At 35.8% G+C, this 461,373-nt stretch carries 405 protein-coding genes and 4 tRNA genes; 184 read left to right on the top strand and 225 right to left on the bottom strand.

Annotated features, from left to right (window positions below):
• Positions 1 to 23: 23 nt before the first annotated feature.
• Positions 24 to 464: a thioredoxin gene (gene trxA, locus NQ163_RS02050; RefSeq protein ID WP_268188646.1), complete on the bottom strand. Its 441-nt coding sequence runs from the start codon at positions 462 to 464 to the stop codon at positions 24 to 26.
• A 107-nt stretch (positions 465 to 571) separates the two neighbouring features.
• Positions 572 to 934: a thioredoxin gene (gene trxA / locus NQ163_RS02045; protein WP_268188645.1), complete on the bottom strand. Its 363-nt coding sequence runs from the start codon at positions 932 to 934 to the stop codon at positions 572 to 574.
• Between the two features lie 210 nt (positions 935 to 1,144).
• Here trxA (NQ163_RS02045) and NQ163_RS02040 point away from each other — a divergent pair, with 210 nt between their 5' ends.
• The gene (locus NQ163_RS02040; RefSeq protein ID WP_268188644.1) at positions 1,145 to 2,566 is read left to right on the top strand and encodes a CCA tRNA nucleotidyltransferase; all 1,422 of its coding nucleotides are present in this window, start codon (positions 1,145 to 1,147) and stop codon (positions 2,564 to 2,566) included.
• A gap of 134 nt (positions 2,567 to 2,700) precedes the next feature.
• Positions 2,701 to 4,155: a monomeric [FeFe] hydrogenase gene (locus tag NQ163_RS02035; protein WP_268188643.1), complete on the top strand. Its 1,455-nt coding sequence runs from the start codon at positions 2,701 to 2,703 to the stop codon at positions 4,153 to 4,155.
• Between the two features lie 111 nt (positions 4,156 to 4,266).
• Here the strand turns inward: NQ163_RS02035 and NQ163_RS02030 are convergent, their stop codons facing one another.
• The 10 genes from NQ163_RS02030 to NQ163_RS01985 all read right to left on the bottom strand — a co-directional run bounded on the left by NQ163_RS02030 (position 4,267) and on the right by NQ163_RS01985 (position 26,169).
• A complete protein-coding gene (locus NQ163_RS02030; RefSeq protein ID WP_268188642.1) occupies positions 4,267 to 5,319 on the bottom strand; it encodes an endonuclease/exonuclease/phosphatase family protein in 1,053 nt (350 codons plus the stop codon).
• Positions 5,316 to 6,668 carry a hypothetical protein gene (locus NQ163_RS02025; RefSeq protein ID WP_268188641.1) on the bottom strand — a complete coding sequence of 451 codons (1,353 nt, stop codon included), beginning with the start codon at positions 6,666 to 6,668 and terminating at the stop codon, positions 5,316 to 5,318. The genes NQ163_RS02030 and NQ163_RS02025 overlap by 4 nt, the downstream gene beginning before the upstream one ends.
• A gap of 78 nt (positions 6,669 to 6,746) precedes the next feature.
• Positions 6,747 to 7,808: a PorP/SprF family type IX secretion system membrane protein gene (locus NQ163_RS02020; RefSeq protein ID WP_268188640.1), complete on the bottom strand. Its 1,062-nt coding sequence runs from the start codon at positions 7,806 to 7,808 to the stop codon at positions 6,747 to 6,749.
• Between the two features lie 36 nt (positions 7,809 to 7,844).
• Entirely contained in the window at positions 7,845 to 17,393 is a 9,549-nt protein-coding gene (locus tag NQ163_RS02015) for a gliding motility-associated C-terminal domain-containing protein (protein WP_268188639.1), read from the bottom strand.
• Positions 17,394 to 17,737: 344 nt separating this feature from the next.
• Positions 17,738 to 18,982, bottom strand: coding sequence for a hypothetical protein (locus NQ163_RS02010; RefSeq protein WP_268188638.1), 1,245 nt, complete (start codon positions 18,980 to 18,982; stop codon positions 17,738 to 17,740).
• A 74-nt stretch (positions 18,983 to 19,056) separates the two neighbouring features.
• Positions 19,057 to 19,347, bottom strand: a complete 291-nt coding sequence (locus NQ163_RS02005; RefSeq protein ID WP_268188637.1) for a hypothetical protein — start codon at positions 19,345 to 19,347, stop codon at positions 19,057 to 19,059.
• Between the two features lie 26 nt (positions 19,348 to 19,373).
• The gene (locus NQ163_RS02000; protein ID WP_268188636.1) at positions 19,374 to 21,812 is read right to left on the bottom strand and encodes an ABC transporter permease; all 2,439 of its coding nucleotides are present in this window, start codon (positions 21,810 to 21,812) and stop codon (positions 19,374 to 19,376) included.
• Between the two features lie 51 nt (positions 21,813 to 21,863).
• A complete protein-coding gene (locus NQ163_RS01995) occupies positions 21,864 to 22,547 on the bottom strand; it encodes an ABC transporter ATP-binding protein (protein WP_268188635.1) in 684 nt (227 codons plus the stop codon).
• Between the two features lie 18 nt (positions 22,548 to 22,565).
• Positions 22,566 to 24,914 (bottom strand): ABC transporter permease, encoded by a 2,349-nt coding sequence (locus tag NQ163_RS01990; RefSeq protein WP_268188634.1) that lies wholly within the window; start codon positions 24,912 to 24,914, stop codon positions 22,566 to 22,568.
• A gap of 4 nt (positions 24,915 to 24,918) precedes the next feature.
• On the bottom strand, positions 24,919 to 26,169 hold the full coding sequence (locus tag NQ163_RS01985) for an efflux RND transporter periplasmic adaptor subunit (RefSeq protein ID WP_268188633.1): 1,251 nt from the start codon (positions 26,167 to 26,169) through the stop codon (positions 24,919 to 24,921).
• 249 nt (positions 26,170 to 26,418) lie between these two features.
• Between NQ163_RS01985 and NQ163_RS01980 the strand changes: the two genes are divergently transcribed.
• From NQ163_RS01980 to NQ163_RS01970, 3 genes are all read left to right on the top strand, one after another.
• Positions 26,419 to 27,798, top strand: a complete 1,380-nt coding sequence (locus NQ163_RS01980; RefSeq protein ID WP_268188632.1) for a sigma-54-dependent transcriptional regulator — start codon at positions 26,419 to 26,421, stop codon at positions 27,796 to 27,798.
• Positions 27,799 to 27,967: 169 nt separating this feature from the next.
• Complete coding sequence (locus tag NQ163_RS01975) at positions 27,968 to 29,146, top strand: sensor histidine kinase (RefSeq protein ID WP_268188631.1); 1,179 nt, start codon at positions 27,968 to 27,970, stop codon at positions 29,144 to 29,146.
• A 104-nt stretch (positions 29,147 to 29,250) separates the two neighbouring features.
• The gene (locus NQ163_RS01970) at positions 29,251 to 29,499 is read left to right on the top strand and encodes a DNA-binding protein (RefSeq protein WP_120238714.1); all 249 of its coding nucleotides are present in this window, start codon (positions 29,251 to 29,253) and stop codon (positions 29,497 to 29,499) included.
• 77 nt (positions 29,500 to 29,576) lie between these two features.
• On the opposite strand, the gene NQ163_RS01965 is transcribed toward NQ163_RS01970, so the two are convergent.
• The 3 genes from NQ163_RS01965 to NQ163_RS01955 all read right to left on the bottom strand — a co-directional run bounded on the left by NQ163_RS01965 (position 29,577) and on the right by NQ163_RS01955 (position 31,800).
• Complete coding sequence (locus tag NQ163_RS01965) at positions 29,577 to 30,230, bottom strand: redox-sensing transcriptional repressor Rex (protein WP_268188630.1); 654 nt, start codon at positions 30,228 to 30,230, stop codon at positions 29,577 to 29,579.
• A 150-nt stretch (positions 30,231 to 30,380) separates the two neighbouring features.
• Positions 30,381 to 30,455: transfer RNA gene (locus tag NQ163_RS01960), tRNA-Val, on the bottom strand.
• A gap of 58 nt (positions 30,456 to 30,513) precedes the next feature.
• Entirely contained in the window at positions 30,514 to 31,800 is a 1,287-nt protein-coding gene (locus NQ163_RS01955) for a bifunctional folylpolyglutamate synthase/dihydrofolate synthase (RefSeq protein WP_268188629.1), read from the bottom strand.
• Positions 31,801 to 32,068: 268 nt separating this feature from the next.
• On the opposite strand from NQ163_RS01955, the gene NQ163_RS01950 reads away from it, so the two are divergent.
• The 6 genes from NQ163_RS01950 (at position 32,069) to NQ163_RS01925 (ending at position 38,920) form a co-directional block, all read left to right on the top strand.
• Complete coding sequence (locus tag NQ163_RS01950) at positions 32,069 to 33,400, top strand: PhoH family protein (RefSeq protein WP_268188628.1); 1,332 nt, start codon at positions 32,069 to 32,071, stop codon at positions 33,398 to 33,400.
• 101 nt (positions 33,401 to 33,501) lie between these two features.
• Positions 33,502 to 34,407 (top strand): Ppx/GppA phosphatase family protein, encoded by a 906-nt coding sequence (locus NQ163_RS01945; protein WP_268188627.1) that lies wholly within the window; start codon positions 33,502 to 33,504, stop codon positions 34,405 to 34,407.
• A 133-nt stretch (positions 34,408 to 34,540) separates the two neighbouring features.
• Positions 34,541 to 35,872: a tRNA (N(6)-L-threonylcarbamoyladenosine(37)-C(2))-methylthiotransferase MtaB gene (gene mtaB, locus NQ163_RS01940; protein ID WP_268188626.1), complete on the top strand. Its 1,332-nt coding sequence runs from the start codon at positions 34,541 to 34,543 to the stop codon at positions 35,870 to 35,872.
• Positions 35,873 to 36,091: 219 nt separating this feature from the next.
• On the top strand, positions 36,092 to 36,892 hold the full coding sequence (locus NQ163_RS01935; protein WP_268188625.1) for an inositol monophosphatase family protein: 801 nt from the start codon (positions 36,092 to 36,094) through the stop codon (positions 36,890 to 36,892).
• 26 nt (positions 36,893 to 36,918) lie between these two features.
• Positions 36,919 to 37,806, top strand: a complete 888-nt coding sequence (locus NQ163_RS01930; protein WP_268188624.1) for a lysophospholipid acyltransferase family protein — start codon at positions 36,919 to 36,921, stop codon at positions 37,804 to 37,806.
• Positions 37,807 to 37,885: 79 nt separating this feature from the next.
• Positions 37,886 to 38,920 carry a glycosyltransferase family 2 protein gene (locus tag NQ163_RS01925; RefSeq protein ID WP_268188623.1) on the top strand — a complete coding sequence of 345 codons (1,035 nt, stop codon included), beginning with the start codon at positions 37,886 to 37,888 and terminating at the stop codon, positions 38,918 to 38,920.
• 947 nt (positions 38,921 to 39,867) lie between these two features.
• Here the strand turns inward: NQ163_RS01925 and sugE are convergent.
• From sugE to gldJ, 3 genes are all read right to left on the bottom strand, one after another.
• Positions 39,868 to 40,194 carry a quaternary ammonium compound efflux SMR transporter SugE gene (sugE, locus tag NQ163_RS01920; protein ID WP_282014384.1) on the bottom strand — a complete coding sequence of 109 codons (327 nt, stop codon included), beginning with the start codon at positions 40,192 to 40,194 and terminating at the stop codon, positions 39,868 to 39,870.
• 2 nt (positions 40,195 to 40,196) lie between these two features.
• A complete protein-coding gene (locus NQ163_RS01915) occupies positions 40,197 to 41,486 on the bottom strand; it encodes a UDP-N-acetylmuramoyl-tripeptide--D-alanyl-D-alanine ligase (protein ID WP_268188622.1) in 1,290 nt (429 codons plus the stop codon).
• 93 nt (positions 41,487 to 41,579) lie between these two features.
• Positions 41,580 to 43,094 carry a gliding motility lipoprotein GldJ gene (gldJ, locus tag NQ163_RS01910; RefSeq protein WP_110361439.1) on the bottom strand — a complete coding sequence of 505 codons (1,515 nt, stop codon included), beginning with the start codon at positions 43,092 to 43,094 and terminating at the stop codon, positions 41,580 to 41,582.
• Between the two features lie 338 nt (positions 43,095 to 43,432).
• Here gldJ and porU point away from each other — a divergent pair, with 338 nt between their 5' ends.
• Genes porU through ispF form a run of 3 tightly spaced genes read left to right on the top strand, consistent with a single transcriptional unit; the run spans position 43,433 to position 48,922 of the window.
• Entirely contained in the window at positions 43,433 to 47,212 is a 3,780-nt protein-coding gene (gene porU, locus NQ163_RS01905; protein ID WP_268188621.1) for a type IX secretion system sortase PorU, read from the top strand.
• 58 nt (positions 47,213 to 47,270) lie between these two features.
• Positions 47,271 to 48,446: a type IX secretion system outer membrane channel protein PorV gene (gene porV / locus NQ163_RS01900; protein ID WP_268188620.1), complete on the top strand. Its 1,176-nt coding sequence runs from the start codon at positions 47,271 to 47,273 to the stop codon at positions 48,444 to 48,446.
• Entirely contained in the window at positions 48,446 to 48,922 is a 477-nt protein-coding gene (gene ispF, locus NQ163_RS01895) for a 2-C-methyl-D-erythritol 2,4-cyclodiphosphate synthase (protein ID WP_268188619.1), read from the top strand. The genes porV and ispF overlap by 1 nt, the downstream gene beginning before the upstream one ends.
• Before the next feature lie 74 nt (positions 48,923 to 48,996).
• On the opposite strand, the gene NQ163_RS01890 is transcribed toward ispF, so the two are convergent.
• Both NQ163_RS01890 and NQ163_RS01885 read right to left on the bottom strand, forming a co-directional pair.
• Positions 48,997 to 51,183 carry a hypothetical protein gene (locus NQ163_RS01890; RefSeq protein ID WP_268188618.1) on the bottom strand — a complete coding sequence of 729 codons (2,187 nt, stop codon included), beginning with the start codon at positions 51,181 to 51,183 and terminating at the stop codon, positions 48,997 to 48,999.
• 11 nt (positions 51,184 to 51,194) lie between these two features.
• A complete protein-coding gene (locus tag NQ163_RS01885; protein WP_268188617.1) occupies positions 51,195 to 52,406 on the bottom strand; it encodes a DUF4249 domain-containing protein in 1,212 nt (403 codons plus the stop codon).
• 873 nt (positions 52,407 to 53,279) lie between these two features.
• On the opposite strand from NQ163_RS01885, the gene NQ163_RS01880 reads away from it, so the two are divergent.
• Together NQ163_RS01880 and NQ163_RS01875 are read left to right on the top strand one after the other, a co-directional pair.
• Positions 53,280 to 56,057, top strand: coding sequence for a TonB-dependent receptor (locus NQ163_RS01880; RefSeq protein ID WP_268188616.1), 2,778 nt, complete (start codon positions 53,280 to 53,282; stop codon positions 56,055 to 56,057).
• 124 nt (positions 56,058 to 56,181) lie between these two features.
• Complete coding sequence (locus NQ163_RS01875) at positions 56,182 to 56,550, top strand: CoA-binding protein (RefSeq protein WP_268188615.1); 369 nt, start codon at positions 56,182 to 56,184, stop codon at positions 56,548 to 56,550.
• A gap of 46 nt (positions 56,551 to 56,596) precedes the next feature.
• Here NQ163_RS01875 and NQ163_RS01870 read toward each other — a convergent pair whose 3' ends face one another.
• The 5 genes from NQ163_RS01870 to NQ163_RS01850 all read right to left on the bottom strand — a co-directional run bounded on the left by NQ163_RS01870 (position 56,597) and on the right by NQ163_RS01850 (position 60,406).
• A complete protein-coding gene (locus NQ163_RS01870) occupies positions 56,597 to 56,926 on the bottom strand; it encodes a thioredoxin family protein (protein WP_268188614.1) in 330 nt (109 codons plus the stop codon).
• A 71-nt stretch (positions 56,927 to 56,997) separates the two neighbouring features.
• Positions 56,998 to 57,834: a zinc ribbon domain-containing protein gene (locus NQ163_RS01865; protein WP_268188613.1), complete on the bottom strand. Its 837-nt coding sequence runs from the start codon at positions 57,832 to 57,834 to the stop codon at positions 56,998 to 57,000.
• A gap of 4 nt (positions 57,835 to 57,838) precedes the next feature.
• Positions 57,839 to 58,933, bottom strand: a complete 1,095-nt coding sequence (locus NQ163_RS01860) for a Nif3-like dinuclear metal center hexameric protein (protein ID WP_268188612.1) — start codon at positions 58,931 to 58,933, stop codon at positions 57,839 to 57,841.
• A 19-nt stretch (positions 58,934 to 58,952) separates the two neighbouring features.
• Positions 58,953 to 59,288 carry a MerR family transcriptional regulator gene (locus NQ163_RS01855; RefSeq protein WP_268188611.1) on the bottom strand — a complete coding sequence of 112 codons (336 nt, stop codon included), beginning with the start codon at positions 59,286 to 59,288 and terminating at the stop codon, positions 58,953 to 58,955.
• Positions 59,289 to 59,437: 149 nt separating this feature from the next.
• Positions 59,438 to 60,406 (bottom strand): M23 family metallopeptidase, encoded by a 969-nt coding sequence (locus tag NQ163_RS01850; RefSeq protein ID WP_268188610.1) that lies wholly within the window; start codon positions 60,404 to 60,406, stop codon positions 59,438 to 59,440.
• 131 nt (positions 60,407 to 60,537) lie between these two features.
• On the opposite strand from NQ163_RS01850, the gene alaS reads away from it, so the two are divergent.
• Together alaS and NQ163_RS01840 are read left to right on the top strand one after the other, a co-directional pair.
• Positions 60,538 to 63,171 carry an alanine--tRNA ligase gene (gene alaS / locus NQ163_RS01845; RefSeq protein ID WP_268188609.1) on the top strand — a complete coding sequence of 878 codons (2,634 nt, stop codon included), beginning with the start codon at positions 60,538 to 60,540 and terminating at the stop codon, positions 63,169 to 63,171.
• Positions 63,172 to 63,420: 249 nt separating this feature from the next.
• Positions 63,421 to 63,771: a DUF5684 domain-containing protein gene (locus NQ163_RS01840; protein ID WP_268188608.1), complete on the top strand. Its 351-nt coding sequence runs from the start codon at positions 63,421 to 63,423 to the stop codon at positions 63,769 to 63,771.
• 158 nt (positions 63,772 to 63,929) lie between these two features.
• Here the strand turns inward: NQ163_RS01840 and ccsA (NQ163_RS01835) are convergent, their stop codons facing one another.
• The 5 genes from ccsA (NQ163_RS01835) to NQ163_RS01815 form a co-directional block, all read right to left on the bottom strand.
• Positions 63,930 to 64,715 (bottom strand): cytochrome c biogenesis protein CcsA, encoded by a 786-nt coding sequence (ccsA, locus tag NQ163_RS01835; RefSeq protein ID WP_268188607.1) that lies wholly within the window; start codon positions 64,713 to 64,715, stop codon positions 63,930 to 63,932.
• A 35-nt stretch (positions 64,716 to 64,750) separates the two neighbouring features.
• Positions 64,751 to 65,992: a cytochrome c biogenesis protein ResB gene (locus tag NQ163_RS01830; protein ID WP_268188606.1), complete on the bottom strand. Its 1,242-nt coding sequence runs from the start codon at positions 65,990 to 65,992 to the stop codon at positions 64,751 to 64,753.
• Between the two features lie 186 nt (positions 65,993 to 66,178).
• A complete protein-coding gene (gene nrfA, locus NQ163_RS01825) occupies positions 66,179 to 67,690 on the bottom strand; it encodes an ammonia-forming cytochrome c nitrite reductase (RefSeq protein WP_268188605.1) in 1,512 nt (503 codons plus the stop codon).
• Between the two features lie 19 nt (positions 67,691 to 67,709).
• The gene (gene nrfH / locus NQ163_RS01820) at positions 67,710 to 68,309 is read right to left on the bottom strand and encodes a cytochrome c nitrite reductase small subunit (RefSeq protein ID WP_110361422.1); all 600 of its coding nucleotides are present in this window, start codon (positions 68,307 to 68,309) and stop codon (positions 67,710 to 67,712) included.
• A 30-nt stretch (positions 68,310 to 68,339) separates the two neighbouring features.
• Positions 68,340 to 69,617 (bottom strand): alginate export family protein, encoded by a 1,278-nt coding sequence (locus tag NQ163_RS01815; RefSeq protein WP_268188604.1) that lies wholly within the window; start codon positions 69,615 to 69,617, stop codon positions 68,340 to 68,342.
• A 495-nt stretch (positions 69,618 to 70,112) separates the two neighbouring features.
• On the opposite strand from NQ163_RS01815, the gene ccsA (NQ163_RS01810) reads away from it, so the two are divergent.
• Positions 70,113 to 73,178 (top strand): cytochrome c biogenesis protein, encoded by a 3,066-nt coding sequence (gene ccsA, locus NQ163_RS01810; RefSeq protein ID WP_268188603.1) that lies wholly within the window; start codon positions 70,113 to 70,115, stop codon positions 73,176 to 73,178.
• Positions 73,179 to 73,249: 71 nt separating this feature from the next.
• Here ccsA (NQ163_RS01810) and NQ163_RS01805 read toward each other — a convergent pair whose 3' ends face one another.
• From NQ163_RS01805 to NQ163_RS01780, 6 genes are all read right to left on the bottom strand, one after another.
• Positions 73,250 to 74,083, bottom strand: a complete 834-nt coding sequence (locus NQ163_RS01805) for an FKBP-type peptidyl-prolyl cis-trans isomerase (protein ID WP_268188602.1) — start codon at positions 74,081 to 74,083, stop codon at positions 73,250 to 73,252.
• Positions 74,084 to 74,246: 163 nt separating this feature from the next.
• Positions 74,247 to 75,068, bottom strand: coding sequence for a DUF4412 domain-containing protein (locus NQ163_RS01800; RefSeq protein WP_268188601.1), 822 nt, complete (start codon positions 75,066 to 75,068; stop codon positions 74,247 to 74,249).
• A 440-nt stretch (positions 75,069 to 75,508) separates the two neighbouring features.
• Complete coding sequence (locus NQ163_RS01795; protein WP_268188600.1) at positions 75,509 to 75,964, bottom strand: hypothetical protein; 456 nt, start codon at positions 75,962 to 75,964, stop codon at positions 75,509 to 75,511.
• Between the two features lie 1,009 nt (positions 75,965 to 76,973).
• Complete coding sequence (locus NQ163_RS01790; protein ID WP_268188599.1) at positions 76,974 to 79,394, bottom strand: PAS domain-containing protein; 2,421 nt, start codon at positions 79,392 to 79,394, stop codon at positions 76,974 to 76,976.
• Positions 79,395 to 79,705: 311 nt separating this feature from the next.
• A complete protein-coding gene (locus NQ163_RS01785; RefSeq protein WP_268188598.1) occupies positions 79,706 to 80,563 on the bottom strand; it encodes a ChaN family lipoprotein in 858 nt (285 codons plus the stop codon).
• A 210-nt stretch (positions 80,564 to 80,773) separates the two neighbouring features.
• Positions 80,774 to 82,207 carry a sodium:solute symporter gene (locus tag NQ163_RS01780; protein WP_268188597.1) on the bottom strand — a complete coding sequence of 478 codons (1,434 nt, stop codon included), beginning with the start codon at positions 82,205 to 82,207 and terminating at the stop codon, positions 80,774 to 80,776.
• 108 nt (positions 82,208 to 82,315) lie between these two features.
• Here NQ163_RS01780 and recR point away from each other — a divergent pair, with 108 nt between their 5' ends.
• From recR to NQ163_RS01760, 4 genes are all read left to right on the top strand, one after another.
• Positions 82,316 to 82,936, top strand: a complete 621-nt coding sequence (recR, locus tag NQ163_RS01775) for a recombination mediator RecR (protein WP_268188596.1) — start codon at positions 82,316 to 82,318, stop codon at positions 82,934 to 82,936.
• A 362-nt stretch (positions 82,937 to 83,298) separates the two neighbouring features.
• Complete coding sequence (locus NQ163_RS01770; protein ID WP_268188595.1) at positions 83,299 to 84,609, top strand: dihydrolipoamide acetyltransferase family protein; 1,311 nt, start codon at positions 83,299 to 83,301, stop codon at positions 84,607 to 84,609.
• A 325-nt stretch (positions 84,610 to 84,934) separates the two neighbouring features.
• On the top strand, positions 84,935 to 87,970 hold the full coding sequence (locus tag NQ163_RS01765; RefSeq protein ID WP_268188594.1) for a hypothetical protein: 3,036 nt from the start codon (positions 84,935 to 84,937) through the stop codon (positions 87,968 to 87,970).
• Between the two features lie 39 nt (positions 87,971 to 88,009).
• Positions 88,010 to 88,546 carry a GNAT family N-acetyltransferase gene (locus NQ163_RS01760; RefSeq protein ID WP_268188593.1) on the top strand — a complete coding sequence of 179 codons (537 nt, stop codon included), beginning with the start codon at positions 88,010 to 88,012 and terminating at the stop codon, positions 88,544 to 88,546.
• Here NQ163_RS01760 and NQ163_RS01755 read toward each other — a convergent pair.
• Positions 88,533 to 88,991: a type I restriction enzyme HsdR N-terminal domain-containing protein gene (locus NQ163_RS01755; RefSeq protein WP_268188592.1), complete on the bottom strand. Its 459-nt coding sequence runs from the start codon at positions 88,989 to 88,991 to the stop codon at positions 88,533 to 88,535. The genes NQ163_RS01760 and NQ163_RS01755 overlap by 14 nt on opposite strands.
• A 60-nt stretch (positions 88,992 to 89,051) precedes the next feature.
• Here NQ163_RS01755 and NQ163_RS01750 point away from each other — a divergent pair, with 60 nt between their 5' ends.
• The 8 genes from NQ163_RS01750 to NQ163_RS01715 all read left to right on the top strand — a co-directional run bounded on the left by NQ163_RS01750 (position 89,052) and on the right by NQ163_RS01715 (position 96,572).
• Positions 89,052 to 89,822: an AMP nucleosidase gene (locus NQ163_RS01750; RefSeq protein WP_268188591.1), complete on the top strand. Its 771-nt coding sequence runs from the start codon at positions 89,052 to 89,054 to the stop codon at positions 89,820 to 89,822.
• 9 nt (positions 89,823 to 89,831) lie between these two features.
• Entirely contained in the window at positions 89,832 to 90,833 is a 1,002-nt protein-coding gene (holA, locus tag NQ163_RS01745; RefSeq protein WP_268188590.1) for a DNA polymerase III subunit delta, read from the top strand.
• Positions 90,834 to 90,937: 104 nt separating this feature from the next.
• On the top strand, positions 90,938 to 91,555 hold the full coding sequence (locus NQ163_RS01740) for a gliding motility-associated C-terminal domain-containing protein (protein ID WP_268188589.1): 618 nt from the start codon (positions 90,938 to 90,940) through the stop codon (positions 91,553 to 91,555).
• A gap of 2 nt (positions 91,556 to 91,557) precedes the next feature.
• Entirely contained in the window at positions 91,558 to 92,511 is a 954-nt protein-coding gene (locus tag NQ163_RS01735) for a PorP/SprF family type IX secretion system membrane protein (protein WP_268188588.1), read from the top strand.
• A 5-nt stretch (positions 92,512 to 92,516) separates the two neighbouring features.
• Positions 92,517 to 94,598, top strand: a complete 2,082-nt coding sequence (locus NQ163_RS01730; RefSeq protein WP_268188587.1) for an OmpA family protein — start codon at positions 92,517 to 92,519, stop codon at positions 94,596 to 94,598.
• An 11-nt stretch (positions 94,599 to 94,609) separates the two neighbouring features.
• A complete protein-coding gene (locus NQ163_RS01725) occupies positions 94,610 to 95,215 on the top strand; it encodes a rhomboid family intramembrane serine protease (protein WP_268188586.1) in 606 nt (201 codons plus the stop codon).
• A 3-nt stretch (positions 95,216 to 95,218) separates the two neighbouring features.
• Positions 95,219 to 95,716: a D-glycero-alpha-D-manno-heptose-1,7-bisphosphate 7-phosphatase gene (locus NQ163_RS01720; RefSeq protein WP_268188585.1), complete on the top strand. Its 498-nt coding sequence runs from the start codon at positions 95,219 to 95,221 to the stop codon at positions 95,714 to 95,716.
• A gap of 1 nt (position 95,717) precedes the next feature.
• Positions 95,718 to 96,572, top strand: a complete 855-nt coding sequence (locus tag NQ163_RS01715; protein WP_120238665.1) for an aminotransferase class IV — start codon at positions 95,718 to 95,720, stop codon at positions 96,570 to 96,572.
• Here NQ163_RS01715 and NQ163_RS01710 read toward each other — a convergent pair.
• On the bottom strand, positions 96,569 to 97,186 hold the full coding sequence (locus NQ163_RS01710; RefSeq protein ID WP_268188584.1) for a YqgE/AlgH family protein: 618 nt from the start codon (positions 97,184 to 97,186) through the stop codon (positions 96,569 to 96,571). The genes NQ163_RS01715 and NQ163_RS01710 overlap by 4 nt on opposite strands.
• Positions 97,187 to 97,314: 128 nt before the next feature.
• Between NQ163_RS01710 and NQ163_RS01705 the strand changes: the two genes are divergently transcribed.
• Positions 97,315 to 99,243, top strand: coding sequence for a Na+/H+ antiporter NhaC family protein (locus NQ163_RS01705; RefSeq protein ID WP_268188583.1), 1,929 nt, complete (start codon positions 97,315 to 97,317; stop codon positions 99,241 to 99,243).
• A 631-nt stretch (positions 99,244 to 99,874) separates the two neighbouring features.
• Here the strand turns inward: NQ163_RS01705 and NQ163_RS01700 are convergent.
• The 7 genes from NQ163_RS01700 to NQ163_RS01670 form a co-directional block, all read right to left on the bottom strand.
• The gene (locus NQ163_RS01700) at positions 99,875 to 102,310 is read right to left on the bottom strand and encodes a S8 family peptidase (protein WP_268188582.1); all 2,436 of its coding nucleotides are present in this window, start codon (positions 102,308 to 102,310) and stop codon (positions 99,875 to 99,877) included.
• A 167-nt stretch (positions 102,311 to 102,477) separates the two neighbouring features.
• Positions 102,478 to 102,609, bottom strand: a complete 132-nt coding sequence (locus NQ163_RS01695) for a hypothetical protein (protein WP_268188581.1) — start codon at positions 102,607 to 102,609, stop codon at positions 102,478 to 102,480.
• A gap of 311 nt (positions 102,610 to 102,920) precedes the next feature.
• Positions 102,921 to 103,370 (bottom strand): protease complex subunit PrcB family protein, encoded by a 450-nt coding sequence (locus NQ163_RS01690; protein ID WP_268188580.1) that lies wholly within the window; start codon positions 103,368 to 103,370, stop codon positions 102,921 to 102,923.
• Between the two features lie 174 nt (positions 103,371 to 103,544).
• Positions 103,545 to 104,180 (bottom strand): TolB family protein, encoded by a 636-nt coding sequence (locus NQ163_RS01685; protein ID WP_268188579.1) that lies wholly within the window; start codon positions 104,178 to 104,180, stop codon positions 103,545 to 103,547.
• Positions 104,181 to 104,200: 20 nt separating this feature from the next.
• Entirely contained in the window at positions 104,201 to 104,683 is a 483-nt protein-coding gene (locus NQ163_RS01680; RefSeq protein WP_268188578.1) for a hypothetical protein, read from the bottom strand.
• Between the two features lie 373 nt (positions 104,684 to 105,056).
• The gene (locus tag NQ163_RS01675) at positions 105,057 to 105,725 is read right to left on the bottom strand and encodes a hypothetical protein (protein ID WP_268188577.1); all 669 of its coding nucleotides are present in this window, start codon (positions 105,723 to 105,725) and stop codon (positions 105,057 to 105,059) included.
• 679 nt (positions 105,726 to 106,404) lie between these two features.
• Positions 106,405 to 108,849, bottom strand: coding sequence for an alpha-ketoacid dehydrogenase subunit alpha/beta (locus NQ163_RS01670; protein ID WP_268188576.1), 2,445 nt, complete (start codon positions 108,847 to 108,849; stop codon positions 106,405 to 106,407).
• Positions 108,850 to 109,080: 231 nt separating this feature from the next.
• Between NQ163_RS01670 and NQ163_RS01665 the strand changes: the two genes are divergently transcribed.
• A complete protein-coding gene (locus NQ163_RS01665; protein WP_268188575.1) occupies positions 109,081 to 109,326 on the top strand; it encodes a hypothetical protein in 246 nt (81 codons plus the stop codon).
• Between the two features lie 420 nt (positions 109,327 to 109,746).
• Here the strand turns inward: NQ163_RS01665 and NQ163_RS01660 are convergent, their stop codons facing one another.
• The 7 genes from NQ163_RS01660 to NQ163_RS01630 all read right to left on the bottom strand — a co-directional run bounded on the left by NQ163_RS01660 (position 109,747) and on the right by NQ163_RS01630 (position 116,858).
• Positions 109,747 to 110,751, bottom strand: a complete 1,005-nt coding sequence (locus tag NQ163_RS01660) for an FAD:protein FMN transferase (RefSeq protein WP_268188574.1) — start codon at positions 110,749 to 110,751, stop codon at positions 109,747 to 109,749.
• A gap of 111 nt (positions 110,752 to 110,862) precedes the next feature.
• Positions 110,863 to 112,122 (bottom strand): NADH:ubiquinone reductase (Na(+)-transporting) subunit F, encoded by a 1,260-nt coding sequence (gene nqrF, locus NQ163_RS01655; RefSeq protein ID WP_120238661.1) that lies wholly within the window; start codon positions 112,120 to 112,122, stop codon positions 110,863 to 110,865.
• Between the two features lie 54 nt (positions 112,123 to 112,176).
• Positions 112,177 to 112,794 (bottom strand): NADH:ubiquinone reductase (Na(+)-transporting) subunit E, encoded by a 618-nt coding sequence (nqrE, locus tag NQ163_RS01650; RefSeq protein WP_120238660.1) that lies wholly within the window; start codon positions 112,792 to 112,794, stop codon positions 112,177 to 112,179.
• Positions 112,795 to 112,814: 20 nt separating this feature from the next.
• Positions 112,815 to 113,459 (bottom strand): NADH:ubiquinone reductase (Na(+)-transporting) subunit D, encoded by a 645-nt coding sequence (locus NQ163_RS01645; protein ID WP_268188573.1) that lies wholly within the window; start codon positions 113,457 to 113,459, stop codon positions 112,815 to 112,817.
• A 7-nt stretch (positions 113,460 to 113,466) separates the two neighbouring features.
• The gene (gene nqrC, locus NQ163_RS01640; protein ID WP_268188572.1) at positions 113,467 to 114,171 is read right to left on the bottom strand and encodes an NADH:ubiquinone reductase (Na(+)-transporting) subunit C; all 705 of its coding nucleotides are present in this window, start codon (positions 114,169 to 114,171) and stop codon (positions 113,467 to 113,469) included.
• Positions 114,172 to 114,191: 20 nt separating this feature from the next.
• Complete coding sequence (locus NQ163_RS01635) at positions 114,192 to 115,370, bottom strand: NADH:ubiquinone reductase (Na(+)-transporting) subunit B (RefSeq protein ID WP_268188571.1); 1,179 nt, start codon at positions 115,368 to 115,370, stop codon at positions 114,192 to 114,194.
• A gap of 132 nt (positions 115,371 to 115,502) precedes the next feature.
• Positions 115,503 to 116,858, bottom strand: a complete 1,356-nt coding sequence (locus NQ163_RS01630) for a Na(+)-translocating NADH-quinone reductase subunit A (protein ID WP_268188570.1) — start codon at positions 116,856 to 116,858, stop codon at positions 115,503 to 115,505.
• 206 nt (positions 116,859 to 117,064) lie between these two features.
• Between NQ163_RS01630 and NQ163_RS01625 the strand changes: the two genes are divergently transcribed.
• The 3 genes from NQ163_RS01625 to bioB all read left to right on the top strand — a co-directional run bounded on the left by NQ163_RS01625 (position 117,065) and on the right by bioB (position 119,843).
• Positions 117,065 to 118,354, top strand: a complete 1,290-nt coding sequence (locus NQ163_RS01625; protein ID WP_268188569.1) for a type IX secretion system plug protein — start codon at positions 117,065 to 117,067, stop codon at positions 118,352 to 118,354.
• Between the two features lie 127 nt (positions 118,355 to 118,481).
• Positions 118,482 to 118,856 carry a hypothetical protein gene (locus tag NQ163_RS01620; protein WP_268188568.1) on the top strand — a complete coding sequence of 125 codons (375 nt, stop codon included), beginning with the start codon at positions 118,482 to 118,484 and terminating at the stop codon, positions 118,854 to 118,856.
• Between the two features lie 12 nt (positions 118,857 to 118,868).
• The gene (gene bioB / locus NQ163_RS01615; protein WP_268188567.1) at positions 118,869 to 119,843 is read left to right on the top strand and encodes a biotin synthase BioB; all 975 of its coding nucleotides are present in this window, start codon (positions 118,869 to 118,871) and stop codon (positions 119,841 to 119,843) included.
• Between the two features lie 210 nt (positions 119,844 to 120,053).
• On the opposite strand, the gene NQ163_RS01610 is transcribed toward bioB, so the two are convergent.
• Genes NQ163_RS01610 through NQ163_RS01600 form a run of 3 tightly spaced genes read right to left on the bottom strand, consistent with a single transcriptional unit; the run spans position 120,054 to position 122,546 of the window.
• On the bottom strand, positions 120,054 to 120,764 hold the full coding sequence (locus NQ163_RS01610) for a LytR/AlgR family response regulator transcription factor (protein ID WP_268188566.1): 711 nt from the start codon (positions 120,762 to 120,764) through the stop codon (positions 120,054 to 120,056).
• Positions 120,745 to 121,818, bottom strand: coding sequence for a sensor histidine kinase (locus tag NQ163_RS01605; RefSeq protein WP_268188565.1), 1,074 nt, complete (start codon positions 121,816 to 121,818; stop codon positions 120,745 to 120,747). Before NQ163_RS01605 ends, NQ163_RS01610 begins: the two co-directional genes overlap by 20 nt.
• The gene (locus NQ163_RS01600) at positions 121,815 to 122,546 is read right to left on the bottom strand and encodes a hypothetical protein (protein ID WP_268188564.1); all 732 of its coding nucleotides are present in this window, start codon (positions 122,544 to 122,546) and stop codon (positions 121,815 to 121,817) included. Before NQ163_RS01600 ends, NQ163_RS01605 begins: the two co-directional genes overlap by 4 nt.
• Positions 122,547 to 122,783: 237 nt before the next feature.
• On the opposite strand from NQ163_RS01600, the gene nhaC reads away from it, so the two are divergent.
• The 3 genes from nhaC (at position 122,784) to NQ163_RS01585 (ending at position 126,673) form a co-directional block, all read left to right on the top strand.
• Positions 122,784 to 124,223 (top strand): Na+/H+ antiporter NhaC, encoded by a 1,440-nt coding sequence (nhaC, locus tag NQ163_RS01595; RefSeq protein ID WP_268188563.1) that lies wholly within the window; start codon positions 122,784 to 122,786, stop codon positions 124,221 to 124,223.
• Positions 124,224 to 124,474: 251 nt separating this feature from the next.
• Entirely contained in the window at positions 124,475 to 126,106 is a 1,632-nt protein-coding gene (pruA, locus tag NQ163_RS01590; RefSeq protein ID WP_268188562.1) for an L-glutamate gamma-semialdehyde dehydrogenase, read from the top strand.
• A gap of 258 nt (positions 126,107 to 126,364) precedes the next feature.
• Positions 126,365 to 126,673, top strand: coding sequence for an FtsB family cell division protein (locus NQ163_RS01585; RefSeq protein WP_268188561.1), 309 nt, complete (start codon positions 126,365 to 126,367; stop codon positions 126,671 to 126,673).
• A 197-nt stretch (positions 126,674 to 126,870) separates the two neighbouring features.
• Here NQ163_RS01585 and NQ163_RS01580 read toward each other — a convergent pair whose 3' ends face one another.
• A complete protein-coding gene (locus tag NQ163_RS01580) occupies positions 126,871 to 128,139 on the bottom strand; it encodes a glycosyltransferase (RefSeq protein WP_268188560.1) in 1,269 nt (422 codons plus the stop codon).
• A 278-nt stretch (positions 128,140 to 128,417) separates the two neighbouring features.
• Positions 128,418 to 129,005 (bottom strand): OmpH family outer membrane protein, encoded by a 588-nt coding sequence (locus NQ163_RS01575; protein WP_268188559.1) that lies wholly within the window; start codon positions 129,003 to 129,005, stop codon positions 128,418 to 128,420.
• Positions 129,006 to 129,265: 260 nt separating this feature from the next.
• Between NQ163_RS01575 and NQ163_RS01570 the strand changes: the two genes are divergently transcribed.
• The 3 genes from NQ163_RS01570 to NQ163_RS01560 all read left to right on the top strand — a co-directional run bounded on the left by NQ163_RS01570 (position 129,266) and on the right by NQ163_RS01560 (position 133,662).
• Positions 129,266 to 130,177 (top strand): proline dehydrogenase family protein, encoded by a 912-nt coding sequence (locus NQ163_RS01570; protein WP_268188558.1) that lies wholly within the window; start codon positions 129,266 to 129,268, stop codon positions 130,175 to 130,177.
• A 115-nt stretch (positions 130,178 to 130,292) separates the two neighbouring features.
• Entirely contained in the window at positions 130,293 to 132,707 is a 2,415-nt protein-coding gene (locus NQ163_RS01565) for a TonB-dependent receptor (protein WP_268188557.1), read from the top strand.
• Positions 132,708 to 132,729: 22 nt separating this feature from the next.
• On the top strand, positions 132,730 to 133,662 hold the full coding sequence (locus NQ163_RS01560; protein ID WP_268188556.1) for a DUF4249 domain-containing protein: 933 nt from the start codon (positions 132,730 to 132,732) through the stop codon (positions 133,660 to 133,662).
• A gap of 238 nt (positions 133,663 to 133,900) precedes the next feature.
• Here NQ163_RS01560 and NQ163_RS01555 read toward each other — a convergent pair whose 3' ends face one another.
• Both NQ163_RS01555 and NQ163_RS01550 read right to left on the bottom strand, forming a co-directional pair.
• Positions 133,901 to 134,614, bottom strand: coding sequence for a carboxypeptidase-like regulatory domain-containing protein (locus NQ163_RS01555; RefSeq protein ID WP_268188555.1), 714 nt, complete (start codon positions 134,612 to 134,614; stop codon positions 133,901 to 133,903).
• 34 nt (positions 134,615 to 134,648) lie between these two features.
• Entirely contained in the window at positions 134,649 to 135,221 is a 573-nt protein-coding gene (locus NQ163_RS01550; RefSeq protein ID WP_268188554.1) for a nitroreductase family protein, read from the bottom strand.
• A gap of 170 nt (positions 135,222 to 135,391) precedes the next feature.
• Between NQ163_RS01550 and NQ163_RS01545 the strand changes: the two genes are divergently transcribed.
• A complete protein-coding gene (locus NQ163_RS01545) occupies positions 135,392 to 136,483 on the top strand; it encodes an adenylate/guanylate cyclase domain-containing protein (RefSeq protein ID WP_268188553.1) in 1,092 nt (363 codons plus the stop codon).
• A gap of 40 nt (positions 136,484 to 136,523) precedes the next feature.
• Positions 136,524 to 137,405 carry a DUF6268 family outer membrane beta-barrel protein gene (locus NQ163_RS01540; protein ID WP_268188552.1) on the top strand — a complete coding sequence of 294 codons (882 nt, stop codon included), beginning with the start codon at positions 136,524 to 136,526 and terminating at the stop codon, positions 137,403 to 137,405.
• Positions 137,406 to 137,438: 33 nt separating this feature from the next.
• Here NQ163_RS01540 and NQ163_RS01535 read toward each other — a convergent pair whose 3' ends face one another.
• Entirely contained in the window at positions 137,439 to 138,020 is a 582-nt protein-coding gene (locus NQ163_RS01535; protein WP_120238635.1) for a superoxide dismutase, read from the bottom strand.
• A 125-nt stretch (positions 138,021 to 138,145) separates the two neighbouring features.
• Positions 138,146 to 138,748, bottom strand: coding sequence for a superoxide dismutase (locus NQ163_RS01530; protein WP_268188551.1), 603 nt, complete (start codon positions 138,746 to 138,748; stop codon positions 138,146 to 138,148).
• Positions 138,749 to 138,931: 183 nt separating this feature from the next.
• Here NQ163_RS01530 and NQ163_RS01525 point away from each other — a divergent pair, with 183 nt between their 5' ends.
• A complete protein-coding gene (locus tag NQ163_RS01525) occupies positions 138,932 to 140,236 on the top strand; it encodes an MATE family efflux transporter (protein WP_268188550.1) in 1,305 nt (434 codons plus the stop codon).
• On the opposite strand, the gene NQ163_RS01520 is transcribed toward NQ163_RS01525, so the two are convergent.
• Positions 140,229 to 140,918 (bottom strand): hypothetical protein, encoded by a 690-nt coding sequence (locus NQ163_RS01520; protein ID WP_268188549.1) that lies wholly within the window; start codon positions 140,916 to 140,918, stop codon positions 140,229 to 140,231. The genes NQ163_RS01525 and NQ163_RS01520 overlap by 8 nt on opposite strands.
• A gap of 108 nt (positions 140,919 to 141,026) precedes the next feature.
• Between NQ163_RS01520 and folE the strand changes: the two genes are divergently transcribed.
• Both folE and fabD read left to right on the top strand, forming a co-directional pair.
• Positions 141,027 to 141,653: a GTP cyclohydrolase I FolE gene (gene folE / locus NQ163_RS01515; protein WP_120238631.1), complete on the top strand. Its 627-nt coding sequence runs from the start codon at positions 141,027 to 141,029 to the stop codon at positions 141,651 to 141,653.
• Positions 141,654 to 141,824: 171 nt separating this feature from the next.
• Entirely contained in the window at positions 141,825 to 142,715 is an 891-nt protein-coding gene (gene fabD, locus NQ163_RS01510) for an ACP S-malonyltransferase (protein ID WP_268188548.1), read from the top strand.
• A 172-nt stretch (positions 142,716 to 142,887) separates the two neighbouring features.
• Here fabD and NQ163_RS01505 read toward each other — a convergent pair whose 3' ends face one another.
• The 11 genes from NQ163_RS01505 to NQ163_RS01455 all read right to left on the bottom strand — a co-directional run bounded on the left by NQ163_RS01505 (position 142,888) and on the right by NQ163_RS01455 (position 167,022).
• Positions 142,888 to 143,916: a hypothetical protein gene (locus NQ163_RS01505; RefSeq protein ID WP_268188547.1), complete on the bottom strand. Its 1,029-nt coding sequence runs from the start codon at positions 143,914 to 143,916 to the stop codon at positions 142,888 to 142,890.
• A 40-nt stretch (positions 143,917 to 143,956) separates the two neighbouring features.
• Positions 143,957 to 146,932, bottom strand: a complete 2,976-nt coding sequence (locus NQ163_RS01500) for a PEP/pyruvate-binding domain-containing protein (protein ID WP_268188546.1) — start codon at positions 146,930 to 146,932, stop codon at positions 143,957 to 143,959.
• An 865-nt stretch (positions 146,933 to 147,797) separates the two neighbouring features.
• A complete protein-coding gene (locus tag NQ163_RS01495) occupies positions 147,798 to 148,835 on the bottom strand; it encodes a 2-oxoacid:ferredoxin oxidoreductase subunit beta (protein ID WP_268188545.1) in 1,038 nt (345 codons plus the stop codon).
• A gap of 2 nt (positions 148,836 to 148,837) precedes the next feature.
• On the bottom strand, positions 148,838 to 150,682 hold the full coding sequence (locus NQ163_RS01490; protein ID WP_268188544.1) for a 2-oxoacid:acceptor oxidoreductase subunit alpha: 1,845 nt from the start codon (positions 150,680 to 150,682) through the stop codon (positions 148,838 to 148,840).
• A gap of 456 nt (positions 150,683 to 151,138) precedes the next feature.
• A complete protein-coding gene (locus tag NQ163_RS01485) occupies positions 151,139 to 152,581 on the bottom strand; it encodes a RagB/SusD family nutrient uptake outer membrane protein (protein ID WP_268188543.1) in 1,443 nt (480 codons plus the stop codon).
• 59 nt (positions 152,582 to 152,640) lie between these two features.
• Positions 152,641 to 155,700, bottom strand: coding sequence for a SusC/RagA family TonB-linked outer membrane protein (locus NQ163_RS01480; protein WP_268188542.1), 3,060 nt, complete (start codon positions 155,698 to 155,700; stop codon positions 152,641 to 152,643).
• Positions 155,701 to 156,328: 628 nt separating this feature from the next.
• Positions 156,329 to 156,559 carry a DUF6261 family protein gene (locus NQ163_RS01475; protein ID WP_268188541.1) on the bottom strand — a complete coding sequence of 77 codons (231 nt, stop codon included), beginning with the start codon at positions 156,557 to 156,559 and terminating at the stop codon, positions 156,329 to 156,331.
• Positions 156,560 to 157,023: 464 nt separating this feature from the next.
• A complete protein-coding gene (locus NQ163_RS01470; RefSeq protein ID WP_268188540.1) occupies positions 157,024 to 158,532 on the bottom strand; it encodes a RagB/SusD family nutrient uptake outer membrane protein in 1,509 nt (502 codons plus the stop codon).
• A gap of 17 nt (positions 158,533 to 158,549) precedes the next feature.
• On the bottom strand, positions 158,550 to 161,702 hold the full coding sequence (locus NQ163_RS01465) for a SusC/RagA family TonB-linked outer membrane protein (protein WP_268188539.1): 3,153 nt from the start codon (positions 161,700 to 161,702) through the stop codon (positions 158,550 to 158,552).
• A gap of 531 nt (positions 161,703 to 162,233) precedes the next feature.
• Positions 162,234 to 163,736 carry a RagB/SusD family nutrient uptake outer membrane protein gene (locus NQ163_RS01460; protein ID WP_268188538.1) on the bottom strand — a complete coding sequence of 501 codons (1,503 nt, stop codon included), beginning with the start codon at positions 163,734 to 163,736 and terminating at the stop codon, positions 162,234 to 162,236.
• A gap of 19 nt (positions 163,737 to 163,755) precedes the next feature.
• Entirely contained in the window at positions 163,756 to 167,022 is a 3,267-nt protein-coding gene (locus tag NQ163_RS01455) for a SusC/RagA family TonB-linked outer membrane protein (protein ID WP_268188537.1), read from the bottom strand.
• 455 nt (positions 167,023 to 167,477) lie between these two features.
• Here NQ163_RS01455 and NQ163_RS01450 point away from each other — a divergent pair, with 455 nt between their 5' ends.
• The gene (locus NQ163_RS01450) at positions 167,478 to 168,011 is read left to right on the top strand and encodes a gamma carbonic anhydrase family protein (protein WP_268188536.1); all 534 of its coding nucleotides are present in this window, start codon (positions 167,478 to 167,480) and stop codon (positions 168,009 to 168,011) included.
• Between the two features lie 224 nt (positions 168,012 to 168,235).
• Here the strand turns inward: NQ163_RS01450 and murI are convergent, their stop codons facing one another.
• The 8 genes from murI to NQ163_RS01410 all read right to left on the bottom strand — a co-directional run bounded on the left by murI (position 168,236) and on the right by NQ163_RS01410 (position 176,138).
• The gene (murI, locus tag NQ163_RS01445) at positions 168,236 to 169,063 is read right to left on the bottom strand and encodes a glutamate racemase (RefSeq protein WP_268188535.1); all 828 of its coding nucleotides are present in this window, start codon (positions 169,061 to 169,063) and stop codon (positions 168,236 to 168,238) included.
• Between the two features lie 91 nt (positions 169,064 to 169,154).
• The gene (locus NQ163_RS01440) at positions 169,155 to 169,670 is read right to left on the bottom strand and encodes an OmpH family outer membrane protein (RefSeq protein WP_268188534.1); all 516 of its coding nucleotides are present in this window, start codon (positions 169,668 to 169,670) and stop codon (positions 169,155 to 169,157) included.
• A 29-nt stretch (positions 169,671 to 169,699) separates the two neighbouring features.
• A complete protein-coding gene (locus NQ163_RS01435) occupies positions 169,700 to 170,221 on the bottom strand; it encodes an OmpH family outer membrane protein (protein ID WP_268188533.1) in 522 nt (173 codons plus the stop codon).
• Between the two features lie 75 nt (positions 170,222 to 170,296).
• Positions 170,297 to 172,810: an outer membrane protein assembly factor BamA gene (gene bamA, locus NQ163_RS01430; RefSeq protein WP_268188532.1), complete on the bottom strand. Its 2,514-nt coding sequence runs from the start codon at positions 172,808 to 172,810 to the stop codon at positions 170,297 to 170,299.
• Positions 172,811 to 172,834: 24 nt separating this feature from the next.
• Positions 172,835 to 173,581, bottom strand: a complete 747-nt coding sequence (locus NQ163_RS01425; protein ID WP_268188531.1) for an isoprenyl transferase — start codon at positions 173,579 to 173,581, stop codon at positions 172,835 to 172,837.
• Between the two features lie 3 nt (positions 173,582 to 173,584).
• The gene (porG, locus tag NQ163_RS01420) at positions 173,585 to 174,250 is read right to left on the bottom strand and encodes a type IX secretion system protein PorG (protein ID WP_268188530.1); all 666 of its coding nucleotides are present in this window, start codon (positions 174,248 to 174,250) and stop codon (positions 173,585 to 173,587) included.
• Positions 174,251 to 174,458: 208 nt separating this feature from the next.
• A complete protein-coding gene (locus tag NQ163_RS01415) occupies positions 174,459 to 175,343 on the bottom strand; it encodes an NAD kinase (protein WP_120238614.1) in 885 nt (294 codons plus the stop codon).
• A gap of 129 nt (positions 175,344 to 175,472) precedes the next feature.
• Positions 175,473 to 176,138 carry a CBS domain-containing protein gene (locus tag NQ163_RS01410; RefSeq protein ID WP_268188529.1) on the bottom strand — a complete coding sequence of 222 codons (666 nt, stop codon included), beginning with the start codon at positions 176,136 to 176,138 and terminating at the stop codon, positions 175,473 to 175,475.
• Positions 176,139 to 176,243: 105 nt separating this feature from the next.
• On the opposite strand from NQ163_RS01410, the gene NQ163_RS01405 reads away from it, so the two are divergent.
• The gene (locus tag NQ163_RS01405; protein WP_268188528.1) at positions 176,244 to 176,957 is read left to right on the top strand and encodes a pyridoxine 5'-phosphate synthase; all 714 of its coding nucleotides are present in this window, start codon (positions 176,244 to 176,246) and stop codon (positions 176,955 to 176,957) included.
• A gap of 83 nt (positions 176,958 to 177,040) precedes the next feature.
• Positions 177,041 to 177,850, top strand: coding sequence for an alpha/beta fold hydrolase (locus tag NQ163_RS01400; protein WP_268188527.1), 810 nt, complete (start codon positions 177,041 to 177,043; stop codon positions 177,848 to 177,850).
• A 98-nt stretch (positions 177,851 to 177,948) separates the two neighbouring features.
• On the opposite strand, the gene NQ163_RS01395 is transcribed toward NQ163_RS01400, so the two are convergent.
• The 3 genes from NQ163_RS01395 to udk all read right to left on the bottom strand — a co-directional run bounded on the left by NQ163_RS01395 (position 177,949) and on the right by udk (position 180,572).
• Positions 177,949 to 179,058, bottom strand: coding sequence for a hypothetical protein (locus NQ163_RS01395; protein WP_268188526.1), 1,110 nt, complete (start codon positions 179,056 to 179,058; stop codon positions 177,949 to 177,951).
• Positions 179,059 to 179,148: 90 nt separating this feature from the next.
• Complete coding sequence (locus tag NQ163_RS01390) at positions 179,149 to 179,871, bottom strand: 3'-5' exonuclease (protein ID WP_268188525.1); 723 nt, start codon at positions 179,869 to 179,871, stop codon at positions 179,149 to 179,151.
• Positions 179,872 to 179,954: 83 nt separating this feature from the next.
• Positions 179,955 to 180,572, bottom strand: a complete 618-nt coding sequence (gene udk / locus NQ163_RS01385) for a uridine kinase (protein ID WP_268188524.1) — start codon at positions 180,570 to 180,572, stop codon at positions 179,955 to 179,957.
• Between the two features lie 89 nt (positions 180,573 to 180,661).
• On the opposite strand from udk, the gene NQ163_RS01380 reads away from it, so the two are divergent.
• The 14 genes from NQ163_RS01380 to NQ163_RS01315 all read left to right on the top strand — a co-directional run bounded on the left by NQ163_RS01380 (position 180,662) and on the right by NQ163_RS01315 (position 192,520).
• Positions 180,662 to 180,964 carry a Dabb family protein gene (locus NQ163_RS01380; RefSeq protein WP_268188523.1) on the top strand — a complete coding sequence of 101 codons (303 nt, stop codon included), beginning with the start codon at positions 180,662 to 180,664 and terminating at the stop codon, positions 180,962 to 180,964.
• Positions 180,965 to 181,014: 50 nt separating this feature from the next.
• Entirely contained in the window at positions 181,015 to 181,995 is a 981-nt protein-coding gene (locus NQ163_RS01375) for a type I phosphomannose isomerase catalytic subunit (RefSeq protein WP_268188522.1), read from the top strand.
• Between the two features lie 131 nt (positions 181,996 to 182,126).
• A complete protein-coding gene (gene yihA, locus NQ163_RS01370; protein ID WP_268188521.1) occupies positions 182,127 to 182,729 on the top strand; it encodes a ribosome biogenesis GTP-binding protein YihA/YsxC in 603 nt (200 codons plus the stop codon).
• A gap of 189 nt (positions 182,730 to 182,918) precedes the next feature.
• Entirely contained in the window at positions 182,919 to 183,851 is a 933-nt protein-coding gene (locus NQ163_RS01365; protein ID WP_268188520.1) for a ribose-phosphate pyrophosphokinase, read from the top strand.
• 116 nt (positions 183,852 to 183,967) lie between these two features.
• Positions 183,968 to 184,546, top strand: a complete 579-nt coding sequence (locus NQ163_RS01360; RefSeq protein WP_268188519.1) for a 50S ribosomal protein L25/general stress protein Ctc — start codon at positions 183,968 to 183,970, stop codon at positions 184,544 to 184,546.
• Between the two features lie 462 nt (positions 184,547 to 185,008).
• Positions 185,009 to 185,584, top strand: a complete 576-nt coding sequence (gene pth / locus NQ163_RS01355) for an aminoacyl-tRNA hydrolase (protein WP_120239746.1) — start codon at positions 185,009 to 185,011, stop codon at positions 185,582 to 185,584.
• A gap of 10 nt (positions 185,585 to 185,594) precedes the next feature.
• Positions 185,595 to 185,972 carry an RNA-binding S4 domain-containing protein gene (locus NQ163_RS01350; RefSeq protein ID WP_268188518.1) on the top strand — a complete coding sequence of 126 codons (378 nt, stop codon included), beginning with the start codon at positions 185,595 to 185,597 and terminating at the stop codon, positions 185,970 to 185,972.
• Positions 185,973 to 186,025: 53 nt separating this feature from the next.
• Positions 186,026 to 186,565, top strand: coding sequence for a DUF4924 family protein (locus NQ163_RS01345; RefSeq protein ID WP_268188517.1), 540 nt, complete (start codon positions 186,026 to 186,028; stop codon positions 186,563 to 186,565).
• Between the two features lie 20 nt (positions 186,566 to 186,585).
• Positions 186,586 to 187,452, top strand: a complete 867-nt coding sequence (locus tag NQ163_RS01340) for a DMT family transporter (protein WP_268188516.1) — start codon at positions 186,586 to 186,588, stop codon at positions 187,450 to 187,452.
• 2 nt (positions 187,453 to 187,454) lie between these two features.
• Positions 187,455 to 188,978: an apolipoprotein N-acyltransferase gene (gene lnt / locus NQ163_RS01335; protein ID WP_268188515.1), complete on the top strand. Its 1,524-nt coding sequence runs from the start codon at positions 187,455 to 187,457 to the stop codon at positions 188,976 to 188,978.
• 53 nt (positions 188,979 to 189,031) lie between these two features.
• The gene (locus NQ163_RS01330) at positions 189,032 to 190,075 is read left to right on the top strand and encodes a hypothetical protein (RefSeq protein WP_268188514.1); all 1,044 of its coding nucleotides are present in this window, start codon (positions 189,032 to 189,034) and stop codon (positions 190,073 to 190,075) included.
• 342 nt (positions 190,076 to 190,417) lie between these two features.
• Positions 190,418 to 190,987, top strand: coding sequence for a hypothetical protein (locus NQ163_RS01325; protein WP_268188513.1), 570 nt, complete (start codon positions 190,418 to 190,420; stop codon positions 190,985 to 190,987).
• Positions 190,988 to 191,141: 154 nt separating this feature from the next.
• Complete coding sequence (locus NQ163_RS01320) at positions 191,142 to 192,101, top strand: DUF4269 domain-containing protein (RefSeq protein WP_268188512.1); 960 nt, start codon at positions 191,142 to 191,144, stop codon at positions 192,099 to 192,101.
• A gap of 113 nt (positions 192,102 to 192,214) precedes the next feature.
• Positions 192,215 to 192,520 (top strand): two-CW domain-containing protein, encoded by a 306-nt coding sequence (locus NQ163_RS01315; protein WP_268188511.1) that lies wholly within the window; start codon positions 192,215 to 192,217, stop codon positions 192,518 to 192,520.
• A gap of 245 nt (positions 192,521 to 192,765) precedes the next feature.
• On the opposite strand, the gene NQ163_RS01310 is transcribed toward NQ163_RS01315, so the two are convergent.
• The 4 genes from NQ163_RS01310 to NQ163_RS01290 all read right to left on the bottom strand — a co-directional run bounded on the left by NQ163_RS01310 (position 192,766) and on the right by NQ163_RS01290 (position 198,630).
• On the bottom strand, positions 192,766 to 194,157 hold the full coding sequence (locus NQ163_RS01310; RefSeq protein ID WP_268188510.1) for an NAD(P)/FAD-dependent oxidoreductase: 1,392 nt from the start codon (positions 194,155 to 194,157) through the stop codon (positions 192,766 to 192,768).
• 179 nt (positions 194,158 to 194,336) lie between these two features.
• Entirely contained in the window at positions 194,337 to 196,328 is a 1,992-nt protein-coding gene (locus NQ163_RS01305; protein WP_268188509.1) for a protein-disulfide reductase DsbD family protein, read from the bottom strand.
• Between the two features lie 218 nt (positions 196,329 to 196,546).
• Positions 196,547 to 198,097 carry an Rne/Rng family ribonuclease gene (locus NQ163_RS01300; RefSeq protein ID WP_268188508.1) on the bottom strand — a complete coding sequence of 517 codons (1,551 nt, stop codon included), beginning with the start codon at positions 198,095 to 198,097 and terminating at the stop codon, positions 196,547 to 196,549.
• A gap of 248 nt (positions 198,098 to 198,345) precedes the next feature.
• Entirely contained in the window at positions 198,346 to 198,630 is a 285-nt protein-coding gene (locus NQ163_RS01290; protein WP_054714163.1) for an HU family DNA-binding protein, read from the bottom strand.
• Positions 198,631 to 198,780: 150 nt separating this feature from the next.
• Here NQ163_RS01290 and mutY point away from each other — a divergent pair, with 150 nt between their 5' ends.
• The 5 genes from mutY (at position 198,781) to NQ163_RS01265 (ending at position 202,933) form a co-directional block, all read left to right on the top strand.
• Entirely contained in the window at positions 198,781 to 199,830 is a 1,050-nt protein-coding gene (mutY, locus tag NQ163_RS01285) for an A/G-specific adenine glycosylase (protein WP_268188507.1), read from the top strand.
• A 76-nt stretch (positions 199,831 to 199,906) separates the two neighbouring features.
• A complete protein-coding gene (locus NQ163_RS01280; RefSeq protein ID WP_268188506.1) occupies positions 199,907 to 200,332 on the top strand; it encodes a single-stranded DNA-binding protein in 426 nt (141 codons plus the stop codon).
• 125 nt (positions 200,333 to 200,457) lie between these two features.
• Positions 200,458 to 201,696, top strand: a complete 1,239-nt coding sequence (gene gldE, locus NQ163_RS01275; RefSeq protein WP_268188505.1) for a gliding motility-associated protein GldE — start codon at positions 200,458 to 200,460, stop codon at positions 201,694 to 201,696.
• Between the two features lie 26 nt (positions 201,697 to 201,722).
• Positions 201,723 to 202,304 (top strand): gliding motility lipoprotein GldD, encoded by a 582-nt coding sequence (gldD, locus tag NQ163_RS01270; RefSeq protein ID WP_268188504.1) that lies wholly within the window; start codon positions 201,723 to 201,725, stop codon positions 202,302 to 202,304.
• Positions 202,304 to 202,933, top strand: coding sequence for a 4'-phosphopantetheinyl transferase family protein (locus NQ163_RS01265; protein WP_268188503.1), 630 nt, complete (start codon positions 202,304 to 202,306; stop codon positions 202,931 to 202,933). Before gldD ends, NQ163_RS01265 begins: the two co-directional genes overlap by 1 nt.
• 119 nt (positions 202,934 to 203,052) lie before the next feature.
• On the opposite strand, the gene NQ163_RS01260 is transcribed toward NQ163_RS01265, so the two are convergent.
• From NQ163_RS01260 to ychF, 4 genes are all read right to left on the bottom strand, one after another.
• Complete coding sequence (locus NQ163_RS01260) at positions 203,053 to 204,678, bottom strand: alkaline phosphatase family protein (RefSeq protein WP_268188502.1); 1,626 nt, start codon at positions 204,676 to 204,678, stop codon at positions 203,053 to 203,055.
• Between the two features lie 89 nt (positions 204,679 to 204,767).
• On the bottom strand, positions 204,768 to 205,118 hold the full coding sequence (locus tag NQ163_RS01255; protein ID WP_268188501.1) for a DUF190 domain-containing protein: 351 nt from the start codon (positions 205,116 to 205,118) through the stop codon (positions 204,768 to 204,770).
• Positions 205,119 to 205,175: 57 nt separating this feature from the next.
• Positions 205,176 to 205,553 (bottom strand): fluoride efflux transporter CrcB, encoded by a 378-nt coding sequence (gene crcB / locus NQ163_RS01250; RefSeq protein ID WP_268188500.1) that lies wholly within the window; start codon positions 205,551 to 205,553, stop codon positions 205,176 to 205,178.
• Between the two features lie 159 nt (positions 205,554 to 205,712).
• Positions 205,713 to 206,813, bottom strand: coding sequence for a redox-regulated ATPase YchF (gene ychF, locus NQ163_RS01245; RefSeq protein ID WP_268188499.1), 1,101 nt, complete (start codon positions 206,811 to 206,813; stop codon positions 205,713 to 205,715).
• A gap of 181 nt (positions 206,814 to 206,994) precedes the next feature.
• On the opposite strand from ychF, the gene NQ163_RS01240 reads away from it, so the two are divergent.
• Positions 206,995 to 208,038, top strand: a complete 1,044-nt coding sequence (locus NQ163_RS01240; protein ID WP_268188498.1) for a transglutaminase domain-containing protein — start codon at positions 206,995 to 206,997, stop codon at positions 208,036 to 208,038.
• On the opposite strand, the gene NQ163_RS01235 is transcribed toward NQ163_RS01240, so the two are convergent.
• Entirely contained in the window at positions 208,022 to 208,825 is an 804-nt protein-coding gene (locus NQ163_RS01235; RefSeq protein ID WP_268188497.1) for a DUF4412 domain-containing protein, read from the bottom strand. The two genes, NQ163_RS01240 and NQ163_RS01235, sit on opposite strands and share 17 nt — an antisense overlap.
• A 129-nt stretch (positions 208,826 to 208,954) precedes the next feature.
• Here NQ163_RS01235 and NQ163_RS01230 point away from each other — a divergent pair, with 129 nt between their 5' ends.
• The 5 genes from NQ163_RS01230 to NQ163_RS01210 all read left to right on the top strand — a co-directional run bounded on the left by NQ163_RS01230 (position 208,955) and on the right by NQ163_RS01210 (position 214,373).
• The gene (locus NQ163_RS01230) at positions 208,955 to 210,331 is read left to right on the top strand and encodes a vWA domain-containing protein (protein WP_268188496.1); all 1,377 of its coding nucleotides are present in this window, start codon (positions 208,955 to 208,957) and stop codon (positions 210,329 to 210,331) included.
• A gap of 158 nt (positions 210,332 to 210,489) precedes the next feature.
• Complete coding sequence (locus tag NQ163_RS01225) at positions 210,490 to 212,553, top strand: transketolase family protein (RefSeq protein WP_268188495.1); 2,064 nt, start codon at positions 210,490 to 210,492, stop codon at positions 212,551 to 212,553.
• Between the two features lie 313 nt (positions 212,554 to 212,866).
• The gene (locus tag NQ163_RS01220) at positions 212,867 to 213,421 is read left to right on the top strand and encodes an RNA polymerase sigma factor (RefSeq protein ID WP_268188494.1); all 555 of its coding nucleotides are present in this window, start codon (positions 212,867 to 212,869) and stop codon (positions 213,419 to 213,421) included.
• Positions 213,422 to 213,487: 66 nt separating this feature from the next.
• Positions 213,488 to 213,877 carry a hypothetical protein gene (locus tag NQ163_RS01215; protein ID WP_268188493.1) on the top strand — a complete coding sequence of 130 codons (390 nt, stop codon included), beginning with the start codon at positions 213,488 to 213,490 and terminating at the stop codon, positions 213,875 to 213,877.
• Positions 213,878 to 213,887: 10 nt separating this feature from the next.
• On the top strand, positions 213,888 to 214,373 hold the full coding sequence (locus tag NQ163_RS01210; protein WP_120238579.1) for a hypothetical protein: 486 nt from the start codon (positions 213,888 to 213,890) through the stop codon (positions 214,371 to 214,373).
• Between the two features lie 58 nt (positions 214,374 to 214,431).
• Here the strand turns inward: NQ163_RS01210 and hisS are convergent, their stop codons facing one another.
• The 4 genes from hisS to ettA all read right to left on the bottom strand — a co-directional run bounded on the left by hisS (position 214,432) and on the right by ettA (position 218,920).
• Positions 214,432 to 215,793 (bottom strand): histidine--tRNA ligase, encoded by a 1,362-nt coding sequence (gene hisS, locus NQ163_RS01205; protein ID WP_268188492.1) that lies wholly within the window; start codon positions 215,791 to 215,793, stop codon positions 214,432 to 214,434.
• Between the two features lie 658 nt (positions 215,794 to 216,451).
• On the bottom strand, positions 216,452 to 216,793 hold the full coding sequence (locus tag NQ163_RS01200) for a hypothetical protein (RefSeq protein WP_268188491.1): 342 nt from the start codon (positions 216,791 to 216,793) through the stop codon (positions 216,452 to 216,454).
• Positions 216,794 to 216,797: 4 nt separating this feature from the next.
• Positions 216,798 to 217,151, bottom strand: coding sequence for a DUF4870 domain-containing protein (locus NQ163_RS01195; protein ID WP_268188490.1), 354 nt, complete (start codon positions 217,149 to 217,151; stop codon positions 216,798 to 216,800).
• Positions 217,152 to 217,231: 80 nt separating this feature from the next.
• Positions 217,232 to 218,920 (bottom strand): energy-dependent translational throttle protein EttA, encoded by a 1,689-nt coding sequence (ettA, locus tag NQ163_RS01190; RefSeq protein ID WP_268188489.1) that lies wholly within the window; start codon positions 218,918 to 218,920, stop codon positions 217,232 to 217,234.
• 218 nt (positions 218,921 to 219,138) lie between these two features.
• Between ettA and NQ163_RS01185 the strand changes: the two genes are divergently transcribed.
• Complete coding sequence (locus NQ163_RS01185; protein WP_170150566.1) at positions 219,139 to 219,645, top strand: response regulator; 507 nt, start codon at positions 219,139 to 219,141, stop codon at positions 219,643 to 219,645.
• A 68-nt stretch (positions 219,646 to 219,713) separates the two neighbouring features.
• Here the strand turns inward: NQ163_RS01185 and eno are convergent, their stop codons facing one another.
• The 34 genes from eno to rpsL all read right to left on the bottom strand — a co-directional run bounded on the left by eno (position 219,714) and on the right by rpsL (position 239,198).
• The gene (gene eno / locus NQ163_RS01180) at positions 219,714 to 220,997 is read right to left on the bottom strand and encodes a phosphopyruvate hydratase (RefSeq protein ID WP_120238572.1); all 1,284 of its coding nucleotides are present in this window, start codon (positions 220,995 to 220,997) and stop codon (positions 219,714 to 219,716) included.
• A 202-nt stretch (positions 220,998 to 221,199) separates the two neighbouring features.
• Positions 221,200 to 221,706: a 50S ribosomal protein L17 gene (rplQ, locus tag NQ163_RS01175; RefSeq protein ID WP_110361007.1), complete on the bottom strand. Its 507-nt coding sequence runs from the start codon at positions 221,704 to 221,706 to the stop codon at positions 221,200 to 221,202.
• 6 nt (positions 221,707 to 221,712) lie between these two features.
• Positions 221,713 to 222,705: a DNA-directed RNA polymerase subunit alpha gene (locus NQ163_RS01170; RefSeq protein ID WP_110361008.1), complete on the bottom strand. Its 993-nt coding sequence runs from the start codon at positions 222,703 to 222,705 to the stop codon at positions 221,713 to 221,715.
• A gap of 21 nt (positions 222,706 to 222,726) precedes the next feature.
• Entirely contained in the window at positions 222,727 to 223,335 is a 609-nt protein-coding gene (rpsD, locus tag NQ163_RS01165) for a 30S ribosomal protein S4 (RefSeq protein ID WP_110361009.1), read from the bottom strand.
• A 144-nt stretch (positions 223,336 to 223,479) separates the two neighbouring features.
• Complete coding sequence (gene rpsK / locus NQ163_RS01160) at positions 223,480 to 223,869, bottom strand: 30S ribosomal protein S11 (protein WP_110361010.1); 390 nt, start codon at positions 223,867 to 223,869, stop codon at positions 223,480 to 223,482.
• Between the two features lie 10 nt (positions 223,870 to 223,879).
• A complete protein-coding gene (gene rpsM, locus NQ163_RS01155; protein ID WP_110361011.1) occupies positions 223,880 to 224,257 on the bottom strand; it encodes a 30S ribosomal protein S13 in 378 nt (125 codons plus the stop codon).
• 36 nt (positions 224,258 to 224,293) lie between these two features.
• On the bottom strand, positions 224,294 to 224,410 hold the full coding sequence (gene ykgO, locus NQ163_RS01150) for a type B 50S ribosomal protein L36 (protein WP_054714088.1): 117 nt from the start codon (positions 224,408 to 224,410) through the stop codon (positions 224,294 to 224,296).
• Between the two features lie 11 nt (positions 224,411 to 224,421).
• On the bottom strand, positions 224,422 to 224,643 hold the full coding sequence (gene infA / locus NQ163_RS01145; protein ID WP_054714084.1) for a translation initiation factor IF-1: 222 nt from the start codon (positions 224,641 to 224,643) through the stop codon (positions 224,422 to 224,424).
• 22 nt (positions 224,644 to 224,665) lie between these two features.
• The gene (gene map, locus NQ163_RS01140) at positions 224,666 to 225,427 is read right to left on the bottom strand and encodes a type I methionyl aminopeptidase (RefSeq protein ID WP_268188488.1); all 762 of its coding nucleotides are present in this window, start codon (positions 225,425 to 225,427) and stop codon (positions 224,666 to 224,668) included.
• A 21-nt stretch (positions 225,428 to 225,448) separates the two neighbouring features.
• Complete coding sequence (gene secY / locus NQ163_RS01135; protein ID WP_120238569.1) at positions 225,449 to 226,801, bottom strand: preprotein translocase subunit SecY; 1,353 nt, start codon at positions 226,799 to 226,801, stop codon at positions 225,449 to 225,451.
• An 8-nt stretch (positions 226,802 to 226,809) separates the two neighbouring features.
• A complete protein-coding gene (gene rplO, locus NQ163_RS01130) occupies positions 226,810 to 227,256 on the bottom strand; it encodes a 50S ribosomal protein L15 (RefSeq protein ID WP_120238568.1) in 447 nt (148 codons plus the stop codon).
• Positions 227,257 to 227,285: 29 nt separating this feature from the next.
• Positions 227,286 to 227,462 (bottom strand): 50S ribosomal protein L30, encoded by a 177-nt coding sequence (rpmD, locus tag NQ163_RS01125; protein ID WP_054714072.1) that lies wholly within the window; start codon positions 227,460 to 227,462, stop codon positions 227,286 to 227,288.
• 11 nt (positions 227,463 to 227,473) lie between these two features.
• Complete coding sequence (gene rpsE / locus NQ163_RS01120; protein WP_054714068.1) at positions 227,474 to 227,986, bottom strand: 30S ribosomal protein S5; 513 nt, start codon at positions 227,984 to 227,986, stop codon at positions 227,474 to 227,476.
• Between the two features lie 5 nt (positions 227,987 to 227,991).
• Positions 227,992 to 228,348, bottom strand: coding sequence for a 50S ribosomal protein L18 (gene rplR / locus NQ163_RS01115; protein WP_268188487.1), 357 nt, complete (start codon positions 228,346 to 228,348; stop codon positions 227,992 to 227,994).
• 18 nt (positions 228,349 to 228,366) lie between these two features.
• Positions 228,367 to 228,921, bottom strand: coding sequence for a 50S ribosomal protein L6 (gene rplF / locus NQ163_RS01110; RefSeq protein ID WP_268188486.1), 555 nt, complete (start codon positions 228,919 to 228,921; stop codon positions 228,367 to 228,369).
• 16 nt (positions 228,922 to 228,937) lie between these two features.
• Entirely contained in the window at positions 228,938 to 229,333 is a 396-nt protein-coding gene (rpsH, locus tag NQ163_RS01105; RefSeq protein WP_054714057.1) for a 30S ribosomal protein S8, read from the bottom strand.
• Positions 229,334 to 229,403: 70 nt separating this feature from the next.
• Entirely contained in the window at positions 229,404 to 229,673 is a 270-nt protein-coding gene (rpsN, locus tag NQ163_RS01100) for a 30S ribosomal protein S14 (RefSeq protein ID WP_110361018.1), read from the bottom strand.
• Positions 229,674 to 229,677: 4 nt separating this feature from the next.
• Positions 229,678 to 230,232, bottom strand: coding sequence for a 50S ribosomal protein L5 (gene rplE, locus NQ163_RS01095; protein ID WP_268188485.1), 555 nt, complete (start codon positions 230,230 to 230,232; stop codon positions 229,678 to 229,680).
• Positions 230,232 to 230,549, bottom strand: coding sequence for a 50S ribosomal protein L24 (gene rplX, locus NQ163_RS01090; protein ID WP_110361020.1), 318 nt, complete (start codon positions 230,547 to 230,549; stop codon positions 230,232 to 230,234). Before rplX ends, rplE begins: the two co-directional genes overlap by 1 nt.
• A gap of 19 nt (positions 230,550 to 230,568) precedes the next feature.
• Entirely contained in the window at positions 230,569 to 230,934 is a 366-nt protein-coding gene (gene rplN / locus NQ163_RS01085; RefSeq protein WP_120238564.1) for a 50S ribosomal protein L14, read from the bottom strand.
• A gap of 2 nt (positions 230,935 to 230,936) precedes the next feature.
• Positions 230,937 to 231,191 (bottom strand): 30S ribosomal protein S17, encoded by a 255-nt coding sequence (gene rpsQ, locus NQ163_RS01080; protein ID WP_268188484.1) that lies wholly within the window; start codon positions 231,189 to 231,191, stop codon positions 230,937 to 230,939.
• A gap of 7 nt (positions 231,192 to 231,198) precedes the next feature.
• Positions 231,199 to 231,396, bottom strand: coding sequence for a 50S ribosomal protein L29 (gene rpmC, locus NQ163_RS01075; protein WP_054714037.1), 198 nt, complete (start codon positions 231,394 to 231,396; stop codon positions 231,199 to 231,201).
• A gap of 2 nt (positions 231,397 to 231,398) precedes the next feature.
• Positions 231,399 to 231,830 (bottom strand): 50S ribosomal protein L16, encoded by a 432-nt coding sequence (gene rplP / locus NQ163_RS01070; protein ID WP_110361022.1) that lies wholly within the window; start codon positions 231,828 to 231,830, stop codon positions 231,399 to 231,401.
• 26 nt (positions 231,831 to 231,856) lie between these two features.
• Positions 231,857 to 232,567 carry a 30S ribosomal protein S3 gene (gene rpsC, locus NQ163_RS01065; protein WP_110361023.1) on the bottom strand — a complete coding sequence of 237 codons (711 nt, stop codon included), beginning with the start codon at positions 232,565 to 232,567 and terminating at the stop codon, positions 231,857 to 231,859.
• 5 nt (positions 232,568 to 232,572) lie between these two features.
• Positions 232,573 to 232,986, bottom strand: coding sequence for a 50S ribosomal protein L22 (gene rplV, locus NQ163_RS01060; protein ID WP_110361024.1), 414 nt, complete (start codon positions 232,984 to 232,986; stop codon positions 232,573 to 232,575).
• 37 nt (positions 232,987 to 233,023) lie between these two features.
• Entirely contained in the window at positions 233,024 to 233,293 is a 270-nt protein-coding gene (gene rpsS / locus NQ163_RS01055) for a 30S ribosomal protein S19 (RefSeq protein WP_110361025.1), read from the bottom strand.
• 19 nt (positions 233,294 to 233,312) lie between these two features.
• A complete protein-coding gene (rplB, locus tag NQ163_RS01050; RefSeq protein ID WP_110361026.1) occupies positions 233,313 to 234,137 on the bottom strand; it encodes a 50S ribosomal protein L2 in 825 nt (274 codons plus the stop codon).
• 7 nt (positions 234,138 to 234,144) lie between these two features.
• Positions 234,145 to 234,435: a 50S ribosomal protein L23 gene (rplW, locus tag NQ163_RS01045; protein WP_120238562.1), complete on the bottom strand. Its 291-nt coding sequence runs from the start codon at positions 234,433 to 234,435 to the stop codon at positions 234,145 to 234,147.
• A gap of 10 nt (positions 234,436 to 234,445) precedes the next feature.
• Positions 234,446 to 235,078: a 50S ribosomal protein L4 gene (gene rplD, locus NQ163_RS01040; protein ID WP_110361028.1), complete on the bottom strand. Its 633-nt coding sequence runs from the start codon at positions 235,076 to 235,078 to the stop codon at positions 234,446 to 234,448.
• On the bottom strand, positions 235,078 to 235,695 hold the full coding sequence (gene rplC, locus NQ163_RS01035) for a 50S ribosomal protein L3 (RefSeq protein WP_268188483.1): 618 nt from the start codon (positions 235,693 to 235,695) through the stop codon (positions 235,078 to 235,080). Before rplC ends, rplD begins: the two co-directional genes overlap by 1 nt.
• A 37-nt stretch (positions 235,696 to 235,732) precedes the next feature.
• A complete protein-coding gene (gene rpsJ, locus NQ163_RS01030; RefSeq protein ID WP_110361030.1) occupies positions 235,733 to 236,038 on the bottom strand; it encodes a 30S ribosomal protein S10 in 306 nt (101 codons plus the stop codon).
• Between the two features lie 28 nt (positions 236,039 to 236,066).
• Positions 236,067 to 238,181, bottom strand: coding sequence for an elongation factor G (gene fusA / locus NQ163_RS01025; RefSeq protein ID WP_268188482.1), 2,115 nt, complete (start codon positions 238,179 to 238,181; stop codon positions 236,067 to 236,069).
• A gap of 36 nt (positions 238,182 to 238,217) precedes the next feature.
• Positions 238,218 to 238,694, bottom strand: a complete 477-nt coding sequence (rpsG, locus tag NQ163_RS01020) for a 30S ribosomal protein S7 (RefSeq protein WP_268188481.1) — start codon at positions 238,692 to 238,694, stop codon at positions 238,218 to 238,220.
• Positions 238,695 to 238,820: 126 nt separating this feature from the next.
• Positions 238,821 to 239,198, bottom strand: coding sequence for a 30S ribosomal protein S12 (gene rpsL, locus NQ163_RS01015; protein WP_054714004.1), 378 nt, complete (start codon positions 239,196 to 239,198; stop codon positions 238,821 to 238,823).
• 409 nt (positions 239,199 to 239,607) lie between these two features.
• On the opposite strand from rpsL, the gene NQ163_RS01010 reads away from it, so the two are divergent.
• The gene (locus tag NQ163_RS01010; protein WP_268188480.1) at positions 239,608 to 241,764 is read left to right on the top strand and encodes an elongation factor G; all 2,157 of its coding nucleotides are present in this window, start codon (positions 239,608 to 239,610) and stop codon (positions 241,762 to 241,764) included.
• A gap of 211 nt (positions 241,765 to 241,975) precedes the next feature.
• On the opposite strand, the gene NQ163_RS01005 is transcribed toward NQ163_RS01010, so the two are convergent.
• Complete coding sequence (locus NQ163_RS01005) at positions 241,976 to 243,325, bottom strand: gliding motility-associated C-terminal domain-containing protein (RefSeq protein ID WP_268188479.1); 1,350 nt, start codon at positions 243,323 to 243,325, stop codon at positions 241,976 to 241,978.
• Positions 243,326 to 243,589: 264 nt separating this feature from the next.
• On the opposite strand from NQ163_RS01005, the gene NQ163_RS01000 reads away from it, so the two are divergent.
• From NQ163_RS01000 to NQ163_RS00985, 4 genes are all read left to right on the top strand, one after another.
• Positions 243,590 to 245,908, top strand: coding sequence for an ATP-dependent helicase (locus tag NQ163_RS01000; protein WP_268188478.1), 2,319 nt, complete (start codon positions 243,590 to 243,592; stop codon positions 245,906 to 245,908).
• 260 nt (positions 245,909 to 246,168) lie between these two features.
• A complete protein-coding gene (locus NQ163_RS00995; protein WP_268188477.1) occupies positions 246,169 to 246,798 on the top strand; it encodes a DUF4290 domain-containing protein in 630 nt (209 codons plus the stop codon).
• A 116-nt stretch (positions 246,799 to 246,914) separates the two neighbouring features.
• Complete coding sequence (gene murA / locus NQ163_RS00990) at positions 246,915 to 248,225, top strand: UDP-N-acetylglucosamine 1-carboxyvinyltransferase (RefSeq protein ID WP_268188476.1); 1,311 nt, start codon at positions 246,915 to 246,917, stop codon at positions 248,223 to 248,225.
• A gap of 85 nt (positions 248,226 to 248,310) precedes the next feature.
• Positions 248,311 to 248,847, top strand: coding sequence for a TlpA family protein disulfide reductase (locus NQ163_RS00985; protein WP_268188475.1), 537 nt, complete (start codon positions 248,311 to 248,313; stop codon positions 248,845 to 248,847).
• A 54-nt stretch (positions 248,848 to 248,901) separates the two neighbouring features.
• On the opposite strand, the gene NQ163_RS00980 is transcribed toward NQ163_RS00985, so the two are convergent.
• Complete coding sequence (locus NQ163_RS00980; RefSeq protein ID WP_268188474.1) at positions 248,902 to 249,345, bottom strand: hypothetical protein; 444 nt, start codon at positions 249,343 to 249,345, stop codon at positions 248,902 to 248,904.
• Between the two features lie 307 nt (positions 249,346 to 249,652).
• Between NQ163_RS00980 and NQ163_RS00975 the strand changes: the two genes are divergently transcribed.
• From NQ163_RS00975 to hydF, 8 genes are all read left to right on the top strand, one after another.
• Entirely contained in the window at positions 249,653 to 250,255 is a 603-nt protein-coding gene (locus NQ163_RS00975; RefSeq protein WP_268188473.1) for a nucleotide exchange factor GrpE, read from the top strand.
• Between the two features lie 33 nt (positions 250,256 to 250,288).
• Positions 250,289 to 251,437, top strand: a complete 1,149-nt coding sequence (gene dnaJ / locus NQ163_RS00970; RefSeq protein WP_268188472.1) for a molecular chaperone DnaJ — start codon at positions 250,289 to 250,291, stop codon at positions 251,435 to 251,437.
• A gap of 191 nt (positions 251,438 to 251,628) precedes the next feature.
• Positions 251,629 to 252,552 (top strand): ABC transporter ATP-binding protein, encoded by a 924-nt coding sequence (locus NQ163_RS00965; protein ID WP_120238547.1) that lies wholly within the window; start codon positions 251,629 to 251,631, stop codon positions 252,550 to 252,552.
• A gap of 16 nt (positions 252,553 to 252,568) precedes the next feature.
• Positions 252,569 to 253,909 carry an ABC transporter permease gene (locus NQ163_RS00960; RefSeq protein ID WP_268188471.1) on the top strand — a complete coding sequence of 447 codons (1,341 nt, stop codon included), beginning with the start codon at positions 252,569 to 252,571 and terminating at the stop codon, positions 253,907 to 253,909.
• Between the two features lie 223 nt (positions 253,910 to 254,132).
• Positions 254,133 to 255,074: a Ppx/GppA phosphatase family protein gene (locus tag NQ163_RS00955; protein WP_268188470.1), complete on the top strand. Its 942-nt coding sequence runs from the start codon at positions 254,133 to 254,135 to the stop codon at positions 255,072 to 255,074.
• 33 nt (positions 255,075 to 255,107) lie between these two features.
• The gene (locus NQ163_RS00950; RefSeq protein WP_268188469.1) at positions 255,108 to 256,271 is read left to right on the top strand and encodes a sigma-54-dependent transcriptional regulator; all 1,164 of its coding nucleotides are present in this window, start codon (positions 255,108 to 255,110) and stop codon (positions 256,269 to 256,271) included.
• A 2-nt stretch (positions 256,272 to 256,273) separates the two neighbouring features.
• Positions 256,274 to 257,722 carry a lyase family protein gene (locus NQ163_RS00945; RefSeq protein WP_268188467.1) on the top strand — a complete coding sequence of 483 codons (1,449 nt, stop codon included), beginning with the start codon at positions 256,274 to 256,276 and terminating at the stop codon, positions 257,720 to 257,722.
• Positions 257,723 to 257,759: 37 nt separating this feature from the next.
• Positions 257,760 to 258,980, top strand: a complete 1,221-nt coding sequence (hydF, locus tag NQ163_RS00940; RefSeq protein ID WP_268188465.1) for a [FeFe] hydrogenase H-cluster maturation GTPase HydF — start codon at positions 257,760 to 257,762, stop codon at positions 258,978 to 258,980.
• A gap of 208 nt (positions 258,981 to 259,188) precedes the next feature.
• Here hydF and NQ163_RS00935 read toward each other — a convergent pair whose 3' ends face one another.
• Positions 259,189 to 260,316, bottom strand: a complete 1,128-nt coding sequence (locus tag NQ163_RS00935) for a saccharopine dehydrogenase family protein (protein WP_268188464.1) — start codon at positions 260,314 to 260,316, stop codon at positions 259,189 to 259,191.
• Between the two features lie 143 nt (positions 260,317 to 260,459).
• On the opposite strand from NQ163_RS00935, the gene NQ163_RS00930 reads away from it, so the two are divergent.
• The 6 genes from NQ163_RS00930 to NQ163_RS00905 all read left to right on the top strand — a co-directional run bounded on the left by NQ163_RS00930 (position 260,460) and on the right by NQ163_RS00905 (position 268,042).
• Positions 260,460 to 261,587: a DUF4369 domain-containing protein gene (locus tag NQ163_RS00930; protein WP_268188463.1), complete on the top strand. Its 1,128-nt coding sequence runs from the start codon at positions 260,460 to 260,462 to the stop codon at positions 261,585 to 261,587.
• A 66-nt stretch (positions 261,588 to 261,653) separates the two neighbouring features.
• On the top strand, positions 261,654 to 263,876 hold the full coding sequence (locus NQ163_RS00925) for an amino acid permease (protein ID WP_268188462.1): 2,223 nt from the start codon (positions 261,654 to 261,656) through the stop codon (positions 263,874 to 263,876).
• Complete coding sequence (locus NQ163_RS00920; RefSeq protein ID WP_268188461.1) at positions 263,876 to 264,679, top strand: helical backbone metal receptor; 804 nt, start codon at positions 263,876 to 263,878, stop codon at positions 264,677 to 264,679. The genes NQ163_RS00925 and NQ163_RS00920 overlap by 1 nt, the downstream gene beginning before the upstream one ends.
• 31 nt (positions 264,680 to 264,710) lie before the next feature.
• Positions 264,711 to 265,190 carry a pantetheine-phosphate adenylyltransferase gene (coaD, locus tag NQ163_RS00915; RefSeq protein ID WP_268188459.1) on the top strand — a complete coding sequence of 160 codons (480 nt, stop codon included), beginning with the start codon at positions 264,711 to 264,713 and terminating at the stop codon, positions 265,188 to 265,190.
• Between the two features lie 3 nt (positions 265,191 to 265,193).
• The gene (locus NQ163_RS00910; RefSeq protein ID WP_268188458.1) at positions 265,194 to 266,330 is read left to right on the top strand and encodes a serine hydrolase domain-containing protein; all 1,137 of its coding nucleotides are present in this window, start codon (positions 265,194 to 265,196) and stop codon (positions 266,328 to 266,330) included.
• A 305-nt stretch (positions 266,331 to 266,635) separates the two neighbouring features.
• Positions 266,636 to 268,042, top strand: coding sequence for a TlpA family protein disulfide reductase (locus NQ163_RS00905; RefSeq protein WP_268188457.1), 1,407 nt, complete (start codon positions 266,636 to 266,638; stop codon positions 268,040 to 268,042).
• 173 nt (positions 268,043 to 268,215) lie between these two features.
• Here the strand turns inward: NQ163_RS00905 and NQ163_RS00900 are convergent, their stop codons facing one another.
• The gene (locus tag NQ163_RS00900; RefSeq protein WP_268188455.1) at positions 268,216 to 268,671 is read right to left on the bottom strand and encodes an OsmC family protein; all 456 of its coding nucleotides are present in this window, start codon (positions 268,669 to 268,671) and stop codon (positions 268,216 to 268,218) included.
• 134 nt (positions 268,672 to 268,805) lie between these two features.
• Here NQ163_RS00900 and NQ163_RS00895 point away from each other — a divergent pair, with 134 nt between their 5' ends.
• A complete protein-coding gene (locus NQ163_RS00895; RefSeq protein ID WP_268188454.1) occupies positions 268,806 to 269,504 on the top strand; it encodes a Crp/Fnr family transcriptional regulator in 699 nt (232 codons plus the stop codon).
• A gap of 418 nt (positions 269,505 to 269,922) precedes the next feature.
• Here NQ163_RS00895 and NQ163_RS00890 read toward each other — a convergent pair whose 3' ends face one another.
• From NQ163_RS00890 to NQ163_RS00860, 7 genes are all read right to left on the bottom strand, one after another.
• Complete coding sequence (locus NQ163_RS00890; protein WP_268188453.1) at positions 269,923 to 270,555, bottom strand: hypothetical protein; 633 nt, start codon at positions 270,553 to 270,555, stop codon at positions 269,923 to 269,925.
• 85 nt (positions 270,556 to 270,640) lie between these two features.
• Positions 270,641 to 271,294 carry a hypothetical protein gene (locus NQ163_RS00885; protein ID WP_268188451.1) on the bottom strand — a complete coding sequence of 218 codons (654 nt, stop codon included), beginning with the start codon at positions 271,292 to 271,294 and terminating at the stop codon, positions 270,641 to 270,643.
• Between the two features lie 262 nt (positions 271,295 to 271,556).
• On the bottom strand, positions 271,557 to 272,135 hold the full coding sequence (locus NQ163_RS00880) for a hypothetical protein (RefSeq protein WP_268188450.1): 579 nt from the start codon (positions 272,133 to 272,135) through the stop codon (positions 271,557 to 271,559).
• A gap of 233 nt (positions 272,136 to 272,368) precedes the next feature.
• Positions 272,369 to 272,905, bottom strand: a complete 537-nt coding sequence (locus NQ163_RS00875) for a surface lipoprotein assembly modifier (RefSeq protein ID WP_268188448.1) — start codon at positions 272,903 to 272,905, stop codon at positions 272,369 to 272,371.
• 16 nt (positions 272,906 to 272,921) lie between these two features.
• Positions 272,922 to 274,445, bottom strand: coding sequence for a hypothetical protein (locus NQ163_RS00870; RefSeq protein WP_268188447.1), 1,524 nt, complete (start codon positions 274,443 to 274,445; stop codon positions 272,922 to 272,924).
• Between the two features lie 805 nt (positions 274,446 to 275,250).
• A complete protein-coding gene (locus NQ163_RS00865) occupies positions 275,251 to 275,628 on the bottom strand; it encodes a hypothetical protein (protein ID WP_268188446.1) in 378 nt (125 codons plus the stop codon).
• 16 nt (positions 275,629 to 275,644) lie between these two features.
• Positions 275,645 to 276,238 (bottom strand): NUDIX hydrolase, encoded by a 594-nt coding sequence (locus NQ163_RS00860; RefSeq protein ID WP_268188445.1) that lies wholly within the window; start codon positions 276,236 to 276,238, stop codon positions 275,645 to 275,647.
• 93 nt (positions 276,239 to 276,331) lie between these two features.
• On the opposite strand from NQ163_RS00860, the gene pyrE reads away from it, so the two are divergent.
• The 4 genes from pyrE (at position 276,332) to NQ163_RS00840 (ending at position 280,515) form a co-directional block, all read left to right on the top strand.
• Positions 276,332 to 276,964: an orotate phosphoribosyltransferase gene (gene pyrE, locus NQ163_RS00855; RefSeq protein WP_268188443.1), complete on the top strand. Its 633-nt coding sequence runs from the start codon at positions 276,332 to 276,334 to the stop codon at positions 276,962 to 276,964.
• A 224-nt stretch (positions 276,965 to 277,188) separates the two neighbouring features.
• Positions 277,189 to 277,686 (top strand): hypothetical protein, encoded by a 498-nt coding sequence (locus tag NQ163_RS00850; RefSeq protein ID WP_110361056.1) that lies wholly within the window; start codon positions 277,189 to 277,191, stop codon positions 277,684 to 277,686.
• Positions 277,687 to 277,770: 84 nt separating this feature from the next.
• Positions 277,771 to 278,097 carry a hypothetical protein gene (locus tag NQ163_RS00845; protein ID WP_120238529.1) on the top strand — a complete coding sequence of 109 codons (327 nt, stop codon included), beginning with the start codon at positions 277,771 to 277,773 and terminating at the stop codon, positions 278,095 to 278,097.
• 108 nt (positions 278,098 to 278,205) lie between these two features.
• Positions 278,206 to 280,515: a TonB-dependent receptor gene (locus tag NQ163_RS00840; RefSeq protein WP_268188441.1), complete on the top strand. Its 2,310-nt coding sequence runs from the start codon at positions 278,206 to 278,208 to the stop codon at positions 280,513 to 280,515.
• A gap of 150 nt (positions 280,516 to 280,665) precedes the next feature.
• On the opposite strand, the gene NQ163_RS00835 is transcribed toward NQ163_RS00840, so the two are convergent.
• Positions 280,666 to 281,415 carry a biotin--[acetyl-CoA-carboxylase] ligase gene (locus tag NQ163_RS00835; protein ID WP_268188440.1) on the bottom strand — a complete coding sequence of 250 codons (750 nt, stop codon included), beginning with the start codon at positions 281,413 to 281,415 and terminating at the stop codon, positions 280,666 to 280,668.
• Between the two features lie 213 nt (positions 281,416 to 281,628).
• On the opposite strand from NQ163_RS00835, the gene rsfS reads away from it, so the two are divergent.
• The 5 genes from rsfS (at position 281,629) to NQ163_RS00810 (ending at position 286,310) form a co-directional block, all read left to right on the top strand.
• Positions 281,629 to 282,012, top strand: a complete 384-nt coding sequence (gene rsfS / locus NQ163_RS00830; RefSeq protein WP_120238526.1) for a ribosome silencing factor — start codon at positions 281,629 to 281,631, stop codon at positions 282,010 to 282,012.
• A gap of 16 nt (positions 282,013 to 282,028) precedes the next feature.
• Positions 282,029 to 284,053: an ATP-dependent zinc metalloprotease FtsH gene (gene ftsH / locus NQ163_RS00825; protein ID WP_268188439.1), complete on the top strand. Its 2,025-nt coding sequence runs from the start codon at positions 282,029 to 282,031 to the stop codon at positions 284,051 to 284,053.
• A 223-nt stretch (positions 284,054 to 284,276) separates the two neighbouring features.
• Complete coding sequence (locus tag NQ163_RS00820; RefSeq protein ID WP_268188438.1) at positions 284,277 to 285,101, top strand: phosphatidate cytidylyltransferase; 825 nt, start codon at positions 284,277 to 284,279, stop codon at positions 285,099 to 285,101.
• 87 nt (positions 285,102 to 285,188) lie between these two features.
• Complete coding sequence (locus NQ163_RS00815; RefSeq protein WP_268188437.1) at positions 285,189 to 285,965, top strand: SDR family oxidoreductase; 777 nt, start codon at positions 285,189 to 285,191, stop codon at positions 285,963 to 285,965.
• Between the two features lie 81 nt (positions 285,966 to 286,046).
• A complete protein-coding gene (locus NQ163_RS00810) occupies positions 286,047 to 286,310 on the top strand; it encodes an SEC-C metal-binding domain-containing protein (RefSeq protein ID WP_110361064.1) in 264 nt (87 codons plus the stop codon).
• A gap of 40 nt (positions 286,311 to 286,350) precedes the next feature.
• On the opposite strand, the gene NQ163_RS00805 is transcribed toward NQ163_RS00810, so the two are convergent.
• Positions 286,351 to 286,788, bottom strand: coding sequence for a c-type cytochrome (locus tag NQ163_RS00805; protein ID WP_268188435.1), 438 nt, complete (start codon positions 286,786 to 286,788; stop codon positions 286,351 to 286,353).
• Positions 286,789 to 287,013: 225 nt separating this feature from the next.
• Here NQ163_RS00805 and NQ163_RS00800 point away from each other — a divergent pair, with 225 nt between their 5' ends.
• From NQ163_RS00800 to NQ163_RS00765, 8 genes are all read left to right on the top strand, one after another.
• Positions 287,014 to 287,796: an SCO family protein gene (locus NQ163_RS00800; RefSeq protein WP_268188433.1), complete on the top strand. Its 783-nt coding sequence runs from the start codon at positions 287,014 to 287,016 to the stop codon at positions 287,794 to 287,796.
• Positions 287,797 to 287,832: 36 nt separating this feature from the next.
• A complete protein-coding gene (locus tag NQ163_RS00795; protein ID WP_268188432.1) occupies positions 287,833 to 288,222 on the top strand; it encodes a GxxExxY protein in 390 nt (129 codons plus the stop codon).
• Between the two features lie 62 nt (positions 288,223 to 288,284).
• Positions 288,285 to 289,895: a cytochrome c oxidase subunit I gene (locus NQ163_RS00790; protein ID WP_268188431.1), complete on the top strand. Its 1,611-nt coding sequence runs from the start codon at positions 288,285 to 288,287 to the stop codon at positions 289,893 to 289,895.
• On the top strand, positions 289,888 to 290,505 hold the full coding sequence (locus NQ163_RS00785; RefSeq protein WP_268188430.1) for a cytochrome c oxidase subunit 3 family protein: 618 nt from the start codon (positions 289,888 to 289,890) through the stop codon (positions 290,503 to 290,505). Before NQ163_RS00790 ends, NQ163_RS00785 begins: the two co-directional genes overlap by 8 nt.
• A 10-nt stretch (positions 290,506 to 290,515) precedes the next feature.
• Complete coding sequence (locus NQ163_RS00780) at positions 290,516 to 290,803, top strand: cytochrome C oxidase subunit IV family protein (protein ID WP_268188428.1); 288 nt, start codon at positions 290,516 to 290,518, stop codon at positions 290,801 to 290,803.
• Positions 290,804 to 290,806: 3 nt separating this feature from the next.
• The gene (gene coxB, locus NQ163_RS00775; protein WP_268188426.1) at positions 290,807 to 291,757 is read left to right on the top strand and encodes a cytochrome c oxidase subunit II; all 951 of its coding nucleotides are present in this window, start codon (positions 290,807 to 290,809) and stop codon (positions 291,755 to 291,757) included.
• Positions 291,758 to 291,906: 149 nt separating this feature from the next.
• On the top strand, positions 291,907 to 292,773 hold the full coding sequence (locus NQ163_RS00770) for a protoheme IX farnesyltransferase (protein ID WP_268188425.1): 867 nt from the start codon (positions 291,907 to 291,909) through the stop codon (positions 292,771 to 292,773).
• 315 nt (positions 292,774 to 293,088) lie between these two features.
• Entirely contained in the window at positions 293,089 to 293,409 is a 321-nt protein-coding gene (locus tag NQ163_RS00765; protein ID WP_268188424.1) for a cation transporter, read from the top strand.
• Between the two features lie 67 nt (positions 293,410 to 293,476).
• On the opposite strand, the gene NQ163_RS00760 is transcribed toward NQ163_RS00765, so the two are convergent.
• The 7 genes from NQ163_RS00760 to NQ163_RS00730 form a co-directional block, all read right to left on the bottom strand.
• Positions 293,477 to 294,052, bottom strand: coding sequence for a c-type cytochrome (locus NQ163_RS00760; protein WP_268188422.1), 576 nt, complete (start codon positions 294,050 to 294,052; stop codon positions 293,477 to 293,479).
• 23 nt (positions 294,053 to 294,075) lie between these two features.
• Complete coding sequence (locus NQ163_RS00755; protein WP_268188421.1) at positions 294,076 to 295,239, bottom strand: hypothetical protein; 1,164 nt, start codon at positions 295,237 to 295,239, stop codon at positions 294,076 to 294,078.
• A 19-nt stretch (positions 295,240 to 295,258) separates the two neighbouring features.
• Positions 295,259 to 295,780 (bottom strand): DUF3341 domain-containing protein, encoded by a 522-nt coding sequence (locus NQ163_RS00750; protein WP_268188420.1) that lies wholly within the window; start codon positions 295,778 to 295,780, stop codon positions 295,259 to 295,261.
• 4 nt (positions 295,781 to 295,784) lie between these two features.
• Positions 295,785 to 297,164 (bottom strand): NrfD/PsrC family molybdoenzyme membrane anchor subunit, encoded by a 1,380-nt coding sequence (nrfD, locus tag NQ163_RS00745; protein WP_268188418.1) that lies wholly within the window; start codon positions 297,162 to 297,164, stop codon positions 295,785 to 295,787.
• A gap of 126 nt (positions 297,165 to 297,290) precedes the next feature.
• The gene (locus NQ163_RS00740) at positions 297,291 to 300,254 is read right to left on the bottom strand and encodes a 4Fe-4S dicluster domain-containing protein (protein ID WP_268188417.1); all 2,964 of its coding nucleotides are present in this window, start codon (positions 300,252 to 300,254) and stop codon (positions 297,291 to 297,293) included.
• 154 nt (positions 300,255 to 300,408) lie between these two features.
• The gene (locus NQ163_RS00735) at positions 300,409 to 301,560 is read right to left on the bottom strand and encodes a cytochrome c3 family protein (RefSeq protein ID WP_268188416.1); all 1,152 of its coding nucleotides are present in this window, start codon (positions 301,558 to 301,560) and stop codon (positions 300,409 to 300,411) included.
• A gap of 391 nt (positions 301,561 to 301,951) precedes the next feature.
• Positions 301,952 to 302,719 carry a TIGR00266 family protein gene (locus NQ163_RS00730; protein WP_268188415.1) on the bottom strand — a complete coding sequence of 256 codons (768 nt, stop codon included), beginning with the start codon at positions 302,717 to 302,719 and terminating at the stop codon, positions 301,952 to 301,954.
• 172 nt (positions 302,720 to 302,891) lie between these two features.
• Between NQ163_RS00730 and NQ163_RS00725 the strand changes: the two genes are divergently transcribed.
• A complete protein-coding gene (locus NQ163_RS00725) occupies positions 302,892 to 303,809 on the top strand; it encodes an NAD-dependent epimerase/dehydratase family protein (RefSeq protein ID WP_268188414.1) in 918 nt (305 codons plus the stop codon).
• A gap of 56 nt (positions 303,810 to 303,865) precedes the next feature.
• Here NQ163_RS00725 and NQ163_RS00720 read toward each other — a convergent pair whose 3' ends face one another.
• From NQ163_RS00720 to NQ163_RS00685, 8 genes are all read right to left on the bottom strand, one after another.
• Entirely contained in the window at positions 303,866 to 304,225 is a 360-nt protein-coding gene (locus NQ163_RS00720; protein ID WP_268188413.1) for a hypothetical protein, read from the bottom strand.
• A 106-nt stretch (positions 304,226 to 304,331) separates the two neighbouring features.
• Positions 304,332 to 305,432, bottom strand: a complete 1,101-nt coding sequence (locus NQ163_RS00715) for an AI-2E family transporter (RefSeq protein WP_268188411.1) — start codon at positions 305,430 to 305,432, stop codon at positions 304,332 to 304,334.
• Positions 305,433 to 305,566: 134 nt separating this feature from the next.
• Positions 305,567 to 308,020: an endopeptidase La gene (lon, locus tag NQ163_RS00710; protein ID WP_268188410.1), complete on the bottom strand. Its 2,454-nt coding sequence runs from the start codon at positions 308,018 to 308,020 to the stop codon at positions 305,567 to 305,569.
• A 171-nt stretch (positions 308,021 to 308,191) separates the two neighbouring features.
• Entirely contained in the window at positions 308,192 to 309,382 is a 1,191-nt protein-coding gene (locus NQ163_RS00705) for a GlmU family protein (protein ID WP_268188408.1), read from the bottom strand.
• 180 nt (positions 309,383 to 309,562) lie between these two features.
• Positions 309,563 to 309,814: a type B 50S ribosomal protein L31 gene (locus NQ163_RS00700; protein WP_120238494.1), complete on the bottom strand. Its 252-nt coding sequence runs from the start codon at positions 309,812 to 309,814 to the stop codon at positions 309,563 to 309,565.
• A gap of 87 nt (positions 309,815 to 309,901) precedes the next feature.
• Positions 309,902 to 311,116, bottom strand: a complete 1,215-nt coding sequence (locus tag NQ163_RS00695) for a GNAT family N-acetyltransferase (protein WP_268188407.1) — start codon at positions 311,114 to 311,116, stop codon at positions 309,902 to 309,904.
• A gap of 34 nt (positions 311,117 to 311,150) precedes the next feature.
• Positions 311,151 to 311,912: a Bax inhibitor-1/YccA family protein gene (locus tag NQ163_RS00690; RefSeq protein WP_120238493.1), complete on the bottom strand. Its 762-nt coding sequence runs from the start codon at positions 311,910 to 311,912 to the stop codon at positions 311,151 to 311,153.
• Positions 311,913 to 312,039: 127 nt separating this feature from the next.
• Positions 312,040 to 312,714, bottom strand: a complete 675-nt coding sequence (locus NQ163_RS00685; protein ID WP_268188406.1) for a DNA alkylation repair protein — start codon at positions 312,712 to 312,714, stop codon at positions 312,040 to 312,042.
• 121 nt (positions 312,715 to 312,835) lie between these two features.
• On the opposite strand from NQ163_RS00685, the gene NQ163_RS00680 reads away from it, so the two are divergent.
• Positions 312,836 to 312,911 (top strand) — tRNA-His (locus tag NQ163_RS00680).
• 22 nt (positions 312,912 to 312,933) lie between these two features.
• Positions 312,934 to 313,009 (top strand) — tRNA-His (locus NQ163_RS00675).
• A 45-nt stretch (positions 313,010 to 313,054) separates the two neighbouring features.
• Here NQ163_RS00675 and mscL read toward each other — a convergent pair.
• Positions 313,055 to 313,483, bottom strand: a complete 429-nt coding sequence (gene mscL, locus NQ163_RS00670) for a large-conductance mechanosensitive channel protein MscL (RefSeq protein WP_268188404.1) — start codon at positions 313,481 to 313,483, stop codon at positions 313,055 to 313,057.
• A gap of 143 nt (positions 313,484 to 313,626) precedes the next feature.
• Between mscL and NQ163_RS00665 the strand changes: the two genes are divergently transcribed.
• Positions 313,627 to 314,010: a hypothetical protein gene (locus NQ163_RS00665; protein WP_268188403.1), complete on the top strand. Its 384-nt coding sequence runs from the start codon at positions 313,627 to 313,629 to the stop codon at positions 314,008 to 314,010.
• Between the two features lie 5 nt (positions 314,011 to 314,015).
• Positions 314,016 to 314,555 (top strand): hypothetical protein, encoded by a 540-nt coding sequence (locus NQ163_RS00660; protein ID WP_268188401.1) that lies wholly within the window; start codon positions 314,016 to 314,018, stop codon positions 314,553 to 314,555.
• Here the strand turns inward: NQ163_RS00660 and NQ163_RS00655 are convergent.
• Positions 314,552 to 315,616, bottom strand: coding sequence for a PorV/PorQ family protein (locus NQ163_RS00655; RefSeq protein ID WP_268188399.1), 1,065 nt, complete (start codon positions 315,614 to 315,616; stop codon positions 314,552 to 314,554). The genes NQ163_RS00660 and NQ163_RS00655 overlap by 4 nt on opposite strands.
• A gap of 123 nt (positions 315,617 to 315,739) precedes the next feature.
• Between NQ163_RS00655 and NQ163_RS00650 the strand changes: the two genes are divergently transcribed.
• On the top strand, positions 315,740 to 316,483 hold the full coding sequence (locus NQ163_RS00650; protein ID WP_268188398.1) for a CDP-alcohol phosphatidyltransferase family protein: 744 nt from the start codon (positions 315,740 to 315,742) through the stop codon (positions 316,481 to 316,483).
• Positions 316,484 to 316,549: 66 nt separating this feature from the next.
• Here the strand turns inward: NQ163_RS00650 and NQ163_RS00645 are convergent, their stop codons facing one another.
• The 6 genes from NQ163_RS00645 to NQ163_RS00620 all read right to left on the bottom strand — a co-directional run bounded on the left by NQ163_RS00645 (position 316,550) and on the right by NQ163_RS00620 (position 323,723).
• A complete protein-coding gene (locus tag NQ163_RS00645; protein ID WP_268188397.1) occupies positions 316,550 to 317,395 on the bottom strand; it encodes a CPBP family intramembrane glutamic endopeptidase in 846 nt (281 codons plus the stop codon).
• Between the two features lie 9 nt (positions 317,396 to 317,404).
• Positions 317,405 to 319,342, bottom strand: a complete 1,938-nt coding sequence (locus tag NQ163_RS00640; protein ID WP_268188396.1) for a DUF3857 and transglutaminase domain-containing protein — start codon at positions 319,340 to 319,342, stop codon at positions 317,405 to 317,407.
• 141 nt (positions 319,343 to 319,483) lie between these two features.
• Positions 319,484 to 320,578 carry a chorismate mutase gene (locus tag NQ163_RS00635; protein ID WP_268188395.1) on the bottom strand — a complete coding sequence of 365 codons (1,095 nt, stop codon included), beginning with the start codon at positions 320,576 to 320,578 and terminating at the stop codon, positions 319,484 to 319,486.
• Between the two features lie 223 nt (positions 320,579 to 320,801).
• The gene (cydB, locus tag NQ163_RS00630) at positions 320,802 to 321,935 is read right to left on the bottom strand and encodes a cytochrome d ubiquinol oxidase subunit II (RefSeq protein ID WP_268188394.1); all 1,134 of its coding nucleotides are present in this window, start codon (positions 321,933 to 321,935) and stop codon (positions 320,802 to 320,804) included.
• 2 nt (positions 321,936 to 321,937) lie between these two features.
• On the bottom strand, positions 321,938 to 323,491 hold the full coding sequence (locus NQ163_RS00625) for a cytochrome ubiquinol oxidase subunit I (RefSeq protein WP_268188393.1): 1,554 nt from the start codon (positions 323,489 to 323,491) through the stop codon (positions 321,938 to 321,940).
• Positions 323,492 to 323,495: 4 nt separating this feature from the next.
• Entirely contained in the window at positions 323,496 to 323,723 is a 228-nt protein-coding gene (locus NQ163_RS00620; RefSeq protein WP_268188392.1) for a DUF4492 domain-containing protein, read from the bottom strand.
• A 644-nt stretch (positions 323,724 to 324,367) separates the two neighbouring features.
• Here NQ163_RS00620 and NQ163_RS00615 point away from each other — a divergent pair.
• From NQ163_RS00615 to NQ163_RS00605, 3 genes are read left to right on the top strand one after another with little or no spacing between them, the layout of a single operon-like run.
• Positions 324,368 to 325,303: a 4Fe-4S dicluster domain-containing protein gene (locus tag NQ163_RS00615; RefSeq protein ID WP_268188391.1), complete on the top strand. Its 936-nt coding sequence runs from the start codon at positions 324,368 to 324,370 to the stop codon at positions 325,301 to 325,303.
• Between the two features lie 48 nt (positions 325,304 to 325,351).
• Entirely contained in the window at positions 325,352 to 326,692 is a 1,341-nt protein-coding gene (nrfD, locus tag NQ163_RS00610) for an NrfD/PsrC family molybdoenzyme membrane anchor subunit (RefSeq protein ID WP_120238481.1), read from the top strand.
• 12 nt (positions 326,693 to 326,704) lie between these two features.
• On the top strand, positions 326,705 to 327,625 hold the full coding sequence (locus NQ163_RS00605) for a c-type cytochrome (protein WP_268188390.1): 921 nt from the start codon (positions 326,705 to 326,707) through the stop codon (positions 327,623 to 327,625).
• Here the strand turns inward: NQ163_RS00605 and NQ163_RS00600 are convergent.
• Positions 327,622 to 327,759: a hypothetical protein gene (locus NQ163_RS00600; protein WP_268188388.1), complete on the bottom strand. Its 138-nt coding sequence runs from the start codon at positions 327,757 to 327,759 to the stop codon at positions 327,622 to 327,624. The two genes, NQ163_RS00605 and NQ163_RS00600, sit on opposite strands and share 4 nt — an antisense overlap.
• Positions 327,760 to 327,796: 37 nt before the next feature.
• Between NQ163_RS00600 and NQ163_RS00595 the strand changes: the two genes are divergently transcribed.
• The 11 genes from NQ163_RS00595 to NQ163_RS00545 all read left to right on the top strand — a co-directional run bounded on the left by NQ163_RS00595 (position 327,797) and on the right by NQ163_RS00545 (position 338,057).
• Positions 327,797 to 330,262, top strand: coding sequence for a heavy metal translocating P-type ATPase (locus NQ163_RS00595; RefSeq protein ID WP_268188387.1), 2,466 nt, complete (start codon positions 327,797 to 327,799; stop codon positions 330,260 to 330,262).
• Positions 330,263 to 330,309: 47 nt separating this feature from the next.
• A complete protein-coding gene (gene ccoS / locus NQ163_RS00590; protein WP_054717010.1) occupies positions 330,310 to 330,510 on the top strand; it encodes a cbb3-type cytochrome oxidase assembly protein CcoS in 201 nt (66 codons plus the stop codon).
• A 4-nt stretch (positions 330,511 to 330,514) separates the two neighbouring features.
• Positions 330,515 to 332,659 (top strand): cytochrome-c oxidase, cbb3-type subunit I, encoded by a 2,145-nt coding sequence (gene ccoN, locus NQ163_RS00585; protein WP_268188386.1) that lies wholly within the window; start codon positions 330,515 to 330,517, stop codon positions 332,657 to 332,659.
• A 100-nt stretch (positions 332,660 to 332,759) separates the two neighbouring features.
• Complete coding sequence (locus NQ163_RS00580) at positions 332,760 to 332,960, top strand: cbb3-type cytochrome oxidase subunit 3 (RefSeq protein WP_120238477.1); 201 nt, start codon at positions 332,760 to 332,762, stop codon at positions 332,958 to 332,960.
• A 16-nt stretch (positions 332,961 to 332,976) separates the two neighbouring features.
• Positions 332,977 to 333,540, top strand: a complete 564-nt coding sequence (locus NQ163_RS00575; protein ID WP_268188385.1) for a cbb3-type cytochrome c oxidase N-terminal domain-containing protein — start codon at positions 332,977 to 332,979, stop codon at positions 333,538 to 333,540.
• 156 nt (positions 333,541 to 333,696) lie between these two features.
• Positions 333,697 to 335,097 (top strand): cytochrome c oxidase accessory protein CcoG, encoded by a 1,401-nt coding sequence (gene ccoG, locus NQ163_RS00570; protein WP_268188384.1) that lies wholly within the window; start codon positions 333,697 to 333,699, stop codon positions 335,095 to 335,097.
• A 30-nt stretch (positions 335,098 to 335,127) separates the two neighbouring features.
• Entirely contained in the window at positions 335,128 to 335,574 is a 447-nt protein-coding gene (locus NQ163_RS00565; protein ID WP_268188383.1) for a FixH family protein, read from the top strand.
• 73 nt (positions 335,575 to 335,647) lie between these two features.
• Positions 335,648 to 336,040 carry a GxxExxY protein gene (locus tag NQ163_RS00560; protein ID WP_268188382.1) on the top strand — a complete coding sequence of 131 codons (393 nt, stop codon included), beginning with the start codon at positions 335,648 to 335,650 and terminating at the stop codon, positions 336,038 to 336,040.
• Between the two features lie 58 nt (positions 336,041 to 336,098).
• On the top strand, positions 336,099 to 336,824 hold the full coding sequence (locus NQ163_RS00555; RefSeq protein WP_110361111.1) for a sulfite exporter TauE/SafE family protein: 726 nt from the start codon (positions 336,099 to 336,101) through the stop codon (positions 336,822 to 336,824).
• Positions 336,825 to 337,282: 458 nt separating this feature from the next.
• Complete coding sequence (locus tag NQ163_RS00550) at positions 337,283 to 337,660, top strand: hypothetical protein (protein ID WP_268188381.1); 378 nt, start codon at positions 337,283 to 337,285, stop codon at positions 337,658 to 337,660.
• Between the two features lie 16 nt (positions 337,661 to 337,676).
• The gene (locus NQ163_RS00545; RefSeq protein ID WP_268188379.1) at positions 337,677 to 338,057 is read left to right on the top strand and encodes a DUF1801 domain-containing protein; all 381 of its coding nucleotides are present in this window, start codon (positions 337,677 to 337,679) and stop codon (positions 338,055 to 338,057) included.
• On the opposite strand, the gene NQ163_RS00540 is transcribed toward NQ163_RS00545, so the two are convergent.
• Together NQ163_RS00540 and NQ163_RS00535 are read right to left on the bottom strand one after the other, a co-directional pair.
• On the bottom strand, positions 338,058 to 338,261 hold the full coding sequence (locus NQ163_RS00540) for a helix-turn-helix domain-containing protein (RefSeq protein WP_110361114.1): 204 nt from the start codon (positions 338,259 to 338,261) through the stop codon (positions 338,058 to 338,060).
• A gap of 10 nt (positions 338,262 to 338,271) precedes the next feature.
• The gene (locus tag NQ163_RS00535) at positions 338,272 to 338,910 is read right to left on the bottom strand and encodes a DUF2975 domain-containing protein (protein ID WP_268188378.1); all 639 of its coding nucleotides are present in this window, start codon (positions 338,908 to 338,910) and stop codon (positions 338,272 to 338,274) included.
• Positions 338,911 to 339,117: 207 nt separating this feature from the next.
• Here NQ163_RS00535 and NQ163_RS00530 point away from each other — a divergent pair, with 207 nt between their 5' ends.
• From NQ163_RS00530 to NQ163_RS00480, 11 genes are all read left to right on the top strand, one after another.
• Positions 339,118 to 340,017, top strand: a complete 900-nt coding sequence (locus NQ163_RS00530; protein WP_268188377.1) for a DMT family transporter — start codon at positions 339,118 to 339,120, stop codon at positions 340,015 to 340,017.
• Between the two features lie 4 nt (positions 340,018 to 340,021).
• Positions 340,022 to 340,528: a YkgJ family cysteine cluster protein gene (locus NQ163_RS00525; protein ID WP_268188376.1), complete on the top strand. Its 507-nt coding sequence runs from the start codon at positions 340,022 to 340,024 to the stop codon at positions 340,526 to 340,528.
• Positions 340,529 to 340,586: 58 nt separating this feature from the next.
• Positions 340,587 to 341,618, top strand: a complete 1,032-nt coding sequence (gene porQ / locus NQ163_RS00520) for a type IX secretion system protein PorQ (RefSeq protein WP_268188375.1) — start codon at positions 340,587 to 340,589, stop codon at positions 341,616 to 341,618.
• 137 nt (positions 341,619 to 341,755) lie between these two features.
• Entirely contained in the window at positions 341,756 to 342,451 is a 696-nt protein-coding gene (gene cmk / locus NQ163_RS00515) for a (d)CMP kinase (RefSeq protein WP_268188374.1), read from the top strand.
• 20 nt (positions 342,452 to 342,471) lie between these two features.
• Entirely contained in the window at positions 342,472 to 344,319 is a 1,848-nt protein-coding gene (gene pfkA / locus NQ163_RS00510) for a 6-phosphofructokinase (RefSeq protein ID WP_268188373.1), read from the top strand.
• A gap of 208 nt (positions 344,320 to 344,527) precedes the next feature.
• Complete coding sequence (gene priA, locus NQ163_RS00505) at positions 344,528 to 347,002, top strand: replication restart helicase PriA (protein WP_268188372.1); 2,475 nt, start codon at positions 344,528 to 344,530, stop codon at positions 347,000 to 347,002.
• Positions 347,003 to 347,107: 105 nt separating this feature from the next.
• The gene (locus NQ163_RS00500) at positions 347,108 to 348,109 is read left to right on the top strand and encodes a bifunctional heptose 7-phosphate kinase/heptose 1-phosphate adenyltransferase (protein ID WP_268188370.1); all 1,002 of its coding nucleotides are present in this window, start codon (positions 347,108 to 347,110) and stop codon (positions 348,107 to 348,109) included.
• Positions 348,110 to 348,324: 215 nt separating this feature from the next.
• The gene (locus NQ163_RS00495) at positions 348,325 to 349,128 is read left to right on the top strand and encodes a ParA family protein (RefSeq protein ID WP_120238465.1); all 804 of its coding nucleotides are present in this window, start codon (positions 348,325 to 348,327) and stop codon (positions 349,126 to 349,128) included.
• A 20-nt stretch (positions 349,129 to 349,148) separates the two neighbouring features.
• Entirely contained in the window at positions 349,149 to 350,024 is an 876-nt protein-coding gene (locus tag NQ163_RS00490) for a ParB/RepB/Spo0J family partition protein (protein WP_268188369.1), read from the top strand.
• Between the two features lie 25 nt (positions 350,025 to 350,049).
• A complete protein-coding gene (locus tag NQ163_RS00485) occupies positions 350,050 to 350,703 on the top strand; it encodes a DUF5683 domain-containing protein (RefSeq protein ID WP_268188367.1) in 654 nt (217 codons plus the stop codon).
• A gap of 12 nt (positions 350,704 to 350,715) precedes the next feature.
• Positions 350,716 to 352,404, top strand: coding sequence for a lytic transglycosylase domain-containing protein (locus tag NQ163_RS00480; protein WP_268188366.1), 1,689 nt, complete (start codon positions 350,716 to 350,718; stop codon positions 352,402 to 352,404).
• 357 nt (positions 352,405 to 352,761) lie between these two features.
• On the opposite strand, the gene NQ163_RS00475 is transcribed toward NQ163_RS00480, so the two are convergent.
• The 3 genes from NQ163_RS00475 to NQ163_RS00465 are packed head-to-tail and all read right to left on the bottom strand — an operon-like array spanning position 352,762 to position 355,956.
• A complete protein-coding gene (locus tag NQ163_RS00475; protein WP_268188365.1) occupies positions 352,762 to 354,276 on the bottom strand; it encodes a GldG family protein in 1,515 nt (504 codons plus the stop codon).
• Positions 354,277 to 354,293: 17 nt separating this feature from the next.
• Positions 354,294 to 355,019, bottom strand: a complete 726-nt coding sequence (locus tag NQ163_RS00470) for an ABC transporter permease subunit (protein ID WP_268188364.1) — start codon at positions 355,017 to 355,019, stop codon at positions 354,294 to 354,296.
• Positions 355,020 to 355,026: 7 nt separating this feature from the next.
• Positions 355,027 to 355,956 (bottom strand): ATP-binding cassette domain-containing protein, encoded by a 930-nt coding sequence (locus tag NQ163_RS00465; protein ID WP_268188363.1) that lies wholly within the window; start codon positions 355,954 to 355,956, stop codon positions 355,027 to 355,029.
• A gap of 144 nt (positions 355,957 to 356,100) precedes the next feature.
• Between NQ163_RS00465 and hxpB the strand changes: the two genes are divergently transcribed.
• Positions 356,101 to 356,754 carry a hexitol phosphatase HxpB gene (hxpB, locus tag NQ163_RS00460; protein ID WP_268188362.1) on the top strand — a complete coding sequence of 218 codons (654 nt, stop codon included), beginning with the start codon at positions 356,101 to 356,103 and terminating at the stop codon, positions 356,752 to 356,754.
• Here hxpB and NQ163_RS00455 read toward each other — a convergent pair.
• The 7 genes from NQ163_RS00455 to hpt all read right to left on the bottom strand — a co-directional run bounded on the left by NQ163_RS00455 (position 356,732) and on the right by hpt (position 364,930).
• A complete protein-coding gene (locus tag NQ163_RS00455; RefSeq protein WP_268188361.1) occupies positions 356,732 to 357,253 on the bottom strand; it encodes a shikimate kinase in 522 nt (173 codons plus the stop codon). The two genes, hxpB and NQ163_RS00455, sit on opposite strands and share 23 nt — an antisense overlap.
• 39 nt (positions 357,254 to 357,292) lie before the next feature.
• Positions 357,293 to 359,911 carry a DNA gyrase/topoisomerase IV subunit A gene (locus NQ163_RS00450; protein WP_268188360.1) on the bottom strand — a complete coding sequence of 873 codons (2,619 nt, stop codon included), beginning with the start codon at positions 359,909 to 359,911 and terminating at the stop codon, positions 357,293 to 357,295.
• Positions 359,912 to 359,973: 62 nt separating this feature from the next.
• Positions 359,974 to 361,806 carry a DNA topoisomerase IV subunit B gene (locus NQ163_RS00445; RefSeq protein ID WP_268188359.1) on the bottom strand — a complete coding sequence of 611 codons (1,833 nt, stop codon included), beginning with the start codon at positions 361,804 to 361,806 and terminating at the stop codon, positions 359,974 to 359,976.
• A 267-nt stretch (positions 361,807 to 362,073) separates the two neighbouring features.
• Complete coding sequence (locus NQ163_RS00440) at positions 362,074 to 362,766, bottom strand: phosphatase PAP2 family protein (protein WP_268188358.1); 693 nt, start codon at positions 362,764 to 362,766, stop codon at positions 362,074 to 362,076.
• 13 nt (positions 362,767 to 362,779) lie between these two features.
• The gene (obgE, locus tag NQ163_RS00435; protein WP_268188356.1) at positions 362,780 to 363,769 is read right to left on the bottom strand and encodes a GTPase ObgE; all 990 of its coding nucleotides are present in this window, start codon (positions 363,767 to 363,769) and stop codon (positions 362,780 to 362,782) included.
• Positions 363,770 to 363,781: 12 nt separating this feature from the next.
• Complete coding sequence (locus NQ163_RS00430; RefSeq protein ID WP_268188355.1) at positions 363,782 to 364,387, bottom strand: adenylate kinase; 606 nt, start codon at positions 364,385 to 364,387, stop codon at positions 363,782 to 363,784.
• Positions 364,388 to 364,390: 3 nt separating this feature from the next.
• Positions 364,391 to 364,930: a hypoxanthine phosphoribosyltransferase gene (hpt, locus tag NQ163_RS00425; RefSeq protein WP_268188354.1), complete on the bottom strand. Its 540-nt coding sequence runs from the start codon at positions 364,928 to 364,930 to the stop codon at positions 364,391 to 364,393.
• Positions 364,931 to 365,222: 292 nt separating this feature from the next.
• Here hpt and purE point away from each other — a divergent pair, with 292 nt between their 5' ends.
• The 4 genes from purE to NQ163_RS00405 all read left to right on the top strand — a co-directional run bounded on the left by purE (position 365,223) and on the right by NQ163_RS00405 (position 369,332).
• Entirely contained in the window at positions 365,223 to 365,729 is a 507-nt protein-coding gene (gene purE, locus NQ163_RS00420) for a 5-(carboxyamino)imidazole ribonucleotide mutase (RefSeq protein WP_268188352.1), read from the top strand.
• Between the two features lie 209 nt (positions 365,730 to 365,938).
• Positions 365,939 to 366,751: a hypothetical protein gene (locus NQ163_RS00415; protein WP_268188350.1), complete on the top strand. Its 813-nt coding sequence runs from the start codon at positions 365,939 to 365,941 to the stop codon at positions 366,749 to 366,751.
• A gap of 9 nt (positions 366,752 to 366,760) precedes the next feature.
• Positions 366,761 to 368,794 (top strand): ComEA family DNA-binding protein, encoded by a 2,034-nt coding sequence (locus NQ163_RS00410; protein ID WP_268188349.1) that lies wholly within the window; start codon positions 366,761 to 366,763, stop codon positions 368,792 to 368,794.
• 64 nt (positions 368,795 to 368,858) lie between these two features.
• Positions 368,859 to 369,332 (top strand): PaaI family thioesterase, encoded by a 474-nt coding sequence (locus tag NQ163_RS00405; protein WP_268188348.1) that lies wholly within the window; start codon positions 368,859 to 368,861, stop codon positions 369,330 to 369,332.
• A gap of 3 nt (positions 369,333 to 369,335) precedes the next feature.
• Here the strand turns inward: NQ163_RS00405 and NQ163_RS00400 are convergent, their stop codons facing one another.
• Positions 369,336 to 370,241 carry an RluA family pseudouridine synthase gene (locus tag NQ163_RS00400; RefSeq protein ID WP_268188347.1) on the bottom strand — a complete coding sequence of 302 codons (906 nt, stop codon included), beginning with the start codon at positions 370,239 to 370,241 and terminating at the stop codon, positions 369,336 to 369,338.
• A gap of 334 nt (positions 370,242 to 370,575) precedes the next feature.
• Here NQ163_RS00400 and NQ163_RS00395 point away from each other — a divergent pair, with 334 nt between their 5' ends.
• The 5 genes from NQ163_RS00395 to NQ163_RS00375 all read left to right on the top strand — a co-directional run bounded on the left by NQ163_RS00395 (position 370,576) and on the right by NQ163_RS00375 (position 374,828).
• Entirely contained in the window at positions 370,576 to 371,067 is a 492-nt protein-coding gene (locus tag NQ163_RS00395; RefSeq protein ID WP_268188346.1) for a YbaK/EbsC family protein, read from the top strand.
• The gene (locus NQ163_RS00390) at positions 371,061 to 371,699 is read left to right on the top strand and encodes an HAD family hydrolase (protein ID WP_268188345.1); all 639 of its coding nucleotides are present in this window, start codon (positions 371,061 to 371,063) and stop codon (positions 371,697 to 371,699) included. The genes NQ163_RS00395 and NQ163_RS00390 overlap by 7 nt, the downstream gene beginning before the upstream one ends.
• A 58-nt stretch (positions 371,700 to 371,757) precedes the next feature.
• A complete protein-coding gene (locus NQ163_RS00385) occupies positions 371,758 to 372,411 on the top strand; it encodes a DUF5020 family protein (protein ID WP_268188344.1) in 654 nt (217 codons plus the stop codon).
• Between the two features lie 23 nt (positions 372,412 to 372,434).
• A complete protein-coding gene (locus NQ163_RS00380; RefSeq protein WP_268188343.1) occupies positions 372,435 to 373,733 on the top strand; it encodes an NCS2 family permease in 1,299 nt (432 codons plus the stop codon).
• Between the two features lie 243 nt (positions 373,734 to 373,976).
• The gene (locus NQ163_RS00375; RefSeq protein WP_268188342.1) at positions 373,977 to 374,828 is read left to right on the top strand and encodes a hypothetical protein; all 852 of its coding nucleotides are present in this window, start codon (positions 373,977 to 373,979) and stop codon (positions 374,826 to 374,828) included.
• Between the two features lie 144 nt (positions 374,829 to 374,972).
• Here the strand turns inward: NQ163_RS00375 and NQ163_RS00370 are convergent, their stop codons facing one another.
• From NQ163_RS00370 to lipA, 4 genes are all read right to left on the bottom strand, one after another.
• A complete protein-coding gene (locus tag NQ163_RS00370) occupies positions 374,973 to 376,211 on the bottom strand; it encodes a uracil-xanthine permease family protein (protein WP_268188341.1) in 1,239 nt (412 codons plus the stop codon).
• A gap of 207 nt (positions 376,212 to 376,418) precedes the next feature.
• Entirely contained in the window at positions 376,419 to 378,128 is a 1,710-nt protein-coding gene (recJ, locus tag NQ163_RS00365) for a single-stranded-DNA-specific exonuclease RecJ (RefSeq protein WP_268188339.1), read from the bottom strand.
• Positions 378,129 to 378,151: 23 nt separating this feature from the next.
• Positions 378,152 to 378,856, bottom strand: coding sequence for a lipoyl(octanoyl) transferase LipB (gene lipB, locus NQ163_RS00360; RefSeq protein ID WP_268188338.1), 705 nt, complete (start codon positions 378,854 to 378,856; stop codon positions 378,152 to 378,154).
• The gene (lipA, locus tag NQ163_RS00355) at positions 378,849 to 379,727 is read right to left on the bottom strand and encodes a lipoyl synthase (RefSeq protein WP_268188337.1); all 879 of its coding nucleotides are present in this window, start codon (positions 379,725 to 379,727) and stop codon (positions 378,849 to 378,851) included. Before lipA ends, lipB begins: the two co-directional genes overlap by 8 nt.
• A gap of 423 nt (positions 379,728 to 380,150) precedes the next feature.
• Here lipA and lysS point away from each other — a divergent pair, with 423 nt between their 5' ends.
• The 3 genes from lysS (at position 380,151) to NQ163_RS00340 (ending at position 384,480) form a co-directional block, all read left to right on the top strand.
• Entirely contained in the window at positions 380,151 to 381,872 is a 1,722-nt protein-coding gene (gene lysS, locus NQ163_RS00350) for a lysine--tRNA ligase (RefSeq protein WP_268188336.1), read from the top strand.
• Positions 381,873 to 382,000: 128 nt separating this feature from the next.
• The gene (locus NQ163_RS00345) at positions 382,001 to 382,996 is read left to right on the top strand and encodes an NAD(P)H-dependent glycerol-3-phosphate dehydrogenase (RefSeq protein ID WP_268188335.1); all 996 of its coding nucleotides are present in this window, start codon (positions 382,001 to 382,003) and stop codon (positions 382,994 to 382,996) included.
• 143 nt (positions 382,997 to 383,139) lie between these two features.
• The gene (locus NQ163_RS00340) at positions 383,140 to 384,480 is read left to right on the top strand and encodes a glucose-6-phosphate isomerase (RefSeq protein ID WP_268188334.1); all 1,341 of its coding nucleotides are present in this window, start codon (positions 383,140 to 383,142) and stop codon (positions 384,478 to 384,480) included.
• A gap of 33 nt (positions 384,481 to 384,513) precedes the next feature.
• On the opposite strand, the gene NQ163_RS00335 is transcribed toward NQ163_RS00340, so the two are convergent.
• Positions 384,514 to 384,816 carry a hypothetical protein gene (locus NQ163_RS00335; protein ID WP_268188332.1) on the bottom strand — a complete coding sequence of 101 codons (303 nt, stop codon included), beginning with the start codon at positions 384,814 to 384,816 and terminating at the stop codon, positions 384,514 to 384,516.
• A 94-nt stretch (positions 384,817 to 384,910) separates the two neighbouring features.
• On the opposite strand from NQ163_RS00335, the gene NQ163_RS00330 reads away from it, so the two are divergent.
• Positions 384,911 to 385,813: a DMT family transporter gene (locus NQ163_RS00330; RefSeq protein WP_268188331.1), complete on the top strand. Its 903-nt coding sequence runs from the start codon at positions 384,911 to 384,913 to the stop codon at positions 385,811 to 385,813.
• Here the strand turns inward: NQ163_RS00330 and NQ163_RS00325 are convergent, their stop codons facing one another.
• Together NQ163_RS00325 and NQ163_RS00320 are read right to left on the bottom strand one after the other, a co-directional pair.
• Complete coding sequence (locus tag NQ163_RS00325; protein ID WP_268188329.1) at positions 385,814 to 388,315, bottom strand: PAS domain S-box protein; 2,502 nt, start codon at positions 388,313 to 388,315, stop codon at positions 385,814 to 385,816.
• 221 nt (positions 388,316 to 388,536) lie between these two features.
• Positions 388,537 to 389,892 carry a cyclic 2,3-diphosphoglycerate synthase gene (locus NQ163_RS00320; protein ID WP_268188328.1) on the bottom strand — a complete coding sequence of 452 codons (1,356 nt, stop codon included), beginning with the start codon at positions 389,890 to 389,892 and terminating at the stop codon, positions 388,537 to 388,539.
• A 241-nt stretch (positions 389,893 to 390,133) separates the two neighbouring features.
• On the opposite strand from NQ163_RS00320, the gene NQ163_RS00315 reads away from it, so the two are divergent.
• Positions 390,134 to 390,757: an acyl carrier protein phosphodiesterase gene (locus NQ163_RS00315; RefSeq protein WP_268188327.1), complete on the top strand. Its 624-nt coding sequence runs from the start codon at positions 390,134 to 390,136 to the stop codon at positions 390,755 to 390,757.
• On the opposite strand, the gene rodA is transcribed toward NQ163_RS00315, so the two are convergent.
• The 8 genes from rodA to rsmA all read right to left on the bottom strand — a co-directional run bounded on the left by rodA (position 390,711) and on the right by rsmA (position 400,452).
• Positions 390,711 to 392,135 carry a rod shape-determining protein RodA gene (rodA, locus tag NQ163_RS00310; RefSeq protein ID WP_268188325.1) on the bottom strand — a complete coding sequence of 475 codons (1,425 nt, stop codon included), beginning with the start codon at positions 392,133 to 392,135 and terminating at the stop codon, positions 390,711 to 390,713. The genes NQ163_RS00315 and rodA overlap by 47 nt on opposite strands.
• 33 nt (positions 392,136 to 392,168) lie before the next feature.
• Complete coding sequence (gene mrdA / locus NQ163_RS00305) at positions 392,169 to 394,010, bottom strand: penicillin-binding protein 2 (RefSeq protein ID WP_268188324.1); 1,842 nt, start codon at positions 394,008 to 394,010, stop codon at positions 392,169 to 392,171.
• Positions 394,011 to 394,026: 16 nt separating this feature from the next.
• On the bottom strand, positions 394,027 to 394,530 hold the full coding sequence (locus tag NQ163_RS00300) for a rod shape-determining protein MreD (protein WP_268188323.1): 504 nt from the start codon (positions 394,528 to 394,530) through the stop codon (positions 394,027 to 394,029).
• Complete coding sequence (mreC, locus tag NQ163_RS00295) at positions 394,527 to 395,354, bottom strand: rod shape-determining protein MreC (RefSeq protein ID WP_268188322.1); 828 nt, start codon at positions 395,352 to 395,354, stop codon at positions 394,527 to 394,529. Before mreC ends, NQ163_RS00300 begins: the two co-directional genes overlap by 4 nt.
• A 43-nt stretch (positions 395,355 to 395,397) precedes the next feature.
• Positions 395,398 to 396,420: a rod shape-determining protein gene (locus NQ163_RS00290; protein WP_110361167.1), complete on the bottom strand. Its 1,023-nt coding sequence runs from the start codon at positions 396,418 to 396,420 to the stop codon at positions 395,398 to 395,400.
• Positions 396,421 to 396,500: 80 nt separating this feature from the next.
• Positions 396,501 to 398,033: a bifunctional phosphoribosylaminoimidazolecarboxamide formyltransferase/IMP cyclohydrolase gene (gene purH / locus NQ163_RS00285; protein ID WP_268188320.1), complete on the bottom strand. Its 1,533-nt coding sequence runs from the start codon at positions 398,031 to 398,033 to the stop codon at positions 396,501 to 396,503.
• A 241-nt stretch (positions 398,034 to 398,274) separates the two neighbouring features.
• Positions 398,275 to 399,636, bottom strand: a complete 1,362-nt coding sequence (gene mgtE, locus NQ163_RS00280) for a magnesium transporter (RefSeq protein ID WP_268188319.1) — start codon at positions 399,634 to 399,636, stop codon at positions 398,275 to 398,277.
• Between the two features lie 24 nt (positions 399,637 to 399,660).
• Positions 399,661 to 400,452: a 16S rRNA (adenine(1518)-N(6)/adenine(1519)-N(6))-dimethyltransferase RsmA gene (gene rsmA / locus NQ163_RS00275; RefSeq protein ID WP_268188318.1), complete on the bottom strand. Its 792-nt coding sequence runs from the start codon at positions 400,450 to 400,452 to the stop codon at positions 399,661 to 399,663.
• Between the two features lie 219 nt (positions 400,453 to 400,671).
• Between rsmA and NQ163_RS00270 the strand changes: the two genes are divergently transcribed.
• Both NQ163_RS00270 and NQ163_RS00265 read left to right on the top strand, forming a co-directional pair.
• Positions 400,672 to 401,691 (top strand): lysylphosphatidylglycerol synthase transmembrane domain-containing protein, encoded by a 1,020-nt coding sequence (locus NQ163_RS00270; RefSeq protein ID WP_268188317.1) that lies wholly within the window; start codon positions 400,672 to 400,674, stop codon positions 401,689 to 401,691.
• 1 nt (position 401,692) lies between these two features.
• The gene (locus tag NQ163_RS00265) at positions 401,693 to 402,871 is read left to right on the top strand and encodes a hypothetical protein (protein WP_268188316.1); all 1,179 of its coding nucleotides are present in this window, start codon (positions 401,693 to 401,695) and stop codon (positions 402,869 to 402,871) included.
• A 47-nt stretch (positions 402,872 to 402,918) separates the two neighbouring features.
• On the opposite strand, the gene recQ is transcribed toward NQ163_RS00265, so the two are convergent.
• Positions 402,919 to 405,096: a DNA helicase RecQ gene (recQ, locus tag NQ163_RS00260; protein WP_268188315.1), complete on the bottom strand. Its 2,178-nt coding sequence runs from the start codon at positions 405,094 to 405,096 to the stop codon at positions 402,919 to 402,921.
• 219 nt (positions 405,097 to 405,315) lie between these two features.
• Here recQ and NQ163_RS00255 point away from each other — a divergent pair, with 219 nt between their 5' ends.
• The 8 genes from NQ163_RS00255 (at position 405,316) to clpX (ending at position 414,353) form a co-directional block, all read left to right on the top strand.
• Complete coding sequence (locus tag NQ163_RS00255) at positions 405,316 to 406,326, top strand: KpsF/GutQ family sugar-phosphate isomerase (RefSeq protein ID WP_268188314.1); 1,011 nt, start codon at positions 405,316 to 405,318, stop codon at positions 406,324 to 406,326.
• Positions 406,327 to 406,353: 27 nt separating this feature from the next.
• The gene (tatC, locus tag NQ163_RS00250) at positions 406,354 to 407,184 is read left to right on the top strand and encodes a twin-arginine translocase subunit TatC (RefSeq protein ID WP_268188313.1); all 831 of its coding nucleotides are present in this window, start codon (positions 406,354 to 406,356) and stop codon (positions 407,182 to 407,184) included.
• Between the two features lie 75 nt (positions 407,185 to 407,259).
• On the top strand, positions 407,260 to 409,764 hold the full coding sequence (locus NQ163_RS00245; RefSeq protein WP_268188312.1) for a DUF5686 and carboxypeptidase-like regulatory domain-containing protein: 2,505 nt from the start codon (positions 407,260 to 407,262) through the stop codon (positions 409,762 to 409,764).
• Between the two features lie 54 nt (positions 409,765 to 409,818).
• Positions 409,819 to 410,553 (top strand): LPS export ABC transporter ATP-binding protein, encoded by a 735-nt coding sequence (gene lptB, locus NQ163_RS00240; protein ID WP_054716838.1) that lies wholly within the window; start codon positions 409,819 to 409,821, stop codon positions 410,551 to 410,553.
• A 140-nt stretch (positions 410,554 to 410,693) separates the two neighbouring features.
• Positions 410,694 to 410,775: transfer RNA gene (locus NQ163_RS00235), tRNA-Leu, on the top strand.
• A gap of 104 nt (positions 410,776 to 410,879) precedes the next feature.
• Positions 410,880 to 412,229: a trigger factor gene (gene tig, locus NQ163_RS00230; RefSeq protein ID WP_268188311.1), complete on the top strand. Its 1,350-nt coding sequence runs from the start codon at positions 410,880 to 410,882 to the stop codon at positions 412,227 to 412,229.
• A gap of 147 nt (positions 412,230 to 412,376) precedes the next feature.
• A complete protein-coding gene (clpP, locus tag NQ163_RS00225) occupies positions 412,377 to 413,051 on the top strand; it encodes an ATP-dependent Clp endopeptidase proteolytic subunit ClpP (protein WP_110361176.1) in 675 nt (224 codons plus the stop codon).
• 87 nt (positions 413,052 to 413,138) lie between these two features.
• Positions 413,139 to 414,353 carry an ATP-dependent Clp protease ATP-binding subunit ClpX gene (gene clpX / locus NQ163_RS00220; protein WP_120238416.1) on the top strand — a complete coding sequence of 405 codons (1,215 nt, stop codon included), beginning with the start codon at positions 413,139 to 413,141 and terminating at the stop codon, positions 414,351 to 414,353.
• A 102-nt stretch (positions 414,354 to 414,455) separates the two neighbouring features.
• On the opposite strand, the gene NQ163_RS00215 is transcribed toward clpX, so the two are convergent.
• From NQ163_RS00215 to NQ163_RS00195, 5 genes are all read right to left on the bottom strand, one after another.
• Positions 414,456 to 415,307: a hypothetical protein gene (locus NQ163_RS00215; RefSeq protein ID WP_268188310.1), complete on the bottom strand. Its 852-nt coding sequence runs from the start codon at positions 415,305 to 415,307 to the stop codon at positions 414,456 to 414,458.
• 1 nt (position 415,308) lies between these two features.
• Positions 415,309 to 415,794 (bottom strand): dihydrofolate reductase, encoded by a 486-nt coding sequence (locus tag NQ163_RS00210; protein WP_268188308.1) that lies wholly within the window; start codon positions 415,792 to 415,794, stop codon positions 415,309 to 415,311.
• 10 nt (positions 415,795 to 415,804) lie between these two features.
• On the bottom strand, positions 415,805 to 416,164 hold the full coding sequence (locus NQ163_RS00205) for a four helix bundle protein (protein ID WP_268188307.1): 360 nt from the start codon (positions 416,162 to 416,164) through the stop codon (positions 415,805 to 415,807).
• A 27-nt stretch (positions 416,165 to 416,191) separates the two neighbouring features.
• Positions 416,192 to 416,986, bottom strand: coding sequence for a thymidylate synthase (locus NQ163_RS00200; protein ID WP_268188306.1), 795 nt, complete (start codon positions 416,984 to 416,986; stop codon positions 416,192 to 416,194).
• A 73-nt stretch (positions 416,987 to 417,059) separates the two neighbouring features.
• The gene (locus NQ163_RS00195) at positions 417,060 to 418,025 is read right to left on the bottom strand and encodes a nucleoside recognition domain-containing protein (RefSeq protein ID WP_268188304.1); all 966 of its coding nucleotides are present in this window, start codon (positions 418,023 to 418,025) and stop codon (positions 417,060 to 417,062) included.
• A gap of 253 nt (positions 418,026 to 418,278) precedes the next feature.
• On the opposite strand from NQ163_RS00195, the gene NQ163_RS00190 reads away from it, so the two are divergent.
• On the top strand, positions 418,279 to 419,535 hold the full coding sequence (locus NQ163_RS00190) for a nucleoside permease (protein ID WP_268188303.1): 1,257 nt from the start codon (positions 418,279 to 418,281) through the stop codon (positions 419,533 to 419,535).
• A 212-nt stretch (positions 419,536 to 419,747) separates the two neighbouring features.
• Here the strand turns inward: NQ163_RS00190 and NQ163_RS00185 are convergent, their stop codons facing one another.
• Entirely contained in the window at positions 419,748 to 421,607 is a 1,860-nt protein-coding gene (locus NQ163_RS00185) for a PQQ-binding-like beta-propeller repeat protein (RefSeq protein ID WP_268188301.1), read from the bottom strand.
• A 269-nt stretch (positions 421,608 to 421,876) separates the two neighbouring features.
• Entirely contained in the window at positions 421,877 to 422,479 is a 603-nt protein-coding gene (locus NQ163_RS00180) for a bifunctional nuclease family protein (RefSeq protein WP_268188300.1), read from the bottom strand.
• Between the two features lie 479 nt (positions 422,480 to 422,958).
• On the opposite strand from NQ163_RS00180, the gene rplU reads away from it, so the two are divergent.
• The 7 genes from rplU (at position 422,959) to ruvC (ending at position 428,793) form a co-directional block, all read left to right on the top strand.
• Positions 422,959 to 423,270, top strand: coding sequence for a 50S ribosomal protein L21 (gene rplU / locus NQ163_RS00175; protein WP_171594099.1), 312 nt, complete (start codon positions 422,959 to 422,961; stop codon positions 423,268 to 423,270).
• Positions 423,271 to 423,289: 19 nt separating this feature from the next.
• Complete coding sequence (gene rpmA / locus NQ163_RS00170) at positions 423,290 to 423,550, top strand: 50S ribosomal protein L27 (protein ID WP_054716802.1); 261 nt, start codon at positions 423,290 to 423,292, stop codon at positions 423,548 to 423,550.
• Between the two features lie 116 nt (positions 423,551 to 423,666).
• Positions 423,667 to 424,941: a serine--tRNA ligase gene (gene serS / locus NQ163_RS00165; RefSeq protein WP_268188297.1), complete on the top strand. Its 1,275-nt coding sequence runs from the start codon at positions 423,667 to 423,669 to the stop codon at positions 424,939 to 424,941.
• A gap of 87 nt (positions 424,942 to 425,028) precedes the next feature.
• Complete coding sequence (locus NQ163_RS00160) at positions 425,029 to 426,846, top strand: tetratricopeptide repeat protein (RefSeq protein ID WP_268188296.1); 1,818 nt, start codon at positions 425,029 to 425,031, stop codon at positions 426,844 to 426,846.
• A gap of 193 nt (positions 426,847 to 427,039) precedes the next feature.
• A complete protein-coding gene (locus NQ163_RS00155; protein ID WP_268188295.1) occupies positions 427,040 to 427,342 on the top strand; it encodes a DUF4286 family protein in 303 nt (100 codons plus the stop codon).
• 10 nt (positions 427,343 to 427,352) lie between these two features.
• Positions 427,353 to 428,237, top strand: coding sequence for a DMT family transporter (locus NQ163_RS00150; protein WP_268188294.1), 885 nt, complete (start codon positions 427,353 to 427,355; stop codon positions 428,235 to 428,237).
• A 1-nt stretch (position 428,238) separates the two neighbouring features.
• A complete protein-coding gene (ruvC, locus tag NQ163_RS00145) occupies positions 428,239 to 428,793 on the top strand; it encodes a crossover junction endodeoxyribonuclease RuvC (protein ID WP_268188293.1) in 555 nt (184 codons plus the stop codon).
• 53 nt (positions 428,794 to 428,846) lie between these two features.
• Here ruvC and NQ163_RS00140 read toward each other — a convergent pair whose 3' ends face one another.
• The 3 genes from NQ163_RS00140 to NQ163_RS00130 all read right to left on the bottom strand — a co-directional run bounded on the left by NQ163_RS00140 (position 428,847) and on the right by NQ163_RS00130 (position 430,393).
• Positions 428,847 to 429,242, bottom strand: a complete 396-nt coding sequence (locus NQ163_RS00140) for an HIT family protein (RefSeq protein WP_120238403.1) — start codon at positions 429,240 to 429,242, stop codon at positions 428,847 to 428,849.
• A 35-nt stretch (positions 429,243 to 429,277) separates the two neighbouring features.
• Complete coding sequence (gene greA / locus NQ163_RS00135) at positions 429,278 to 429,751, bottom strand: transcription elongation factor GreA (protein WP_110361193.1); 474 nt, start codon at positions 429,749 to 429,751, stop codon at positions 429,278 to 429,280.
• A gap of 177 nt (positions 429,752 to 429,928) precedes the next feature.
• Complete coding sequence (locus NQ163_RS00130; protein WP_268188291.1) at positions 429,929 to 430,393, bottom strand: hypothetical protein; 465 nt, start codon at positions 430,391 to 430,393, stop codon at positions 429,929 to 429,931.
• A gap of 87 nt (positions 430,394 to 430,480) precedes the next feature.
• Here NQ163_RS00130 and NQ163_RS00125 point away from each other — a divergent pair, with 87 nt between their 5' ends.
• The 3 genes from NQ163_RS00125 (at position 430,481) to NQ163_RS00115 (ending at position 434,313) form a co-directional block, all read left to right on the top strand.
• On the top strand, positions 430,481 to 430,960 hold the full coding sequence (locus NQ163_RS00125; RefSeq protein ID WP_268188290.1) for a Rieske (2Fe-2S) protein: 480 nt from the start codon (positions 430,481 to 430,483) through the stop codon (positions 430,958 to 430,960).
• 202 nt (positions 430,961 to 431,162) lie between these two features.
• Entirely contained in the window at positions 431,163 to 433,682 is a 2,520-nt protein-coding gene (locus tag NQ163_RS00120) for a sodium-translocating pyrophosphatase (protein WP_268188289.1), read from the top strand.
• A gap of 190 nt (positions 433,683 to 433,872) precedes the next feature.
• Entirely contained in the window at positions 433,873 to 434,313 is a 441-nt protein-coding gene (locus NQ163_RS00115; RefSeq protein WP_268188288.1) for a hypothetical protein, read from the top strand.
• Positions 434,314 to 434,374: 61 nt separating this feature from the next.
• Here NQ163_RS00115 and NQ163_RS00110 read toward each other — a convergent pair whose 3' ends face one another.
• Positions 434,375 to 435,307: a bifunctional riboflavin kinase/FAD synthetase gene (locus NQ163_RS00110; protein WP_268188287.1), complete on the bottom strand. Its 933-nt coding sequence runs from the start codon at positions 435,305 to 435,307 to the stop codon at positions 434,375 to 434,377.
• A 321-nt stretch (positions 435,308 to 435,628) separates the two neighbouring features.
• Between NQ163_RS00110 and NQ163_RS00105 the strand changes: the two genes are divergently transcribed.
• From NQ163_RS00105 to rmuC, 3 genes are all read left to right on the top strand, one after another.
• On the top strand, positions 435,629 to 436,783 hold the full coding sequence (locus tag NQ163_RS00105; RefSeq protein ID WP_268188286.1) for a TlpA disulfide reductase family protein: 1,155 nt from the start codon (positions 435,629 to 435,631) through the stop codon (positions 436,781 to 436,783).
• A 97-nt stretch (positions 436,784 to 436,880) separates the two neighbouring features.
• Complete coding sequence (locus tag NQ163_RS00100) at positions 436,881 to 437,651, top strand: UDP-2,3-diacylglucosamine diphosphatase (RefSeq protein ID WP_268188285.1); 771 nt, start codon at positions 436,881 to 436,883, stop codon at positions 437,649 to 437,651.
• 277 nt (positions 437,652 to 437,928) lie between these two features.
• The gene (rmuC, locus tag NQ163_RS00095) at positions 437,929 to 439,302 is read left to right on the top strand and encodes a DNA recombination protein RmuC (RefSeq protein ID WP_268188283.1); all 1,374 of its coding nucleotides are present in this window, start codon (positions 437,929 to 437,931) and stop codon (positions 439,300 to 439,302) included.
• Between the two features lie 770 nt (positions 439,303 to 440,072).
• Here rmuC and NQ163_RS00090 read toward each other — a convergent pair.
• The 8 genes from NQ163_RS00090 to NQ163_RS00055 form a co-directional block, all read right to left on the bottom strand.
• Positions 440,073 to 441,248 (bottom strand): trans-sulfuration enzyme family protein, encoded by a 1,176-nt coding sequence (locus tag NQ163_RS00090; RefSeq protein WP_268188281.1) that lies wholly within the window; start codon positions 441,246 to 441,248, stop codon positions 440,073 to 440,075.
• Positions 441,249 to 441,525: 277 nt separating this feature from the next.
• Positions 441,526 to 442,851, bottom strand: coding sequence for a 4Fe-4S dicluster domain-containing protein (locus tag NQ163_RS00085; RefSeq protein WP_268188280.1), 1,326 nt, complete (start codon positions 442,849 to 442,851; stop codon positions 441,526 to 441,528).
• Between the two features lie 211 nt (positions 442,852 to 443,062).
• Entirely contained in the window at positions 443,063 to 445,096 is a 2,034-nt protein-coding gene (locus NQ163_RS00080) for a molybdopterin-containing oxidoreductase family protein (protein ID WP_268188278.1), read from the bottom strand.
• 320 nt (positions 445,097 to 445,416) lie between these two features.
• Positions 445,417 to 446,655, bottom strand: coding sequence for an aminotransferase-like domain-containing protein (locus NQ163_RS00075; protein ID WP_268188277.1), 1,239 nt, complete (start codon positions 446,653 to 446,655; stop codon positions 445,417 to 445,419).
• A gap of 231 nt (positions 446,656 to 446,886) precedes the next feature.
• Positions 446,887 to 447,795: a thiamine pyrophosphate-dependent enzyme gene (locus NQ163_RS00070; RefSeq protein ID WP_268188276.1), complete on the bottom strand. Its 909-nt coding sequence runs from the start codon at positions 447,793 to 447,795 to the stop codon at positions 446,887 to 446,889.
• Positions 447,788 to 448,978 carry a transketolase C-terminal domain-containing protein gene (locus NQ163_RS00065; protein ID WP_268188275.1) on the bottom strand — a complete coding sequence of 397 codons (1,191 nt, stop codon included), beginning with the start codon at positions 448,976 to 448,978 and terminating at the stop codon, positions 447,788 to 447,790. Before NQ163_RS00065 ends, NQ163_RS00070 begins: the two co-directional genes overlap by 8 nt.
• A 100-nt stretch (positions 448,979 to 449,078) precedes the next feature.
• Positions 449,079 to 449,372 (bottom strand): 4Fe-4S binding protein, encoded by a 294-nt coding sequence (locus tag NQ163_RS00060; RefSeq protein WP_268188274.1) that lies wholly within the window; start codon positions 449,370 to 449,372, stop codon positions 449,079 to 449,081.
• A gap of 79 nt (positions 449,373 to 449,451) precedes the next feature.
• Complete coding sequence (locus NQ163_RS00055) at positions 449,452 to 449,991, bottom strand: 2-oxoacid:acceptor oxidoreductase family protein (protein WP_110361208.1); 540 nt, start codon at positions 449,989 to 449,991, stop codon at positions 449,452 to 449,454.
• 294 nt (positions 449,992 to 450,285) lie between these two features.
• Between NQ163_RS00055 and NQ163_RS00050 the strand changes: the two genes are divergently transcribed.
• The gene (locus tag NQ163_RS00050; protein WP_165836029.1) at positions 450,286 to 450,744 is read left to right on the top strand and encodes an Lrp/AsnC family transcriptional regulator; all 459 of its coding nucleotides are present in this window, start codon (positions 450,286 to 450,288) and stop codon (positions 450,742 to 450,744) included.
• 98 nt (positions 450,745 to 450,842) lie between these two features.
• Here the strand turns inward: NQ163_RS00050 and NQ163_RS00045 are convergent, their stop codons facing one another.
• The 9 genes from NQ163_RS00045 to NQ163_RS00005 all read right to left on the bottom strand — a co-directional run bounded on the left by NQ163_RS00045 (position 450,843) and on the right by NQ163_RS00005 (position 460,760).
• A complete protein-coding gene (locus tag NQ163_RS00045) occupies positions 450,843 to 451,748 on the bottom strand; it encodes an AraC family transcriptional regulator (protein ID WP_268188273.1) in 906 nt (301 codons plus the stop codon).
• 104 nt (positions 451,749 to 451,852) lie between these two features.
• Positions 451,853 to 452,200 carry a chaperone NapD gene (locus tag NQ163_RS00040; RefSeq protein WP_268188272.1) on the bottom strand — a complete coding sequence of 116 codons (348 nt, stop codon included), beginning with the start codon at positions 452,198 to 452,200 and terminating at the stop codon, positions 451,853 to 451,855.
• A gap of 57 nt (positions 452,201 to 452,257) precedes the next feature.
• The gene (locus NQ163_RS00035) at positions 452,258 to 452,830 is read right to left on the bottom strand and encodes a nitrate reductase cytochrome c-type subunit (protein WP_120238382.1); all 573 of its coding nucleotides are present in this window, start codon (positions 452,828 to 452,830) and stop codon (positions 452,258 to 452,260) included.
• A 27-nt stretch (positions 452,831 to 452,857) separates the two neighbouring features.
• Positions 452,858 to 453,655 carry a quinol dehydrogenase ferredoxin subunit NapH gene (gene napH, locus NQ163_RS00030; RefSeq protein WP_268188271.1) on the bottom strand — a complete coding sequence of 266 codons (798 nt, stop codon included), beginning with the start codon at positions 453,653 to 453,655 and terminating at the stop codon, positions 452,858 to 452,860.
• A 63-nt stretch (positions 453,656 to 453,718) separates the two neighbouring features.
• Positions 453,719 to 454,492, bottom strand: coding sequence for a ferredoxin-type protein NapG (gene napG, locus NQ163_RS00025; RefSeq protein ID WP_268188270.1), 774 nt, complete (start codon positions 454,490 to 454,492; stop codon positions 453,719 to 453,721).
• 101 nt (positions 454,493 to 454,593) lie between these two features.
• Positions 454,594 to 457,383, bottom strand: coding sequence for a nitrate reductase catalytic subunit NapA (napA, locus tag NQ163_RS00020; RefSeq protein WP_268188269.1), 2,790 nt, complete (start codon positions 457,381 to 457,383; stop codon positions 454,594 to 454,596).
• A 181-nt stretch (positions 457,384 to 457,564) separates the two neighbouring features.
• Positions 457,565 to 458,452, bottom strand: coding sequence for a c-type cytochrome (locus tag NQ163_RS00015; RefSeq protein ID WP_268188268.1), 888 nt, complete (start codon positions 458,450 to 458,452; stop codon positions 457,565 to 457,567).
• Position 458,453: 1 nt separating this feature from the next.
• The gene (nrfD, locus tag NQ163_RS00010) at positions 458,454 to 459,782 is read right to left on the bottom strand and encodes an NrfD/PsrC family molybdoenzyme membrane anchor subunit (RefSeq protein ID WP_268188267.1); all 1,329 of its coding nucleotides are present in this window, start codon (positions 459,780 to 459,782) and stop codon (positions 458,454 to 458,456) included.
• 78 nt (positions 459,783 to 459,860) lie between these two features.
• Positions 459,861 to 460,760, bottom strand: coding sequence for a 4Fe-4S dicluster domain-containing protein (locus NQ163_RS00005; protein WP_268188266.1), 900 nt, complete (start codon positions 460,758 to 460,760; stop codon positions 459,861 to 459,863).
• Between the last annotated feature and the right edge of the window lie 613 nt (positions 460,761 to 461,373).

The raw sequence follows: 461,373 nt of genomic DNA, 5'->3' as shown, positions 1-461,373 counted from the left end.
TATATAACTACTCTAACCTATAATCAATTTGGTGCTTTCACTCCCAAAACGTCATTAATTGCTTTTACAAATGTGGCCTTTGGCAAAGCTCCTTGTGCCATTGTTGGCTTACCTTTCATCGGCACAAATAACAAGGATGGTATACTTTTAATTCCAAATGCTGCTGATACCTTTTGAGCATCATCTGTATCTACTTTGTAAATCTGAATGGCATCACCATATTCCTTTTGAAGTTCTTTTAAGACAGGTGCAATTTTTCTACAAGGTCCACACCAATCGGCATAAAAATCAACAATTACCGGCTTATCTCCTTCAAATTTCCAATCACCACCCTTTTCGTAATCAAATACCTTTTCTTTAAAGCTATCATCATCCAGATGAATTACTTTAGCCTCCGAATTTGATTGAGCAAAACTGCTGGTTCCAATAAATGCCACCAACAATATCATTAGTAATTTCTTCATTTTCTCTTTCCTTTCCTGGTGCAAACACCTTTTATTTCTATTTCATTATCGCTCTAAAACTAACAAGGATTTTCTTGTAATTGTGTCAAACAAAAGACCATTAACAATTATTTAGCATCCACTTTTAAAACTTCAGCAAAAGCTTGTTTGAAATTTTCCTTTGAAAGAGCCCCTTGTGCCATTTGCGGCTGACCATCCTGCGGAATAAATAGCAATGATGGAATACTCTGAATACCAAACATTGCTGAAAGTTCCTGCTCCTTTTCCGTATCAATTTTATAAATGTCCAGCGCATCTCCATACTCTGCCTTCAACTCATCTAAAATTGGAGCCACCATTTTACAAGGTCCACACCAATCGGCATAAAAATCCACCAAACATGGTTTACTACCTTCAAATTTCCAATCCTTATTTTTTTCGAAATCAAATACTTTTTCTTTGAATGTTTCTTTCGTTAAATGTTCTACCATAACCAACGCCTAAATTAATTCATTACTATAAATATATACAAATCTATATATTTTTATCAAACAATTAACATACCAAAGTCAATTTTTCTCTGAATTTTCATAATCCCCTTAATTAATTGTAATTTTGTCAGGAAATTAAACCGTCGGTCTGTCATGCATAGACCTGCATATTGTAACAACCTGATTACAGGTTACATGACTCATTAAGAAGTGAAAGAACATTTAAAACATCCTATATTTTCAATTATATCAGAAATTGTAACTGAAGAAAAGCTTGAAAGCTATGTTATTGGAGGCTTTGTAAGAGATATTTTCTTAAAACGCGGTTCAAAAGATATTGATATTGTTGTAATAGGCAGCGGTATCGATTTGGCACAAAAGGTTGCTGCCAAAGCTGGTAAGCCTAAAGTTTCCATTTTTAAGAATTTTGGAACAGCCATGCTCAAGTATAAAGATCTTGAAATTGAATTTGTAGGTGCCAGAAAAGAATCATACAATAGAAACTCAAGAAAACCAATTGTTGAAAATGGCAGTTTAGAGGATGACCAGAAAAGAAGAGATTTTACCATTAATGCTCTTGCATTAAGTCTGCACAAAGACAATTTTGGAGAACTCCTGGATCCTTTTGGAGGCATTGATGATTTGAATAGCCAAATCATTAAAACACCAATGGATCCAATGATTACTTTCTCTGATGATCCTTTAAGAATGATGCGCGCAATTCGTTTTGCAACACAATTAAACTTTAAAATTTCTGATGTCACTTTCAATGCCATCAAAGAAAATAAGGAGAGAATCCATATCATTTCCAAGGAGCGAATTATTGAGGAGCTGAATAAAATTGTGATGTCGGCAAAACCTTCAATCGGTTTTAAATTGCTTGAAGAATGTGGTTTATTGAAAATTATATTCCCAGAGTTTCAAAGATTGAAAGGCAGAGAAACCAGAAACGGAATTAGCCATAAAGACAATTTCTATCATACCCTTGAGGTTTTAGATCAATTGGTACCATACTCTGATAATTTATGGCTTCGCTGGTCGGCACTGTTGCACGATATTGCCAAACCTAACACCAAAAAATTTGTGAAAGGAATAGGTTGGACTTTCCACGCTCACAATTTTGTTGGCGAAAAAATGGTCCCTCGTATTTTCAAGAATATGAAATTGCCCTTAAATGAAAAGATGAAATTTGTTCAAAAGATGGTATTGCTGCACATGAGACCAATTGTATTGGCACAAGAAGTAGTAACCGACTCTGCTGTTCGAAGATTACTTTTTGATGCAGGTGATGACATTGATGACCTAATGAAATTGTGCGAAGCTGATATCACATCTAAAAATGAAGAAAAGGTAAAACGATTCCTCGACAACTTCCAACTGGTTCGCAAAAAGCTAAAAGAGGTTGAAGAAAAAGATGCAATTAGAAATTTTCAACCTCCAATTGATGGGCAAGAGATAATCGACACTTTTAATTTATCACCATGTAAAACCATTGGCGATATAAAAGTGGCAATAAAAGATGCTATTCTTGATGGAATTATTCCAAATGAAAGAGAAGCAGCCTATGAATACATGATTAAAAAAGGAAAAGAACTAGGGCTTGAACCTATTGGCAAAAAAAAGAATAATTAGTTCGGAAATAATTCCGGACTTTTTTTTACTGTTATAAAACCTATTCCAGTTTGTTAAACAGCACTAAATAGACTCGACACAATATCTACTTTTGCGGAAATTAAGCAATCTCACTATTTATAATTATACACCCAATGGCCTACGTTGATAATACAATGATTATCAGAAGAGATCTGTTATCGAAAATGGCAGAGCTTTTTAATGAAGGAAAATTTAATGAAGGATTAGATCGAATTCCTTTAGAAATGGCACCTCGAAGAAAACAAGATCTTGATAGATGCTGTGTCTTTAAAGAGCGTGTTATCATTAAAGAAAAATTAATTCCTCTTTTGGGATTTGATTTGGAAGATGATCGCGATGAATTAAAAACCCTTGCTGAATATGCAGCAGAAGCTTTAGAGAGAAAAAATCCAATCAACAAAATCCTTACTGTTGTTGATGAAGCTTGTACTTCCTGTGTAAAAAACTCATACATTGTTACCAACCTTTGTAAAGGTTGTGTTGCACACCCATGTATGATGAACTGTCCCAAAAGTGCAATTAGCTGGAATGCAAATGGTCAGGCACAAATCGATCCTAAAACATGTATCAACTGCGGTATTTGTATGAACGTGTGTCCTTATCACTCTATTATATTCATGCCAGTTCCATGCGAAAATGCTTGTCCTGTTGGTGCAATTTCCAAAGATCAGTATGGTATTGAACAAATCGATGAAGACAAATGTATTGATTGTGGTAAGTGTATTACGGCTTGTCCATTCGGATCGATTATGGAGAATTCACAAATTGTGGATGTAATGAAATCCATAAAGGATGAAGAAACAGAAACCATTGCAATTGTTGCTCCTGCCGTTATTGGTCAATTCAAATCGACTACAGATACCGTATTAGGTGCTATAAAACAATTAGGATTTTGTGATGTAATTGAAGTTGCAAAAGGTGCAAATGTAACCACCGAAAGAGAAGCTGATGAGTTATTGGAACGCTTGGAAGACAAAGCTCCATTTATGACTACTTCTTGTTGTCCGGCATATGTTTCAGCAACTGAAAAGCATATTCCTGAAATTCAGAAATATGTTTCGGAAACCAAGAGTCCGATGTACTATGCAGCTGAAATTGCAAGAGAAAAATATCCTAATGCAAAGATTGTATTTATAGGTCCTTGTATCGCTAAGCGTCGTGAAGGAATGAAAGATCCTAATGTTGATTACGTAATGACATTCGAAGAACTTTCAGCTCTATTTCATGGTTGGAATATTGAAATTAGCAAAGAAGAACCTTTACTTTTGGATAAAAGTATTTTGAATCACGGTAGAGCTTATGCTGCCAGCGGTGGTGTCGCTCAATCGGTTCTTGAAGTTAAGCCTTACGTTAATATCAAACCAGTAATTGTAAATGGTTTGGATAAGAAAAAGATTAAAATGCTAAAAGCGTTTGGCAAAACGGGTAAAACCAGCGGAAACTTTGTTGAAGTAATGGCTTGTGAAGGTGGCTGTATTGCCGGACCAAGTTCTAACTTTGATCCAAAAACAGGAAGCAAACTTTACGAAAAAAATCTTGCAGCTTTGATTGAAAGTTTAGATGATTAAATAAACTCATAAATGGCGATGATTTCATATTATCGCCATTTTTTATACTCCATATCTTCAGATAGAAATTTATCCCAAAAGCTAGGTTCAATTGTTTGCGATAGCAAGTTTTTACTTTCGCCAGAAATCAATAATTATTGGTAAATGATCGCTAAAGCCTCCATGGTACTTGTATCCTGCAAACGTTCGGTAAGGTTTTAGCCCAAAATAAGTTTCATCTTTTTCCAATAAAAAATCGGGTGCAAATACACTCATTCCATCTTTATTGCAGTACAAAATAGCAGATTTATTCATCAATGATCCCGAAACAATAAACTGATCGAGCATTCCCCACTTTCCTTGGTATTTATGACTGCCAATACTTCCATTCTTCACAAAAACACTTGCTAAATTATACAATTGCTGATCTTTAATTTCATCAGCAATTTTATAGGCTCTCAAAGTATTTTTTATGGATTTATTCTCTGGATAATCATTAAAATCACCCATGATAAGAATATTTGCATTTGGCGATTGCAAATAAATTGAATCTACTTTATGTCTTACTAATTTTGCAGCACTAATACGTTTGTGCTCCGATTCAAGCTGTCCTCCCCAACGCGATGGCCAATGATTTACAAAAACATGCAATGTATCGCTACTGTGTAATTTTGCTTTAACGTACAAAATCTCGCGAGTAGTTGATACTTTTTCTCCTTTGTAAACCAATTGGATAAAGAAAGTATCTATGGGTTGAAATACTTCAGGTTGATACATCAAAGCAACATCAATCCCTCTTCTATCAGGTGATTCTCTGTGAATAATACGGTAATCTATTTGATTCAAATGACCGAATTTAAAAATACCATCGAGTACAAAACGATTTTCAATTTCGCACAAGCCTATAATATCAGGAAACTCCCATCCACCAGCGGCCATTATTACTTTTGATATTTTATTAACTTTCTGTCGATATTTTTCCCAATTCCAATGTCTTACTCCATCAGACAAAAACTCATTATCCAGTTTTAAACTATCATCAAAACAATCAAAGCAATTTTCAACATTGTAAAACATTGCTCTAAAATCACCACGTTCGCTCTCTTCCCTTCCTTCCAAAATAGATTGCGCAGAGCTATAAAAACCCATTAGAAACAGAAAAATGGCAAGGTAAGTTCGTTTCATTTCTCAGTATCCTTAAACTCAAAAGCTCCCATATCAGGAGTTGAATCTGCAGTTCTTGAGTTATTCAGAAGATCTTTTGGATACTCCGTTCCAATCTCAAGTTTCCCAGTATTTATACATGGAGAGGTTTCACTAAGCGTATAATTTCTTTCTTCAATAGAGGTAAAATCGGGATTCTCATTGAAAATGCAGTCTGAGAATATCGAGGCATATTCATCCTGAAGCGTTCTACTTAGTTTTAAGAGTGTATTTTCTATTTTTAGTCCTGATATATTATCAATAATAAATTCGTTGCTATGAGTTCCCCATACAATGCAATTGGCAATATTAGACGTATGTGTCGAAGAGTTTACAAGCTGAACATTTGGCACCGTTCTTATATCAAAATTCCAGGCATTGTAAATTGTCGAATGAAACAAGTTAAGATTGCCATTCTCAATTTTTAAACATTCGTCGCCACAATTTACCAACAACAAATCGTGGGCTTGCAGACTCGCATTTGAAATGGCTATTCCATTTTCAGTAAAGTTTCTGATTACACCATATTCCAATTGTAATTCTCCATTATTCCCGGTACAATGAATACCATTAATGCCATCTTCCAGAATAAAGTGGCTCAATTGGTTTGATTTACTACTTTCATGAATGTGAATTCCATTCCATTGGCCTGGCACATTTTCATACAATTCTTCCAATCTCGAACTGCCAAAATAAATCGGTTTTTCGAAAGTCCCTGCTGCTTTAATGTTTCCTTCTATATCTATGCCTCCATTCTTTCCAAAATATACAGTAGTTCCTTCTTCCAATATTAGCTCTGCATTCTCCAAAACTGAAATTTGCTTATTAAGCAAATAGGGGCGTTTTCCCGTCCAATTTTGAGAACTGACTATATCTTCCTCAATTAAGACTACATCCTGGCTCCAGGTGCTCAAAATTATCCCTTGAAGGTTATTATTCACATTAAACACCAACATATCTTCCAATAAAATTGCTTCATCAGAATCTTTTGGCCTTAAGTCCACCTCCACAAATACGAAAAGACTATCATTCGCACCAATTTCGACATTTGCAAATCTTTCTTCAGCTGTTCCATTTACATTAAGCCGATATGGTGAATTTTCATCTTGCAAATAAATCTCTTGCAGATTTACTTTTTTTGATGATTTGTTATAAACCTTAAACTGCTGGGTAGTTGATCCAAGTGCTGTAAGAAGTGTATCAAATTTTAATGTATCTACTGAAAAACTGACACGAAAATTAGGATCAGTATTTAATCCATCTTCATTATCGCATGAGAAAATTGTAAGTACAAAACTTAAACAGCATAGTAGATATAAAATATTGCGCATAGAGTTATTATTTAGGAATTTGAAGATAAAAAAAATCCGGTAGTTATGTATTCTACCGGATCTAAATTTCTTTTTTGCTTAAAAGAAAATATAGTTTTTACTTTTTCTTTTATGACGTTGTGTTTTGGTTTTACTAAAATTGCGGTCAGCTGCTCTTCTTTCACGCATCCTACTTTCACGCTTCATCTTGTTTGGAATGTCAAAGTTAATTCCTAAGGTAATTTCATGAGTCCCATCGCTACTATCAGCAATTAAATTATTGGTATAATGATCGTAAGAATATCCAATATAATATTGATTGTAACTTACTCCAACCATACCAACAATTTGATCATTTGATCGATACGATGCTGCCATCCAGAAATGATTGATGTACAATTTCAATGTTGCATCGTAATACATATCTGAGCTCATGGTTTTTCTCACGATCACAGATGGTTCCAGGTCCACCAAATCCATTAAATGAAAAGTATAACCTGCAGTACCATAAAAATGACGCATCATGATATTATCGGTGTAAATGTTGTCGCCAAGCTTTACCGAAGATTCGAATAGATGAGCAGCTGAAAAACCAATAAAATAATCATCATTATACAGGTATACCCCAAAATTAGCATCGGGCACATAGGTTACCATATCAGAGCCTGTGTAAAGCGGATCATTTACTGGTATGTCGCGTCCATCAAATTTATATTGGTAGAATACACCTCCCAATCCAAAGGAAAGCTTAGTTCCAGCTTTGCCATATCGACGTCTATTTAACTGTAAGTGGTAAGCATATGAAAGTTCTACCCCAGTTCGGGATACAGCTCCATATTTGTCATTGAAAAAGTAGCCTCCAACACCAACACCACGCTGCTTATTCCTGCGTGCCAGCGGATTACCCATTACATTACAGGTAGTACATTTGTCTCCTAGATTCTTGTTAAAACTTAAAGCCTGTGTTTCAGGAGCTCCTTCAACACCAGCCCATTGTTGCCTCAAACTTAGTCGCAATGGCGAATACATCCTACTCCCTGCCATAGCAGGATTTAGCAAGAAACCATTCTCTACATACTGACTGTAAAGAGGCAATTGTTGCGCTTTAACTTGAAAAATTCCAAGCAAGAGAATACCTAATAAAATTAATGTTCTTCTCATTAGATTATAATGGTCAGGTTATAAAGTTCTATTTTACTATCTCAGAATGGTTACGGTTCCCATCATTGGCTTTTCATCCTCAACCTCCACCGCGTAATAATACGACCCAATTGGCAATTTTATATTGCCATCATTACCTTTCCATGGTTCACCTTTATATTCGTTACCAGTACCAGCAAATTTATATACAGCCTTCCCCCAACGATCATAAATAACAATCTTCAATTTTTGAATAAATTCTATTCTTTCTATATCCCAATAATCATTGTAACCATCTGAATTTGGGGTAAATGCCTTTGGTATTCGAATTCTGCGTTCAAATAAATATTCAACAACAATAGTCGTGTCCAATGGACAATTATTGGCATCCTTCAATTCCAGCGTGTATACACCTCTGTCAATATCTTCAATTGTTTCCGATGTAAATCCAACGGTTAAATCATCCTTGAGCCAACTGTATGAATAATCTTTAACACCGCCAGTGATATTTACTCCAATGGCCCCATCCATTGCATCATAGGTAGTTGGCCTAATTACCTCAACTTCGGCCACCAATGGCTCTGGTTCGTAAATGTCTACCTCAGAAACATCAGTACAACCCTGAGCATCAATTACAGACACTTCGTATTTCCCGAGTTTAAGATCAGTTGCCTCTGCAGTATCCTGACCATCAGACCAAAGAATTTTATAATCAGGAGTTCCTCCGGTTATCTCAACCAATGCTCTCCCTGTTCCATCTCCATGACAAAGAACATCGGTAAAATCATTAATCTCAGCAATTAAAGTATCTGGTTGGTTTAAAGTAAACGAACCACTTTCACTACAGCCGTTATCATCAATAACCTTATAGTCATACACACCTCTGGTTAATTCCTCAATTCGCTGGGTTACACTACCATAATTATTCCAGTCAATAATATAAGGTTCTGTCCCATTACTGATATCTAATTGAATCCAGCCATTTTCCAAACCATAACAGGTAGGATCTTTACTATCCCCAACAGTAACCATGAGTCGTTTTGGCTCAGTAATCTCTATTTCTACATCTTTTGATTTACAACCATTTATATCTGTGATAGTCACAATATATATACCAGGAGCTAAATTTTCCTGATCTTCCTTATTCACATCAACCCCTATTCCTGACCAATTATAATTATACCCAGGTGTTCCTCCTTTAGGTTGAATATTAATGTAACCATCACTCATTCCAGGACATGAGATATTTTTAGTATTGACCTCAATATCCAATAAATCAGGTTCCTTTACAATAACTACAAGTGTTTGCTCTTCATATCCAGGATCACCACCAGAATCATGCACCCTTACTTTATAAGTACCTGCACTTAAATTGTTTATATTCTGACTGGCACTCCTAAAATGATTATCACCCAACCAGGAAAATGTTAAATTTGCAGGGTCACTGGCTCCCTCAACCGCAAGATTAACAGCCCCTTCCGTACCACCAGGACAAGTAATATGCGTTACCGAAGTAGTATAAAGTAGTAATTTTGACGGTTCATGTACCTTTGTAACATCCTCAATTCTACAACCATTGGCATCAATAACTGCAACTTCGTAAACACCCATTTCTAGTCCATTGACCGAAATGGTTCCTGTTGTATTGTCTAGTTCTGCATGAGAATAACCTTTTGGTCCGGAAATCAAAACTGTATATGGTGCAGTCCCTCCTCCAAAATTTGCAGAAACAACTCCATCACGCTCTCCTTCAATACTAATATCTGTATAACTAGCAGTTAGATTCAAATCTACTGGTTCTGTAATTTGCTGACTGCCTGTAACATTACAGCCTTGTGAAGTTGTAACCGTATAAGTATACATACCTGGTTCCAGATTCATAATTTTCTTAGCCGAAGATAAAAATCCTTTGCCCAGATCATTGGTCCATTCAACTGTATAATCAGCTCCTCCAGTATCTACCAATAATTCAATTTCTCCATCAGCCGCCTGGTAACAACTAACATTTTTGAAATTTTTAACACTAACAATAATAGGATCAGCAGGTAACAGCTCAAATGTAGCTTGTGCTGTATTCCCTCCATCACTCACGATAAGTGAATAAACTCCTGGTTCTAAACCAGATATTTTTTTCCCACTTCCCGAATAACCAGATAGACCTGTCCATGAATAAGTATAAGTTCCTGATCCTCCGCCAACAACTGCTTCCAGTTCTCCATCGGCCGAACCAATGCAACCAATTGGTTTTACCTGATCAATATATGCAAACACTTGTCCCGGCCCTTCGATAATCACTGATTTTTCGACAGTAGTACAAGATGATGCATCAGTGGCAACAACTTTATAAACACCTGCTGCCAGATTTTCAATCAAATAATTATTTTCATCAAAATTATCAGGACTGCTAAATGTTCCACTCGGTCCACTAACTGTAAAAGTGTATGGCATGGTACCTTCGAATAATTCCAATGCCAAAACTCCCTGATTTGTTCCAACTTTTTCAACGTGTTGTTCTACTACAACACCAAGCTGAAGACTAAGACCAAGATCTAATTTGACTGTGTCCGTTTTTGAACAATTTTTCTTATCTGAAATTTGCAATGCATATTTTCCAGAAATCAGGTTTTCAATATTTTGCTCATATGATTTGTAGTCATTCGGACCAGTCCATGTATAAGTGTAAGCATCATTTCCACCATAAGGTGTAACATGAATAATTCCGTCTTCAGATTTTTCACAAGAAGGTAAAACGATATCGGCAATTACAAATCCAATTTTGTTTGGCTCCTTTACAGTGATTTCTTTCTCGAATATACACCCATGGGCATCAACGATACGTAATACGTAATTCTCAGGAGCTAAACTTTTGAATATTCCAGTGCTTTCTTCCAAACCATCAAGGAAATAGCGATAATCCGGAGTACCTTGTCCTCCCACTACAAATATTTCACCCGACTCCTCTCCATGACAGTTAGCATCATCCACAACTAACTCTTCTGCAATTAGTTCCGTTGGCTCATTCAGTTCTTGCTCCTTAGATGCAGTACATCCAACTTTATCAGTAACTGTTAATTCATACAGACCTCCAGCTAATCCTGAAATATTAGAATCTGTGGAAGAATATCCATCAGGTCCGGTCCAATCGTAGGAATAATCTGTTACTCCTCCAGTTACAGTTGGAGTAAATTCACCATTTTTATCTCCGAAACATTTGAGATCTAAACCATTCAAATCAACAATCAATTCTGGATTTGAATTTATGCTCACATCTTCTTCCGTAGTTTTACAATCATTTCCATCCTGAACAAAAACTTTATAATCCCCAGATGCTAATCCGGTAATATTTTCACTTGTTTGCAAATTGTTATCCAAATAATAGGATAAGCTTCCTGTTCCTCCCGAAGCATCAATCGAAATTTCTCCTTCATGAACTGTATAACAAGTAAGATCTTTCGTATCGATATTATCTATTAATAATTTATAAGCATCGAAAACATTAACTACTGTATCGAATTCACATTTTTTACCATCCGCAACAGTTACGTAATATTTTCCTGGTTTAAGACCAAAAGCTGTACTCGTCCAATTTGGTTTATCGTCAGCAGAATCTACTTCGTCACCAGATTCTGATTTCCAGAAAAAAGTATAATCAGGATAATTTCCAGTTGCATTCTTTTTAACTGTAGCAATTACTTGTCCATTACTCTGTCCGAAACATTTTACATTATTAGCAGTAATTTCTAATGATACTGTAGAAACTTCTCCCAATGCAACTTCGATTGTTGATTCAATTTTACAATCAGTTCCATCATCAGCTATAGTATTTTTTCCGTATCGAACTTCAACTTTGTAAAATCCATTTTTATCAACTTCAATTACCGCGTTGGTTTCTCCATCCATTTCGGTATAAGTACCAGCTGTTCCATCAACACTATAATACCATTGGAAAGTAGTTGAGCTATTAATCGGGAATCCCTTAACATGATCTAGCACAGCAACATCACTACACCACTCTTCTCTTGGTTTATCAAAACTTTCCTCAAATGAAGGAGGATTGTCTTCACCATCAGGATCATTCCATAAAACAAAACCAGTAGAATTATCTTCATCATAATGGTATTTTACTGGATGATCAATGGCACCAGAACCTGTAGTTCCCTGAATATCAGTAAAAGATGCATTATAAATTTTATCGAAAGTATCTGCTGTTTTGTGAAGTATCGCTCGTACTCCAGGTGTGCTTGCTTTTAGGAAAACGTATGAACAACGAACACCTTCCATTTTTAAATCATTCACAACACTTACTGTTTTTCCTGACTCAATGGTATTGTTCTCGTAACCCAAAGTGAATTCAAGATTTAGAAATTCAGTGTTTCCAAAAATCTTTCCTTCTTCCATAAATCTTACAGAACCAAAATATCCTTTTTCTGTATCTGCTCCACTTGTAATATTAATAATACCATTATCAACAAAATCCACAAATCCGAAACGAACTTCCCCATCAGTTTTACAATAGATACCTCCTCCATTTTCAAAAGTAATGTATGAATCTGTACTTGTGAAAGTTAATCCTCCAGTAGTATTCATTATCATACTCCAACTTGTAATATTATTGGAAGTTACTTTAACAATTGAATTTGTCATATCGAAAGAACGAACTGCATCAGAATCGTGTAATGACAATGACTTGAACTCATTCACGGTAAAACCGAAACCTTGAGTAGAAACAGAACCTTCATCAATTTCCAAATTTCCAGAAGTAACAAAACCTGTTTGCCAATTCCACTTTTGATCCTTTCCTACAAATCGGATATCTCCATCCAGATTTTTATTAGCGAAGTCAACATTTTTAATATCTGTTAATCCATCACCAATAAATTCGAAAGTTCCTTGCATATCCAAAGTCATGCTATTGGCCAGATCCATAGAACCAGCCATTTGCAATTTTGCTGTAACAGAAAAACTAGCATCCGGATCAATATCATCATTCCATGTCATGCTATGACATTTGGCATCAGTGGTTAACTCTACCAATTTACTGCCAAAGAAGGAGTTAGATGTAAAAAAAACATCGTCATTAATTGTTGGCACACAACCTTCTTCACTACCATCAATTGCTCTACTCCAATTTTCATGATTGTTCCAATGATCATCTGCACCATTACCAGTCCAGTACAATGCTATAGGAGCAATCGCTCCATCAACGGTCCAACCATTTGTATTTCCCAAATCGAAGGAGTTGCTTGCATTGTATTTTATTCCTCCAGAAATATCAGCATGAATATCTTTTAATTCAAGGAAATTACCATTTACATCATTCTTTGCGACTATAAATGTTTCATTTCCTGCACCATCCTTAGTAGAGTGTAAGTATATTGGAGCAAAACAGCTACCTTCAACAAGTAATTTATCGGTTGTAATGGTTCTGCCTTTTTCTAATTTGTATTCAAAGCCTCTTTCCAATTCAAGAGTTCCGAATGAATTTTTCTTTCCTTTTATTATACCATCACCTTGGAATAATAAATGAGATGCATATACTTCCAATCCTGAGAATCCACCATTCAGTTCTCCTCCTTTTTCAAATATTATCTCATTAAATGATACACTATTTAAAGTAGATCCTAGTAAAATAACATCGGCATTCTCTTTTAATTTAATGGTACTATTTTCTGTAAGAAACTCAAATCCTTGTTCAAAGGCCTCTTCTGCAAAATTGATATAAATCGAACGCCCCGAAACATCTTCGCTACCATTTATTATCAAGTTTGAATTTTTAATATCTAATCCTCTCGAATTTATGCCTGCAGGAGTTTCAATTGAAGTTAAACTTTTACATTCAACTAAATTTCCATTCGCAATTAACTTACCATGACGAATAAATAAGTCTCCTTCTGTCTGAAAATTAGAGCTCATGGTCCATTCCCCATCCTTTCCATCAAATTCAACCACATTCGGAAATACATAACCAAATGTATTAATGGTTTGTGATTCTGTTGCTCTAAAATAGAAGTTAACCATTGGTGACAGGTCAATTTCCAATGTATTATTAAGAATGAAAGAACCATAAATGTATACACCCGAAATATCGGTATCTCCCATAATTAAATTAGGTCGTGCTGTTTCAGAACCTGTCCAATCCATTGTTCTACAACGGATATCTCCTGATCCTGTTCTTACATTCTGATCAAATCCTGTGAATGAATTTACATCGAAAAAAACATTATCCTTGGCAGTTGGAACACAACCATCTGCTACACCTCCTGAATCAGCAGCACCGGAAGAGGTTGCCCAATGGTTTGGATCATCCCAATCTCCTTCTCCATTTATCCAATATAAATCTTTACCCTTTGGTTCGTCTTTAAATTTCCAGCCTGTTGTGTTACCCAAGTCCAATGATGACTTTGCAACAAATACATTTTCCGGATCTGCATGAACATTTAATAAATTAACCGAATTTACTTCTATTTCTGTTACTCCTGCTTTAGCTTTAAAAATCGCAGCATCGGAATCAGAACCTGAAATATCGATTGTTCCTTCACAGGCTCCATTGGCAATTATATTTTCGAATTCAAACTCCTGTCTACTTTCAAATACATAGGTTTTTCCCACGGCCATTTGAATACTTTTGGCCGTAAAACTTATTTTTGAAGGAGTTGGTTTTCTGAAATAAGTATTCCCATTAAATATCATTTCATTAAAACTCACATCATCTGCAAAAATATCTACATATGCATTTCCTGTTGGTTCTTCAAAAGTCAGGTTATAAAATGCCAAATCCTCATCGCCAGCAGAAACAATAAACTCTCCTGCTTTTGTCATTTGAATTTCCGAAGTACCAGAATTTAGAGTAAGTGCTTCTGCAGAAACTTCAAATTTCTCAACTTTAAGGATTGTCGAAGCCAAGTTCAATGAACGTAAATTATCTATACCATAATTAGAATAAAATTCCTTGGCTTCAATTTCATTTCCATTGGTAGATAAATCACCATATTTCAAATCTATCTTACCTGTAGTAATCAGATTTGAAGTGATACTCCAAGAACTGGCTTTCCAACTTCCATCTTCCTGTTCATTTCCAGTAAAATTAAGATCACTCATTAATTCTACAACACCAATATTAATAGTTTGAGGATCATTTTCAGCCTTAAAATTCATTTCGCCTGAAAATGAATTCTTTCCTGCTGCCATGCCTGACATATTCAGACTACCAAATATATTTATGGGTTGATCTCCTGAAAAAGTCATATTCGTTGCAGCATTCCATGTCATGTTGTTACACTCAGCAACTTGTCCTCTAAGCGAAATATTTACTGCAGAGTTGCCCGTAACTTTAGCATCCTCAAAAAACACATTGTCTTTTCTTGTTGGAATACAGCCTTTATCCCAGTTACCAGCTTCGAACCAATTGTCATCCACATTACCTGTCCAGTAGACATCACCACCCAGTAAATCATCAGGAAAAACCCAACCTTCATAGCCAGAAACCCCAATAGATTCCTTGGCTTCCAACACATTTGCCATGCCTCCAACAACATTCACATCCTCAACTCTAACGCGAACAATGTTATTTGAATTTACATCACTATCAATAAATGCTACTCCGCCGTCCCCTTTAAGTGAGATATTTTCGGAACAAGTACCAACAGCATTTAGCCCATCTATTGCTAGAATTTTCTGAGTACTTCCCGCCTGAAATAAATACTCTTTTCCTGCTGCAAAGGTGATATTATCGAATTGATGATTCCCGGAGATCTTTGCACTTCCATTAAAAATCAACTCCTTAAAACTAGGATAATCTGTCGCATTCTCATTGGTTAAAAACACCTGATTATCTTGAGGATGAAACTGAACTTTTTCATAAGTGATTCCATCGGTATTGTTATTATAAAATTCAGCTCCACTTTGGTAAAGGGTTATTTCTGATCCTGTTCCTAAAAAGGTAAAGCCGGTCCCCTCAACATGCCAGGCTTTTAAAACTCCTGTATTGATATCAAATTTTGCATTTGCAATGTTTAATGTCCTTGGCTCTGATGAATTCGAAATAAATCGGTTTACATCAATTGTGAAATTAGCTGCATTTAATGTTCCCGAAATCAAATGTAATTCGTTTTCAATATTCAATGCAGTACTTAAAGTATAAGTATTAGCTTTGGCTTCAACCACAATGACTCCCGACATTGCAGCATTTAAAGATATCGTGCCTCCACCTTTCAATGTGGTTTGTCCATCAAAATCCCAGCTTGCATTGGCAGCCTTTAGGGATGCATATATTTCTAAATTTTGATTCCCCTCAAATGTGGATGTGCCTTGAATCTCAAGATCCTTACATTCTGCAGGAACATTAACATTTACAGTAAATCCGTTAGGGATAATGGCATTATTATTTCTGGATGGAACACAACCTTTATCCCAGTTCTCATGATTTCCCCAATTGTTATCTCCTCCATCTCCATTCCAAGTATAATCATCGGATGATGGAGCACCAAAGGTCCACCCTGAGTTTGCTCCCAAATCATATGAATTACTTGCATTAAAAGGAGCAGCTGTACCTGTTGCTGTTACATTCCTAACTTTTAAGTGATCTAAAGCTACACCATCGGCTGAAATAAATCCACCTGCAGCACCCCCTGTAATATTTATAAATGCATGACATTGCCCCATTGCAGTAAATAGGCCATGAACATTTTGAACATCTTTATCAATAGTATAAGAATACCCCTCAGTAAATTCTAATTCCTGAAAATCATTTGCCCCACTTAAACTACCATCTTTTTGGAATGTTAGTTTGTTAAAATTGGCACGCAAACTCGTATTAACAACAGCTCCCGAATTGCCAGAGAATATCAAATTGTAAAAATCTATCATTTTACTACCCGATACTTCAATACTCGAGTTACCTGATAAAACAGTAATTGTGGAATTACCTGCATTAATGCTTAGATTATCTGTTTGAAAGGTAAAAACCGATTCTCCTGGCTTATTCAAGTTTATGGTAGCAGAATTCAAGTACAGTTCTCTCGAAATGGTTGTATTTGAAATAATTCTTCCACAATTTATTTCGGCTTCAATACTTAAAGTTCCCTGATTGAATTGGATATCGTTATCTAAAATGTTTAGTTCGTTGGTGATTCTCCATCCTCCATTGTTTTCAAAAATTAGATCTCCATCGAATGTATTCCCTCCAAAATCAACAATATTACCTAATGTATTAGCACGAAAATATAATGGTCGATCGAGATCGATTACCATTTGATTGCTAAAAGTAACACCTCCATATATTACCAGATAGTGAGCCAGATTGTCATCGGTTTTAAAAGTTGGCATGTTCTTCACATTCCCCCAATGCATATTCGCACATCGGGCTACACTTGTAATTATAACCTCTGCACCTGGGTCCGGGAATGAAAATTCGTCGAAGTAAACATTGTCATCCTTGTCCGGCAATAAAGCATCAGGATTTACTTTCCCCCCTGGTTGATCACTCCAATGCTGAATATCATTAAAGTTCCCAGAGCCTCCAATCCAGTAAAAATCACGTGCTTCAGCAGTAACATAAATAGTATGTAATAATATTAACAGTAATAAACGTATACCATACCTTTTCATAACAAACAGTTTTCTAATCAGTCAAACTCACCAACAGGTTAGATAAAATCAATAATTCTTTTTATAAAAGAACTTCTTGTTTTGACGAGAGAAAAATAAATAAGTTTCAAATTTGGGGAAAAATTTCAACATATTAATTATTACCCAAGGATTATTTCCTGATCAACTTGCACTTTGTTCCTCCAAGTTAGAAATAGTTTTTTGTTTTATATATATTAAACAGCTATAATTTGTGTTAAATCAAAAGATTATATAAAAAAACTGATCATTCTTTCAAATGATCAGTTTTTTCAATAGTTTTAGACTATTATATTTTATTTATTCAACTCATTGCTATAAACAATTTACATGAACACTATTTCATGAATCTCTTCCCAATCAAAAATCTTATAGTCATTATTTCCTGTAAATATTAATATTCCTGCATTCTTACCTGAAACATCAGTTTGATCGCCTAAGAAGAGATTTTGTCCGCTTTTTAATTCTACCAAACAATAATTATAAGCTTTAGGTGTAATTTTTCTTATATTTCTAAAGGGCACCGAAAATTCCAGTTCATCATTAAAACCATTTAAAATTTCCGAGTCCATTGCCTCATCCAAGTCATAAACGATCACCCCCTCAAAAATTTCTCCGTTCTTGTTAGTTATTTTTCCGTATAATCTTTCCGAATCTTTAAATTCAGAAAAACAACTCATCGTAGTTTTCGGGAGTGGCAATAAATCAAGAGATAAAAAGTGTTTCCAGGTAAAGTCAATTCGTCCAACATTTGGTATAGTCACAATTATACCTCGGTTATTTCTCGAAACGTCATTAGAAGATTTTAGCAACAAATTACGCCCCGACATTAAGGTAATTCTTGAACCATTCTCCTCTTTTTGTATTTTACTGATTTTAGTAAATGGAATATCCATATCACCATCACGACTTACACCATCCAATTTATCTCCCAGTAATCTTTCATCATGATCCCATTGAATAAAGCCAGTAAATTCACCAATTGTAGTTGTGATTTTACCATAGATTGGTCCGCCAAAATTTTCAATAGGCTGCTTCTCCGGAGAGAAAAAGTTCACCACATCAATTCTGTTCCAATCAATCTTAAGCAAGCCTAGTTCATGATCCATTATCCAAACCTGATTGCCAACATCATTAGATCCACCGGATAGATTTATGTATTTTCCTGTTTTAAGTTCCAGATTAACTGATTCTCTTCCGGTTACCGAAATGGAATTAATATCTCCAAATCGACATTCAAATTTTCGATTAAAAGCACTATAAGATTGTCCATCACCATATTCTACTCTATACCACGAAGTTCTTTTTCTACGCTTATATTCAACTACTCTCTTTTTTTCTTCCTTGACATATTTCAAATATGGATTTTCTATTTTTTCAGAATTAAAAACATCCGTCAAAAATACTTCTTCATCATTCCATCTAATCGGGCCCTCATAAACATCTCCATCAATAGTAGTTATAGAGCCATACAAATAGCATGGATAATTTTGTGCCTTAAGCCCCAAAGCACTCAATAGAATTGTAAAAAACAAAGAAAAAAATAATACAATCTTACTTAGATATTCCATATTCGCAGCTTTTATTGTTCTGAATCGATTGTAAGACGCACAACCTACACATTAGTTACAGCTGCAAAGTAAATTTATTTTTTTCGGAACAGAACCTGTATGTATTTTGAATTTTCGGCAGGTGTAAATATCTGTATCAACTCCCATGAAGAATCGTAATCGGCTATTATTTTTTTAAGCTTATAGATTTTCATCAAATCCTCTGCTATACCATCTTCGGGATTAAAATCCGGGTCTTCACTTACATCCCAAACAAAAGATTCTAGTCGGTATTGAACACTTATTTTTCGATTAGCAAATTTTACTTCAACTTCGGCTACCTGTTCATCATCGGTAAATGGAATTGGCACACATATTTCTCTCATCTTATTAGGTTTTAGGTTAATTATAATTATTCATATTTAATTGCATTTACCGGATCGGCAGAAGCAGCTCTGTACGATTGCCACGAAACAGTAAATACACCGATCACCAGCGATACAATTAGTGTAAGAAGAAATATCCACCAACTAATTTGTATGCGATATGAAAAATCATTTAGCCAAGAATTCATGGCCCAATATGTAATCGGAATGGCAAGAACATTTGCAATAAGGATTAAGCGCACAAACTCCCTGGTTAAAAGATTGACCAATTGTTTTACGGAGGCTCCCAGCACTTTTCGAATACCAAGTTCTTTGGTTCTTTGCTCCGCCATAAACGAAGACAGACCAAACAATCCAAGCGATGCAATTAAAATGCTCAACAACGAAAAGATGGAAAATATCCAGGTTAATCTAACTTCAGAGTCATAATTTTCTCTTAATCTATCATCCAAAAAGAAATAATTAAAGGCCATCTTAGGACTAAATTTATTCCAAACGCTTTCAATATATTTTATGCTCTCCTCTCTATTCTCCTGATTTAGCTTTATATACAAAACTCTTCGATGACGAGGATTTTCACTTACCAAAAAATTGATTGGCTCTATATTTTCACGCAAAGGTCGATAGTGAAAGTCAGCAACTACACCAACTACCTCTCCTTTCATTATACCATCATCATCTTCTTCACCTTCCAATTCAACACCCAATTGTAATTTTTTACCTACTGCTTTTTCGTCCCAATTAAACTTTCTTGCCGCCGATTGATTTACAATAAATGCACTACTGGTATCTGAAGCAATTTTCCTGCTAAATTTCCTACCTTGCATGATCTTCATTTGCATCATATCCAGGTAATCGAAATCAATCACACTAAAATTAAGTGCATATTGCTCCATTCCTTCTTCTCCCTCATACAAATGCACAGTTTTTGAACCATCAAATCCTATGAGCGTATTTGAAGTTGCTACCGAGTTTATATTTGGACTTTTCCGCAATTCATCCTTTAAAGGCTCAATCTTGGTTCGCATTAGTGAATCTCTAACAATACTAACCAATACATCCTCTTTGCTAAACCCCATATCTTTATTATTCATATAGTTTAGCTGCACTCCAACAACTATAGTTCCACTTATCATTATGGCTGAAACTGAAAACTGTGAAATAACCAAAAGCTTTCGAAGTAGTCCTCCGGCTTTTCCTTTTATGGTAGAACCTTTTAATATCGTAGCCGGACGAAAAGATGAAAGGTAAAAAGCAGGATAACTACCTGAAACGATTCCCAACACTAAGGCCAATACAATACTAAACACTAATATTTCAGGAGTTTCCCGAACCGAAAGCGATAAGTCTTTATCCACCAAGAAATTAAAAAGTGGCAATATTAACTCAACAACAATTAACGCAATCATCAATGCCAGAATTGTTAGCGATAAACTCTCCATTAAAAACTGTCGAATTAAAGTATCGCGATGAGCACCCACAACTTTTCTGACACCAACTTCTCTTGCTCGTTTTGATGAACGAGCTGTTGCCATATTCATATAATTAATTCCAGCAATTGACAAAATAAAAAAGGCTATGGCTGATAATATAAAAATGTACTTAATATTTCCTGTAGGTGCATCCCATTGAAGATCTGACTTCAAGTGAATATCGGCAAGTTTTTGAACAATTAGATGATATTCTACACCCAACTGATCTCCCAGAGATTTCATATACTTATTGTAATACAAAGGAAACTTAGATTGCAGTGCATCTATATTTGTGTTCTCTTTCAACAATAAGAAAGTGTAGTTGCTAAAACTCCAAAATGTTATAGGTTCGGTACTATTGAATTCCTCTGATCCTCGTATAGATTCAATAGTTTTCATGGAATAAAACCCACGAAAATTGAAATGACTATTTCGAGGAATATCTTTCATTACACCCGTAACGGTAAATGACCTATTTTCCCCAACAATTAAAACTTTTCCTATCGGATCCTCATCGCCAAAATACTTTTTTGCCAAAGTTTCATTTAAAACGATAGTATATGGTTCAGTAAGGGCCTTATCAGGATCACCCTGAATTAAATTATAGCTAAAAACCTTAAAAACACTTGAGTCAACATACGAAATCCTTTCTTCATAAAATTCCTTGTCCTCGTATCTGAATTGCTGCCTACCAGATCCTTGAATCCTAACATACTCCTCCACCTCAGGAAATTCTTGCTTGAAAGTTGGCCCAAATGGCATTGGTGACGTGGCAACTCTATCACGCTTGCCGTTAAGGGTAAAGTCAGATGCTAATCTTACAATTCTCTTGTGGTTCACATTGTACTTATCGTAGGATAATTCCTCCTGTATAAATAGTACAATAAGAATTGCACATATCAATCCCACTGACAATCCAACCACATTTAGGATTGTATAAAACTTATTTCGATTAAAATTTCGAATAATGGTAATTAAGAAATTTTTAAACATAGCAATTCTATTACTGAAACAAGCAGATGTGGGGTTTATGTTTTTTGGGTCTTATAATTTTTGTCTCATATTTTCTGTCACTACATGACCATCAAACAATTGAATAATTCTATGACTTCGATCTGCATCTGATGGTGAGTGAGTAACCATGATAATGGTAGTTCCTTCTTCGTTTAGTTGCGTTAGCAGATTCATAACCTCTTCTCCATTAGCTGAATCCAAATTACCAGTTGGCTCATCGGCGAGTATTAATTTAGGATTCGAAATCACTGCACGCGCAATTGCTACTCTTTGTTGCTGACCTCCAGACAACTGCTGAGGAAAATGTTTTGCTCTGTGTGCGATATTCATTCTTTCCAAAGCTTCATTCACCCGTCTTTTTCTTTCGGAACCTGACACTTTCATATAAAGCAAAGGCAATTCTACATTTTCAAATACAGTTAACTCATCAATCAAGTTAAAGCTTTGAAATACAAAACCAATATTTTCCTTTCTCAGGTTAGTTCTTTGACGTTCCGTATAATTTTCAACCTGATATCCATTAAAATGCAATTCTCCTTCACTTGGATTATCCAGCAATCCAATAATATTTAACAATGTAGATTTCCCACATCCTGAAGGTCCCATAATGGCAACAAATTCACCTTCACTAATCTCTAAATTCACATTATTAAGAGCTGTGGTTTCCACCTCATCTGTTCGGAAAATTTTTATTAAATTTTTAGTTTTAATCATAGCCTTTTTATTTATAATTTATTCGTATTTCAAAACATGTGCAGGAGCAATTGTAACCAAACGTGCTATCTGTCTGTAAATAGTTAAAAGTGCAATAAGAAGAGATAATACTGCTGCCAGAATAAATATTCCAACACCCATTTCAATTCTATAGGCAAACCCATTTAGCCACCATTCCATTGCAAAAAATGATAAAACCCATGCAATGGCAATTGATAAGACAATCCATTTCAAAATTTCTTTATACAACAACTGAAATACATTGTTAACATTAGCTCCAAATACTTTTCGTAATGCTACTTCTCTGGCCTTATTTTCAGTTATAAACGAAACTAGACCAAATAATCCAAGACAGGAAATGATAAATGCAATTGCCGTAAATGAGGCAAACAATTTTCCCATTCTTGATTCTGCCTGGTAGAAATAATCAAAATCTTCTTCTAATAATCTATAGTTGAATGGAATATGCGAAAACTTCTTATTCCAAACTTTTCTTATTTTGTTGATAATTGGATCTTTATCTTCACCAACTCTAATTCCTATGTATTTAAATGCACTTGGGTTCCTCATCATTAATAATGGATCAACTCCAACCTGCAAACTATTAAAATTGAAATCCTTTACGATTCCAATTACCTCTCCGGTATAATTCCATAGACTTATTTTCTCGCCTATGGTATAAACCATCCCCATCTTTTCCGCAGCAGACTCGTTTATGATGAATTTTAAAGTATCTTCTCCAAACTGTTTGGAAAAGCCTCGCCCATGTATTACATCCATCTCAAAGGTTTCTATAAAATCAAAATCCACAAAGGATAACTGAAATAACACATCCTCTGAATCTTCTAATTTATTAGGCCAATTCACATCCCATGTTGAGTTTAAAAAATTAACTGGCATTTGGTTGGCAGCTGTCACCCAGTGAACTCCCGGAATTTTTAATAATTCACCTTTCAGCTCCGAATATTCTTCATAAAAGTCATCGAGCATTTCAACATACACAATATTGTCCTTGTTGTAACCAACATCTGAATCTTTTAAAAAATTCAATTGTTTATATATTACGCATGTGCATATAAACAGTGCAATTGACATGGTAAATTGAATAATTACCAACACTTTTCTCAGCATGGCTGAATCTTGCCTAAACACGCCCCTTATTACCTGAATTGGTAAAAAAGATGAAAGAAAAAGGGCTGGATAACTACCCGATAAAACTCCTGTACTAAGAACAATCAAAACCACTGCGATTAAAAACTTCAGATTACCAGGGTTTAATGTTAATGTTCTATTGGTAAGATCACTAAAAACAGGTAGTAATAACTCAACAAATACAATACCCAATCCTAGAGCAATGGTTGTGAAAACTATCGACTCAGTTAAAAATAGTCCGACCAATCCACGCCTTTGGGCTCCAACAACTTTTCGAATTGCAACTTCCCTGGCTCTTCGTTCGGATCGAGCTGTAGCCAAATTCATATAATTAAAGCAAGCAATCAACAGTATTAATACTGCAACCAACAAGAATACCTGAACATACCAAATTGGCCCTGATTTGTTTTCACTAATTGAATACAAATGATATTTTTCAAATGACTGCAAATCCAGTTCTACATTTGAATAGGGAACTCTCTGACGAACATGATATCTTATATTATCGGTCAAATATTTACCATTGACTCCGTCCTTTAACTTTACGAATGTATGAAATGAGTTTGCTTCCCAATCACTTAAATCATACTCCCAGTATTCTTTAAAAAATTTGAATGGAAGAAAGAAATCGTAATGTATAGAAGAATTTTCTGGTGCATTTTCAACCACTGCACCTACGACAAACTGATAGTTTGAATTAATCTCAATACTTAATCCAATGGGATCAATATCCCCAAAAAGCTTTTCAGATAATTTTCGACTTAAAACAATTGTATTTTCATTTGACAAAGGACTAATGTAATCACCATACAAAACAGGTATGGAAAATATTTTAAAGAAGTCAGGATCAACTATTTTCCCTCCTTTTTCGACAAATGTTTTCCCATTGGCAGATAAAACCAGTTGCCCCCATGTACTTACCAATCTCGAAGCATATTCAACCTCAGAATATTCTTTCTTTAATGATGCTGCAAGAGGGCTTGGAGTTGAATACACTGAAAAAACATCACCATCGGCATATTTCTGATTTTCAAAAACCGTATAAACCCTTTCAATATCCTTATGATAGGTGTCAAAACTAAGCTCATAATTTACCCAAATCAATATCAAAAGTGTACAAGTAACTCCTGTAGCCAATCCTAAAATATTAACTATAGAATATACTTTTTGCTTGTACAAATTGCGAATAACAGTATTGAGTAAAATTTTAATCATTAGCTTACTTTAAAAGTAATTTCTCAGATTCACCGTAAAGCTCATAACTATTTGTTATTACTTTTTCTCCTGGTTTCAATCCTACTAAAACTTCATAATATTTTGGATTCTGATTTCCTAACTTAATCTCTCTTCTCACTGCATATTCACCCGATGGATCTACAACAAATATCCATTGCCCACCAGTACTTTGGAAAAATCCTCCTCTTGGAATCAAAAGCGCCTCTCTTGGTTCTCCCAACTCTATTTTCGTTCTGAAAGTTTGACCAGTTCTAATTCCACCAGGCAATTCGCTAGCAAATTTTAAATCAATTTCAAATTGTCCATTTCTAACCTCAGGATATACTTTCGATACGATCAATTGATATTCTTGTCCATTAAATTTAAAACTAGCATTTAATCCTTTATTTAATCTGGCAATATAAAGTTCATCCACCATAGCGTTGATCTTGTAATTATCAAGCACATTTACCTGACCAAGCCTCTGCCCTTTTGATTTTGACTCTCCAAGCTCTGCATTTAATGCTCCCAACTGACCACTAACAGGTGCTTTCACATTCAAATTTTGTAACTTTTCTCGAACCAAATCCAAATTATCTTCCATCTTTTGAAGGTTCGCTTCCAACCTTTCAATTTGAATTGTCCTGGAAAGTGAATCAGTTTTTTGACGCTCCAATAGTAAATCTCTTACCTTTTTGTGATAAAAATAATCATCTCGTGATGACTCAAACTCTTCTTGTGCAATTAAATCTTTCTCGAAAAATGTTTTGTTACGAGTATATTGCCGTTTGCTCTTTGCTAAATTCAAATCAATATCTAACAAATTGCGCTTAATATTTAGTCGGTCTTGCTCCATACTCAGGCGAGTATCTCTTAACCTATTTACCTGCTCAGTAAAAGCTGCTTCCGAATTCAGAATTTGTAAATTTAATTCCGAATTACTCAAACGAAGAATAATATCACCTTTTTGCACCATACTTCCTTCTTCCAGTAAAATCTCTTCTACCCGACCACCTTCAATAGCATCCAGGTAAACCGTCGTTATCGGATTAACCGTTCCGGTTCTAGAAATGTACTCCTGAAAATAATCATTTTTTACATCCGCAATCGAAAGTGTTTCTTCATCTACTCTATAACTTAATCCTGATGTTCCTAGAAACGCTGAGTAGAGAATAACTATGGCAATTACGCCGACAGCCAAGTACCAATTTTTCTTACGAAGATACCATGGCTTCTTCTCAATAATTCTATCCATATTTTTTTGACTTGTTATATACCTTTTTCAAACACGCCCTAATAATAACCACTTTCATGCCAAACACAACTTAATATTGAATCACAATAACTTAAACTAAATTACCACCCAAATCATGTCCAAAGTTTGAACGAAATTAATACACAAACTGTTCGATTACGTACATCATTTTTTTATTTCTGAAATTTTAGTAATAACTTGAGTCCAGATTTAAACAAAATAAATTGAACCCACAAATTAATAGATATTATGACAGTGCAAAAAAGCGGAAAAATATTGGCCATTGACGACAATGAGGATATATTGTTTTCACTTAAACTACTTTTAAAGCAGCATGTAGAACTCATACATACTGAATCCGATCCTGAAATGATCCCTAAACTTATGAAGCAAGAAGAATACGATGTTATTCTTTTAGACATGAACTTCACAAAAGATGCAATTAGTGGTCAGGAAGGTTATCATTGGCTAAACAAAATACTTGAAATCGACCCAAGAGCAGTAGTCTTATTCATTACTGCATACGGAGATATTGAAAAATCAGTAAAAGCAATAAAAGCCGGTGCTACTGATTTTATTCTTAAACCTTGGCAAAATGAAAAATTACTAGCTACTATATCTTCAGCCATTAAATTGCGCAAATCAAAAGAGGAGGTAAGCGAACTAAAAACCAAACAAAAAGAATTAAATGCTGTTCTCGATCAGCCATTTAACGATTTCATTGGTACATCTCCTGAAATGCAACAGGTATTCCAAACCATTACTAAAGTTTCAAAAACCGATGCCAATGTATTGATTTTGGGTGAAAATGGAACTGGAAAAGAATTGGTTGCAAGAGCTCTTCACAGAAACTCGAGTCGAAAAGATGAAGTATTCGTTAGTGTGGATCTAGGATCAATTAATGAAAACTTGTTTGAAAGCGAACTTTTCGGTCATGTTAAAGGTGCTTTTACTGATGCCAGAGCTGATAGACCTGGAAGATTTGAAATTGCTTCGGGAGGTACACTCTTCCTTGATGAGATTGGCAACTTAAGTTTGCCTATGCAAGCTAAACTTCTTACGGTTTTAGAAAGAAGAGAGGTAATTAGAGTTGGATCGAACAAACCAATTCCAATTGATATTCGTTTAATTTGTGCTACCAACATGCCTTTAAAACAAATGGCATCTGAAGAGAAGTATCGTCAAGATTTACTATATAGAATAAATACTGTAGAAATTGATCTTCCTCCACTACGTGAGCGATATGAGGATATTCCTTTGTTGGCAAATCATTTCCTTGAAATTTATTCGAAGAAGTACAAGAAGAGAATAAGTCCTTTATCTAAAGCTTGTATCAATAAACTATATGATTATGGCTGGCCAGGTAATGTTCGTGAGCTGCAACACCAAATGGAAAGAGCGGTTATTATGGCTGACGATAAAAACCTTGAACCATCAGATTTTCAAATCAGTATGGACAGAAGCTTGCAAGATGATGTTGAATTTGATTCCTACAATCTCGAAGAGGTAGAAAAAAATATCATCCAAAAGGTTTTAAAAACAAATAAAGGAAACATATCTAAAGCAGCAGGCGAACTTGGATTAACAAGAACCTCTCTATACCGAAGATTAGAAAAATATGGTTTATAAAAGCTTTCGAATTAACTTTATTATCAGAATTATCGTTCTATCAGCAACGATATTCCTGTTATTTTATCTAGTCGCCCAAAAAAGTTTATACTTTACAGCGAGCCTGACTTTTATTGCCATAATTTATCAGGTTTACGAGATAATTAGGTATGTTGAGAAAACAAATCGTTTGCTTAAAAATTTCCTGGAATCTATTCGATATTCGGATTTTACCAGAAATTTTCAAGTTCAAGGATTGGGCAGTTCATTTGATAAATTACAAGAATCATTTAACGCAGTAATAACTGATTTTCAAAAAATCAGGGCTGAAAAAGAGGAACACTACTTTTACTTGCAAACCGTTATTCAGCACATTGGTATCAGTTTAATCGCTTTTCATCGCGATGGAAAAGTCGAGATGATTAACAATGCATCTAAAAAACTGTTCCAAATTAGTAATCTTAAAATGATTCAGGATTTAAAATCATTTAGCCCCGATTTGGTTGATTCCTTACTAAGCTTAAAACATGGCGAGAACACCTTAATAAAGGTGAATGATAACGATGATATTTTACAGTTGGCGGTTTATGCCACCGAGTTTAAAATCAACAATCGTCAGGTGATATTGGTTTCTATAAAGAATATTCAGTACGAATTGGAAGAACAAGAGATAGAATCCTGGCAAAAACTAATTCGTGTACTGACACATGAGATCATGAATTCCATTACTCCGATTTCATCTTTATCTACAACGCTAACCACCATTCTTGATGATTTTGGTGAAAACAATACCAATCGTTTCGAAGAGCAGGATTTGGAAACACTGAACGAAGTAAAAATGGCCTTAGAGACCATTCACAAGAGAAGTTCAGGACTTCTTCACTTTGTAGATACCTATCGTAATCTTACAAAAATTCCTAAGCCTAACTTTAGCATTTTCCAGGTTCAAAAGTTATTCGATAACATTCATCGATTAATGGAGGAAGAAATCAAGCGAAATGGAATTGAATGTGAAATTAGTATTAACCCCGAATCAATAGAACTTTCGGCCGATGAGCAATTAATTGAACAAGTATTGATCAACTTGATTAAAAACTCGATTCATGCAGTAGAACATACCAAGAATCCTAAAATTGAATTAAAGGCCTATATGAATACGCGAGGCAGAATCTCAATTCAGGTTAATGACAATGGACAAGGAATTATTAAAGAAGTTTTGGACAAAGTATTTATTCCATTCTTTACAACAAAACCTAAAGGATCAGGAATTGGATTGAGTCTTTCAAAACAAATCTTACGCCTCCATGGAGGAACCATTACAGCCCATTCTGTACCTGATGAACGAACCAGTTTTACCTTAACTTTTTAATTAATGCTGTAAGAATTAACATTCTAATAATTTTAATTTAAGAAATTCTTTCATTAAATTTAAAGGGCAAATATATTTCTAACCCTTAATAAAATATACAGCATATGACTAAGACAATCACATTTAATGAGCTAAGACAAATTAAGGATCGTTTGCCAGATGGTAGCATGCAAAGGATTGCGGAAGATTTACAATTAAACGTAGAAACAGTTAGAAATTATTTTGGTGGAACAAATTTTGATGAAGGTAAAAGTACTGGAATCCATGTTGAACAAGGCCCTGATGGAGGAATTGTTGAACTCGATGATACTACAATTTTAGATCACGCTTTCCGTATTTTGGAGAATGCCTAAAAAGGGAATTTGACATCAAATAAATAAAAAAGGGTTTTGAATATCATCAAAACCCTTTTTTAGTATATCGCAAATACTTATTCTTCTCTTCTTTCCTGGTGCAGTTTGTTAAAAATAATTGCCAGGTTCGAATACAGAGTTGTATTCTGAACAATGATATCTTCAGGCACCTTAATTCTTGCAGGAGTAAAGTTCCAAATTGCCTTAATTCCCCACGCTACCATCAAATCGGCTACAGTTTGAGCATTTTCAGCAGGAACGGTTATAATCCCCATAATCACATTCAATTCCTGTGCTAAATCTCTAAATTGATCGATATGAAAAACCTCAACATCATTAATCTTTCGACCTATTGTAGATGGGTTTATATCAAAAGCAGCTTCTATCTTTAATCCAAAATGATTTAATCCACTATCGTGTAGCAAAGCTGATCCCAACGAACCTGCACCAACAAGGAATGCATTATCCATCACCGAAAAACCAAGAAATTCCGATAAAACATCTACAATGGCTTTTACCTCGTATCCAACCCTGGTTTTGCCGACTATTGTAGTGTACGATAAATCTTTTGTGACCTGCGTAGGGTCTATATTCATGTAATTTGCAATTTGAGTTGATGACACAAACTGCTGACCTTTACGCAACAAACCTTCAGCAAATGCTAAATATGAAGGCATACGTCTAATAGTTGGCTCTGGAACCGCCTGAATTTTTTTAGAATATTGAACCATAGAAAATTTCTTATACCAAAATCAAGACAAAAATAAAGAAGTTTTTATTAAAGAAAAATTTCTTTATTGATTTTTTTACGTATTACTAAAAAAATGTTTTTTTGGCGCTGGGGATAAGTTGTTAGTTATTACAACTAAACAAATAAAAAGTGGGCGATATAAGATTCGAACTTATGACCCCTTGGGTGTAAACCAAGTGCTCTGAACCAACTGAGCTAATCGCCCTCTGCGGATGCAAATATAAACAGAAATTTTTACGATGCAATATTTTTTTTGTTTTTGTTTACACCACCTCAGCTACAACAAATGTGCTACCTCCAACAAAAATCAAGTCTTCTTTTTCTGAATCTGATTTCGCAGCATTCAATGCCTCAGCTACAGTTGAGTAGGTTTCTCCCCTTAAATCATAAGCATTTGCAAGTTCCTGAAGTTTCATCTCATTTAATGCTCTTGGAATACTGGCTCGAGTAAAATAATAATGGGCTTCTTTAGGCATTAAGCTTAATACTTCATCGGTATTTTTATCATCAACCATACCAAAAACAACATTCAGTTTTCTGTAATCAATCATGCCAATTTGCTCAATTATTTCTTTAATTCCTGCTACATTATGACCTGTATCACAAATTACCTTTGGATTTTCCTGCAAAATTTGCCAACGTCCCAATAATCCCGTTTCCTTAACTATTTGGGAAAGCCCGGAATGGATGTTCTCTTCTGATATACAAAGACCTTTACTTTTTAGTTGCTCCAATGCACAAATGGCAGTTCTGATATTTTTCTGCTGGTACTTTCCCAACAAATCACATTCAATCAGAACCTCTTCTTCCTGATTCACCGAAAAGAAACTTAACTCTTGTTTACCGGCTGTAATTTTAGAGTCTCTAAACTCATAAATATCCTCAGCAAAAAGAATATTCGATTCTCTTTCATGTGCAATACCTTTAAAAACATCTTCAATAAATTCTTGCCTTTCTCCTATTACTACAGGAACACCAGCTTTAATAATACCAGCCTTTTCTTTTGCAATATCACAAATATCATTTCCTAAAAGGTTGGTATGATCCTTACTAATATTGGTAATTACCGAAACCAAAGGAGAAATAATATTGGTCGAGTCCAACCTTCCTCCTAACCCAACTTCAATTACAGCAATATCAACCTTCTCTATCGCAAAATATTCAAAGGCCAAGGCAACCGTCATTTCAAAAAATGATGGTTTTATCTCCTCGAATTTAGCCTTGTGACTTGCAATAAAATCAACTACTGCCGATTCAGAAATCATCTGTCCATTAATCTTGATTCTCTCTCTAAAATCACGCAAGTGTGGTGATGTATACAAACCAACCTTTAAACCTGACTTTTGCAATACCGATGCAATAGAATGAGATACTGATCCTTTTCCATTTGTTCCTGCAACATGAACAGTCTTAAATTTTTTATGTGGATGATTAAAGTAGGCATCCAAAGCCAATGTATTATCGAGATTGGCTTTGTAAGCAGCTTTCCCTGTACGTTGGTACATAGGCAGCTGAGTAAACATATAGTCTAGTGTTTCCTGATAAGTCATTTTAAAAATCTTTACTGATTTTAAATCCTTTGCAAAGAAGAGTAAAAATTCTTAAAAAAATATTTCATAGCGTGATTTTCCTATATTTTTTGCTAAATTAAAAGTATTAAAGACTGTAATATTTGAATAATTCAAAAGAGAAAAACCTTACACACTGATTTATAATCAGAAACCGAAGTCTAACCAATTTAAGTTGACACAGTTTTTAAATCGCAATTGTAAATCGACTACATCTAATGGTCGATATTAACCTCTAACAACACCCAATATGGCAAAACTCAAAAAAATTTTCGTTTTGGATACAAACGTAATCCTACACGACTTTAATTCAATTTATAATTTTGAAGAGAACGATGTTGTTATTCCAATTACTGTTCTCGAAGAGTTGGATAAATTTAAAAAAGGGAATGATCAGATAAATTTTCATGCCAGAGAATTCACACGAGAACTTGACAGAATTTCGGGCGATAACCTTTTTAAAGATGGAGCTAAGCTTGGCAAAGGCCTAGGAACTCTTTATATTGAAACAGGTAAGGAATTCTCTCCTACAATGAAAGCCTCCTTTCATGAAAATATTCCAGATCACAGAATCCTTGCAATAGCTGAACACATTTTTAAACAGTACAAGCGCAAAAAAGTAATTCTGGTTACCAAGGACATTAACCTTAGAATGAAAGCCAAATCGTTGGGAGTTCTTGCTGAAGATTACAAAAACGACCAGGTTCAGGATTTAGATGATGTAATCAGTCTTGGTATCACGACTCTTGATAATTTTGATGATGAGAAAATTTCATCTCTATACAAAAGTCATGAAGGTATTCCTGAAGAAGAATTTGGAATTGATTTGCTTAAATCAGGTCATGAGTACTTTATTTTGAAAGGAAATTCTTCAAGTGTATTGGCACATTATGATCCTGTAGAAAGATTAGTAACTCGTGTTGAAAAGCCTAATGCTTATGGTATTTATCCGAGAAACGCAGAACAAACCTTTTCAATGCATGCGCTATTAGATCCTAAAATTTCCTTGGTGGCCTTAACTGGTAAAGCAGGTACCGGTAAAACTCTTTTGGCCTTAGCCTCTGCTCTTGCCCAATACGATATGTACGATCAGGTATTTTTGGCAAGACCAATTGTTGCTCTGGCAAATAAAGATCTAGGATATCTTCCTGGCGATGCAAAGGAAAAAATTGGTCCTTACATGCAACCGTTATTTGACAACTTAAATGTAATCAAACACAAGTTTAACCTTCACAGTAAGGAATATCTTAAAATTGATGAACTACTAAAAGAAGAAAAGTTACAAATTACACCATTGGCCTACATTCGAGGCAGAAGTTTGTCAAATACTTATTTCATTGTTGACGAAGCACAAAACCTTACTCCGCATGAAATAAAAACAATAATTACCAGGGCTGGCGAAGGAACCAAAATGATTTTCACGGGAGATATTGAGCAAATTGATTCACCTTATTTGGATAAGAAATCAAACGGCTTGGCATACTTATCTGATAGAATGAAAGGTCAGGATATTTTTGCTCATGTGAACTTACTAAAAGGAGAAAGAAGTCACTTGGCTGAACTAGCAAGTAACTTACTGTAAATATACCAGTTGCATTACTGCAAATTTTCTTTTAAATTGATTAGAGAAAGTATGAAATGATTTGAAGCTTGTAACCAAAATTAAAATCAAATCCACCGCGTATGAAAATAATGAAATTTGCCGCCATAGACATCGGATCAAATGCCATCCGATTACTGTTTATGAATGTGTTTGAGGAAGGCGGGAATACGCATTTTAAAAAGTCATCATTAATCAGGGTTCCAATTCGATTGGGAACCGATACTTTCATTGATAAATTTATTTCTCCCATAAAAGGTGAAAAATTGATTAAATCGATGAAAGCCTTTCGTCATTTAATGGAAGTTCACGAAGTGGTTAACTATCGTGCATGTGCTACTTCGGCCATGCGTGAAGCTGCTAACGGACCCGAAATCATTAAACGAATTGAAGACGAATCAGATATTAAAATTGATATAATTGATGGTAAGGAAGAAGCCAGTATCATCTTCGACAATAAAATTGCCGATACTTTAGAGCCAGATAAAGACTATTTGTACGTTGATGTTGGTGGTGGTAGTACCGAAATCACTTTGTTCTCGAAAGGCATTTGCACCTTCTCGGCTTCCTTTAATGTTGGAACCATTAAAATATTGAAAGACTGCGTACCGAAAGGTGAGTTTATCCGAATTAAAGAATGCCTGTTAGACATTTGCCCTAACTGCGAAAATATCGAGATTATTGGTTCCGGAGGTAACATCAACCGCTTGGTAAAACTTGCTACGCCGAGAAAAGAGAAGCATATCAGCTATAAGGAGTTGAAAAGTATATTCTACGATTTAAAACAATACTCGCACGAAGAGTTAATGATTAATTACAATATGAATCCCGACAGGGCTGATGTAATTATTCCTGCTGCAACAATTTTCTTAAGCGTAATGGAATGGGCAAAAGCCGAAACAATTCATGTACCTAAAATTGGTGTTTCCGATGGTATTGTTCATCAGCTTTACAAAGAATATAAGTCCAATAGACTTCTAATAAGTTAGGAATTGTATTAAGCTGATTCTTTTTATAAATTTGCAAACTATTTTATTTGTATAAACTAGGACTGATTCAATTTAAAATTGATTCAGTTCTTTTTTTATCGCAATAATTTAATAATCAGCAGAGGGAAAGAATATGTTGCAAGGTAAAACTGTTGCATTTTATACATTAGGATGCAAATTGAATTTTTCAGAAACTTCAACCATAGGTAGATCATTTAAGGATATGGGCTTCGAAACGGTGAAGATGACAGAAAAAGCTGATATCTACGTAATCAATACTTGTTCGGTAACCGATCAGGCCGATAAAAAATGTCGACAAGCCATTAAGAAAGTAATTAAAACCAATCCGAATGCATTTGTTGCGGTTATTGGTTGTTACGCTCAATTAAAACCAAAGGAAATTCTCGAAATTCCAGGTGTTGATTTGGTTTTAGGTGCAAACGAAAAATTCAATATCCATAAGTACATCGACCACCTTGAGAAAAAAGGAACGGGTGACCTACAGCCTTGCGAGGTGGAATCGGTTAAAGATTTTCACTCATCCTACTCGATGGGAGACAGAACCAGATGTTTCCTTAAAATTCAGGATGGTTGCAATTATTTTTGTACCTATTGTACCATTCCTTATGCAAGAGGACGAAGTAGAAACAACAGTATTGCCGATACGGTAAAACAAGCCGAAAAAGTTGCTGCCGAAGGTGCTAAAGAAATTATCCTTACAGGGGTTAACATTGGTGATTTTGGTAAAAGTACCAATGAGACATTCTTGGATCTGATTAAAGAATTGGAAAAAGTGGAAGGCATTGAGCGCTTCAGAATTTCATCCATAGAGCCGAACTTGTTGAGCAATGACATTATTGATTTCGTTGCCGGTTCGAAGAAATTTGTAAACCATTTCCATATTCCATTGCAAGCAGGATCGAACAAAGTTCTGAAGTTGATGAAGAGAAGATACGACAGAGAATTGTTCGCTCAACGTATCGGGAAAATCAAATCTTTGCTACCCGATGCTTTTATTGGTGTTGATGTGATTGCTGGTAGCCGTGGAGAAAGCGAAGAAGATTTCAACGATGCCTATCATTTCATCAACGAATTGCCAATTAGTCAGCTTCATGTGTTCCCTTACTCGGAAAGACAAGGTACAAAGGCGCTTGAAATTAAAGAATCGGTACCTGTTGAGGAGAGAAAGCGTCGTGCTAAAATGTTCCAAATCTTATCGGATAAAAAACTAAGAGCTTTTTATCAGGAACACCTGAACGAGGAACTTGAAGTATTGTTTGAAGGATACAACGACAATGGTAAAATGTACGGATTCACCGAAAATTACATTAAAGTTGAAATTCCTTACAATCAAAACCTGGGTAATCAGTTGGCAAAAGTTCAGCTTGTAAACATTAACGAAAAAGCTCATGTTGAGGCTGAATTGTTAAATGAGGCAGAGTTCAGTTTTAGACCGATTATTTAATAGGAATTAAAAGTTGAAAGTACTTAAAGTTAATAGTATTTAAAGTTGTAATAATCCGTCTTTTAATTGTAAAGCACCTGGCAATATCAACTTTAAGTATTTTAGGCACTATCACATGTTCCACTACAAAGATTTTAAGTCTTGATTCGAATATCTGGATAAATGATATTAGCTTTGAAGTAAATTATCAATTTTAAATCACTACCAATCGCATTTGTCATGAACCAATTGGAAGATTTATGTCTGAAAACCAACGAAATTGCTAAAAAAGCTGGTGCTTTTATTAAAGAACAGCAAAATAAAATTAAAGCAGATGTTGTTGAAACCAAAGGCATGCACGATTTTGTTACCTATGTTGACAAAACATCGGAAGAGTTAATTGTTACCGAATTGAAGAAGATTCTTCCTGAAGCCGGTTTTATTGCCGAGGAAGGAACGGAAACCTATCGTGCCGATCGTTACAATTGGATCATCGATCCGCTTGACGGAACAACCAACTACATTCATGGTTTCTCTCCTTTTTCTGTAAGCATTGCCTTGCAGGAAAATGATGATATTGTTTTGGGCGTGGTTTACGAAATCAGTCTTGACGAATGCTTTTACTCGTGGAAAGGTGCCGATGGTGCGTTCTTAAATGGCAATTCAATTCATGTTTCCAAGGCAAAAACGGTTGATGCATCTTTAATTGCTACAGGTTTTCCTTACTACGATTACGATTTGCTTAAGAACTTTATGGCAACCCTAGAGTATTTCATCCTGAATTCTCATGGCGTTCGTCGTCCGGGTTCTGCGGCTACCGATTTGGCCTATGTTGCCTGCGGCAGATTCGAAGCTTTTTACGAATATAGTCTTCAGGCCTGGGATGTTGCAGCTGGATCCTTCCTGGTAAAGCAAGCTGGCGGAGCAGTTTGCGACTTTAAAGGAGGCAATGATTATATCTTCGGAAAAGAAATTATCGCATCAAACGGTTTGGTTCAGGAAGAATTCAAATCGGTGGTGCAAAAGTACATGCTCAAATAACTCTCTTTTTTATTGATTTGATAAACATGACTAAGTTTTTTTCCTATATCGCATATGGTTTTATAAAACTATTGAGTTATTTGCCATTGCGAGCACTCTATATTTTCTCTGATATCATTTTCTTTATCGTGTACCATGTTGTGGGATATCGCAAGCAGGTTGTTCATACCAATTTAAAAAATGCTTTTCCCCATAAATCCGATAAGGAGATTAAAAAAATAGGAAGAGAATTCTTCTCTCATTTCTGCGATAGCTTTATCGAAACCATTAAGCTATGGACCATAAGCGAGAAGGAAATCAAAAAAAGATGTAAGTTCCTACAACCTGATTTTTTCAATCAATACATCGAATCTGGTAAAAGTGTAATGGCTATTCTTGGGCACTATGGAAATTGGGAATGGATGACTTCCTTTCCTGCCTGGAAAGATGTTAATTTGCTTCCAATTTACAAACCTCTTCACAATAAGGTTTTCGATAAATTATACATTCAATTAAGAGAACGATTTGGTGCCAAAACGCTTCCTAAAGATGATACTTTAAGAACCATGCTAAGGTACAGAAGCGAAAAAGAATTTACCGTAACTGTTTTTCTTGGCGATCAAACTCCAAACAAAAATAGCATTCATTACTGGACCAAATTTTTAAATCAGGATACACCAATTTTGCAAGGAACCGAACGAATTGCCAAAAAATTAGACCAGGCTGTTGTATTTTGTAGTATGCAAAAGGTAAAACGAGGATATTACGAGGTTGATTTTATCCCATTGTTCGACAATCCGAAAGAGGCTATAGAAAATGAAATTACAGAGAAACACACACGTATTTTAGAAGAAATCATTCAGAAGAATCCTGCTTATTGGCTTTGGTCGCACAAGCGATGGAAACACAAAAAGACAGTTAACAGTGAGCAGTAATCAGTATACAATAATCTGTAAATAGTTATCAGTCAACAAAACATTAGACTTACTGATTTTTAGATATTTTTAAGAAGAAATGAATAGAATTGGAATTGTAATACTAAACTGGAATGGCAAAGAACTTTTAAAACAGTTCCTTCCTTCGGTTGTAAGCCACTCTAAAAGAGAATGGGCCGAAGTAATCGTGGCTGATAATGCCTCAACCGACAATTCCATTGCATTTCTTGAGCAGGAATTTCCTGATATCAGATTGATTCAACTGGATAAAAACTATGGTTTTGCCGAAGGATACAACAGAGCCTTGGCTCAACTCGATCATGAATACTTTGTTTTGCTGAACTCGGATGTGGAAGTCAGTAAAAACTGGTTAGATTCCATTTACCAACAGTTCGAAAACAATGCTGATATTGCTGCTGCTCAGCCAAAAATTAAAGCTTACCACAACAAGTCGGGTTTTGAATATGCTGGTGCTGCAGGTGGTTTTATCGATTATTTGGGATACCCATTTTGCCGGGGCAGAATTCTTGATACTATTGAAGTAGACACCGCCCAGTACGATAACAACATTGATGTACTATGGGCCAGTGGTGCTGCCTTGTTTATCAGAGCTGATATCTACAAGAATACAGGTGGTTTAGATGGAGATTTCTTTGCACACATGGAAGAAATCGACTTGTGCTGGCGTATTAAAAACCAGGGGCACAGAATCATTTGCGATACCAAGTCAACAGTGTACCATGTTGGCGGGGCAACCCTTCCCAACCACAGTTCGCGCAAGTTGTTCCTAAATTTCCGCAACAACCTGTTGATGTTGTACAAGAACCTGCCATCCAATAAATTCATATCTACATTCTTTTACCGAATGGTGTTAGATGGAGTTGCAGCTTTTAAATTCTTGCTTGGTGGAGAGTTTGCCAACTTTGCAGCTGTATTTAAAGCACACATGTCTTTCTATGGCATGATTGGGCAGTTCCGTAGAAAACGCAAAGAATTATTACCTCTTGTAAGCAAGAATCATCACAAAGAAATTTACCGCAATAGCATCATTTTCGATTACTTTCTAAGATCGAAGAAAAGGTATTCTGAGATTGAAAATCAACTTAATGCATAGTAGTTTATGCAATTGGTTATGATTTCCTGATATTTTTTAATACTCTTGACTTTTTGTGCCAAGCTATTTTAGGAAGGGGAAAATAGAGGAAGGAGATTAAAGCATGAATGCCAATAGTCAAACACTTTCCGAACTAAGCCAATAGCATTCCGTACTTAGCCAAACACTTTCCGAGCTTAGCCAAAGACAATCCGCCTTTAGCCAATAACATTCCGGCCTTAGCCAAAGGCATTCCGCCACTCGGTTGAGACATTCCGCCGCTCGGTTGAGGTTTTCCGCTGCCCGGTTGAAGCTTTCCATATGGGGTATAATAATATACAAAGTCACAATAACAACTCTATAAGCATGTATTGCAACACATTACCAGCAAATTATTTTCAGAAGAAAAAGTATCTCAACCAGGCAGGTACATAAGATAACTGAATAACAGAACAACAGGAAAAGTTGTATTCAATAAATGAAAAATAAATCAGTAACTATTTTTCATTCATATTTCAATGCAAATAAATAGGATGCCTGTTCTTTTCACAGATCATAAGCCACTAAATACGAAGTATGGGAGATAAATAATTGGAAAGATTACGGTACGCTGTACCTCTGTTCATTACTATTGAAGCTTGAGCTATAAATATTCTGGTGTTCCACACCAATCCAATATTAGTTTTTTACTTTATTTTGCTTTTAATACTATCTTAAATATAAATATGCACTGTTATAATGCCGATACATATTCACCCCCGATGTTTCGGAAATAGAATAGAAACACATTAAAGGCAAAAATCGGTATAAGCAGCAGCGCTGCTTAATATTTATAGATAGGTTGGCATTGTAATTATCAATAAGATGCAGAGCACCACAAGATCATAACAATCAACAATAATCAATTCTGCTTGAATAATGATTCCTAATTCATCAAATGCATTTCAAACTATCAACACAGAAAACATCTAGGTAGTAGCGGTAAACTTCAATCCAATAATGGCAACCAGCAAAAGGAGCATAAAGAATATACGAGAGAAATGAACAGGCTCCCCAAACAAAACAATTCCCAGCACTGCGGTTGATAAAGCTCCTATCCCGGTCCAAACAGCATAGGCCGTACCAACTGGTAAATTTTTAATGGCCAAAGCTAAAAAGTACAGGCTAATGCCCATAGCAACAATGGTTATTACACTTGGCCACAGTTTCGTGAATCCTTGTGCATATTTTAATCCAATGGCCCAAACGGCCTCAAATAATCCCGCAACAATTAAATAAATCCAAGCTATTCCCATTTCTACAATTTTTCAACCAACTTCTCTAACTGAATCCCTCTCGATCCCTTTATCAGGATGTAATGATTCTTAATTTCTTCTTTCTCCAAAATGTAAGCTACCTCATCCGCTTTAAGGAAAGTTTTATACTGATTTTCGTTATTCACCTTCGAGAAAATATCTCCCACCAGGTACACATTCTCCAAAGCTCTCTCCTGCAACAAATCAATTAATTGCTGATGTTCTTTTTCCGAATCTTCTCCCAGCTCCAACATGTCTCCCAAAATTACCAACTTGTTTTTCATTGGCAAATCGGCAAAATTGTTCACCGCAACTCCCATACTGGTTGGATTGGCATTGTATGCATCCAAAAACAAAACATTCTTTTCGGTCTTCTTTAACTGCGAACGGTTATTACTTGGTTCGTAATTCTCCAAAGCCACCTTAATATCCGATTCCCTGATATCAAAATATCGTCCAACTGTAACGGCTGCCAAGGCATTCTCGAAATTGTACCCTCCAATCAATTTGGTTTTGATGTACAGCTTACCAATTTTCGGAGATCTTAATTCCAATACCAAATAAGGTGCAGCTTGCAAAAACTTGGCTTTACTATCGGCCTCCTCGCTATTGCCATAGCTATGTATTTCCTGATCATTCAACATTCCCATTAAATGATCGTTCTCGCAATTCACAAACACTTTACCTCTTCCCTGCAAGTAATCGTACAACTCCTTCTTGGTTTTTTTAACCCCTTCGAACGAACCAAAACCTTCCAGGTGTGCTTTCCCAACATTGGTAATGATTCCAAAATTTGGTTCTGCTATCTCACACAAGAACTTTATCTCCTCCGGATGATTTGCTCCCATCTCAACCACACCAAATTCGGTTTCTTCGGTCATTGATAACAATGTTAAAGGCACTCCGATATGATTGTTAAAGTTGCCTTGAGTCGCAAATGTTTTGTATTTCAAACTCAATACTGCATTTACCAACTCCTTGGTTGTAGTTTTTCCATTGGTACCAGTAATGGCCAAAATCGGAATCCCTAAACTCCTGCGATGCTCTCTGGCCAAATCCTGCAATGCTGATAAAACATCATCCACCAAAATACAAGAGTCATTCACTGCAAATTCTTCTTCATCAACCACAGCATATTTACATCCTTGTTCAATTGCTGATTCGGCAAACTTGTTTCCGTTAAAATTTGCCCCTTTCAATGCAAAGAATATCGAATTGGGAACAATCTTTCTTGTATCAGTAACAACAATAGGATACTGTTTAAATAAGCTGTATAGTTTAGAATTTTCCATTGAAATTGTCTGGTATTATTTGAATGACGAAATTAATAAAAAACCCCATCCTTTTATAGAATGGGGTTTTGTTTTATTTCGAAAACTACTTCTCTATTTCTGAGTTGGTCTTCCTACACGAGTCATCGCACAACGGAAACCAATATCATCTCTTGCTTCTTTCTGATCCAAGAATCTACGAGCACTTGGAGCCAACCAGAAAGCTCTGTCTTTCCAAGAACCACCTTTATATACTCTAGAGTTATCAGTTACCATAGAGCTAAAGTCGCTACCATCTTGTCCTCTACCTTGAACATACATGCGGTTTGAACCTTGTGTTTGATGTTCCGGATTGTTCCACTCGTAATCAGAAACAATACTTGAAGATACATCACCATCACGATAGTTACGGTTATCGGCAGTCTTATAGTTTTCACGTCCTACCAATTCCTCATCTTTTTGTAATCTGTAACGAATACGTCCTAAACTATCTTTCTCAGCAATATTTCCTTCTTCATCGCGTACTTTTGTTTTAAATACGTTTCCACGATATGGATTAAATTCTGCAATATCTTCCGGCGACATTGGACGGTAAACATCAGCAACCCATTCGCTAACATTACCAGCCATACAGTACAATCCAAAGTCGTTTGGCCAGAATGAATTTACAGGAGCTGTTATATCACCAGCATCATTCAAAGCACCAGCAGTACCCATATAGTCACCTCGTCCACGAGCAAAGTTAGCCATCATCTGACCACGAACTTTTTTGTTCTCGTTTCTCACCCAGTGTCCATTCCATGGGAAAATTCTTTTATCTGTAATTCTTTCCTCTTCCGAGTTTCCAATCAATGCAGTTGCAGCATATTCCCATTCCGCTTCCGATGGTAAACGGTATTTAGGAAGTAGTATACCATCAGTCCAACGAACTTGTCTTTCTTCGTTATCCGGATCTAAATCTGGTAAGTTCTTGTTTACAGAACCTTCGTATTGTCCTGCTAAATATGCTTCTGTATTAAAGTTATTTTCATCTCTCTGTGCAGGATCCTGATTTAAAATCCCCTTATCAATTAGAATTTGTTCGTTTACACGATCGGTACGCCACTCACAGTAGTCAACAGCTTGCTCCCAAGATACACCAACAACAGGATATTCAGCATAAGCGGGATGACGCAGGTAATTGTTTACGTATGGTTCGTTGTAGGCCAACTCATCACGCCATACCAAAGTATCAGGCAAGGCTTTCTTATAAACTTCAGGATAAGAAACGTAAACTCTCTTGGTCCAGTGTAAGTATTCAAGATACATAACATTACTAACCTCGGTTTCATCGATATAGAATGATGGAACCGTTACTCTTCTTGGAACATTATTCCAATCGTACATTACATCTTGCTGAGTTCTACCCATGGTAAAAGTACCACCTTGTATAAACTTAAGACCTGGACCAGTTGCTTGTTCATAACCGCTATGATATTCAAACCCCCCATTGTCGGGATCATTGTATGCCCATCCGGTAGCTTTTGATTTCTCTCCTTTACCTACCAGATTCTTAACCTTCGAACAAGATGGGAAGATCATTAATCCAGCAGCAAAAACAGCAATAACTATGCTATAATTTAGTTTCATAATAGATTGAATGTAGTTTATCTTCAAAAATACTTAACTCAACAAATATAACTAAAAGTGCTATAATTTTATTGTATATGATTTTAGTTTTTCGATTAAATATTTAACATTTTTTACTAAAAATTCTAATCTGTACTCATCTACCTGATTCTCTGTAGCTAAATTTAAGTCATGATTTTCTCTTCATTCCAAAGACATAATCATTTTTAATAAAATATTTTTCGCTACAAGTAAAAATATCAAGTTTCAGATATCATAAGCCGTTTACTCGTCAATGTGTAAAGTTTTATTTATTTTGCGTTAATTCTGTTTTCAATAACGATACTTAAAACCTAAAAATGCGCTATCTCATAATTGTTCTAATTTTACTGATCGGAAAAGTGAGTTTTTCCCAAACTTCCGATACTTTCAAACTAGATTGGTCGGATACTTACATTTCATCTCCTGATGGAGAAAACATTAGAACCATAACCTTCAATGGCGCATCACTTGATCTGACGAACAACTGGTTACCTGAATTTTATCACTTACAAAGAACAGGTTCAAACGGAGATATTTTCTCTGTTGAGTTAGTGGATACGCATTTTGATCAGTTAAGTTCCATTGAACAGCAAATTTTACGAAATAAATCTTTTTCTTCAGAAATAATACCTGAAACTGAGCCTGTTTCAATCAGAAAGATTCAATATCAAAAAGTACAATTCGTTCCAATTAGAAAAAATCCAACAAATGGTACAATCGAAAAACTAGTCAGTTTTAAACTTCGTTTTAAAAAGATTAGTCAACAAAGAAGTGTAAAGTCAGTAAAAAACTATGCTGGCAATTCTGTTTTAAGTAGTGGAAAATGGGTTAAAATCTCAGTTGATACAACTGCCATTCATAAAATTACCTATCAGCAATTGATTGATATGGGAATTTCGAATCCGGTAAATGTTCGTATTTATGGTTATGGTGGAGGAATGCTTCCAAAAATGAACTCGGAATTGGTAAAAGATGATCTTCCTGTAGTTCCTGTATATTTCAACACTGGCAGCGATGGAACTTTTAATGATGGCGATTTCCTGTTATTCTATGCCAAAGGCCCAAGAAATTGGAGGTACGACGAAGATAAATCTGAATTTGTTCATGAAAATCATTTGTACTCCAATAATGCATATTACTTTTTGAGCTCAGATCAGGGAAGTGCTCAAATCATACAACAGCAAAACTCAGAATCAAATTTTACAAACACAGTTAATTCTTTTAATGACTATCGATTAATCGACATTGATGAAACCAATTTATTAGAAAGTGGCAGGTTATGGTTGGGACAGGAATTCGACGTAACAACAGAATTCGACTATAGCTTTAATTTCACCAACATATTAAACACTTCCAGCGCAATTGTTACAGCTCGTTTCGCTGCAAGATCATCCTCAGAAACCAGTTTAAAACTAAGTTCTGGTTCTAACAACATAGGAACAATTAATTTTTCGGCAGTTAATACTGGCAGTTATACGGCTACTTATGCCAGATTGGAAGAAAAAACATTTACCAATTTTACACCTACAAATGGTAAGCTTGATATTAAATTGGAATATGAAAAAAGTTCTGCATCATCCATTGGTTGGTTAGATTACTTAAGGGTAAATGCTCGCTGCAATCTATCTCTAAACGGTTCGCAAACGGCGTTTAGAGATATTGAATCAGTAGGAACGGGTAACATTTCTCGTTTTCAAATTCAAAACTGTTCGGCATCAACAAGCGTTTGGGAGGTTAGCAATCAAAATGCGATAAAACAAATTCCACTTAGCTTAAATGGAAGCACAGGTAGTTTTAACACAACAACCAACAGTTTAAAAGAGTTTGTTGTTTTTAATCCTGAAGGTAATTTTCCTGAGCCAAAAGTGATTGGCAAGCTACAAAACCAAAATTTGCATGCCTTGCCACAAACCCACATGCTGATTGTTTCTGCAAAACAATTTTTATCTCATGCCGAACAAATTGCTACCTACCATCGAAACAATGATAATTTACATGTTACCGTTGTAGATCAAAATGTAATTTTCAACGAGTTTTCTTCAGGTACACCTGATGTTTCAGCCATTCGAAATTTTGTTAAAATGTTCTACGATCGTTCAACTGGCGATTCAGACATGATCAAATACTTGCTATTGTTCGGAGATGGTTCTTTCGATAACAAGTCAGACCGAGAAAGTAATACGAATAAAATATTGACTTACCAATCGGAAAACTCTTTAAGTCCAACTCAATCCTTTGTAACCGATGATTATTTTGGCCTTTTGGATAATGATGAAGGGGAAGCTACAGGACTAGTCGATATTGGAATAGGAAGATTCCCTGTTAACACTTCAGAAGAGGCTCAAATCGTGGTCAACAAAATTCTAAATTACAATTCTGCAGAAAAAGGAGATTGGCAAACAATGATTTGTTTTATCGGCGATGATGAAGATAACAATACTCACATGCGAGATGCCAACAGACTGGCTGTCCAAATTGAAAACAATTATCCTCAATACAGAGCTCAAAGAATATTTTTAGATGATTTTGAACAAATAACAAGTTCGGCTGGTCAACGATACCCTGCTGTAAATACAGAAATCAACGAAAGTATAAACAAAGGAACATTAATCATGAATTACACGGGCCATGGTAATGAAAATGGTCTTGCCCATGAGCACATTCTTATGACTGATGATATTTACTCCTGGCAAAACCCTGTAAAACTGCCACTCTTCATGACTGCAACTTGTGAGTTTAGTCGATTCGACAACTATAAAAAATTATCGGCAGGAGAAATCATCCTTCTTCGCGATAACGGAGGTGGAATTGGACTATTCACAACTACCCGACTTGTTTTTTCATCTCCGAATTTTACCTTGAATCAAAATTTCTACAATTATGCATTTGAGCGAGATTCTGATGGAAAGTTTTATCGCTTAGGTGATATCATGAGATTAACCAAAAATGCCACTTCTTCGGGAATCAACAAGCGAAACTTTACTCTCTTGGGTGATCCTGCTTTGCGTTTAAACTATCCGGAACACAATGCCATAAGTACACACCTTAATGATGTGTTAATATCACAACCAGTAGATACATTAAAAGCGCTTAGCGAGATTAAAATTTCAGGGAAAATTACTTCTGAATCAGGAGCTGACCTAAGCAATTTTAATGGTATTGTTTACCCAACCATTTACGACAAAGCCATCAATAAATCAACCAAAGGAAATGATGGGATTCCATTTGAATACACTAACCAAACCAGTATTTTATACAAAGGAAAAGCAAGTATCAAAAATGGTAAATTCGATTTTTCATTCTTTGTTCCAAAAGATATCAGCTATCAATATGGCAAAGGCAAAATCTCCTATTATGCCTCAAGTAATGGTACCGATGCTGCAGGTTTTACCAATTCAATTATTGTTGGGGGAACCAACCCTGGTGCCAGTGATGATAAAATTGGTCCGGAAATAGAATTGTACATGAACGATGAACAATTTACCCCAGGCGGGATGACCAACGAAAATCCTCTTTTATTGGCTATCGTTCAAGATGCAAGTGGTATCAACACCGTTGGCAACTCAATTGGTCATGATTTAATCGCAATATTAGATCAGAAATCTGAAAATCCTATCGAGCTAAATGATTTCTACGAAGCAGATCTTGACAATTACAAAAAAGGAAAAGTAAGTTATCAATTGAGTGAACTGGAAAGCGGAGAACATGAAATACAACTAAAAGTATGGGATAATGTGAATAATTCATCAGTTGCGAGTTTAGATTTTGTTGTTGCTGAAACAGCTGATTTGGTAATTAAACATGTACTAAACTATCCTAACCCATTTACTACAAATACAGGCTTTTATTTTGAACACAATCAAGCTTCGAGCGAATTGGATGTTCTCATTCAAATCCTAACAGTATCAGGAAAATTAATTAAAACCATCGAAACTACAATTGGTTCATCTGGCAACAGAGTTGGCCCCATTCAATGGGATGGAAAAGATGATTTTGGAAATTCCATTGGTCGTGGAGTGTACTTCTATCGCGTAAAAGTTCGAGCTGATAATGGAAAAACGGTGAATAAATTTCAAAAATTAGTGATCCTCAAATAATAAAACTCAAAAAAGCTAGTTAATTGATTTATATTTGCAGACTATATAATTTATTTTTATGACTAAAAAACTAACTCTAATCACAAGTTTATTGTGCCTACTGCTTTTTACAGGCATTAACAAAACTTCTGCCCAGACTTCAACCTCTGGTGCAAACTACATTTCTACTGCTGTTTCTTTTTTAACAATTACCCCCAACTCAAGAGCAGGTGCAATGGGTGATGCTGGTGTTGCAACATCTCCTGATGTGAATTCAATGCATTGGAACCCTGCAAAATTTGCCATGATTGATGGAAATTACGGTGTTTCTGCATCGTATACTCCTTGGTTAAGAGATTTGGTTGATGATATGAGCATATCATACCTCACCGGATATTACCGATTAGATAAGAATCAAGTTATTGGAGCATCGCTCCGCTACTTCTCTTTAGGTGAAATTGCTTTTTTAGAAAGAGCCGAAGACATTCCTGTTGCACAAAACCCAAACGAGTGGGCTTTTGATATTGCATATTCAAGAAGATTAAGCGATGAATTTTCAGGAGGTATTGCTTTCAGATACATAAGATCTGATTTAACCCAATCACAGTATGTAGCTGGCGTAGAAACTCAAGCAGGTAATGCTTTTGCAGCTGATGTTTCTATTTATTATCAGCATGAGTTCAGAAGAAACAGAAGAGACATGGTGTGGTCATGGGGGCTAAACGTTTCAAACATTGGTTCAAAAATAAGCTATACCAACGATGATGAAAAGGAATTTATTCCTACTAATTTGAAGTTGGGTACTGCATTAAAAATGGAATTGGACAGATACAATTCACTTACCATTGCTGCAGACATGAACAAACTTTTGGTCCCAACTCCAAATAGTGGATCATTAAATGAAGATGACAATGGTGGTGTTATTGTTGGAAGCGAAACCTCTGACAAATCAGTTGTAAGTGGTATTTTCAGCTCTTTTTCAGACGCACCTGGTGGAATGGGCGAAGAATTTAAGGAAATTGCATGGTCACTTGGACTTGAATATTGGTACCAGGAACAATTTGCACTAAGAGGTGGATACTACTACGAACATGAAGATAAAGGAAATCGCAAATATTTTACTGCTGGTTTAGGCGTAAAATTAAACATGTTCGATCTTGATTTTTCTTACCTAATTCCAACAACTCAAAACAACCCTCTTAAAAATACTTTAAGATTTTCCTTAACTGCTAATCTTGATAAAATTATTAAATAATGAAGATTAGAGTAGGATTTGGCTACGATGTGCATCAGTTGGCCGAAGGAGAAGAGTTTTGGTTGGGAGGAATTAAAATTGAGCACAACAAAGGTTGTGTCGCTCATTCTGATGGTGATGTTTTGATTCATGCAATATGCGACGCTCTTTTAGGAGCTGCTAACATGAGAGATATTGGTTATCATTTTCCAGATACTTCGAACGATTTTAAAGGAATTGATAGCAAAATATTACTAAAAAAAACTGTTGAAATCATAGCTGAAAAAGGTTATTCGATAGGAAATATCGACTCTACAATTGCATTACAAAAACCCAAAATCAAACCATTAATTCCTGAAATGCAGGAAACCCTAGTTAAAGTAATGGGAATTGATTTAGATGATCTGGCAATTAAAGCCACAACCACAGAGAAACTAGGTTTTGTTGGAAAACAGGAAGGTATATCGGCCTATGCAACTGTTTTAATTGAGAAATAATTTTTAAAAAAAATATCAAAAAAGCCTTTTGTTAAACGATTTTAGCAATAGGCTTTTTTATTATATATCAAACTTTAATTCATTCCACGCACTTTTAAATTCTTCCTCGACTCAATTACCTTCCCATATTTATTAAGGCCTTTTACTGTAATAGTATATTCAGTTTCTTCATCAGAGGTATAAAACTTAAAGCTTAACGGATTTTTTGATTCTTTGTTTTCAAATGTATTAAAGTACAATGTATTTCTAAAGTCAGCCAAACGGGAATTCTTAGTTTTTGAATTAGAATAATCAAGACTATTAAACTTGTATTCGTATTCATATCCTTTATGAACTTGCCTAAAAATTCTGCTATCAAACTCCATATCTGCCATGTTACTATTTTTTGTGTAGAGACATAACAAATACCCAAGGTTTTCTCTCTTGATAAAAAACTGAAGATTGACAACTTCTATCCTATCCAATTCTTGCGGTTTAATCTCAAAAATCTTCTGCGTATCCATAATAGGGACACCATCTACAAAAATTAGAGTGTTACCATTTTTAGGATAGAATGAACGAGATTCAACTACCCTAAGGTCATATCCTTTCTTATTTTTCTTTAAACTTGTGTGAGGAACAACTTCTCTTATCACCTCCTCCATTGTAGGCAATTCAATATACTTTTCTATATTAATCACGTTAATGGCTTCTTTATAAAAAGGAGCATTATTAAAAATTGAATCTATAGTAGTAGATTTATTAGGCTTATATATTGAATTGATCTGCATGTTTACAATGGCCTCGTTAAGATTTCGCATTTTTGCGGTATCTATTATTAACTCCCCAAGTTTATTTTTTGGATACTTTGTTGAAAAACTATCATCTAATATTACTCTATAATTTAATTTTGTTGTATCCATCGTTTTGGGTTGAATTACCATTTCCTCTTCACCATACCTATTAACAACAAAATTAAATCTGCCAGTTGAATCAGTTTCAGCAAAATCTATAATTGGAGAATCTGACATAAAACTCAACATAAACTGTTCATTTTTAATGGAATTATTAGTTTCAACACCTCTAATTTCTCCCGTTAATAATTCTCCCTCTATTTCAGGCAAGAGGATAGTATCATATAGAAAAAATAATGGTTGATTTTTCAATATCATTTTATCATTAGCAGGTAACGCTTTATCCTCTTTTGTAGTGCTATTTAACAAAGAAGATTTCACAACAGAAACAGACAAATGCTTTAACGAGTCAATATTCTTAATATCAACATTTACTATATCTCTAACACCGTACAGTTCCTTGTCTGTAAATATCTTTATCAACTTATCATTATTTGAGTTTGTAAACCCACGATAGGCATGAATTGTTTTCGCATCATCAATCAATAAAGCGTACATGCTAATGCCTGGCAATTCACTCTTTTTAACTCTTATAATGTTTTGAGAAGATAATTTATAGTTTTTTAGATATTTACCATCACTACTTAAAATATCAATTCTCATATCATTGATACAGTCGCCAATAACTTTAAATAAAAAGTCATCTTTATCTTCTGCCAATTGCAACAAACATTCATTTTGTGATATCTTTTGCAGTTTCACTTTATTATTACCATAGTCCAAATAATATTTTACAGATTCCTGAGGGGTAAAATTTACAGTTGCAAAACCCGTTGGTTCTGTTACAAATTCCTGGCTAACCTTATCATTTTGATCTTTGATCTTAACCTTTTTCGCAATTGGATTCCCATTTTTACTACATGCGTAAAACAATAATTTATTCTTAACATTGGCCATTAACTTTCCTCCTTCGGGATAACAGAAAACAGTATCTCTGGAAAAATATTTATCTCCTTTGGGCATTCTTTTTTTGACAAATGGATTAATTACAGAAAATGTTTTGCAAGCATATAAACTCGCATCTCTATTCCTCATCCATCTAGTATAGGCACGCATATAATAATTACCTGTAGATAAACTATCAGGTAATTGAACTTTCGATTGCACAATATCTTTTTCTACCCGATATTTCGATTTTATTATTGGTGTATGGTCTCCATTCAATAATTCAACATATAAAATATTACTTAATTTTGAATTCTCATTAGAGCTTAATTTTAGAATTCCTAAAGAGAACCAGATATCTTCTCCAGCAATGTATATATCCCTATCGGTTGTTAATGAAACTTTCTCCTGCGCTTTTACTTGTGAAATATTAAAAATCAATAAAAACACAATGCCAATTGATAATGTTATTCTAATATTCATAGCTTTCAATATTAATCCTCCCAAAATTCAGGTCTCTTAGGTGAACCTGTCAATCTGCAATCTGCACATTGAGGCTCGGTTAAAATTAATCCCATTGGTAACATTTCACGATCATGTAATACTAGATCTCCATTAATTACAAAATGCTCGTATATACTAAACAAATCCTTAAAACTTCCTTCATCCGTATATATTGTATCCGTAGGACAACTTTCAAAAACTATTACATTTTGTACACCTAGATCGATAGCATCCTGCCAACTAATAAAAACTCTTTTGGATGTAACCGATCCCATTTGAAAATATCCTAATACAGGTTCATTGGCATTTGCAATATTTTTAATATTGCCTTTAAGTGAATATGGTTGAGACCCAAATAGATCACCTACATCTTCGGTTGATTCTTTTAATTTGTGTAAATAGTTATATTCCTCTCCGGATATAGATAACTGCTTAATATTAATACTGTATTTAATATTAAACTTGTCGTTTATTCCTGTTGGAACAAAACACACTTTCTTATCATTAATTAACGCAGAACCTTGATTCTCTAGGGATTGAACTACTATTTCCTGAGATTCTGATTTTTTCCAACAATAAACATTTTTAGGCGTAATAGACACCAACTCCTTACCATCACCTTCCTCATTATCCACAAATGTGGCATACTGTGGGTAAGGAATTGCAAATTTCCATACTTCCTCATACAGCCACCTAATATAAGAACCGGGCTCAGCTTTTCCATCCACATAAAACTGAATGCCTCCAATTTGCTCATCATTCACATTCGTTATTTCATTTCTCTTATAATATATGCGATCTATTGTGGCAGGAGGTAACATCTTACAATCGCTCGATTCATAAGCATCTCCATTTTTTGTTTTTATTTTTAATTTGTAGGAATTACCTACAATGGCTTTAAACTTCAAACTATCCGTCACATAAAGTCCAGGAGATTTTTCGGTCAAAACCTCTTCTGTACCATCGTTACATACTATAATCACTGTAGCATTTTCCTCTGAACTATACACATCTCCAAAATCTGATATTGACCGTGAAATTTTGACAACATGCGATTTATTTTCATCAGTAATTAAGGCTTCAACAACCAATAAATTTTCAGAATTACTTATATCAACTTTATATGGATCCATGCATGACCAAAACAGCAAAATAGACAGTAACAAGTAAAAGAATATTATTTTTACTTTATTAGATAACATATGGTAAATATTAAAATATCAAATCATTTAAAAAATTATTCCTCTTTAAAATAAACAATAATTTTTATTAAAAAATAATTTTCCGAAACAATAATTGTTAATCTTTTTTATATTTTTGTATACATACTAACCATATTTATCTACCCTAAAATGAAATCATTACCAATTATAGTAATATTATCATTACTTTTTTCATATATTTCAGTATCGCAAAATTACAGCCAAATATATAATTTTGATAATGGTAAGATATTACACCTATACGAGAGTAACATACACACTCAATATGATTATGTCCTAGGAAAAGAATATAAACCATATCATTATTACAAACAAGATAACCCTTATTTAAGCTCAAGCTTTGGATCTGGATTTATTTATTATAATGGTAGATCTTATCGCATAAAAATCATTTATTACGATCTATTTACTGACGAAGTAATCATCAACATAAATCACAAAACTGCTAATAGTAATCTAATACAAATAAACAAAACACAAATCGATTCCTTCTCTATTAATTTCGGTATACGAGATTACAATTTTACCTACCTAAAGAAACCAAACAATATTGCAAGTGGATTCTACGAAATAGTCTATAATCAAAAGTCAGAATTACTAATAAGACACTCTGCAAAAAAACTAAAAATCAAAAGCCTAACCACATACAAACACAAGCAAACTATATATTTAAAACGAAATAAAAAGTTTCATGATATAAGCTCACCAAAGAAATTCTTATCTCTCTTTCCTAAAAACAGTAAACCACTGAGGAAAAGACTCAGACTATTGGAAATTAATTTTAAGAAGCCAAGCCATAGTAAGCTTATCAATTTAATCAAATACGCAGAAACCTTATAAACTCAAAAAAAGATGCGTAGATTCATAACCTTCACACTACTTGTATTGTTCCACATTAATGCAATAGGACAATCAATTACACTACAAAAAGATTCAATTTCATTCAATGAGGTTGTAAATGAATTAGAAAATAAATCTAATTTTCAATTTTATTATAAACCTGAATGGATTCCAAAGATTCATTTGAATCCAAATTTCAAAAGTGAAGATATCAGGGAAGTTATAAAATGGCTGGGAACACAAAGCAATTTAAATTATAAAATTATTAATGGTAAAAATGTAATTTTCACAAAAGATTACCAGATAAAAACCAACTATGCTAAAGGTTATAAAAGCTTCCTTTCAAAAAATAATACAATTGTTATAGATTCTTTGATTTATACTTCACCAATCGTAAAAAAAACAACTTCTAATAAAATAAGCTTAGAGTATCAATTTTTCACAATAGGTGACAGAGCACACAATCCTAAAAAGATCAATTCAACTTTTGGTGGCAAGATAACAGATTTTGAAAGTGGAGAGCCTCTTATTGGAACTGTGGTTTATTTTAGCAGTTTAAAAAAAGGTACAGTTACTAATCAATACGGTCAATATTCAATAACCATTCCTATTGGTAAATACCGTGTTGAATATCGATCCGTTGGAATGAAAACCACTTATCGAAACATCATTATACATTCAGATGGAAAGCTTAATGTTGAGATGAAAAACAAGCCAACCTCTTTAAAGGAGGTAATTGTGACAGCTAAAACAGAAGATCCAATCCGTAATTTAAGAATGGGGATGGATAAAATATCAGTTAAAACACTAAAACAATTACCTCTTGGAATGGGTGAAGCAGATATTATTAAAAGTACTTTACTATTACCTGGAGTCCAAAGTGTAGGTGAAGCTTCAAGTGGTTTTAATGTAAGAGGTGGAAACACAGATCAAAATTTGGTTTTACTTAACCAAGCTCCAATCAATAACACCTCACATTTCTTTGGTTTTTTCTCTGGTTTTAATTCTGATATAATAAAAGACATCACCCTATATAAAAGTGGAATTCCTGCAAAATATGGTGGTAGATCTTCTTCGGTTATGGATTTGAGTTTAAAAGATGGTAACAGAAAAAACTTAAAGGTAAATGGTGGAATTAGTCCCGTATTTGGCCGAATCACAATAGAAGGACCTCTTAAAAAAAATAAAAGTTCATTTATAATAGCTGGCCGAACAACCTATTCCGATTGGGTTTTAAAACTTTTAAACGATTCAAAACTTAAGAAAAGCAGTGCCAACTTTCACGATTTACAAGGAAACTTTTCATGGGACTTAGACGATAAAAATAGCATATACTTATCTGGATACTATAGCTATGACAAATTCGACTATCATCTTGAAGATAAATTCGATTACAACTCCGTAGCATCAACTTTAAAATGGAAACATATTTTTAGTCCTAAATTATTTTCCACCTTCTCTGCTGCGTATAGTAAATATGCATATACAACTGAATATAGAAAAGAACCTAGCTTATCCTATTCAATAGACTACAATTTCAATCAATACTTATTCAATTCTGATTTTTCTTATTTATCCAGTAAAAATCATAAAATTGATTTTGGAATCAACTCAATATACTATGATCTTTCACCTGGTCAACAGAAGCCAAGTAATCAACAATCTTTGGTAAGTCCCAGAAAACTGGAAGACGAACAAGCTATAGAACTTGCGGCATATATTAGCGATGAGTTTGAAATTTCACATTTCATGTCTTTATCCTTAGGGCTTAGATATTCATTTTATGGAAATTTAGGACCAAAAACGGAATACAATTATAAAAGTGGGCAAGCTAGAAATTTACAATCTACAGAAGGAATTACCAATCACAAATCTGGTTTTATAACTACGTATTCATCCCCAGAGATAAGAATTTCAACCAATATAAGATTAGGATTAAACAGCTCTTTAAAGGCAAGTTATAACGAAATGAATCAATACATTCAGAAAATTTCAAATACAGCATCGATGACTCCTACTGATATTTGGAAACTTAGTGACAAGTATTTAAAACCACAAAAGAGCAAACAATATTCACTTGGTCTTTATAAAACAATGCGGCAAAAAAGCTTGGAAGCCTCAATTGAAACCTACTACAAAAGACTGAATAACATTCTAGATTATAAAGGAGGTGCTCAATTAGTGATGAACGAACATTTAGAAACTGATGTGTTAAATGGCGAAGGTAAAGCATATGGAATTGAATTGATGTTTCAAAAGAAAACTGGAAAGTTAACTGGTTGGATAAATTATACATATTCTAGAATACAGCATAAAATAAACAGTCAATTTAACGAGGAACGTGTTAACAATGGCGAGTATTTTCCTGCAAACTACGATAAACCGCACGATTTCAAATTTGTTGCCAATTACAAATTAAGCAGGAGAATAAATGTTTCAACAAACTTTGCCTACAGCACAGGACGACCATTTACTGCTCCTTTAGCGTATTATAATTTTGCAAATACAGATAGAGTTTACTACTCAGATCGTAATTCAATGAGAATGCCTGATTATTTAAGGTTAGATGTTGCAGCAACACTAAATGGTAACCTGGTAGCTAAAAAATTAAACCACAGTTCTTGGACAATAGCGGTTTACAATGTCCTAGGACGCCAAAATGCGTATAACATATTCTTTAGGACTGAAGGCGAAAAAGTTAACGGTTATAAAATGTCCATTTTTGCCAGACCAATTTTTACAATAACCTATAATTTTAAGCTTTTTGGCAATGCTAAGGATGATTATTAATGTCAAAATTACCATTACATCGCTAATAACCATTTATAACTTAGTAAAAGGTTTTTTTGTATTTCGCAAAATGTATCCACTATTTCACTATATTTATTACATATAGATATATAAATACTTTATGATGCAAAATACAGGAAAAACACTCGTTATCGGCGCGAGTACAAATGAGGATCGATACTCAAATAAATGTGTAAAACTTCTTCGTAAGCACAATATTGAAACTGTAGCAGTAGGAAATAAAGAAGGAAATATTTCTGATGTACAAATTCAAACAGGAAAGCCATGTGAGACTAAAGTTCAAACAGTAGCAATTTATCTTTCTCCTAAAAACCTGGAGTCTTTCCATGATTATATCATTGGATTAAAACCAGAAAGAATTCTATTTCCTCCTGGTACTGAGAATCCCGAATTTTATAAAAAAGCGAATGCTCATGGTATCGAAACCGAAGAAGCATGTCCACTAGTGATGTTGAATACGGGAGTATATTAGAACAAGAGATTAAAAGAAATGCCAGTAATTGAGTTACTGGCATTTTTTATTTCTGGAAAAACATCTTATAATATCGATTTAAAGAGTCATAGACCTCATCCAAGCCAATTGCTCTGCTTCTTCTTAAAACTTCCTGCCCATCCATAAAAACAAGTAGAGAAGGGTTTGTATACAAACCTTCCTGGGCAGCAATATCCGGCTGCATTGCAGTATTTACATGATATGCTTTTAATTTGTCAAAATCATTCTTAAACAACTCTTCCAATTTAGGCTTTAATACCTCGCAAACACCACAATTGGGAGCTGAAAAATAAATATAAAACGATTCTCGCTTATCCTTCAAGCTCTGCAATTCTTTATAATCTGATATATTCATATTGCAATATGGCATAATAAAAAACGGTTACCTCCGTAAAGATAACCGTTTCTATATTTTTCAAAATCGTACTATTCTTTTTTACGAGTTCTTCTTTTAGGCTTAGCAGCAGCTGCAGCTTTATCAGCTTCCTCAAGACTGTGATCGTAATCGCAAATGTAACGGTCAACCAAAATACGTCCGCAATACTCACAAACGATAATCTTTTTACGAGAACGGATGTCCATTTGACGCTGTGGTGGAATCTTATTAAAACAACCTCCACATGCATCACGCTCAACGGTAACAACTGCTAATCCGTTTCTTGCGTTCGAGCGAATTCTTGAATATGCTGTTAAAAGTCTCTCTTCAATTTTAGTTTTGAAAGATTCAGACTTATCCATCAACTTTTCTTCCTCTTTTTGAGTTTCAGAAACGATCTCATCCAACTCGCCTTTTTTAGATTCCAAATCAGCTTTCTTCTCAGAAAAAATAGCTTCTGAATTTTCGATTAAAGCTTTTTTGTTACCCATTTCCGCAGTAAACTCCTTGATACGCTTTTCGCACAGTTCAATTTCCAGGTTTTGAAATTCGATTTCCTTAGAAATAGAATCAAACTCACGGTTATTGCGAACATTCATCTGCTGAGCTTCGTACTTTTTAATTAACAAACCAGCTTCTTTAATCTCTTGCTTTTTCTTAGCAATCGTATCGACAAGTTCTTTTACCTCGTTATTTAGATTTTCGATTCTGGTATCAAGTCCGGCAATCTCATCTTCCAAGTCCTGCACTTCCAAAGGAAGCTCCCCTCTTAGCGTTCTAATTTGGTCTACCTCAGAATCAACAGACTGCATTTCGTACAATGTACGTAATTTTTCTTCAACTGAAATATCCTTAAAATCTGAAGCTTTTGGATCTTGTGTTGTCATATGTTTACAAATAATTTATTGGATTCGAATTTATCTCAGAAATATGAACCGCAAAGTTAGGTAATTTTTTTGTAACTATCTCATAAAAAATATCTCGAGTAAACTGTTCACTTTCATAATGTCCAATATCGGCAATTATTAATTTGTTCTCAGCATCAAAAAACTCGTGATATTTAAAGTCTCCGGTAACAAATATATCGGCTTTAGCCGATATGGCATTTCTCAATAAAAAACTTCCGCTTCCACCGCAAACAGCTACTTTTTTAATCTTTTCCTTATGAATATTGGTATGTTTTATACAACCACAACCGAATATTTCTTTAATTCTTTTCAAAAAATCAATCGTGTTTTCTTCACTTTCCAACTCTCCGATCATTCCTAATCCTACATGTGGATTGTTATTGTCTAAAGAGTAAATATCATAGGCAACCTCTTCATAAGGATGAGCATTTAGCATTGCTCCCACTACTTTTCCTTTTAAATGTTTTGGAAAAATGGTTTCCACCCTCACTTCTTTCTCAAAATGTAGCTTCCCTTTTTCTCCTACAAACGGATTGGTTTCTTCTCCTCCACGAAAAGTTCCTTCTCCTTCCACATTAAAACTGCACGAATCGTAATTCCCAATGCTTCCACCTCCAGCACTAAAAAGAGCTTCTCTTACCTTTTGCGCATGATCATTAGGAACAAAAGTTACTAATTTCTTAAGATCACCACCAATTGGAGACAAGACCTTCTTGTTTTGCAAGCCTATTAAATCACAAATTCTTTCACTAACTCCACCACGAACCGAATCGATATTGGTATGTGCTGCATAAATGGCAATGTTATTCTTAATGGCCATCATTACAGTTCGTTCAACATAGTTCGACCCGTTAAATCGTTTTAAGCCCTTAAATACAATCGGATGATGAGCTACAATTAAATTCGCTCCTTTTTGAATTGCTTCTTCAACAACACTTTCAATTACATCAAGACAGATTAAAATGCCACTAACCTCTTGATTGTATTCTCCAACAATAAGTCCTGCATTATCATACGATTCCTGGTACGATAATGGCGCAACCTCTTCTATAGACGAAATAATATCCCGTACTTTCAATTCTAATAAGTTTTAATGATTATAGTGCATCTTTGATTTCCAACAACAGATCTTTGATCTCTTGCAAACGAGACACAACAGTAAAATTATTCTCTGTATCTTCTTTGTTCTCTTTGAGTTTTTGCTTGGCTCCTTTAAGAGTCATTCCTCGTTCTTTTACCAAATGGAAAATCAAATGAAAATTTTCAATATCGCCCTGAGTGAAAAAACGATTCCCTTTCTTATTTTTCTTTGGCTTAATAACATCAAATTCCTTTTCCCAATATCTGATTAAGGAGGTATTTACCTTAAACATATCAGCAACTTCACCAATTGAATAATAAAGCTTTTCTATTTTCTTCTCTTTGTAAGGCACGTCGATTAATTTTAAATCTTACCCCTTCTTTTAATAAGGGCAAAGCTAAGTACATGGGAATAAATTATTAACTAAAGTAATAAATAAAATGGCACGGAATAAATTTTTCCGTGCCACTTTTTATGTTCTCATTATTTTTGTCGGTAGAATTAATCCATTGTTTGACCAGTGTTTTCAGCATATGCAACCATTTGGTCGTATTCCTCTGCTGTAATGTCATTAAAATAGTAGTTAATCGGATTTAATGTCTTTCGTCCCTTTCTTACTTCATAATGCAAGTGAGGTCCTGTTGAAATACCTGTATTTCCAAGTTCTCCTATAATTTCTCCACGCTTTACCTTTTGTCCTCTTCTTACCCTGTAACTATCCAAGTGAGCATAAATGGTTGTATAGCCATAACCATGATCAATCACGATTTTCTTACCATATCCTCTCTCTTTCCTAACTGTTTTTACAACTCCATCACCAGTTGCATAAATTGGTGTTCCAATTTTTCCTGTAAAGTCCATTCCATCATGAAACTTACGAGTTTTATAAATTGGATGAATTCTCCAGCCATAACCTGCAGAAATACGTCCAAAATCCTTTATTGCAAGTGGCATAATTGCAGGAATTGCAGAAAGCATTTTAAACTTGTTCTTTACCATTTCTTCAACATCATCGTATGATTTGGTTTGTACATACAATGATTTTGCAACCTGATCTAACTTTTTAGTAGTTGAAATTACAAGCTCAGCATTGTCCATACTCTCTAAATGCTTGTAACGATTTACTCCTCCAAATCCCGCTTTACGGATGTTTGAATGAATCGGTTCTGCTTCAAAAATAACACGGTAAATATTATCATCTCTTTGCTCCAAATCACTCAGAACGGTTTGAACCTGTTGAAGTTTTGTATTTAATAAACTGTATTGATTTATTAATCTCTGATTTTCTCTTTCCAACGATCTTTCCTTGGGTGAACCGAAGAAATAGAACAATACTACAACCATAAAAATAGCTAGTACTGAACTGGAAGCCATATGCTTAAGAACATTGGCTAAGCGTGTCTTAAAATTAATTTCTACCTTTTCGTAGCTAACAGACTCAGGGTTAAACTGATACTTTGTTTTCGCCATCTAATACTTTTAGGTTAATTTTTGCAGAAAAAGTCTAATTTTTTGCTCATTTAAGTCAACAAAATTAAGGAATTAATCTAACTTTGCAAGCTAAGTAACGAAATCTCATCTATTTAAAACATAATAGACTCATGAATTCTAGCGAAATCAGAAAAGCATTTTTGGATTTTTTTAATTCAAAGCAACATAAAATCGTTTCATCGGCACCGATGGTAATTAAAGATGATCCTACATTGATGTTTACCAATGCAGGTATGAATCAGTTTAAGGATATTTTTCTTGGTAACTCACCAGTAAAATATAACAGAATTGCCAACTCTCAGAAATGTCTTCGTGTTTCAGGAAAACACAACGACCTTGAAGAAGTAGGTCACGATACCTATCACCACACCATGTTCGAGATGTTGGGTAACTGGTCGTTTGGTGATTACTTTAAAAAAGAAGCCATTGATTGGGCATGGGAACTTTTAACTGAAGTTTATAAACTGCCAACAGATCGTTTATATGCCTCTGTATTTGAAGGTAGTGCTGACGATAAGTTAGATCGTGATGATGAAGCTGCAGGATATTGGATGAAATACCTTCCGGAAGATCATATTATCAATGGCAATAAAAAAGATAACTTCTGGGAAATGGGTGATCAAGGTCCATGTGGTCCTTGTTCTGAAATTCATATCGACTTAAGAAGTGATCAAGAGAGAAAAATTACTTCAGGTAGAGATCTTGTAAATATGGATCACCCTCAAGTAATTGAGATCTGGAACCTTGTATTTATGCAATTCAACCGTAAAGCTGATGGTTCATTAGAGCCTCTTCCACATCAGCATGTTGATACAGGAATGGGTTTTGAACGTTTGTGTATGGCAATGCAAGGAAAAACTTCGAATTACGATACTGATGTTTTCCAACCAATCATTCAGACCATTGCTAAAATGGGTGGTAAGGTGTATGGTAATGATGAAGAAATTGACATTGCACTTCGTGTTATTGCTGACCATATCAGAACCATTGCTTTTGCTATTACCGACGGACAGTTGCCATCGAACAACAAAGCTGGATATGTAATTCGCCGTATTCTTCGTAGAGCAGTTCGTTACGGATATACCTTCCTAGGATTCAAAGATCCTTTCATGTATCGTTTGATTCCAGTATTGATTGAAGTAATGGGACAACACTTCCCTGAGTTGGTAAAACAGCAGACCTTAATTGAAAAAGTAGTTAAGGAAGAAGAAAACTCATTCTTGAGAACACTTGAGAATGGAATTAAATTGTTAGATCAAATTATAGAAAAAACAAAAGCTGACGACTTTAAGGTTGTTCCTGGTAAGTTGGCTTTTGAATTATATGATACTTACGGATTCCCATTGGATTTGACCGAATTGATTTTGAAAGAACAAGATTTGGTTGTGAATCGCAAGGAATTCAACACTGAAATGGAAGCTCAGAAAAACAGATCTCGCTCTGCAACTTCTGTTGATACTGGCGATTGGGTTGAGCTTTTAAAAGATGATGTTGAGGAATTTGTTGGTTACGATTACCTAAGCACAGATGTAAGAATTACTCGCTACAGAAAAATCACTAGCAAAGGAAAAGATTCTTACCAAATGGTATTCAACATCACTCCATTCTATGGCGAAAGTGGTGGGCAGGTTGGAGATACTGGTTACATTGAAGCAAATGGTCAGAAAATTTCCATCATCGATACCAAGAAAGAACATGGTTTGATTGTTCACTTTGCAAAAGAATTGCCTACCGATCCAACTGCAACCTTTAAAGCAGTTGTAAGTACTAGCAAAAGAAATCTTACTGCAAACAACCACACTGCAACTCACTTAATGCACCATGCATTGCGTGAAATTTTAGGCGATCACGTTGAGCAGAAAGGTTCTTTGGTAAATCCTGATCACTTGCGTTTCGACTTCTCACACTTCCAAAAAGTAACTGATGAAGAGATTGCTAAAGTTGAAGCTATTGTAAACAAGAAGATCAGGGAAAATATTGCTATTGAAATCAAAAACCACATCCCAATGGCTGAAGCTGTAAATATGGGAGCAATGGCTTTATTTGGTGAAAAATATGGCGATTTGGTTCGTGTAGTAAAATTCAACGATTCTGTTGAACTATGTGGTGGTACCCACGTTGAAGCAACAGGTCAGATAGGCTTATTCAAGATTATTTCAGAAGGAGCTATCTCAGCAGGTGTTAGAAGAATTGAAGCAATTACTGCTGACAAAGCTGAGCAATACATCAATGACAAATTGAATACGCTGCGAAATATTGAAAAAATATTTAAATCGAGCCAAAACCTACTTAAAAACATCGAAGACCTGATGTCTGAAAATTCAGGCTTGAAAAAGGATTTGGATGGTTTTATGAAAGATCGCTTAAAGGTGATGAAGAATGATCTTAAGGCTAACATATCTGTAACCAAAGATGTAAATTTCATTACTGAGCCATTAACTGTTGGAAGTGCTGCTGATTTAAAAGACATCGCTTTCCAATTAAAAGGTGAAGTTGATAATTTGGTATTCATCACTGGTGCCGATTTGGGTGGTAAAGCAAACTTAACCATCATGTTCTCTGATAACCTTGTGAAAGAATATGACTTGCATGCAGGAAATATTGTTCGCGAAGCTGCCAAAGAAATCAAAGGTGGTGGTGGTGGACAACCATTCTTTGCATCGGCTGGTGGTAAAGATCCTAAAGGATTACAGCAAGCCATTGAAGCTGCCAAGAAAATGGTACTTCACAAAATTGAAGGATAGTAAAAGCTTCAAATCGCAAGCTACAAGCATAAAAAACGCCGGTTCTTTTGAATCGGCGTTTTTGTTTACTATTATAAATCGCTAAACATCAATAAATACAACACTTCTTCTAAAAATAACTACAAAATAAACAAGCATAATAATTTAATTTGTTAATTTCGCGCCTGCAAATTTCTAATGGAGTCCAGAAACCATAAACGGGGCGCATCCGAAAAGCCATACGAGTAGGAGAATAATAGGATTAAAATAATGACAATAGGATTACTTTTTTATTTGGGATTGATAGTATTAATGATTGTTTCGGCATGGAAAACCTATGAAAAGGCAAACCAACCTGGTTGGGCCTGCATTATTCCAATTTACAGTACAATAGTATGGCTAAGAATCATCGGAAAACCTTGGTGGTGGTTATTACTATTGATTTTTGTTCCAATTGTTAATATTATAATTGCCATTAGAATGATTCATCTTTTGTCTAAAAGCTTTGGGAAAGGTACAGGATTTACCTTTGGGTTGATTTTCCTACCATTTATTTTCTATCCAATTCTAGGCTTAGGAGATGCAACCTACCAAGGTCCTGCAGGTATTAAACAAGAATAAACAATCTATTTATAATACAAAACGCCAGTTCTTTCGAACTGGCATTTTTATATATAGTACAATCTCTTATACAATTTTACTTTCATACTCATCATTGTGGCAGTCTCACATTAGTACCTATGGTTGTTCCTCAAACCAATGACCGCTAATAATTTACTTTAAGGTTGCATGCTATAGGTATGTACGCTAAACTGAGCCGATGGCAAATAGTTAACACCAAACCAGCACACAAGAAGTATTACAAATGCCAGTGCTAAAAGCCACAAAGCAGAAACATACTTTCCTGGTTTCTGATATCTACGATGGATGTATACCAAATATCCCATCCAGGTTATGAATGCCCAGGTTTCTTTCGGATCCCAGGTCCAATAATGTCCCCAGGCTTCTTTGGCCCACAAAGCTCCAAACAAAAGACCAAAAGTTAAGAATGCAAAGCCCAGGTAAACCAAATTATCTGCTATTTGCATGTATTTGGCTTCGAATTTTTCTCTCCTTACTTGGTACAATCCATAAATTGCAACCAATGTTGATGCTGCTAAAAATGCATAGGAAATGATGTACACAACTACATGTGGAACAAACCAGGGACTTTGTAAAGCTGGCATTAATGTCTTCGAGAAATTCTCGGGATGCAAGTAATTAATAAACAAAAACAGAAGCGACATAAACAGGCAATAGTAAAGCATCCAAAGGTATCGCCAACGGAAGTAAGTAATCAATCCAATTATCGAAATAAACAAAGAATACCACAATCGTGTTTCTCCTAAAGTTCTTAGAGGAGGTCGCTCCAAACTGCTCCATAAAAAAGCGATATAAACAGCCATACTAAGAATTCCTGTTAGCACCAATAAATTCCTGATAATATCTTTTTTAGGAATTAATGCCGATAATATCCAACTTGCAGAACTTACACCTGCTGCAATTAAAAAATAGTTCCAAATCATCTTATTCAGTTTACAGTAAACAGTTATCAGTAATATTACTGCTCACTGTTAATTCTTACTTTATTTCCTCTCCAAAACATGTAAATGGCTCCGATCATCATCATGAAAATACCGATATACACATAAATCTGCCACGGATCTTTTACTACTTCTACTATACTAAGACTTGAGTATTTCCCCATTTTCTCGTCGTAGCTCAATTGGTAAATTTTCCATCCATTTACACTTTGTGGTTTGTTTACTTCAAGAATTTGATCTTCCTTCTTGCCATCAGGAGTATATATGGTAACCTCAGATGAAAACTTCTTTGGTTCCGGTACTGTCATCAACAATGAATAATTATCATTCAATTTAAGAGATTCATGTGGTCGATTAAAACTGCCACAAGAAATCCAACCAGTAAGAATTTCTGCCGAATTTGTACTGACGCTAACTTTAGCTGCTGGAGCAGCACCAAAATCATGTAATGGATGGTATTTTTCTCCTGCCCTACCCGATAAAGGCAAAAACTCATCCACTGTAACCGACCAATCATGCAGTTGAGCAGTCAAATCTTTCTCAACCATGATCATAGATGGTTTGGTAGGTTCATAAAGTTTCCCAGTTTCATTTTCAACAACTGCCAACTTTGGATTAAATTCGTCGATAATAAAATCGTTCAGTTTAATAGCAAGTGGCAATTCGTAATAATTCCCATTATCGTCATACGCTTTCCATTCGGTTTTATTCTCATGTAAATCCATTTTTAAGCGCATTAAATCTCCAGAACCTAAACCTGCTGCAAAAATCGTAATCCATAAACCCAAATGACTACACACAAAACCCCAGTTCTTCCATTTAAATGGAAAACTTTTTCGAATAATAACGAATGCCAATATTACCAGTAAGTAAAAGTTGATAAATAAAAACGACCAGGAAGTGGTAAGCTGATTTAAGCTCAATTTTGTTATCAGGTTTTTGTCTTGCATTGGCACCTGAGGAGTAACTCCCATAATAATAACCAAAAGCGTTAACACACTTATTGCACCAATAGATGCTGGTATTCCTGAAAGAAACAAGTATAGTTTTGATTTCTTTATTAATCGATAAAACACCAGGAGTAGCGTTAAAAAAACTCCTCCTAAAATTAAATTCATAGGATACCTGATGGATGTTCCTGAATTAGATTGTATGGTAAATTCCAATAGGAATCCAATTAGCAATAATCCGAATGCAATTAAAAAACTTTCAGCATATCCCCACGGGTTTTGCCATAGTGGTTTAGTGGTCTTACTCATATCTCAATATTTAAACAAGATTCGTTAAGATCGTAACAATTTTTAGAATTTCGTATCAATTTATAGAACAAATAAGCCCTAAAGTGCTTATATAGAATCGACATTTCCCATCTGGGTAAATATTATTCTAAAAAATATGCCGCCCATGAAGGACGGCATAGAACCTATTACTTTAACTGTAAATCATTACATTTTTACCTGATAAGTGGCTTCGCGTTCTTTCGCTTTCTTATCCCACTCAGGAACCAAGTTCTTCTTGAATGTTTCTTTCTCTTTATTCAATTTATCCATTGGTAAACCAATAAACTCCTGAGCTTTCGCCTTAGTAGTAATATCCGGATAAGGAACTTCACCTGTAAATCCATACTTGTGGAATACTCTAACCAATGCAATACGAGCTTCTTGAACACGCTCTACACCAGTTGTAATAATACGACCTGTTTCAGTTGGAGCATGGAATGAACCACCATGAGAAGCAGCTGCATAATCCCAACGCCATTGTGCGTGACGAATTCCCATTAATATAGGCTTCATTTCTTCTTCTGTTGCACCTAAATCCCATGCTTTCTTAGCTTCCACGTGAGCACGTACCAACAATTCTTCCAGTTTGTCTCTATTGTGAATAATCTGATCCTGACGAGTGTAAACATTCTGAATCAACTTATCAGTTTCTTCACGGTGACAAACCTGACATGAGTTAGCAACATTGTTCAAAGGCGATTGGATATGGTGATCGGTAAATTTCTGTCCACCTTCTGATTTATATGGCATGTGACAGTCAGCACAAGAAACACCACGATCAGCGTGGATACCTTTCAAGTACACTTCGTATCCTGGATGCTGAGCTTTCAACATTGGAGCTTTACTCAATGCGTGAGTCCAATCTTTAAATTCCATTTCATCGTAGTACTCTTCCATTTCTTCAACGCCCATTCCTTTATCCCATGGTAATTGAACAAATGCAGATCCTTTAACACGATTCTTGTTAAAGTAATACTCAACGTGACACTGAGCACATACCAAAGAACGCATTTCCTGGTGAGTAGCATCATTGATATCCTTACCCATACGTTCGAATGCTTCGATCAAATAAGGACGAGAAATTCTTAAATTCATAGTCTCTGAATCATGACAGTCTGCACAACCAATTGGGTTAACCACTTCATGTCCTTTCGAAGACCATTTTCCTGCGTAATATTCAGCAACTCCTATTTCATTCATCAAACGAGGTACATCCGGAGATTTACAAGTCCAACAAGTAGATGGCATAGGACCTGTTTTATCATCAACAGGACCACCTGTTCTTAATGTATTTCTTAAATCTTCTACAGCATAGTAGTGACCGCGACCTTGATTATAGTCTTTTGCAAAACCATAACCAGCCCAAAGAACAACTAAACGAGGATCAACCTCTAACATATCAATCATAGCACCACCATTATACTTACTGCGAAAAGTAGTATCAGCTGTGTTATAATATGATTCAAATTCTCTTGGGAAATTTTCACCCCAAACTTCATTTCTTGGTTCCCACTGACCGTGCTCAACTTGAGGAGTATAGGCATAAACAGATTCTGCCCTTCTTTCCATGATAGATGAAGCTAACAATCCAAGTAGGAATACAACAACCAAAGTTACCAGGAAGATCAACCATCCCAACATTGGTTTTTTGCCTACAGATTCTTGTATTGGTTTCATAGTATATTTAGTTTAAGTTTTATTCGTTTTCTAATTCAGTTTCTTTCATGTATTCTTTTAACCAGTCAGGCACCGGACTTTCAGGAAGCGGAACTCGGGCGTTTGGAACACTAGATAAACTGTTCACTCTTCCATGCGGTACTTCTCGGTGACATTCCCAACAAACTCTATCCTGAGTATTGTGGGCATGGTTTGGCACTTTAGCTGCCAGTTTCGGATCAGTCAGTTGTTGACTGTGACAACGGACGCAGTTGTTGTGAACTACTTCCTTACCCTCATCAAGTATAAAAATTACCTCTGGTTCCATTCTCAACGCGAACATACTTGCATGGCGCAAACCGTCTTTGGCTTTAAAAAAATACTTATTAAAGACGTTATTGTGAGGAACGTGGCAATCGTTACACGTGGCAACTTCGCGATGCGAGCTATGGTTCCAGGTAGCATACTGTGGAGCCATAACATGACAATTTACGCAAGTCTCGGGTGAGTCGGACAAGTAAGATGCTGCTTTAGAAAGGTAAAGCACATAGCAACCTAGCCCAAAGAATATCCCAAGCAACACATAAACCGGAAGCTTCCATTTTGGAGGTGGTGTTAAAAATTTTAATAATCTTACCATTAGCACTAGTTTTAATGTATGGAGTTTTCTTTATTTTTTCAAGAAATTTGGCTTAAATACAAGCATTACCCATCCCCAGTTTTGAGTTTCATCTTTGTCACCACCTTTCAAAGCTTCCATCGAATCCGATGCAAACATGTGTGAGTAACCAGCTTTAACCAAAACACTCTTTGAGTACTTGTACGCTACAGATAAATCAAGCTCAGTTCCTAAGTATTTATCTTGCTTTTCAGTACCTAAATAAAGATCAGCAGCGGTTGAGAACACGTGAATTGCAGTAGCAAATGACCATTGTCCCTTTGAATGATTCAGTCCGCCATAAATATCAGTCAAACCAACATTGCCAGTATGGTTACCAACATAGAAGTAATCCATATGACCATTAAATTTGTGATTTGTACCAAATAACGGAGTAAATGATTTATAATCTTCATCCAACCTAGTTTTTGATGTTGCATCATAGTCAGTACCTGAAAGCATTTCAATGCCAACATTACCTTTCCAGTTGTCAGCCACAGGAAACTTCATTCCTAAGTTGAACATGTAAGCACTAATATCATTATCCGTAGGGAACTTCCCAGTCTGTGCATATAATGACCCTGTCAAAGCGATTTTACCCGGACGATAGTTCATATGTGTCCCAAATGTCTGAACACTATTATCTTCAAAGTCTACATCATCACCATCAAACCCTGTAATTTCACGACCAACATTCATAAATAGTAAGCTGAAATCAAACTGTTCACTCTTTCTATTATACCAGGCAAATTCCATATGCTTATAGGTTCCAATGTAAGGTACCCTAACAGTAGTTTCACCTACATTGTTAACAGCAAAACCAACATGAAACTTCCCCTTCTCATCAGTTTTGAATTTAAATAAGGCCAAATCATGGCTCCTTGCCTGCTGAGCCCAACCTACATTACCCAGAATACGGGAATCGTCGTACACCAATTCCTGGCGACCAACCTTCAACGAGAAGTTTTTGTTAAAGATCAACTCACCCCATGCTTCATGTAGCATCAACTGGTTCTTGTCTGACAAATTTAATTGAGCAACATCACCCCAGACACGTACATCCTGAACAGAAAGTCCTACTCTGAATTTCTCCTGAGTATATCCTAAATTTAAACGTGTACGCTGCGAAGTAAAAAAAGCAGCTTCATCAGGAGAGTTAAACAGAGACTTTAAACCATGACGATATTCCGTACGTGGTCTGATTTCTCCGGTAAAAGTAAGCTGAGCCATTACTATAGATGGCACCAGTCCTAGAAAAAGGACTAGAAATAGGCGAAATAATTTTTTCATAGTTCGGTTAGATTTTAAATTAAAAATCTCTTATTCAATTCAATAATTAAGTGATATTGATACAATACTAATTGAATTATTAATTCATTTCAAGATTAATGGATTATTTAAATTTATTATATTTAAATTTTAATACCTTTTTATCCTTTTCTACTATTGACTTTCAGATGATTTTGATACGAAAAACAAAACACTTTCGCATCTTAATTTATTTTTAATCTAAATAAGATTACTGTTTACACACCACATATTTAATATGTAATACAAAAAAGCACATCATTGCTTAATAAATAACCTATTCTCCTCAATAATATCTAACAAGCAATAAGTTACACCTTTATATTGACATAAAAACATATATTTTTCATTAAATCTACCGATATGCATCGATTTTTAATTTATAAAGAAAAGCGTATCTTGAAATCCAATTTACATACACTAATATTCTAAACTAACCAGTAGTACTAGCGTACTTCATAAAATATATTGAATCAGATGAAGAAACTTTTGAATTTTCTATTCTCTATGCAGATGATGGGAGTGCTCATTATCCTGTTTGCATTTTCGATTGGAACAGCAACATTCATAGAAAATGATTTTGGAACTCCCGCAGCTCGAGCAATGGTTTACGACGCTCGCTGGTTCGAGCTTTTACTTTTGTTGCTTACACTTAATTTGATCGCCAATATTTTTACCTACAAGTTATACAAGCGAGAAAAATGGTCTATTTTCATTTTCCATGCTTCTTTTGTTGTAATAATTGTTGGTTCTGCATTTACTCGCTATGTAGGGTACGAAGGAAACATGCACATTCGAGAAGGTCAATCTACCAACCAAATTACCACAATGGACGCTTACATTGATGTGAAATTGGAAAAAAATGGGAAAACATCTGATGTAAGTAAGAAATTCACTCTTTCTTCGGTCAAGTCAGATGACTTTAATGAGAGCCTTTCTGTTGATGATAGTGAAGTTGATATCCAGTTAAAAACATTTATACCAAATGCTCAAACTACACTAGTTCAAGATATGAGTGGTGCTCCTGTTATAGAAATGGTTGCTGTTGGCACTGCTGGAATGAATGGAATGCAAAATTTTACTTTGGAGTACAACTCACATAAAATGGTTGAAAACAACCTATTGGCTTTTGGAAGCAATCCTCATCCAAATGCAATTGTATTTGACTACACGGATAGTTTACGAATGATGAGCCCGATGCCATTAAAGGAGTTGAGTATGATGGGTGGCGACGCCATTCCAATGGCAGCCAAACAATGGCATGTTGTTTCACCTCGTAAACTGTACGATATAGGAGGCACCAAACTCGTAATTAAAAACTTCTATCCTGCAGCCAAATTCAAATATGTCCAAGGACAAGATAAGAATGCCCCTACTCTATTGGTATTCGATATTAAAAATGGAAATTATCAGAAAGAACTAATTGTAAAAGGCCAAAAAGATTATACAGGCAAAGCAGAAATAACTTCCATTGGAGATGTGAACATTTCCATAGCCTATGGTTCAAAAATTATGGAATTGCCATTCTCCTTAAAACTGAATGATTTCCAATTGGAAAGATATCCTGGTTCTAACAGTCCTTCTTCTTTTGCTAGTGAAGTTACTCTTATCGACGAAACAAAAGGCATTAAAAAAGATTACAGAATTTATATGAACAACATACTAAATCATGAAGGCTACAGATTCTTCCAGGCTTCTTATGATACCGATGAGTTGGGCACTGTACTTTCGGTAAATCATGACCGTTTGGGAATGACAATTACTTACTTTGGTTACTTTCTGCTAATGCTGGGAATGGCCTGGTCATTGGTTAATCCTTACAGCAGATTCAAAATTTTAGGTCGTAAATTACGAAAAGTAAAAGTGATGGCCATTTTAGCTTTTGCTTTAGGTGGAAGCAGTTTAAGTGCAAGTGCACAAGACCTAAATGTGGTTCCATTGGAGCAAGCTAGGAATTTTGGCGAAGTCATGATTCAGGATAATGGCGGAAGATTTGAACCTGTAAACACTCTTGCCAGCGAAGTGATTCGAAAAGTAACCAAAAAAGGAAAGTTTAAAGGTTATCCTGCCGAACAGATCTTCCTAAGTATGATTGTGAATCCACAAGAGTGGCAAACAGTTCAGATGATTAAGGTTGGAAATTCAGAATTGGCCAGAGAAATTGGCATTAATGGCAAATATGGTGCTTTCAAAGATTTTGTAAACGAAATGGGCCAATACAAGCTAAGCAAAAAGGTTCAGGATGCTTACTCGAAAAAACCTGCTCATCGTTCCTCTTACGACAAAGAGATTATGGCGGTAGACGAACGCATAAACATTACCTATATGGTGTTTACGGGTGAGTTTTTGAAAATTTTCCCGGACCCTAAGGATAAAATGGGTGCATGGTACAACCCAACTTCAATGGTTAAGGCACCTACCGAAGACTCTTTGTTCATTAAAAAATCGGTAGTTCTGATGAGTCAGGCTTTAAATTCGGGAAATACCAAAACAGCCGACACCTATATTGATGGCATTAAAAAATTTCAGAAAAAGTTCGGAAGTGAAGTTTTGCCATCGGAATCGAAACAAAAAGTGGAAATCCTATACAACAACGTCAATATCTTTAAGCGTTTGTTCCCTTACTATTTATTGATTGGATTCTTCCTGATTATCTTCCTGGTTACGCATATTCTACGTCCTAATTTTCCAATAAAATGGGTAGTAGGAATCGCTATGGTAATTTTAGGAGTTGGATTTTTATTGCACACAGCAGGCTTAGCTGCTCGTTGGTACATTGCCGGGCGCGCACCTTGGAGCAATGGCTTCGAGACCATGACTTTTATTGCCTGGGGATGTTTGCTGGCTGGATTCATATTTGCTAAAAAATCGAAGTTGGCTTTGGCTGCAACCGCAGTTTTGGCTGGCTTGTTCTTATTTGTAGCTCATTTAAGTTGGATGAATCCGGAAGTAACCAACCTGGTTCCTGTATTGAAATCTTATTGGCTGACCATTCATGTTGCCATTATTACATCGAGTTATGCATTTTTGGCTTTGGCTACCATATTGGGCATGATCAACCTAACACTATATATTCTTCAGAATAACAAAAACAAAGATGTTATTGCTGAAAATGTTGTTGATTTGAGTCGCATTAGCGAAATGACCATGACCATTGGATTGTATTTCCTTACCATTGGCACCTTCCTTGGCGGAGTGTGGGCCAACGAATCGTGGGGTCGATACTGGGGATGGGATCCAAAAGAAACTTGGGCACTGGTTAGCATCTTGGTATATAGCTTTGTATTGCACATGCGTTTTATTCCTGGATTAAAATCGGTTTACTCTTTTAATTTGGCATCGATATGGTCCTACTCAGCTATCCTGATGACTTACTTTGGAGTTAACTATTATCTTGCCGGATTACACTCCTACGCAAAAGGAGATCCGGTGCCAATACCAAGCTGGGTATACTATTCGGTAGCAATACTATTTGCCCTTAGTTTAATTGCATACTTTAATTACAAGAAATACAATTACGAGCCCGAAACAGAAGAGGCTTAAAAAAACAAAAGAGGTTGTCTCCTAAAAGGGACAGCCTCTTTCTCGATATTATCTTATTAAAGCAATTAAGCTTAATTTACTTTTAATAGTTCAATTTCAAAAATCAATACCGAACCGCCAGGTATACCACTGTAATTGTAACTGCCATATGCCAGGTGTGCAGGAATAATCAACTTACCCTTTCCACCTTCTTTAAATAGCGGAATCCCTTCCTTCCAACCATCAATCACTTCGCTTAATTTTATATCAACGCCTACCGAACCACTTTCACCGAATTTCGTTCCATTTAAAAAAGTGCCTTTGTATACAATTGTTACTATCGATTCAATTGTTGGTTGCGCTCCAGTTCCAGGCTCATCCACGGTATAGTATAGACCTGATTCTGTTTTTGTAGCATCCAATCCTTCCTTTTCGATATAAGTCTGAATGTCTGCATCGTTTTTCTCAGCAATCATTTCAGGTGAATATACCTCTACTTCGAAAATAAGAACCGATCCTGCCAATATGTTGCCATGGTCCTTACTGCCATAACCCAAATGTGCAGGGATTAATAAAGTAGCCTTACCTCCTTCGTTAAGATAAGACAAGCCTTCAGCAAATCCTCGAATTACATTTTGAAGATTGAACGAAGCCAAGTCATCGCCTGTTGTATCAAACACTTCTCCGTTTGTAGTATAACCTTTGTAAGTTAAAGTTACATCCGAAATCATGCTAATATTTTTACCTGCACCCTCATCTTCAATTACGTAATACAATCCCGATTCCGATCGCATTGCATTCAAATTGTTTTCTATTAGATAAGCGGCAATCTCCGCATCGTTTTCTTCTCTGTAGTCTTTCTCTCCGTCGCTCGAACATGAGATTGCCACAAATGCCAATACCAAGGCCAGTAAATTGTACTTCATTTTTGTTGATTTTGTGTTAGAACGACAAATATAATGAAATACAGCACTTACAAAATAAAAAAGCTCTTTTGAGCCATTAATACCAATAACTAATAAGGCTTAATTAAAAATGGTATAAATGCCCCCAAGAGCTAATCAATTGTAAATTTCCTCCTTGTCGATTTTACTCTTCCATATTCTGAAAAATATGCTCCAGACTCATCTCCTTGCAATCTGTTGGTGGCTCAAAAGTAGATGCAGGAAGGTTTTTCTCTGTCAATTCCACCACCTCATCAACAGATTTATAATCATCCTGAAAATAAACCGTTTTTAGAGGAATTCCCTTATCTTCAAGCTTCCAATATTGCTCGCTATCTTCATAATCGCTCGAGCTCATTCCCATACTCATACTTTCGGCCAATTCTCTGAATATTTCAGGATTCCAGTCCTTCTTCGAAATCATATTTTCTGCCAACCAAACCTCTTCCATCTTCTTTCCATCCGATTTTACAATGTATTTTCTGGCCGATCTTTTTACAATGGTCATTACTTCGCCAGTTCGCACAACTTCTACCACTGGCGGCTTTGTTTTAGCACCTTGCATTTTATTAAGCATCGGATTATTCTTTCCCATTTGCTCCATCATAGCACGTTGTTCGGGGGTAAGGTTTTTCATTGCCTCTTCCATTTGAGCAGAATACTGATCCATTGCCTTGCCAAAAAACTCTTTCATTCTGTTCTTGAAATCGTCCAGATTTCCTTTCCAGTAAGTATTCTCCTGCACATTTACAAAGGTAAGATCTCGTGTATTTCCATTCAGAATGAAAATGTGAACCTCATCAACCATTTTAAATACATTGTTCTGCAAATACATCTCGTTCCAACTACTCTCATAATCACTGGTGGTTTTCGACTTAATAATCCATCCTGCCGATAATGGCTGATAACAAACAATCACAAACAATGCGGTAAACAACAAGGCTACCAGCAAATTTTTACGTTTCATTTTTTTCGTTTTTCAAGTTTTAAAGTTATTAGTATTATATGCTTCATTCGAAAATCAATACGTCGATAAAGCCAAAGAGAGGTTGTGTTTTGGGAATATACCAACACACTATTTTCATAGTAAAAATGGCATGAGATTAAAATTAAGGAATATGTAGATGCAAATCAAGAAAAGGACAGTCGGCTTTTGGGAAGATTCAATTCTGACAGGTCTTTTTGTAGAATGTGATTAAATCTTATTTCGAAGGAATTATTAATCCTTTGGCTCTATGAATTCTGATTATAAATCAGAACTAGCATTGAAGAATAAAACCACACGAAAGGATTCGTGCGGCAGCAAGAGGAAATCTGGCAGGTCGATAAATATTTTCTTTACAGCAAGAGTTTACAACCTCACGAAAGAATGCATGTGGCTGCGAGTGGTCATACTCTAATTACACTTTAATTAATTCTAATGGATTTATATCGACCTTTTATTTGTACAATAAATTCGTCATAGCAATTTGCTTTTATAATTCTCCGAAGTGAAAAATGATACTTCTTACTTCCGACATACATTCTCATTACTTTCGAATTCCTTAATGAAATCAATACTGTATAAATTCCTAAAACAAATGGAAACAATGGTATTAGAAGTCGCTCCAGATAAATAACATGAGTATTTTCATCACCATAAATATTCAGTATTTTAAGCAAATCATAAGCAACAAAAGTCAATAACATTACTCCTATAAACAATACCCAAGCCCAATTATTAAGATCTTTTCCCTTTGCAATGATAATCGAATCAACATCCTCTAAATCTATAGTTTTATAGTTATATCTATTACGTAATAAATGAATTGATTTATCGGACAAACCAAATTTCTCTGCTTCGAATAAGTATTGTTCTTCCATCTATAAATTTTTCTCTTGTTCAAAATTTATTATTTATACCATCTACTTACAGACACTTTCACACTCACCAAACCTACAAAATTATAATCACTTATTCGATTATTATTTTTATTCATAAATCAAATATTTTGATTCAAAACATTTATTCATCTCTTATTATTAACATCTAAATAAAATAACCAACAATAGGAGGAGCAAATATAGCATTGAAAGTGTAGCAATAAAGATGTTGTCAACACTTTTTACATTGAAAGACTTTTAACGGTCATAATGGTACAAATACAAATAAATAAAGTGAAGCAATTGCCATTTTTTGTACAGATACATACATTTCTTCTTTTGCCATTCACCTATTTGTACAAATAGAAGTGTTGAAAGAAAATAAATAGGCGTTTTTTGTGCAGGTATGGCAACTTATTCAATTACTAATCTTGCCTTTATCATCAACGGAGACTTTTCAAATCCTTTAAAATCCTCATTTGTACAAACATATCTTATCCATGTGTTCCAATAGCTGTATTTGTAGCTAAATAGCTATTATATCATTTGCAAAATGTGTTTTTCAATAAATAAAAAGCTGGAGGTATTTTATTTACAGTTTTACTATAGAAAGATCTTAGCAATCAGGTTTAGATCATTACCATTTGTTTTGGTATCACCTCATCATTTATTTAACCTTACAAATAATATAAAACCAAATAAATTAATTGATATTTTTTTATTCAAACGTTATAAATTATCCAAGTTATATTATCAAACAAATCATAAATCATTTTTTTAACTTTTGGTTATTGTTTAGTTTTATTTTATAACTTAGCGCCATAATTAAATTTAAAGAAAAGTAAGAAAATATAGTATCTTATATTGGCAAGCCTAAGTAAGATTATAAAGAAGCTACAATACCCCAATAGTAGTGGTTAAATAACAATTAACACACATGAGCAAACCTTCGGGTTTGCTCTCTTTTTTTAGCAGAAATTAGGATTTTCAGCTACACAATTAGCTTTTCTTAGTTTCGCCCATTACCAAAATACTTATTCAACAAGGAAACTAATGTATTTTTACTAATGGGTTTGGCAAGATAATCGTTGCATCCCGAATCAATGGCTTTTTCCCTATCACCTGGTAAACTATAGGCTGTTTGAGCAATAATCACCACATCTTTATTAAACTTTCTGATATTTCTGGTAGCCTCGTAGCCATTAAGTTTGGGCATTCTCATATCCATTAATATCAAATCAACGCCTGATTGTTTTTGGCAAGCTTCAACTACTTCTACTCCCGTTTTTACTTTTCGGATTTTACTACTGTATTTTTCCATAAAATTTGTGAGCAAGGCACTCGAAACAGCATCATCTTCTGCAATTATAACATTCAATTCCAATTCCAACAATTCATTATAATCTTCACCATCCTTACCTGATTTTTTCAACTTTTCTTCTTCCGATAATATTTGATATGGAATGGTAAAATAAAAGGTAGAACCAAACCCCTCTTCGCTATCAAGCCAAATCTTACCTCCAAGCATATCTATATACGATTTGGTAATGGATAAGCCCAAACCAACTCCTTGCCTATCGATTTCCTCAATATTTTCAGCTTGAACAAAACGATCAAAAATTGCTCCCATACGGTGCTTTGGAACCCCATGCCCTGTGTCTCTTACAAAAAACTCCAGCTCCTTATCTTTCTTCAAGTACCCAAATTCAATAATGCCCTTTTTGGTACATTTAATTGCATTTTTAACCAGGTTTGTTAAAATGGCAAATAGCTTTTCTCGATCGGTCGTAACCAGTGCTTCTTCCCAAGGCAATCCATTATGAAACTGTAGCTTTAATCCCTTCTCCTCCACTTCGCGCCTAAAGAAAGTGTAAATATATTCTACTTGTTCATTTACATTCGAATCACTCAATTCCAATTCCATCGATCCCAATTCTATTTTAGAAATATCGATAATATCATTAATGATATTTAGCATTCGCGTACCACTTTTCCCAATAATATCGATGTATTTCTCTTTCTTTACATTTTTTATCTGGGGAGTTTTAAGCAATTCTGCAAAGCCTAAAATACCGTTCATTGGTGTTCGTATTTCATGACTCATATTGGCCAAAAAGGCCGATTTTAATCGATCACTCTCTTCCGCCTTATTTTTGGCTCTTATTAATTCTGCTTCTGTTCTTTTCCTGTCAGAAATATCTGAAACCGATCCTGCCATACGCACTGGTTTACCATTCTCATCTCGCACCGATTCCCCACGAGCAAACAACCAAACATACTCACCGTTCTTTTTCTTCATCCGAAACTCCACCTCGTAAGCCTCATTCTTTTCAAAATGATTGGTAAGTACTTCCAACACCTTTCCCGAATCTTCGGGATGCATCCACTTGATCCAGTTCGAAATTCTAGCATCAACTTCACCAGGTTTGTATCCCAGCATTTCATACATTCTATCCGACCACCAATACAAATCGCTATTCAAATCATTCCAATCCCAAATGGCATCATTAGATCCTTTTACTGCCAAAGCAAAACGTTCCTCACTACATCTCAATTTTTTTAATGATACTTTCTCTTTTGTGATATCACTGGAATTGCACAGAACAAATTTTGTCTCGTCTTCCGTACTATGAATGGGAATGTATGTTGTCTCCGAATAGTATGGAGAATTATTAAGAACAATCTTTTCGGTATATGATATTTTCTTGTCGGTATCGATTACTTTCTCATAGTTGTTCAATGTGTAATTACAAATCTTTTCATCAAGACCAAGAATATCAAGAACCAGATCTTTTAAATCCTTACTTACAATATCTTGCTCTGATAAATGAAATCCAAATTGATTCAATTTTGTTAGGAAAGATTTGTTTACCGCTACAACTTTAAACTTCCCATGACATACATATTCCGATAAAACTTGAATATCCTGAGTATGATTGAACACTGCAGACAAATAATTTTTGCTGTCTTTTAATTTTGCTTTGGCTTTGTTTCGTTCCGTTACATCAACATGTGTACCTACAATTCTAATCGCCTCTCGCCGATTATTAAAAACGGCTTCGGCTCGCGAAAGAATATCTACCCAATGTCCATCCTTGTGCTTCATTTTAAATTCGATAACAAAGCGATCAATTTCTTTTGCAATCAATTTCTTTTGCAACTGCCAACATTTCTCAACATCTTCAGGAACTGTCAATTTTTCCCAAACGGAAAAATCATTGGGAAGCTCAAAGTCTTCATATCCCAACATTTTTTTCCAACCGGGAGAATAATAAATCGAGTTGGTTTTAAGATCCCAGTCAAACAACCCGTCATTAGAGGCTTTCATCGCGAGTTGAAATCGCTCTTCACTCTCCTCTAACCTCTTATATGCATCTATTAATTTAGGGTCTTGTATTCTTAGTCGCTTTTTATCAGCTTTTGCAAACATGTCCTTAAGTATAGTGCCAATTACTATTAATTTTGTTTCCACAAAGATTATCAACACAAAGGTGTTGAATCATTAAAATTAGAAGGGTATAGATCGGTAGCTAATCCTTATCGTATTTTTAATATAATACTAAAAATTAGTTTTTGGGACATATTTTGGCATAATATTCATATTTACAGATATATATCTACAAATAAAATGTAATATCACTGATGTTTTAGTTCAGAACACATTTATTGCAAGAGACATATCTCATCCACATCCTTCATCCTTTTATATGAGACTCCCAACCTATTAATAATTCTAATTATTTAATAGGTTTTTGTCATATCCTCAGGAATAACTATACAATAAGTATTCTTCCCTTTCAGTTTTGGATTCATTTTGCGGATATTTGTGGCTGATACGGTATAAATGCTTACAATTTTTAAATCGGGATTAGCTTGTTTTAAATACCAGATAATTCCTTCGTAATTATTTGAATGGTAAGCCCCATTGTAATGAATAAACTGCTGTCCTTTGCTCCAGTTCTCCAATATAAAATGTGCCATGGTAGCATCTTTTATGGCTTGTGCCTTGGGAAAATTATCGAGCATATCGGCACTCATGTGCATGCCCATTTTTTTCATGGCTTTATAGCCTGGCAATTCAGCATCATATTTCACAGGAAGTGGTGCAATCCTGCTTTTTTCCTGATCGCTTAATTGCTCCAGAGCCTCAAAACCGCCTCTAAATACCATAGATGCATATCGGCGTGGAATATTACTAGCTACAAAATGCAATTTTTGGTTTTTGGCAAAATCAAGCAATGGTTTGTAATCGGTTTTGTAATTCCTCCACAATCGCGTGGTATCCATAAAGCTCTCCTCATCCATCTCTCCTTTTACATATTTGCTCACAAATTCCTGGTTATCCGCCTCAAACATCTCGGCTCCCAATACCAATTTTTCACCTTTTAGCTGATGCAGATTTTTGGTTACCTGCAATTCCAACCAATGCGAAATGGGATTGTTGTGCAACTCTCCAAACAACACGATATCCGCATCAGCAATTTGCTTTACCATTTTCTGATATCGAATAGGCTTGCCATTCTCTTTAAACAATCGATAGGTAGGATTTCCATTGCTAAAAGCCATTAAAATAAAAGCCAGAATCATAAGTCTTTTCATGAGTGTGATTTTTGAGTTGCTATCTAAGATAAGAAAATATCATTAAGCTCCCTGAGTTAAAGCTCAGAACAATTCAAATCACAAAACAGGCAATACCAATATCCAATAATGATAGAAATAGGATTATTCTCTTTACTAAACCACTCAATAAACATCAAAAAACCTTTGTGTTACTTCGTGATATCCTTTTGCTTTCCTTTGTGGTAAAAATTATTTTCTAATTAAAAACAAGCCCATAAATGTCAATGCACCATTAATCATCAACAATTCAAATCCTATGGTAATACCGAACCAATCTATCGAATTGTCTTTAAGGATATAACAAATGATTGGAGAAAGAATGGCAATTACAGGAACCAGTTTGTCTTTTACTTGCAGTTTGGTGAACAAACCAAAGGCATAAAGTCCCAAAAGCGGACCGTAAGTATAACCAGCCACAGTAAAAATGGCTGCAATTACTGAATCGTCGTTTATTGCCCTAAATATCATGATTACAACCAACAATAATGCTGAAAATATCAGGTGCGATCGGCGGCGTAATTTTCTGGTTCTTGCCTCGTCGCCCTCATCAGCATCTAAAATATCAACGGTGAATGATGTAGTAAGTGATGTTAAAGCCGAGTCGGCACTTGAGTAGGCTGCAGCCATTAATCCCACCAAAAAGAAAAGGCTAACTACAGGACCGAGATGTTGGGTTGCCAACAGTGGGAACAAATCATCGCCACGTTCAGGAATTGGAATTCCTTCGTGCTGGGCAAAAATCAATAATAAGGCACCTAAAATAAGGAACAATAAATTGGCAGGAATAAAGGCAAATCCGTACCAATACATGTTCTTTTTGGCTTCGCCCAGATTTTTACAACTCAGGTTCTTCTGCATCATATCCTGATCCAGACCAGTCATCACAATTGTAATAAAAGCTCCGGTAAAAAACTGCTTGAAGAAATTTTGTTTGCTCTGCCAGTCATCAAATACAAACAATTGTGAATATTCGCTTTCGCTGATCATGTTTGTTAATCCCGAAATGTTTAGGTTCAATTTATCCATGATCAGGAAAATACTCACTCCAACTGCAAGCAGCATAAATAAGGTTTGCAAAGTGTCAGTCCACACAATTGTTTTAATTCCTCCTTTAAAAGTATACAACCAAATCAACAAAATGGTAATAACTACGGTAACTGCAAATGGAACGCCCCAGGTATCGAATACCGTTATCTGCAAAACATTGGCCATTAAAAACAAACGGAAGGATGCACCAATGGTTCTCGATAATAGAAAAAATGAAGCTCCTGTTTTATAAGAAACCTTACCAAATCGACTATCCAGGTAGGTATAAATCGAGGTCAGGTTTAGTTTGTAATACAGTGGTAAAAGAATATTGGCCACCACAATGTAACCCAACATGTAGCCCAAAACCATTTGCATATAGGTAAAATCGATGGATTTTACCCATCCTGGTACCGATATAAAAGTAACGCCCGATAAGGATGCTCCAACCATACCAAAGGCCACTACATACCATGGCGATTGTTTGTTGCCCACAAAAAAGCCTTTGTTATCGGCCTTGCGACCAGTAAAATAGGATATCAATAAAAGAAGGGCAAAATACCCAACAACAACAGATAGTATGGTAATTGGTGTCACAGTTGATCTTTTTTAAGAATGAAGATCAAAAATAATCAAAGCTATCAGCTTTCAGAAACCTGACAGGTTTTTTATTACTTTTGAGCTAAACTTAGAATTGAAGACAAAATGAGCTATACCAACTTCCCATCTAAATTATTGGAAAATGCAGTTGCCGAATTTTCTAAACTTCCAGGTATTGGAAGAAAAACTGCATTGCGACTGGTTTTGCATTTGCTAAATCAGCCCAAGGAAGACGTACACCGTTTTGGCTCATCAATCACTCAACTTCGCGATGAAATAAAGCATTGCAAATCTTGCTATAATATTTCAGATACAGATGTGTGTGATATCTGTGCAAACCCAAAGCGCGACCATGAAACCATTTGTGTAGTTGAAAGCATTCGCGATGTAATGTCGATAGAACGAACTCAGCAATACAATGGAATTTATCATGTTTTGGGTGGAATTATATCTCCCATGGATGGAATAGGTCCGAGCGATTTGCAAATTGCTCCTTTAATTGCCAAAGCTGATGAAGGCAAAATGCAAGAAGTAATCCTTGCCTTAAGCACAACTATGGAAGGCGATACCACCAACTTTTACCTGTACAAAAAACTGAATAAGTTTGATGTAAAAATCACGACCATTGCACGAGGTGTATCCATTGGCGATGAATTGGAATATACTGATGAAATTACTTTGGGAAGATCAATTCTACATCGCACACCTTTCGATCAAAATTTGTAAGCAGTTAGCAGTTAGCAGTTAGCAGTTAGCAGTTAGCAGTTAGCAGTTAGCAGTTAGCAGTTAGCAGTTAGTGCAAAGTTCGGAAGAAGATGTAATGCTCACAAACATCTGGCCCACTTTATACTTTATACTTTATACTTTATACTTTATACTTTATACTTTATACTTGAAGCTTTAAATTCTATCTATCTCCTTATCGATAAATTGTATCTTCGGATACGTTTGTCTTTTTCTTCAATTTTATTAAATTCGCATAGTATTTAGACTAAATAAACACAATCAATTAAACACTATGCCCGATTTCTATGTAAATATTCATCGGGATTGCCTAACTTAATGGGTATCAAAAAAAACAATCACACATGGCTAAAATTGAAATATTGATTCCAGCAATGGGGGAAGGAATCACAGAAGCAACCATTACGCAGTTTCTAAAAAAAGAAGGAGACCTGGTTGAAGAAGAAGAATCAATTATCGAAATTGCTACCGACAAAGTTGACTCGGAAATTCCAGCACCTCAATCGGGGAAAATCGCAAAATTCTTATTCGCTGAAGGTGATGTTGCCCAGGTTGGCGATGTGATTGCCATTATAGTTCCTGATGGCGAAGAATTAGGCGATGAAGAACTTGTAAGCTCTGAACCAGCAAAGGTGGAAGAAGAAATAGCTTTTGAATTACCTAAAGAAAAAGCTACTGTTGAAACTGAAGCAAAACTAGCAAGTAAAACTGAAAATGGTTCATTTATCTCTCCTTTGGTTCGTAAAATTGCACAAGAAGAAAATGTAAGTTTACAAGAATTAAATCAAATTGAAGGTTCAGGTGAAAACAAGCGTATCACTAAAAAAGATATTCTTCAATTCATCGAAAACAAAAGATCACAAGCTGTAGTTTCGGAACCTATAGTTGCTCCACTAAGATCTGCGCCCGCTCAGGCTCCGGTTTCACATCAATCATACAATGGTGAAAATGTTGAAATCATTGAGATGGACAGAATGCGTAAGCTTATTGCACAATACATGGTTCAATCGAAACAGGTTTCGCCTCACGTAACTTCTTTCATTGATGTTGATGTTACTGGACTTGTGCAATGGAGAAATAAAATAAAGAATGAATTCCTACAAAAAGAAGGTCAGAAACTAACCTTCACTCCTATTTTTGTTGAGGCAGTTACAAAAGCTTTGAAAGATTACCCTATGGTTAACGTTTCGGTGGATGGAGATAAAATTATCCGCAAGAAATTCATAAACATTGGAATGGCAACAGCTTTGCCTAGCGGAAATTTAATTGTGCCGGTAATAAAATCGGCCGATGAGAAAAACCTTGTGGGAATTACCAAGCAAGTGAATGATTTGGCTGATCGTGCCAGAGTCAACAAATTACAACCTGATGAAATTCAGGGAAGTACTTTCACAATTACCAACTTGGGTGCATTTGGCAGTACAACAGGTACTCCTATCATCAACCAGCCCGAAGTTGCAATTCTTGCAGTTGGTGCAATTAAAAAGAAGCCTGCTGTTATTGAAACTCCTCAGGGCGACACTATCGGAATCAGAAACATTATGGTTCTTTCTTTGTCCTACGATCACAGAGTTGTTGATGGAGCCCTTGGTGGAATGTTCCTAAAGCGAGTTGCTGAATACCTTGAGAATTTTGATACAAATAGAAATATATAGTTGATTTTTTAATGTCAAATTGAGCCGTTGAATCTTATTCTTCGGCTTTTTTTGTGTTTTATAAATAGATATGCCTAAATAATGTTACATTTTTATTTATTTTGTCTATTTATTGCAGAATTATATAATTACATTTATAAAAAGGAAAATAAACCTGATAGAAAGGAAGTTTTTATTAACAATTCCATCTTTTTTATCAGATTCTCTGGCGTTATTAACGTATAAAAGTTATATTTAGTTATTGTTAATTAGTTTAAAACATATAAAACCCACTACAGGCCCAAAGCTGAAACTGCAATTGTCTTCTTCCGCAAAGACAATTTTAATGGTCATTTTCTCTATTTACATAGGGATTTGTAACCCGTACTCTCTTAATGCCAGCCCTAAAAAGCAAAAAATTAAAGATAGAAGAAAGTACCAAGTTGCCGAAAAATTCCTGGCAAATGGAAATTATTCTAAAGCTGCCTCCATTTACAAAGAGTTGTTAGATCAAGCTTCGCGCAATGCCGATTTGAATTTTAAACTTGGCTTGTGTTATCTAAATATTGTTTCCGAAAAGTCGAAATCAGTTGATTTGCTCGAAAAATCTATTCAATACACCAATTCAAAAAACAATGTTCCCATTGATGTGTACTATAATTTGGCAAAAGCCTATCACACCAATTATCAATTCAGGGAAGCATTAAAAGTATACAAAGACTTACAGCAAATTATTTCGCCACAAAACACGGTATTTCGCAATGAAATACAACGCGAAATTAAGATGTGTAAAAATGGCTTGGAATTGATAAAAAATCCAGTAAATATTTCTATCATCAACCTTGGAAATAAAATCAATACTGAATTTGCCGAACACAGTCCTGGTGTTACGGCTGATGAAAGCACTATGATTTTTACCTCTCGAAGAAATGGTACAGGAAGTAAGCTTGATATCGATGGACAATATTTTGAAGATATATATATCTCACATAAGAAAAATGGAATATGGAGTGAGCCAATTGGAATTCCAAAGCTTAATACAATAGATCACGATGCGTCAATTTCAATTTCGGCTGATGGTCAAGAGCTTTATATTTACAAAGCTGGATACCTTAGCCGAAAAGAATCGGAAGGTGGAGACATTTATGTGAGTAAATTAAAAGGAAATGAATGGTCGGAAGCCAAAAAGTTAGGTCCAAACATTAATTCCAAAAGTAAGGAAAGCCACATCTCTATTTCGGCAGATGGAAGAACTATTTTTTTCTCGAGTGATAGACCCGGAGGATATGGTAGAATGGATATTTACACGGTAACTAAACTTCCAAATGGCAAATGGGGAAAAGCAAAAAACCTGGGTCCTGCTATCAATACGGAATACAACGACGATGCTCCTTTTATCCACCCTGATGGAAAGACTTTATATTTTAGTTCAGCTGGTCACAAAACAATGGGAGGTCTTGATATTTTTAAGAGCATCAACATCAAAGGACGTTGGACTACACCTGTAAATATTGGATATCCAATTAATTCAACTGATGATGACATTTACTATACTCCTACTCCCGACGGGAAAAGAGCCTACTTCGCTTCATACCGCACTGGTAGTTTGGGTAGAACAGATATTTTCTTAATTAAAACTCCAGATGCTGATCAAGCTGGCCTTTTTGTGCTGAAAGGAAAGATTGTAAACACAAATGGTAAAGTCGTTGGAGGAGCTAAAGTTACAGTAAGTAAAAATGGAAAAACCATTGGTATTTATACACCTAATACTGCTACTGGTAAATTTTTGTTCATTATTGATGCTGGTAAAAAATATGATATCGAAATTGTTGCTGAAGGTTACAGAACTTTAAGGACGGTTCTGAATATTCCTCTCGAATATGCCAACAAAGAGAATCATAGTGTTATTACTCTTTTACCATTAACTCTGCGTACTAAGGATGAAGCTGATTATCCCCAAACTATTGATTTAATTGATTTTGAAGAGAGTAAAATTAATCAAGTTGGAGCTTTGGAAAGTAGCAAAGATTCAATTCCGAATAATAAACAATTCGTTACTCCTGAAGTAAAACAAGATAGTGTTGCTAAAGTTGCTCCTGTAGTTGAAGCAAAAGAAGAGCTTAAACAAGATAGCATCATCAGCACTCAACAATCAGAAGATATCAATACAATTAGAAAAGACAATCCTGTTACCAAGACTGATTCGAATATTGCGATACCTAAAGTATTGCCAAATGTAAGTACTCCTGCTAAAGTAACTGTTCCGGATAAGGTAACAGAACTAGCAAAAGTTGATGAAGCAATTCAAAAAGAAATTAAGGATAAACCAATAATCAAGAAAGAAAAGCCAATACAAAAAGAATCTACAATTGATCCTAAACAGTCTGATATCAAAGCTATCGATTCGGGTGCTCTTGCATTTACTTTGGATTTAGGAAACTTTAACTCGCCACGCCCTGAACTGTTCAAGGAGTTGGATGGAGTGATTGAAACTAAAGGCCCTGATAATAAATATCATTACACCTATGGTAAGTTTAAAGATTACAAAGAGGCCAGTAAAGCACAAAAAGTAATTGCCAAAAAAGGATTCAAATCACCTACAATTAAAATTTTAACCAACAATAAAGTAGCCAAAGAGGAAAAGAGAGGTGAAATTTATTACACCATTCAGATTATGGCACTTAAAATCCCTATCGAAGCTGAGTTTTTCGATAATCTGGACAATGTAAAAGTATATGTTGGTGAAGATGGTTTAACACGATTCACTTACCGTAAATTCAAATCATACAACAAAGCGGTTAAGGTCATGAATCGACTAATCAAAATGGGCTATTGGGATGCCTTCATTCGAACCGTCATTAATGATAAATTATTGTATTCTGGTGTACAATACACTGGCACCAACACTTATACCATTCAAGTAATGGCTTTGCGTTATCCTAAGCCTTTAAGCTACTTTAAAGATTTAGGTGATGTAAGTGTGTTTGTTGACAAAACGGGATTGTATCGATATACCTATGGCTCTTACAATTCAAAACGAGATGCAATACTTGATTTGGGTACAGCTCTAAAGAATGGCTATTGGGATGCTTTTGTTAGAAAATCTTTACGTGGCGAACGATTGCCTGCCAACAATTCATTAGAAACTGAGAATTATTATACCATACAGGTAATGGCCTTAAAAAATGCTCGTCCTTTAAACTATTTCGATAATTTAGGAACCGACAACATGCGTTTATTTAATGGTAAAGATGGTTTATCCAGATATACTTTTCAAAAATTCTCATCGCAGGCTAAAGCAAAAAGTCGTCTTTCTTCTGTAATCAAAAAAGGATATCTTGACGCCTTTACCAGAGAAATTAAATGGTATAACAAGCATTAATCTACAAGTTGTTTAAACTAGTTCATAAAGCACTAAACAATGCAAATTCTAGAGCATAATAACATTCGCTTAAGAGCACTGGAACCAACCGATTTAAAATTACTTTACAGTTGGGAAAATGATTCCTCAATTTGGGAAGTTAGTCATACGCTCAAACCATTCTCTTTATTTGTTTTAAAGCAATACCTGGAAACAAGCCATCTGGATATCTTTGAGAGCAAGCAATTGCGCTTGGTCATTGAACGAAAAGAAGATCAGGAACCGGTTGGACTAATAGATCTTTTTGATTTTGATCCATTTCATCAACATGCCGGAATTGGAATCTCTATTAATAACAGAGAACATAAACAAAAAGGTTATGCCACCGAAGCGTTGGAAACCTTATGCAATTATGCATTTTCCGTTTTGCAAGTTCATCAGTTATACTGTAACATCACATCAAAAAATGAGGCCAGTTTAAAACTGTTTCAAAACCAAGGATTCGAAATAGCAGGCTTAAAAAAGGATTGGATAAAAACTCAAAATGGATGGCTGGATGAGTATTTACTTCAAAAAATTAATACTACAAATCTTTAATGGATTGATAATTGGGGATGTCTTCCAAAAATTTAAAGCTTTTCTTTTCGTAATCCATATAACAACAAAAATGCTTTAACCCGTTGGTTACAACCAAAAAAGGAACTCTCAGTTTCATATTGTAACGAGCAATCTGATTGAACACATCCTGTGTAATTTTTATTTTACTGGCTTTGCATTCCACAATCATAACCGGATTGGCATTACAGTTGTACAAAACAATATCGCTACGTTGTGGCAACAGGTTAACATCAACTTTTTTTTCAACCGCAATTAATGAAGCTGGATATTTTTTTTCTTCCACCAAATATCGAATAAAATTTTGCCTTACCCATTCTTCCGGAGTTAATACTACGTACTTCTTTCGGATACTGTCGAAAATTAGTTTTCTTTGCAGATCAGATTTTATTTTGAAGGAATAAGTTGGTAAATTTAAATTTTCCATAAAAAAGCTGTTGATCGGCTAAAGTTACAAGATTATTCCTTATAAAACCGCTACATATTCATGAAGACCAAAGAAGAAATTGTAAAAAACTGGCTTACAAGATATACAGGCCGTGAACTTTCAGAATTCACTCCATATATTTTGCTTACAAATTTCAACCATTATGTGGAACTTTTTGCTGAATGGCACAATTGTGAAATTTTAGGCGAAGACAAAGCAATGCCAAATGCATCTGCTGATGGAGTTACCATTATCAATTTTGGAATGGGAAGTCCGAATGCTGCAACAATTTTGGATTTGCTAAGTGCAATTAAACCCAAAGGTGTACTTTTCCTTGGAAAATGTGGTGGATTAAAAAGAAAAAACAAATTAGGCGATTTAATTTTGCCTATTGCAGCAATTCGAAGTGAAGGTACATCAAATGACTACCTTCCACCAGAAGTGCCTGCTTTACCTGCATATTCATTGCAAATGGCAGTTTCACAGGTAATATCCGATAGAAATAAAGATTATTATACAGGAACCGTTTTTACAACTAACAAACGTGTTTGGGAATACGACGAACGTTTCAAAAAATACCTAAGCAAAACTCGTGCTATGGCAATCGATATGGAAACAGCTACCATTTTTACGGTTGGTTTCTATAATGAGATTCCTGTTGGCGCTTTGCTTTTGGTATCGGATCAACCAATGATTTCGGAAGGTGTTAAAACAGATAAAAGTGATGCTTTGGTAACCGATAGCTACGTGAATAATCATTTGGAAATTGGAATTGAAGCTTTAAAAGAGATCATGCATAATCGCCAATCTGTTAAACACCTTAGATTTTAAGTTTGAACAATGACATACGAAGAGATATTTAAAGGCCTTAAGAAAAAAGATTTTGCTCCTATTTACTTTTTAATGGGCGAAGAAAGTTTCTTTATTGATAAGATTACCGATTATATTATAGACCATGCTCTACCCGAGCATGAAAGAGATTTTAATCAAACCATTCTTTATGGGAAAGATACTGACATAGGTACCATTGTTACTACTGCCAGAAGATTTCCTATGATGGCCGAAAAACAAGTTGTTGTTGTTAGGGAAGCTCAAAATATCAAGAACATAGATCAGTTATCTTCATATGTTAAAAATCCCTTGCAATCAACTATTTTGGTGATTAATTACAAATACAAGTCATTGGATAAGCGAAAAGCTTTCACCAAAGATGTCGCTCAAAATGGGATTCTTTTCGAATCAAAAAAGATCTATGAAAATCAGATTCCGGATTGGATAAAAAAATATGCTTCAAACTTAAAATATAAAGTTGATAATAAGGCTGCATTCCTATTGGCTGAATTTTTAGGAAACGATTTAGGTAAAATTACCAATGCAATAGAAAAGTTAACCATAAACATTACCAATAGCGATACAATTACGCCTGCCGACATCGAGAAAAACATCGGAATATCAAAAGATTATAATAATTTCGAACTGCAAAATGCATTAGGCAAAAAAGATATCTTAAAGGCCAATCAAATCATAAACTATTTTTCTACCAACGAAAAAAATCATCCTCTCGTTGTAACCATTGCATTATTACACTCGTATTTCTCCAAAGTTTTAAAGTATTATTTCTTAAAAAATAAAACAAACGAAAAAGTTGTTGCTTCGAGCTTGCGAATCAATCCTTATTTCGTAAAAGATTATAAACTCGCATCGAGAAATTACAACCCTAAGAAATTGGTTTCGATAATTGAGATGCTGCGAGAATATGATTTAAGATCGAAAGGATTTGGTGATGCTGGAACGAAACAAGGAGATCTTTTAAAAGAATTAATTTTTAAAATTCTCCATTAGCAGCAGCGTTAAAACTTAATTTTACGCAAACCCCTAATATGAGAATAAATCTACCCATTCGAATATTGTTACTTGGATTTTCTCTCTGCACAAATTTATTGTGTATGGGACAAACTGGTGAACCTCCCGTTGCCGAAAACGATACGGTTTCCATTACAAACCAAAGTTCTGCAAGTGAGGTAATATATATTGAAATAGACTTTCTAAAAAATGACAGCTTTTCATCAAAAGAAGATCTCGAAAAGTCTATACTTCGTCAAACCGACCAGTTTGGTAAAGCTTATTTAATAGAGGATAACACCCTTATGGTATATTATCCTTACGAAATGAGTTTCGGAACTGATACGATATACTACGAAATCTGTGATCAGGCAAAGCGCTGCAGTAATGCGTTTATTTTAGTTAATGTTCTTGATCCAAATCAAGTTGAATTATTAATACCTTCGTCATTCTCACCGAATAACGACAATATTAACGACAAATTTTACATTAAGGGAATTGAAAATTATCCGGAAAATGAGTTCATTGTATTCTCGCGTTGGGGAACCAAAGTTTACGAGAAGAAAAACTACAACAACCAGGAAGCATGGGATGGTAGTTACAACAATGCTGGAGTAAAGCTTGGTCCCGGAGATAAATTGCCTAAAGGAACCTACTTCTTTAAGCTAATTATTAAGGATAAAGAATATGTGAAAAGTGGTTATATTGTGGTTAAATACTGAGAATGAATCAACTTTACAAAATTACAATATCAATTGGACTCCTTTTATTTCCCATATTTAAATCATGGGCGCAAGAAGACATCCGGTTTTCAAATTTTTCTTACAACCGATTATTTTATAACCCTGCTTATGCAGGCAGTAGTCGCTTTATGGAAGCGGTAATTGCCTATCGCAATCAGTGGGTAGATGTGGAAGGATCGCCGGAAACAGCAGTTTTATCGATACAAGCCCCCGTAAACTATACCAATTTTGGCCTAGGAGCAGTTGTATACAACAATAGATTCGGAATTCAGAAAGATAATGCTGTATTCTTAAATTATGCCTACCATTTACAAGTTAGTCTCGAGGGAACTTTGTCTATGGGAATTCAAGCCGGATTCATCAACAAGCAAATTAACTGGACCGAACTAACAAGCTACGATCCTAATTTCCCATCTCCTGATGATCCTGCTTTTCCTGATCAGGATATTTCAACATGGGTACCAAATTTTGGAATCGGTTTTTATTATTACACACCAAAATATTATATCGGATTTTCAGCTCCAAGATTGCTTTCGAACGATCAGCCCGATACCGAAGGATTTTCAGATAATATGAAGTTTAAATTCAAAAATACAGTGTGCTATTTGGGAGGAGGTGCTACCTTTCCTTTAAACCCTGAATTAACATTTAAACCATCTGTTTTAATCGTTAGCTCCTATTCTGGTACAACTACGGCCCTGGCAAATTTTGATATGGTTCATGAAAGTGGTGTTTCTATGGGGGTAGGATACAGAACAGATGATTCCTGGGCTGGTAGCATTGGATATCAATTGAGTCAGAAATTAAGATTTTCATATTCTTATGAAAAATATTTTGGAAAATATAGATCAAAAGGCTTTACAAATCACGAAATAATATTAAATTACAATTTATCTTTAAAAAAGAGCAAAATTACGTCACCACGATATTTCTAAGTACCATGAACAGTAAAGCTGGATTAAATATCATATTAGTATTTTTTCTAATCACTTTAGGAAGTATCTCTTCATTTGCACAATCACAATGGGTTGAAAAAGGCAATCGATATTTTAAGAATAGTGAATTTGCACATGCAATCAATTATTTTGAAAAATACTTAGAAAGTTCAAACGATATTGATGTAAAAAGAAAATTGGCGCAATGCTATATTCAAATAAATAAAGATACTGAGGCTCTTTATTTATTGGAAAAATTGGTAATTGACCCTAATGCCAATTCTAAGGATTTTCTTAATTATGCTCACCTTTTAAAAAGAACCAGAAATTATACCGAAGCAAAAATTTGGTTCGAAAAATACGCAAAGCTTAATCCTCGAGATAAAAACATTCAAAATTTAATCCTGTCATGTAATCTTATCAACGAATTAGAGGATAATCAGCAGTTTATTGTAAAACCTATTGGAATAAATTCTCCCCAGTCCGATTTTGCATCTGCTCTTTACAAAGATGGTTTGGTTTTCGTTTCGGGACGTCATAACAAAACCTCAAAAGAAATTGATGGCAGAACAGGAGAACATTATCTTGATTTGTATTACACCGAACAAATAGGAGATCGTTTTGTAGATCCAATTCCATTTAGCGAAACGTTTAATTCTAAATATCACGAAGGTCCTGCTTGCTTTACGCCAAACGAGCGATTCGTATTTTTCACTCGCAACAAAGGGCATGTAAATCTTGAAGGTAAATCGGAATTGAATATTTATTCATCGCGCTTTAATGGAAAATCCTGGGATAAACCTGAGTTGTTTCTTTTTTCAGGTCGTGCCTACTCCATTGGTCATCCCAGTATATCTTCGGACGGAAGGTATTTGTATTTCATCTCAAATATGAAAGGTGGATACGGTGGAACTGATATTTATGTATGCCGAAAACTTGGTTTTGCCTGGAGTAAACCAATTAACTTGGGACCTACAGTTAATACATCCGGTAACGAAATGTTTCCATTTATTGGCGACGACAACTATCTTTATTTTGCCTCCGATGGACACATTGGTTTTGGAGGTCTGGATATTTTTAAAACAACATTTGAACGAAATAGCTGGACTTATCCGGTAAACATAGGCCTTCCTTTCAATTCTGAAAAAGATGATTTTGGATTTATTTTTAAAGGCTCAAAAGAAAGTGGTTTCTTTTCATCGAACCGAAGAGGAAACGATGATATCTTTTCATTTACTCAAAATCCAGAGATGGTAACAGCCATACACGGAAGAATGGTGGATCGGTATTCCAAGAAATCCATTCCTAGTGTCGATATTGTTCTAATGGATAATTTATCCAGAGAAAAATCAACAAAAAGTAGTGAAAATGGAATGTTTAAAATAGATATTTTCGACCATAAAAATTACAGCTTAATTGTTAGTAAACCAGGTTATAAAACGAAAAGAATTCTTTATTTTGCTCAGAATGGATCTACACCTAAACAACTAAATATATCCTTGGAAACAACCCCTTGGGTAAAGTTTAAAGGAAGTGTTGTTGATGAGTTTTCCGGACGTGCACTGGAACAAGTCAACATCGAACTTATAAATCGTAGTTATAAGATCAATAGTTTATGCGAAACCGATGATTACGGGGAATTCACTCAAGATATCGACCCTTCAAAATCGTATGATGTTATCATTCGAAAAGATGGATATTTCACAAAAGCAATTACCAATTATCGTTATCAAGCAGATCATTTTGAGCAAATTGAATTGCAAAAATTCAACAAAAATGAAAACATACAACTCTTTGGTGTTGAATATGAAAAAAACTCAGCTGAACTAAGTAAAAACACCATACTTGAACTCGATAATTTAGCGAACTTATTGATTGTAAATCCAAATATTGCCATTCAAATTATAGGTTTCACAAACTTTGACAATGGCAAAAGAGACAATAAAATTGTTAGCCTGGAAAGAGCTTCTCAAGCTGCAGAATATGTAATTTCGAAAGGAATTACAAAAAATAGAGTTGAATACAAAGCCGGAGGATATGATCCAGGCAAACCCGCTTTAACAGTTAAACTGTTGGAAGCATTTTAGAAACACACAACATGACCATCATAATAATTGCCATAACAGTACTGATCTCACTAGCTGCATTTCAGAACAACGATTTGCTGTACAAATATCAGTTTAATGCATATCAAATCACCAAAAGAAATCAGTGGTACAGAATCATTACATACGGATTTTTACACGCTAACTGGGAGCATTTGATAATTAATATGATTGTATTGTTTTCATTTGGATTTACTCTTGAAAAATATTTTAGAATCCATTTCGGATCAACAGGAGTATTCTATTTTGTCATATTATATCTTAGTGCAATTATAATTTCGACACTTTACGATTTAAGAAAACACAAAGAACACTATCATTATAATGCAGTAGGAGCTTCTGGTGCAACTTCTGCAGTAGTATTTGCAGCTATTTTCTTTGCTCCATATGATCCACTGTATTTATTTTTTGCAATTCCAATTCCGGGAATTATTTTCGCGGCAGGATACCTTTATTATTCCTACTATATGGGAAAGAAAAATATCGATAATATTGGTCATAGTGCACATTTCTCAGGTGCGTTGTTCGGATTTCTGTTTCCATTAATCATTAAACCCAAATTATTCTCATTATTTTTGCAGCAGATTCTCAATTTTTAAAGCATGCAAAAAGCTATTTTTCTTGATCGTGATGGGGTAATCAATTCCGATATTGGACATTATTACATCTATCATGTTAAAGATTTTGTGATTAATGAAGGCATTATTCCATCACTAAAAAAATTCACTAAAGCTGGATACAAGTTGTTTATTGTTACCAACCAAGGTGGTGTTGCTAAAGGGATTTATACCAAAGATGATGTAAATAAAGTTCATGATCATCTACTTTGTATTCTGAGAAGAGAGAACATTACAATAGAGAAAATCTACTTCTGTCCTCATCACGACAGTGTGGCTGTTTGTGATTGCAGGAAACCTAGTCCTTATTTTATCAAAAAAGCAATTCAGGATTATAATATCGATCCAGATCAATCTTATATGATTGGCGATAGCTTAAGAGATAAACAATCGGCGGAAGCAGCTGGAATAAAAGGAATAAAAGTAGAAGCAAATGAAAATATCGAATCTTATTGCGATAAAATTTTAAAAGGAGAATTATAGTATGAGTCATAGCGAATATATCAATTTAAACGGCGAATTATTTCCAAAAGACAGCCCTGTTTTTGGTGCTGCAAACCGTGCTTTCCGATATGGTGATTCTCTTTTTGAAACCATTCATTCAAATGGAACCGAAATTCAATTTTTCGATCAACATTTAGATCGATTAATCATGGGAATGAAAACAATAGGGATGATTGTACCGGAAAATTTCAGAGATAAACTGAAAATCAATATCACCTATTTGATTAATAAGAACAAGTCTTTTGCAGGTACGAGAATCCGCTTAAGCGTATTTAGAAATGATGGTGGCTTATACACTCCTACTGACAATACCATATCCTATTTAATTGAAACATCGCGCCTTGAGGAAGATCAGTATGTAATTAATAAAAAAGGGCTTAAAATTGATATTTATAAGGATTGTAAAAAATCATCCGATATTATTTCTCAATTCAAAACCGGGAACTCGCTTTTGTTTATTATGGCTGGTAACTATAAAAACAGAATGCATTTGGATGACTGCCTAATTCTTAACGAGAGAGGTAATCCTATTGAAAGTATCAGCTCGAATTTATTCATTGTAAAAAATGACATTCTTATGACGCCTTCCATTGAAAGTGGAGCCGTGAGTGGAATTATGAGAGAACAGTTAATCCAAACTGCACTTAAATTAAATATGACCGTTTACGATGATTGCATGATTACCATTGACGATTTGGTTGAAGCTGACGAGATTTTCTTAAGTAATGCAATTAGCGGAATTAAATGGGTAGTTGCTTTTAAAGATCGTAGGTATTTTAATAAAACTGCAAAACTCTTACTTGAGGAATTGAATAAAAATGCTTTCAAATATTAATTCATACTCGGATTTTCCGGAAAGTTAGACCACATACGATATCTGCCACCAAGCTTGCGTAATGATTGTTCCCACAAATTATCATTGTTGAGGCTCATTATGCTTCTAACATCAATTTGACTAACCAACCATGAATTTTCCTTAATTTCCTCATTCAGCTGACCTGCACTCCAACCCGAGTAACCTGCAAAAAACCTCACCTGATGAGGATACACTTTCTTCTCTTCAATTAAATCCTTTAAAACACTAAAATCTCCTCCCCAATACAAATTATCAAAGATATGTATGCTGTTTGGAATTAAATGAGGCAGTGTATGTATGTAATAAATTCGGTTGGTATCTACTGGTCCTCCAACAAAAACATCCCCATCAAAATGGGCAATGCTAACCAATACTTCATCAACCGATAAATTAATCGGTTTGTTCAAAACAAATCCAACTGCACCTTCTTCATTAAATTCGGCCAACAATACAATTGATCGTTTAAAATATCTCCCTTCCAAAAAAGGTTCCGCAATTAAAACCTTTCCTTTTTCAGGATTAATTTTGTTGTTTTCCATTCTAAATAAATCCGAAGTCCCGTCCACACTACTAATTTTAAAGTTTACAGACACAAATTAACCAATTTTACCAAAGAAAAAAAGCATAAGCGCTTATGAAAATCTTAATACTTCCCTCTATTTCATTAGTACAAAGCAGACAAAATAATTATATTTAACACTGCCTAACCAAATTACCAACAATGATTAAAAACACTACCCTCTCCATTCTTTTATTGCTGCTATTGTTATCATTTCAAAGTGCTGCTGCTTCTGATAAAGAAAAGCAACCAATCAATGAAGATTTTACCATTGAGCTACCAAAAATAATTATTGCTGATATTCCTTCAGAGCTTACTCTTCATTTAAAAAATGAAAATCATCTGAAAAATGATTCTGTATTGGTAAAAATAAATGGAAATAAAGTCTGGGCTCGAGCTGAACAAAACCAATTAAAACTTCCATTTGTTTTTAAAGGAAGTGATATTGTACAGGTAAGCATTTCGCAACAAACACAAGAAAAAAAGTACAAGGCCATTCCTTTATGGATGTCGATATTGCCTCCACTAATCGCTATTTTAATCGCTTTAATATTTAAAGAAGTATTTTCTGCTCTATTTGTAGGTCTGTTCTCTGGAACACTTATCATTTTCGGATATCAGGATATCTCATTTTTTTCTGCCTTTTTTAAAGCAATCTTTGCCATTTCGGATACTTATATCATTCAATCTTTAGCTGATACAGGCCACATTTCCATTATTGTCTTTTCTATGCTAATTGGAGCTATGGTCAACCTGATTACTCAAAATGGGGGCATGCAAGGAGTAGTGAACAAGCTTTCACGTTTTGCCAACAGTTCCCGATCGGGACAATTTGTTACCTGGCTTTTAGGTGTATTAATATTTTTCGATGATTATGCCAACACTTTGGTGGTTGGGAATACCATGCGGCCGGTAACGGATAAATTAAAAGTATCGAGAGAGAAACTTGCCTATATCGTTGATTCAACAGCGGCTCCCGTGGCTTCAATAGCCATGATTACAACCTGGATTGGAATAGAATTGAGTTACATTCAATCGGCAACCGTTCAAATTAACATCGATGAAAGTCCATACAGCATTTTTTTAAATTCATTGCCAACCCGTTTTTATCCTTTCTTCACCCTATTTTTCATTTTAATGATTGTAATCATGAAAAAGGATTTCGGACCAATGTATAAAGCTGAACAAAGGGCTAAATCCGAAGAAAAATATTCGAAAGTCAATAAACATTCCAATGATGAAATCGAAAGCATTGAAATATCGCCTGAAATACCTACAAGATGGTACAATGCCGGAATTCCAGTTATGGTAGTAATATTTGGGACCTTTGCAGGCCTAATTTATACTGGTTGGAATGGAAATATTTGGGATGATTCTTCCATCTCGTTTGGAACAAAACTATCACATATTATCGGAGCTTCTGATTCTTACTTGGCTCTGCTTTGGTCATCAATTTCGGCCGTATTAGTAGCTTCAGCACTAAGCATTGGACAAAGAATACTAAGTTTAAAGAAAACTGTTGATGCCTTGGTAAAAGGCTTTAAAACCATGCTTACAGCAATTCTTATTCTGATATTGGCATGGGCATTAGCTGACATTACAAAAGATTTGCATACAGCAGATTTTATATCGAAAATCTTAATTGCAACTGAAGTTCCGCCTGAATTCTTGCCAACATTTACTTTTATTTTATCTGCCTTAATTGCTTTTTCAACAGGTTCATCTTGGGGAACGATGGCTATTCTTTATCCTCTGATTCTTCCTGCTTCCTGGGCTCTTTGCCATTCGGCAGGAATGGGTGATGCTGAAAGTATGAATATTTTTCACATTACTGTTTCGGCAATTTTGGCTGGTTCGGTCCTGGGTGATCACTGTTCTCCAATATCAGATACTACTATTTTAAGCTCTTTAGCAAGTTCTTGTAATCATATCGAGCATGTTAGAACTCAGCTACCTTACGCCTTAACCGTTGGATCTGTAGCAATTATTTTAGGCTTATTGCCTGCAGCCTATGGAATCAGTTCCTGGATACTAATTCCTCTGGGATTTATCACCCTATTCTTGATCGTAAAATTCCTTGGAAAAAGGTAAAAGAAAACCCGGCATATAAAGAAATACAATGCCGGGCGAAAATCCTATGTTGATTTGCAAATTATCTTATCGACAATTAACCACTAACCACAATGAATCAAATCAACACTAACTAATAGTTTTCAATTATATAGACGATTAAAACATCAAAAAGGGTTACTTTTCGACTGGTTTTCTTTGCTTTTTTAACAAACTTTAACGTTTTCGGAAGGATTTTTGGTGTTTTTCACACCTATTCATCTAAATATCAAATAAAAAAAACGATCATTCCCCCTAGAATGATCGTTTAAATGCTATATAATATAGCCCTTTAGAATTGTGCCCATTCATATCATTACCATTACTTTACTTAAGGCACATACGAACTAAAAAGTTATTCGCAACAAGACCCCTATTTCTTGTCATGAACAATACTAAAACAGGGAAATCGTAGAAAGGGGTGACAAAAGATTAGAAAAAATTAATTTTTCTTGCAGGAACTGATACCCAGAAATGATTTTAATGAAAATCCCCACTCAACTATCATTCAAAAATTCGTGCCCTTACTCATTGTTCAATGATAAACAACAATTTACTTGAAGCTTTAAAAATAGGCTGCCAATTTTACGACAGCCGATATGCAATTTTATTTCTATCTCTGAATTTTCAACTGTTGCTTATGAACTTTGCCGTTTACAATTACATGCAAAAAGTAAATTCCCTCCTCTAAATTATTGGTAGGGATTTGCAGTTTTCTACTTCTCGATTTCACCCGTTTTACCAAACCATAACGTTCGTGCCAAATTTGAACTTCATATTCACCTAAATTATTCGTTTCTTTATTGACAGGCACACTATACATTGCTTTTGAATCCATTTGGTAATCGGACAATTCACCACTTGAATAAAAATTAAGCTCAGTATATTCATTTGCAGGGTTTGGTGTAACACTCATTCTCATGAAATCCATTACTTCATAATATATACGATTCTCCTTAGAGCCACAAACATTTGAGGCATTAGCATAAACAAACCCTTCTCCTGCTGAATTAGATGTTCTATAATCTGCCTTTAACAAATTTCCATTTATACTAGCCAAAGGACCAGTGTATGACCATTCCATATTTGTTACCCCTTGATCATATGGATCATCGACTTGTAAATACTCAACAGTGGTTGTCGTTAAACTTCTAGGGTACAAAGGCTGTGATTCACCTAATAATATAAACAATGGTCTCCCTACCCATACCTCCTTACGTGGCAAAGTAATATCACCACAAGTACCATTAATTGTTGCCTCAATCCAACCAGTACCACTTACAGTTGAAGAACCTGCTTTGGCACTTACGCTACTTCCTGTATTGCCCGATGGGAAAGTGATGTTGGAACTAGATGTCCAGCTTACTGTAGTTCCAGAAGGCAAGTTATTCAAAGTGTACGTTGTTGCACCAGTGCATAACAAATCGGGACCGGAAAGTGTTGGAGATAAAACACCTAATGTGGTATAAGCAAAGTTTACATTTGAAGGTGATGTTGGATAATATCCAATATACGCCCCGGTAATACTCCATATCTCATACACATAAGTTCGTAAGCTTACACCTGTATCTGTAAGTGTACCTTGTACCACTTCACAAAATCCTTCTCCAAAATTAGGATTTAAAACATTAAATCCGGATGTTGAAACACCTCTTCCCCAAGCTCCCACCAGAGAACAAAAACCTTGAGGAAACTGCACATCCTTTTGTACTTCATGTCTTTTTACCAGGTATGTTCCTGATGCCAAACCTAAAACTCCCATCATAATCATGGAATATCTACTAGTTGAGTTAACTACAGTACCACCTTTTGCCGACCATTGTGCAAGAGTATAAGGTGCCCTAAGATAATTTAGTGCCCTTTCTGCATTTATTCTTCCATGACCAAATTGAGTATCATAACTTGGAACTCCCAGATCATCTGCACTTAATTCAATAATGTTTTTAATATCATCATTCTCCAAATTGGGATTATATCCCTTTAGCAAAGATGCAAGCCCTGACACAAAAGGTGTTGCCATAGATGTGCCTGAACGGTATCCATACCCTCCATTTACATCAGTAGACAATATATTTACACCGGGAGCACACACATTAATATTGTTTCCATGAACAGAAAAATCTGCAAGCCCGTTACCATTATTAGTAGCTCCAACCGATATTACATTGTCATAACCTGCAGGATAGTGTACCACATCGGGATGCGTAAGCTGATGATTTCCCATGGCAGCAACAAATACCCTATTTGCTTTATAGGCATAAGCAATTGCTTGCCGAACAATTGTGGAACTTCTGCCCGGCGATTCATCATCATTTGTTAAACCCCAACTATTATTCAATACATGTACATTCTCACTATAATTAACTGCATCAACAATTGCCTGGTAAGTATCTGCATCATCCTGCACATTATCGATTCTCTGATTGTGTAATCGTGCATTCCAATCAACACCAGACACCCCCTGATTATTATTGGATTCGGCAGCAGCTATACCAGATACATGTATACCATTTCCTCTCCATCCGTAACCTGAATCCCCTCCGGAAATCTTATCATTTAGATCAGGATGGTTCACATCTGTACCACCATCAATAATCGCTATAATATTATTGGAATTCCCTGTATAAATATCCCAGGCTGCTTCTGCATGAATATCGGCATTGGGATTAGCAGGATTATTTAAGCCCCATTGTTCACTATACCTACTATCATTAGGGACAATGCAAGGAGCAACAGTACCATTAGCTTCTGCATACAAAACCTCGGGTAAGTCATTCAGGTAATCTATTAATTCTTTTCGTTTTTTTCCTTTTGGTACCTGTATTCTAAATAAATTGCTCATATCCGGCTGTTTAATTTTTTTGCCATTGGATAAGAGTTTAAGTGTATCCTTTTTATTGAACTTTGGCAGTGCAACTTTCAGCGATGAGTCAGTAAGTCCAATTTTCGATAAAGTGGATTTCAGTTTGGCATTATCAATTCGTGCAGTCTTTACTGAAGTTCCCTTTTTTAACTTTATTTCCTGAGAAACTCCCTCTTTAAAGAACACTAAAATTTCATTGTTTGGCTAACGCTGTGCATATGCACCAGCCTGATAAATTAAAAAACAAACAATCAGTAATAATCTTCTACAATTCATAACATTAAATTTAAAGGGTTATAATTTCACTTTAAAATCATTATATGTTAATTGGGTTTTATTTAAAGTTTCCGTGTTTAAAATCCATAAGCAAGCTTTTTCTTCATCAATACGGTAAGAAGAATCATGTCGAAGGTAAACGATAAATTTACCATCAGGCGACCATGAAAAATTCCTGGCTTCTGATGCCAATAATTCTTCTTTGCCATTACTTGTAGTCCACAGGACTACCTTACCTGTGGAACCCGATTATGATTTGTATGCTATTTTTTGGGTTATATTTGAGAGTTTTGGATAGCTCTCATTATTTTTATTATCTGCTATTTGATTTACTTTATTACCCAGGGTATTCATGGTAAAAACTTCACGCATACGTGTTTCTATATATCGGTAAATTGTAAGTTTTCGTGGCGGTTTCGGTGCTGTGTCCTGTCAACCGATAGGGATACAGGATGCGGGAGCGAAAGTGTCACGCTGCACAAACCTCGCCATGAAATTTACAAAATGTTGTGGGTAGTTTTTATTCAAATATTATAGTTTTCTCAGTTTTTGGTATTTTTATAATGCAGAATGGCTGACAGATAACTGAAGACATAAATGCATTTTCTGTCGTAGAAACACTTATTACATTTTCGGTTTCAGTGACTTTTTTAATATTTACTTCATAACCACTCATTTTAATTTCTAAAAAAACCGCAATTAATGTATAGTTCTCGAAATCAATATTTGTTTCATGGAAATTGTCTGTGACATCATTATATGAATCCATTTGATTCTTTAAATTTTCCCAATCGGTTTCATTTTGAATTACCATATTTGATTGAGAAATTCCTTCTTCTCCATTGCCATATAATGCACTTTTGGCAATTTCTGTGTAATCAACAGTCGTTTCTAATTGAGAGTTATCCTCATCATTACATCCTATAAATGTAACTAAAAACAGAATCGAAATTAACTTTAGCTGTTTCATAACTTTGTTCTTTATATGAAGATGTTTTTAATTTTATTCAGTTGCGTCAGATTTTAATAAAAAGTAGAATTATCAAAGTTTTTGTCCATTAAATTAGCATTTTAAGGTTTAGTGTGTTTTGTAAGAATTTTACATGACTCATTTTTATATTAATAGTGTTTTTGTGCTGTTTAATTACCCACAACGAGTATGTATAATTAGATTATTCTCACCCCAAAAAGGCATTCTTGTTTCTCCAAGTGTTGGCGTATAAGCAATTCTTTTTTTGCTGTTTCCATTGCTTCTCATTTTCCAAATTCGGTAGCCTCCAACTTCACTTCCAACATTAGAGTCATAAGCTATCCATTCGCCATCAGGACTCCAGGCTGGGGAAAAATTTCTGCCTTCGAATGTCAACTGAACCATTTTACTGGTATCAAACTGTTCCCCATCAAACGGCATTTTAAATATCTGTGCACCTTTTACAAAGGCAATCCAATTTCCATCGGGACTCCAGGCAGGGGTTTGAAACTCATAATCCAATATCCTGTGTGGATTTGATCCATCCTTATTTACCTGCCAAAAACCTGCCTCTTCCAAATTATATGTATATAAGGCTTGTAACGGGCAATCATATCCGTAGGTGTAATTGATTTCTGTTATGGGATGGTGGTTAAAACCAATAATCTCACCTGAAGGATGCCAAACCGGATCATCGTACGGAGATCTCGGAATTAAGCTGAAAGGTGGACAATTGCATGTTTCTTCTTTATTGTCATTTGAACATGCAATAAATAATATTGTAAAAAAAACTAAATAAATTGTTTTCATAACCGAATAATTTACATCTATTACAAATTTGATACGGACTTTATAATTACCTGATTATTTGAAATCTGATATGAAAAATCAGCATGGTTAATATCTGAGCTACACAAATTGAATATTTTTTCATTTTCATTTGCATTCACATATTTAATGTTGATTTTAAATTCATAGCGAACTGCTTTTGGAAAATATGCCGAATTCATGTAATTATTAAAATATGATTCAGGAATTTTATAAAGTGTATCTGATAGAATTATACAAACTGATGCAGGAAATTTAAAAATAGGATCAGATAAATTATAAGTAACTACAGTATCTTTTAAATCTTCCGATATAATCACATAACCAATTCTATAATGATGGTTTATTCTACATGGATCAAAACCAACAATATATCCTTCCAAGTTTTTCACTTCCTTCTTATCCTCGTCCTTATCACATCCCACACCTAAGCAAAGGCAAATGAACAAAAGCATTATCAGCGGTTTTAATTTTATAGTTTTCATGATTTTTAATGTTTATCAATATTCTTTTAAATCATTGATGCTCACAAGCTACACAGGCTGCTTAAATTTCGAATAATATACTCTGCAAGCTTACAAGGACCATTTTACGTTTGAAAAGTATGCTGTGTGAGCTTACAAAGCTTGTTCTACCGTTTTAAAATGTGCTGTGTAAGGCTGCAAGAGGTGTTTTTATTTCGCAAAGTATGCCGTGCAAGCTTGCAAGTACCATTTTATGTTTGAAAAGTATGCTGTGTGAACTTACAAAGCTTGTTCTACCGTTTTAAAATGTGCTGTGTAAGGCTGCAAGAGGTGTTTTTATTTCGCAAAGTATGCCGTGCAAGCTTGCACGGCATACTTTGCGTTTTTTTTAACGCTATGTATCGCTTGTTTCCTCTACTGCCTCTTCTATTTTTTTCTTCGTTGCAGTTTGCGGAAACAGGCGATTGGCAAAAGTTTTGCCAAACATTTTGGTAGCATCCAAATAATTGTGTTGGTATTGCTTGCGCAAGTTTGCCTGTGCAACTTCTTCGTTGGCAACTGCAGTTCGCACATTGGTTTTGGCTTCTTGCAATTTTCCTATTGAAGTTCGTACTTTGGCAATATCTGCTTCCAATAAAGGAATTTGAGCTGCCATGCTATGTTCTTCGCCCAATGATTTAATTCTTTCTTTGATTTCCTGGGCAGCATCGGCCTTTTTAGTAAAAGGATAACGAAGAATTGTGGAATATCCACCCTTTGGAAATAAAAGTGTAGAGATTGAATTGGCAGGATTTTCCCTGTCATGTTGCTTTGCCAAATCGGATATGCTTCGAATGCGATCATCTAAACCGCCTTTGGTAAACACCAAATCGTCGTAGGCATTGTCCTGCAACAACTTCATCTTTTTGGTTTCAAGATGCTTTTCGTCCAATACAAGAATAAAAGGATCGATTTTATCTGCAAATTCTGCAGCACCTTTTGTTTGACGGCAACTACGGGAGTGTCGAAGCGACATATTCATGTGCACTTCCGATGACATTGAATCACTTAATTGTCTAGCCATTACTAATTGGTTTTTATTAAACATTACTGTTCACCTTGGTGAGTGAATCTAAAACTCAATTCTATAGCCAATCAATGCAACACCTTAAAGATCTTTCCTAAAGTAATCATACCAACAACCTAAAGGTCTATCTCACAGATTACAATTTATGATCACACAATAAATTTATGAATTATTTTTAATTAACAAGTTGATATGAAGAAATGAAATCATTCATTTTTTGCGTTTCAAATCCAACTACAAGTCATTTTATCAGTAATTTATGTCTGTTTGTGTATTTACAGCCACAAAATAAATGCACCTACTGACACACTTTAATTTATTATTGATTTCTAAAACAACGTGAGTTCGACGTAAAATTCTATCCACAGAAAGTTATATTTGCTTTGAATTTTGGAAATATTCAATTTTTCACGATTAATCCTGAAAAAAAAGCAATCACTTTATTTAAAAGTGATTGCTTATACAAGTATATTTTGCTTAATCGTTTGTATCGTTAGGAAGAATTACCACATTGCATCCAACTACTACTCACTAAAAAGCCAATTGAGAAAAACCTACTAAAAAGTTCCCTCAACCATATATAATACAGTTTAATTCCGAAAAGGGGTGAAACGAAACGCAAAAAAAATCCACAAATATTTCTATTTGTGGATTCACTATCAACATAATATCCTCTCTATTCTGTATAAATCGAAGGAAACTTATCAGGATTTGATTCTCTCATGATATCATAAATTACTTCAAAAACATCCTCTGCATTAGGATTCGAGAAGTAATCTCCATCGGTTCCGTAAGCAGGTCGATGATCTTTTGCTGTAATGGTTCTTGGCTCAGAATCCAAATAGAAATATGCCTTCTGATCTTCCAATACTTTCTGCATCATAAATGCAGTGGCTCCACCTGGCACATCCTCATCGAAAAATACAATTCGATTGGTTTTCTTTACCGATTCCAAAATTCTTTGATTCACATCAAAAGGCAATAGTGTTTGCACATCGATCAGTTCCACAGAAATATCAAAGTCTTTTAATTGCTTTACTGCATCTTCCGCAATTCTAACACATGAGCCGTAAGTTACCAAAGTAATATCACTACCTTCATTTAAAACCTCAGGCACTCCCAATGCGGTTTTAAATTCACCCAAATTCTCTGGCATTTTTTCTTTTAATCGATATCCATTTAAAGGTTCAATAACCAAGGCTGGTTCGTCGGATTCCAAAAGTGAATTATACAATCCTGCCGCAACTGTCATATTTCTAGGTACACAAACATGAACCCCACGAATTGAATTAATCACCATACTCAATGGAGAACCTGAATGCCATATGCCTTCCAGTCTATGACCTCTGGTACGAATGATAACCGGAGATTTTTGTCCTCCTTTGGTTCTGTATTGCATGGTTGCCAAATCATCGCTCATGGTTTGCAAGGCATAAAGCAAATAATCGAAATACTGAATTTCAGCAATCGGTCTTAATCCGCGTAAAGCAAGCCCAATTCCTTGTCCAAGTATGGTGGCTTCACGAATACCTGTATCGGTAACACGAAGTTCTCCAAACTTCTCCTGCATTCCTTCTAAACTTTGGTTCACGCCCCCAATAAAACCTGTATCTTCTCCAAATGTTAGTAGTAAAGGATATTTCGTAAATAATTTCTCAAAATTATCGCGCAGAACTTCTCTCCCATTTACCGTTTTCGAATTCTCATTATAAACAGGAGCAACTGGTTTGATATTGCTAATTTTTAATCCTGTTTCGCTATACAAATGGCTGCTGTATCTTTCATGATTTTCGTCAATGGTATTCTTCAACCAAACCTGTAATTGAGATTTTAGCGGCTTAAAACTTTCACAAGTTGAACAAATGTGTCGTAGAATTTTCTTTGCTGCACTAAGGTTATCTTTACGAACAGGATGAATTACTTTTTTTAATCCTGAAGTGATGCTATTAATTCGATCTGTCTTCTTACAATTACATCCTGCATTTTCAACAAGAGTAATCAGTTCATCTCGCTCTTTCTTAATAGGATCTGCAAAGCTTTTCCATGCTGTCTGACGAGCTTTCTTCACGACCTCTACTGCATCTTTTTCTATTTCGTCCAGTTTATCGCTTTCAATTAATTCCATTGAAAGAATCCATTCCCTCATCTTCTTAATTGGATCAAAATTAGCCTCCCATTCCAAACGTTCCTTTGATTTGTATCTTTCGTGTGAACCAGATGTTGAATGACCTAAAGGTTGCGTCATTTCTGAAACATGAAACAATACAGGTACATGATCGCGTCTACAAAGTTCAACCCCTTCGGCATACATTTTACACAAAGTTGGATAATCCCATCCTTTGGCTTTGTATATCAGGTATCCATCACCATTTTCATCTTGCTCAAAGCCTTTTAATACCTCTGATATATTTTGCTTGGTAGTTTGATACTTGTTTGGAACAGAAATCCCCCAACCATCATCCCAAACACTCATCGCCATTGGTACTTTTAGTACGCCTGCAGCATTGATAGTTTCCCAAAAATGCCCTTCGGATGTGCTTGAATCTCCAATCGTACCAAAAGCTACTTCATTTCCTTTCAATGAAAAGTTGGTAAACTGATGCAATTCTTTATTCTCTCTAAATAACTTTGAAGCATAAGCCAAGCCTAGTAATCTAGGCATTTGTCCCGCTGTTGGTGAAATATCTGCTGACGAATTTTTTTGACCTGTTAGATTCTTCCAGGAACCATCTTCATTCAAACTTCGTGACGCATAATGGTTATTCATTAAGCGCCCACCATTTGCCGGATTTTTATCCAATTGGGTTTCTCCAAACAATTGTGCAAAAAACTCTTCTGCTGTAAGCATGCCTGCTGCCAGCATAAAAGTTTGATCTCGATAATATCCAGATCGCCAATCTCCTTTTTTAAATGATTTTGCCATTGCAATCTGGGCAATCTCTTTTCCATCACCAAATATTCCGAATTTGGCCTTACCGGTTAAAACTTCCTTACGACCTAAAATACTTAACTGACGACTTATATTTGCTATGCGATAATCTTCAAGAACTTCGGAAGTAAAATCTTCGTATGATAAATTATCACCTTTAGCTTCCATGTTTTCTTTTAATGTTTCTGACATATTATTTCAATTTTATGAATTCGAAATAATTTCCCCCTTATTTCAGAATCCATAGTATGTTAGTGTGTTTATTTAACAGAATTTTTCTGATTTTTCTAAGATCAAATTTAAGAAGAATAATTCTAAATAAGAAAGATTACTCCAAGTATTTCAGACCTTTTATTCTTGTTTAATTTGGTCGAGAAATACTGAAATGATATCTTTGCCTATAATTTATAAAGAATTATCGAAATGATTATAAAGCTTATACTTATTACTACTGTTATTCTGGCAATTGCATTTGTTGGATTTGCCATTTCAATTTTGATTAAAAAGAATGGTAGATTCCCCGAATTGCACATCGGAAGAAATGAAGAGCTGAAGAAGAGAGGAATTAGTTGTGCGACATCACAACACAAAATGGAGCAGGAAAAGGCTAAAAATGCTAAAGTATTTAATAAGCTAACTCTTCTTGATAAAGAACTGGAAAGTTTGTAATTCAGTTTTGCATTAATATCCTTAAAAAGTTAAAAAAGACTAAAATTCTAATTTTAGGAAAACAACACAAGTCCATTAAACGTATCTTTAATTAAAACGTAAAGATCAAAATAGCCATGTTTCTAAAGATATTACTACTCGCAGTATTTTTGCTTTTTTTAGCATTTATTGGATTTGGTATTAAACTCCTGTTTGATAAAAATGCCAAGTTTACAGGTGGAGGATGCAGTTCGTGCGCTTGCAACGATGACGAATCAGATACCTGTGAAACGAATTAATTGGTTATCGGTTTTCCGTTATATTCTGTTTGTATTGACCTGATTTCATAACAACAACTTTTCAAACACTTTAATCAGAAAACCGATAACTTATTTTAGAGCTTCTGTATCAATAGAAAAATTCTACTTCACAGAACTAGTCTTATTTCAGAATTTGTGACTTAAGTTTTTCGCTTGTAAAAGAAGCCAAAGCACCTTTCTCATCTGTATAGATAAAATAGGCATCCAATTCAGGATCATTCTGAACGATTTCAACACTCTTTTCCAAACCCAACACCATAAATGCAGTTGCATAAGCATCGGCTTTCATACAGGTGGGCGCAACCACCGATGCAGAAAGTAAACTGTGTTGTACAGGGTATCCCAATCGTGGATCAATTGTATGCGCATATTTCTTGCCATCTTTCACATAGAACTGACGGTAATTTCCGGAAGTGGCCATAGCTCCATTCTTCAACTCCAATACATCCTGAATTTGTCGGGATAAACTTGTAGGATCATCAATAGGTTTATCAATTCCTACACGCCAAGGTCTATTTTTATTGCTATTCCCTTTTGCTCTAATTTCTCCTCCAATTTCAACCATATAATTGGTGATTCCTTTTGATTCCAAAAAATCTGCTACAACATCAACTCCATAACCTTTGGCAATGGCACTGGCATCGAACATGATTCTAGGATCTTCTTTAATCACTTTTCCAGCCTCCAATCTCACTTTTTGATATCCAACCACCTGTAACAAACTATCAACCGGGATTTCCTCTGGTTCTAGCTTATTTTTAAAACCAAATCCCCAAGCATTAACCAGGGGTGCCACTGTCCAATCAAAAGCACCTTCTGTCACCTTGGCAATTTGTTCACTGGTTTTAAAACAAGTCGTAAAGTAATCATCCAAAACAACCGTTGAATCATTCTGATTCACTTTTGAAATAACCGACTCAGGATTGTATGTAGATAAGGAGAAATCAAACTCCTTTAATTTTTCAAGAATTTCGGCTTGCAATCCATTTTCATTTGGATATTGATATACCATGTGATAAAAGGTTCCAAACACTTTTCCCTCATTGAAATGATATTTTGGTTCCTGTTCGCATGCTCCAAAAACAATAAGTAGCACGAAAAGACTTATATACTTTAACTTGTTCATGATATTAAATTATAATTGATGAATGATATGAATTTACCATTCTAAAACACGAAATTACACAGAGTCCTTAAAACAAACAAGCCTCGATAAATCGAGGCTTGTTTTATATTGTTACGATCCGAAATCGTCAAATTCAACCATTTCGTCTGGTACTCCTAATTCATACAGCATGTTTGTAACAGCTGAGTTCATCATTGGAGGTCCACACAAGTAGTATTCGATATCTTCCGGCTCATCGTGTTTGCTTAGGTAGTTATCGTAAATTACCTGGTGAATAAATCCTGTTGGTCCTTCCCAATTATCTTCTGGTAGTGGCTCAGAAAGTGCCAAGTGCCATTCGAAGTTAGGGAAATCTTTAGCGATAGCATCAAATTGCTCTGCGTAGAACACCTCTTTTAATGAACGAGCTCCATACCAGAAAGTAGCCTTACGACCGGTTTTCACTGTGTGGAACAAGTGGAAGATGTGCGAACGCATTGGAGCCATACCAGCACCACCACCAATAAACATCATCTCATTATTCGTTTCCTTGATGAAGAACTCTCCGTAAGGTCCTGAAACGGTTACTTTATCTCCTGGCTTGCGCGAGAAGATGAAAGAAGAACAAATACCTGGATTAACTTTCATCCATGTATTATTTACTCTATCCCAAGGTGGAGTCGCAATACGAATGTTCAACATCACGATGTTACCCTCTGCAGGATGGTTAGCCATTGAATATGCACGGTAAGTTGGTTCCGGATTCTTCATGGTAAGATCCCACAACTTAAACTGATCCCAATCAGCTTTGTACTCATCTTCAATAATCATATCCTTGAAATCAACATCAATCTTAGGCACATCAATCTGAATGTATCCACCTGATTTGAAGTCAAGAATTTCTCCTTCAGGAAGTTTAACAACAAATTCTTTAATGAAAGTCGCAACATTGTGGTTCGAAACCACTTCACACTCCCATTTCTTAATTCCCATAATTTCCTGAGGAATAGACATCGTCATGTCCTCTTTTACTTTTACCTGACAAGCCAAACGCCAATCGTTTTGAGCTTCTTTACGAGTAAAGTATCCTGTTTCGGTTGGTAAAATTGATCCAGCACCTGAGTGTACCTGACACTTACACATTGCGCAAGTTCCTCCACCACCACAAGCCGATGGCAAGAAAATTTTAGCATTACCCAATGTACCCAAAAGGGTATTACCTGGCTCAACAACCAATTTTTGGTCTCCTTCGTTAATATCAATTGTAACCTCTCCCGATGGAGTAAGCTTCTTTTTAGCGTACAATAGGATAGAAACCAGTACCAGTATGACAAGCAAGAATACTGCTATACTTGTGGCAATTACTGTTCCCTGTGTTGTTAATAATATCATCTCTATTCCGATTAAATTTTTTGAAAATTCAATTTACTTTATTCTATTATCAGCTTAGAGTTTGATACCCATGAAGCTCATAAAAGCAATTCCCATTAGTCCTGTTACAATAAATGTAATACCCAATCCTCTAAGTGGAGCAGGAACATTTGAGTAACGGATTTTTTCACGAATTGCTGCAATACCTACAATCGCAAGTAACCATCCAATTCCAGATCCTAATCCGAAAGATGTTACTTCAGCAATTGAGTTGTATCCTCTTTCTTGCATAAATAAGGATCCACCTAAAATTGCACAGTTTACAGCAATCAATGGCAAGAAAATACCTAATGAAGAATAAAGTGCTGGTGCAAATTTTTCAACAATCATCTCCACCAACTGTACCATAGAAGCAATTACAGCAATAAACATGATAAAGCTTAAGAAGCTTAAATCAACATCTGCCATAGAAGGATCTAGCCAAACTAATGCTCCTTCTGCCAAAATGTATTTGTCTAGCAAGTAGTTCACAGGAACTGTAATACCCAATACGAATACTACTGCCAAACCTAATCCCATAGAAGTTTTTACGGTTTTTGATACCGCAAGGTATGAACACATTCCAAAGAAGAATGCGAATACCATGTTGTCGATAAAAATCGACTTGATAAATATATTAATCAGATTTTCCATGTTTCGATTTTTCTTTACAATTAGTTCGACTCAATTAAGGACTTATCCTTAGATCTTTGTACCCAAATAATGATACCTACAACTACCAATGCCATTGGAGGTAGAATCATTAATCCGTTGTTATCGTATCCCATTGCATAAACAGCATCAGGAATTACCTTATATCCATAAAGGGTTCCCGATCCTAACAATTCGCGGAAAAAGGCAACAATAACAAGAATAAGACCGTAACCTGCAGCATTTCCAATTCCGTCAAGGAAAGCTGGCCATGGTCTGTTACCTAAAGCAAATGCCTCTAAACGTCCCATGATAATACAGTTGGTAATAATCAAACCAACGAATACCGATAGCTGTTTACTTACGTCGTAAGCAAAAGCTTTCAATATTTGGTCAACAAGGATTACCAAAGCAGCAACCACAACCAATTGTACAATAATTCTAATTCTTGATGGAATCGTATTTCTAAGTAATGAAACTATAACATTAGCAAGTGCCAATACAGCCATAACTGAAATGGAAAGAACAATAGCTGGTTCCAATTTTGCAGTTACTGCCAAGGCCGAACAAATACCCAAAACCTGCACGGTAATCGGGTTATCGCTTCCCAATGGATTGGTAAGCAATTTTCGGTTTTTAGCCGAGAATAATGGTTCTTTATCGCTCATCTCGTCCTTATTTTGAAGATTTTAAAAACTTTTCATAACTGCCAAGGTTATCCAGAAGCATTGCTTCAAAACCTTTAGATGTAACAGTACCACCAGATACTGCATCAAACTGGTGAGGATTGCCCTTTGCGGTACCTTTTACCAAAATGATGGAAGTAAACTTTCCACTTTCATCGAAAATTTGTTTTCCAACAAACTGATCTTGAAAAGCAGGAGTTGCAATTTCTGCTCCCAAACCTGGAGTTTCACCCTTGTGAGCGAAAGTTGCTCCAAAAATGGTATTCCCATCTTTTTCCATTGAAATGTATCCCCAGATTGGTCCCCACATTCCTTTACCTCTTACTGGTAAAATCATTTTTTCACCAACGCCTTCTTTGTTGAAAACGAAAACAGGTAAATTTCTTTCTTTAAGATCTTTACTACCTTCTTTTTTCAAATCAACCTTAAAGGCCTCTTCTTTGTCTTCTGACTTCACATTACCTTCTGCACTAACGGTAAAAGCTTTAACGATATATTGATCATACAACTTTTCGGCATCGGCAGGAGTGGAAGTAACACCCACAGCTTTTAGGATGTCTTGCTTTTTCTCAATTTCCCTGTTTTTGTTCTGACGAGGTTTTAGTTGTAAAGCAGTAAAAGATAGAACTGCAGCAACAATCAATACCATTACAGAAGCATAAAGGAAAGTATATGTATTACTATTCGTATTCATGTCTTACTTTGATTTTTTGATTAAGCTTTCACCTTAACTCGTTTCAATCTTCTCTTCACATTGCCTTGAACAACATAGTGGTCGATCAATGGCGCAAATGTGTTCATGAAAAGAATTGCCAACATCATAGCTTCTGGGAAACCTGCATTCATTACACGAATCAATACCGCAAGGAATCCAATTAAGAAACCGTAAATGTATTTACCACGTGTAGTTTGAGTTGCCGAAACAGGATCGGTTGCCATAAATACGGCACCAAATGCAAATCCACCCATGATTAAATGCTGCCATGCAGGAATCAATTCCATATATGGGTTTGCACCAATCAAGTTGAAGATAGCTCCCATTGCATAACCACCCACGAATACCGACAACATGATTCTCCAACTTCCGATACCTGTTGCAATCAAAATCACTGCACCAATCAATATCGCAAGAGTAGATGTTTCACCAATCGATCCCGGGATCAAACCGATAAACATATCCCAAGTTTGAGATAATGCTCCGGACATAAGGCTTTCAGCTTGAGCTGGTGTCGCATCAACTAATGCTGCTGCATCAGCCAATGGAGTTGCTCCTGAGAAAGTATCCGCTTTTTCTGCAATCCAAACAGAATCACCAGACATTTTTGATGGGTAAGCAAAGAAGAAGAATGCACGTGCAATCAAAGCAGGATTCCAGATGTTCATTCCGGTTCCTCCAAATACTTCTTTACCAATAACAACCGCAAAAGCAGTTGATACAGCTACCATCCAAAGTGGAGCTTCAACCGGCATAACCAAAGGAATTAACATACCAGAAACAAGGAACCCCTCGTTTACCGCATGTCCTCTCATTTGCGCAAAGGCAAACTCAATACCCAAACCAACTACGTATGAAACTACAACAATTGGTAATACTTTGATTAAACCATAAACAAACATATCCATCAATGGCGCAGTTTCGCCTACTGATAAGAAATGCTGATAACCGATGTTGTACATACCGAACAACAACGAAGGAATTAAAGCCATAACAACCACAGACATGGTACGCTTCAAATCGATAGCATCCTTGATGTGTGTACCCGTTTTGGAGGTATGATCAGGAACAAATAGGAAAGTGTCAAAAGCGTCGAAAGTAGACTGCAACTTCGCAAACTTGCCCCCTTTTTCAAATAAAGGTTTCTTTTTATCAAGAAATTTTCTAAGTGCTTTCATTGTATTTTTTAAAGTTTAAAGTACTTCGAGTACTTAGAGTATTTAAAGTTGTTTAAAATCAATATTTAAAAAAAAATGTAAATCTTAACTTTAAGTACTTGTAACTCCACGGACTTTAAGTACTAACTATTTTTAGCTCATTTCTTTAATCATCAGATCAATTCCCTGACGTACGATATCCTGAACATCAATTTTTGAAGTACATACGAATTCACATAAAGCGAAATCTTCTGGTGCAACTTCATAAATACCTAACTGTTCCATTTGGTCGATATCTTCAACCAAAATTGATTTGATTAGGTGAACAGGCAATACATCCATAGGAAGAACTTTCTCATACTCTCCGGAAACAACGTAAGCACGGTGCTCTCCATTTAGGTTAGCATCCAAACGATATTCTTTATTTGGAGTTAACCAAGAGAAGAAGGATTTCGACATCGAGAATTTACTTAGTCCTGGCATAGCCCATCCTAAGAACTCAAATTTATCTCCTTCAGGAATAACTGTAATTTGAGAATCATACATTCCAATGAAACCATCTTCTGGTATATGCTTACCAGTTAATACATTTCCTGAAACTACTCTAATCTTCTCATCATCCTTCAGTTTTCCTTTTAAAATGTTTCGAACTGAAGCTCCAGTAATGGTTTCGAAATAACATGGTGTTTTTACTTCAGAACCACAAAGTGCAACTTTACGACTTACATCGTAAATACCTTTTTGGAACAAACGACCAATAAAAACTACCTCTTGAGGACGAACAACCCAAGCAACTTCACCTTTGTTAATTGGATCGATGTGGTGAATTTGCACACCTACATTACCCGCTGGGTGAACACCTGCAAATTTGTTTACAGTAGCATTCTTAACTTCTGAAAACATTTTTGCCTGATTCAAGTTTGGATTAATGTTCAAATGAACTTTTCCGTCGGTTAATTTTGCAAGAGCATCAATACCTGCTTGGAATGCTTCCGCTTCTCCCTCTAAAAGGAAATCAACATCGGCAGCCAATGGTGCTGAATCGAATGCAGAAACGAAAATTGCTTTTGGCGCATCCTCTGGCTTCGCAATCACATCGTAAGGACGTTGACGAATAAAGGCCCAAAGACCACTTTTAAGTAACTCTTCTTTAACCTCTTCGCGCGAAAGACCATTCGGATCAGCTTTTTTAAACTCTTCGTATTGGATTTCTGCGTCGGCTTGAACAACTACTTCTAAAATCTTTCTTCGTTCTCCTCTATTTACGGCAATTACCTTACCACTAACTGGAGAAGCAAAATTAACTTCAGGGCTATACTTATCGAAAAATAAAGGACTTCCGGCCTTTACTTCAGCATCAACCTTAACTTTTAATTTTGGTGTTAATCCAGGAAAATCGGTAGGTTTAATTGCGTATGTCTCAGAACGATCAGCTTTTTCAAGTACTTTTTCAGCCTTTCCTATCAGCTTAATATCTAAGCCTTTTTTGATCTTTTTAACTTCAGACATGTTAAACTATTTGATTTTATTAATTTGCGTCAAAAATAACTAAATAATACTCTATTTCATAATAGAACCAAGTACAAGCATGTGTTCTAAAACGATTGAGTACATGTTTTGTAATACATCTAAAAAATTCGCACACAAATATATAAAGCAATTTCTTATTTTTTAAGTTTTTGGTTTATTTTTAACCAATATATATACATATCAATATGCGTAAAATTTTCCTTATATCATTCATCTTCAATTTGATTTCAATTTCAACTACTTACAATGCATTTGGATCTGACTTTGATCTAATATATCGCAATGAAATCAAGAAAAGTAGTATTCATACTGTTCAAATATTTCCCAGAGGGTGGGAACTTGCCCCACCGATAATCGAACTAAAAGGAGATAATCAGCTCCTTTTTTCCTTTGACGAAATTAAAGAAAATATTCAAGATTACTCTTATCGAATTATACATTGCGATAAAAATTGGTACAATTCTGAGCTAAGTGAATTTGATTTTTTAGATGGTTTCTCCGAAAATCAGATTACGGATTACGAACACTCTTTTAATACCAATGTGCATTACATTAATTATAGCTTGAAAATTCCAAACGATGACATCAACTTGAAGTTATCCGGCAATTACATTATCGAAGTGTTCGAAGATTTCGATCCCGAAAAAGTAGTTATTCGACAACGCTTTATGGTTTTGGATTCGAAAGTAGAAATCAAAGGAATTGTAAAACATCCTGTTTCTATTGAAAAAAGAGAGTCTCACCAGGAAGTTGATTTTAGTATTTTCCATCCCAATTTTAAAATTGACAATCCTCAACTCGATCTGAATGTTATTCTTACTCAAAACAATCGTCTTGATGGAACTGAAAAAAGATTGAAGCCAATTTTCATCCGTAAAAACGAATTGGTATTCGATTACGAAGATGAAAATATATTTCCGGGAGGAAATGAGTTCCGCAATTTCGACTTAAAAAGTATGAGGTATCAAACCAGATTCATTCGGGAAATCACAAGAGAAAATGATACTACATCCGTATTACTGTCGCCAGGAAACAATCGCCATTTTAAGCAATACATCTTCGAACAAGATATCAATGGCAATTACCTGGTAGAAGTGCAAGAACGTGATATCCCGGAAACCGAAGCAGATTATGCTTATATCACATTTACATTACCGATGGACAATGAGTTAAAGCATGGAGACTTTTATGTGCATGGCAATTTTAACAACTGGCAGTGCAACGAGCGAAACAAAATGCACTATGATTTTGACAAGGGAGCTTACGTCTCTAAAATATTAATGAAACAAGGATATTACAATTATCAATTTGCATTGGTCGATCACAACACCAAAATTCCTGACACTGGCTACATAGAAGGAAACCATTGGGAAACCGAAAACGACTATGTGATCTATGTTTATTATCATGATATTGCATTGAATTACGATATGCTGATTGGATACAAAACCATTAAATCTACTGCTAGATTTTAATCCTAAAGACCTTGCATGCAAGGTCTCTACCAACATGTTGTAGAAACACTTCTAAAAAGAAAAAAAACAATACTTTTGACTCCGAAATATCGGGAATGCTTATATTGCTTTCCGTAATTTAAAATGAATGAAAAATATGACGTCTGTACAAAAAATCGGTAAGCAAAAATCAGATTTGCAGGTATTCAGACGATGGAGCAGAAAATCATTTGCTGCATTTGCAAGCATGAATCAGGAAATTAAAATTTCCAACATGAATGCAAGTTACAACCTATTGGTTCCATCGAAAGAATCTGGCTTTTCGGGATTTTGTTTTTTACCAGAAAGCGGACGGGATAAAAATGAGGAAGATGATCCGGATCTTATAGCATCCGAAATCATCGAAATGCTGGTGATACAAAACGAAAGCAGAAAAATCACCAGTGGGAAAGAATCCGGCATAGTGTCGAATAAGATTCTTTCTGCTCAAATTTTATCCTATCCTAAAAATTTAATTGACTAGAAAAATCTTATTATGACTGACATTAGAAACAACTGGACACACGAAGAAGTTAAAGAAATTTACAACCTGCCATTGCTTGATTTGGTGCATCGCGCATCGAACATCCACAGAAAATATCACGATGCATCGAAAATGAACATGAATACCTTAATTTCGGTTCGTACCGGAGCATGTTCGCAAGATTGTAAATACTGTGCACAATCGGCAAGATACAATACTCATGTAAAGCCAGAAAAATTAAGCTTAGAGCAAGTTTTAGAGGAAGCGAAATTCGCCAAAGAAAATGGTGTAAAGCGCGTATGCCTTAGCTCGGCGGGACGTGATGGAAACCGTGATGATCGTTTCGATGAAATTGCTGAAATGATTACCGAAGTCAAAAAAATGGGCCTGGAGGTTTGTTGCACCATGGGTATGATCAACAAAGAGAAAGCTCACAAATTGGCTGAATTGGGTATTACTGCAGTAAATCACAATATTGATACTTCGGAGCGTCATTATCCAAACATCACCACAACCAGAACCTATGCCGAAAGACTGGAAACACTTGCTAACCTTCAGGAAGCAGGTATTCAATACTGTTCTGGTGGAATTCTTGGGATGGGCGAAAACGACGAAGACCGAATTGAAATGCTTCGAACTTTGTCAAATCAGGATAAACACCCATATAATGTACCCTTGAACTCACTTGTTCCTGTAGAAGGAACACCTTTCTACGGAAAGGAAACCATAGGTATTTTCGAAATGGTTCGTGCCATTGCAACGGCTCGTATCTTAATGCCTAAAACTGTGGTTGCTTTTGCGGCGGGTAGAACTCACTACAGCCAGGAAGGTCAAGCACTTTGTTTCCTTGCTGGGGCAAATTCAATTTTCTTTGGAGATAAATTGCTTACGGTGGATAATATGACTGTAAACGAAGATGAACATTTGTTGGGACAACTGGGATTGACTCCCACAAAATACCATGAGTTGACCACTTTGGAGGAATAATACAATTATCAAGAAAACTAAAAATAAGGAGAACTTTGCCAAGAGGTAAGGTTCTTTTTGTTTTCTATACAGTACGTTTTGACCAAAACTAACTGTACTCATTTTTACGTAATAGGCATGAGATATATTTTTGACCATAGTCATATTTTATTTTAACCATGCTTGATTAAAATTATTACCATGGTGATAATTCTAATACCAAAGGTTTTTTTACTGATTGATCACTTTGTATAAATCATCTTTACAAGTGTTTGCAACCGGAATCATACTTCCTCCAATACAAACCTGATTTCCTTCCAGATAATCTATCCTTCTAAGATTAATTATAAATGATCGATGAATGCGCAAAAAGTCATTTGATGGTAACTTGGTCTGGAAATGTTTTAAGGTATCGTGAATTACCAGGCAATCATCCTTTCTGTGCAACTTTAAATAATCTCCTTCCGATTCAATGTAATTCAATTCCGAAGGTTTAAGCAGGTAAGTTTTCTTGTTCGATTTTACGGGTATGGTCTCTTCTTGATTTTCTAACTTCTCTCCTACCTTCTCCTGTAAGGACAGGAATTTATTTACCGATCGTAAAAATCTCTCGAAAGAGAATGGTTTTAAAAGATAATCCAAAGCATTCAAATCAAAACCTTCAACGGCATACTCGGGATATGCTGTGGTAAATATTACCCTGGGTGCTTGTTCCAGACTTTTCAACCACTCAATTCCGTTCATTTTGGGCATGTTAATATTCAAAAACAACAAATCTATTGGTTCTTTTAGTAAGATTTGATTTGCCTCCAATGCATCGTTACATATGGCTTTTAGCTTAAGTTGAGGACAATCCTGTAGGTAAGATTCCAATATCTCTTGCGATAATGGCTCATCCTCAACAATAATGCAAGTGTATATTTTATTGGTGGTTCGGTTCATGGTTTAGGTCGATTTTAAGGGCTACAGTAAATTCATCTTCTTGTTTCGATAAATTTAACACATGTTTGTTTGGGTATAATGAATTTAATCGGCTTTTTACATTTTCTATTCCAAATCCTCCAATTGGATCAATTTCCTTAGAGGATTGTTTTGGAATGGAATTTCGCAAATTCATTTCCAACTGCTCTTCTTCAATTCTAATTTTCAAATCAATCACATCTCGTTCCAACTGATTTAAACCTCCATGCTTAAAACTATTCTCAATAAATGGGATCATTAAAAACGGAGCGATTTTCTGAGAACCAAGTTCTCCTTCAATCATGTACTGAATTCGAGTCTTATTTTTGCATCTCAGCTTTTGTAATTCCAGGTAGTTGGTGATGTAGTTAATCTCCTTTTCCAATTCTACATACTCATCGTTGCTTTCGTAAATCATATAACGCATTAAGTCGGATAGTTGAAGAATGTAGTTTGGTGTTTCATCCGATTTCTTTCTGGCCAAAGCGTATAATGAATTCAGGTTATTGAATAAGAAATGGGGATGAATATTGGTTTTCAAGGCCAACAATTCAGTTTCCGATTGTTTTTGTTTCAACTCTACCAGCTTCTTCTCTGCCTCAATTACTCTAAACCATGATTTCGAAAGTTTCAACAATGTGCTTAATCCAAGATAAACGATACTGAATTTTAATAGCTCATTTATCTCATAGGAAGAAATAAAGAAATAATCGGGAGCAATGTAATCGCTTAAATGTTCGAAGGTAAATTCATTTAAGTAAGCAGCCGCAAGCCATAATGCAACAAAACAAATGGCATACAACACATATTTCTCTCGCTTTAACAAATATGGAATCAACAAAAGCACATTTACATATACCCCAAATAACAAGCTGATATGAAACAATGCCGTATAAACCACATCGATTTTGGATATATCTTCCTGCAAAGCGAAGAACTGCACCAGTGTATAGAATGAAAGTGTCCAAAACAGGAAGTGGTGGACTAACCTGTTCTGGATAATAATGCTTAGGTTATTTTTAATTTGATTGATCATTTTATTCTTTTCAAAATCAAAGCCTCATCCGGATCGTTAAACATCTTCGAATCAGCAAATTTTATCAGAAATTTTTGAATATCCTCTGTTTTAGCTGTAATAATCAATTCATTATCACGTTCAACGTATTCTATCCGAACACGCTTATTTTCTATCAATTCTTCAAAATCGTCGTTCTCAATTGTATTCACAACCAATTCATCTTTTTTTATATCAATTTTAAAAAAACCATGAGTTGTTACTAACATTCCTGCGATAAAACTACCCGAAATTTTATCCTCCACATGCTTATCGTTCGGGATTAAGTCCATAAAATAATGTCCTCCCAGATTTGCTAACCGCCCATCAAACACACTGGTGTCCTTTTCTGTAATCATGGTAATCTCGTAATGCGTCTTCATTTCCGGGAACTCGACTTTTACACCTAACTTTTTCTCGATTGCCTTAATTCTCTTCCGTATTTCAGCATGATCGATCTCATCAGATCCAAAACTACTTCTCATGTCTATTTTTATATTTGCCTTATGATCGGAAGAATCTACTATGGTCTTAATAATGTATAGATCTTTTTCATTTCCTTCCCAAACTCCATCCAATTCATCCAAATGAATTCTGTCCATGTTTGTATACAATGGATTCAAAGAACTCACCATACAAGATTGTGTTGCTGCAAGCAGTAGGATAAAAAATCCAAAAAGTTTTATTCTTTTCATCTGTTCTGTTTTCATGATTATTGTTTTAGTGAAACATTTGTCCTATTGAACATGATCTACAATCAAAATAAAGGAATCAACACTTCAATCTAAAATTCTTTCGATGTTTGCCAGCAATGTTTCGATGGAAAACAATTGCGCTTCGATTTCGAGTTTCCAGCATATAAATTTAACAAGTGTTATTGTTTTATATTCCATTTCAGCATGATTTTTTGTAAGTTCATAAGCTCTTACTAACCCAAAACCCAACTCATGACCCAAACCAACAAATCTCTTTCACTTGGGGAAGCTTTAATTCCCATATTATTATTGATTGTATTACTTAGTATCAACGCAATTGTTTTTGGCGATGTAGCCATTGAAGGGGCTAACCAGTTTTCCTTATTAATAGCTGCTGCAATTGGAGGCATTATTGCCTTGCGCCAAGGTAAAGGTTGGGACGATTTACAGAAAGGCTTTGTAAAAAGTATCGGTACGGCAATGCCTTCCATGTTAATCTTATTACTGATAGGATCCTTGGCAGGAACCTGGATGATTTCCGGGGTTGTGCCAGCCATGATATATTATGGCTTAGAATTCCTGAATCCAAAACTGTTCTTGATGCTTTCGGTTGTGATATGTGCTATCGTTTCGGTGGTATCAGGTTCATCATGGTCGACCATTGCCACCATTGGAGTTGCGCTACTGGGAATTGGAAATGCCATGGAGATCAATCCTGCTTTGGTTGCCGGGGCAATTATTTCGGGTGCATACTTTGGGGATAAAGTTTCTCCACTTTCCGATACCACCAACCTGGCTCCTGCCATGGCCAATGTCGATTTGTTTGTTCATATTCGCTACATGATGTACACAACCGTACCATCAATATTAATAACACTGGTAATATTCCTTATTATAGGATTCACCAAACACGGCGAAATCGATCCTGAAAGTATTCAACAAGTACAATCAGCCATAAAAGCAAACTTTACCATTACACCATGGTTGTTTTTGGTACCTATATTATTATTTGTAATCATTAGCAAAAAGGTTCCTGCATTGCCAGCCATATTTGCCGGTACATTAATAGGTGGGATATTTGCCATTATCTTTCAACCACAAATCATCAATCAATTATCGGATAGTACCTCATTTGTGCAAGCAAGCTACGATGTGGTTATGAAATCCATCTTTACGGATATCAGTGTTCCGGTTGATAACGAAAACATACAAGATCTGTTATCAACTGGAGGTATGAAAGGAATGCTGAATACAATTTGGCTGATATTAACAGCAATGGTATTTAGTGGTATCCTGGAAACAGCAGGCATATTAAAGAAAATAACAGAAACCATGCTTAAGGCGGTTCACTCAACAGGTTCACTGGTAACCACTACTGCTATTAGTTGTGGATTCTTAAACCTAACTGCATCCGATCAGTACATATCTATAGTGGTAACAGGAAGAATGTTTGCAAAATCATATCAAGATCAGGATTTAAAACCTGAAGTTTTAAGTAGAACATTGGAAGACTCAGGAACGGTTACCTCGGTATTGGTGCCATGGAATACTTGTGGGGCTGCACAGGCTGGAGCTCTGGGGGTAGCCACGGCAGCTTTCGCTCCTTTCTGCTTTTTTAATATTATAAGTCCATTTGTGACCATTGCCATGGCCTACCTCAATATCAAGATCAGAAGAATATCTAAAAGCTAAATTATTTTAAGTCATCAGTCAAACTTATAGACTGTTCGATGATTAGAAGATTCGCCTATTAAATTGTTAGGCTTTTGATATCATAAGTTGAAAATTAACATCAAAACCCAAATTCTTGTGAACATCTTAAACTGAATGTTTTCAAGTAATTTTTAAAGCATGATAATACTCATAAATCAGGTATTGATTTTTTTTTAGATTTGTTGAGAGACTTAAAAATGAAGAAAATTAACCCTTAAACAATTATTATCATGCCAAAAGGTATATACAACGTTCCAGCTGCTACTAATGAGCCTATTTTCTCATATGCACCAGGAACTCCTGAGAGAGCTGAATTGCAAGCAACACTTAAAAAAATGCGTTCTGAAGTAATTGATGTACCTATGTATATCGGTAACGAGGAAGTAAGAACAGACAACTTGTTTGCAATGACTCCTCCACACGATCACAAACATGTGTTGGGACACTACCACCAAGGTGGAAAGGAGCATGTACAAATGGCTATTGATGCTGCATTAGCTGCTAAACCAGCATGGGAAAACCTGGCTTGGGAGCATCGTGCATCTATCTTCTTAAAAGCTGCTGAATTAATTTCTGGTCCATACCGTATGAAATTGAACGCTGCTACTATGTTGGGACAATCGAAGAATGCTTTCCAGGCTGAGATCGACTCTGCTTGTGAGATTGCTGATTTCTTGCGTTTCAACGTTCAGTATATGACTGAAATTTACAAGCAACAGCCAATGTCATCGAAAGGTGTTTGGAACCGTGTTGAGCAACGTCCATTAGAAGGATTTATTTTCGCATTAACTCCATTCAACTTTACTGCTATTGCCGGTAACCTTCCAACTGCTCCTGCAATGATGGGTAACACTGTAGTTTGGAAGCCATCTAAAACTGCTGTTTATTCAGCTCAGGTTTTAATGGAAATATTCAAAAAAGCTGGCGTACCTGATGGCGTTATCAACTTGGTATACGTTTCTGGTCCTGCTGCTGCTGACGTAATTTTCAACTCTCCTGATTTTGCTGGTATCCACTTTACCGGATCAACTGGTGTATTCCAGGACATTTGGAAAACAATTGGTAACAACATCCACAAATACAAGTCGTACCCACGTATCGTAGGTGAAACTGGTGGTAAAGATTATATTTTCATGCACCCAACTGCTGATGCAAAAGAAGTTGCAACAGGTATTACTCGTGGTGCTTTCGAATATCAGGGACAGAAATGTTCTGCTGCTTCTCGTGCTTATATTCCAGCAAGCAAATGGGATGAAGTATTGAAATTTGTTCAGGAAGATCTTGCTAAGATCAAGACTGGTGGAACTGAAGATTTCACAAACTTCCACAATGCGGTTATCGATGAAACTACTTTCGATAAGTTAGCTTCTGCTATTGACGATGCTAAGGCTTCTCCTGATGCTGAAATTGTTGCTGGTGGTGAATATGATAAGTCGGTAGGTTACTTTATCAAGCCAACTGTAATCCAGGCTAAGAAAGCTGATTACATTACAATGGAAGAAGAGTTATTCGGCCCTATTATTACAATCTTTGTTTACGAAGATGATAAGGTAGACGAAACTCTGGATATTCTTGATCAGACTTCTATTTATGCATTAACTGGTGCTATTTTCGCTGGTTGTCGTTACGCAATCGAAAAGCTGGTGAAGCGTTTAACTCACACTGCTGGTAACTTCTATATCAACGATAAGCCAACTGGTGCTGTTGTTGGTCAGCAACCATTTGGTGGTGGTAGAGGATCAGGTACTAATGATAAGGCTGGTTCTATGATTAACCTATTGCGTTGGGTTTCTCCAAGAACTATCAAGGAATCATTTGTTCCTCCTGTAGATTATATGTATCCTAACTTTAAAGAAGACTAGGACTGAGAAACAGTTTTAAACTGTTTCATAAAATATTGGATAGTTAGGCCGGACTTGCTCCGGCTTCCAATGACATGATTTATTTTGGATAAAAACGATCGAAGTTTCTTCGGTCGTTTTTTTATTGGGGAAATATCTCGCTATGATTTTTCCTGTAAAGACGCAATATGGCTATGTCTCCACTAATACACAAACTTTTTACTTTTTCACCTTTCTACTTTTCTACTTTATTAGTAATTTAGCCGGAAAGACAGACCTATGATTCTTAAACTCGCTAAAAAATACATTCCTCAGATAATCAGAAGTAAATATGTAATTACTTTCCTGATTTTCTATGTTTGGTTATTCTTTGGCGATCAACATTCCATTTGGGAAAGAAAAGAAAATGAGTCCAATATTGAAGCTCTCGAAAAAGAGAAAACTTACTTTCTTGAAAAAATAGAGAAGGACAAAAAAAGAATTCACGAGCTAAAAACCGATAAAGAAAACCTCGAAAAGTTTGCCCGTGAACAATATCTCATGAAGAAAGAAAATGAGGATATCTTTATTTTTATTGAAGAAGATTAACACTTCTGCGTACCAATTACCCTTCTCAAATTATTCGATTGCAAGTTCAAAAATCCATACTTAGCTTTCTTTGTAAAACTTTAAATCTTTGTTTCAACAAGCTATATTTTTATTTTTCTACCGAATAATTCCCGATTTAAAGCAAAAAAAAAAGAGCTTTTAAACTCTCTTCTCTATATTATTTCATAGTACTTGTACTAATTCTCTTTCTCGTAGGTTCTGTAAATATCCAACAACTCTTTGGCTGAATAAATGCCTTTGGTATTTATTCCCAAATCGCTTAGCAACTGCTTGGCACAAACCACAATGCTTTCCTCATCGATAAATTGCTCGTGCACATTGTTTAGGTATTTCAATACCTTAAAGGCATTAAAAGCTCCAAAGAATTTCTTTCTGAAGGTATCGATTGATGCACAGTTTTTATTGATTTCATCCAATGCTTCGAAGAAATTATCCTCTTTTAAGTAACTACGTACCGAACCTGGCAATTGCACCAACAAATCGTTCAAATAGGTATCGTAATCCACTCCAAAGAAATCATCCACCTTATCGAAAAAGGCTTTTAGTTCCTTAAATGCTGAATAATTGTAAGTCTGATAATCTATTATTCCCTCATCAACAAAAGTAGAAACGGCTTTTCCTGTTCCAAAGGGTACACGATCCGATACCCTTGGTGATGGGATTACACGTGTGGTTTTAATTTCGTAAAACTTACCAAGCGGGATAATTTTCTGCAAGAAATAAAAATCCTCACCTGCCTGACGGCGATTCATTCCTCCTTGCTTAATGTAAGCACTTGCCGATACGGCAAAACTAGAACCAACCGTATGATATGCATGTGGATGTCCCGCATAACGCATGGCAAGCATGTAATATCTCAAGTACAACTCGTACTGCGCAATGGCATCATAAATTTGCTGATCAAACTCCTCTCCTTCCAATGGGTGCTCGTAGAAGATATTTGCTCCGTTGGCTTTAGGATATTTTTTAAAGAGCTTCTCAATTTCTACCAAATAATTGGCATCACAAGTTGAATCAGCATCGAATCCGGTAATGATTCCGTTTGCTTTATCAATATGATTGAATCGAGCTACTGCCTCATCCATGGCTATTTTACGTGCGAAACCAACTCCTGCAAACTTTCTTTTTAGCTTTGGCTGATGAATTAAATAGAATTTCAGTTTCTCATCCTGATGCGTTTCCATCCAGGCTGTAGCATCGGCAATGGTTTTTGCATTCTGGTCCAACGCTTTCTGCTCAGTTTGTTCCCCTGAATTTACAATTACAATTACTTCAACTACTCCATTGGGTCTGTCGCAATTCCACAATGCCTCCAAACTTGGAATCAAATCCGGTTCGTCGTAACAAGGAACTGTTACAATCATATTCAAGTTCTCATCAACCGTTGTTGTAATGTACTCAGGGTACATTCTTTGTTTCTTCAGGTATTTATCAGCAAAAGCCATATTTCTATTTTAGATACGAAGCGCAAATATAAAAAACTTCATGATTAAGGGGAAATCACCGAAAGGAATGAGAAGACTAAATAATTAGTAAATGAGTGAATGAGGAGTGAGTGAATGAGTAAATGAGGAGTGAGTGAATGGGATTAAAATACCTTGCTTCATAATGAACTTTTCAACTATTCTACTTTTCTACTATTCTACTTTTTGACTTTTCCAGACAAAAGAAAGGGCAGATAGCTAATCAGCCATCTGCCCTTTCTCCTTTTTAAAATCTTCAATTATTTTGCTTCAGGAGTATATCTTGCATTTAAGCCATCGATAATTTCCTTAGTAATGTCTAAACCATCCTGCGATAACAACACGTTTCCACCTTTGGTAGTGCTTAAAATTAAGCTGTAGTTACGAGTTGCATTGTACTCTTTCAAATAGTTGGTAACGCTATCGAATAAACGCTTGCTATTTGCTTGCTGCTCGCCCATTAACTCTGCACTTAACTCACGATCCAATTGCTGTAAGTTTTGTTGCTTGGCAATTAATTTTTGCTGAGCTTCTTCTGCTCTTTGGCGAGTTAAAAAGCCATTGTTTTGAAGTTTACGCTGGAATTCAACTGCTTCTTTCTCTAATTTCTGAGCTTTAAAGTTAAAATCAGTACGCGAATCTTCTTGCTTCTTTAAGAACTTCTCATTCAAATCACGTGAAAAGTTATAGTTGCTTAGTAATGAATCCGTGTTAATGTATACAACAGCTCCTTCTCCAGCTACAGTTTTCACATCTTTCGATTCTCCTTTACCAGAGAACTGAACAAAGTAAAGAATTGCAACAGCAATAACTAACACAGCATTTAATGCAACAGATAAATTTTTCATAGGTATTTAGTATTTAAATTTTCTAAGTTTTATTTGAACACCATAATGGCATTCCCATTTTTTGATTTTGCCTAACAAATATAACTTTTATAAGTAGACTAAAAAATTCCTGGCATCCAATTTTAAAATCGTCGCAACATTATATATCATCAAATATCCAAACATTTTGATATGCTGATAAACATCATTCTTTTTCTACTTTATACTCTATACATTGTGAACTACAATTATCAAACGTATATCACTAAATTTTTAACTCAATGTTCAATAAACTTATAGCGGCAACCCTACCCTATATGCCTAAAAAATTGGTTTGGATATTCTCTAAAAGATACATTGCAGGAGAAACCATCGCTGATGCAGTAAGAGAATCGAAGAAATTAAACGATCAGGGAATTAAAGTAACCGTTGACCTACTGGGAGAATTTATTAAAAACCTTGATGAAGCTAACGAAAACAAAGAGGCTTACCTGGAAATTATTGAAACCTTTGAAGCCAACAAGATTGATGGTAACTATTCAGTTAAACCAACTTTCTTTGGCTTATTGCTTGACGAGGAAGTTTGTTACCAAAACATCCGTACTGTTGTAGCAAAAGCTGCCGAATACAATAATTTTGTGAGAATCGACATGGAGGATTCTCCTTGTGTGGATAAAGAAATCAACATCTTCAGAAGATTAAAGAAAGAATTTCCTCAGAATGTTGGACTTGTTGTTCAGGCTTACCTTAAGAGAACTCTTAACGATTTGAACAACATGATGGACATGCAAAACGGTGTTTCAAAATTGAACTATCGCTTGTGTAAAGGAATATATGTTGAACCTGAAGAGATTGCTTACAAAAAGTACGAAGAAATCAACGAGCATTTCCTTAAGGATTTGGATTTCATGCTTAAGAATGATGTATACCCAGGAATTGCAACTCACGACAAACCTTTGGTTGATGGTGCATACAAGCTAATTGAGAAGTATAATGTTCCGAAGGATAAATATGAGTTCCAGATGTTATATGGCGTAACTCCTGAGTTAAGAAAATCAATTGTTGACAAAGGACATACCATGAGAGTTTATGTACCCTTTGGTAAAGATTGGTTTGGATACTCAACACGAAGATTAAAAGAAAACCCAAAAATGGCTTCCCTAATTATAAAGGCATTATTTAATAGAGGGTAATAATCTGATTTATTAAAAAAAAAGATCACCTAATGGTGATCTTTTTTTTTGTTTCAATACGTATATGCAGGTTCTTGGTTGTCTCACTTTAGATAGCTAAACTAAAAATCAATAAATGAAAAAAAGTATGTATAGGGGAATTCTGCTTTGGTTAGTATTGATCATACAGACAAGTCGTATTTTGGCTGTGGAAAAGCATACCATTAGTGGATATGTAAAAGATGGCGCCAATGGAGAAGCCTTGATTGGTGCAACCATTAGTATTGCTGAACTAAGCTTAGGTACAGTTACCAATGAGTATGGTTTTTACTCACTCTCAGTAACACCGGGAAAGTACCAGGTTCAATTCAGTTTTATAGGATATACTCCAGTCGTAAAAGAGTTGATCCTGAATGAAGACAGAACTTTCAATATCGAATTAAAATCAGATGACATTCAGCTGAATGATGTTGTGGTAACAGCTCAAAAAAAGGATCAGAATGTAAAGTCCGTTCAGATGAGTGTTGAAAAAGTGCCTCTTCCAATGGTGCGCAAATTACCTCATTTTCTTGGGGAAGTTGATATCATTAAAACATTACAGATGCTTCCTGGAGTAAGTACCGTAGGCGATGGTAGTTCCGGTTTCAATGTTAGAGGTGGAGGGACCGATCAGAATTTAATTCTTTTGGATGAAGCTCCTGTATATAACTCATCTCATTTGTTCGGATTCTTTTCTGTTTTTAATGGTGATGCGGTTAAGGATTTCCAACTGTATAAAGGAGGAATACCAGCTCAATATGGAGGAAGATTGTCTTCGGTATTGGACGTTCGTCAGAAAGAGGGAAATAGCAAGCGATTTTCAGGAAGCGGGGGAATCGGTCTTGTTAGCAGCAGGTTAACTTTAGAGGGGCCCATAAAAAAAGACAAGACCTCATTCATGTTATCGGGAAGAAGATCTTATGCTGATGTATTGCTAAGAATAAACCCTAAAATGCGCGACAACATCGTTTACTTCTATGATTTAAATGCAAAAATCAATCACAAATTCAACGACAATAACAGATTATACATTTCTGGTTATTTTGGGAATGATGTCTTTAAATTTGGCAAGCAATTTGATTCTCATTGGGGGAATAAGACTGCAACGGTACGTTGGAATCACCTGTTCAGTAAAAAGCTATTTTCCAATTTTACAGGGATTTACTCCAATTTTGATTACTCCATTTCGGTACCGGAGGGAACAATGGGCTTCGAATGGAAATCAAGTATTCAGAACTATAACCTAAAGGCAGATTTCTCTTATTTCCCAAATCCGGATGTTAAAATGAAATTCGGTTTTGGAAGCATTTACTATCAATTTAATCCAGGAAAATTAACCCCGGTAAAAAATTCGGTATTAAAATCCAGCAAACTGGAAAAGGAAAATGCTCTGGAATCTGCAGCATACTTTAATATGGAGCAAAACTTAGGACCAAATTTGAGTGTGCAATATGGTTTAAGAGCTAGTAATTTTACAAGTTTGGGTGAGAAAACAGTATACTCTTACGAAGCCAACAAACCTAAAGAAAAGGAAAGTAGCATAGGTTCAAAAAAGTACAATAGAAATGAGGTAATTAAAAACTATTTTGGATTGGAGCCAAGAGTTGCCATAAAGTATTCACTTTCCGATGTAAGCTCCTTAAAAGCTAGTTACAATAGAACTCGACAATACATTCATAGAATCTCGAATACAACAGCCCCAACTCCTTTAGATATTTGGGTACCTGCAGGGAAGCATATTAAGCCTGCCAAAGTAGACCAGTTTGCATTAGGGTATTTCAGGAATTTTGGAAACAACACCTGGGAAACATCTATTGAGCTGTTCCATAAGAATTTTCACGATTTGGTGGAGTACAAGTATGGAGCTCAACTTCTCCTTAACTCAAGCTTAGAAACAGAACTGCTTACTGCAAAAGGACGCGCTTATGGTATGGAGTTGAGTATTCGTAAAAAAGAGGGAAGGCTAACCGGTTGGGTGGCCTATACACTTTCTCGTTCGGAGAAAAAAGTTCCAGGATTAATGAACGCAAGTTCAGGAGAAACGTATCCTTCTACACAAATAAACAATGGAAAGTATTTTCCGGCCGATTACGATAAAACTCATGATTTAAAGATTGTTGCCAACTATGAATTGAGTAAAAGATGGTCTTTTGCTACAAACTTTATTTTAATGAGTGGTCGACCAATTACCTATCCATATGGAAAGTACGAGTTACAAGGGAACACCTATGCACATTACATCAATCGAAACCAGCATCGTTTACCAACTTATCACCGTCTTGATATTTCATTCACCTACCAATGCAAAAAAAAGAAAAAAGATCAAAGGTGGCAGGCTAGCTGGAATTTTGGGATAACCAACCTTTACAGCAGACACAATGCCTACTCTGTTTATTTTAAGGAAAGTGATAACAACTGGAATGGTTATAACAAAGGTAATAAAATGGAAGCCTGGCAATTTTCAATTATAGGAAGACCAGTTCCAACCATTACATACAATTTTAAATTTTAATCTTTTATTACAATTGATTGCAATGAACAAGAACTATATATATATCGTATTACTTTGCTTACCATGGTTTTATGCATGCGAAAAGCAAATAACCGTTGATGTACCAACCTCAAGTCCAAAGTTAGTTGTAGATGGTTGGTTTAGTGCAGAACCTGGCGAAAATGGTCAGGAGAGAACGCATATGGTACGATTGACAACCTCTCTACCATATTTCTCATCAGATAAGTTTCCCGTGGTGGATAAGGCAATTGTCGAACTTAAGGATGATAAAGGAAATACCTACAATTTGAAATTTGATATTCCAATGGAATGGGATGCCAATCAAAATAAAGAAGTGCCCAATCCTCAGAAAGGAAGATACATTTTAAAGAAAAATCTTGAGATAGGGATATCCTATAAGCTATGCATTGCACTGGAGGATGAAACCAAATATGAATCTGAACCTCAAATGGTGATCCCATACAACCAAACTCCAAGAATATTTTCTGAGTACAAGGAAGCGGATGATGTAAGCTATGATGACGATGGATATTACATAGGCTTTGAACCAAAATTTGAAAGGGATAAGGACTATTATTTTCTGTGGCAACTATACCGACAAGATCAAACGGGAGACGAAGATTTAACTTATTCCTATGCCTACTCAGGTTACCTGTTTGGCAGTAACGCTTATACATCCGTAGATGAATCGCAAACCTATTTTGATGAAGCAACCAATTTGGGAGAATCATACTTTATCAAGCAGTATGTGGTGTCAAAGGAAATTTACGATTATATGAGATTAGCTGAGGAGCAGAGAGATAATGAAGGAACACAATTTTCACCGCCACCAGCTCCTCTACGTTCCAATATTAAACGCATCGGAGGAAGTAATTTAGATGACGATGCATTGGGATTATTTGTTGTTTCTTCTGTACAGAAAACAGAAATTATTACAATCAAGGAATCTAATTAACGAGAATTCGACAGATAAAAAAAGCGGTGAAAATTTCACCGCTTTTTTTTGAAAGTCTTGAAAAGTTTGAATAGTGAAAAGTTTGAATAGTGAAAAGGTAGAAAAGTTGTGAAATTAAATGGACAATACAATGATGCACCAACGCATAGTTCTAAATCCACATTCGCATAATAACAAAACTACAGAATCACGAAAACTTTCATTTCTGTTGGTGATTCGGATTTCATCATGAAAGATTTTATTTCTTTTCTTTAATTCCGTATCGATACATTTGCTTTAAGGTATTTATTTCCTTATCAGTAACCAGATTGTCAGGAATTTTCATCTTCTTCTTGCGTTTTAATCGTTGTACTTCGGGTAAGGTTCGAAGTGTACTTACACCCGCAACCATATCTTGAGGAACCATAACTTTATGCTCATTTTCTATTACATGCTGCTTTATCAACAAATCGGTATTTGCTTTGGCATCCATTTTATCCGGTCGCTTGGTTAAAGCCTCGTAGGTAGCCGAATTCACATTGTTCTTTGCTCGAACATACTCTGGAGTATTTACCTTGGCATTAATAAAGGCTTCTCTAAAATTACCAAATCGAGGTAAAATTAACACCTCTTGCAGCGAAACGGTATCTTTTGCCATAAACACACCAAAAAGATATGAATCTTGCTTTAGACTATCGCTTACTACAACTTGAACATTTTGATATCCAACGTAAGAGTATTGAATGGTATCGCCGGCATTTACCCAAAATGAGAAACGGCCAAAAGAGTTTGCTGTACCCGCTTTTTTATTATTTACCCTATAGTGCGCATAAGGCAATGGTGATAATTCTTCCTGATCCATAACCGCACCTGTAAAAAACAATGAATCTGTCCTTATCTTCTGTGCATTTAGCTTCTCTGTTGCAAGAACAACACAAAAAAGAGCAATACAACCTATCACATATCTTCTCATTTTACCAGCTTTTATTAACTCCGTAGAGTTATCATTACAATTCTTCCAATATTATTTCGTCGATACTACGTTTTGGTACATGATGAACTCCTTTTTCATCTCTCCAATACTTAATATCTCCATCTTTCATTTCTTCAATAACTACCTTTTCTTTCGGTTTTCCCAAGGCAACTACCTGAATAATCGAAAATCCTTCTTCAATTTTTAGCAGTTCACTAAGTTCTTTCTTCTTAAAAGCATGAATAATACAACCTCCGTAACCACTTTCAACTGCTCCTAGTAACAAATTTTGGACCGCAATTCCATCGTCACTAAAATAATTCTTTCCAAGACCTTCATCATTAATCATCACAACATAAGCCGTTGGTCTCTCTCCTTTTTCAGGTCCAGCCCAATCCTGCAAATAACCTGCCCAAGCAAGCTGTTGAAACACATTATCACGCATCTTATCAGATAATACAATCTTATATTTTATGGTTTGTGCATTCCTTCCCGATGCTCCTAATCTTGCCAAATCAATCCATTCTTTAATTTGATCTGAAGATATTTTTTCATCTTCAAAGAATCTTCTGTAACTTCTGTTTTTGGCAACTAAATCTTTTAACATTGCTTAATTTATTATTTTAAAATTTATGTGCTTTATTTGTATTACCAAACAAATTACCCCACTACTTCATAAATTAATTGATTTTTCTCTTTTCATCAAAGAAATAAGTAAATCTATTTAAATTTTATTTTTTGTAATATTAAATTACAACTTGGCAAAATTCAATAAGTATGCTGAAATTCAATAAAAACTCTCGTAAAGTTATCATAGACTTCTTTATTATTATTGCGATATGGATAAGCGCTGTATTTATTTGGGATATTCTTACCAGCTTTAATCCAAAGATTGAAGGAGAGATTCCTAAGCATATTTCAATTGCAGAAATTAATAAGCTAAATTTAGTTTTAGCAGGCTTATTTTTAGGAAGTATATTCGGCATTTTAAATGTTTTTATCAAAAGCAAACAAGAACGCCTTCGAAAAAAATCATATGGGCGGATTATTTTCTTTTACAGTATCATTCATATTATCTTAACTATAGTAACAATATTCTTAGTTGGTATTGCATCTCAATTGATTTTAAAAGGTGAAATATCGAGAGAAACACTTCAGGAAATAAGAATGTTTGTAAAATCAAGTGATTTTTTCAGAATCGTAACTTTTACATATTTGGTAAGTGCTACTATTATCCTATTTCAGATTATCAATCAAAAATTTGGTCCAGGTGTTCTTCTTGATTTATTGCTTGGCAAATACCGTCAACCCAAAGAGGTCAAAATGGTATTCTTATTTATGGATTTAAAATCATCTACAACCTATGCCGAAAAATTGGGACATGTAAAATATAGTCAACTTATTCAAGATTGCTTTAGCGACTTAACGCTTGCGGTTAATGAGTTTGATGCAAATATATACCAATATATCGGAGATGAAGTTGTACTTATATGGCCTTATAATGATGGGATTAAAAATGCAAAGTGCATTAAAATATTCTTCAAATTTAAGGAATATCTTCAAAAAAGATCGGATCATTACATAGAATCTTATGGCTTTCTACCTCAATTTAAAGCAGGTATAAATGGCGGTACATTAATGGCCGCAGAAGTAGGGGTGATAAAACGTTCCATCGCCTACCATGGGGATGTAATTAATACTGCTTCAAGAATTCAGGGACTGTGTAATTCATTCAAAGAAGAATTTTTGGCATCAAAATTGATAGTTACGGATCTGGCTTTCTACAATTCCTTCAATTATTCCTTTATTGATAACATTGAATTAAAGGGAAAAAAGGAAAAAGTAGATATCTATGCCATAAAACAATAGTACTAATTATTTGTTTATTAAGTAATTTATAAAAAATAAAATGAAGAAAATTTTATTAATAACAGGAATCTTTTTGGGTATAATACTCCCCTCGCAAGCCCAAATGCTACAAGAAAAATTTGGAGCTGATTATGTATTTATTGGCAAAGGTGATTCCGATAATGGAAATGATATTTCTTTTGAGAAATACGACTTTAGATTTAGCATTCATAAAAAGCTAAAAACTCCAGGAAGAAGAATCTTTCATACCTTTAACTATTCAGGTATCAATATCGATTATGGATCTACTCCTTTACTGGAAACCGATTTAAAAAATTTTCACACCATTTCTTATACATTTGGTTATGCACGCCCATTAAAAAACGGTTGGTACCTGACAGCTTTTATCAAGCCTAATATTTCTTCTAATTTTGAATCCTCGGTCGGTTTCGATGAACTAAATTTATTTGGAATGGCTTTGTTTAGCAAACCTATCAATCAAAAAAAGAACATGATACTAAATTTAGGAGCAATTTATTCGAATACCATTGGTGTACCTGCTCCTATTCCTATTGTTAGTTTAAATTGGAAACCAAATGAAAAATGGAATATAAATTTCGGTTTCCCAATGCTTGATGTAAATTATATGGCTAGTGAAAAAACTACAATTGGAGCGAATCTATTTATTGCTGGTGAAAATTTCACATTAACCGATAAACTTGTCTATAATAATGAAACAAGCCCAATTGATAATGTTAGTATTATGAATGTTGGAGGAGGTTTATTTCTGAAACAAAAATTATCCAAAAAAATTAGTCTAAATGTCAATTCAGGTTATACTCTATACCGAAACTTTGAATTTAAGGATGGTAATGATACGATCAATGATTTTGACCTGGACAATAATATATTTATAAAGGCAGGTATCTCTGTAAGCATTTAAAAAAAGGGTGATTTAAAATCACCCTTTTTTTATTTATTCTTCGAATCGTTTTTCAACCAGTTCCCAATTAATGATATTCCAGAAGTTTTCGATGTACTTTGGACGTGCATTCTGAGTATCCAAATAATAGGCATGTTCCCATACATCCATTGTAAGAATAGGCTTAAAACCATCACGCAACGGATTACCTGCATTCTTGGTCTTCATAATGGCCAATTTGCCAGCAGTATCAACTACTAACCAAACCCATCCTGAACCAAACAATGTAGCTCCGGCTTTCGAGAATTCAGCCTTAAAATTATCGAATGAACCAAAAGAGACTTCAATGGCTTCTTTCAACTTTCCATTTGGTTCAACACTACCATTTGGCTTGAATGCTTCAAAATAAAAAGTATGATTGTAAACCTGTGCTCCATTATTAAAGATTCCTCCTTCAGAATGTTTCACAATATCTTCCATGCTAGCATCTTCAAAAGCAGTTCCTTTAATTAAATTATTCAGGTTTGTAATGTAAGCCTGATGATGCTTTCCATAATGGAATTCAAGTGTATTCTTACTTATATAAGGCTCTAATTCGCCCAACTCATACGATAAGGTAGGTAGTTTGTGTTCCATTTTTATTGTTTTTTGATTTTCCTTTCAATTTCACAATAAAAAATTACAAATTCAATAAAAAAATACAAAAAGGCCGATTCCTTTAAAAAGAATCGGCCCCAAAATCAAAAAAACAATAAACAAAACTAATCCTGAAAGCGTTTAACCACTTCCTCCCAATTGATTACTTCCCAGAAAACTGAGATGTAATCAGGTCTTCTATTTTGAAACTTTAAGTAATATGCATGCTCCCAAACGTCCAATCCTAAAATTGGAGTTCCTTTAACATCTGCAACATCCATTAAAGGATTATCCTGATTTGCCGTTGATGTAACTACTAACTTGCCATCAGCTTGTTTTACTAACCAAGCCCAGCCAGAACCAAACCTTGTTGCCGCTGCTTTCGAAAATTCTTCTTTAAAAGCATCAAACGATCCAAAATCTTTTTCAATTGCTGTAAGTAAATCACCACCAGGCTTTCCTCCACCATTAGGCGACATTACTTTCCAGAACAAATCATGATTGTAAAATCCTCCTCCGTTATTTCGAACAGCAACAGAATACTGTGAAATATTGGCAAGAATTTCTTCAATACTCTTGCCTTCTAAATCGGTTCCTGCTATTGCAGCGTTTAAATTATTTGTATATCCTGCGTGATGCTTCGAATGGTGTATTTCCATTGTTCTGGCATCAATATGCGGTTCTAACGCATCGTATGAATAAGCTAATTTTGGTAACTCAAATGCCATATATTTTATATTTTACTTATGGTTGATATAGGTTTATTTGTCACTAGAAGCAAATCTAATTTTTACTCAGATTAATTCCAAATTATTTTAAGACTTTTTTGTCTTTTATTTTAAAGACCATATGTTTTTTCCTTTAGCACAGGATTTTTAACTACTTTCGTGCAGTAAATTAAAAGCTGAATCGTGAACAAGAAAATCCTAAATATAGCGGTACCCAACATAGTTAGTAACATCACCATTCCTTTACTGGGGCTTGTCGATTTAGCTTTAATGGGGCATTTGGGAAAAGTAGATTTTATTGGAGCAATTGCATTAGGTGGTACAATATTCAATTTTTTATACTGGGGTTTTGCTTTTTTACGAATGGGAACTACGGGAATTACTGCTCAAGCTTATGGTGCAAGAAATTTAAGCGAATCTATTCTGTCTTTATCCCGTGCTCTTACTGTTGCTTTAGCTGGAAGTATTCTTATTTTAATACTTCAAAAACCAATAGCTATGCTTAGCTTTTGGTTAATCGAAAGTGAAGAATCAGTTGAAACCATTGCGAAATCCTATTTCTATATTAGAGTTTGGGCCGCTCCGGCTACCATTGGCCTTTATGCATTAAACGGATGGTTCATAGGAATGCAAAATGCCAAAACTCCAATGTTAATCGCAATTGCAGGGAATGTTATTAATATTTCACTATCGGCATTTTTTGTGTATGGATTAATGCTTGATGCAAAAGGTGTAGCCTTAGGTACCTTAATTGCTCAATATTGCAGCTTGTTTATCGCTTTATTCTTTATCCTGAGAAACTATAAACGCTTGTTCAAGTATTGGAGTGCCAAAGGAATGATGAAGGTGAATGAATTGAAGCACTTTTTTTTAGTCAACAAGGATATTTTCATTAGAACTCTCTGCATTATATTTGTTTTCACATTTTTCACAACCGAATCAGCAAGTGTAAACAAAGAGATCCTTGCAGTTAATTCCTTACTACTTCAGTTTCTTTTTATCTTCTCCTATTTTATGGACGGCTTTGCTTTCGCTGCAGAGGCTTTAGTAGGTAAATTTATTGGTGCAAACAACTCAAAAAATTTATCTCAGCTTATTCGATTACTATTTATTTGGGGAATCGGAATCAGTATTTTATTCACAGGTGTATATGGATTATTTGGTATCGATATCTTAACAATATTAACCGATGCTGAATCGACTATTGCAATTGCCAGAGATTATTTAAAATGGATTATACTTCTGCCACTTCTTAGTTTTGCTTCATTCCTAATGGATGGAATATTTATTGGTGCCACAGCTTCTAGCTATATGCGCAAGACCATGATGGCAGCAACCATTCTAATATTTATACCTCTTTATTACTTCTTAAATAGCAGCTTAGAGAACCATGGACTTTGGATCGCAATGTTAGGCTTCATGTTTACCCGAGGACTTTTTCAGGCCATTTATTACAAAAAAGCAGTGTTGGTTCATTTCTCTAGGTAAGCATTACTGATTCATTCAAAACCTCTTCAATTGTTTCACTTACCACTTTTACCATTGGTTCATCAGGAGTAATCTTGAATTGTGCATTTTCGATATTTTCAAGCACATAAAAAAGCTGAATTAATTTCACATTTTCCTTTTGGCAGATATAAAGCAAATTCGCCCCTTCCCTACTGATTACATCAGGATAATTCTTGATATAGGCATTAGCTAAAGAGTTAAGGTTTGTAGGAATAGCATTACAAGTAATGCCACTTACCTTTCTAAAAACAGAAAACACTTCAGGAATCAAAGTATCATTTTCTAATATTTCATTATTAAATGGAGATTCGTTTTTATTTCGTTGCTGTAAATCAAAAACAGAAGCAAAATTACTTTCAACACCAATTCCAATATCTCCAAAATAATCATCAATAATACATACCAATTGATTTTTTTTAACCTGATCTTTTAAGGCGTAGCACTGACCAAATTGCAAGACTAAATCGTACTTGTTTTTACCTATGGCTTTCGCATACTCATAGGCCGACATACTGCCTCCATATCCCGAGATTAGTATATCCACAGATTGATTTTTATACTTGAAACGAGCATAATTCTGATCCAGATTTTCCTCTAATTCAAGTTGTGAAATAAAATCTTTGAGCACATCAAATGTCTCTGTAATGATTAAAATATGCATAAATGCAAGAACTTAGCTAAAACAAAGCTCCTAAAAGTTTGTTTATTAGGTGAAATTATTACTTATTTTGCAGAGCAATACAACGACTTATTAAAAACACTGTGACGAATGGAATTTTCAATTAACGGACAAGAAGATAAAGGATTCACAAAAATAGAAAAATACAATCAGGAAACTACAGAAGAACTGATGTATCACTATAAAAAAGTTTTGGAATTACTTGGTGAGGATGCAGAACGTGAAGGTTTGGAGAAAACTCCTTTGCGTGTTGCCAAAGCCATGCAGTTCTTAACGCAGGGATATCACATTAAACCAGAAGATATTTTACGATCGGCAATGTTTAAGGAAGACTATAAACAAATGGTGATTGTAAAAGACATTGAGGTTTATTCGATGTGTGAACACCACATGTTACCTTTTGTAGGAAGAGCTCATGTAGCCTACATTCCAAATGGATATATTACCGGGCTTAGCAAAATAGCTCGTGTAGTAGATGCATTTGCTCGCCGATTGCAAGTGCAAGAACGCTTAACTACTCAAATTAAAGACTGTATTAATGATACGCTTAGTCCTTTAGGCGTTGCTGTAGTGATTGAAGCACAGCACATGTGCATGTCGATGCGTGGTGTTCAAAAACAAAATTCAATTACAACTACTTCCGATTTTACGGGAGCATTTGAAAACCTTGCAACTCGCGAGGAGTTTATTCGATTAATTTCGGCAAAAACGATCTAAAATTTATCAATCTTACCGGTTTGAAGTATATTAATCCGTTCGCAATAAAATTCTAAAATTGCAGATTGCGAACGGATTAAATATATTTGTGCCCGGAATATTTCAAAACTTACCATGATTTTTATTCTATATGTATGGATATAGAATAATCATTACAAATTGAAAAAAAGTATGAAAGCATATGTATTTCCAGGGCAAGGAGCCCAATTTGTTGGTATGGGTAAAGACCTATACGAAAATTCGGAACTTGCTAAGGAACTTTTCGAAAAAGCTAACGAAATTCTAGGTTTCCGCATTACTGATTTAATGTTTGAAGGAACTGACGAAGATCTAAGACAGACTAAAGTTACTCAGCCTGCAATTTTCTTGCATTCAGTAATTTTAGCTAAAACACTTGGTGAAGATTTCAAACCAGAAATGGTTGCTGGTCACTCATTAGGTGAATTCTCTGCATTGGTTGCAAACGGAACTTTATCTTTCGAAGATGGTTTAAAATTGGTTTCTCAGCGTGCAATGGCTATGCAAAAAGCTTGTGAAATGGAACCTTCAACAATGGCAGCAATCATCGGTTTAGATGATGAAACTGTTGAAAAAGTTTGTGCAGAAATCGAAGAGGTAGTTGTTCCTGCAAACTTTAACTGTCCAGGTCAGTTGGTAATTTCTGGTAGCATGAAAGGTATCGAAATTGCTTGTGAAAAGTTAAAAGAAGCTGGTGCAAAAAGAGCTTTACCATTGAAAGTTGGTGGCGCATTCCACTCTCCATTAATGGAACCTGCTCGTGTTGAGTTAGAAGAAGCTATCGAAAACACAAACTTCTCTACTCCAGCTTGTCCTGTATATCAAAACGTAAATGCAAAGCCTGTTACTGATCCATCTGAAATTAAGAAGAATCTTGTTGCTCAGTTAACTGCTCCGGTACGTTTTACTCAAACCATGGTAAATATGATTGCTGATGGTGCAAGTTCATTTACTGAAGTAGGTCCTGGTAAAGTAATCCAAGGATTGGTGAAGAAAGTTGATCGTAAAATGGAAACTGCTGGTATCGATTCATACCAAGGGTAATCCATAATCAAACAATACAATAAAGGCTATCAAAAATGATAGCCTTTTATTTTTTATCATACTAGTAACTTGAGTTCCATTGCGAACATTTGATTTCAAATATCCAGCTTTTCGATTAATGGAAGGATATATCCTAATCGGTATTAAGTAAGCTCTAAGCAACTCCCACAAGTTAAATTGCCTTTTGCAAAGCTGCCTGTAAAAAGTACCCCTCCGATAATTTTTCTTTCATCTTAAGCACATTTGCCTTAAGCATATCAAATTCATCTTGCGACAGATTCATCAGTTTTTCCTGTATTTCGCTTAGTGAACCAATGGTAATCCCAATTTTATTTTTGCTCACAAAATTTGCCATTCCTGCTTTTTCCCATATAATAATTGGCATTTCACATTGCAAATACAAGGACAATTTATGTGGGTTATTAAACTTTAGATACTGACCTGTTGCTCCATCACAGGATTCCAGTGAATCGCCATACCACACCAATCCAAAATCACCATCAATATGATCGATAACCTCGTTAGATGGAAAAAAGCCTTTGTAATCCAGAATTGTATCTTCTGGATTAATAATCTTATTGGCATTAAATCCTACCCCATAAAGGCAGTATTTAAAATTTCCTCTTTTAAGGGTATCCAACTGATAAATAAAGCTCTTGTTTCCTCCCATACCACCAGCAAAAACAATTCTGTATTGTTTTTGATCCACTGGTACTTTAGGAATATCCACAATTGGTACATGTAAATAATCAAAAATATCAAGCTCCACGGTTTTAGCATCAAGCTTATTTTCCTCAAACCACTTTCTCATGTGCTCATTGTGCACGATTAAGCATTCTGACTTCGATAAAATTCCAATTTCTTTTTCAGTAAAATAAGCTTTACGCTTTAAACTAATTACATCATGCACAATGGTTACAATATGACATCTTTTAAGGCTTGCACCCCACAAAATATATCGATAAAATTTATTTAATGGATACTGAAGACATAATATACTTTTCTTTTTAAGCCTTAGTAATGCCCAGGTAATTCCAACTGCACTTACTATAGTACCTAATATAGCATTAAAAATCCAAGTTTGCTTGAAGCCTAAATTTTTCCAGCCATTTCTTTCTAAAATAACTTCACAATCCATTTTAGCTTTACCTGCAGCATCATATTTTGAACGATAATTTCTTGCTATGTAGTATTTAGTCATATTGCATTTCTAATCTATCAGATTACTGATAATTCCTAATTTATTTATAGCTGATTACACTGGTTTGTTTCTTTCCATCCATTAAAATCTCCAATGGTTCTTTAAAACGAACATGTTTGAAGTAATGAATTTGCTCTATTTTTTCCTGCTTATCCAGCATTTCCATATTCACAAAATTCAATTCTGAATTGTTCTTGATTGAAAAATAACCCACATTCATAGAGGTTACATTGTGGAAGAAATGAGAACCCAAAGAAGCATCCAATGGGAAATCTTCCAATCCCTGCTCTACAATTACTTTGGCATTTGATATTTGCGACCAAAGTACCGGTATTCCTGTAAACTTATCGCGGGTTCCCCAACGTCCCGGACCAAACAATACATACTGACGATCTTGCTCTTTCATTTTTTGGTTTAAAAGCTCCATTTCCTCAGCCATTTCTTCGGTCTTGGTTCTGTCAAACTTGCTTAAATCCATATAGATTACATCGCGGATATGGTTCACGGTTCCGTTACCCATACCTTTGTTTGCAAGCATAAGCAGTTTGTTACGATCTACCTTCGACATGTCAATGTCAACACTCATTTCCTGACGAATCAAAGGTTTAATTTGTAGCAAATGGAAGGTTGGATTGCCATCCTTACCTTTCGATAAATCAACTGCATACTCTATTTCAACAGGTGCACCCATTGCTTGCTTAAAGATATTCAACAATACGCTTAAGGCATGCGAAATTGGTACCTGGTTGTATTTTAGAATGTTTGCAAAATCAACTACTCGTGGTCCACGTAAATTCAAATCCGGTTCTAACCTGTCATTCTGAAAATCGTAAACCGAAGCACAGTGCAATAAATTGCCATCTTTCTCAGCTTCTGCAAGCTCATATTTAATGGTTACGGCATCTTCTCCATCGTTAATCAAATCAATATTCTCCTTTTGCATATCAATCGCATAGAAGTATTTCTGAGAATCTTTAATCTGATCTTCGATTGAAGCCAACTGCAACTTAGGATGTTCAGGGCAGAATCGGTGAGTTTTTTCTCCACCTACAACATACTTTCCTAATCCGATGGCCATTACAGAAAAACCATCTTCCGGTTTCATGTATGAGAATGGATAATAGTTGTAAGATTGTGCTACACCACTAATATTTGGATAGAATTTGCCATTGTATTCCTGACCAACAACTTCCTGAATAATCACAGCCATTTTTTCCTCTTCAATCTTGTAATCAACCGCGCTGAAATATGATTGAGCTTCAGGTGTGAAAATAGAGGCGTAGATTAACTTGATCGCAGTAACCAGATGTTGGTATCTCACTTCGATATCCGGATCGTTATTTGGCAACAAATAAGTCGCATAAACTCCCGCAAAAGGCTGCATTAGCGAATCCTCAAATAATCCTGAAGATCTAACCGCAATTGGTTTATTGATCTCTTCGAGATACTGGCGAAGTTTATTTCCCAATTTATCAGGAATATCTCCTTTAAGGAATAATTCTTTTACTTTCTTATAGTTCTTATCAAGGTATATCTTGTCGTAAAGATTATTTTTCTCGATAAAATTATCATACTCATCAACCCCAACAATAGCTGTTTTAGGAATCGATATGTTAATGTCCTTAATCAGTTTCTTAAAGTAGATGTTCTCAATAAAATTACTTAGGAAAGCAAGACCACGACCTTTTCCTCCTAAGGAACCTCTACCCATACGAACAATGTAATGATTTGAATTTACAATATTCGGCTTAAATCGAATAATTCTACCTCTTAGCTGCTTAATTCTTGAAGCTTCGAATACATCCAGACAAAACTTCCTTAGATCCTTTACGGATTTGAAATCTTCAATCTGATATCTTCTCAATTTCTTGGCAACATTAATCTCACCACGAGCCATTAACCAGGTTGAAATTCCATTTCGTTTGGAGTGGAAAAGTAATGATTCATCTGGAACATATCTTAATTTCTCCTCAAACTCTTCCATCGATTTTGCAACAGCAACACGTGTACCACTTTGGTTGCGGAATACAAAATCACCAAAGCCTAATTTGGTATAAATGAAATTGTAAATATCCAATGCCAATGTATCGCTGTTTTTGTTTATAAAATCAGCATCAACCTGCATTGCTCTTATTGCATTATCGGTATCATGCGATTGCATTAAACATGGAATTCTCATGTTTTTTGCCTGCACGTATTTTATCAAATCAACTCCAGAATCATCATCCAATTTGCCATCTCGTGCAAATCGAACATCAGAGATTACACAAAGTAGATTTTCAAGGTATTTATCTACAACATCAACTGCATCCTCGAATGTACTTACCAAAATTACTTTCGGACGAGCACGCATCTTTAAAATCTTGTGCAATTCATCAATATCTCCTTCGTCCGAAATCACCTTTTGCGTTTGTGTCATCACCGAAGTATATAGCAAAGGAAGATACCTGGAATAATACTTCACCGAATCTTCTGCCAAAAGAATTACACGTACATCACCACTCTTGGTATCCATCTCAAGATTCATTTTATCCTCGATATACTTGGTCATTGCCATAAATATCTTGGTTGAACCATTCCAAACAAATACTCGGTCGATATTGTTTTTGATTTTGTCGGCAGCACGATCGAAGTAAGCCAAATCGCTATTGTTATTCACCAAAACCAAAACCGGAATTTCAGGATCAACTTTTTTGATTTCCTGACTTAATTCTAATGGCGATTCTTTATCCAAACCAGCCATTAAAATTACCATATCGTAATGGCGATTCTCTAATGCTTCCAGTGCTTCTTCGTTTGTAGCAACACTTGTAAAACGCGGCGCTGCATACAAATTCAACTGTAAATATTCACCAACAATTTTATCTGAGAATTGTCCTTCACGAACAATTGTATATGCGTCGTAATAAGTTGCAATCAACAGAATCTCCTTCACTTTGTAAGGCATCAATTCCTGAAAAATATCACGGTCGTTCTTTTTTCGCTTATAAATTTTCGAAATCGAAATTTCTTCCATATTCTTTAACTAATTTATTTAGTGTTGTTGTTTCTCTATTCTATTACAAAGTTACTAATCTTAATGGTCTGTTGGACAACTTCAATATCAGTAATTTTTGAAACTACAATGGTAATTAATTTTACAAATATATGCGTTCAATTGGCTGCATAAAATACTAACCTAAGTTCGATTAAAAATATCCGACACAGAAAATTAAATTTATTCAAGATTTGCTTTAAAAAATCTGAATGAATATCGGGATATTTTGAGGAATTTTTAAAGTAAAGATTGGATGAAGATGATTTTTTCAAATAATTTGCCTGCTTTTGGCATAATTTTCCTCAAAATCAATGTAAACTGTGACCATATTTTAAATCGAAATCAGGTTAATAATATTTTATGGTTTTCTGTAAAGTGAGATTTGACTATATGGTCATCAATTCTGTAAAAATAAAAATATACGCATAGACAAGTGAAAATCTCTATAAACCGGACAGTTATAAATCAGTTTTTAAGAAATAAGGTATCTCGTGCCAACATATAGGCTGACTGGTTAATAATTAAGAAAACATTCCCAAAAACCAAAGAATGAACTCCTGAACAAACTTGATACTTTCCTAACTGCTGGGAACTATGTACCAGACATGGGTCGGAATTTAATAACCTCTAAAATCCCAATGCAGATCACTAATATGGTGATATTAGCTTACCTGCTGTCCGGGAAGCTTTGCCAGTTGGTAAGAAAAGGATTCCTGATGGTTGGGAGAAAGTAAATTTCGGTTTGGAATAAGTTCTTTCTATCGAGCGAGACAAACATTCATGCATAAAAAAAGAGGGAATCAATGATTCCCTCTTCTATATATCTATTGAAAAATTTAAATTATTAAACTTCCCAGGTATCTCCGCTGTTCAACAAATCATCCATACATTTGATTGATGATTGCGCCTGAACATCTTTAATTTGCTGTACCATTTTCTCTTCGTAAGAAAGGGCAGCAACATCACGAATTACACCAAGAGCCACAGGGTACTCAGGAGCTGTCATATTCGACAACAACCAGTGCATGTGTGGATCCGGAGTATGAGCATCGTGAATCAAGATATCTTGCTCGGTAATGCCATGTTCGCCAATGGTAACAACAACTAGTTTACCATTACCTCCCATTACCAATCCTTTGTTCTTTTCTTTACCGAAAATCATTCTTTCGCCATGACGAAGAACCAATTGATACTCTTCTTTGGTGTTCTTATCCGTAATTAAAGAATGTGCTCCATCGTTATAGATTACACAATTCTGAAGCACCTCAACAATTGATGTTCCTCTGTGCTTTGTTGCATCCAAAAGAATTTCAGAAGTCAACTTGATATTGGTATCGATTGATCGAGCATAGAACTTAGATTGAGCTCCCAATGCCAGCTCAGCAGGATGGAAAGGTTGCTCAATGGTTCCGAATGGAGATGTTTTGGTTACCATTCCGTGCTTCGATGTAGGCGAATACTGACCTTTGGTCAAACCATAAATCTCGTTATTGAATAACAAGATGGTCATATCGATATTTCTACGCACAGCATGAATAAAGTGGTTACCACCAATTGCCAATGCATCACCATCACCAGAAACCTGAAGGATTTCCAAGTTTGGGTTTGCCGATTTAGCACCAGATGCAATAGCTGCTGCTCTACCGTGAATTGAATGGAATCCGTAAGTATCCATATAATATGGGAAACGAGAAGAACATCCAATACCAGAAATCACCGCAAAGTCCTCTTTTGGTTTGCCCATTAAAGCCATTGCTTTCTGTACCGAATTCAAAACTCCATGGTCACCACATCCTGGGCACCATCTTACTTCCTGATCACTCTTAAAATCTTTTGGAGTCAATTTCTCAGGAGCTGCTTGCTTTAATAATGAATCTGCCATGATTATTTCTCCTCCAATAATTGATTAAACGTCTCTTTCAATTCTTTAACAGTAAATGGTAAACCTTGCAATTTGTTGTATTGCTGGAATTTAATATCCTGGAAGTTGCTTCTTAAATATTCAGCAAACTGTCCGTCGTTCAATTCACAAACGATAACTTTCTTATAACGCTTTAATACCTCTTCTGTATTTTTTGGTAATGGTAAAATGTAGTTAAAGTGAGCCAATGCAATGCTCTTGTCTTCTTTCTGAAGCTCACGAACAGCTGTTGTAAGGTGACCATATGTTCCACCCCATCCAACAACCAAAACATCAGCATTTTCTTCTCCTTTAACAGGAAGATCCGGAATAAAGTTAGCTACTTTTTTAACTCTTTCAGATCTTATATCAGTCATTACCTGGTGATTTTCCGGAACGTATGACACAGTACCTGTAACATCCATTTTTTCCAATCCACCAATTCTATGTTCTAATCCTTTTGTTCCAGGAACAGCCCATTTTCTAGCCAATTTCTCTTCATCTCTGGCATATGGCATGTAATCATCACCTTCTTTTGCCAAAGGAACTGTAATTGGTGAAAGATCTGCCATTTTTGGAATTCTCCATGGCTCTGCACCATTTGCAAGGAAACCATCCGTTAAAAGAATAACTGGTGTCATGTGCTCCAATGCAATTTTACTTGCACGGTATGCATATTCGAAACAGTTTGATGGTGTACTAGCTGCAATAACAGGCATAGGACACTCACCACTTCTACCGTGAATCGCTTGCATCAAATCTGATTGCTCAGTTTTGGTTGGCAAACCTGTTGAAGGACCTCCACGCTGAACGTTTACAATTACCAATGGTAACTCAGTCATAACCGCTAACCCAGCAGCTTCTGTCTTCAATGCCAAACCTGGACCTGAAGTTGTAGTAACCGCAAAATTACCAGCGAAACTAGCTCCAATTGCAGTACAAATACCAGCAATCTCATCTTCGGCCTGGAATGTTTTTACACCCAAATCTTTACGAGCTGCTAATTCTTGTAAAATTTCAGTTGCAGGAGTAATTGGATATGATCCACAGAATAGTGGTAATCCAGCTTTCTCGGCAGCTGCAATAAGTCCCCAAGCTGTTGCTTTGTTACCTGTAATGTTACGATAGGTTCCTTTCTTAATTTTAGCAGGAGCTACACTGTAATTGTAAGCTAATGCTTCAATTGTTTTTGCAAAGTTGTAACCTGCACGTAACACTTTCTTGTTACCATCAACCACCAATGGGTGCTTCTTAAACTTGCCTTCAATAAATTCTTCGGTATGCGCCAATGGACGATCGAACATCCAATACACCATACCTAAAGCAAACATGTTTTTGCTTCGAAGAATACTTTTCTGATCCAGTCCTGAATCTTTCAAACACTCTTTAGTTAAAGAAGTGACTCTAGCCTTAATCAGATTGTAATCCGCTAATTTATCATCTTGAAGCGGATCTGAATCGTAACCTGCTTTCTCAAGGTTTCGTTCAGTAAAACTATCCTCGTTCACGATGATCGTTCCACTAGCTTTTACCCATTTCAAGTTTGCTTTCAGTGCTGCAGGGTTCATTGCAACCAACACGTCAGCATAATCTCCAGGTGTATTCACCTCTGTATGCCCAAAGTGCAATTGGAATCCTGATACCCCTCCTACTGTTCCTTGCGGAGCCCTAATTTCTGCAGGGTAATCCGGGAAAGTAGCTACATCGTTCCCAAATAATGCGGAAGTATCGGAAAATTGAGTTCCTGTAAGCTGCATACCGTCTCCGGAGTCACCAGAGAATCTAATTACAACTTCTTCCTTTTCAATGACTTTTGTCTTTTGACTCATGACTGTTTTAATTTAATCTCAGATTAAATTTTTTTGTTTTTTTAGTTTATTGCTGTTGAATTTCATTAAACCAAGTAAACCACCGTTTACATGTTATTTAACATGGTAAAGGTAGCGTTTCCCCAATTTTAGACAAGAAAAAAAATGAAATTTCGCTTACTTTTTGCAAACGTTTGTATTATAAAAAGTTACACTTAACTTATGTATATAAATTAGTCTGATTTTTAGTTGATTAAGTCTTAATAAGCTTGATCTTGAGTGACCAAAAGGCAATAATTTTAACACCTTTGAATGGAACTGCATCCCCCACTCAACTCCTAAATTTAAGATTTTGATAAATCATCCTACCAGTTACTTTGAAAGTTGAAATAAGTAATGTATTTACTCAGTAAAACACTATAAATAAAAAGAGGCTACCATATGGTAGCCTCAAATATTAATTATAAGATTACTGATTTACTCAGCATAACCAGGGTTTTGCTGAATATTATCATTAACATTCAACTCAAGTCTTGGAATTGGTTGAATTGTTTTGAAATCGTTATATGCAATATTCATTGGTGCAACAACCAGGTGATCATCACCAGTTCTAACAACATCCTTCTTATTTCTCATTAAATCAAAGAATGCGTGTCCTTCACCAATAAATTCTTTTCTCTTTTCTGTAATGATTCTATCAATGTTGATATCACCAGCAGCAAGTACATCTGATTCGTTAGTACGAGCCTCGATTACAGTGTTGATCAAAGTTGCAGCTTCTGCAGCGTTACCAGCATTTACTTTATAAATTGCTTCAGCAGCAGTAAAATACATTTCTGACAAACGAATTAGGTGCAAGTTATTAGCAAATTCATCAGGATACTTAATACATAAGTAATCCGTTCCAGTTATGTTACCGTCATCGTCTTTATGCACATCTTCCTCAATTGCCTTAATACGATCATCATTAGCATTTGAGTACAATAGATCTTTAAATGATAGAGTAATCATCATTGAGCTGTAACCACCTTTACTCCATAAGTATCCAATACCTTCACGGCTTGGGTTATCATCATCAGTATTGATTAATGAGAATAAAGCTTCTTTATTGTTGTAAGCGCTAGTCCAGCTTGCTTGGTAATCACCGAAAGGAACCAATGAATAATTGCTATCAGCAATTACTTCTTTTGCAAGATCGTAAGCCAATTGGTTGTCACCATTAAAAAGGTAAACTCTAGACAAAAGAGCTTTCATTGCAGTTTTGTTGAACCATCCTTCTGTAGCAACATCTGGCATTAATTCAATTGCCTTAGTCAAATCGTTAATTACGAAAGCATAACCTTCCTCAAGGTTTTTACGAGCTGGTTGCTCATCTTTTGTAATCACGTGATCAGCGTGTACAATACCTAATTCCGCAGCTGGATTATCAACTGAAGATGGAACTCTCGCAAAAATTTTCAATAAATCAAAATGAATTAAAGCTCGTAAAGCATAAAAGTTAGCTTCAATTTCTGCTTTTTGAGTTTCCTCTTCAGCACCATCAGCTACCATTTTATCCATGTTCGCAAGTGCATTGTTCACTGAAACCAAACATTTGTAAGGTTGAGTCCACATACTTGAGTTACCAGCCTCAGTTGTTTCAGTATATCTGTACATTTCATCATCACGCTTGTTGATAGCTGAAGAACGTACATCAGTTGCTTTTAAGTCACCATAAACAATGTAATTTGCTCCATAATAAGAGCTACTTTGCATCAAAGACAATACACCATTTACTGCATTTCTACCATCTTTAACGGTATTAAATGCCTGGCTATCCTCTAACTTATCCGTTGGAATAACATCTCCCATCCATTCTTCTGAACATGACATCATGCCCAAAGACAGAAGAGCTCCTAACATTATAATATATCTTTTCATCACTTTTCTTTTCAGTTAATTTAAAATTTCTTTATTAAGAATTTTGATACTCAATTCCTTTAGAATTTAACTTGTAAACCAAAGGTTACAGTCTTCACTGGTGGGAAGTCAAAGTTATTCAATACTGTACCTCTTGAAGTTGTTTCTGGATCAAAACCATCAATTTTACTTAAAGTCCATAGGTTAGTTGCACTTGCATACAATCTAACATTAGTTAAACCAACTCTAGAAATTAGATCTGTAGGAAGACTATATCCTAAGTTGATACTCTTCAAGCGCAAGTAAGAAGCATCTTCCAATCTACGAGATGAGTTGTAATGAGTATTCTGAGGACTTGAATAAACTACTTTAGGTAATTTAGCATTTGTGTTGGTTGGAGTCCAGTAGTCTTTTAACTGCTCTTTAGTTACTGCTTTGTTAATGCTAGCTCCATCGTCAAAAATCGAATAATAAGGATCGATATAAGCGTCTCCACCAAGTTTGAATGTAAATAAGAATGATAAATCGAAATTCTTATATGAAATACTGTTGTTGATAGATCCTGTTAAATCCGGGCTACCATCACCAACGATTTTCTTACCTGCATAACGAGTTTCTTCAGTAATATCCCACTGTCCATCATTATCTTTGTCTACTCTCTTCTCATCTTCAAGAACATACCACTGTCCATGCCCGTTCGCTGGGTTAACACCTGCCCAATCTCTCATATAAATAGAGTTGAAAGATTTTCCTTCTCTAAGAATGTATGGGAAATTATCAACATTATCACCACCTTCTAGTTTGTCGATAGTGTTTTTATTATGAGCAAGATTTAATCTTGTAGTCCATGAGAAATCGTCATTCTGAATATTAGTAGAAGTAATGCTAACTTCGATACCTTTGTTAGTCATTTCACCTACATTATCCCAATAGTATCCAAATCCAGAAGTTCTGGTTACTGGCACTTGTAGTAACAAGTCAGAAGTTTTTCTGTTGTAGTATTCAATTTCAACATTTAAAAACTCGAAAAGACGTGCTTCTGTTGCAATACTTAAAGTATTGTTCTTTTCCCACTGTAAGTCCGGGTTAGCAATTTGTGAATAAGTTGCACCTGGGATACCGTTGTAGTCCTGACCATATGAATATAGTCCGTATGCACCAGTCCATGATGATGGCAACGTACCATTTGCACCATAAGAAGCTCTTAATTTCCAGTCATTAACGAATATTACATCATCCATGAATGCTTCTGAAGAAATTCTCCAAGATCCTGAAACAGAGTAGAAGTGTCCCCAACGGTTGTTGCTACCTAAACGAGAACTAGCATCAGTTCTATAACTGAACGAAGCGTAGTATTTGTTATCGTAGTTGTAGTTGAATCTTGATAATACAGACTGCATTCTATCACCATCTGCATTAAAATATGCACCTGTAGGCTTGGCAGCAACGTCAAGACTTTGCTTCACATCATTCGGAAAGTTTTTACCTTCAGCATACATCATTTTATCCTGAAGTTTTTCTGCTTCGTAACCAACTAATAAATCAATGTTATGAACATCTTCAATAGTAGTTGTATAGTTTACGATATTAGAAGTAGAAAGCTTAAGTCTTCTCTTATTCATTTCATAAGCATAACCATCGTAACTTTCACCATCCTGAGATTTAGGCGACCAATACTTAGAACCGTACATCTGAGTAAAGTCCATACTATTGGTCGACTTAAATGTTAAACCTTTCATCAAGTTCAACTTCAAGTAACCTTGGTTAGCCAATGTCCAAATGTCATTTTTATTTACATTCAAACCTTGCTCTTTTACCAAGTTTGGCTTTTTACCTCCTTCAACTTCAGCATAAGAACCATCAGGCTTAGTAATTGGAGTTAACTGATTTAGGTAAGTTCTAGTTGCATACATTGGGTTCACATAGTAATATCCATTTGTAGGAATTACATTTTGCTTCATTCTTGACAAAGAAGTGCTGAATCCAAACTCAATTAAATCATTTGCTTTGTGATCTAAATTCAATCTACCAGAAGCACGGTTGAAATCAGAACCTATAGCTACACCTTCAGTTTCAAGGTAACTTAAAGAAGCAAAGAATTTTGTTTTTTCGTTACCCCCAGCTGCAGAAAATTCTACATTTTTAGTTGTACCTGTTCTGAATAGTGCATCATCCCAGTCATAATCAGAATCTGGTCTGTTTGGATCATATTGGCTAAAATACCCACCAATATCACTTAATGCCTTTGTTTGCGCAGCTTCTTCAGACATATCTTTATACTCAACAAGGTAATTCTTGTAACCTAACACTTTATAATCAAATGCTTCTTTTGGTGTAGCTAACTCTAATGTTTTAACTGCGAAATCAGAGAACCCCATTTCTGATTTAACAGTGAACTGAGTTTTACCTGCCTTACCTCTTTTTGTGGTAATCAAAACAACACCGTTAGCAGCACGAGAACCATACAATGCAGCCGCTGCAGCATCCTTCAAAATGGTCATGCTCTGGATATCGTTTGGATTCAAAGAAGATAATGCTCCTAAGTTTGAGCTTGATCCCAAACTGATATTATCATTGGTCAAAGCAACTCCATCAACAACATACAATGGTTCATTAGAAGAGTTAATCGAACCAATACCTCTAATTCGGATTGAAGATGCAGAACCAGGCTGACCTGAACCGCTGGATACTTCAACACCTGATGCCATACCAGCCATTGCCTGAGTTACAGAAACCACAGGTTTACTAGCTAATTCATCAGCTTTAACTTGAGCAGCAGATCCAGTAAAACTAGATTTTTTTGCTGTACCATAAGCAACAACCATTACTTCGTCAACACCAATGGATTCATTTTCCATTACAACGTTTAAAGTTGAACCAGTAATAGCTACTTCTTGTGTAGTCATACCTACGAAAGAGAAAACCAATACATTTTCACCTTCTGGAACATTTAAAGAGTATTTACCATCGAAGTCGGTTGTGGTACCGATGGTTGTACCTTTTACAATTACGGAAACGCCAGGAACAGACAAGCCATCTTCGGCTGCAGTTACCACCCCTGAAATTTCTCGACTTTGAGCTAGAACGCCCTGCAATCCTACAAAAAATAGGATTAGCATCGAAACTAAACTTTTTTTCATAAATTTTTAGTTAGTGGTTAATTAACAATTAATACACATCTATATGTAAATTCTATAAACTAATTTCCCCATTAGAATTATAGAAAGCATATTCTCCCTTTAGAATATTTTTTTTTAGAAAAGCTGAATAAAATAAAATACCCCTAAATTAAATATCCAACTCTCAGATTTCGATACCCCTACCAAATCTGAGGCGTCAAAAGTGTAAAAAATTCTTAAAAAATCAAATCTTTTTTTTTTCAAACTTTTTAATTCTAAATAATTGTCTTTAAACTCACTTACAATATAAAAGCTTTTTGTTTATAATAGCTTACAAATTAAAACTCAACTACCATACTGATATTCAACCTTGTTACTTAAATCGTTTGCGTAGATAAATCTTATTAGAAAAATACAAGCTTACAAGTGTTAATTTTTTTTCAGCCTTTTTAATATTTAGATTCAAATTAAATCCAAAATGGTCTCCATATTCTTAATATATAAATGCATAAAAAAGAAGCTATTCTGATAATTAAACAGAACAGCTTCCTATATAAAGTCAACTAGCTAAAACTCCCTTATTTTCTTGAGAATGGTTTCGATATTGAAATAAATTTAAACTTACTGATATGTTTTAATTCCTTAATATCTACTTTTGATTTACCAGCAATACGTTCAATGTTGGTTTATTAATTCGTTCATCTCTAAGTTCATTCCATAAAGTGAGAAGTGATTGTTGTGCAGATTTTAATTCGTTATGCCAATCTGCTAGCAATAAAATGGGAATTGCCTCTTTGATATCCTTACTTTCATCCAATTCAAGAATAAGATTATTTAGCAAAGAACTTTCTTTGGAATAACTATTGTCGTGAATTAACAACCCATAATTTTCTTTGATTCTTCATAACACTTCTGCGGTATTCTGCCAAGATTTGTTGTTTCTAAGTATGCAAGCCTCTAAATGTACTTTTATGGCTTTAAAAACAATTGTTACGCACATAATCCACTTCTCATATCAGCTCAGTTTTACCAATAACTCGTTCGTGCCCAATTGATACTTCAAGATTTAAAAGGTACATTTAGTTTATTGAGCCATATTCTTAATTTTAAAGGCTCTGTATCCACCCCAGAAACAATTGCGATAATGTTCTCTAGTTAATTGGTAGCTATAATAGCATCTGCTTTTTATATTAGCTAAGGCATTATTGATGTATATTACAATTGTAAGGGGAAACTATTTTGAAGGCATATATTGTATGAGTTTTTGAAGGAATTTACAACAAATTAAATACAAAAAAGGGTTAACCAATATCGGTTAACCCTTAAAATTTATTAATTTATTAATTAATTAGTTTTTTCATAGCTATCATTGGCATCCACCTCATCTTTTGGAATTACCCAATTCCACTCGTCAGTACCTGAGGCTTTATAAAATGTTCCTGCAGTTAACGAATTTTTGTGATTGGTTTCCACTTCAATACCATTAACAGTTTTAGTTCGTCTATCTAAATCTAAATTTAATCTCTTCAAATCGAACCATCTAAAACCTTCACCCCAAAGCTCAATTCGACGGTGTAGTAATATTTCTTCAATCAAATCTCCACCAGTTTTCGTACTTTCAGTGTAATCAGCATCTCTGGTTGACACTAAATTAAATAATACTTTAGCAGCTTCACTTGATTTACCAGTCTGTCTAGCTAATGCCTCAGCTTCTATTAAGTACATTTCCGCCACTCTCATATTTGGAACAGCAACTCTACTGTCTGCATTACTAGGTGCAATAAATTTCTGACTAGTATATGGAAAACGCTTATGAATTGATAATAGTTCAACATCTGATGGTAAATCTGCATGAGTTCCATCTTCAGACCATAATTTCTTTCTCACATCAGTATCTGAAATTTGGTGATATAATACTGAGTAAATTGAACGAGGATTACCACGAATCGCAGATGAACTAAAGTTACGTGACATATAAGCTCCAAAATTCGCCCACTTATCAGTTTGATCTTCCTGAATAACAGAAGCCCACATGCACTCTTGGTTAGGATCGACTCTAAAACCGTTCGCATATGTATTAGCATCCATTAATGAATATCCATCTTGTGCCTTTTTTGCAAAATTTGCAGCTGTTTCATATTCTCCCATTGTTAGAGCAACACGCGCTTTCAAACCATAAGCAACATTTAAGTCTAAATGTGATACATTCTTTCTCACATATCCATCCAATAGAGTTATTGCCTTATCAATATCAGCATTAATTTGCTCATAAACCTTTCCAACAGTTGAACGTGCAATACCTTCTTCGCTTGATTCTAAAACAAGAGAAACTCCTAATTGATCATTCGCAGTACCTTTTACGTATCTTCCACCATAAAGCTGAACCAAATTATGGTAACACCAAGCTCTATAAAGTAATGCTTGACCTTGAATAGCTTTTCTATCCACTTCTGGTCCTTCTGCATTATCCATACCATTAATTAATGGATTCGCATTCGCAATAAATTTATAGAACATTTTAAACGGAAATTCATTGTAGGCACTAGTTTGACTCACATGAGATTGCCATTTATATAAACCAATATGCCATTGACTAGCATTGTACACTTGATCTTCGCCCATAATATCAACGTTGATATAAAAGGCCCCAATACCACCCATACCTTGGTAATCATATCTTTCATACAAACCTCTGTGTATACCATTCAATGCAGCCCATGCATTGGTCGTATTTTTTGTAGCATCGCCTCCACCAATCTTATCAGTTGGATTTTTATCTAGGTAGTCATCACTACAAGAAGCTAATCCCAATAGTGCTACCAGTATATAGATTAAAAAATTATATCTTTTCATTATCTTTTTTTTTCGAATTAGAATTTAACATTCACACCAACAGTGAAAACACGATTTGGTGTATAAGCATTCGAAGTAGTTCCATCAAAAGCTTCCTGACTTTGTAACCCTTTACGCTTATTTTTCAACCATAAATTTTCACCACTCACGTAAAGTCTTAATTGAGATAAACCTAAGTCCTTAATCATATCTGATGGGAAGTTATAAGCCAAATTAATCTGTCTTAAATTTACATATGATGCATCAACTAACCAACGATCAGATCTAGCATCAAAACTTGAATTATTAACTGGATCCATTCTAGGTACATCTGTAATATCACCAGGTTTTTGCCAACGCTTCAAAATATCTCTATGTAAAGCTTGCCCATATGTACCAGAACTCATCAAATCCTGATAATTGTAATCAAGAACTTTTCCTCCTACCGAATAAGTCATCATAACACTTAAATCAAAATTCTTATAAGAGAATGTATTATTTAATGAACCAAAGAAATCAGGAATTGCACTACCCGAATAATGATATTTTGCATTATTATAATCAGGTGTAACTGCAATTTCATCAGCTGTACCTTGATTTAGTATTCTAACACCAGCTTTTGTTGCATCTTCTGCTACAAATAAACCGGACCCATCAGTAGGGTCAACACCATACCAGTCTCTTAACCAATAATCATATCTACTGTGTCCAACAGATAACTTTTTACTTCCTGAAATAATTTCATCTTGTGGAAGCTTTTTCATCTCATTTTTATAGCTTGTTACATCTGTAGAAATTGTCCAACGCAAATCATTATCAATTGGAGTATAAGATATTCCAAACTCTATACCATGGTTCACCATTGTACCAATATTCTGTTTGGTAGATTCAAAGCCTGTAGACATTGGGGTTGGAACACTAAATAATAAGTTTTTTGATTTTCTATGGAAATATTCAATACTACCACTTAATTTATCGAAAAGCGCAAACTCTAAAGCCACATCAGAACTGATATTACTTTCCCATTCTAGATTTGGAGCTCCTAATTTATCAAGTATAGTTCCTGGTTCTGAACCATTGTTTTTTCCTAGAGAAGCTAATTGCTGATAAATGTAATAATCCTGATAGCCATCACTATCTGTTGTTCTATCGTTTCCAACACCACCAATAGAAGCTCTAAACTTCAACATGTTAATCCAAGTAAGATTCTCAATGAATGATTCACGGTCAATTCTCCAACCAATACCTGCTGACCAGAAGTTACCCCAACGTCTGTTTTTTGCAAAACGTGATGTTCCATCTCGTCTGAATGAGGCTGAAAGAAGATATTTACCATCATAATCATAGTTCAATCTACCAAAATATCCCTCAGTAGTATACTGATCCTGTGATGATTCCAATGAATTAATCGTTACAAAATTGATTAACTCGTGATTACCATCCAAAATTTGTCCATTCTTATCTCCATTGAAATCATCAATTTTTAACTTGTATGATTCATGACCTAACAAAACATTAAAGTTGTGAACCTCATTCAGTGTTTTAGTATAATTTAATAACTGGTTTATATTAACACCTGTTCTTTTTGAATACTGTTTAAACAAATATCCGCCAGGAGCACCATCTCCAACCTTATCATTCCAGTATGCAGTATTGTAATAATGACGTTGATCAATACTTACATTAGCTGTAAATTTTAATCCCTCAATAATATTTACATCTACATATGCCTTTGCACCTAAAGTTGTAACCTCTTCTTTATCCTTATTCCATTTTGTTTCGGCAACAATGTGGCGTCCATTATTCGCATCTGTAGGTCGAGTGGTAGTTACATCATACACTTTATTACCATTCTCATCCAACACGTATGATCCATCAGCATTATGTTGATGAATAGGGTAAATTGGGCCCATTTTTCTAGAAAAACCAAACGGATTTACGAATGAACTATTTTGAGTGCTTTTAGCTTGAGCTAGATTTCCTTTTGTTAATGCTCCATTTAAATTAAAACCTGTTTTAATACGATCATTTACCTGAAAATTTACTCTTGCTCTACCTGTGTAGCGCTCAAAATCACTCTGTATTACATACCCCTCTTCTTTTAGATACCCCATAGAAACATAATAATCTGCTTTATCGGTTGCTCCTCCGTATGAAAGGTCATAATTCTGTCTTTTCCCAGTTCTGGTAATTGCATCTTCCCAATCTAAATCATCACCATACAACAATTTAGCATTAGGATTTATTTTTCCATCAACACCTACTATCGCATTATTCGCTACATCAAAAGGATTTGACATTAACTCATCATAGATATCATTTGTAGCTTTCAAATTAGCAGCTGCTAGTTTATCTGGATCAGTACCTGAATACTCTCCATTTCTATATGCTTCCCACATAATAGGATAATATTCATATGGATTCAATCTACTATATTCTTTTTGAGCACGTGACACAATCCCTGAAGATGCATTAAAAGAAAACTGTCCTTTTCCCTTTTTACCACTCTTTGTCGTAATCAAAACAACCCCATTGGCAGCCTTATTACCATAAAGTGCAGTAGAACCAGCGTCTTTCAAAATTGTTAAGGATTCGATATCATTTGGGTTAATTGTATTAATGCTTCCAGTAAAAGGAACCTGATCAACCACATACAAAGGAGCATTTGAAGCACCATAAGAACCAATTCCACGAATTCTAATCGAAGGTCCTGCACCAGGTTGACCACTACTTGATGCTACCTGAACCCCAGGGGTCATCCCTTCTACAGCGTTCGAAACATTACTAATTGGTCGCAAGCTAATTTCATTACTACCAATTTGAGCTGCTGAACCAACCATAGATCCTTTTTTAGCAGTACCGTAAGCAACTACAATTACTTCATCCATACCGATGGATTCAGCTTCCATTACAACATTCATTGTAGTTCCTGTAACAGCTAATTCTTGAGGAGTCATACCTACAAAAGAAAAAACTAAAGTATTCTCTCCTTCCGGAACATTGATTGAATACTTTCCATCGAAGTCAGTAGAGGTACCGATGGTTGTACCTTTTACAATTACGGAAACTCCCGGGATCGACAGCCCATCTTCGGCTGAGGTCACCACCCCTGAAATTTCTCGACTTTGAGCTAAAAGCCCCTGCAATCCTATAAACATTAGGATTAGCGTCGAAACTAAACTTTTTTTCATAAATTTTTAGTTAGTGGGTTAATTATTACATATTTAATTATATATAAATCCTGAAATCTAATTCTTACCCTATTTAGATCTCAGAAAAAACATTCTCCCTTTAGAATTATTAAAATTGAATTAAGCATGTACCCCTACTTTCTTAAATTCAATTTTGTGATTTTTTGATACCCCTATCAAATCTCATTCTCTAAAATTGTTAAAAATTCTTAACAAAATCAAATCTTTTTATTTTTCACTCCATCAATTATAAACAATTGTCCTTCAGTCTCCTTACAATATAACAGTAAATTTCTTATTGTTCCTTTCAGATTAAAACCTTATTATCATATTGATAATCAATATTATTATCTAAATCGTTTGCGTAAATAAATCTCCCAGAAAAAATAAAAGAATACATCTCTTATTTTTTTTAGTATTTAGATTCAAAATAAATACTAAACACATCTCAAAATATATAAAAACAAAAAAGCTGTTCTGAATATAAATCAGAACAGCTTTTAAAATAATAAGTTAATTACCTAATATAACTTAGTCCATGAATGGATTATTTAGAACTTCATTCTCAGGAATCTCAAAGGTAATTTCATCAGAATCGTAAGGAATAGAAGTATTAGGCTTATGGTTATGGTGAGGACCTCTTTTGCTATCGTATTTGAAACGACGAAGAACTCCATAAGATTTACCTTCACCCCACATTTCAATTCTCCACTGTAAGTTAACAGCTTTCTTAATATCTGACATATCGTAAGTTGGAGCAGTAGTTGCCTCTGTCACCTTCTCATTATTAACAACAGAAGTTACATCCTTAGCATAACGCTGTGCAATAAGATTATTTAATACCGTTTCAGCACCTTCAGCATCCCCTAAAAAGGCTTTAGCTTCAGCATTGATTAGGTACATCTCAGTAACACGCATAAAATAATAGTCTGCTTCCCATTTCTTATCTCCATCAGGTACACGATCAGAATGCCAGAATTTATAGTAAGCTAAACCTCCAAGAGCACTTCCGTAATTTGAATAAAATTGATATTTTCTAATATCATCTTTATGAATTTGATCATATAAACCTTTATCCATTAACTTTCTATCACCTGTAGTCGCATAACCATAAGTAAAATAGTCCATCATAGCAAAGTAAGAAGCAATTTTAGTTGTGTTTTCAGTGTTTACTTCAACACCCCACATAAAACCACTAATTCCAAGATCTCTAAAACCTGAATTATAAACATCAGAAGCCGTCATCATATTAGAACCAATAGCATCGATAACTTCTTGAGAATACTTCTTAGCAGTTTCAAAATCCTCCATTGCTAAACATACATAAGATAACATACCCTTAGCCACATTTTCGTCGATGTTAGCTTTTGATTCTCTTTCGTAACCTTTTAAATGAGGCAAAGTTAATTCTAAATCTTTTTTAGATTGTGTCAAAACATCCTCAAGACTTGACTTAGGTAGAGCTTTTCCTAAATCGTCGATTAAACCTAGTGGTAAAATTTTATCAGCTTTGTAAGCCCAACCTTTACCATAAATTACAGTTAACTTATAGTACATAAATGCTCTTAAAGCTTTTGCTTGTGCCCAAGTGGTTTCATTACCTTCACTTGGAGCCTCTTCGGTTCCAGAACTAGCAATTAAGTTATTAGCTGCTAAAATTACACGGTAATGGAATCTCCATGCTCTATAAGTCTGATTATTTGTACGCTTAACTGATTCTAAAAGCTCATCATCCCAAAACTTAGCATAACCACGAGAACGTATAGCGATATCTCCCGATACTATATCAGTACTGATGTCATACGATTTAATCCCAAAATCTTCATGAGCACTACTCGTTCCTCCTGTACCAGACTGTTGTAACAATGCAAACAAACCTCGTAAAGTACCGTCACTAACCAGAGGATTCTGTTTTATAGCATCTCCTAAATCAGTTTTTGAAATAGCAGAAGTTGGTGATTTATCCAAGTAATCTTCAGAACAAGAAGTTACCAAGAAAAACGCCAAAAAGATATATAATATTCTATTTTTCATTTCTTAATCTTTTTCTAAATTAAAATTTACATCTAACACCCACTGTTACAGTACTTAAAGGAGTATACTTGTACGAAGTACTTGCCCCAGAAAGAGAAGTAGTTGGATTAAATCCTTTTCTTTTAGTTGTTAACCATAAGTTATCACCAGATACCCATACAGAAGCACTTGAAAGGTTCAATGGCTTTAACATTGACATAGGTAAATCATATGATAACTTCACATTATTCAACGCTAAATAATCATTTTTGATTAAGAAACGAGTAGAAGTTGCGTTAACATTTTTATCATGACTATTAGAAAGTCTTGGAATATCAGTCACATCACCAGGCTTCATCCATCTTCCTTCGATATCTTTGTGATAATTGTTAACACCAGCCTGTTGGTTATGCATTAAAGTTGCATATTGTCCGTCATACGAATAACCGCCAATGCTATATAAGAATTGAGCCGAAGCAGTAAATCCTTTATATCTAAAATCAAGACTAACAGCACCTGCTAAATCAGGAACAACTGATTTTCCAACAAACTGATTCGTTGCATCGTTATAGTCAGTTACTTTCTCTTTTGTCAAACCAGACATAGAGTTACCTTCTTTTGCTAAATACTCTGGTAATGAAGTAACATACACTTTATCAGCTCCGTCCATATAATAATATCCGTACCATTGAGCTTGACCAGTTGCTGCATCAACACCTGCCCACTCTCTCATAAAGAAATCATAAAGACCATGACCTTTAGCTTTCGCGAAAGTACCATCTATATCAATAACTTTTTCTTTACCGGTTGAATTATCAATAGGCATTTTTGTCAATTCATTGCTATAATGAGCACCATTAACTCTTATATCAAATGATACATCATTCGATTTAATTGCATGAAAAACAGCATTAAATTCTAAACCAGAATTTAATAACTTACCATCATTTACATTCCAAAGTGCATTACCTGTTGATGGAGCTACACGTGTAGTAAATAATAGGTCTTTTGTAGATTTTCTGTAATATTCTACTTCAAGATCTAAGAAGTTAGAAATTTGAGCTTCAAAACCAGTACTAAACTGATGACTTGTCTCCCAAGTAATATCAGAATTGTTTGCTTTATTTGGAGTCAATACTAATTTACCTCCTAAATTACCAAGACTGTAAGTTGTATGCGTAGGATAATAATCACTTGTACCACTTGTAGTTAACAAGCCTTGATTACCTAATATACCATAACTAGCTTTAAGTTTTAATGAGTTGATAAAATCAAGATTATCCATAAAACCTTCCTTAGACATAACCCAAGCAAAACCTAAAGATCCGAAAGTTCCCCAACGGTTTCCTTTTGAAAAACGTGATGAACCATCTCGACGAACAGTAGCATGTACAAAATATTTTTCTAAATAATCATATTTTACCTGAGCAAAATAAGATTCTAAAGTATAATCTTGAACATATGATCCCATATTGTCCATATTGGCACCATTATTCAATTCTGCAACATCAATACGTGCAATAGTATTATTAGCAGCCCACATTACTCTTCTTTCATAAGAGCTAACTTCATGTGCAACAAAAGCACTAAAATTATGATCTTCAGCAAAAGTAGTAGTATACTTTAACAATTGATTCCAAGTATATGAAAGGTAAGAATTGTTTGTTCTATCGATACGACCTAAATTCTTGGCATCTCCATACAATGGATTCGTTAACTCCATGTTGTTTGAGTTTAGGTATTGCATACCAAAACGAGTAGAGAATGTAAGCCCTTTATACAAATCAAAATCTAACAATTGATTAAATGACATTTCATGACGAATAGTTTGGTCTATATCAAGACGAACAGCTCCCGCAGGGTTAATATCTGCAGAGTAACCTCTAATCTCTTCCCCATAACGACCAAAATCATACATATAACCACCAACTCTTTCGTCAATAATTTTATTACCGTCAGCATCTCTTTCAAATACAGGATAAAGAGCAGGAATGTTATTCACAAAACGGAAACCATTATTTGCAGCTGAAGTACTCTGACCAGGAGCATTAGATTCTGAGTATGTATACGAAAGACCAGTGCTGGCTTTCAACCATTTTTTAGGCTGATATTTCATATTAGAACGAGCAGTTAAACGCTGGTAATCTGAGTTGATATAATAGCCTTCATCCTTTAAGTATCCCATAGATGCATAATAAGTTAACTTATCTACACCACCACGGAATCTAAGGTCAGCCTGAATTCTCTTACCAGTATTGTACATATTGTCATCCCAATCTTCAGGTGTATATCTTCTGGTAATTCCAGAATAAAATTTACCTGTAGCTGGATCGATTAACTTATCGCTATCTGCATTCCACATGTTGTATACTGTAGCAATACCATTAGCCGAGAAAATATCAGCATTTGCATTAGCACCTGCAGTTGCAAGATTAGCAGTATTCCAATATTGATCTAAAGGTGTTGTACCAGCAGCTTTAATAATAGATTGATTTCTGATACCTTCCCATGATAACTCAGTGTATCTTTCTGGAGATTCGATTACATCATAAGTTGGTAACATTTTCATGTTTAAACCATACTTAAGCTCAACTTCAATCTCATTTTTACCTTTTTTACCTTGCTTTGTAGTAATAACAACTACACCATTAGCACCACGCGATCCGTAAATTGCAGTAGCTGAAGCATCCTTCAAAATAGTAGTAGAAGCAATATCTGAAGGAGAAATTGAACTTAAAGAACCATTGTAAGGAATACCGTCTACAATATACAAAGGTGCGCTACTCGAATTTACCGAACCAAAACCACGAATACGAATAGTTGCATTTGCTCCTGGCTGACCAGAAGTATTTACAACTTGTACACCCGCAGCCTCACCTGTTAGCGCTTTCGTAATTTCCGAAACATTTTTCTTTGCCAACTCTTCTCCTTTTACTTGCACAGCAGAACCAGTAAATGTAGATTTCTTAGCTGTTCCATATGCTACAACCATTACCTCATCTACACCAATAGACTCAGATTGCATTACAACATTCATGGTAGATCCTGTAACAGCTAATTCTTGAGGAGTCATTCCTACGAAAGAAAAAACTAAAATATTCTCTCCCTCTGGAACTTTGATAGAGTATTTTCCATCGAAATCTGTCGAGGTACCGATGGTAGTACCTTTTACAATAACAGAAACCCCTGGTATTGACAGTCCATCTTCGGCAGATGTAACAATCCCAGAAACTTCTCGACTTTGAGCTAAAAGCCCCTGCAATCCTATAAACATTAGGATTAGCGTCGAAACTAAACTTTTTTTCATAAATTTTTAGTTAGTGGATTAATTAATTTATTAAATAATTATTCATATATGAATTCTAAGCTTAATCCCTAGTTAAGCTATAGATAGAATACATACCCCTTTGAATTGTTTGTTTTTTTTTGACTAAACAGATGATTTATTGCACCCCTACGATAATTTTCACCTTAGTTATATTAATACCCCAATTTTTTTTAGTCGCCGCCAAAATTGTAAAAAAATGTTAAGTATTCAAATTTAATTGTCATAAATTTATTATTTTTTAATCTACTAATGAATAAACAATAACTTTTATTCGCTCTTTATTAAGATTGATTTTAATTAACAAAACTCATATTTAATTGATAATCTTTGCAGTTACGCTATCGTTTGCATAACTTTTTTTTACAACATACGCTTGCTTTAAGTATCAGATTTTATTTTGATTATATTTGTATTTATAATCAAACTAAATAAGAATGGCTATTATTAGAGATTTAAACGGAAAATCACCAAAATTTGGTAAAAACTGCTTTCTTGCCGAAAATGCAGCTATCATAGGAAATGTTGAAATGGGAGACGATTGTAGCATTTGGTATAGTGCCGTTCTTCGCGGAGACGTTCATTACATTAAGCTTGGGAACAATGTAAATGTTCAAGACAATGCTACCATACATGCTACCTATAAAAAATCACCAACCAATATTGGAAATAATGTTTCCATTGCGCACAATGCAGTTGTACATGGTTGTACCATTAAAGACAATGTATTAATTGGTATGGGAGCCGTCGTATTGGATGATGCTGTAATTGAAAGTAATTCAATTATTGCTGCTGGTGCAGTTGTTACAAAAGGAACTCACGTAGAATCAGGTAGTGTTTATGCTGGTTCTCCTGCTAAGAAAATAAAAGAGATCAGCCCTGAACTTCTTGAAGGTGAAATTAATAGAATAGCAAACAGTTATGCCATGTACGCAAGCTGGTATCAGACTGACGAAGAGACAATCGAATAGTACAGATTTATTCTAAAAAAAATAGCCTTCACATACATGAAGGCTATTTTTTTTTTAGAAAGTCTTGTAAAGTTTTAATAGTAGAAAGGTTCTGAAATTCAATGGATAATAAAATGATGCACCGAAGCATAATTCTAATTCCACCTTTACACTCCCGATAGCTATCAGGATACGAAAACTTTTATTTCAGTTGATGATTTACATTTCATTATGAAAGCTTCTGTTTAATATGATATATGTCTGGCTCTCAGGCTAAGATTTAAAAACCTGCTTGCTTTCTCCTCAAAACTATCAACAAACTCTGTTGTAAAGAACTCAATTGCTGAGTTTTTTGAACATCTAACATCCATCTCCGGGTGCCTGACCAAATAATCTTTTAAGCTATTCGCTACAATTTCACCCTGGGAAATTAGCTGAATGTTATCGGGAAGAAATTTTCGGATTTCCTCCCTCAATAATGGATAGTGAGTACAACCTAAAATTATGGTATCTATCTCAGGGTCTCTTTTTAAAATATTATCAATATTCTTTTTAATAAAATATCGCCCCCCTTCGGTGTGAAACTCATTATTTTCTACCAAAGGAACCCACATTGGGCAAGCTTCCTGTATCACCTTTATATCTGGAAATAGTTTTTTTATTTCTAAAGGATAAGAATTTGAACGCACAGTTCCTACTGTTCCAAAAACACCAACATGCTTCGATTCAGTTAACAATCCAATCTCCTCAACACTGGGTCTTATAACACCTAAAACTCGTTTATTGGGATTAATCTTTGGTAAATCGCACTGCTGAATTGTTCGAAGTGCCTTTGCCGAGGCAGTATTACAAGCCAGTATCACCAGTTCACAGCCCATAGAAAACAATTGCTCCACTGCTTGCAATGTATAATCATACACCACATCATAGGATCTTGTTCCATAAGGGCTTCGTGCATTGTCTCCCAGGTAGATAAAATCATATTCTGGTAATTCTTTTAAAAATTCATTTAAAATAGTTAGACCTCCGTATCCCGAATCAAATACACCTATAGCTTGCCTATTATTATTCATGCAATTGTTTTTTTACGATATCACGATTGGTAAAAATAAAAAAGGTGGTATTAAAATACCACCTTTCTCTATAATATCTTGACAAGAATATCTATTGAAGGCCCAATTTAGCTTTTACCAATGGCATAACATCAATACTATTATCCGAATTAAACAAGATAACACCTGTGCTAATATCCAAGATATAAGTAAATCCATTTTCAGCTCCAACATCTTTTATTGCTTTAGATGCTTTGTCAAAAATCGGTTTCAATAACTCATTCTGCGTTTTTTGTAGTTCTTGTTGTGCAAAACCATCAAAAGTTTGCATACGATTTTGAAGTTCTTGAATTTCCTTTTCCTTAATTGCTCTAACGGCCTCTGTTAAAGTTTCTCTGTCTGCAATATATGCCTGAGCTAATTTTTGATACTCAGCTTTCATTTCCTGAATTTGCTTATCGTATTCTTCAGCTTTTGCTTGAATTTGTTTTTGAGCTTGCTCTTTTTCTGGCATTATAGACAATAATTCATTTGAATTAATATGTCCTAATTTTACAGTTTGTGCAAATAAGTTAGCTCCTGTAAGAAGGAAAGTGGCTACTAATGTTACTTTTAAAAATTGTCTCATAGTATACTCAGTTAGTTTTTATTTGATATTTATTTAGTTCTTATACCCAATTTATACAGCACCTTATCACTTAAATCAAATTTTGCATTGCTGTATATGATTGTTGGCCCATTAGCACGATCAATAATCATACCATAACTTCCAGACTTCGCTATCTCCTTGATTGCCTCATAGATATCATCCTGAATAGGCTTCATTAATTCTTGTCTTTTTTTATAGAGCTCTCCATTTCGTCCAAAGTATTTTTGCTGTAATTTTTGAGCTAATACTTCCTTATCATGAATTTCTTTTTCTCTTTTTTCTTTCATTTCTGATGAAAGAAAAACCTCATCGGCTCTATACTTTGTATGTAAATCTTTGATTTCAGCAGCAACACCTTCAATTTCATTTTGCCATTTTTGGGAAAATTGATCCAATTGCTCCTGTGCATTTTTATAATCAGGTATCTTATTCAATATGTATTCTGTATCCACAAATCCATAGCGTTGTTGAGAATATACATCTCCCAAACAAACTACCAATACGATTATCAATAAGATGATTCGTTTCATATAAAAGCTTTTTACAAACAAACTCTAAATTAAGCTAAATTAAACGAGTAGTCAATACTCAACTCTTAAAATATGTTAAAATTGTTGACCAATTACAAAATGGAACTGACTACCGTTTTGTCCTGGTAGATTAGCTTCATCAAAACCATAAGCCCAATCAATTCCAAGAAGACCAAACATTGGCAAGAAAATTCTTAAACCAACCCCAGCAGATCGTTTCAGGTTGAATGGTTGCACATCTTCAAAATCATACCAGGCGTTACCAGCCTCGGCAAATGCCAGTGCATAAATAGTAGCTGATTGACTTAATGATAGTGGATACCTAACCTCTGCAGTAAGTTTAGAGTAGATATTACCTCCAAGTCTTCTACCGTTAGCCTGAATTGGAGTTAATGAACCATTTTCGTAACCTCTTAACCCAATATTATCGCTACCATACATGCTATAACCAGACATTCCATCACCTCCTACTTCAAATCCTTCAAATGGTGATCTTTTGTCTTTATCGTAATAACCGAGATAACCAAATTCAGCTCCGGTATAAAGTACTAACTTGTCGTTTTTGGGTAGTAAGCCTTTATACATCTTTCCTTTAAACACCCATTTGTGATATTCTATCCACTTATATCTTTCATCATCAGCAGCTCTCTTATAATCCAAATCCTCAAATAAAGAGTAAGGAGGAGTAAATTTCAAACTCAAAGAGAAAGAAGATCCTCTACGCGTATATAATGGATTATCAATAGAGCTTCTTGACAATGTAGTGGTGAAACTAAAGTTGTTTGAAGTTCCATCCGAAATCAAGTAATATTGCCAGTTTTTTAGTCTAAAATTCTGATAACTTACCTCGTTGTATAAAGAGAAATAGTCATCTGGCCATTTCAAACGACGAGCCAATCCAACACTAGCACCAAAAATCTTTTGACTTTGTCCCGTATCAAATCGATCAGAACCTTGTGAATAGTAATATGCATTACGATTAAAGCCTGTTTGTTGCGAATAATAAATCGACGTACTCAATGAGGTAGGTTTTTTTCCACCTAACCACGGCTCTGTAAATGACAAACTATATGAGTTATAATAAGATCCATTTGTTTGTGCACGAATACTTAATGTTTGACCATCACCAGTAGGTAGTGGACTCCAGGCTTCTTTGTTAAAGATATTTCTTATAGAGAAATTTGAGAATCTTAATCCTACAGTACCAATAATCATACCAGCACCCCAACCTCCTGAAAGCTCAATTTGATCATTTGCCTTTTCAGCCAACTCGTATGTGATATCAACCGTTCCACTTTCCGGATGCGGTTTTATATCAGGATTAATCGCCTCAGGATCGAAGTGACCAAGTTGTGCTAACTCTCGCACAGAACGGATTATATCAGACTTACTAAATAATTCACCAGGATAAGTATACAACTCTCTTCGAGCTACATGCTCATGAGTTTTAGTATTACCAACAATATTAACACGATCAATTGTAGCTTGCTTACCTTCAACCATTCGCATTTCAATATTAATCGAATCCTTCCCAATTACCCTTTCAACAGGATTTACATTAAAAAACAGATATCCATTATCCAAATACAAATTACTTACCGCATCATCATCTTCTCTTAATCGTTCATTCAAGTAACTCTGATTATATACATCACCTTGCTTCACCTTTAGAACTCTATCCAAGTCATAATTGGTGTATACAGTATTTCCTACCCAAGTAATATCATTAAAGAAATACTGATTTCCTTCTTTTAGTTTTAAATACAGGTTAACTCTGTCCTCAGACACCTGTTCAATACTATCAGAAATTATCATCGCATCTCTATAACCTTCTTCATTATATTTTGTAATCAAGCCAATCTTATCCTCATACCACTTTTCTTCGATATACTTGGATGATTTAAAGAAGTTTCTTAATCGTTTTTCTTTAGATCCCTTTATGGCTTTCTTTACCTTTTTATCAGAAAGAGCACCATTACCTTCAATAAAGATATTCTTGATCTTAATCTTATTATTTCTATCCATATTGATATCCAAAATCACACTATTTGCCTCATTTGGATCATCTCTCTGTAGTACATTAACATCAACATTGTAAAATCCTTTTTCTTTAAAATAGTTCTCAACAATGGTATTAATGTTTGATATCATATAATCGGTAACCTGAGTTCCTTTCTGAAGTTTTAACCTCTCCTTAATTTTATTGGTCTCACTTTTAGAGGTACCATTATAATTTACCTCGGATAATCTAGGTCTCTCTTGCAAGTGAATGTTTAAATAAATCTTCTTATCAATTAACTTTGTTGCTGTAATCTGAATATCAGAAAACAAACCTTGTTTATACAGTTTATTAACTGCCTTAGTAACCTTATCTCCTGGCACTTCTAGCTGAGATCCAACACGCAATCCTGATATTTGTACGAGTACGTTAGTTTCCAAGTGTTTTACTCCTGAAACTGTTACCCCACCTAACTCGTAAGTTTTAGGGGAGTTGTAGTAAAGAGCTGGATTGTAAATCGTATCAGTTTCCTGCGCTATGGCAGCAAAACTTATAAAAAGGGTTAAAATAAAAGTTAATCGTTTAATCATTACTTAGCTTATAATGGTTAATTCTTAATTATCTGTTAACTGTTCACTTGTTTTACCAAACCTTCGTTCTCTGTTCTGATAATTATACAAGGCTTTGTACAATTCCTCCTTATCAAAATCAGGCCAAAACAATTCGGTAAAATACAATTCGGCGTAAGCCAATTGCCATAACAAGAAATTACTAATTCTTGTTTCCCCACTGGTTCTAATCATTAACTCAGGATCAGGAATGCCAGCTGTTGTCAAGTGATTTTCAAAAATTGAATCGTCGATATCTTCTGAAGACATTTCCCCATCAGCCACTTTATCGGCAATCATTTTAACCGCATTCACAATTTCCCACCTCGAGCTATAACTCAAGGCCAAAACCAAAGTCAATCCAGTATTTACCGATGTTGTATTGATGGTACCATTCAATTTTTCTCTTACCTCCTCTGGCAAACTATTAAGATTCCCAATGGCTTTTAATCGAACATTGTTCTTCATTAAAGTTGGAGTTTCATTCTCAATAGCCTCAACCAATAAAGACATCAAGCCTAGAACTTCATCTTGTGGGCGATTCCAATTTTCAGTTGAAAATGCATAAAGGGTTAGGTAAGATATTCCTAATTCTGCGGCTCCTTCGACAGTTTGTCTTACCGCTTCAACGCCATTCTGATGGCCAACAATTCTATGCTCGCCACGCATTTTTGCCCAGCGACCATTACCATCCATAATTATTGCCAAATGTGAAGGCAACTTTTCTTTTATAATCTTTTCTTTGAATGACATATATTACTTAACAAGTCGACCGTATGAATGACATTCTTCATTATCTGGAAACAGTTTATAACTAAACATGATTCCAAAGAAGGATGCCCAATCGTTATTGTGCATTAAATTGCTTTTGTTTAAACTATGAGGATCATCCAAGTGATCCAAATTATCGGTGAATGTTTTCCTAAAACTCCACTCTAAGGCCGCAGTCCATCTTCCTCCCAGGTTATATTTAAATCCTGCTCCCATTGGGATGGTAAAGGATGACTCGGTACTACTTGGTGCGATATAGCCTATACCTGCCGTCACATAAGGAACCAACTTTTTGGTTCTTGATTTTCCCGGAGACCAAAATGGTTGAAAATTAAATTCTGCTTGTAAAGACAGGTCAACCACATCAGTATCAAAAGAAGCTCCTCTGTTTTGCTGATATTGATTCTTAAAATCTCTATCTTCTCCTTTTAATCCAGAAAACAACATACTTGCTCTTAAAGAATACCTGGTATTAAAGTTGTACCGATAAATCCCTCCAATCGCAACAGAACTTGAATAGAAATGATAGGTATGGTTAATATCGCCCATATAATAGGCTGCTCCTCCAAAAAAACCTAATTCTGCTTTGGTTTGTGAAAATGCCGAATTACAAACGACAAAAAAAAGTATACCAAAAATCAGTCTGCGCATAAAAACAAGTTTGTTTTTCACCTGTAAAATTGATTTGAGAGCATCGCATATCGCTTTAAAGCCCTGTTAAAACAGGATGTATTCTCCCAAATTTCATTCACAAGCTACAAAAGTAACATATAATCTTAAAAATCCTTATTTCAGGGGTAAAATATAATGCCTATCGAGTTAAATTTTGTTAAAATGAAAAACAGTATCACTTAGATTATTAATTACGTTTATCAACGCCCCACATTAGCTTATTGCGCAAGGTTCCGTAAAAGCTGTGAGTTTTCAATTTTAAAACTCTAATTTTAAAATCTGATTTTTTTATTTTAAGTTCAATTGAAGAATCAAATGTACACGAACGAGAATCCAAGGAAGCTAAATAGCTATCACTTCTCCCTTCTACCTTCAAAGTAATTTCATGATAATTTGGCACTACAATAGGACGAACCGTTAAGTTATGAGGCGAAATTGGAGAAATAATAAAATTCTGAGTATTAGGAACTAGTATAGGTCCACCCACACTTAATGAATATGCTGTTGAACCTGTTGGTGTAGCAATAATTAAACCATCAGCCCAATAGGAATTCAAATATTCGTTATTCAGATACGTATGAATGGTAATCATCGAAGCTGTATCTGTTTTATGCACAGTAAACTCGTTAAGTGCATAGTTAAATTCTGGAAACAATCCATTTTTTGAGGTTTCCAGCTGAAGCAAATTCCTCTCCTCGATGGTATAATTCCCCTCAAAAATGTCAGATAATGCCTGTGGAATTTCATCCTGCGCAATATCGGCCATAAAGCCTAACCTACCACTATTGATCCCTACAATTGGAATTCCCGCATCTCGCACAATAGTTACCGCTTCAAGGAAAGTTCCATCTCCTCCAATCGAGAAAACAAAATCTACATCTTTATTCAAATCATCACACCCCTTGTAATAACCATTAACGGGTGGTTTAAAATTGATTTCACGAATTAAAAAATCGTAAAATGGTTCGTATATGTCTACCTCCACATTGTGTTTGGCAAACTCATCGAACATGAGTTTAAAGCTATCGGTGAAACTTTCATTAAAAAGTCGACCAAAAAGAGCTATTTTCATCTAATTTGTGTTTGTTTTATTGATTTCCACAGACAATTTAATACCTAAAAGCATTCAATGTCTGTAAAAGCAAATATAAAAGTTTCTCCTGTTCGGGAAACTTAATTCAATAAAGATTTGAAGATTTAATCAGATGTTCAGGAATCGCATGAATGAATTGTACCGATCCTCTAACATGTCCTTCATATCATCTTCACGCACATAAGTAGTCTTTATTGTATAATCGTAACGTAAAAAAGTCTGAATTATTGAGGTTAAGTTGCTACGATTTATTTTTATGGTGAGTTCTATTTTCCTGGAATCAGTCGCAGACTTTACGTACAGACTTAAGATTTTGGCATCATTACTCTCAACAATTCTTGAAATCTCACTAAGGGAATAATCAATAGAATTAAGCTCCAACACAATAATTCCTCCTGGCTCTCGAACGGAATAAATCCTTTCAATGTACTGCATTAAATCATTAAGCGTAATTAATCCTACATACGTTTTTTCGTCTTCTAAAACTGGAATTACGGTAAGTTTAAGTCGTGATATAATTTCAATCACATCATATATGTGATGATTTTCCATTACATATGGACTAAACAAAGACAGCTTTTGTTTTCCTATTGGCTCCTCAGCCTGATTTAGATCATAGATATCATTATCCGAAATTAAGCCTAAAAACTCATCTCCTTTCACAATAGGCAAATGAGATACACGAAAAATCTCCATCCAGTTTAGTGCCTGAATACCAGTATCCGTTTCCCTTAAAACAGGAACTACATCAGAAATTAAATCTTTTGCGATCATAAATAGTTTTTCTAGGAATTACTTTTATTTTTGCCGATAGGTAAATGAGTTACTATTTTTAAACTGCGCTTACCTTACATTTTAATCAATTAAGATTCTATTAAAATGACTAGACTTAGTGTAAATATAAACAAAATTGCGACATTACGAAATGCCCGCGGTGGCAATACTCCTAATGTTTGCGAAGCAGCTGTTAACTGCGAACGTTTTGGTGCTGAAGGAATTACTGTTCATCCACGTCCAGATGAGAGACATATTCGTTATCAAGATGTTAGAGACTTAAAACCATTGGTAACTACCGAATTCAATATTGAAGGATATCCTTCGCAAGATTTTATCGATTTAGTTCTTGAGGTAAAACCAGAGCAGGTAACTTTAGTTCCTGATCCACCAGAAGCCATTACTTCAAATGCAGGGTGGGATACAGTAAAGAACAAAGATCTTTTAATTGAAATTATTTCTCAATTTAAAACTGCAGGAATCAGAACCTCAATTTTTGTTGATACCAATTTAGCCAATGTTGAAGGTGCTGTAGCAACAGGAACTGACCGTATCGAATTGTATACGGAGCCTTACGCTACTGAATATCCAGAAGATAAAGAAGCCGCTATTCGCCCATTTGTTGCTGCAGCAAAAAAAGCCCACGAGTTAGGTCTTGAAATTAATGCAGGTCACGATTTAAGTTTGGAAAATCTTCAATATTTCTATCAAGAAATTCCAAATTTGGCCGAAGTTTCAATTGGTCATGCTCTAATTTCTGATGCATTGTATTTTGGCCTAGAAAACACAGTACAGATGTATAAAAAATGTCTTAAATAATATTTACAAGATATATTTTTTGAAGGGTGCCAGCATGGTACCCTTTCTTTTTGCAATCTAATTATCTGTTATATCTTTACTCTATGAAGTTGAATTATAGAAAAGTTGGAGAAGGATATCCATTAATCATTGTTCACGGATTATATGGCTCTTCGGATAACTGGTTGAGCGTTGCCAAAGAATTAGGCAAGCATTTCGAAGTATTTATTCTAGATCAAAGAAATCATGGAGCTTCCCCTCATTCCGATTCGCATACCTACGAGGACCTGAAAGAAGATTTACTGGAGTTTATGGATGATCACAAAATTGAAAAGGCTAGCCTTTTAGGACATTCAATGGGAGGAAAAACCGTAATGTTTTTTGCTGCTGATTATCCTGAAAGGGTAAACAATTTGATTGTAGTCGATATTGCTCCAAAAAATTACACGAAAATTTCTGATTACGCTCCACAAACCATCGATCATGAAAATATCGTGTCGGCAATGTTGAATTTTAATTTATCAGCACACAAAAGCAGAACGGAAATCGATCAAAATTTATCAGAAAACATATCTAGCGAACGAGTACGACAATTTCTTCTGAAAAATTTAAAACGAAACGATAACAAAGAGTTTGTTTGGAAATTAAACATCAAAACCATCAGTAAGTATTTACCACAAATTATGGATGGGATGGATAAGGAGAAGTTTCAGAAAGGGAAAGGCATTACAGGCTTTCCTGTTCTATTTATAAAAGGTGAAAATTCCAATTACATTACCGATGACGACCATCAGCTAATTAGAACCATTTTTCCCTATGCCGAAATCACCACTGTTCCAAAAGCTGGACATTGGGTTCATGCAGAACAAGCCAGATTACTGGTTAAAACCATTGAATATTTCGTACTGGATTAATTTTCCACAAAAGATAAAATCTACTATTATTCAATGACAGTAAGACATGAAACAAGCTCTTCCGCCAATGGAAGAGCTTGTTTATTTTTCTCTTTATTCTACCAAACACCAGCTTTAAAGACGTATCTGGTAACCGCCTGAATATTGATCTCTTTATTCGAGCTATTATCTGGATGAATATCATCTTCGTATTTAAAACCGGAAATCTTCACATAATAATCCTCTCCTACTTCCAATTCAGACAAAGTTTGCAATTCATTGGCAGTTGAAGCATTAATTACGATTTCTTTCTCCTCACCTGCACTTGCAGTTTGTCTGGTACTCCTAAATTTTGGTAGATATTCATTTTTATTCTTGTCCAAAATTTCAATATAGTAGTAAATGTTATCCTCATCAATTGCTTTCCAATTGATACTTACAGTACCACTCTGACTTGCATGAGTTGCTGTAGTAGAAAAATTATCCAAAGCTTTTATACCAGATGTATATAGCTGATCTTCCAACTTATAATTCTCACCATCAGCCTTAACAACAAACTTCACGGTTTGATTTCCTGTAAAGTTTTCAAAATAATGATCTCGATCAGATTCTTTAAGGTAATAAACCTTCTCTCCCCTAAAATCGGCAAACGCATCCAAATCGAAACTAGTTGATTCATCAGACAAAACCTTTACCTGGCTTAATTGATCTCCATAAACCGCATACTCCATTTTATAATCAGATTCATACGATCCATTAACCAATCGCAACTCGTTCACAACATAGGCATCTGCGGTAATATCATTAATGGCATCAATATCAGTATAAAACTCCCTTGAACCATTTGAACTATTCAGTTTTAAATAATTACTTTTTGAATTTGATTGAATAAACCATTCCTGACGGTTATTTGGATCAATTGATTCATCTTCAATTATCAATTGGTTATCTATTAACGACCATTCCCCAACTACTTCATCACGACGCCCGCTAAACTCTTGCTTTTTCAACACATTTCCACCTTCAAATCTATATACAATAAGTGCATCATCACGCTTGTAATCACCCGACAAAAAAGGATTCGCATACCAATACTTATTGGTCAGGTCAGATGGTTTGAATTCAAATTCTTCCTCATCGCCACCACTACTTCCACCACACGAAAACAACGAAAAGGCTCCTAATAGAGCAAGGGCAAATGACAGCTTTTTATAAATCGAATACTTCATTCTATTAATATTTTCAGGTTTAGATTGTTACTCTTTAATTGAATTGTTAAACACGAAAAAAATCAAATTATTGTATAACAACAAAGATTATTACAACAATATTCTTTCAAAATTTTCTTCCGGAATCAAATCTTCCCCTTGATATCGTAAAAACAATTGGGCAGTTGCCAGAATATCCTTCTCGCAATAAATTGCAATTCGCTCCAAATCTCCATCTTTCCAATACACTTCTCCTACCATCGATCCATCAATATCATCTTTTGGGGTTGGAATATTAAACACCTCACAAAGCAAGGCCAATGAGGTGTAATGCTTGTAATCGCCAAACTTCCACAATTCCATGGTATCAATAAACTGCACTTCCCATGGTTTTTTTCCTGCAATATCTAAAATATCTGGTAAGTTTATTCCATTAATTAGCATGCGTCGAGCGATATACGGAAAATCAAATTCTTTCCCATTGTGAGCACATAGGTTTCGATAAGGTTTACTGCAAAATCGAGTAAGCATATCTGCAAATTCCTCCAACAATAATCGCTCATCATCTCCATAAAAAGACTTGGCCACAAATTTGCGTCCGCCTTCCTTGTAAGTAATCATTCCTGTTGATATGCACACAATTTTTCCAAACTCTGCATATATTCCAGCCCGCTGATAAACATCAGCAGCTGATTCATCTTCTTTTCTGAAGTAATTGGATTTCTTTTCCCATAAATCCTGAAGCTTTGGCGATAATTGCTCAAAATCTTCTGTTCCTGAAACAGTCTCTATATCAATAAAAAGTAAACTGTCGGCTTTAATTTTATTAAGCATGGTAACGACTTATCATAAACAAAGTGAAAAGTTATAAAAAAAGGAGACTTAAACAAAGCCTCCTCTCAATATCTTATTAACAATTATAGTTTTACAATCAAATTCTTCTCTATAAAATGAGTAAGAATATTAATGGCAACTATGTTATTTCCTCCTTGGGGAACAATAATATCAGCATATCTTTTTGATGGCTCTATAAACTGCAAATGCATTGGTTTTACCGTTTTTTCGTAACGATCCAACACTTTATTTACCGATCTTCCTCTTTCAACAATGTCTCTCTTGATCACACGATTCAATCGATCATCAGCATCGCAATCAACAAATATTTTCAAATCCATTAAATCGCGAAGCTCTGGTTGAGTTAAAGCCAAAATCCCTTCAATAATCACAACCTCTTTAGGCTCTACCTTAATGGTTTCATCAGAACGCAAACAAGTTAAGTAAGAATAAATAGGTTGATCAATTGCTTCGCCATTCTTAAGTTTTTTAATGTGCTCCACCAGCAACTCAAATTCAACCGATCGTGGATGATCAAAATTAATCTCCTGACGCTCTTCCAGCGGCATATCAGCATTATCTCTATAGTAAGAATCCTGTGGCAATACAGCCACTTCACCCTGTGGTAATTTCTCTATTATTTTTCTGACAACTGTAGTTTTACCCGATCCGGTACCTCCTGCAATTCCAATAATCAACATGTTGTATGATATTTAGATGTTTGCTGCAAAATTGATACTTTTGCAATAATTCGGCAAGCAAATTACTAATTATTTAAAAAAGAATTGAGATGATCAAACACATTGCAATGTTTAAGTTCAAGGCTTTCGAGTCTGAACAAGAAGAGAAGAATTATCAGGAAAGATTAGTAAAAGCCTTTGACGGATTAGATAATACAATTCCAGAAATCAAGTTTTTACAAATAGGTTTCGACCAATTAAAATCAGATGCTTCATATGATTTTATTGTGAATGTTGATATTGAAAACCTGGATGCCTTATCGGTATATGCTAAACATCCGGATCATATGAAAGCAGTTGAGGTGATTAAGGAAATGGCAATTGACCGAAAAGTTATTGACTACGAATTTTAATAGTCCCAAAAGCCACATAAACATCAATCAAATTATTTAATTGTACAAAAATGAGTTTGTATCCTTTAAAATTTCAGCCAATCCTAAAAGATAAAATTTGGGGCGGCAGCAAATTAAAAACAGTTTTAAACAAAGACTTCTCTCCTCTGCCAAATGCTGGAGAAAGTTGGGAAATATCAGGAGTTGAAGGAGATATTTCTGTTGTTAGCAATGGTAATCTGGCTGGCAACGACCTTGAGGAGCTTATTGAAGTGTACATGGGCGACCTGGTAGGAGATAAAGTATACGACCAATTTGGAATGGAATTTCCCTTGCTAATCAAATTTATCGATGCCAATGATGTACTATCCATTCAGGTGCACCCAGATGATGAACTTTCGAAAGAGAGACATAATGCCTTTGGAAAAACCGAAATGTGGTACGTGATTGAAGCTGATAAAGGATCGGAATTAATCGTAGGTTTCAATCAGGAAGTGGATAAGGCAAAGTATGTTGCCAAACTGGAAGAAGGCAAGCTGGAGGAAATCCTAAACAACGAACCAGTGAAAAAAGGAAGTTGTTTCTTTATTCCTGCAGGTAGAGTTCATGCCATTGGAAAAGGAATTTTATTGGCCGAAATCCAACAAACATCTGATGTTACCTATCGTATGTACGATTGGAACAGAACCGATGATCAGGGAAATCCAAGAGAATTGCATACTGAACTGGCTGTTGATGCTATCGATTATAGTTTTGAGAAAAAATACAAAACTGATTACGAAACAGAAATCAACAAGACCAAAGAGTTAGTGCGTTGTCCGTATTTTACAACCAACACACTTGAGTTCGATAAGCAAATTGAAAAAGATTACTCTCAATTGGACTCATTTGTAATTTACATGTGCTTGGATGGTGATTTTACCATTGAAAGCGAAGATGGAATTACAACAGAAGTTGCCAAAGGTGAAACTGTTTTGATTCCAGCAGCACTTGAAAATGTTATTCTTTTCCCTAAGGGAAAAACTGAAATTCTTGAAGTTTACATCAAGTAAAACTCATTAAATAAAAATGGCCTCTTCTCTCCTAATAGAGAAGAGGTTCTTTATTTTAATTGAAACAAGAATGAATTTATTTCGGAAAATTTAAGAATCTGTATACCTTTGCGCACGAAAACGGAGAACCAATGAATATTACTGCAGCAGAATTCGTAATGTCTAACTCGGATGTTAAAAAATGTCCAAAACCAGATAAGCCAGAGTATGCCTTTATCGGGCGTTCTAATGTTGGGAAGTCATCATTAATTAATATGATTACCAATAATAAAAACCTGGCAAAAACATCTTCGAAACCAGGTAAAACTCAACTAGTAAATCATTTCTTAATAAATAAGGAGTGGTACTTGGTGGATTTACCAGGATATGGATTCGCAAAAGTTGCCAAAAACACAAAACAGCGTTTTTCAAGATTAATATTTAAATACATCGAGAGCAGACCAAATTTGGTAAACCTTTTTGTACTGGTTGATTCGCGTCACGAACCACAAGCAAAGGATACTGAATTCATGGAATGGTTAGGTATTAACGGAATTCCTTTTTCAATCATTTTTACCAAATCTGATAAGCTAACAAAACGTAAACTTGCAGAAAACCTAGAGGCATACAAGAAGCTTATGCTGGAATCATGGGAAGAAATGCCTCCATATTTTATTAGTTCATCATCTAATGGTTTAGGCAAAGATGAAATTTTAAATTATATCGAAGAAACAATTAAGAGTACACGGGAATAATGCCGTAAAATAAATTCAAGGAAGATCTCTGCTAAAGATATCTTCTTTTTATTTTAAGTAGGTGTAAACCCTATAGAAATCAATTGGTCAAAATATTTGCTGTTAAAGGATTTAATTCATTTTTTTGCGGCAATATTTTTTAAATTTGCACAATAAAACATATCTGATTTATAAACAAATAATACTTTAATGAAAGCCCCGATTAAAATCTTTGCTGGCTCGAACAGCGAACACCTTGCTGCTAAAATTGCAGAAGCTGCAGGTTTAAATGTTGGAGAGTCTAGCATTATTAGATTCAGTGATGGAGAATTTGAAACTGCTTACGAAGAAACAGTTCGTGGAGCTCATGTTTTTATCGTTCAATCAACTTATCCTCCGACTGATAATTTGATGGAACTTCTATTGATGATTGATGCTGCAAAAAGAGCTTCGGCTTACAAAGTATGTGCAGTTATTCCTTACTTTGGTTTTGCTCGTCAGGATCGAAAAGATCGCCCAAGAGTAGCAATTGGAGCTAAATTGGTGGCAAACCTTTTAATGGCTGCAGGCGTTGATCGTGTGATGACAATGGATTTACATGCAGATCAAATTCAGGGATTCTTTGATGTACCAGTTGATCACCTTTATGGTTCATCAGTTCTTCTTCCATATGTAGAAGAATTAAAGCTTAATGATCTAGTGGTAGCTTCTCCTGATATGGGTGGTAGTAAAAGAGCTCATGCGTATGCTAAATATTTGCATGCTGACATGGCAATTTGTCACAAAAGAAGAGAAAAAGCTAATGTTGTAGGAGAAATGACAGCTATTGGTGAAGTTGATGGTAAAAATGTTGTAATTGTTGATGATATGATCGATACAGCAGGAACAATTACCAAAGCAGCTGATATGTTGAAAGAAAAAGGAGCTAAAAGTGTTAGAGCAATTGCTTCTCACGCTGTTCTTTCTGGTCCTGCTTACGAAAGAATCGAAAATTCTTCGTTGGAAGAAGTAATTTTCACAAATTCAATTCCATTAAGAGAAGAATCTGGCAAGATTAAATCATTAAGTATTGCTGAGATTTTCGCAAAAACAATATTGAATGTTTACAATTGCGAATCAATCAGTTCCAATTTTATTTTATAATTATTATCTTTGCGCCGATTTTAGGTAAAATTATTATAAACGTGTGATGGGATATTAATTGAACCTTTTTACCGGGTGATGATATTGGTATTGAGTAGCACAATAATTATTTTCAAATGAGAACATTAGAATTAAAAGGTTCTTTAAGAACTGACTTAGGAAAAAAAGCGACTAAAGCTTTACGTAGAGAAGAAATGGTTCCTTGTGAATTGTACGGTGGTGAAGAAAACATCCACTTTGCAATTAGCGAGAAAGACATCAACAAATTGCTTTACACTCCAGAAACTTTCATCGTAAAATTCGATATCGAAGGTAAAGAGTTTACTGCAGTTATGAGAGAAGTTCAATTCCACGCTACTTCTGATAAAGCTATTCACGCTGACTTTTTCCAAGTATTCGAAGACAAAGCTTTCGAAGTTCAGATTCCAATTAAGGTTGAAGGATTCGCGAAAGGTGTTCAGGCCGGTGGTAAATTGGCAGTTAACTTGAGAAAACTAAAAGTTAAAGGTTTAATGAAAGATCTTCCTGAATTCTTACCTATCGATGTAACTGAATTAGGTCTTGGTAAGAGTACTCAGATTAGAGAACTTGCTTTCGATAACCTAGAATTATTGAATGCTAAAAACGCCGTAGTTGTACAAGTTAAGCTTACAAGAGCTGCTCGTGCTGCTGCTCAGGCTGCTGCTGCAGAATAATTTATTCTCAGATAAAAAATATAACCTCCCTACCTTTAAAGGTTTGGGAGGTTTTTTATAAACCTGAGTTCGGTTAAAAATATTATCACAGTTTGCACTGGTTTTGAGTAGAAATTTTCTCAAATTTTCGAAGGAATATCGGGATATTTCTAGGGGATATGAGAGAATTTATGCCAAAAGCAGTCAAATTCTTTGAAAAAGTCAGCTTCATCCAATCTTCACATTAAAAACTCTTTAAAATATCCCGATATTCTTTCAGATTTTTTAATGCAAATCATAAATAAATCTGGCTTTCCGTGATGGATATTTTTAATCGAACTCAGGTTTTAAGCTTAATTCTGATATCGGAACACATCCTTAGATTTAAACAATTATTCTAACTTTGGATTTGTTATGATACAGTTCCTGAAAAAATTATTGGGGAAAGAAAATTCCTCTGATAGCGATAAAAAATTTGATCCAATGAAATATCTGGTTGTGGGTTTAGGAAATATTGGTGCAGAATATCACAACACCCGACACAATATTGGTTTTAGCATTTTGGATGCACTTGCAGAAACTGCAAAAATAGAATTTAAAGATGCTCGTTACGGAGCAATGTGTGAATATAAATTTAAAGGCAGAACATATGTTCTTGTAAAGCCAAGTACTTACATGAATCTTAGTGGGAAAGCTGTTAACTACTGGCTACAGAAAGAAAAAATTCCTGTTGAAAACATGATGATCCTGGTAGATGATCTTGCTTTACCATTTGGAACCTTGCGTTTGAGACCAAAAGGTAGTGATGCCGGACACAACGGGTTGAAGCACATTAATGCAACACTAGGTCATCAAAACTATGCTCGCCTTCGCTTTGGTATCGGTGATGATTTTCACAAAGGACAGCAAGTAGACTATGTTTTGGGAAAATGGAGCGAAGAAGAATCTGAAAAACTACCTGAGCTGTACAAAATCTGTATCAACATGATTAAAGGAATGAGTACAATTGGGATTCAAAGAACCATGACGGCTTATAACACCAAGAAAAACGGGAAATAGACCACAAGATATGGACGATAAGGTAAGAGTTGACAAATGGATGTGGGCAGTTCGAATTTTTAAAACACGCAGTATGGCCGCCGATGCCTGTAAAAAAGGAAAGGTAAGCATAGATGGCGTTACAATTAAGCCTTCGAGAGAAGTAAAATTGAACGAAAAAATCGACATTCGTGTTCCTCCCATTATTCGAAGTTATCGCGTTAAAGCAATATCTGGCAAAAGAATGTCGGCTAAATTAGCTGTTGATTTTGTTGAAGACATCACAGCACAAGACCAATTGGATTTGCTAAATGCCACTAAAAATTTTGGCTTCGAACAACGTCAAAGAGGAACAGGTCGTCCTACAAAATTAGAACGCCGTTTGATAGATAAATTGAAAAAAGGATAATACAATGAACAGTGAGCAGTAACAACTGTTAACTGATAACTGATAACCGTATCATGATAATAGCACAGGAAAAAAGAAAAACCAACTTGGCCGAGTACATTTTATACATGTGGCAAGTTGAAGATATTTTAAGAGCTTATAAATTCGACATCGAAGCTGTTGATAAAAACATCATTTCCCAGTTCAAACAAGATGATGAAAAGCATCAGGAAATTAGAGCCTGGTACGAAAACTTGATTGAAATGATGAAAATTGAAAAAGTTGAAGAACGTGGACATTTGCAAATTCTAAAAAACAATGTAAATGAACTATTCGATTTTCATATGCACCTTTTGAATAACAAAAAGGACGCCGCTTACATTGGATTATTCGAAAAAGCAGCTGGTAACATTTCTGAATTTCGCCAGAAATCTCAAGCAAAAGAAGAAAACAACGACATTGAAGTTTGTCTTACTGCTTTGTATGGCATTTTAATGCTAAAGCTTCAACAAAAAGAAATCTCGAAAGAAACCATTGCTGCTGTTACAACTTTTAGCCAGTTAATTTCAGATTTAACTGCGAAGTACAAAGTTTTCGAGGAAGAAAAAGAATAACTTCAAGCTCTTAAATATCTATGGAAGGATCAAACAAAAAAAGCAACTGGCTTTTACTCTTATTGGTATCATTCATTTGGGGTAGCCCATATATTTTAAGGGAAATTGCCTTAAAAAGTTTTAGCCACGATCAGGTTGCTGCTTTTCAGGTTTTTCTTTCTTTTTTACTGTTTCTTCCATTAATATTTAAGAATTTAAAAAAGCTTGGTAAGAATAATATTATTCCATTACTATTATCAGGATTAACTGGGAACATTGGTCCCTCCTACTTTTTTGCTAAAGCTCAAACCTTAATCAGTTCTTCAATTGCTGGTATGCTAACTGCCATGCTGCCAACAATCACTTTATTAATGGCAATCCTATTATTTAAGAACAAAACCAACATAAAAATAATCGGAGGTATTTTACTTGGTTTCGCAGGAACACTAATCATCATCTTTTCTGGTGAGTCTCATGGAACAACCCATTTACTAGGGATTTTCTATGTTTTTATGGCAATGGTTTCGGTTGCTACCAGTATAAACCTTATAAGCTTTGCCTTACCAAAATTAACGGGTACGGAAATTGCATCTTTGGCATTCCTTTTTGTTGGACCTATGGCAGGTTCTTACTTAGCTTTTACGGATCTTAGTGCACCATTAGCAGCTGAAAACTTTACCAACAGTGCATTAATGTTAGCTTTACTTGCCTTACTAACTTTTGCAGGCGTAATATGCTACAATCGCCTCATCAAACAATCGTCGCACGTTTTTGCAGCTTCCATTGCCTATCTTATTCCAATAGTGGCAATTTTTTGGGGAATTGTAATCGGAGGAGATCAAATTTCATTGGCACAAATCGCATCAATTATCATTATCTTAGTGGGAGTTAACCTAACACACCGATAATTGTGAATAAAAATATTCTTCTTGCTTTAAGTTCAGGAATCCTTCTTGGAATTCCTTTTTGTATTCCATCTCTTTTTTTCCTGATACTATTTGCATGGATTCCATTACTATTTTTGGAGGAAAGGCTTAAAGAACATCACAATCCATATTTACTTTTCAACTACACATTTCTAAGTTTTACAATTTGGAATGTAATGGCGTATTGGTGGGTGGCCCAAGCACATTTTTTAGGAGTTACTCTCATCATTTTAATTAATTCAATGTTGCTTGCGCTGATATTTTGGTTGATCAGTAAAGCCAGGCATACCATGCGAATTTCAATACTTATCCCATTTCTGATTATTTGGCTAGGATTTGAATATTTTCACACACAGTGGGATTTGGCCTGGCCATGGTTAAATCTGGGCAATGCATTTGCCTCGGCTCCTTCCTGGATACAATGGTATGAATATACCGGTACCAGAGGTGGTAGCTTGTGGGTCATCCTCATCAATTACTGTGTTTTTGAAATCATCCGACGAGAAAAAGACTTCCGCTATTCGCAAGTATTCATCTTATTGATCTTGTTTGGAATTCCTCTTCTATATTCTTCCTTTAAAAATGATATCAAACCCAAAAACATTTCAGGCAATCGCACATTTGTCTTGATTCAACCCAACCTCGACCCTTATACCGAGAAGTTTGTTCCTGAAAATCAAGCAATCCATTTTAACGAATTTATAGGATTGGCCGATTCTGTTTGCAAAACATTTCAACCTGATTACCTCTTCGGACCAGAAACATTAATTCTTCAGGCAATTAATGAAAAACAGTCTGATTCATCTATTTATTACCAACAAATAACAGCCTTAAAAGAAAAATATCCAAAAACAAATTTCCTGATTGGAGTTCACAGTAAGATTGATGATGAATCATTCAACTCAGCACTTTTTATCAGCAATTCTGTTCCACAGTTCTATCACAAAACCAAATTGGTTCCCATGTTCGAACGAATTCCTTTCGATAAATACCTGGGGTTCTTAAACAAATATTCTCTCGAAATAGGTGGTTACAATGGAACTTACAGCAGTAGAAATGAAACGGATTACTTTATGGCCGATTCAACTGCAATTGTGCCTGTGGTTTGTTTCGAATCTATTTTTGGAGATTACTGTGCAAGGCGTATTCCTGAAATACCTGGATTTATTTGCATGATTACCAACGATGGCTGGTGGAAAAATACTCCTGGTTACCTGCATCATTTTAACTTTAGCAGAATTAGAGCCATTGAAACTCGTCGCGATTATATTCGTGTAGCAAACAATGGAATTTCTGCTCATATCAACTCTAAAGGCACGATAATTGCTAAAACAAGTTGGTGGAACAAAACAATACTTAGCGGAAATCTAAGTTTATTAAATGATAAAACTTTTTATTCTGAGCATGGAGATTACATTGGTCGAACTTGCCTGTTTTTTGCCATTCTTCTCTTAATCTTTGTTAAAATTCGTACTTATACGCATCGATTATCAGACAAAAAGTTTTAATTCCATTAATTTTGAGAGAATTCAGATTATTATAAAACTAAATAACACACAATATGTATCGATTATTACTTGCTTTACTAGCTGTTTGCATGATAAGCGGAACGCTTAACGCAGCAAAACACAAGAAAATTGACAAGATATTCAAGTCTGTTGAGAACCTAAAAATAGATGCCCATTACGGAAAAGTACAGATTAAAAATTGGGATAAAGATGAAATTCATTTCGAAGTTTTAATCACGGTTGACGGATCAAAAGAAGATAAAAATGAAACCATGGTTGAGAATATTAATGTGGATTTTACTGAGGGAGGCCAACAGCTAGTTGCTCAAACTGTTTTGGGTGATTTCTTTTCATTAAAGAAATTGACCAACTCTTTGTTCAACAAAGGGAAAATTAAGATTTCGTACACAGTGCAAATGCCTGCTTCAGTTCATCTTGAAATTATTCAGAAAAATGGTGATGTATTCCTGGATGATCACGATGCTAAATTTAGTCTGGATCAGAGTGGTGGAAACTTTACTGCCAATAGCTTAAATGGTACCAACCGATTAAAGCTGTCCAATGTAAACGTAAAAATCAATCAGCTTGCAAACACAGAATTGGATGCTTCCGGTTCTGAATTTAAAATTGAAAATGCCGATAAAATCTCAGGAGAAAGCCGCGATTCTGAATACACCATTCAAGTAATCGACAACCTAAATATTAAAACAGTACGCGATAAATTTGATGTGAAAGAAATTGAAACACTATACGGAACTTCGAACTTTACAAAATTTGAAATTGCGCAATTGGGTGATGAAATTGACTACGAATTAAAATTCGGTCACATCAATGTTTTCAACATTAACAACATGTTCTCTTTCATTAAACTTGATTCTAAATATGGCCACATTGGCTTAAGTTTTATGGAAGGTTGTAACATTGATTACGAAATCAATCACAAATCGGTGAAGTTCGACAACTCGAATGATTTTACTTTAAAGAACGAAGAAACTGCAGATAAAAATACCTACGTTGCGAAAGGAAAAGTTGGCTCTAAGAAATCAATCTCAAAATTGAATATTCGTGCCAATAATTGTAAGATGAGATTAGAATAAACTCGTCAAAAGGACATATAGAAAAACGACCAATTCCTAATGGGATTGGTCGTTTTTTCTTGTCTTTATAGCTCCGAAACTTTTATTATCTGCCATAATGGTTGTTTTTATTGTCGCTGAGATTGTTTTTTATATGATGAATAAACCTGTAAATAGCAAGAATGAATGTTTCCAATCTTGTGTAAATCCATTCATTTGAATGACAAGAATTCTACTGACCAAACCTCAATAAGCTTACCTATTTTGACAAAGCTTTCTCTTCTAAATTAGCAGTTTTAACATCTTTTAAGTCCCGCTGCACGCTCCTTTTTATTATATTCAAGCGAATTAAAAGATAACAACATGAAACGTTTTTTTGCAATAACAATACTATCTCTGCTTTTAACCAGTGCTTTTGCACAGAAAAACCTAAAGAATACTTTCGAGAAAGATTTAATCAGTTATACCACTGCTTTTAACAACAAACAATGGGACGTTGTTACTGAAATGATGTATCCTCGCATTTTTGAAATGATGAGCAAGGACAATATGATCATGCTCATGCAAGGAATGGACAATATGGGTGTTAAAATGACTACCGATTTTAAATCCATCAACAGAATTTCCGATGTTGTTGAATCGGGTAACGAGAAATATTGTAAGATTCATTACTATGGTATTGTTAAAGTGAGGCTTTCAGGTTTAATGTCGCAAGGATCAGCATTGGTTCAACCTAAATTCGAACAAGAATTTGGTAAAGAAAATGTGAAGTACGACGAAGAAAGTAATTCATTTACCATTAAGGCTCATCGATCTATGGTTGCCATTGCCAGCAAAAATACCAGCAATTGGAAATATATCGATATTAATTCGCCACAAGCCAAAGGATTACAAAATCTAATTCCGGAAAATGTGAAAAGACAATTGAGGTAAAACTCTCACCTCATCGCATTAATCATCGTGCACAATAGGAACTTTAAAAAGGGAAATTTTGTTTTAAGAAATATTGAACTATTGGAATATATACAGATTTCGATTATATTAGAATTGCACGAAAGAAATAAAAGAACAATCTAAACAACACACTATGAAAATATACTTCTCAGGATCGATCCGTGGCGGCCAAGATGATGCTGCAATCTACAAACAAATTATCGATGAACTAAAAAGATATGGCAATGTACTAACAGAGCATATTGGCTCAAAAGTTCAGGAAACCAACTTATCTGATGAAGAAATTCATGACCGAGATTTAAAATGGGTAATGGAGGCTGATGTAGTGGTGGCTGAAGTAACTACCCCTTCGCTTGGAGTTGGTTACGAAATTGGCCGCGCCGCCGAAATCAATAAACCAATTATCTGTTTGTATCGCAAAAATGGTAAGAAACAGGTTTCAGCAATGATTGCTGGTTGCTCTCAGGTAAAAAGTTTCGAGTACTCAAATGTTGAGGATACCAAGCAAATATTAGCTGAGCAATTTCGCGACATCAATAAAGATTGGAGAAATATCAATTACTTAAAAGATGGATCTCCAGTTCAGGTAAAAGCCTACAATTGCCTAAACAAACTTGGAATTTTAGATTCTTTGGCTGAATACAACCCTACTTTAACCGGTACCATTCCAATTGGCATATCCACAATAGAGAGCGATTTAGATATTGCTTGCAGATTCTTTGATGCCGATCGCTTTGAACGTGTTATTGAATCCATTTATGGAAAACAAAAAGATTTTAAGATTGAGCAAAAAGAAAAAGCTGGTTATTGGGTGGTAGTTGCAAACTTCAAATATGAAGGTTTCCATATCGAAATTTTTGGTTCGGCATATCCTGTAGTAGCGCAGAATTCATATCGACACATGCTGATTGAAGATCGCATTTTAAAACTTTTAGGTGAAGATTTTAATAAAGAAGTGGTAAAGCTTAAAGAAACAGGTATAAAAACAGAACCTGCTTTTGCTGATTTACTAAAGCTGAAAGGCGATCCTTTCTACGAGTTATTGCAGCTTGAATCCTATAGTGATAGAGAAATCAAAAATCTTTGGAAGTAGGATTTCAAATTCTTTTGCTTTAGATTGATTTACCCTAAAATAAGTATACTTTATCAAATCGATATCCGATTTTGTTCGAGCTTATTTATTTTAGGGGCGGAGAACGAGAAAAGATGAAGAAAAAGAACTGTTGGGAATACTTTAATTGTGGGAGAGAAATAGGAGGAGCAAATACCAATGAATTGGGAGTGTGTCCTGCAAGTATAAAATTTGAAAACACTGGAGTTAATCACGGATCGAAAGCAGGAAGAAGTTGCTGGACTGTGGAAGGAACTTTATGCAACAAGAGCATTCAAGGTGAAATAGAAGAAAAACTGCTAGGATGTATTAATTGCAGTTTTTTTAAGTTGGTGAATGATGAAGAAAGCCGGGAATTTATCTTATTGAATGAAGAACTTGTAAAAAAAGACAATTCCTAATTTTTATTTAAAAATCAATTAATATTCCACTCTTTAGTACTCCTAAAAAGCCAAAGAAAAAAGCCATGGCTTGGGACTTGTGATTGTAAAGCGCATTATCAAAAGATTTGATGGTTGAATATATGTTGAAAGTGTATTAAACAAAGGAAGTACTTTCAGCTTTTACCTTCCTACCGATTTAAATACTTAAAAATAAAGCTTGGCTGCCATTGCAACCAAGCTTTTGTTTTCTATCTAAATTTATTTTAAAGCTGTTTAAGCAATTCTCTTGCAATCACCACTCCATTAACCGAAGCTTGCATTAAACCACGTGTAATACCGGCTCCATCGCCACCCAGGTAAAGATTCTTAACCGATGTCGATTGGAAGCTTTCGTCCACTTTTGTGATATTGCTATAGAATTTCACTTCTACACCATACAATAAAGTTTCATCAGAAGCCAAACCTGGTGTTACCTTATCCAAAGCATAAATCATTTCTTCAATATCTTTTAGAATACGGTGCGGTAAAACCAAACTCAAATCACCTGGAACTGCATCTTTCAAAGTTGGAATGATATTGTTTCTGTACAATCTCTTTGAAGTAGTTCTGCGACCGCGAACCAAATCACCAAATCGTTGAACCAAAATTTGGTTATTGGTTAGCATGTTTGCCAACCTGGCAACATGTTTACCATATTCAATTGGAGCTTTAAAAGGTTCGGTAAACTTTTGCGATACCAACAAAGCAAAATTTGTATTATCACTCTTCAGATCTTTGTAACTATGGCCATTTACAACAGCCAAATCACCATCGTAATACTCCGAAGAAACAAATCCACCAGGGTTACTACAGAAAGTTCTTACCTTATCGTCAAAAGTTTGGGTGTAGTGAATTAATTTTGCCTCGTAAAAGTTCTCGTTAATGTCCTGCATGATTTCATTTCTACATTCAACACGCACACCTATATCAACAACACCTACTTCGGTAGAAATACTTTCCTTGCTACACTCTTTCATTAGCCAATCAGCACCATCTCTACCAACCGAAACCATTACCAAATCGCCATAGTAACTTCCTTTTCCGTTCCTAACTCCCTGGATTTTATCACCATCAAGAATCAGGCTTTCCACAGCACAATTAAACTGTACTTCAACTCCCTTTGATGTTACATACTCATACAAACGTCTGTACAAATCCTGGGCTTTTTCAGTTCCCAAATGACGAACCGGACAGTGAACCAATTTCAAATTCGATTCAATTGCTTTTCTACGAATATTCTCCATAGCAGGAGTTAATTTTTCACCATGAATATCGGTAGCTGCACCAAATTCCAGATAAATCTTATCGGTATAAGCAATTAAATCAATGGTTTCTTCAACGCCCAAATAATCAGGAAGAGTTCCACCTACTTCGTGCGATAAAGACAATTTTCCATCGGAGAATGCACCTGCTCCTGCCCAACCAGTAGTAATGCTACAAGGTTTACAGTGTACACATGTTCCACCATTGGTGTGTTTCGGACAAGATCTTTTGTCCATTCCCCTACCCTTTTCAAGGATTAAGATTTTTAAGTCGTCTCGATTTTTTACTAATTCGTAAGCACAAAAAATACCGGCTGGACCGGCTCCGACAATAATCACATCGTATTTTTCCATACGTAATTTAAATTTTAAAAGATTAAAGCGGCTTACCATTTTTTCGAAAGGCAAACTTTCAAAAATAGGAATTCTTTTGGAAGAAGAAAACAGTTGAAACTTATAATGATTATAAATATCGGGCAAATAAAAACCGGAACACATTGATGCTCCGGTTCTTTATCATTCAAATTCTTATTTTATCTTTTAGCAAACTCTTTCTTTCCGTTCTCCAGGAACTCAAGGAATCGGTCTGCATTCAAGTCATATGCCCGAGATTCAACCAAAGTATTCTCATCATGATCTAAAAGCACATAATATGGTTGGGCATTTACGCCAAATCTGGTAATCTGAAAATCGGCGTATTTCTTTCCCAAGGTCTTTTTTACTTTACCATCGTAGGTAGAGGTTATCCAGTCTTCTTCTGGTAATTTCTGTTTGTCATCCACATATAATGCAATAATCACATAATCCTCTCTAAGCACTTTTTGCACTCTGGCATCAGACCAAACGTTAGCTTCCATCTCTCTACAGTTTACACATCCATGTCCCGTAAAATCAATAAAAACAGGTTTATTTTGCTCCTTGGCACAAGCTAATCCCTGCTCAAAATCAAAATAACCTTGCAAGCCATGTGGCAAGTGTAATTTATCAGCGTACTTTGGTGTTTCACAAATCTCACTTTTGGCATCTTTAAAACCAGCACCCGATTGATCACGTACTATGGCAGAAATATCAAAATCTTGTGTGGTTTGTGGAGGCAAATAACCCGAAATGGCCTTTAAAGGAGCTCCAAACATTCCCGGAATCATGTACACTACAAATGAAAATGAACAAATGGCCAGCATCAATCTTGGTACCGATATGTACTTTAAATCACTATCGTGACTGAACTTTAATTTACCCAGAAGGTAGAAACCCATTAAAGTAAAAATTACAATCCAGATTCCCAGATAAACTTCTCTGTCCAATATTCCCCAATGGTAGGTTTGATCTGCAATACTTAAAAATTTCAGTCCTAAAGCCAGTTCTAAAAAACCTAGAACCACCTTAACCGAATTCAGCCATCCTCCAGATTTTGGAAGGTTATTTAGCCATGAAGGGAAGATGGCAAAAAGTGTAAAAGGCAATGCAAATGCCAAGGAGAATCCAAACATCCCAACAATTGGCTCTAAAATCTCGCCACCTGCCGATTGTACCAAAATAGAACCTACAATGGGTCCTGTACAAGAAAATGAGACCAGTACAAGTGTAAATGCCATAAAGAATGATCCAGCAAATCCACCCTGGTCCTCTTTTGCTACCGATTTATTTACCAACCAAGATGGCATGGTAATTTCAAACATTCCAAAGAATGAAAAAGCAAATACAAAGAAAATGGCAAAGAAGATGACATTTGGAATCCAGTGTGTACTCAACCAATTGGCAAAATCAGCACCCAAAGTAATGGCTACAATGGTACCAATGATCGTATAAATACCTATAATTGAAACACCATAAAATATTGCATTAAAAATGGCTTTTCTTCTATTCTCCGAACTGTGCATAAAAAATGAAACTGTCATAGGAATCATTGGAAACACACAGGGAGTAAGCAAAGCAATCAAACCAAAGGTAAAAGCGATAAAAAACAATGACCACAAGGAAGCATATTCCTTTCTGGGATTCTTCATTGCATTTATTTTTTCCTTTTTAGCTTTTACAGGTGTTTCATCAACTTGATTTGATTGCCCCTCATTAATGGCAAATTCAAAATCAGGAGTGAATAATACACACTCTCCTTCTCTGCAAGTTTGATATTCCATTTCACCTACAACCGTAAATGCTGTATTGGATAAAAGCTTGATTTTTTGTTTTAAGATTGCTTCATGCTCAAAATATTCAATATCCATCTCGAATATTTCGTCAAAAGTCTTTTTTGCTTTGGTAATTTCTTCTACTTCACCAATGCGTTCATAATTTTCCGATTCCTCAAAAGTAAAACTCAATCGAACCGGTCCTCCATCTTCAAAATTTTGCGAATACAAATGCCATTCCTTATCTATTTGTGCTTTAAAGACAAGGTTTAATTCTGTATCACTTAATTTTTCGGTAGTAAATTCCCAGGAAACAGTTTCTAAAATTTGTGCATGTGCGCTTAAGAAACTGGTAAGGAGTATTCCCAGAAGTAAGGTGAGAATTTTTTGTTTCATCTGTTAATAATTTATTTTTATTTACCAGATGGAACTTACCACAGACTAAAAAATCATTTCTTTTAAGTTCAATGATTATTTAATCATGGACGTTTCATATGGTTTAGTTTTTACTATAACACGTATAAAATTAGTATTATAAGTAAATTACACAAAACCATATAATCCTCTTAACAGTTTATTAAGAGGATTTTGTAAGCAGTATTAAAAAAATGTGATTATAATTCGATTTCCTGATTGTTGTTATCGAAAATCTTATACACCAATAAATCGTAGGATGGAATTTCTTGTACCGTTAATTTAATTCCAAGTTTCGATTGCCATTCGCGACGTAAAGTCTTCCAGAAACCTTTATTGATATAGGCAGCAACAAATGGATGCACTTTTAATGTAAGTCTCCTTTCTCCACTGTCGGCAACCGATTTAAGTTTTTCTTCAATCTGATCAGTTAACAATACTGCTGGTGATATCTTTCCTGAACCAAGACAAGTTGGACAAGTTTCCTGAATCTCGATATTCATTTCAGGACGAACACGCTGACGAGTAATTTGCATCAAACCGAACTTACTTAAAGGCAAGATATTATGCTTGGTTCTATCATGTCCCATCACCTCTTTCATACGTTCGAAAACCTTTTGGCGATTCTCGGCTGAATGCATATCGATAAAATCGACAACAATAATACCACCCATATCGCGCAAGCGAAGCTGACGAGCAATTTCATCGGCAGCAGCAAGATTCACTTCTACCGCATTGGTTTCCTGATCGTTTCCTGCTTTCGAACGGTTCCCACTATTTACATCAATAACATGAAAAGCTTCGGTATGTTCAATGATAAGGTAAGCTCCGTTTTTAAACGAAACAGTTTTCCCAAAGGAAGATTTGATTTGCTTATCAACACCCAACTGATCAAAAATTGGCATATCTCCACCAACATGTTTCACAATTTTTGATTTCTCGGGAGCAATTCCTGCTATGTAGTTTTTAATATCCTTGGCAGCACTTGCATCATTTACATAGATATTTTCGAATGACGAATTCAAAATATCACGCAAAATAGCAGTGGTTCTGTCCATTTCACCTAAAACTAGTTTAGGAGGTTGCATATCTCTAATATGCTGGAAACTTCCTTCCCATTTCTCTACCAAAGATCTAAGTTCCTGATCCAATTCAGCAACACGTTTTCCTTCTGCAACAGTTCTTACAATAACACCATAGTTTTTAGGCTTAATGCTTTGAAGTAGCTGACGCAAACGGTTTTTCTCTTCGGTTGATTTGATTTTCTGAGAAATAGAAACTTTATCAGAAAAAGGAATCAGAACAATATTTCGTCCTGCAATGGATATTTCCGAGCAAAGTCTCGGTCCTTTCGTAGAAATTGGTTCCTTGGCAACCTGCACCAGAATGTACTGCCCCGATTTAAGAACATCGGACATTTTTCCATTCTTATCGATATCCTGTTCCAATCTCATTTTAGAGATCGACAAGTTACGCCCTTTTCGTGCCAAGGCTTGTTGTAAAAATTTATTTAGTGAACGAAATTGATGTCCAAGGTCCAGATAATGCAAAAATGCATCTTTCTCATACCCAACATCAACAAATGCAGCATTCAACCCGGGCATAATCTTCTTTACCTTCCCCAAATATATGTCTCCTACCGCAAATTGAAGATTACTTTTCTCTCTGGTTAGCTCAACCAATTGTTTGTTGCTAAGCAGAGCAATTACAATTTCATTAGGATTTACATCAATTACAAGTTCGTTACTCACTATTTAAATTCTTCTTATTTTTATTAAAGGTAATCAGTTCTTACAAATAGATAAACCTAAAGTACTAAAAAGTTCTTTAGGTTTATTTATTTTGTTCTTACAAACAAGCTATAAGAAAATTATTTCTTCTTCTTATGACGATTTTTTCTTAGTCTTTTCTTACGCTTGTGCGTAGCCATCTTATGTCTTTTTCTTTTCTTTCCGCTAGGCATAACTTCGAATTATTTAATGAATTTAAAAATCTAAAACTACTTTACGTTAGTTTTCACTTTACTTACGAAAGTTTTCGCAGGCTTGAAAGCTGGAATAAAGTGTTCAGGGATTATAATTGTAGTGTTTTTAGAAATGTTTCTTGCAGTTTTCTCTGCTCTTTTCTTAACGATAAAACTTCCGAAACCTCTCAAATACACATTCTTTCCTTTTACCAATGAACCTTTAATAGTATCCATGAAAGCTTCTACAGTTTTCTGAACTGTAATTTTCTCAATTCCTGTGTTTTTAGAAATCTCGTTAACAATATCTGCTTTAGTCATCTCTTAAAAAATCTTTAATTATCAATTATTTACAACATCATTTCCTCAAATCAGATTGCAAATATATAAGATTTCCAGTTATTAACGAAATCGAAAACAAATATTTTTACGCATTTTTGAAAAAAATTGAATCATACATTTTTTTTCGAGATGCTTAATAACCAAATCATAAACTGGTATTGCGATAACAAACGCGACCTTCCTTGGCGAAATACAAAGGATCCATATCTAATATGGATTTCTGAAATCATGTTACAACAAACCAGAGTTGTCACAGCAATAGACTATTATTACAAATTTACAAAAAGGTTTCCAACTGTAATAGATTTAGCTTTAGCTGATGAGCAAGAAGTTTTGAATTTATGGCAAGGACTAGGTTATTATTCACGAGCCAGAAATTTACATCATGCAGCAAAAACCATACATACTATATATAAAGGTGTATTTCCAAAGTCGTATAAAGAAATTCTTGCCTTAAAAGGGGTTGGTTCATATACTGCTGCTGCAATTTCATCTTTTGCGTTTAACTTACCTTATGCTGCAATAGATGGGAATGTATATAGAGTACTTGCAAGATTGTTTGGTATAGAAACTCCAATTGACAGCGGCGAAGGGAAAAAGTTATTTCAAAATCTTGCCACTGAAACCATGGGTGATGCCAAACCTGAAATATACAATCAGGCCATAATTGAATTCGGTGCAATACAATGTACTCCAAAGTCGCCCAATTGTAACATTTGCCCTTTGCATTCACAATGTTTTGCATCTAGTGCCAACATGGTAAATCAATTGCCTGTAAAGAGCAAACAAATTAAACCGAAGAATCGATATTTTTACTATTTGTTTCTATCTTGTTCAGGTCGTTTTGCCATTGAAAAAAGAGAAGGAAAAGATATTTGGAAAAATATGTATCAATACCCCCTTATTGAGAGTAATTTTGAACTTTCAACCGAGCAACTACTACACTCCGATCAATGGAAAGAAATTTTTGATTCTTCCAATTTGGTAATACAATCAATTAGTGATAATATCGTGCACAAATTGACACATCAAAATATCAATACCCGTTTCATCCATATTGATATTCGTGATGAGGAAATCAAAAAGTTTGAAAGGTTTATTTTTGTAAATAAAAAGGAATCGGATATGTATCCATTCCCTAAGTTAATTAATAATCACATTTTAATGGCTGATTTTTAAAATAAGCCTTAAATATATTATGATACAACATAAAAGTTTGTACCTTTAACCTATTGCTAACTAAAATTTTATACATATGTCAGTAAACAAAGTAATTCTAGTAGGAAATGTAGGAAAAGATCCTGAGGTAAAATACTTCGACAATGATGTAAGTGTTTGTAATTTTCCTTTGGCTACAAGTGAAACTTATACCAAAAATGGTGAAAAAGTTACCCAAACCGAATGGCATAACATTGTGCTTTGGCGCGGATTGGCAAAGGTTGCCGAAAACTACGTAAAAAAAGGTATGCAATTGTATATCGAAGGTAGCTTAAGAACCAGATCTTGGGAAGACCAGGATGGAAATAAAAAATACATCACAGAAGTTATGGCTTCGAACATGCAAATGTTGGGTAAAAAAGGTGATAACGAAGCTGCTCCTCAAGCAAGTTCTGAAATGACGCAACCAACAGCTGCTGCCGATACTTCTGCTGAGGAAGAAACTGATGATCTTCCATTCTAAATTACACGAGTGTTAACTAACTTGAGAGAAAATTGGAAACAGACAGTTTTTCAACACTATTTTTAAACAATTCTGATATTGTTTTTCACACTTTAAATATAAGTACCATTATAAGTTTACTTGTAATGGTACTTCTTTTATTTTGCTCCGCTTTGATTTCAGGATCCGAAGTTGCTTTGTTTTCATTATCACCACAGCAAATTAGTGGAATCGAAGCAGAAGAAAATCAGAAAAATAGAAGATTATTAAAGCTTTTAAGAATGCCAGAGGAGCTACTGGCAACCATTCTGATTGGTAATAACTTTGTAAATGTTGGTATCGTTATTCTTTCCAGCTTTATTACCAATTCGATAGTAGATTTCTCAAATGCACCAACTATTGGATTTTTAGTACAAGTGGTTATTATTACTTTCCTCTTGTTGCTTTTTGGTGAAATCATTCCTAAAGTTTATGCCACACAGACCTCGGTTAAGTTTTCGAAATTTATGGCTTTTCCTTTGTACTATATGGAAAAAATTTTCAGACCCATGTCGGCAATTTTAATCAAATCAACTTCAATTGTCAACAAGCGAATTTCGAAAAAACAGAACATTTCAATGGGCGATTTATCGCAGGCGCTTGAATTAACTGCCGATGAAATCACAGAGGAAATGGAAATTCTGGAAGGAATTGTAAATTTTGGAAACATCAACGTAGTGGAGATTATGAAATCGCGTGTTGATGTTGTTGCCATTGATGTAAAAACTGGTTTTGGAAAATTAAAATCAATACTAATTGATTCTGGTTATTCCAGAATTCCTGTTTACGATGAAACTTTCGACAATGTAAGAGGGATTTTGTATGTAAAGGATCTACTGCCTCATCACCATAAACCAAACACATTTCGTTGGCAATCCATAATCAGGCCTCCGTTTTATGTGCCCGAAACCAAAAAAATCAATGATTTGCTGGAAGAATTCCAGACTCAGAAAAATCACATGGCCATTGTTGTTGATGAATATGGTGGTACATCTGGAATCATTACCATGGAAGATATACTGGAAGAAATTATTGGTGATATCACCGATGAATCGGATGAAGAAAAGGAAATTTATACACTTGAAAAAGACGGCACCTACCTGTTCGAAGGAAAAACCTTGCTTAACGATTTCTTTAAAATTACAGAATTAGATTCTGATTTATTTGAAAATATTAAAGGTGATGCCGATACTTTGGCGGGGCTACTATTGGAAATGAAAGGTGAAATTCCTCAAAAGAAAGAAGAATTCGAATACCAGGATTTCAGATTTATTGTTGAAGCCGTTGACAACCGAAGAATCAAGAAAATACGTTTTCTACCTCCTAAAGAGAAATTAGCCAAATAAAAACATTACATCTGAATACAGTAAAAATGAAGTTAACTCAGTTCGTTTCATACACTCTTATTGCCTTACTTGCACTTGGTTTTATATCCTGTAAAGAAAAATATACACCAAAACCTAAAGGCTATTTTCGTATTGATTTGCCAGAAAAACAGTACGAAAAGTGGAGTAATAATTACCCATACAGTTTCGATAAACTGTCGATTGCCAATGTGAGGGTAGACAATAGTCAAGGGTCCGAAAAATATTGGTTAAACATTCAGTATCCCGATTACAAAGCAACCATTCACTTAAGTTATAAAAGTGTAAATGGAAATGTGGAGGAGTATCTTGAAGATTCGCGAAAAATGGCATACAAACACAGTATTAAAGCTGATGCGATTGGCGAGCAAACTTTCCTAAATCAAGATAAAAATGTATACGCACTGATTTATAGAATCAAAGGAAATGTTGCCTCATCGGTACAATTTATTGCAACCGACAGTACCAGGCATTTTTTGCGTGGTGCACTTTACTTTAAAGAACATCCAAACCAAGATTCTTTGGCGCCGGTAATTCAGTATATCGATAAAGATATGGTGAAGTTGATTGAAAGCTTAGAGTGGAAATAATGCCCTTATTTAAACACCTACATATTAGCGACGATTGCAATCTATACATCTGGAAGATTGAAGAAGAGGTAGATTACCTCCAAAATCATGTTGAATTAAGCGATAAAGAGTTTGAAAAATTCAATGGCTTTGGCAGTGAATCGAGGAAGAAAGAGTATCTGGCTACCCGATTGCTGGTTCAGAAATACATTGCTGCTGATTTAAGAATTGAGAACAATGAACATGGAAAACCATTTTTAGTTGGTTCCGATCTAAAAATTAGTGTTAGCCATACTAAAAATTTTGCTGCCATATTTGTCTGTAAGCATTCCACTCCTGCTATAGATATGGAGTACTTATCAGATAGGGTAAATCGAATTGCAAAGCGATTTCTTTCTGAATCGGAGCTGGAAAATATTTCAGATCAAAATCGAACTTTCCACCTTTACCAACACTGGTGTGCCAAAGAATGTTTAATTAAATTCTATGGCAAAAAAGATGTGCATTTAATTGATGAATTGAAGATTCATCCTTTTTCACCAGACCAAGATACATTCACAGGGGAAGTTTGTCGCAATGATTTTTCTGAATCCTACACTTTCAAATACATTCAGTTTGATGACTACTTGCTGGTTTATTCTTTAAAATAAAAGCATCACAAAATAGATAAAGCCTGAAGCGTATTTTTAATCAATACCAGGATAAACAAAGCAAAGATTAGTTTTTGGAATACTTATTCAGGCATGAACCAATCGCAACTGATAACTGCCTACTGCGTTAACTCCTCAATAGGATTGCCATCACAACCTGCAGGGATTGAAATATTCAGGAAATTGGAAATTGTAGGAACAATATCTTCTACAAAAACGGTACGAGTAACAGTACCACGTTTGATTTTCCATCCATACCAAAACAATGGAACCTGGTTCGTATAACTGTATTGAGCAATTTCATCTCTCTCATCTTTCATCTTGTGCATCCAGCCTGGTTCAAGTGTAATTAATACATCGCCAGATCGTTTTTGATTGAAAGAACGTTGCACTTTCTGCATTACACCATGTGTATAGTTAGCTGTGGTTAGACTACTCGCAGGAATAGTACTGGCAACACCTGTGAACTGAATCAAGAAGTTGGCAGCTTTTAACTGCATCTCCTCCAAAGATAGTTTCGAATCCTCAATCAATTGATGGTTTAAATAAACCTGCTGAGAATCATATCCCAAAATCCAATCGCCACTACCATACAGAACATTCAAGTAGGACTTTAGTAATGCCATTGCGTTGTAGGAGCTAAAATATCCGTTAGGAATGTTTTGCGCTTTTAAATTTTCCGGAGTATAGTTCGCCGATTGATCTGCAGTTAGGAAAACAAGCACATTTTCCAAGCCAATCTGCTCATCAAGGAAATCCAAAAAGTGTTCTATTTCTCTATCCAATCTGATAAAATTATCTACCATTTCGGCAGAAAAAGGAGATAGTTCTCTGTGTTTGTAATCCAAGCATGAAAAAGTTACGGCTAAAAAATCGGTATCATCATCACGCCCTAAGTTTTCGTTTATTATGGCAGAAATGGCAAAATCTTTTACCAGCATGTTTCCAAACGGAGTCGCCTTAATGGCTTTATATCCATAAGTTCTTTTTTCTTTATTCAAATCGTAATAGAAATCCGAAGAAAGTCCAACCTTACCCAAAATTTTTTCTGAAATTCCTGGTTTGTCTTGTCCATCGAATGGAGTCCAGATACGATCCATATAGAAATCAGCAAAATTCTTATTATTGAACTCACTTACCCAATTGTAAAGGGTATCCTGATAGTGAGAAGATGTAACAAACTTTCCTGATAAATCATCCATCCAGTAAGCTCCATCGGCGCCATGCCCCGAAGAAAACAATGCAGCTTCGGCGTTTAAGCCAACTCCAATTACCCTGGAATGGTTGTTGAATAGTTTTATTTCATCGCCAAGTGTTGGTGCTAATAAGTTTTTAGGTGATTTGCCTTTTTCTTTCGTTTCGATTCCAACAATTTTAGCATTCCCATCATCTTTTGCCAGGTTTAGTTCTCCTGATAATCGATCGTACCAACCATGCGAAATTACTCCATGATAAGATGGTGGCGTTCCGGTAAATATGGTTGCATGATCAGGACCTGTTTGCGAATACAAATAGCTAAACTTTGCATTTTTACAGTAGGTTCCCTGGTTCATTAAACGCTTAAAACCTTTTTCACCAATCAGATTTGAAAATCGGAAATAATAATCAGGACGCAAGTGATCTACTACTATTCCTACAACCAATTTTGGTTGTTCCGAAGGAATTTTACGAGTTCGTTGTGCATGAGCTATTGATAGGTTGGCAATAAAAAATATCAGTAATAAAAATCCGATTCGTTTGTTCATCCTTTATAAGTGTTGGCGTTAAAAAATTGTCCGCAACAAATATAATGGATTCACTCTGATTTATGGAACTGTTGTGCAGTATTGCAATATTATTTAGATTGTGGTTGATATCGAATCACATCAACCTGTTCCATGGTAATCATTCCTCCACCACCTGATTTCTCGATTAACAATTCCAGGATATGAAGGAATCCTTCTACTTTTTCGGTGGAGTCAACAATCTCGACAATTATTGGCAAATCATCGGCAAGTGCAAATATTTTAGAGGTATGAATTCTTGAACTGGCTCCGAAAGACATAATTCCGCGATGAACCGTAACACCTGCCATACCGTATTTTTTGGCTCCATAAACAATGGCTTCATACAAAGGACGCTGGTAAACCCTATCGGCTTCACCAATAAATACTCGAAGTAATTTTGCCTTTCCTTTTAGTTTCATCGCTTCAGATATGAGATCTCAGATTGTAGAACTATAAACCTCATTCTAAAATCTGAACTAAAACAATTTATGAATCTGGGTGCCTAAATATACTGCCAACAGGCCAAGAAACACGCTTCCTCCCACATACATAGAAAGATACAAAAATCCGCTGTCTTTTAAAAGGTTCAATTTATCGAATGCAAAAGATGAGAATGTGGTAAAACCACCACAAAAACCTACGGCAAGAAACATCCTGATTTCAGGACTTATTAAATTATCGCGTTCGGCAAGAGAGTATACTACTCCGATGATAAAACTACCTACAATATTAACTGTCATGGTACCAATAGGAAAAACCGTATCGAAAATTCGGTGCAATGCCTGGCCAACTAAAAAACGAGAAATACTTCCCAAAAACCCTCCCATGCCAATTAGCAACAGTGTACGCAACATCTTAAGTGAATTAATAATGAACAATTAGTAATGAATAATAAGGATTCATTGTCAGGGCAAAGGTAGTGTTATTGTTTTAAATTATTTATACTTCGGAAGCATGCAAAAAAAATGGCCATTCGAAACTGAATGACCATTTTGTATATTGTTTGAAGTAAATTATACATTAAAACGGAAGTGCATAATATCACCATCCTGCACAACGTATTCTTTACCTTCTACATTCATTTTTCCAGCTTCTTTACAAGCATTTTCAGATCCAAGTTCTGAGTAATCTTCATATTTAATTACCTCTGCACGAATAAATCCTTTCTCAAAATCGGTATGAATAACACCAGCTGCCTGCGGAGCTTTTGCACCCTTAGGATAAGTCCATGATCTCACCTCTTTTACTCCAGCAGTAAAATAAGTTTCCAAATCAAGAAGTCTGAAAGCAGCTTTAATCAACTTATTAACTCCTGGCTCTTCCAAACCTAAGTCTTCCAAAAACATTTGTTTCTCTTCGTATGTTTCCAATTCCGCAATATCAGATTCAATACCTGCACCAACAATCAGCACTTCAGCATTTTCATCTTTTACAGCTTCTCTTACAGCATCAACATGCTTGTTTCCTTCTTTTACTGATGATTCGTCAACATTACAAACATAAAGAATAGGCTTAGTTGTTAGCAAATGAAGATCCGTTGTTACCTTTTCCTCTGCCTCGCTCAATTCAATCACACGAGCTGATTTTCCCTGCATCAATGCTTCTTGGTAACGCTCCAAAACTTCACACAATCTTTTTGCTTCCGGATTTTTTCCAACCTTTGCCAACTTGGCTGCTTTTTGCAGTCTTGCCTCAACAGTTTCCAAATCCTTTAATTGCAATTCAATATCAATCGTTTCTTTATCACGAATTGGATCAACAGAACCATCAACATGAACGATATTATCATTTTCGAAACAACGCAATACATGAATAATTGCATTGGTCTCACGAATATTCGATAAGAATTTATTTCCTAGTCCTTCCCCTTTACTAGCTCCTTTTACCAAACCAGCAATATCCACAATCTCCATTACAGAAGGTTGAACTCTTTCTGGCTTTACCAACTCTGACAATCTAATTAATCGTTCATCAGGAATGGTAATCACACCCACATTTGGTTCAATGGTACAAAAAGGAAAGTTAGCCGATTGTGCTTTCGCATTCGACAAACAATTAAACAAAGTCGATTTACCCACGTTTGGTAATCCTACAATTCCACACTGTAATGCCATGGCAATTCTATATTATTTTGATTTGCTTTTAATTCTATTTTTAAAAATCTGTGCAAAAGTACATTTAAATTTCCGATGTGCCAATTTTCCTTTTTATCTCCTAAAAAAATGTTAATCGATTAAAAAGAATCTTACGATATGAACTATTTAACTTATATTTTGCTAGTTTTATATCACAGCTATGAATCGAAAATTAATTGTCATATTACTTCTGCTCTTTATTTCTCTTGCTCCTGCAAATGCTCAGGAGTCTCGAGATATTAAATTTGGTCAAATCGACAGGCATGTTAGAAAAACGCCTGATAGTGTTGCCAATAACATTGTAAATCTTCACAACTATTTAATTGAACCAACCACCAATCAAACCGAAGCAGTAAGAGCATTCTATTTTTGGATTATTAAAAACATCCAATACAAAAATCAAATTGAGCTATTATATGATCCTACTGTATTGTTCTATATTGGTTCAAACAATTGTTCCTCTCCAGTTTGTGTTCTAAAACGAAGAATAGCTGTATGCGAAGGATTTTCACGTTTATTTCAATATTTCTGCAATCAGTCGAGAATTGAATGCTATTCGATTAGCGGATATATTACTAAAAATGGAGCATTACAGGATCGTGCCACACATGCATGGAATGTGGCAAAAGTTGACGGCGTTTGGTTTTGTTTCGATTTAAGTTGGGCCAATGCGATTTTAGAGCATACAGGGGTAAAAAGTAAGGCCAATGAATTTTTTATGGCTCTCCCGGAAGAATTTATTAATACGCATTTGCCATTAATACCGATGTGGCAGTTTTTAAAAAGTCCTGTTCCCCTGGAAGTATTTAATGCTGGTGAAGAAACCATTATCAAACACTTGGATGAAACACCTGAAAATTACCATTTTACTGATAGCATATTGGAATATAATAAATTGACGAAAGCCAAACAGAGGTTAAAAACTGCAGATGAAATTTTCCGTGTCAATCCAGCTAACAAATTCAACCTGGCCATGGAGTATTACCGATATGCAAGAATTATTTTAAACTACGAAGGTGATGTTGATGCATTACAGTATTATCACTTTATAAAAGCCAGGAAAAAACTTACAAAAGCCATTGATTTATTTAGTACTTCAACCGATATCTCATCAAAAATTATGAAATTGCAAAGTATGGATAATTTGAGAGTTATTGAGCGGATTATAGAGCAGGAAAGTGAAAATTTTATCTTTTTGGATTGATTAAGGTATTTAATTCAACCTGTTCGTAGCCAGTACTCACCTCAAAAATAGAATCAGAAAGTTTCTTTTTAATCAATTGTTTCACCTCAGTTTCTGTAACAGAATTTTCACCATACATTGTTATTTTCATTGGAAAACCATTTTCAATCAAATCCATAAACGATTCCAAATGCAGATACAATTTGGATTCAGTATGTTGCAGTAAACTTGCCATATAATCATTGTATAAATCCAAATTCAAATCGTAGTTAATGTAATTCTTTAAATTCTCAGCAATCCAAACTTCTTCCACTACTCTATTATTTTGCTTTATCAAGTATTTTCTTGAAGCAAATCCAGCAATTGAACTATAGTTCGGCGTGATTTTAATTTCGCTTTGTTGCTCTGGTCTATTTTGTTTGCCAGATATTTCTTCAATAATTTTCTTAACATTTTTCAAATCTTGCTTTTTCAGACTCTTCTCAAAATAATTTTTTCTGGCAATCACCTGAATATCGGAACCTAAGTTTGAATCCAGTAAACACTTATTAAATTCATTAATACTTCCTTTCCAATACTCTTTCTTTCTTGTATCCAGCAAACAAATTTCATTCTTAGAGAAAATTATGGAATTGTTTTCTGTTACTACTTTGAATTTATCTTTATTCAAATAGTATATATTTCTATATTTATTTCCATTTTTATTGATATTCATTTTTACAATCAAACCATCGTTTCCAGAAAAAAGAATCAATATGCCAGCCAAACATAAAAGAAAAATTAAAGTATACAATAGAGATTTACTCATATGATTTCAATAGTAGAAGAATTATAACTATATCAAATTTAAAAATAAGTTTTGATAAATAATGCTTCTTTATATTTTATTGAATAAATGGTTTCGTATTTTTGTCAGATAAATCATTAATATTTTGTTTTGAAACGATATACACATATAATCATCGCCTTGTTAGCTGTAATTTTTGCCAAAACATTATTTGCGCAAAACCAAGTTTCCCAAGCTGAAGAAAAAACAAGAATTCTTTTCATTTTCGATGCCTCTCAAAGTATGAATGGCTATTGGGAAAAATCGAAGAAAATTGATATTGCCCGAAAGTTTTTAATCAGAATGGTAGACAGCCTGGAATGCGAAAATAATGTCGAAATGGCATTAAGGGTATATGGTCATCAAAGTCCGGTACCACCACAGGATTGTAACGATACAAAACTTGAAGTTCCATTCTCACCTAATAATGCTGGAAAAATAAGGCAAACTTTACGATACCTTATCCCCAAAGGAACCACTCCCATAGCACATTCATTGGAATTGGCAGCCAATGACTTCCCGATTAGCGAAACCGGGATTCGCAATGTGGTAATTTTAATTACCGATGGTGTAGAAGCTTGTGATGGCGATCCTTGTGAAGTGTCGGACAAACTCCAAAAAGCTGGTATCATTTTAAAACCATTTATTATTGGAATTGGACTAGATGTAAATTTCAAAAGTAGTTTTGAATGTATCGGAAACTATTTACAAGTTGAGCATGAAGAAAAGTTTGGTGGTACCTTAGAATATGTAATGTCTCAAGTTTTAAATAAAACATCTGCCCAGGTGAATTTAATAGATGCCAATGGTTCTCCAACAGAAACTGATGTGGCCATGACTTTCTACAACAATGTTTCAGGAAAGGTACGCTATCAGTTTATGCATACTCTTAATGCAAAAGGAAATCCGGACACCCTATATCTTGATCCTCTTTTAACCTACAACATTACCATCCATACTATTCCTGAACTTCACAGAGACAGTGTAAGCATTCAGCCCGGAAAACATACCAAAATCGGATTTGATGCACCACAAGGTTTTTTAAAAATTGAATCGAACCGAACTAACATGTATAAGGATTTACAAACTCTCGTTAAAATCGATACTCAGATTATAAACACGCAAAAGGTAAATCAAAGCATTAAATACATTACCGGAAAATATAATTTGGAAGTTCTTACGCTTCCAAGGGTTGCAATTCCGAATGTAACGATTGCCCAAAGTACTACAACCAGTATTAAAATTCCTCAACCTGGTTTGGCAACCATTTTTAAGCCATCAAGTGGACCATGTAGTCTTTTTGTTCAACGCAAAGGTAAACTAGAGTGGATTTATGACATTGATGATAAAAAGCTAAGAGAAACTTTAACCTTGCAACCTGGTGTTTATCATGTAATCTACAGAAACAAAAACGCTTCACTATCTCAAAACTCCAGAAAAACAAGCTTTGAGATATTTTCAGGAAAGTCAAGATCAGTAAGATTCTAAACATATTGATTTACAGTTTTATAAAATATATTACTTTTCTCTAAGTATCTATTATTTAGATGAGATTCGCTCATGCAGGATAACATTTTTGTATATCTTTGCATCCATTAAATAAAACCTTACCAAGTTTTTATCATTAAAATCTCATTTAATTTCAAATGGATCTAAAAGAAATGAACAACCAAATGGATCTTACGGTAACTGATAAGGCATCGGATAATATCCGTATTCTTGCAGCTGCTATGGTAGAAAAAGCAAAATCTGGTCACCCTGGTGGTGCCATGGGCGGTGCTGATTTTGTAAACGTACTTTACTCCGAATTTTTAAACTTCGACCCAACTGATAAACTATGGATTAATCGTGATAGATTTTTCCTTGATCCGGGTCATATGTCTCCAATGTTATATTCTATTCTTGCATTAGTAGGAAATTATAGCATGGATGATCTGAAAAACTTCAGACAATGGGGTTCTCCAACTCCTGGTCACCCTGAGGTAGATTTCGAAAGAGGTGTTGAAAATACTTCTGGTCCATTAGGACAAGGTCACACAATGGCTGTTGGTGCAGCAATTGCTGAGCGTTTCTTAGCGGCTCGTTTTGGCGATTGGATGTCTCACAAAACTTATGCTTTCATTTCTGATGGTGGTATTCAGGAAGAAATTGCACAAGGTGCTGGTAGAATCGCAGGAACTCTAGGTTTAAGTAACCTGATCATGTTCTACGATTCTAACAACATTCAGCTTTCAACCAAAGTTGAAGAAGTTACAACCGAAGATACAGCTAAAAAATACGAGGCTTGGGGATGGAACGTAATTACTATTGATGGTAACAACGCTTCTGAAATTCGCGTAGCTTTGCTTGCTGCTAACAACGAAACAGAACGTCCTACTCTTATTATTGGTGAAACCTTAATGGGTAAAGGTGCTGTTGACGCTGAAGGTGCTAGCTTTGAAAATATGGTATCAACTCACGGACAGCCATTAGGTGCTGCTGGTGCTTCTCTTGATAAAACCGTTGAAAACTTAGGAGGTAATCCTGAAAATCCTTTCCAGATTTTCCCTGAAGTTGAAGAATACTACAAAGAAGTTCTTAAAAAGAAACAAGAATATGCTGCTGCTAAAAAAGCTGAACAAGCTGAATGGGCAAAAGCAAATCCAGAATTGGCTGCTAAATTGGAAAAATTCTTTAGCGGTGATGCTCCAGAAATCGATTATGCTGCAATTGTACAGAAATCAGGTGGTGCAACTCGTGCTGCTTCTTCTGCTGTATTGGCCGAATTGGCAAAGAATGTTGACAACATGATCGTTTCGTCTGCCGATTTGAGTAACTCAGATAAAACAGATGGATTCTTAAAAGAGACAAAAGCAATTGTTAAAGGTGATTTCTCTGGTGCATTCTTGCAAGCTGGTGTTGCTGAATTAACAATGGCTGCAATTTGTAACGGTATTGCTCTTCACGGTGGTGTTACCGCTGCATGTGGTACATTCTTCGTATTCTCTGATTATATGAAGCCTGCGGTTCGTTTATCTGCTCTTATGGAAGTTCCCGTGAAGTACATCTGGACTCACGATGCTTTCCGTGTAGGTGAAGATGGACCAACTCACCAGCCAATCGAGCAAGAAGCTCAAATTCGTTTGTTGGAGCAATTGAAAAATCACTCAGGGGAAATGAGTTTATTAGCTCTTCGTCCTGCTGATGTTGATGAAGCTACCGTTGCTTGGAAAATGGCTATGGAGAACACAAAAACTCCAACTGCTTTGATCTTATCTCGTCAGAACATTAAAGATCTTCCTGCTGCAAGCGGTAACAGATACGAGGAAGCTTTGGCTGCAGAAAAAGGTGCTTACATTGTTGAAAAACCAGAATCTACTCCTGATGTTATTCTATTGGCTAGTGGTTCTGAGGTTTCTACATTAGTTGCTGGTGCTGAAATTTTGAAAGCTGACAAAGGATTGAAAGTACAAATCGTTTCTGTTCCTTCTGAAGGTTTGTTCAGACAACAATCTGCAGAATATCAAAACGAAGTAATTCCTGCTGGAATTCCAGTTCTTGGTTTAACTGCTGGTTTGCCTGTTACACTTCAAGGTTTAGTTGGCGCTAACGGTAAAGCTGTTGGTTTAGATCATTTTGGTTACTCAGCTCCTGCCGGAGTTCTTGATGAGAAATTTGGTTATACTGCTGAAAATGTTGTGAAAGAAGTTGAAGCTCTTCTTCAAAAATAATTCACAATTCAAGATATGAATCCGGGATCAAATTGATTCCGGATTTTTTTTGCCCCAGTGTAAAAATCGTTAATGAAACGAACTAAAATTTTTAATTCTATTTTTCTTTATCCAAGGCAAACTTTACAGGCATAGCTGCAGTTACAGTGAAAAAGTATAAGGCAGGAGAAAAATAAATTAGTTTGGGTTATTAGTTATTTTTACACTTCAATTAAACCTTTTTAAAAGAATTGAGTCTTACCTTTCGTGATACAGTTGCAAATGGCTACTTTTATCATGCATTCTCAGGTTAAAGCTTTAATTATAACAATAGATGACTCAAAAAACTGACGAAGAAATATTACAACTTTTTCAGGATAAGAAAACTCAAAGTGAAGCATTTTCCCTTTTGGTAAACAAATATCAGGAAAGATTGTACTGGCAAATCAGGAAAATTGTATTGTCGCACGATGATGCTGATGACGTTTTGCAGAACACTTTCGTGAAAATTTGGAAAGGCTTGCTTAACTTTAGGTACGATGCAAAACTTTATACCTGGATGTATCGAATTGCAACCAACGAATCGTTAACATTTCTGAAAGACAAACAACGAAGAAGCATTGCATTTGCCAATAAAGATGTGGAAGATATGCTGATTGCAAATTTGGAAGCAGATGAATATTTTGATGGAGATCAGGCACAAGTTGAGTTGCAAAAGGCAATATTACAACTGCCCGAAAAACAACGCCTGGTTTTTAACATGAAATATTTTGATGAAATGAAGTATGAAGATATGTCGGAAATTCTTGAAACTTCGGTTGGAGCATTAAAAGCTTCCTATCATCATGCAGTAAAGAAAATTGAATCTCTGTTAAAGCTTGAATGTTAGCAATATTAATTCAGCTATAGCGATTAAACCAAATTGAATTTTGACAGTCTAAAAAATATACGAATCATGAATAATCTGTCGGATATGAAAAAAGATCAACCATTTAAAGTTCCTGAAAATTATTTCGAGAACCTAAGTGATCGAATTAATGAAAGAATAGAAAAGGAAGAGAATCCAAAGGAGAAGAATTTGATTCAAATTCTGAAACCATATATGTGGATGGCTGCTAGTGTACTTGCATTTGTTCTTATAGCCAAATTGATTTTGACTACAGCAGTTCCTACTGATTTTCAAAATCAACCAATTTCACAAATAGAAGACAGCAGTACTGTAAACACAGAAAAGGTTGAATCTGATTTCTTCTTTGACAGCATGTCCGAAACTTCTTCGGATGAAATTATTGAGTATCTTTCGGATTACGATATCGCAACCGATGAATTATTGGCGAACTTATAATTATTGAAATATGAACCGATTAATCCTATCAATATCTATATTACTGACATTTTGTTTGTCGGTTAATGCACAACATGGTAAAGGAAAAGGTGAAGGCCATGGCCGAATGTACAAGGAAATTCAAGCGCAGAAAGTATCATTCATTACTCAACGACTGGAATTAACTCCTGAGGAAGCCCAATTGTTCTGGCCTGTTTACAATGAATTGGAAAATAAAAAAGAACAACTTAGACAGGAAGGAAGAGTATTGTTTCACAAAATCAGAAATGGTTTAGAGAGCCTTCCCGAGAAAGAACTGGTTCAAATTAGTGATGATATGATTGAGTATCGAATTAAAGATGCTAAATTGAATAAGGAATATCACGAGAAGTTTAAAAAGATACTTCCCATAAAAAAGGTCTTGGAACTTTATCATGCCGAGAAAAAATTCCAGGGCATGTTATTACGAAAGATTAAAGAAAAAGGCCGTCATATGGGCCGACGCGAAAGAAATTAAACAATACAAAAAAAGGGCTGTCGATTGACAGCCCTTATATATTTTCAGCCTTATAAGATTAGGCCAACTTTTCAATCAATTGTTCCGGAGTTAATTTTTCCTGATCTCCAGTTTCCATGTTCTTCAAGCTCACAACTCCTTCTTCCATTTCAGTTTCTCCAACCATAATCACGTAAGGAATATTTTTATTGTTGGCATAAGTCATTTGCTTTTTCATTTTCTGAGATGCCGGATAAATTTCTGCATTAATTCCATTAGCTCTCAATTTTGATAGCACAGGTAAACAGAATAGTTCCTCTTTTTCGCCAAAATTGATAAATAATACTTTAGTGGTTGCAGCCGTTTCTTCTGGGAATTTATTCATTTGCTCCAACACATCGTAAATACGATCAGCACCAAATGAAATACCAACACCCGAAACATCTTTCAATCCAAAAATCCCTGTCAAATCGTCGTAACGACCACCACCAGTAATACTACCAAACTCCATGTCTTTCGATTTTACTTCGAAAATGGCTCCGGTGTAGTAGTTCAATCCCCTGGCAAGCGTTAAATCCAATTCAACTTCAGTTTTCACATCAAGCTGATCAAGGTAGTTGAATACTGTCTCCAATTCCTCGATCCCCTTCATTCCAACTTCCGAATCAGCTAAAAGTTCTTTTAATTTTGCAGCTTTTTCGGCATTGGTACCTGATAACAAAATAATTGGTTGCAAAGTTTCTATAGCTTTCGCTGATACTCCTTTTTCTGCCAATTCTTTGTTTACATTCTCTAAACCAATTTTATCCAGCTTATCGATAGCAACAGTGATATCGATAATTTTTTCAGCTTCGCCAATAATTTCAGCAATACCTGCTAAAATCTTACGGTTGTTTAACTTCACAACCACATTCAATTGTAGCCTGCGATATACTTCGTCAACAATTTGAATTAGTTCTACTTCATTCAAAAGTGAATTGCTGCCAATTACATCTACATCGCACTGATAAAACTCACGGTAACGTCCTTTTTGTGGACGATCGGCTCTCCATACCGGTTGAATTTGGTATCGCTTAAAAGGAAAACTAATATCGTTGCGATGCTGCACAACGTAACGAGCAAATGGTACGGTTAGGTCATATCGCAGACCTTTTTCACTAATCTTAGTCGTTAGCTTAACCGAATTACGCTCTTGCAATTGTTCATCACGCACTTTCGAGATAAAATCTCCCGAATTCAATACTTTAAAAAGTAGTTTATCCCCTTCTTCTCCATATTTTCCCATTAGAGTTGAAAGATTTTCCATTGATGGTGTTTCAATCGGCATAAATCCATACAATTGAAAAACCTCTTTAATGGTATCGAAAATGTAATTTCTCTTCACCATTTCAACTGGTGAAAAATCTCTCGTTCCTTTAGGAATAGACGGTTTTTGAGCCATTTCTTATTCTTTATTTTGGTTTTTTATCAGATCTACAAAAATATACATTATTTCGATAGTAGCACAGTTAGACCACTGCACAATTTAGATATGCATTAAAAATTTAAGAGCCGATATGATTTATCGAAAAGACTCTTCTCTATAGAGTTGAACAGTTTCATCACTAGCGATTGCTTGTCTTATATGCAATAATAACTTTATATCTTACCTAGGATGTAGATTAGATAAACATGGGAAAAGTTGAAGCTAACATGGAAACATATGATCCAAACGCAGGAAAAACTCACCTGGACGTAGGTAAATGTGACATCTACCCTAATTTTTGAGATATTTTCATAGAAATAGCTGTCTTTTTCATGGGAAAATGTAATGTAAACCCATCAAAAATTGACCTAAAAATGGGTGGATGTGATTTCAACGCGCGTCAGACTCATCTTTTCCTACATTTGGGTCAAGTAAACACGCGTTCAAATCAAGTAAACCTATATCAGAGTCACATCCAGACAGGAATGGATCTCATTTTTGTGCGTATGGAGGAAAGTTACCCATAAATGTTTCTCATTGTTGCATGAAAGAAAGAAGCTTGTATCAACAGGTGAAACAAGCTTGGAAAATGATTAGGCCTCTTCTAAAAAATCAGGATTGAAATAAACCCAAATTACGCAGGACGCCGATTTATTCTTTTCAGGATATTTGAAAAGAAATCAATCAACAAGCCCAAAATAAATGGATAATACCATTCCTGTAAATCCAAAATCAACAATAGAATGATTGATATGAGAAACAGAACATTTACAGTTAGTTTCAGGTATTCAAAAAGTTTCCAATCAGCCAATGATTTAAAGAACAACAGAAACACCTGTACGCCCGAGTAACAAAGAATACCCGCTGAAAACAGTAGATCACCGTAGGAAAAATTCTTAAATAACCGGTAACCACCAACAAAAATTAAGACAACCCCTAAAAAGTAGATTGTCTTGTATAATGAGAATTGCTTCATTGAATCAATTTAATATTTTTATACTGAGCGGATATTGGTAATCCTCGCCATTAAGCGTTTTCACAACCGCCATCACCACAAAAATAAGATTTATTAACCCAAGTGCAATTAGTAACAATATGCCAATTCCAATGATTACCAAAAATGCAGAAACAAAAATGTAAATACTCATCGAAATCTGAAAATTCAAGGCCTTTTTCCCTTCTCGATCAACCAAAGCTGAATGCTCTTTTTTCATCGACCAAAGAACTAGTGGCCCAATAATATTACCGAAAGGAATAATTAATCCAGAAAATGCGGATAGGTGACAAAACATCGCCCAATTTCTTTCATCGCTAGGTGTTGCAAATTCGCTCATGATATTTTTATTAAGAATAATATAAGCTTAAGTTACAAAAAATAAGGGAAGATTCATTTTTTTAATCTTCCCTCTTCTGCTTAATCTGCAATTAATTTTTTATATCGAATGCGCTTAGGACCTTCATCGCCCAAACGTTTTTTGCGATTGATTTCATAATCGGAATAGCTTCCTTCGAAATAGTGAACCTCAGAATTACCTTCGAATGCCAAAATGTGAGTTGCAACACGATCCAGGAACCAACGGTCGTGAGAAATAACAACCGCACAGCCAGCAAAACTCTCTAAACCTTCCTCCAATGCTCGAAGTGTATTTACATCGATATCATTGGTAGGCTCATCAAGCAATAGCACATTGGCCTCTTCCTTTAATGTTAATGCCAAATGCAAGCGATTTCTTTCACCACCTGAAAGTACACCGCATTTCTTTTCCTGATCGGCACCAGAGAAATTAAATCGACTAACGTAAGCTCGAGCATTCAACTGTCTTCCTCCAACAGAAATCAAGTCTCCTCCTCCCGAAATTACTTCATAAACAGTTTTCTCAGGATCGATATCTGCATGTTGCTGGTCTACATATCCAACCTTTACAGTTTCACCAACTTCAAAAGTTCCTTTGTTTGGTTGCTCCAAGCCCATAATCATACGGAACAAAGTAGTTTTACCCGCACCATTAGGACCAATTACTCCAACAATTCCTGCTGGAGGTAACTCGAATTCCAGATTTTCGAATAACAATTTGTTTTCGAAGCCTTTCGAAACCTCTTTGGCGTGGATCACTTTATTCCCCAATCGCGGACCATTAGGAATAAAAATTTCCAGCTTCTCTTCCTTTTGTTTTACATCCTGGTTCATCAAAGTATCATAGGCTTTCAAACGAGCCTTATTCTTTGCCTGACGTGCTTTAGGAGCCATGTTAACCCATTCCAGCTCTCGCTCAAGAGTTTTTCTTCTTTTGCTTGCTACTTTTTCTTCCTGGGCCAATCGCTTCGATTTCTGATCCAACCATGAAGTATAGTTTCCTTTCCAAGGAATTCCTTCCCCTCTATCCAACTCAAGAATCCAACCTGCAACATTATCAAGGAAGTAACGGTCGTGAGTAATACAAATTACAGTTCCGCTATACTGGTGAAGATGCTGCTCTAACCATTGTACCGATTCAGCGTCCAAGTGGTTGGTAGGCTCATCCAACAATAAAATATCCGGTTCCTGAAGTAATAATCGACACAATGCTACACGTCTGCGTTCACCTCCTGATAAATGCTTTACCAATGCTTCACCATCCGGGCAACGAAGCGCATCCATTGCTCTTTCCAATTTTGTATCCAGGTTCCAGGCATCAAATCGATCAATTTTTTCCTGTAGAACAGCTTGCTCGTCCATAACAGCCTGCATTTTATCAGGATCTTCTAATACTTCAGGATCTGCAAATTTTAAATTCACAGCTTCATAGTCGGCTAATACCTGTACAATTTCCTGCACACCTTCCTGAACAATTTCTTTTACAGTTTTGTTGTCATCTAACTGAGGTTCCTGCTCCAAATATCCAATGGTGTGCTCTTTTGGCCAAACCACATGACCATCGAATGATTTTTCTAAACCTGCAATAATTTTTAGCAGTGTAGATTTACCAGAACCATTCAAACCAATGATTCCAATTTTGGCACCATAAAAGAATGATAGGTTGATGTTATTCAATACTTTTTTCTGAGGAGGGAAAATTTTACTTACCCCCATCATCGAAAATATAATCTTCTTATCGTCTGACATTATCGTATGTTTTTAATTTATCTAATTCAATAAATGCAAAAATAGAAAAATTGCTTGTAGTTCATCATGATTTAAATTGATTAGCATGCAATACATTAAGAATTAATGCAGAAAACAAAAGCGTTTTATGTTGATTAATTTAAGAGAACTATTTTTTAATTGTACATTAATTTTTCTATTTTTAAATATTAATCATTGGGATATATGATATGCAAAAAATGGTAAATGAAAGACTAGCTGCATTGCTTGAAGAAATAGGCATTGAGACTAAAAGGAAGATATATTGGGAAGAGAGTATCGAATCGATTCAAATCGTTAAAACTCATCCTAACAAAACTGATAAAGACATTAAAGATGTAAAAGTTTTGTTGGTTGAAGATCAGCCAAGCAATAGAAAAACTCTTGAGGTATATTTGAAAAACAAGGTAGGTAGAGTTGATATTGCTGAAAATGGAAAGCAGGCCGTAGAAAAATTTAAGGAAGAAGAATACGACATTATTCTAATGGATTTACAGATGCCTATTATGGGTGGTATTGAAGCTTCTTTACGGATTCGAAAAATTGAGGAAGACCGAGAAGTTGAAAGACCAACTCCAATAATTGCCTTCACTGCCAATTATTATTCTGATGATAAGGATATCTCGGTAGAAATTGGAATGGATGTATATTTATCGAAACCATTTCAATGTAAAACCATTTATGAGCTAATTCAAGAGTATGTTTAAACTCTAAATATTTGAATCAAAAAAAAGGGATCCGATTGGATCCCTTTTTTTTTATATACTCAATTGGATTAGCATCCGAATTTAGCGTTAGCACCCAATTCTTCTTCGATACGAAGTAATTGGTTGTATTTAGCCATACGATCTGAACGGCTCAATGAACCAGTTTTGATCTGACCAGAGTTAGTTGCTACTGCGATATCAGCAATAGTAGCATCTTCAGTTTCACCTGAACGGTGAGAAGTTACTGAAGTATAACCTGCACGGTGAGCCATTTCAATTGCATTCAAAGTCTCAGTTAAAGTACCAATTTGGTTTACTTTAATCAAGATAGAGTTAGCAGCTTTCAACTCGATACCTTTTGCTAAGTAATCAACGTTAGTTACGAATAAATCGTCACCTACGATCTGACACTTATCACCGATCTTAGCGTTCAAAGCAACCCATCCGTTCCAGTCACCTTCGTCCATACCGTCCTCGATAGAATCGATTGGGTACTTAGCGATCAACTCAGCTAGGTAAGCAGCTTGTTCTTCAGAATTTCTTTTAGCTCCGTTTGGCTCAAAAATGCTATAATCATATACACCATCTTTGAAGAATTCAGAAGCAGCACAGTCCATAGCGATAGAAACATCACCACCATCTTCTTTACGACCTGGCTTGTAACCTGCATTTTTAATAGCAGTAAGAATGCACTCGATAGCCTCTTCAGTACCACCTAACATTGGAGCGAAACCACCTTCGTCACCTACAGCAGTAGAAAGACCTTTTCCTTTTAAAACTTTAGCAAGAGCGTGGAATACTTCAGCACCCATTCTTAAAGCTTCGCGGAATGAAGGAGCACCAATAGGACGAATCATGAACTCCTGGAATGCGATAGTAGCATCAGAGTGAGATCCACCATTGATGATGTTCATCATTGGAACAGGAAGTACGTTAGCGTTAGTACCACCAATGTAACGATACAAAGGCATACCTGAATAATCAGCAGCAGCTTTAGCAACAGCCAAAGAAACACCTAACATAGCGTTAGCACCTAATTTCGACTTAGTTTTAGTTCCGTCTAGCTCTAACATTGCAGTATCGATAGCAACCTGATCAGTAGCATCCATTCCTACTAAAGCTTCAGAAATAACAGTGTTTACGTTTTCAACAGCTTTTAAAACACCTTTACCTAAGTAACGAGCTTTATCACCATCACGAAGCTCTAATGCTTCATTTTCACCAGTTGAAGCTCCTGAAGGAACACCAGCACGTCCCATAACGCCACTTGCAAGAGTTACTTCTACTTCGATAGTTGGGTTTCCACGTGAGTCTAGAATCTCACGACCGTGAATCTTTACAATTTCAGACATAACTTACGTATTAAATAATTATAATAGCAAATAATTTTAACTTCTTAATTTTCAACCCTAAATTTCGACATTTTCAAGCAAATTATAATGGTTTTTGCATATAAAACATACCAAGAATCTACGCAAACGTTACAAAAATCTTTAGGGCATTAAAAAAGGGATAAAGCCAAACTTTATCCCTTTAGTATTATTTAAAGGTAGACTATTCTTCTCCCTTTTCTTCTTTTGGTTCAGTAGCCTCTTCAGCCTTAGCTTCAACCGCAGTTTCTTCTGCCTTAGCAGCAGATTTTCCACCACGTCTTCTTCTAGTAGACTTTTTAGCTTCTGCTTTCTTCTCAGTTGTGTAAGTTTCGTTGAAATCAACTAATTCTACAATACACATCTCAGCATTATCACCTAAACGATTACCAGTTTTTAAAATTCTAGTATATCCACCGTTTCTGTTCGTAATTTTTGGAGATACTTCTCTGAACAATTCAGTAACAGCTTCTTTTTGTTTTAAGTAGCTAAATACAATACGTCTTGAGTGAGTAGTATCGTTTTTACTTTTGGTGATCAATGGCTCAACATACATTTTTAAAGCTTTAGCTTTAGCAGTAGTAGTTGAGATTCTTTTATGCAAAATCAAGGAAGAAGCCATATTTGCAAGCATAGCTTTTCTATGAGCTGTCTTTCTTCCTAAGTGATTAAATTTCTTTCTATGTCTCATTTTACCTTATTCCTTATCTAATTTGTACTTAGAAATATCCATACCGAAAGTAAGATTCAATGATACTAATAGATCATCTAATTCGGTTAGAGATTTCTTACCAAAGTTTCTAAATTTAAGAAGATCGTTTCTGTTGTACTGTACTAAGTCTCCTAAAGTATCAACGTCGGCAGCTTTCAAACAGTTCAAAGCACGAACTGAAAGATCCATGTCAACCAATTTGGTCTTCAATAACTGACGCATGTGTAATACCTCTTCATCAAACTCTTCGTTTGCAAATTTCTCATCAGAATCAAGAGTGATCTTTTCATCTGAGAATAGCATGAAGTGATAAATAAGAATTTTAGCAGCTTCTTTCAACGCATCCTTAGGGTGAATAGAACCATCGGTAGTAATCTCGAAAATTAACTTTTCGTAGTCAGTTTTCTGTTCTACACGGTAGTTTTCAACTTCGTATTTTACATTCTTAATAGGAGTGTAAATAGAGTCGATTGGAATTACACCAAATTCAGCATCAACAGGTTTGTTCTCAACAGAAGGTACATAACCTCGACCTTTATTAATAGTTAAATCTAACTGCAATTTAGCAGAGCTATCCATTCTGCAAATTACAAGCTCCGGATTTAACACTTCGAAACCGGTAAGGAACTTGTTAATATCGCCTGCTGTAAAAGTTTCCTGATCTGAAATGGTAACAGTTACCAATTCATTGTCCACTTCCTCAACTCTTTGTTTAAACCGTACCTGCTTCAAGTTCAGGACCATCTCAGTTACATCTTCGATAACTCCTGGAATAGTTGAAAACTCATGGTCAACTCCCTGAATCTTGATAGTTGTAATAGCGAAACCCTCAAGAGAAGAAAGAAGAATTCTTCTTAATGCGTTACCTATTGTAATACCATATCCAGGCTCTAATGGACGAAATTCGAATTTTCCGAATCTATCGTCTGCGTCGAGCATGATAACTTTGTCCGGTTTTTGGAAAGCTAAAATTGCCATAAATTACTTATTAACTATTTATTACTTAGAATACAATTCAACGATTAACTGTTCCTTGATATTTTCAGGAATTTCTGTTCTTTCAGGTACGTTAAGAAACTTACCGCTAAGAGAGGTTTGATCCCATTCCAACCAAGATGCTTGGTTATATCTGGCAGTTGATAAAGAATCGGTAATAACTTCTAAAGATTTCGATTTTTCACGAATTCCAATAATATCTCCGGTTTTTACCGAGTATGAAGGAATGTTACAGATCTGTCCGTTTACTGTTACGTGCTTATGGCTAACCAACTGACGTGCAGCTGATCTTGTTGGAGCAACACCTAATCTGTAAACTACATTATCCAAACGACATTCAAGAAGTTGTAACAAAACTTCACCGGTAATACCTTTACTTCTTGCGGCCTTTTTAAATAAGTTCGAGAATTGTTTCTCCAATACACCGTAAGTGTATTTCGCTTTTTGCTTTTCTTTCAATTGTACCCCGTACTCAGACATCTTTTTTCTGCGACGGCTGTTACCGTGCTGTCCTGGAGGGTAATTTTTATTTTCAAATGCTTTATCAGGTCCAAAAATTGGCTCACCAAATTTTCTAGCAATTTTTGACTTTGGTCCTATATATCTAGCCATGTTATTTAAAATTTAAATTTTTCTAATAAAAGAAACTTTGCTTACTCGGTTTTCAACTACAAAAGTGCCGCGTTTTTTTTTGAGAGGATTCAAAAAAAATAGTTCAAACACCTAGCTTGCATTTTTTATTAAACCTTATACTTATTAAACTCTACGTCTCTTAGGAGGACGACATCCGTTGTGTGGAAGTGGAGTAACATCTACAATTTCAGAAATATCGATTCCACATGCATTGATTGCACGAATTGCAGATTCACGTCCGTTACCTGGACCTTTAACAAATACTTTTACTTTTCTCAACCCTAAATCGTGAGCTACTTTTCCACAATCTGTAGCAGCTTGCTGAGCAGCGTAAGGAGTGTTCTTTTTAGAACCTCTAAAGCCCATTTTACCAGCTGAAGACCATGAAATAACTTGTCCGTTATTATTGGTTAAAGAGATAATAATATTGTTAAACGATGAATGGATATGAGCCTGTCCTACAGCCTCAATCTTCACAACTTTTTTCTTTACTGATGTTGACTTCTTTGCCATAACTTAACAATTATTTAGTCGCTTTCTTTTTGTTTGCAACTGTTTTTCTTTTACCTTTTCTGGTACGTGAGTTGTTTTTGGTTTTTTGTCCACGCAATGGTAAACCAATACGGTGACGAACACCACGATAACAACCAATATCCATCAAACGCTTAATATTCAGTTGAGTTAAAGAACGCAACTCCCCTTCAACCTTAAAGCTTGCATTAATCGCCTGACGAATCTTAGCAGATTCATCATCTGTCCAGTCTTTTACCTTAGTATCATACGCTACACCAGCTTCGTCCAAAATCTGACGAGCAGCGCTACGACCAATACCGAAGATATAAGTCAAGCTAATTACACCTCTTTTGTTTTGAGGCAGATCAACTCCAACAATTCTAGCCATAAATTAAATATTTATCTTATTATAAAATTAATCAAATTATCCCTGACGTTGCTTGAACTTAGGATTCTTTTTATTAATCACATACAAACGTCCTTTTCTTCTTACGATTTTACAATCTTCAGAACGTTTCTTTACAGATGCTCTTACTTTCATTTTTATCGAGTTTAATTTTTGTATCTAAAAGTAATGCGCCCTTTAGTAAGATCGTATGGTGACATTTCTACTTTCACTTTATCACCTGGTAAGATCTTAATGTAGTGCATTCTCATTTTACCGGAAATGTGCGCTGTAATCACATGACCGTTTTCAAGTTCTACACGAAACATAGCATTTGATAATGCTTCGGTAATAGTACCGTCTTGTTCTATTGAAGGCTGTTTAGCCATAAGCTCTTTATATTTTATTAGTTTATTCTTCAATAAATTCAAAACCGGACAGGATTTGAGCCTTTCCCTTGCGAACAACAATTGTATGTTCGAAATGTGCGGATGCTTGTCCATCGGCCGTCACAATCGTCCATCCATCATCTTCCTGATAAATATCTCGCTTACCAAGATTAATCATGGGTTCAATTGCAAGTACTAATCCGTCTCTCAATTTTAATCCTCGTCCTTGTCGTCCGTAATTCGGAACCTGAGGATCTTCATGAAGACTTTTTCCTATTCCGTGCCCTACCATTTCTCGAACAACCGAGTAATCATTCTTCTCAGCATGCTTTTGAATGGCAAAACCGATATCTCTTAGATGATTACCTTCGACAGCTTTTTCTATTCCTTTATAAAGAGCTTCTTTGGTAACCTTCAACAATTGTTGAATTTCAGGCCTCACTGTTCCAACAGAAAAAGTGTATGCCGAATCGCCATAAAAGCCATTCAACAAAACACCACAATCACAGGATACAATATCGCCTTCTTTCAACTCATAGGAAGATGGAACTCCATGAACCACCTGGTTATTAACTGAAATACACAGGGTGTTTGGGAATCCATCGTAACCAAGAAACGCAGGCTTTGCACCATGGTCTCTTATGTACTCCTCTGCAATTTTATCTAAGCTTAAGGTTGAAATACCTGGAGCTATGGCCTTAGATATTTCACCTAAGGTCCTAGCCACCAGATTATTACTTTTAGACATTAAGTCTATTTCTTCCTCTGTCTTATAAAAAATCACTGCAAAGAAAGCAAAAATATTTTAATAAGCAGCAGCTCCTCCAGGAGTTTTACCTTTTATTCTACCAGACTTCATCAATCCGTCGTAATGACGCATTAATAAGTGAGACTCAATTTGCTGTAGTGTATCAAGCACTACTCCAACCAAAATCAACAATGAAGTACCACCGTAAAATTGTGCAAACTCATTATTCACTCCAGCAATCATTGCAAAAGCAGGTAAGATTGCTACTAAACCTAAAAAGATTGATCCAGGTAAAGTAATACGTGACATTACAGTATCAAGGAAATCGATAGTTTTCTTTCCTGGTTTAATACCTGGGATAAAACCACCATTTTTCTTCATATCCTCAGCCATTTGCGTTGGATTTACTGTAATTGCAGTATAGAAGTATGTGAATAATACGATCATTACAAAAAACAGTGCATTGTAATAGAATCCAGTAAAATTTGATAAAGCTGCAGCTACGCTGGTTAACCAACCTGAACCATCAGAGCTACCATAGCTTACCGCTGCCATTGGCAGAAACATAATTGCCTGAGCAAAAATGATCGGCATTACCCCAGCTGCATTCACTTTTAATGGAATGTACTGACGAACTCCTCCGTATTGTTTGTTACCAACGATTCTTTTAGCATATTGTACAGGTATCTTTCTTGTTCCTTGTACCAACAAAATTGTTAATGCAAAAATGATGAATAGAACAACAATCTCAAGAACCAAAACGATTAAACCACCGCCGTGTCCTTCAATTCTTGATCCCAATTCAGCAATGAACGAGAATGGTAATCTTGCAATAATACCGATCATGATGATAATTGAGATCCCATTACCGATTCCTTTATCAGTAATTTTTTCACCCAACCACATAATGAACATTGATCCTGCCGCAAGAATTACCACAGAAGATACCGTAAAGAATGTACCTTTTAAAATAAAGGCTGCTTCAGGCAATGTTGTATGTAAGTTTAATAAATATCCTGGTGCTTGAAGAACAAGGATAATAACGGTTAGGTAACGTGTGATCTGATTGATTTTTCTACGTCCACTTTCTCCTTCGCGTTGTAATCTTTGGAAATAAGGAACCGCAATTCCCATTAACTGGATTACAATTGAGGCGGAAATGTATGGCATGATACCGAGAGCAAATATCGAGGCATTAGCAAACGCTCCTCCCGAAAACATGTTCAACAATCCTAAAACCCCATCCGCTGTTTGAGATTTTAACGCGTCCAAATGTGCCGGGTCAATACCTGGCAAAACCACCTTAGCACCTAAACGGTACACTAAAAGAAGACCAATTGTAGTTAAGATACGAGATCTTAAATCTTCAATCTTCCAGATGTTCTTCAATGTTTCTATTAAACCTTTCATATTTAATCTTACAATTTAACAACTGTTCCTTCTACTGCTTCAATCGCTGCTTGAGCAGATTTCGAGAATGCATGAGCTTTTACTTCTAACTTAGCAGTAATTGTACCATTACCTAAAATCTTTACGTTATCGTTCTTTGATGCCAAACCAGCATTTACTAAAACTTCTACGTCAATAACTGTAATGTTATTCTTTTCTGCTAAGGCTTGTAAAACTTCAACATTAATAGCTTTGTATTCTTTTCTGTTGATGTTCTTAAATCCAAACTTAGGAACTCTTCGTTGCAAAGGCATTTGACCCCCTTCGAAACCAACTTTTTTAGAGTATCCAGATCTTGACTTCGCACCTTTATGTCCTCTTGTTGAGGTACCGCCTCTACCTGATCCTTGACCGCGACCGATTCTCTTGTTAGATTTAATCGATCCTGCAGCGGGTTTTAAGTTACTTAAGTCCATATCTATTTATTACTAAATATTTACAATGATTATTCTTCTACGGAAACCAAGTGTTGTACTTTAGCCACCATACCTTTAATTTGAGGTGTAGCTTCATGTTCAACAGTAGCATTGATTTTATTCAAACCTAATGCTTCCAAGGTTTTTTTCTGGCGATCGGTACTACCGATTTTGCTCTTGATTTGAGTAATTTTAATCTTAGCCATTTTTCCTTAAATTATCCGTTAAACACTTTATCTAATGAAACACCTCTGTGCTCAGCAACTGTATGAGCATCTCTCAATTCAGCTAGTGCATTGAAAGTAGCTTTTACAAGGTTGTGAGGGTTTGATGAACCTTTTGATTTAGCAAGTACGTCGGTTACCCCAACACTCTCTAATACGGCACGCATCGCACCACCGGCTTTAACCCCGGTACCGTGAGACGCAGGCTTAATGAAAACCTGTGCTCCACCATATCTAGATAATTGTTCGTGAGGAATAGTTCCTTTGTAAACAGGTACTTTAATCAAATTTTTCTTAGCAGCCTCTACTCCTTTTGCAATAGCAGTGGTAACCTCGTTTGCTTTACCAAGTCCCCATCCTACTAATCCATTCTCGTTTCCTACAACAACAATTGCAGAGAAACTAAAAGTTCTACCACCTTTTGTTACTTTAGTAACACGATTAATAGCAACCAGTCTGTCTTTCAATTCTGCGTCGCTGGTCTTAACGTTTTTGATATCTGCCATAATTATTAAAATTTAAGGCCACCTTTACGAGCAGCGTCCGCTAATGATTTAACTCTACCATGGTATAAGTAACCATTTCTATCGAAAACAACACTAGTGATACCTGCAGCGCTTGCTTTTTCAGCAATTGCTTGTCCTACTAGTTCAGCTTGTTCAATTTTATTTACTGATTTTTCAGAAATTTCTTTAATTAGTGAGCTAGTCGCCATTAAAGTTTTACCTGAAAGATCGTCGATCAATTGTACTGAAATCTGCTTATTTGAACGAAAAACTGACATTCTTGGTCTTTCAGCAGTTCCAGAAACAGACTTGCGAATTCTTCTTTTAATTCTTAGTCTTCTTTCTTGCTTAGTTAAAGCCATAATTTACTGTTTTAGAAATTATTTACCTGCAGATTTACCAGCTTTTCTTCTAAGCTGTTCTCCAACAAATTTAATACCTTTACCTTTATATGGCTCAGGTTTTCTGAATGATCTGATTTTAGCAGCTACTTGACCTACTAAGTGCTTATCGCAACTCTCAAGAGTGATAATTGGGTTAGCACGCTTTTCAGTTACAGCAGTTACTTTAACCTCAGGAGCAATTTCCATGTGGATCAAGTGAGAGTAACCTAAAGCTAATTCCAAAAGTTGACCTTTTGAAGTTGCACGGTAACCTACACCCACTAATTCTTGCTCAATCTTATAACCTTCAGTAACACCGATAACCATGTTGTTCACTAATGAACGATATAAACCGTGCATTGCTTTGTGTCTTTTCTGGTCAGAAGGACGCTCAAGAACGATTTTACCTTCTTCTACAGAAACTTTGATTTCGGCATCAATTTGTTGTGTTAATTCACCTTTAGGTCCTTTAACAACTACTGAATTATCTTTATTTACCGTTACGCTTACTCCGGCAGGCAAATTGATAGGTAATTTTCCAATTCGTGACATTTCTAATCCTCCTTAATTAATAAACGTAACACAATATTTCACCACCAACATGCTTCTGACGAGCTTCTTTGTCAGTCATAACTCCCTGAGAAGTAGAAAGAATCGCAATTCCTAAACCGTTAAGTACGCGAGGTAATTCTAAAGCTCCACAATATTTTCTCAAACCTGGTTTTGACACACGCTTAAGATCTTTGATTGCTGGAATTTTGGTTTCAGGATGGTATTTCAAAGCAATTTTAATTACTCCTTGAAGTCCATCGTCTACAAATTTGTAGTTAAGGATATAACCTTTATCCTTAAGAATCTTTGTCATTTCTTTTTTCACGTTCGATGCTGGCACCTCAACAACTTTGTGGTTTGCCATGATCGCATTTCTTAAACGTGTAAGAAAATCTGCTATTGGATCTGTCATATAATAAAAATTAAATTGATCCCGATTTCTCGGGACAATATTTAACAATAATCTGATAAACAAATTTTGATTACCAACTTGCCTTCTTAACTCCTGGGATTAAACCAGCTGAAGCCATTTCACGGAAAGTGATACGACTTACTCCGAATTGTCTCATATAACCTTTCGGACGACCGGTTAACTTACATCTGTTGTGCAAACGAACAGGTGAAGAGTTTTTTGGCAAACGACTAAGAGCGATGTAATCGCCTTCCTCTTTAAGTTTAGCTCTTTTAGCTGCGTATTTTTCAACTAATTTCTGACGCTTAACTTCGCGAGCTTTCATTGATTCTTTAGCCATCGTCTTATTTTTTTAGATTTTTAAATGGTAATCCAAATTCTTTCAAAAGAGCATAAGCTTCTTCGTCGGTATTCGCAGTAGTAACGAAGGTAATGTTCATACCCATGATTTTGTTTACACTATCCAAAACAATCTCAGGGAAAATGATTTGTTCTTCGATACCTAAAGTATAGTTACCTCTACCGTCTAATTTACTCTTGATACCTTTAAAGTCACGGATACGTGGTAAAGCAACACGAACTAATTTTTCAAGAAATTCGTACATACGCTCACGACGTAAAGTTACAGTAGTACCAATTGGCATACCTTTACGTAACTTAAAGTTCGAGATATCCTTAGAAGACAAAGTCTGAACAGCTTTCTGACCAGTAATTGCAGTAAGCTCGTTTACAGAGAATTCAAGTATTTTTTTATCAGCAATCGCCGAACCAACACCTTGGTTAATTACTATCTTCGTTAATTTAGGTGCTTGCATTACAGTTTTGTAATCGAATTCCTTCATTAAAGCAGGAACGATTTCTTCTGCATACTGTTTTTTAAGAGTCGGTGTATAGCTCATTACTTAATCTCCTCCCCTGACTTTTTAGAGTATCTAACTAATTTATTGTTGTCGCCCTCTTTTCTACCAATACGGGTAGCTTTTCCTGTTGAAGGATCTTTCACATTTAAGTTTGAAATGTGAATTGAGGCTTCTTTTTTAACGATACCACCTTGAGGATTCTCAGCGTTTGGCTTGGTGTGTTTAGAAATCATGTTAACACCTTCAACGATCGCACGTTGCTTGTCAACAAGAACTTCTAATACTTTACCTTCCTGTCCTTTTGATTCCCCAGCGTTTACAATAACGGTATCACCCTTTTTAATATGTAACTTCATTGTTCTAGGTTTACAAAGATTATAAAACTTCTGGTGCTAAAGAAACGATCTTCATATCAGTTTCACGTAACTCTCTTGCAACAGGTCCAAAAATACGGGTTCCTCTCATTTCACCAGCAGTGTTCAATAAAACACATGCGTTATCATCGAAGCGAATATAAGATCCGTCTTGTCTTCTAATCTCTTTTTTGGTGCGAACAACAACTGCTTTTGTTACTGTTCCTTTTTTCATATCGGAACCGGCGATAGCGTTCTTCACGGTAACCACAATTTTATCTCCAATTGAAGCATAACGTTTTTTGGTACCGCCTAACACGCGGATACAAAGTACTTCCTTTGCTCCACTGTTATCAGCTACTAATAGTCTACTTTCTGTTTGTATCATGATTACTTAGCTCTTTCAATAATTTCCACTAATCTCCAACTCTTATTTTTACTTAAAGGTCGGGTTTCCATGATTTTTACGGTATCACCTTCGTTACAGGTGTTTTCCTCATCGTGAGCAGTGAATTTTTTGGTTTTGTTCACAAATTTACCGTAAATCGGGTGTTTTTCCTTTGTGTGAACTGCAACAGTAATGGATTTTTCCATTTTGCTGCTAACCACAACCCCGATACGCTCTTTTCTAAGATTTCTTTCCATCACTTTTTTACTTTTCAGTTAATTGTCTCTGACGTAACTCTGTCATTAATTTGGCAATGTTGCGTCTCGTTTCCTTAATTTGCAAAGGATTTTCCAAAGGTGAAATAGCGTGATTTAGTCTGAAGCGAGTTAATGATGCTCTTTCGGCATCCAACTTTTCTACTATTTCCTGTGTTGTTAACTCTTTAATTTCTGAATTCTTCATGATTAATCATTTGAACTTTCAACATAATCACGTCTTACGACAAACTTTGTAGTAACAGGTAATTTTTGAGCTGCAAGACGCAATGCCTCTTTAGCTACTTCGTAAGGAACACCCTCACATTCGAATAACATTCTTCCTGGTGAAACAGGAGCAACGAATCCTTCTGGAGAACCCTTACCCTTACCCATACGTACCTCTGCAGGCTTCTTAGTGATTGGCTTATCTGGGAAAATACGGATCCAGATTTGACCTTGTCTCTGCATATATCGGGTTACTGCCACACGAGCAGCTTCAATTTGACGACCAGTAATCCACTTTTCTTCAAGTGATTTGATCCCAAAAGATCCGAATGCTAATTCAGTACCGCGACCAGCGTTACCTTTCATTCTTCCCTTTTGTTGTCTTCTAAATTTTGTCCTTTTTGGTTGTAACATCGTACTAATTCTTTAAAATTTAAAGACTACTTCTTTTTTCTTCTATTAAAACCACCTTTTCCTTTTGGACCACGGCTATCTTTCATGCCAGCGTTTGGTGTAAGATCACGTTTTCCGTAAACTTCACCTTTACAGATCCAAACTTTAATACCGATCAAACCGTAAGTAGTCAAAGCTTCAGCTTGACAGTAATCGATATCAGCTCTTAAGGTATGAAGTGGGGTACGTCCTTCTTTATACATTTCAGAACGTGCCATTTCCGCTCCATTCAAACGGCCAGAAATCTGAATTTTGATTCCTTCAGCACCCATTCTCATAGTAGAAGCAATAGCCATCTTAATTGCTCTTCTGTAGGCGATACGGCCTTCAATCTGACGAGCGATGTTATTAGCAACGATTACAGCATCCATTTCTGGACGTTTAATTTCGAAGATATTAATTTGTACTTCCTTATCTGTAATCTTCTTCAACTCTTCTTTCAACTTGTCAACTTCCTGACCACCTTTCCCGATAATGATACCAGGACGAGCAGTGTTGATAGTGATCGTAATTAATTTAAGAGTTCTTTCGATAATGATCTTAGAAATACTTGCTTTAGCTAAACGAGCATTTAGGTACTTTCTAATTTTGGTATCTTCAACAAGCTTATCGCCGTAGTTTTTTCCGCCAAACCAGTTAGAATCCCATCCTCTGATGATTCCTAGTCTATTTCCTATTGGATTTACTTTTTGTCCCATTCTAACTATTCTTTAGTATTCTCAGCAGTTTTACTTGCCAACAATATAGTTACATGATTTGATCTTTTTCTAATTCTATGTGCTCTCCCTTGTGGAGCTGGTCTAAGACGCTTAAGAATTCTAGCTGAATCAACACAAATTTCTTTGATGAATAATTCATTTTCCTCAATTCTTTGACCTTCGTTCTTTGCTTGCCAGTTGGCAATCGCAGAAAGCAATAGTTTTTCTACGCGAATCGATGCTTCTTTCGGACTGAAACGAAGTACATCTAAAGCTCGGTTCACCTCCATACCTCTTACCATATCGGCAACAAGTCTCATTTTACGAGGCGAAGTAGGAACATTTTTCAAGCTAGCAAATGCTTTGCTCTTTTTTTCCTCCTTTATTTGGTTTGCTCTTATTCTTTTTCTTGCACCCATTTTTACAAATTCAAAATGTTAATTAAAACGCTTCACGCTATTTTTTCTTCTTGTCAGCGTGACCTCTAAAAGTACGAGTTGGCGCAAATTCACCTAATTTATGTCCTACCATATTTTCAGTAACATAAACTGGAATGAATTTGTTTCCGTTGTGAACGGCAACTGTGTGACCTACGAAATCCGGAGAGATCATAGAACGTCTTGACCAGGTTTTAATCACAGATTTTTTTCCTGACTCATTTTGCTCCAATACTCGTTTCTCCAATTTGAAATCGATAAAAGGGCCTTTTTTTAATGAACGACTCATAACAATCTAATTAATCAAATTACTTTTTCCTTCTTTCTACAATATACTTATTAGAAGCGTTTTTCTTAGCTCGAGTTTTGAACCCTTTAGCTAATACACCGGTTCTAGAACGTGGATGTCCACCTGAAGATTTACCTTCACCACCACCCATTGGGTGATCAACTGGATTCATTACCACACCACGAACACGAGGTCTTCTACCTAACCAACGAGTACGACCAGCTTTACCGCTTCTTTCCAACGCATGGTCAGTGTTTGAAACAGTACCGATAGTTGCTTTACAAGTTACTAGGATCATTCTAACTTCTCCAGAAGGTAATTTGATCATTGCATATTTGCCTTCTCTTGAAACAAGTTGAGCATATGCACCAGCGCTACGAGCCATCACAGCACCTTGAGAGGGTCTTAATTCAATATTGTGAATTATTGTACCTAATGGGATATCAGATAATGGCATTGAGTTTCCGATTTCAGGAGCTACTTTTTCTCCAGAAAGCAAAGTTTGTCCTACCTCAAGTCCGTTTGGAGCGATGATGTAACGCTTCTCACCGTCAGCATACACAAGCAATGCAATGCGTGCAGTACGGTTTGGATCGTACTCAATCGAAACAACTTTTGCAGGAACATTGTCCTTGTCTCTTTTGAAATCAATAACTCGATATCTTCTCTTGTGACCACCACCTATATATCTCATTGTCATCTTACCAGTGTTATTTCTACCACCAGTTTTCTTCATTGGTCTTAACAATGATTTCTCAGGTTTGTCTGTAGTTACCTGCTCAAAGGTATTTAAGATCTTATTTCTTTGACCAGGAGTTACAGGTTTTAATTTACGTACAGCCATTTTCTAATTAAATATTGCTATAAAAATCTATATTATCACCTTCAACTAAAGTAACGATCGCCTTTTTGAAAGACGCAGTTCTTCCCTCAATAGCACCTGCTTTTGTAAAACGGCTTTTCTTTTTACCCTGATAGTTCATGGTATTAACAGATGCCACTTTAACATTGTACATTGATTCTACTGCTGCCTTAATATCGATCTTTGTCGCTCTACGATTAACAACAAAACCAAAGCGATTGAATTTTTCGCTTTGCTCAGTCATTTTCTCAGTAACGATTGGCTTAATTAAAATATCCATTTTTTTAAACTTAGTTTAGTTTAAACATTTCATCAAGTCCTTTTACAGAACTTTCTACAAACACCAAAGTTGAAGCTTTCATAATGTCATAAGTTGCAAGGTCAGAAACACGAACAACATTAACATTCTTCAAATTACGAGAAGACAAATATATGTTTTTATTATCTTCAGATAAAACTAAAAGCACTTTTTTATCAGCTACTTTTAAGCTATTCTGAATATTAACAAATTCTTTTGTCTTAGGAGCTTCGAAATTGAAGTCTTCAACTACCATTAAAGCATCGTTTTGAGCTTTGATCGTTAAAGCAGATTTACGAGCCAACTGCTTCAGTTTTTTATTCAATTTGAAACCGTAGTTTCTTGGACGAGGACCGAATACGCGTCCACCTCCTCTGAAGATAGGTGACTTGATGCTACCAGCACGTGCTGTACCAGTACCTTTTTGTTTCTTTAGTTTGGCAGTACTACCAGAGATCTCAGCTCTTTCTTTCGATTTGTGAGTTCCCTGACGTTGGTTCGCCAAAAATTGTTTAACGTCTAGGTAAATAGCATGCTCATTTGGTTCGATGCCAAAAACTGAATCATTCAATTCAATTTTTCTACCAGTATCTTCTCCAGCTGTGTTTAAAATCGCTAATTCCATTACTTCTCAATAATTACGTATGAACCTTTAGACCCTGGAAGAGATCCTTTAACTAACAATAGGTTATTTTCTTTGATAACCTTAAGTACCTGAAGGTTTTGAACCTTCACGTTGTCCCCACCTGTACGTCCGGCCATTCTCATGCCTTTAAATACGCGAGCTGGGTAAGATGCAGCACCAATAGAACCAGGTGCACGTAAACGGTTATGCTGACCGTGTGTCGCGCCACCTACTCCGCCAAAACCATGACGTTTTACTACCCCTTGGAAACCTTTACCTTTTGAAACACCCGTGATATCCACATATGGAGCATCTTCGAATAATTCAACGTCGATAACGTCTCCTAACTGGTATTCGTTTTCAAAATCTGAAAACTCAACTAGTTTTTTCTTAGGAGTTGTGTTTGCCTTTTTAAAGTGCCCATCTAGCGCCTTAGTTGTTCGCTTTTCTTTCTTTTCATCAAAAGCCAACTGAAGTGCTTCGTAACCATCAGACTCAATAGTCTTAATTTGAGTTACAACACATGGACCTGCCTCAATGACAGTGCATGGAATATTTTTTCCCTCGGCACTGTAAACGGAAGTCATTCCGATTTTTTTTCCAATTAATCCTGGCATTTCTCTTTACTTTTTAAAAATAAATCTTACTAGATTATCAAACTTTAATTTCAACTTCTACACCGCTAGGCAACTCTAGCTTCATCAAAGCATCAATTGTATTTGCAGTAGAACTGTAAATGTCAATTAAACGCTTGAAAGAAGAAAGTTGAAACTGTTCTCTTGATTTCTTGTTCACGAAAGTAGAACGAAGAACAGTAAAAATTCTTTTGTGAGTTGGAAGTGGAATTGGACCACTAACAACCGCACCTGTAGCCTTAACTGTTTTTACGATTTTCTCAGCCGACTTGTCAACCAAGTTGTGATCGTAAGATTTCAGTTTAATTCTAATTTTTTGGCTCATCTTATTTAGATATTATACGATGATATAATTATAATAATTCAACTTTACCCTTTGCATTCTCAACAACTTCTTTAGCAATACCTTTAGGTACTTCCTCGAAGTGAGAGAATTCCATAGAAGAGTTTGCACGACCTGAAGACAAGGTTCTCAACACAGTTACATAACCGAATTGCTCTGCCAAAGGTACTTTAGCATTTACAACACGAGCTCCGTGCTTAGATTCCATTCCTTCAACCTGACCACGACGCTTGTTCAAGTCACCGATGATATCACCCATGTACTCTTCAGGAGTAATAACTTCCATCTTCATGATAGGCTCAAGAAGAACCGGATTCGCCTTAGCACAAGCTTCTTTGAAACCTTGCTTAGCAGCCATCTCAAATGATAATTGATCCGAGTCAACCGGGTGGAAAGATCCGTCAAACAACTCAACTTTTAATGTATCTACAGTGTAACCTGCCAACACACCATTTTTCATTGCATCAGTGAAACCTTTCTGAACAGAAGGAACAAATTCCTTAGGAATGTTACCACCTTTAATCTGATCAACAAACTGCAATCCTTCACCTTCGAAATCTGCATCAACTGGCATCAAGCGGAATTGAATGTCAGCAAACTTACCACGTCCACCAGACTGCTTTTTGAATACCTGACGGTGCTCAACAGAACCTTTGATAGCTTCCTTGTAAGCAACCTGAGGCGCTCCCTGATTACACTCAACTTTAAATTCACGCTTCAAACGGTCAATAATGATATCCAAGTGAAGCTCACCCATACCTGAAATTACTGTTTGACCTGAATCTTCGTCAGTTTTAACCTGGAAGGTTGGATCCTCTTCAGCCAATTTACCAAGAGCCATACCCAATTTATCAACATCCTTCTGAGTCAATGGCTCAACAGCGATACCGATTACTGGATCTGGGAAATCCATAGATTCCAGCTCGATTGGAGATTCTTTCTGACAAAGAGTATCACCAGTACGAATATCTTTAAATCCAACACAAGCACAAATATCACCAGCTTCTACCATTTCGATAGCATTCTGCTTGTTTGAGTGCATTTGGTACAAACGAGAAATACGCTCTTTGTTTCCTGATCTTGTATTAAATACATATGATCCTGCCTCGATAGATCCTGAGTAAACACGAGTAAATGCCAAACGACCTACGAATGGGTCTGTAGCAATTTTAAATGCCAAAGCAGCCAATGGCTCATCAACATCTGGTTTACGTGTTACTTCTTCGTCAGATCCCGGAACAGTACCAACAATTGCTTCTACGTCAAGTGGAGATGGCATATAAGTGATAATTGCATCCAACAAACGCTGAACACCTTTATTCTTAAATGCAGAACCACAAAGCATAGGAACGATATCCATAGAGATAGTAGCTTTACGAATAACAGCATACATCTCTTCTTCAGTAATTGAATCTGGATCCTCAAAGAATCTCTCCAATAACTCTTCGTCGTTTTCTGCAACTGCCTCTACCAACTTCTCTCTCCACTCATTTGCATCAGCCACTAAGTGATCTGGAATATCTTCCAAAGTGTAATTTGTACCATTCTCATCATCGTACCAAACGATAGCTTTCATAGTAATCAAATCGATTACACCTCTAAAGCTCTCTTCCGACCCGATTGGAATTTGAATTGGAATAGGATTAGCTCCTAATTTTTCTTTCACCTCACGTACAGCTTTGAAAAAGTCAGCACCAGAACGGTCCATCTTGTTTACAAAACCCATACGAGGAACTCTATATTTATCAGCTTGTCTCCAAACTGTTTCAGACTGTGCTTCAACACCACCTACTGCACAAAAACATGCAACAGCACCATCCAAAACACGCAAAGAACGCTCTACCTCTACAGTAAAGTCAACGTGACCTGGGGTGTCAATAATATTGATTTGATACTTCTTGCTGTCGTAGTTCCAAAAACAAGTAGTAGCTGCAGATGTAATAGTAATACCTCTTTCCTGCTCTTGCTCCATCCAGTCCATTGTAGCTGCACCATCGTGAACCTCACCAATCTTGTGAGACACACCTGTATAATACAAGATACGCTCGGTAGTTGTTGTTTTACCGGCGTCGATGTGTGCCATGATACCAATGTTTCTGGTAAAATTTAAATCTCTCTTAGCCATTTTCTTTGTCCTCTACAAATTGCTTAAACAATTCTATTAAAATCTAAAGTGAGCAAAAGCACGGTTAGCTTCAGCCATTCTGTGAGTATCTTCCTTCTTCTTGAAAGCTCCACCTTCTTCGTTGTAAGCAGCAACAATTTCTGCAGACAATTTTTCAGCCATAGACTTACCAGATCTCTTACGAGCAAAAAGAATCATATTCTTAATTGAAATAGAAACTTTTCTTTCCGGACGAATTTCCATTGGAACCTGGAAGGTAGCACCACCTACACGGCGAGACTTAACCTCTACAGCTGGAGTAATGTTTTCCAAAGCTTTTTTCCAAATCTCAAGTGGAGATTTTTCAAGCTTTTCAGTTTTTGACTTAACGATCTCTAATGAATCGTAGAAAATTTTGAACGCAAGATTTTTCTTACCGTCCATCATCAAGTCATTTACAAATCTTGTAACCAAAACATCATTAAATTTTGGATCCGGCAACAAGATTCTCTTTTTAGGTCTTGATTTTCTCATTTCTTTTAGTTTACGAGCTATTCGTATGTCAGCTGCCCAAGTGCGTCTTCAATAATCTCACGACTATTTACTCAACCAAGTGGGAACAACACATAAACTATAACTCCTACAGTTACAAACTAGGTTTTACTTTTTCTTTGGTCTCTTAGTACCATACTTAGAACGACGCTGCATACGACCTTCTACCCCTGAAGCATCAAGAGCACCACGAACAAGGTGATATCTTACCCCTGGAAGATCCTTCACACGACCACCTCTAATCAATACGATAGAGTGCTCTTGCAAATTGTGACCTTCACCTGGAATGTAAGCATTCACTTCTTTTCCGTTAGTCAATCTAACACGAGCAACTTTACGCATTGCTGAGTTAGGCTTCTTAGGTGTAGTGGTATACACACGCACGCAAACCCCTCTTCTTTGAGGACAAGAATCCAACGCTGGAGCCTTGCTCTTCTCTTGAAGCTTGGTTCTTCCTTTTCGAACTAACTGTTGAATTGTAGGCATATTAACAATTACTTTTTAATTAAATATATTTTAACAAATTGGTTTGCAAAGGTATTATTTATTTACTAAAAACAACAATCGTTATGTTGATTTTTGCAAAAATACCCTTGAAATCAGCGCACAAAGGTAAGAAAACCCTTTTAAAAGTCAAATAGTGATCAAATAAAAAAATCAACTGATTTTAAATTAGTTCCGACTTACCTCTATCTTTCTTAGAAAAATGGCGGGATAAAGACAAAAATACGACCAAAATTCCTGCATGTCAATTATTTTCCACAAATTGATCTAATGCATATTGTATCTTATTAAAAAGTTAATTAATTTGGTAAGCCTTAAAACCTAAAGCCGGGCACTAACCTATCACCCGGTTTTTGATACTTATTTTATATAAACCCAAAAAAATACAATTATGAAAGTGTATCAATCAAACGAAATTAAGAACATCGCCCTCATTGGCAACGCCGGCTCGGGTAAAACTACCCTTGCCGAATCTATGTTGTTTGAAGGCGGTGTTATTACAAGACGCGGAAACGTGGAAGATAATAACACCGTTTCTGATTACAATCATGTAGAACACGAATATGGTAACTCTGTATTCTCAACGGTATTGTATACAGAATGGTTAGGAAAGAAAATCAATTTTATTGATACTCCAGGTGCTGACGACTTTTCTGGGGGTGTAATTTCCGCTTTAAATGTAACTGACACTGGCTTAATGCTTATCAATGCCCAACATGGGGTTGAGGTTGGTACCGAAATTATTGGTAGAAGGGCAGCTGCATTAAACACTCCTCTAATCTTTGTAGTGAATCAATTGGATCACGACAAAGCGAATTTTGAACAATCAATAGAATCAGCAAAGACTAATTTTGGCAGCAAAGTTTCGATTGTACAGTACCCCGTAAACGTTGGCGTAAACTTTAACGCGGTTGTAGACGTTCTTAAAATGAAAATGTACCAGTGGGGACCAGAAGGTGGAGAACCTCAGATTTTAGATATTCCTGATTCGGAAAAAGAAAAAGCTGACGAACTGCATAATGAACTTGTAGAATCGGCTGCTGAAAATGATGAAGCTCTTATGGAATTATACTTCGATAAGGGAACTCTTACCGAAGATGAAATGCGCGAAGGAATGAAAAAAGGAATGATCGCTGGTGATCTTTTCCCTGTATTCTGTATTTCAGCTAAAAAAGACATGGGCGTACGCCGTTTAATGGAATTTATTGGCAATATCGTTCCATTCGTTACAGAAATGCCTGCTATTCCAACAGTAAGTGGAAGAGAAGCTAAATGTGATGTTAATGCCCCTACTTCACTATTCGTATTTAAGACTTCAATGGAACCACATATTGGTGAGGTAAGTTATTTTAAAGTGATTTCTGGTAGTGTTAAAGAAGGTGATGACTTAAACAACATCAACAATGGCACGAAGGAAAGATTATCTCAATTGTATTTGGTGGCAGGAAGAAACAGAGAAAGAGTTTCTGAACTTGTTGCAGGAGATATTGGAGCAACCGTTAAATTGAAGAACACTAAAAACAATCATACCTTAAATGGTAAAGATTGTGATTTCACATATAAAGAAATTGAATTCCCGGAACCAAAATATAGAACTGCAGTTAAAGCCAAGGAAGATGGTGACGAAGAAAGGTTAGGAGAACTATTACATCGTATTCACGAAGAAGATCCTACCATTCTTATTGAATATTCGAAAGAGTTAAAACAAATCATCCTTCACGGTCAAGGTGAGTTCCACATGAATACTTTAAAGTGGAGATTGTTGAACAATGATAAGATGGAAATTGAATTCCTTGATCCTAAGATTCCATATCGTGAAACCATCACCAAACTTGCTCAGGCAGATTATCGCCACAAGAAACAATCAGGTGGTTCTGGACAATTTGGTGAAGTTCATTTACTTATTGAACCTTTCACTGAAGGAATGCCAGATCCGGCTATGTACAATGTAAATGGCAAAGAACTTAAAGTGAATTTAAGAGGTACTGAAGAACATGAACTAGACTGGGGTGGAAAATTGGTTTTCTGCAACTGTATTGTTGGTGGCGCTATTGATACCAGATTCTTACCTGCTATCCTTAAGGGTGTAATGGAAAAAATGGATGAAGGCCCATTAACCGGTTCTTATGCACGTGATATTCGCGTTGTGGTTTACGATGGTAAAATGCACGCGGTAGACTCAAATGAAATTTCATTTAAACTTGCAGGTCGTCATGCATTTAGTACTGCATTTAAAAATGCTGGTCCTAAAATTCTTGAGCCAATTTATGACGTAGAAGTATTGGTTCCTGAAGATAGAATGGGTGATGTAATGAGTGATCTTCAAACTCGTAGAGCTATGATTATGGGTATGGAAGCTGAAAAAGGATTCCAGAAAATTCTTGCTAAAGTTCCATTGAAGGAAATGAACCGTTATTCAACATCATTGAGTTCATTGACAGGTGGTCGTGCCCAATTCTCAATGAAATTTGATGGTTACGAAAAAGTACCAGGAGATGTTCAGGAAGAATTACTAGCTGCTTACGAAGAAGAAACAGCTGAAGCATAATTGTATTTTTAAGTATATACCTTAAACCGTCTCAGTTCCGAGACGGTTTTTTTTAGAATAATTGTTCAATGTAATATTACAACAAAAAAGGTCTTGATCTTATAAAAGAAAGTCAAGATCTTTTTGAAAAACATAAAGACCTTATAAAAATAAAGTCCAGACCTTTTTCATCGAAAGTCCAGACTTTTCTTTTTAATAAGTCAAGTATTTATTATTTCCTTATCAGCATAAAGGAACCTTTCTTGGTATATTTTTTTTGAGGTTCTTCTCTTCCTACAGCCGTAATCACATAAAAATAGGTTCCTGGTGTAGCCATTTTCCCATTTACTTTTCCATTCCAACCTTCTTCCGGATTTCTCCATTCATACATAACTCTTCCCCATCGGTTAAAAACAATAGCATGAAAGCTTTCCAAAAACAAGGATTGAGTCTTAACTTTCCAAATGTCATTCCTACCATCGCCATTTGGCGTAAATACATTCGGAACTTGAACCAAAGAAGTATCTACAACAATTGGAGTACTAAGCATCATTTCATCAAGACAAACCTCAGGACCTTTGTCCGACGTAACAATCAGCTTGACGAAATACTTTCCTGAATATTGATATGTATAAGGAGCTAAATCTTTATCCAGCAAAATCGCATCGGTCAACAAACTATCTTCAACACTTGTTAACCCCTCAGGTAATCTATCGTAATCCTGATACAAATACCACTTATAATCAGTAGCATTAATAGAGTTATTCGTAAATATCACATCTTCGAGTGGAGCTTCACCAGAATCTGGAGCAACAGAAAAATCAGCTTTAACCACATAGGTATTGGATACTATTGAATTGGATGTAAAATCACAAGCATATTGATCTGTAACAACCAACTGGTAAGTCTCATCTCCTTCATATTCTTCATTATCGAAAAGATTCTCATCTGATCCATCATAAGCTACAAGTGGAGTCCCTTGCTTCTCCTCTCCATTTCTTTGCAGAGAAAATATGACTCTATCAACAACCTTTACATTTATCTGGTTTGCATTTGGAACATCCTGATATTGCAATTCTTTCTTAGCAAATGAACCTGAAAAATACACCCCATCACAATTCATTCGGCTTAAGGTTAGAACCGGTTCTGCGTTGCTATTATTTAAAACCCATGCAATACTTGTAACATCAGTTTCACCACTTTTAGACATTACTACCCGATATCTGCCATCTGTTAAATTTGACAATATGGAGAAACTCTGATTTGCTTCCGTAACCAAATTGGTGATAAAATCATTGACAGTGGCATCCCATTTCGTCCAGGCAAATGTCCATCCATTTGTACCATCAGGAGAATCAGCTCTCAATTCACCAACACCTGTTCCTATATTATCACAAAACACAAAAACTGAATCGTTTGCTGTGCTGGTATACTCTGTTAGAGTTCTATAACTTGCCTTCCCGGCAGATATCTGTGCATTTGCTTTCTCCATTAAAATCGCAGAAAACATTACAACAAAAACAATAAGTAACTTAATGGAATATCTAAAATCGGATTTGATGATCATCTTTTTTTGGAACATTTAATTTAGCTTATCTTGATTTACAATATTAAAAAAAATTAAGCCGTTTTTTCCATATTAATCAATTAATACCGATAAGTATTTAAATTTCTCAGTAATTTCACTAGGTTTATTATTGAATTTTAAATATCTATCAGCATTATACCAAGACTATTTTTCCTCAATAAATGCTATAACTTAAGTCTTAATTCATAAAAAGAATTCAATATTAATATACAAGTGTTATTTTTGACACTTGAAATTTACAGATAAAGAATTGTTAGAATGGAATATTTGAATGAGTTAAACCCTGTTCAGAAAGAAGCTGTTGAAAATTACACCGGGCCATCGCTTGTAATTGCTGGTGCCGGATCGGGTAAGACCAGAGTACTTACCTACAGAATTGCTCACTTATTGAATCAGGGTGTTCGTCCTTATTCGGTTTTGGCCTTAACGTTTACCAACAAGGCGGCACGCGAAATGAAAGACAGGATTGCCAATGTTGTTGGACAAGAGCAGGCTCAAAGCTTATGGATGGGAACATTCCACTCTATTTTTTCAAGAATTTTAAGATACGAGGCTGAACATTTAGGTTTCGATTCCAACTTTACCATTTACGACACTCAAGATTCGCGTAATCTTTATCGCGCCATAATCAAAGAAATGCAGTTAGATGATAAAGTGTACAAGCCTAATGAAGTACAAAATCGCATTTCATCAGCTAAAAATAATTTGGTGACATCTGCAGCCTATGCCAACAATGCGAAAGCTCAAAAAGCGGATGCAGAAGCAAGAAAACCAAGAATCTCAGAAATATATAGTAGATATTCTCAGAGATGTAAACAGGCCAATGCAATGGATTTTGATGATTTGCTTTTGCAAACCAACATCTTGTTCCGGGATTTTCCCGAAATATTAGCCAAATATCAGGATAAGTTTAAATACGTGTTGGTAGATGAGTACCAGGATACCAATTACGCACAATATTTAATTGTGAAAAAATTGGCAGAGCAACACAAGAATGTATGCGTTGTAGGCGACGATGCTCAGAGTATTTACTCTTTCCGTGGTGCCAAAATTGAAAACATCCTAAACTTTAGAAACGATTATCCAAACTACCAACTATACAAACTGGAACAGAATTACCGTTCTACTCAGAATATTGTAAATGCTGCTAATAGCATTATTCATAAGAACAAAGGTCAGATTCAAAAAGAATCATTTTCGGATAATGAAGAAGGTGATAAAATCAGAATTGTAAAAGCTTTAACCGACCATGAAGAAGGTTACTTGATTACGAATGACATTTTCGAAACCAGAATGCGTTCGCATTGTGCATATCAGGATTTTGCAATTTTATATCGTACCAATGCTCAATCGAGAATTTTCGAGGAGTCCTTGCGAAAACTGAACCTTCCCTATAAAATTTATGGTGGATTATCTTTCTATCAACGCAAGGAGATTAAAGACCTTTTGGCCTACTGTAGAATGGCTGTAAATCCGCACGACGAAGAGGCTATAAAAAGGGTAATTAATTATCCGAAACGTGGAATTGGTGCCACCACCATTGCTAAACTGCAAGATGCTGCATCTCAAAATGTGATTAGCATGTGGGATATTATTTGCGGCTTACATGAACGTCCTTATGGATTGAATGCAGGTACAATCTCAAAAATTGCAAAGTTTACCAATTTGATAAAAGGCTTTCAAGCTCAATTGGCAACTGAAACCGCTTTCGATTTGGCCAACAATATTGCCAACTCAACCGGAATCATTAAAGAATTATACAACGACAGATCTCCTGAAGGAGTATCCAGACATGAAAATATCCAGGAATTATTAAATGGTATCCAGGAATTTACACAGAATGCATTGGAAGAAGGGCGCGAATTACATTTGCCTAACTTTTTGGAAGATGTGGCCTTGTTAACCGATCAGGATAATGAAAAAGATGAAGATCGAGATAAGGTGACCTTGATGACCATTCACTCGGCAAAAGGTCTGGAATTTCCATACTTGTACATTGTAGGCCTGGAAGAGGAATTGTTTCCTTCGCAAATGGCTACAAGTACCCAACAAGAGCTCGAAGAAGAACGAAGGTTGTTTTATGTGGCCTTAACCCGTGCAGAGAAAAAAGCAACTCTTTCATTCGCAAAATCGAGATACAAATGGGGAAATATGAGTTATCCCCGACCAAGTAGATTTATTCGTGAAATTGACGAAAGGTTTGTTGAATATACATATGAACAAGAACCAGAATTCTCTGGAAATGGTCGTGACAATTACCAAAGCACAACTGAATTCGAAGTTCCTAATTCACCAAGTAGATTTCAACAAAAAAGAAGTTTTTCGGCTAAACCCAAACTAAATCAACCAGTTTCACGTATCAAGCAAAGTAGCAATCAAAACGCCGACCCAAACTTCACCCCTTCGGATCCTGATTCAATTCAACCAGGAATGGTAGTTGAACACCAACGATTTGGAAAAGGAAAAGTGTTACAATTGGAAGGAAGTAAACCAAATATTAAAGCAACCGTCTTCTTTAAAACCGTTGGACAAAAACAATTGCTACTTAAATTTGCGAAACTTAAAATTGTAGGATAATTCTCTCACAATTTGTAATGATTAAAGAAAACATATACATTTGCAATGAGTTCTAAGACTTTCTAAGTTTGTCGATTACCAAAAACGAAACGTTTAAAACTCTTATTTACTTCAATAAAATAAGCGACAAATCAGAAATAGTCACTACGAATTATTAAGAAACAGACTTCAATTTTATTTTGGTATGTATTGTGTTGAATCAACGCAGATTACCTTTTATATAATAGAAATTGATTACCGTAATTAACACAACTGAATAAATGGATTACAATTCGAACAGGAAACACCTTGTACTTCCTGAATATGGGCGAAACGTTCAGAAAATGGTTGACTTTGCTCTAAGTGTGGAAGATAGAGACGAAAGAAATAAAGTAGCCAAAAGCATTATCGCTGTTATGGGTAACATGTATCCACACCTAAGAGATGTTAGCGATTTCAGACATAAACTTTGGGATCATCTTGCTTTGATGTCAGATTTTAAATTGGATATTGATTCTCCTTTTGAAACTCCTACAAAAGAAAAATTGTCTGAGAAACCTAAAAAGGTTCCATATAAAAACGAACGAATTAAGTACCGCCACTACGGTAAAACAATTGAATCTTTAATTGCTAAGGCAATCGAAATTGAAGAACAAAAGGAAAAAGATGCTTTGATTTTAATGATTGCAAATCATATGAAAAAGTCTTTCATCAACTGGAACAAGGACAGTGTACCTGATGATAAGATTTTTCAAGATATCATAGAGCTTTCTGAAGGACAACTTACAATTCCTGAAGAATTGAAGTTACGCGAAGCAAGAGATAAAGATTTCTCGCAGAAAAATAAGCCACGCAAAAAGCATACTGGCGGACATCGAAACGATCATCGCAAACACAACAAAAATAGATAATTACAGAAAACCGGTTTTTTAACCGGTTTTTTTATTCAACAAGCTTAATATTTCCGTTTTTTCCTTCGCTTTTATGGTTATCTTTAAGCTATCATTCACACCAAAACACAGACCAAATGAGCACTTTCGAAATAATTGGAGGTCAACCACTAAAAGGTGAACTAACTCCACAGGGAGCAAAGAATGAAGCTTTACAAATTCTTTGTGCAACATTATTAACCGACGAAAAAGTTACAATCCATAACATACCCAACATTCTTGATGTAAATAAATTAATTGAACTTTTATCAGATTTAGGAGTTCAGGTTTCTCAAGAATCAAAGAACAGTTATACTTTTAAAGCCGAAAATGTAGATTTAGAGTATTTAAATTCGCCTGAATTTGTTAAAAAAGGATCCTCCCTTCGTGGTTCCATCATGATTATCGGCCCTCTTTTGGCTCGATTCGGAAAAGGATACATTCCTCGTCCAGGTGGTGATAAAATTGGTCGCAGAAGATTAGACACCCACTTTATTGGATTTCAAAAACTAGGTGCTGAATTCAATTTTAATCAAGGTGAAAATTTCTATCGCGTTGAAGCAAAAAAACTAAAAGGTACCTACATGCTTCTTGATGAAGCATCGGTTACAGGAACTGCCAATATTATTATGGCTGCTGTTTTGGCAGAAGGAACCACAACAATTTACAATGCTGCCTGCGAACCATACATCCAACAATTGTGTAGAATGTTAATTTCAATGGGAGCAAAAATAACTGGAGTTGGCTCCAACCTACTTGAGATTAAAGGCGTTCAAAAACTAGGTGGGTGCGAACACAAAATCCTGCCAGATATGATTGAAATTGGTAGTTTTATTGGTTTAGCTGCCATGACAAAATCTGAAATCACCATTAAAGATGTTGCCTATAAAGAGTTGGGAATGATTCCTGATGCCTTTAAACGACTAGGAATAAAAATGGAACTTAGAGGAGATGATATTTTTATCCCTAAACAGGAAAATTACGAAATCGAGACCTTTATCGACGGTTCGATTCTAACTGTTGCTGATGCTCCTTGGCCTGGACTTACACCTGATTTATTGAGTGTTTTCCTTGTAGTTGCCACACAAGCCAAAGGAAGCGTGCTGATTCACCAAAAAATGTTCGAAAGTCGTTTGTTCTTTACCGATAAGTTAATTGATATGGGTGCGCAAATTATTCTTTGTGATCCACACCGTGCCACTGTAATTGGTTTAAATCAGGAAAACCAATTGCGCCCAACCACCATGGTCTCACCTGATATTCGTGCAGGAGTTGCCTTATTAATTGCTGCCTTATCGGCCGAAGGAAAGAGTACAATTCACAATATCGACCAGATTGACAGGGGGTACGAAAATATTGATTTAAGATTGAATGCCATTGGAGCAAATATCAAAAGAATTGTTAATTAACTATTCTTTAACAGATTAAATAATTGGATATATCTATTTTGGTTCTACAAATTAGACAGATTATTAATGGTTAATTAAAATACGTATGAAAAAGTTTAAATATACATTTCTACTGCTGGCATTTTTATTTTCAATTTCAGCCTATGCTGGCGATAAATCGAAAGGAGCCAAAGAAGGATTTAATGTTGGAGATAAACTTCCTGATATTGTTGCAAAATCAATCGATGGAAAAAACTTAAAATTAAGCGATTTAAAAGGTAAACTTGTATTGGTTGATTTTTGGGCATCGTGGTGTCCTCCATGTAGAGCAGAAAATCCAATTCTCGTAAATGCATACAATCAATTTAAAAACGCTGAGTTCAAAAATGGCAGTGGATTCGAAATCTATAGCTTTTCTTTGGATAAAAAGTTAGCCAGCTGGAAAGCAGCCATTTCTAAAGATAAATTGAATTGGAAATATCACGTGAGTGAATTAAAAGGATGGCACTCTCCTACTTCCAACAAGTTTGGAATTAATTCCATTCCAGCCAATTTCCTAATTGATGGCAATGGTATTATTCTTGCTAAAAACCTTAGAGGAGCTAACTTAGACAATTTTCTTCATCACAATATGAAAAAATAATAACAAGAAACCTACATAAATAAAAGCCGATAATTTCACATTGATTATCGGCTTTTATTTTGACTGAATCAATAAAAATTCTTTCAATTCTTCTGTATGATACCCTTTCTCATCCAACCAATGAAATGCTTTTTGTACGTCTCTAAACACTTGTGTTTTTACATTGGTATTATTCATATAAAATGAAAATATATAAGCTTGAATAATTTGTATAAACTTAGGCTGAACAATTACCGCATTGTACTCATAATTAAGCGAACCACTTATTTTTTTGATTGCCCCATTAACCTGTCGTGCAAGTTTTGGACTGGAAAGAATTAATTCTGTGAGATCACAAATTGATGAAAAGTTCTTATTCGGATACTTTTCAAGCATATCATCAATTGCTTTGATAAAAAAATCAACGGCCTCCTGATCCTGCATCCCTACAACCTTTAGGTATACAACATCCTTGTATAGTCGAATGCAAAAATCACTGGTGTCAATTTTAATTTCCATAAGTATTAATAATAACGTGAGTTCGACTTAAAATTCTATCCACAGAAAGTTATATCGAACTCACGTTAATGTAACGTATACTAAATATAATTAAAAGATATTTCTTATAAAAATTCATCATGACAGTAACTTCCCATATTTTTTGCCATCAGCTAATTGTATAATTATCTGTACGAAAAGACATGAAAAAGGAAATTATTACAGTTTCAAATTCTATCTTTGTGCCAATTTGTCGTAAAGGCACAAATTGGCAGGTTATTTGTTTACTTCTGCCTTGTTAATTTAGAACGCAAAAAATCATTGAAAAATGACAAAAGATACAAGCAAATCAAAAAAAGAAGAATTGGAAGAAAAGGATTTGGAAACCAAAGTAGAACAGCCAGTTGAGGAGAAAGAGGTAAAAGAAGAACCAAAGGCTGAAAAGAAAGAAAAAAAGAAATCAGCTAAAGAGAAAAAAGCTGACGAAATAGAAGAACTTGGAGCAAAACTTCAGGATATCAACGACAAATACATGCGTTTATCCGCTGAGTTCGACAACTATAGAAAAAGAACTTTAAAAGAGAAAATGGAGCTTACCAAATCGGCAGGTGAAAAAATTCTTGTTAATGTTCTTCCTGTAATGGATAACTTCGAAAGAGCACTACAATCTATCGATGAAGCAAAAGATGTAGAAGCTTTAAAAGAAGGTGTTCACTTGATTTACAACAATTTCAAAGATTTCATTTCGCAAAATGGAGTTAAAGAGATTGAAGCAATTAATACAGAATTTGATACCGACATTCACGAAGCAATCACAAAAATTCCTGCTCCTTCAGAGGACATGAAAGGTAAAGTTGTTGATTGTGTTGAAAAAGGATACACTTTAAATGAAAAAGTGATTCGTTTCTCAAAAGTTGTTGTAGGAGAATAATTCTCTGATTCCTAATTCTAAGTTGAAAAAAAGATGTCGAAAAGAGATTATTATGAGGTATTAGGGGTATCAAAATCTGCCTCGGAAGCCGAATTAAAAAAAGCATATCGTAAGAAGGCGATTCAGTTTCACCCTGATAAAAACCCTGATGATAAACAGGCTGAAGAAAACTTTAAAGAAGCTGCAGAAGCTTATGAAGTTTTAAGTAATCCTGAAAAGCGTCAACGTTACGATCAATTTGGTCATGCCGGAATGGGCGGAGCTGCCGGCGGTGGTTTCGGCGGCGGAATGAACATGGAAGATATATTCTCTCACTTTGGAGATATTTTCGGTGGAGGATCTTTCTTCGGAGGAGGATTTGGTGGCGGTGGCCGCAGTTCTCGTCGAGTAAACCGTGGTAGTAACCTGAGAGTGAAAGTAAAATTAACTTTAAAGGAAATTGCCGAAGGTGTTGAGAAGAAAATTAAAGTTAAAAAATACGTTGAGTGTAACTCTTGTAATGGTTCAGGAGCTAAAGATGGTTCTTCTTTCTCAACTTGCTCTACCTGTAATGGTTCCGGACAAGTTACCAGAGTACAGAATACCATCTTAGGTCAAATGCAAACGGCATCAACCTGTCCTTCTTGTAACGGCGAAGGTAAGATGATTACCAACAAATGTTCAAGTTGTGCTGGTGAAGGTATTGTTCGTGACGAAGAAGTAATCTCAATTAACATTCCTGCCGGTGTTGCTGAAGGAATGCAACTTTCGGTTAGTGGAAAAGGTAATGCTGCTCGTCGTGGTGGTATTAATGGCGACTTGTTAATTCTGATTCAGGAAGAAGAGCATCCAGAATTGGTTCGCGATGAAAACGACTTGCTTTACAACCTGTTCATTAGTATCCCTGATTCAATTTTAGGAACTGCAGTTGAGATTCCTACTATCGAAAACAAGGTGAAAGTGAAAATTGATGGAGGTACTCAGCCCGGTAAGATTTTACGTTTAAGAGGAAAAGGTCTTCCTGATGTAAATGGATACGGCAGAGGAGATCTATTGGTTAAAATTAACGTTTGGGTTCCAAACAATTTGACTAAGGAAGAGAAAAAGGTTTTAGAGAAACTTCAAAACTCGGAATCATTCAAGCCAAAACCTACATCACAAGAAAAAAGCTTCTTCAAAAAAGTAAGAAACTTCTTCGAATAGAAGTGAAAATATAATGATCAACCCCGGCAAAAATGTCGGGGTTTATTTTTGTCTTAATTTTATATCGATAAAAAAACAAGTTAAAACTTGTATCATCTTCTTTATATCGATTTTTTATGAAGACATCATTATAAATTGTGTACTTTAGATTTCAGTTCTTAATAGAGTGTCACTAACCAAAACTATAATTCATGACATTTTTCGAAGCAAAAGACGTTGTTAAGCAATATGCAGGACATAAAGCACTTAACAAGGTAAGCATATCTGTTCCGAAAGGCAGCATATTTGGATTACTTGGTCCAAATGGAGCTGGTAAAACAACATTAATTCGTATCATCAACCAAATTACAGGTCCCGATGCTGGTGAGGTGTTTTTTAACGGACAGCCATTAAAACCTGAAGATGTAAAACGCATTGGTTACCTTCCTGAAGAAAGAGGTTTATATAAGAAAATGAAAGTTGGCGAGCAAGCTGTTTACCTTGCACAGTTAAAGGGTATGAGCCAAAAGGAAGCCACCAAGAAACTGAAAGCCTGGTTCGATAAGTTTGACATTTTACCTTGGTGGGATAAAAAGGTTGAAGAGCTATCAAAAGGGATGGCTCAAAAAGTACAGTTTATTGTTACCATTCTTCACGAGCCTGAGCTATTGATTTTTGATGAGCCCTTCAGTGGTTTTGATCCTATCAATGCCAATTTGTTGAAAAAAGAAATCCTTGAATTAAGAGATAAAGGCGCTACCATCATATTTTCTACTCATAATATGGGTTCAGTCGAAGAAATCTGCGATCACATTGCACTTATCAACAAGTCAGAAAAAATTCTTGATGGTCCTGTTGAGCAAATCAAAAAAAGATACAGAACCAACACCTACGAGATTAACTACATAGGTGAATTCGACAAACTGGATCAAGTTCTTAAAGCTGATTTTGAAATTATTGATCAAGCAAAGGGAATTGAATTCAATACGCTTAAGATCAAATTAAATAACGGATCTACTTCTAATGAATTATTAGAACAGCTACTGCCCTATCTGAACATTGTTTCCTTCCGGGAAATCATTCCTAACATGAATGATATTTTCATTCGAGTTGTAAAAGAAAGCAAAACCATCTAAGCACAAGATTTACAAAATGAACAAGATATTTATCATTATACAAAGAGAATACCTTTCTCGCGTAAAGAAAAGGTCATTCCTGATTCTTACCTTTCTTACTCCATTGTTGATTGCAGGAATTTATGCCTTCATGATTTGGATGATGTTGAAAGATGATACTGAAAAGAGAACCATTGCCGTTTTAAACGAATCGGAATTGGTAGAACCTGTTAAAAGTAGCGAATTCACCACATACAACTACTTGCAAAATGCCTCTTTCGAGGAGGTAAAAAGTAGTATGGAAAAGAAAGGATATTATGCCATTTTGGTAATTCCTAAAAACATTCTGCAAACCAAAACCGCAGAATTGTTCTCGCACAAACAAGTTACGATCGAAGTCAAATCAAATGTTGGAAGACAAATCAGGCAACATATTGAAAAAATGAAGCGATCGAAAATTATTGCAGAAGCAAATATGCCTGATTTGGAAGAAAAACTTGCTGCAACCAGAACGCCTATCTCTATGCGAACCATTAAATTTGGCGAAGGTGGAGAAATTAAACAAAGCTCTACCGAAATTGCAATGGGAATTGGCTTTGCTGCCAGTTTCATCATTTACATGTTTATTTTCATGTATGGTGTTCAGGTAATGAGAGGGGTAATCGAAGAGAAAAGCAATCGTATTGTCGAGGTGATTATATCATCAGTTAAGCCATTCCAACTGATGATGGGGAAAATTGTTGGCGTTGCAATGGTTGGGTTGACCCAATTCATAATGTGGGTTGTATTAACTGGCATCATTATTACGGTTGGTTCAGCATTAGTTCTGCCAGGCGTTGACATGGAAGCCCTGCAACAGGCAAAGTCGGTAGCTGAACTACCTGCAGGTGCAGCTTCTTTAGATGCCGGTCAGTTAAAAATGGCTCAGGATATTCTGGGAACTTTCGATCTTGCCTATGTTGCTGGTATTGTTGGCGCATTTATCTTCTTCTTTTTAGGAGGATATTTATTGTACTCAGCACTATTTGCTGCAGTTGGTAGTGCCGTTGACAATGAAACGGAAACCCAACAGTTTATGCTTCCTATTACAATTCCATTAATTCTTGCCTTGTACATTGGTTTTGCTGTGGCAAAAAATCCAGAGAGTAGTTTGGCCTTCTGGGGTTCAATTATTCCTTTTACTTCACCTATTGTAATGTTGGTAAGAATTCCTTTTGGTGTTCCAATTTGGGAATTGCTACTTTCCATGACGCTACTAATCGGCACATTCCTATTAATTACATGGATAGCAGCCAAAATATATCGAACAGGTATATTAATGTATGGAAAGAAAGTTTCCTACAAAGAAATTTGGAAGTGGTTAAGATATCACAACTAACATTTGTTGTATCGATTATAGAAAATGCCTCTTCACGAGGCATTTTTCATAAACTTTAAATTAGGCATAGTTTTTGAAGAACCAAAAACATGTCTTTCATCAGTATTTACAAGACATTGACAAAAGTTATTATTCTTAAACAAAGATTTTACTATCTTCGATAATGAATCTATTCCTATAAGTTAGCTTAGATTGCTTTCACTTAAAACTTTAACCTTTATATATGCAAAAGAAACGGATTTCTGTAATTGATTTAGGAACCAATACATTTAATTTATTGGTAGCAGAATGGAGCGAAGGGAAACATCCTAACATCCTACACCGTTCAAAGTACCCTACCAAAATTGGCAAGGGCGGAATTAATCAAAATAAAATAACCGAAGAAGCGATTCAAAGAGCAAGAAATGCATTTGATGAAATGAATCGCATATCAAAAGAATATAATGCTAGCGAGAAAATTGCATTCGCTACTTCAGCAATTCGATCAGCTGTTAATGGTGAAGAGTTCGTCCGATTAATTGAAGAGAACTATCAGGTAAACATCGAGATCATTTCCGGTGAACGTGAGGCTGATTTGATTTATACAGGAACAAAAAATGCTGTTGAATTAAATCATGAAGCCGTTGCTATTCTGGACATTGGAGGTGGTAGCAATGAAATTATTATTGCCAACAACGAAAAAGTATTCTGGAAAAAAAGTTATCCACTAGGTATGACCCGTTTGCTCGAAATGTTTGCGCCTTCGGATCCAATGACAAAAGGCGATATCGCCAAGGTAGATGAGTATTTAAAAGAGCAATTGCCCGACTTATTTGAGGCTCTGGATCTTCACAATGTAAAAACCTTAATCGGTTCATCCGGATCATTTGATACTTTCAAACAAATCCTTTTGGCTGATGGCTATCAAACAAATGGATTGCCCGAATCTCAATTCGAGATCAAGCTAAAAGATTTCTTCCGCCTGCATCAAAGTTTTTTAAACTCAAGCCTGGAAGAAAGAAAGGTAATGAAAGGTATGGATCCTGTTCGAGTTGAGTTGATGGTGGTGGCAAGTATTTTTATCAATCATCTGGTAAAAGAAGCTGGTTTTAGTAAATTGTACCAATCATCATATGCTTTAAAAGAAGGTGCTTTGTTTGAGCACATCGAAAAAAACACTAATTAAAACAGTTACAGCTGTAGAATTAAAAAAATAGCTATGTCTAAAATTCTAATCATTGATGACGAAAGAAGTATTCGAAATACTTTGAAAGAAATTCTAAGTTATGAAAGCTACGACATCAGCCTTGCCGAAGATGGCATTGCTGGCTTGGAAATGGCAAAAAATGATGAATTCGATGTGATTTTATGCGACATTAAAATGCCACAAATGGATGGTATTGAAGTGCTGGACAAAATACAGGAATTGGCCATCGACACTCCGGTCATCATGATTTCGGGGCATGGGAACATCGATACTGCAGTGGAAGCAATTAAGAAAGGAGCTTTCGATTTTATTGAAAAGCCACTTGATCTGAATAGAATTCTGATTACCATTCGCAATGCAATGGATAAATCGAAGCTGATTACAGAAACCAAAGTTCTGAAAAGAAAAGTCAGCAAAAAATATGAAATGATTGGTGAGGCTGATGCAATTCAGGATGTGAATCAGATGATTGATAAGGTAGCACCAACCGATGCAAGAGTTCTAATTACCGGCCCTAATGGAACTGGTAAAGAATTGGTTGCACATCGTATCCACGAACAAAGCAATCGCTGTAAAAGCCCTTTTATAGAAGTAAATTGTGCTGCAATTCCTTCTGAACTGATCGAAAGTGAATTGTTTGGCCACGAGAAAGGATCTTTTACTTCGGCACATAAACAGCGAAAAGGAAAATTCGAATTGGCCGATGGAGGCACTCTTTTCTTGGATGAAATTGGCGACATGAGTTTATCTGCGCAAGCAAAAGTATTAAGAGCTTTGCAGGAAAATAGAATTACCCGTGTTGGTGGCGATAAAGAAATTAAAGTAAATGTTCGTGTAATTGCAGCAACCAATAAAAATTTAAAAGAAGAAATCGAAAACAACAATTTCCGTGAGGATTTGTATCATCGCTTAAGCGTGATTTTGATCGAAGTTCCTTCTTTGAACGATAGAATTGATGACATACCTCTGCTTGCCAATCATTTTATTGATATGATTTGTAGTGAAATGGGTTTGCCAGTAAAAAGAATTGATGAAGCTGCAATTGAAGAGCTAAAAAAGATCAATTACACCGGTAATATTCGTGAGTTTAGAAACATTATCGAGCGATTAATTATTCTTGGACAGGAAAGCATTAGTGTTGAAGATGTAAAAGCATATACCAAATCAGCAAATTAATCATGAGAATTGAATCAGATTTTATTGGTAAAAGAGAGATTCCAAAAGATGCACTTTGGGGAATTCATTCCCTTCGTGCAAAGGAGAATTTTCCAGACAACACCCAATTTCATAAAGAATGGTATATGGCTGTTGGACTTGTAAAACAAGCCTGTTACAAAACTTACCTTGATTTTCTGAAGGGAATCGATCGTAAGTTCCCAAACCAGGAATTTCCTTTTGAATTGTTGGATAAAAATCTGATTGAAAACTTAAACGATGCTGCAGATGAAATAAACCTGGGAGAGCATTTTGATCATTTCATTGTGCCGGCCATACAGGGAGGTGCCGGAACCAGCATCAACATGAATATAAATGAGATCATCACCAACAGGGCTTTGCAACAAATTGGCGAAAATTGTGGCGATTACAATAAAGTGGATCCTTTCGAACATGCCAATGTGTTCCAATCTACCAATGATGTAATTCCAAGCTCGTTAAAAGTTGCGGCAATTCGTTTGCTTCAGGACTTGGAAGAGTCTATAAACAACTTGCGTTTACAGGTGGAAAAAACAGAAAGCAATTACCGAAACGTATTGCGAATTGGGTACACTCAAATGCAGGCTGCTGTGCCATCCTCGTACGATAAATTGTTTAGCACATACAACAATGCCTTGTCGCGAGACTGGTGGAGAGTTTCCAAGTGTTTCGAAAGAATTAAGGAGGTGAATCTTGGTGGTGGTGCCATAGGAACAGGTTTATCCATACCACGATTTTTCATTATGGAAGTGGTACCAAATCTGCGCAGGCTGACAGGTTTACCAATTACTCGTTCCGAAAATTTATCGGATGCAACAGCCAACCAGGATGGATTTGTTGAAGTTCATGCAACATTGAAAGCACATGCTGTAAATTTGGAAAAAATGGTTGCCGACCTTCGACTTTTAGGATCGGATCTTTTTCAAAACCGCGAGCTTCACTTGCCTCAAAAACAAGTGGGTAGTTCCATTATGCCAGGAAAAGTAAATCCTGTAATTCCCGAATTTGTAATCAGCACCGCTCATAAAGTGTATGCCAACGATGTAATGATTAGCAATCTCTCGGGACAAGGCTGCCTGGAGTTAAATGCTTATTTGCCTTCTATTGGTCATGCCTTATTGGATAGCATCAAATTGCTGATTGCTGCAAACAACACACTTGCCGGGAATCTATTCAAAGAACTAGAGATACAGTCAAATTTAACTGAAGAAAATGTGCTTTACAATCCTTCGGTAGCCACAGCCCTTTCTCCATATATCGGATATCACGAGGCTACAAAACTGGCCAAGGAGATGAAGAAAAACTCTTGTACAATACTAGAAGCCAACAACAAGCTTGAAATGCTTTCGAATGACAAACTAAAAGAGCTGATCACTCCTGAAGAATTATTAAAATTAGGATTCATTTTAAGCGACACAATTAATACGAAATAACTGAAAACTGTTCATTGGTAACTGATCACTGTAAAACATGGGAAGAGAACGTCGTCCACATATTGGAATTTTTGGTAGAAGAAATAACGGGAAAAGTACATTAATCAACTTCCTTGCGGGTCAGGATATTGCCATTGTTTCTGATGTTGCAGGTACTACCACCGATCCGGTAAAAAAATCCTTTGAAATCACAGGATTTGGTCCAGTTATACTTATCGATACTGCCGGAATTGATGATACAGGTGAATTGGGGAAAAAGCGAATCCTTAAAACCAATCAGGCCATTAAAACCATCGATTTGGCCATTTTGGTCATTACCAAAAATACATTTGGTGATTTTGAAAAAGGCTTAATTGAAAAGTTCAGGAAACAGGATGTTCCTTTTATCGCCATTCACAATAAGGAGGATTTAGAACTATTGCATCAGGAAACTTTAGAAAAATTAACTGAAGCTGGAGCAAAGGAAGTTTTGCATTTCAATTCGCTTAACGGAGATATTGAACCTATCGTAAAGAGCATCAAAAAAACCATTCCTGAATCAGCATTTACAACCCCATCGCTTCTTGGCGATTTGATTTCCTATGGTGATATTGTTCTTTTAATTACTCCTATTGACATTGAAGCTCCTGAAGGACGATTGATTCTACCACAGGTACAAGCCATTCGTGATATTCTGGACAACGATGCCATCTGTATCGTACTGAAAGAGCGTGAAGTGGATGCATTCCTTCGAAAAACCGCAATCAAACCAAAACTCGTTGTTACCGATAGCCAGGTATTCCTAAAAGCTGGAGCTTCTATCCCTTCTGACATTGCTTTGACCAGTTTTAGTATTATGCTGGCTCATTTCAAGGGCAATTTTTCTGCCTACCTCCAGGGAACGCCAAAAATTTCGGAACTGAAAGATGGAGACAAAATTCTTCTTCTGGAAAGTTGTACGCACCATACTTCCTGTGATGATATTGGCAGAGTAAAAATTCCTCGCTGGATCTCAAATTACACGGGTAAACAACTTGAATTTGTTGTCATTGCAGGTTTGGATGAAATTCCGGGCGAAATGTCGGATTATGCATTGCTCATTCAGTGTGGTGGATGTATGATTACCCCAAAACAATTGGGCAACAGATTACAACCTGCCATTGATGCCGGAATTCCGGTTACCAATTACGGTATGGCCATTGCCTATGTACAAGGAATATACAAGCGTGCCGTTGCTCCTTTTGCAAAAATTGAAGATTCATCATTGGATTATCTGTAATATTTGAACCGTTTCAACATCAAATTTTAATATTAAAAGTTAAGCTTTCTACTTGTTAACATGATGTTTCAGCGTTAAAAGCTGAGGTTTTAACATTATTTTTTGAGGTTTCAATATTGATAACTGATGTTTTAATGTTGAAACATGAAGTTTCGATGTTGAAAGTTCAACTAAAAACATTAAAACTTGAATTTTAAATGAGTTCAGCTCATTTATTCATATTTACTTTGTAAACAACTCCTCTTTCTTTCAAGTACTCAAATACAAAATGAAAGCAATCAGAATCTTTCCCTAGAAACTCTGGCGGATTGATACCCTTACGAGAGTATTTGCCTTTCAGCAAAATATTGGCAACTGCGGTACAGGCATATCCTGTAGTCCGCGCCATAGATGTAAATCCTTTTTCTTCATCAAACTCATCGAACAAATCGTATACAAGGCTTTTGTTTAATCCATTCTGTAAACCATTTACCTCTACCCGCATCACCGTAAACTCTCTCTCTCCCGGCTTCAACTTCCATTTCGAGAATAACAATTTTGAAGTCAAATCAATTGGCTTGATTTTCACACCATCAATATTAATCTTCTCATGAGAAAAATAACCTGTATCCCTCAATACCCTCAAGTACTCAATGGTTCCAGGATAGCGCAAGGTTTTTTCAATCATATTGGGAACATTCATGGTTTTAATCAGACTTCGCAATCCATCAGAATTCCATGCCTCAAGCGTTCCAATATTTTCAAAGTAGATCAATTCCGGATCCGACAATGCCTCCCGAATAACAATATCACCATTTTGAACATATCTGGCAGGCCTTGTATATTCCTCAATCACATCAATTGGAGAGAAAACTGCCCGATACTCCCATGGCCACTCTCTTTTGAAAGGCAAGCCACCAACAAGACATTTAAAACTTTGCACCTTCATCTTTTCATTATGGTATCCTAAAATCAAATTACCCATTCCAGGGGCAACACCACAATCCGTAACAATACAGCAGTTATTATTTTTGGCAAGATCATCCAATTCGAAACCATCTTCAGGAAAAAAGGAAATATCTACCATGTTTTTTCCAGCTTCAATTACTTCCCGAACTACATTAAAGCCCATACTTCCGGGTACAGCCCCAACTACCAAATCCGAATCAGCAACTAACTTCCGAACAGTGCCTTCAATAGACAAATTGGCTTTCTTGGTTTTAATTTTTGAATGCCTTGCCAATTGTTCCAATGCATTTGCATCATGATCAATTGCGGTTACAGCAAAAGATTCGCTTAAATCAATTGCTATTAGTTTCCCAACCAAGCCGGCTCCTAATACAGTTACTTTCTTCATGATTTCGATTTTAGCTTATAAGTCACCATTATAATTTACGAATACTATCATGCAATTTCAACTTTAATCGTTTGTCAATGCTTATGATTACAACTGATTATTGTTATCTTTAATTTTTAAATTAACACCTAAACACATATACAATGACTAAAGTATTTTGGCTTTTTCTATTTGCATTGATTTCAATAATCCCTGCCAGTGCACAGAAATCCTTTACCCTGCAAGGTATGATTGGTGGACTTCAGGAAGAATACATTTACCTGTACAAGTATGATGGCGAAACAAAAGAATTAATTGATTCTGTTAAAACCACTAACGGAGAATTTAAATTTGAATCACCATGTGAACAAGCATTTATTGCCGAATTCAAACTTGCTGGGCGAAGAGCTGGAAAAGTATTTCTGTCTCCAACGAAAATGAGCCTGTTTGTTCACAAAAAGGATATGAACCACAAATTTCTGATTGGCAAATTAAAAGGATCTCCTGCCCAAGACAGATATGAAGATTTTCAAGCAAAACTAGCCGAAAACAACAAGCAAAAATTAAAAATCGCTGAAAACCTGGAAATTCCGGAAATACAATCCGATTCGGTTAAAAAAAATCAATTCATGAAGGAATATGCAAGATTAAACAAATTCAAAGACGAATATTTTTACAAATATGCATCTTCCCCAGTTGTTGCTTATCTGATTTACGAAGAATATTTTGCTGCAAAACGTAGCCTGGAGTATGTAAAAGAGCAATTGAAAACCTTAAAACTGGCCAATCCAAATGGTTTATACGTTAACAATTTGCAAAAGAGGGTTAATATTATTGAAACGCTTCAAAATAAAGGACAGTTTCCTGAAATCAAGTCAAAAACTCTAGATGGCAAAGAATATCAGCTCTCTCAACATAAAGGAAAACCTATATTGCTATACATTTGGAGATGCTGGTTTCCTGATCGAGCTCAAGAATATTATGATGGGATCAAAGATATTACAAGTTCTTTTCCATCCCTGGAAGTCGTTAACATCATAAGATACTCATCATATGCCAGGGTAAGGATTCCGGGAACCACAGACACCAGAGCTTGGCATCCTGAGCCAAGACCTGAATTGAATTGCATTGAAATTGGAAGCTTGAACCAAAACATTGAAGTGGTGCGATATCTGGATAGAGGATTTAATGCATTCTTACTTGATAAGGATGGTAAAATCATATATCACCAAAATAATAAGAACATAGAATTGTTAAAATCACAAGTCTCATCACATCTTTCAAACCTGTAGTATTCATTATCAATTTCGATTAACTATATTTAGCACTTTGATAAAAGAGACTAAAGAAATTTAACTATGCCCGATAATTTACTGAAAAACAAAGCCAATTTTGGCACCATGCCAGTTTTCCTAACTGCCATCTCAACCATTTTAGGAGCAATTTTGTTCCTTCGTTTCGGTTGGGCTGTTGGTAATGTTGGATTTATTGGAGTAATTGGAATCATTATTTTAGGTCATTTAATTACCATTCCTACAGCAATGGCAGTTGCTGAGATTGCAACCAACCAAAAAGTATTAGGGGGTGGAGCCTACTACATCATTTCCCGATCGTTTGGATTAAACATTGGTGCCGCAATTGGAATTACTCTCTATCTTTCGCAGGCAATTTCGGTGGCCTTTTATGTGATTGCATTTGCCGAAGCTTTTGACCCTGCAATTCAATGGCTCGCCGACAATTATGGCATTTTAATTTACGATAAAAGAGCCATTAGTATTCCCACCATGACCCTTTTGGCTGGTTTATTTCTCTACCGCGGAGCAAACATGGGAATGAAAGCTTTGTATGTTGTGGTAGCAACTTTAGGTCTTTCATTGGTCATGTTCTTTATCGGAACTCCAGAAAATGCACCAACAGAAATGGTTTTGGATGCTACTGTTGAAAATCCAAAGAGCTTCTTCTATGTATTCACCATTGTTTTTCCTGCCTTTACAGGTTTGGCAGCTGGCTTAGGTCTTTCCGGAGATTTAAAAAATCCTAGAAAATCGATACCTAGAGGAACCATTTGGGCGACCGTCGGAGGATTGTTAATATACATTTGGGCAGCTTATAAATTTACCGTATCTGCCAGTCCTGAAGACTTGGCTAGCGATCAGTTAATCATGAGAAAAATTGCCATTTGGGGTCCAATTATTCCAATTGGATTAGCTGCAGCTTCCTTATCTTCAGCATTGGGTTCAATTATGGTTGCGCCAAGAACATTACAGGCAATTGGTTTAGACGATATTTTCCCTCAAAAAGGATTGAACAAATGGTTAAAATCAGAAAGTAAGAAAAACAACGAACCCATTAATGCATCGGTGATTTCCATTGCCATCGCATTCGTTTTTGTATTTATTGGCGATGTTGATTTTGTAGCTCAAATTATTTCCATGTTCTTCATGGTAACCTATGGTGCCATTTGTATCATCTCCTTCCTTGAGCATTTTGCAGCCGATCCTTCATACCGTCCAACCTTCCGTTCCAAGTGGTATTTATCTCTAATGGGAGCAGTTCTTTCGGTTTGGATCATGTTTCAAATGAATATGACTTATGCCATCTTGTCATTAATGATAATGGGTGGGATTTACTATGGAATTAATGTAACAACTAAAGAGCACAGAGGTTTGGCAAAACTTTTCCGTGGAGTAGTTTTCCAGTTGAGTCGTCACCTGCAAATTTTTGCTCAACGTGCCGAAAAAGGGGATCGTGAGTTAAGTTGGAGACCATTTGCCATTTGTATTTCTCAAGATTCATTCAAGCGCAGATCAGCATTCGATTTATTAAGGTGGATTTCCTACAAATATGGTTTTGGAACCTATATTCATTTCCTGGAAGGATTCTTAAACGAGAAAACCAATGAAGAATCGAAACAGGTAATGAACAAGTTGATTAACCTGGCTTCGGGAAGTAAAAACCGGGTTTATCTCGATACAATTATTTCTCCATCCATGACTTCAGCAATTGCCCAGGTAATGCAGTTATCAGGAATATCCGGACACGGTTACAACACCATACTTTTCGAATTCTCGAGAACCGAACCGGAAAGGTTGAATTATGTGATTGACAATTACAAACTGCTTGAATCTACCCATTTCGATGTTTGTATTTTGAATACATCCTATAAAGGATTTGGATATCAGAAAGAAATTCATGTTTGGATTGGCGCCAACGATTTGGAAAATGCAAACTTGATGATTCTTTTGGCCTATATCATTCAAGGACATCCTGATTGGAAGAAAGGAACCATTAAGATTTTTGCAATCTATCCTGGTGACCAGCTGGAAAGCCAGAAAGAAAAACTATTGGCTTTAATCAAATCTGGTCGATTACCAATATCTCCAAGCAATATTCAGTTGATTAATGCAAATTACGCCAACAAGAAACAGGTAATCATGTCGAAATCGATGGATGCTGATTTAAGTATTCTTGGATTTAACCATGAAGAAGTAGTTGAAGAAGGTGTTGATTTGTTTACTGGCTTTGAAGATATGGGTAACATACTTTTTGTGAGTTCTTACAAAGAAATTAAGATTAAATAATGGCTGATTTTATTAAAGTTACCGATGATTTGGGTCGAGAGGTAAACATTCCCTTTCCACCCCAAAGAATCATTCCTGCAGTTCCATCAACAACCGAATTTTTATTCGATTTGGGATTGGAAGGTAAAGTAATTTCACGTACCAAGTTTTGTAGATATCCCAAAGGAAAGATTGAAAAACTGCCCAATATCGGAGGTCCTAAAAACTTGTATGTCGATAAAATCAACCTTTTGAATCCTGATTTGATTCTGGTTAACGAAGAGGAAAACAACAAAGCACAGGTTGAGGCCCTAATGGAAGATTTTACGGTGTTTGTAAGCAAAGTTCGAAATTACGAGGACGCTCTTCAAAATATTTTAAACACAGGAAAGATAACGGGTACAGAGCCTAAGGCTTTCGAAATCACAAATAAGATACGAGCTGCTTTTGCTAAAATTCCTAAAAGCACTAAACCCATAAAAGTATTGTACCTGATTTGGAGAAATCCTTTCATGACAGTTGGCAAAAACTCCTTCATTAATTCGATGTTGGAAATGTGTGGATTTGTAAACATTCTACCCGATCCACAAGAAAGATATCCAAACCTGACAGCAGAAGAGATAAAGGAACTAAATCCTGAATTGGTACTGCTGTCTTCTGAGCCATATCCATTCGAGGAAGCCAACATCAAAGAAATTAGAGACATTCTTCCCAATGCTAAAATTGAATTGGCAGATGGAGAGATGTTCTCATGGTACGAATCGCACATGCTGCAAGCAGCAGATTATTTTATAAACTTGATTAAAAAAATTAAAGCAGAATAATGTCTATTTTTGCTTTAAAAATTACAACTAAATGGAACGCATTGCTATTTTTCCCGGATCATTCGATCCTTTTACCATCGGACACGAATCTATTGTGACCCGGGCTTTACCTCTATTCGATAAAATTATTATTGCAATAGGATATAACTCTGAAAAGAGACAGTTTTTCCCAATTGATAAACGCATTCAGTGGATTAAAGAAGCTTTTCAAAACAATCCGAAAATTGAGGTAGAAACTTTCGAAGGACTTACCGTTGAGTATTGTAAATCGAAAAATGCACACTTTATTTTAAGAGGTTTGAGAACCGCTGCCGACTTTGAGTACGAACGTGCAATTGCTCAAATCAATAAAAAAATGGTTTTCGAGTTAGAATCAATCTTTCTTTTAACCACACCCGAGCATACCATGATTACCTCAACCATTGTTCGCGATATCATTCGCCATGGTGGTGATGCTTCACAATTTTTACCTGAAGTAACAGATCCTGATGCATACAAACTAAATCCATAAACCATGTCAAGAATAAGCAAAACTGTTTTAATTCTAGCTTTACTAACGGCACTTTGGATGCTTATAGCTCCTAATTATTTACGAACGAGTCTTATTTACTGGTATGCCAATATCGATGATTATAAGATTTTCAAAAATACAGAAGTTAATGTTGCCGATGGCAGAGAGTGGAAAGAATCAGATTCATACAACAAATATGAATTGGAAACTTCAGATCGTGAATATCTGGAAGATCATGAAACAGTTGCTTATTTAATCATACAAGACGGAAAAGTATTGTACGAAGAATATTGGGATGGCTATGATGCAGATTCTCATTCCAATATTTTTTCTGCTACAAAAAGTATCGTAAGCCTTTTGATTGGTATCGCAATTGACGAAGGCAAAATTAAATCGGTAGATGAGCCAATTGGAAATTATTTGGAAGAATTTGCCAATGATGAACGAGGTAAGGTAACGATTAAGAATTTGCTTACCATGAGTTCAGGTTTAGATTGGGACGAAGCGTACAGCAGCCCAACATCCATTACCACGAAAGCCTATTATGGCAAAAAGCTGCGACAAGTTTGTTCCGATCAGGAATTAATTGAGAAACCCGGAGTTCGTTTCAGATACCAAAGTGGAAACACACAACTATTGTCTTTTATTGTGGAAGAAGCAACGGGCGAAACCATTTCGAAATATGCAGAACGTACCCTTTGGAAACCTATGCACGCGGTAAATACCGCACTTTGGAGTTTGGATAAAAAAGATGGCGACGAAAAATCGTTCTGCTGTTTTAACACCAATGCTCGCGATGCAGCACGTTTTGGCCAATTGGTATTGAACAAAGGCTCATGGAATGGCAAACAATTGGTATCAGAACAATATATTGCTGATGCAACTGTTGCAGCAGATTACTTATTGAATGAAGAAAAAACAGCGAAACTTGATTTCTATGGATATCAATATTGGGTTCTTCCATACAAAAACATGAACATTCCTTACATGCGTGGTCATCGTGGACAATACATTTACGCAATTGCAGAAAAAAATGCAGTTGTGGTTCGCTTTGGTAAAGCAAAAGATGAAATTAAACAAGGCCAGATTACCATGGATATACCAAAGTATGTTGACATCGCCCTAAAAATTCTGAAATAAGCTTTTTTTTTAATATTCAACTTCATTTAAAGACGATTAAATTGTAAAATAATATCATTTATAAATACAAAATACCTGTCGTATAATATCGTCCCGAAGGGACTTTATCATGTACAAATTGAATTTCTACCATAATTTTGGTTCCTAACGGAACATGATTCTGAAATTAATTCAAAAAAATAAGTCTCAGAGAGACGAAATTTTGGTAAAAGAATGCATGAAATAAATTATAAATGTCTTACACGACATTAATAATTGTTCGGGAAAGAAGTGCACCCCTTGATTCGCATATTAAAACATAAGCTATGAAAAATCTTTTTTTTCTTACTTTATTCTCGCTATTGTCATTTGTTGGTAATGCTGAAAAAGTGATTCTATCCGGTACCGCAAAATCATATTCAGGAAGTAAAATCAGTATCATGTATCATACCGATGCATTTACCTACACGAGTGAGAAAATTACTGATTTTAAAGTGGATGAAAATGGCGAATATTCTGTAGAGTTTGATGTAGATAAAACGCAACTAATTTACCTGCCTTTGGAAGTATACAAAGCTTTCTTGTATGTTGAGCCAGGTAAAAAATATGAGCTAAGATTGCCTCCAAAACAAGAACTAAAACCGGCGCAAAAATTAAATCCATTTTTCGAAGCCGATGAATTGATGATTGGGATTGCGAACACTGAACCAAACGAATTGAACCGAATTATTCGCACATTGGATGACAAAATGGATTCCTTTATCAATCAGAACTTTTACAAGATTTACAGAAAAAAAGAGAAATCTGCAGGAATTCAATTTTCAGAGCAGCTAAAACAGGAGTTTGGCAGCATAAAAAATGAGTTTTTTACCGAATATTTTCGATATCGATTGGGATTTTTGGAGTTCTTATCGAACCCAAACTCGTTCCTGAAAATTGAGAATGATTTTTTCAAGAATCAGAAAATTCAACAGAACAATCCTGCCTATATGAGTTTGTACAAAAAACAATATGGGAACTTTTTTAACGGATATTTTAAACAGAAAGAAAGCCTGGCATTAAGCAATGCTTTCAAAGCGGAAAACACATATACCGAATTCAAGAAATTGATGCAAAAATATCCTGCCTATAACAATGCTCAATTGCTGGATATGATCATTGCAACCTCCACTTTTGATTCCTATACGCGAAAATTTATTGGAAAAGAAAAAACACTTTCGATTCTAAAGGATGTCATCAAAGCATCGAACAACACTTACAACAAAAACCTTTGCCGCAACTACATTGCCAAAATTACTCACCTGCAGAAAAACTACCCTGCTCCCGATTTCAACCTGGGCGGAGTTCAGTTGGCCGATTTCAAAGGAAAATACCTGTACCTGAACTTCTGCAATACACAATCTTACCCTTGCTTGCAAGATTTTAAAGAGATTGAAAAACTAAAACAACAATTCGGACAGCACATTGAGTTCTTAAGCATTGTTTGCGATTGGGATGTAAAAAAATGGTTGGAGTTCTCTAAAACCAACAAATACAGCTGGAAATTTGTACCCATTGGCGATCAGCACCAGCTAATTCACAAGTACAAAGTAAAAGCTTTTCCAAGCTATGTACTAATCGACCCGAAAGGAAACATTTTAAAAGCTCCTGCCCAGGCACCAAAGGAATACATCCATTTGGAGTTCATAAAAATTGCCAGAGATGCTGCCAGAAAAGCACAAAAAAAGCATTAAAAAACCACCACCTTTCTGTAGTGGTGGTCAATATATTTGCTCTATATGATTTGTAGTGGGTAATTCTTTAGATTCATTATTATCTACCTTTAGCTTGTTGCATTGACCAAAGTGGGCATTACAAGGTCAAGCTATTTAGTTACCCACTATATTCTATAATAGAACCATATATTTTAAGCTTTAACCAACTTTTTGGTTTTTAATTTCAACTCAACAGGAGTTATATTTCTTAAATTATCTGATACAGGGCATCTGTCCTCTATTGCTTCCATCCATTTTGTCAACTCTTCCTCGCTAGCATCACAATCTGGCTCAATCGATACCTCTATCGCCTTATAGCCCGCTCTATCTTCGAAAGATTTGCCAAATAATCTATCAGGATTTAACTCTCCTGCCATTTTAATTTTTACCGAACGCAATTCAATGTTCATTTCATTGGCAATAACATGCGCCATTACATTAATACATCCACAAAAAGCGGCCAGGATATACTCCACCGGATTGGCTCCCTCATTGGTTCCTCCTAATTCTGCCGGTTCATCAATAACAATTTCAAACCCTCGTGCTTTTACAACTGTTTTGGTTGGGTTTTCACTATGAGCATTAACTCTAAACTTTAAATCTGACATCTTATTCTTTAATATTTAAATTGATCCTTAAAAATGCCTCATCCCAACTACACTCAAAATTATTGGGCAATGCATAGTTTCACTATATTTGGTGGAATTTAATATCAATTTCAGTCCGTAAATTCCTTGAGAAAATGAATATCGAATTTCTAACCAAAGGGCAACAATGTAAACAAGAGTCGATTAGCGCCAAAGATTGCTTTAATGCTTTAACTCCTGATCAAAAAACATTGGTGGAAAATTCCACCACTCTACTTCAATTTGCCAAGGGTGAAACCATAATCAAGCAAGGATATGTTGCCTCTCACATCCTTTTTTTGGAAAAAGGCATCACCAAAGTGGATGTAAGCAACGATTCAAAAATTTCAACAGTAGGACTATTGGGAAGTGGTTCTTTTATAGGCCTACCCTGTAGCTTTGCTTGTAAAAGTTTTGATTTTTCGGCAGTTGCCTTGGAAGAAGCAAGCATTCGAATGATAAATATGGATGTGTTTCAAAGCCTGTTAAAAGAGAATGGAGAATTTGCGCTTAAACTCGTACGTCACATGTCATTAAGCACAAGCATGATGTTACATCGAACTTGCCGTATTTCCGGAAAAAATGTAGAAGGATCATTGGCCTTTATTCTTCAGGAGCTAAGCGAAATTTATGCTAGTTCAACTTTCACATTGCCCGTAACTCGCATAGGACTTGCTTCATTGGCTGGATGCTCTAAAGAAAGTGTTATCAATTCACTCACCAGGTTTCATAACGATGGTATTATTGAAATTGCAGATAAAAAAGTATCAATACTAAAACCTGACCTACTGGATTTGATTGTGAAGAATGGATAGTTGATTTTCAGGTGTGCTGCGCAAATATCACATCGGCCTTCGCATTTTTATGAGGCGCTGCGCAAAAATATGCTCCGCTGCGAACTTTTCTCATCGCACTGCGGCAAATTATGCCAAATCTGCACACTTTTAAGCCGCGCTGCGCATTTTTACCTAGCCTGCGCGGGCCTTTCAGAAAGTTTTATAAAAATCCCGGCTGCACTTTCATACAACCGGGTGTTACAAATGAATATTAATATGAAGACAAACGTGCTGACTATTCTGTAATACTTTCTTCTTGTTCCTCTCGTTCTTCTCTTCAAAATCCTTGAAATATAAATCTTTTAACTACAAATAATCAAATTCTAAATAAATATTTCGTCCTTTTGAGTTTATGTTTCGTTTATAAATATTGCCTTAGCTTAGGCTATGCACTTCATTATAGTTTTGTTATAAAATGGATGCCCAACAAAGTATATCCATCGTTTCCTCCATAATCGTTAAAATGAATGCCCAGTTTATGCCTATTGTTAAGTTGGTAATTTACATCTACCAATATGGGGTTCCACTCCATCGAATTCCACGATTGATGTGTTATCCAGTAGTTACCATCATCCGATGAAGTTTCCATTAAATCAATCCCACTTTTATAACCGTAACCAACACCTATTGCAAAATCAAATTTCCCTTCTTTCTTAAATAAGACAAGGGGTTTGATTCTGAGATTTAAATCAATTCCAAATTGACTGTCGGCTGATTTAAAGAAATTGGAAGTTCCAAGTTCATAAGATCTTCCCCCGTATGATAAGGAGTTTTTTGAATTGTCGGGATACACCCGGTGACTATAATCTGTTTCGTAGTTCGGGGCAATGCGAGCATACGAAACTGATGGAGATAATTCTAAAAATTTAGTAACACCAACAGGTAGTTCCATACTAAACCCCAAACCATCTATTCCAGCATTAACTGTCATACCTGCACCAACTCGCAACGAGGTGGAAACCTTTTGCTGAGCAATTGTAAACTGGCAACTTAGTAAACTTAAGATCAATATAATTTTAATTTTTTTCATGCTAATAATAATTCATTCATCATTAGTTTTAGCACAAGTAGTTGAAGTGATTTTTCTACCATGTGTTCTGCTTTACAATGAAGTATTAAATGTTAGTATGAAAGAAAAGTCCAATTTGATCATAGCCATTATTTCCTCCATATGAATTGAAAAATATGCCTATTCTGTGCTTATCTGATATTTTATAATTGTAGTCAAAAAGCAGGTTTATATCCCATGTGTGCCAATTGGAATAGCTCAGCCAATATGTACCGTTTTTTTCAGAATCTTCTGAAATATTTGTCCCGGATTTAAATCCATAGCCCAATCCAATTCCAATATTGTGCTTTTCCGATCTTCCAATTATCCTTAATGGTTTAAAGCGAAAATTTAAATCTAAATTGAGTTGATTATATGTAGCTCCCGAAAATTTATCTTCTCCAAAAGAGCCATTTGTCAGATCGTACATTAATGTCTCACCATTGTCAGGATATTTTTTTATATACACACTTGTTTCATAATTAGAATTTAGCCTTGCATAAGATACGGCCGGTGAAATTTCAAAATAATTATAGAATTCAAAGGGGATTTCTACATTAAAACCCATACCTCCTTCCGCAGAGCCAAAACAATATCCACTTCCAATCATTACAGATACATTCGTTAGAATCTTCTCTTCTTTTTCAATAACCTGGCAGAATACATTATTTATTAGGAATATTACCATAATTATTGAAATATAATATTTTGTTTTTTTCATGTTGAGATGAAGTTTTATTAATCAAAATTGAGATCATAATATTTAAAAAAAAGAGACTGCTAATATTAACAGTCTCTAATTGGATTATTGATTGATCCAAAATTCAAAAATTCCCTGTTGAATATTCGTTTAATATACCTGGAGTTATGGCTCCTGTCAGCCAAACCTATACAATTGACAATCACCTTTAAAGCATTACTAAAAGCAAATATAGTGGCATGATGAAGATTCTTTTCTGAGTATATTAATTTATGTATTTTAGTTAAAACATTAACCCCACTTTTATTGCTAGCGAATTGGTATAGAAATTTTTCACCCACCTACTTGAAGAATTTGTTTCGTTTACCTTGCCCCATTTTAAGTAAGTTAACTGATAATTTGTACTTATATTTAAAGTCGATTTTTTACCTAGTTTAATGTTGCGTCCAAAACCAAGTTCGCCCAGCCAGGTCCCAAAACCGGAATATCCGCTATATGCTTGCCCGACATTAAAAACCATGTAATTTTTGTTTATTTTCTCACCAAAATATTTTCTTATATCAAGTACAATTGGAAATTCGGTAACAGGTGCCATTTCCAAACCAATTCCTAGACCTATTGATAAATCCTTTTTAATGAAAAAAGCATTTGTGTACCGGACACCAAAGAAATTGTCAACTACGTTTATTACTGAAACTTCTTCATTCGTCTCGTTTCTAGCATGTTGATGTAATTTAAAACTGAAATCGAACTCAATAATGGTTTGATGAATGTCTTTTTTATTCTCTGCTTGTGCACAAATGGTTTTGGGGTCAAACAAAAGGAATAAAAAAATGATATAAATAAATTTGATTTTTTTCATTGCTTGGTATTTTCGGGATACAAGTTTGCAAGCACTTGTATCCCATGTAAAAAATTACTTCTGAAAAATCATTCTATAGCCTTTCCAGGTATTTCATCTTTTTTGCTCTTCTGCGCACTACTCACCCGCACATAAGCAACTCTACGCTTATCAAACCAGCCAGCAATAGTAGTCTGCCTACCTTTGGTCATTTCCCATTTACTAACAATCTTTTACATTTCATTTACATGAAGTTATAATCTAAATAATACACCTATTGAAAAAATTGGACTGTTAAAAGGAGTATTCCATTTCAAATCAGAGTAAAATTGATGCTTTCCTTTTGTTTTAAACCCAATTCCTAAAGTAGTACCAAGCTTTGATTTAGAAAAAGATTTTGGTCTGTCTTTGGAACGATAATATATCATGGAGTTATTTATCCCCGCTAAAATGTATACTTGGGCAGCAGATTCATTCCAAATAACCCTATGAACGTTTAGATTTATGCTTCCCTTATGCTCTCTTCGTCTATTGGGATATCTTGGAAAGTAATATTGTAATGAAGAGGCCAAAGCCCAATTAGAATTTAAATCATAAACTCCTTTAAACTCTAGTCCAAAAGAATGTGCTTCATCAAATCCAGGTAATAAATCATTTGAAGATGCCCACTCAGCCCCTTCAATCCTATTCCCATAATTAATTCCAACTCCTATATGAATTTGAGAATTAGCATGCTTTGAGATAAATGACATAAAAAACAGTCCAAAAATAAATATTATTATAGATTTCATAATTTAGTATTACAGTTTAATAATAAAGTCTTTTACCATACCATTTATCCCCTCTTTTGACGCCACCGTAAAAATCAACAGTTATGGTTTTGTTTGTTGTGAGATCCGTAAAATCAGGCTTTATTCTAAAGTTTGTTTTCTTGTTTGGATCATAAACTATAATAGGGGTTTGATATTTTCTAGCATAAATCTTCTTTAATCGACGTGAATTCGTTCTTCGCTCAGTGTAATTAAAATTCATAAAATAAATTTTGTTGCCAGAAATAGCAGTCATAGAAAGTTGTTCTGCCTCTTTTGGATTTCTTCCCAGTCCTTTTAAAATCTTTATAAATTCAGCGTTCAATAAATCCCAACCCAGTTTTTTCAACATGTTAGGTGAAAGAGTAACTTTATCTGGAGCTGTAATACCATATTTTCGCAGATTTAACTTCTTTAGATTTACAACAACTTTAATTTTACTTAAAATAGGGATATCTGGATATTTATCAACTCCATGTGTAATATCTTGTAAATGCTCATTAAAAACACGGTTTTCCCAATACCATGTTGTTTTAGGAATTTTTTCGACATAATCTGTTTTGTGCTCTACATAGTACGAGAATTCATTAATGCCAAGTATAATTTCATCAGCTTCGTATCTCCACCAAATACCACTTCCCTTTTTTTGATATTTTACTTCTACTCCTGTCTTAGCCCAAAGTTTAAAATCTTGGTTCGTGTAAATCAATTTTGCCCTTCTGTGACTACTCACCCGGGCATAGGCAACCCTACGCTTACCAAACCAGCCGGCAATGGTAGTCTGTCTACCTTTGGTAGCCTCCCATTTACTAACAATCTTTTGCATTTCATTCGTTAAGTTTGTAAGATCGGGCTTACTGGGAGTCCGGCCATTCCCACTGTTATGTTCTGATGAGGGGATTCTGAACCTTGTTATTCGATCATCAATCGAAACTTCTCTTTCCATTGCTGCAGCCCTTTTGGTTTTATTATCCAGAAGTAATTGATCTTTCTTTTCGGATAAATAAGTATTTAAATGAGCCGTGTCATTAATATGCACAAAATAAAGACCACTCTCGGTGTATTTAAACAAAGTATCACCAATTTGTATTTCACCATTTTCGTTTAGTAAGCCAGCAAAATCATCATCTGAAACGATATTGTTCGTTTCCTCAAATAGATTCTCAGGATCTGAGGATTTTAATGTATTAGTTGAATGGATGACATTTTTAAGGATAGGCCTTTCTTTATATGACTGAAGAAGAGTATTTAATTTATCAATATCATCAGGGTTTGCGATTGGCCTTAGAGATAAGAAATCTTTTCTGTAAAGGATTTCAAAATCTTTATAAATTTCTTCGATACTTTTCTCATTGATTTCTTTTAATTTGTCTTGCAAAGCTTCTTTACTGGCAAATTTCAATCTTCCTTTTTCAATCGTAAGCGCTTTATGTTCACCACTTAAGTATTTTTCCTCAACGATTTCGTCATGATTGCAACCAAATGCAAACACAAGCAAAAGTAAAAATAATCCTTTTTTCATAAGCCACTAAATTTTAAAAGTTATGTAAAATTTTCAATCCTAATTTAGAAGCTTCTTTTTTCAAAAACAAAATATCTACCATAGATAATTTACCACCCTACCTATAAAAATACACTATGCTCAATTTGCCAACCATAGTATTGCCACAACATTACCATATGTTCAACAGTGCAATATTCTATTTGTCTGTAAGTTGCTGTATGCTATGAAAATTCACCATTTTTCAACAATTTTTCTCCAGATCTGACAGGTTTCTTTCATAGAAATGAGAAAGTCAGTCGGAAAACAATCTTAGGAGGTATATTAATTTGTTACAGGAATTTAATTTGCTGAGCTCAAATGGAAAGATTTAGGGGCATCTTTGCATTTGGACCGGACTTGGTTTATAGGTTTTCAGAAGATAGGATAGCTATCATAAGTCATCCTGAAAAATCTTGACTAAATTTTTTAAAATTGAGCCTTGTTTCGATGTTAAACAAGCTGTATTCTTACCGGCAGAATTGTGTATAAATGAATATGGTCTTCGCTTGCTTCTTGCTTCGGTAAATCTCCCATGATAGTCGGAGCTTGTAATGACTGATGATGAGAGCGTTTTCTCATTTCTGACTAGTACTTACAAAAGCTTCTTGCATTCAATTATCTTCTATGCAATTAACTTACATAGAAGAGGAGCATCCATAAATTAAATCTTCAATTCCCTATCAATCTTAGAAATTAATTCCTGCTTTTCCTGTAAGGATTTTTGATATTTTTGAATTGCTTTTTGATTACTTCGTTTGATAAAAAGTAGTGGGAAAAATGAAAGTCATATTAAAATGGCATATGCTGTAAAATTACTCTCAATCAAATCATTAAACTTGAAAATGGTTTGTTTGCTATACGAAAAAGTTAGCAAGACAGCCGACATTGTGCAATAAGTTATTTGTCTAATTACATTTTCCTTAATGATCTCTGAGTGATTTTTCCCATGCATTTTCTCAAATGCAGCTTCAATAGCATCTTTAAGGTCATTCTTTATTCTTAACAGTTCGGTAGGATTAAATCCTCTTTCAAATAGTAAATTACCCGCATATATCTGTGGATCGATATTAATTCTATTGCTCTCCTTAAATAAATCAAGCAATTCGGTATTGCTCTTTTTATTGAGATTCTTTTTCCAATCCAGAATTCTCCAATCAAGCATTCTTCAATTGTATCAATTATGAAATCACTTCCAATATAGAAGCATAAGTATTGTTTTTAAACGCTTCCAAATTATCTTCTGCCAACCATTTTACTTCCTGAATGTCCTCCTCGGTTTGAGGAACCAATTCTTCAGATCCCGAATAAGTCATTTGATACCAGTAGGTGCGCTTTAAAACAAATTTGCCTTTCATCCAGTAGGTATGATAGGTCGAGTTGAGTTCCTTTTCAATCTCGACACCTGAAATTCCGCACTCCTCCTCTACTTCACGAATGGCAGCTTCAGGAATTTCTTCACCGTCCTCTACTTTTCCCTTTGGCAAATCCCATTTGTCCAATCGGTAAATGGCCAAAATTTCATTATTAGAATTATATACCTTTCCACCTGCAGCTTCAATGTATTTAAAGCAAGATTTAAAGTGGGCAAAAAGTTCTTCAAGATCGTCGGCAACCACAAAAATTTGCTCTCTGTGCTCTTCCTCATCAAACTGATGAATTAATCCTTCCAGAGATTCTTCTTCCGTCCATGCATAAACCATTCCATCAAAATTCAAACATTCCTTTTTATCACCTAAAAAAATCAATCGATCTTTAAAAAATACTTTATACATTTGCGGTAGATTTTTAAAATACATCGGAAAAACATAATGCTTTGAATTTCCGTGTTTTGAATTCGTATAACAATCCATAAATCCAGAGAAAGTATGCAAGATACTGCTAAACAAGTCGCTGAATATTTGCTACAAATTAAGGCAATTAAACTAGAACCAACAAACCCATTTACCTGGGCATCGGGATGGAAATCTCCTATTTATTGTGACAACCGTAAAACTCTTTCTTACCCAGAGGTTAGAACTTATATTAAGAAGGCTTTTGCTGAAGTTGTAATGGAAAAATATCCTGAAGTTGAAGTAATTGCAGGTGTAGCAACAGGTGCTATTGCACAGGGAGCTTTGGTTGCTGAAGAAATGAATAAACCAATGGTTTACATTCGTTCATCGGCAAAAGCGCACGGAATGACCAACTTAATTGAAGGTGAAATTAAACCAGGACAAAAAGTTGTGGTTATCGAAGATTTAATTTCGACTGGCGGTAGTAGCTTAAAAGCGGTTCAAGCTTTAAGAGAAGCTGGTTGCGAAGTATTGGGTATGGTAGCTATTTTTACTTATGGTTTCCAAAAAGCAGTTGATAATTTTACTGAAAACAATTGTAAGCTTGATACTTTAAGTGATTACAACATCATGATTGATCGTGCTCAAGAAATTGGATACATTAAAGCTGAAGATGTTGATCAATTGAAAGAATGGAGAAAAGATCCGGCAAGCTGGGGAGTATAAATTAGCATTCAATTTCTCTTAGTGATGGCAATTGGCTTTCTAAAATTAGAATTCTTACACATCGCAAGACTGAAATTAATTCATTGTTTTACCCAATTGTAGAAAATCTTTTCCAAAAAATATAATTTTTAAAAGAGAGTGTTTTTTAGCCAGGCTAATAGCCAATCGCTTATCGCCAAAAGCTAACAAACACCCTCTTTTGTATTCTAATGGAGGACGGATAAATGTCGACAACAAAAATTGTAAGTGAAGTACATAAGATTCCACACCTGGTTGGTGATGTATATGGTTTCTTATCTGATTTTAGAAAAATTGCCAAAGTTTTTGAATTGGCTGCAGAAAATCCTCAGGTGCAAGAGCAAATTGAAGCTCAAACCAAAAAGAAGATGAACATTAAAGAACACATCGAACATTGGGAAGCAACTGAAGACAACTGTACATTTGTAATTAAAGGATTCGGTGAAGCTGGATTACAATTTGTCGAAAAAGAAGAAAATAAAACCTTAAAATTAACCGGGTACGGAAGAAGTCCATTCGAATTTTATTTATGGATTCAATTAATTGATAAGGGACCTTACGACACTAGAGTGCGATTAACCGTGCATGCTGAATTAAATGCCATGATGAAAATGATGCTGAAAAAGAAGTTGGAAAAAGGCATCAATCAATTGGCAGAGGGATTGACTCAAATTCCTTTCAGTGCACTTCAGAATATGGAATAGGATCAAACTTGATCAGGAGAAGCTGTTGAAAAAACTCAACGGCTTTTTTTGTGCCTTGCTATTTTTTAAATAGCTTTGGATTGAATGAATCTAAATAGTAGACATAGAATTCTCGGTTTTTTACTTGCAATGGCATTTGTTCTGCCAATTGTAATTAAAGCCCAGCACATGATGTTCCCTAATCACGAGCATCATTGTCATTCTTGTACAAATCACACTCCTGATGTAGCTGACATTTGTGCTATTCAGGATTTCGACTACTTCTATTTTGATTCTACTGATATGCTTCATATCCCTGCTGTTAGCAGTACTGAATTCATATCTCACAAAGCAAAACAAACCATTAAAATTCAAACTCCTCCGAGATTTGATTTTAGCTTGCGTGCTCCTCCTGAGTTTTTTGAAATATAAATGCCTTAAAAAACAAGTCTCAAATTATGCATTTGAAGTGAATCTATGTTGATATCACTTATCGACTTGTATTTGTGTTTTACCAAATCAAAAAACTCTTTTAAAATTATGATCAGATATTTTCTGGCAGTATTATTGCTATTGCCTTTTTACGCTTTCTCATCAGTAGAGCTAAGCAACAACAAATTAAGTGGGACCGTTAAAGATCAAAACCATGGCACTCCCCTACCTGGAGTAAGTATTTTTGTACCAGAATTGCAAAAAGGTGCAGTTAGTAATTCTGATGGTACTTATGTATTGGAACATCTTCCACAAGGGAAGTTAACGGTTCAGTTTTCTTTTGTTGGTTACGAATCAATTATCAAAACCATTAACATTCAATCCGAAAACAATCAACTTAATGTTGATTTGGAATTTACCTCAGTAACCACCCAAGATATCGTAGTCTCCGGTGGTTTTCCTTCAGCTCAGCACGAGAACTCAATTAAAATTTCAGTTCTTAACAAAGAGAAATTGGAACAATTGGTCAGTCCTTCGCTTGGAGAAAAGCTATCCAGCATACCAGGTGTTGATGTAATCTCAAGAAGTCCGGCAGTAAGTACTCCTGTCATCAGAGGATTATCCTTAAACAACATCATTTTCTTAAACAATGGAGTTCGATTAGAAAATTTCCAGTTCTCAACCGATCATCCATTTTTGGTTAATGAACAAGGAGCAAATCATATCGAAGTAATAAAAGGTCCTGCCTCATTACTTTACGGATCGGATGCAATGGGTGGTGTGATTAATATCCTTCGCGAAAAACCTGCACCAGCCAATTCAGTTCAAGCTGATGTTTCTTCTGAATTTCACTCTGTATCCAGTGGATGGAATCACAACATTGGCGTAAAAGGAAGTTCGAACAGTTTGTTCTGGATGCTAAGAGCAACAAAACAATCTCACCGCGATTACAAAGACGGAAATGGTGAGTTTGTACCAAATACCCGTTTCAATTCAGAAGGCATACAATTGGGTTTAGGTTTGATTAAAGACTTTGGTAGTTTTAAACTTTATTACGACTACCTACAGCCTAAATTAGGTATGACAAACAGTGAAGCTTTAGAGGTAGTAAGTGAAGGCAATAGAAAGAACCACTATTGGTTTCAGGATTTAACTCAACACCTTATTTCGTCGAGAAACAGATTATTTCTGGGAAATTACAAGTTGGAAGTAAATGCAGCATATCAATTCAATAACCGACAATTAAAAGGTAATCCTAATTCGGAGCATTTCCGATTGGTGGATATGGACTTAAAAACCTTCACCTACGACAGTAAGTTGTACTTCCCAACAGGAGAAAACACAGAGTTCCTGGTAGGAGTTCAAGGCATGCACCAATCTAACAAAAATCAGGGAGCTCCGAATAGAATTATTCCTGATGCGAAAATTGATGACTTTTCATTGTTCTCTTTGCTGAAAAAGGAAGTTGGGAAAGCCGATATTCAACTTGGCGTTAGATATGATCACAGATCTCTTTACGTTCCGGAACAAGAAGCTGGTGGACACTCGCACGGAGAACCAGAAGACGAACATCATGAAGAGGAAGGTGATCATCACGAAGAAGAGGAGGAACATCATGAAGAAGAAATGGTACATATCAATCGGAAATTTGATAACCTGAACGCTTCCTTAGGTGCAACATTTCACCTTTCTGAATCATTATTAATGAGAACTAACCTGGCTACAGGATACCGTGTGCCAAATTTGGCTGAACTTTCGCAACATGGTCTTCATGGTAACAGGTTCGAGGAAGGAAATTCTGACTTAGATGCTCAAAAAAGTTTCGAAACCGATTTGGGACTGCATTATCACACAAGTAATCACAATATCGATTTTTCACTTTTTTATAATAAAGTTTACGATTTTATTTATTTGGCACCTACTGATGAACCTGCCCCAGAAGGAGCCGGATTTGTTTATGCATACGATCAGCAAGATGCCAAATTATATGGAGGTGAAATCGCGATAAATGTAGTACCAGTAGATTACCTAAAAATTCATTCCGATTATTCAATGGTAATTGGGAAGCAAGATGATGGCGGAAGACTGCCATTTATACCACAACACAAATTGAATACAAGCCTGGAATTCTTTGGTAAAGGCAACAAGCAATTTAAGAATCCTTTTATCAAATTCGAATGGAAATATGCTATGGATCAAAATGATCCTGCTCAGTTTGAAACCAAAACTGCAGCCTATCATCTGTTTAATATTCAAACAGGAACTTCTTTTAAAATTGGAAACTTTAATGCTAAGCTATTGGCAGGCGTAAGCAATTTGTTCGACAAGACTTATACAGATCATTTGTCGAGTCTTAAACCTTTAGGATTTTATAATCCGGGACGAAATGTGAATGTAAAATTGTCATTGAATTTTTAGTATAGATACTAGCTTACAACATTCAGCTCTCAGCTAACAGCACTTTTTTTGCTGACGGCTGAGAGCTGACAGCTTTTAGCTAAAAGCTCCAAGTTACAAGCCACAAGTATTTTCCCCTTGTAGCTTGAGGCTTATAGCTATTACAAATCTCTATCTTACAAAACTCACCTCTTTAAAATTATAGATTCTCTCCTTTCCTTCTGCAACAATTCTCAATTGTCCCCATTCTGTAATTCCCACAATTTTTCCCTTAAACACACCATTTTTATCCTTATAGGTATGAGGTTCATTCATCCAATAAAGTGTATCTAAGTAATCTTTTTCCAACTGTTTTTTATCGCCATCCTCAAGTTGGAAGTATCTATTTTCAATTTTACCCAATAAGTTCGAAAGCTCTGTCTCTAAATCATACTCCTGATTTGTACAGTTCGAAAGAGAAATTGGATTTGGAGCATCCGATACAAACTTTCTTTGGTTAATATTTAAACCAATCCCACATACCGATGTACTCAGTACAGATCCCATTATGGAGTGTTCGATCAAGATTCCCGCAATTTTCTTATCTCCCACATAAATATCATTTGGCCATTTAACCAGAACATCATCCAAATATTCTTTCAAATAATCATGCACGCCAAGAGAAATTACCATCGAAATATGAAATTGATCGGGAATTGGTAGAAATTCTGGTCTAAGAATGATACTAATGGTAAGGTTTTTGCCACTTTCACTTTCCCAAGAATTTGTTTGCTGTCCGCGGCCTTTTGTCTGATTTAATGTCAAAACGACAGTCCCGGCTGCAGGATTTGCGGATTTTATCAATTCCAAGGCAAAATTATTTGTGGAATTTATCTCGTTCTTGCGTATAATTAATTGGGGAGTAAATAATTTTTGCTGCATATAATGGCTTGTTGGTTTATCATTTATGGAATTACTATCTTTAAAAATAATACATTCCTGATCGACAAAAATAAGAAGAAAGATTAAACAATTATAACCCTTGAAAGCTTATAAAATCTGTAGATTAGTAAATTATAACACTTTCGACAAGCAATATGCAAAAGGAAGTTATTGAGAATAAAAAAAAATTATCTTTGTAAGTAAAATTAAAATATGACAAAAAAGCAGGAGTATAACTCAGAGGAGCTGGTTGAGACAATTATTGAAGGATTGCAAGAGAGGAAAGCTGAAGATATTGTAAAAATAGATTTAAGAAATATCGACAGCTCGGTATGTAAATATTTCATAGTCTGTAATGGAACATCTACTACGCATGTTACAGGTTTAGCTGATTCCGTTGAAGATTACGTAAGAGAAGAAATTAACGAAAAAGTATGGAAAAAAGAAGGATTACAAAATGCACAATGGATCCTTTTGGACTATGCAGATGTTGTAGTTCATATTTTCCAAAAAGAATATAGAGATTTTTACAAATTAGAAAGTTTATGGGCAGATGCTCCAATCACCCGAATGGAGGATCCTCAGCCTAATCAATAACCTTTAACTAAAAAGAATGACAGAGAATAATAATCAAAATAAATCTCCTTTTTCAAAAGGGAAAAATGGGAACAATATGATTAAGCCTCCTAAATTCAATGCTTATTGGATTTATGGTTTAATTGCAGTAGCCTTTATTGCCCTTAACTTGCTGGACTTGGGACAAAGTCCGAAAGAAACCAGCTGGCAAAAGGTTAAAAATGAAATGATCCGCAACCAGGATGTTGACCGAATTGTTGTGATCAGAAATCTTTTAGAAGTTAACGTTTACCTAAGAGAAGCAAGTTTAGACAAGTATCCTGATCTTTTTGAATCTAGTTTTGATTCACCTTCTAAATCAGGTCCACATTACACATTCCCAATTGGTTCTATTGAGCAATTTGCTGGGCAATTGGAAAAAGCACAGGAAAGAATCTCTGAATACGACAGGGTTGAACCTGAATATACAACTCAAGAAAATCCCTTTGGTGATTTTATTATGTGGATACTTCCATTTGCACTGATTATCGGAATTTGGTTCTATGTTTTCCGTAGAATGAGCCGTGGTGCCGGTGGTGGTGGCGGAGGTGGTAACATCTTTAATGTAGGTAAATCGAAAGCTAAGGTTTTTGATAAGGAATCAAATATCAATGTTAATTTTAATGATGTTGCTGGTTTGGCTGAAGCCAAACAAGAGGTAGAAGAAATTGTGGAATTCCTTAAACATCCACAGCGATATACAAAACTAGGTGGTAAAATTCCAAAAGGTGCATTACTTGTAGGCCCTCCGGGAACTGGTAAAACCTTATTGGCAAAAGCCGTTGCTGGCGAAGCAAACGTACCTTTCTTTAGCATGTCGGGTTCCGATTTTGTTGAGATGTTTGTAGGTGTAGGTGCAAGCCGTGTTCGTGATTTGTTCAAGCAAGCCAAAGAGAAAGCTCCTTGTATTGTATTTATCGATGAGATTGATGCAATTGGTCGTGCCCGTGGTAAAAATCCAAATATGGGATCAAACGATGAGCGTGAGAATACCTTGAACCAGTTGTTGACCGAAATGGATGGTTTCGATACCAATTCAGGTGTAATCATTTTGGCAGCAACCAACCGTGCTGACATTCTTGACCGTGCTTTAATGCGTGCAGGTCGTTTCGATCGTCAAATTCATGTTGAATTACCTGATTTGAACGAAAGAAGAGAGATCTTTAATGTACACTTAAAACCATTGAAACTTGATCCCAAAATTGATCAGGAATTTCTTGCAAAGCAAACACCTGGTTTCTCTGGTGCTGATATTGCCAATGTATGTAATGAAGCAGCTTTAATTGCGGCAAGAAAGAAAAAAGATATCATTGAAAAACAAGATTTCCTTGATGCGATCGATCGTATTATTGGTGGTCTTGAAAAGAAAAACAAGATCATTTCTTTAGAAGAGAAAAAGACAATTGCTTATCACGAAGCTGGTCACGCAACAATTTCATGGTTGCTAGAGCATGCACATCCATTGGTAAAGGTTACCATTGTTCCTCGTGGTAAAGCTCTTGGTGCTGCCTGGTATCTTCCTGAGGAAAGAAGTATTACAACCAAAGAGCAAATGCTTGATGAAATGTGTTCTACTCTTGGTGGTAGAGCTGCCGAAGAAATTACTTTTGGTAAAGTTTCAACTGGTGCTCAAAACGATTTGGAGAAGGTAACCAAGCAAGCAATTGCAATGGTGTCGATCTTTGGTATGAGCGATAAGGTTGGTAATGTAAGTTACTACGATTCATCAGGTCAGTCTGATTACTCTTTCTCGAAACCTTACAGTGAAAAAACTGCCGAGTTGATCGATCAAGAAGTAAAAACTTTGATTGAGAACAGTTATGAAAGAGCAAAACAAGTGCTTCGTAACAATGAAGAAGGTCACAACAAATTGGCTGAACTTCTTCTAGAGCGTGAGGTAATCTTTAGTGAGGATCTTGAAGAAATCTTTGGAAAAAGAAATTTTGGCAAAGAACAAGAGGCAGAAGAAAAGAAAATTGTTCCACCAACAACTGAAGGTGATAATGAAAGTAAAGCAGTTTAATCTGTTTTAATAGAATATTTGAAAGCTGGATTACCATTGGTAATTCAGCTTTTCTTTTTGACATATTTTTAAAATATACTGACAAACAATCTGTAAGATGTTATTAAAACATCATCTCAGAAGATCTTACTCTAATAAGTCGTGAAAAAACACTACTTTTGAAAGCTGAAACACTAACTGAACAAATTGATGCTTGCATCAAAGAACTATTAATTCTTTTCACGTGGGGAACTTTTTAACAAGAACATTATTTGGAGCGATATTCGTAATTGTACTTATAGCAGGAATAGTTATTCATCCCTTTGCTTTTTTCGCAGTATTTATGGGCATTACACTGCTAGCTACTTTTGAATTCTACAAACTCATTCAAAAAAACAATTGCATTCCTCAAATTACTACAGGATTAATTGGCGCAGCGCTTTTGTTCACATCATGTTTTGCCTATACTCATTTTAACAACTCCACACTATTTGCCTTGTTTGTTCCTTTACTGGTACTTATCCCAATAATTGAGATGTACCGTAAAAAGGAAAATCCTTTTGGAAACATCGCCTATACATTTATGGGATTGCTGTACGTAGCTTTGCCCTTTTCTCTTTTAAATTTCATGGTTTTCCCTTTTGGTGATAATGAATTTCATTGGGAGATTTTAATGGGCATTTTCGTTTTAATTTGGGCGAATGATACTGGTGCATATTTGGTTGGTGTAAACTTTGGCAAACATCGTTTATTCGAGAGAATTTCTCCAAAAAAATCATGGGAAGGAAGTATTGGTGGTGCGGTAATTACACTTGTCATTGCCTACTTAATTTCATTATATTCAAAGGATTTAACTTCTGTACAATGGATTATTGGCGGTGCTATTGTTGTGGTATTCGGATCGATGGGTGATTTGGTAGAATCCTTACTAAAAAGAAGTCTTAATATTAAAGATTCTGGAACAATTATTCCTGGACATGGTGGTTTATTGGATCGATTCGATGCTATATTACTTGTTTCTCCAATGATTTTCGTATTTCTTCAGATCATTAATGAGTTCTTCCGTTAAAAAACTCATAATCATTACAAATCGAGAATAAAATCCAAAAAGAAAAAGTTATTTTTAGTAGGATTTCAATCTAAAAAAAATTTCTATATGGATTTAAATATTAAAGATCAACTTTTTGTAGTATGCGGTGCAACTTCTGGTTTTGGAGCTGCAGTATTAAAATACCTGGTTAAGGATGGAGCCAAAGTAATTGCTATTGCCCGTAGCGATGAAAAACTAAATGAACTAGAAAAAGATAAGCCTAACTCCATTGAAAGTTTTTGCGCAGATATTACTGCACCTGAGAGCATACAACTTTTACTAGATAAGATTAATAACAGGAAAATTTCTGGTGTATTTGTGAATGCTGGTGGTCCGCCGGCAATGAAAACCCTGGAAACCAAAATTGATGACTGGGACAATGCCTATCATCAATTGCTACGTTGGAAAGTAGCCCTTACTCAAGCTCTTGTTCCTTTGATGCTGAAGGAATCTTATGGAAGAATGGTCTTTCTGGAAAGCTCATCGGTAAAACAACCTATCGACAATTTGGTTCTAAGTACATCCTTAAGACTTTCAGTGGTAGGATTTGTAAAAACATTGTCACAGGAAATTGCTGATTCGGGTGTAACATTAAATATTGTTGGACCAGGCTATCATGAAACTCCAGCCATCAATCGTTTACTGGATAAAAAAGCGGAGCAGGAAAATATTACAGCTCAAGAAGCCAAAGATAAAATAGCTTCAGGAATTCGAATGAAAAGAATGGGAAATCCTGATGATTTAGGACAATTGGCAACATGGCTACTATCTCCTGCTTCGGGTTACATCACAGGCCAAACCATTAGTGTTGATGGTGGGCAAATATTAGGCGTACACGGTTAAATTTATAATTTCATTTGCTTCCAATTAGGATAAACATTAACTTAAAGGAACCCAAAATGTAATCCTAAAAACTCTTGTACAATGAAGAATTTACTCGACAACATTTTAAACTTCTTCAATTCAACTAATGAGGAAGAATTTTACTACGTAAAAATGGAACGCAATGAAAAATGTTATTGCGATAGTGGCAAAAAATACAAATCCTGTCATTATCCAGATCATCAAAAAAGAAGCAAAATTGCAGTTCGAAAAATAGATGAAAAAACAGGCGAAGAAGAAATTAAAATCTTATCGGTAAAAAAACTGAGGAAAGAACATTTTAGAGTTAGAACCAGTGTAAGTTAAAATATTATCATAAGAGATCATTCCATGGAATGATCTCTTTTTATTTTCTTTTTACAGCCCTAACCTGATCCAAAGTAATACTTCCATAATCATTCCCCCAGGAGTTAAGAATATAGTTGAATACCAAAACCAATTCCTCATCAGTTAATCCGGAGGCAGGCATAAGGCTATTGTATTTTATCCCATTTACCTTTATTGGTTTGTTACTGCCATACTTCACCATATAAATGGCATCTTCCAAATTTTCCCTTAAGTAATCGGAATCAGCCAAAGGAGGATAAAACTTTTCTATTCCTTTTCCCGACTTCATATGACAATTCATACACTTCGCTCGATATAAAACCGCACCTTTCTCCAGGTCCTGTTCCGACAAACTTATATTTTGATCTGTACTTACTGTCTTTTTTTTATCAGCCTCTCCGCAAGCCGTAATTAAAAAGAACAAGGAAAAGACAAATATTAGGTTTATTAATTTCATGCTTTAGATTCTTGTTTAGACCTAATAAAAATAATCAACACGAGTGATATTATCAAAATAATTCTACCATCTAAATAGCTAAGTGTCGTAAAAAAAGAAAGTTAAGCATAAAAAACTACAAAATTATTTTATATATTTATATAGAACCACTTAACCGGACGAGAATAATTTTATTGGATTATTGCCCATTTTCTCTCCTTAACCCTAAAATTTGGAGGAATAACTATGAAGTTAAAACTTGCTATTTGCCTTGCCTTTCTTCTTCAATCTTTTATTTCGGTTAGTCAAAATGCCAAAGAGTTATATTATGACTTTGAGGTAGGTGTAATAGAACACCTTGAAGAATATATCCCTGAGGACATAATGATTACAAATGAAGCAGGCCAATTGGTTAATTTGAAAAAGCAAATTGATAAACCTACTGCTTTAATATTTGTATACTATAGATGTCCCGGAATTTGCAGTCCTTTAATGGATGGCTTAGCCGAAGTCATTGAAAAAAGTGATTTAGAACTTTCAGAAGATTATCAAGTCTTAACAATCAGTTTTGATCCTACCGAAACCATTGACTTGGCCATTAAAAAGAAAAACAACTACAAATCGTTGGTAAAAGGAAAAAACACTGAAGAAGGTTGGAAGTTCTTCACTGCGGACAGCCTTAACATAGCTAAAGCAACGCAAAGTATGGGATTTCGTTACAAGAAAACCGGTAATGATTATACACATGCTGCTACCGTAATTGTATTGAGTCCGGAAGGCAAGATTACCCGATATCTAAATGGCACCTATTTTCTTCCATTCGAATTTAAACTGGCCATACTTGAGGCATCTAAAGGACAAGCTGGACCTACCATCAATAAAATATTACAATACTGTTATTCTTATGATCCTGTAGGACAGGCCTATGTTTTAAATATCACAAAAATTACAGGTACGATCATACTGGCTATGGGAATCATTATATTCCTATTACTAGTGATTAGAAAACCACGAAGAAAAAGAAGTTAACCACGAATTACACCAATTAACACAAATAAAAATAGAATGGATTTATTGGCTCAACAAAGAGTTTTATTTAAAGAAGAGTGTTTCCAGATTATCGGTGCTTGTATGGCTGTACATTCAGAACTTGGATGTGGTTTTTTAGAGGCTGTTTATCAAGAAGCTCTTGAAATTGAGTTAAAAAAGAAATCTATACCATATAACAGAAAAGAGAAGTTAAACATTTATTATAAAGACCATTTATTACATAAACAATACATAGCAGATTTCATTTGTCATGATGAAATCATATTAGAATTAAAAGCTGTCAAGCAAATGGAAGATATTCATCATGCACAAATTTTGAATTACTTAAAAGCAACAAATAAAAAGCTTGGATTACTAATAAATTTTGATGCCAATAGTTTGCAGTATAAAAGGTTTGTCTTGTAAAGACAAACTAATCTGTGAAATTGGTGTAATTCGTGGTTAAGTATAAATTAATACCTACACATATGTCAGAAGCCGTAAATCAGCACACCGAGGTGAGTTACCTTGAATACAAAGGACGATTCAAAGGACTGTTTGCCTGGATTTTCTCGACAGACCACAAACGCATTGGTCTGCTCTATTTGTACAGCATGTTAGTATTGTTTAGTGTAGCAGCTCTGCTTGGGCTTGCCATGAAAATAGAGCTTATCGCTCCAGGCAAGACTATCATGGATGCTCAAACTTATAATAGTTTCTTCACGCTGCATGGCATTACAATGATATTTTTGATTGTGGTACCTGGATTGCCAGCTGTATTCGGGAACTTCTTCCTGCCTATCATGATTGGAGCAAAAGATGTAGCTTTTCCAAAGTTGAATCTTCTTTCCTGGTGGATTTATATCATTGGGGCATTCATTGCGTTATCAGCTCAATTTATAGGTGACGGACCTCCAGATACTGGTTGGACATTCTACGCTCCATATAGTTTCAGAACAGGAACCAATATGCTGCCTGCTGTTACCGGTGCTTTTGTTTTGGGTTTCTCATCTATTGCTACAGGTATTAACTTTATTGTAACCATGCACAGAATGCGTGCTCCTGGAATGAGCTGGATGAAAATGCCATTGTTCCCATGGGCACTTTACGGCACTTCGTGGATTCAGGTATTAGCCACTCCAATTGTAGGTGTTACCCTTTTAATGATTGTACTGGAAAGAACCATGCAGATTGGATTTTTCGATCCGGCATTAGGTGGCGATCCAATCTTGTATCAACATCTTTTCTGGATCTATTCTCACCCAGCAGTATACATCATGATTCTTCCTGCCATGGGTGTGATTTCTGAAATTATTCCAACATTTGCCCGCAAAACCATATTTGGATACAAAGCAATTGTAGTATCAACCCTGGCCATCGCTTTTGTGGGTTACTTTGTTTGGGGGCATCATATGTTTACATCAGGAATGAGTGGTACCGCATTGTATACATTCTCCATATTAACATTCTTTGTAGCCATACCAAGTGCCATTAAAATCTTTAACTGGGTAGCCACTCTGCACAAGGCATCCATCGATATTCAAACTCCATTTTTATGGGCGCTTTGCTTCCTGTTTGTCTTTATGGTTGGTGGACTATCGGGAATGGTATTAGGAGCATTATCTACCAATGTGCATTTGCATGATACCGCCTTTGTAGTTGCCCACTTCCATTTTATTGTATTCGGTGGAACCGGGTACGCATTCTTTGGAGCCATTCATTATTGGTATCCAAAAATGTTCGGAAAAATGTACGATAAATCCTGGGCAAATATTGGCTTGGCAATATTCTTTACAGGATTCAATATCCTTTACCTGCCAATGTTCTATTTGGGCATGACGGGTATGCCTCGCAGATATTACGACTATGTTGACGAATTCCACGGTCCCAATATCGTATCATCGCTAGGAGCATTACTTATGATTTCAGGTTTGATTATCATCATTACCAACCTGGTACGCTCTGCAAAACATGGTGTACCTGCCGAAGCAGATCCTTGGAAAGGTAAAACACTTGAATGGACAGTAGCAAGCCCTCCTAGCCTTGAAAATTTTGAAGAAATTCCTACAGTAACTAAACACCCTTACGGATATGAATGATCATCAGGTACACATAGACGAACACAGAGACGATGAAGGTGCTAAAACCGGTATGTGGATTTTCATTTTCACCGAACTTCTATTATTTGGTGGACTATTCATTGCCTATTCGGTTTATCGATACTTAAACCCTTTGGCCTTCCATTTGGCTGCCGAAGAACTGGACACTACTCTGGGTACCATCAATACCGTTATTCTTTTGGTTAGTAGTATGACCATTGCCATGTCCATTAGTGCCATTCAGTACAAGAACAAAAAGCTTACGCTGATATTGATGGGCATAACACTTCTGTTGGCCTTGGCTTTTATGGTGAACAAATATTTCGAGTGGAGTGGTAAAATCTCTCATGGAATTTATCCGGGCAGCATGACCTTACAAGAAGCAAGTAGAGGTGAATTGCTATTCTTTGGATTGTATTACGCAATGACAGGCTTACATGCTCTTCATATTGTTATAGGTATGGCATTTATTGGCTATGTAATGCACTTGGTTGTTAAAAATGAAGTGCAGCACGATAATTTTGCCATTCTGGAAAACAGCGGCCTATACTGGCACCTTGTCGATTTAATTTGGATTTTCCTTTTCCCATTATTTTATCTCATTACCTAAATAAAACACTATGGAAAAAGACCAACATACACACATCGTAAAATACAGAACATATGTATATGTCCTGATTGCATTGCTGTTTATGACATTTGTATCAGTAGCTGTAACAGGAATAGATTTAGGCCCATATACAGTAACCACAGCATTGCTACTGGCAAGCATCAAGTCGGTTTTGGTATTGCTGATATTTATGCATTTAAAATTCGACAAGAAATTTTATGGCATCATGGTAGCAAGTGTGTTTTTGCTACTGGCCTGCGTTATAGTTATTACATTCATGGACTACTTATACCGATAGCTTATGTTTTCGAAAGGAATAGCCGATGCTTCAAACTTTGTAAAAGGAGTTGATACCTCATTCATTGTGATTTTAGGAATTACCATATTTTTCCTTATAGCCATCACAATTGTAATGATATATTTTGTATTTCGATATCGTAAATCGAAAAACCCAAAAGCAACACAAATCCACGGGAGTGTTAGTTTGGAAATATTGTGGACCGTAATACCAACAGCTTTAGTTATGGTAATGTTTTACTATGGCTGGATAGGATATAAACCTATGAAGGAAGCGCCTGAAGATGCCTTTGAAATTAAAACCATTGGGAGAATGTGGAACTGGCAATTCGAATATGAAAACGGAAAAAAAACCGATACACTGTATGTTCCGATCGACAGGGCGATCAAACTTGATTTAGTGGCATTGGATGTACTGCATAGTGTATACATTCCTGCATTTCGATTGAAACAGGATGTTGTACCAGGTCAAGAACACATGATGTGGTTTATCCCTGGTCGCGAAGGTGAATTCGATCTGTTCTGCACCGAATATTGCGGTTTGCAACATTCATACATGCAAACATCGGTAATTGTAATGCCACAGGATAAGTTTGATTCCTGGTACATTGATACAACCCAAACCGTGACTTTAATATCCGATAAACCAGGTGCTTTGGGCAAACGAATTGTACAAAAAAATGGTTGCTTGGCCTGCCACTCCATTGATGGTTCTAAATTGGTTGGGCCAACATGGAAAGGCCTTTTCGGGAAAACTGAAATCGTAAAAACCGGAAAGGAAAAAAGAGAAGTTGTTGTTGATAGTGCATATGTTCTGAATTCGATTTACAATCCGAATGATGACATTGTAGATGGATATCAAAAAGGATTGATGTTATCCTACAAAAATGAGCTTACCGAAGAAGACATTGGTGAAATCATTAAATTCATGAGAACCCTTAGCGATGATGAATAACAAAAACAAGCTTTTAGCATTGTATTATTTTATTTACTTACTAAGTATTCAAAGCTAAAAGCCAAGCGCTGAAAGCCTTTTTAATAAGTATGATTCGATCGAACTTCTAGAATTATATAAGCTATATAAACATTTGACTCACATCATTAATGAATATACAATCAAAAATATCCGTACTTCTGGAACTTGGCAAGGTTAAAATTGCAGTTCCAATTGCCATATCATGCTTTACAGGATTTATTCTTTATACTCCAGAAATTTCCTGGCAAATGTTTCATGTCGTATTTGGGATATTTTTAATTGTAATGGGTGCATCAGCCCTAAATCATATACAAGAATACAAGAAGGATGCGTTAATGAACAGGACAAAGTTCAGACCTATTCCTTCAGGAAGAATCAGTATTTCAGAAGCAGTAAGGTGGAGCGCACTTTTTCTATTGACCGGATGTGGTTTTCTTGCCTGGGGAGGAAATCTTACCAGTCTATGGATTGCCATTCTATCTATATTCTGGTACAATTTGGTGTACACTCCCCTCAAACAGTTTACTGCTTTTGCAGTGGTTCCAGGTGCTTTGAGTGGCGCATTTCCACCCTGGATAGGTTGGGTAGCCGCCGGAGGCGACTTATTGGCACCTCCTATTTTGGCACTTTCCTTTTTCTTTTTTATTGGACAAATTCCACACTTTTGGTTATTACTAATCCTCTATGGTAAAGATTACAAACAAGCAGGATTCAAAGTATTAACTGACGTATTTACGCTCAATCAAATTCGAAAAATTACTTTGATATGGATGCTCGCAACCATAGTTGTGGCCTTATTGCTACCTGTATTTAGTGTGATTTCTTCTCAAATATTGATTTGGGCCTTACTCATACTATCCATGTGGATTATACCAAACAGTTTTATATTACTCAAAAAAGAAGAAAGATCTCATACCAGAAAACTTTTTTTAAGGCTGAATCTATATTTTTTATTGGTAATGATCATGATTGGCATTGACCGATTGTATTTGTAGTAACGCGAGTTCGATTTTAAGAACTATCTTATAAGTTTCTACAAAATAAGTAAGTACGCTTATAAAAAAACAAAGGTTATTAGCCTTTAGCAGTTAGCAAATTACTGAATTTACCTTTTTAAAGCCAATAGCTAACTGCTAACAGCTTTTACCTTAAGCTTTGAAGCCATATTATGTAGATTGACAGAGATTTAATAAATCGCTTTTATGTCGAACTCGGATTAGTATCTTGTTATAGATTTGTTATTAAAACTGATTTACTGGACATTTAATTCGATACTACTTAAATTTATAAATCAACTAAAGCAAAATACAATGAAGAAAATATTAATTCTAATCCTGGCGTTAGGTTTGTTTGCCGCATGTCAGTCAAACACAAAAAAATCAGAACAAACTGATAAAGCAAGCACTACACAAACTGTAGAATATCAAAAAATGGAATTTGATGTAAGTGGAATGACTTGTACCGGATGCGAAAACACGGTTGTAAACGGATTAAAACAAATCAAAGGGGTGAAAGAGGTTAAGGCTTCTCATAAGAATAACCGAGTAACCATTATGGTTGAAAAAGACAAAGTGAACCGTGAAGAAATTGCGCAAAAAATTGAAACGGTGGGCTATACCGTAAATGAATGATACAAAGTTTAATGATATAAAAAGAGACATCTCACCAGAAATGTCTCTTTTTTTTATGTGATCAGCATTACTGCCCTATGTCTTTTCCTTGGAGTTCCACCTTAATGTATTCTATAATCTTCCATCTATCGTCAGGCTTAATTTGCGCCCCATGAGCTCCCATCACACCAAATCCGATCGTAATTACATGAAAAAACTCTCCTCTTGGCGTAGTTTTTAATATATCCGTAACCAAACTTTTGGGAGCATATGGATACTTGCCACTTGTGTATAAAAACCCTTGTCCATCTCCTTTCTCTCCATGGCAATTGATGCAAAAGATACCGAACAACTCCTTGCCTCTTTCAACATCCTCCATGCTCATTTCTGTCATGTTTATGATATTTTGACCTGCCCAGATTCTGTTCTCTGGAGTTTTCTCAAATGTATATGGAATCATTTCTCTGGGAATGGTTCCTTCCACAGGCAATCTTAGTGTTTTCCCATCGGTAAAATTCGGATTGGAAGAATAAGCTTCATAAGCTCGAGAATCCTGCATATCAGGAAAATACGAATAACCTGGATGATTATTATCCTTATCGCATGAAGTCATTACTCCTATCAGCAAGAGTGCTAAAACCGATATGTATCTATTTTTTTTCATAGTCAATTCATTAAAATGATGAATCAGGTTTCGTAATGGAAACTTTCTTCGAGTAAAGGATCATTTTTCACCAATAAAGGTGTATTGGTCAGAGAGGTAAATATCACATAAAGGAATCCTCCCAAATACAAGGCAATAAAACCAATTTCGATTAAGCCAATCTGTGCAGTTTTGCCAATGGTTCCCGGAATCACAAGCATATAAATATTCAGCCAGTGACCAAGCAATACAACTATTGCCACAAAGCTTAGCCACTTTAAATTTCGTTTCGCATCTCTTGTCATTAGGGCAAGAAATGGAAATAGGAAATTGATAATCAGAACCGTAAAAAACAAGACTTTGTGATCGTTCAATCGTGGTGCAAAGTAGGCTGTTTCTTCAGGAATATGACTGTACCAAATCAACAGATACTGTGAGAACCACAAATACATCCAGAAAATACTAAAAGCAAACAGGTACTTGCCCATATCGTGAATGTGTTCCTTGTTGATGTATTCCAAATACCCCTGGGATTTCAGGAAAGCAATCAGTAAAATAATTGTGGCGATACCACAAACAAACATTCCAATAAAAATAAACCAGCCAAACAAGGTACTGAACCAGTGTGCATCAATTGACATGATCCAATCCCAACTCATGGTAGAACTAGTTATGGCAAAAAATACCATGAACAATGCAGCCAAAATTTTTCCCCTGTTGTGATATTTTAAATCCGGATTTAGATCCTGATTCTGCGTATTCTTCCTTAGCAAGTAGGTTAAACCAATCCAACCCAGAAAATACAAAGCCATTCGAGCAAAGAAGAATGGAACATTCAAATAGGCTTCTTTTCCTTCAAGTATTGGATCATTCAGCCCTTCGTGTGACCAGTGATACAAATCGTGCATTCCAAAATAGATTAGAAACATTAAAGCTGCTGAAATGGGTAGAAATTTGGTCAAAGCTTCAGGAATCCTTTTTAAGGCCGTATACCAACCTGCATATGAAATCTTGTGAAGTGCCAAAAAGACGCCTCCAAAAAGTGCAATAAACAAGAAATACAGGTTGTTGATCAGAACATTGGTCCACAATTCCTGCCTGTTTGGAGATTCGATAAAATAGCCCAAAATCAGCAAGAGAATTCCAACGCCCGCTATGGATAAGATTCCATATTGTGTTTTTCGTTTTAAAGTATATTTTTCTTCCATCTCTGTGTGATTTTGAATGTTATTTGTCAATCTCTTTCACTTTAATATCTTGTGCCTCCTCCTTTAGCAGAATTTCTTTCACCAATTCATCCTGATTTCCTGCCTCATCCAAATCAACAATAATCAGAAATCGATCATCGGTTATTCTTTCATCATGAATGGGGTTGTTTGCACCAGGTCCTAATTTCGATCGAATCAAGAAAGCAAATACCATCGCAAAAGCAGCAAACAAAACAGTCAACTCAAAAGTGATAGGTATAAAAGATGGAATGGCAAAGTGTGGCTTACCACCAATGAACAAAGGATAATCCACTACAAATGCCCATGCCTGGAAACCAAAGGCTATGATACAGCCAATTGCTCCTCCAATAAAACCAATTGTTGGTATTCTTGATCGCTTGAAACCTAAAATTGGATCCAAACCATGAATTGGGAAAGGAGTAAGAACATCCTGAATAGTAAGCTGCTTGTCTCTTAAATCTTTTGTCGCTCTTAAAAGATTCTCCTCATCCTCGAAATATGCCGAAATGTATCTCCTCATGTCTCTAATGTTTTTCTTTGGTTTCAGATTTATCTTTTTGATCTCCCGAACTCTTCAGTACACTCTTTACTTCGGCAATGGCAATTACCGGAAATACTCGAATGAACAGAAGGAAACAGGTAAAGAACAGGCCAAGTGTTCCTATAAAAATTCCAACTTCTACCATTGTTGGTTCATACATCGACCAGCTGGATGGCAAATAGTCACGGTGAAGAGAGGTTACAATAATTACAAATCGTTCGAACCACATTCCAATATTGATGAATATGGACAGAATGAAGGTAAATACCAGGTTGCGTCTCAATTTCTTGAACCACAACAATTGTGGCGAAATTACATTACAGGTCATCATGATCAAATAAGCCCACCAATATGGTCCTGTTGCTCTGTTAAGGAAAGCGTACTGCTCATACTCTACTCCAGAATACCATGCAATAAACAACTCGGTGATATAAGCAATACCAACAATAGACCCTGTAGCAATGATAATCTTATTCATCGATTCGATATGACCAACGGTAATGTAGTTCTCAAGGTTCAAGACTTTTCTGGTTACAATCAGCAAGGTAAGTACCATGGCAAAACCAGAGAAAATGGCCCCTGCAACAAAATAGGGCGGGAAGATGGTGGTATGCCAACCGGGGATCACCGAGGTGGCAAAGTCGGTACTTACAATACTATGAACCGAAAGCACAAGAGGCGCTGCCAAACCTGCCAAAATTAAACTGATCGATTCATGACGTTGCCAATGCTTTGCAGATCCGGTCCAACCAAAGCTCAACAATCCGTAAATCCATTTCTTAAATTTGGACTTCATTCGATCTCTTATGGTTCCAATATCAGGAATTAAACCCACATACCAGAAAAGCAGAGATACCGTGAAATAGGTACTAATGGCAAAAACATCCCATAATAATGGCGAGTTAAAGTTTACCCATAGTTCACGCGTATTCGGGTATGGGAAAACGAAAAATCCCAGTAATGGTCTACCCATATGAATTAAAGGGAATAAACCTGCACACATTACAGCGAACAATGTCATTGCTTCGGCCGAACGGTTGATACTGGTTCTCCATTTTTGGCGGAATAGCAGTAAGATGGCGGAAATAAAAGTACCAGCGTGGCCAATACCAACCCACCATACAAAATTGGTGATTCCCCACCCCCAACCAATGGTTTTGTTTAGTCCCCAGGTTCCTATTCCTTGCCAAATGGTATATCCCATCATGGCCAGGCCAAGCAGCAAGGCTGAAACAGTGAGGGTAATACCTGCATACCATGCTTTTCCGGGCTTGCCTTCGATAGGAGCGGAAATTTCATCCGTTATTTTCTTGTAGGTCTTCTTCCCCGTTACAAGGGGTTCTCTGATAGGCGACACATACATAGGCGTGGATTTATAATTAGTTCAATCTTTACTGTATAATTTAAACACTTGCTTATTTTAATCTATCATGTTTACTTAACAAGCTAAAAGTGAAAAGCGGAAAAGGCCCTTTACCTTTTACCTTCATTAAGCTTTTTTATTTCTAATCTTCGTTAAGTAGCTTACCGATGGTAAGGTGTGAATCTCTTCGAGTAGATGGTAATTTCGCTTGCTGGAAGTTTCTTTTACGAGCTTGCTCTCTTTATCGTTTAAATCACCAAAAATGATGGCTCCCGATGGACAAGCCTGCTGGCAAGCGGTCTTGATTTCTCCATCTTTCACTTTTCTGCCTTCAATCTTAGCATTTAGTTTTCCTTCCTGAATTCGTTGAACACATAGCGAACATTTCTCAATCACACCTTTGGCTCTGATGGTAACATCAGGATTCAGTACCATTCGTTTCAGGTCAATGGTCATTTCTGCCACATCGTGCAAATTGTTTGGTATCGAATCGGCTTTGGTATAGTCAAACCAATTGAAACGTCGCACCTTATAAGGGCAATTATTACCACAATACCTGGTCCCGATGCATCGGTTGTAAGCCATTTGATTCAAACCTTCGCTACTGTGATTGGTTGCAGCCACCGGACAAACATTTTCACATGGAGCATTATCGCAATGTTGACACATTACAGGTTGGAAGGAAACATCAGGATTGAATTCATCTCCCGAAAAATACCGGTCGATTCTGATCCACGACATTTCGTGTGCTCGAATCACCTCTTTCTTTCCAACTACGGGGACATTGTTTTCCGACTGACAAGCAATGGAACAAGCACCACATCCCACACAGGAATTTAGGTCAACCACCAATCCCCAATGGTGATTTGGAAACTTTGGTTTTTCGTAAATACTTGCATTTTCGTAGGCATGATGAGATTCATTCCCAGCCGATGGATTCTTCTTGTACTCTTCCAGTCCAGCTTCACGAACAATGGCTCTTCCTTCCATAGAATGATGCGTTTGCGTCATGGCCAAATTGTATATTTCACCCGTTTTTACCAGCTTGACATCTCCTGTAAAATCATCATTGGATGGTAGCAAGAAGTTTACATTTATACCAACATTCTTCCCAACAACACCGCAAACCTGACGCCCATAGCCAGTAGCAACTGCCACTGTATTGTATGCCTGTCCAGGTAGAACATACACCGGAAGTTTCACTTGAGAATTCAGTTCAACTACATCTCCGGTTTCCAACATCATTTCTTCGGCTTGCTTCGGCGAGACACATAAATAATTGTCCCAGCAAATTTTCGTTACCGGGTCTGGCATTTCCTGTAACCAAGGATTATTGGCCATCTTTCCATCGCCAATGGCAATACTTTCGTACAATTGCAGTTCTATACCTTTGTTATCTGCTTGTTTTGCCAGTTGATTCACAAAGCTGTTCATATTGGCCAGGCTAAACTTCGTATCGAAAACTGACTTTACGCCAGGTTCAAATACACCTTGTTGTAATGTATGATTCCAGAAAGTTGTAAAATTTGGATAAGCCGTTTGCATTGGGTACATGTTCTTTTCCCAATGATTTTTTATAAAGTTAAGATAGTTGCTATCCTCACCCATCCAACTCAACAGGCTTGATTGGAATTGGCGCGTGTCGAAAAGCGGACGAATTCCTGGTTGCATCAAGCTGTATCGATTGGTTTTGGGTTCAAAATCGTTCCAACTTTCCAGGAAATGATTATCAGGAGCAAGCAAACTCATCAATGCAGTCGTTTCATTTGGAACCTCATCCATGGCCAGACTAAAGTCTATCTTTTTCAATGCATCAGAAAATTCTTTTCCCTGCTGGTAATCGAATACCGGATTCACCCCATAGCTTATTATTCCCTTTAGTTTACCGGATTTCATATCTTTCAACAACTGATCCATATCTGAATCATTGGCTTTGAAAGTATGTAGTTGTTTGTCTACCCTTAAAGTAGAACCATAATTCTCCAACTCGAAATTAATAGCGTTTACAATCACTTGCACACTGGTATCCTTCGACCCTGACACAACCAGTGATTTCTCTTTATACGACCACAAATCTTTGGCGATTTGTTTCATATTATCATTACTTGCCGGAACTGAATAAATCTCTTTCCCTGCTAATTTTAAAATCTCATTGTAAAGCTGCACAATCAGAAGTTTTTGCTCTGAAGGCTTTACAGGAATCCTTTTATCGGCATTACTACCAGTAAGCGACAATCTTGATTCTATTTGGATATGATGAGACATGGAAATGTTGCCATTGCATAGTTTTCTCTTCTTGGTATATTGCCTGATATGCTCCACAGGCATTAACCATGTACCCAAAAAATCAGCATCAAAACTTACAATCATATCTGCATAATCAAATCGGTATTCAGCAACACCCGCTTTACCAAAGCACATTTCGTTTGCTTGAATTAGTGCTAACGCAGATTGACTATCATATTGTACCCATTTTACATTTGGATATTCGGCGATGAACTTCTGAATAACACTAATGGTACTTGGACTGTAAATGCTCGAAGTCAGCAATACAAATTGTTCATTGGCGTTTTTAAGACGATTTAATTCCTTCTTAACTGTTTCATCCAATTCTTCCCATGCTAACTTCTGATTTCCTTTCTTAGGATGTTTGTATCGACTTGTATCATACAAATCCAAAACGGAAGCCTGTACTCTTGAGCTGGTTCCTCCATGGGTCACGCCCGATAAATCGTTTCCCTCAATCTTAATTGGTCTTCCCTCACGAGTTTTAATAAGAATGCTACAATAATCGTTTCCTTTCGCAAAGCTCGACGCATAATAATTGGCTTTACCTGGAGTTACTTCTTCAGGTTTGATCAAATAGGGAATGGCTTTTTGAACTGAGTTCTCACAACTTGCAACTACGGTACTAATGGCAAGACTGAAACCACAAAGTTTCAAAAAATCACGTCGGTTACTCTTGGAAGCATTTTCATTCTTATCGAAAATATCTAAAATTTGTTCCAGATTCCCTTTAGGCATTGCTTGATCAGGAACAGAGTTTTCTCCATTTTTAAGTTCGGTAAGGCTTTTCCAATATTTATTCATCTGTTTATAATTTACTTATTAAGACCAGATGGAACTTTCCATTCGCAAATAATTATAATTGTGATAGTTAATAATTATTTTCTCAAGGACGTCTCATTGGTAAACGATTATCAAGTGACATAAATTAAGATGCTTGGGTTCTACTCGCAGTCCATTAGTAATGACAACGAGCACACTCCCTTCCTCCGACATCCGTTACTCTAACACTATCTATTGCACCCGAAGTAAGTTTCTCGTGTAACTTTTTAAATGATTCAGAATAATATCCGTTTTCGCGAAAATCAACTGCAGTTTTATCATGACAATCCAAACACCAGCCCATCGAAAGATCTTCGACTTGTTTTACTACATGCATTTCTTCAACCAAACCATGACATTCCTGGCAATCTCTCTTACCCACATTGGCATGTTGTGCATGACTAAAGAAAACATGATCAGGCAACTGATGAATTCGTACCCACTCTACGGGTGTATTACTTTCGATGGCTGCATGAATCTTATTGATTTCGAATTTACCCGAATTGGTTCCCTCACGCACAATAACATGGCAATTCAAACATAGATTTACATGAGGTATTCCAGCCGATTTGCTCTCATCTACGGTAGTGTGACAATATCGACAATCAATTTTATTGTCAGTTGCATGAATTTTATGCGAAAATTTGATTGGCTGAATGGGTGCATAATTCTGCTTGCGACCTAGTGCCATCGCACCTTCTGCAAGCATCTGAATTTGGTAACCAAAAGCAAATACAAAAATCAGTACCGGAATTATTTTATACTTGATTTTCTTCGTAAAAAAAAGATCCACCAAAGCCAATGTGATTAAGGCTCCCAAAAAGAAAAATACAATCAGGTTGTTCACCTTAGGTTTAGTATCATAGAGAACACCACTATTCAAATCCTGCAGGTAAGATTTAATGTATCCTAACTCCTCATCAGAAAAGGAATAGTTTTGATGAGATTCCTCCATTTTTTTGCCCAAGGGAGACATTAAAGCCGAACGAAATTCAGCAATCGATTTATTGGCAAATGTTCCTGCAATAGCTTTAGCAGAAGGATTCCAGTTTAGTGTGTCGATATAATCGATATTGTGACATGAAACACAAGATTGCCACTCTACAGGAGTTCTGGTTAATCCTTTAAACAATCTTTCGCCTCTCTTTTCACTATTTAAAAAATAATCGAAATGACCAGAATGATCATCTTTCGCAATAGAATCAGCCTCACTAGCAAGAATTTGAAATGGGGCAAGCAGCAAAATAAATATGAACAAGGCACATGTTAATCTGTAGGGTTTACTCATAGGTCAGGCATTTATTACAGATAAGGTTATATAATAGCAATTCGCAATCGTGCAATGTCAAATTGACTGTTTCTTTACTCTTCTCCCCTACAATTCATCAATATTTCAAGAAACAATCCAAGCGTTTTTTTTTCTTAAACGACTCGCTCTCTACCAAATATAACAATTTAAACTATTAAATCACAGCCTTTTCACATAACAAACTGCAATAATTAGCACAGCTAATAAAAGATAAGGGAGTCTTCTATTAGTATTTCCTATGAATTCCTGTATTTCAAAAAAAATTGAAAAAAACCGTTTCTAAATAATTTCTGTACTCAAAAATGGATATAAATAAAAAGATGCCTCATTAAATATGAAGCATCTTATAAATTAAATTCTTATACTTTTATTATTCTAGTAATGAATCTAAAATACCTCCACTACTCTCTTTTGAGGCATTGGGTCCTGCAGGGCTTAGCTGACTTACCAACTTACGAATTGGCATAGATTGCAGCCAAACTTTTCCTCTTCCACTTAGTGTAGCAAGAAAAAGACCTTCTCCACCAAACAACATCGATTTTAATCCTCCAGATTGCTGAATATCAAAATTAACACCTTCCTGATAACCTACAATACAACCTGTATCAACCCTTAGGGTTTCTCCATTCAACTCATGCTCGATTAATGTTCCTCCTGCATGAATAAAAGCTTTACCATCTCCTTGTAGTTTTTGCAGGATGAATCCTTCTCCTCCGAAAAAACCAGAACCCAATTTTCGATTAAAGTGCATACTAATTTTTGTACCCAATGCAGCACATAAGAATGCATCACGCTGCACAATTACTGAACCTCCTAACTGCTCTAAATCCAAAGGAACAATAGTCCCCGGGTATGGAGCTGCAAAGGCCACATGACTTTTCCCCATCCCACGATGAGTAAAATGAGTGATAAAAATAGATTCGCCGGTTATTTTTCTAGACGCAGCACTTAGTAATTTTCCGAACAAGCCTTTGTCAGGTTCCGATCCATCACCCATTTTTGCTTCAAATTCAATTCCTTCTTTCATATAAAGCATAGCCCCAGCTTCGGCAATTACCGTTTCGTTCGGATCCAATTCAATTTCTACCAACTGGATATCGTGCCCTTTAATCTCATAGTCTATTTCGTGTGATCTCATAAAATGTTTTTCTTTTAAAGTTAACAGATTATCGTAAATAACTCTTTATAGACATCTAATTTTATTGTATTCATTATTATTCAATCAAAAGAGAATCAATACTTATTTGGTAGTAAAGCAAGATAATCTGTAACTTTAGTACACCTATTAAGAATCTAATCAGAGAGCTGTCATGAAAGTATTAATTACAGGAGGTGCCGGATATATTGGCACTGAGCTATGCAGGAAATTGAATCAGAATCCAGAAGTTAGAGCAATAACCGTATTGGATAATTTAAGTCAGGATAATTACAACCTGTTTCTTCACTCTCAAATTAAACCTGGAAAGGTCAAGTTTGTTAAAGGTGAACTCTTAGACTCCAGAACACTCGACAGTTTGATAAAAGATGTGGATGTTGTGTATCATCTGGCAGCTGAAAATACGGATGATGAGAAACTACATCAAATACACGAACAAGTAAACAATTGGGGAACTGCCGAATTGATATATGCTGTTGAAGACAGCAATGTAAAACAATTTGTTTATCTCAGTTCAACTGAGGTATACGGTTATTCCAATCAAGAATATGATGTTTATTCTATGTTGGAGCCAACATCATCATTAGGTAATTCGAAGTTACGAGGCGAACAACATGTTGAAAGGATTATGCCAAAAATCAACACTCAAATAATTCGATTGGGTAATGTATTTGGCTACGGAGTAAGTATGAAAATGAAAGGAATTCTAAACAATCTTCTTTTCAATTCGCATTTCGTTGGTAAAATCTCAATTCATGGTAGTGGCAATCAAAAACTACCTTTCATTTCCCTTGACAAAACAACCAATATTCTGGCAAATTTGTTAGGTGGAAAGTTAGATTCGGGAGTTTATAATCTGGTAGACTATAATAAATCCATTATGGAATTGGTAGAAAGTGTGCAGCAACAACATTCTGACATCGAAATTGTTTTCACCAATCAACACCTTGAATTACCACAGCAAATTGTTAAAGTTGATGATCGAATTATGAAATTATACCAGGGAGAGGTGTTGGGCTTTGAAGACGAAATCAATCTTCTGAAGAATCATTTTGAGGCATCAAGTATATAGATTAAGCTTTTGGCTTATAGTAAAAACGGATGACTCTATCGAATCATCCGTTTTTGTTATTTAACTCTTAAATATTGTATTGTTGATTTTTCAGGATCTTTTGAATCAGATCCTAATCCTATTGTATCGTTATTTAAAAACTCAACTTTAAACTCTTTATTCGTTCCCAAACCATAAGTAGCAAATAATGCACTTCCTATTTTCTTCTCTGTCAACCTAAATTGAGAATTGGAAGACCTCTTAATATTTGTAATCCAAGTTTCATTTGGTTCCACAAAAAATCTCACATACTTATTATCGTTTATCTCAACAACTTTACCAACTAAACTTCCTGAATCCGTTTTCTTTATCTCGATCTTAATACCTTCCAGCATAGACCTTCCTTTTAATTCCCATGTCCCAATGAATTTATCCATTGAAACCTTTTTCATACTTTCTGTGTTGCAAGAAGATAAGGATAAAAGTATGCAAGCGATAAAAAAAAGATTAGTAATTAGTATTCTAATTTTCATATTTCAATAGTTAAATATTCTCTGTTAATTTCTTGACAAATCGATATTGATTAAAAAACTCTTTGGCAATCACACGCAAAATGGTATATGATGGTATTGCCAGCATCATTCCAATAATTCCAGCCATACTTCCTGCCATAATAATTACAATGAAAATCTCCAATGGATGTGCATTGACACTATTGGAATAAATTAATGGTTGGAACAAAATGTTATCGATAACCTGTACACAGGCAAAAACCAATGCCATATAACCAAGTAGAGGTAAAATTTCTGTGTAAAAATCAGCATGTATGTTTGTTGCAATTCCTATTATCATTCCAAATGTGGCTCCAATTATCGGCCCAATGTAAGGAATCACATTCATCATGCCTGCAAAAAGTCCAATTACCACTGCAGTTCCAAAAGGCAAACCAACTATACTTAAGCCAATGGTAACCAAAAATCCCACTAATATTACCTCAAAAAACAAACCCACAAAGTAACGCATCAGTAGGTTTTTGATTGAATCCAGTACGTGACGAACACCCTCTTCGTGTTTTGCTGGCACCATTAAAACTACACCACCAGTAAATAAACTGCTATCCTTTAAAAAGAAAAATGTGATGAACGAGATGGAGAAAAGTGCAATAAATATATTTCCCAATGTACCTGCCAATGAACCGAATATGGATGATACATCAGAAATCTTTACAAAAGAGGTGAAATTATCGATTACAACAGCTTTCAGATTAAAATCATCTCCTTCTGCAGAATATTTTGCAATTAATGTTTCAAGATTTTTAATAGGTTCTTCCAAACTGTGAGCCGCTGCGTTTACATCAATAGTAGATAACTCCTCGGCTTGCGCGGCTACCATTGGTATAAATGTGCGGAAAAACATTACCATTACAAACCAAAGTAATATCAGGGTAATTCCTGCCGATAAAGCCGGTGGACAGGTCCATTTCTTAAATTTCACCTTATTCAAAAAATCGACTACAGGTCGTCCAATGAAAGATAAAACTACCGAAATTAAGATGTAAGCAACAATATTGCTAAAATACCAAACCATTAATCCTAAAATGATTAAACCAATGGCTACCAAAATATATTTCCCTTTTCCGTTCATTCTTGAAAAGCAATTAAATGTGTAATATCAGTAAGGAATAACTGAACTTAAAAGTAAGAATTTTTATGACACTAAGGTCTACAAAATGAAAAAGGCTCTCGATTTGAGAGCCTTTCTTCTAATTTTTATCCTGATTATATTTTCAGTGGATTCTTAACTTTCTGCTTCATTAAAGCAATCTCAAGAACTTCCATAATCTCATCTACAAAATGGAATTTTAATCCTTTTAAGTAAACATCCTTAATTTCTTCGATATCTTTCTTATTCTGATTACAAAGAATAATCTCCTTAATTCCGGCACGTTTTGCTGCAAGGATCTTTTCCTTAATTCCACCAACCGGAAGTACTTTACCTCTCAATGTAATCTCACCAGTCATCGCAATGTTTTTCTTCACTTTACGCTGTGTAAAGGCTGAAGCCATTGCAGTTACCATGGTTACACCTGCCGATGGTCCATCTTTTGGAATTGCTCCTTCCGGAACGTGAACATGAAGATTCCACTCATCGAAAGCTTCTTTCTTAATGTCTAAAGAATCACAATGTGCACGTAGGTATTCCTGAGCCAATAATGCCGATTCTTTCATCACATCACCAAGATTACCTGTTAAGGTTAGCTTTCCTTTTCCTGCAGAAAGACTTGATTCTATGAACAGAATTTCACCTCCAACTGAAGTCCAGGCCAATCCGGTTACCACTCCAGCATAATCGTTGCCCTGATACTTTTCGCGGCTAAACATTTCGGCGCCCAAATACTCTTTTAAATCTTCAGATTTAAGATTTACATCGTATTCTTCATCCATAGCAACCTTTCGTGCAACTCTACGCATTATTTTTGCAATTCGCTGATCAAGAGCACGAACACCAGACTCGCGAGTATATTTATCAACTACCACTGCAATTACCTCTTTCGATATTTTTATGTGATCTGAAGTAATACCATGGTTCTCCATTTGTTTTGGGATCAGGTGACGTCGAGCAATCTCAACTTTCTCTTCCTGAATGTATCCACTAACATCAATCATCTCCATACGGTCGCGAAGCGGTGCCGAAATAGATCCAACATTATTAGCAGTTGCCACAAACATCACTTTCGATAAATCGTAATCTACCTCAAGGAAATTATCATGAAAAGCGTTGTTTTGCTCCGGATCCAATACCTCAAGCAATGCAGAAGATGGATCTCCTCTAAAATCGCTACCTACTTTATCGATCTCATCCAAAATGAATACAGGATTCGATGATCCGGCTTTCTTCATGCCTTGAATGATACGACCTGGCATTGCGCCAATATATGTTTTTCTGTGTCCACGGATTTCTGATTCATCATGTAATCCACCCAAAGACATTCTGACATACTTTCTGTTCAAAGACTCTGCGATCGATTTTCCCAATGAAGTTTTACCAACCCCCGGAGGTCCGTAAAGACATAAAATTGGAGATTTCAAATCACCTTTCAATTTAAGTACCGCCAGGTGTTCAATGATACGGTCTTTCACTTTCTCCAAGCCAAAATGATCATTATCCAGAACTTTCTGAGCATGTTTTAAATCGAAGTTATCCTCGGTATATTCACTCCAAGGTAAATCCAGTAATTCCTGCAAATAGTTCAATTGAACTGAATATTCAGCAGCAGCTGGGTTCAATCTTTGTAACTTCTTTAACTCTTTCTGGAAAGTTTCTTCAACCTCTTCAGCCCACTTTTTATCTTTGGCTTTTTCTTCCAGCTCCATTACATCCTGGTCGTTCGGACTTCCGCCCAATTCATCCTGAATGGTTTTCATTTGCTGGTGCAACAAATATTCTCTTTGCTGCTGATCCATATCAGTCTTCACTTTCGACTGAATATCATCTTTCAACTCCAGAACCTGAACTTCACGAACCAAATATTCAAGAAGTTTCATTGCTCTATCGCGAATATTATCAAACTCAAGCAATCTTTGCTTCTGATTATGCTTTATCTCCGAGTTACTTGAAATAAAGTTGATCAAGAATGATGAACCTTCGATGTTCTTAATTGCAAATGAAGCTTCGTTTGGAATTTGAGGTGATAACTTGATTACCTTAATGGCAATATCTTTAACCGAAGAAACCAAGGCTTTGTACTCGTTATCTTCCACCTCGGGACGCTGATCCTTGATGGTTTTGATACGACCCACATGAAATGGTTCTTCGCTAATAATCTCTTCAAGCTCAAAGCGCTTTTTCCCCTGAAGAATCACCGTAGTGGTTCCATCAGGCATTTCAAGAATTTTGATAATTTGAGCCACGGTACCAATTTTATTGATATCCTCGAAGTGTGGTTCTTCAACACTCAAATCAATTTGAGAAGCTGCTCCCAACATTCCTTTGTTGTTGTAGACCTCGCGAACCAACTTCAACGATTTTTCTCTACCAACAGAAATTGGAATTACAACTCCTGGAAATAAAACTGTATTTCGAAGAGGTAGTATTGGCAAAGTGTCAGGTACCTGCAACTCATCCAATGCACTTTCATCCTCATCGGTTATAATTGGAATAAAATCCGAATCTTCATCCATCATATTCGACAAAACTATATCACTAATATTGAATTCTATCTTACTACTCATTATCTCGTCTGCCTTTCTTACATTATATCTGTAAAGGAAGTAAGTTTTTATTAAACTGATGTGACAAAATGTCGCTTCCTCTAAAAAAAAATTTGCTGCTATGTACTTGGCAATCCCTGTGCCAAACAAAAAAGTCCTCACATTTTTTTGTAAGGACTCTTCATTTATACTTTAAAATGATTTTCTGTACTCTTTTGTCATTTCAAAAATGTGAGACAGAATCCTCTTTTCAACATCATCAAATTCTTTTCCTCTACGTTTCATTACCAAATCGGCAACTTCATAAGTTGCATTTAAACGGTACTCTTTAAATCCATGGTGTCCTCCCATTGAGAATGACGGAATAAAGTTGCGAGGGAAACCTGCTCCAAATACATTCGAACTTACGCCAATAACGGTACCCGTATTCAGCATGGTATTAATGCCCAGCTTAGAATGATCACCCATTATGGTTCCACAAAATTGCAATCCTGTTCTTGCAAAATTTTGGCTTACATAGTTCCAAAGCTTCACCTGCGAATAGTTATTCTTTAAGTTAGAGTTATTGGTATCTGCTCCAATATTACACCACTCTCCAAGTACTGCATTACCAAGGAATCCATCATGACCCTTATTTGAATAGCCAAACATTACTACATTATTCAACTCTCCTCCACATTTACAATAAGGCCCCAGTGTTGTGGCTCCATAAATTTTTGCTCCTAAATTCAGAACCGAATGTTCACACATTGCTAAAGGTCCACGCACTAAAACACCTTCCATAATTTCAGCATCTTTACCAATATAAATTGGCCCTTTTTGTGCATTTAATGTTGCAAACTCAACAGATGCACCTTCTTCTATAAAGATATTCTCCTTGCCCAATACATTTACAGTATCCGATATGGGTTGAGATTGTCTTCCTTCCGTAAGCAAAGCAAAATCCTGACGCAAGATTTTATCATTTAATGAGAAAATATCATAGGTTTTGTTAATTCGATCAAACTCTCCTGTGAATTCGATAGCATTTACACCTTCCAATTTTTCCTTTTGTACCTGTGCGATCTCATCAGCATTTAAACAAGCAGCAATCACAAGGTTATTTGCAATTAAGAAATCTCCTTCCCTTAAATTCTGAATGGCATCAATCAATTCCTTATTTGCTATAACAGATCCATTGATTAAAATGTTCGTATCATCCTTTTTTAAAGGATACTTCTCACTCAAATATTCTTGAGTTAAAAAGCTAAATTCAGTGTTTAATAAACGTTCCCACTTCTCGCGTATGGTAGTAATTCCAATGCGGAGCTCGGAAACAGGACGAGTAAATGTAAGAGGAAGCAATTCGTTCCATGCTCCATCATCAAAAAGAATATAATTCATTGCAGTAGTAATAGTAAATCCCCCAAGGATTCGTGTGTTTCAAATTTTATGTATGGTCAAAAATACAAAAAAAGAGTTGAATAACTTGCCTTGATTGTACATAGTAATTCTTCGCTCAGAAATTTGCACAAAAAAAAAGCTCCGATATTCGGAGCTTTTCTTCTATAGTAATTTTTGATCTTACTTCTTGAACTTCTTGTAACGGTTCATGAACTTGTCTACACGTCCAGCAGTATCTACCAAAGTCATCTTACCAGTATAAAATGGGTGAGATGTATTAGAAATCTCTAATTTTACCAATGGATACTCTGTTCCTTCAAATTCGATAGTTTCTTTAGTGTTAGCAGTAGACTTCGCTAAAAAAACAGTTTCGTTAGACATGTCTTTAAAAGCTACCAAACGGTAGTTTTCCGGATGTATTCCCTTTTTCATTTTAAATATCCTTTAAATTTCTTATAATCTTCTTCCAATGGAGTGCAAAGGTAGATATTGTAATTTATTTTGCAAAGAATTATTTAATTATTCTGCACTTTCCTTCGCTTTTTTCCTCTTTGCTTTATCTCCTCTGTTTTCCAGAGGGATAATAGGTGTTCGATTAAAAGGTTTATTTCGGTCAAAAAGGTATCTATAGGTGAAATGAGTCTTCATTTTAACTCCACCAACCGATTCATAAATGGAAACCATTTTTGGATTAAAATCACCCACCCATGATAATTCCATTTCATTGTATTGAGGTTTGCGTTTCATCACCTTGTCCATATGCCAGAAGATCGCCGACTCCACACCAAATCTCTGGTATTTCGGTACAACTCCCATAATGGTAATACGAGCACGAGTAATTGTTTTTCTTTTCAGATAATACAAGAACTTTAACTTGTTCCAAAGGTTAAATTTCCCATTCATCTTTATCAGGATCTGATTGATATCAGGCATTGCAACAAAAAATGCAATTGGTTTTCCCTCATGATAAGCAAACCAAATGAATTCCTCCTCAATTACTCCTTTTCCTTCTCTTGCAATCTTTCTAAGATCTTCCGGATCTATTGGCGAGAAATTATCATGAAATTTCCAGGCTTCATTGTATACCGAAATGATATCCTGTACGTACTTTTCTGAGTTATCGTATCTAAAATGCTCGAAAGTAAAGCCTGGTTTCTTTGCAATCCACTCGGCTATTTTCCAAAATCGCTCTGGAAATTTCTTACTTAAATCAAGATGATAGCTGTATTGTTCGAAGAATACTTTAAAACCATATTCTTCAAAAAACGCTTTGTAATACTTCTGATGATACGGCATTCCATATCCTTGAGGAATAAATCCATCTACCAATAATCCCCAGTGGTTGTCGTTCTCTCCAAAATTTACCGGGCCATCCATGGCTTCCATACCATTATCACTTAGCCAACTTTTTGCCGTATCGAACAATAAGAACGCTGCCTTTTTGTCATCGATACATTCAAAAAATCCACACCCACCTGTTGGTTGTTCATAAGTATGTGCTTTCTTCTCGTTTATGAAGGCAGCAATACGACCAATGGTAGCTCCATTCTCATCCTGCAGAATCCAACGAATGGCTTTACCGTGGGAAAAAAAAGAGTTATTATCTGGATTAAAAATCCCTTCTATTTCGGCATCTAACGGGCGAGCATAGTTTGAATCGTTCTTATACAGCTTTCCGGCCAGATCCAAAAACTCGGTTCGATGCTTCTGATTTGTAACTTCAATAATATTCACAAGAAACTTCTTAAATATGGATACCTTAAATTAATTAATCGCGATTGGCAATTTTAGCCAACAATCTCAATAGTTCAACATACAGCCAAATTAAGGTTACCATTAATCCAAATGCGCCGTACCACTCCATATATTTTGGTGCTCCCGATTGAGCTCCTTTTTCTATAAAATCAAAATCCAATACCAGATTCAATGCTGCAATCACAACAATAACCAAACTAATACCAATGCTCAATAAACTTGATCCGTAATAGAATCCATTTCCGATTCCAAACATGTTCATGATCCAGGTTACCAAATAAAATAGCATGATACCACCAGTAGCAGCAACAATTCCTGCCTTAAATTTTTGTGTTACTTTAATTAAGCCTGTTTTGTAAGCAAATAACATGGCAAACAAGACTCCAAATGTTAAGCCTACAGCCTGCATTACTATACCGGGATATGCAGCATTCATTAATGCAGAAATCCCTCCTAAAAACAAACCTTCGAACAGTGCATAAAAAGGTGCTGTATAAGGTGATGCTTTTGGTTTAAATACAGTTATCAATGCCAAAATTAAACCACCAATTGCTCCTCCAATCATCCATGGATATACCGATGAAGTGATTTCGCCAGTACTGGTTACAGAAACCATTCCCCAAGTGAAACTTGCAGCAGCTACTACAAAAAACAGCAACATTGCAATTTTATTCACAGTTCCGTTAATGGTCATCGTTTCACCATAAACTTCTGCTCGTGAAGTTTGAAATATTCTTTCGCTTAATACCGGATTAGAACTCTTTGTTAATGCCATATATTCTAGTTGTTTATCTACAATAATTCAATAGTTATGATATAATTTTGAACCTCAAATTTACTCTGTTTAATTCTGATTTCCTAGATTTTTAAACCATAAGGCTCTTAAATAATCTTAAAATAATCTACAAGTCAAGCTCATACTGCAAATCATCCCATACTTCCTGCCAATTTTCATCCTTGGCACGCAAACCCCTAACCTTTTCGCAAATGGTATCAGCGATCTCTTTGTTCACGCGAACCATTTTGCCCAAACTTCTTTTCAATTGATTTCTCAGATAATATTCATCGATATTGCTTGGAATCATTTCTACAAATTTGAACAACTCTTTAACCTTCACTTCATCCTTTTTCATGGCCAGACGACCAGAAATAATCACTGCACACAATACCCTTCGGTAATTTTCCGATTGCAACCATTCCGGTATCAATTCATAAACATTTGGCATATTCATGAACAAATTCATGCTTACCTGCTCTATCAGCTCATTGGAATCCATTTCATCCAACCAACGATTGATTTGATCCTCATTCACCTTTTCGGGCTCTTCCAACAAACTGGCCAGAATTTTTGTTTCGCGAAATGCTTTTGTCCAAAGTTTATGTGCCAGCAAATGATCTTTCGAATACCCACTTGCCAATTCTCTCAAATTAACAATTGTTGCCCCTAATGATTTCTGATAGTTCAAACCATATTTTTTCATTTCAGAATGGGTTTCACCATTGCGTAAAATTTGAACTTTCTTAAATATTTCCTGAAAAACTGCTTCCGTTTCCTTATCGTCGATAAAAAATTCCATTTTTTTTAATTTGTTAACTGCCTACAAAGGTAGACTTTATAATTCTTTGGAAATATTTTTTTCATTTTTATTTGGATGATATGTCAGGATTTCTCTATATTTGCACCGCTAACGCGAAAATGGTGGATGTAGCTCAGTTGGTTAGAGCGCTGGATTGTGGTTCCAGAGGTCGCCGGTTCGATTCCGGTCTTTCACCCTACTTTTTTTATTACATTACATGGTGGATGTAGCTCAGTTGGTTAGAGCGCTGGATTGTGGTTCCAGAGGTCGCCGGTTCGACCCCGGTCTTTCACCCTAAGAGAAAAGCAAGTTCTGTTTGAGCTTGCTTTTTTTTGTTTTCTTATTTTTCATTTCTCTGCTTTAACAGATCTCTTATTTCCGTGAGCAACTCTATATCTTTAGGTGTAGAAACGCTTTCATCTTTAACATCCTCACCTTTTCGCCTAAGCTTATTAATCACCTTTACTACTGCAAAAATCACTAAAGCAATAATGAAAAAATCCAAAGTAACCTGAATAAAGTTCCCATATTTCAGCTCCACCAATTCATGTATAATTTGTCCATTAGCATCCAATTGTTTTTCCTGCAAAACAATGCTAAGATTCTGAAAATTAACCTTCCCAACTACCATACTAAATGCTGGCAATAGCACATCGTTAACCAGTGATGACACAATTTTATTGAAAGCAACTCCTATAATAATCCCAATGGCCATATCGAACATATTGCCTTTTATTGCAAATTCTTTGAATTCCTTTAGTATCTTCATTTCATATATAATCTTTAATGGCAGTTTCAATTTATGAATATTTCCTAAATGTTACTGCTCAGCTTAAAAGCAAATTCACTTTTACAATGTCGTTATTTAAATGAAATGTCTGATAACACATAAATAATTATCACTTTTAATCCATGAGAAAATATAATTCCAAATCAGATAAAGAAAATCCAATATTTAAAGTTCTAGGACTTTTAATCCTATCGATTTCAATATTAGTTCTAATTCAAAATAATAAAGAAAAAGAAATTAAAATGTTTGGAGTAAACAACTCTGCTGAAGTGAAAAATATAGAATTTGTGAGCTTTATCGATAATGCCAAATCACAACAGAGAATTTCATTTTATCGCATCAAAATTCAGTATAGGTATGATGGAAGCTCATACTCTAGAACCCTTGAATTGCAACCACAAGAATATAAAATAACGATCGGACGCAAATTAATTAAAGGGGATAAAATATCAATCGAACATTCTTCCAGAAATCCAACTAATGTAAAAATCAAAGAAAAGCACTAAAGTTTATGTTTTCAAAATTATTAAATCAGTCAACAGACAAACTAATTGCAACTCTTTTTGCACCATGGCTTTTATTAGCTTTCATCCCTTTTTTACTTGATTCTTTTCGAACTAAATACTCCTTAGATTTATTTTTCTTAATTCTTTGGATGCAACTGACTATGATTTATACTCTTTCCTATCACACACTAATTTTACTAAACTCAAAATCATCAGATAAGCTACAAGCATCTGCTCTAAAATTCAAAATCCATAGTGTTTTAAATTATTTATTGTGCACATTCTGGTTAGGCCTAATAGTATCTCCCATTGAAAACATTACTTTTTTAGCCAGCCTCCCTTTCCTAATTTTAATCTTATTAGTTTCGGAAATATTAAGGCTTAAAACAATTGCCAAACAAATGGTTTCAATAGAATTAAACAGAACAGCTAAGCTCAAAGATTATCTTTCAACTCTATTTCTGCTTACAAGTATTTACGGAGCTTGGAACATTCATCAACGCATAAAAATGATAACCCAATACAAAGCAATAAACAAGCCCTAATCAAACGAATAAGCCAAAGAAAACACATTGGAATATCGAGCGATAGACTGGTCGCCAACATCGGTTAATGCATAATCCAATCGGAAGTTTTTGTAGTTAATTCCCAAACCAAGGTTGGGTTGAAAGGTCCAGCTTTTGCTGTTGTCAAAATCTGTTTCTTCCTGAAAATTGTTTACTCCTGCACGCAGGAAAATAAACTTTTTAAAAGAAGCTTCTATTCCCATGTGTGGATCGATACTTATGGGATCGCCCTGTACCAGTACATTTCGTTTGCCATCGAAAGTAAGATCGGTATTGAACTCGGCCAGTAAAGCAAACTTATCAGACAATTGAAACTCCCTGCTCACACCCAAAATCAGCTTTGGCAAAGTTAGCTCGGTTGAATTCTCAGGAATTTCGTTGCCTGTTACTGCGAACACCTCTTCCAACTGATCGGTTTTAAATACCCATGAATTGAAAGTGCTTGTGGCATCGCGCAAAAGTGCACCAAACTTCCAGGAGGATGTGCTGTAGGTCGCTGCCAAATCGATTCCAAAACCATAAGCCGAAGCAAAATCGCCAGTATGGCGGTAAATCAGTTTTACATTTCCCCCAACATCTAATCCTTTGATTCCCGTTTTTCGGGCATATGAAATTAGCAAGGCATAATCGGCAGAGGTAAATGTTGTAATGCGATCGTAACGCAGATTTCCATCCTTATCGATCAGCTCTAAAGTGTTCGGGATATCATCTACCCCAAAACGTATAAAACTGAAAGCAATGGTACTTTCCTTATTCAACTTCACTGCCAATCCTGCATAATCATAGGCCGACAAACCTCCAAAATACTCGGCATGCATAGCTGCCACATCGTATTTATTATCAATTTTAACCAATGAGGCAGGATTCCAGTAAGCCGCCTCAACATTCGATTGAGATGCAACACTGGCATTTCCCATGGCAAAAGATCGGGCTCCAACTCCTATGGAAAGGAATTCATTACTGTAGGTAGGAGCTGAAGTTTGCGCCATCGACAAACTGCAAAATCCTAATATTAAAAAGAGTGTGAGTAATACTCGCATATTGTACAATTCTAGAATCGTAAAAATAATATGCTTTTTTTAATCTGTAGCATAATTGGGGTGTAAATAAGTAGAATCGAAAAATTCACTTATTTTTGTGAATCTACAAACAAAACAGAAAGCATGAGCATTGTAAAACACATCCCAAACACCATTACCTGTTTAAATTTATTTTCGGGCTGCACAGCAAGTTTACTGGCCGTTGAAGGTCATTTAGAGTTGGCAGCAGCTCTGGTTTTAGTCGCTTCTGTATTCGACTTTATGGATGGTTTGGCGGCTCGAGCACTAAAAGCTTACTCGGCCATGGGTAAGGAATTGGATTCGTTGGCAGATATGGTAAGCTTTGGTTTAACTCCAGGTTTAATTGCCTTTGGTTATCTGAAAATTGCAATTTTAGGTGATGCATCTGTCGATTTTAATCCGGATGAATTGAGCATTTCGCAAATGGCAATTCTTCTATCGGCATTTATTATTCCTATTTTTTCGGCTCTTCGCCTGGCAAAATTTAATGTAGACGAAAGACAAGCAGCTTCGTTTGTTGGTGTGCCTACACCCGCAAATGCAATGTTTTGGGCTTCGATTCCTTTGGTATTGTATTTTGGCGATTATCCTTTTATTGTTGAATGGTTAAGCAATCCTGCAATTATTATTGCAGCCATTGTAATTACTTCGCTTTTGCTAACGGCAGAAATCCCAATGTTTGCCTTAAAAGTAAAAAACCTAAGCTGGCAGGATAACAAAATCAGATACTTGTTTTTAATGAGCTTAGTTTTATTGGCCGTATTGGTAAAGTGGCTTGTAATTCCACTTGTAATTTTTATTTACATCCTATTCTCGATGATTGATAATCTTACGAAGAAAAAATAAAAACCAGAATAAATAGAAACGCCGCAAAGATGATTTGCGGCGTTTTTCATTTTATACTTTTATCGGTTACTTGTTGTATCTTAATTCCTCTATTGGTTCTTCATTCTTCTTAAAATAATTTTCGAAATATCGATAGGCCAACCATACGATTAAAATAGCAACAAAAAACAATCCTATTCTTTCTAAAGTTCCTAATCCTAACATCTCCTTCCATGTAATAGCATCGGGATTAGATTTGCTGAGAAAAAAGGCCGTTCCATTATTCACAGCATGAATGATCATACAAAGCAGAAGCGATTTTGTTTTCCAGTATAGATATCCCATTACAATTCCTATTAAAAAAGCTACAACAAATTGCCATGGATTAAAATGCATAATCCCAAAAAATACTGCCGACCAAATAATCGCTTTCCAGGGATTATAGTTTTTTAGTAATCCATCCAGCACAATTCCTCTCATTAATAACTCCTCTAGGATAGGTGCTGCAACAGCCACTGTTACAAATCCCCAAATGTTGTCCTGCATCATGTTCTTAAATAAATCCATTAACCACTCAGGTGCTGGCACCCAACTGGTGATTTCAATATTTATTACCAACATGCATAAGGTTACAATTACCACCATAGGCAGAATAACCAGAGGGAATGGATTAAATGCAATGGCGCTTTCATTTTTATGATTTTTCTTTTTAAAACTTATAGCAATAAAAATCATAATGCCTAATGGTACTACATAATTAACAAAACTCATAGGGCCTTGCAAAACATCTCCCAGTACATACTGAATTAACCCAACAGGTATACTGTATCCAATCATAACCAGCAATAAAATTCCTATTATTCCCCACGATTGCTTAATGCTTGGATATGCCATTTTTTCGGTCTTAACAGCTTCTTGCTTTTCTGTGTTCATTTCTTCCATCTATTTTTCCGATAATGTATTGTTCTTTTGAATTACTACCTGCTCCTTTATGGAGGATAGCATATGCGTAAATAATTCTCTTAATTCTCTATAATAGTCTTTACTGAAGAAAGCTTTTTTAATCTCGAAAAGAGTCCTCACCTGCAAGCCATCAGTTTGTTTTTTTGTTGTTATCAAATACTTCCCAAAACCTTCAGAAAGTTTAATAACTTTTGACTTTGGCCAATCCTCAACATGAAACCCTTCGGGAAGCTTTATATTAATAAGAATAGACTGATATCGATCATAATTAAAATCAATACGATATTGCCTATCTTCTTTTAGAAATGGATTATCTTTAAAAATATTAGGGATGGGTTCAAAATAGATCATATCGTTTTCTAAATCCACTTCTGTCATTGGCAACTTACATGTGATTTCCAAAGGTTTATTGACTTTATCAAGGCTAAGCACCTGAATTGAATCTTTATTCAATTCTACTTCCGATTCATCAATCATGGTTTTCAGAAACTCTTCCGAACCAAACTTCTTGATGTACTTTCTTGATTTTACTGCATAATAGCCACTCTCTATAATTTTAAAATTACAGTTTGGATCATCAATATTTGTAAGATCATAGTTTAGCACCAACTGTTGACGAGATTTTTTATATGCCACTACCTTATCCCATCGAGCTTTATTTTTTTCGATCACCAAAGCAAAGTAATTCAAGTCACTCTCTTCCAATAACTGATATGGCCGATAAGGGGAAGTAGCATTTAAAAACAGCTTCTTTCCAAATATTTCTACATAAGCTAAAGCCTGATTGAACTGGCTCATCAAAGGATAGCTCTTTTGTAAAAGTCCTAAGTTATTGGTACGAGTTAAAGCAGGTTCAGCTTTTAATCCGGCTTCCCTTAAAAGCAAAACCAACAGGTAATTTATCTCTGAATTTGAAGCTACCTTTTCTTCTAAGATTTTTGGAGCAGATTTTTTAGGATATAAACGATATTCTCCATCCCACTTTACCTGAGTTCGAACATAGTCATATATCTTCTCCAATTTTTCCCAATTGTTTTCATCTCCATCTAAAATTTGCTCTACAACTTTTTTAGCATAGCCTTTTCTTCCAAAAAAATCGAATGCTTCTAAATATTCTCGGGCCAACTTATCCCATGTCGATTTTACCGTAACAAATTCAATACCTCCAGCTATTCCATCGGCATTTTTATAATACCCCGTTAGCTGAAAACGAATTTGCTCAACAAAATCCATATGGTTATTCACATATGGCTCTTCTTTTATCGAACTTAAATTGGTTAATATCCACTCATTGCTACTTACCGATGGATATTTCGCTGTTAGCCTATGCCCAAAGCTTACCATATTATATCTAAATGATTCTGGAATACTTACCTTAACAGAACTGTATAAGCTTGGAATATCATCTTGAAAATACCATGTATCCAAGTAAGAGTAGAAATTGGAAACCAGCGTATATTTATATTCTATTATTGAACCCACCTTTACATTTGGCATCCCAAAACGTACAGCTCCATAAGTTTCATTCAAGTCAACATCGAAAACAGACTTCCCATTAAGATCAGTGACCTCTTTGCTTTTATTCTCATCAAAATTTATGGTGTGTCCTTTGACTGATGTGATCTTTTCCAATCCATCTTTTCGCCAATATGGGAGTTCTATATTGGCTTTATCTAACCCCTCTTCCTTAAGAATTTTAACCCTAACGTGATGTCGGTAATTTATTGATCTGTAACTTACATCAACCACACAAGTTTTACTTAAAATAACAGCAACTGCATCTGTTTCGTAAGAGCATTCTGATAGTAAGATTTCATCTTTTGAGAATTTCCCAAACTTTATTCCTTTTGCATGAGAACAATAACCCATCATCAACAGACAGATTATCAACAAATAAGCTTTCGCCAGATTTTTCATAAGGTGAGTATTTTTTAATCACCTTAAATTAAACAAAATCATAAATATTATGAACGCAAAATCACAACAAATTGTTAAATCACAACAATATAGATTCTGTAAAAATAAAAGCTCAGTTAAAATATTCCTGCAAGTATTGAATTACTTCCTATTCATCACTTCATTCTGTCGAAGAATGGCTTCTTTGTGGATCATTCTTAACAATTGAGTGGTGAACTTCTCAGACAGTCCCAGGCTTTTTGCAAGATCAACTCCACGCTCACGAACCTTTTCCCATCGCTGAAGTTGGAGAATTGTCATATTCTTCTCCTTTTTGTACTCTCCTATTTCTTCAACAATATTCATTCGCTGCGCAAGCAACTCTATCAACTGTGCATCTACCGAGTCAATTTGACTTCTATATTTCACAAGCTGATCAATCTCTTCATCGCCCACTACATGTAATCGACAAACCAAACTTCTCAGCATTTGATTTAAATCTTCAGGTGTTAGTTGCTGATCGGCATCGCTCAAAGCTTCATCAGGACAAATATGACTTTCTATCATCAAGCCATCCATATTTAAATCCATTGCCTTCTGGGCCATTTCGTGAATGTATTTTCTACTTCCTGCAATATGACTTGGATCGCAAATAATAGGTAAATTATGGAAGCGCGATTTTAATTCAATAGGAATTTCCCATTTTGGAATATTTCGTAGAATGGTTTTCTCAAACGGATAAAAACCTCGATGAATTGCCGCAAGTTTTGAGATTCCCGCTTTGTGTATGCGCTCTAAAGCCCCAATCCAAAGATTGATATCTGGATTAATTGGGTTTTTAACCATTACGGGCATATTCATCCCTTGTAATGCACTTGCCAATTCCTGAACCGAGAATGGATTTGATGTTGTTCGTGCACCAACCCACAAAATATCAACATTGTGACGCAAACACATTTCAACATGCTTAGGCGATGCCACCTCTACCATGGTTAACAAGCCAGTTTCCTGTTTTACGGTATTCAGCCATTGTAAGGCATCCAGTCCTCTTCCTTCAAAAGAATTTGGTCTGGTTCTAGGTTTCCAAACTCCAGCTCGAAATATCTGAACCTGTTCTGTATCATTTAAAGCCTTTGCAGTTGATACCAACTGCTCCTCAGACTCAGCACTACAAGGTCCACTAATCACTATCGGATGTGTATCCAACTTCTTACTGAACCAATTATGTATAGGCTTGATATTATCCAATCCACTCATATCTTAAAAATTAGGATGCACAAAAATACATTTTTAGTTGATATCTAAAAATTCATTTAAAACAATCGGCAATCATTAAATGATTGCCGATCAAATTATCTTACTCTTCAAGCTTCGATTCTAACTTTCTTAAAGCATATCTTACAGCTTTATAGCTTACATATATTAAGAGTGGCCAGGTAAAAAGCCATATTATTGATGATAAATACATGATTCTTTATTTTTAGTACAAATGATCTTCATTTCTCAATTCTTCCAAATCTAACTTTTTATTGTTGATTGCTCTCCAAGCCCATACAATGTAGGCAATTACAAAAGGAACCATTAAGGACACATAGCTCATTGCCGTTAAAGTGTAATGCGACGCTGATGCATTCTGAATGGTTAAGGAAGACTGCAAATCAGCATTAGATGGATAAAAAGCAGTATGGTTAAACCCTGCCAGCAAGAAAAGTGCAAATACCACCAGAATTGTTCCTCCACCAGTAAACCAAATTCCTTTGGTATATTTTTCTGCTAAATATGATTTAATCAATCCAAACAACACCAATACAACACCAACAAGGAATAAAATTAGCACTACTGGCATTGCCAAAAAGTTATGCAAGTATTTGTATGCCTCAACACTTACGGTTCCCGTTTCTGCATCGACAGCAAAACCATCCATAACCAACAAGCGAATTGCAAAAAATAAGAAAACCACTAAAAATGGAATTCCACAATACAACAATTGCTTTCTCGATCGATTAAAAATCGCTTCATGTTCGATATTATTCATGAAGTACAAGCTTCCCAACAAACGCGCCAATAAGAAAACAGTTAATCCCAAAGCTACATTGTGCAGGTTTAAAACTGCCTCTAATCCACCATATGGAGTTGCCCATTTTGATTGATTCAATTCGTTAACGGTAAATTCTGCTCCATTAAAGAAAGTTCCTACAGCCGTACCAATTAAAATGGTTCCCAACAAACCATTAATAAACAAGAACAACTCGAAGGTTTTTGCTCCCCAAACATTTGATGGTTTGGAACGAAACTCGTAGGCTACTGCCTGAATGATAAAACAAAACAGAATAGCCATCCAAACCCAATAGGCACCGCCAAAAGAGGTTGAATAAAACAATGGAAACGAAGCAAACATTGCTCCCCCAAATGTAACCAGAGTAGTAAATGTAAATTCCCACTTTCTTCCCAGAGCATTAATTAAAAGGGTTCGCTCCTCATCTGATTTTCCCAATCTGTATATTAAAGTTTGGCCTCCTTGAACGAACATTAAGAAAACCAAAATACTCCCTAAAAGTGAGTCTATCACCCACCAATATTGTTGTAATGCTAAATGTGATAAATTTTCAAACATGATTAATGCCCTCCATGATTTGGTCCAAGTTTTATTTGTTTCAACATGATTTTAATCTCAGCAATTAATAATCCAGTAAAAACAGTCAAAAACAAAAAGAAAGTGATCTGAACAGATGTTGTATCGATATTTGATACTGCAGTAAGAGTAGGCATCAGATCTTGAATCACCCATGGCTGACGTCCCATTTCTGCAACAATCCAACCACTTTGCGACGCAACATAGGCCAATGGAATACTCCAAATTGCAGCACGCAAAAACCACTTATTACTCACAATCGATTCTTTATAAACAAATAATAAGGCCAATGTAAATAGCAGTAAAAACCACATACCCAATCCAACCATAATATGGAAGCTATAGAATGTTATCGAGATTGGCGGTACGGTATTGTAAGGATCATCAAAATATCCGTAACCAAAATATTTAAAATTCTCGTTCAACTCATCAAGAGAAGTCTGAGCCAAATTAGCATCCTTATCTTTCTGAGCTTGCTTGTAGGTTTTCAAGGCATGAATGGCCTTGCGTCCCATTTCTATTTTGGTAATCACTGAAGGATGAACAACTCCATCATTATCAGTAAATCCATTGATCACATCATTTACCCCAGGAACAAAAGCATCGCCGTCCATATAAGCCATATAGGAAAGTAGGTTTGGAATTTCCAACTTAAAATTAAAGTCCTTCATATTGTCATTTCCATTTTCCGAAGTAGACGACATTATACCAAAAGCTACCAATCCTGCGCCTTTCGAACCATCATATAAACCTTCCATAGCGGCAAACTTCATAGGCTGATCCCGAACTATTTCACGTGCTGAATTGTCACCAGTCATAACTGTAAACAATGAGGTTATTAAACCAAATACAGATGCAACCACAATACTTTTCTTGGCAAAAGGCACATTCAACTTCTTCAATAAATACCATGCACTTACACCAATTACAAAAATTGCCGCTAAAGTATATGCCGATGAGATCGTATGTAAAAACTTATTAACTGCTGTTGGAGAGAAAAGAACATCCCAAAAATTCACCATTTCATTTCTGGCAGTATCCGCATTAAATTTCATTCCTACCGGATTTTGCATCCAACCATTGGCAACCAAAATCCACAAAGCTGAGAGGTTTGATCCTACTGCAACCAACCATGTTGATATCAGGTGAAACTTCTTACTGACCTTATTCCATCCAAAGAACATCACAGCAATAAAGGTAGATTCCATGAAAAATGCCATAATACCTTCTACCGCCAAAGGAGCTCCAAAAATATCACCCACAAACCAGGAATAATTCGACCAGTTGGTACCAAATTCAAATTCCAGAATAATTCCGGTAGCAACACCTATTGCAAAGTTAATTCCAAATAGTGTCATCCAAAACTTTGTGATCTTTTTCCATTCCGGATTTCCCGTTTTCACATAGATGGTTTCCATTATGGCTATAATGAAAGCCAAACCCAGTGTCAATGGCACAAATATCCAGTGATACATTGCTGTTAAAGCAAATTGAGCTCTAGACCAATCGACCAATGACATGTCGAAGTTTTCAATCATATTACTATTTTTTAGGATTAGTTAATTGTTCAATCACGTAATCACCGCGATCCTTATCATTAGTATATTTTGTTTTTAGAAAATTTGGAAAAAAGAATAGCTTTAATACAAAAAACATAATAAATAACTTCAAGATGATAATCAACCATACTTGTCTACTCCATGATTTTTGCCCGGCAAATCCTTCGTAATAAAACACCCCTATTTTTTTTAGCGTCACCAGTAGTTTCATAAGTGATTCTTGATTTAGAGCTTTGCTAAACGTTTGTAATTCATTCAATAAATAAAAGATGATTTTATCTCTTATTGCTTATCAATAAACTATTCAAATGTATACTATATTCCTAAGCATTCAAGCATTACTACATAGATACTTTTTATAACAGCATTTAAAAAATCAATAAACATTTAATAAACAGGCATTTGTCTAAATGTGATATATCTCACATCTACCTATAAATCTTGATTTTAGAGCTAGATAAAATCCATTTTTTCATCTGGATAGTCATAAAGTGCAATATTTCACTAAATGTTAGTTGCCAACTCCCGGAACAATAACAAAAGCCAATAACAATCGAATTTTCAGAGGATTATAATTAATATTTAAAAAATCGAATTAAAATAATAAAAACACTTCCTCCAGTCATTAAGCTAAAATGCAGGATCAGGATTTCGATATATTTCTTTATATTTGAGATACAACGCAAACGTTGGTGAAACATAAAAAGATTAAACAAAAAGCCTTTAAGGTCAGCAAAATCAAGAGTTGCCCATTCTTATTTAGAATGATTTTAAAGAGTTGCCATTCTACTCAATTGTTCCGCCTAATTAGAAGGTATAATTGATATTTTATTTGAAAACTAACCTTAAATCATAATGAAAGAAGAAACATCGAACAACAGCAGAAGAAAATTCCTGAAAAGTTTTGGTATTTCAGTTGGTGCTGCAGGTGTTGTTAGTAGCTTTTCTCTAATTGGAGCAGCTAAAGCAGCAACTAAAAAACCAGCAGAAATGGTGAATTTGCTTACACAAGACGGACAACTTGTACAAGTAGACAAAAACCAATTGCGACCTACAGTTAATGAACCTCTTGATGAACTTCAAAAAAGAGGACGTGAAGGTATTCCAGGAAAATCATTTGTGATGGTAATTGATTTGAGTAAATGTCGAAATGCAAGAAAATGTATGTCGGCTTGTCAAAATCACCACCAACTAAGAGCTGATCAGCACCATATCAATGTACTTCAAATGCAAGATGCTGAACATACAGCTCCTTACTTCATGCCAAAACCTTGTCAGCATTGCGATAATCCTCCTTGTACAAAAGTTTGCCCGGTTGATGCAACTTTCAAACGTCAGGATGGTATTGTTTTAATTGACAATGAAAGATGTATTGGTTGTCGATTCTGTATTGCAGCTTGTCCGTATTCTGCACGTATATTCCAATGGACCGAACCAAAAGATGCAGAAAAGTACAAGGATCTCACCTATAATATTGAGGCAAACGTTCCACAGAAAAAAGGTACTGTAAGTAAGTGTCTGTTTAGTGCTGATAGATTGCGTGAAGATAAACTTCCGTCGTGTGTATCTGCATGTCCTAATGGTGTATACTACTTCGGAGATAGAAATGAAGATGCTGTAACCAACGGTACTACTGGCGAAACAGTTCGTTTCTCGAAATTAATAGAGGAAAATGCTGGTTATACCTTGATGGAAGAATTGGGTACCAAGCCAAGAGTTTACTATCTACCTCCTAAAAACAGAGCTTTTGAGTTTAATGGCGATTTGTTAAACGAGGAAAATCTTCACTAGAATATCAATAAACAATAGATAATTATTTGCCCTAAATAACTAAATCTTATGAATGACTTACCTAAACAGAAAGAAACTAATCTTTCGTTTGAAAAAATAAAAAAAGACATTCTACATCCAATGCAAAACCATAAAGGTCTTGAACTTTGGATTGTATTTCTGATCACAGTAATTAGTGTTTGCGGTTGGGCCTATTACATCCAGTTAAAAGATGGATTAGGTGTAACCGGTATGCGCGATTACGTTTCATGGGGATTATACATTGCCAACTTCGTATTCTTTGTGGCCGTAAGTTTGGTAGGAATGTTAATTTCCTCAATTTTAGGATTACTGCGTATCGACTGGATAACACCTATTTCCAGAATTGCCGAAATTATAGCTGTCGCCTTTGTAGCAGTTGCAGGTTTGGTAATTGTGTTGGATATGGGTCGACCAGACAGAGTATTAAATGTAATGATTCATGGTCGTTTTCAGTCGCCAATTCTTTGGGATGTAACTGTAATTACTACTTACCTTACGGTGAGTGCCCTATTGCTGATTTTACCAATGATTCCTGATTTGGCAATCTGTAAAAAAGAGCTTACGAAGGCTTCCCCAATCATGAAGAAGTTATACAATATTCTTTCTTTAGGCTATATTAATACGCCAGAACAACACAAGCACCTTCACAAAATGATTAGAACATTAATGGTTCTTATTGTTCCAATTGGTCTTGCAATCCACACCGTTACATCATGGTTGTTTGCAGCAACTCTGCGCAATGGTTGGGATACAACAATCTTTGGCCCTTATTTCGTGGCTGGTGCATTTGTTGCAGGTTCCGCTGCATTGATTATTGCCATGTATTTTTTCAGGGTAAACTACAAGCTACAAGATTACATTACCGATTTACAGTTCGATAAAATGGGTAAGCTTTTGGTAGCTGTTTGTTTGGTGTACCTTTATTTCAACCTGAATGAATTTTTGGTTCCTGGTTATAAAATGAAAACTGGTGATGACATTCACTTGAAGGAATTATTCTATGGAAACTGGGCTATCATGTTCTGGGCATCACAATTGTTAGGAAATATTATTCCTATTATTCTATTGGTGAACAAGAAATTCAGAAAGCCTTTACCAATCATGATCATTTCATTATTTGTTTTGGCTGGTGCATGGTTTAAACGTTATGTAATTGTAATCCCTACAATGCTTCATCCTCATCTTCCAATCCAGAATGTTCCTGAAAACTTTGTGCATTACTATCCTTCTGCAATCGAAATTTCGGTTACTGTTCTAAGTTTTGCATTGGTACTTTTGATTATCACTGTACTTTCTAAAATTTTCCCTGTTGTTCCAATTGTAGAAACAGCAGAGAGCAAAGGAATTGAAGTTAAAATTGATGCCTAAACGAAAAGAATCATGAAGAATACAATTAAAAATATAGCTGCTTTGTTCCTGATTTTTATCTTCTCAGGCTCATTGGCAAATGCGCAGGGCTGGACTGTTCCAAACTCTGCTAAAAAGAAACAAAATCCGTACGAAGCAACATCAAAGAATGTAAGTACAGGTAAAAAAATATACAACCTTCACTGTAAATCTTGTCATGGTGATCCAACAATGGCTAATATGCTACCTTTAGCTCCTGTTGCTCCAACCGATTTGGGTGCACAAAATTTCCTGGTACAATCCGATGGGGAAATTTACTACAAGGTAAATAAGGGACAAGGTGCAATGCCTACTTTCGAGAAAACCATTAGTGATGAAGACAAGTGGATGGTAATTGCTTTTTTAAGATCCTTCGACAAAAACAAAAAGGTTAAACAACAAGTAGCAGAGGTTAAAAATCCAGAGGTTACTGATGTTAAACTTGAATTAAACGTTAATGAAGCTGATAAAACATTATTGGCTAAATTAAGTGGTATTACCAAAAAAGGAAAACGTGTAGGTCTACAAGGCATCGAAATGAGTTTCCTGGTAAAGAGAAGCTTCGGATATCTTGATGTATCTGGTGAAGATCCTTACACCAACGAAAAAGGTGATGTTGCGGTTCAGTTTCCTGCAGATCTTCCTGGAGACAGAGAAGGACAAGTGAACATGATTGTGAAAGTAACCGATGATGCTTTCTATGGAAAGTTGGAAGAAGCAAGAGTAGTTACTCTTGGTGTTCCTACCGATCCTGTAAATCCACTTGATGAAAGAGCAATGTGGGGAACAAGAGCAAATGCTCCAATTTGGATTATTGTGACTTTTGTTGGTGGTGTTTTAGCAATCTGGAGTGTAATCTTCCTGGTATTGTTCCAAATGATTAAACTACCAAAATTGGCAAAAAGCAAAGATTAATCAGTTTCTTCACTTTCTTCCTTTTGGGATTTTGAAGGTCTTCCCAGCTTGTAAAGAAGATATCCAATACCAACTAGAAAGTGAAGAGCGGTTATCGCAACAACAATATAAATTAAACTTGAATCTGTTCTCATAGTCAGAATTTAAATTACGCTCTGCAAGATGGTAAATATGCAGCAAGAAACAAAAAATCAAATTTGTGTGCACTGTGGCGATGACTGTGGCAAGTATCCGGTAATGTGGAATGACAAGCCATTTTGTTGCAACGGTTGTTCCACTGTATACCAGCTTTTGCATGAGAATGAGCTTTGTTCGTACTACGATTTTGAGTCCAATCCAGGAATTAAAATTGAGAGTGGAAAATTTAAAGAGAAGTTTGCATTTCTTGATGAAGAAGAAATTGCCAATCAATTGTATGATTTCTCTGAAGGAAATATCCGTAAACTTACATTGTACGTTCCAGCTATTCATTGTAGCTCTTGTATTTGGTTACTCGAAAATTTAAATATTCTGAATCAAGGAGTATTAAAATCGATGGTCAATTTTGTGAAGAAAGAGGTAAGCTTAACCTTCGATTCTGACCAGGTTAGCATTCGCCAGTTGGCAGAATTACTTTCTTCCATTCACTATATACCTGAAATTACGTTGGACAAGCTTCAGCAAAAGCAGAACAAGGATGCCAACAAAAAATTGCTTTACAAAATAGGTATTGCAGGCTTTTGTTTTGGAAATATCATGCTTTTAAGTTTACCTGAATATGTTCCTGGAAGTGAATATTTGGAAACTCATTTCAAGAACTTCTTTGGAATGATGAATTTCTTCCTGGTTCTTCCGGTATTTCTTTATAGCGGTAATGATTACATGATTTCAGCTTACAAAGCAATCAAACATCGTTTTGTAAATATTGATGTTCCTATTTCACTGGGAATTCTGACTTTATTCATTCAAAGTTCTTATGAAATATTCTCTGGAACTGGTGCCGGATATATGGACTCTCTTACAGGATTGATCTTTTTCCTTCTCATTGGCAAATGGTATCAAAACCGAACTTACCAGGCTTTGTCTTTCGAGAGAGATTATCGCTCCTATTTTCCAGTGGCAGTTAGTAAAATGGAAAATGGACAGGAAGTAAGTACGCCGATTGAAAAATTGAAAAGTGGCGATATCATTCTAATCAGAAATCAGGAACTGATTCCTGCAGATAGTATTCTGACCAAAGGAGATGCTCAGATTGATTACAGCTTTGTAACTGGTGAATCGAAACCTGTTTTTAAGGATGCTGGAGATCAAATTTTTGCTGGTGGTAAGCAAATGGGTAGCGCCATTGAACTAACCATCGAAAAAGATGTAGTTCAAAGCCGATTGACCCAGCTTTGGAATCAATTTGATGAAGAAAATGGTGAAGCTTCAAAGCTAAATTCCTTAATTGACAGAATTAGCAAACATTTTACGCTAATTATTATTGCCATAGCGGTATTAAGTGGCGTTTACTGGTTATTTAATGATACCAGCAAAGCCATTTTCGCCTTTACATCAGTATTAATAGTGGCCTGTCCTTGTGCATTGGCATTATCTGCTCCTTTTGCATTGGGCAATACCATGCGATTAATGGGCCGATTGGGAATTTATTTGAAAGGTTCTCATGTTGTTGAGAAATTAAACTCCATTACCAGTATTGTTTTCGATAAAACCGGAACCATTACCCAGGCTGATGAAGTCAAAATTTCCTTTGAAGGTGAAAAATTGGGTCCTGAAGATTATGTAGCCGTAAAGTCTTTAACCAGACATTCAACTCATATCTTAAGTTCATCAATTTACGATCACCTAAGAGATATCAGTCCAGAGAATGTAAAAGATTATCATGAGCTTCCATCTATGGGAATATCAGGGATTGTTAATGGTCACGAAATCAAACTGGGTTCAGCAAAATTCATTTCAGAAGGAATTTCAGAAAGCAAATCTTTAACTACAGAAGTTTATTATTCGGTTAATGGAAATGTGAAGGGTCACTTTTCTTTAAGCAATCAATACAGATCTGGTTTATCAGATTTGATTAAAAATTTATCATCGAAATACGATTTGCATGTTCTTACCGGTGATAATGATGCAGAAAGAGAAAACCTGGAGAAAATTTTCCCAGCCTCATCTAACCTTCGATACGATCAATCGCCAAATGATAAGTTGGAATATATCAACCAACTGAAGCAAGAAGGTAAAAAAGTATTGATGATTGGAGATGGATTAAACGATGCAGGAGCTTTAAAGTCGAGCGATGTGGGAATTTCAATTGCAGATGATGTTTACCATTTTTCACCTGCATGCGATGCGATTTTGGAATCCTCAAAATTCTCTGAACTGACTCGGTTCTTATCAATTACAAAGAAGAGCATTTGGATTGTAAAATTAAGCTTCTTGCTTTCGTTTATGTATAACTTTGTTGGCCTTTATTTTGCCATACAAGGGATATTATCTCCTATTGTTGCAGCACTGTTAATGCCGATTAGTTCCGTTTCGATTGTGGCTTTTACAACCATCACAACCAATTTGATTGCAAAAAACAAAGAAGAAAGTAAAAAATATAATAAGAAGAATAAATTGGAAACCTATCAAACCTCCAATTCTGTTCAATTGAATTAGTATAAACCAGCTAGAAGCCTTAAGCTAATAGCTAACAGTTATAAAATATGAGTGTATTGTTCGTTTTAATCGGTGTGAGTATGCTAGTGGCAGGAGGATTCCTAATTGGATTTCTATGGGCCGTTAAAAAAGGGCAATACGATGACTCCTACTCTCCTTCGGTAAGAATTTTATTCGAAGATAAAGAGAAGAAGGCCGAAGAATTATTAGATCTAGAAAATACAGCAAAGAAGAACCATAAATCTTAATTTAATGGAAACACAACATTTTTCTTACGATAACAAAATCGTTAAATATTTTGCCTACGCAACCATTCTTTGGGGTGTAGTCGGAATGTTGGTAGGGTTATTGGCAGCCTTGCAGCTTGCTTTCCCTGTTTTTAACTTTAATTTGGAATACACCACTTTCGGACGTATTCGTCCAATCCACACCAATGCGGTAATTTTCGCATTTGTTGGGAATGGTATTTTTGCCGCAGTATACTATTCGCTGCAGCGATTGCTAAAAGCCAGGATGTTTAGCGATAAACTAAGCTGGGTTCACTTTTGGGGATGGCAGGCAATTATTGTTTCTGCAGCCATTACTTTCGTACTTGGTATCACTACCAGTAAAGAGTATGCAGAATTGGAATGGCCAATCGACATCGCAATTACCATTATTTGGGTGGTATTTGGATGGAACATGTTTGGTACAATTCTAAGACGTAGAGCCGATCACCTATATGTTTCCATTTGGTTCTATATCGCAACCTTTGTAACTGTTGCAGTACTTCACATTGGTAACTCAATCGAGCTTCCTTATAGCTGGATTCAGTCATACCCGGTTTATGCAGGTGTTCAGGATGCTTTGGTACAATGGTGGTACGGACATAATGCCGTGGCATTCTTCCTAACCACTCCTTATTTGGGATTGATGTACTACTTCTTGCCTAAGGCGGCGAATCGTCCGGTATACTCATACCGATTATCGATTATTCACTTCTGGGCATTGGTATTCCTTTATATCTGGGCTGGTCCTCACCACTTGTTATACACCGCGCTTCCTGATTGGGCTCAATCATTAGGAGTTGTATTCTCAATCATGTTGATTGCTCCATCTTGGGGAGGTATGTTCAACGGATTGCTTACGCTTCGTGGTGCTTGGGATAAAGTTCGCGATAGCGCAACATTGAAATTTATGGTGGTTGCCGTAACCGCTTACGGTATGTCAACTTTCGAAGGTCCAATGATGTCATTAAAATGGGTGAACTCATTAACACACTATACCGACTGGACAATTGCTCACGTTCACATTGGAGCAATGGGTTGGAATGGATTCTTAACTTTTGGTATGCTTTACTACCTATTCCCAAAAATGTGGAAGACCAAGTTGTATTCGGAAAAATTGGCGAATGCTCACTTCTGGATGGGAACATTAGGTATGATTTTCTATGCATTGCCATTGTACTGGGGAGCTGTAGTTCAAACTTTAATGTGGAAAGAATTTACTCCTGACGGATTATTGGCTTACCCTAACTTCCTTGAAACCATTACCCAGATTCTTCCAATGTATCACGTACGTGTTCTTGGTGGATTATTATACTTTGCAAGTTTGTTCTTGATGGTTTACAACCTCTTAAAGACAGCTGCTTCAGGTAAATGTGCAGATAATGAAGAAGCTTCTGCTCCTGCATTACACTCTCCTAAGAAGCGTGAAAAAGGTGAAGGCTTACACCGTTGGTTAGAGAGAAAACCAGTTCAGTTCATGGTACTTTCTACTGTGGCTATTTTAATTGGTGGTGCTTTCGAGATCATTCCAACTTACTTGATCAAATCAAATGTACCAACCATTGAAAGTGTGAAACCATATACGCCACTTGAGCTTCAAGGTCGTGATATTTATATCCGTGAAGGATGTAACACATGTCACTCGCAAATGGTTCGTCCATTCAGATCTGAAACGGAACGTTATGGTGAATATTCTAAAGCTGGTGAATTTGTATATGATCACCCACACCTTTGGGGATCGAAACGTACTGGTCCGGATTTGGCTCGCACCGGTGTTCCTGGTGGTAAAATGTACAAGACCAATGTATGGCATTACAACCACATGTTGGATCCTCAGAAGATGAATGCGCAATCAATCATGCCTAAATATCCATGGTTGATTAAAGATGAATTGGATATCTCATCAACTCCAGCGAAGATCAGAGCAATGACCACACTTGGAGTTCCTTACGATGAAGCTCCATATCCTGCTAATTACGATCAGGTGGCAAACGATGATTTGAAAAAACAAGCCGAAGAGATTGCTGCTGATTTGAATGCAAATGGAATTGATGTTACAAGCGACAAAGAGATTATTGCTTTGATTGCATACCTGCAGCGTTTGGGTAGAGATATATCAGTTAAGGAGTAAATGAGGAATTAGTGAATGAGTAAATGAGTCACAGAGATAAAAAGTTTAACTAAAGTACTCTGTACTCATTACTTGACACTCAATACTAAAAAATAAAAATATGAAATTAGTTAGTCATTACTTACAAGGCATATCAGATGTGGGGTTCTTTCCAAGTATCTCATTACTGATTTTCTTCCTGTTTTTTGCAGGAATGGTTTGGTGGGCTTTTAAGAAAAGTAACAAGGCCTATTTCGTTCAAATGGAAAGCTATGCTCTTGATGAAGATGATATGGATTCTTCTGAGATAAATAATAATTGACCCTAAATCTATACCAATGGATAACGATAAATATATTGAAGAAAACAAGCACCTGATTAGCGATCACGATTACGATGGCATCAAAGAATTGAATAATCCAATGCCAAAATGGTGGCGATACTTATTCTATGCAACCATTGTGTTTTCGGCAGTTTACATTTTCCGCTACCATGTATTCGGAGATGATTTGCAGATTGCAGAATACAACAAGGAAATGGCCCTGGCTGAAGCAAACAAACCAAAACCTAAGTTTGATGAGAATGCATTGGTTTTAATGACGGATGCAGACAATCTTGCCAAAGGAAAAGAAATCTACGACAAGAACTGTATTGCATGTCACGGTGCAGTTGGAGAAGGAAATGCAATTGGACCGAACCTTACAGACAAATACTGGCTAAACGGAGGTTCTTTGCAGGATGTTTACCAAATTATTAAGGTAGGTAAACCTCTAAAAGGAATGCTAGCCTGGCAAAACCAACTTTCTCCTGAACAAATGCTACAAGTTTCAAGTTACACCATGAGCTTACAAGGAACTAATCCTCCTAATGCACGAGAAGCTCAAGGAGAACTAGTAGAGTAAAATATTAAGCTCCAAGTTTCAAGTTACAAGCTTCAAGAATATGAACTTGAGGCTTGAGACTTGAAGCTTGGAGCTAATTCAAAATCATATTACAAAGAATCTATATTCTTGTGAGTTAAAACCGCAAAATTGATTTGTGGCAAAAACAAAACAACAATGGCTCCTGAAAATCCTTACAACACTTATCGCGATCAGTTGGCAACACTGAATGATAGTGGAAAGCGAAGATGGGTTTACGCCCAGAAACCAAAAGGTAAACTTTATAACTACAGAAATATAGTAAGCTATACATTGCTTGCGCTGATGTTTGGCTTACCATTTATAAAAGTAGGCGGTGAACCTTTGTTTCTGTTAAATGTTCTGGAGCGTAAGTTTATTCTGTTTGGTATAAGATTCTGGCCACAGGATTTCCATATCTTTCTTTTTTCGATGATCACTCTATTTGTTTTCATCGTATTTTTCACCGTTTCTTACGGTAGAATTTGGTGTGGGTGGACTTGTCCACAAACTGTTTTTATGGAGTTCATCTTCAGAAAAATCGAATACCTAATCGAAGGCTCACACCAGGAACAAAGGAAACTAGATGCCCAATCCTTTAACTTTGAAAAGTTCTGGAAAAAAGGCTTAAAGACAGTTCTCTTTTATGCCATCTGTTTCTTGATCACAAATACTTTCCTAAGTTACATTATTGGAATAGATGAATTGTGGAAAATCATAAACGATCCCATATCAGAGCATAAAGTTGGTTTTACTGTGGCATTAGCCTTCTCAGGTGTAATGTACTTTGTATTTGCCAAATTAAGAGAACAGGTTTGTTCAATGATTTGCCCATACGGCAGACTGCAAGGTGTGTTGCTGGATTCGAACACCATTGTGGTTGCGTATGACTACAAACGAGGCGAAGAACGTGCTCCGCTTGAAGCTGGTGAAGATCGCGAAGAAGAAGGAAAAGGAGATTGTATAGATTGCTACCAATGCGTTGATGTTTGTCCGACAGGTATTGATGTTCGTGATGGAACTCAATTGGAATGTATCAACTGTACTGCCTGTATTGATGAATGTAATTCGGTAATGGAATGGGTTGGGAAACCTAAGGGATTAATTCGTTTCGATTCTGAAAAGAATATCGCCGAAGGCAAAAAGAACAACTGGCCGGTTCGTAAAATTGCTTATACAATTGTACTTACCGCATTAATCGGTGTTGTGATAGGATTATTTGCCTCAAGAACCGATTTGGAAGCAATTATTCTGCGTACACCTGGCTTAATGTTCCAGCAGCAAGACAATGGTAAAATCAGTAATATGTATAACTTTAAGGTGGTGAACAAAACTACCGAAGAAGTGCCGATTCACTTTAAAATTATGGATCACGAAGGTGAGATTAAGGTAATTGGTGAAGAATTAAAAGCTGATGCAAGCTCAATAAGAGAAGGTGTATTTTTTGCCATTCTCCCTAAGTCGGAAATTAAAGGCGATAAAGTACCAATTAGCATTGGAGTATATGCAGATCAGAAATTAATTGAAGAGGTGGAATTAACTTTTGTTGGGCCAAATTAATGGACTGATAAATACATAGAGGCTTATAAGATGAAGAAATTGAATTGGGGAACAAAGCTGGGAATCATGGCATCGATATACGTTATTGGTGTATTGATTTTTGTTGGATTTAGTACAACTCAAAAAATTAACCTGGTATCGAAGGATTACTATCCTTCCGGGGTGAAACATCAGGATAAAATCAATAAGATTAGAAATGCACAGCAGCTGGAAACCCCCGTAAGTATTGAACAGGTAGGAGATCATATTAAAATTACTTTTCCTGCAGGTATGAAATCGGGTGTAAAAGGTGACATCATTGTGTACCGACCTGCCGATTACGATTTGGACCTAAAATATAAATTAGCCTTAAACGATAGCGGCGTTCATATTTTAAACACAAGTAACCTATTAAAAGGCCGATACACCATTAAAATAGATTGGGTTTTTAATGATGTTCCTTACTATAAGGAAGAGGCGATTTATTTGAGTAAGTAATTAACCACTAAGGACACGAAGGCATTTCGCAAAGAACACAAAGTTTATAAATAACAGTTAGTAACATCAGAGTATGGTACAAAGCACTTCAAGCTTAAGCAGAGAAATTATCTATAAGAAGGTTCTCGACTGTGCATTTAGAGTTCATACAGCTTTAGGGCCTGGTTTATTGGAAAGTGCCTATGAAGAATGTTTGTTTTATGAACTTTGTCAGGAAGGCTTACATGTTGAGAAGCAAAAAGCGCTTCCTCTGGTTTATAAAGATGTGAAACTTGAAAGTGGATATAGGCTAGATCTTCTGGTAGAAAGCTCTGTAATTGTAGAAATAAAGTCTGTTGAAACTTTAAATGATGTTCATTTGGCACAGATATTAACATACCTGAAACTTTCCAAATGCAAATTGGGCTTGTTGGTTAACTTCAATGTCAAATCGCTAAAACATGGTATCAGAAGAGTAATATTTTAAAGCTTAGTGTTCTTTGTGAATGAACTTAGTGCACTTTGTGGTTAAACAAAACAAACACATGGTATATATATCAGCATTAACATTAGGGCTTTTGGGCAGCTTCCACTGCGTTGGAATGTGTGGTCCTATAGCATTGGCAATTCCACTAAAAACAGATTCGTGGTTAGCCAGAATCTTTGGTGGCGTTTTATACAATTTGGGTAGAGCAATTACCTATGCGGTAATGGGAGCTGTATTCGGACTTCTGGGGCGTGGATTGGTAATGAGCGGATTTCAACAATGGGTATCCATTATTATGGGAGCCATAATGATTCTTTCAGTCATAACACCATCCATCTATAAAAATCGATTCAATGCCGACAAAGGGGTATTCTCATTCGTAGGCAAATTAAAAATGTCATTGGGAAAACTATTTGCTCAGCGAAGTTATAGCTCATTGTTAATGATTGGATTATTAAATGGCTTATTGCCTTGTGGATTGGTATACTTTGCCATTGCAGGTGCTATTGCAACAGGATCATCGGCCAGCGGTAGCTTGTTCATGTTTATATTCGGACTGGGAACTTTACCAATGCTTTTGGCAATTTCTCTTATCGGAAACATGATTACACTGGAACTGCGCAAAAAAATAACCAAACTGATTCCGTATGCAATTGTTTTTATTGGCGTGCTATTCATTCTTCGTGGATTAAGCCTGGGAATTCCATATTTAAGCCCTCCTGAAAAAGCAATGACAGTTCCGGTTGAAGAAGCTCAACAAGAAAAGCCTTCTTGTTGTCATTAAACAAACAAGCAATTTTCTCAAGATTTTGCTCCTGATATGATATTACATCAGAGGTGAGCGGGATGAATCCTTAGCTCACCTTTATTGCTTCTAAACCCCAATGATATGACTTTGAGATCAACTCGGAGGACTTTGAGATGATATCGGAACACTTTCAACCCCAAGCAATAGACTTTGAGATGAAATCAATATACTTTTAGCTCCAAGAAATGAACTTTGAGATAAAATCAATACATCTTCAACTCCAAGAAATAGACTTTGAAATGGGATAAATATACTTTTAGCTCCAAGCATTAGACTTTTAGGTGATATCAATACACTTTTAGCTCCTAGAAATGGGCTTGTTATTTTTATCAATAGATGATATCTTACAAAACTTATTAATTAAGATAGAAAAACCGAAGCTAGTTTTATATACACTCCCATTAATCTCTGAATAAAACCACTACTTTATTGCTATGATAAAAACATTTTTTAATCAGCAGACTCAAATTCTGGAAACAACATATTCTGGAAAAGTAAGTTTAAATGAAATTGTTGAATACATAAACCAAACCAAGTGTAATCCAAATTACCCAAGAGCACTAAAAATACTGACTTCCTGTATTGATTCTGAAATGACTTTTGGCCCCAATGATATTCTTAAAATTGTTGAAGCCAATAATCAATCACTGGAAAAATACGACAGCATTACTGATGCACTTGTCGTGAACAATCCTAACGAAACAGCACTTATCATTTTCTTTCAAATGCTTTCTGAAAATAAAAAATACAAAGTCGATGCCTTCTCAACCGAAGAAGCGGCATTGAATTGGCTTCAAAATATTAATTCTTAATCTTTAGCAATATCATATGGACAAAGTTGAAGAATACATATACAATTTTGAAGGGGAACAAAGAGAAATTCTCTTGCAGCTTCATAACCTGATGTTGTCTTTTCCTCATGTTGTGGCCAAGTACCGATACAAAGTTCCGTTTTATTACCGAAAAGCCTGGATTTGTTACTTACTTCCCAATAAGAATGGTACAGTAGACCTATCTTTTACCAGAGCACATGAGTTTGCCGACGAAAACAAACTGCTCGACTTCAGAGATAGAAAAATGGTTGGAAGCATTTGTCTTTCCAGGCTCACTGATATCAATCAGGATGTAATGCTTCTCATTCAGGAAGCTCTTTTGATTGATGATACTGTGCCCTACACTAAAAAGTGGTTCGGCAGAGACAAGAAGTAACTATTCGGTAAAATCTAAAATATCGCCAGGCTTACATTCCAATTCTCGACAAATTGCCTCCAGCGTAGAAAAACGAATGGCCTTAGCCTTCCCACTTTTAAGAATCGATAAATTAGCCACAGTAATGCCGATACGCTCAGCAAGCTCCTTCGAACTCATTTTGCGTTTGGCTAGCATTACATCTAAGTTTGTTATTATTGGCATATCTATTCTTTTAAATGGTTAATTCACTTTCTTCTTTTAATTGAATTCCGGCTTTGTACACTTCTGCGATTACTAAAGTGATAAGAAACGAAAGTATACCTAATAAATTAAAATAATCGGGATGTAAATGGATTAACTTACCCATCACATAAATGTCCTCGACAAGAAAATAAGAGAAAACTACAGCCACAAGAAATTTATATAAAATATATGCTAAAGTAATAAAAGCTATTTTCCTGATTCGCATATAATTTACATCTACAAAAAACTCTCTCATTGATTGGCTCACCGATAAAGTATGAAATATATCTTTAAATTGTTTTGTAACAAGAAAAGCACACAAAAACATCGCAATATTATTTAAAAAGGCTAAGAATCTATACCCCATATCACTAGTAATAAAAGATTCTGGCATTACTTCAACCATCCCGACTCCTTTAAATGCTGAATCTCCAATTAATGTATAATTTATAGGAAGTTCTAAATAACTACTCATCAAACTGAACTCTAATTGACTCGTCGAATCCAATCCAATAATTAAATTTAAAGGAATGAAAACAATTGTTCCTGCCAAACCAAGAACACTAAGAATATAAAACAAATAAAACGTAGAATACAAGTGCTTCAATAATCGATTATTCTTTTTCATAGGGTTAGATTTAGTATAACTTACTAATACAAACCTAAACAATTATTTTTTGTTTTTCAACTCTTTTTTATCGTTTTTCAATAATTTTATTTCCTTTTTCAATAATACAAAAGTATCAAAGGCCCATAAAACCTGTCCATAATGCATCTTTATTATTCCTCAATAATTATATGTAATTTCGCCCCAAATTTCTGAAGCTAACTGAAAATGAACAAACAATCTCTTATGGTATATGCCAGTATTGTATTGGCAATGCTTTTTTGGAGTTTCTCTTTTGTATGGGTAAAAATTGTTTACCTGGTTTACAATCCAATGACAACAGTTTTGTTACGCCTAATTATTTCATCTGCACTTTTATTTCTTATTGGTAAAAGTCTAAAAAGAATTCAAGGCATTCGCAAAGAAGACAGAATGCACTTGGTATTACTGGCATTTTTTGAGCCTTTCCTGTATTTTTTGGGCGAAAGTTTCGGATTAAAGTTAGTCTCATCAACTTTAGGAGCGGTAATCATTTCAACCATTCCATTGTTTTCACCAATTGCAGCTTATTTTTTCCACAAAGAAAAGGTAAGCCCTAAAATTGTATTGGGAATTTTGTTTTCAGTAGTCGGTGTAGGTGTTATCATTTTCAACAAGCAATTCGACCTGGTAGCATCTCCTTTGGGAATTGCATTAATGTTTGTGGCTGTAGGAGCTGCTGTAGCTTATTCAATTGTATTAAAAGGCTTGGCTTCAAAATACAATCCGCTTACGCTGATTTCTTATCAAAACTTAATTGGCATCGCATTCTTTTTACCTTTGTTCCTAAGCCTTGAATTGAATCACTTCTTAAATGCAAAACCAACAAGCGAGGTTTGGATTGCTTTGGTTGAATTAGCCGTGTTTGCTTCATCATTGGCATTTATATTTTTCACCTACGGATTAAAACATTTGGGAATCAATAAATCGAATATATTTATCAATGTCATTCCAGTGTTTACTGCAATTTTTGCATTTTTTGTACTGAACGAAACACTTACATTTCAAAAAATGTTAGGAATTTCAATTGTAATATCAGGCTTGTTCTTATCGCAGGCCAAACTAAAATTCTCAAAAGTTAAGAAGTAATTTCATGAGCAAAATAAAGATCGATTTAGAGCAGTTGAAGGTAAAAGCCAAGAACACCGAGAGCGATACCAAAGAGTTTTTTGCCAAACTAAAAAGGAAGAAACCAAAACAATTGGATACCATTGTACATGATCTTCATGATGAAGTATTTGAAGAATTGGATTGTCTTGAATGTGCAAATTGTTGCAAAAGCATTAGCCCAATCATTATCGACAAAGATATTGAACGTTTGGCCAAACATTTGCGAATGAAACCATCAGAAGTCATTGATCAGTACCTTGAAATGGACAATGACAACGACTATGTATTTCGTGAAACGCCTTGCCCATTCCTTATGCCCGATAATTATTGCATGGTATACGAGAGTCGCCCAAGAGCTTGTCGTGAATATCCACATACCGATAGAAAACGCTTTTATCAAATCCTAAATCTAACATTAAAAAACACACATTACTGCCCGGCAGTTTACGAAGTAACCGATAGATTGAAAAAGAAAAAAGATCAATTGTAAACTTTATTATTATAAATTTCAATTCGGATTTATATCTTTAGATTTCCTAAAATTAAACATGAACAGATCTCTTGTCATATACCTAACCCTATTACTTTTCAGTCTTCAGGCATACAGTCAGTCGGCAGGAGAGAATATTTATGAATTCCTAAACTTGGGAAGTTCTGCGCGTGTAGCAGCATTAGGTGGAGATCAAATCGCTTTGGGAAATGTAGATGCCGATTATGCCTTTTACAATCCTGCCTCTTTACATTCAGACTTAGATCAGTCTATCAACTTGAACTATGTAAGCTACCTGGCCGATATCAATTACGGATATGCTTCATACACCAAAACCTATAAAAACATTGGTACGTTCTCACTTGGAATGCACTACGTAAATTACGGCAGGTTTACCAAAGCCAGCGAGCTGGGCGATATCACGGGTAAGTTTAAAGCTTCAGACTATGCGCTTTTTATTAGTTACGGAAAACAGATAAACGAAAACTTAAGTGTGGGGCTAACACTAAAACCCATTTACTCCTCTTTAGAAAAATACAATTCTTTTGGTTTGGCTACCGATTTAGCCATTATTTACGATAGTTCCGATAAACTTTTTAGAGCATCATTGGTGGCAAGAAATTTTGGATATCAAGTAAAACCATATTACGGTTCGCATCGCGAAGATTTGCCTAATGAAATTCTTATCGGAATGAGTACCAAACTGCAACACGCCCCTTTCCGATTTGCCATTACCTATCGTCATTTGGAAAAATTCAATCAATCTTATCAATCCGATTTGGATAAAGTTGATGATACTTTTTCAAACCAATCATCGGAAGATGGATTTGTTGACAAAGCATTAAAACATTTAATTCTTGGTGCAGAATTTCTTCCAACAAAAAATTTTGCGCTACGTTTGGGGTATAACTTTCAGCGCCGAGATGAATTGGCCGTAGAAGAAAAAAAATCGACAGTAGGTTTCACCTGGGGTTTTGGCTTCAAAGTTTCGCGATTTCGTATCAACTTTGCTTCGGCAAAATATCACCTTGCTGGATCAAGTAACCATTTTTCTGTAAGTACGAGACTTAGCGACTTTAATTTCAGATAAAACCATTCTTAGGGAAGCTGCATTGCAATCGTTTACAGACGACTAGGCTACATTTTTAGATCACGAATCCTATTTTTGATCGATTTTCTTACTATTTTTGTACGCAATTGCACAAATTTTTCCAGCAATACTAAAGAATGAATATATCTGATAAGAAATTAATTATAGCTATCGACGGACACTCATCGTGTGGTAAAAGCACAGTAGCCAAAGATTTAGCAAAAAAAATAAATTACACTTATATCGACAGTGGAGCAATGTATCGAGTGGTAACTCTTTTTGCAATGCGAAATGCACTTATAACTGACGATAAGGTAGACGAGAACAAACTAAGTCATTTAATTGATCAGGTTTCTATATCATTTCAATTCAATGACGAGAAACAACGTCATGAAACTTATTTAAATGGTGAATTGGTTGAAGACGAAATTCGTTCTTTGGATGTGTCAAACAACGTAAGCTTAATTGCAAAAATTAAGTTTGTTCGTGAAAAGATGGTTGCTTTTCAACGTGAATTGAGCAAAGTGGGCGGCGTAATAATGGACGGTAGAGACATAGGAACCGTAGTATTTCCGAATGCCGAATTAAAAATATTCATGACTGCCGATGTTGAAGTTAGAGCTATCCGTCGCTATAAAGAACTTAAGGATAAAGGCGAAGAAATATCATTGGATGATATTCGTGAAAATGTGAAGAAGAGAGACTTTATCGATGAAAATAGAGATGAAAGTCCGTTGCGTAAAGCTGACGATGCTATCGTTCTTAACAATAGCAAACTTAGCAAAGAAGAACAATTAGATTGGATTGTTGAAAGAATGAACGAAGTCGTTTAATTATCTTTAAGAGAGAAAAAATGAAGATTGAAATCGATCCTAATGCTGGTTTTTGTTTTGGCGTAGTAAATGCCATAAACAAAGCTGAAGAAAATTTAAGTAAAGATGCGCAACTGTATTGTATTGGCGATATCGTTCATAACAGCATTGAGGTTAACCGTTTAAATGATTTAGGATTACAAACAATCGAACATGATGAGTTCAAAGGAATAAAGGAAAGGAAAGTACTGTTTCGCGCACATGGGGAACCACCTTCATCTTATCGTATTGCAAAAAAGAATAAGATTGAAATCGTTGATGCCACTTGCCCGGTAGTATTAAACCTTCAAAAAAGAATTAAAAAGTCATTCCGCGAACTTAAAAAGGTAAATGGCCAAATCCTCATTTACGGAAAAAAAGGCCATGCCGAAGTAAATGGATTGGTAGGTCAAACCAGTGGTAAGGCAATTGTTATTGAAACAGCAAAAGACCTAAAATCGGTTAATCCGGATTTACCAGCAGAATTGTTCTCGCAAACAACAAAAACTCTGGATGGGTTTAATCTGCTTCGAGAAGAATTACAAAAAATAATGAAGGCTCCATTTAAAGCACATGACACAGTATGTCGTAAAGTTGCAAACCGAGTGCCTTTAATTAAAGAGTTCGCGCAAAAACATGATGTAATTGTTTTCGTAAGCGGAAAGAAAAGTTCTAATGGAAAATTACTATTCGATGTTTGCAAAGGCACAAATCGAAATAGTTATTTCATATCAGAACCACAGGATATTGATGTCGGTTGGTTTGCCAATGCAAAATCGGTTGGTGTTAGTGGAGCAACATCTACTCCTGGTTGGTTAATGAACGAAATTGTAGAGAAAATCAAACTTGAAAATAAAATAAATATTAGCATGTCAAGAATTAAAAAAATTGGTGTACTTACATCAGGAGGTGATGCTCCAGGCATGAACGCGGCGATTCGAGCAGTTGTTCGAACTGCAATCTTCAACAAACTTGAAATTGTAGGTATCAAACAAGGTTATGAAGGCCTTATTAATGGTGATTTCAAAAAAATGAAATCTCACGATGTAAGTAACATCCTTGGAAAAGGAGGAACTATTCTTCGTTCGGCAAGAAGCCAGGAGTTTAGAACCGTAGAGGGTAGACAGAAAGCTTATCAGCAAATGCTTGATAACAAAATCGATGCTTTAGTAGTAATCGGTGGTGATGGTACTTTTTCGGGAGCTCGTATCTTTACACAAGAGCACGATATTCCGGTTGTAGGTATCCCAGGAACCATTGATAATGACTTGTATGGTACCGATTATACTATTGGGTACGATACTGCAATTAATACAGTAATCGATGCTGTGGATAAAATTCGCGATACTGCAAGTGCTCACAACCGTTTATTCTTTATTGAAGTAATGGGGCGTGATGCTGGTTTTATTGCATTACGTAGTGGTATTGCAACTGGTGCTGAAGCAATTTTAATTCCAGAAAAAGAAACTCATGCAGAAGAGTTGCAATCGTATCTTGAAAAAGGGTACAAAGACCATAAATCAAGTGGTATTGTAATTGTTGCCGAAGGTGATAAATCGGGTGGTGCATATACAATTGCCAAAGAAATTGAAAAGGAACATCCTGAATATGACATTCGTGTATCAGTACTTGGTCACATGCAGCGTGGTGGTTCTCCATCAGCATTCGACCGTGTAACTGCCTCTACATTAGGTGTTGCTGCCGTTGATGCATTGTTGGATGATCAAAAAAGTATCATGGTAGGAATGGTTCATGGTGATGTTACCCACGTTCCTTTCAACAAAACCATTAAGAACAAAAAGAAAGTTAAGGATACATACTTACGTATCAACGAAATCCTTTCTATCTAATTAAAATTTGCGACAGCTTTTGTTCAAGTTGTACCTTTTATGATGAATATTAACTTCGTACAATACCAATCTATTAATGAATAGCGGTTAGGAACGAAGTAAGTTAAGTACTAAATTCATTAAGAATCGGTAGTATATTTCTTCTGATTGAGATTCCTGCCTTGGGATTTCAATCAGAACTAATAACTTTGGGGAAAATGCCTCAAAAATGAACAATAACTCAAATTTCGCAGATATTATACTGCCACTTCCATTGGCCGGTGTTTACACTTATTCTATTCCGGAAGAGTTTAAAGACCAAATGGCCATTGGGAAAAGGGTGGTTGTTCCGTTAGGCACAAAAAAACTGTACACAGGAATTGTACAAGCACTTCACAATAATGCCCCTACCGATTACAAGGTAAAAAACATATTATCCTGTTTGGATGACTTTCCGGTAATTAATCGTTTTCAATTAAAATTTTGGGATTGGATATCGCAATACTATCAATCAGTATTGGGTGATGTATACAAGGCTGCCATACCATCGGGTTTAAAATTGGAGAGCCAAACAAAAATTATCCTTAACGATGAATTTGTTGCTGATATAACTCTAAGTAAAACTGAAGATCAAATCCTAAACATTTTAAGCAAGTCGAAAGATGTAAGTATTGCCAGCTTAAATCAGGCTACAGGATTAAAAAATACACTTCCACAAATTAAGTCATTACTAGACAAAGGTGCTGTGGTGGTTGAAGAGCACATTTCATCGGGATACAAAGAGAAAAAACAAGAATTTGTTAGTCTGCATTCCAATTTCACAGAGGAAGAAATTGGTGAAATATTAAATCGATTGAAGCGTGCAAAAAAACAACAAGAATTACTTTACTCTTATCTAAATCTTTCCAAGCATTATTTTGAGGAGAAACCAGAGAAAGTTAGCAGCAATGAACTTTTAAAATCTGTTGATTGTTCAAGAGCAATCTTAAAATCGTTGGTAGATAAGAATATTTTAAAGTTTTACTTCGAAAAATTAGACCGATTAGATCATAGTTCAATCAATACAACAGGATTAAAGGAATTAAATCCACATCAAGAGATTGCAATAAATGAGATTCAAGAAAACTTCGAACACAAAAATTGCGTGCTTTTGCATGGTGTAACCTCTAGTGGTAAAACAGAAATCTATATTCATTTAATAGAAGAACAATTAAAACTTGGGAAACAAGTTCTTTACTTACTTCCCGAAATTGCATTAACCACTCAAATTATTAACCGTTTGAAATCAGTTTTTGGCAATAAAGTTGGTGTTTACCATTCAAAATTCAACGATTCAGAACGAGTTGAAATCTATAACAATATTCTGAAATCTGATTCTCATAAAGCTTACCAGGTAATCCTTGGTGTTCGCTCTTCTGTTTTTCTTCCTTTCAATAATTTAGGATTAATTATTATTGATGAAGAACATGAAAACACCTACAAACAATTTGATCCCTCTCCAAGATATCATGCAAGAGATGCAGCTTTATACCTGGCCAATTTACATGGAGCAAAAACCCTTTTGGGAACAGCAACTCCTGCCTTAGAAAGTTATTACAATGCACAAACAGGCAAATACGGTTTGGTGGAATTATTCAAAAGACACCAGGAAATTGAAATGCCTGAAGTTATTGTAGCTGATATAAAAGAAGCTCGCAGGAGGAAAATGATGAAATCGATATTTTCTCCCGAATTAATGTCACATATGACTGAAAGTTTGGAGAACAAAGAACAAATTATCCTATTTCAAAACAGAAGAGGATATGCTCCTTATTTGGAATGCAAATCGTGCGGATGGGTTCCTCACTGTCCAAATTGTTCGGTTAGCCTTACCTATCATCGCCATACCAACCTACTGGTATGCCATTATTGTGGTCATGGCATGACACCTCCAAACAATTGTGAACATTGCGGCTCATCTGGTATGGAAGATCGAGGATTCGGAACTGAAAAAATTGAAGAAGAACTTCTCTCCTACTTTCCTGAAGCTAAAGTTGGCAGAATGGATTTGGATACAACCAGAAAGAAAAATGCTTACGAGAAACTAATATATCAATTCGAAAAACATGAATTGGATATTTTGGTTGGAACACAAATGGTTTCGAAAGGTTTGGATTTTGATAATGTTGGCTTAGTTGGAATTTTAAATGCCGATTCTATGCTTAATTATCCAGATTTTAGAGCTTACGAAAGAAGTTTTCAAATGATGGCACAAGTATCAGGTCGTGCAGGTAGAAAAAAGAAAAGAGGCAAGGTATTAATTCAAACCTATACCCCTGAACATGAAATCATTAAAAATGTAGTTAAAAATGACTATTTTGAGATGTATTCATCACAAATTGCAGAACGTAAAGAATATATCTATCCTCCATTTTATCGCTTAATCAACATTAGTTTAAAACACAAGAATCAACGCCTGGTTAACGAAGCTGCCAATTATTTTGCAAACTCACTTCGCAAAATTTTTGGCATTAGGGTTTTTGGACCTCAATCTCCTGTTATAAATCGAATTCAAAATTCGTTTATCGTGAATATTCTTTTAAAAATTGAAAAGAAAAGTTCGCCTGCCAAAGCAAAATGGATTCTAAATCAGCAAGCAAATTTCTTGAAAGAAATTGAAAATTTTAAAAGCATACAAATCAATTTTGATGTTGATCCGATGTAAGCTAAAATGAATTAAGTGTTAAAAAAACCTAAGGTTTTCCAGCTGTCTTTACCAACAAACGAATTTGTTTATCTTTGCTTAAATAATCTCGAAAATCGAATTATTGTGAACAAAACTGAACTTGAAAAAACTTTTGATAGTTTTTCCGATTATAATGTGCTAATTATTGGTGATGTAATGGTTGATGCCTACGTTTGGGGCAAAGTTGATCGAATCTCACCAGAGGCTCCCGTACCAATTGTTTCATGTGTTAATCGTGAAAGCCGACTGGGTGGTGCTGCCAATGTTGCTCTGAATATCAAGTCTATGGGAGCAAATCCTATCCTTTGCTCTGTAATCGGCAACGATGAGAAAGGAGAAGAATTCTTAAACCTTCTTACTGATATTCAAGATGAACAGTCAGGAATTGTTGTGAGCAAACATCGAAGAACAACAGTTAAAACTAGATTTATTAGCGATAATCAACACATTATTCGTGTAGATGAAGAAGATACTCACGAATTGGCTGATGAGATTGAAGTTGAATTTATCCATCACATTAAAAATTTATTAGATAAACACGAAATTCATGCTGTAATTTTCGAAGATTACGATAAAGGTGTTATCACCAAAAAGTTAATTGATGAAATTACGAAGTTTGCCAACGATAAAAATATTCCTATTCTTGTCGATCCTAAAAAGCGTCACTATTCAGATTATAAAAACGTAAGCCTATTCAAACCTAACTTCAAAGAGTTTGTTGAAGGATCAAATCTTAATCTTGAAAAAGGTAATATAGAAGGACTATTTACTGAAGCTAAAAAGTTCCAGAATAAAATGAATATTAACAAGTTGCTGATAACTCTTTCAGAACTTGGTGTTTTTATCAGCAATGAAGATACTTTCGAACACATTCCGGCTGTGGTGCGTGAAATTGCAGATGTTTCGGGTGCTGGTGATACTGTAATTAGTGTTGCAACACTTTGTTTAGCGGCAGGTTTGAATGCGAAAGAGATTGCTGCAATATCGAATTTAGCGGGTGGAATTGTATGTGAAATTCCTGTAGTTGTACCAATCGAAAAAGAACAATTACTTAAAGAAAGCATTAAATTATTCGCAAAAGTTTAAAATCATTTAAACTCTCATTTTCGATTATGAAAACAATTGATATTAAAGAAGTTGATTTCAGAACGTTTTTCTTAAATCACACAAGTAATATGTTGATAATTTAATGGTTTCTGTTGGTATTTTAGAATGACTCAAAATTTTAAATGTCGCTTAAAATTGTATCTTTGGAACTACATCAAAAAAATTAATTTAAATCCTTGTAATAAGAATTGTTTATGGCTAAAATTATTGCTCTGGCGAACCAAAAAGGAGGGGTTGGGAAAACCACTACGGCTATCAACCTGGCTTCGAGCCTTGCCGTTTTGGAATATAAGGTACTGATTATTGATGCTGATCCACAGGCTAATTCAACATCAGGAATAGGTTATGATGTTCGTTCTATCGAAAATAGCATTTATGAATGTATAGTTGACGGAATTAATCCGAAAGACGCAGTTCTTACAAGTGATATCGAAGGCTTTGATATTATTCCTTCTCACATTGATTTGGTTGGTGCTGAAATTGAAATGCTCAACCTATCAAATCGTGAAAAAATACTTTCGAATGTATTAAAAAAGGTAAGTCCTGATTATGATTTTATTTTGATCGACTGTTCTCCATCATTAGGTTTAATAACTGTTAATGCACTTACGGCAGCTGACTCAGTGATCATACCTGTACAGTGTGAATATTTTGCATTGGAAGGTCTTGGTAAACTTTTAAACACAATTAAAATCATTCAATCCCGTTTAAATACCGAATTGGAAATTGAAGGTTTCCTTTTAACCATGTACGATAGCCGTTTAAGATTATCAAACCAGGTGGTTAGCGAAGTTCGAAAACATTTCCAGGATATGGTATTTGAAACCATTATTCAACGAAATACCAAACTTGGAGAAGCTCCAAGTTACGGAAAACCTGCAATTCTTTATGATGCAGACTCGGCAGGTGCAATTAATTACTTAAATTTGGCTCGCGAATTGTTGCAGAACAACAACATGACCAAAATGAGTAATAAAGAAAAGATTATCAGCGAATAATATAATATTGAAAGAGTAACATGGCAAAAAAAAGCGCATTAGGAAGGGGATTAGGTGCATTAATCGACGATGTTGATGAAGTGCAGGCAAAACCAGTAAAAAGTGTAAGCAACGAAATTGAAATTTCTAAAATCGAAGCCAATCCTTACCAACCTAGAACAAAGTTTGACGAGGAAGCTTTAAATGAACTTGCCCAATCCATTAAAGAATTAGGTATTGTACAGCCGCTAACGGTGCGTAAAATCAATAACAATTCTTACCAGCTTATTGCCGGGGAACGACGTTTTAGAGCTGCTAAAATAGCAGGTTTAAATAGTGTTCCTGTATATATTCGCCTTGCTGATGATGACAAAATGTTGGAATTGGCATTGGTTGAAAATATTCAACGTGAAGATCTTGATTCTATTGAAGTTGCCATTAGTTATCAAAGGCTAATTGATGAAATTAAACTAACACAAGAGAGTTTATCCGAACGTGTCGGAAAAAAGCGCTCCACCATATCCAACTATTTACGATTACTTAAACTACCTGCCGAAATTCAAAAAGGAATTCGCGAGAAAAGGCTTCTTATGGGGCATGCAAGAGCTCTTGTAAATGTTGACGATCCTAAATCTCAGCTTGACATCTTTAAACTAACCGTTGAGAATGATTTCTCGGTACGAAAAGTTGAGGAATTGGTTCGTGAATTGAACAAAGGCAGCAAGGAGAAAAAAGCTCCTTCCAAAAATTCATTGCCTAAAGAGTATGAGTCATTAAAAGACCATCTTTCAGAACATTTTAAAACTAAAGTTGATTTAAAGCGTACCAATAACGGTAAAGGAAAAATCATTATCCCATTTAAATCGGACGATGATTTAGAGCGTATTTTGGCCGTTATGGATCAAATGAATTCGTAAATAGTAACACATAAAACAATTAAAATTGAACAATTTACGCCCACTTTTAAATACAGTGGCGGTATTGCTTGTTTTTATCTTAGCTGCAAACACTCAAGTTAAAGCTCAGAAATTTACTGCAGATACCGTGCAGGTGGAATCAAGTGTTAAGATACACTCTCCTCATAAGGCTACAATGTATTCGGTAATCTTGCCAGGTTTAGGTCAGGCATACAATAAAAAGTACTGGAAAATTCCTATTCTTTATGCTGGAATTGGTGCTACCATATATGCAATTAACTGGAATACACAAAGGTTTAAAGAATATAAGAATGGATTTAAAGATTTTTCTGAATTTTATGAATGGAAATATAATCCTGAAGATCCAGCATTACCTGAGCCTACGGCTAAAAGTTATCTTGAATTAACATCGGTTGATGTCGATGCTCAAGATCAAAGATATCATAATTGGTTCAAAACACAATTAAAAAACAATAAAGACTCCTACAAACACGACAGAGATCTCAGCTATATCATTTTAGCGGGAGTTTACGTATTAAACATCATTGATGCTGCCGTTGATGCACATTTAATGAACTTTAATGTGAACGACGAACTTACTTTTAGGGTTGAACCTGCAGTAAGCTACTCAGCCTTTACGGGCAATACGCTTGGATTTAGATGCCAAATTACTTTTTAGACGAGAGAGACAATGAGAAGAAAGATTTTTTTTATACCCATAATTTTATCGGTAACTGCATTGGCATGCAGTACAATTAAGCCATCTGTAACGCAAAATATTAAGGAAGAGCAAGTAAAAACTGAAAATACTTTATCTGATCTGGACACTGTGAGCACTGAAATTGCTGTAAGTGAACCTGAATCAGAAACAGATACCCTGGCATTTCTAAAATTGAACAATGTTGATGTTCGTTACGACCTGGATGACAATATCAATACTAATTTTTCAAGTAATCTGGATAGCCTATTACATCTTTGGTATATCAAAAACACAGATTCTCATTACAGTACAGAAAAACCAAATACCAATATCACTTTAAATGATTCTATATACATCGATCGTTTAAAGCAAATCCCTTCTTTAATCGATTTATCTTACAACAAAATCGTTAAAAACTACATTAAACTGTATTCTGAAAAGAGAAGATCTCAGGTTGAATACATGATGGGATTATCTGAATATTATTTCCCGATTTTCGAAGAAATTTTAGATAAAGAAGGCTTGCCTCAAGAACTAAAATACCTTCCAATTATTGAATCGGCATTAAATCCTAAAGCATTATCACGTGCAGGAGCTAGCGGTTTATGGCAATTTATGTATGGAACAGGTCGCATGTACAAACTAAACATCAACTCTTTTGTTGATGAAAGAAGAGATCCTGTGAAATCGAGTTATGCTGCGGTTAAATATTTAAAAGATATGTACAAAGTATACGGCAATTGGCATTTGGTAATTGCTGCTTACAATTGTGGTCCTGGAAATGTTAACAAAGCCATTAGACGCAGTGGAGGTAAAAGAAATTATTGGGATATTTATTATCGACTACCTCGTGAAACCAGAGGATATGTTCCAGCTTTTATTGCTGCAATATATACTTTCAATTACCACAAAGAACACAATCTTTATCCAAAGAAATCGAATTTCCCAATTGCTTGCGATACATTAATGATTAATGAAACTTTACATTTTGATCAAGTTTCGAAAGTAATTAATATTCCTAAAGAGCAATTAAGAGATTTAAATCCACAATATCGAGCTGATATTTTACCTGGAGGAAAAGCATATTCCCTTAAACTTCCGTTAAAATTAACCTCAAAATTCATCGATATGCAAGATTCAATTTTTGCATACAAGAAGGATTATTATTTCAGCCAAAAGGATAAGGTTGTTAATCCTAGGGACAGGTATCAAAAATTTGCTCATGTAACGCCGAAAAACAAGGCTAAAGTATACTACAAAGTAAAACCAGGCGATGCCGTAGGATTAATCGCTTCATGGTTTCACATTAGAACTTCAGACCTGCGATACTGGAACAATATCAGAAGAAACTTAATTAAAGTAGGACAAAAACTAGTAGTTTATGTTCCTAAATCTAAAGCTGATTATTACCAAAGCTTCAACAGCATGAGCTATGCTCAAAAACAAGCTACATTGGGGAAAAAAGTAAGTCCCACAAGCACTGCTGTTGCTGCTACAAATACACCTGAAAAAACCGATGGGTCGTATGTTTACTATACGGTACGAAGAGGTGATAATTTCTGGACAATCGCTAAAAAATTTCCTGGGGTTTCGAACTACGATATTATGAAATTGAATAATATTAATGATGCCAGAAGTCTTAAAGTAGGACAAAAATTAAGAATTAAACGAAAGAGCTAATCTTATATACTGCATAAAAAAAGCGAAGAAATATCTTCGCTTTTTTTATGGGTTTTATAAACAAATTCCTCTAATTTATAAACAATTAACCAATTAAATTATTTATAATGCTTTTAAATTAGCAAACTCTACAATATCGGATAATATTAATATACTGAAACTTACATTCTTTTTTAAGCATAAACTGACATGCAAAAGAAGATTTTTTTTGATTAGTGACCTTAATATAATTAAATTGCTTTCGATAAATAAAAACTGTAAGTTTTTATTTGTTCCCCGATTCATTGATATGCTAATTAGCTTCCGGTTAAATCTTTCCCCGATTTGCCGGAAGCCGGGAACAACAATTCTCAATCCTTATTTTATAAATCCAGGTCGCATCCGTTTACTTCTTCTGTTGCTTCTTCGTTTAAATCGTATTACTCCATAAGCAATTAAAAGCACAACTGGTATTAAAAAATTAAAGTACTTAATCATCAATACTTTTCCATCTGAAATTTCTTTCAATGGACGCGATAACACTCCTTTTGTTCTTAAGCTCATTAATCCAGAGTCATCTGAAAGCCAATCTATAGCATTGGCAAAAAGGTTAATATTATCTTTTTGAATTGGAATTTTGTTTGCACCAAACCCATTTACGATAAAGTTTCCATCTCCAATCAAACAAATCTTGGCTTCTTCTTCTCCACCCATTGCTCCTGATAAAGTTGCAGCAACTGTTAAGTCAGGATAAAGAAAGTCTTGAGCTCTCCAATTTCTTCCAATATTAAAGCTTATAGGTGCTTTCAATTTTCCTGATATTTTTGATGTATAAGCCAACGGCTGATAATTCATCAAAGTATCACCAACATACTTTATCGGACTGGCAAATTGTAAAATCAGAGTTTCAATACCGTCTGTTATGCTATGATTTGTAAATTGGGAAATTACAGGCAAAAATGGAAAATTAATTTGCTGTGGGAATGAAAAAAATCCTTGTTGTTGCACTGTTACTGTACCACACTTTTTATCTACAATAAAAGAATCTTCAACGTACAATCCCTTATTCTCAAGCCATTTCTCCAAACCTGTATTTACGGTTACACCAATACCATCATTTAGCATACCACGAACGCGCTCCATGGCAATCATCAACGACCCTCCTTTTTCAAGATAGTTATCAAGACTTCCCAATTGAGTTGGAGAAATTGTACCTGTTGGCCCAATTAACATCAAACATTCATATTTTTCCAAATCAGGTTCTGCCAGAAGATATACAGGTTTTACATCATATAATATGGATAATTCATCCAATACTTGTTCAATCGAAGCAAATTCAGGTTCTCCATGTCCCATAATATAGCCAATCTGAGGCTTATCCTTAATGGTTAACCTCTTGATCAAAGTGGACAAAGTATACTCCATCGCAATTCCAGGTTTTATTAAAGGTATTGCTTCAAACTCGTTACCAACCTGTATTACCATGCCTAAAAACACTCTTTGAACCTTTAACTGATCTTTCTCTCTAACTTCCAGAGGTACAGGATGAATTCCAGCTTCTATAGCTTCTTGCTCGAGTTCTACATTTTTATTGGGATTAATGTATTCAAAATCAATTTTTCTGTTACTGTAATGACTATATTCCGTTAGCAAGTTTTTTAAATCCTTAACCGTTCTATTAACGTCTGTAGGTAGATCTTCGGAAATATATAGAGTGATAATAATAGGCTCATTTACTTCTTTTAAGATACGTTTTGTAGAGCGATCTAAAGTATATCTTTTATCTTCGGTAAAATCGGCCCTAAGAAAAAACACTGATGAAAGTGAATTCAACACAATCAACAAACCAGCCACCATTAAAATATTATATATAACTTTTCTTCTTTTTATCATATTTAATATCTAACACATTATACTTGAAGGTTTCTATTCGAAAGAATCATTTTAGACGAATACAAACAAAAGAATGAAATTGAAAAGAAATAGATTAAATCTTTTGTATCAACAACACCTCGAGTTATTGACTCAAAATGCGTAGATAAACTCAAAGAATTGAATACACTTCCTGTAAATCCAACAAAATTTGCAGCCAAGACATCAAAAATGATATGAAAAAATATCCCAATTGACAATGCCGTTAAAGATGCAACTATCGGATTAGAAAACAAACAACTTGTTAATAATCCAATACTTATATAAACCATACTCATCAAAAGTAAGCCTAAATAGCCTAACACAATGGCCGAGTGATCAACAGGACCAATGGCCCATAAAGTAAAATAGTAGAACAATGTAGGTGTTAAAGCTATCCCAATTAAGAAAAATGTTGACAAAAACTTCCCTAAAATTAATTGCCAGTCACTTACTGGCTTAGTAAGTAATAATTCTAATGTACCTGCTTTTAACTCGCCTGCAATAGATCTCATGGTTAAAGCGGGAATAAAAATAAACAAACTCCAATAAGCTACAGTAAAAAAAGTATCAAGACTTGCCTGTCCTAAAAAGAATACATCAGCACCGTAAATCCAGGTAAAAAACCCACTAAAGCCAAGAAATATCACAATTAATACATAGGCTGTAAGTGAATCAAAAAAGGAATTTAGTTCTCGATATGCAATGTGTAAAATTTGCTTCATAAATCTTTTAATGAAGAGTTAACTGACGGAAAATATCTTCCAATTTTTTCTCGGTTGGTGTCAATTCCGAAATATAATAATTGTTTTGGACACATAAATCAAAAATAGCCTTCACCGAAGTTTCCTCCTTTAATGATTGTATCTCAAACAACTGTTTATCGATATCAATAAAATCTACTGAATCAACAGTTTCTAAATCCAATAAATTTTCGAAAATATCATTTACATCACCTCCCTGAATGCCCAATTTTAAAATCTCATTCCCCGCAGCCTGCTTCCTCAAGTCCTCAGCTGTACCATCTACTACAATTCTACCATTGTTGATAATTAAGATTCGATCGCAAGTCGCTTCCACCTCCGCAAGAATATGAGAACTTAGAATTACGGTTTTTTCCTTCCCAATTCGTTTTATTAGCTCTCTAATTTCAACAATTTGATTAGGATCTAATCCTGTAGTTGGCTCATCCAGTATCAAAATTTCAGGATCATGAATTAAAGCTTGAGCCAAACCAACTCTTTGCTGATATCCTTTGGAAAGTTCACTAATCAACTTGTGTTTTTCCCCCTCAAGCCCACAAATTCGAACCATATCTAAAATTCGTTCAGGAATTAAATATTTAGGAATACCATGAATTTTAGCAATAAATTCTAAAAAATCAATAATATTCATATCCTGATAAAGAGGATTATTTTCTGGCAAATAGCCAATATTCTTCTTTATAATTTCAGGATGTTCTTTTATAGAATAACCTCCCACTTTAACATCTCCCTCATCGGGGTTAATATAACAGGAAATTGCTTTCATCGTGGTTGTCTTTCCTGCACCATTCGGTCCTAAAAAACCCAATACTTCTCCAGCTTTTACGCGAAAAGAAACATTATCCACAGCTTTTTGAGGTCCATATCTTTTGGTCAGATGCTCAACAACTATATCCATATTTAATAACTTTCATTTGGTATCTAACAAATTTAAAAAAATCGACTTTTCTATGGTTAGGTCGTCAGTGATTTAACAATTATTAACAATTTGATAAAATCTATCAATTTAAAATATCATTTAAAAAAATACTACTTTTGCCACATGATTAAAGCGGTGATTTTTGATATGGATGGGTTGTTAATCGACTCTGAACCTTTTTGGCAAGAGAGTGAAAACCTTGTCTTCAACTCATTGGGAATTAATACAAACAAAGAAATGTTTGAAATTTTCATGGGAAAAAGAATTGATGAAGTTGTAGATGCCATGTGGGAAATTCAAAACTGGAATCACAAGAGCAAAACTGAAGTTGTTGACGCTATCGTAAACAATGTAATTAAACTGGTCAACGAAAAAGGCAAAGCTTTAACTGGCGTATACAATGTTTTGGAAAATCTTAAGCAATCGACAATAAAGATTGGATTAGCTTCTTCATCGAAAATGAACATTATTGAAGCTGTACTAGACAAATTGAACATTCGAGAATATTTTGAAGTTGTTCATTCTGCAGAATACGAAGAATATGGCAAACCTCATCCTCAAATATTTATTTCAACTGCGAAAATGCTTGGTGTAAATCCAAATGAATGCCTTGTATTCGAAGACTCTTTAAATGGCGTTATATCGGCTTTGGCTGCAAATATGAAATGTTTTGCTATTCCTGAATCAGCAGCATTGAATTTAAGAAAATTCATTATTGCCAATAAAATCCTAAATAATCTAAATGAATTTAAACTTACTGATTTAGAGAGTTTATAATTGGATCTAGAATTTGAATAAAGTTTTCCAACTCCAAATCACCAGTTACAATTTTATACTTTGCTTGTTCATAAAAAGGTTTTCTCGAGTTAAGATGATTCTGTATGTATTCCAACAATTCATCTTGAGAGTAATTTTTCACAAGAGGGCGCTCTGTATTGGAACTTGTAATTCGATCGCGCAATAATTCAGGAGTTCCCTCAATATAAAGTGTTTCTCCCAAAGAATTCATTTCTTGCATGTTATTATTAAAACAAGGAGCTCCTCCTCCTGTAGCAATAATTACATTGTCGATATCGCCAATAGACTTCAAAGCTCTTCTCTCTATTTCCCGAAATCCTTCCTCATTGTATTTTGTAAATATTTCAGGAATAGTAATTCCTTCGCGTTCTTCAATATGAGTATCCAAATCGATAAAACAAAGCCCGTAATGATTGGCTATCATTTTACCCCATCTCGATTTTCCACTCCCCATATATCCTACTAAAAATATTCGCATACCTATAAGAAAAAACAGGTGTCTGAGACACCTGTGTTATTACATATTCAATTCTATTTGATTTTTACCGTCGTCGACTGTTAGTTCATCTACCGTCTCACTTTCCAGATCTTCCTCTTTTATTTCATTCTCTCTTGGAAGTGGTTCAATTTCTTTAATGTTGGCAATTTCGTAAATACTTAATCGTTTTCCTCTTGCCTTGTAGGATTTAACTCCGATAAACTCCTCTCCTTCTATTATTTCGTTTGGTCTATCTTCATTTTTACCTCCAAACGAAACTTCGAACCTAGGATATTTTTCATCTGTAAGAATCAGTAATTTGTTCTCTGGATTATCACCCACAAAACCTGTTGGTTTGCCATTTCCTTCCATGGTAAATCTCTTCAGATACCAATATTCCTGGTCTGCATCGTAGAATACAGCTGACCATACTTTCTCAGCATCAAATTTTTCAATAATACTAATATTATCCGAATAATGATTGCTTAAATCAAAGCTGGTAAAATGGAAAGTAGATGGTCTGCTAACCACAAGAATCCTATCATCTCCCATAAATTCTCCCAAGAAATCACCTCTCTGATCGGTATTCAGACGCAACACATCCGGATCGAACCAAATTTTACGTCCACCAAGAGTAGAAACACCTTCATGTTTCAAGGTAATCTTGTGCACATCATTTCTGGAAAGAATATTTCCCATTGATGCTCGCCCTTTAACTGCCAATTCAGCAAAATCAAACTCAAAGTTTAATTTCTTTAATCTTGGTTTTGGCTTAAGGACAACTCTAATGATTTCTGCTTCTCCATTTGGATTGGCTGTGAAATAAAGAATTCTTGAACCTGCTGTTCCTTTGGTTAAATCATACTCTTTGTCACGAGTAATACTTGTTACCGAGAAACGTTTCACATAGCAAATTCCTCCACGTCCATCACGATAAGCTACATTATAAATGGTCCTCTTATCGTTCTTACGGAAAACTGTAAGGTGAAGAATATTTTTACCTATAAATGATTTTTCAGAAACTTTGGTAACGAAATAGGTACCATCTTTTCTGAAAACAATAATATCATCAATATCCGAGCATTCACATACATATTCATCTTTCTTCAAGCCGGTTCCCATGAAACCATCTTCGCGATTGATGTATAGTTTTTGATTTGCAACAACAACCTTCGTAGCAACAATATTCTCGAAGCTTCTGATTTCTGTTTTTCTCTCCTTTCCTTTTCCGTATTTCTTTTTAATTGCCTGGAAATAACGAATTGTGAAAGGAATAATATTAGCAATGTGAACTTTAATTTCTTCAATCTCATCCTCGATAGACTGAATGAAATCTTTGGCCTTGTCGATATCAAACTTAGAAATTCTTTTAATCTTAATCTCTGTTAAGCGAATAATATCATCCTGAGTAACAGCACGCATTAAATGCTGTGTATGGGGCTTTAATCCTTCATCAATGGTTTCAAGTACCGATTCCCATGTTTCACATTCCTCAATATCGCGATAGATTCTATTTTCAATAAAGATTCTTTCCAATGATGCATAATGCCATGCTTCCTCAAGCTCACGCTTACGTATTTCAAGCTCCAATTTCAGCAGAGCAACGGTATTGTCAGCTGATCGCTTAAGAATTTCAGACACTCCAATAAATTTTGGTGTATCATCTTCAATAATACATGCATTTGGAGATATTGATGTTTCACAATCGGTAAATGCATACAGTGCATCAATGGTTTTATCTGAAGAAATACCATTTGCCAGGTGAATTAGAATTTCAACATCAGCAGCTGTATTATCATCAATCTTCTTAATCTTGATTTTTCCTTTATCATTGGCTTTAATGATTGAATCAATAAGACTGGTAGTTGTCTTGCCATAAGGAATCTCAGATATCTTTAATGTCTTGTTATCAACCTTCTCTATTCTGGCACGAACCTTAACTGCACCTCCTCTTAAGCCATCGTTGTAACGACTCACCTCAATCATTCCAGCAGTTGGAAAATCAGGATAAAGCTCAAACTCCTCCTCCTTAAGGTAAGCAATACAAGCCTGAATTAATTCATTAAAGTTGTGAGGTAGTATTTTTGAAGCTAAACCAACAGCGATCCCTTCTACCCCTTGTGCCAGCAATAATGGGAATTTAACAGGAAGTGTAATTGGCTCCTTGTTTCTACCATCGTAGGAAAGTTTCCAGTTGGTAGTTTTAGGGTTAAACAAAACCTCTAATGCAAACTTTGACAAGCGAGCCTCAATGTAACGAGGAGCTGCCGAAGAGTCACCAGTAAGTATATTTCCCCAGTTTCCCTGAGTATCGATCAACAAATCTTTTTGTCCCAACTGAACCAATGCATCACCAATTGAGGCATCGCCGTGAGGGTGATACTGCATGGTATTACCAATAATGTTCGCTACCTTATTGTAACGTCCATCGTCCAATTGTTTCATGGCGTGCAAAATCCTACGCTGAACCGGCTTTAATCCATCATTCACATAAGGTACTGCACGTTCCAGGATTACATATGATGCGTAATCAAGAAACCAATCCTGATACATACCCTTTAGATAGGTAACATTTCTCATGGCTTCCGATTGTTTGCCATTCAACTCGTTGTCCAACTCCTCCGGATTCTCCATATCTTGTCTCTCTTCGCTACTCATAGAGATTTTTTTGGGTTTAATGGTTTAAGTTATTCGATTTGCTGATTTGGGGATATCAACGATTACAATTCGTCTTTCTCAACGTATAAATTCTCGATGATAAATTCCTGTCTTTTAGGAGTATTTTTTCCCATATAGAATTCTAACATATCGGAAACAGAATCATCCTTTTTCATCACAACCGGATCTAGTCTTATGTCTTTTCCAATAAAGTTTTTGAATTCGTCAGGCGAAATTTCACCTAATCCCTTAAATCGTGTAATTTCAGGCTTTGAACCCAAACGTTTAATTGCCTTTTCTCTTTCTTCATCAGAGTAACAATAAAAAGTTTTTTTCTTGTTTCTTACTCTAAACAAAGGTGTTTGTAAAATGTAAAGATGTCCTCCCCTTACCAAATCTGGAAAGAATTGAAGGAAGAAGGTAATCAACAACAACCTGATGTGCATACCATCTACATCGGCATCCGTTGCTATAATTACGTTGTTGTAACGCAACCCTTCCATTCCATCTTCAATATTTAAGGCTGCTTGCAGCAAATTAAATTCTTCATTTTCGTAAACAATCTTCTTGGTTAATCCATATGTATTTAATGGCTTCCCCTTCAAGCTAAATACTGCTTGCATGTTTACATTTCTTGATTTTGTAATCGATCCACTTGCCGAATCACCCTCGGTGATAAAAATAGAAGTCTCCGATTTTGACTCATGCTTTGAGTTGAAGTGAACCCTGCAATCGCGCAATTTTCTATTGTGCAGACTTGCTTTTTTAGCTCTCTCCTTAGCAATTTTCTTGATTCCTGAAATGGCTTTACGCTCTTTCTCATTTTCAAGAATTTTCTTGTGCAAGATATCTGCCACCTCTGGATTTTTGTGCAAATAATTATCCAGATTGGAGGTAACAAAATCCATAATGAAATTACGAACCGATGGTCCATCTGGACCAATATCTTTAGAACCTAACTTGGTTTTAGTTTGCGATTCAAAAACTGGTTCTTCAACTTTCACACTAATTGCTGCAATTATCGAAGTTCTAATATCTGATGTATCAAAATCTTTTTTGTAGAAATCGCGAACTGTTTTTACCACTGCTTCTCGAAATGCTGCAAGATGCGTTCCTCCTTGTGTAGTATGCTGTCCGTTTACAAACGAATAATATTCCTCACCGTATTGTCTCCCATGTGTAAGCGCGATCTCAATATCATCGCCTTTCATATGAACAATGTTGTATAAACCTTCTGAGTTCATATTCTCAGTCAAAAGGTCCAGCAAACCATTTCTGGAAAGAAATCTTTCTCCGTTAAAGTATATCGAAAGCCCCGCATTCAAATACACGTAATTCTTCAGCATGGTTTCGATGTATTCCGAAATATATCTATAATTCGGAAACATCTCCTCATCGGGATGAAAAGTGATTTTAACGCCATTCTTTTCTTCCGATGGTTGAATTTCTTCCTCGTTTAAAAGAACACCTCTCGAAAATTGAGCTTTTTTTACTTCGCCATCGCGAAACGATTCAATAATGAATTCATCCGATAAAGCATTTACAGCTTTAATACCTACACCATTTAATCCAACCGACTTTTTAAAAGCTTTTGAATCGTATTTGGCTCCTGTATTCATCTTAGAAGTTACATCGATAACCTTTCCCAATGGAATTCCACGTCCATAGTCACGAACGGTAACGATACGATCGGTAATGGTAACCTCTATCGACTTACCAATACCCATTGCAAATTCGTCAATGGAGTTATCAATTACTTCTTTTAATAAAATGTAGATACCATCATCATGGGAAGAACCATCGCCTAATTTCCCGATATACATCCCAGGACGTTTACGGATATGTTCTTTCCAATCGAGTGTACGTATTGAGTCTTCAGAATATTTTGCAGTCATGAAAATTTCGCGTTTTTACAAATATAGCTAAAAGAACGATTCCTAAGAAAGTAGTTTATCAACAGGCTGTTAAAAGTCAAGGGTAATCATCCATTCAGAAAAGAATAGCAAAATCTTATTCCTCTAAAAATCAATTAATATGATTTAAGCAATAAAAATGATTCCAAATTAAGAGGAAGTTTAATTTTATACAAAATACGCACCTAAAATTAACAATAATCAATCGTTAGGCGCAAATTTTCTTTATTATTTATCTAAAAAGACAAATTAAAACAAGCCGTATTTTAATAGCTTTCTTACCACTAAACAAATGGTAATAATTTCGATAGATGCTACTGCTAAAATTAGCCAGGCTGCTGAGTAAGTAAGAGACTGAATGTTTCGTCTACCTCGTGTTATTGGCCCTTTACGAGAGTTGGAGAACCATTTGGTTAATCGATAAACACCGTATCCTAGGATTAATCCCAAAATCATTCCTCCAATGATATCTCCAGGAAAATGAACTCCGAGATAGATACGAGTATAAACAACCAATAAAGACCAGGTAAATATGAAGAATGTGTATAGTTTATTTCTGAATAGTAAAGATGTAAAGAGTGCAAATCCAAATGAATTTGTTGCATGAGAGGACACAAATCCAAATCGACCACCTTTGTAACCACTTACCAAATTTACCATTCCTTCCAAACCTGGATCGTGACTTGGGCGAAATCTTTCAAACACATCTTTAAATAATCGAGTAGAAATCTGATCACACAAAAACACAAGTAAAAATGCACCTAAAATCCAGTAAATGGCTTCTTTTCCTTTCACTTTGTAAATCTGATACAACAGCAAAAGGTACAATGGAATCCAAAATTCTTTTCGGGTAAAAAACATCATTACAACATCCCAAAACGGTGTATTGTGGCTGTTAAACCACATAAAAAGCTCTTTATCCAATTGAATTAAGGTATCCATTCACTAATTATTTTTATTCGTTAATTGCTTTCCAAATCATGTCTTTTAACTCCATGATTCCCTTTTGAGCCACCGAAGATATAAAAACACATGGAACATCTGGCAAATCTTGCTTAATTTCATCCATCAACTCCTCATCCAACATGTCTGATTTAGTGACCGCAAGCAATCTTTGCTTATCCAACAATTCAGGGTTGAATTGCTTCAACTCATTCAAAAGAATCTTGTATTCGTTGTGTATATCGTTACTATCGGCTGCCACCATAAACAGCAAGACTGAATTTCGTTCGATATGTCGTAAAAATCGTAAACCCAGGCCTCGACCTTCATGGGCTCCTTCAATAATCCCAGGAATATCCGCCATAATAAAGGAACGATCATCGCGATAAGCAACAATTCCAAGATTAGGAACCAAGGTAGTAAAATGGTATTCTGCAATTTTTGGTTTAGCTGCAGATACTACTGATAATAAAGTTGACTTACCAACACTAGGAAATCCAACCAATCCAACATCAGCAAGAACTTTCAGCTCTAAAATAACCGATCTCTCAACTCTTTCTCCTCCTGATTGTGCATATCTTGGAGTTTGGTTGGTAGAAGATCTAAAATGCCAGTTACCAAGACCTCCTCGTCCTCCTTTAACAAGCACTTTCTCTTCCCCATCTTCGGTTACATCAAAAATAACTTCTCCGGTTTCAGCATCACGGGCAACCGTTCCCAATGGCACTTCAATCACTTTGTCTTCACCATCGAAACCTGTACTTCGGCTTTGGCTACCCGATCCACCATCGCCACCGAATACATGACGACTAAACTTTAGGTGAATCAACGTCCACAATTGTGCGTTTGCACGAATAATGATGTGACCTCCACGACCACCATCACCACCATCAGGACCTCCTTTCATCGTTAGTTTATCACGATGAAGGTGGGTTGAACCATTTCCTCCAGCTCCCGATCTACAAAAAATCTTTACGTAATCAACAAAATTAGATCCTGACATAGCTTATATTTTCTATCGTACTTCCGCAAATACAGGTGTAAGAGATAGCTTTTCTTCAATTAGTTTAGAAATTCTATCCAAAACCTCATCCATTGATCCCATTGCATCAACAGAATAGTAAACACCTGCTTTTTTATATTCTTCTGCGATTGGCGCAGTTACATCATCATAAATTCGCAAACGCTTTTCAATAACTTCGCGCCCGCTATCATCTGGTCGACCTGAAGTTTCGCCTCTTTTCAACAAACGTTGAATCAGCTCCTCTTCTTCTACTTTTAGCTCGACCACAATATCAACAATACCATTTCGCTTGGCTAGCATTTCTGCAAAAACAGGAATCTGACCTACATGACGTGGCATTCCATCATACACAAATCCTTTCGCTTCGTTATTCGAATCGATAAATTTCTCTACAATACGATACGCCAACTTATCAGGAAAAAAGTTACCCCCATCAATTAGTCGCTTCGCTTCCAATCCTTCTGGTGTAGCTTTTTTTATCTCCTCCCTGCAAACATCTCCAGTTGAAAGATGGATCAAACCAAATTTATCTTGTATTAATTTAGATTGCGTACCCTTCCCTGAACCTGGAGGTCCAAACAAAACAATATTCAACATTATTTAATCAATTACAGTGTAGATATCTGGTAGGTTTCTTCCAATTCCATCATAATCCAAACCTCTACCAACAATAAAATCATTAGGAATTTCCATTCCAACGTAGTGTAATTTCACATCTCTGATTAAAGCTTTTGGTTTGAACAACATTGTTGCAACCAACACTTCTTTGGCTTCGTAATCTTTGATCTGTTCTAATGTATTCGAAATTGTGATTCCTGTATCTACAATATCTTCCAACAATACAACTGTACGATCTTTCAAGTCCTCGGTAAAACCCATTAATTTTTTCACTTTACCTGTAGTGCTTGTTCCCTCGTAAGATGACAAACGCATGAAAGTGATTTGTGAATTTTCAACAGTAATTTGCTTCATCAAATCAGATGCAAACATGAATGAACCATTTAAAATACAAATGAACAAAGGATCTTTTCCTGCCAATTCTTTATTCATTTTTTCAGCCATTTGGGCAATTACCTTGTCAATTTCCTCTGCTGGAATTGATACACGAAATTCTCGATCAAGAAGTTTTACAGTTTTCATTAGTCTTTAATATTTGTCTTAGTTGTCCGACTTCCCCTGTCAGAATTTTTCTGAATTATCGGGCGGTTAAGGCAATGCCCTAAGCTATCGTTAATGTAATTTTATCCTTATACTGTTCAGGAAATAAAAAATGTTTCAACTCCATATGGAACATACATATTTTTTTTTCATTTTTACGCTATAAAATTAGCGACGGATGCAGGTTCACATTTTGGGATTAAAACAATTCCTGATTTTGCTGCAAAAGTACAATTTTTTGTCATTTTATTTATTAAATCCACGAAAAAACCAAATGAAAGCAAAAGTTAGCATTATAATGGGCAGCACATCAGACCTGCCAGTTATGGAAAAAGCGGCAAAAGTTCTTAACGATTTCAAAATTCCTTTTGAAATCAATGCATTATCTGCACACAGAACTCCGGAGCAAGTTGAAAAATTTGCTAAAAACGCAAAAGAGAATGGTATTCAGGCAATCATTGCCGGAGCAGGAATGGCAGCTCACCTTCCAGGTGTAATTGCAGCTATGACTTCGATTCCAGTAATTGGTGTACCAATTAAAGCATCACTTGATGGAATGGATGCTCTTTTAAGTATTGCGCAAATGCCTCCAGGAATTCCTGTAGCAACAGTTGGAATCAACGGTGCAATGAATGCAGGTATTCTTGCAGCACAAATTCTTGCTGTAGGTGATGAAGATCTTCAAGAAGCAGTAATTGAATTTAAAGAAGGATTGAAAGAAAAAATCGTTAAAGCAAACGAAGAATTATCGACTGTAAAATACGATTACAAGACTAACTAGGAGAGTATAATCCTATTTATAGAAATAAATCTGCATATCGTTATGATATGCAGATTTTTTGTTTTAATTTAACAATGATTTTCGATCTCAATCAATAAAAAGAGTAGAGGTTAAAGCGTACAACAAGGCAAGGTTTCTAAGAATTTAAGCTTTGCTTAATGGGCATTGGTATTTAAATATCCTGTATAACAGTTTTATTTTGATATACTATGCGCATTTTTTTATTATTCATTCTTTTATTCATCTCGATAAAGGTTTTCTGTTCAAATGAAAACAGGCCTGCTGGAGCAAGATTTTTTGCAATGGGAAATGCTTCTGTTGCACTCTACAATGAATGGTCAGGTTTCCACAATCAAGCTGGCCTTGCCTTACTAACGAGAAAATCTTTTGGCGCTTACTACGAAAACAGATTCACGAACAAAGAACTGAGCACCAAATCATTTCTCATCAATATTCCAAGTAAATTTGGATGCTTTTCCGCTAACTACACCCAATTCGGCTTTGAACTTTACAAAGAGTATAAAATCGGGCTTTCATATTCAAGAGCCTTAGGAAAACATTTTTGGGCCGGTTTACAATTCAATCAAATTAGCAAAAAACTTAATGCCGAATATGGATCACAATCAAAGTATACATTCGAATTTGGATTGTTAGCAGAAATTGCTTCCAATTTCTACATAGGTTTCCATCTTTCCAATCCTAGCCAGGAGAAATTCGAAACCTGGGATTACGATGATAAAATTCCAACTGTAGGCAGGTTTGGAATTTCATGGAAATTATCGAACGGAGCCATTATCAGCTCCGAAATATTAAAGAATATAGACGATAAGCTACAAGTAAAAGCAGGAATAGAATATCCTGTAAATGAAAAATTATTCTTTCGGGTCGGTGCATTCAACCATCCAAATTCTATAAGTCTCGGAATAGGCTATAACTTCTCTAAGCTAAAAACCAACATTGCATTCTCGCGACATCCTGTTCTTGGCTACACTCCATCGGCCGATATTAGTTTCCAATTCTAAGACCAAATCATGAAACAAATTCGCAGCATATTACCATTGGTACTAATCCTTTCTTTTATAGGTATCGCTGATGCACAGAATACAGCGATAAAGCAAGATTTAATAGAGCAGATCATTGAGAATATCGCAGAACAAGAGGAAGAAAATCCTGATTACACCAATTTATTGGAAGAAATCACAAAATTGTTTCAAAATCCATTAAACATCAACACTGCTAATGCCCAGGACCTGGAAAGGCTGTTCTTTTTAAATCAAAACCAAATAGAACAATTCATTAAGTATAGAGAAGAAAATGGAGCCATACTTAGTATTTACGAAATTCAATTGATCAAAGGTTTCTCTGCTGAATTGGTTAAAAATATCGCTCCTTTAATTTCTACAAAAGCAATTGCAAAACCAATTAGCGTAAAAAAACTAAAACATCAACTTTTAATCAGATGCGAACACAGTTTTCAAAAAGAGACAGGATACAAAACAGCTAGTAAGAATTCCAAATACCTTGGAAATCCATGGAAATATTACAGCAGGTACCAAATGCAATCTTCTGAATCAGGAATAAATTTTGGTTTTACTGCTGAGAACGATAAGGGTGAACCTTTTTTTAAGGATGAAAACTCAAATGGATTCGATTTTTATTCGGCTCATGTTCAAAAAAAATCAAATGGCCTTTTCAAACAGGTCAATTTGGGCGATTACCAAATTAAATTTGGTCAAGGCTTAAGTTTATGGTCAGGCATGGGAGGTAAAAAATCTTCCTTTACCACTCAAAATGCAAGAAAACTCCAGGGTGTCCGATCCTACAAATCAACTGATGAAAACCGATTTTTCCGTGGAGTATCTATTATCATCTCCCCTGTAAAGGGAATTGACATTGCCACATTTGCTTCTTATAAAAAGATAGATGCCAGCGCCAATACAGATACCATTTCTTCTTATGCATCAAGCATTGTGAATACAGGATTGCACCGAAACAGGAATGAGTTGGACAAAAAAAATGCTTTAAAAGAAAAGTTGCTTGGTGGCTATTTCACCTGGAATTTAAAAAATACTCAACTTGGTGCTACTTTTATTCAATATTCTTATTCGCCAGAAATAAAAATCCACGAAAAAGCATATTCTCAATACAATTTTACGGGCAAGAACAATTACAACCTAAGCATAAACTATCAAACTCAAATTAATAAGATTCATTTATTTGGCGAAGCAGCCCGGTCAAAATCAGGTGGCATTGGAATACTGCAAGGCGCAAACATCCAAATTCATCCTCAACTCAACCTTGAGACCATTTACCGCAAATACGATATGGATTTTCATGCTCACTACTCAAATTCTTTTTCGGAACAAAGTAGAAGCCAAAATGAAGAAGGAATTTATATCGGAATTACTTTTCACCCATTTCCTAAATGGAGCATAAAAGCTTACTACGATCAGTTTGAATTTCCATGGCTAAAACATTCGAGCAATTCACCAACCGCTGGCCATGAATATTTTTCTCAAATAGAATATACAAGCAGCGATAAGCTATCGGTTTATTTTAGATACAAACAAGAAAACAAGGCTGATAACATCGATGCTGATTTTATAAATACTCCTGTTGAATTTGAGAAAACTCAATATCGTATTCACCTATCGGCAAAACCTGCAACGAATTGGGAAATCCGAAACAGAATAGAATTTACAGAATACAAACAAGCAGATCGAAGTGCAAATGGCTTTCTAATTTATCAGGATTTGATATACAGATTTTCTCAATTTCCACTACACATCAGTTTACGATATGCATTATTCGACACCGATTCTTACGACACAAGAATTTATGCCTATGAAAATGATATTTTATACGCTTATTCCGTTCCGGCATATTACAATAAAGGAAGCCGATTTTATCTCAATTTGAATTATAAAATCAGCAATAAAATTACCATTTATGCCAGGTATGCTCAAACAAAATATTCCGATACGGAAAGCATTGGATCTGGTACTTCATTGATTGATGGCAATACAAAATCAGATGTAAAGCTTCAACTAAAATTTCGTTTTTAGATTTTCCACAATCATTTTCTTGTTGTACTTTCGGATCCATAAAATTAACACTTAAGATCGTATCATGAAAAAGATCATCAACCCATATCGTTCCACTGAAAACGGAAAATGCTTTGGCTGTTCGCCCGACAATGAACAAGGCTTACAAATGGATTTTTTTGAAGATGGCGAGTATGTTGTTTCCCAATGGGAGCCAAAATCTCACCTTTCTGGTTTTAAAAATGTTTTACATGGTGGAATTCAAACTACAATTCTCGATGAAATAGCTTGTTGGGTAGTATTTGTAAAATGTGAAACTGCAGGAGTAACTACTGCGCTGAATGCCAAATTTAAAAACTCAGCCTTTACGGATAAAGGAAAGCTATGCGTTCGCGGAAAACTAATTTCGAAAGACAGAAGATTTGCAACCATTCATGCAGAAATTCTTGATCCGGACGGAAAAGTGTGTTCTGAAGCTGAAGTTCAATACATGATCTTCCCTCAGGAAATGGCAATTAAGAAATTTGAATACCCGGGAATTGAGGCTTTTTACGAGTAAAGTTTACACCATCTCACTTTCCGAATTGTATTTCTCCCATCGTTTTTCCTCCATCTCCATAAATCGACCGAATTTATATGGAGGATCGATGGAAATATTCATCTCCTCTCCAGAATCGGGATGAGTAAATTGCAGTTCGGCTGCACACAAAAACAATCCTTTTCCTCGAAGAATCTCTCCCTCCGTACCGTAAATCTTATCTCCTAAAATCGGATTACCGATACCAGCCATATGAATTCTTAATTGATGTGTTCTGCCTGTTTCAGGATACAAATCAACCATACTTAAGAATCTGTTTCTTATGGATGGTGACTTTTTCACCAACTTGAATGTGCTTACCGCATCCTTGTCATCCACCTGCATATCAATTTTTCCTTTTTCGTGCAAAGAGCCAATAACTACTGCTCTATACCTTTTCTTCACCAACCGATCCTCGAATTGCTTGCCCAATTTGGCAGATGCGTCAGCAGTTTTAGCTATTAGCAATAATCCACATGTAGGACTGTCAATCCTATGAACCGGACGAAAAACAGGCAAAGCATTCTTCCGCATCGAAGGTCGCAAGTTGTATGGCAAGGCATTTTGTACGGTACGAAACTGGTTTCCACTTACCGAAATCCCACCTGGCTTATTAATTACAGCCATATGATCATCTTCATAAACCACTTCTAATGGCAATTTATAAATCTTACCAGGTGGCCGCTCCAAATCACACAATTCAATTTTAAAGCCAGATTTTACCCACAAACCTGTTGAAGCTTGCAATCCATTTACCCTGATCAAGCCTCGCTTAATAGCCTTTTTAATTCCCTGGTTTGTATTGATTCCAGTGAAAATATGCAATGCGTATTCTTGCAAACGGATGCTTTCTATCCCTTCAGGAACCACATGTGCTTCAATAACTACCATAACTCAATTTTATTTTGATGATAAGAAATAAAAGATACCAAAATCAGTATAAAAAATAATTTTAAATAGGATCGCCTTTGTAAAAATCCAAACGAATCTGGTAAATGCCATTACAATTTTAATTCATTTAAAATTAAAACTACATTTTTTTATTCATCACTTATCCCCTTTAAAAACAAGCATTCTACACTTTATTAATTTTGCAATTGAATCGAAACAATTTTGAAATTTAAAATTTTTACTATTTTTGCCGCTCATTAAAAAAATATCATCTGGGAAACTGGTAATTCCCAATCAGAAGAAAACCTTCAAGATTGGGCCAAAAAACGAAAGGATGAAGAAAACCAATGCAGCTCGCATTTTAGATCGAGCAGACATAGAATATGCGATTATCGATTACGATACAGATCCTATCGAAGTGGGAACTGAGCGTGTGTTCGAGAACACAAATCTGCATGTTCCGTACATCAACAAAACTCTTGTACTTTCCGAAAGCAAAACGGGAACTGTTGTTGACTGCATACCTGGTTCGTCCGAACTTAAACCAAATTCAATAGTACAACTTAGCGAAAACAAAAAGAGTACTTTGACTAGCTTGAAATGTATTCAAGAACTTACCAGTTACATCTGCGGCAGATGTTCTTTCCTTGACATGAAAAACGATTACCTTGTTTTTCTCAAAACTTTCGCATTACAATTGGAACATTTTTCAATGAATGCCGGATTAAGAGACCAACAAATCAAAATAGATTCTATCGGGCTGCACTCGATTACAAAAGCAACTCTTTGTCGAACCTCAAATCCTAAACAAAAGCTAGCATGTTAAATTTTAAGGCAATTATTTGGGATTATAACGGTACTTTACTCGACGATTTGTCGATTGGAGTGCTTAGCATAAACAAAATGCTAAACAAAAGAGGATTGCCTTTGCTAACAACCGAGCACTATCGAGAAGTATTTACTTTTCCTGTGAAAAGTTATTACGAAGCTGTAGGATTTAATTTTGAGACCGAAGATTGGGATAAAGCTGCAAATGAATTCATAGATCATTATACATCTTTATTGCCGCAATCGGGAATTTTTCCTGAAGCTGTTGATTTGCTATCACACTTTAACAAAGAAGGCAAAAAGCAATTTATTTTATCAGCAATGGAACAAAACATGCTTAATGATTCAACTCGTAGTGAGAATATCATGAAGTATTTCGATGAGATATCAGGAATTGATAACATATACGCAAGTTCGAAAATTAACAATGGCTTACAATTGATGAAAAAACATGAATTAAAAGCCAGTGAAGTTTGCCTATTTGGCGATACTACGCACGATTATGAAGTTGCTAAAGAGTTAGGTTGTAATTGTATTTTAATTGCATCCGGACATCAATCCTATCAAAAATTAAAGGAAACTGGTTGCCCTACAGTAGTCAACCACTTAAAGGAGATCACAAAGAATTAAACAACCATTTATAAATTTTTTACTAATTAAATTCTATTAAACAATCATTTAATTTATCATGAAAAAATTACTTGCTATTTTCGCTGTTTTGGTTTCTTTTGCTGCTAACGCACAAAACCTTCAATTACACCGCGATTTCGACCGTGGACACTTCACAACTACTTTTGAAATGTTCAAAATGGACAAGTGGGGTAACACTTTTACATTTGTAGATTTTGATTACGATGCAGAAAACGGTATCAACCAAGGATACTTTGAAATTGCTCGTGTTTTAAAAACAGAGAAAATGCCTGTTGGTTTACACATTGAGTACAATGGTGGTGTTGGTAGCGCTGAAACTCCAGACATGAACTTTGGCTACACCATTAACAATGCTTGGATTTTTGGTGTGAACTACGCAAAAGGTGGTGCTAAATCTGGTTTCTCAACTTACGCTGGTTACAAAGCAATTAAGGATGCTGACGAAGCAAACTTCCAAATTACAGGTACCTGGTATGTTAACTTTATGGATGGTAAAATGACTTTCTCAGGTTTTGCTGACCTTTGGACTGAAAATGGCTTATCTGATGATACTGTATTCCTAACTGAGCCTCAGTTATGGTATAATGCGACTAAAAACTTTTCTTTCGGTGGAGAGGTTGAAATCTCTAACAACTTTGCAGGTGGCGATTTCGAAGTTCGTCCAACTCTTGCAGTGAAGTGGAATTTCTAATCAACAACTAAAAACCAGTAATCATGTTAGATAAGTTTTTTAACATTACAAAACAGGGTTCGAACCTAAAAACCGAGGTTGTTGCAGGTATCACTACCTTCATGACCATGGCCTATATCCTTGCGGTTAACCCAGATATTTTAAGTGCAACCGGAATGGACAAAGGAGCAGTATTTACTGCAACTGCTATTTCGGCTATTATCGCAACTTTAGTTATGGCTTTGGTTGCTAAATTACCTTTCGCTTTGGCTCCTGGTATGGGATTAAATGCATTCTTCGCATTCACCGTAGTATTAGGAATGGGATACAGCTGGCAATTTGCTTTAACTGCAGTATTCCTTGAAGGTATCATCTTCCTTTTATTAACAGCTTTCAACATTCGCGAGCTAATCGTTAACTCCATTCCGTTAAACCTGAAACACTCTGTTTCGGTAGGTATCGGTCTATTTATTGCATTTATTGGATTAAAAGGAGCTGGTGTTATTGTTGACAATCCTGCTACATTGGTAAGCTTAGGCGATATGAAAAGCCCAAGCGTAATTGTAGGATTAGTTGGTATTTTGGTAACAGGTGTTCTTTTCGCAAGAAACGTAAAAGGATCTCTTTTAATTGGTATCCTTTTCTCAACCATATTGGCATTAATCTTAGGAGTAACTCACATGCCGGAAAACTACAAGTTTGTAAGTCTTCCTCCATCAGTATCTCCTATCTTCTTCCAATTCGATTTCTCTCAAATCTTCACCATTGATATGGCTATTGTATTGTTCACATTCTTATTTGTGGATATGTTCGATACTGTAGGAACTTTGGTTGGTGTAGCATCTAAAGCAGATATGTTGGACGAAGAAGGTCGTGTACCTCGTGTAAAACAAGCTTTATTTGCCGATGCAGTTGGTACATTCTTCGGATCTATCCTGGGTACTTCAACTGTAACTACTTACGTTGAAAGTGCTGCTGGTGTATCAGAAGGTGGTAAAACAGGTATGACAGCACTTACAACTGCTGGTATGTTTGCTTTGGCATTACTATTTGCTCCTGTGTTTATCATGATTCCTTCAGCTGCTACAGCTCCAGCTTTGGTAATTGTTGGTTTATTCATGATGTCGCCAATCTTGAAAGTTGATTTGAACGACTTTACAGAAGCGATTCCAGCATTCCTTTGTATCATTATGATGCCATTAACTTTCAGTATTGCTGATGGTATTGTATTTGGGATGTTATCATACGTAACTTTAAAATTACTTACGGGTCGTTACAAAGAAATTAGCCCGGTAATGATTGTTATAGTGGTATTGTTTATTATCAAATTCTATTTTGCCTAATTGATAGCACAAAAATCAGAATAGAATTTTCCATATTCAAAATCCCTCTTTACTTCGGTAGAGAGGGATTTTTTCTTAAAGTCATGAACAGTCCAACAGTCAAATGGCTTAATAGTCCAGCAAATCAATAACAAAATCTCCCCATAAAAACTGATGATCTAACTTGCTTAATCCAGAAAAATCAGGTATAACTTTTCTTAAACAACTCCGTAAACAACTGCATATCACTAAAAAGGAAGTTGAATGATGAGATTTGGGAAGAAAGTATGCTACTTGTTAGCCTCTATGATTGTGATGTATTCGTGCGATTCTAATGAGCACGAATTGGAAATGAACATTACCAATGCGGTAAATGTAGAAGAAAATGCAATGGTTAATTCCATACTGGAAAATATCCTAAACGAAGTGGAATACAATATGCTGAGCATCGATAATGGCATTGCCACAAAACAGGACTCCATCCCCTTCGTAAAAATTGCGGATCACAACAGTCAGGAAAACACAAAAACACTAAGCATTAACTACGGACAGGAAAACAGCAGCGATTATTTAGGCAAACTAAAAAGAGGACGCATCACCACACAAATCGAAGGTGTGTTCAAGAGTGAAGAATGCTGCTATACCATAAGCTTCGAGCAATACTACATCAACAATTTAAACATTGCGGGTACCATTAAAGTAGACAGTCGAAAATCGGCAAGCTCCGAAAACCTAACTTTTGATGTAAGTTTCGAAGAGATCCTATTTACCGACGAAAAAAACAATACCTACACCCTTAGCGGAAACATCAATCGTGAATGGGTTGAAGGCTTCGAAACCTCTGACAAGCATTGGGACGATCAGTTCTTTATTAACGGCACTACCTCTGGCATAAACTCCGAAGGAAGGAAATACAAATCAGAGATATTAACCCCTTTGTTAGTAAGTCATGCCTGCGAATTTATTGCTTCAGGAGAAGTATTATTTACAGCAGAGAACGAATCGTGCACCTACAATTACGGCAATGGCTTGTGCGACAACAAAGGATTCTTTACCAAAGATGGCCAGCAACACCCATTCGAATATGGCAGGTACCAGTTTCGATATCCAAAATAAAAAAAGCCCCTTTTCAGGGGCTTTATATATAAAAGGGATGTTAAAACCTAAATCAAGATTCAGGTTAACAGAATCAAATTTAATCAATTTTTAACAGAATACTTATTAACCAGATTAAAATTTAAATAATAATCTAATTATCAACTATTCTTCTACAACTTCACTTCCCTTAATTGGCTTCGATTTATCAGGTAAAATTAGGTTTAAAACAACACCTACAACCGATGCCAAACCAATTCCTGCCAATGAGAAGTTACCGTATGTAATTTGTGCTCCACCAATACCAACAGTAAGTACAACCGAAACAATTACCTGGTTTCTGGTTTTTGTAAAATCTGTTTTTGCATCGATAAGAGTCTTAATCCCAATACCTGCAATCATACCAAAAAGCAATAGCATAATGCCACCCAAAACCGCTTGAGGAATGGTTTTAAGGAATGCACTTACCTTACCAATTAGTGAGAATACCAATGCAGTAACTGCAGCAATTCTCAATACTCTAGGATCAACTACCTTAGTCAATGCAATTGCACCTGTAACCTCTGAATAAGTTGTATTTGGTGGTCCACCAAAAAATCCTGCAAAAGCAGTAGCAACACCATCACCCAATAAAGTACGGTTTAAACCTGGCTTTTTAACAAACTCTTTGTTTGCTACACCACCAATGGCATACATATCGCCAACATGTTCAATAATTGGGGCAAATGCCACAGGAATCATATACAATACTGCACTCCAGTTTAATTCAGGACGAACAAATTCTGGCAAAGCAAACCATGCAGCTTCTGTTATTGGCGTAAAATCAACTTCGCCTAAAACAACCGATACAACATATCCCACAACAATTGCTGAGAAAATAGGAATCAGTTTTAGCATTCCTTTGGTATACACCACAATTAAAATGGCAGTTAACAAGGCAATAGAAGAAATGATCCAATTGGTTTTGGCCATATTAACAGCTACAGGAGCCAATGACAAACCAATAATCATGATAACTGGTCCAACTACAATAGAAGGGAAAATTTTCTCGATTACTCGTAATCCCCAGACTTTGATGATTCCGGAAACCAAACCGTAAACCACACCAACCGCAATTAAGCCAGATAATGTTCCAGGCAAACCATATAGTTTTGTTGCGGCAACAATTGGAGCAATAAAGGCAAAACTACTGCCTAAAAAAACAGGAACCATACCTCTTGTGATTAAATGAAAAATCAAGGTTCCGATTCCTGCTGTAAACAATGCGACTGCTGGGTCAATACCAACTAACAATGGGACTAGTACCGTTGCGCCAAAGGCAACAAAGAGAAATTGTACTCCCAAAATAATTCTTTTCGTGGGACTTTGGAATCCCGGAGCCGTAGCTTCTTGAGTAAGGATCATAAAATGGATTTAAAAATTCACAAATTGGCGCAAAGATAATAAGCTTCACGAAACTGACAAATTCGAAAAGCTCAATAAATCAACGCAAAGGAGTGCATGAATTCAAAAAAATCAATTAGATCCTTGATTAGAAATCGTCAGCTTAAAAATCATTTTTTCTTAAACAGACACAATCTAAGTAAGATTTAAACAATAAAATATCGGAAATTAGAATTTGATATCGCGAACCATAAGTTGTGTTTCCACTTTTCCCATGTACTCATTCTCTTGAACCGAGTAACATACATCAAATGGTGAACCACTGGAAATCTTAGAATAGAGTTTCCCCATTGAAAAGGCAATTCCTCCTTTTACATCTCCTTCGCGGATATCATCAACAACCGAAAGTTTAAGATGCTCTTTGTTTCTACCAACCGGACGGCTATATCCATAATCAACCACTTTTTCACTAATAAAAACAGGTGTCATATTTTTGGGGCCGAACGGTTCAAATTGCTTAAGAACACGGAAGAACTTAGGTGTAATATCTGAAAGTTTAATGCTGGCATCCACCTTTATCTGAGGAACCAGCATATCGTCGGTTATATTTTCGCAAACATATTCTTCGAAACGCTGCTGAAAAGCACTAACATTTTCAATTTTCATGGTAAGGCCAGCAGCATACTTGTGGCCTCCGAAGTTTTCCAACAAATCGCTACAAGCGGATATTGCATTGTACAAATCGAAACCATCAACCGAGCGAGCACTGCCGGTTGCAAATCCGTTCGACTCGGTAAGAATTACCGTTGGCTTGTAATAAGTTTCAATCATACGAGATGCCACAATTCCGATCACCCCTTTGTGCCAGTTGCGATCAAATAATACCGTACTCTTCTTTTCGAGCAATGTCTTACTTTTCGCTACACGTTCCAGGGCATCATCGGTAATGCTATGATCCAGCTCTTTTCGGTCTTCGTTCAATCCATTAATGGTATCACCAATTAGGGTAGCCGCCTCTTCCCTTTCAGCAATCAGCAATTGTACCGCATGATTTCCCGATTGAATTCTACCAGCAGCATTAATTCTTGGACCAATTTTAAAAACGATATCATTAACGCTCAGATCTTTTGTAACACCAGCCAGATTCAGTATTGTTTTTAATCCCAATCGAGGATTTTCATTCAGCTGCTTTAATCCAAAGTAGGTTAAAACACGATTTTCTCCGGTAATGGGAACAATATCAGAAGCAATACTAACCGCCAACAAATCCAAAAGTGGAATTAAGGTTTCAAACTGCCAATTCTTTCTGTTTGCCAGGCCTTGCATCAACTTAAATCCAACACCACAACCTGACAGAACATCACAAGGATATTCACAATCGCTTCTTTTCGGATCTAACACTGCCACTGCATCGGGCAAGTTTTCATCTGGGGTATGGTGATCACAAATGATAAAATCAACTCCTTTTTCACTTGCGTAGGCAATTTTTTCAATGGCTTTAATTCCACAATCCAAGGCAATAACCAAACTGATATTATTCTCTGCTGCATAATCGATACCGGTTTTGGAAATACCATAACCTTCCGAATAGCGATCAGGAATATAATAGTCGATAAAATCGAAATGAGATTTTAGATAGGTATAAACAAGAGCTACAGATGTGGTGCCATCAACATCATAGTCGCCATACACCATTACACGCTCTTGTTTCTCCATTGCGACAACCAATCGGTCAACCGCCTTGCACATATCTTTCATTAAAAAAGGATCATGCAAATCGTCGAGACTGGGACGAAAAAAAGCTTTGGCCATATCGAAGTTTGTGATTCCTCTCTGAACTAACAGATTGGCAATCACCCGGTCAACACCCAATGATTCCATCAGTGCGCCAACCGCTTCTTCATCGCCCGGCTCATTTATTACCCATCTCTTTTCCATATGCAAGATTTTAGCTAGCCAAATTAGTCAATTTCCAGCTTCATATCAAACAGATTTGCAATATGATTTTTTAAATTATGTTTTACCTCTTCAAAATCAAGCTCTTTGCCTAGCTCTTTTTTTAATGAAGTTACTCCTTTATCAACAAATCCACATGGATTTATGTAATCGAAATATTTCAAATCGGTATTCACATTAAAAGCAAAACCATGCATGCTAACCCATCGACTTACTCGAACTCCAATGGCACAAATTTTACGAACTTTTGGTGTTCCAACATCCAACCAAACTCCTGTAGCTCCATCCAATCGAGTTCCTGTCAAACCATAATCAGCAATACAATTAATCACAGCCTGTTCAAGGGTTTCAATGTATTTTTTGATCCCCATATCATAGGTTTCCAGATTTAGAATTGGATAACCAACAATTTGTCCCGGTCCATGATAAGTGATATCTCCACCTCGGTTTATTTTGTGGAAACTTGCTTCTTTTGCTTGTAGTTGCAGCATATTAAGCAGCATATTCTGCTCTTTACCGCTTTTCCCCAATGTATAAACATGTGGATGCTCACAAAAAAGCAAGTAATTATTGCTTAAGTTTTTTTCTTCTGCAGGAAGCTCAGCATTTGCTTGTCGCGATTGCAATACTTCCTGGAACAAGTTTTCCTGATAATCCCAGGCTTCTTGATATTCAATTGAGCCCAGGTCTCTAAAAATTGTATTAGTCATTTTTTAAAACCTGCTTTAATTTTAGTGCGTTAACGTGTTGTTCTGCGTGATATGATGAACGAACAAGTGGAGTACTTTCTACAAATGAAAAGCCTTTCTCCAATCCAACCTGTTCATATTTTTTGAATTGCTCAGGAGTTATGTACTCTTGAAGTTCCAAGTGCTTGCGAGTTGGTTGTAAATATTGACCGATGGTCATTACTTTAACTCCAACAGCCAACAAATCATCCATTGTTTGGTAAATTTCCTCTTCGGTTTCACCCAAACCAAGCATAATTCCTGATTTTGCCACAATACCTGAATCTGCAATCTGCTTCAACACTTTTAAACTAAGGTCGTATTTGGCACGACTCCTAACCTCAGGTGTCAAGCGGCGAACTGTTTCCAAATTGTGAGAAATTACTTCCGGATTTTCATTGATCACTCTTTGTACATCCTCTTCTTTCCCGTTAAAATCAGGAATTAAAACTTCTAAGCTAGTTCCCGGACAAGTTTCTTTAATTTCCTTAATGCATTCTGCCCAAATTCCTGATCCACCGTCTTCCAAATCATCACGATCTACAGAAGTAATTACCGCATGCTTTAGCTTCATCAATTTTATTGATCGGGCCAATCTTTTGGGCTCTTTAGTATCAACAGGAAGTGGTTTTCCGGTAGGAACATTACAAAATTTACAAGCTCTTGTACAAATATTGCCCAAAATCATGAATGTTGCGGTTCCATTTCCCCAACATTCTCCAACATTCGGACATTTTCCACTCGAACAAATTGTATGTAATCCGTGTTCTTGAACAATGCCATTTACATAGGCATAATCATCACCTTTTGGTAGCTGTATTTTTAGCCATTCAGGCTTTCTTTTTATTTTCATTTCTGCTTCTCCCTATTTCTGTCAATAATCTATTTTTACAACTGATTATCAACATTAAAACCTTACAACAATTAAGAATTCTTGTAATAAAATTTCAATTCATGCAAAGGTATTCGAAAGGATTGAATTATTATCCCTATTCAGTATGTTTTTAACCGAATTATAAGTAGTCGAATTATTTAAACTCAATCTAAATACCGTCAATTTTGATGCAATATTAAAAAATAAAACTTGCACTGCCATGCATATTCAATTGTAATTGTGATTTTTCAAGTAAAACATCTCACTTTCTGCACCTTGAACGCTCCTGTCTTATGAAATATCACAACTAGTTTATTTTTTTACAAGCATTTATAGCGATGCATTCACATATTGCACAGAATATTATATCTTTGCACCCGAATAAACTTTATTGAGATTAAGATGAATGCGTTAGAACTTAGTGAACAAGAGATCATTAGAAGAAATTCCCTAAAGGAAATGCAGAATTTGGGTATCAATCCATTTCCTGCAGCACAATATCATGTAAATAATTATTCTACAGATATTCTGAAAGATTTCGATCCTGAAAAGAACAACCTACAAGAGGTTTGTATTGCAGGTAGAATAATGAGCAGAAGAATTATGGGTAAAGCTTCTTTTATTGAACTTCAGGATTCAAAAGGAAGAATTCAGGTATACATTGCCCGCGATTCTATTTGCCCTGAAGAGGATAAAACTCTTTACAACACAGTATTCAAAAAGCTTTTGGATATTGGAGATTTTATTGGAATTAAGGGATACGTATTTAAAACCAAGGTTGGTGAAACTTCTGTTCATACAACCGAAATGACTGTTCTTTCAAAATCAGTTCGTCCTCTTCCTATCGTTAAGGAAAAAGACGGAAAAGTATACGATGCTTTTAGTGATCCTGAAATGCGTTACCGTCAGCGTTACGTTGATTTGGTTGTAAATCCGGATGTGAAGGAAGTGTTCTTGAAAAGAACTAAAATCATTAACTCAATGCGCGAGTTGTTCAACAGCAAGGGATATCTTGAGGTTGAAACTCCAATTTTGCAAGCAATTCCAGGTGGTGCTTCGGCTCGTCCGTTTATCACTCATCACAATGCTTTAGATATTCCTTTGTACATGCGTATTGCAAACGAATTGTATCTTAAGAGACTTATTGTTGGTGGATTTGATGGTGTTTATGAGTTCGCTAAAGATTTCCGTAACGAAGGTATGGACAGAACTCACAATCCTGAGTTTACGGTTATGGAAATCTATGTAGCTTATAAAGACTACAACTGGATGATGGATTTCACCGAAGAGATGATTGAAAAAGTTGCTTTGGATCTTCACGGTTCAACTAAAGTACAAGTAGGAGACAAAGAGATTGATTTCAAGCGTCCATTCAAGCGCATTTCTATGATTGACTCGATTAAAGAGCACACAGGAATTGACATCAACGGAATGGATGAAAATCAACTTCGCGATGTTTGTAAGCAATTAAACATTGAGGTTGACGAAACTTTTGGTAAAGGAAAATTAATTGATGAGATCTTTGGTGAGAAGTGTGAAGGAAATTACATTCAACCAACTTTCATTACTGATTACCCTATCGAAATGTCTCCTCTTTGCAAAAAGCACAGAGACAATCCTGAGTTAACTGAGCGTTTTGAGCTTATGGTGAACGGTAAGGAAGTTTGTAATGCTTACTCTGAGTTGAATGATCCTATTGATCAGTTGGAAAGATTCCAGGAACAAATGAAATTGAGCGAAAAAGGAGACGACGAAGCTATGTTTATTGATATGGACTTTGTACGTTCTCTTGAATATGGTATGCCTCCTACATCAGGTATGGGTATTGGTATCGACCGTTTAACCATGTTGATGACCAACTCTCATTCAATTCAGGATGTACTATTCTTCCCTCAAATGAGACCAGAGAAAAAAGCTGCAGTTGATAGTGATGAAAAATTTATTGAATTAGGTATTGCTCCGGAGTGGATGCCTGTTATTCGTAAAGCTGGATTCCAAACTGTAGAAGCTCTTAAAGAAGAAAAGGCTACCAAACTACATCAGGATATTTGTGGCTTGAACAAGAAACTAAAAATGGGTTTAAAAAATCCTAGCCAGGATGAAGTAAAAGAGTGGTTAGCTTAAACTTATTTTATTAAGAATATAACATGATCGGAGGTTGGGAATTTTTCCCTTCCTCCGATATTTATTAAATTAGAGATCTGTTACTTACAAAAACAACTCTCTATTTTAAAAAGACTTAGCAATAATATATGAACGAATCGTCGAGAATTGCCATTATTGGAGGTGGTAGTTGGGCTACAGCAATCGCAAAAATACTTCGCGAAAACAACCTGAAGCTTAATTGGTACATGCGTAACCTTGATACCATCAATCAATTTAAACTACTTAGTCACAACCCAAGATATCTTACCGGAGTTGAATTTGATCTTAATCAAATTGAATTCTACAACAATCTGGATGAAGTGGTTCTAAATTCGGATGTGATCATATTTGCAGTTCCGTCGGCATTCTTAAAAGATGCTTTAAAAAGATTAACGGTTAGTTTAGAAGATAAAATTATTGTTTCTGCAATTAAAGGTATTGTTCCTGATGAAAATATGATTATTGGTACATTCTTTAATGAACATTATAATGTACCTTTAGATAGCATTGGTGTTATCTCAGGACCTTGTCATGCCGAAGAGGTAGCTATGGAACGCTTATCGTATCTAACCATTGCATGTCAGGATACAAGAAAAGCCAGATCACTGGCGCTTAACCTGGAATGTCCTTATATCAAAACTACCATTTCCGATGATATTTACGGAACTGAGTATTCAGCTGTACTAAAAAATGTATTTGCAATTGCTGCAGGAATCTGTCATGGTCTTCGATACGGTGATAATTTTCAGGCAGTACTGATCTCTAATGCAATTCAAGAAATTAAACGTTTTGTTGATACAGTACATCCAATTTCCCGCGACATTAAGAGTTCTGCATATCTGGGCGATTTATTGGTAACCTGTTATTCACAGTTTAGCCGTAACCGCACCTTTGGTACAATGATTGGCAAAGGATATACAGTTAAATCGGCACAGCTTGAAATGCACATGATTGCAGAAGGCTATTATGCAGTAAAATGTATCAAAGAAATTAACGAACACTACAACGTAAATATGCCAATTACCATGGCAGTTTACAATATTTTATATGAACGTATTTCTCCTACTATAGAAGTGAAATTATTAACAGAGGATTTACGTTAGACTTGAATTTTAGCTGTATTTTTGCAGCAGATATACGTAAGAATTAACTTTTTAAATACAACTTTTACATTCTACATCTATCAAACTATTTGGAGGGGTATCGGTTCAGATAGAGGTAAAATGTAAGGCTTAATTTCTACACAATGGAACACATTAAATTGAGTATTGACAAATCTCTTGACTTTGTTAGCAAGGAAGAGATTTTTAAGTTTGAAGAAAGCAGTAAGAAACACCTTATTTCCCTTCACGAAGGAACCGGAAAAGGAAATGATTTTGTTGGCTGGGTTGATCTGCCTTCAAGAATTACTGAAGCAGAATTAAATGACATTGAAGCTACTGCAAAATCATTAAAAGATAAAGTTGAAGTATTGGTAGTTGTAGGTATTGGTGGTTCATACCTTGGTGCAAAAGCTGTTAATGATGCACTTGCTCACAGTTTTGATCACTTAAATTCCGGCGACGAAAATCCTTTGGTACTTTATGCTGGTCAGAACATTAGTGAAGATTACTTATACGAATTAACTGATATTTTAAAAAACATCGAATTTGGTATTTGTGTTATTTCAAAATCAGGAACAACAACTGAACCTGCTATCGCTTTCCGTTTGTTGAAAGAAATGTTGGAAGAGCAAGTTGGGAAAGAAGAAGCCCGTGAAAGAATTGTTGCCATTACCGATGAATCGAAAGGTGCTTTAAGAACTCTTGCGGATCAGGAAGGTTATAAAACATTTGTAATTCCTGATAATGTTGGTGGACGTTACTCAGTATTAACTCCTGTTGGATTGTTGCCAATTGCAGTTGCTGGTCATGATATTAAAGCCTTGGTAAACGGAGCAAAATCAATGCAAGATTATTCGGTTGCAGCAGCATTCGAAGAAAACCCGGCATTGCTTTATGCTGCTACAAGAAATGCTTTATACCAAAAAGGAAAAGGCATCGAAATTCTTGCCAATTACAACCCTAAGCTTCACAATGTTGCTGAATGGTGGAAACAACTTTACGGCGAAAGTGAAGGAAAAGAAAACAAAGGTATTTTCCCTGCAAGCGTTGATTTCACTAGCGATCTTCACTCAATGGGACAGTATATTCAGGAAGGACAGAGAAATATTTTCGAAACTGTAATTTCTGTTGCCAAGCCAAATCACACGGTATATATTCCTGAAGATAAAGACAACTTGGACAAGTTAAATTATCTTGCTGGAAAACGTGTTGATGAAGTAAATAAAATGGCTGAGTTGGGAACTCAATTGGCACATGTTGATGGTGGTGTTCCTAACCTTAAAATTGAAATGCCTCAACTAAATGAATTCTATTTGGGTGAGTTACTTTATTTCTTCGAAATTGCTTGTGGTGTTAGTGGATACATCTTGGATGTAAATCCATTCGATCAACCAGGTGTTGAAGCATACAAAAGCAATATGTTTGCATTACTTGAGAAACCAGGTTTTGAAGAAGAGTCTGCAAAAATCAAAGAAAGATTATAAGATCTGACTTGACGATATTAAAAAAGACTGGGATTAGTTCCGGTCTTTTTTTGTATCGTAAATTTCCACATCTTCTATTACCCTCCTATTGTCTAAATAAATTCTGGCCTTTTTACCAGTAAACTGTCCCAGAAAAAATGCACTCACCATTATTGGATAGGTATACAACTCAAAGCCTAATCCAAACAAATGACGAAACAAAACAACAAAGGGAATTGGAGCATGAATGGCAACAAACCACATCACCGAAAACTTTTTAAATCCCTGGCGAACATAGCCAAATGGCAAATTCAGTACATAAGTTGCCATTGCTGCCAATATTAAATTTAGTTCCATATAAACGAATATATCAATAATTATTGGCAAAGCACAAGCTACTTAAATAAATCATTAAATTTTAGATACATTTGTTGCCCATATTCAAGACATAATGACTTACAAATCAAAAATCAAAGGTATCGCTCTTGCACTAGTTGCAACCATTAGCTTTTCAAATGTTTATTTGTTTAGTAAAATGGCCATGAAAGATGTTGATTTGGCTTCTTTTGGAATACTTTGGTTTGGTTTAGCTTTGATTTACAATCTGCTTTACAACCGATTTTTCACGCAAGGACAGAGTCTAAGTAGTTTAACGAAAAAATCAAAAAGAATTCTTCTCCTAATTGGCCTATCAGAGTTCATCTCAATAACAGCATTTTTTCTATCGATAAAGCTTACCGAAAATCCTGCTATTGTATCTTTTCTTGCCAACACCAGTCCAATTTTTGTAATTCTTATTGGTTTTTTATTCTATCAAATCAGATATGGATTTACTTCTATTCTTGGCGTAATTATTACATTATCCGGTGTTTTTTTAATGAACACCAATAAGTCAGATTTCGAATGGCAAATTTTGTTAACTCCTGCTAGTATTAGTGCCTTGGTATTTGCCCTATTTTATGGTGTAAGTCTTGTTCTGGCAAGATCAGAAATTAAAAATATTCCAACAACAACGATAACTGTTTGCCGAAACTTATTTCTGTTTGTTGGATTCGCAAGCTACCTAATTGCAAAACAAGAATTACCAACCTATAGTCTTCAGGCTGTTTTCTATATCACAACAGGTTCATTTTTTGGCCCTTTTTTAGGAATACTTCTAACATTTGCCTCTTTAAAATATGTGGATGCATCCATAACAACTTTAATTGGCACATCGAGAAGTATTTTTATTGTTGCCGGTGCCTTTCTTTTAATGGGAATACTTCCCAATGTGAATCAGCTGTTAGGTGGTTGCTTAACCATCCTGGGAATTTTAACCATTACCATGGCCGATATCATTTCTAAAAAGAAATAATTATACCAACACCTTTCTTACTTGCGCAAACAGCTCTTCCTTAGTAAAAGGTTTTGTAAGATATCCATCACAACCTGCGCTCATACATTTTTCCTCTTGCTCTTTAAAAATATACGTACTCTGGGCAATTATCTTTGTTTCTATTTCCGATTTTTTAATTTCATCCAAACATATCAAACTATCTCTGCCTGGAATATCTAAATCCATAATTAATAAATCGGGCGATAATTGTCTCAGTTTATCAAGCATTTCAGTACTATTTTCAGCAAATATTACCTCTACATCCTGATCATCAAACAATTTCTTTACATACAAAAACGAATTGTAGTCATTCTCAGCAACCAGTACTTTTTTGGATTCCATCCTCTCTTTAGCATTATTCAAATCATCAGTTCCATTTGAAAGTTTAGATCTATCAACCGGAATAGTAAAATAAAAAGTACTTCCTACTCCTACCTCTGATTCAAATCGGATTGTTCCACCAAGTAGTTCTACCAAGCCTTTACAGATACTAAGGCCTAAACCTGTACCATCAATAAAGTGCTCCTCATCTCCTTGTCTAAATCTTTCAAATATTACTTCATGCCTATCCTCAGGAATTCCTATTCCATCATCCTTTACACACACCTCAACAAATGCCTGATCATTTAATTCTATTACATTACAACCTAGTTCCACTCTTCCAGAATCAGAAAACTTAATGGAATTTTCAATCAAATTATCCAAAACCTGTTGAATCCTTGTACTATCAGAATGCAATTCCAGACCTTCAAGCTCTGGGCTTGACTTGATTACCAATTCTAAATTCGGTTTGTTTTTAATTAATTCCCGATTTTTATGAATTTCCAAACTTTCTTTCATCAATGAGAACAAATAAAAATCAGAATTCTTGAGTGTAATTTGACTCATTTCTAATTTGGAAAGATCAACAATATCATCAATAATCTGAACCAATCGATTCCCTGACTGCTGAATGATATTGACATATTGCATGCGCTCAACTTCTTCAATTTCCGAATCAATTAAAAGTTCTGAGAATCCCATAATTGCATTCATAGGGGTTCGAATTTCATGACTCATATTGGCCAGGAATATCGATTTCAACTTATCTGATTCTTCAGCTTGCTCTTTGGCTTTTCTAAGTTCTTCTTCGGTCTTTTTTATTTCAGATATATCTCTTGAAACCCCCAAAACTCCAGTGATATTACCATTGGAATCATACATTGGGGTTTTTATTGTTTCGGTAAGAATCTCTTTATCTGATTTAACCGATTTGGCCCAATTTACAAATCGAATTGTATTAGCAGATTGTATTACTTCCATATCCTTTTTAGAATAAAAATCAGCTAACTCATCGTTTTTATAAATCACAAAATCAGACTTCCCGATTAACTCTTCCTTGCTGACACCAAGAAATTCAGCAAAATTATTGTTACAAGCTAAATAATTTCCATCTGTATTCTTCAACCAAATCATTTCCGGAACCGTCTCCAAAATTGTTTCCAACCTGGCCCTTTCATTATCTATTTGTTGTAAAACGTTATTTCTTGAAGTAATATCTCTTAAAATTGCCCAATACCCAACAATTTCTTCCTGTTCATCTTTCATCAAATGAACCCTTAATTCAACAGGTACCGTCGATCCATCTTTCTTTATACACTCCTTCTCATAAACTTGAGAACTGCCACTTATTAAAACTTCATTCTTTATTATATTTTCATCGATTTGAATCCACTTGTCAGGAGTAATATTTTTAAAATTTGTCTCTAATAAATCTTTTTCTGAATATCCTAATACATCTTGTAAAGCTTGGTTACATTCAAGTATATTATATTCTATATCCATTACAAGATAAGCATCAGACATACTTCCATATAGTCTTGAATATTTTTCCTCGGTTGATGATAATATGGTCCTATTATTAACATTTTGTATTTGATGCTGTATAAACAAGCCCAACAGCATATTTACAATTGGATAAATTGTTAAAAGAGGCAGGACAAGATACGAAAGCGTTGAATAAATTTTTTCAGAAGGAAGAAGCAAAGTACAAAACAACATTGCGATGTGCACAACCAAGCCCATTAGCAATAATTCTACCCATTTTAGTTGGTTCCCTACACGTGTTAATAGTTCTCTCCATATAATCCCTATCGTTGCCGAACTAATTATTACAGCTATCCCCATTGTTACTCCATCTCCTCCCATAAAGAATCTATACAGGCCTGTAATAAGTACTGCTATAGCTGTTGGTATCACACCAAAAAACAACCCCGATATTGAAAGAATAATGGATCTGGTATCGAATACAATTCCTGAAGTCCCCTTCCATGATGTCATCATTAGAATGATACCAATTACCCCTATAATACCACCAAAAATCAGTTGACGATACAGAGGCTTAAATTTAGTTTCATTCACCCACACATACTCACAAAAAATACTAAAACTTAATAATATAGCTGCATTTTGTACGAGTCCAAGAAGAATAGAGTCATTCATACGTAAGATTTCAAATAGTAGTTTAGGTAATAGCTTTTATTGCTGATACTTTAGGGCAGCAATAGCTCTTATACTCCTATTTCTTTAAAAAGGTTATCATCAGCAAAACTATTTTATAGCATATTTTATTAACGATCTGAGTCAATCATTATAATCACAAATAAAAGAAGAGGAGCAGATAAAATCTACTCCTCTTTCATCACCTTTAATCAATTATATAATCACTCAACAGTTTCTTGAATTAAATTATGATCCTTTACAAACTGGTTGATAATGTGTGACATTTTTGGATAACCAATTTCTTCTAAATCATAGTAAACACGAGTATTTGGCTTCTTGATATTAATAATTCTATTCAAATCTATAGGTGTACCAATAATAACCGTGTCACAATCGCTAGCATTAATGGTAGCTTCAAGATCTTTTAATTGCTGATCTGAATATCCCATAGCCGGCAAAATATTGCCAATTTCCGGATAGATTTCGTAAGTCTCTTTTAATTTACCTACAAGATATGGTCGTGCATCAATTTCCTCTGCAGCTCCAAACTTACGTGCTGCAATTGTCCCAGCTCCAATCTTCATCTCTCCATGAGTTAAAGTTGGTCCATCTTCAACAATTAAAACACGTTTTCCACGAATCATTTCAGGATCATCTACACTTATAGGAGATGCTCCGTCAACAACCTGTGCTTTAGGATTTGCATAGGCAATACTTTCACGTACTTCCTGAATTCCTTCAGGTGCAGCAGAGTCCATCTTATTTATTACCACTACATCAGCCATTCTTAAATTAACCTCACCCGGATAATAGCTTAATTCAGCTCCAGGGCGATGTGGGTCGGCAACGGTAATTGTCATATCTGGCTTATAGAATGCGAAATCATTATTTCCACCATCCCAAAGAATTACATCACATCCATCAGGATCTTCTTCGGCAGCGCGCACAATTGCTTCATAATCTACACCTGCATAAATTACATTACCTCTTGTAACATGTGGCTCATATTCTTCCATTTCCTCAACAGTACATTTGTGTTTTTTTAAGTCTTCGACTGTTGCAAAACGTTGTACCTTTTGAGCTACCAAATCGCCATAAGGCATTGGGTGACGAATGGCAATTACTTTTAATCCTTTTGCCATTAACTCTTCAATAACTTTACGTGATGTTTGAGATTTACCGCAACCTGTACGAGTTGCAACAACCGCAATAACCGGCTTATAGCTTTTAATCATTGTATCTCCAGGACCTAATAATTTAAAGTTCGATCCTGCTGCATTAACAATTGCACTTACGTTCATTACAGTCTTATACGATACATCCGAATAAGAGAAAACGCAGTCATCAATACAATGTTCCTTTATTAATTTAGGCAGATCTTCTTCTGCATAAATAGGAATTCCATCTGGATACAAAGAACCTGCCAACTCCGCAGGGTATTTTCTTCCATCAATATCAGGAATTTGAGCTGCCGTAAAAGCAACAACATTGTACTCTGAATTGTCTCTGAAATAGGTGTTGAAGTTGTGAAAATCACGACCCGCAGCACCAACAATAATGACATTTTTTTTAGCCATAATTTCTCCTTCTTTATTTAAAATTTCACATTAAGTTTATGAGTTTATAAAATTATTACTTTAAAGGAATTATGCTAATTTTAACACACTTTAATTGCTTATTTTCTGCGTGTTGCTTAACACGATATAAAAACTTGACATTGATGCAAATTAAACGTAACTTATTTGGTTAATCTTTTGTTCAAACAATTATAACTCAAGTTATTCATTCACCTAGTTTGCTTTTTTGTATTTTTGCTTCATGAATTTTTTAGCGCATTTGTATTTATCTGGTGATTCGGAAAAGGTGAGAGTTGGAAACTTTATCGGCGATTATGTCAAAGGAAGAAAGTATGAAAAGTATCATCCAGATATCCAAAAAGGGATAATATTACATAGAAATATTGATCATTTCACAGACAAACACCCATTGGTACTTGCAAGCTCACAAATACTAAAGGAAGGTTATGGCAGATACTCTGGTGTAGTTGTTGACTTGATTTTTGATCATTTCCTGGCCAAGTTCTGGCAAAATTATCACTTATTACCCATTAAAGATTTTGTAACAAGCTCCCACGAAACATTGGTAAAAAACTACCTTTTGCTACCTAAAAAAGTAAAAATGTTTCTTCCTTTCCTAATTCAGAGCAGAAGATTAGAAAGCTATGCTAATATCGATGGTTTGCAAACAGCCCTTGATATCATGGCCAGAAGAACCAGTTTGCCTGATAATTCAACTTATGCAATTAAGGCATTGGAAGAAAACTATGTAGATTTTGAAAATAAATTCAAACTATTTATAGAAGACATATTAAAATATGTTCAAAATGAACATCATATTAACGTAGCAACTCCAAACGGTTGGCATCCAAACGAAGGAAAATAAACAGCAGAATGGTAAAAGACCATAGAGATGAACCTCCATAGCTGAAAAATGGCAATGGAATACCGATTACTGGCGCTAAACCAATGGTCATTCCAACGTTAATTGCCAAGTGAAAAAATAAAATACAGGCTACTCCATATCCGTATACACGACTAAATGCTGATCGCTGACGCTCTGCTAAAAATAATAAGCGTAAAATAAGCGTAAGCAATAAAAGCAATACAAAGCTTGAACCCAAAAATCCCCATTCTTCGCCAACGGTACAAAAGATAAAATCGGTACTTTGTTCAGGAACGAACTTAAATTTTGTTTGTGTACCATTTAAAAACCCTTTACCAGAAAAACCTCCTGACCCAATAGCAATCTTGGATTGTGCTACATTGTATCCTGCTCCATAAGGATCTGATTCAATACCTAAAAGCTCATTAATCCTGGTACGCTGGTGTACCTCTAAGATATTTTCAAAGATATATCCCACCGAAAAAGTATAGAAGATGCTCCCAAAAACAATGAATATAGCCCATGCAACACTTTTCAACTTGTTTTTATAGGTATGTACCAAAAAAGGTACAGCACATATTCCTAAAGAAATTACTAAAATAAGGTAATTGGAAACATCTACTTTCAATCCTTTTGCAACTAACCACACCAAAGCAAAACCTACTCCTAACATCGTTATTGCCTTTACAAAAGCTGACCATTTTAAACCATATGCTTTTGAAACTATAAGACTTGTGCAAACTATTATTAAAAGTACCGTGAATTTGGGCCATAACAAGGTAAATACAAATAATAAGGCTGCTATAAATGCTAAAAACAATACAATCCCTGATAATCCCTCTCTATACAAAACCAACAAGAAAACAGAATAAACCAATGCAGATCCTGCATCACCTTGCAGTACAATTAATGCCATTGGTGTAAACAAAATCAATCCAGAAATAAAGAGCGATTTTATCTTGTGAATTTTGAAATTATACTGCGTGACGTATCTTGAAATAGCCAAACAAGTGGCAAACTTTGCAAACTCAGCTGGTTGAAAACGAATTGGGCCCAATTCGAACCATGATTTTGCTCCTTTAATATCTCGTCCGAGCACCAAAACAGCAACGAGAAGTATCAGCATAAAAATATAGGTGGGATAAGCAAAAGCGGAATAAAACTTACTCTCCACAATAAGAATTACAATTGCCAATACTGCAGCAGCACCAATCCACATCAATTGCTTCCCATACCTTTGACTTATATCAAAAATACTTTGGTGTTCCTCGTTATATACAGCTGCGTAAATATTAATCCATCCCAAAAAAACAAGCAAAGCATACAATAAAATTGTCCACCAATCTAAATTCTTTATCAAGCTCACTCTTCTGGTCATATCTATTTTTTGTGATTTTTCAATTGTTAATTTCTACTTTTCTTCTGATTGATTAATTAAATCGGCTTCAATCATTCTTTTTTCTATCCACCTTTTACCATCTGAAATTTCTCCTCGAATGTATTTTTCAATCATCAAACCTGCAATTGGAGCTCCATATCGTGAACCCCATACTCCATTTTCGACATAAACCAAAATGGCAATTTTTGGATTTTCACGTGGTGCAAAAGCAACAAATACTGAATGATCTTTTACATGGGCATTTTGCACAGTTCCTGTTTTACCACATACACGAATACCGGGTACTGCAGCTAAACCTCCTGTACTGCCAGCTCCTCCCGTCACAACCATCTCCATACCATCAATTACTGAAGAAAAATAAGAAGAATCAATACTTGTTTCATGCTTGGTAGTAAATTTTTCATCAATACCCTTTTCTTTACCTATTGTTTTAACAATATGGGGGGTATAATAATGACCTCTATTGGCAATTGCAGCACACATATTAGCCATCTGTAAAGGAGTAATCAATAGCTCTCCTTGACCAATTGAAATGGAAATCATATTAAGAGCGCGTAAATTTTTTCTCCTATACTTCTTTAGATAATATTTTAAAGTTGGTATTCCACCTCTCAATTCATTGGGTAAATCTGTTCCCAAACGCTCTCCTAATCCAAAAGACATTACATGATTTCTCCAAACATCGTAACCATTATTTACAGAACCAAATTTTGGAGATTCTACAATATAACGGAAGGTATTTGCATAATAAGCATTGCATGAATGCATTATTGAACTTCTTAAATCCAAAGGAGAAACATGAGCATGACATCCCATAGTAAATGATCCAACATGATAACCACTATGGCATTCAAATCGGGTAAATGGATTTATTACCTTTTCTTGCAATCCAATTAAAGCATTGACCATTTTGAAAATTGAGCCTGGTGGGTATTGAGCCATCAATGTTCTATCAAACAAAGGTTTTAAACTATCGTTTTGCACCAATGCCCGGTAGTTTTTACTCATAACTCTACCAACCAACATCTCAGGATCATAACCAGGACTAGATATTTTAGCCAGAATTTCTCCTGTTGATGGTTCTAAGGCAACGATACCACCTTTTTTATTCTGCATTAGAAGTTCGCCATACTCCTGCAAATTAATATCTAAAGTAGATACCAAATCTTTACCTGAAATGGGTTGCTTATCAAATTTACCATCTCGATAAGAGCCTTTTATTCTGTTGTAAACATCAACCCAATAGATCTTTTTACCTTTCTCTCCACGCAAGTCCTTCTCGTAGGTCAATTCTATTCCACTTTTACCTATATAGTCTCCTTGACTGTAGTAAGAATCTGCTTTTATTTCCTTATTATTTACTTCATTAAGATATCCCAATGCATGTGCCGCGCTTTGTCTTGGATACTTACGCAATGTACGTGGTTGCACAAAGAACCCAGGGAATTTATAAAGTTTTTCCTGCAATACGGCATACTTTTCGGATGATAGCTGCTTCAAAAAAACTGATGCCCTACGATAGGAGTAGTTCTTGGCCTTTTTTAACCTTTGAATGGCATCTAATTTCTCTATTCCAAGAAGAGTACAAAAATCGAGAGTGTCGAAAACTTTTACTTGCCTGGGAATAATCATCACATCATAAACTGCCTGATTATAAACAAGAAGTTCTCCATTTCGATCATAAATTAATCCTCGAGCAGGATATTGGGTTACTTGACGTTGAGAATTGTTTTCTGCCGATAACTTATAAGAATCATCTACAATTTGCAGATTGAAAAGTTTGATCATAAAAATGATAACAACCAAAACAAAGATTCCTCCTATTACATATATTCTATTCGAGAAATTATTCATTTGCTATAAGATTGATCTATTTTTTAAACATCAAAAATTGCGAGGTAATTATTAAGGTTAACGTGAAAAATGTACTAAAAATTATTCGCATAACGGTTTCACTAAAATTGGCGAATGAAAATGCCTCAACAACAAACAAGAAACTATGATGAGCCACAATTAAGCTTAATGCATATTTAAAGAACCATGCAAAACCAAAATGTGCTATTCCCGGATAAGTCCCCACTTCATAACCATCACGAAGCGATAAATAATTCAATACATAAGGTCGAACATAAGCCATAAAAACACAAGCTGAAGCATGCATCCCTACTGTACCACTGAAAACATCAATGCTTAGTCCCAGAATAAAAGAAAGTAACAACAGCAACCAATTGGGTATTTCGAATGGCAACAACAAGATAAATAGAATATACATGTAAGGATTCACAAATCCACTTACCTGTATGTTGTTTAAAATTGCAACTTGAATTAATACAAGAACAACAAATCGAATGGTATTTTTTAAGATGATGTTCATTCCGTTGCTTCCTCCTCTAATTTTAATCGCTCCTCTTTCATTAAATCACCCACCACTTTCACGTATGACAAACTTTTAAAATCATTCGAAAGTAAAACTTTGATATTCTGAAAATTACTACCTGAAGAGGTCATAACTTCATCAACCACTCCCAACTGAAGTCCTTCAGGAAAAATAGCTGAATAGCCACTCGTTACAATGGTATCACCTTTGGCTATTTTTACATGAAATGGGATATCTTTAAGCATGGCCTTTCGATAATCAACGCCATCCCAAATTAATGATCCATGATAATTATTCCCTTTCAACTTTGCCGAAATCCTCAATCGATCATTCAATACAGAAATAACCGAAGCAAAGTTATCAGAAACACTTTTTACAACACCAACTACACCATTATCGGTTACAACCGCCATTTCACGCTCAATTCCGTGAATTTTACCTTTATTAAGGGTTATGTAATTCAATTGTTTATTAACAGAGTTGTTAATAATTTTTGCCGTGCGATAAATGTACTGCTGCTTGTAAATTGTATCTAAAAAAATGAAAGAAGAATCGGTCGTTAATTTATAGGATGAGTGTAAAAGATTTCGCAACCTTACATTTTCACGATTCAACTCCTCATTGGTTTTGGCTAAAGAAAGGTAGTCAGTAACGGAGGATACTTTTTGATAGATTCCTCCGCTAATGGCATTACTTGAATTCAGGAATTCTGATTTTTGATAGTTGTTATAATTGACTAACAACAGCAAGCAAAATATTTCGAATACAATAAATAAAATCGTAAAATGAAATCGTACGATAAAGTGCAACAGATTCTTCATTCGAAAATCAATTCCTGAGTATAAAATATGATTTCGCTCCTGATTATCTTCTCAGGAACGAAAATTTATCAACATTTTTAAGGGCAATTCCAGTTCCACGCGCAACAGCTCTCAATGGATCTTCCGCTATGTGAAATGGAATATTAATCTTATCGGTTAATCTCTTATCAAGACCACGCAACAAAGCTCCACCTCCAGCTAAATAGATACCTCTGTTTACTATATCGGCATACAATTCTGGCGGCGTTTGCTCCAAAGCACTTAAAATTGCAATTTCAATTTTTGAGATTGATTTCTCTAGGCAGTGAGCAATCTCTTGATATGAAACTGGCACTTCAATTGGCAATGCTGTCATTTGATTTGGTCCCTGAACACGAAAATCAGCTGGTGGATCTTCGAGCTCCGACAAAGCAGAACCTACATGAATTTTAATTTCTTCAGCTGTTCTTTCACCAATTTTAATATTGTGCTGATGACGCATGTATTCTTGAATATCTACAGTCAAATCATCACCTGCAATACGAATTGATTTGTTGGTAACGATACCTCCCAGAGAAATAACTGCAATTTCGGTTGTACCACCACCTATATCCACTACCATATTTCCTTCCGGAGCTTCAACATCAATTCCAATACCTATAGCTGCGGCCATTGGCTCATAAATCATATAAACATCTCTACCTCCAGCGTGTTCCGATGAATCACGTACCGCACGCATCTCCACCTCGGTACTACCAGATGGAATACAAACTACAATTCTTAACGAAGGAGGAAACAATCGAGGTTTTTTGTTTATCATCTTGATCATCCCTCGAATCATCTGCTCTGCCGCATTAAAGTCGGCAATAACACCATCCCTTAATGGACGAATGGTTTTCAGATCTTCGTGTGTTTTTCCTTGCATCTGGCGAGCTTTCTCACCAATCGCAACCATTTTTTCGGTGCGGCGATCGAGAGCTACAATCGAAGGTTCGTCAACAACAATTTTATCATTGCAAATAATAATCGTGTTAGCGGTCCCCAAATCAATAGCAATCTCCTGAGTTAAAAATGAAAATAATCCCATATGGTAGCTATATCTCTGTTATCTTATTTTAGTTGCATTTGGATACAGAAATAAATTCTGCATCCAAAATTGCAATTAATTTAGTGTTTAAAATGTCTCATTCCAGTAAACACCATAGCAATACCGAATTCGTCAGCTGCTTTAATTGAATCTTCATCCCTTATCGATCCACCTGGCTGAATAATTGCGGTAACTCCTGCTTTATGAGCTGCTTCAACACAATCCGAGAATGGAAAAAAGGCATCAGAAGCCATAACGCTTCCCTGAATTCTTTCTGCTCCCTGGCGAATTGCATTTTCCAAAGCCCAAATGCGACTAACCTGTCCTGGTCCAACACCAGTAGTGGTTTTGTCTTTTGCTAAGGCGATACCATTCGATTTTGCATGCTTCACTGTCTTCCATGCAAACATCAAATCTTCCATCTCTTTTTCTGATGGTTGTCTTTTGGTAACTACTTTTAATTCTTCTCCAATCAATTTCTGATCCTGATCCTGAATTAACAATCCACCCAATACAGTTCTACCTTTCATAGCAGTATAATCCGATTTTAGGATTTCAGGTAATTCCAAAAGTCTCAAATTTTTCTTCTTGGTAAGCACTTCAAGAGCTTCCTTGCTAAATGAAGGAGCAACAATTACTTCCAGGAAAATTCCACTCATGATTTCAGCTGTAGCCTTGTCAATTTCGCGGTTTGCTGCAACAATTCCACCAAAAATAGAAACCGGATCGGCATCGTAAGCTTTCTGGAACGCTTCAGCAAGGGTTTCAGCACTACCAATTCCACATGGATTAGCATGCTTGGCAGCAACAATGGTTGGCTCTTCGAACTCTTTTAATGTTTCCAAAGCGCCATCGGTGTCACCAATATTGTTATACGATAATTCCTTACCGTGAATTTTATTTGCCGCAGTTAATGTTCCTTCTGTTTCCTGAATCTGAGTATAGAAGGCTGCATTTTGATGCGGGTTTTCTCCGTAACGAAGATCTTGTTTCTTTTCGTATGTTAGGGTTAAAGTTTTTGGTGATTTCACATTCAATTTTTTATTGAAATAACCAGAAATCAAAGCATCGTAATGTGCTGTGTGTTCAAAAACCTTAGCTGCTAAATATTCTTTTGTCTCCTTGCTAGTTTCTCCTGACTCCTTTAATTCTTCAATTACTTTTGAATAATCTTCCGGATCGGTAATCACTGAAACAAAATTGTAATTTTTAGCTGCAGCTCTTAACATGGTTGGTCCACCTATATCGATATTTTCAACAATATCTTCATGAGTTGAATCAGGATTTAAAACCGTTTGTTTGAACGGATAAAGGTTACAAACAACAATATCAATTGGATCGATCCCCAACTCAACCATTTGTTTTTGGTGTATTTCATTGTCGCGAATTGCAAGAATACCACCTTCCACATGTGGATGAATGGTTTTTAAACGACCATCGAAACACTCAGGAAATTTAGTCAAATCAGACACATCCATTACAGGAATTCCCTCTGCTTTAAACTTTGCAGATGTTCCACCTGTTGAAATAATTTCCCAACCCATTTCGGTTAGTTCCTTAGCAAACTCAACAACATTTGTTTTATCAAAAACACTGATAAGAGCTCTCTTCATAATTCTTTTTTTTGGAGGTATTTTATAAAATGGTATAAATTAATTTTCCTTTCGAAAAACTATCTTGGCTTGGTGATTTTACAAATCATTCATCTACAATAATTTACAAGATCCCCAGAAACCTCATGCAAAGTTAAGAAAAACCTAAAAAAATCCGACCAATGAAATTCTTTTTTGTTCAACTTTTTATAAATCAAAATTTATGGCTTCCAATTTTAAAATTATGCCCTCTATTTTTGAATTAAATAGACATTAAGAAGTACGCTCCGATTGATAAATAAATAAATAACCCAACAATATCATTTAAAGTCGTAATAAATGGTCCAGTTGCCACAGCTGGATCAACCTTTACCTTATTCAACATTAATGGAATTACGGTTCCTGCAATAGCGGCAAAAATGATAACTGCAAATAATGCTACAGAAATAGACAAAGTTAATGCTACAGAATTATCAGTTAAAAAATAGGTACTTAAAAATAATAACAACGAACAAGTTAATCCATTAATTAAAGCACCACCCAATTCTCTCAACAAACGGCTAAAGGTACTTTCGAAACCAAGTGAATTATTGGCAATTGCCTGTACAATAATTGCTGATGACTGTACTCCAACATTACCTGCCATCGCAGTAATCAAGGGAATAAAAAATGCCAGTTTAGGGGTATGTTCAAGTCCTTTTTCATGAACTGATATAACCATGGCAGCAAAAATTCCACCTATCAAACCAATAATTAGCCATGGGAGACGTGCTCTTGTTTGAAGCCAAATGGAGTCACTAGCTTCAACATCTTCGGCCAAACCTGATGCCATTTGGTAATCTTTCTCAGCTTCATCACGAATTACATCCACAACATCATCAATGGTAATACGTCCCATCAATCGTCCAATGCTATCAACTACAGGAATGGCAACCAAATCGTATTTTTCCATTATATGTGCAACCTCTTCATCTTCCTCATCAGTATGAACTGACATGGCATCAGGTTGGTATATATTGATAATTTTGGCCGAAGTTGGACTCAGAATCATCTTTTTCAAAGACAATGTACCCTTTAAAATTCCATCATCATCAACAACATATACATAGTAGATTTCATCAATATCTTCGGCTTGACGACTTAATTCTCTCAAACATGTAAGAACTGTCCAGTTTTCATTTACAATGACCAGCTCTTTTGCCATCAAACCACCGGCAGTATCTTCATCATAATGCAGCAGGTCTACAATATCTCCGGCCTGCTCAATATCCTCAATATGAGAGAGAATCTCTTCTTGTTTCTCATCTGACAAACCGCCAATAACATCGGCAGCATCATCAGAGTCCATCTTGTCTATAAACTTTTTAGCAACTACTTCTGCAGGTAGCGTCTTCACAAAGCGATCTCTATCGTCCTCTTCTAATTCTGCCAATACATCTGCGGCAGTATCTCCATCAAGTAATAGGTATAGGAATGTTGCCTCATCAATACTTAATTCATCGTAGATTTCGGCAATATCTGCTGGATGCAATTCTTCCATTAAACCAATTGCCTCAGCTTCATTCTTTTCTTCGATTACTCTTTTAATTTCATCGATATATTCGCGAGTCAATTCAAATTGCATAACAATAAATTTTAGGTGTAATTTTTATTCTCTTAACTGCATATTCAGTAACTCCTGAATTCTATTGGTTAAATACACAAACTGCTCAATGCTTAGTTGCTCTGGTCTTTTTGCCATCAGATCATCTTCCAGCTTGTATTCTCCCAATATCGACTTTAAGGAGTTTCGTAAAGTTTTACGGCGTTGATTGAACCCCGTCTTCACGACTCGAAAGAATAATTTTTCATCACACTCCAAATCAGAGGTTGTATTTCTTGTCATTCTGATAACAGCAGATTTTACCTTTGGAGGTGGATCGAATACTTTTTCACTTACAGTAAATAAATACTCAATATCGTAGAATGCTTGCATTAAAACACTCAATATCCCGTAAGTTTTATTTCCTGGCACTGCACTCATACGTTCGGCAACTTCTTTTTGAATCATTCCAACAACTTCCGGAACTTGATCGCGATGCTCAAGAATTTTAAAAAATATTTGCGATGATATATTGTATGGGAAGTTTCCGATTACGGCAAAAGATTCATTAAAAATCTTTGACAAATCATATTTTAAAAAATCCTCCCCAATAATGCGATCAGATAAATTTGGATAGTTTTCTTTTAAATAAGCTACTGATTCGGTATCAATCTCTACTACGTGCGTTTCGAATGCATCCTTTTGCAATAAATATTGTGTCAAAACACCCATCCCCGGGCCAATTTCCAATACCTTAGAAACTTTGTCAGCCTTTAAACCTTCCACAATTTTTTTTGCAATATTGAGGTCTTTTAAAAAGTGTTGACCTAGATTTTTCTTCGCCCTAACGTATCCCATACCTATCCTTTTTATTCTCTTTTAAACATGCATTTGTGATTAACGAAAGTTAAAAACGATAGCTTTTCAAAGGAGATTTCAAACATTTACTTATTTTTGTAGCTTACATTTAATGCTCGGCAAAATTAGGACTTAATACCGAATAAGTTGGTATTCGTGCCGAAAAATTAATCATTGTTAGTTTTTTCTGTAAAAATTCTAACATTAAAAATATCAAAATTGAAGAAAAAGCTCGCAAATACTCTTAAATTTTTAATCTTCTTTTCAATAGGTGCATCTTTATTTTGGGTCACTTACAGGGATCAAAACCCATCGGAATTATTACATACGATAAAAAACGATGTAAATTACTACTGGATTCTTCTTTCTCTGTTTTTTGGCTTACTAAGTCATATAAGCAGAACCATAAGATGGAATCTATTAATTGAGTCATTAGGTAAAAAACCTAGAACTGTAAATACATTCCTGGCAGTAATGGTAGGCTATTTCGCCAACCTAGCTTTACCTAGAATGGGAGAAATTTCCAGATGTGGAATCATTAGCAAGTATGAGAAAATTTCATTTTCACAATTGGTAGGAACCGTTGTACTAGAAAGAGTTCTTGATATCATCATGCTTATCGTATTCTTATTAATTGCCTTATCTACTCAATTTTCTGTAATTGCCAACTTCTTCGTTAACAACCCCGAAGTAAGTGAAAAACTGTCGAATGTATTTGCCTCTGCTTATACCTTGTACACATTAATTGCAATTACCCTAGTAATTTGGTTACTAAGAAAGAAATTTAGACATACTGGGTTTTTCAAAAAAATTGACCAAACACTTCAAAACTTTATGGATGGTTTTAGAACCATTAAAAAAATAGAAAACAAATGGCCATTTATTCTACACACTGTATTCATTTGGGTGATGTATTACCTAATGACCTACATTTGTTTCTTTAGTTTTGGTTTCACCTCCAACCTACCTGCACTTGCCGGATTAACTGTATTCGTAATGAGTGCTTTTGGAATGGTAGCACCTGTACAAGGTGGAATTGGTGCATGGCATTTCATGGTAATTGGTACATTATTGGTATATCTTCCAGGTGTTAACAACATCGAAAGCATGTCCAGAAGTTTTGCTTTGGTGGTTCACGGAGCACAAACTGCCATGATAATTATAGTAGGAGCATTATCAGTAATAGCTCTACCTTTTGCCAACCGTAAAGAATTAATTAACAACAAAGCAAAAGCCTAATATGGGAACATATACGATCATAGAGGTAAATGATGACATTACAAAAAAAGAATTTCTAGAATTACCTGTTCGATTGTATCGAAACGAAAAGAATTGGGTTAGGCCACTCGATTTTGAAATCAACAATACATTCGATCCCAAGGAAAATAAAATGTTTCAACATGGAGAATGTTGCCGTTGGATCATGACAAATAACTCTGATGAAACCATTGGACGAGTTGCTGCATTTATTGATCACAAATCAAAAGATTTGAATGATCAGTCAACCGGTGGAATGGGCTTTTTCGAATGTATTGAAAACAAAGATGCCGCTTTTGCTCTTTTCGATCATTGTAAAAAATGGCTACAGGAGAGAAATATCGAAGCCATGGATGGCCCAATAAATTTTGGAGAAAGACATCAATGGTGGGGCTTGCAGGTTGAAGGAGAACACAGGCCTGTTTACAATATGCCATATCATAAATCCTACTATAAAGAGTTTTTTGAAGAGTATGGATTTCAGGTTTACTTTAAACAATTTACCTATAAAACAATTTTCTCGCCAGATAGCTTAAGCGATATCATTAAATGGAAAGCTGATAGACTTAGTAAAAATCCTGATTACAGAGTTGAGCATTTTTCCAAATCAAAAACCCAAGGTTTTATTAAGGATTTTGTGCATATTTACAATGAAGCTTGGGTTAAGGAAATTCCGGGAATTGAAGGCATTACGGAACATCAAACCCAAACGCTTTTTGATAATCTTAAGCCAATCATTCATGAAAAACTCATGTGGTTTGCCTATTACAAAGATCAGCCAATTGGATTTTTTATCATGATTCAGGATTTGAATGAATACCTGCAACACATCAATGGTAAAATTACATTTTATGGAAAATTGAGATTTCTTTACTATAAATACTTCCAAAGAAACAAAAATGCAATTGGCTTAATTTTCGGCGTGGTACCCGAGTTTCAAAAAAGAGGTATCGAAGCAGCTATGATTTATGAATTCTCAAAATCGGGCTTGGATAAAAAATTCCCGTTTCGAACTTTAGAAATGAATTGGATTGGTGATTTTAATCCTAGAATGAGCCATTTAATGAAACACATTGGTGCTGAAGTATACAAAACTCATCACACTTATCGTAAATTATTCGATGAAAAGAAAGAATTTAAACGATCAGAAATTATAAAATAAAAAAAAGGCTGCAATTTGCAGCCTTTTCTTTTATATAAATATAAATTCTATAATCCATTTTCTGAATGAAACAGAATTCGCATCAAACGAATATCCTCCTCTGAATAATCTTCTTCTCCCAATTCATCAAGAGCATCCTCAATATTATCTGTTTCAGCTTCGTAAAAATAATCCAGAATTTCTTCCTGCTTATCTTCATCAATAACTTCGTCAACGTAATAATCCAAATTTAGTTTGGTCCCAGAATATACTATTGCCTCCATCTCTTTCAGCAAATCTTCATATTCCATTCCCTTTGCTTCGGCAATATCCTCTAAATCTAATTTTCTATCAATACTCTGGATAATATAAACCTTAAATTTGGACTTATCAGCTACCGAACGAACAACCATATCTTGAGGTCTTTCAATATCATTTTCCTCTACATGTTTCGAAATCAGTGCTACAAAGTCTTTACCAAAACGCTTGGCCTTACCAGCCCCAACACCTTGAATATGCGATAACTCCTCTATATTTGTAGGATAATGAATAGCCATTTCTTCCAATGAAGGATCCTGGAAAACCACATAAGGAGGTACATCTTTCTGCTTGGCAACTTTCTTACGAAGATCCTTCAACATCGACAACAAAGCTTCATCCATTGCTGCGGTTCCTCCACTTTTTGGAGCTTCTGCATCTACTCCTTCAAAATCATGATCATCAGTCAACATAAACGGATATGGTTTTTCTAAAAACGCATGTCCTTCAGGGCGAATTTTAATTACACCATATTGCTCAATGTCTTTTTCAATAAATGAATTGATTAGTGCACGACGATACACCATATTCCAAAAGTGCTGATCTTTATCATCTCCATCTCCATACAACGCAAGTTGATCGTGCTTATACGATTTTATTGCAGAATTTTGAGAACCTATTAAAATATTAACCAGATGATCCACTTTAAATCTTTCCTTTACATCTTTAACCAGATTTAAAGCTTTAACCACATATTCTTCACCTTGAAATTCCTTTTTCGGATGTAAGCAATTGTCACAATTACCACAACTTTCAGCAGTATGCTTTTCTCCAAAGTAATGCAACAGAACTGTTCTTCTACAAACAGCAGATTCTGCATAAGAAACAGTTTCCATTAAAAGTTGCTTGCCAATTTCTTGCTCAGCCACAGGCTTACCCTGCATAAATTTTTCAAGTTTTTGTATGTCCTTGTAGCTATAAAAAGTCAAGCAACGTCCCTCGCCTCCATCACGACCAGCCCTACCTGTTTCCTGATAATAACCTTCCAAACTTTTTGGAATATCGTAATGAATTACAAAACGCACATCTGGTTTATCAATACCCATCCCAAACGCAATAGTAGCAACCACAACATCTACATCTTCCATCAAGAATTTATCCTGATTTCCCGACCTGGTTGAGGAATCCATACCTGCATGGTAAGGCACAGCTTTAATGCCATTTACTTGAAGTGTTTCAGCCAACTCTTCAACTTTCTTTCTGCTTAAGCAGTATATAATTCCTGATTTACCAGTATTACCTTTAATAAACTTGATAATCTCCTTGGTTGCATTTACTTTAGGCAACACCTCATAATAGAGGTTTGGTCTATTAAATGAAGATTTAAAGACCTTTGCATCCAACATCCCAAGGTTTTTCTGAATATCATGCTGAACTTTAGGTGTAGCAGTTGCTGTTAATGCAATAATTGGGGCATTACCAATTTCCTGAACTATAGGTCTGATTTTTCTGTACTCTGGACGAAAATCATGGCCCCATTCCGAAATACAATGGGCTTCATCCACTGCATAAAATGAAATCTTAACCTGCTTTAAAAATTCAATATTACTCTCCTTTGTCAATGATTCCGGTGCGACATACAACAATTTAGTACGTCCTTCGATTACATCCTCTTTAACTTTTAAAGTTGCAGATTTTGATAATGATGAATTCAAAAAATGTGCAATTCCATCATCTTCTCCAAAATTTCTCATTGCATCAACCTGATTTTTCATCAGTGCAATAAGTGGGGATATAACGATTGCAGTACCTCCTAACATTAATGAAGGCAATTGATAACAAAGTGATTTCCCTCCTCCTGTTGGCATCAACACGAAGGTATCTCTACCGTCTAATATATTTTGAATAACTGGCTCTTGATTCCCCTTGAAGTGCTCAAATCCAAAATACTTCTTTAAATTAGATGATAATTCAAAGTTTTTTCCCATGCTTTAATTAGATATGCTTACTATTTTGCTATGCGGCCCGCTAAATTAATATTTTAGTTAGTGACCAAAAATTTTTACGAGATGAATTTTACTCCATCTTCAATCCCCGAATTACAAAAATTAGATACTTTTGTATTTTAAATTTAGATAAACACTCGTACAATTCAAAACGATTTTAGCTTTTAACAGATTTTAACTGCATAAGATAAATCAAAACAAATGAGTTTATTTAGCTTTGTACAAACCAAAAATCAAGAAACTGTGAAGTCATCAGAGGATATTAAAAATATTGCAATCCAAACAATCGAAGAGGAAGCAAATTCCATTTATCAATTAAAAAATTACATTGATGGAGATTTTGTTAAAACCGTTGAGTTAATTCTAGAAAGCAACGGAAGAGTAGTAATTACAGGAATTGGCAAAAGTGCCAACATCGCTAATAAAATTGTTGCAACTCTTAATTCTACAGGAACTCCTGCCCTTTTCATGCATGCTGCAGATGCAATTCATGGAGATTTAGGAATGATTCGTCCAAATGACACGGTAATCTGTATTTCGAAAAGTGGAAATACTCCAGAAATCAAAGTTTTGGTGCCACTTATCAAAAATATGGGAAATACCTTAGTTGCAATGGTGTCTGGACTTGATTCATTTCTTGCATTAAACTCCGATTATGTACTTAAAGCCAAAGTGGAAAAAGAAGCTTGTCCAAACAACTTAGCTCCTACCAACTCTACCACAGCTCAATTAGTTATGGGTGATGCACTAGCCGTAGCTTTGCTTGAATGTCGTCAGTTTACCGATCGTGATTTTGCTAAATACCATCCAGGTGGTGCCTTGGGTAAAAAATTGTACTTGCGTGTAAGTGATTTGGTTTCTAAAGAAAATCCACCCAAAGTTGTCATCGATGAAAAAATAAGACCAATTATTCTTGAAATTTCTTCAAAACGAATGGGATCTACAGCTGTTGTAAACGAAAAAGATGAACTATTAGGAATCATTACTGATGGTGACCTTCGTAGAATGTTGGAAAGAAATGAAGATGTAAGTCAACTTACAGCAAAAGATATTATGACACCAACTCCAAAAATAACCAGCTCTGATGTTTTAGCCATTAATGCATTCCAAATCATGGAAAAAAACAACATTACAGGTCTTGCTGTTGTTGATGAAGGAAAATATATTGGCATGGTTCACCTGCACGATATTTTAAAAGAAGGAATTGTTTAATATCTTAGCTTCGCAAAATAATTAACTATGTCAGAAAAAGAACAACAGCAAGAAGACAACCAAATGAGCTTTCTAGAACATCTTGAAGTTTTAAGATGGCACCTAATGCGTTCTGTAATAGCGGTACTTGTTTTTGCCGTTGCTGCTTTTATATTTTACGATTTCATTTTTGATTATTTGATTTTGGCTCCTAAAAATCCTGATTTCTTCACAAACAGAATGTTTGCCAGAGTAGCAGAATTTACGGGAGTTGAAGCTTTAAAAATAAACACAGCACCATTTCAGGTAATTAATATTAATATGGCAGGTCAATTTGCGACCCACATCAGTGTATCATTGGTGGCTGGTATCATTGCAAGCTTTCCATATATATTTTACGAGTTTTGGTGCTTTATAAAACCAGCTCTTTATTCTAACGAAAAGAAACATGCAAGAGGATCAATATTTTACACCAGTTTTTTGTTTGCTCTAGGTGTGCTTTTCGGCTATTACCTAATTACCCCACTATCTGTTCACTTCTTGGGATCTTACAGCGTTAGTGATCAAGTAATGAACCAAATAAACCTAAAATCCTACATCTCATCAATAACTTCAATTGTTTTGGCAAGTGGCGTTATTTTCGAGCTACCAGTTCTTATTTTCTTTTTAAGCAAAATTGGTTTGGTAACTCCTGATTTTCTAAAAAAGTACAGAAAGCATTCTGTGGTGTTAATCCTGATTTTATCAGCCATTATCACTCCTCCCGATATCTTTAGCCAGGTATTGGTTTGTTTGCCGCTAATGTTACTTTATGAAATTGGTATTAAAATCTCAAAACGAATTCAGAAAAAACAACAAGCTGAATTCGATTTAGATTAAAATTATTGCCAGCTAATTGTAATAAACATTATTAAAGCTTGAAATTAATATCTCAGGCATTATTTATTTATTAAGATGCAGATACTAAAAAAAGGATTTTTCTTTTTAAGCGTTCTTACATTTACTTTGCTAAGTTTAAACACCTTAGGGCAATCTACTAAAGTAAGAGGAAAAGTTGTTGACTCTAAGACAAAACAAGCATTACCTTTTGTAAACATTGCGTATAAAGGAACAACAATTGGAACAACTACTGATTTTGATGGAAATTATTTTCTGGAAACCAGAACTCCGGGAGATTCGATTTACATATCATTTGTTGGTTATAAAGAAAGAACATTTGTAGTTCAAAAAGCCAAATTTCAAACTTTAAATGTAGAATTAGAACCAGAAACATTCGATCTTCAGGAAGTTGTAGTTGTACCTGGTGAGAATCCCGCTCATGTACTTTTGCGCAAAATCATAAAAAACAAAAAGAAAAATAATCCATCTCGTTTCAAGTCTTTTCAGGCAGAAACATATACAAAGATGGAAATGGATCTGAATAATATTAAAGATGATTTTAAGGATAAAAAAATCATGCGTCAGTTCCAATTTGTTTTCGATTACATGGACACCTCCGTGATTACCGGTAAACCTTATTTGCCAATCTTTATTACAGAATCTTTGTCTGATTATTATTACCAGGATAAACCTAGAGTTGAACGAGAAATAATAAAGGCATCACAAATGTCGGGAATTCAAGACAATGCCAGTTTGGCTCAATTCACCGGGCAACTTCATCAAAATGTAAATGTTTACGACAATTTCATCGACCTGTTCGATATGGGATTCGTAAGTCCAATTGCCGATGGAGGTTTAAGATACTACAGGTATTACCTTACAGATAGTGCATACCGCGATGGCAATTGGTGCTATCACATGTCTTTTAAACCTAAAAGGAAACAAGAACCAACTTTTGTGGGAGATTTTTGGGTTGCCGACACGACTTTTGCCATTCAAAATATGCAAATGCGTATTGCTAAAGATGTAAACCTAAACTGGGTTAAAGATTTGGTAAGCAATAACGAATTTCAAAAATTAAACGATTCAACCTGGTTTCTTAAAAAGCAAAACCTGTTTGTGGATTTCATGCTTACCGAAAGAGACTCAACCAAACAAATGGGTTTCTTTGGTAGAAAAACGGTATCGTATAAAAATGTAAAGGTTAATATTCCCCTAAAAGAAGAGATTATAAAACTAGACAATAATGTTATCGTAAACGAAGATGCATTATCACAACCCCGGGAATATTGGAACGATGCTCGTCCATATAAGTTATCAGAGAGAGAATCTGGTATCTATGCAATGGTTGATTCCATACAAAATGTGCCTCTATATAAAAACATTGTTGATGTTGTTACGACATTCATAACAGGGTATTACATTCATGGAAAATTCGAATATGGTCCATATTATAAACTATATAGTTTCAACGAAATTGAAGGTAACCGATTCATGTTTGGAGGAAGAACCTCAAATGATTTCAGTACTAAAATCATGCTAAATGGACATGTGGCTTACGGTACCAAAGATGAAAAATTTAAATATGGTCTTGGATTTCTGTACATGATTAACAAACTGCCCCGGGAAACATTTGGGATGCAGTACAAACACGATATCCATCAATTGGGTAAAAGTCCAAACGCTTTTACCGAAGGAAATATTTTGGCTTCGCTGTTAAAGAGAAACCCGAACAATAAACTTACCATGCTAAACCAATTTGAAACCCATTACGAAAAAGAATGGTTTCAAGGGTTTTCAAATACGTTGAAGTTTAGATATCGAGATATTAAGCCAACCGAATTCGTTCCTTTTGAGGATCGCTTCGGAAATCCAATATCAAGAATCACCGCTTCTGAATTGGAATTAAGAACGCGCTGGACAAAAAACGAAAAAGTTGTCATGGGAGAATTTGAACGCGTTCATTTAGGCGGACCTGTTCCTATTGTGAATTTATATTTAACTATGGGAATGAAAAATGTACTTGGTTCAAATTACGATTATCAGAAAATTGACCTAAGTGTTGAACATACATTTGAACTTCCGCCTCTTGGAAACTTGTACTTTTTGGCCTCAGGTGGTAAACTTTTTGGTAAAGTTCCTTACCCTTTATTGCACTTGCACGAAGGAAACGAAACTTATGCTTTCGATCCGTATGCATTTAATATGATGAACTACTATGAATTTGCCAGTGACCAATATGCAAGTTTATTTGTAGAGCATCATTTTAATGGATTGATATTAAATCGAATTCCATTATTTAGAAAACTAAAATGGAGAACTGTAGTTTCAGGGAAAGGATTAATTGGTAAACTAAGCGATAAAAACAATGGATCTTTGGCTAACACAGAAGCATACATGCAATTTCCTCAAGGATTATCAGATGTTAGTAAACCATATTTCGAGGCAAGTGTAGGAATCGAGAACATTTTCAAGTTCATCAGAATTGATGCAATGTGGCGATTAACTCACTTGGATGATAACCCTTACCAGGATTTTGAAGATTTTGGGATTCGAGCTATGCTACAAATCACTTTCTAAGGATATCTTTTTTATATTTGCACAACTCCAAACCATTAAAACAATTGGACAAGGATGATATTAAGAGCTGAAAATTTAATTAAACGATACAAGAGCCGTACTGTTGTAAAAGGTGTTTCGGTTGATGTAAAACAAGGTGAAATTGTTGGACTACTAGGACCAAATGGAGCCGGTAAAACTACATCTTTTTATATGATAGTAGGATTGATTCAACCAAACGGAGGAAGAATCTTTCTTGATGATCGGGAAATTACCAATGAGCCTGTTTACAAAAGAGCTCAGCTTGGCGTGGGGTATTTGGCGCAGGAAGCTTCTGTTTTCAGAAAACTAAGTGTCGAAGACAACATCAAATCGGTTTTGGAAATGTCCGATTTCTCAAAAGAATATCAAGCTCATCGATTAGAAGAAATGCTGAATGAATTCAGTCTTCAGAAAATCAGAAAAAGTCTGGGTATTCAGTTGTCAGGTGGAGAAAGAAGAAGAACAGAAATTGCCAGGGCACTTTCGATCAAACCAAAATTTATTCTTTTGGATGAACCTTTTGCCGGAGTGGACCCCATCGCAGTAGAAGATATTCAGGATATCGTTCGTCATTTAAAGGATAAGAACATTGGTATATTAATTACAGACCACAACGTACAGGAAACTCTTTCCATTACAGAAAGAGCATACTTGCTGTTCGAAGGAAATATCTTAAAATCCGGAACTGCTGAAGAATTAGCAGCCGACGAAGACGTAAGAAGAGTATACCTGGGAAAGAATTTTGAGCTTAGAAAACCAGTAAAATAAAGGCTTCCAACAGGTTTACAGCTTTGTATTTTACTTATAGATTTTCATTGCATTTTTTTTCTCAAAAAAATCTTCATTTTTTTTCTGATTGCTGTTGCAAATAATAAAAAACAACTCTATATTTGCACCGCAATTAACCCGCGGATGTGGCGTAATTGGTAGCCGCGCTAGACTTAGGATCTAGTGCCGTAAGGCGTGGGGGTTCGAGTCCCTTCATCCGCACTACAGAAAAAATAACCTTAAACCGCCCATACTACGATACAATGTATCAATGGTTGAGCGGTTTTTTTTCAATTAATAAGGTTTTATCTTTTAATAGCTAAAAAATGAACATCACAAAAACCAACATTGATGATTTAAACGCTGTAATCAAATTACAGATTGTTAAAGAAGACTATGAAAGTCGTGTAAACGATGTTTTGAAAGACTATCGTAAAAAAGCAAATATCAATGGATTCCGCCAAGGTAAAGTACCTATGGGTGTGATCAAGAAAATGTATGGTACTCCTGTTTTAGCTGACGAAGTGAACAAACTTCTTAGCGAAGAGCTAATGAAGTACATTCGCGAAAATGATTTGAAAATTTTAGGCGAACCACTTCCTAACGAAACTGAGCAAAAAGAAATCAACTGGGAAAAAGATACTGATTTCGAATTCGCTTTCGATATTGCTTTAACTCCAGAATACACTCTTAACCTTAGCAAAAGAGATAAGATGACTTTCTTCAAAATTGCTGTTGATGAGAAAATGATTGAGAACGGTGTTGAAATGCACGCTCGTCGTTTCGGATCAAACGAGCCAGCTGAAGCTGTTGAAGAAAAAGAACTTTTGAAAGGTAACTACGCACAAGTTGACGCAGAAGGTAAACTTGTTGAAGAAGGAATTACTAGCGAAGATGTAGCAATCTCATTAGAATATATGGCTGATGAAGATGCTAAAAAGAAATTTGTTGGTGCTAAAAAAGGTGAGGTTGTGGTATTTAACCCAGCTAAAGCTTTCGCTAACAAAACTGATTTAGCTTCTATGCTTAACATCTCTAAAGAAGAAGCTGAAACTTTAGATGCTGATTTCCAATTTACAATTACAGAAATCAACAAATTTGTTAACGCTGAATTGAACCAGGAATTATTCGATAAAGTATTTGGTGAAGGAACTGTTTCTTCAGAAGAAGAATTCAAGAACAGAATCAAAGAAGATATCGAAAAACAATTGGTTAACGATAGCGATTACAAATTCTTGATCGACGCAAAAGAGAAGTTGGTTAAGAAATCGAAAATGGATCTTCCTGAAGCATTCTTGAAGCGTTGGATTATTGCTACCAACAAAGAAATGAATGAAGAGCAGGTTGAGAAAGATTTCGCAAACTACGTTGACGAGTTCAAATGGCAGTTGATTAAAAACAGATTGACTGAAGAAAACGAACTTAAAGTAGAGCAGGAAGAAGTTATGGAGTTTGCTAAACAACAAGCTTTAATGCAATTCCAGCAGTACGGAATGATGGAAGTACCTGAAGAATACTTGACAAACTACGCTCAGCAAATGATGCAAAATCAAGAAGAGCAAAGAAAGATCTACGAACGTATGATCGACAACAAAATTGTTGAGTTCCTAAAAGGTGCTATCAAAATTGAAGAAAAAGAAGTTTCTACTGAAGAATTCAACAAAATGTTTGAATAAGAAGAACTTTTAATATACAAAAAAAACCACGCTTCTTTTGAGGCGTGGTTTTCTTTTTGATCCTTGAATAAGTTTTTGTTAAACTATTCTTTTCAAATGGAGAAAATTTGACTAATTTAGGTCTACGAAATTTAAAATCATATCTATATGGTACCAAAAGACGAATTTAGAAAATTTGCCACGCAGCACATGGGCATTAATAGCCTAACATTAGATAAATACACTTCAATTAGCAACAGCTACATTTCTCCAACAATTATCGAGGAACGTCAGCTTAATGTTGCATCAATGGATGTTTTCTCTCGTCTGATGATGGATAGAATCATCTTCCTTGGTGTTCCTATTGATGACTATGTTGCTAATATTATTATGGCTCAGCTATTGTTCCTGGAATCTACTGATCCTTCTAAGGATATTCAGATTTATTTTAACTCACCAGGAGGTTCGGTTCATGCAGGTTTAGGTATTTACGATACCATGCAATACATCAAATGTGATGTTGCAACAATTTGTACAGGTATGGCTGCATCAATGGGAGCTGTATTGCTAACTGCAGGTACGAAAGGAAAGCGTTCCGCATTAAAGCACTCACGAATCATGATTCACCAACCAATGGGTGGAGCGCAAGGGCAAGCTTCGGATATCGAGATTACCGCTCGCGAAATTTTGAAGTTAAAGAAAGAATTGTATACCATTATTGCTGATCATTCAGGAAATACTTACGAAAAAGTAGAAAAAGATTCTGACCGTGATTACTGGATGACAGCCATGGAAGCTAAAGAATATGGTATGATTGATGAAGTGCTAACGCGCGAGAAATAATCAATCATCTCAAAATCAAAACAAACCTAATGCAGAGTTAATCGTAAAATCATTAACTTTGCATTTTTAGTACTATAAATCAATATCATGGATAAATGCTCGTTTTGCGGGAGAGAGAAGAAAGATACTAACCTTCTGATTGCAGGAATCAGTGGTCATATCTGCGATAGCTGTATTGACCAAGCCTATTCAATTGTACAGGAAGAAATAAAAAATCGATCGGATCTTAACCTGAAAGAGATTAAATTATTGAAACCAATGGAAATTAAAGCTTTCCTTGACCAGTATGTAATTGGTCAGGATGAAGCTAAAAAATACCTTTCCGTTGCGGTTTACAATCATTACAAAAGATTACTTCAGGAAAGAGACGATGAAGATATCGAGATTGAAAAATCGAATATCATTCTTGTAGGGGAAACAGGTACAGGTAAAACTCTTTTGGCAAGAACCATTGCTAAAATGTTGCATGTTCCTTTTACCATTGTTGATGCAACTGTATTAACAGAAGCTGGTTATGTTGGTGAAGATATTGAATCAATTTTAACAAGATTGCTTCAGGCATCTGACTATGATGTTGAGGCTGCTGAAAAAGGAATTGTATTCATTGACGAGATCGATAAAATTGCACGTAAAAGTGACAATCCATCAATCACTCGTGATGTTTCGGGAGAAGGCGTTCAGCAAGGATTATTAAAATTATTGGAAGGTTCGGTTGTAAATGTACCACCTCAAGGAGGTCGTAAACATCCCGATCAGAAAATGATTCCTGTAAACACTAAAAACATTCTTTTTGTTTGTGGTGGAGCCTTTGATGGCATCCAAAGAAAAATTGCACAAAGAATGAACACTCAGGTTGTTGGTTTTAATGCAAGCAAGGAAAAAGAACAAGTTGATCAGGAAAACTTCTTACAGTACATCGCTCCTCAGGATTTGAAATCATTTGGATTGATTCCTGAAATTATTGGTCGTTTGCCTGTTCTAACTTACTTGGAGCCATTAAACAGAGAGGCACTTCGTAACATTTTAACAGAGCCTAAAAACTCGATCGTAAAGCAGTATACGAAGCTGTTTAAAATTGATGATATTGAATTGACTTTCGAAGAAAGTGCATTGGAATACATTGTAGACAAAGCTGTGGAATTCAAATTGGGAGCTCGTGGTTTGCGCTCAATTTGTGAAGCAATCATGATGGATGCAATGTTCGAATTGCCTTCAGGAGAAGACAAGAAAATTTCTATTGATAGCAAATACGCTAGCGAGAAACTTGAAAAAGTAAACCTAAAACGTTTAAAAGTCGCATAACCGATACCAGATTTTAAATTTAAAATCATCTAATTGTATCGGAATCCTATAAAAAAATACCGGAGTTAATCTCCGGTATTTTTTTATACTATAATAACTTCTCTATAGACTTATTGTTATTGTAGACCCCTGGGAAGTTACACTTGCATCACCATCGCAATTATCAACGGTATCTCCTCCTCCATAATTCACGATTCCTTCTCCAATATCCTGTAATGTAAAAAGTGCAGTACCCCCAATTACATTTTTACATGCATAAGCATACAACAAATCAGACTGATTGGTCAATGACATCACAGCACCAGTAGGATAAGTAATATCAATATCACTGATAATATTATAAATATCATCTACATAATCCACGTCATCATTTTCACTTCTTACGTACTTGTAAGCGGCCTCGAAAGAGGTAACCGGAAATTCAGTTACATTGCTTTCCGAATCAGTAATTGAAAATTTTACGGTACTGGATGATACTGAAAAATCCCTGCCTGCCACATCTCCAACAATATCAAAATTGAATGCTCCAGTGACATCAAAGTTATTTACCTCAAGATCTTGTAATCTAATCTCAAATTTCTGCAATTTTTCATCTGCAGGATCAACAACTACTTTGCCTTTAAATTTTCCACCAATAGATGAAATGGTTTTTTCTGCACCATAATCTATCACTACCGAATCAATTACTTCCCCGGTTCTGTAAATGGTTGGCGTAACACCATCTGGTATCTCATCATCTATTACATCCTTATTGGTATCCAAATTGTTCATTACAATGGCATTTACATTCATTACAATGTCGTTAATGCCATTATTAATGGTTAAGCAATACTTCGCCGGAAACGTAAACACATCATCTATAATATCTTCCGGATCTGGTCCTGTAGAACAGGAATTCGTTGTGCCTGCAAACAACAAGGCAGCAAGTCCTAATTTTAAATATCTAAAATTCATACTATTTTCTTTTGTAATCGATAAATGAATAAGGATATTCATTCTTCTCATCGGGCATACAATCTTCTCGAGCTAAGGATTCCCATTCTGCTGATTTAATTTCCGGAAAGAATGTATCACCTTCAAATTCTTTATGAACCAGCGTTAGGTACAATTCGTCAGCTTTTTCCATTGCTTGTTCATAAATTGCTCCACCACCAATAATAAATACTTTATCCTGATCCTTAACAGCATCCAAAGCTTCTTCCAAAGAATGAACTACAATACATCCCTCCTGCTTGTAATTTTCCTGGCGAGTAATGATTACCGAAGTTCTATTAGGCAGTGGCTTTCCAATGGAATCGAAGGTTTTGCGTCCCATTATAATGGTATGCCCTGTAGTTAAAGCTTTAAATCTTTTCAAATCTGCCGAAAGGCGCCAAATTAATTGGTTGTCTTTTCCAATAACATTGTTACGGGAAGCAGCGACTATAATAGCTATATTCATGAATTATTAATTACGAATTACGATGTTTAATGGTTGTTTGAATACTTCCAATAATACGGAGTAGTTCATCTGCATCTTCCAAAATACTTATTCCTTCTTCTTTGGTAAGGTAATTGGTTTCAACCAATAATCGAATCCAATAATGAGATTCCCTTCCTTCTTTATATTCAATGGTAATCTTGGCAAAAAAATCTTTCTCACTTTGTCCTCCAATTGCCTCTTCAACATTTGCACCAATAGAAGTCCCAGCACGCAAAAGTTGCTTAGTTAAAATATATTCTTTTTTCTCCTCGTTTAAATATCTACACAAATTCACAATACGAACTGCAAAATCAAAACTTTTCTGTTGCAATACATTATTCCTTTTCATTCGTAATTCGTAATTGCCTATTCGTAATTAAATCGATATCGCTCCTTTGATATGAGGATGTGCTTCATAATTCTCCAATGTGAAATCTTCATACTTAAAATCGAAAATGCTCTTCACATCAGGATTAATTCTCATCTGAGGCAAATCTTTTGGTTCTCTGCTTAATTGCAACTTAACCTGATCCAGATGATTCATATAAATATGAGCATCGCCCAAAGTATGAACAAACTCACCTGGTTCAAGATCACAAACCTGAGCCATCATCATGGTAAGTAAGGCATAGGATGCAATGTTAAAAGGGACACCCAGAAAAATATCGGCACTTCGCTGGTACAGTTGACAAGACAATTTACCGTTTGCAACATAGAACTGGAACAAAGCATGACATGGAGGCAAAGCCATATTTTCAATATCTCCCGCATTCCATGCACTTACAATTAAACGGCGAGAATCGGGATTGTTTTTGATATCGTGAACCACTTGCTTGATCTGGTCTAATGATTCGCCATTTTCCTTTGGCCAGGATCTCCACTGGTAACCATATACATGTCCCAAATCTCCATTCTCATCGGCCCATTCGTTCCAAATTCGCACGCCATTATCCTGAAGATATTTCACATTTGTATCGCCATTCAAGAACCATAGCAATTCATGAATAATAGATTTTAAATGAAGTTTTTTTGTGGTAAGAACTGGAAATCCTTTAGACAAATCAAAACGCATTTGATGCCCAAAAACACTTACCGTTCCTGTACCTGTTCTGTCTTCTTTTTTGTTCCCTTCTTCAAGAACTCTTTCTAATAATTGAAGATATTGTTGCATAATGTATAAGTCGAAATTTTAGTTTTTAAAGATACATTAATTCATAAAGAGTATCTAACACCAATCCGATAGATTAACATTTTTTACCAAATACTAATTTTAGATAACGCTCTAGTCGGCAAATCCAAACCACTACAATTCCTAAAACTAACCTTGGAATAATCATCCATCCCAAGGGAACACCAATAGCTGCAAAGAGTAGTGGATCTTCTAATTGTGAGTGCGACACTGCAATATGATGATTTAACAAATCAGCATCCTCCTTACTCATTTTTCCTTCTTCAACCTGCTCCATAATAATGGCAGCACCATAAGCCAAGCCTAATGTATTTGCTACTATCCATGAAAAAGAAGTAGACTCGGGCAATCCCATAACAACTTGCAATGGTTTTAAGAATTTTGAAATCCACCTGATGATGCCGAACAGTTCCAATATTTTTTGAAAAATCATTAATAAAGTAATCAATACAATTACTTTAATGCTTAGTAATAAGGATGACTGAGCCCAATCCAGAAACATGATAGAAAATGATTCCTTTGATGATACAATGGAACTAATTTGCTGCACCGATTCACTTGGTAAAAGCCAATTTAATGCTGCTCCAATTGCAAAACTTCCCAATACACGAAGCAGTATCATCCTAAGCACCGATGATCCCGTTTTTTTCAAAACAGCAGTTTCGATTACAAAACCATGAGCAACCAAACACATTACCGCCAAAATGGTAACTACTCTACCCTGCATCTCAAGACTTGTAATTACTGCTATTGCCGTATATATATTGGTGAAAATGCTTGTTAATAAAACAAATGCCGATTCGCCTGGCAAACCAATTAATTCGAAAGCCGGAGCCAAATGGGAAGAGATTAAAGCCAAAACTCCTGTGTAGTTTAGAATCATGACACCAAAAGAAACCGGAATCATAATGCTAAGCAACCATTTTGTGGTAGAATAAGCCTTTGGCAATGCAATTCTTACCGCTTCTTTTATTTTATCTTTTCCCGATTGCCTTGTTTGATAACTTTTATTTACCTGCATCACCTATAGTTGTTTAGGGAGCAAAAATACCATTTTTTTCAAAGCAATATTGGCTGCATTTGTCATTTATTACACCTCTTACGAAGTTTTCGTTTTACTGCTTTTTAACAAGGCTTTCACCTTTCTTCTTTTTTTGTTAGATTTGGATCTTTCAAAATTGATAGCCAATTATATCTATTGATTTTGAACTACTAGAACAACCAAACCATTTAGAAAAACATTTACTAATCTTATTTAATTTAAACAACGAATTATGGGAATTAAAGGTCGATTGACACTATTAAACTTCCTACAGTTTTTTATCTGGGGAGCATGGTTGATAACCATTGCAAATTATTGGTTTGGAACAAAACAATGGTCGCCTACCGAATTTGGCGCCGTTTTCTCAACAATGGGTATTGCCTCATTATTTATGCCAACACTTACCGGTATTATTGCCGACCGTTGGATGAATGCCGAAAGATTATATGGAGTTCTTCATCTGCTGGGAGGTGCAGCATTGCTTTACCTACCTCAAATTGAAACTTCTACCACATTTATCAGCGTAATTTTAGTGGCCATGATTTGCTACATGCCTACCATTGCACTGATGAATACCATTTCTTACACCGTTTTAAAAAATAACAACTACGATGTAATTAAGGTATTCCCTCCAATTCGTGTGTGGGGAACCATTGGTTTTATTGTAGCCATGTGGGTAACCAACCTTACGGGATCAAAAGCTTCGGCAAACCAATTTTACATTGCAGGATTTGTATCATTCCTATTGGCGGCCTACTCTTTTACCATGCCTCAATGTAAGCCTCAAAACAAGGGACAAAAAGGTGCTCCTCTTGCTGAAACATTAGGTTTGAATGCCTTTAAATTGTTCAAGAATTACAAAATGGCATTGTTCTTTATCTTCTCAATGTTTTTAGGAGCAGCCTTACAGTTAACCAATATGTATGGCGATGTATTTCTAGATAGCTTTAAACATGTTGATAAATATGCCGATTCATTTGTAGTGAAATATTCTACCATCATCATGTCAATTTCTCAGATATCTGAAACCTTATTCATTCTGGCAATTCCATTCTTCCTAAAGAAATTTGGAATCAAGAAAGTAATGCTAATCAGTATGGTGGCATGGGTACTTCGTTTCGGATTATTCGCTTATGGAGATCCAGCTGGGGGATTATGGATGATCATCCTGTCGTGTATCATTTATGGTATGGCTTTCGATTTCTTCAACATCTCAGGTTCGCTTTTCGTAGAAACACAGTGTGATTCTAGTATTCGCGCAAGTGCTCAAGGATTGTTTATGATGATGACCAACGGTTTTGGTGCAATCATGGGATCGTGGATTAGTGGAATTATTATCGGAGCATTCTTTACTGGTAATGATGGAAACTTTATTTGGATGGATATCTGGAATACATTTGCAATTTACTCATTGGTAATTGCCATATTCTTTGCCATTTTGTTTAAACACAAACATGACCAAAAGCAAGTAGAAAATATAGCACACTAAAAAATAAAGGCTTACGGCCTGCATCACCCTCTAATTTTCTTTTTACTGAAAGTTAGGGGGTGTTTTTAGTAATGACAATTACCAATGATTGATCAATGATATTGCAGTTATTTCTCATTCAAAAAATAAAAATCATCTCCTTTAAAATAAAAATGGGTGTCTAAAAACGACACCCATTTAAAAATTAGTTTGATTGATCTATTTTATTGCCTTTATAGTTTATAAGCAGAAATTAAATGACTCTTTTCATTGATCACAATTACATTATCAATATCGTCAATTAAATAACTAGGTGTTTTATCAAGTAGCTCTACTTTATAATCTACATTACCTGACTTTTTATCGACTTTATAAATAAAATGCTTTTTACCTGATTCATCTTTTACTTCGTTTACGATAAACTGTGCATCTTTCGTCTTTTTAGAATTATGATAACGTTCACGTGTTACTCTAAAAATTTCATGGGTCACTCCTTCAGAATCTGTTACCCCAAGTCCTGCGATATCGCTCTCCTGAACTTCAGCATCGCCTGTATCCTCATTTTCATTAATTAATGCTTCCCCAGTTGCCAGGGTGTTTAATTTGTTAATATTCCCTATTGCACCATCAATATCAAAATCGACACCTGCAATAGCTAAACCAAATTGAGCTGCACCTTTTAATCCTTTTATAGAAGAAGACGGCTTATAATATTGGGTATATTTTAGCTTACCATCACAACTCAATAGAGAAATATGCTGAGGAGTTGTAAGCAAGTATCCTGTATTAGCAATGTACTCAGCTTCCAAAGGTGTAGATTTCGAAACCTTCTCCAATTTAATTTCATTGGCAAATTGCTCTATATCACCTGATTTTAAATCAAATTTATATCCCTTTTTATTTTCAAAAAGAACCACTTTACTTTCTTCTGTATCATAAGTTACTGCAGGAATTGCTTTAAATTTAACTGTCTTATCCCATACTTTCTTTCCATTTTCAAAATTCAAAATATTGGAATTTTCAGTTGAAATATACATAATCCCTTTTGAGGTACTAACAGCATAGTAAACGTAACCATCTACACCTCTATTCCATACTTTCTTCCCATTCTTGTCAAACAGATAAATATCTCCTTTCTTTTCTTCTTTGCAAATGGCAAAGTATCCTTTTTCATGAGGTATAACTTCATTAAGATTATCCAATTTTGCCTTTTTAGGCCAAATCACTCCATTTGTTTCTGGATTGATAAGGTTAAATCCTGAATTTTCAACCAAAATCAAGTTACCATCCTGATCCTTTGTAACATCAACTAATTCACCTTTTAATTTAAACTTGCCTGGTGTGATATCTTTTCCCGTTTTAGGTTCAAGAATTATTAACATTTTATGCTTACGTACTCCCACATATACACAATTATTTAATGGTGAATAAATTAAAGTTCTAACCGGCTTTTTCCATTCATTCGACCATAAAAGCTTTCCAGTATTTAAATCCAGATTAAAGATCTTGTTCTTTATACTCAAAATAATACTTTCGTCATTCGTAAAGAAAGGACCTTGCGATATAATACTTGTATCGATTCTTAAACCTAAAAACTTAAAGACCTTTCCAAGATTGGTAATCCATTTCTTTTTCCATGTTTTAAGATCAAATCCCATCAATGCAGTATCATCTCCTTTCGACATTTCGAAAAGAATTAAATTCTTATCACTATGAATACCATAGCTTTGAATACGTACTCCATCCTTTTGTGTATCATATAGAATTTCTCCATTACTTGAGTTAAGGATTACTCCATTTTTTGCGAAATCAATATAACATATTGGCAAACCATCAATTAATTTTAGTGAACCTTTTACAGCTCCTCTCAGCTCTGAATTATGCCACAAAGTCTTTCCCGTGGTATTATCAAGAGCCAATAAACCCTTAGTTCCTGAGGCCAATATGAAACCTTCGCTTGTTTGCTCAATCCAGTTTACCGCTCCTAATGCAGAACGCAAATCTTGCTCCCAAATTTTATTTTGTCCCTCCACAATAGAATGGCTCAAAAAAAACAAGGTTAAAATACCAATTGCTTGTTTTAATAATTTCATAGTTTAATTTTTAATTAGATCCTTGATGTATGCAACTCCTGCCTATATTTTTACAAATAGCATTAAATCTACATACATCCATAATTTTTCATTAAGTTAATATCAACGAACAAACCTAGCAGATTTTAGTTTAAATAACAATAATTGATGTTTAATTTTTATCAATCTTAATAGTTGATATAATAAAATGATATTAAAAACTATACCTCAAATAAAAGCAATAAAAAAGCAGGCTATAAACCTGCTTTCCTTTTGATATTTTATTTTACCTATTCTCCTCTTTTATCAAGCTCATCTCTTATTAAAGATGCCTTTTCGTAATCTTCATCCCGAATGGCATCTTCAAGCATTCCTTGCAATTGTGCTATGGAATAATCACTATACTCGCTGCTTGAACTTGTTTCACTCGAACTAAATTCAGCAGTTGGTGCCGTAATCGTGGGCTCTTGAGGTTCTCCCTCTATTGATAAAACAATTCCTGCTTTCTCAATAATTTCATCTGTTGTATAAATCGGACATTTAAATCGAAGTGCAATGGCTACTGCATCTGAAGTTCTGGAATCAATACGAATGCGATTACTTCCTTTTTCACAAATTAATTCCGAATAGAAAATTCCTTCTTCTAATCGATATATATTGACCTCGGTAACATTTACAGTAAATGCTTCTGCAAAACTTTTAAACAAGTCATGAGTCAAAGGCCTGGGTGGATCTAATTCCTCAAGTTGAATAGCTATCGACTGCGCTTCAACTCCCCCAATAATAATGGGAATACGTCGATCACCATCCTCTTCAGATAAGACCAATGCGTATGCTCCAGTTTGTGTCTGACTATATGACAATCCAAGAACGTTTAGTTTTATTTTACCCATAGGTTTTTACAAATTTCCATCTTTCTTGAAGCAAATATAATAATTGTTTCGAAGCTTCTTAACAATAATTGAAAACAAGACTTCATGATTTATTTGCATTCCAGAATTTCACAATTCAAAATCGGCCAAAACACCGACTATTCAATCATTTACCAAATCCACCATATTCCTTCAGCCGAATGATTAGATAGCTTTCCTAAATGTATACATGAAGATACAATTATTAGCCTACATAATCCAAACCTGAATCAGGAAACTTTGTACATTTGCAAGGATTTCACAGCCTTTTTTATAAATGAGGCGATTAGCGAAGAAAAAAAGTTGAGAAAACAAGCATTTATATCCTTAAAACTTTGTTTATCAATTATTCTTTTCTATTTTTGCAATCCGAAAAATAATTTCTTCGGGGGTTCACCAAGAGGAATAACTTGATTAGCAGGTTGCCCACCCCCTGGAACAAACCGTAAAATTGTATTAAAATGTACGCAATTGTAGAAATCGCGGGTCAGCAATTTAAAGTTGAAAAAGACCAGAAGATTTTCGTTCACAGATTAGAAGCTGAAGAAGGTGGACAAGTTGAGTTCGCTAAAGTTCTTTTAGTTGATAACGAAGGTGAAGTTGTAGTTGGAGCTCCTGCTGTTGAAGGTGCTAAAGTAACTGCAAAAGTTTTATCACACATGAAAGGTGATAAGGTAAAAGTATTCAAAAAGAAAAGAAGAAAAGGATACAAAAAACTGAACGGTCACCGTCAGTACCTTTCACAAATTCAAATTGAAGAAATTGTAGCTTAATCCTTAAAAATATTACAAAATGGCACATAAAAAAGGAGTTGGTAGCTCGAAGAACGGTAGAGAATCGGAAAGTAAACGATTAGGAGTTAAAATTTACGGCGGACAATTTGCACAAGCTGGAAATATTCTTGTACGCCAAAGAGGAACTAAGCATAACGCGGGTGAAAACGTAGGTTGTGGTAAAGATCACACTCTATTTGCACTTGTTGATGGAACAGTTGTTTTCAGAAAGAAAAGAGACAACAAATCTTACGTTTCTATTGAACCTCTTGCTGAATAGTTAATTCAGTATTAAAATATTTAAATCTCCTGCTTTATCAAGGTATAAAGACAGGAGATTTTTTTATTTTTACACTTTCATAAAAATCAGGAATAATCATCAACAAAAGATAATAGATGCTAAGCCTAAAATATTTACAGGAAAATCAAGAGGAAGCCATTAGGGCTTTAAAGATCAAAAATTTCGATGCCACTGAAATTATCGGAAAAATTATTGATCTTGATGAAAAAAGAAAAGCTACTCAAGCAGAACAGGATGCAACTCAGGCAGAAATGAACAGCTTGTCGAAAGAGATTGGTATGCTTTTTAAAAGTGGAAAGGCTGAAGAAGCTAATGCAGCAAAAGCTAAAACGGGTGAGTTGAAAAACTCCATTGCTGAATTAAACTCGAAGCAAACTTCCATTGTTGAAGAATTAAACAATTTGCTATTGCAGATTCCTAATATTCCTCATTCATCGGTTCCTGCAGGTAAAGGTGAAGAAGATAATGTAATCGAAAAAAGTGTTGGTGAAGCTCCAAGTTTAGCTCCTGATGCAATTCCTCACTGGGAATTGGCAAAAAAATACAACTTGATCGATTTCGATTTGGGTGTGAAGATTACGGGTGCTGGTTTCCCACTTTATCGTGGTAAAGGTGCTATTCTTCAAAGAGCTTTAATCAATTTCTTCCTGGATGAAAACCGCAAGGCTGGTTACGAAGAAGTAATTCCTCCATTGGTTGTAAACGAAGATTCGGGATACGGTACAGGTCAGTTACCTGATAAGGAAGGACAAATGTACCATGTTACAGAAGATAATTTGTACTTGATTCCAACTGCTGAGGTTCCGGTTACAAACATTTATCGCGATGTAATTTTAAAAGGAGAAGATTTTCCGGTTAAGAATACTGCATACTCGGCTTGTTTTAGAAGAGAAGCTGGTTCGTACGGAAAAGATGTTCGTGGTTTGAACCGCTTGCACCAATTCGATAAAGTTGAAATTGTACAATTGCAACATCCTGAAAAATCATACGAAGCATTAGAAGGCATGGTAAATCATGTTGAAAGTATTATTCAAAAATTAGAGTTACCTTATCGTTTGTTGCGTTTGTGTGGTGGCGATACAAGCTTTACTGCTGCTTTAACTTTTGATTTTGAAGTGTACTCAGCAGCTCAGGATAAATGGCTAGAGGTTAGCTCTGTTTCTAACTTTGAATCATACCAGGCAAATCGCTTGAAATTAAGATTTAAGGATAAGGACATGAAAAAACCGCAATTGGCTCACACATTAAATGGTAGTGCATTGGCTTTGCCAAGAATTGTAGCTGCATTGTTGGAAAATCACCAAACGCCGGAAGGAATTAAAATTCCTAAAGCATTGGTTCCTTACACAGGATTTGACATGATCGACTAATCGATTATCAAAATATTTGCTAAAGCCCGAACCTAAAAGTCGGGCTTTTTTTTATTTTTATGGTGCTGAATCAATAAAAATTTCATTTTGAAAAAGATACTAACAAGCATATTACTGATTTCACTGCTATCAACCTGCCTATCTACTTTGGGTCAATTAAACATTCAATCCGGAAGCCAGTTGGCATTTAAATACTTTCGCGACAAGGAATACAAGCCTGCTTCTACCCTTTTCTACGATTTGTATGATTTTACAAAATCAAAAACCTATTACAACTACTATGTAGATTGTTTGATTGCATTGGAAGAATTTAAGGATGCAGAAAGTTTTGTGAAGAAACAGGTACGAAAAAATCCAAACGATAATAGTTTCATTATAAGTTTGGGCTATGTTTATAAGAAATGGAATCAGGAAGAAGAAGCCTTCAAGCAATACAATAAAGCACTTCAAAAACTAAAACCCATTAAGGTTGATATTAATAGTATTGCCAATGCTTTTATTTCCAAACGAGAATATGAGTTTGCTGCCAAAGCCTATCAAAAAGGTCGAGAACTATTAAAGCAGCCTCACCTTTATCATATCGAATTGGGAAATATTTATCTCTATCAAAGAGATTTTGAAAAAATGCTTGCTGAATTTTTAATTGGTGTATCCATCGATCCAAGCAAAGTTAATACGGTACAAAATCGCCTTCAATCTGCACTTGCTCAGGATATCGATTCAAGTCTTGATCCAATAATCAGAAATCAGATTTTGAATAAAATGCAGACAGAACCAGACAATTTGGCTTTGAAAGAATTATTGCAATGGTACTTTATGCAAAAAAAACTGTTTAAACCTGCCTTGGCCCAAGCCAGATCTATCGACTTAATCAAAAAAGAAGATGGATTTCGCATCATGTCTTTAGCCTATACAGCAAGAACAAATAAAGATTTCGAAACGGCATTGGAAGCTTTTCAGATCGTTATTGATAAAGGAGCCGAAGCTTCAAACTATTTTAAAGCCAGCACAGAGTACTTAGAAACAAGATTCTTACAGTTAAAAGAAACCGAAAACAGCTCACAAGAACAATGGGAAAACCTGGCTTCTTCTTACGACAAATTCTTAAACCAGGAAAAAAATATAGGCCAAACAAGCAGGGCTATTGTTAGACATGCTCACATATTATCGGCTTACCTAAATCAAAGCGATAAAGCAATTGAAAAACTTGAAGCTATTCTAAAAAATAGAAACATTCACCCACAATTTAAATCAGAAATTAAAATGGAATTGGCAGATATTAAATTGTTTGCCGATGAAAAGTGGGATGCCATCCTGCTCTATTCTCAGATTGAAAAAGCCAATAAAAACAACACCATAGGCTACGAGGCAAAATTCAAAAAAGCTAAGGTTTCCTATTATATGGGAGAATTGAAATGGGCAAAAGCTCAGTTAGATGCTCTTAAAGGAAGTACCTCAAAATTAATTGCCAATGATGCAATTGCTTTATCGCAGTTAATTAGTGATAACACCACCTTAGATACCAGTTATACGGCAATGAAAACTTATGCGGAAGCTGAGTTTTTAATCCTACAGAAAAAAGAAGATAAAGCCTTAAACAAGTTGGATGAATTGATAAGAAACCAACCTGCCCATAGCTTAATCGACGAAGTGTATTTTAAAAAATATGAAATCTATTTGCAGCAGAATAAACTGGATGACGCTCTGGAGAATCTTGAAAAAATAATTACAGATCACCCATGGGATTCAATTGCAGATAAAGCATTATTCCGAAAAGGGAAACTGCTTGAAAAAATGCAAAACTCGCCTGCTGCTTTAGATTGTTACAAATCAATTATTACAGATTATCCGGATAGTATTTTTTCGGTTGAAGCCAGACAAAGAGTTAATGCATTAAGAAATTAATGGAATTCTACTTGCTGTAAAAACAAGTGTTGATTTTAGAAATAAGCACGAATTACACCAATTTCTCAAACTTTGAATTGCGTGGCAATTTACACAATTAAATAATTCGTGATAATTTGTGTCTTCAGTTGTTTATATATTACTTACGAAGTAAGTTTTTAATAAATTTGCGCGACTTTTAAAGATATACGATATGTTATTATACAATACAAGCTATTTGCTTGAACAGGAACTAGAGGGTGTTTTTGTAGAGTGGATGAAAACGAAGTTTATTCCTCTTTTAAAGGAAACCAGTACTTTCTCGGACAACTATTTTTGTAAAGTAATGGTTGCACAAGAAGATGGCGGAATGACTTATTCATTGCAGCTTTTATTCAAAACTCGCGAACAGTTGGAAAAATACATCAATAGTTTTGAGCCAAGAACCAAAGCGGTTTTTAATGCCAGATTTCAAAACCAGGTAATCACATTTTCTTCTCTTTTGCAAGAAGTTTAATTCCAAGCACTTGAAGCAGCAAAAAAGAGCATATACTTACGCATTACTGGCAATTTTATGTTGGTCTACAGTAGCAACGGCATTTAAGATTGCTCTTGCTGGTATGGATTTTATGCACTTACTTTTGATTTCATCAGGTACAGCCCTTATTTTTCTTTCCGTTTTATTGGTGTTGAAAAACCAACTATTAAACAGTTTTAAAGTAAGTAAAAAGCATTATTTCAGCTCTGCCATTTTAGGTTTGTTAAATCCATTTTTATACTACCTGGTTTTACTAAAGGCCTATGCCATTTTGCCTGCTCAATTTGCAATGAGCTTGAATTACATCTGGCCAATTACTTTGGTACTGCTTTCTATTCCTTTGTTAAAACAGAAAATAGGAATTAAAAGTATTCTAAGCATTCTGGTCAGTTTTGCTGGAGTGGTTGTAATTGCCAACAAAGGCTCATTTGCTTCATTGCAAACACCAAATCCGTTCGGAGTGTTACTGGCAGTTGGAAGTTCGATTTTCTGGGCTTTGTATTGGATATATAATGTAAGAGATATAAGAGAAGAAGTTGCCAAGCTATTTTTGAACTTTATTTTTGGATTCATTTACATTGTACTAAGCATAGCTCTGTTTTCTAATTTCACACTTCCTGATACCAAACCTTTATTGGCTGGAATTTACATTGGGATTGTTGAGTGTGGAATTGCATATGTACTTTGGTTAAAAGCCATGAAATTGAGCAGTTCTACCGATAAGATTGGTCACTTGGTTTTCTTGAGCCCCTTTGCCTCATTAATATTTATTAATCTGATTCTCGGAGAATCTATCTATCTTAGTACACTGGCAGGCTTGGTTCTTATTATAGCTGGGATAGTACTGCAAAAACTTGTTCAAAAATCCAATTAAATTGAGTAACGACAGAATAATTATGGGAATTGATCCGGGAACCAATTTAATGGGATACGGGTTAATTAGAGTGGTAAACAGAAAACCTGAAATCATGGTTTCGGGGGTTCTCGATTTAAAAAAAATCAGCGATCCCTATATCAAACTTCAAAAGATTTTTCAAAGAACACTGCAAGTCATAGATGAATATCATCCCGATGAATTGGCAATTGAATCTCAGTTTTTTGGTAAAAATATTCAGTCGATGTTGAAATTGGGTCGTGCGCAAGGCGTAGCCATTGCTGCCGCTTTGCAACGCAATATTCCAATTTTTGAATATGCTCCACGTAAAATTAAGCTAGCAATTACTGGTACGGGAACTGCCTCGAAAGAACAATTGGCGGTAATTCTTCAACGTTATTTTAAAATGAAAGATTTCCCTCAAAATCCTGATGAATCGGATGCTATTGCAATTGCACTTTGTCACTTTTTTCAGGACAATGCATTAGTAACTGCGAAAAAATCCAGTTCATGGGCCGATTTTGTAAAAAACAACCCAAATCGAATAAAAAAATAAGTACAAAAAAAGCCGCTTTTCAAGCGGCTTTCCTATATATAAGATATTCTCTTTTATTCTAAATTCTTGCGAATAGCCTCTGCAACTTCGGCTAGTTCTTCCTGGCTTGGAGACAATTTAGGATTTTCAAAATTCAAATCCCCAATATTATTTAATGGTACCAAGTGGATGTGCGTATGTGGAACTTCCAGACCGATAACGGCAACTCCAACACGTTTACATTCTACACTTTTGTCAATTGCCTTAGCAATCTTTTTTGCAAATACATTTAAGCCTGCCAACACATCATCTTCCAAATCAAAAATGTAATCAACTTCTTGCTTTGGAATTACCAATGTATGACCTTTAGCCAAAGGGCTAATATCTAAAAATGCAAAGTACTTGTCGTCTTCTGCAATTTTATGGCAAGGAATCTCGCCTTGAACTATTTTTGTGAAAATTGAAGCCATTTTATCTGTTTTAAGAAGTTTTCAATTTGTTTCTATTAGATAGAAATTTCGATGATTTCGAAAGGAATAATTCCATTAGGAACCTGAATATCCACTACATCGCCAACTTTCTTTCCAATTAAACCTTTGGCAATTGGTGTATTGATAGAAAGTTTACCTTTCTTAAAATCAGCTTCACTTTCCGACACCAAAGTGTAAGTCATTACTGCACCATTTTTCTGGTTCTTAATGGTAACTTTGTTCATCATCTGAACCTTTGATGTATCAATTTTAGTTTCATCAATAACTCTACTGTTGGCAATAACTCCTCGCAACTGGGCAATTTTTGCTTCCAACAAACCCTGAGCCTCTTTTGCGGCATCATACTCGGCATTCTCCGACAAGTCCCCCTTATCGATAGCTTCACCAATTTGCTTTGAAATTTTTGGACGCTCAATGTTCTCAAGCTGTTCCAATTCTTCTCTTAGTTTTTTTAAACCATCTGCTGTCACATATGAATAACCAGACATAATATCCTCCTATTTATTTTTTCTTGATTTCTTAATTCCCAGATCACCAAAGACCTATAAAACAAAAAGAATCCCGACTTCTCGGAACTCTTCAGGAATACAAATATACAAATTTAATATTTATGCTCCTTTTTATACGGTATAAACTGGGACTTATAAAAGTACTAAAAAATTATACTAATTGTACTTTCTCTCTAAAATTTCCTTGTAAATTATCGCCTGACGCCAATCAATTTCTTCCCCATCGTCTTCCTCCTCTTCCGCTTCTTCCTGATAGAGATCTTTTAAAGCATCTAATGAAGAAATTTGTCGCTTCTCAGTATATTCTATACTACTTTCCCGAGGATCCTTTTGCTCAGGAACTGAATCTAAAACTACCTCTTGTTCCGCAACCGGAGTTTCTGTTTCCCATTCTTCTTCCTCATGATATGGTTCGGGCCTTTGTTGCCCCAACAAAGCTTCAAATACCGATTCAAAATCGTTTTGCGGCTTTGTAGTTTGAGGAGCAGATTGCTCCGCTATTTCTCCATCATCGGGCGGAGATATTGGAACAGGCTTCTTTTTGTTCTTCTTGATAGAACTAAAAATTCCTACAATCGCTAATATGATCAGATATATTATATTTCCCCATCCTTCATCCATGAGAGTTCTGATATTTAATTGTTAGTTTTACGCTTTCACAATAATAATCAGGATCAACCTGCGTTTATTAATGCAAACTATAAAATTATGTCAGTCAACAAATCAAATTTACTATATTTTTTCGTTTTATTTTCATTGTGCATCAGTATTTGTTCTTGTAGTTCAGATGCAGTCGATATTAATGAGGTTGTTCCATACAGAAAAATTAATACAAACTTTGATCTAATACATCTTAGTCAATTATCTAACAATTCAGCAGAATATTTCGATTATAATGAAGGCAAAACCTTAGGATATAATGGGAATGGAATATTTATATATAAAGCAAATGATCAATATTATGCCTATGACGCAACTTGTCCTCATGATGTTGAAGCGAATGAGCATGTTGAATTAAATGATCCAAATGATAATACACAATGGAATGGAGCGTGTAAATGCCCTATATGTAACAGTGAGTTTTTATTTTCTAATGGAGCTTATCCTACTAGTGAATCTGTCGCAAAATATCCACTAAAATCATACAGAACCAGTGTTTCTGGTAATATCCTTAGGGTTTACAACTAATCAGTATGTAAAAGGCACAAAAAAATTAGTCCCATTTGCAACAGAACTAATTTTGACATCATAAATATAACAAAATCAGGATACAAAGCAAATCAACGAAAGTTTTTCTGATTGCACATTTCTATAAAAAAGCCTTGACTCGGTAAACAATAATGCATAATTTGAAAGGAAATTCACCTATTCAAATTAATTTTTTAATCTTATGAAGAAAGCATTATTACTACTTGTGTTCGGGGTTTTGTGTGCACCGTTCGCAACTTTCGCAAGTGAAGCCGATTTGGTAGTTCCTGATTTAAGACAAAGTGTCTTTGATGGAATTGGAGGCATGAATGGCTGGGACTTGCTCCTCTACGGAATTATCATCATTGTCTTGGGTTTATTGTTTGGGATGGTGCAGTTTAATCGCATCAAAAAACTTCCTACGCACAAATCAATGGCAAAAGTTTCAAATATTATTTACGAAACCTGTAAAACCTATTTGTTGCAGCAAGGTAAATTCCTGATTATTCTATTCTTGATTATTGGTGTTGCTATTGGTTATTACTTCCTGGCATTAGCTCATTTAAGCATTCCTAAAACCTTACTGATTCTTCTATGGACCGTTCTTGGTATTCTTGGATCGTATGGTGTTGCATGGTTCGGAATCAGAATTAACACCTATGCAAACAGTAGAACATCTTTCGCTGCATTAAAGAAAAAGCCTTTCGACGTAATGTCTATTCCTCTTCAGGCAGGTATGAGTGTTGGTTTACTATTGATTTGCGTTGAACTAATCATGATGATTGCCATTCTTCTGTTCATTCCTGGCGAAAGTGCTGGTGCATGTTTCGTTGGTTTTGCAATTGGAGAATCGCTTGGTGCTTCTGCCCTTAGAATTGCCGGTGGTATCTTTACCAAAATTGCTGATATTGGGGCTGATTTGATGAAGATCGTATTCAAGATTGGAGAAGATGATCCAAGAAACCCAGGTGTAATTGCCGACTGTACAGGCGATAACGCAGGAGATAGTGTTGGACCAACTGCCGATGGTTTTGAAACCTATGGTGTAACTGGTGTTGCCTTAATTACTTTCATTATTTTGATGTTTGGGGAAACTGGTTTAATACCAAATGTTGGTTTTGCATCTACTTTAATTGTATGGATTTTTGCCATGCGTGTCTTAATGATTTTCACATCGGTATTTGCATATCTGGTTAATCAAGCTATCGCAAAAGCTAGATACAGCAAACTAGATAAATTCAATTTTGAAGCTCCTTTAACTGCTTTGGTATGGATTACATCAATTATTTCAATTGTAGTTACATATGCTTTAAGTTATGTACTGATTTCTGATCTTCCGGAAGGATTGTGGTGGAAATTATCTACTATTATTTCTTGTGGTACACTCGCAGCAGCTGTAATTCCCGAATTAACCAAAGCTTTTACCAGTTCTGGTTCTCGCCATGTACAGGAAGTTGTAACTGCTTCTCGTGAAGGTGGAGCATCTCTTACTATACTCTCAGGTATGGTAGCTGGTAACTTTTCTGCTTTCTGGAAAGGAATGGTTATGATGGCTTTAATGGCTATTGCATTCTACACCGTTCAAGATATTGCAATTTTTGGTGAGTATCCGGGAATTTTTGCCTTTGGTTTGGTTGCCTTCGGTTTCTTAGGTATGGGACCTGTAACCATTGCTGTTGACAGTTATGGTCCGGTAACCGATAATGCACAATCTGTTTTTGAATTATCGCAAATTGAAAAAATTCCAAATATTAAAGAAGAAATTAACAACGATTTTGGTTTTGAGCCGAATTTTGAAACAGGAAAGCACAATTTGGAAGAAAACGATTCTGCTGGTAATACATTTAAAGCTACAGCAAAGCCTGTATTAATTGGTACCGCGGTTATTGGTGCTACAACCATGATTTTCGCCATTATCTTACTTTTAAAAGGAACTATTCTTTCTACAGGAGAATCATTATTACAAATTCAACTAACCGACCCTTCTGTTATTCTAGGTTTAATTACAGGTGGTGCAGTAATTTTCTGGTTCTCTGGTGCATCAATGCAGGCAGTTACTACCGGAGCTTATCGTGCAGTTGAGTACATCAAGAAAAATATCAATCTGGACAAAACTGAAGCTGATATTGAAGATTCTAAAAATGTTGTAAAAATCTGTACTCAATATGCACAAACAGGAATGTGGAATATTTTTGCCGTAATCCTAAGTTTAACTTTGGCCTTTGCATTCTTCAGTCCTAATTTCTTTGTGGCCTATCTAATATCTATCGCAATTTTTGGTCTATTCCAGGCAATGTACATGGCAAATGCCGGTGGCGCATGGGATAACGCCAAAAAAGTGGTTGAGGTTGATTTGAAAGAGAAAAACACTCCTCTTCACGATGCAACCATTGTAGGTGATACAGTTGGTGATCCTTACAAGGATACTACTTCCGTTGCGTTAAATCCAATTATTAAGTTTTCAACTTTATTTGGATTGTTGGCTGCAGAAATTGCCATAGAATTAATTGTTAAAGCTGATAAAACCGGGGCAACAAATATTGCACCTTACATTGGAACATTATTCTTGATTATAGGCTTATTCTTTGTGTATCGCTCTTTCTATGGAATGAGAATTCCTGATAAGCCAATTGGTGAAGGAAATCCCAATCCTGAAGCCAAAGCAAAAGAACCTGGGACAAATCACCAGGAAAACGTAAAAGTTGAGGCTAGTAAAAACTAGTAACCTGAGTTCGATGATATGACATTTATGACCCCGGGGATTATCTTCGGGGTTGTTTTATTTTAATTAGGAATTACGAATTATATAATAACTCAATGGCCTCTTTTCTGTTAGTTTGATATTCTCACTCTAAGTGAGATTATCAATAAACAAATTACAAATATCAGCGTAATGTTTTTAATTTTATAAAATGAAATACATTCGAATTACAACATTAATAATCACTAGCTTGGTATGCTTTCAAATCCTAAGTTTTCAATTATTGGGAAAACGATGTTTAACAAATCAAGTAATAAAAAATTATAGAACCTATTTAATTGATAGAGATATCGCTAATGGTGTATATTCTTCAAATTTACATTTCAATTCTTTACAGGAAAAACAATTAAAGGAACTTTTTAATGTTAGAACACTACAACTCGTTGAACAAACGGACGCATTGAATAAGTACCGTTCAAATTCATCCGACCTTTACATTTATATTGCAAATGCAAAATTCAAAAACTCTGTTTATGCAACTGTTATTGATACCGAAACATATCATAATTTTATAGCTAATAACAGAGGTAAATATATCTGGATATTATTTTTCTGGATAAAACTAAACAAAGAAAATTTTGCAATGACGTAACACAGATTATTTGTAATTCCCAGTACAGACGCAAGGCCTTGCGTCTCTACAAGTACAGATTTTATTTCCCTAACAATTCAACAACCGCTTCCTTGTCTTTTGCCAGCTGTGCTTTTAACTCATCAATTGATGCAAAAAACTGTTCGTTGCGAATTCTTTTGTAGAAATGGATGGTAATGTTCTTGTAGTAAATGTCCTGATCGAAATCAAGAATATGAACCTCGATTGATCGATTGTCCAACTGATTATTTACAGTTGGTCGAACACCAATATTCAACATGCCCAAATAGCGCTTGTCATCAACATCAACTTTAACGGCGTAAACTCCATCTTTTGGGACCAGTTTGTAACTTTCCTGCGGATCGATATTGGCAGTAGGAAAGCCAATTTTACTTCCTAATTTTTTCCCATCAACCACATCTCCCTTGATAAAGAACCGGTAGCCTAAATATTTATTGGCAGTATTAATATCGCCTTCGCCAATGGCTTTACGGATTTTGGTTGAACTAACATTAATGGCATCCATATTTAAAACATCCTGGCGCTCGATTTTAAAGTTCAACTGATCGGCAAAAACCTTTAAATCTTCGTACTTTCCTTGGCGATTGTGACCAAAACGGTGATCGTAGCCAACCACCAGGTATTTCATGCCTAACTGTTTTACCAAAATCTGTTCTACAAACTCAACATACGAAAGTTTCGAAAACTCTTTGGTAAAAGGATATATTACCAAATGATCGATACCAGCCGCCTCAAGCAAAACCTTCTTTTCTTCCAGTGTGTTGATCAAGCGTAATCCATTATTCTCTTCACTCAAGACCAAGCGTGGATGAGGATAAAAAGTAAAAATTACGGTTTCTCCATTCACTTTGTGCGCCAATTCCTGCAAACGACGTATTACTTTTCGGTGTCCCAAATGAACACCATCAAAAGTTCCAATGGTTACCACAGGGTTTAGAGCAGAAAAATCTTTAAGATCCGTATATATCTTCATCAGTAATATCAGTTGTATGTGGTGAAATTCAATCTAAATTATCCATCCCATCTTTATTTCAAGCCAGAAAATTTCACCTTTTTAATCTGAAAGCAAAAATATGAAAAATTCCCGAACATGATCGATTCCTTCAATATCTCGCATTGCTTGATAATGATTATACAGGAAATTATTAGTAAATTTCCGCCTGAAGTTTCGCAGCCCATTTGCTTTGAAAATTTGACAGCTTAAAATCAAATCAGCCAAAGCTTTTGATTATAAATTATTTGATAGCGAAACCAAGAATTTTAGCAATTTAAATAACACAATCTAATCCATAGTATGAGAAAACTATTATTTGTACTTCCACTAGTTTTATTTTGGGCTTGTGCCCAAAAAGGAAATGTAAGCATCGAAGGTAAAATCGATAACGCAGAAGGTAAAACTTTGTATTTGGATCATTTACATGTTGCCAGTACAACTACTGTTGATTCGATAAAACTTGACGAAGAAGGTCGATTTGAATTTGATTTGAACCTTACACAACCTGAATTTTATTTGTTGCGCTTATCAAACGGTAAATTGCTTACCCTTTTGGCTGAAGAAAATGACAACATGTTGGTGTATAGCAAGGCCGAAAACATGAATAAAAAGTATATCGTTGAAGGATCGAAAGGTTCGAAACTGGTAAAACAAATTAACGATACTTTAAATGTTACCAAAGCCAAAGTTGCTAAAATCCGCAAGCAATTGGAAGAAAAGAAAAATGATGCTGATTTCTCAACTGTATCACAAAACTTAGTGGCTGAATATATTGAAGCTATTCAGGCACAAAGAAAATTCTCTATCGACTTTATCATGCAAAATGCTACTTCTTTGGCAAGCTACATGGCATTGTATCAAAAAATTGATAAAAATACTTTCACTTTAAATGAGAACAAGGACATTCAGTTTGTGAAAATTGTAGCTTCATCGATGAGAGCGCTTTACCCTGAACATGAATATACCAAAGCAATTTTAGCCAACTACAAAACTCTTGAAAAGAGAATGTCCAACCTAAACATTGCCAAGATGATTGAAGAAAAAGGGGCTAGTTTTCCTGAAATCAAATTGCCTGACACCAATGGTAAGGACGTAGCTCTATCATCTTTAAAAGGGAAATTTATTGTATTGAGTTTCTGGGCATCTCAAGATCCAAACTCTCGTAAGCAAAATAAAACGCTTAAGAAAATCTACGACAAGTATAAAAGCAAAGGTTTAAGAATTTACCAGATTTCTGTTGACCAGGATGAAGAGCTTTGGAAAAAAGCAATTAAAGAAGACAAGATGAACTGGACAAATGTTTGTGATCCTGAAAACGGAAGTTCTTATGCGGTTCGCTTGTTAAACGTACAAAGAGTGCCTGCTAACTACCTAATCGACCAAAGAGGTGAAATTGTTGGTAAGGATCTTTTTGCAAGAAGATTGGAAGAAAAAGTTGCTGAATACGTAAAGTAATACAACTAAAATATTATTAAGTGCCTAAAGTACAAAGGTGAAAACTAATTTTCATTACTTTTAAACTTTAGGCATTTTAAGTACATGATACTTTCTCATGAGTAAAAACAAAAAAATATATTTCGCATCGGATGTGCATTTGGGAGCACCCGCTTTAAAGAATAATCGCGAACGTGAATTGTTGTTTGTAAAGTGGTTGGATACTGTTAAAGCAGATGCCGAAGCAATTTACCTTATGGGTGATATTTTCGATTTCTGGTTCGAGTACAAACGTACCGTACCAAGAGGATTTACCCGTGTATTAGGAAAACTGGCCGAAATTACCGATTCGGGTATTCCTGTGCATTTCTTTACCGGAAATCACGACATATGGGTGTTTGATTATTTGCCAAGCGAAACTGGCGTAATCGTTCATCGTGATATTGTAAAAACCGAACTTCAGGGCAAGAAATTCTTTTTGGGACATGGCGATGGATTAGGGCCATACGATAAGGGATATAAGATTCTGAAAAAGATCTTTACCAATAAGTTTCTGCAATGGTCATTTGCCAGGATTCATCCAAATTTTGCCATTTGGCTGGCTCACAATTGGTCGGGGCATAGCAGACTTAAAAATGGCAAGATTGAAGCGGATACATTTAGAGGCGAAGGCAAAGAGTGGTTGGTGCTTTATGCCAAAGATGAACTGAAAAAAGAACATTTCGACTATTTCATTTTCGGACATCGCCACTGGCCTTGCAATATCGATTTGAATGGTAAAAGCAGATACATCAATACTGGCGATTGGGTAACACACTTTACCTATGCCGTGTTGGATAATGGTGTAATGGAATTGAAAGAATTCGAAAAACCGATAAGTAAGCACTAAGGGCACAAAGGATTTTCACAAAGTATCACAAAGATTTAATAGCTTGCTTCGCAAGAATTATTCAACCACGAATGACACAAATTACACAGATCTGTTTATCTTCGATAAACCTAAATATTCAACGCAAAGTATCGCAAAGAAATAAGTGTTGTAAACTCTTATTTTTGATCTAATAAATGAAACAAGAATAAAGTGCAGTAAATAAACAAAGGATACGCAATACTTTGTGTTCCTTCGTGAATTACTTCGTTTTACTTTGTGGTTAAATAAAAAGCACATGGAATTTTTATACATCGCAATTGGAATTGCCAAAGGGGTAATTATCGCCTGGCTGATTCTTAGAAAAAAAACATCTCAACAAGCAGCTCTTCATCGTGAAGAATTGCTAAAGCAGGAAAATGCTTTTATCACCGAAAAAAGTGAACTATCGCACCAACTATCGATATTGGAAGAGCGTGCAAATAACATAAAACGTGAAAAAGAGGAAATAGCGAGTTTGCTGGGCGAAGAAAGGGAGAAAAACGAAAGGCTAACCCGTTCGGTATCTATTTCGGCTACCGAAAGAAAGAATTTGGAAGAGCGTTTGGAAAACCAAAAGCAGGAACTGGAAGAATTACAAAAGAAGTTCACTACCGAATTCGAAAACATTGCTTCTAAAATCCTGAAGGAAAACACGAAAGAATTTACCACTTCGAACCAAAAGAATATGGATGATATTCTGGGGCCAATCAAGGAAAAACTAATATCATTCGAAAAGAAAGTTGAGGAAACTTACGATAAGGAATTGCGCGATAAAATCAGCCTGAAAGAGGAGGTGAAAAAGCTTTATGACCTAAATGCAAAGATTAGTGATGAAGCCAATAACCTAACCAAAGCCTTAAAGGGTGATGTGAAGAAACAAGGCAACTGGGGCGAAGTTGTATTGGAAAGAATACTAGAACGTTCGGGCCTTTCGAAAGGGGAAGAGTACGAGCGCGAAGTAGTAACTCAGAATAGCGAAGGACAGACCATTCGCCCTGATGTGATCATCCGTTTGCCTGAAGAGAAACACGTAATTGTTGATTCGAAGGTTTCGCTGGTAGCATACGAGCGATTTGTAAATTCAAACGGCGAAGAAGACAAGGACAAGTTCTTGAAAGATCACATTATTTCCATGAAAGCGCATGTGAAGGAATTGGCCGATAAACATTACCAAAGTTCAGAAGCATTAAACTCTCCTGATTTTGTTTTGATGTTTGTGCCAATCGAATCATCATTTGCCATGGCCGTGCAAGCCGACCAGGAATTGTTTAATTATGCATGGGAAAACAAAATTGTAATTGTGAGTCCTTCTACCCTGTTGGCTACCTTGCGTACCATTGCCTCTATCTGGAAACAGGAGCACCAAAACCGAAATGTATTGGAAATTGCACGCCAAGGTGGTGCATTGTACGATAAATTTGTTGGTTTTGTGGATGATATGATCAGCCTGGGCAGACAAATGGATACGGCAAAGAAAACCTATGCTACCTCGATGAACAAACTAACCGAAGGTCGTGGTAACCTAATTCGAAGTGCAGAAAAAATTAGAGAACTTGGCGCTAAGGTGAAGAAAAAATTACCGCAAGCCTTAATCGACAGAATGGATGATGCTCCGACATTGAAAAAGTAGTTTCACATGAAGGAAGCAAAGATGATATAGAGCCACGATTTTTCGTGGCTTTTTTTATTTTCTCAAGACGCAGGGTATTAAGATTTTTATGATTCTTGATGCTCTTATTTTTATATTATCCTTCTGGAAGCCCTATATCTGTTGATTCGTTTTGCTACAGGAGGGTAAATATGGCTACAGGTACCTCCTTTTCGCTACAGGACTACCTATTGGGGCTACAGGCGGTACATTTCGGCTACAGGAATATGACTTTTGACTACAGAGGTATAGAAATTGGTGTTAGGTATGCCAAAACTGCTTGAGGCCTTATAACTGCTGGCTTGTTTTAATCTGGAGTATAAAGTTTGGCTACTGATTTACTATATCTGTAAAGACAGCACTAATGCTGTCTCTACCTCTAACATACCCTCTGAATGCCCCACGATAGTTGACCTCTTTTGCGATAGGCGGGTTATTTTAGCGATAGGTATGCCAAAATGGCGATAGGACAACCCATTTCCCCGATAAGCCCCCTCATTTTGGCGATAGGCAAACGTTTTTGGCGATAGGAATACCAAAACTGCCGATAGGTGTGCTGATTTGCCGATAAGTATATATGTTGGCATTAATACTCAATTTTTTTTGATTTAGTTAAAACAGAAAGTCAAGTTACCAATATATTTGGCCAGTAGATCAGTCATGTATTCTTAATAACAATATCAAACCATACATTAAAAAAGGACACGCCATGGCATGTCCTTAAAGATTAATCTATTATTAATTCTTCATTGTTAATTATTAATTGAATTCAGTGCTTTATCAATCCACCCCTTCAATTTCTCAATATTCTCAATTCCAACCGATAATCGAATGGTTCCCGGCAGAGGATATTTGGCTCCCCAAACAGGTTCTACCGGCAGAAGGATGGTATCTACCTCGCCAAGGGTTGGTACCAAAGGAATATAATCTTGCAAAGCAGCAATGAAGCGGTTGCATTTTTCGCGTTTGTCCTCGTCCGATGCTCCTTTGATGTCGAAGGTGACCATGCCACCAAAGCCTTTGTCGCCAAACAGGGCAACAGCTTCTTTTCGGGTTGGGTGAGATTCCAAGCCTGGGTACAATACCTCTTCAATCTTAGGATGATTTTGCAGGTATTCTGCCAAGGCAAGTGCATTGTCGCAATGTTGCTTAAAGCGCAGGTCGAAGCTCTTCAATTGTGTTCCCAAACGGTAGGCATCATCAGGACTTAGGAAGTGTCCCGCCCATTTTCGGTACTCAATGGCTTCCTTCATCAGCTCCTCATCGTTCCCACAGATAACACCGGCAGTAATGTTACCATGTCCGCTCATGTATTTGGTTGCAGAATGAATCACAAGGTCTGCTCCATCTACTAATGGCTTCCACAAATATGGGGTTCCAAAGGTGTTGTCTACAATAATTTTGCAATCGTATTGCTTTGCCAGCTCCATAATTCGTTTCACATCAGCCACAATCAACATTGGGTTCGAAACCGCTTCGAAATAAAGGAATTCAGGTTGAATCTCCTTTAACATGCGCTCCAATTCCTCGAAATCATACAGTCCATTGTTGGCATAAAAACGGTGCACATCCAGGTTACGACGCTTGATTAAAACTGTATCGATAAATGAATTGGTACCACCATAAATCTCATGGAAGAACAACCATGGTCGGGTATCTTTACCTTTTTGGAAAACCGATACTGCCACATCGATGGCTGCCATTCCGGTTTCTACCAACAAGGCCCACTTGCAGCCTTCCAGCTCCATGATTTGCTGCTCAACGGCAACTGTGGTTGGGTTTCGGTAGCGTGAATAGATGTAATTCTCCGGTTCGTGCGGATGATCCAATTCTGCCGCGAATGCTTCCTGAGTGGTTTTCGAATCTTTTAGGTTGAATCCCGCTTCACGATAAAGAGGGGTGTGCGATGCGTTGATGTTTTTTTTCATGGTATTATAGTTAATGAGTAAATGTGTGAATGAGTAAATGTGTGAATGAGTGAATGAGTAAATTTGTGAATGAGTAAATGAGTAAATGTGTGAAGGAGACACCCCTTTGGTAAACTGAAGTTCCAATTTTAAGCTTTCTGGAGCATACAGACGAAGGGATGATACACTATTTCTTTTATATTTTATTTATGTTTCTAACCCTCCCCTTTATCCCCTCTCAAGAGGGGAATCAGCTCCGACCAACATCTCATTTTCAATGGGATATAGGAGAATGTTTTCAATTCGTTATTCGTAGTTCCTTCTCCGGTGTTATCACATCCGATTCGTAATAAAATTCTGCCCTATCGATTAATTCTCCGGCGAGTATAATGGCTAAAGATATTGCTAAGCCCAATTCCCATTGCGTACCCAACAGAAAATATGGAATTAATAAACAGAGCGTTCTTAGCAATGAAAGAGCTGGAAAATGTTTCAATCTTATTAGACGTAAAGATATTTTCCTCCCAATGTATAAACTTCCTTTGATTAGAATTATAAGTTCTATAACAATCGGCACCTCAATCAGCCAAACAAAAAACAAAATTCCTGTAAGACTTACCATTCCTGAATGCACTGGAAGACCATCTTTTCGCGTCAAGAATTTGTAAACCATATCAACCGATATCAAACTACAAATCCCAAAAATCAAAGCTAAAATCCCAAACCATATATTTCCTATAACTAGTTGAAATCCTGTTAAACCTAAAAATCCTGAAAAGGAGAATATCTCCCTACTCAACCAAGAACCTTTTAGATTGAGAATGAATCGCCACATTCGCATTTTCTTGCCTATATGAAGCGATGTTAATGCAATGGCCAAAACTGAAACGATGGCAAAAGGAATCAATTGCATATCTATTGCGCCCATCAAATGAGCTGCTTGCCAACTTACCAATCCTGCCACTGCTATGGTAAACAGCACCAAGGTCCATTCCTTGTCCAATGCCACCTTATCCTTTGGCTTTGGTAGCCATTCCTCTATCTTTTTCTCATCTATTTCTACCTGATCAGTATTCTCCACCTTTGGCGCCATATTTGCTTCTCTTAGCGGTATCAATTGAATGGATGGTTTGATGCCCATATCCACAAATCCAGGAGTTACACGATCTTCTTCTTGCAAATCCAAAAGTCCAAAGTCAAGCGCTCCTACCGGACAAGCTTCCACACAGGCAGGACGTTTCCCATCTGAGATTCTATCCACACAGAAATTACATTTCTCAACAATCTTGGTAGCCGGATTGAACTTTGGTGCATCGTACGGACAAGCCCAGGTGCAATAGGTACAACCAATGCATGCCTCGGCATGATGAATGATGGCACCCGTTTTCTCATCGCGGGTGTAGGCCAGTGCCGGGCAGTTCTTCATACAAGGAGCATCCTCGCAATGGTTACAGGCCAATGAAAAATGGAAAACAGGCAATCCTGGATGTTTGATTTTATTTCCAGTGTTTACCTCTCGCCAGTTCACTCTAAAATCGGTTCCGTTTTCTATGCTGCAACCTGCCACGCAGGCGTTGCATCCTACACATCGGTTGGTGTTGAATATGAATGAGTTTTTTTCCATTTTTTGCTCTTATACTAGTGTAAGGCTCTTCATATTTCGTCGCATGTTACACCAACTCTTTTAGGAGCATTGGCAGTTGCGACGATTAATTTACATCATGTTGACCAAGGGTTTCACCCTTGGCTATTCAAGTTGCATCCCTTCGGGATTATTTTACAATTTCTACTTTTCTCCAATTGTTAATTGCTCATTGTTAATTGATCATTGATCCTTACTCATTGTTAATTGCCTTCAGGTTTACCCAAGTGTTATGGAATGCGGTACCATGTCCCATATCAGTTTCGCATCCTTTGGTAAACAGGTTTGGAGCGGCTCCCAAATGAGATTGATGACCATTGGTCAACACCACATTTCCTCTACGCAAACCCAAATCATATTGCAGTTTCACTTCTGCTCTACCCTGATGATTATAGATTACCACCTTTTCACCATTCTTCATCTGTTTCTCTTCAGCATCCAATGGATGAACAAAAAGATAGGCTTCGGGTTCAAATTGCTTGATCACATTTAAATTGCCAAACTGTGAATGAATTCGATTCTTTGAGTTTGGCGATATCAACTGAAATTCAAATTCACTTTGTTCTGGCAAAGGGACATAATCAGGAAGTTCATCCACTCCCCACATTTGCCTGGCCATCTCACTATACAGTTCAATCTTACCGGAAGCAGTTGGAAACTGGTAATCTGAGAATGGTATTTCCTCAAAAGAGTTTGCCAATTGCGGTCCTTTCTTCAGTTGTTCCAGACTTAATTCAGGAAAATCTTTCAAGAATCCGTTCAGATATTCTTCGATTGCCTCATCGTTTGGCTCTGGAATATTTCCTTCGATCTCTTCATCGGCAAATCCCAATTGCTTTGCCAAGAGATAATAGATTTCCGTTTCAGGTTTTACCTCGCCCGCCGGTTCCATTACTTTCTGTCGCAATTGCACATACGGATTCCAATAAGAGCCAATGATATCAGATTGCTCGAACATGTTTTTTGCTGGCAGAATGATATCAGCTTCCAATGTCGTATCGGTCATGAACTGATCTACAACCACTCTAAAGTCCGCCTTTTGGAATGCCTTTCGGATTTTATTGGTATCCGGATTTTGAGATAAGGGATTTCCCCTTTCTACCCAAATGAACTTCACTTCAGGATCTTTGATATTTAATAAATCCTCACCCAATTTGGCTACAGATATCTTCCTCCTGAAACTTGGATGTTCGCATCCCGGGAAGTATGATTCCGGTTCTTTCAAATCATCGAACACATAGCTCTGAAGATTTGCATAATGGAAACAAGCACCGGGCTTCCCAATATTTCCAGTTATCACCGACAATGCTAATATACAGCGAGTGGTTTGACCACCGTTTTCATATCGCTGCATGCCGTAACCCGGAATCAATGTCATGGCATCTGTTGTTCCAATTTCTTTTGCCAGTTCCTGAATGGCTTCCACTGGTACGCGACAGATATCAGAGACTTTCTCCAATGTATATTGATCAACTCGCTCTTTGAATTGCTCAAAGCCAAGTACATATTTCTCTATGAATTCATGATCGATCCAATCATTCTGAATCAATTCTCTTGCAATCCCTAAAGCCAAGGCTGCATCGGTTCCCGATTTAATTTGGAAGAGTGAATTCGCACGCTCGCTGGAAGGCGTTCTGCGAGGATCAACCACAATCAATTTCCCAGCTTTTTCCTGTGCCTTCTCAACAGGAATCATCTCCTGAATATTGGTTTCGGCAGGGTTCTTTCCCCACAACAAAATCAGCTTGGCATTCTCCAAATCCCAAGGTGCATTGTGTTTGTTGGCACCTAAGGTCAGTCGAGTGGCTTCCAATCCTGCAGGCCAACAAAGATTTCCATAAGTAGTTGTTGCGCCTCCAAACAGTTTCCAGAAGTTTGCTCCTACTCCATTCAACAAACCAGACATGCCACTAGCTGCAAAATAAAGAACTGAATGCGGACCAAAAGTCTGTTTGCAATTCTTCAACTGCTCAACAATGGCATTCAATGCCTCATCCCAGGAAATGCGTTCGTATTTTCCTTCGGCTATTCGCTTTTGCGGATACAAAATTCTCTCCTTCGAATTGGCGCGTTCCACATAAGCCAAACCTTTAATACATGGTCCTTCTGGTGTAGCACGATTTTCGGGATGTGGGTCAATTCCAATCACTTTATCGTTCTCTACACGAACTTTAATACTACAAGTGCTGTAGCAATTTCGGGGACAAGCTGTTGAGTAGATTTTCATAGGTTAATAATCTCAAAAATTCATGGAAAATTAATAAAAAAAAGAAAAGGGAGCAGATACACTATCAAAATCATGTATTCCTCTCTCTTAATAATATTAACATCATCCTCGGGTTGAAACCCGAGGCTATTGAAGTATCAATTTGAAGAAGAGCTTAACTCAATTTCGTCGCAAGAATCAAGCTACAACAATCATCATTTCTGTTGCGACAATAATTTACATGATACAATAAACCCAGGGCAATGCCCTGGGCTAATATCTCTATGCCTTTCAGGCAATAATCAAATGAACTAGAGCAATAATTTTCTGTAAGTATATTATTAATTACTCATTATTAATTGTTCATTGCAAACTGTCATTTCAGCCTCGATGATTTGAGCCAAACGCTGAATACCTGCAATCGCTTTTTCGTTGTTCACATATGAGAAGTTCAAACGCATGGTATTGGTTCCTCCTCCATCACAATAGAATACATTACCTGTTACGAATGCTACTTTCTTTTCAATTGCTTTGTGGAACAATTCCAAGGCATCCATGTGCTCTGGTAAAGTAATGAAAAGGAACATTCCTCCTTCCGGATGCGTCCATTTCACTCCTTCAGGCATGCATTTTTCCATCTCTGCCAACATTACATCTCTGCGCTGGTGATACAAGTCGATGGTCTTTTTAAGGTTCGATTCAAAATGCTCCGATTTCATGTAACGAATCGCCATTTTCTGAACGAAAGTTGGTGTACACAAGTCAGACGATTGCTTGGCAATCACAATCTTGTCATTTACTTCTTTCGGACCTAAAATCCAACCAATACGCAAGCCTGGTGCAAATGTCTTCGAGAAAGTTCCCAGTGTCAGTACATGATCATCATTGTCCAAATCATACATCATGCGTTGTGGTTCTCCTTCAAATCGAACCTCTCTGTACGGACAATCCTCAACAATCAAAACATCGTATTTGTGTGCCAATGCGATAATCTCCAAACGACGAGATTCAGGCATGGTGATTCCTGTTGGGTTTTGGAAATCAGGAATGATATAGATGAATTTAGGTTTGATGCCTTGCTCTGCCAATTCAACCAACTTGGCTTCCAAAAGTTCTGCACTCATACCATTCTCATCCATTGGTACCCCTTCCATTTTAGCTCCATACGCCTGGAAAGCACTGATACCACCCAAGTAAGATGGCAATCCACAGATCACAACGTCTCCCTGGTTCACAAACACTTTTCCAACCAGATCCAGACCTTGCTGCGATCCGGTAGTTACAATCATGTTGTCCAATTCGCACTGAACTCCTTCATTCTGATATCTCTTCAAAAGAAGCTCTCTTAACTCCGTAACCCCTTCCGTTGCATCGTACTGCAATACCTCTGCTCCTTCTTCTTTCAACATGGTTGAGATGATCTCATCCAAATTGTCAACAGGGAAAGATTCCGGTGCCGGCAATCCTCCTGCAAAAGAAATTACTTCAGGGTTTTGGGTCAATTTTAGGATCTCACGAATAGCAGATCTTTTGATGTTGTTGCTTATGTTGGAAAATGTTCCTTTTAAATCGCTGATCATTGTGTTTGGTTTTTGTTTTGTTTGTTGAGGCGCAATTCCTTGCGTCTGTACTGTTTGTTGTTTTGTTTATTTAGGATTCTTGCACCCCTTCGCCTATCTGCACTTTCAAAAAAAGGGGAAGACTAAAAATTGAAATTCTACATTCAATCTAGGATTTCTCCCCTCCTAGGGGAGATGGCTACAGCCAGAGGGGTGCTATTATTCATTACTAATTGATAATTATCAATTGATTTACAGCCAATTTTTGCGCATGCGTTCCCACTTCTTGTCGCGGTTTTCAATTACGCATTGGATATCGGCATCGCTCATGTGCTTGAATCGTCCCTGCTTTTTCAGGTACTCTTCAACCGATTTGAATTCCTTTGGATTTCTGTTCAATTTGTATTCTCCATCCTCATATTCTGCAAGGAAAATTAATCCTGCATCTACTGCATCTTTGGCAATCTCTACCGATGTTTCGGTTGGAGTTCCCCATCCTGTAGGACATGATGCATATACATGAATAAATGTTGCACCTTTAACGTGCTTCGCTTTGTTTACCTTATTGATAAAATCCTGAGGATAACCAATACTTGCAGTTGCAGCGTAAGCAATATCGTGAGCAGCAATAATTTCAAACAAGTTCTTCTTGTGAGTTACCGTTCCCGGGATATTCTGACCAGCAGGAGTAGTCGTAGTTTTGGTTCCGTAAGGAGTCAAACCACTTTTCTGAATTCCGGTATTCATATAGGCTTCGTTGTCGTAGCAGATGTACAATACATCGTCGTTACGATCGATCATTCCTGATAATGCCTGGAATCCAATATCAGCAGTACCACCATCACCGGCGAATACTACCGTTTTAAAATCTTTTTGTCCCAAAGCTTTGGCACCTGCTGCAATCCCTGCAGCCATACTTGCCGAACCTGGAAAAGTTGTAATAATTGCATTTGAATTGAATGCCATTTGTGGATAAATGAATCCTACTGCCGACATACAACCAGCTGGAAGAGCAGAATAGGTACGCTCGCCCAATACTTTCAATGCCAAACGTACAGCAATACTACCGCCACATCCGGCACAAGCTTTATGACCATAGAAAAACTCCTTCTCGGTCATGTTCTTCGCATTCACTTTTGGGATATCTAATACTTTAGTCATTGCCTTCTACATTTAAGCTGAAAAATTCTACTGTCTCTTCACTCTTGTTCTCCAATCCTGCATACAATTTGTTGTACATGTCTTCAATTTCTGCCTTGGTGATATCGCGACCACCTAAACCGCCAACAAAGTTGCTTTTGTACACATATTTGTCGATCTGAGAAATGGCTGAGTTCACATTGGTGTAAACTGTTCCTTCGTATCCGAATGAGATATCCTTATCGATAACACCTATTGCTTTTACTCTCCTGGCCAAATCTTTCACTTCCTCAACCGGGAAAGGACGCATGTAACGGATCTTCAACAATCCCACTTTTTTGCCTTCAGCGCGAAGCTTGTCAACAACCACTCTCACAGTTCCGCAAACACTTCCCAATGCTACCAATACCACATCAGCATCTTCGCACATGTATTCCTCTACCATACCGTGGTACTTTCTGCCGAACGTGTCAGCGAAATCCTCATCGGTTTTACGAATTACATCAATGGCATTGAACATGGCTTCGTTCTGCTGATATTTGAACTCGGTATTGTCATCAGGACGAGAACTAAACCCAAGGTTCTTAGGATTCTCGAAAGACATTTTATTAGGAGTCTCGAATGGAGGCAAGAACTGATCTACCATTTCCTGATCCGGAATCTCAACCAACTCGTAGGTGTGAGTCAGGATGAAACCATCCAGGTTCACCATCATTGGAGTCAATACCTCTTTGTGCTCAGCAATTTTATATGCCTGAATGATCATGTCCAATGCTTCCTGTGCATCTTCCACATATACTTGAATCCAACCTGAATCCAAAAGAGAAAGTGAATCGCGCTGATCACCATAGATACTCCATGGCAAAGCAACGGAACGATTGGCATTCATCATTACCACCGGCCAGCGACCACCACTACAGTAGTGCAGCCCTTCGGCCATATACAACAAACCTTGAGAAGAAGATGCTGTAAATGTTCTGGCACCAACTGCACTGGCACCCATTGTAGCTGAGATTGCAGAGTGCTCAGACTCTACATGCATGTATTCCGCATCCATTTCGCCTGCCTCTACCATTTCGGACAAACGCTCAACCGTAATGGTCTGCGGAGTGATTGGATATGCAGCCACCACATGTGGACGTGAAAGTCTCACGCCTTGTGCTACTGCCTCATCACCTGAAATAAAAATCTTATTTGATTTCATTGTTTTCGATTTTTCCGTTGTCGGTTATCGGTTTTCCGTTATCTGTTAAACGGACAATCGGAACTGATAACTGATAACTGATAACTGATAACTGTTTAGCTTACTCTTTCACCATTTCAATTGCATCCTTAGGACATTCGTGGGCACAAACCCCACAGCCTTTGCAATAATCCATGTCGATTTTGATTTTGCCATTGTCTTTCATGATGGTTCCATCAGGACAAAGCAAGTAGCAACGCAAGCAGTAAATACATTCATCATGATTCACTACAGGCTTAAAGGTTCTCCAACCTGCATTCTTTTCCGGAAGAAATCCGGCTTCGTATTGTGGCCCGGTTGGGTAATCATCAATATGAGTTGGAGTTTTATATTCTGTATGTTTTGGACGACTCATCTTTTCAATTATTTGGTCATTGGTTAACTGGTCATTAGTCAATCGTTTCACTAATTTTCCACTAACCATTGACGAATGACTATTGACTAATTAGTTCAAAAGCTCTCTCTACGATCTTCTCATTCAGCTGAGCCAACTTTGGCTTCATCTCGGTATGAATACTTGCAATTGCAGCTTCCTTGCTTACCAAGCCTGAAGCAGCAGCCAAAGCACCATACATTGCAGTGTTGGTAATTGGTCTGCCCAATACCTCCATGGCAAGAGTGGTAGCATCAATTCCTCGTAAATCGAATCCTTTCAATTGCTCGCGATATTGCTCTACATCCCTGGTGTTGATCAATACACATGCATTTTCTTTGATTCCTTTTTCGAATCCAGGAACAATTAGCGTTTCGTCCATAACCACAACAAAGTCGCTCTCCTGAACTTCGCTTCGATCATGAATTTTTGTGTCATCAATTTTAGTGAATGCCAGTACAGGCGCTCCTCTACGCTCAGGTCCAAATGATGGGAAAGCCAAAGCATGCTTTCCGCCATGAACACTGGCAGCAATTCCTAACAAGCGAGAAGCGGTGAATCCTCCCTGACCTCCTCGTCCGTGCCATCTGATTTCTTTCATTATCTATTTAGTGTTTGTCTTTTCAATTCAATTATAGCCTCTCTACCTGTCTCAATTACTTCCAAATGGAGAGAAACTCAAAATCAACACCTACTGATTAATTGGAATTTTCTCAATTATTAATTGCCCATTAAGTGCAAGCGTAATTTTGTCTTGTAAAAATACCCATCAACCAAATGATTTACTAGCATATGGAATAAATACAGAAAACTACTCTATATAATGCACAATTCCGAAGAATTTATATCTTTACAAAAGCCAAAATCAGGCATATCAATAGAAAATTTTTCTCCTATGGAAAATCTGGACAGAACCGATCGTAAGATTTTAGAACTCCTTCAACAAGATTGCAGGATCACAATTAAGGAGTTGGCAGAAAAGCTGCACCTCAGTAACACTCCGGTTTATGAACGTGTAAAGAAGCTGGAAAGAAGTGGAATTATTAAGAATTACGTGGCCATGCTCGATCCTGAGAAGATTGACAGAAGCATGACCGTTTTTATCTCCATTCTATTGACAAAGCATACACGAGATGTGGTGGATAAATTTCAGGAGGAAGCCTTGGCATTGCCAGAGGTGATGGAATTTTATTACACCTCAGGAAATTTTGATGCCATGCTTAAGATTATGGTGAAAGACATGAACGAGTTTCAATACTTTATTCAGGAGAAGCTTTCGAAATTTGAGTTTCTTACCCGTTTCAACAGTACCTTCGTAATTGCCTCGTCGGAGAAGGTTGGGTTTGATTTGTAAAATACAAAAAGCCCCGGGTTGAAACCCAGGGCAAATTATCATTTCATTAATGAAGTATAATCTCATCTTTTTCAGATCTGTTGGTTTTCCCAATTCAATTACATTGGTTTAACCGGAATACAAATATCCACTACAAATTTTTCAGGTGGCTCACTCTCGTGATATAACTCATAAGGACAAGCATCTGTAGGTTCATATCCACTTTCCGATAGCCAAATACAAACCGCATCCCAAGCTTCTTTAAATTCTGTTGCTGATATGGTAAAACTTCCAACCACATATTTTCCCCCGGGAACCGAAAGATTACCAAATTCGCCTTCTGCCTTTACAGGATGATCCAACAAGATACTGGCACTTTGTCTGATATTATCCTGCTCTGTTACTTTCGGATCATCATGATACACGGTTACCGCTTTAGTATCTGGCTTGAACAAACCTCTTGGTTCAGCCCACTTCCTTAATTTCTCATAAGCATTCACAATCAAATGGTATTCACCAACGTGTCTGCAATAAATTAAATCCATCGCAGGCATTTCCTTAATTTCAATTTTCGATTTCATTTGTGATATTTTTAATAATTCAACATCACAAACATAGGTTTGATTTTCTGTAAGGATTTTACCATTCTTGCGATCCGATTGACCATTCTTGCTATTTATGGGTTCCCATCTTTCGCGGAATTCCTGAGCACTCATTTTAAAGCGAGATTTAAAACTTCTACAAAAAACAGAAGCAGTTTGAAATCCACAGGCATAGGCAATTTCACTTACCGTTTTTTCCCTATATGTGATCAACATACTGCCGGCTTTTTCAAGTCTAATTCTTCTCACAAAACCATTGATTGTTTCTCCGGTAAATGCCGAAAAGATTCTATGAAAATGAAAGGGAGAAAAGTTGGCAATCTCAGCCAAGGTTTCCAGGGATAACTCCTGATCAATATGAGACTCTATATAGTCCAGTACCCGATTTATTCGATGTATGTATTCCTTTTGATGCTTATTCATGATTCGCTAAAGATAAAAATGAATTGTCTCTTAACAATCGAATCATTTCGATAAACCAGGAATTGCATGTTCAAAAAAAAGACACGCCATGGCGTGTCTCTACATTACAATTTTTTCTTTTTCAGATCTCCGGCATAATTAATCAATCCGGCATCTTTGCTGTTATCATTCAACCAGGCTTTTATTCCGTCAGATTTGTCAATCTTGTCTCTTTCCTGATCCAATTCGTCTTCGGAATAGGAATACATCATATCAGCCGAAAGCACGTTTTTCATTGCCTGAATCTTTTTCAGTTTGGCAATCTCCTCACTAATTCCTTCTCCTTCGATTGTGACAATTATCTTTCCTTCATCATGCAAATGATAATCACACAAATCACTATCCTTAAGTTGACCTACCAAATGCTCGGTATGCTCTGGAAGGACACGAACTACTACACTGGATATATTCATATTATTAATCTTTATATCATGTAGAGACGCAAAGCCTTGCGTCTCTACCATTATTAATTAATTATTTACGCCATCACCAATATTATCCTGTAAATTGGATTCCTTGATACCAAATTTTTCTCGGAACTCAACCGTAAACAGATTCTCAATATCAATGGTAACATCGGCCTGTGGAGCATGACATTGTGAACAATTAAAGTATGCCATATTTAAATCTTTAACATCCTTTACATACACTTTATCATCTTCTTTCGGATTGGAGTAAACACCATCCTTAAGCACCAATTGCGGACGCCAGGTTTGAAAGTGTGTTTTTGAGATTTCACGAGCTCCCGATTCCTCAACCTTGTCAGGCATGTGACAGCTCAAACAAATGTTATTGTCCATTTTAATTGGGAAGAATCCAGCAGTAGTGTGCGGAATCATTGGAGGTGCATTCTCGAACGAACGCTCTATGGTAATTCCCACCTCTGGTTTATCCTCATTAAAATTGGCCTTCATTTTAAAATTGGTTTCATCCGAATGCAAATCTGCATCAATAAAACCCAACTGATCTTCATCAATTTTTGTCTCTTTAGCTTGATTACAAGCTACTAAAAAGAACAAAGCAATTAGGGCTAGATATTTCATGTTTTTAGATTTTATTTAATCTCTTCATTATTTTTTTAAATCGAATTTCAGCGAATATTTCATCGCATTGTCATGGCAAACCTCTATGCATCTGCCGCAATTGGTGCAAGCTCCGCTGCGAATAAAGTCGCTTTTCTTGCCTACAATATCCAAAACAGGCTCTTCCACACAAACATCGAAACAATCCATACAATGGGTACATTTCTCTTTGTCGTGCTTCACCTTAATTACAGCTTGCTTTCCTATCAAGGAATAAAATCCTCCCAAAGGACAAATGTGTCCGCACCAACCTGCTTTCAAAACAAACAGATCGACAAAGAAAACCACTGCAACAATTGCCCATCCAGCTCCTGAACCAAACACAATGGCCCGGTGAAGCATAGATATCGGACTGATAATTTCGAAGGCAGCCATTCCAAATACCACAGAAACAATTAGGCTTAAAGCCAGGATGTAATACCTTAGATTTCGTGAAACTGAAACTTTTGCTTCCGTTTCTATCTTAAATATTCTGCGCAAGCGAAATGAAATATCGGTGATGATGTTCATCGGACAAATCCAGGAACAGAACATTCTTCCTCCTATCAATGCATAGATGAGAAAGATTAATAATGCTCCCAACAATACTGAACTTGACGCAATAAATCCGGATACCAATATCTGCAAAACAGCATAAGGATCGCTTAAATGCAAAGAATCAGCAATGATGGCAGAACTGTAATTGCCTCGAAGGATTTCCCATCCAAAATAGTTTCCCCCAGCAAATAGAAGCAGAAAGGACAGCTGAATGATTCGTCGTAATATTAAAAACTTATATTTTTTCATTCAATTATTTCAGTTTTCGGTTATCAGTTTACAGTTGTCTTTATAAGCATTAATCACTAAACATTAATCATCGATAAGGTCATCATCATTCAAGTAATCGATAGCCGACTTAACATCCTTGTCATCATCTGCTTTTTCGACTTCCTCATTGATTCTTTTCTCATCTTCTTTTTCCCAGCCTTTGATGTAATGGTCGCCCACTTTACCAGTTGCTTTGTCCAATGGCAGAACAAAAATGGCAGCCTTCTCGGCAACACATGCCTGCTCACATACGCCGCATCCTGTACAAACATCAGAATGAACTACGGGAAGTAACTTGGCATGCATACCTGTTCTTTTATTCACCTCATAATCCAGTGTAATGGCCTTATCAATTAAAGGACAAGCACGATAACAGGCTTCGCAACGAATTCCCCAATAGGCCAAACAAGATTCTTTATGAATCACAGCCAAGCCCATTCTGGAATTTAGTATATCCGGCTTCTCTTCTTCTTTGCTCAGATTTTTTAAATCCAGAGCTCCCGAAGGACAAGAATCCGTACAAGGCATATCGGTACACAAGTAGCAAGGAATCGTTCTGGGTTCGAAAAAGGGTGTTCCGTTTGCAATGCCATCACCTGGCTCTGCAAGCTTGAGTGTATCATAGGGACAAACTTCAACACATTGTCCACACTTGATACATGCTTTCAGAAAATCTTTTTCCTTTAAAGCACCAGGAGGACGAAGCACATAGTCGGCCTTGGTGCTTGCGTTAATGGACTTCCCCCAAATTAAACCGCCACCGCCTACAAATACAGCTCCTTCCAGTACTCTTTGAATTACTTTTCTTCTTGACACCATTTTTTATTTTTAATTATGAATTAGGAATTATGAGTTATGAATTGTATTAAGTGATTTAAAATCATTTATAATTCACAACTCTTAATTCATAATTAGTTTTACGCTTTGGTAATTTTAACAGCACACTTCTTAAAGTCGGTCTCTTTCGACATCGGACAAGTGGCATCCAAACAAAGTTTATTTACAAACACCTTCTCGTCGAACCATGGCAGGTAAATTAAACCTCTTGGCACACGATTTCTTCCGCGTGTTTCGATGTGCGCCTTTATGCGGCCTCGTCTTGATTCTACCCAAACCAAATCGCCTTCTGTCAAGCCTTGATCAGCGGCATCTTTCGGATGGATGTAACAAAGAGCTTCCGGCACTGCACGATACAATTCAGGTACGCGCATGGTCATGGTTCCCGAATGCCAGTGCTCCAATACACGCCCCGTACACATCCAGTAAGGATATTCCTTATCCGGTACCTCAGGTGCTTCCATATATGGGCGGAAGAAGATCTTCGCTTTGTTGGCCAAATCAACCTTAGGTTTCGACATGTCAGGTTTCGAAATGGATCCCTGTGGCATTTTCTTCAGTGCCTTTCCGTAGAATGCAAATGGTCCAACGTCTGCTTTCTTGGCATATACATCATATTCCGAATTGAATCGCCATAATGTTTCCTTTCCATCCACAACCGGCCACTTTAATCCACGACAGTGGTGGTAAGTATCAAAGTCAGCCAAATCGTGACCATTGCCAATACCAAACTTACGGTACTCCTCCCAAATGTATTTGTGGATGAAAAATCCGTAACCTTCGAATGGCTTCCCATCCGAACCTTTTACCTTACGCTTATCTCCACCTGACTCGGTATTGATTTTTCCTTCTCCAATCGGATCGGGCCATGCATATTTCTTCGCATCCTCGTTGGCAAACAGCACATCGTATAAGGTATCCTCAGGAGAGTAACCCATTTCCTTTGCTCCTTCCAAAACATCAGGCAAACCATCCTTCAATCCCGGAACCTTTTGTGCTCCCCAAACCTCTTTTAGTTTGAAGCGTTTTGCAAGCTCAACAAACTGCCAAACATCAGGCATTGCATCTCCTACTGGAGTTACCTGCTGTTTCCAGTGCTGGGTTCTGCGTTCTGCATTACCATAAGCTCCCCACTTTTCGTAGATCATTGCCGAAGGCAAAATCAAATCGGAAACCTTAGCCGAAATCCCTGGATATCCATCGGAACAAACAATAAAATTATCCATTTGGCGAGCTGCCTTAATCCAGTGATTTGCATTGGCAGTATTCTGATATGGATTACAAACATTAATCCATGCAAATTTGATCTTTCCATCCTCAATATCGCGGTGGATTTTCATCAGGTGACTACCCACTTTAGGATTGATGGTTCCCGCAGGTACTTTCCACAATTTCTCAGAAATCTCACGATGCTTGGCATTGGCAACCACCATATCCGCTGGCAAGCGGTGAGCAAATGTTCCCACCTCGCGGGCGGTACCACATGCCGATGGCTGTCCCGTTAAACTAAAGGCACCATCACCTGGCTTCGATTGCTTTCCTAACAAGAGGTGAACCATGTATGCCTGCTCGTTTACCCAAGAACCCCTGGTATGCTGATTGAATCCCATGGTCCAGTAGGAACAAACCTTACGTCCTTTCTCGATATACAAGTCGGCCAATGCTTTCAATTTCTTTTTGAAATCTTCAATTGACTCTTCAGGATCTCCTTTGGCAATGTTGGCTACCGTATCCAAATCATACGGCTTCAATGCTTTCTTGAATTCCTCATACTGAATGATCCAGTGATTCACCGCCTTGTTGCGATGCTTCATTTCCATTACATCGCCTTCCTTGTAGCCCAGGTAAGCCAAAGTCTTTCCCTCATCGGCAGTCAGTTTCTTGGCAACCTCATGCTTCACGGTCTCTTTTTCCTTATCGGTAAACTTCGGATGATCAGGCGTACGCATTCCGTAACCGATATCTACAAAACCAGTTGCAAACACGGTATATTTCTTCACAAAATCCCAATCGATGGCCTCTGGCTGGTTGTACACAATTTCGTGTGCAATGTAGTTCCAGATTGCCAAATCGGTATTTGGTTTGAATATGATTTCGATATCAGCCAAATCGGAAGTACGGTTGGTATAAGTAGAAAGGTTTACCACCTTGGTTCTATCGGGATGACTTAGTTTGTTCTCGGTAATTCTCGACCAAAGAATTGGGTGCATTTCGGCCATATTGGCTCCCCAGGTTACTACCGTATCGGTAATTTCCATATCGTCGTAGTTCCCTGCCGGTTCATCAATACCGAAAGCCTGAATAAAGGCAACTACCGCCGATGCCATACAGTGACGGGCATTCGGGTCGATGTTATGAGAACGGAAACCCGCTTTCATCAATTTCGATGCAGCATATCCTTCCATAATGGTGTACTGACCCGAACTGAAGATTCCAATTCCTGTAGGTCCCAGCTCCTTCATGGCCGATTTCATGTGCTTCTCCATTTCGTCGAAAGCACGCTGCCAGCTAACCGCTTTAAATTTTCCTTGTTTACTGAAATTGCCATTCTCGTCGACACGAAGTAGTGGCTTTTTCAGACGGTCGGCACCGTACATTATCTTGGCATTAAAATATCCTTTGATACAGTTCAATCCACGGTTTACAGGAGCCAATGGATCACCTTTTACAGCAAGTATTTTATCATCTTTTGTGGCAATCATGATACCACAACCAGTTCCACAGAATCGACATACAGCCTTGTCCCATGTCCAGCCACTTTCGGCCTCACGAGCTTCTGCTTTCAGACTTTCCGGAACCGCAACTCCAACTGCCGTTGCAGCGGCGATGGCTGCCGAACTCTTTAAAAAATCACGCCTTGCAAGTTTCATATATTTTGATTTTTTTATTTTTTAAAATTGTTACTAAAGCTTCTTCTGCACCCCTTTGCCTATTGGTATTTCCCCTAAAGTGGAGAGAATCAACAATTAATCGTCAACTCAATTTTATACTTGCCTTTTCTATTTGCATTTGGCAAGTCCCCTTTTCAGGGGGATATAGGGGGGTGTGTTTTTAAGCTTCCTCTCTCGCCTTCTTGATATTCCTCAATCCAAACACAATAAAAAGCAGGGCAAACCAAACTCCGAATACCGAAACGAAGAAGGTAATCTTCAACCAGATTGGTGCCATTCTATCGGTACTCCAAATGTGGCGTCCTTCGATGGCAGAGTGACGTTCGGTTGGCTTGGCCATTACCATGTGCTTCTCTATTTTGGCTCGTGCAAATTCTTTGGTGGCTTTCACCATTACATTTACTTTTCCTTCCTCATCACCTGGCAAAGTAGGATCAACATCTACATAGGCAATTCCTAATTCGTTGGTTTGAGCCTTACCCAACAGATGCTTCCCGAAAGTCCCCATTACATAGGCACTCACGCTTACTTCTGGCTGAGGTAATTCTTCAGCAAATACTTTTACAACCAATTTATCTACATTCTCATCGAAGCTTAAACTCATCGCATATTCAGGAATTACAACACCTTCCATATTTGGCAATTCCTGCTTGTAGTCTTCGTTAAAACTACGGATGTATGCTACAATGTTCCACAGCTCATCATCTTCGAAAGCATCTTCGAATTTTGGCATGGTTCCACGTCCCATTTTAATTTTATAGAACATCGATCCATCGCTTTGCACCTGAAACTGCTCCCCTGCCGGATCTCCCGGAGGTGGCGACATTGGTGTGAAATCATCCTGCCCTGGTGTTCCGTGACAAGATGTACATAAGTTTTCGTAGGCTACTCTCCCTTCCAAAACCATATCATCATCGAAAAGAAAAGGGCTTAGTTTTTCGTTTTCTTCGGCAGGTACTTGCCAGTCGCTTTGTGCATTCACATTCGCCACAGCCAAAAAGCAAAGGCAGAACAGAATGATTATATGATATCCTTTATTGTTCTTCATCTTACTTGTTGTTTTTGTGGTTCATGTCTTCTTTAACTTCCCAAATTGGAACTACCGGGAATAGTTTTGCCAACACGGTAATAATCATCACTACCAAAATGAATGATGCTACCGTAATGGCAACCTCAGGTGTGGTTGGCGAATAGCCTGTCCAGCCCTCTGGTACATTCTGAATTGGATAGTAAGGAGCCAACTGGGTAGGAACTACAATTAGAACTCTCTTGAACCAGGCTCCGGCCAGAATCACAACAGCAATAATGGTTAGCGGCAATGGCTTACGCATTGGCTTGAACAAAATCAGTAAGAAAGGAATAACCAAACCTCCCAATTGTACCAGCCAGAACATTACCGAATCGTGTCCATACAACATTTCGTGAACATGCTTGGCATCGGCAGTATTGGCCTTGTATCCGGGAACGATAATTTCGTTGATATTGAAGTATACATACACCAAAGCAACCAGAACCAATAGTTTACCCATTCTGTCGAAATGATCGGCGGTGATGTATTCTTTCAGCTTATAGTTGTTGCGGAAAAAGAACATGGCAATGATTACCGCAGCACAACCTGCTACAAATGCACCCGACACAAAGTATGGCCCGAAGATTGGCGAATCCCATCCCGAACGCAAGGTCATGGCAAACAGCCAGGAAGTAACGGTGTGAATGGATAGGGCAATCGGGATAATCAGAATCAACAACATGCGGGTGTAGCGATTCATCAATCGGAATTGCTTTGCCGTGTTGTTCCATCCCAAGGACAAGCTCTTGTACATTTTCTGTTGCCACTTTGGCACATTGTTTAGCTTATCGCGACACAATGCAATATCAGGTAACATGGGGATGTATAATAGTAAGCCGCTAATCACAACGTAGGTTACCACAACGGCAATATCCCAAACAATTGGCGACTGTACCCTACCGTGAATGAATACATTCAACAGTCTATCGGGGCGACCCATATCGGTAATGATAATCAGACCGGCTACCATGGCAAAGGCAAGGGCTACCAACTCGGCAATTCGAGCTACCGGTCGTACCCATTCAACTTTCATCATGCCCAGTACCGATGATACCAGCATCCCAATTAAAGAGGTTGCAACAAAGAAAACAAAGTTGGAAATGTAGATTCCCCAGGACACATAGTCGTGAAGACCTGTTACACCCAATCCGTTTTGCAATTGTTGATAATAGTAATACAAGCAGATTATAAGTGATACCGTAAGAAAGCCCATCCAAAGCTTGAACTTGCCTCCCCAGTTCACATTTTTTAAAAGGTCCTTATCAATTTGCTCCTCGCTGAAATGACCTTTTGCTATTGTTTCGTTCATGTTTTTAGTAATTAGTAAGTGGTCATTAGTCAATGGTCAATTGTATTATTAATTGTTCATTACTAATTATTAATTGATTTATCCCTCGCTTTCGCGTGGAGGCAAGTAGTAAACGCTAGGTTTGGTGCCAAGTTCAGGCATTAGCGTGTAAGCAGCATTCTCCTCCAGCAAGTGGCTTAGGCGCACGGTTTTCTTGGTAGTACCATTGGTCACCAAATCTTCGTTCTGATCGCCGAAGTAGTACACCCCATTCGGACATGCCGATACGCAGTAAGGCAACTTTCCATGACGCAGTTGATCGGCAGAGAAAGCACACTTGGTAACTGTACCCTTCTTTTGAGGAACATTCAGCTCCATATCGTAGGTTACATCAGCCATTTTATCGGAATTCTTAGGCTCGGTCCAGTTAAAGGTACGTGCCGAGTAAGGACATGCTGCCACACAGAATCTACAACCAATACAACGCTCGTTGTCGATGAGTACAATTCCATCCTGACGCTTAAAGGTTGCATCAACCGGACAAACCGATACACAAGGTGGGTTATCACAATGCTGACAGGTTTTCGGCATCCAGTAGGAGGTTTTCTTTACCGGATCTTCCATTTCCAACACATTCAAATGGTGCATTTCGGGTTTTAGCTGGTGAGCACTCTGGCAGGCTTTCATACACTTGCGTGCATTCTTGCACTTGGCCAAATCAACCACCATTACAAATTTCTTTCCCGGAATTCCTTCGCGACCTCTTTTTTGCAGGTAGGATAAATCCTGGATTTTATCTCCGGGCTTTAGGTGGGCAACATCTACTTCTACCAGTTTGTTGTCGGCAGTGAGTACTTTTACTTTGTTACCGCTGGCTTTGTTCGAATCGGAGCATCCCTGCAGCAGCAAGGCCGATCCGGCAACGGTACTCGCTCCTGCAATGCCCAAGTTTTGCAGGAATCTTCTTCTTGACTTGTCGGTTTTATTCGCCATGTTCATCTGTTTCTTTTAGGTTTTCTTTTTTTGCAGATGGAACATTCCGATGATTCAGGATTTTGATTCTTGTAGTAGCGCGATCATTCCCTGTAATCATGGACGTTTCATAGATTTATTTTATTGAGTTTACCGATTAGAAATTAAAATGAGCCTTTGGTTCGCAAACTCCCAAAGCCTCTTTAATTTTCTATCGGCATTTACCATTGTAATCTCTAGCTTTCGCTATGCTCACCTAAAGATACAATTGGTATAAGCTATCAATAATCCTAATAAATATATGAAATATAGGCTTCTATGACTCCCGTTATGTTTAGATATCTAGATGTGTTTTAAATCGTAGTTAAAGATAATAATGTCTGAATACCCCATTATCCAATAGACAGAGCCCCTTTTCGGATAAAAAGATAATCTCATCGTTTTATGCAGTTTGTATTTAGAATAAATTCAGATAGGATGTTTTAAAACATGATTTGTTCCCTTGGGCTAAAGCCCAAGGCAATTCAGAGGCAATTCAAAATTTATCTGGAGCATGAATTGCCCTGAAAGGGCGAGAGCAATAGCGATGGGCGCAGCCCATCGAATGAATAGATTCCATTGCCTGAGCCCTGAAGGGGCG

The sequence above is a fragment of the Marinifilum sp. D737 genome, assembly GCF_026672275.1.
Lineage (GTDB): Bacteria > Bacteroidota > Bacteroidia > Bacteroidales > Marinifilaceae > Marinifilum.
This window is presented reverse-complemented; position numbering and strand designations above follow the sequence as displayed.

What these genes read in the sequence shown, in the direction of transcription:
- NQ163_RS00470 (WP_268188364.1), bottom strand. Translation starts at nt 355,019, where the DNA reads ATGAAGCAAATTTTACACATTGCATATCGAGAACTAAATTCCTTTTTT.
- rplW (WP_120238562.1), bottom strand. Translation starts at nt 234,435, where the DNA reads ATGGATATTTTAATTAAGCCAATCGTTACTGAGAAAATGACTGAGCAA.
- trxA (WP_268188645.1), bottom strand. Translation starts at nt 934, where the DNA reads ATGGTAGAACATTTAACGAAAGAAACATTCAAAGAAAAAGTATTTGAT.
- mrdA (WP_268188324.1), bottom strand. Translation starts at nt 394,010, where the DNA reads ATGAATAATTTCTCGAATAGAATATATGTAATAGGAGGAATCTTTGTT.
- NQ163_RS01705 (WP_268188583.1), top strand. Translation starts at nt 97,315, where the DNA reads ATGATTAAAAACACTACCCTCTCCATTCTTTTATTGCTGCTATTGTTA.
- NQ163_RS01990 (WP_268188634.1), bottom strand. Translation starts at nt 24,914, where the DNA reads ATGATTAAAATTTTACTCAATACTGTTATTCGCAATTTGTACAAGCAA.
- NQ163_RS00985 (WP_268188475.1), top strand. Translation starts at nt 248,311, where the DNA reads ATGAAAAAGTTTAAATATACATTTCTACTGCTGGCATTTTTATTTTCA.
- NQ163_RS00215 (WP_268188310.1), bottom strand. Translation starts at nt 415,307, where the DNA reads ATGAATTTTAGATATTTAAAATTAGGACTTGCTGCCTTGTTGTTTGCA.
- NQ163_RS01995 (WP_268188635.1), bottom strand. Translation starts at nt 22,547, where the DNA reads ATGATTAAAACTAAAAATTTAATAAAAATTTTCCGAACAGATGAGGTG.
- NQ163_RS02000 (WP_268188636.1), bottom strand. Translation starts at nt 21,812, where the DNA reads ATGTTTAAAAATTTCTTAATTACCATTATTCGAAATTTTAATCGAAAT.
- NQ163_RS00385 (WP_268188344.1), top strand. Translation starts at nt 371,758, where the DNA reads ATGAAAAAATTACTTGCTATTTTCGCTGTTTTGGTTTCTTTTGCTGCT.
- NQ163_RS01560 (WP_268188556.1), top strand. Translation starts at nt 132,730, where the DNA reads ATGAACAAGAACTATATATATATCGTATTACTTTGCTTACCATGGTTT.
- NQ163_RS01670 (WP_268188576.1), bottom strand. Translation starts at nt 108,849, where the DNA reads ATGTCAGAAACATTAAAAGAAAACATGGAAGCTAAAGGTGATAATTTA.
- hpt (WP_268188354.1), bottom strand. Translation starts at nt 364,930, where the DNA reads ATGAAAACTGTAAAACTTCTTGATCGAGAATTTCGTGTATCAATTCCA.
- NQ163_RS00690 (WP_120238493.1), bottom strand. Translation starts at nt 311,912, where the DNA reads ATGGCATTAACAAAGAGTTCTAATCCGGTATTAAGCGAAAGAATATTT.
- NQ163_RS00605 (WP_268188390.1), top strand. Translation starts at nt 326,705, where the DNA reads ATGAAGAATACAATTAAAAATATAGCTGCTTTGTTCCTGATTTTTATC.
- bioB (WP_268188567.1), top strand. Translation starts at nt 118,869, where the DNA reads ATGACTGACATTAGAAACAACTGGACACACGAAGAAGTTAAAGAAATT.
- NQ163_RS00550 (WP_268188381.1), top strand. Translation starts at nt 337,283, where the DNA reads ATGATAAAAACATTTTTTAATCAGCAGACTCAAATTCTGGAAACAACA.
- rplP (WP_110361022.1), bottom strand. Translation starts at nt 231,830, where the DNA reads ATGTTACAACCAAAAAGGACAAAATTTAGAAGACAACAAAAGGGAAGA.
- NQ163_RS01440 (WP_268188534.1), bottom strand. Translation starts at nt 169,670, where the DNA reads ATGAGACAATTTTTAAAAGTAACATTAGTAGCCACTTTCCTTCTTACA.
- NQ163_RS00925 (WP_268188462.1), top strand. Translation starts at nt 261,654, where the DNA reads ATGCCCGATAATTTACTGAAAAACAAAGCCAATTTTGGCACCATGCCA.
- NQ163_RS01240 (WP_268188498.1), top strand. Translation starts at nt 206,995, where the DNA reads ATGAATCGAAAATTAATTGTCATATTACTTCTGCTCTTTATTTCTCTT.
- rplQ (WP_110361007.1), bottom strand. Translation starts at nt 221,706, where the DNA reads ATGAGACATAGAAAGAAATTTAATCACTTAGGAAGAAAGACAGCTCAT.
- NQ163_RS01750 (WP_268188591.1), top strand. Translation starts at nt 89,052, where the DNA reads ATGAAGACCAAAGAAGAAATTGTAAAAAACTGGCTTACAAGATATACA.
- NQ163_RS00050 (WP_165836029.1), top strand. Translation starts at nt 450,286, where the DNA reads ATGGAAAATCTGGACAGAACCGATCGTAAGATTTTAGAACTCCTTCAA.
- hydF (WP_268188465.1), top strand. Translation starts at nt 257,760, where the DNA reads ATGGGAAGAGAACGTCGTCCACATATTGGAATTTTTGGTAGAAGAAAT.
- NQ163_RS01350 (WP_268188518.1), top strand. Translation starts at nt 185,595, where the DNA reads ATGGACGATAAGGTAAGAGTTGACAAATGGATGTGGGCAGTTCGAATT.
- NQ163_RS01720 (WP_268188585.1), top strand. Translation starts at nt 95,219, where the DNA reads ATGCAAAAAGCTATTTTTCTTGATCGTGATGGGGTAATCAATTCCGAT.
- rplR (WP_268188487.1), bottom strand. Translation starts at nt 228,348, where the DNA reads ATGGCTTTAACTAAGCAAGAAAGAAGACTAAGAATTAAAAGAAGAATT.
- NQ163_RS01755 (WP_268188592.1), bottom strand. Translation starts at nt 88,991, where the DNA reads ATGGAAAATTTAAATTTACCAACTTATTCCTTCAAAATAAAATCTGAT.
- NQ163_RS00955 (WP_268188470.1), top strand. Translation starts at nt 254,133, where the DNA reads ATGCAAAAGAAACGGATTTCTGTAATTGATTTAGGAACCAATACATTT.
- NQ163_RS00565 (WP_268188383.1), top strand. Translation starts at nt 335,128, where the DNA reads ATGAAGAAATTGAATTGGGGAACAAAGCTGGGAATCATGGCATCGATA.
- NQ163_RS00390 (WP_268188345.1), top strand. Translation starts at nt 371,061, where the DNA reads ATGTTAAATTTTAAGGCAATTATTTGGGATTATAACGGTACTTTACTC.
- NQ163_RS01290 (WP_054714163.1), bottom strand. Translation starts at nt 198,630, where the DNA reads ATGACTAAAGCAGATATTGTTAACGAGATTTCTAAAAACACAGGAATT.
- NQ163_RS00800 (WP_268188433.1), top strand. Translation starts at nt 287,014, where the DNA reads ATGAAGTTAAAACTTGCTATTTGCCTTGCCTTTCTTCTTCAATCTTTT.
- NQ163_RS00865 (WP_268188446.1), bottom strand. Translation starts at nt 275,628, where the DNA reads ATGCTTGATTGGAGAATTCTGGATTGGAAAAAGAATCTCAATAAAAAG.
- NQ163_RS00535 (WP_268188378.1), bottom strand. Translation starts at nt 338,910, where the DNA reads ATGAAAAAGAATAATCGATTATTGAAGCACTTGTATTCTACGTTTTAT.
- clpX (WP_120238416.1), top strand. Translation starts at nt 413,139, where the DNA reads ATGGATAAATGCTCGTTTTGCGGGAGAGAGAAGAAAGATACTAACCTT.
- NQ163_RS00045 (WP_268188273.1), bottom strand. Translation starts at nt 451,748, where the DNA reads ATGAATAAGCATCAAAAGGAATACATACATCGAATAAATCGGGTACTG.
- NQ163_RS00070 (WP_268188276.1), bottom strand. Translation starts at nt 447,795, where the DNA reads ATGACTAAAGTATTAGATATCCCAAAAGTGAATGCGAAGAACATGACC.
- NQ163_RS01010 (WP_268188480.1), top strand. Translation starts at nt 239,608, where the DNA reads ATGAAAGTGTATCAATCAAACGAAATTAAGAACATCGCCCTCATTGGC.
- NQ163_RS00950 (WP_268188469.1), top strand. Translation starts at nt 255,108, where the DNA reads ATGTCTAAAATTCTAATCATTGATGACGAAAGAAGTATTCGAAATACT.
- rmuC (WP_268188283.1), top strand. Translation starts at nt 437,929, where the DNA reads ATGGAATTTTTATACATCGCAATTGGAATTGCCAAAGGGGTAATTATC.
- holA (WP_268188590.1), top strand. Translation starts at nt 89,832, where the DNA reads ATGACATACGAAGAGATATTTAAAGGCCTTAAGAAAAAAGATTTTGCT.
- NQ163_RS00655 (WP_268188399.1), bottom strand. Translation starts at nt 315,616, where the DNA reads ATGCGAGTATTACTCACACTCTTTTTAATATTAGGATTTTGCAGTTTG.
- rpsJ (WP_110361030.1), bottom strand. Translation starts at nt 236,038, where the DNA reads ATGAGCCAAAAAATTAGAATTAAACTGAAATCTTACGATCACAACTTG.
- NQ163_RS00415 (WP_268188350.1), top strand. Translation starts at nt 365,939, where the DNA reads ATGCGCATTTTTTTATTATTCATTCTTTTATTCATCTCGATAAAGGTT.
- NQ163_RS01795 (WP_268188600.1), bottom strand. Translation starts at nt 75,964, where the DNA reads ATGGAAGAACAATACTTATTCGAAGCAGAGAAATTTGGTTTGTCCGAT.
- NQ163_RS01540 (WP_268188552.1), top strand. Translation starts at nt 136,524, where the DNA reads ATGAAGAAAATTTTATTAATAACAGGAATCTTTTTGGGTATAATACTC.
- fusA (WP_268188482.1), bottom strand. Translation starts at nt 238,181, where the DNA reads ATGGCTAAGAGAGATTTAAATTTTACCAGAAACATTGGTATCATGGCA.
- cydB (WP_268188394.1), bottom strand. Translation starts at nt 321,935, where the DNA reads ATGTTTGAAAATTTATCACATTTAGCATTACAACAATATTGGTGGGTG.
- NQ163_RS00075 (WP_268188277.1), bottom strand. Translation starts at nt 446,655, where the DNA reads ATGATCAGCGATTTAAAAGGAACATTTTCCAACATAAGCAACAACATC.
- NQ163_RS00430 (WP_268188355.1), bottom strand. Translation starts at nt 364,387, where the DNA reads ATGTTGAATATTGTTTTGTTTGGACCTCCAGGTTCAGGGAAGGGTACG.
- NQ163_RS00090 (WP_268188281.1), bottom strand. Translation starts at nt 441,248, where the DNA reads ATGAAAAAAAACATCAACGCATCGCACACCCCTCTTTATCGTGAAGCG.
- rpsG (WP_268188481.1), bottom strand. Translation starts at nt 238,694, where the DNA reads ATGAGAAAATCAAGACCTAAAAAGAGAATCTTGTTGCCGGATCCAAAA.
- NQ163_RS01630 (WP_268188570.1), bottom strand. Translation starts at nt 116,858, where the DNA reads ATGTCTGAAGTTAAAAAGATCAAAAAAGGCTTAGATATTAAGCTGATA.
- NQ163_RS01985 (WP_268188633.1), bottom strand. Translation starts at nt 26,169, where the DNA reads ATGGATAGAATTATTGAGAAGAAGCCATGGTATCTTCGTAAGAAAAAT.
- NQ163_RS01320 (WP_268188512.1), top strand. Translation starts at nt 191,142, where the DNA reads ATGAAAATATACTTCTCAGGATCGATCCGTGGCGGCCAAGATGATGCT.
- eno (WP_120238572.1), bottom strand. Translation starts at nt 220,997, where the DNA reads ATGTCTGAAATTGTAAAGATTCACGGTCGTGAGATTCTAGACTCACGT.
- NQ163_RS00080 (WP_268188278.1), bottom strand. Translation starts at nt 445,096, where the DNA reads ATGAAAATCTACTCAACAGCTTGTCCCCGAAATTGCTACAGCACTTGT.
- pth (WP_120239746.1), top strand. Translation starts at nt 185,009, where the DNA reads ATGAAATATCTGGTTGTGGGTTTAGGAAATATTGGTGCAGAATATCAC.
- napA (WP_268188269.1), bottom strand. Translation starts at nt 457,383, where the DNA reads ATGAAACTTGCAAGGCGTGATTTTTTAAAGAGTTCGGCAGCCATCGCC.
- pyrE (WP_268188443.1), top strand. Translation starts at nt 276,332, where the DNA reads ATGCAAGATACTGCTAAACAAGTCGCTGAATATTTGCTACAAATTAAG.
- NQ163_RS01625 (WP_268188569.1), top strand. Translation starts at nt 117,065, where the DNA reads ATGCGTAAAATTTTCCTTATATCATTCATCTTCAATTTGATTTCAATT.
- rpmC (WP_054714037.1), bottom strand. Translation starts at nt 231,396, where the DNA reads ATGAAGAATTCAGAAATTAAAGAGTTAACAACACAGGAAATAGTAGAA.
- NQ163_RS00205 (WP_268188307.1), bottom strand. Translation starts at nt 416,164, where the DNA reads ATGAAAAGGAATAATGTATTGCAACAGAAAAGTTTTGATTTTGCAGTT.
- NQ163_RS00180 (WP_268188300.1), bottom strand. Translation starts at nt 422,479, where the DNA reads ATGGGTAAAATAAAACTAAACGTTCTTGGATTGTCATATAGTCAGACA.
- NQ163_RS00085 (WP_268188280.1), bottom strand. Translation starts at nt 442,851, where the DNA reads ATGGAAAAAAACTCATTCATATTCAACACCAACCGATGTGTAGGATGC.
- NQ163_RS00770 (WP_268188425.1), top strand. Translation starts at nt 291,907, where the DNA reads ATGAATATACAATCAAAAATATCCGTACTTCTGGAACTTGGCAAGGTT.
- rpsH (WP_054714057.1), bottom strand. Translation starts at nt 229,333, where the DNA reads ATGACAGATCCAATAGCAGATTTTCTTACACGTTTAAGAAATGCGATC.
- NQ163_RS01470 (WP_268188540.1), bottom strand. Translation starts at nt 158,532, where the DNA reads ATGAAAAGATATAATTTTTTAATCTATATACTGGTAGCACTATTGGGA.
- rsfS (WP_120238526.1), top strand. Translation starts at nt 281,629, where the DNA reads ATGACAAAAAAGCAGGAGTATAACTCAGAGGAGCTGGTTGAGACAATT.
- nrfD (WP_268188418.1), bottom strand. Translation starts at nt 297,164, where the DNA reads ATGTATGTGTCGCCTATCAGAGAACCCCTTGTAACGGGGAAGAAGACC.
- NQ163_RS01930 (WP_268188624.1), top strand. Translation starts at nt 36,919, where the DNA reads ATGACTAAGTTTTTTTCCTATATCGCATATGGTTTTATAAAACTATTG.
- NQ163_RS00400 (WP_268188347.1), bottom strand. Translation starts at nt 370,241, where the DNA reads ATGGTAGTTATTGAAGCACATGTGGTTCCTGAAGGGATAGAAAGCATC.
- rodA (WP_268188325.1), bottom strand. Translation starts at nt 392,135, where the DNA reads ATGACCAGAAGAGTGAGCTTGATAAAGAATTTAGATTGGTGGACAATT.
- NQ163_RS01195 (WP_268188490.1), bottom strand. Translation starts at nt 217,151, where the DNA reads ATGAGCGAATTTGCAACACCTAGCGATGAAAGAAATTGGGCGATGTTT.
- NQ163_RS00660 (WP_268188401.1), top strand. Translation starts at nt 314,016, where the DNA reads ATGTTTTCAAAATTATTAAATCAGTCAACAGACAAACTAATTGCAACT.
- NQ163_RS00125 (WP_268188290.1), top strand. Translation starts at nt 430,481, where the DNA reads ATGTCAGTCAACAAATCAAATTTACTATATTTTTTCGTTTTATTTTCA.
- rplC (WP_268188483.1), bottom strand. Translation starts at nt 235,695, where the DNA reads ATGCCAGGATTAATTGGAAAAAAAATCGGAATGACTTCCGTTTACAGT.
- crcB (WP_268188500.1), bottom strand. Translation starts at nt 205,553, where the DNA reads ATGTTGCGTACACTGTTGCTAATTGGCATGGGAGGGTTTTTGGGAAGT.
- NQ163_RS00140 (WP_120238403.1), bottom strand. Translation starts at nt 429,242, where the DNA reads ATGGCTTCAATTTTCACAAAAATAGTTCAAGGCGAGATTCCTTGCCAT.
- NQ163_RS00530 (WP_268188377.1), top strand. Translation starts at nt 339,118, where the DNA reads ATGAACAAACAATCTCTTATGGTATATGCCAGTATTGTATTGGCAATG.
- NQ163_RS01955 (WP_268188629.1), bottom strand. Translation starts at nt 31,800, where the DNA reads ATGACTTATCAGGAAACACTAGACTATATGTTTACTCAGCTGCCTATG.
- nqrF (WP_120238661.1), bottom strand. Translation starts at nt 112,122, where the DNA reads ATGATATTATTAACAACACAGGGAACAGTAATTGCCACAAGTATAGCA.
- tatC (WP_268188313.1), top strand. Translation starts at nt 406,354, where the DNA reads ATGTCAGAAAAAGAACAACAGCAAGAAGACAACCAAATGAGCTTTCTA.
- NQ163_RS01545 (WP_268188553.1), top strand. Translation starts at nt 135,392, where the DNA reads ATGCTGAAATTCAATAAAAACTCTCGTAAAGTTATCATAGACTTCTTT.
- NQ163_RS00005 (WP_268188266.1), bottom strand. Translation starts at nt 460,760, where the DNA reads ATGAACATGGCGAATAAAACCGACAAGTCAAGAAGAAGATTCCTGCAA.
- NQ163_RS01925 (WP_268188623.1), top strand. Translation starts at nt 37,886, where the DNA reads ATGAATAGAATTGGAATTGTAATACTAAACTGGAATGGCAAAGAACTT.
- NQ163_RS01535 (WP_120238635.1), bottom strand. Translation starts at nt 138,020, where the DNA reads ATGGAACACAAACTACCTACCTTATCGTATGAGTTGGGCGAATTAGAG.
- NQ163_RS00555 (WP_110361111.1), top strand. Translation starts at nt 336,099, where the DNA reads ATGGTATATATATCAGCATTAACATTAGGGCTTTTGGGCAGCTTCCAC.
- rplV (WP_110361024.1), bottom strand. Translation starts at nt 232,986, where the DNA reads ATGGGTGCAAGAAAAAGAATAAGAGCAAACCAAATAAAGGAGGAAAAA.
- folE (WP_120238631.1), top strand. Translation starts at nt 141,027, where the DNA reads ATGGAATTTTCAATTAACGGACAAGAAGATAAAGGATTCACAAAAATA.
- NQ163_RS00840 (WP_268188441.1), top strand. Translation starts at nt 278,206, where the DNA reads ATGATCAGATATTTTCTGGCAGTATTATTGCTATTGCCTTTTTACGCT.
- NQ163_RS00980 (WP_268188474.1), bottom strand. Translation starts at nt 249,345, where the DNA reads ATGGAAATTAAAATTGACACCAGTGATTTTTGCATTCGACTATACAAG.
- NQ163_RS01610 (WP_268188566.1), bottom strand. Translation starts at nt 120,764, where the DNA reads ATGAACCGAACCACCAATAAAATATACACTTGCATTATTGTTGAGGAT.
- NQ163_RS00315 (WP_268188327.1), top strand. Translation starts at nt 390,134, where the DNA reads ATGAATTTTTTAGCGCATTTGTATTTATCTGGTGATTCGGAAAAGGTG.
- secY (WP_120238569.1), bottom strand. Translation starts at nt 226,801, where the DNA reads ATGAAAGGTTTAATAGAAACATTGAAGAACATCTGGAAGATTGAAGAT.
- trxA (WP_268188646.1), bottom strand. Translation starts at nt 464, where the DNA reads ATGAAGAAATTACTAATGATATTGTTGGTGGCATTTATTGGAACCAGC.
- NQ163_RS01620 (WP_268188568.1), top strand. Translation starts at nt 118,482, where the DNA reads ATGAAAAATATGACGTCTGTACAAAAAATCGGTAAGCAAAAATCAGAT.
- NQ163_RS00740 (WP_268188417.1), bottom strand. Translation starts at nt 300,254, where the DNA reads ATGAATAAATATTGGAAAAGCCTTACCGAACTTAAAAATGGAGAAAAC.
- rplE (WP_268188485.1), bottom strand. Translation starts at nt 230,232, where the DNA reads ATGAGCTATACACCGACTCTTAAAAAACAGTATGCAGAAGAAATCGTT.
- NQ163_RS00965 (WP_120238547.1), top strand. Translation starts at nt 251,629, where the DNA reads ATGACATTTTTCGAAGCAAAAGACGTTGTTAAGCAATATGCAGGACAT.
- NQ163_RS00480 (WP_268188366.1), top strand. Translation starts at nt 350,716, where the DNA reads ATGAGAAGAAAGATTTTTTTTATACCCATAATTTTATCGGTAACTGCA.
- NQ163_RS01000 (WP_268188478.1), top strand. Translation starts at nt 243,590, where the DNA reads ATGGAATATTTGAATGAGTTAAACCCTGTTCAGAAAGAAGCTGTTGAA.
- NQ163_RS01550 (WP_268188554.1), bottom strand. Translation starts at nt 135,221, where the DNA reads ATGTTAAAAGATTTAGTTGCCAAAAACAGAAGTTACAGAAGATTCTTT.
- NQ163_RS00335 (WP_268188332.1), bottom strand. Translation starts at nt 384,816, where the DNA reads ATGGAACTAAATTTAATATTGGCAGCAATGGCAACTTATGTACTGAAT.
- NQ163_RS01375 (WP_268188522.1), top strand. Translation starts at nt 181,015, where the DNA reads ATGAGTTTGTATCCTTTAAAATTTCAGCCAATCCTAAAAGATAAAATT.
- NQ163_RS02010 (WP_268188638.1), bottom strand. Translation starts at nt 18,982, where the DNA reads ATGGAATATCTAAGTAAGATTGTATTATTTTTTTCTTTGTTTTTTACA.
- rplF (WP_268188486.1), bottom strand. Translation starts at nt 228,921, where the DNA reads ATGTCACGAATTGGAAAATTACCTATCAATTTGCCTGCCGGAGTAAGC.
- mgtE (WP_268188319.1), bottom strand. Translation starts at nt 399,636, where the DNA reads ATGCAATTTGAATTGACTCGCGAATATATCGATGAAATTAAAAGAGTA.
- NQ163_RS00395 (WP_268188346.1), top strand. Translation starts at nt 370,576, where the DNA reads ATGAAGAAAACCAATGCAGCTCGCATTTTAGATCGAGCAGACATAGAA.
- rpsC (WP_110361023.1), bottom strand. Translation starts at nt 232,567, where the DNA reads ATGGGACAAAAAGTAAATCCAATAGGAAATAGACTAGGAATCATCAGA.
- NQ163_RS00015 (WP_268188268.1), bottom strand. Translation starts at nt 458,452, where the DNA reads ATGAAGAACAATAAAGGATATCATATAATCATTCTGTTCTGCCTTTGC.
- NQ163_RS00835 (WP_268188440.1), bottom strand. Translation starts at nt 281,415, where the DNA reads ATGCAGCAAAAATTATTTACTCCCCAATTAATTATACGCAAGAACGAG.
- NQ163_RS01425 (WP_268188531.1), bottom strand. Translation starts at nt 173,581, where the DNA reads ATGTCATTCAAAGAAAAGATTATAAAAGAAAAGTTGCCTTCACATTTG.
- NQ163_RS01680 (WP_268188578.1), bottom strand. Translation starts at nt 104,683, where the DNA reads ATGAAAACTATAAAATTAAAACCGCTGATAATGCTTTTGTTCATTTGC.
- NQ163_RS01575 (WP_268188559.1), bottom strand. Translation starts at nt 129,005, where the DNA reads ATGAAAAATTTATCTGTTGCATTAAATGCTGTGTTAGTTATTGCTGTT.
- NQ163_RS00700 (WP_120238494.1), bottom strand. Translation starts at nt 309,814, where the DNA reads ATGAAAAAGGGAATACATCCGGAAAACTACCGTTTGGTAGCTTTTAAA.
- NQ163_RS01840 (WP_268188608.1), top strand. Translation starts at nt 63,421, where the DNA reads ATGACAATAGGATTACTTTTTTATTTGGGATTGATAGTATTAATGATT.
- NQ163_RS00210 (WP_268188308.1), bottom strand. Translation starts at nt 415,794, where the DNA reads ATGAATATAGCTATTATAGTCGCTGCTTCCCGTAACAATGTTATTGGA.
- NQ163_RS00060 (WP_268188274.1), bottom strand. Translation starts at nt 449,372, where the DNA reads ATGAGTCGTCCAAAACATACAGAATATAAAACTCCAACTCATATTGAT.
- NQ163_RS00890 (WP_268188453.1), bottom strand. Translation starts at nt 270,555, where the DNA reads ATGAAAAAAATTAAAATTATATTGATCTTAAGTTTACTAAGTTGCCAG.
- NQ163_RS00850 (WP_110361056.1), top strand. Translation starts at nt 277,189, where the DNA reads ATGTCGACAACAAAAATTGTAAGTGAAGTACATAAGATTCCACACCTG.
- rpsD (WP_110361009.1), bottom strand. Translation starts at nt 223,335, where the DNA reads ATGGCTAGATATATAGGACCAAAGTCAAAAATTGCTAGAAAATTTGGT.
- NQ163_RS00750 (WP_268188420.1), bottom strand. Translation starts at nt 295,780, where the DNA reads ATGAGGAGATACATTTCGGCATATTTCGAGGATGAGGAGAATCTTTTA.
- NQ163_RS00725 (WP_268188414.1), top strand. Translation starts at nt 302,892, where the DNA reads ATGAAAGTATTAATTACAGGAGGTGCCGGATATATTGGCACTGAGCTA.
- NQ163_RS00375 (WP_268188342.1), top strand. Translation starts at nt 373,977, where the DNA reads ATGATGAGATTTGGGAAGAAAGTATGCTACTTGTTAGCCTCTATGATT.
- NQ163_RS00475 (WP_268188365.1), bottom strand. Translation starts at nt 354,276, where the DNA reads ATGATAAAAAGAAGAAAAGTTATATATAATATTTTAATGGTGGCTGGT.
- NQ163_RS01830 (WP_268188606.1), bottom strand. Translation starts at nt 65,992, where the DNA reads ATGAGTAAGACCACTAAACCACTATGGCAAAACCCGTGGGGATATGCT.
- NQ163_RS01980 (WP_268188632.1), top strand. Translation starts at nt 26,419, where the DNA reads ATGACAGTGCAAAAAAGCGGAAAAATATTGGCCATTGACGACAATGAG.
- NQ163_RS00905 (WP_268188457.1), top strand. Translation starts at nt 266,636, where the DNA reads ATGAAAAATCTTTTTTTTCTTACTTTATTCTCGCTATTGTCATTTGTT.
- NQ163_RS01280 (WP_268188506.1), top strand. Translation starts at nt 199,907, where the DNA reads ATGTCAGTAAACAAAGTAATTCTAGTAGGAAATGTAGGAAAAGATCCT.
- NQ163_RS01635 (WP_268188571.1), bottom strand. Translation starts at nt 115,370, where the DNA reads ATGAAAGCACTTAGAAAATTTCTTGATAAAAAGAAACCTTTATTTGAA.
- NQ163_RS00785 (WP_268188430.1), top strand. Translation starts at nt 289,888, where the DNA reads ATGAATGATCATCAGGTACACATAGACGAACACAGAGACGATGAAGGT.
- yihA (WP_268188521.1), top strand. Translation starts at nt 182,127, where the DNA reads ATGAATATTACTGCAGCAGAATTCGTAATGTCTAACTCGGATGTTAAA.
- rpsM (WP_110361011.1), bottom strand. Translation starts at nt 224,257, where the DNA reads ATGGCTAGAATTGTTGGAGTTGATCTGCCTCAAAACAAAAGAGGTGTA.
- NQ163_RS00255 (WP_268188314.1), top strand. Translation starts at nt 405,316, where the DNA reads ATGAGTTTATTTAGCTTTGTACAAACCAAAAATCAAGAAACTGTGAAG.
- priA (WP_268188372.1), top strand. Translation starts at nt 344,528, where the DNA reads ATGAACAATAACTCAAATTTCGCAGATATTATACTGCCACTTCCATTG.
- NQ163_RS01580 (WP_268188560.1), bottom strand. Translation starts at nt 128,139, where the DNA reads ATGGCTTTTGCTGATAAATACCTGAAGAAACAAAGAATGTACCCTGAG.
- NQ163_RS00580 (WP_120238477.1), top strand. Translation starts at nt 332,760, where the DNA reads ATGAAATTAGTTAGTCATTACTTACAAGGCATATCAGATGTGGGGTTC.
- NQ163_RS01790 (WP_268188599.1), bottom strand. Translation starts at nt 79,394, where the DNA reads ATGTTTGCAAAAGCTGATAAAAAGCGACTAAGAATACAAGACCCTAAA.
- NQ163_RS00780 (WP_268188428.1), top strand. Translation starts at nt 290,516, where the DNA reads ATGGAAAAAGACCAACATACACACATCGTAAAATACAGAACATATGTA.
- NQ163_RS00810 (WP_110361064.1), top strand. Translation starts at nt 286,047, where the DNA reads ATGAAGAATTTACTCGACAACATTTTAAACTTCTTCAATTCAACTAAT.
- NQ163_RS01735 (WP_268188588.1), top strand. Translation starts at nt 91,558, where the DNA reads ATGAATCAACTTTACAAAATTACAATATCAATTGGACTCCTTTTATTT.
- greA (WP_110361193.1), bottom strand. Translation starts at nt 429,751, where the DNA reads ATGTCTGGTTATTCATATGTGACAGCAGATGGTTTAAAAAAACTAAGA.
- nrfD (WP_268188267.1), bottom strand. Translation starts at nt 459,782, where the DNA reads ATGAACGAAACAATAGCAAAAGGTCATTTCAGCGAGGAGCAAATTGAT.
- NQ163_RS00640 (WP_268188396.1), bottom strand. Translation starts at nt 319,342, where the DNA reads ATGAAAAATCTGGCGAAAGCTTATTTGTTGATAATCTGTCTGTTGATG.
- ccoN (WP_268188386.1), top strand. Translation starts at nt 330,515, where the DNA reads ATGGAAACACAACATTTTTCTTACGATAACAAAATCGTTAAATATTTT.
- NQ163_RS00595 (WP_268188387.1), top strand. Translation starts at nt 327,797, where the DNA reads ATGCAGCAAGAAACAAAAAATCAAATTTGTGTGCACTGTGGCGATGAC.
- NQ163_RS01410 (WP_268188529.1), bottom strand. Translation starts at nt 176,138, where the DNA reads ATGATCGCAAAAGATTTAATTTCTGATGTAGTTCCTGTTTTAAGGGAA.
- NQ163_RS01215 (WP_268188493.1), top strand. Translation starts at nt 213,488, where the DNA reads ATGAATAATCTGTCGGATATGAAAAAAGATCAACCATTTAAAGTTCCT.
- lptB (WP_054716838.1), top strand. Translation starts at nt 409,819, where the DNA reads ATGATATTAAGAGCTGAAAATTTAATTAAACGATACAAGAGCCGTACT.
- NQ163_RS00490 (WP_268188369.1), top strand. Translation starts at nt 349,149, where the DNA reads ATGGCAAAAAAAAGCGCATTAGGAAGGGGATTAGGTGCATTAATCGAC.
- NQ163_RS01565 (WP_268188557.1), top strand. Translation starts at nt 130,293, where the DNA reads ATGAAAAAAAGTATGTATAGGGGAATTCTGCTTTGGTTAGTATTGATC.
- NQ163_RS01715 (WP_120238665.1), top strand. Translation starts at nt 95,718, where the DNA reads ATGAGTCATAGCGAATATATCAATTTAAACGGCGAATTATTTCCAAAA.
- bamA (WP_268188532.1), bottom strand. Translation starts at nt 172,810, where the DNA reads ATGATTAAACGATTAACTTTTATTTTAACCCTTTTTATAAGTTTTGCT.
- NQ163_RS00330 (WP_268188331.1), top strand. Translation starts at nt 384,911, where the DNA reads ATGACTTACAAATCAAAAATCAAAGGTATCGCTCTTGCACTAGTTGCA.
- obgE (WP_268188356.1), bottom strand. Translation starts at nt 363,769, where the DNA reads ATGTCAGGATCTAATTTTGTTGATTACGTAAAGATTTTTTGTAGATCG.
- NQ163_RS00615 (WP_268188391.1), top strand. Translation starts at nt 324,368, where the DNA reads ATGAAAGAAGAAACATCGAACAACAGCAGAAGAAAATTCCTGAAAAGT.
- dnaJ (WP_268188472.1), top strand. Translation starts at nt 250,289, where the DNA reads ATGTCGAAAAGAGATTATTATGAGGTATTAGGGGTATCAAAATCTGCC.
- NQ163_RS01645 (WP_268188573.1), bottom strand. Translation starts at nt 113,459, where the DNA reads ATGAGCGATAAAGAACCATTATTCTCGGCTAAAAACCGAAAATTGCTT.
- NQ163_RS01605 (WP_268188565.1), bottom strand. Translation starts at nt 121,818, where the DNA reads ATGATCAATCAAATTAAAAATAACCTAAGCATTATTATCCAGAACAGG.
- NQ163_RS01850 (WP_268188610.1), bottom strand. Translation starts at nt 60,406, where the DNA reads ATGGCGAAAACAAAGTATCAGTTTAACCCTGAGTCTGTTAGCTACGAA.
- rpsS (WP_110361025.1), bottom strand. Translation starts at nt 233,293, where the DNA reads ATGAGTCGTTCATTAAAAAAAGGCCCTTTTATCGATTTCAAATTGGAG.
- NQ163_RS00705 (WP_268188408.1), bottom strand. Translation starts at nt 309,382, where the DNA reads ATGAATTATATTCTTTTTGATGATGGAGCATGGAACGAATTGCTTCCT.
- coaD (WP_268188459.1), top strand. Translation starts at nt 264,711, where the DNA reads ATGGAACGCATTGCTATTTTTCCCGGATCATTCGATCCTTTTACCATC.
- NQ163_RS01485 (WP_268188543.1), bottom strand. Translation starts at nt 152,581, where the DNA reads ATGAAAAGATATATTATAATGTTAGGAGCTCTTCTGTCTTTGGGCATG.
- NQ163_RS01405 (WP_268188528.1), top strand. Translation starts at nt 176,244, where the DNA reads ATGACTAGACTTAGTGTAAATATAAACAAAATTGCGACATTACGAAAT.
- udk (WP_268188524.1), bottom strand. Translation starts at nt 180,572, where the DNA reads ATGTTGATTATTGGAATTGCAGGAGGTACCGGATCGGGTAAAACTACA.
- NQ163_RS01725 (WP_268188586.1), top strand. Translation starts at nt 94,610, where the DNA reads ATGACCATCATAATAATTGCCATAACAGTACTGATCTCACTAGCTGCA.
- NQ163_RS01675 (WP_268188577.1), bottom strand. Translation starts at nt 105,725, where the DNA reads ATGGCTAGACAATTAAGTGATTCAATGTCATCGGAAGTGCACATGAAT.
- lipB (WP_268188338.1), bottom strand. Translation starts at nt 378,856, where the DNA reads ATGACTAATACAATTTTTAGAGACCTGGGCTCAATTGAATATCAAGAA.
- NQ163_RS00495 (WP_120238465.1), top strand. Translation starts at nt 348,325, where the DNA reads ATGGCTAAAATTATTGCTCTGGCGAACCAAAAAGGAGGGGTTGGGAAA.
- NQ163_RS01220 (WP_268188494.1), top strand. Translation starts at nt 212,867, where the DNA reads ATGACTCAAAAAACTGACGAAGAAATATTACAACTTTTTCAGGATAAG.
- NQ163_RS00945 (WP_268188467.1), top strand. Translation starts at nt 256,274, where the DNA reads ATGAGAATTGAATCAGATTTTATTGGTAAAAGAGAGATTCCAAAAGAT.
- nqrE (WP_120238660.1), bottom strand. Translation starts at nt 112,794, where the DNA reads ATGGAAAATCTGATTAATATATTTATCAAGTCGATTTTTATCGACAAC.
- NQ163_RS01935 (WP_268188625.1), top strand. Translation starts at nt 36,092, where the DNA reads ATGAACCAATTGGAAGATTTATGTCTGAAAACCAACGAAATTGCTAAA.
- rpsK (WP_110361010.1), bottom strand. Translation starts at nt 223,869, where the DNA reads ATGGCAAAGAAGTCAACATCAGTAAAGAAAAAAGTTGTGAAGATTGAG.
- NQ163_RS00455 (WP_268188361.1), bottom strand. Translation starts at nt 357,253, where the DNA reads ATGCGAATATTTTTAGTAGGATATATGGGGAGTGGAAAATCGAGATGG.
- NQ163_RS01945 (WP_268188627.1), top strand. Translation starts at nt 33,502, where the DNA reads ATGAAAATAATGAAATTTGCCGCCATAGACATCGGATCAAATGCCATC.
- ccoG (WP_268188384.1), top strand. Translation starts at nt 333,697, where the DNA reads ATGGCTCCTGAAAATCCTTACAACACTTATCGCGATCAGTTGGCAACA.
- NQ163_RS00340 (WP_268188334.1), top strand. Translation starts at nt 383,140, where the DNA reads ATGGAACACATTAAATTGAGTATTGACAAATCTCTTGACTTTGTTAGC.
- NQ163_RS01970 (WP_120238714.1), top strand. Translation starts at nt 29,251, where the DNA reads ATGACTAAGACAATCACATTTAATGAGCTAAGACAAATTAAGGATCGT.
- NQ163_RS00560 (WP_268188382.1), top strand. Translation starts at nt 335,648, where the DNA reads ATGGTACAAAGCACTTCAAGCTTAAGCAGAGAAATTATCTATAAGAAG.
- NQ163_RS00130 (WP_268188291.1), bottom strand. Translation starts at nt 430,393, where the DNA reads ATGGATGAAGGATGGGGAAATATAATATATCTGATCATATTAGCGATT.
- NQ163_RS00895 (WP_268188454.1), top strand. Translation starts at nt 268,806, where the DNA reads ATGAATATCGAATTTCTAACCAAAGGGCAACAATGTAAACAAGAGTCG.
- NQ163_RS01455 (WP_268188537.1), bottom strand. Translation starts at nt 167,022, where the DNA reads ATGAAAAAAAGTTTAGTTTCGACGCTAATCCTAATGTTTATAGGATTG.
- NQ163_RS01210 (WP_120238579.1), top strand. Translation starts at nt 213,888, where the DNA reads ATGAACCGATTAATCCTATCAATATCTATATTACTGACATTTTGTTTG.
- NQ163_RS00755 (WP_268188421.1), bottom strand. Translation starts at nt 295,239, where the DNA reads ATGGAAGAAAAATATACTTTAAAACGAAAAACACAATATGGAATCTTA.
- NQ163_RS01265 (WP_268188503.1), top strand. Translation starts at nt 202,304, where the DNA reads ATGCCCTTATTTAAACACCTACATATTAGCGACGATTGCAATCTATAC.
- porQ (WP_268188375.1), top strand. Translation starts at nt 340,587, where the DNA reads ATGAACAGATCTCTTGTCATATACCTAACCCTATTACTTTTCAGTCTT.
- nqrC (WP_268188572.1), bottom strand. Translation starts at nt 114,171, where the DNA reads ATGAATACGAATAGTAATACATATACTTTCCTTTATGCTTCTGTAATG.
- NQ163_RS00880 (WP_268188450.1), bottom strand. Translation starts at nt 272,135, where the DNA reads ATGAAAAAAATCAAATTTATTTATATCATTTTTTTATTCCTTTTGTTT.
- NQ163_RS00930 (WP_268188463.1), top strand. Translation starts at nt 260,460, where the DNA reads ATGACTAAAGTATTTTGGCTTTTTCTATTTGCATTGATTTCAATAATC.
- rplX (WP_110361020.1), bottom strand. Translation starts at nt 230,549, where the DNA reads ATGAAGTTACATATTAAAAAGGGTGATACCGTTATTGTAAACGCTGGG.
- NQ163_RS00465 (WP_268188363.1), bottom strand. Translation starts at nt 355,956, where the DNA reads ATGGATATAGTTGTTGAGCATCTGACCAAAAGATATGGACCTCAAAAA.
- ychF (WP_268188499.1), bottom strand. Translation starts at nt 206,813, where the DNA reads ATGGCATTACAGTGTGGAATTGTAGGATTACCAAACGTGGGTAAATCG.
- NQ163_RS00730 (WP_268188415.1), bottom strand. Translation starts at nt 302,719, where the DNA reads ATGAGATCACACGAAATAGACTATGAGATTAAAGGGCACGATATCCAG.
- NQ163_RS00190 (WP_268188303.1), top strand. Translation starts at nt 418,279, where the DNA reads ATGGGAATTAAAGGTCGATTGACACTATTAAACTTCCTACAGTTTTTT.
- NQ163_RS01875 (WP_268188615.1), top strand. Translation starts at nt 56,182, where the DNA reads ATGCAAAATACAGGAAAAACACTCGTTATCGGCGCGAGTACAAATGAG.
- mtaB (WP_268188626.1), top strand. Translation starts at nt 34,541, where the DNA reads ATGTTGCAAGGTAAAACTGTTGCATTTTATACATTAGGATGCAAATTG.
- NQ163_RS01690 (WP_268188580.1), bottom strand. Translation starts at nt 103,370, where the DNA reads ATGAAACAGCTAAAGTTAATTTCGATTCTGTTTTTAGTTACATTTATA.
- NQ163_RS01505 (WP_268188547.1), bottom strand. Translation starts at nt 143,916, where the DNA reads ATGACTAAATACTACATAGCAAGAAATTATCGTTCAAAATATGATGCT.
- NQ163_RS00265 (WP_268188316.1), top strand. Translation starts at nt 401,693, where the DNA reads ATGGGAACATATACGATCATAGAGGTAAATGATGACATTACAAAAAAA.
- NQ163_RS00380 (WP_268188343.1), top strand. Translation starts at nt 372,435, where the DNA reads ATGTTAGATAAGTTTTTTAACATTACAAAACAGGGTTCGAACCTAAAA.
- NQ163_RS01965 (WP_268188630.1), bottom strand. Translation starts at nt 30,230, where the DNA reads ATGGTTCAATATTCTAAAAAAATTCAGGCGGTTCCAGAGCCAACTATT.
- NQ163_RS01665 (WP_268188575.1), top strand. Translation starts at nt 109,081, where the DNA reads ATGATTATAAAGCTTATACTTATTACTACTGTTATTCTGGCAATTGCA.
- NQ163_RS01585 (WP_268188561.1), top strand. Translation starts at nt 126,365, where the DNA reads ATGATTCTTAAACTCGCTAAAAAATACATTCCTCAGATAATCAGAAGT.
- NQ163_RS00635 (WP_268188395.1), bottom strand. Translation starts at nt 320,578, where the DNA reads ATGAGTGGATTGGATAATATCAAGCCTATACATAATTGGTTCAGTAAG.
- NQ163_RS01765 (WP_268188594.1), top strand. Translation starts at nt 84,935, where the DNA reads ATGGTCATTTTCTCTATTTACATAGGGATTTGTAACCCGTACTCTCTT.
- NQ163_RS00650 (WP_268188398.1), top strand. Translation starts at nt 315,740, where the DNA reads ATGAGCATTGTAAAACACATCCCAAACACCATTACCTGTTTAAATTTA.
- NQ163_RS02020 (WP_268188640.1), bottom strand. Translation starts at nt 7,808, where the DNA reads ATGAGAAGAACATTAATTTTATTAGGTATTCTCTTGCTTGGAATTTTT.
- rplB (WP_110361026.1), bottom strand. Translation starts at nt 234,137, where the DNA reads ATGGCTGTACGTAAATTAAAACCTGTAACTCCTGGTCAAAGAAATAAG.
- sugE (WP_282014384.1), bottom strand. Translation starts at nt 40,194, where the DNA reads ATGGGAATAGCTTGGATTTATTTAATTGTTGCGGGATTATTTGAGGCC.
- NQ163_RS00735 (WP_268188416.1), bottom strand. Translation starts at nt 301,560, where the DNA reads ATGAGTAAACCCTACAGATTAACATGTGCCTTGTTCATATTTATTTTG.
- rpsQ (WP_268188484.1), bottom strand. Translation starts at nt 231,191, where the DNA reads ATGGAAAGAAATCTTAGAAAAGAGCGTATCGGGGTTGTGGTTAGCAGC.
- NQ163_RS01890 (WP_268188618.1), bottom strand. Translation starts at nt 51,183, where the DNA reads ATGAATATTAGAATAACATTATCAATTGGCATTGTGTTTTTATTGATT.
- NQ163_RS02005 (WP_268188637.1), bottom strand. Translation starts at nt 19,347, where the DNA reads ATGAGAGAAATATGTGTGCCAATTCCATTTACCGATGATGAACAGGTA.
- NQ163_RS00665 (WP_268188403.1), top strand. Translation starts at nt 313,627, where the DNA reads ATGAGAAAATATAATTCCAAATCAGATAAAGAAAATCCAATATTTAAA.
- NQ163_RS00525 (WP_268188376.1), top strand. Translation starts at nt 340,022, where the DNA reads ATGAGCAAAATAAAGATCGATTTAGAGCAGTTGAAGGTAAAAGCCAAG.
- NQ163_RS00405 (WP_268188348.1), top strand. Translation starts at nt 368,859, where the DNA reads ATGAAAAAGATCATCAACCCATATCGTTCCACTGAAAACGGAAAATGC.
- NQ163_RS01805 (WP_268188602.1), bottom strand. Translation starts at nt 74,083, where the DNA reads ATGAAGTACAATTTACTGGCCTTGGTATTGGCATTTGTGGCAATCTCA.
- NQ163_RS01225 (WP_268188495.1), top strand. Translation starts at nt 210,490, where the DNA reads ATGGATCTAAAAGAAATGAACAACCAAATGGATCTTACGGTAACTGAT.
- NQ163_RS02035 (WP_268188643.1), top strand. Translation starts at nt 2,701, where the DNA reads ATGGCCTACGTTGATAATACAATGATTATCAGAAGAGATCTGTTATCG.
- NQ163_RS00860 (WP_268188445.1), bottom strand. Translation starts at nt 276,238, where the DNA reads ATGTATAAAGTATTTTTTAAAGATCGATTGATTTTTTTAGGTGATAAA.
- NQ163_RS01305 (WP_268188509.1), bottom strand. Translation starts at nt 196,328, where the DNA reads ATGAAACAAAAAATTCTCACCTTACTTCTGGGAATACTCCTTACCAGT.
- NQ163_RS00765 (WP_268188424.1), top strand. Translation starts at nt 293,089, where the DNA reads ATGAAGAAAATATTAATTCTAATCCTGGCGTTAGGTTTGTTTGCCGCA.
- NQ163_RS01330 (WP_268188514.1), top strand. Translation starts at nt 189,032, where the DNA reads ATGTATCGATTATTACTTGCTTTACTAGCTGTTTGCATGATAAGCGGA.
- rplD (WP_110361028.1), bottom strand. Translation starts at nt 235,078, where the DNA reads ATGGAATTAGCGATTTTAAACACAGCTGGAGAAGATACTGGTAGAAAA.
- tig (WP_268188311.1), top strand. Translation starts at nt 410,880, where the DNA reads ATGAACATCACAAAAACCAACATTGATGATTTAAACGCTGTAATCAAA.
- recJ (WP_268188339.1), bottom strand. Translation starts at nt 378,128, where the DNA reads ATGGAAAAGAGATGGGTAATAAATGAGCCGGGCGATGAAGAAGCGGTT.
- NQ163_RS01600 (WP_268188564.1), bottom strand. Translation starts at nt 122,546, where the DNA reads ATGAAAACAGAACAGATGAAAAGAATAAAACTTTTTGGATTTTTTATC.
- rpsN (WP_110361018.1), bottom strand. Translation starts at nt 229,673, where the DNA reads ATGGCTAAAGAATCAATGAAAGCTCGCGAAGTTAAGCGTCAGAAATTA.
- NQ163_RS00795 (WP_268188432.1), top strand. Translation starts at nt 287,833, where the DNA reads ATGGATTTATTGGCTCAACAAAGAGTTTTATTTAAAGAAGAGTGTTTC.
- NQ163_RS02015 (WP_268188639.1), bottom strand. Translation starts at nt 17,393, where the DNA reads ATGAAAAGGTATGGTATACGTTTATTACTGTTAATATTATTACATACT.
- NQ163_RS00885 (WP_268188451.1), bottom strand. Translation starts at nt 271,294, where the DNA reads ATGAAAAAAACAAAATATTATATTTCAATAATTATGGTAATATTCCTA.
- purE (WP_268188352.1), top strand. Translation starts at nt 365,223, where the DNA reads ATGAAAGCAAAAGTTAGCATTATAATGGGCAGCACATCAGACCTGCCA.
- rplN (WP_120238564.1), bottom strand. Translation starts at nt 230,934, where the DNA reads ATGATACAAACAGAAAGTAGACTATTAGTAGCTGATAACAGTGGAGCA.
- NQ163_RS01365 (WP_268188520.1), top strand. Translation starts at nt 182,919, where the DNA reads ATGAAAGCCCCGATTAAAATCTTTGCTGGCTCGAACAGCGAACACCTT.
- NQ163_RS00185 (WP_268188301.1), bottom strand. Translation starts at nt 421,607, where the DNA reads ATGAAATTATTAAAACAAGCAATTGGTATTTTAACCTTGTTTTTTTTG.
- NQ163_RS01435 (WP_268188533.1), bottom strand. Translation starts at nt 170,221, where the DNA reads ATGAAACGAATCATCTTATTGATAATCGTATTGGTAGTTTGTTTGGGA.
- ccsA (WP_268188607.1), bottom strand. Translation starts at nt 64,715, where the DNA reads ATGATTTGGAACTATTTTTTAATTGCAGCAGGTGTAAGTTCTGCAAGT.
- NQ163_RS01785 (WP_268188598.1), bottom strand. Translation starts at nt 80,563, where the DNA reads ATGAAAAGACTTATGATTCTGGCTTTTATTTTAATGGCTTTTAGCAAT.
- NQ163_RS00910 (WP_268188458.1), top strand. Translation starts at nt 265,194, where the DNA reads ATGTCAAGAATAAGCAAAACTGTTTTAATTCTAGCTTTACTAACGGCA.
- porV (WP_268188620.1), top strand. Translation starts at nt 47,271, where the DNA reads ATGACTAAAAAACTAACTCTAATCACAAGTTTATTGTGCCTACTGCTT.
- ettA (WP_268188489.1), bottom strand. Translation starts at nt 218,920, where the DNA reads ATGTCAGACGATAAGAAGATTATATTTTCGATGATGGGGGTAAGTAAA.
- NQ163_RS00645 (WP_268188397.1), bottom strand. Translation starts at nt 317,395, where the DNA reads ATGAACACAGAAAAGCAAGAAGCTGTTAAGACCGAAAAAATGGCATAT.
- NQ163_RS01395 (WP_268188526.1), bottom strand. Translation starts at nt 179,058, where the DNA reads ATGAAGTATTCGATTTATAAAAAGCTGTCATTTGCCCTTGCTCTATTA.
- rpmA (WP_054716802.1), top strand. Translation starts at nt 423,290, where the DNA reads ATGGCACATAAAAAAGGAGTTGGTAGCTCGAAGAACGGTAGAGAATCG.
- NQ163_RS01915 (WP_268188622.1), bottom strand. Translation starts at nt 41,486, where the DNA reads ATGGAAAATTCTAAACTATACAGCTTATTTAAACAGTATCCTATTGTT.
- lon (WP_268188410.1), bottom strand. Translation starts at nt 308,020, where the DNA reads ATGAGTAGTAAGATAGAATTCAATATTAGTGATATAGTTTTGTCGAAT.
- rplO (WP_120238568.1), bottom strand. Translation starts at nt 227,256, where the DNA reads ATGGACTTAAGTAACTTAAAACCCGCTGCAGGATCGATTAAATCTAAC.
- NQ163_RS00575 (WP_268188385.1), top strand. Translation starts at nt 332,977, where the DNA reads ATGGATAACGATAAATATATTGAAGAAAACAAGCACCTGATTAGCGAT.
- porG (WP_268188530.1), bottom strand. Translation starts at nt 174,250, where the DNA reads ATGCGCAGACTGATTTTTGGTATACTTTTTTTTGTCGTTTGTAATTCG.
- NQ163_RS01465 (WP_268188539.1), bottom strand. Translation starts at nt 161,702, where the DNA reads ATGAAAAAAAGTTTAGTTTCGACGCTAATCCTAATGTTTATAGGATTG.
- NQ163_RS00815 (WP_268188437.1), top strand. Translation starts at nt 285,189, where the DNA reads ATGGATTTAAATATTAAAGATCAACTTTTTGTAGTATGCGGTGCAACT.
- NQ163_RS01885 (WP_268188617.1), bottom strand. Translation starts at nt 52,406, where the DNA reads ATGTTATCTAATAAAGTAAAAATAATATTCTTTTACTTGTTACTGTCT.
- lipA (WP_268188337.1), bottom strand. Translation starts at nt 379,727, where the DNA reads ATGAAAATAAAAAGAAAGCCTGAATGGCTAAAAATACAGCTACCAAAA.
- gldD (WP_268188504.1), top strand. Translation starts at nt 201,723, where the DNA reads ATGAAGTTAACTCAGTTCGTTTCATACACTCTTATTGCCTTACTTGCA.
- gldJ (WP_110361439.1), bottom strand. Translation starts at nt 43,094, where the DNA reads ATGAAACTAAATTATAGCATAGTTATTGCTGTTTTTGCTGCTGGATTA.
- NQ163_RS01730 (WP_268188587.1), top strand. Translation starts at nt 92,517, where the DNA reads ATGAACAGTAAAGCTGGATTAAATATCATATTAGTATTTTTTCTAATC.
- NQ163_RS01200 (WP_268188491.1), bottom strand. Translation starts at nt 216,793, where the DNA reads ATGAAGCAATTCTCATTATACAAGACAATCTACTTTTTAGGGGTTGTC.
- NQ163_RS00620 (WP_268188392.1), bottom strand. Translation starts at nt 323,723, where the DNA reads ATGAAACTACTGGTGACGCTAAAAAAAATAGGGGTGTTTTATTACGAA.
- NQ163_RS01495 (WP_268188545.1), bottom strand. Translation starts at nt 148,835, where the DNA reads ATGGCAGATTCATTATTAAAGCAAGCAGCTCCTGAGAAATTGACTCCA.
- rplU (WP_171594099.1), top strand. Translation starts at nt 422,959, where the DNA reads ATGTACGCAATTGTAGAAATCGCGGGTCAGCAATTTAAAGTTGAAAAA.
- NQ163_RS01770 (WP_268188595.1), top strand. Translation starts at nt 83,299, where the DNA reads ATGGCTAAAATTGAAATATTGATTCCAGCAATGGGGGAAGGAATCACA.
- lysS (WP_268188336.1), top strand. Translation starts at nt 380,151, where the DNA reads ATGAATGCGTTAGAACTTAGTGAACAAGAGATCATTAGAAGAAATTCC.
- NQ163_RS00975 (WP_268188473.1), top strand. Translation starts at nt 249,653, where the DNA reads ATGACAAAAGATACAAGCAAATCAAAAAAAGAAGAATTGGAAGAAAAG.
- NQ163_RS00600 (WP_268188388.1), bottom strand. Translation starts at nt 327,759, where the DNA reads ATGAGAACAGATTCAAGTTTAATTTATATTGTTGTTGCGATAACCGCT.
- NQ163_RS00445 (WP_268188359.1), bottom strand. Translation starts at nt 361,806, where the DNA reads ATGACTGCAAAATATTCTGAAGACTCAATACGTACACTCGATTGGAAA.
- NQ163_RS00935 (WP_268188464.1), bottom strand. Translation starts at nt 260,316, where the DNA reads ATGAAGAAAGTAACTGTATTAGGAGCCGGCTTGGTTGGGAAACTAATA.
- NQ163_RS01530 (WP_268188551.1), bottom strand. Translation starts at nt 138,748, where the DNA reads ATGGCATTTGAGTTACCAAAATTAGCTTATTCATACGATGCGTTAGAA.
- NQ163_RS01460 (WP_268188538.1), bottom strand. Translation starts at nt 163,736, where the DNA reads ATGAAAAATAGAATATTATATATCTTTTTGGCGTTTTTCTTGGTAACT.
- hisS (WP_268188492.1), bottom strand. Translation starts at nt 215,793, where the DNA reads ATGGCTCAAAAACCGTCTATTCCTAAAGGAACGAGAGATTTTTCACCA.
- NQ163_RS01870 (WP_268188614.1), bottom strand. Translation starts at nt 56,926, where the DNA reads ATGAATATATCAGATTATAAAGAATTGCAGAGCTTGAAGGATAAGCGA.
- NQ163_RS00325 (WP_268188329.1), bottom strand. Translation starts at nt 388,315, where the DNA reads ATGAATGACTCTATTCTTCTTGGACTCGTACAAAATGCAGCTATATTA.
- NQ163_RS01555 (WP_268188555.1), bottom strand. Translation starts at nt 134,614, where the DNA reads ATGAGAAGATATGTGATAGGTTGTATTGCTCTTTTTTGTGTTGTTCTT.
- recQ (WP_268188315.1), bottom strand. Translation starts at nt 405,096, where the DNA reads ATGGGAAAAAACTTTGAATTATCATCTAATTTAAAGAAGTATTTTGGA.
- NQ163_RS01325 (WP_268188513.1), top strand. Translation starts at nt 190,418, where the DNA reads ATGAAACGTTTTTTTGCAATAACAATACTATCTCTGCTTTTAACCAGT.
- NQ163_RS00100 (WP_268188285.1), top strand. Translation starts at nt 436,881, where the DNA reads ATGAGTAAAAACAAAAAAATATATTTCGCATCGGATGTGCATTTGGGA.
- NQ163_RS01880 (WP_268188616.1), top strand. Translation starts at nt 53,280, where the DNA reads ATGCGTAGATTCATAACCTTCACACTACTTGTATTGTTCCACATTAAT.
- NQ163_RS01340 (WP_268188516.1), top strand. Translation starts at nt 186,586, where the DNA reads ATGGAAGGATCAAACAAAAAAAGCAACTGGCTTTTACTCTTATTGGTA.
- purH (WP_268188320.1), bottom strand. Translation starts at nt 398,033, where the DNA reads ATGAAGAGAGCTCTTATCAGTGTTTTTGATAAAACAAATGTTGTTGAG.
- NQ163_RS01005 (WP_268188479.1), bottom strand. Translation starts at nt 243,325, where the DNA reads ATGTTCCAAAAAAAGATGATCATCAAATCCGATTTTAGATATTCCATT.
- NQ163_RS01400 (WP_268188527.1), top strand. Translation starts at nt 177,041, where the DNA reads ATGAAGTTGAATTATAGAAAAGTTGGAGAAGGATATCCATTAATCATT.
- NQ163_RS00625 (WP_268188393.1), bottom strand. Translation starts at nt 323,491, where the DNA reads ATGATTGAAAACTTCGACATGTCATTGGTCGATTGGTCTAGAGCTCAA.
- NQ163_RS00960 (WP_268188471.1), top strand. Translation starts at nt 252,569, where the DNA reads ATGAACAAGATATTTATCATTATACAAAGAGAATACCTTTCTCGCGTA.
- NQ163_RS00345 (WP_268188335.1), top strand. Translation starts at nt 382,001, where the DNA reads ATGAACGAATCGTCGAGAATTGCCATTATTGGAGGTGGTAGTTGGGCT.
- NQ163_RS00040 (WP_268188272.1), bottom strand. Translation starts at nt 452,200, where the DNA reads ATGAATATATCCAGTGTAGTAGTTCGTGTCCTTCCAGAGCATACCGAG.
- NQ163_RS00685 (WP_268188406.1), bottom strand. Translation starts at nt 312,714, where the DNA reads ATGGAATTTTTTATCGACGATAAGGAAACGGAAGCAGTTTTTCAGGAA.
- NQ163_RS02025 (WP_268188641.1), bottom strand. Translation starts at nt 6,668, where the DNA reads ATGCGCAATATTTTATATCTACTATGCTGTTTAAGTTTTGTACTTACA.
- NQ163_RS01760 (WP_268188593.1), top strand. Translation starts at nt 88,010, where the DNA reads ATGCAAATTCTAGAGCATAATAACATTCGCTTAAGAGCACTGGAACCA.
- NQ163_RS00805 (WP_268188435.1), bottom strand. Translation starts at nt 286,788, where the DNA reads ATGAAATTAATAAACCTAATATTTGTCTTTTCCTTGTTCTTTTTAATT.
- NQ163_RS01415 (WP_120238614.1), bottom strand. Translation starts at nt 175,343, where the DNA reads ATGAAAATAGCTCTTTTTGGTCGACTTTTTAATGAAAGTTTCACCGAT.
- infA (WP_054714084.1), bottom strand. Translation starts at nt 224,643, where the DNA reads ATGGCTAAACAGCCTTCAATAGAACAAGACGGTACTATTACCGAAGCA.
- nrfA (WP_268188605.1), bottom strand. Translation starts at nt 67,690, where the DNA reads ATGAAACCAATACAAGAATCTGTAGGCAAAAAACCAATGTTGGGATGG.
- NQ163_RS01490 (WP_268188544.1), bottom strand. Translation starts at nt 150,682, where the DNA reads ATGAGTCAAAAGACAAAAGTCATTGAAAAGGAAGAAGTTGTAATTAGA.
- NQ163_RS00245 (WP_268188312.1), top strand. Translation starts at nt 407,260, where the DNA reads ATGCAGATACTAAAAAAAGGATTTTTCTTTTTAAGCGTTCTTACATTT.
- ftsH (WP_268188439.1), top strand. Translation starts at nt 282,029, where the DNA reads ATGACAGAGAATAATAATCAAAATAAATCTCCTTTTTCAAAAGGGAAA.
- NQ163_RS00995 (WP_268188477.1), top strand. Translation starts at nt 246,169, where the DNA reads ATGGATTACAATTCGAACAGGAAACACCTTGTACTTCCTGAATATGGG.
- cmk (WP_268188374.1), top strand. Translation starts at nt 341,756, where the DNA reads ATGAATATATCTGATAAGAAATTAATTATAGCTATCGACGGACACTCA.
- NQ163_RS00370 (WP_268188341.1), bottom strand. Translation starts at nt 376,211, where the DNA reads ATGATCCTTACTCAAGAAGCTACGGCTCCGGGATTCCAAAGTCCCACG.
- NQ163_RS00450 (WP_268188360.1), bottom strand. Translation starts at nt 359,911, where the DNA reads ATGAGTAGCGAAGAGAGACAAGATATGGAGAATCCGGAGGAGTTGGAC.
- NQ163_RS01450 (WP_268188536.1), top strand. Translation starts at nt 167,478, where the DNA reads ATGGCTATTATTAGAGATTTAAACGGAAAATCACCAAAATTTGGTAAA.
- NQ163_RS01480 (WP_268188542.1), bottom strand. Translation starts at nt 155,700, where the DNA reads ATGAAAAAAAGTTTAGTTTCGATGCTAATCCTATTTTTTGTAGGATTG.
- pfkA (WP_268188373.1), top strand. Translation starts at nt 342,472, where the DNA reads ATGAAGATTGAAATCGATCCTAATGCTGGTTTTTGTTTTGGCGTAGTA.
- NQ163_RS00845 (WP_120238529.1), top strand. Translation starts at nt 277,771, where the DNA reads ATGAATCTAAATAGTAGACATAGAATTCTCGGTTTTTTACTTGCAATG.
- gldE (WP_268188505.1), top strand. Translation starts at nt 200,458, where the DNA reads ATGGTACTTCTTTTATTTTGCTCCGCTTTGATTTCAGGATCCGAAGTT.
- NQ163_RS00035 (WP_120238382.1), bottom strand. Translation starts at nt 452,830, where the DNA reads ATGAAATATCTAGCCCTAATTGCTTTGTTCTTTTTAGTAGCTTGTAAT.
- porU (WP_268188621.1), top strand. Translation starts at nt 43,433, where the DNA reads ATGCGCTATCTCATAATTGTTCTAATTTTACTGATCGGAAAAGTGAGT.
- NQ163_RS00055 (WP_110361208.1), bottom strand. Translation starts at nt 449,991, where the DNA reads ATGAAAGAAATCAGATGGCACGGACGAGGAGGTCAGGGAGGATTCACC.
- NQ163_RS00105 (WP_268188286.1), top strand. Translation starts at nt 435,629, where the DNA reads ATGAGAAAACTATTATTTGTACTTCCACTAGTTTTATTTTGGGCTTGT.
- NQ163_RS01380 (WP_268188523.1), top strand. Translation starts at nt 180,662, where the DNA reads ATGATCAAACACATTGCAATGTTTAAGTTCAAGGCTTTCGAGTCTGAA.
- NQ163_RS01950 (WP_268188628.1), top strand. Translation starts at nt 32,069, where the DNA reads ATGGCAAAACTCAAAAAAATTTTCGTTTTGGATACAAACGTAATCCTA.
- murA (WP_268188476.1), top strand. Translation starts at nt 246,915, where the DNA reads ATGAGCACTTTCGAAATAATTGGAGGTCAACCACTAAAAGGTGAACTA.
- NQ163_RS00545 (WP_268188379.1), top strand. Translation starts at nt 337,677, where the DNA reads ATGGACAAAGTTGAAGAATACATATACAATTTTGAAGGGGAACAAAGA.
- NQ163_RS01360 (WP_268188519.1), top strand. Translation starts at nt 183,968, where the DNA reads ATGAGAACATTAGAATTAAAAGGTTCTTTAAGAACTGACTTAGGAAAA.
- mutY (WP_268188507.1), top strand. Translation starts at nt 198,781, where the DNA reads ATGCTTAATAACCAAATCATAAACTGGTATTGCGATAACAAACGCGAC.
- NQ163_RS00065 (WP_268188275.1), bottom strand. Translation starts at nt 448,978, where the DNA reads ATGAAATCAAATAAGATTTTTATTTCAGGTGATGAGGCAGTAGCACAA.
- pruA (WP_268188562.1), top strand. Translation starts at nt 124,475, where the DNA reads ATGCCAAAAGGTATATACAACGTTCCAGCTGCTACTAATGAGCCTATT.
- murI (WP_268188535.1), bottom strand. Translation starts at nt 169,063, where the DNA reads ATGAATAATAATAGGCAAGCTATAGGTGTATTTGATTCGGGATACGGA.
- NQ163_RS00920 (WP_268188461.1), top strand. Translation starts at nt 263,876, where the DNA reads ATGGCTGATTTTATTAAAGTTACCGATGATTTGGGTCGAGAGGTAAAC.
- NQ163_RS01800 (WP_268188601.1), bottom strand. Translation starts at nt 75,068, where the DNA reads ATGAAACGTAAAAATTTGCTGGTAGCCTTGTTGTTTACCGCATTGTTT.
- rpsL (WP_054714004.1), bottom strand. Translation starts at nt 239,198, where the DNA reads ATGCCTACAATTCAACAGTTAGTTCGAAAAGGAAGAACCAAGCTTCAA.
- NQ163_RS01185 (WP_170150566.1), top strand. Translation starts at nt 219,139, where the DNA reads ATGGTAAATGAAAGACTAGCTGCATTGCTTGAAGAAATAGGCATTGAG.
- NQ163_RS01815 (WP_268188604.1), bottom strand. Translation starts at nt 69,617, where the DNA reads ATGAAAAAATTATTTCGCCTATTTCTAGTCCTTTTTCTAGGACTGGTG.
- serS (WP_268188297.1), top strand. Translation starts at nt 423,667, where the DNA reads ATGCTAAGCCTAAAATATTTACAGGAAAATCAAGAGGAAGCCATTAGG.
- ykgO (WP_054714088.1), bottom strand. Translation starts at nt 224,410, where the DNA reads ATGAAAGTAAGAGCATCTGTAAAGAAACGTTCTGAAGATTGTAAAATC.
- NQ163_RS01255 (WP_268188501.1), bottom strand. Translation starts at nt 205,118, where the DNA reads ATGAAACTAAAAGGAAAGGCAAAATTACTTCGAGTATTTATTGGTGAA.
- nrfD (WP_120238481.1), top strand. Translation starts at nt 325,352, where the DNA reads ATGAATGACTTACCTAAACAGAAAGAAACTAATCTTTCGTTTGAAAAA.
- NQ163_RS01500 (WP_268188546.1), bottom strand. Translation starts at nt 146,932, where the DNA reads ATGGAAGAAATTTCGATTTCGAAAATTTATAAGCGAAAAAAGAACGAC.
- rsmA (WP_268188318.1), bottom strand. Translation starts at nt 400,452, where the DNA reads ATGGGATACGTTAGGGCGAAGAAAAATCTAGGTCAACACTTTTTAAAA.
- NQ163_RS01310 (WP_268188510.1), bottom strand. Translation starts at nt 194,157, where the DNA reads ATGGAAAAATACGATGTGATTATTGTCGGAGCCGGTCCAGCCGGTATT.
- NQ163_RS01520 (WP_268188549.1), bottom strand. Translation starts at nt 140,918, where the DNA reads ATGCATATTTTAATCATTACAGAGACATTTGATGTGCTCAAAGATTTT.
- NQ163_RS00200 (WP_268188306.1), bottom strand. Translation starts at nt 416,986, where the DNA reads ATGCAACAATATCTTCAATTATTAGAAAGAGTTCTTGAAGAAGGGAAC.
- NQ163_RS01685 (WP_268188579.1), bottom strand. Translation starts at nt 104,180, where the DNA reads ATGAAAACAATTTATTTAGTTTTTTTTACAATATTATTTATTGCATGT.
- NQ163_RS02030 (WP_268188642.1), bottom strand. Translation starts at nt 5,319, where the DNA reads ATGAAACGAACTTACCTTGCCATTTTTCTGTTTCTAATGGGTTTTTAT.
- rpsE (WP_054714068.1), bottom strand. Translation starts at nt 227,986, where the DNA reads ATGGCAGATATCAAAAACGTTAAGACCAGCGACGCAGAATTGAAAGAC.
- NQ163_RS00410 (WP_268188349.1), top strand. Translation starts at nt 366,761, where the DNA reads ATGAAACAAATTCGCAGCATATTACCATTGGTACTAATCCTTTCTTTT.
- NQ163_RS00870 (WP_268188447.1), bottom strand. Translation starts at nt 274,445, where the DNA reads ATGAAAAAAGGATTATTTTTACTTTTGCTTGTGTTTGCATTTGGTTGC.
- NQ163_RS01740 (WP_268188589.1), top strand. Translation starts at nt 90,938, where the DNA reads ATGGGACAAACTGGTGAACCTCCCGTTGCCGAAAACGATACGGTTTCC.
- ccoS (WP_054717010.1), top strand. Translation starts at nt 330,310, where the DNA reads ATGAGTGTATTGTTCGTTTTAATCGGTGTGAGTATGCTAGTGGCAGGA.
- NQ163_RS00155 (WP_268188295.1), top strand. Translation starts at nt 427,040, where the DNA reads ATGTTATTATACAATACAAGCTATTTGCTTGAACAGGAACTAGAGGGT.
- NQ163_RS00720 (WP_268188413.1), bottom strand. Translation starts at nt 304,225, where the DNA reads ATGGATAAATTCATTGGGACATGGGAATTAAAAGGAAGGTCTATGCTG.
- ccsA (WP_268188603.1), top strand. Translation starts at nt 70,113, where the DNA reads ATGAAGAAACTTTTGAATTTTCTATTCTCTATGCAGATGATGGGAGTG.
- NQ163_RS00715 (WP_268188411.1), bottom strand. Translation starts at nt 305,432, where the DNA reads ATGAACGGAAAAGGGAAATATATTTTGGTAGCCATTGGTTTAATCATT.
- NQ163_RS00300 (WP_268188323.1), bottom strand. Translation starts at nt 394,530, where the DNA reads ATGAACATCATCTTAAAAAATACCATTCGATTTGTTGTTCTTGTATTA.
- NQ163_RS00440 (WP_268188358.1), bottom strand. Translation starts at nt 362,766, where the DNA reads ATGGATACCTTAATTCAATTGGATAAAGAGCTTTTTATGTGGTTTAAC.
- NQ163_RS00790 (WP_268188431.1), top strand. Translation starts at nt 288,285, where the DNA reads ATGTCAGAAGCCGTAAATCAGCACACCGAGGTGAGTTACCTTGAATAC.
- NQ163_RS00900 (WP_268188455.1), bottom strand. Translation starts at nt 268,671, where the DNA reads ATGTCAGATTTAAAGTTTAGAGTTAATGCTCATAGTGAAAACCCAACC.
- NQ163_RS00320 (WP_268188328.1), bottom strand. Translation starts at nt 389,892, where the DNA reads ATGGCTAAAAAAAATGTCATTATTGTTGGTGCTGCGGGTCGTGATTTT.
- NQ163_RS01865 (WP_268188613.1), bottom strand. Translation starts at nt 57,834, where the DNA reads ATGACAACACAAGATCCAAAAGCTTCAGATTTTAAGGATATTTCAGTT.
- NQ163_RS01390 (WP_268188525.1), bottom strand. Translation starts at nt 179,871, where the DNA reads ATGCTTAATAAAATTAAAGCCGACAGTTTACTTTTTATTGATATAGAG.
- fabD (WP_268188548.1), top strand. Translation starts at nt 141,825, where the DNA reads ATGAAAGCATATGTATTTCCAGGGCAAGGAGCCCAATTTGTTGGTATG.
- NQ163_RS00540 (WP_110361114.1), bottom strand. Translation starts at nt 338,261, where the DNA reads ATGCCAATAATAACAAACTTAGATGTAATGCTAGCCAAACGCAAAATG.
- NQ163_RS01570 (WP_268188558.1), top strand. Translation starts at nt 129,266, where the DNA reads ATGTTCAATAAACTTATAGCGGCAACCCTACCCTATATGCCTAAAAAA.
- NQ163_RS00120 (WP_268188289.1), top strand. Translation starts at nt 431,163, where the DNA reads ATGAAGAAAGCATTATTACTACTTGTGTTCGGGGTTTTGTGTGCACCG.
- napH (WP_268188271.1), bottom strand. Translation starts at nt 453,655, where the DNA reads ATGAAAAAATATAAGTTTTTAATATTACGACGAATCATTCAGCTGTCC.
- rpmD (WP_054714072.1), bottom strand. Translation starts at nt 227,462, where the DNA reads ATGGCTAAGATTAAAATTACTCAAATCAAGAGCAAAATCGGTAGTACC.
- NQ163_RS01170 (WP_110361008.1), bottom strand. Translation starts at nt 222,705, where the DNA reads ATGGCAATTTTAGCTTTCCAAAAACCGGACAAAGTTATCATGCTCGAC.
- nrfH (WP_110361422.1), bottom strand. Translation starts at nt 68,309, where the DNA reads ATGGTAAGATTATTAAAATTTTTAACACCACCTCCAAAATGGAAGCTT.
- NQ163_RS00875 (WP_268188448.1), bottom strand. Translation starts at nt 272,905, where the DNA reads ATGAAATCTATAATAATATTTATTTTTGGACTGTTTTTTATGTCATTT.
- hxpB (WP_268188362.1), top strand. Translation starts at nt 356,101, where the DNA reads ATGATTAAAGCGGTGATTTTTGATATGGATGGGTTGTTAATCGACTCT.
- NQ163_RS01695 (WP_268188581.1), bottom strand. Translation starts at nt 102,609, where the DNA reads ATGGCAAAGAAGAATTATTGGCATCAGAAGCCAGGAATTTTTCATGGT.
- NQ163_RS01660 (WP_268188574.1), bottom strand. Translation starts at nt 110,751, where the DNA reads ATGAACAAGTTAAAGTATATAAGTCTTTTCGTGCTACTTATTGTTTTT.
- NQ163_RS01315 (WP_268188511.1), top strand. Translation starts at nt 192,215, where the DNA reads ATGAAGAAAAAGAACTGTTGGGAATACTTTAATTGTGGGAGAGAAATA.
- NQ163_RS01235 (WP_268188497.1), bottom strand. Translation starts at nt 208,825, where the DNA reads ATGAGTAAATCTCTATTGTATACTTTAATTTTTCTTTTATGTTTGGCT.
- NQ163_RS00195 (WP_268188304.1), bottom strand. Translation starts at nt 418,025, where the DNA reads ATGCAGGTAAATAAAAGTTATCAAACAAGGCAATCGGGAAAAGATAAA.
- alaS (WP_268188609.1), top strand. Translation starts at nt 60,538, where the DNA reads ATGAATTCTAGCGAAATCAGAAAAGCATTTTTGGATTTTTTTAATTCA.
- NQ163_RS01345 (WP_268188517.1), top strand. Translation starts at nt 186,026, where the DNA reads ATGATAATAGCACAGGAAAAAAGAAAAACCAACTTGGCCGAGTACATT.
- nhaC (WP_268188563.1), top strand. Translation starts at nt 122,784, where the DNA reads ATGACCCAAACCAACAAATCTCTTTCACTTGGGGAAGCTTTAATTCCC.
- NQ163_RS00110 (WP_268188287.1), bottom strand. Translation starts at nt 435,307, where the DNA reads ATGAAGATATATACGGATCTTAAAGATTTTTCTGCTCTAAACCCTGTG.
- coxB (WP_268188426.1), top strand. Translation starts at nt 290,807, where the DNA reads ATGTTTTCGAAAGGAATAGCCGATGCTTCAAACTTTGTAAAAGGAGTT.
- NQ163_RS00290 (WP_110361167.1), bottom strand. Translation starts at nt 396,420, where the DNA reads ATGGGATTATTTTCATTTTTAACTCAGGAGATTGCTATTGATTTGGGG.
- NQ163_RS00760 (WP_268188422.1), bottom strand. Translation starts at nt 294,052, where the DNA reads ATGAAAAAAAATAGATACATATCGGTTTTAGCACTCTTGCTGATAGGA.
- clpP (WP_110361176.1), top strand. Translation starts at nt 412,377, where the DNA reads ATGGTACCAAAAGACGAATTTAGAAAATTTGCCACGCAGCACATGGGC.
- mscL (WP_268188404.1), bottom strand. Translation starts at nt 313,483, where the DNA reads ATGAAGATACTAAAGGAATTCAAAGAATTTGCAATAAAAGGCAATATG.
- mreC (WP_268188322.1), bottom strand. Translation starts at nt 395,354, where the DNA reads ATGAAGAATCTGTTGCACTTTATCGTACGATTTCATTTTACGATTTTA.
- NQ163_RS01260 (WP_268188502.1), bottom strand. Translation starts at nt 204,678, where the DNA reads ATGAACAAACGAATCGGATTTTTATTACTGATATTTTTTATTGCCAAC.
- ispF (WP_268188619.1), top strand. Translation starts at nt 48,446, where the DNA reads ATGAAGATTAGAGTAGGATTTGGCTACGATGTGCATCAGTTGGCCGAA.
- recR (WP_268188596.1), top strand. Translation starts at nt 82,316, where the DNA reads ATGAGCTATACCAACTTCCCATCTAAATTATTGGAAAATGCAGTTGCC.
- NQ163_RS00115 (WP_268188288.1), top strand. Translation starts at nt 433,873, where the DNA reads ATGAAATACATTCGAATTACAACATTAATAATCACTAGCTTGGTATGC.